This is a genomic window from Streptomyces sp. NPDC045470 (assembly GCF_040646595.1).
Taxonomy (GTDB): Bacteria; Actinomycetota; Actinomycetes; order Streptomycetales; family Streptomycetaceae; genus Streptomyces.
The window spans coordinates 482,941-919,754 of the sequence record NZ_JBEZAN010000003.1 but is presented as its reverse complement, the minus strand read 5'-3'; the positions used below and the strand labels follow the sequence as shown (position 1 = coordinate 919,754).

Sequence of the window (436,814 nt, the reverse complement as noted above, 5' to 3'; positions counted from 1 at the left end):
GCCCCGGACCTCGACCTCACCGACGGCGGCCGCCTCGCGGACCACCTCCACGGCGGCCGGGCGCTCCTGTATGGACCTCGCCGACGATCCGGAGCTGCGGGCTCTGGCTGCGGGGTATGCCGGCCGCGTCGGCCCCCTGACGGCCGCTGCCCGTCCCGCCCGGAACTGGCGGCGGTCCTCGTCCGTCCGGACGGCTTCACGGCCTGGGCGGCCGACGCGGGGGCGCAGGCGCGTACGTCGACGGCCGGGCTGGCGGAGGCGCTGGAGGAGTGGTTCGCCGTGCCAGAGGGGCAGTGACGCCGGGGCGATCCGCCACTGTGCTGACTGACGCGGACCACGAGCCGGTCCCACCCACGGCCACCGCACCGATCCGGTGTGGCGGCCGCCCGCACCCGCACCAGTGGCACCACAGCAAGACCGACGACATGCACCGCGGCTTCGCCACCTCGCTGCTGTCCCGGCGCTGCCACGGGGCGGGCCCGTATCGGAAGCGGTCCTTCGCAGGGGCGGGGCACGAAGGACCGCAGGGCCTGCCGAATGCCGCAGGCCGGGCAACCGCCTCTACACGGTCCGGTATTCGTCGTGGGTGTGGCCGCAGCCCGTGGCCAGGCGGCGCAGGGCATCCCGCTCGGTACGGCCAACGGCCAACGGCCAGCGGAGTTCGGTGGAGACCCAGTCGGCGGCGTACGTACAGCGGGCGTCGGCCAGCGGCGGCAGCCAGGTGGATGGATCCTGGTCGGCCTTGGACCGGTTGGTCTCGGCGGTGACCGCGACGAGGAAACGGTCGGCTCCGAGGTCGTTGGCGTACGCCTCGCGGCGCGCCGGGCTCCACTGCGAGGCGCCGGAGCCCCACGCCTCGGCGAGCGGGACCATGTGATCGATGTCCAGGCCCTTGGGGTCCGTGACGGTCACCGCGTCGTAGTACGAGTACCAGCGGCCGGAGACGACCTTGCACTTCGGCCCGAGCACGGGGCGCTCGCCGGATTCGGCGATCAGCACTTCGGCGCGGGTCGAACAACCGTTGTGGTCGGCGTCGGTCCAGTGCTTGAAGCTGGTGCGCTGGTAGCCGGTGCGGGACTCGGCGGCCAGCGGCAGCGTTTCGATGCCGTCGTGCAGGCATGCGGGCCGACCGCCCGCCGAAAGGAGAGGCAGATGCGTGTCGCTGTGGTCGGTTCGGGCATTGTCGGCGCGAGTGCCGCCTGGCACGCGGCCGGGCTGGGGGCGGACGTGGTGCTCGCCGGGCGTGCGGCGCCCGGGGAGGCGACCGCGGCCGGTGCGGGCATCGTCTGCCCCTGGGCCTCCGAGCACGACGACCTGGACTGGTTCCACGTCGCGGCGGAAGGGGCCCGGTACTACCCGGAGCTGATCGGCGGACTCACCGAGGCGGGCGAGCGCGGCCTCGGCCACCGGGCCGTCGGCGCGCTCGTCCTGGCCGCCGACGACGCGGACCTGCACCGTGTCCACCGGCGGGTGCTCGAACGGCGGCGCGGCACCGCGGACACCGGCGACGTGGACCTCCTCGGCGAGCCCGAGGTGCGCGCGCTGTTCCCGCCCGTCGCGCCCGGCTTCCGGGCCGTACGCATAGCCGCCGGTGCGCGGGTCGACGGCGGGCGGCTGCGGGACGCGCTGCTACGGCAGGCACGGTACCGGGGCGTCGGTCTGCGGAGCGGCCGCGCGGCACTGCTGCGTACGGCGGACCGGGTCACCGGCATCGAGGTGGACGGCGAGCGCATCACCGCGGACGCGGTCGTCGTCGCGGCCGGGGCCTGGGCGCCGGAGCTGCTGGCGCCGGTGGGTGTCACCGTACGGGTCGCACCGCAGCGTGGTCAGATCGTCCACCTCTCGCTGCCCGGCGCGGACACCGGGAACTGGCCCGTCGTCCTGCCCCGCGCCACCGGGCACTACCTCGTCCCGTTCGACGGTTCGCGGATCGTGGCCGGCGCCACCCGGGAGGCCGGTACCGGCTTCGACCACCGGGTGACGGCCGCGGGACTGGCCGAAGTGCTGACCGAGGCCCTGGCCGTCGCGCCCGGACTGGCGGGCGCCACCCACTTGGAGACGCGTGTCGGCTTCCGGCCCGTCGGCCCGGACGTCCGCCCGCTGCTCGGCCGGGTCCCCGGGCCGGAAGGCCTCGTCGTCGCCGACGGCCTCGGGCCGACCGGTCTGACCGTCGGCCCCTGGGCGGGACGTGTCGCCGCGCTGCTCGCGACGGGCGGGGACCCGGGGCTGGACCTGAGCCCCTACGACCCGGTGCGCTGACCGGCGCACGGTCCCGGAGGGGGCGCACAGGACGTGTGGAGGCGCGCGGGGGCGCGCACCGACTCAACCGTCCCTGCCAACTCTTTGCCCACTCCTGATGCTCCCCATACGGGGCGGCCTTGGAGCCGTACGGCCGATGCGAGGACCATGGACCGTATGAGGCGCCCTCCAACGGCAACACCCTTCGGTCCTGCTGCCCGGACGACGACCGCCGCGGCCGGCCGGCTCTCCCACGTGCGGTGGATCGCCGGCGGTACCGGAGCGGGCAAGAGCACGCTGGCGATAATCCTGGCCCGGCGCCACGGCGCCGTGATCTACCGCGGTGACCTGGCGCAGCACACCTGGTTGCCCCGCTGCACCCCACGGCAGCACCCGCACTTCCACGCGGCCCGCGACGAGCCGCCCGGCTCCCTGTGGGACAGCCGCAGCCCCGACGAGGCGTGCGGCTTCGCGCAGCGGGTGGTCGCCGAGACCTTCGCCTTCGAGGTCGAGGACCTCCTCGCGATGCCTGCCGACCGGCCCGTCCTGGTGGACTGGTTCGGCAACCTGCCGAGCCAGCTCGCGCCCCTGCTCACCAGCCCCGACCAGGCGGTCTTCCTGCTGCCCACCCCCGAGTTCCGGATGGCGGCACTGCGCGCCCGCCGCAACGTGCCGGTGCGGTCCCTGGTCAGTTGGGGCAGCCGGGCCCCGGAGTCCACCCTGGCCAAACGGCTGGCCCGGGACGAACTGTGGGACGCCGAGGTACGTCGCCAGGCCGCCGCCCACGGAAACACGGTGATCACCATGGACGGCGGCCGCCCGGCCGGCGAACTCGCGGACGAGGTGGCGGCGCGCTTCCGGCTGGGTACGGCGGCGTAGGAGACGGTACGTAGGGAACGGGGCGTACAAAAGCGTAGGAGACGGCGGCCGCCCCCCTACGGCACCCGCGCCGTCCACTCCGGCGAGCTGAACTTTCCGCCCGCCAGTTCCTGAGCCCGCGTCATCTCCTCCGCGGAAACCTTGCCGTCGCTGCCCCCGTACCGCGCGCGGAACGAGGCGATCATCCGGTCGATGACCTCCGCCCGCGGCAGTCCGGTCTGGCGGCGCAGCGGGTCCACCCGCTTCTTCGCGCTGCGGGTGCCCTTGTCCGACAGCTTCTCCTTGCCGATCCGCAGTACCTCGACCATCTTGTCCGCGTCGATGTCGTACGACATGGTCACGTGGTGCAGGACCGCCCCGTCGCCCGCCACCATGCGCTTCTGCGCGGCGCCGGCGATCTTCCCGGCGTCGGTGGCGATGTCGTTGAGCGGCTTGTACCAGGCGTTGATGCCCATGTCGCCGAGGGCGGCCAGCACCCAGTCGTCCAGGTAGGCGTAGCTCTCGGCGAAGGTCAGGCCCTGCACGAGCGAGGCCGGTACGCACAGCGAGTACGTGATGGTGTTGCCCGGCTCCACGAACATCGCGCCGCCGCCGCTGATGCGCCGGACGACCGTCACACCGTGCCGCGCCGCGCCCTGCGGGTCCACCTCGTTGGCCAGTGACTGGAAGCTGCCGATGATGACGGCGGGGCGGTCCCACTCCCACACCCGCAGGGTCGGCGGCCGTCGGCCGGCGGCCACTTCGGCGGTCAGCACCTCGTCCAGGGCCATGTGCAGCGCGGGCGGCTGCGGCGCCTCGTGGATGATCTGCCAGTCGAAGTCCGTCCAGTCGGTGGCCTGGGCGACGGCGCGGCGTACCGCGATGCCCACCGCCTCCGCCGTGAACCCGAACAGCACCGCACCGGGCGGCAGCGCCGCCTCGATCCGGGCCGCCAGCCCGCGCGCGTCGGTGTCGGCGGGCGCGCCCTCCAGCGCCGCGTTGATGGCGCCGAGCGCCTCGTCCGGCTCCAGGAAGAAGTCCCCCGCGACCCGGACGTCGCGCAGCGTCCCGCCCGTCACGTCGAGATCGACGACCACGAGCTTGCCGCCCGGCACCTTGTACTCACCGTGGTGCTTGCCCTGCACGGCGCATCCTCCCGCTGTCCTGTTGCGGCGCACGGCCCGGGCGGCCGGCAGCCGGGTCAACCGTAGCGGTGCCGGTGGCATTCCCGGCAAAGGGGGCGGTTCAGGTCGCTCGGGCTGCGGCCTTCACCTCGGACACGAATCCTTGGAGCACCGTGGACCGGTGGTCTTCGGGGAGGTCGGCCAGCGTCTCGCGGGCCAGGTCGAGGCCGGTGTTCACGTCTCCGGACTTCACCACCGACAGCGCGCGGTGCACACCGGTGTGGGCGGCGTACCGGCTCAGATGAGCGGGCCTGTAGAGGTCTGCGGTGTCCTGCTCCGCCTGCGACCGCTCCACGTCACCGAGCCGTGCGTGAACGAGTGTCTTCGTGAGGCTGTATCCCCAGCGTGGCATGGAGAACACGGATGCCTGCTCGTCGGTCTCGACGGCGGGGAACATCTCGTCGGCCCCCCGGAGGGCGTCCAGAGCAAGGCCGGGCTCACCCAGTTTGCCGTATCCGTGAGCAAGCGCCAGGAGAGCGCACAGCCGTCCCAGAGAGGGGGACTCGGACAGCGCCAGACCATCGACGGCCACGGAGATGACAGGTTCGGGTTCGGCGCCCTCGTACACCAGGGCCAATGCGCCCTGTCCTCGGGTCCACTCCCGCAGAGAAGTGCGGCCGCTGCGGTCGGCGGCGGCTACGGCCGTTCTGTACCAGCGGGCAGAAGCCGCAGGACCGTCGAGAGAAGCAGTGGCCATACCCATCACGATCGAGAGCCGGGCGGCGGCTTCCCACAGACATGGCCGGTCATCGCTCAGTTTTCCCCGCAGCAGCAAGAGGCCCCCCGCCAGGCGTGGCTCCACCCGCCGGGCGGACAAGGCCATGAAGTCACGTCCGTAGTCGTCTGCGAGGCGGCGCCAGTCGTCCATGGAGACCACCTCGCCCATGGCTTCCATGATTCCTTGCCGTGCCGCCTCCGCGAGTGCCGATGGGTGACCGGCTTTCGCGGCTTGCAGGGCTTCAAGAGGCACGGAGAACAGCTCGGCCATGAAGCGAAGCCAGAAGCGGCCCGGAGACCGTTTCCCCGCCTCCCACCGGCTGACCTCCTCGCGGGTCAGTGTGGGCCGTCCGGACACGTTGCAGAGATGGACGGCCAGGTCCCCCTGCGACCAGCCCCGGCCGTCCCGAAGGACTTTGATCAGCTTTCCGATGCTCACGGGCTCAGTTTGGCCACCCGAACGGCCACTGGGCGGCGGATCGGGCAGCGTTACACCTGGAGCATGACCAAGACGTATCCCAGTGACCCGGTGGAACTGCCCCTGTGGCAGGACGCCGTGCCGAGTCCCAGGGCAGGCTGCAGCACGTGTTCAGAGATCAGTACCCACAGGGAGCAACGACGCTCGGCTCGGGACCACAGCGGCGTGTCCGACGCCAACGTCGTCATGCTCAGGCACCAGGCCGGGGGGTGCCCCGCATGACGCGCAGGACGTTCCGATTCGTGTCCTTCATGATCGAGCAGGACCGGACGGCGGAGCCCACCTACGAGGCTGTGTGCGTGTCCGGTGACGACAAGGAGTGCGGGCAGTCCTCGGACGAGTGGCTCACTCCACATCCCGTAGAGGTAGGGATGCGTGAGCATTCCAGGGGCACCGGGCACACGCGGTTCCGTCGTTCGTTCGTGGATTACGCGGACGTGTCGATGCAGGACTGACAGGAGGCAGGAGGAGGCAGGCCCGGCCGATGTGATCAGGACGTGCCCCGCCCGGAGGCATTGCCCGCGCCCCGACGGGGGAAGGGCGGACAAGGAGACCGCCCGTCCGTCCGTACGACGCGAGGAGAACCGAGAACGTGTTCACCACCCGCCCGACCCTCCAGGGAACCTTCGGCATGGCCGCGACCACGCACTGGCTGGCCTCCCAGTCCGCGATGGCCGTGCTGGAGGACGGTGGCAACGCCTTCGACGCGGCGGTGGCCGCCGGTTTCGTGCTGCATGTCGTCGAGCCGCACCTGAACGGCCCGGCGGGCGAGGTGCCGGTCGTTCTGGCGCCCGCCGGCGGGCCGGTGCGGGTGCTGTGCGGCCAGGGGCCGGCGCCCGCCGGGGCGAGCGTGGCGCACTACACCTCGCTCGGGCTCGGGCTGGTGCCCGGCACCGGACCGCTCGCCGCCGCCGTGCCCGGCGCGTTCGACGCGTGGATGCTGCTGCTCCGCGACCACGGCACCAAGTCCCTCGGCGAGGTGCTCAAGTACGCCGTCGGGTACGCGGAGCACGGGCACCCGGCCGTCGAGCGGGTCGGCGAGACGGTGGCGACGGTCCGGGAGCTGTTCGAGACGGAGTGGATATCGTCCGCCGAGATCTACCTGCCGGAGGGGCGGCCGGTGGCGCCCGGCGGGCTGCTCAGGAACCGGCCGCTGGCGGCCACCTGGCGCCGCCTGATCGCCGAGGCGGAGGCCGCCGGGCCCGGCCGGGAGACGCAGATCGACGCGGCCCGGCGGATCTGGCGCGAGGGTTTCATCGGCGAGGCGCTGGCCGGCTTCGCGGCCCGTCCCGCCATGGACACCTCCGGCGAGCGGCACGCCGGCACCCTCACGGGCGACGACCTGGCGGCTTTCTCCGCGACGTACGAGGACCCGGTCACGTACGACTGGAACGGCTGGACCGTGGCGAAGCCGGGCGGCTGGTCGCAGGGCCCGGTCCTGCTCCAGCAACTCGCCCTGCTGCCGCCGGAACTGCCCGCCTACGGCAGTCCCGAGTACGTGCACCTGCTGATCGAGGGCTGCAAGCTGGCCATGGCCGACCGCGAAGCCTGGTACGGCGACGCGGCCGAGGTGCCGGTCGGCACGCTGCTGAGCGAGGACTACAACGCGGCGCGGCGGGCGCTGATCGGGGAGCGCGCCTCGTACGAGCTGCGGCCCGGCAGTCCGGACGGCCGTACGCCCCGGCTGAGCAAGCACGCCCTGGCCGTCGCGGCGGGGGAGGACGCCGCCGGCGCGCCGGGCGCCGCCGGTGCCGGGGCGGGCGAGCCCACGGTGGCGACCCCCGGCACCCCCGGTGCCGCCCCCGTCATCGCCCCCGAGGTCGACCGGAGCGGCGCCACCCGCGGCGACACCTGCCACATCGACATCGTGGACCGCTGGGGCAACATGGTCTCCGCGACACCCTCCGGCGGCTGGCTCCAGTCCAGCCCGGTGGTCCCCGCGCTCGGCTTCCCGCTCGGTACGCGCCTCCAGATGGCCTGGCTGGAGGAAGGGCTGCCGAACTCGCTGACGCCCGGCCGCCGGCCGCGCACCACCCTCACCCCGTCCCTGGCGCTGCGCGACGGCGTGCCCGTGATGGCCTTCGGCACCCCCGGCGGCGACCAGCAGGACCAGTGGCAGTTGCACTTCCTCCTGGCCGCCGCCCTGCGCGCCCCCGTACGCGGCGGCCTCGACCTCCAGGGCGCGATCGACGCCCCCAACTGGCACAACGACTCCTTTCCCGGTTCCTTCTTCCCGCGTGCCATGCGGCCGGGCAGCGTCACCGTCGAGTCCCGCCTCGGCGCGGACGTGATCGGGGAGCTGCGGCGGCGCGGGCACGCGGTGACCGTCGGCGACGCGTGGTCGGAGGGGCGGCTGTCCGCGGTGGCGCGGGACCCGGAGAGCGGGGTGCTGTCGGCGGCGGCGAACCCGCGGGGGATGCAGGGGTACGCGGTGGGGCGGTAGCCGCGGCCGGGCCGAACCGGGGCGGGGCCCGCCCGGAGCGTGGTCGGCACCCCGACGGGCCCGGCCCCGGCATCCGCAGTTCACCTTCGGTCCAGCTCCTGTGTCAGTGGGGCGTGGTTCGATGGAGTCATGATCGAAGCGATGCGTACGGATACGGGAGACACGACGGACGAGACGGGCGCGGTGGGCGGTGCCGCGGCGCACACGGCGGACGGAGTGCTGCGCGCGCTGAACCCGGCCGCCGTCGAGGACGCCGTCCGCAAGGCCGCGGCGGCCGAGATCATGCCGCGGTTCCGGCAGCTCGCCGCCCACGAGGTGCTGGAGAAGAACGGCCCGCACGACCTCGTCACCGTCGCCGACCGGCTGGCCGAGGAGCACCTCACCGCCGCCCTGACGAGCCTGCTGCCCGGCTCGCTGGTGGTCGGCGAGGAGGCGGTGCACGCCGATCCGGCGGTGCTGGAGGCGCTGGGCGGCGACGCGCCGGTGTGGATCGTCGACCCGGTCGACGGCACCCGCCAGTTCGTGCACGGCGACCCCGGCTTCGCCACGCTCGTCACCCTGGCGCTGCGCGGCGAACTCCTCGCCTCCTGGACGTACGCCCCGGCCCTGGACCTGATGGCCACCGCCCGGCGCGGCGCCGGCGCCGAGCTGAACGGGCAGCCGCTGCGCCGGAGCGCCCCGGCGGCCGGCGCGGTGCTGGACGTGGCGATATCGCACTACGACTTCACCACCGACCAGCAGAAGCGGGTGCTGGCCGCCCTGGAGACCGACGGCGTCGCCCCGCGCCCCTGCGGCTCGGCGGGCCTGGAGTATCTGCACATCGCCACCGGCGAGCTGGACGCCGTGGCCTTCAGCTGGGAGAACGCCTGGGATCACGCGGCGGGGCTGCTGCTGGTCCACGAGACGGGCGGGGCGAGCGGCACGGTCGCCGGCGAGCCGTTCCGCGTCACGGGCGGCAACGCGCTGCCGTTCACCGCGGCACGGGACGAGGAGACCGCCCGGCGTATCCTCGGACTGCTGGCGGCCGCCAACTGATCCTCGACGGAGAGGGTCGCTGACGAGGGGAGTGGCGCAGGTGCCGACGATGCTCGATGCCGTGGTGATCGGGGCGGGCCCCAACGGGCTGACCGCGGCCGTCGAACTGGCCCGTCGCGGCATGTCCGTGGAGGTCTTCGAGGCCCACGACACCATCGGCGGCGGCGCCCGCACGGAGGAGCTGACCCTCCCCGGCTACCGGCACGACCCCTGCTCGGCGGTGCACCCGCTCGCCGCGGGCTCACCCGCCTTCGCCGCCATGGACCTGGAGCGGCACGGCCTGCGCTGGCTGCACCCCGACCTTCCGCTGGCGCACCCCTTTCCCGACGGCACGGCCGCGGTGCTGTCCCGTTCCGTCGGCGAGACGGCGATGTCCCTCGGCGCGCACGACGCCGGGACGTACCGCCGCCTGCTCGCGCCCTTCCTCGGCAAGTGGGACACCCTCGCCGCGGACTTCCTGCGCACCCAGTGGCTCGGCCTGCCGCGCGACCCGGTGACGTACGCCCGGTTCGGCCTGGCCGCGGCCCAGCCGGCCGCCCTGCTCAACCGGCGCTTTCGGGACCAGAAGGCGCGCGGCCTGCTCGCCGGCCTCGCCGCGCACGTCATCGCGCCCCTCGGCAGCCCGGGCACCGGCGGCGCCGCGATCATGTTCGCGCTGGCCGCGCACGCGGGCGGCTGGCCGATCCCGCGCGGCGGCTCCCAGGCCATCCCCGACGCGCTGGCCGCACTGCTGCGCCTGCACGGCGGCGCGGTGCACACGGGGTACGAGGTCAAGCGGCTGGACGACCTGCCCCCGGCCCGCGCGTACGTCTTCGACACCTCGCCGACCGCCCTGGCCCGGATCGCGGGGCTCGGCAACGCCTACCGCGGGGTGCGGTACGGACCCGGCGTCTTCAAGATCGACTACGCGCTGTCCGGCCCGGTGCCGTGGACCTCCGCCGCGGCCCGCCGGGCGGGCACCGTGCACCTCGGCCCCACCAGCGGCGAGATCGGCACCGCGCTGCGCGCCGCCGCCGACGGCCGCGCCCCGTCCGTACCGTTCCTGATCACCTCGCAGCCCACCCTGACCGACCCCACGCGGGCCCCCGAGGGCAAGCACACCTTCTGGGTGTACGGGCACGTACCGCACGGCTGGGAGGGCGACGCCACGGACGCGGTCGAACGCCAACTGGAGCGCTTCGCACCCGGGTTCCGCGACCTGGTCCTGGCCCGCGCCGTCGCCGGACCGCCCCAACTGGCCGCCCGGAACGCGAACTACGTCGGCGGGGACATCTGCGCGGGCTCCGCCGCCGGCCTGGGCCTGGTGATCCGCCCCAAGCTGACGCGCGTCCCGTACACCACCGCCCATCCGGCGGTCTTCCTGTGCTCCCAGTCCGCCCCGCCGGGCCCCGGCGTCCACGGGATGTCCGGCCACCACGCCGCCCGGGCGGTCTGGTCCCGGCTGCGGCCCACCCGCTGACGACGAGCCCGCCGGCCGGACCGGGTCGCGGTCCGCCCGGCGGGCACGTGCGCGGCCCGCACCGCACGCTCCGTACGGCTCAGAGGTCCAGCACCAGCCGCGGGCCCAGCGCGCGGGAGACACAGGCCAGCATCCGGCCCTCCTCGGCGCCGACGTCGTCCCGGTGCTCGACCTCCCCCTCCAGGACGGTGATCTCGCAACTCCCGCAGACGCCCTCGCGGCACCCCGACGACACCGGGATTCCGGCCTGCTGAAGGGCGTTCAGCAGCGAATCGTCGGCATCCACCTGGACCGTCCGCCCCGACCGGGCGCACGCGGCCTCGAACGCCTGGTCGGGGGCGAACACCTTGGGCGCCGGCTGGAAGCGCTCCGTGCGCAGTTGTTCGGCCGGGAAGGCGGCCTCCACCGCCGTGAGCATGGCGGCCGGCCCGCAGCAGTAGACCAGGGTGCCGGGTGCCAGCTCCGCCGCCAGCGCAGCGAAGTCCGGCCTGCCGTGCTGGCGGGTGGTGACGATGCGTACGGCGTCCCCGTAGGCCGAGCGCAGTTCCCCGGCGAAGGGCATGGTGGCGGCCGCCCGGCCCGCGTACACGAGGGAGGCGGGCAGCCCGGCCGCGGTCGCCGCCCGCAGCATCGGCAGGACGGGGGTGATGCCGATCCCGCCGGCGAGGAAGAGATAGCCCGGCGCGGGGTCGAGGGGGAAGTTGTTGCGCGGCAGCGACACGTCGAGCGTACGGCCCGGGCGCAGGAAACGGTGGATGTACTCGGAGCCGCCGCGGCTGAGCGGGTCGTACCGTACGGCGACGCGGTAGGTCTCCCGGTCGGCGGGGTCCCCGCACAGGGAGTACTGCCGGGTCAGCCAGTTCGGCAGGGCCACGTCGACATGGGCGCCCGGCTCCCAGGGCGCCAGGGGGCCGTCGGCGCCGCGCAGGACGAGGGAGACGACGTCCTCGGCGACCGGGTCGATACGGTCGAGGAGGGTCCGCTGCATGGATGATTCCCTTTCCGGCACGGTCAGAAGAGCTTCCGGTAGGACGCTTCGAGGACGGCTTCGAACTGCTCCGGGGCGATGTCGCCCCCGAACTGCGCGGCGGCGATCTCACCGGCCGTCGGCAGCTCGTCGGCGAGGGCCTGGCTCGCCGGGTCCCACATCCGGGACCGCAGGAGCGCCCGGCCGCAGTGGAAGTACGCCTCGGTCACCTCGACGACGATCGCCAGGGCCGGCGCCTTGGCCTCGGTACGCATCCGGACCAGTACGTCGGGCTCGTCGGTGGGATAGGCTCGGCCGTTGACCCGCAGCGTCTCCCGCATGCCGGGGACCAGGAAGAGCATCCCCACTTCCGGGTTCTCCACGATGTTGCACAGCGAGTCGGCGATCCGGTTGCCCGGCCGGTCGGGTATCGCGAGCAGGTTCTCGTCGAGGACCTTCACGAACCCCGGGTAGTCGCCGCGCGGCGAGCAGTCGGCCCGTCCGGCCGCGTCCGCGGTCGCCAGCGACAGGAACGGCGAGTGCGCGATGAACATGCGGGCGAACCGGTCGATGTGGTCGATCTTCTTGTTCTCCAGCATCGGTTCGGGTTCACCGATCCGGGCGCGGACCTCGTCCAGGGACAGCCGCCGTGGGCGGGTGCGGACGTGCGTCGTCATGAAGGCTCCTTCCGGGAGGGCGGCACGGCGGACGGGCGCGGGCGGCACCGGCGCTCCCGACCCCCTCGCGCTCCGCGACAGCTCCGGCGGCAACCGCTCCGCCGCAGCTCATGGCACCATTGTGAGCAATTGCTCAGGTCTTTGCTACTCGCATTCGCAGACGGCCCAGGAGGTGCCATGACCACCGGCCGACGCGGCCTCCAGCCACGTAAACAGCCACGTCAGGCCCGCGCCGCAGCCACCCGGCAGCGCATCCTCACCGCCGCTGCTCACGTTTTCGCCGAGTACGGCTACGCCGCGGGGACCACCAACCGCATCGCCGAACGGGCGCGGGTGTCGATCGGCTCGCTGTACCAGTACTACCCGAACAAGGATGCGATCCTGGTGGAGCTGGTGACCCGGCACCTCGACGCCGGGATAGCCGCCGCCGGCCGCCACCAGGAGGGCGAGGCGCCCGAGACCCTCGAAGAGACCATCCGCCTCTTCGTGCGCACCTCGATCGGCAACCACCTCGACGACCCCCAGCTGCTGCGCGTCATGGCCGAGCAGGGGCCCCGGTCCCCGGAACTGCTCGACAAGATCGCCCGGCACGGGCGGGAGCGGATCGCCTACGCCCACGAGTTGTTCGCCGGACACCCGGAGGTCCGGGTCGCGGACACCCACACCGCCACCCGGCTCGTGGTGAGCACGATCGAACTCGTCGTCCACCAGCTCCTCGCCGCGCCGGACCCGGTCGACACCGCCCGGCTGGAGGACGAACTCGTCACCATGCTCACCGGCTACCTCACGGCGGCCCGCTGACGGTACGGGCGACCGCGGCGCCGCCGGGCGGCCGAGCCGGAAACTCCCGTGCGCTCCGCCCGCCGCGCGTGGTAATCCCCCTGTCATGAGCGATCTCCAGACAGCACGGCTGGTGCTCCACCCGCTGACCGCCGCCGAGGCGGAACGCCTGGTGGCGCGCGCCCCGGCGGACGGGGAGCGGTGGGCGCCCGGCTATCCGACGGACGGGGACGTGGAGTCCGCCACCGACTTCCTGGGCCACTGCGCGGCCACCGGTGACCCGCAGCCGTTCGGGGACTACGAGATACGCCGCCGGGAGGACGGGCTGGCCATCGGCAGCCTCGGCTTCCACCGGCCGCCCGACGCGGACGGCACGGTGACGATCGGCTACGGACTGGTCCCCGCGGCGCGCGGCCGGGGATACGCGGCCGAGGCGCTGCGCGGGCTGCTCCGTCTCGCCAGGGAACGCGGCATCACCCGGGTGAAGGGCGACGCCGACCTCGGCAACACCGCGTCCCAGCACGTCATGGCCGCCGCCGGGATGCGGCCGGTGGGGGAGGACGAGCGGGTGAAGTACTTCGAGATCACCTGGCCCGGTGGGGCGGCGGGCGCGTCCGCAGACGGCGACGGCGGGACGTGACGTCCGTACGACGGGCCGTGCCGTCCGTACGGCGGTCCGCACGGACGGCATGATGGCCGGATGACCGCACCCTCACCCGCCCTCACCCTCGTCGCGGGCGACATCACCGAGCAGCCGGCCGACGCCGTCGTGAACGCCGCCAACTCCTCGCTGCTGGGCGGCGGGGGAGTGGACGGCGCGATCCACCGGCGCGGCGGCCCCGAGATCCTGGCCGAGTGCCGCGCGCTGCGCGCCTCGCACTACGGCAAGGGCCTGGCCACCGGGCAGGCCGTGGCGACCACGGCGGGCCGGCTGCCGGCCCGCTGGGTGATCCACACCGTCGGCCCCGTCTGGGCGAAGTCCGAGGACCGCTCGGCGCTGCTCGCCTCCTGCTACCGCGAGTCCCTGCGGGTCGCCGACGAGCTGGGCGCCCGTACCGTCGCCTTCCCGGCGATCTCCACGGGGATCTACCGCTGGCCGCTGGACGACGCGGCCCGCATCGCCGTCGAGACGGTGCGGGCCACGGAGACGGCCGTCGAGGAGGTGCGCTTCGTGCTCTTCGACGAGCGGGCGTACGCGGCGTTCGCCGCGCGGGTGGGCTGACCGGGCACCGGCCGGGAGCCGCTCAGGCCGGCCGGTGCCGTAGCCGCCCGTCGCTCAGGCCGAGACGATCCGCGCGGACACGCAAGGGTCCTCGTTGCGGTAGCCGAGCCGGTCGTAGAGCCGTTCGGCGGGCGCGTTCTCGGCCAGTTGCCACAGCGTGCAGAACCCGTGCCGCCGTACGGTGTGCCGGGTCAGCCACGAGGTCAGCGCGGCGCCGAGGCCCTGGCCGCGCTGGGCGGCGTCGGTCGCGACGGACGCCATCAGCGGCGCGCCGCTGTCCCGCAGGCTGCTCATCGCGCCGCACGCCACCAGCCGCCCGTCCGCGCCGCGGATGCCCGCCCAGAGGCTCACGTCCGCGGAGCCGGGGCCGGTGGAGTGGGCCGGACTGTGCTCGTTGAGGAAGGCGAGCAGCTCGTCGTGGTGGCTCTCGTCGAGCGTGACCACCCGGTCCTCCGCCGGGTGGACGGCCGGTTCCGCCAGCGTCCAGCGGAAGATCCACTCGACGACGTCGGTCACCGCCAGATGACGGCCGACCAGCGTCTCGGTGCCGCGCGGCCCGGTGAACTCCCGTACCTGGTCGGGAAAACCCTGCGCGGCACGCAGCACGAGACCGGCGGCGGCATCCGCCTCACCGACGCTCCACACGTGCCCGCGGGGGGCGTCGAGCCAGGCGACAGCGCCGCTGTTGCACCAACTGCTCCGGTCGGCGGGCCGCTGCCGGGCGGCGCCGAAACGCAGGAGGGCGGCGCCCTCCTGGAGCTCCAGGCCCTGGGTGAACAGGTCCTCGGTCCGGGGGAGAAGAGTCGTTGCCTGCATCACTCTCTGAGAAGGACGTAGGGATGGGAACGACCCCGGACACGCTGGCGGCGCGGCCGGAACCGTCTGTCTGAAGTAGGGGGTCCCGGCAGCGGCTGCGCACCCGTGCGCGCCCGGCCGACCGGGTGGTCAACTCTCGCACACCGCCCCCGGCCCGGCGCAAATTCTCGGCGGGTGCCGTATGCCACCCCGGATGGCGTCGGCGGCCGGACCGGTCACCGGACGCTGATGTCGGAAAACCGCCAGCCGAGCCGGTGCGGCTGCCGGATCCTGGAGGCATGCACACCGACTTCGAGCGCTGTCTGCGCGCCGTGCAGTCCAAGGACGCCAGGTTCGACGGCTGGTTCTACACGGCGGTGCGCACCACCCGTATCTACTGCCGTCCCAGTTGCCCGGTGGTGCCGCCCAAGCCCGGGAACATGACCTTCTACCCGAGCGCCGCAGCCGCTCAGCAGGCCGGATACCGCGCCTGCAAACGGTGCCGCCCGGATGCCAGCCCCGGCTCGCCGCAGTGGGACGAGCGCGCCGACCTCGTGGCGCGCGCCATGCGGCTGATCGCCGACGGCGTCGTCGACCGGGAAGGCGTCCCCGGCCTGGCCGCCCGCCTCGGCTACAGCACCCGCCAGGTCGAACGGCAGCTCCTCGCCGAGTTGGGCGCCGGGCCGCTCGCCCTGGCCCGCGCGCAGCGCGCCCAGACCGCGCGGCTGCTCGTCGAGACCACGGAACTGCCCATGGCCGACGTGGCGTTCGCCGCCGGTTTCGCCAGCATCCGGACCTTCAACGACACCGTACGGGAGGTGTTCGCGCTCGCCCCCACCGAGCTGCGGCGGCGGGCCCGGCCGGGGGCCGCCGCGGCCCTGCCCGGCGCACTCGCCCTGCGGCTGCCCTTCCGGCAGCCGCTGTGCCCGGACAACCTCTTCGGCCACCTCGCCGCGACCGCCGTACCCGGTGTCGAGGAGTGGCGGGACGGCGCGTACCGGCGCACGCTCGCCCTCCCGTACGGGCACGGCATCGTCGCCCTGTCCCCGCGCCCCGGCCACATCGACTGCCGGCTGTCCCTCACCGACCTGCGCGACCTCACGGGGGCCATCGCCCGCTGCCGCCGGATGCTCGACCTGGACGCCGACCCGGAGGCGGTCGACGGACTGCTGGCCGAGGACGCCGTCCTGGCGCCGCTCGTCCGCAAGGCGCCGGGGCGGCGGGTGCCGCGTACCGCGGACGCGGACGAGTTCGCGGTACGGGCCGTACTGGGCCAGCAGGTGTCCACCGCCGCGGCCCGTACGCACGCGGGCCGGCTGGTCACCGCGCACGGACAGCAGATCGGCGACCCGGTGGGCGGCCTGACCCACCTCTTCCCCTCCGCGGCCGAGCTGGCCGGGCTGGACCCCGAGGCGCTCGCCATGCCGCGTACCCGGCGCGCCACCCTCACCGCAATGATCGCGGCCCTCGCCGACGGCGCCGTACAGCTCGGCGTCGGCAGCGACCGGGAACGGGCCCGCGCCCAGCTCGCGGCGCTGCCCGGCGTGGGCCCCTGGACCGTCGAGTGCATCGCCATGCGCGCCCTCGGCGACCCCGACGCCTTCACCCCCACCGACCTGGGGCTGCGCCGCGCCGCCGCCCACCTCGGGCTGCCGGCCACCCCGGCGGCGCTCGTACGGCACTCGGCGCGCTGGCGCCCGTGGCGCGCGTACGCCGTCCAGTACCTGTGGGCCACCGACGACCACCCCATCAACCACCTCCCCACCGACTGAGGCGACCATGTCCGAGCCCCTGCCCGCCCGTACCGGCGGCGAGCGCTGCCACGCCGTCCTGACCGACACCCCGTACGGCCCGCTGACCCTGGTGGCCGAGGGCGACGCCCTCGCCGGCCTGTACATGACCGACCAGCGGCACCGCCCGCCGCAGGAGTCCTTCGGCCCGCCGGAGGACCTGGAGGCCCCGCCGTTCGCGGCGGCCGTACGGCAGTTGCGCGCCTACTTCGACGGCGCGCTCACCGCCTTCGACCTGCCCCTGGCGCCCCGGGGGACGCCGTTCCAGTGCCGCGTCTGGGCCGCCCTGTGCGACATTCCGTACGGCGGGACGCTCTCGTACGGGCAGCTCGCCGCGCGCCTCGGCCGGCCCTCCGCCGCCCGTGCGGTGGGCCTCGCCAACGGGAAGAACCCGATCGGCATCATCATCCCCTGCCACCGCGTGATCGGGGCGAGCGGCAGCCTCACGGGGTACGGCGGCGGGCTCGACCGCAAGCGCCGCCTGCTGGACTTCGAGCGGGGCGGAGCCGGGGAGGGGCGGGCGACCGCGGACCCGGGCGGGCAGCAGGCTCTCTTCGGTTGAAGCCGTTGAAGCTGTCGAAGCCTTCGCCTGAAGTGAGGGGGAAAGCTTGGCCCGGCGTTGCGGCGTTGCTGAAGCGCCGAGGCGTTCAGGCGCCGCCCTCCACCACCGCACGCACCTCCGCGACCAACAGCTCCGCGGCCTTCAGTGACCGCGCCAACTCCGCTTCACTGCGGCCGAGTGCGCCCAGCAGGGCGCTCGCCCGCTCCGCGAACCCGGGCGGCGTGCCGGGCATCGCCGCCGCGGCGGCGAGCGCGCCCTTCTCGTTGATGCACCAGGTCCGGTGGTGGGCGTGCAGCGCCTGGGTCAGGTCGCCCACCGCCCGGGCCAGACAGAGGGCCGCGTGCAGCGTGTCCGCGGACGCCTGGGACTTGCCCGCGACGGTCACGGAGAACCCGGCGTCCCAGATCGCCGTTCCGGTCAGCGCGGCGCGCAGCGGTTCCGGGTACTGCCGCATCTCCTCCTTGAGGCGGCCCAGCTCGCCGGTGGGGTCGGCCAGTACCCGCGACAGGGCCAGCTCCCCGGCGTACGCGGGGGACCAGAAGCCCAGCGGGTGCCCCACCTGGGCACCGATCTCGAACCGGCCCGCCCGGCACTCCCGCCACACCCGTTCCACCCGGTCGGCATCCCGCAGGAGCCAGTCCACGGGGGTACCGTCCGGCATCACCAGCCACGCCCCGCCGTTGACCCACGCACCCCACGCGCCCGGCGGATGGATCTCCACCGGCGACCCGGTGATCTCGGCGGCCAGGTCCGCCAGGCCCGCGAGGCCGACCTCGCCGCGGTAGTAGACCCCCAAGTCCCAGTCGGAGTCCGGCCGGTGCGTGCCCCGGGCCCGGCTGCCGCCGAGCGTCACGCCGACCACGCCGGGCACCCTGGCCAGAGCGGCCGCGCCGCTCTCCGCCCAGTAGTCCTCGTGAGCCCTGTCCGCCCCGGTGGTCGCTGTCTTCTCCATACGGGAAGCATAGAGTGCCCGCTGTCCGCCCACGGCAGCGGCGGCCGGGCCCGTCAGCGCAACAAGTCCCGTACGTCTGCCAGCAGTTCCACCTGATGGCGCCAGTCACCGCCCGCGACGTCCATCAGGACGCGGGTGACTCCCGCGCCGCAGTAGCGGTGCAGGCGTTCCGCCGCCTCCCGGGGGCCGCCCGTCACGGGGACGCCCGCGAAGCGTCCGGGCGGGGCGCCGTGGGCGGTGGCGAGGTCCGTGGCGAGGTCCGCGCCGGTGGGCAGGCCGGGTTCCGTACCGAGTACGCCGGTGGTGCCGACGACGACGGCCGGGGCCGGGCGGCCGAGCGCGGCGGAGAGTTCGGCGAGGTGCACGGCGCCCTCGGCCGCCTGGGCGGCCGACACCCGGGAAGGGAACCAGCCGTCACCCAGGAGCGCGGCCCGCCGCACCGCGGCGCGCGAGGTGCCGGTGATCCAGACCGGCGGCATCGGCACGGCGGACTCCGGCTCCGCCACCGGGTGCCCGGGCCCGTACGGCAGCGGCGCCCGCTCGCCCGCGAGCAGGCGGGGCAGCAGCCGCAGTACCGCGTCGGTCCGGCGCACCCGCTCCTCGTACGGAACGCCCGCGGCCGCCCACCGCTCCCGGCCGCCGCCCGTCCCCACCCCCAGCACCAGCCGCCCGTCCGCGACGTGCTGGAGGCCGGCGATCTGTTCGGCGGTCTGGGCCGGCGGCCGGAGCCCCGGCGTGTACACCGCGCCGACGACGGTGATCCGCTCGGTCGCCGCGGCCACCGCCGCCAGGACCACCGCGGTGTCCAGGGCCGGTGCGCCGGCCGCGGGCCGGTCCCCGTACGCGACGAGGTCCAGCCCGGCCAGTTCCGCGTGCCGGGCCGCCTCGGTGAGCGGAAGCTTCTGCTCCCGCCGCACGGCGGGCGACGGCAGCAGCACGCCCACGGCCAGGCGGCCGGGCCGGACCGCGGAATCCGGGAGAAACGTCATACGGTGACGATGCAACTTCAAGGGGACTTGAGGTCAAGGGGCGGCGAGCGCGACCCCTCGCCGCCTCAGCCGCCTCAGACGTCGTAGCGGTAGAACGGGGTGTGGTCGAGAAGGTCGGCGGGCGTCATCGTGTGCCAGGGGGACAGCGGGGTGTGCAGGCCGGGTACGCCCTGGGCGGGCTCCAGCGGGAGGTAGTGCGGTACGCCGGGATGGCGGCGCTGCCAGTCGGCCCAGATCTTGTCGACGAAGCAGTGGTGGAGGAAGAACACCGGGTCGTTGGGCGAGGCGAGGAAGGTCATGTGACCGCCGACGAAGACATGGGCGGAGCCGTGCAGCTTGCCCCAGGCCCGCTCCCACGGGAACTTCGCGTAACCCTCCAGGTGGTTGCGGAAGCTGGGGTACGGCGGATCCTCGCCACTCAGGTGGTTCCACGGAGGGCAGTCGTAGACGGGCAGCGCGAGGGCGGCCTCCAGTTGACGGGCTGTGGAGAGGGTGCCGGGCGGGCGCAGTGCGCGGGTGAGGAAGTCCCGGTCGTCCTGGGTGTAGTAGCCGTTGGCCCACGTGACGTCGTTGCCGGTGGGCCGGACGTTGACCCCCAGCCGCCAGCCGTTGCGCCGGGCGAAGGGGCCCGAGGTCACCTGCCGGTCGCCGGGCCGCCCGTCACCGCCCATGAAGTCGTCGGCCCACAGCGGCGAGTCCCTGCCGCGGTCGCTCGTCCAGTCCCAGTACGGCAGGGTGACGGCGGGGTCGATCGCGCGCAGCGCCTGTTCGAAGTACAGCAGGAACTGCCGGTGCCAGGGGAGCAGCGAAGGGGTCAGGTGCGCGGTGCGGTACCCGTGGTCCCGGTGGATGTAGTCGTGGGAGTTCGCCCGGACGTGGACGGCGACCAGCGCGTCGTACACGCCGCTGCGCTTGGCCTCCAGGACGGCCCGCACGAAGCGGCGTCTCTCCTGCGCGGTCAGGGCCAGATGGTTCTTGCGGACGTGCGGGCGGCCGGGGGCGGCGGGACCGGACGGCACGACGGGCTCCGGCCACGACCGCGGCGGCGGGGCCGGCAGCAACCGGGCGCCGCGCAGCCGCCGTACGGCGCGGCGCGCGGCCGCCAGCGGGGTCCGGTCGAACCCGTAGTGGCACAGCGGGGACAGGTAGGCTTCCTCGCCCATCCGTATCAGTTGCAGCTCACGGCCGTCGATCGTCACCCGCGCGCGGCCCTGCGGTGCGTCGATCCGGATCGTCCGGCCGTGGTACCGCTCGGAGTACGGTCGCGGGCCGCGCGAGTCGGCCGCCGCGGGCAGCAGCGCCGCCGCACCGGCTGCCGTCGCGGCCGTGAACACATCGCGCCGTCGCACCAGACCCCCTCACCCGGCCCGCCTCACCCTTGTCCGGAGCATCACCCCGGCCGGGGCCCCGGACGCCTTCCCCGGCCGAATGCACTCGAACGGGTGAGCCCCCGCCCTGTCCTCCCACTGGTCCCTGCACCCGTCCCCGCGCCCGTTCCTGCGCCCATCTCCGCTCCCGTCCCCCGCTCCCGTCTCCGCCCCCGTTCCTACGTCCCCGTCGGCCCCTGCCCGGACGGTCCCGTGTCGTCCCCCGCCCGCTTGGAGACCGCCGCCCGCCGAAGCCGCGGGTGCCGGGTCGGACCCTGCTCGGTGATCGTCTCGCCGACGATGGCACGCACCGCGTTGCGCAGCCCGTGCATCGCGTGGTGCCGCGCCGGACCGGCGCCCGGGTCCTCCCGCAGTTCCTTCAGCAGCGCCCAGCACAGCGCCAGCATCACGAACACGAAGGGCAGCGCGACCAGGATCGTCGCCGTCTGGAGCGCGCCGAGCCCGCCGGCCACCAGCAGCACCGCGGCGACCGCGGCCATCAGGATGCCCCAGGTGACCACCAGCCACGTCCGTGGGTGCAGCGCGCCCCGGCTGGTGAGCGAGCCCATCACCAGGGACGCGGAGTCGGCGCTGGTGATGAAGTACGTCATGACCAGGATCATCGCCACCCAGGAGGTGACGGTCCCGGCCGGCAGCGCGTCCAGCATCCCGAACAGCGACGCCTCCGCGTCCTTCGCGTTGCCCGCGAGGTCGGCCAGGCCGCTGGCGTCCAGCCGGATCGCGCTGCCGCCCATCACGCAGAACCAGATCATCGTCGCGCCGCTGGGCACCAGCAGGACGCCGATCAGGAACTCGCGGACGGTGCGCCCGTGCGAGATCCGGGCGATGAACGTGCCGACGAACGGGGCCCAGGACAGCCACCACGCCCAGTAGAAGATCGTCCAGGTGCCGAGCCAGCTCGCGTCGGTGAAGGCGCCGGTGCGCGAGGCCATCGGCAGCAGATCGTTGAGGTAGCCGCCGACGCTCGCCGGGATGCTGTCCAGGACGTACACCGTCGGGCCGAGCACGAAGACGAACAGCATCAGCAGCGCGGCCAGCACGATGTTCAGGGTGGACAGCCACTTGACGCCCTTGTGCAGGCCGGAGAAGGCGGACGCCACGAAGGCGGCGGAGAGCGCGACGATGATGATCAGCTGGACCGCCGTGCTGTCCGAGGTGCCCGTGGTGAGCTGGAGGCCCTTGCTGACCTGGAGGGCACCGAGGCCCAGGCTGGTGGCCGTACCGAAGACGGTCGCGAAGACGGCCAGCAGGTCGATCAGGTGTCCCAGCCGCCCGCCGGCCCGCCGCTCGCCGATCAGCGGGACGAAGGCGGAGCTGAGCCGGTTGCTGCGGCCCTTGCGGAAGCCCGCGTAGGCCAGGGCCAGACCGACGATGCCGTAGATGGCCCACGGGGTCAGGGTCCAGTGGAAGAACGAGTACTCCAGCGCGGTACGGGCCGCGGCGCCGGTGTGCGCGGTGACGCCGCTGGAGGGCGGCGGGGTGACGTAGTGCTGGAGCGGTTCGCCCACACCGTAGAACATCAGGCCGATTCCCATGCCGGCGCTGAACATCATCGCGATCCACGCGAGATTGCCGAATTCCGGCTCCGCGTCGTCCTTGCCGAGCCGGATGCGGCCGAATCGGCTGAAGGCGATGAGGAAGCACAGGACGAGAAAGACGTCGGCGGCCACCACGAACAGCCAGCCGAAATTCCCCAGCACCCAATTCAGCGCGGCGTCGGTGACGGATTCGAAATTCTTTTTGCCCAGCGCCGCCCAGGCCACCACCGCGAGCACCGCGGCGACCCCGGCACCGACCAGGACCAGATCGGGCGGCGGATCGTGCTCCGCGTTTCCCGGCACGGAATTCGGCGTCGGCTCCTCGGACGTCTGCACGCTCATGGCGTCCCACTATGACCGGAAAAACGATGCTTCGCCGGGTTGGCGCGCCGACCGGGGCATCCGCTCCCTGTTCGCCGGAGCCCGCGCCGGATAGGGTCGCAGCGGCGCGACTGCCAGTTCGAAAGCAAGGGGAAACAGTGGCGGACGCAGCAAGGACACCGGCGGCAGACCGGGACCGGGCACCGCGGGTGCTGGTCGCCGCGGACAAATTCAAGGGCTCGCTGACGGCCACCGAGGTCGCCCGGCACGTCACCGCCGGACTGCGCCGGGCCGTCCCCGGCCTGACGGTGGAGTCCGTCCCGGTCGCGGACGGCGGCGACGGCACGGTCGCGGCCGCCCTGGCGGCGGGCTTCGCCCGGCACGAGGCACGCGTCACCGGCCCGGCCGGCGACCCGGTCACGGCCACCTTCGCACTGCGCGAGGACGGCACGGCCGTGGTCGAGATGGCCGAGGCCTCCGGCCTCCAGCACCTCCCCGAGGGCCGCTTCGCGCCGCTCACGGCCACCACGTACGGCACCGGCGAGCTGCTGCGCGCGGCGCTGGACGCGGGCGCCTCCACCATCGTCTTCGGCGTCGGCGGCAGCGCCACGACCGACGGCGGCGCGGGCATGCTCGCCGCCCTCGGTGCCCGCTTCCTGGACGCCGCGGGCACACCGCTCGCACCGGGCGGCGGGCCGCTGCGCGACCTGGCCACCGCCGACCTCTCGGGCCTGGACCCACGGCTCGCCCGTACGGAGGTGGTCCTCGCCAGCGACGTGGACAACCCGCTCACCGGGCCCAAGGGCGCCCCCGCCGTGTACGGACCGCAGAAGGGCGCGAGCGAGCAGGACGTCGCGGCGCTGGACGCGGCCCTGACCCACTACGCCAAGGTCCTGGAGACCGTGGTGGGGCCCCGCGCCGCCGAGCACGCCGCCGCGCCCGGCGCGGGCGCGGCCGGCGGCATCGGCTACGGGGCCCTGGTCGGCCTGGGGGCCGTCTTCCGGCCGGGCATCGACGTCATGCTGGAGGTGCTGGGCTTCGGCCCGGCGCTGGCCCGCGCCACCTTCGTCGTCACCGGCGAGGGCTCGCTGGACGCGCAGACCCTGCACGGCAAGGCCCCGGCCGGCGTCGCGGCGGCGGCCCGTGCGGCGGGCCTGGAGGTGGCGGCGGTCTGCGGCCGCCTGGCCCTGCCGCCGGAGGCCCTGGGCCGGGCCGGCATCCGCCGCGCCTACCCGCTGACCGACCTGGAGCCGGACCCGGCCCGTTGCATGGCCGAGGCGGGCCCGCTCCTGGAGCGGGCCGCGGAGGCGCTGGGGCGCGACTTCCTGCTCTGAGGCGCTTGGGTACGGTCCCGGGTGCCGACGTGCGGCCCGAGGCAGCGGCGTACGATCCGGGGCGCCGACCGACGGGCCAGGGGGCGCGACGCGAGGCTCACGGGACTCACGGCGCGCCCCCCGCGCCCGCGTGCACCCGGATACGACAAAAGGCCCCCGCCGAGCTGATGTGCTCGGCGGGGGCCTTTCCGGTCCGGGGACCGGACACCGCTACTGAATCTGTGCGCTGCGCGCCTCGCGGCGGTTGTCGCGGAAGGTGTTGACGCGGCGGGCCGTCGCGAAGACCGGGATCATCGCACCCAGCACGATCTGGAGGGAGCAGCCGGTCTGCAGCAGCATCTGGCCGCCGGGGGCGTCCAGCGCCCAGGCCGCCAGCATCCCCATGCTCAGCACGATCCAGCTGAGCATCGCCACCGCCAGCCGCCCCCGCGGCTTCGGGTACTCGACCCGGCTCACCATCAGCCAGGCCACCCCGATGATCGCCAGCAGCGTCGGCACGAAGGGCAGCTCCATCAGGACGATCGCGACGACGGTCAGCGCGCCGAACGGGCTCGGCATCCCCTGGAAGATGCCGTCCCGCAGCGTCACGCAGGAGAACCGGGCCAGCCGCAGCACCACCGCCAGCAGCACCACCACCGCCGCGACCACCGAGACCCGCTGGTGCGAGTCCGGGGCGACCATGCCCCAGGTGACGACGAAGTACGCCGGCGCCAGCCCGAAGCTGATCAGGTCGGAGAGGTTGTCGAGCTCGGCCCCCATCGCCGAGGCGCGCAGCTTGCGCGCGACGAGCCCGTCGAACAGGTCGAAGATGGAGGCCAGCAGCATCAGGATCACCGCCATGGCGGCGCTGTGCCGGGCCATCCCGCCGTCCTCGTTGCCCGTCAGGTGCGGGATCAGGACGCCGGTGGTGGTGAAGTAGACGGCCATGAAGCCGCAGATCGCGTTGCCGAGCGTGAGCGTGTCCGCTATCGACAACCGCGTCGACAGCGGCATGTCGTCGGCCGCGTCGTCCTCCTCGACCTCCGCGACCCAGCCGGGCTGCGTGTCGGGATCAATCACGGTCAAGGCGTGTCACCCCCGCGGTGGTGGCCTGGCCGACCTCGACCGCGGCCTCGACACCCGCCGGGAGGTAGACGTCGACGCGCGACCCGAAGCGGATCAGGCCGATGCGCTCGCCCTGCTCCACCTTCGAGCCCTGGGGCACGTAGGGGACGATCCGGCGGGCCACGGCACCGGCGATCTGCACCATCTCGATGTCGCCGAGCTCGGTGTCGAAGTGCCAGACGACCCGCTCGTTGTTCTCGCTCTCCTTGTTGAACGCCGGGACGAACCCGCCGGGGATGTGCTCCACGGACGTCACCGTGCCGGCCAGCGGCGCGCGGTTGACGTGGACGTTCAGCGGGCTCATGAAGATGGCGACGCGGGTGCGCCCGTCCTTCCACGGCATGATGCTCTGCACCACGCCGTCGGCCGGGGAGATGACCCGGCCCTGAGCGATCTCCCGCTCAGGGTCGCGGAAGAACCACAGCATGCCCGCCGCCAGGGCGGTGGCGGGCACGGCGGCGACGGCCCAGCGTCCCGAGCGACGGGAACGGGCCAGGCTGACCGCTGCCGTCGCGACGGTCGGCAGAAGCCACGGCGACGCTCCGCGCGCGAGGCGGACACGACCGCGTTGTGCAGAGGATTGGCTGTGGGGCATGGATGACCTTCGTAGCGGAGGATGCCGCATATGCAATGGGGGACGGCGGCTTTCCCGGGATGGTATCGGTTGCGAGCGGCAACTGGCCAAGAGCCAGAGCCAATCCGTGGCCGAAGCGCGCTGACGGGGTGTGATCTTCGTCCTGAATAAAACACCCTAAATCGGACGTTCACCCCTGGATTCGGTACTCCTCCAGCAGTCGCCGACCGATGATCATTTTCTGGATCTCGGCGGTACCCTCACCGATGAGGAGCATCGGTGCCTCCCGGTAGAGGCGCTCGATCTCGTACTCCTTGGAGAAGCCGTAGCCGCCGTGGATGCGGAACGCGTCCTCCACCACCTCCTTGCAGTACTCGGAGGCCAGGTACTTGGCCATGCCCGCTTCCAGGTCGTTCCGCTGCCCGGAGTCCTTCTTGCGTGCGGCATTGACCATCATCGCATGGGCCGCTTCCACCTTTGTGGCCATTTCGGCAAGTTTGAACTGGATCGCCTGGTGCTGGGCGATCGGCTTGCCGAAGGTGTGCCGCTGCTGCGCGTACGAAACGCCCAGCTCGAAGGCGCGCTGCGCCACGCCGCAGCCGCGCGCGGCCACGTTCACCCGGCCGACCTCGACGCCGTCCATCATGTGATAGAAGCCACGCCCGGTCTCCCCGCCGAGGACCCGGTCGGCGGGGACGCGCAGCCCGTCCATGATCAGCTCGGTGGTGTCGACCCCCTTGTAGCCCATCTTGTCGATCTTGCCGGGGATGGTCAGTCCCGGCCGGACCTCGCCGAAGCCCGCTTCCTTCTCCACGAGGAAGGTGGTCATCGACTTGTGCGGCGCGGTGCCCTCCGGATGGCCCTCGTCCGTACGGCACAGCACCGCGACGAGAGTTGACGAACCGCCGTTGGTCAGCCACATCTTCTGACCGGTCAGTACATAATCCCCGCCGTCCGCCACCCCCTTGGACGTGATGGCCGAGACGTCCGAGCCGAGCGCCGGCTCCGACATCGAGAAGGCGCCACGGACCTCACCCGCCGCCATCTTCGGCAGGAAATGGTCCTTCTGCTCCTGCGTACCGTGCTGCTTGAGCATGTACGCAACGATGAAGTGGGTGTTGATGATGCCCGACACGCTCATCCAGCCGCGGGCGATCTCCTCCACCGTCAGCGCGTACGTCAGCAACGACTCGCCGAGGCCGCCGTACTCCTCGGGAATCATCAGCCCGAAGACACCGAGTTCCTTCAGTCCTTCGACTATCTGCGTCGGGTACTCGTCGCGGTGCTCCAGTTCGGTCGCGACCGGCAGAATCTCTTTGTCGACGAAGTCACGCACCGTCGAAAGGATTTCCCGCTGGATGTCCGTCAGGCCCTCGGTCCGTGCGAGGCGTCCGCTCATCTCACTTCTCCTTACGGGCCGGTTCCCGCAGCTCGGGGCGGCCCGGCTGCTCCCCGCCGCGCTCCTTGACGTACGTGGCGGTCGGCACCATCACCTTGCGCCGGAAGACGCACACCAGGGTGCCGTCCTGCTTGTAGCCCTTGGTCTCCACATGGACGATCCCGCGGTCGCTCTTGGACCTCGACGGCGTCTTGTCGAGCACCGTCGTCTCGCCGTAGAGCGTGTCCCCGTGAAAAGTGGGCGCCACATGCTTCAGCGACTCGATTTCCAGATTCGCGATCGCCTTGCCCGACACGTCCGGCACCGACATCCCCAGCAACAGCGAGTAGACGTAGTTCCCGACCACGACATTCCTGCCGAAGTCGGTGGTCTGCTCGGCATAGTTGCTGTCCATGTGCAGCGGGTGGTGATTCATCGTGAGCAGACAGAAGAGGTGGTCGTCGTATTCCGTGACCGTCTTTCCCGGCCAGTGCTTGTAGACGTCCCCGACGGTGAATTCCTCATAGGTACGGCCGAACTGCATCGCGCTCACGCCTCCGGGGCTTCGAACTTCGAGGTACGGGTCATGCCGGCGGCGCGGCCCTTTCCGCTGACGACGAGCGCCATCTTGCGGCTGGCCTCGTCGATCATCTCGTCACCGAGCATCGCGGAACCCTTCTTGCCGCCCGCCTCGGAGGTGTGCCACTCGTACGCGTCGAGGATCAGCTCGGCACGGTCGTAGTCCTCCTGCGACGGCGAGAAGACCTCGTTTGCCGCTTCGACCTGGCCGGGGTGCAGCACCCACTTGCCGTCGAAGCCCAGCGCCGCGGCGCGCCCGGCGACCTCCTTGTAGCCGTCCACGTTCTTGATCTGGAGGTAGGGACCGTCGATCGCCTGGAGGTCGTTGGCGCGGGCCGCCATCAGGATGCGCATCAGGATGTAGTGGTACGCGTCCGCGCCGTAACCGGGCGGTTGCTCGCCCACGACCAGCGTCTTCATGTTGATGGAGGCCATGAAGTCGGCCGGGCCGAAGATGATGGTCTCCAGGCGCGGCGACGCGGTGGCGATGGCGTCCACGTTCACCAGGCCCTTGGCGTTCTCGATCTGCGCCTCGATGCCGATCCGGCCCGCCTCGAAGCCCATCGTCGTCTCGATCTGGGTGAGCAGCAGGTCCAGCGCGACGATCTGCTCGGCGTCCTGCACCTTGGGCAGCATGATGCAGTCCAGGTTCTGCCCGGCGCCCTCGACGACGGTGATGACGTCCCGGTACGTCCAGTGCGTGGTCCAGTCGTTGACCCGCACGACGCGGGTCTTGCCGGACCAGTCGCCGTTGTTCAGCGCGTCCACGATGGTGTGCCGGGCACCTTCCTTGGCCAGCGGCGCGCAGGCGTCCTCCAGGTCCAGGAAGACCTGGTCGGCGGGGAGGCCCTGGGCCTTCTCCAGGAAGCGCGGGTTGCTGCCGGGGACCGCGAGGCAGGAACGGCGGGGACGAAGGCGGTTGACAGTCACGCGGGGACCTCCAGAGGGTCGAGCTTGTTCGCGGTACGGATCTCGTCGACGATACGGCCGATGATCTCCGTGATACCGAAGTCCTTAGGGGTGAACACGGCCGCCACTCCGGCTTCCCGGAGGGCCGCCGCGTCGGCGTGGGGGATGATGCCGCCGACGATCACGGGGATGTCGTTGTCGCCGGTCTCGCGCAGCCGCCGCAGTACGTCCGGCACCAGCTCGGCGTGCGAGCCGGACAGGATCGACAGGCCCACGCAGTGCACGTCCTCGGCGACGGCCGCCGTGACGATCTGTTCGGGCGTCAGCCGGATGCCCTGGTAGACGACCTCGAAGCCGGCGTCCCTGGCCCGTACGGCGATCTGCTCCGCGCCGTTGCTGTGGCCGTCCAGCCCCGGCTTGCCGACCAGCAGCCGCAGCCGCCCGGTGCCCAGGTCGGCGGCGGTCCGCTCGACCTTGGCGCGGACCGCGGCGAGCGGCGTGCCCGCCTCCGCGGTGACGGCGAGCGGCGCGCCCGAGACGCCGGTCGGCGCCCGGAACTCGCCGAAGACGTCCCGCAGGGCCCAGGACCACTCGCCCGTGGTGACGCCCGCGCGGGCGCATTCGAGGGTCGCGGCGAACAGGTTGGTGTCACCGGCCGCGGCCTTCTTCAGCGCCGACAGAGACTCCTGCGCCCGCGCCTCGTCGCGGTCGTCCCGCCACCGGTGCAGCGCCCGCACCACGCCCGCCTCGTTGTCCGGGTCGACGGTCATGATGGCCGTGTCCAGGTCGGCGGTGAGCGGGTTCGGCTCGGTCGACTCGTAGCAGTTGACGCCGACGATCTTCTCCTCGCCCGCCTCGATCCGGGCCCGCCGCTCGGCGTGCGAGGAGACCAGTTGCGCCTTCAGGTAGCCGGACTCGACGGCGGCCATCGCCCCGCCCATCTCCTCGATCCGGGCCATCTCCGCCAGGCACTCCTCCACCAGGGCCGCGACCTTGCCCTCGATGACGTGCGACCCGGCGAAGATGTCCTCGTACTCCAGCAGGTCCGACTCGTGGGCCAGCACCTGCTGGATACGCAGCGACCACTGCTGGTCCCAGGGCCGGGGCAGGCCCAGCGCCTCGTTCCAGGCCGGGAGTTGTACGGCGCGGGCGCGGGCGTCCTTGGAAAGGGTGACGGCCAGCATCTCCAGGACGATCCGCTGGACGTTGTTCTCCGGCTGCGCCTCGGTCAGGCCGAGGGAGTTGACCTGCACGCCGTAGCGGAACCGGCGCTGCTTGGGGTTCTCGACGCCGTACCGCTCGCGGGTGATCTGCTCCCAGATGCGGCCGAAGGCGCGCATCTTGCACATCTCCTCGATGAACCGGACCCCGGCGTTCACGAAGAAGGAGATCCGCGCGACCACGTCACCGAACTTCTCCGGCGGCACCTGCCCCGAGTCCCGTACGGCGTCGAGCACGGCGATCGCGGTGCTCATCGCGTACGCGATTTCCTGCACCGGCGTGGCGCCCGCCTCCTGCAGGTGGTAGCTGCAGATGTTGATCGGGTTCCACTTCGGGAGGTGCGCCACCGTGTACGTGATCATGTCGGTGGTCAGCCGCAGGCTCGGTCCCGGCGGGAAGACGTGCGTCCCGCGCGAGAGGTACTCCTTGACGATGTCGTTCTGCGTGGTGCCCGACAGCTCGGCGATGTCGGCGCCCTGCTCCTCGGCGACCACCTCGTACAGCGCCAGCAGCCACATGGCCGTGGCGTTGATCGTCATCGAGGTGTTCATCTGCTCCAGCGGGATGTCCTGGAACAGCCGGCGCATGTCGCCGAGGTGCGAGACGGGGACCCCGACCCGGCCGACCTCGCCGCGGGCGAGGACGTGGTCCGGGTCGTAACCGGTCTGCGTCGGCAGGTCGAAGGCGACCGACAGGCCTGTCTGGCCCTTGGCGAGGTTGCGCCGGTAGAGCGCGTTGGACGCCTCAGCGGTGGAGTGCCCGGCGTAGGTCCGCATCAGCCACGGACGATCCTTGTGACGTTCGGTCATGTTGGTCCGTACTCTCGGGGTCCGTCCGTCCGGATCAGACGTTCCGGAACCGGTTGATGGCGTCGATGTGCCGCGCGCGCTTCTCCGCGTCGCGCACGCCCATGCCTTCCTCGGGTGCCAGCGCGAGGACGCCGACCTTGCCCTGGTGGAGATTGCGGTGCACGTCGTACGCGGCCTGCCCGGTCTCCTCCAGCGTGTACGTCTTCGAGAGCGTCGGGTGGATCTTGCCCTTGGCGATCAGGCGGTTGGCCTCCCACGCCTCCCGGTAGTTGGCGAAGTGCGAGCCCACGATGCGCTTCAGCGACATCCACAGGTAGCGGTTGTCGTACTCGTGCTTGTAGCCCGAGGTGGAGGCGCAGGTGACGATCGTGCCGCCCTTGCGCGTGACGTAGACGCTCGCGCCGAACGTCTCGCGCCCCGGGTGCTCGAAGACGATGTCCACGTCCTCCCCGCCGGTCAGCTCACGGATGCGCTTGCCGAAGCGCTTCCACTCGCGCGGGTCCTGCTCGTGCTCGTCCTTCCAGAACCGGTAGCCCTCGGCGTTGCGGTCGATGATCGCCTCGGCGCCCATCTTCCGGCAGATCTCCGCCTTCTGGTCGCTGGAGACCACACAGATCGGGTTGGCACCGCCGGCCAGCGCGAACTGCGTGGCGTACGAGCCGAGTCCGCCGCTGGCGCCCCAGATCAGCACGTTGTCGCCCTGCTTCATCCCGGCGCCGTTGCGGGACACGAGCTGCCGGTACGCGGTGGAGTTGACCAGCCCGGGGGCCGCCGCCTCCTCCCAGCTCAGGTGGTCCGGCTTGGGCATGAGCTGGTTGGACTTGACGAGCGCGATCTCGGCGAGACCGCCGAAGTTGGTCTCGAAGCCCCAGATGCGCTGCTCCGGGTCGAGCATCGTGTCGTCGTGCCCGTCGGCGGACTCCAGCTCGACGGACAGGCAGTGCGCGACGACCTCGTCACCGGGCTTCCAGGCGTTCACGCCGGGACCGGTGCGCAGGACGACGCCCGCCAGGTCGGAGCCGATGACGTGGTACGGCAGGTCGTGGCGCTTGGTGAGGGGGGACAGCTTGCCGTAGCGCTCCAGGAAGGCGAACGTGGAGACCGGCTCGAAGATCGAGGTCCAGACGCTGTTGTAGTTGACCGAGGAGGCCATCACGGCCACCAGGGCCTCGCCGGGGCCCAGTTCGGGCACCGGCACCTCCTCGATGTGGAGCGACTTGCGGGGATCCTTCTCCTTGGTGGTGAGGCCGTCGAACATGTCGGCCTCGTCCTTGTGCACGGTCACCGCGCGGTAGGAGTCGGGGAGGGGCAGAGCGGCGAAGTCTTCGCGGGTGCTCTCTGGCGCGAGGATCGCGTCAAGTATCTGGTTCACGGTGTGCCTCCGGCGAAGCCAGTCGAGGGAAACGGCTTGAGGGAACGTCGGGGGTGGTGCAGAGGCGGTGCCGTCGGTTCGGCTGAGGGTGTTCCGGCAGCGCTGGTGAGCGCGGTGAGGGTGCCTGTGACGCAGGCGTCCGGGCGGGCAGGCGCGAGTGGCTTGCTGGGACAGCCGGCACCCGGTGATCTTCCGCGCGCCGGCCGCCCGGACAACATCAACGTATGACACCGCGTGCCAGTCGACAAGACACTGAGTGCCAACAATTTCTCTCAGATGTCACCTGGGGGGCACGCATGAGCGGCTTGCCTGCTGTCCGTAATGGTGAAATGTCGCCCCATAAGGGGTGTGCGACACCAGGCAGCCCTGACGCCGGACGTGGCGTATGCCACCCCAGTGCCAGGGCTGCCGAGCTCTCCGGAGACGCCTGCGCGTTCCTCGGGGATCACACCCGCACGCGCGGGGACCACCCCTCCAAGGCCACGCCCTCGACGGCTCCCCAGGGACCACCCCCGCACGCGCGGGGACCACAGGAGCTGACCTGCCCGTTCACCGTGCCGGATGCGGGTTTTTGCTCACTTTCGAGGGAACCGGCAGATCGACGCATTCGGGGCGCCAAGGCGAATGGCGCACGCCAAAAGTTCTCCTCGTCACCGCTGCTTGAGGGCCTTCTCGATCGTGCGCATGACCTCGTCCAGCGGCGCGTCCGTACGGGCCACGGTGACCAGCACCTCGCCCTGCTTCGCGGCCCGTGCCGGGGGCTCCTGGTGGTCCCCGCCCAGCCCGCGGCCCGCGCCGATCCCCGTGCCGAAGGTGGCGCGGACGATCCCGAAGGCGTGGTCGAGCTGTGCCTCCACGTCGCCCTCGGCGCCCGCCCGCAGCCAGCGCCGCAGTACGTGGTTGTGCGCGGTGACGACCGCGGAGGCGGCGACCTCGGCCAGCAGCGGGTCGTCGTCGCCCTCGTGGTGGGCGCCCTCGTCGAAGTGACCGAGGAGGTAACGGGTGAAGAGCCGCTCGTAGCGGGCCACCGAGGCGATCTCGGCCTCGCGGAGGGTGGGGACCTCCCGGGTCAGCCGGTAGCGCGCCACGGAGACGGCGGGGGACGCCGCGTACATCCGCATGACTTCCTTGATGCCGCGGCAGACCGTGTCGAGCGGGTTCTCGTGCGCCGGCGCGGCGTCCAGGACGGCCTCGGCCCGTACGAGGGTGTCGTCGTGGTCCGGGAAGATCGCCTCTTCCTTGGAGCGGAAGTGGCGGAAGAACGTGCGGCGGGCGACGCCGGCCGCGGCCGCGATCTCGTCCACCGTCGTCGCCTCGTAGCCCTTGGCAGCGAACAGTTCCATCGCGGCGGCCGCCAGTTCGCGGCGCATCTTCAGGCGTTGGGCGGCGGCCCTTCGGGTGCCGGGAGTGGTGGCTTCGGATCCGTCGGACGGCTGCGTACGGGCGGGCTGGGACATGTGGGGACGGTACTGCATATTCCCGCGGCCTGCGGCATCAGCCGTCGCACGGGCCCCTTCGCGCGGGCGCGGGCCGCCGGAGGGTTCCAGCAGCCCGCCCCATCCGCCGCCCGTGGGCCGGGCCGTCCGCCACGCGTCAGCGCCGGGCGTACTCACGGAAGCCGCGGCCGGTCTTGCGGCCCAGGCAGCCCGCCGCGACAAGGTGCTCCAGCAGCGGCGCCGGCGCCAGCCCGGGGTCGCGGAACTCGGCGTGCAGCACCTTCTCGATGGCCAGCGACACGTCCAGGCCCACCACGTCCAGCAGCTCGAACGGGCCCATCGGGTAGCCGCCGCCCAGCTTCATCGCGGCGTCGATGTCGTCCGGGGTCGCGTAGTGCTCCTGGACCATCTTGACCGCGTTGTTCAGGTACGGGAACAGCAGCGCGTTGACGATGAACCCGGCGCGGTCCCCGCAGTCCACCGGGTGCTTGCGGACCTGTGCGCAGACCGCGCGCACGGTCGCGTGCACGTCGTCCGCGGTCAGGACCGTCCGCACGACCTCCACCAGCTTCATCGCCGGCGCCGGGTTGAAGAAGTGCATGCCGATGACGTCCTGCGGGCGGGAGGTGGCCCGCGCGCAGGCCACCACGGGCAGCGAGGAGGTCGTCGTGGCCAGCACGGCGCCCGGCTTGCACACCTTGTCCAGCGCGGCGAAGAGCTGCTGCTTGACGCCCAGGTCCTCGGCGACCGCCTCCACCGCCAGATCCACGTCGGCGAAGGCTTCCAGCGACCCGGCGGCGGTCACCGCGGCGAGAGCGGTGTCGCGCGCCTCGGCGGTCAGCCGTCCCTTGGCCACCGAGCGGTCCAGGGACGTGGCGACCCGCCCCTTGGCCGCCTCGGCCTTCTCCAGGCTGCGGGCCGCCAGCACCACCTGGAAGCCGGACTTGGCGAAGACCTCCGCGATCCCGCTCGCCATCGTCCCGGAACCGGCCACCCCGACGCTGCGCACCGTGCGCCCGGTGTCCAGGTCGTGGGTCGCGGTGGGCGTCCGGTCGTCCGGCACGATCCCCGCGCTGCCCGGCGCCTCGTACGTGTAGAAGCCGCGGCCCGCCTTGCGGCCGGTCAGCCCCGCCTCGGCGAGCTGGCCCAGGATCGGCGCCGGTGCGTGCAGCCGGTCGCGGGAGGCGGTGTACATGGCCTCCAGGACCGTACGCGCGGTGTCCACGCCGATCAGGTCCAGCAGCGCCAGCGGGCCCATGGGCAGGCCGCAGCCCAGCCTCATCGCGGCGTCGATGTCCTCGCGGGTCGCGTACCGGGACTCGTACATCGCGGCGGCCTGGTTCAGGTAGCCGAACAGCAGCCCGTCGGCGACGAAGCCGGGCCGGTCGCCGACCGCGATCGGGTCCTTGCCCAGCTCCCGGGCCAGCTCGGTGACGGCCGTGACGGCGGTCGGCGCGGTCAGGACGGAGGAGACCACCTCGACCAGCTTCATGGCCGGCGCCGGGTTGAAGAAGTGCAGGCCCAGGACGCGTTCGGGGTGCGCCGAGTCGGCGGCCAGCCGGGTCACGGACAGCGCGTTGGTGCCGGTGGCGAGGACCGCGTCGGGCCGCACGATGCCGTCCAGCGCGGTGAAGACCTGCCGCTTGAGCTCGTACTCCTCCGGCACGACCTCGATGACGAGGTCGGCCTCGGCGGCGGCCTGGAGATCGCGGAACGTACGGAAGCGGGCCAGCGTGTCCTGCCGCTCGCGCTCGGTGACGCGCTCCCGGCGCACGGCCCGTGCGGTGGACGCCTCCAGCGCCGCGACGGCCCGGCGGGCGGCGGCGCCGTCGATGTCGATGCCGATCACCTCGCGGCCCGCGCGGGTGAGGATCTCGGCGATGCCGGTGCCCATCGTGCCCAGACCGACGACGGCCACGGTGGCGATCCGGGGCGGCCCGGCAGGCGAAGAGCCGGTGGAGGAGGTGGAGACCTTGGGGACGGTGGAGACATCGGTTGAGAGGTCAGGGGTGGACTTACGGTCCATCGCGAGACTCCAGAGAGTGGATCCCGTGCGCAGGGTCCCCGAGGAGCGGAGCCCGTGAGCGCAGGCGGGAAGTGACGACTGAGGAGGGGCCGGGCACCTGGGCAAGAGGCAGGTACGAGGCGGGTGTTGCGGCGGCGGGCCCTGTCCCGGGGCCGCGCCGTGAGCGCCGTGCTGGACGCCGAACCGACTGCACGCTGTGGCGGCTGCGTCACCAGGCCGCCCGGGCAGGGGTGCTGCCCGTGCCCAGCAGATTAACTCGCCGGTAACCAGGAGCGCCAGGGGTGGCGCGGGGATTTAGGCTGTGGCCCGGGCCACGTCGGACGTACCGTGAGGAATCCGCCGGAGGGGAGTGGCAAATGGAAGATGAATTCCACGAGTTGACGGACCGGGTGCGGGCCGAACTCCGCTCCCCGCAGGACCTCGTCGCGTACGAAAGGCTCCTCGGGCTGGCCCGCAAGAACACCACGGCGGGGCGCGAGGAACTGGCCCAGGTGCTCACCGCTGTCGAGCGCCCGCTGTGGGCCCGCGAGATCGCCGCGTTCATCCTCGGGGCCGCGGGCGACCGCCGCGCCTTCGAGACCCTCGTCCTGCTGCTCAACTACCGCGACCCGGTACGGTGCGCCACCGCCGCCCACGCCCTCGGCCGCCTCGGCGACCCCCGCACCGCCCGCGCCGCCGCCGCGCTCGCCACCAACCCGCTGCGCACCGCCTACGCCCTGCACCCGGTCCGCCTGCTCGCGGAACTGCGCGCCCCCGAATCCGTACCGGCCCTGATCGCCACCCTGGAACGCCTGCTCACCGCGCACAACCCGTACTGGCGCGTGGCCCTCGCCTGCGTCGAAGGGCTGGGTGCCCTGGGCGACCGCCGCGCGGTCCCCGCCCTCACCGCCGCCCGCGACCACCCCCGCCTGGCCGCCGCGGCAGCCGCCTCCCTGGCCCGCCTGGGCGTTCAGGAGGAGCCGGAGGAGCGGGCCGGGCCCTGAGAGCCCGCAGCGGGCGCGTCGGCGGGCGGGAGGGGCCGCCGGTAGCGCACCTCGGGTACGGCGACGCCCGCGACCTCGTACGCCTCCTCGGCGCCGTCGGCCCGGAAGCCGGCGCGCTCGTAGAAGCGCCGGGCGCGCGCGTTGCCCTTGAGCACCCACAGACGCAGCGCACGGAAACCGTTCCGCCCGGCGCGCGCCAGGCAGGCGTCCGTCAAGGCGCGCCCGATACCCGTACCGATGCGCTCCGGAGGGAGATAGAGGGCGTACAACTCGCCTTCGGACGCCGGGGGCGGCGGTGCTCCGTCCTCGGCCCGGGCCGGCCCGAAGGCGGCCCAGCCGATCAGGGTGCCGTCCTGCTCCGCCACGAGGTTGACCACCTCGGGCGGCGCCGCGGCGAAGAACTCCCGGCGCGCGGCGGCGTCCTCGGCGGCGCTCAGCCCGTCCAGGTACGCCTGCGGCATCAGCCCCGCGTAGGCGGTCTGCCAGCCGCGTACCCGGATGGCCGCCACGGCGTCGATGTCGGCCTGTTCCATGTCCCGTATCCGTATCGGTTCCGCCATGGCCGACAGATTAGGCTCCGGAGTTCTTCGGCCACCGGTCATTTACCGGCACCGGCCGCGAGGAGCGCACGCCCACCCCAATTCGGGTGCGCGGAGCCGGCGCGGTGGTGTGGGATGCGAGGCATGGCGATGGTGGTGCTGGGCAAGCCGGGAGTCGACGGGTTGGACGAGGCGGTGGCCGCCCTGCGGGAGTGGCAGGACGACCGGGCGCCGATGCAACTGCATCCGGGGGACCTGGGCTGGTTCCGGCGGTTCGGCGCGGCGGCGACGGCCGCGGCGGTCCGGACCTGGAGCCGGGACGGACGGATGCTCGCCGTGGGGCTGCTGGACGGTCCCGGGCTGCTGCGGCTGGCGATCGCGCCGGACGCCCGGCGCGACGGGGAACTGGCGCGGCGGCTGGCCGAGGACGTGACCCGCCCGGAGCGCGGCGTCCTGGCGGCGGGGAAGGCCCGCGTCGACGCACCGGCGGGCGCGCCGCTCCATGATCTGCTGGCCGAGGACGGCTGGGGCACCGCCGAGCCGTGGACGCCGCTGCGTCGCGACCTGGCGCAGCCGGTCGAGGACCCGGGCGTACGGATCGAGGTGGCCGGGCCGGGGCAGGCGTCCGTACGGGCCGCCGTGCAGCGGGCGGCGTTCGACGGGTCGACGTTCACGGACGGGAACTGGCGCGCGATGGCGGCCGGGACGCCGTACACCGACGCCCGGTGCCTGGTCGCGTACGACGACCGGGGCGACGCGGTGGCGGCGGTGACGGTGTGGTCGGCCGGCCCGGGGAGGCCGGGGCTGCTCGAACCGATGGGCGTGCACGCGGAACATCGCGGTCGCGGCCACGGCAAGGCGATCACCGTCGCCGCGGCGGCCGCCCTCCGGCACCTCGGCTCGTCGAGCGCGGTCGTCTGCACCCCGAGCTCCAACGCGGGCGCCGTCGCCACCTACACGGCGGCCGGATTCCGGCGGCTCCCGGAGATCCGGGACCGGTACCGGGACGAGAGCCGAGACGGGAGCAGGGAGGGGATCCGGGACTGATACCGGGGCCCCGCCGAGCACCGTGACCGGTCCGCGGCTCAGAGCAACGCCAGTTGGGTGTGTCCGGGCGCGGTCGCGGCCCCCGGGGCGGCGTCGGCCGCCGGTACCGGGATGCGCCGGGACTCGCCGGGGCGGGCGGGGCCGATACCGTGTTCGGCGGCCAGTTCGTGGACCTGGCGGGTGATCCGGCGCTGATACCACTTGGGGGCGTACGCGCCGTCGGCGTACATCCGCTCGTAGCGGCGGACCAGGTACGGGTGGTGCCGTGCCAGCCACGCCAGGAACCACTCGCGGGCGCCCGGCCGCAGGTGCAGGACGAGCGGGGTCACGGAGGTGGCGCCGGCGGCCGCGACGGCCCGGACGGTGGCGCGCAGCCGCTCGGGGGAGTCGCCCAGGAAGGGGATCACCGGCGCCATCAGCACCCCGGCCGGGATGCCGTGCCGGGCCAGGGTGCGGACCACGTCCAGGCGGCGTTCCGGCGCCGGGGTGCCGGGCTCGACGGTGCGCCACAGCTCCCGGTCGACGAACCCGACCGAGACGGAGACGCCGACGTCCGTCACCGCGGCGGCCTGCCGCAGCAGCTCCAGGTCGCGCAGGATCAGGGTGCCCTTGGTGAGCACGGAGAACGGGTTGGCGTGGTCGCGCAGGGCCCGCAGGATGCCGGGCATGAGCTGGTAACGGCCTTCGGCGCGCTGGTAGCAGTCGACGTTCGTGCCCATGGCTATGTGCTCGCCGCGCCAGCGTGGCGCGGCCAGCTCGCGGCGCAGCAGGTCGGGCGCGTTGACCTTCACCACGATCTGGGAGTCGAAGCCCAGTCCGGTGTCGAGGTCGAGGTAACCGTGCGTCTTGCGGGCGAAGCAGTACACGCAGGCGTGGGAGCAGCCGCGATACGGGTTCACCGTCCGTTCGAACGGCATCCGGGACGCGCCGGGCACCTGGTTGACGATCGACCGGGCGCGTACTTCGTGGAAGGTGATCCCACGGAATTCGGGGGTGTCGACCGTGCGGCTGACGACCTCCGTGCCGAAGAGGGCGGCGGACTGTTCGCCCAGATTCTCCCAGCGCATCGCGCTTCCTCCTGAGTCCCTCGGCCCCCCGGGTGGTGCTCCTGCGTCTCCTGCGATTCCGGCCGGGCTCCCGGGGCCGTGGGGGGCCCGGAAGCGCGGTTCGAACGCGATAATAGAACATACGTTCGCTCGATGTGTGTCAAACCGTCCCGGGCGCGCCGCCGGGCCGGGAGCAGGCAGGGCGACCGCGGCGTTGCGGGGGCCCGGCCGCGCCTAAGGTGGTGGTCCTGCGGCACGGCGCGGCGCCGGTACGGCCCGCGCGGGCCGCGGGAACAGCAGACGAGCACCGGAGGAAGAGACACATGGGCCAGGTCGAGGCCAGTACGCAGCGCGAGATCGCGGCGGACCCGGAAGACGTGTTCGACGCGCTCGCCGACTACAGCGGTACGCGTCAGAAGCTGCTGCCCGGACACTTCAGCGAGTACGAGGTGCGCGAGGGCGGCGACGGCAAGGGCACCCTCGTCCACTGGAAGCTCCAGGCCACGAGCAAGCGGGTGCGCGACTGCCTGCTGGAGGTCGACGAGCCGACCGACGGCCAGTTGGTGGAGAAGGACCGCAACTCCTCCATGGTGACGACCTGGGTGGTCACCCCGGCTGGCCAGGGCCGCGCCAACGTCGTCGTCACCACCACCTGGCAGGGCGCGGGCGGCGTCGGCGGTTTCTTCGAGCGGACCTTCGCGCCCAAGGGACTGGGCCGCATCTACGACGAGCTGCTCGCCAACCTCGCCAAGGAGACGGAGAAGAAGTGACCCGGCGCTGACGCCGGGGGACCGGGCGGTGCCGCGCCCCCGGGAGGGGCGCGGCACGCTCACCGGTTCGGGTGGTTTCCGTCGGCCCGCCGTCCGTGCCGGAACGTACCGCCACCTCCGGGAAACGCCTGATGGGCGCCGGACGGGCGTCCCCGGAACCGCAGTTGGCCCCCGTGCCGCCCCGTCCACCGCCGCTCGCCGCGCTTGAACGCCGTTGTCCCCGATGCGAGAAAGGGGCGGCGGCGCAGGCGTGACGAGGGGAGCTTTACGTGGGCGGTACCACCCTGACCGAACAGGGGCGGTGGGCGGCGGCACCGGACATCCGTCCGGCCTGGGCGGAGGACGGCGGCCCGCCGGGCCCCCGCGGGGCGCCGGTCCTCCTCTCCGGGCTGCTGACGACCCTGCTGCCCGGCGCCCTCGGCGCGACGGTCGCCGTCACCGCGCTGCCGCGGATCGCGGGCGACCTGCGCGGCCCGGACACGGTGTCCTGGGTGGTGACCGCGTACCTGTTCGCCGCGGCGGCCGGTCTGCCGCTGCACGGCAAGCTCGGTGACGCCTTCGGCCGCAAAGCCGCCCTGGTCCTCGCCGCGGCCCTGTTCACCGCCGGCTCGGTGCTGGCCGGCCGGTCGCACTCCCTGGGGGAGCTGACCGCTTTCCGTGCCCTCCAGGGGGCCGGGGCCGGGGGGCTGCTGATCGGTGTGCAGGCGGTCGTCGCGAGCCTCGTACCCACGCGCCTGCGTGGCCGGATCATGGCGGGGGCGGGCGCCGCCTGCGGACTCGCCTGCGCAGCCGGGCCGTTGCTCGGCGGTTACCTCACGGACCACGCCTCCTGGCGCTGGTGCTTCTTCTCCGGTGCGCCGTTCGGCGTCCTGGCGCTGCTCGTGGCGGCGTTCGTGCCGAGGCTGCCCAAGCCTGCCGTACGGGGCCGACTCGACCTGGCGGGGCTGCTGTTGCTCGCGGCCTTTGCCACCTGCCTCGCGCTGACCGTGAGTTGGGGCGGTACGGAGCACGCCTGGACCTCGCGGGTCGTCGTCGGCCTCGGGCTGGGCGCGCTCGGCACCGCTCTGCTGTTCCTCGCCGTCGAGTACTTCGGCACCGACCCGCTGCTGCCGCTCCGCCTCGTGCGGGACACGGTGTTCGCCGTTCCGGGGCTGGTCGGCGCGGCCCTGGGCGTCGCCCTCTTCGGCGTCGCCGGGTACGTGCCGACCTTCCTGCCGGTGGCCGACGGCGCGTCACCGGCCCGTTCGGGCCTGCTGATGCTGCCCGCGACGGCCGGTCTCGCGCTCGGCGCGGTCCTCTGCGCTCACCTCGCCCGCCGTACCGGCCGCCACCGCGCGTTCCCGGTCCTGGGCTGCGCGCTGGCGGGCGGGGCGGTGTGGCTGCTGTGCCGGGTGCCGCAGGACGCCGGGCAGCCCGTGCACGGCCTCGGGACGGGACTGCTGGGCCTGGGCGTCGGCTGCGTACTGCCGGTGCTCGTGCTGGCCGTACGCGACTCCGTACGGCGCGCCGGGCCCGCCACCGTCACCCCTGGCGGCACGGGAACCCACACCACCCTCCGGCAGTTCGGCGGCTGCGTCGGCGCGGCGCTCTTCCTCACCTTTCTCGCCGACCGGCTCGCCGGGCACTCCGGTACCGGCCTGCCGGGGGCCGCGCGGCACGCCGCCGAACCGGAGTCACTCGTCCCGGGATTGCTGGGCGCCCTGCCCGCCGTGCTGCGCGACAGCCCGGCCGCGGCCTACGCGCACACCGTGCCGCGCGTCCTCCTCTACCTCCTGCCGGTGCTCCTTCTGGGCCTGCTGCTCGCCGTCCTCCTGAAAGAGAAATCCCTGGTGACCCACGCCTCACCCGTCCCGCCCGTCCCGATCCCCCCGCCCGCCGGGCAGCGGGACGCGCTCTCCGTGCCGCAGGCCCGTACCGAGGCGGCGGTGCCCGGCCCGCCGGAGCGTCCGGAACCGGACCGCACGCCGCGGGCACCGGCCGCCGCCGACCCGTACGTGCCCGCCGTCCCGATGAGCGGCACGGTCCGCCACCGCGACGGCAGCGCGGTCCCGCACGCCGCCCTCACCCTCGTCGGCACCGACGGCCGGCAGGTGGCGCGCGGCGCGACCGGGGCGGACGGCCGGTACGCGCTGAGCGCGCCGGGCGCCGGTGCGTACGTGCTGATCGCCGCCGCCGGCGGACACCGGCCGCAGGCGGTCGCCGTCACGGTCGGTGAGCGGCCGGTCGGGCTCGACCTGCTGCTCGGCGGCGCCGGACGGCTGTCCGGCGCGGTCACCACGGCGGACGGCACGCCGGTGCGCGACGCGGCGGTCACGCTCACCGACGTGCGCGGCGAGGTCGTCGCCACCGGGCGCAGCGGGCGTGAGGGCGGCTACGTCCTGACGGAGCTGGTGGCCGGCGAGTACACCCTCGCCGCGAGTTCCCCCGCGCACCGACCCGCCGCCCTGCCGGTCACCGTCGGGTCGGCCCGGGAGACCCGGCAGGACATCGAGCTGGCGGGCGGCGCGGTGCTGCGCGGCACCGTACGGTCCGGCGGCGGGCGACCCGTCGAGGACGCCCGGGTCACGCTGCTGGACGCGGCCGGCAACGTGGTGGACTCCGCGGCCACCGGGCCGGACGGGCTGTTCCGTTTCGTCGACCTGTCGGCGGGCGAGTACACCGTCGTCGCGGCGGGCTATCCACCGGTGGCGACGGTCCTCCAGGTCACGGGCGGCGGCCGTACCGAGCGCGACCTCCAGCTCGGGTACGGGGACTGACCGGCCGCTCGCCCGGCCGGTGCCGGCCCCACGGACCGGCACCGGCCTGCCCGGCCCGGGTACGCGGGCCGGACACCGGTGTCCCGGATCAGGTGCGGCGCCACAGCGCCGGAACGGCCGGCGGCTCCCATCCGGCGCGCGCCGTGTGCGGCTGGAGGCACGCGTACGTGGCGCCGCCGTAGGTGACCTGGTCACCCGCGCGGTAGTCGGTCCCGGCGGACCAGGTGCCGCCGGGCGGCTCGGTCGGCTGGCCCGTCGGTGTGGGGGTGGTCCCGCCGCGCACCCGCAGGACGAAGTCGAACGAGGCCTCCTTGGCCGACCCGTTCTGCCGTACGTTCATCAGCAGCGCGGGGTTGAAGATCGGGTCGGTGTTGTTGCGCGGCTCGCCGGGGAAGTACAGCTGCGTGGTGAGGATCGGCTGGTTCGGTGCCTGGAGTTTCACGTGCAGGTGCCGGGTGCGGCCCGGGTAGAGGCCCGGCACGATCGTGGTGAGCTTGAACGCGCCGCGCTGGTCGGTGAACTGGTGCCCGCGGAAGCGGAACCCCACGTTGTCGTACGCGCCGTTGACGTCCGCCTGCCACCAGTCCAGCAGCACGTTGGCCAGCGGCTGGCAGGTCAGCCCGAAGACGAACCCGCTCACGGTGAGCCGGGTGCCCTGCGTACCGGGCTGTATCAGGGAGTCCCGCAGAGGCGAGTTCGGTTTGAAGTAGGGGCCTTCCGTCTGCGGCGGGGTGGGGTCGTCGCCGTCGTCGCAGTACGGGGTGGGGGTGAGCGGACCTTCGGAGGGCTTGGTGTCGCGGGCCAGGGCGACGCCGCCGAGCAGCATCGGCAACGGCACGGCGGCGACAGCGGCCTTGAGCACGTTCTTGCGGCTGATCCGTCTGCGCGGACCGCTGTCCTGCACCGGCTCGGTGCCTTCTGTGCGTTCGTCGTCCATCGGGCGCTCCTGTGAGCAGGGGGGAAGGGCGGGGCGGCGCCGGTCACGGGGGTGACAGCGGGAGCCGGGGCCGTCCTCGCCTCGGGGGCTGGCTGACGGCGACAGACGCTATTCGGGCCGTCGCGGCGCTGCGATGGACTCGGCACCGGGGTCATGGTGAATTCCTCCGGTGTCTCCCGCGGCCCGGCGGAAGTCGCCGGGACTCAGGCCCGTCTCCCGGCGGAAGAAGCGGCAGAAGTACGCCGGGTCGCCGAACCCCACCCGGCGGGCCACCTGGGCCACCGTCAGCTCGGAACCGGACAGCAGCCGCTTGGCCTCCACGGTCTGCGCGTGCCGGATCAGCCGGCCCGGGGTCCGGCCGGTGCCGCGCTTGACCAGTTCGGTCAGATGCCCTACGGAGACGCCCAGTTCGTCGGCGTAGGACCGCACGGACCGGCCCAGGGAGCCCGGCCGCGCCAGCAGCCGGGTGAACTCCCGGGCGACCAGGGCGGACCGGCCGGACACGAAGTCCGTACGCCCGGCGCGGGCGTCGCCGGTACCGGGTGCGCCGTCCGGGCCCGGCGCGCCCTGCGGTACGGACATCCGCAGCGCGCGGGCGATCAGGATGTGCAACTGCGCCTGGAGCACCGACGTGAACGACGGGGCCCGCTCGCCGTACTCCCGCAGCATCTCGCCGACCAGGCCGGACAGCCGCGCCGCGTCGTCGGGGCCGGGCCGCAGCCACGGGCGTTCGCCCAGCCGGGCCAGCGCGTCCCGGTCGCCGGGGTGGGCCAGCAGGAAGTCGTCGGTGAACAGGACCACCCAGCCGCGCAGGCCGCGCACGCGGTCCCAGTAGTGCACCTGGCCCGGTGTGATGAAGCACAGGTGGGGCGGGCACAGCGGCCGGCGGTCCTCGTCGAGGACGTGGGTGCCGGTGCCGCCCGTCACGTACACGATCTCGTGGAAGGAGTGCCGGTGCGGGAAGCCGGCCCGGGAGAGCGGGCCGATGGTGTCGAAGGAGCCGATGGCGAAGGGCAGCAGATGGGGGGCGGGCACGTCGAGGCGGTGCAGGGGTACGGGGCCGTCGGCCTGGTCGTTGCCGCCGCGCGGGGCGAAGACGTCCGGTGCGGGGCCCGCCCGCCGCCCGGCCCGGCGGGCGGCGGTCCGGCGGGCCCCCGCGGTCACCTGTTCGGTCCGTCTGGGCACGTCCTCACCATACGGACGCCCGCAAGACCGCCGCCGGAACCGGCAGGAACGGTTCGGCTCGACCGGTGCGGGAAGGGGCGGCAGCGGCGCCCGGGGCGACCGATCGCCTTGCGCCATGGTCGTTCACGCGGGGCGCACCACCTATTCGGTGAATGCGGCCCGCGCTGTCACCCCACGGTCGTACCGTGGTAGCGGTGGTGCAAGATCGGTGTACGAAGGAGCAACCGCCCATGGAGCGTGGCCCGTCGCACGGCGACGACAGGGTGGGCGCGGTGCCTCAGGTGCCGGCGCCGCGGGACACCGTGCCCGGGCGGATCCCGCTCGCCGTTGTGGTGGTGGACGGCGACGGACTGGTCTCCCACTGGAGCACGGGCGCGCGCAGGCTCTTCGGACCCTCCCGCGAGGAGGCGGTGGGGACGCCCGCCGTCGATCTGATGCCGGTCTCCGGCGCGCTCGGCGAGGAGGAGTGGCCGGCACGGGGCTGGGACGAGGAGCCGGCGGGCGGGCGGAGCGACGGGCCCGGCCTGGAGGCGACGTTGGGCGGCCGGGCCGGCTACCCCACCGCGGGGCGCGCCCGTATGGCGGACGTGGAGCGCGGCGCGGTCGATCTCCTGTGGTGGGCGTATCCGCTGGTGGGCCCCGGTGCGGAGCGGCTGCTCGTGCTGGCGGCGGACGCCGACCGGTTGCACGGCCGCGGCGGCGCCGGCGCCACTGCCGCCGGGGCCGACGACGCCGCCGCGGAGAACGAGCGTTTCGCCCCCGGCTTCGCGCTGCACACGGACTTCGAGGAGTCCGAGGTGCTGGCCGCCCAACTTCCGCAGATCCTGCCGAGCATGAGCCCTCAGGAGAGCGCCCGGATCGTCTCCCAGGTGCTGGCGCTGGGCTACCCGGTGCTGGAGGTCAGCCAGCAGGAGCGCTTCCCGGTGACCCCGGACTGGGGCGTGCCGCGCCGGGTGGAGCGGCGGGCCCGGCTGCAGCGGGCCGCGAGCGGCGCCCAGGACGCGCGCTCCGCCGCCGAGGCCGCGGCGGAGCTGGAGTCCGACCTCGAATACGCCGCCGTACGCGAGCGGTTGGAGTTCCTGAACGAGGTCAGCGGCCGGATCGGCTCGTCCCTGGACCTCGCCCACACCATCCAGGAGGTCAGCGAGGCCGTTGTACCGCGCTTCACGGACGTCGCCGGCACCTACCTGCGCGAACAGGTCATCGCGGGCGAGGGCTTCCCCGACGGCCCGCCGGACGCCACGACGATGTGGCACCGCGTCGCGGTGGAGCACAACGACGAGCCGGGCCGCTGGGACGACGTCGTCCCGGTCGGCGAGTCCATGCCCTTCCCGGTGCACACACCGTTCTTCCAGTGCATGACCACCGGTGAGCCGGTGCTGATCCCGCGCATCAGCGAGGAGCTGGGCAACGCGATCGCCGCCCAGTTCGAGAAGCGCGACATCAGTCCGCTGATCAACCGGCGCTCGCTGCTGGTGGTCCCGCTCAAGGCGCGCAACGTGGTCCTGGGCTTCATGATCCTGCTGCGCCACCCGGAGCGGATGGAGTTCAACGACATGGACCGGGTCACCGGCGCCGAACTGGCCGCCCGGGCCGGCCTCGTCCTGGACAACGCCCGGATGTACACCTACCAGGAGAACGTCGCCGAGACGCTCCAGGACAGCATGCTGCCGCACATCGCGCCGCGGATGGCCGGCTGCGACACGGCCACCCGCTACCTGCCGGGCACCCGCCTCGGCCGGGTCGGCGGCGACTGGTTCGACACCATCAAACTGCCCGGGTCGCGCACCGCCTTCGTCGTGGGCGACGTGATGGGCCACGGGCTGAACTCCGCCGCGATGATGGGCCAGCTACGTACGGCGGTGCAGACCATGGCCGCCATCGACATGCACCCGGCCCAGTTGCTGCGCAGTCTGGACGACCTCGCGCAGCGGCTCGGCGACACCTACCTCGCCACCTGTCTGTACGCGGTCTACGACCCGATCGGCCAGCAACTGGTGATGGCCAACGCCGGGCACATCCCGCCGGTCCTGGTGCGGGCCGTGGACGGCCGCAGCGAGCTCCTGGAGCTGCCGACGGGCGCGCCCATCGGCGTCGGCGGTGTGCCCTTCGAGGCGGTCACGGTCCCGGTGGCGGCGGGCGACCGGCTGGTGCTGTGCACGGACGGCCTGGTAGAGGTGCGGGGCGAGGACATAGGCGTGGGCCTGGCGGCGCTCGCCGAGTCCGCCGCCCACCCGGCCGCGTCCATGGACGACGCCTGTGACGCCATCATCCGCGCGTTGAACGTACGCGGCGGCCGCAAGGACGACGTGGCGCTGCTGATGGCGCGGCTCAACGGCATCGCCCCGCAGGACGTCGCCGAGTGGCGGCTGGCCATCGACGCGCGCGAGGCGGGCCGGGCCCGCCGCCTGGTCCGCCGCCGGCTGGCGCAGTGGGGGCTGGAGGCGGCCTCGGAGACCGCCGAGCTGCTGGTCAGCGAGGTCGTCACCAATGCCGTACGGCATGCGCACACCCAGCACGTGGTGCTGCGGCTGGTGCGGACGGACGCCCTGCTGTGCGAGGTGTCGGACGACGACCACGCGCTGCCGCAGATGCTGAGCGCGGCGGACGACGACGAGTTCGGGCGCGGGCTGCGGGTGGTCAGCAGGCTCGCGCGGGAGTGGGGCACGAGCCGGACGGCGACCGGCAAAACAGTGTGGTTCGAGCAGACTCTGTCACGTACCGGAAGCAATTGGCCGCGCGACGGGCGTACGCCGGTCCGCAACGGCGCATGAAAGAACGGTCAACAGTCTTGCGGGGGCCTCGCGCGCCGCAGTAGCAATGGGCCATGAGCGCTTCGAGCCACTACCTGCGGGCCTGGGAAGGCTTCTGGCGGGACGCCCCCGCCGGTGCGGGCGAGGTCTTCTGGGACTCCGACCCCTCGCTGACGGCCGAACTCCACCTGCCGCTCTTCGCCGCCCACTTCGACGCCGCGCTGCCGGTCGTCGATCTGGGCTGCGGCAACGGCACCCAGACCCGCTTCCTGGCGGGGCGCTGCCCGCGCGCGATCGGCGTCGACCTCTCGGCGGCGGCCGTCGCCCGCGCCCGGGCGGACGACCCGTCGGGCCTGGCCGAATACCGGTGCCTGGACGCCGCCGACCCGGCGGCCGTGCGCGCCCTGCACGGCGAACTGGGCGACGTCAACGTGTACCTGCGCGGGGTCCTGCACCAGTGCGCCGCCGAGGACCGGCCCCGGATCGTGCGGAACGTGGCGACGCTGCTGGGCCGGCGCGGCCGGATCTTCGCCGTCGAACCGGCCGAGGCGTCCAGGGACGTCTTCGCCTCGCTGGCGCAGAGCCCCGACGGCCCGCCGGACAAGCTGCGCGCGGTCCTCGCGCACGGCATCGAGCCCGGCGAGATGGCCGACTCGGTCGTCCCCGGACTGCTCGCCGCCCACGGGCTACGGGTGATCACCACCGGCCGGCTCCCGCTGACGACGACCGAGTACCGGGCGGACGGCTCCCGCATCGAGATCCCCACGAACTGGCTGGTGGCCGGCGCGGCGGGCTGACCACCGAAGGAACTCGCCCACGAAGACGTCGGCGCGCGCTCCGCGGGCAACTGACGTCTGCTGCTGGCCGGGGAGGCCCCGCCCGCCGCGTCGACACCGACCACGCCCGCGCCCGGCGGAATGGTCAGCATCTCCCACACCTTCCAGCTCGCCCGCGCCCTCATCGGTGCCGGCCGGCCTGACCGTACCGCCCGCCTCCTGCACCAACCGCCGCGCCACTCGCCACCACCATGCCTACGAAGACCTCCTCCTGGCTCCCCGGCACGCTGCCGCAGGCCTCCCGGCCCTGGGCGTGGGCCGCCCGGCGTCGACGAACTGAACATCGCTTCGAGGCTCAGGCTGAGACCGCCGTGCGGGGCTGGACGCAGGTCGGAAAGTCCTGCGGCCGTGAGTCAGTCACAGGCCACGCCGGTTGCCTACGGGCGGCGGGCGGCTGATGCGGTTCCTGGCGCCGGGCGGCCGGGGGCGGTGCGAGACAGCGGGTGTTCCAGTGGGCGGCCCCGGGGCCGGGCGCCTGTTTACGCGGCCTGGGTGAGTTCGGCGCGGCCGAACAGCAGCGCGTAGCCGGTGGGGAGCTGGTGGAGGATGCGGGTGATGAGGTCGGGTCCGGCGTGGGCGGCGACGGCCGCGAAGACGGATCCGGTGTCCCAGCGGGTGGTGGCCAGAGAGGCGCCGGAGCGGGCGGCGAGGTCCTTGACGAAGGCCCATCCGGTCAGCGGCTGGGCGTCGGGGATCTGCGCTGTCAGGACTTGTGCGGCCTCCAGGGGCAGACGGGCGGCCAGGCTGACGCGTTCGTCGCCGGTGAGCTGGCGTCCCAGCCCCGCAAGGACCAGGCGGACAGCTTCCTCGGCCCTCTCGCGGGTGGGGTAGGCGCCTTCGTAGCGGACCTTCTCCAGCATCTGCTCGTACGCCGCCCCGTGCGGCTGCTGGTGCTCATGCGGTACGCGCACGTCGGTGATCACTGCGGTGCATGCCTTTCGTGGAGCCAGGAGGGGAGGTGCCGGTGTGGGCACCGAGGGGTGGGTCAGAGGGGCTGGGGGCGGCCGAAGAGGAGGTCGTAGCCGGCGGGGAGCTGAAGCAGGATCTGTTCCAGCAGGTCGTCGCCGGCCGTGTCGGCGACCGTGGACAGCACGGCGCTGACGTCCCAGGTCGCGGTCTGCTCGGTGGCGCCCTCGATCCAGGCAGCGGTCGCCCGGACGAACCGCTCCGTGGACAGCGGTTCGGCGCTCTGGAGCGGATTGAGGAGGATCAGGGCGAAGTCCTCCGGCAGGCGTGCGGCGAGCTGGGCGCGGACCTCGCCGACCAGATGCGCGCCCAGCAGGGCGAGCACCACACGGGCCGCGCGCTCGGCTTCCTGCGTAGTGCCGTACTCACCGCGTTCTTGCACGTGCTCAAGGAACGTTGCGCGTCGCAGAGTCATCTCGGCCGGCCCCCTTCTCGTCCTTCGGACTGCCCACGGGGTGCGGAGGGCGGGGCGAGGGGAGACCAGGCACCCGTCCTCCGCACCGGTCCGGCCGGTGTCAGCCGGGAATCTCCTTGCGGCCGGACCCGGCGCTGACCGAGATCTTGCGGGGCTTGGCGCGCTCGGCGATCGGAATGCGCAGGGTGAGCACGCCCGCGTCGTAGTCGGCCTTGATGTGCTCGGTGTCGAGGGTGTCGGCGAGCACGAGCTGTCGGGAGAAGACGCCCAGCGGCCGCTCGGACAGTTCCACCTGCACGTCGTCGGCCTTCGTCGCCGGCCGGCGCTCGGCCCTGACCGTCAGCAGGTTCCGCTCGACGTCGATGTCGATCGCGTCCGTGGTGACGCCGGGCAGGTCAAAGGCCACGACGTACTCGTCGCCCTCGCGGGAGGCGTCCATCGGCATGGCCGACGGCCTCGTCCAGGTGCCCGGGCCCGTCAGCTGCTGTGTCAGCCGGTCGAGCTCACGAAAGGGATCGGTGCGCATCAACATCGTGAAAACACCTCCAGCAGGTTCAGGCAGTTGCTGCCAATGCGCCTCACTGGCACCGTTGTAACATGTCATCCAATGGATGACAAACGCGGTGTCGTCCACCTGATGACAACTAAGGAGGTGTCCGTGACCCCGGCCCACCAGCCGTCCTCGCCCAGCACCGACGCCCGCAGCCCGGCCTCGTTCCTCGCCGCCGCGGCCGCCCTCAGCGCCATAGACGAGGCCCTGCGCGAAGCCCAGCACGAGCCCCCCGACGCCTCCGACACTCCCGGCCCGGAACAGGCCCTGGCCTCCTTGTCGCTGCTGCGGCAGGTCCGCGAGCAGCTCGCCGGGTGGGAGACCGGCCTGATCGAAACGGCCCGGGACGCGGGCGCCAGCTGGGCAGACCTCGCCCACCCTCTCGGTGTCGCCAGCCGCCAGGCCGCCGAGCGCCGCTACCTGCGCGGCCGCCCCGGCCCCGCCGGGACCACCGGCGAGCAGCGCGTCCAGGCCACCCGCCAGGCCCGGGCCGCCGACCGCAGCACCGCCGCCTGGGCCCGCCGCAACGCAGCCGACCTGCGCCGCCTCGCCGGGCAGATCACCGCCCTCACGGACCTTCCCGCCGCCGCCAGCCGCCCGCTCAGCAAGCTCCACGCGGCCCTCGCCCAGGACGACCCCGCCGACCTCATCGCCCCCCTGGCCGCTGCCCGCCCCCACCTGGCCGCCGCCCACCCCGACCTGACCGCCCGACTCGACACCCTCGCACCCCCCTGACCCCGCCCGGCGCACCGCACCGGCAGCCCGGCCGGCCTCCGCCGCGGGTGAACGAACGGAGACCTGGTGCCGACTCACAGCTCGGCGTCCATGGGCCTCTCGTCTCGGGGGCATGGCGTCAGGGCCTCTGCGGGAAGGGCCCCCTGGTGCTGAACGAGAACCCGGCGGCCCGCACCGCCTGGTTGTCACTGCGGTCGTCCGTCCGGCTGTCCGGCGTCGCGCTCATCGGCTTCGACTGACTCGGTCACACCAAGTGCGAGAGCGCTCCTCGCGCGAGGCCCCGGGCGGACCGCGGGGAGGGAAACGCCTGCGTTCCCCTCCCGCCTCCAGGAGTCGGCCGGTGTGTCGGCGGCGGCCCCCACCGCCATTACGCGGACCGCGACCACCGTCACTACGAGGACCGCGACGCGCTCGTCTCCGGGGCGCGGCGGAGGACTACCGCGAACCCGTCGGGCGCCTGGCCAGGACCCACCCGCCCCCGCGACGGCCGACGACCTCGCGACGGTCACCGTCGCCTACGTGCACTTCGCACTCGACCACCCGGCGCTGTTCCGAGTGATGTTCGCGGAGCCCTGCCATCCCGGCAACGGGCCACCGCGACCGCTGTCATCCGCGCATACGCCGAGGCATCGTGCAGGGCATCTTTCCTGACGCCCCCAGCCACCTTGTGGGCCGCGTCGTGGTCCCTCGTTCACGGTCTGGCGTTCACGGCAAACCCGACATCTGCGTCCCCGAGGCGCTCGCCGGCCAGGTCCACGCCGCCATCCATCTGTTCACCGCCTCGCTGATGCTCCCACAAGCGGTGACGACACCGCCCGAGCAGATCGGCACCCGTGGAGCCGTTGCCAAGCTCCCCATGAGACCGCACGAGACCGCCCCGGCTCTGTCACGAGCGCCGGGGCGGTGAAGTTCCCGAAGTCAGCCTTGCCAGGCGGTCAGCCGATTTCCAGGGTCCAGGTGCCGTCCGGGTTCGGGCTGCACATCCAGGGACCGTGGACGGGGCACACGCTGCCCGGCGTCCTTGCCGTCCGGCTGACGGATCACTGGTTGCGGCGCGGAGCCGCGGTGCAGGACCTGACCTCGTACATCGGCACCCCGGGTAGCGGACGCACAAGGGCAGGGTGCCACCGCCCGCCGCGGCTACGCGGGGGCGTGGCCGGGGTGACCGTTCGCCGCGGGGAGTGCGGAGCTTCGGGCGGTTCAGCCGAGTGTCTGCTTCCGGAGGCGCAGTCGCGGCGCATCAGCCAGTCGTCAGTGGGCGGGCGCAGGGGCGGGCTGTCTGCTGGTGGGGCGTTGTTCGATGGTGATGTCCACGCCGCGGGCGCTGTGGTGGTGGGCCGGGGTGAAGCCGGCGCGGGTGAGGGCCTGTCACTGGGCTGCGGCGGCGCGGGCCCGGCCCACGTCGGGGCGGTTCGTGAAGACCTCTTTGAAAGCGGTGGCGATCAGGCCGCGCCGGGCGCCGTTGAAGAGGACGGCGTCGTCGGGGGAGCTGCGGGTGCTCAGAGAACTGATCACGGCCTGGCTGTCCCACTGGCGGCTGTCCCTTCGGTCGCTCAAGCGGCTGGAGGTGCCGGCCTCCTCCTCGAAGACGACCGGCCGGGTCCTCGATGCCGGCCTCGGCGAGGACGAGGTCCTGGCGGTCGGTCGACTGCTTGTCGGTCGACACGCGCTTGCAGACGAGATCGGCCACGCTGTTCCTCGTTCCTGCCGCCTCATCGGACCTCAGGTGTCATCTGACCCTGTGGTCAATCGTCATCGGATGTCATTGAATCCGGACCGTCGCCAGGCCCCGGAAAGTCCCAATTCATTGGACGTACGCGGCGCCTGTCGTCATTCGTTCGTTTGGCGACAGGAAGGGCAGCATGGCGGGGACGACTGAGGGGATGCTGACCGCCAGTACTCGGGCCGGTGGGTGCCGGACAGTGGGAGCGCCGACAAAACGCTGTGGCCTTGGTTGACCTGCCCCTCGGCGAAGACCGGTTCCCGCGCCGTCACGGATCGTTTCCCGCCTGACGCGAGTCATCGCAGCGCCGCCGCCACCAGCCCGTGGATCTCCGTTTCGGACACACTTCCGCCAGTCACCAGGCGGTCGAAGACCAACCCGTCCAGGCACGTCAGCAACGTGACGGTACGGCTCTCGGCATCCGCGATGCCTTGCGCGGTCAGGAAGTCGTGTACGACCTGCCGCCCCGCGTTCGCACGCGGCACGAGGATCTCCCGCAGCTCGGGGTGATGGACGCTCTCGATGGCGCACGCGTAGCGCGCGAGGGAGCGTCGCCGCCCCTCTCCCGTGAGTCGCTGTTCGAGGAAAGCGGCGATCCCGGTCACCAGTTCCTCGGCACTCTGCGGTACCGGTGTCCGGCTCCCGGAGTCCTGGAGTTCCGTTTGGTCGAGGGCGACCAGGCGTCGGACCAGTGCGGTGAGAAGCGCTTGGCGGGTGCGGTAGTAGGCGGAGGTGGTGCCGGGCGGCAGGCCCGCCGCCCGGTCCACCGCGCGGTGAGTCAGTCCTCGCATCCCGGTATCGGCGAGCACTGCGATGGCCGTGTCGGCAAGAACGGTACGTCGATCATCAGGCACCCCCCATTTCTACACCCGTAGAAGCCCGGGATACACTTCTTCTACACCTGTAGAAACCACGCGGCAAGGCGGTAGGAGAGGGGCTGGGCATGGGTGGCAGGACGGTGGTGGTCGGAGGAGGTATCGGCGGGCTGGCCGCAGCGATCGGCCTGCGCCGGATCGGCTGGGAGGTGACGGTCGTCGAACGGGCTCGGGTCCTGGCTGACGTGGGCGCGGGCATTTCCTTGCAAGCCAACGGCATCCGCGCGCTGGATGTACTCGGCGTCGGCGAAGCAGTACGCGCGGCCGCACGGCCCCAGTACACCGGGGGCACCCGCGCTCCCGGCGGCGGATGGCTGGCTCGGATGGACGGAGTCGTACTGGAACGCGAACTGGGCACGCCGATCGTCGGCATCCCCCGGGCCGTGCTGCACCGCCTGCTGCGCGAGGCGCTGCCTCCTGAGTGCCTGGTCACCGGGGCCGAGGTGCTGTCCGTCGACTGCTCGGACCCCGGCCGGGTGCGGGTGCCGGTCGAGGAGCGCCTCCTGGACGCGGATCTGGTCGTGGCGGCCGACGGGGTGAGCAGTCGTCTGCGCGGCCAGCTGTTCCCCGGCCACCCCGGCCCGGTCTACAGCGGATCAACGGTCCTGCGCGCCATCACCGAGCATCCCGTGCCGTTGCGTACCGACTTCGAACTGACCTGGGGCAAGGGCGCCGAGTTCGGCCACATCGCGTTCACCGACGGCCGGGCCGAATGGCACGCGGTGCTCAACTCGCCTCCCGGCACACGGTATTCAGACGCCCTGGCCGCGATGCGCCGCCGGTTCGGCGGCTGGCACGATCCGATCCCCGCGCTGCTGGACGCGACCCGGCCGGACGCAGTCCTGCACCACGACATCCACGAACTGGCAACGCCCTTGCCCACCTTTACCGCGGGCCGCATCGCGCTGCTCGGGGACGCTGCACACGCCATGACCCCGAACCTCGGCCAGGGCGCCTGCCAGGCACTGGAGGACGCGGCCACCCTGGCCGCTGCGCTCGCCACCGAACCCACCGTCGAATCAGCACTGACCCGCTACGACGCCGCACGCCGCCCACGCAGCCAGTCAGTGGCCCGGGCCGCGCGCCAGGCCGGCCGGATGGGGCAGCAACTGACGCACCCTCTGGCCGTGGCCCTGCGCAATACGGGACTCCGGCTGGCCCCCTCCGGCGTGACCGTCCGGGCCATCCTGCGGCACGCCAACTGGGCTCCGCCGAGTCTGCGCTGACGGCACCGGCACCGGCGCGGGCATGACGGCATGGCGGCCCAGGCGCGGTCCTTGGCAACCAGGGTGTCGGCGCTGGTCCAGCGACTGTACTGCTCAACGGGCCTGACAGAGTCCTTCGCGGAAATGCCTGTCAGGCCGCCGCGCGGAAGCCTTCCGTTCGTGGGTCCTGGTCGCGGAGCTGGGCGAAGTCGACGTCGAGCTTGGGGTCGTACGCTTCGGGCCGACTGCCGAGTTCGTGGGTGGAGTACTCGCCGAACCGTTCGATGTGCTCGGTCAGGTACGGCGAGATGTGGCCAGGCCCTCCGATTCGATTCCCCAGCGCTCTTCAAGAAGCTGGCGGACGATCTCCGCGATGTCCAGGGCGTTGTGGAAGATCACTGTGTTCGAGAGGTAGCGCGGCAGTCACAGAGCATGGGCACGCCCGTTCACACGATCGACCACGGGAGCCACACGGGCGTACGGCGCTTCACTCCGCCAGGGACGATATCCGACTCTCCGCGTGATTGCGCTGGTCACAGCGGGTGACGTGCAGTTTGAGTGGGGGGGGCACTGCTGGCCCTGCGTGGGGGTGTGCTCCGGGTGGGCTGTAGGCCTGGCCGGCCGCCAGGAGATGCGGGTCCACACCGGCCGAGGTCGTGACGCGGACCGCGACGCCTACCAGGACCGTCGCGCCTACGTGTGGGACAACCGGCGCGACACTGCCACCCCGCGCGATGGTCACCGCCACACCATCGACACCAAGCACTGGAGCCGCCGCTGACCCCGGCTCCGGACCGCCTGCGGGCGACCCGGACGCGCAGCGCGCCGCAGCCGTAGAGAAAGGGGTGCGGCGCACCGCTGTGTCCGCCTGCGGCCCGTCGCGCAGCAAGTGCCTGGCACACACTTCCGGCACTGTTCGAAGTCGGTTACCTCATCACGGAGCGAGTGAAAATCTATGTCGGCCGGAGTAGACATCAGGCGGTGATGTGGTTAGAGTTTCTCTCGTAACCCAGAGGGACAGACAGACAGGGCCCGGCAGAGACGAACTGCCGGGCGGCAGTACACGCAGTTGCAGTTGGCAGAACGGTGCGGTGGTGGAGTTCCGAAGCCGAAGCGTTGCAGGATGGCGACGGAGCTGACGACCGGACCGGGTGGCCCGCAGTGATCAGGGGCCGCCATGAGCAGTACACGGGACCAGCAGTACAGTTCCCGTTTCGCAAGTAATTGGTTCAGAGGGAAGAACGGAGGAGCCAGACGCCATCAGGATCGCCCGGGCGGACTTCTTGAACCCGGGTACCGCAGGACATCGATAGTGAGGTGGTCTGAGGTCAAGCAACCGCGATCCCCGCACCCCCGGCAGCACTCAGGCCGGGTCCGCGGAAACACAAGGTCGGCGCAGAACTAGGGCCGACAGATGGTGAACAGTTCCTTCGGGGCCCTGGTGCCGGTACGGCACCAGGGCCCCTCGACGCGTTTCCACAGAGAGGCACACATGACAGCAGACGACTCCTACGGCCGTCTCGACGACGATGACTACCCCGCCTACACCATGGGCCGGGCCGCCGAAATGCTCGGCACCACCCAGAGCTTCCTGCGCGCCATCGGGGAAGCCCGCCTGATCACGCCGCTGCGCTCCGCCGGCGGCCACCGCCGCTACTCCCGCTACCAACTGCGCATCGCCGCCCGCGCCCGCGAACTCGTCGACCAGGGCACCCCCATCGAAGCCGCCTGCCGCATCATCATCCTCGAAGACCAGCTCGAAGAAGCCCAGCGCATCAACGCCGAATACCGCCGCGCCGCCGAAGCGGCCGGTCCCACGGCTGCGGCCTGACGGACGAGAAGCTGACCTCGTCAGCGCCCCTGCGCTGAGCATGCTGATCGCCCGTGATAGGCCGGGGCATCGTGCAAGTTCTCATACGGCCCACCAGCGGATCACCCAGGCCGACCGGTGACCCCGCCCGCGAAAGCGACGTACGGCGGCAGCCAGGCGTCCGCCGGCCCGCCCGCGACCGTGCCCGTCAGGCCGGCGCGCACCCGGGGGCTGCCTCGGCCGGCTACCACTGAGCGCTCGAAACGGCCCGAGCATTCCGCATCCGAGGAGCCAGAATCTCCCAGAGCGGCAGCTCGCACGGGCATGCCCGGATGCCGGCCGACGGTGTCGCGTTGGCGCTTACTGCCGCCCAGCCTGTGCACGGCGGGGCGGGACAGTAGGTCGTGGCGGTGTCGCCGGAGGTGTGCGGCCGGCGATGGTACAGGGGAGCGCCGATCACCGGTGTGGTGCCGGACTTCGGCAGGATGCTGCCATGATCGAGATCCGCGCCCCCGCCTTCCGCTCCGTCGGTGGCACGACGACGACCTCGCGCCCATGGCGGACATCAACGCGGACCCGCGGATCATGCGCTGGATCGACGACGGCTCGGCGCGCGGCCTGGCTGGATCTGGACCCCCCCACTGGATGCCAATATCTTCCGGGTATTCGTTCGCAAGCGCGGCCTTGCTTCCGGGGGGGCGGGCATGGGGAGTGTGGACGACGGGGAAGAGGGAGAAGCTACGGAGCAGGGGCGACGGCTCCATGGGCCGAGCCCGGCCAGCGCACCCCGTCCCGAGTCCGCCGGGGACTCCGGAGTCTCCGCCCGCCTGCACTGTCCGGCCCGTGCACCGAAGCCCTCAACACCCGCACCCATAAAGCCGCTTGACTTCCCAAAACGCCGTCCAGCGACCCGCTATGACGTCGGGAAGACGACCAGACGGGACGAGAGCATCATCGAACGCGACAGCCTCAGAAGTTACTGACCTTGTGGATGTGATGTCGCGGGGGCTGACAAGCTGTGATTGTCGCGGTAGGCCGGTCATATGAGGTGCCCGCAAGGGGGCGGTCTGACCGCGGAGCGACGGGCGTTTCGGGAGCACATCCGGATGCAGGCGGCCGAGTTGTTCGCCCTGGGGCACGACAATGCCGCGGTCAGCAGTTGCGCGTCAGCGTGCGATCGGAACAACGGTGGCACCAGGCATGGGAACAGGGTGAAAGGTCAGCCTTGGGGTCGAGGGGGCCGGCGTCCAGACCCAAGCTGAGTGGGGCACTGTTTGAGGTGTTCGAGCAGGAGCTGGCCAAGGGGCCGGTAGCGCACGGCTGGCCGGACCAGACCTGGACGCTCGCGCGGATCAAGACGCTGATCGGGCGCCGGTTCCACAAGAGGATGACGCTCTCAGCCATCGCGCAGATGCTGCACCGGCACGGCTTCAGCCACCAGGCCCCCGCCCGCCGCGCGGTAGAGCGCAACGAGGAAGCCGTCACCGGCTGGGTGAAGGAGACCTGGCCACAGGTGGAAACACCGTGGCGGCGCTCGGGGACTGGCTCTGCTTCGAAGACGAAGCCGGCTTCTCGATGACGCCGCCGACCGCCCGCACCTGGGCCAGGCGCGGACACCCCACCCGTCAGCTCCCAGCGCCGCTTCTCCATCGCTGCTCTGGCCTGTTACAAGGAGGGCGAACGCTCCCGTCCGATCTACCGGCCCAAGCGGCACGTCGATCACAAGTGGGGCGGCAGACGTAGTTTCACCTGGACCGATCATCGCGAGCTGCTGACCGCCGCCCACCAACAGCTCGCTGCGGCGATCGTGCTCGTATGGGACAACCTGAACGTGCACAAAGGCGCCCGGATGAAGGCGTTCACCATCGCCCACGACTGGATCACCTGCTACTTCCTGCCGGCCTGTGCACCCGCCCTCAACCCTGCCGAGGGCATCCGGTCACTGCTACGACGCAACAGCCAGGCCAACACCGCCTTCACCGACCCCGACCACCTGATGCGCGCCCTTCGGCACGGACTCCGCCAAATCCAATACCGCAGCAACCTTGTCGACGGATGCCTCGCGGCCACCCGTTTAAGACGTAACGCTCAAATCATCACCCCGTAGAGGGCAGATGGATCAGTCCTGCGTCCGTCGGGCGGAAGCCACATGCGTCGAAATAGAAGTCTCGCAGCCTGGGCTCGAAGTCAACGTGCAGCCACTCGCACCCCGACGCACGCGCACGGGCCGCCGCCAGACGGACAACTGCTGTCCCGATACCGCGATGCTGGTGCGAGCCCCGAGTCTTTGTGTCGATCAAGAAGGCGTGGTCTCCACCGTCCCAGGCCACGTTCACGAAGCCGACAAGGGCTCCCTCGCCATCACGGGCCCCCACCCAGCCGAGGCTGTACTCATTGACCTTGCTCCACCAGCCGACAACGGCGTTGCCGCCATGGGAGCGGACCAGGTCGACCATCTCCTCGTCAGTGATGGGGTCGCGCCATGTGTAAGAGATCGCTCCGCTCATCCCACCAGCGTCGCCGACCAGCCTCCAGAGCGACAACACGCCTACAAGCTCAGTAGAAGACGTGCTCAGGGCCCATGCTGGTCCAGGGCGCGGTCTCGGTACGCACGCCAGGCATCGAAAGCCGACTGGGCGCAGCCCACGGTGAGGAAGTCTCCCGACCCGGTGTCGAAGGCCCGTGCTTTCAACGCATCGGCGACCGCGATGGCGGCATGAGCTGCTGCTTCGCTGCCGCCGTGGATGAAGAGGCTGACTCCGGCGACCGGCGCGTCGTCAGCCTCGCTGACCGGGGTGCTGATGGAGAAGCCGGGACCCTCGTAGTCGCCCCAACCGATCTCCGAGTACTCGATGCCCAGCAGCATCTCTGCAAGGACAGCACGAACACCGCGGCCTGTGCCCAGACTCGGTGGTTCCCAGTCTTCGGGGATCTCGTCTATCGCCTTGGCCTCGGGCGGAAACCGCATGATGAATACGTCCCAGCTCACCCGCACAATCTACGCGCCAGCACTGACACTCAGCTCGGCCCTGAACCGACCGCCTGGTTGAAAGACGAGCTGAGGACGCGTACACCTCGGGCGCTCGCCTTCGCCCGCGCGCTGGAGAGCCGTGGTGCTCCCGTGGTGAACTCGGCCGCGGCGGCCACGTTGTGCCAGAACCGTACGGCGATGGCGTGGCGCGCCCGGCACGCCGGCCTCCCGTTCGTGGCCACCCGTACCTTCAGCATGCTCGCGCAACTGGCCGACGGGCCGGGCTTCCCGGGGCGGCGGTGGTCAAGAGCCGGCACAGCCGCAAGCGGGACCTGGTGACCCGCGTCGACAGCGACGCGCACCTGCGTGAGCTCGCCCCGGAGCGCACCTGCGTGAGCTCGCCGCCGTCGTCCGCAGGAGTTGGTCGGGGTCCAGGAGTTCGTGCCGAACAGCGGCTGGGGCCACAGGCTCTGGGCTGTTGACGGCCGGCTCTTCGCAGCCCTGTGCCGCTTCGAACTCGCGCCCGAAGGCCGGGGCCCCACCGGGCCGCTCGCTCTCGGCGGCCTGCCCGTCCGGCTGGGCGGACACGGTGCGCCGGACCGGCTAGCTGTGCGCGCTGGACGTCTTCGGCGTGGACATCATCGCGGTCGTCAACGCCTTCCCGGCGTCCGGGGCCAGACCGGCGCCCCGGAGGCCCTGGCAGCGCTGGCACAGCTACGCGCCACCAGGGCACCGGCCGTCTGACGGTGCCGGTCCCCTGACGGTGCCGGTCCGGCCCGGGTCCGGACTGCCGCCGGACCCGGCCCGCGGCCCCTAGACCGCGGCGTTCGTGCCGGCGCCCGTCTTACGGCGGCGTACGGCGACGACCGCACCCGCGCCAACGGCCATCGCCACGCCGCCCACCAGGGCGATCGTCGGCAGTGCGGAGGACGCGCCGGTCGCGGCCAGTTCACCGGTGCCCGCGGTCTCCCGGGCGCCGCCTTGCGTCTTCAGCCCGACCTGCGGTGTGTTGCCGCCCGCGCTGCCGGCGCCGGGCTGCGCGCTGTCGCTGGGCTTGCCCGGCTTCTCCGGCTTACCGGGCTTCTCCGGCTTACCGGGCTTGCTGTGCGCCGGGAGAATGCTGAAGTAGTACTCCCCGTGGTTGGAGCTGCCGCAGGAGCCGTCCTTGTCGGCGTACGTCCCCTCCATGATCACCCAACCGCGGCCGGGCGTGGCCGTGGGGATCGCGCGGGCCCGCATCGGCAGGCTGACCGTGCTGTGCGCGCCTACGGAGAGATCGGTGAACTCCTCCTCGCTGATGACGTCGTCGAAACTCACCCACCTGCCCGTCCGGGGGTCGAGGATTTCCGCCTGCAGTTCCCAGTACGGGTAGTCGACGGGCTCGAAGGAGTAGGCGAGCGGCGCCAGCCTGACCCTGTCCAGTGCCTTGCCGGAGGTGTTGGTGATCGTGATGGCGGAACGGCTCCAGCCGGCACCGGCGACGAACTCGGTCTGCATCCCCTCGACGGCCATCTGCAGGCGCCCCGGCCCGACCTCGCACTGCTTGCCCGGCTCGTCGTTCCCGGTCTTCGAGCCGCCGCTCGTGGTGCCCGGTTCGGTCTTGGGGTCCTGTCCCGGCCGCGTGCCGGGCTCCTGGCCGGGCTTGGTCGTGGTGTCCGTGCCGGTGCCGGGCTGGGTGCCGGACCCGGGACCGGTGTCGTTCCCCGTACCGGGTTTCGGGTTCGCGTCGGTTCCGGTGGCCGGCTTCCCGGTCACGGGCGACCCGCCCGATTCCGTCGCCCCGCCGGGCTTCCCGGACGTGCCGTCGTCCTCCGGGGTGCCGTCCTGCTGAGACGCGGTGATGTCTGCCGGCTGGCCCGGCGTTTGCGTGGCGAACGCGACGGCGGGTGTGGCCAGCGCAGCGGCGGGTGCGAGCACGGCCGCTGCCGCGGCAGCCGTGAGGGTCTGGCGGAACTTCATCAACGAGGCCTTTCTGGGGTGTCAGGCGTGTACGCCTAGGTGACCCCTGGTGAGGCAAATGGTTGTACTGTGCCGCCTGTTACGGGCGCAGATCACAGTGCTGCCGGCCTCATCCTCAGGTGAGGGGACCCAGGTGCAGGTAGAAGCGTTCCCGCTCGCGGTCGAGGGCGATCCCGTACCGGGCGGTGAACGCGCCCTCCGACGCGGCCGCCCGCGCGTCGTCGTCCCAGGTCTCCGGGGCGGCCACGAACAGCAGGGCGAGGTCGGCTGTACGGGTCGGCCCGCCTGAGCGGCCGAGGCCGATGAAGCCCGCCACGGTCAGGGTGCCGGGGGCGAGCACGAGGTTGGGCAGGCACAAGCCGCCGTGGCAGACGACGGTCGTGGCGGCCTACTGGGCGAGGTGATGCCCGAGTTGCGACGTGAGCGCGCTAGCAGTTCGCCGGAAGGCGTCCTGGCTCACTGACGCCGCCTTCGCCTGCACCGACACCTCCGTGTGGGCCCCCCGCCCCACCCACCGCTACCCGGCAACCGGCGAGACTCCGTTCGCGTGCGCGAGCGGCGCCACGACTTCGACGGCCCGGCCACCGTGGTGCCGTGGGTGCCTCGGCCTTCCCCGGGCCCGGACGCTGCCACCGCGCAGGGCGCCGTCAGCCTCCCCGTCTTCGGTCCGGGCACGTCGCCTGACCGTCCAGCAGCGCATCGTCCGGCCAAAGCCGATGCCTTTCCGCCATTCGCCAGCGATCTTCCTTCCACCTCTTTGCCGTCCGGCTACACAAGGAAGGCTGGGGCGGCGTGCGGCCGTCTCCATCTGGTGCCCGGTAGTGGGGGAGGGCTGGACGGTTGCTGACCATCAATCCGGCGGTGCTGCTCGCGATCGTCGTCATCGTGCGGCTGCGGCGGCGTACGGAAGCCCGCAGCCGCTTCGACGAGAAGATGACCGTCGTCATTGTCCTGGCCCTGGGCGTCCTGATCGCGCCCACCCCGGTAGGCCAGGGGATCTTGAACATTCTGGGACGGCTTGCAAGCGGCGTCACCCAGGCCGGCCGATGAGCCCCCGTACACGTACGGGCCGGACGGAGCCCGTCGGTGCGCACTGCGGGGCCCGGGCTTGGGGAGTTGGGGAGTGATGGCGGCACGTCGACGGCGCCGGCGCATGAAGAAGCGGACGCGCAGGCGACTGCAAGGCTGGGGTGCGGCGGCGACAGTGGCCGCCGCGGTGTGGGCGGCCAGGCACTGGTCGGCGGTGTGGCCCGCACTGGTGGCCGTGCTCGGCGCGGCCTTGGTGGGCGGGGCCGGGTGGACGCTGTGGCGGGCCCACCATCTCGCAGTCAGCCAGGACCGTGCGTGGCGGGTGCGGGAGGAGGCCCGGTCACGGGAGTTGTCGATGGCCGAGGTGGACGCGTTGTCCTGGCAGGAGTTCGAAGCATACGTCGCCGATCTGTGCCGGCGGGACGGCTGTACGAAGGTCGTCGTCAGCGGCAAGAGCGGCGACCTGGGCGCGGATGTCATCGGCTACCTGGCCGACGGCCGCAAGCTGGTCATCCAGTGCAAGAAGTACGCGCCGCACCGCAGCGTGCCCTCGCAGGACATGCAGAAGTTCGTCGGCACCGCCCGTCCCGAACACGGTGCTGATGTCGCCCTGTTCGTCACCACGTGCCGCTCGTTCACCAAGGACGCCCTGGGCCTGGCGGTGCGCCAGGACGTCGTGGCCCTGAACCGCGACCTGCTGGGCTCCTGGGTCAAGGGCGCCCACCTGGAGACGCTGTTCCCGCTGAACGGCAGCGGCGGCGGCACCAAGCGGCGCCCCTCTGCCTGACTGGGCAGGCTGCCGTACGGGCTGGTTCAGGACGGCCAGGACAGTGCGCTGGCTCAGCTCATCGCCACGCTTCCCGCCAACACGTGGGGGAGGCTCTGGACGGTCGACCCGTACAACGACACCGTCCTCTGGCAGGCAGGCAGGCAGGCAGGCAGGCAGGCAGACAGACAGCCCGGGCCGGAGCGGTGGTGGGCCAGCCCCGCGGATGCGCCGTGCGCACGGCGCACATCCTCCCTCACGCGAGGCCGGGCGGCGGCCGGACCCGGTGGCTGATGGAGCCCGACGTCAGCTCGCCCCGCTGTCCTCGACAACCGGCTGGCGCAGGCTCTTTCTCACGGTGTCGGGCCGGCCGGCCGCCTCCAGACACTCCCGTACGATGATCCGGAAAGTGATCGACGGGGTGGGGATCCACGCATGGGCGACATCAGCATCAACAGCCATGCTGTGCGGTCGACGGGCAGTGACATGAGTGCGCTGTCCCGGGAGACGGTACGCAAGCTGAACAATTCCCTGGAGGAGAGCCAGGCGACGGGTTCGGCGGACTCCGTCTGGGGCTGGGAGTGTGCCGAGCACCTCTACTCCTGCGCGCTGACGTGGGAGGAGCACATGGTGGGTTTGGCGAAGAAGATGGGGGAGCTGGGTGAGCGGCTGCAGGACAGCGCCGGCAGCTACGACGCACAGGACCAGGAAGCGGCCTCACGGCTGCGGCACGGACTGAACGACCTGGGGAAGGTGTGAGCGGCCGGTGGTGAACTACGAGGCCGTGATCAACGCCCGGCCCGAGAAGTGGCACAAAGCCGCCGATGAATGGGCGACGCTGGCCAAGCACGCCCTGCGCGCCGCCCAGGACATCCGTGACAACGGCACCAAGCCGCTGGCCGACAACTGGACCGACGAGGTGGGCCAGAAGGCCGCAAAGGAATTCGAAAAGCTGGCCGACCAGTTGGAGTCCGCCTATGACATCCTGCTCGGCGGCAAGATGCTCTGCGAGGCCGTGGCCGACAGCATGGAGACCGCGCTGAGTTCGGCGCGCGAGATCAACGAACTCGCCCAGCGCCACAATCTGCGCATCGGGCCGGACGGCCTTCCCGAGGGCGCGCCGATGCCGGGTGAGGACCCGGACAAGCTGCATGCGCGCGAGCACATCGTCGCGCTGCGCGATCATGTGCTGCGGCAGGTCGGCGAGGCCGACAACACGGCCGCCGCGAAGTTCGCCATGCTGACGCAACAGGTGAACATCGCTGACCCCGACGAAGCGCTCAAGGTGCAGAACAAGGCGTCTCAGGCGGAGATGGAGATCCTCGGCGCCGAGATACCCAAGGATGCCGGGCCGATGACCCAGCGCATGTGGTGGAACGGCCTGAGCGACGAGCAGCGGCACGATCTGATGCTGGCGGACCCGGTCGCCCTGTCGAAGCTGGAGGGGCTGCCGGAGAGCGCCAAACAGGAGATGCGCGGCACGGACGGCAAGTTCGACCGCGTCAAGATGGTCGAGTACGCGCTGCAGAACTGGGACCAGGAGGACGACGTCGACTTCGGCAACAACTGCACCAACTTCGTCTCCGAATCCCTGGTCCACGCGGGGATGAAGGAGAAGGAGTCCTTCTGGGGCACCCGGGCCGACGACACCTGGATGAAGGGAAACCCGACCGAGATCGACCTGCCCGGCTTCCGCGATGTCGACCGGTCGTTGGGTTTCTCCAAGACGTGGGCGGGTGCGGAGAATCAGCAGAATTTCATGCTCGATCACGGCGGCGAGGAAGTCCCGCGCGACCAGGTCCGCCCCGGGGACATCATCTATTACGAGCAGGCCGGCGACAACGACGAGATCGGCAAGGGCAACACCCACCACGCAGCCGTGGTCACCGGTGTCATGCCGGACGGCGAGATCAAGTACACCCAGCACAGCGATCCGTACCGCAACGTCAGCCTCGACGGACGTCTGCCCAACACGGAAAAGGCCGAAGGCCGGCAGAACGTACGGATCGTCCGCCCCCACCCGGACTGGTACTGATGAACGAACCACGATCCCGTACAGCGCCGGCTCCGGGCGGCACCGCCACCCGCCCGGCACGCACCGCCCTGTGGGTACCGGTCCTGGTCGTCCTCGGCGTCGCGGGCATCATCGCCCACGACGCTGCGGAGAAGGACCACCTGAAGGCCGAATGGGCACACTGCGGGGACCTGCCGCTGACCTGGCAGATGTACGCCTCCGCCTACGGGGCCCTGGCCTGCGGCCTGGGAGCTATCGCCCTCCTGGTCCTGCTGGCGCTGCGAGGGGAACGGCACGGCAGCACACCGCTGAGAGGCTGGCGTGGCGGCGTCGCACTGGCCTTCGCTCTCCTGGGGGTCCTGCCGCTGCTCGCCGAGGCCATCATCGTGTGGCATCTGTACCAGCCAGCTCCTGGCGGCACCATAAGCTGCGTGTGAATCACCGCCGTACGGCGCCCGGTCACCTCTCCTTCCCTCCACGGACGCGCGGCCTCAGCCCGGCTTCCGGACACCCAGCAGCCGGGCTCGTTACCCCAAGGGTGGCCGCCTACCAGGCCTCCAAGTGGGCCGTCAGCGCCTTTTCCCTGGGTCTCGCCCAGGAAGTCGCTCCCTTCGGTGTCAAGGTCACCTCCATCGAGCCGGGCGGCATGCGCACCGACTGGGCGGGCTCGTCCATGGGCGTCCCGCCGATCAGCGAGCCCTACCAGCCCACCGTCGGTGCCTTCGCCGACATGCTCGGAAAGGCCTCAGGCCAGGAACCCGCCGTCCCCGCCAGGGTCGCCCAGGTCATCCGCGACCTCGTCGGCCGCGACGACGCGCCCGTGCGTCTGCTGATCGGCAAGGACGCCGTACAGTACGCCGCCGCCGTGGCCCAGGCCCAGGCAGAGTACGACGCCACGTGGCGCGAGATCTCGGAATCCGTCACCGAGTAACAGTTCGCAAGGCCACGTTCGGACGCTGAGCGCTGTAGTCGGCGAATGGTGCCGACTACAGCGCTCGGTCACAGCGACGTCGGCGACGCCGAGCGCCACGACTGCCCGGGCTGCGGCGTCCGGTCGGGCTCGCCCTGCCGCTCACGCTCGGGCGCGTTCACCGGGATCTGCCGCACCGGCCGGTTCGAGAAGGTGGCCCGGCTCGCCGAGCTGCTGCGGATGCCGACCCCGGCCGACCCGGGCCTGTCGACGAGATGTAGCGGCCCACGCCGACTTCGCCGCGCTCCAACCCGAAGGCATCGGCCGGTCGCTCTGCGCTGCTTGCCGCTTCGCCGGAGCTTCGGGTGGGCAGGGTCGGGTGCCGCCGCAGTTGTTCAGGGATTGCTGAACGGCTGCGATAGTCGGTCCATTGCGTTCAGGGGATCGTCAAATACCTTGGTGGGGAAGTGCTCCAGCTCTAAGTGGGCATGTAGGCTCGCTATTGCAATGAGCTGCATGTGAACGCATACTGTGCGACGGAGTGCGCGGGCGCCGAGCGCCGCGTAGGTCCGCAGAGGGAGGACGAGTACGGATGCCCGGAGGCAGGCTCACCGAGGCGGATCGTCGGCGCATCGCCGCGGGACTGGCCGAGGGGCTCGGATACACGGAGATCGGCCGGCGTCTGGAGCGGCCCGCCTCGACCGTCATGCGGGAGGTCACCCGTAACGGCGGGCCCGACGGTTACCGGGCGGACCGGGCGCACGAGGCCACGCGGCGTCGCGCGCGTCGGCGCAAGCAGCCCCGGCCTCCGGCGCCGCCGGTTCTGGACAGCGGCCATGGACGCGACCCCCGGGCGCTCCAGGACTTCACGGAGTCCTTCACCGATCTTCTGACGCAGCAGGGGCTGCCCCGGATGGCGGCCAGGGTGCTGGCCTGTCTCTGTGTCACCGACTCCGGCGCCCTCACCGCCGCCGATCTGGTCGAGCGGCTGCGGGTCAGCCCGGCGTCCGTCTCGCACGCCGTCGCCTTTCTCGAACAGCAGGGGCTGCTCGAACGCGACCGGGCCTCCGGCACGCGCCGCGAGCGCTATGTCATCGACGAGGACGTCTGGCTCCGGTCCGTCCAGGCGGCGCTGGAGATGAACGACGCCCTGTTGGCCGCGTCGCAGCGGGCGACCGGGATCCTCGGGGCCGGAACCCCGGCAGGGGACCGCTTCGAGTCCTGCGCCGCGTTCCTCCTCCTCGTGAGCGAGTCCCTCCGCAAGGCCATGGAGCAGTGGCGGCAGAGCCAGGCCACCCGGGGGTGAGCCCCTGGCCGGGCACCGAGCCCCGGCCCGTACGCCACCCGGTGCGGCTTCCGGGCCGCACCCGGCCCCGCCGTACGGGCGCACTTGCGCTTAGGCCGGGAGTGCGGTGGCCGGTCCTGGTTATGGTGGGAAGCCTGCCCGGTGGCGTGCCTGACGGCGCGGCCCGCCGGGCCGGTGCCGGAGCGGTCCGCCTGCTAGCTGTGACGGGACGGTGCGTGGTGAAGATCCTCATTTCCGCGGACATGGAGGGCGTCACCGGAGTGACCTGGCCGGACGACGTGCTGCCGGGCCACGCCCAGTGGCAGCGGTTCCGGCCGGTGTTCACCGGTGACGTCAACGCGGCGATCGCCGGGTTCTTCGACGGCGGCGCCGACGAGGTGCTGGTCAACGAGGCCCACTGGTCCATGCGCAACCTGCTGCTGGAGCAGCTCGACGAGCGGGCCCAACTGCTCACCGGCAAGCACAAGGGGCTGAGCATGGTCGAGGGCGTCCAGTACGGCGACGTGGACGGCGTCGCGTTCGTCGGCTACCACGCGGGCGCCGGCACGGAAGGCGTGCTGGCCCACACCTACCTCGCCAACTCCCTGACGGGCGTGTGGGTGAACGGCACGCGCGCCAGCGAGGGGTACCTCAACTCCCTGGTGGTGGCCGAATACGGTGTGCCCGTGGTGCTGGTGACCGGCGACGACCGGACCTGCGAGGACGCCGTCGGGTACGCGCCCGGGGCGCGCGCCGTGGCGGTCAAGGACTACGTCTCGCGGTACGCGGCCGTGTGCCGGCCCCCGGCCCGTACGGCGGCGGAGATCAGAGCCGCCGCGCGCGAGGCGACGGCCCTCGCGGTGCGCACCGAGCCGGTGCGCGGCGGCCCGTTCACCGTGGAGATCGAGTTCGACGCCGAGCACCTGGTGGGCCAGGCGGCCTGCGTCCCCGGAGTCGAACCCACCGGTGAGCGGCGCGTCGCGTACACCAGCGAGAACATGTACGAAGCGATCCGCTGCTTCAAGACGGTCACCACCGTCGTGTCGTCGGCGGTGGAGGAGCAATATGGCTGACAGCGCCGACGACACGGCGGACCGCGACGGCGACGCGGTGGACGGGCAGGCCCTCGACGAGGTCGTGCGGTTCACGTCCGATCTGATCCGTATCGACACCACCAACCGCGGCGGCGGCGACTGCCGGGAGCGTCCGGCCGCCGAGTACGTCGCGGAGCGGCTCGCCGAAGCCGGTCTGGAGCCGGTGCTGCTGGAGCGCAGTCCGGGTCGTACGAACGTGGTCGCGCGCGTCGAGGGCGCGGACCCGGGCGCGGCGGCCCTGCTGGTGCACGGGCATCTGGACGTGGTGCCCGCCGAGCCCGCCGACTGGAGCAGGCACCCGTTCTCCGGTGAGGTCGAGGACGGTGTCGTCTGGGGCCGGGGCGCCGTGGACATGAAGAACATGGACGCGATGGTGCTCGCGGCCGTCCGGCAGTGGGCGCGTACCGGTGTCCGGCCGCGGCGCGACCTGGTCCTGGCGTTCACGGCCGACGAGGAGGCCAGCGCCGTCGACGGCTCGGGTTTCCTCGCCGACCACCACCCCGGCCTGTTCGAGGGCTGCACGGAGGGCGTCAGCGAGTCCGGCGCCTTCACCTTCCACGCGGGCGGCGGGATGCGGCTGTACCCGGTCGCGGCGGGGGAGCGCGGTACGGCCTGGCTGAAACTGACCGCCGAGGGCAAGGCCGGACACGGCTCGAAGGTCAACCGCGCCAACGCGGTCAGCCGCCTCGCGGCGGCCGTGGCCCGCGTCGGCGAGCACCGCTGGCCGGTACGCCTGACCGACACGGTGCGGGCGGCGCTCACCGAACTGGCCGCCCTGCACGGCATCGACGCCCGTCTGGACGCCCCGGACTTCGACGTGGACACCCTGCTCAGCAAGCTCGGCCCGTCGGCCGCGCTGGTCGAGCCGACGGTCCGCAACAGCGCCAACCCGACGATGCTGGAGGCCGGCTACAAGGTCAACGTCATCCCCGGCAACGCCGTCGCGTACGTGGACGGACGGGTGGTGCCCGGTGGTGAGGCGGAGTTCCGCACCACCATGGACCGGCTGACCGGGCCTGAGGTGTCCTGGGCGTACGACCACGGCGAGGTGGCCCTCCAGGCGCCGGTGGACGCGCCGGTGTACGCGGCGATGCGGGAGGCGATCGAGCGCTTCGACCCGGACGGCCATGTGGTCCCGTACTGCATGTCGGGCGGCACGGACGCCAAGCAGTTCTCCCGGCTGGGCATCGCCGGATACGGATTCTCACCGCTCAAGCTGCCCGAAGGCTTCGACTACCAGGCGCTGTTCCACGGGGTCGACGAGCGTGTCCCGGTGGAGGCGCTGCACTTCGGCGTACGGGTCCTCGACCACTTCCTGCGGGCGTCGACGGGGCGGCCGCAGCCCGGGTGAGCGCCTGAAGGAACGTTGGAGCCGCCGGAACCGCGAACCGCCCGGGAGGCGCGCCGACGCCCGCAGGTTCCCGCCCGGACCGGTCAATCTCGGCCAGGCCAGGACTCCGGTGCGAAATCCGTACGGGTTGATGCCCGGCCCCGCGTACGACAGGCTTGGCGGCTCCAAAGCCTGAGGAGGAACGCCACCATGGTCACCACGGCCCCCTACGGAGCCTGGCCGTCCCCGATCGACGCCCGGCTGGTCGCCGAGCACGAGGGCCGGCCCGAGTACGTCGGCGTGGTGGGGGACGAGGTGTGGTGGACCGAGGCCCGCCCCGCGGAGGGCGGCCGCCGCGCGCTGGTCCGCCGACGGACCGACGGCACGGAACAGACACCGCTGCCGGCGCCCTGGAACGTCCGCAGCCGGGTCATGGAGTACGGCGGCCAGCCCTGGGCGGGCGCGGTGGACGCGGACGGCCGCACGGTCCTGGTGTTCTGCCACTTCGCCGACCAGCGGCTGTACGCCTACGCGCCGGACGGTGACGCCGCGCCCCGCCCGCTCACCCCGGTCTCCGCCGTCGGCGGCGGACTGCGCTGGGCCGACCCGGTCCTGCGGCTGGACCGGGGCGAGGTGTGGTGCGTCCTGGAGGAGTTCACCGGCCCCCGGCCGACCGACGTGCGCCGGGTGATCGCCGCGGTGCCGCTGGACGGTTCGGCGGCCGGGGACCGCGCGGCCGTACGGGAACTGAGCGACGGCCAAAACCGTTTCGTCACCGGCCCGCGGATCTCGCCGGACGGGCGGCGGGCCGCCTGGATCGCCTGGGACCACCCGCGGATGCCCTGGGACGGCACCACCGTGCTGCTCGCCGACATCACCGACGACGGCGTCTTCACCGGCGTACGGCCGTTCGCCGGCGGTACCGAGGAGTCCGTACCGCAGATCGAGTGGGACACGGACGGCACCCTGCTGTACGTCTCCGACGCGGACGGCTGGTGGGAGCTGCGCCGCGCCGACCCGGACGCCGCCGGGACCCCGGGCAGGCGCCTGTGCAGGCCCCGCCAGGAGGAGTTCGGCGGCCCGCTGTGGCAGCTCGGGGTGCGCTGGTTCCTGCCGCTGGAGGGCGGCACGATCGCGGTGCTGCACGGCCGCGGCGCCATGGCGCTCGGCATCCTCGATCCGGTCAGCGGCGAACTGGTGGACGCGGCCGGGCCGTGGACGGAGTGGGCGTCCACGCTGGCCGTGCACGGCAGCCGGGTGGTCGGTGTCGCCGCCAGCCCGCGCAGCGCGTTCGAGATCGTGGAACTGGACACCTGCACCGGCCGGGCCCGGGTGATCGCGGCCCGGCACACCGACGCGGTGGACCCGGTGCACTACCCCGAGCCGCAGATCCGCACCTTCACCGGCCCGGACGGCCGCGACATCCACGCCCACATCTACCCGCCGCACAGCCCCGGCCACCGCGCCCCCGACGGCGAACTGCCGCCCTACGTCGTCCGGGCGCACGGCGGCCCCACCGGCCGGACCCCGCTCGTGCTGAACCTGGAGATCGCCTACTTCACCTCCCGCGGTATCGGGGTCGCCGAGGTCGACTACGGCGGCTCCACCGGCTACGGACGCGCCTACCGCGAGCGGCTGCGGGAGCAGTGGGGCGTGGTGGACGTCGAGGACTGCGCGGCCGTCGCCGAGGCGCTGGCCGACGAGGGCACCGCCGACCGGCGCCGGCTGGCGATCCGCGGCGGCAGCGCGGGCGGCTGGACCGCCGCGGCCTCGCTCGTGACGACCGGCCTGTACGCCTGCGCCGCGATCAGCTACCCGGTCCTCGACCTGGTGGGCTGGGTCCGGGACGGCACCCACGACTTCGAGTCGCAGTACCTGGTCAGCCTGATCGGCCCGTACGACGAGGTGCCCGACCGCTACCGCGACCGTTCCCCGCTGCGGCACGCGGACCGGATCACCGCGCCCTTCCTGCTCCTCCAGGGCCTCGACGACGCCGTCTGCCCGCCCGACCAGTGCGAGCCCTTCCTCGCCGAGGTCAGCCGGCACGGCACCGCCCACGCCTATCTGGCGTTCGAGGGCGAGGGCCACGGCTTCCGCCGCGCGGAGACCATCGTCCGTGCCGTGGAGGCGGAACTGTCGCTGTACGTCCAGACCTTCGGCATCGACCGTACGGACGTCCCGGTGCTGGAACTGACGAAGTGACGGCCGGTCACCCCCGTACGCGGACGGCGGAGCGCCCCCGGTGCCTGGTGCCCGGCGACCGGGTCGCCCTGGTCGCGCCGAGCGGCCCGGTCACCCCGGAGCGGCTGGACGCCGGGGCCGACCTGCTGCGCGGCTGGGACCTCGACCCGGTCGAGGCTCCCCACGTACGCGGCCGGCACGCCACCCTGCCGTACCTGGCGGCCACGGACGGGGAACGCGCCAGTGACCTCCAGGAGGCGCTGTGCGATCCGGGCATCGCGGCGGTCTTCGCTGCGCGCGGCGGTTACGGCGCGCAGCGCATGGCCGACCTCGTGGACTGGACGGCCGTACGGGCCGCCTTCCGCGCGCACGGCCCCAAGCCGCTGGTCGGCTTCAGTGACGTCACCGCGCTGCACGAGGCGTTCGCGGTGCGCGCCGGGGCGGCCACGCTGCACGGCCCGGCCGTCGCGGGCGAGGTGTTCCTCAAGGACGAGCCGACCCGCGAACACCTGCGGCGCACGCTCTTCGCGCCCGCTTCGGTGCGGGCCGTCACCTCACCGGCCGCCCGGCCGCTGGTGCCGGGCCGGGCGAGCGGTGTCACGCTCGGCGGCTGCCTGTCCCTGCTCGCCGCCGATCTCGGCACACCGCACGCCCGCGCGGGCGCGGCCGGCGGCCTGCTCCTGCTGGAGGACGTGGGTGAGCCCGCGTACCGCGTCGACCGCGCGCTGACCCAGTTGCTGCGCGCCGGATGGCTGTCCGGCGTCGCGGGCGTCGTCCTCGGCTCCTGGGCCCGCTGCGGCCCGTACGAGGAGGTCCGCGCGGTGCTGCTGGACCGCCTCGGGCCCCTCGGCGTCCCGGTGGCGGAGGAGTTCGGCTTCGGGCACGGCGACTCGGCGCTCACCATGCCGCTGGGCGTACGGGCGGAACTGGACGCGACGGCCGGCACCCTCACGTACGACGTACCGGCGCTGCGCGAACGCTCCTGAGGCCACATCCACCCGGACGAGCGACACGGCCTTGCCGCCGCGTTCCCGGGGCCGACCCCGTACGGGTGGTCCGCCGGAGCCCGGCCCCGGCGTTCGTGCAGCCCAACGGGTGGTACGGGCGGAGCCTTTCGGATGGACCTGGCGTGGCTCGGGAGACAATCCCCGGTGCGAGCGTCGACACCTTTGTTACTCGTGTCACGACATGAGCCGGCCGTCACCGACCGCGTGGTGCGGCGTGCCTTTGTGGAGGTCTGCGTGCCCAGCGTGTCCAGAGCCCTGCCCCGTGCCGCGGCCCGGCCCGTCCGGCGCGCGGCGCGGTCCCGGCACGTCCGGCTGCCGGTCTCCGCCTCGGTGTGCCTCGCGGCGTGCGCGGCGCTCATCGGGCCGGTGAGCGCCGCCGGGGCGGCCGGCGCGGCGGGGAACCGGCACCCCGGATACTCCGTCACCGCCCTGAAGCTGCCGGTGCGGGCCGGCGGCCGGGACTGCGCGCTCGACGCCGACCTGTACCGCCCCACGGGAGTGGACGCCGCGCACCCGGCACCCGCCGTCCTGACCACCAACGGGTTCGGCGGCAGCAAGTCGGACGGCTCCACCGACGCCGTCGCCCGCGCCTTCGCCGCCCGCGGCTATGTCGCGCTGGCCTACTCCGGCCTCGGCTTCGGCCGTACCGGCTGCCCGATCTCCCTCGACGACCCGCGCATCGACGGGCGGGCGGCGAGTCAGCTCCTCGACTTCCTCGCCGGGCAGCGGACGGCGCGGGACGGGACGCGGATCGACTTCGTCACCAAGGACGGCCCCCGCGACCCGAGGGTGGGCATGTTCGGCGGCTCGTACGGCGGCGCCATCCAACTGGCCACCGCCTCCGTCGACGGGCGACTGGACGCCCTGGTCCCGCTGATCACCTGGCACGACCTCGGGTACGCCATGGCCCCGAACCACGCCGACCGCACCTCCGGCGTGACGGGCCCGGGGCCGGGCGCGTACAAGTACCAGTGGACCAACGGCTTCTACCTCATCGGCGAGGCGCAGGGACTGCTGCGGCCGCGCCTGGACCCCTCGCGCGGCGGCGGCTCGGGCTGCGTGCACTTCGTCGCGCAGGCGTGCGAGACCAAGAAGCTGCTGAACTCCGGCCGCTACCCGGCCGCCCGCACGGAAGCCGTGCTCCGCTACGCGCGCAGCGTCTCCCCGGCCTCCTACCTCGGCTCGGTCCGCACACCGACCCTGCTCGTGCAGGGGCAGGCGGACACCCTCTTCACTCTCAACGAGGCGGCCGCGACGTTCGAGACGCTGCGGGCACAGGGCACCGACACCGCGATGATCTGGCAGTCCTGGGGACACAGCGGCGGGATGGCCGACCCCGCGAAGGGTGAACTGGACCTGTCCAAGGGGAACTTCGAGAGCAGCTACGTCGGGCGGCGGGTCCTGGCGTGGTTCGGCCGTTATCTGCGGCACGAGTGGGACACCGACACGGGACCGGCTTTCGCGTACTACCGGGACTGGGTGCGTCACGGCCCGGTGTACGGCACCTCGGAGGTCTTCCCCGAGGGCGTCCCGCACCGGCTGTACCTCTCCGGCGACGGCAGGCTGGTGGGCAGCCGCGCCGACGTGGTGCCCGGCAGCCGCTCGTACCGTAACTGGCGGGTCTCCTCCAGCCACTCGGAGAGTTCGCTGGCCGAACTGCTGAGGCTGCCCAACCCCAAGCCGTACGACACCCGGGGCACCTACCTGGACTGGACGTCCGAGCCGGTCCGGGGGCGGCCCGTGGACGTGGTCGGCGCGCCGCGGGCCACCCTGCGGGTGCGGTCGCCCGAGGCCGAGCGGGTGCAGCACTCCGGCGACGCGGCCGACCGGCTGGTCCTGTTCGCCAAGCTCTACGACGTGGCGCCGAACGGCGCCAAGACCCTCGTCCACCGGCTGGTGGCGCCGGTCCGGGTGCCGGACGTGACCAAGGAGTTCACCGTCGGCCTGCCCGCGATCGTGCACCGCTTCGAGCCGGGGCACCGGCTGCGGTTCGTGGTGGCCGCCAGCGACAACGCGTACTTCGGCAACCGCGGCAGCAAGCAGGTGACCGTACGCAGTTCCCCCGAGCACACCGGCACGCTCGAACTGCCGGTGGTCATGGAGATGCCGGACGAGGGCGAGGAGCCGGCGGCGACGGGGGCGCTGAACGGCTGAGCGCGTGCGGCCCCGGGCCCCGGGCCCGGCGGAACCGGAGCGCCGCCGGGCCCGGACGCGGGGAGGCCGTCCGGTCAGGTCTCCGTGACGGAGATGGCCTGGACCGGGCAGGCGCGGGCGGCCTCCCGCACCAGCGGGTCGCCCGCGCCGTCCTCGCGGCCCGGCAGCAGGGCGCTGAACCCCTCGTCGTCCTGGGTGAACACCTCCGGCGCGGTCAGCGCGCACTGACCGGAGCCGATGCACACGGACGTATCGATGTCGATCTTCATGGCGGCTCTCTTCCGTTCGTCGGCGGGCACACGGGACACGGCCGGCCGCCCGCTCACCAGGTGACGGGCAGTTCGACCAGACCTTGCAGGGTGTGGCCGGGCTTGTGGGGGACCTCGGCGGCGGGCACCGCCAGCCGCAGGCCGGGGAGACGGGCGAAGAGCGTCCCGAAGGCGATCTCCATCTCCGCGCGGGCCAGATTCTGGCCCAGGCACTGGTGGACGCCGAAACCGAAGGCCACGTGGTGGCGGGCGGAGCGCTGCCAGTCCAGGGTGTCCGGCGCGGCGTAGGCGGCGTCGTCCCGGTTGACGACCGAGGTGGAGAAGATCACGCCGTCGTCCGCCCGGATCGTCTCGCCACCCACCTCGATGTCCTCGGTCGCCACCCGCACCATCCCGTCGGCGATCGACAGGAACCGCAGCAACTCCTCCACCGCGTCCGGGAGCAGCGACGGGTCGGCGCGCAGCGCGGCGTACTGCTCCGGGTGTTCCAGCAGCGTGAAGGTGCCCAGCGAGAGCATGTTGGAGGTGGTCTCGTGGCCGGCCACCAGCAGCAGCAAGGCCATGCGCACCAGCTCGCGGTGGCCCACCTCGCCGGTTTCCAGGCGCTCGGCGATCAGCTCGTCCAGCAGTCCCTCGCCCGGCTGTTCGCGCTTGCGGGCCACCAGGCCGGTGAAGTAGTCCTCCAGCCGGTCGCGGGACTCGGTGATCTCCCGCGGGTCGACGCTCTGCAGGAGGGTGCGGGACAGCTCCTCGAAGAGTTCGTGGTCGGCGTACGGGACACCCAGCAGCGAGCAGATCACCATGGACGGCACGGGCAGCGCGAAGGCGGACACCAGCTCCGCCGGGGGCCCCTGCTCCTCCATGGCGTCCAGCAGCCGGTCGACGATCTGCTGGATACGGGGGCGCAGCGCGGCGACGCGCTTGAGGCTGAAGCTCGGGATCAGCATCCGGCGCTGCGCGTTGTGCTCGGGGTCGTCGACTCCCAGCAGCGGGGTCCGCACGGCGCGCAGCGACTCGAAGCGGGGCGCGGGGGAGGGGAACGCCGGATTCTGCCGGTCGGCGGACAGGCGCGGGTCGGTGAGCAGCGCCCGGGTCTCGGCGTGGCCGGTCACCACCCAGGCGGTGCGGCCGTTGTAGAGCCGCACGCGGGACAGCGGCCGGGCGTCGCGCAACGGCTGGTAGCCGACCGGCGGCTGGTACGGACACGTGCGGTCCTGCGGGAAGGGCAGAGCCTCGGTCATGAGACCTCCTGGCAGAAGGCTGGGTGGGCGACGGGGTCGATGGGCTCCTGTGACAAGGCTGGCGGACGGCGGGTCGGGGGGAGATAAGGGCGGGAGACGGACCGGGCGGAGCCGGGGCGGAGGTGGTCCGGTCCGGACCACCCTCCACTCCATGCCCTATGCACGTAATACGTCCATGCGCAGACCGGCCAATTCCGGCCGCGCCGCGATGTGCCGCACGGCGCCGGACGGTCCCGGTGGCTGTCGGTGGCTGTCGGTGGCCACGGGCCGCTACCGGTCGTGTTCAGCGGCGCCCGGTCGCTCCCGGTCCTTCCCGGCAGAGCAGGGTGTCGATCACCGAGTCCAGGTAACGGTCGCGGTCCGCCTCGCCGGGCAGGCTCTCCGGGACGGCGTGCCCCAGTTGCGTGTTGCCGAGATACGCCGTGTACGCGAGCAGGCCCCGGAGGCGCGCCTCGGCCGCCGGGAAGCCCAGCGCGGCGAACAGGCCCGTGACATAGCCGATCCGGCGGTCCGTCACCCGGCGCAGGGCCGCCGCGACGCGCGGCTCCGCCGCCGTCGCCAGCAGGGAGACCTCCAGCGGGTCCGCGGCCGACGCGGCGGACGCGTGCGCGAACAGGACGCGCAGCCGCCGCTCCGGGTCGGGTTCCGCCTCCGCGGTGGCGATGACGGCTTCGGTGTGCAGCTGCTCCCAGCGCTCCAGCGCGGCGTCGACCAGGGCGTCCCGATTGGCGAAGTGCCAGTAGAAGCTGCCCTTCGTGGTGCCGAGGCGGGCGGCGATCGGTTCGACGGCCACCGCCGACAGGCCGCCTTCGCCGATGGCCGAGAGGGCGGCTTCGGCCCAGTCGTCGGCCGTCAGGCGGCGGCGGCCGCCGCCGGCCTTCCCGTCGCGACGGGGTCCGTCCGAGGGGGTGCCGTGGGTGTCCCGGGGGTCGTCCGTGCTCCGTCGCGCCATGACCATACGCTACCGTACGGTCAAACATACGCCATCGTATGGAGGTGCCCGATGCGCTCGGTCCGCGATGTCCACACCCGCACCGTCCAGGCCCCCGCCGCCACGGTCGGAGCCCTGCTCGACCGGCTGGCCGGCGACGACGACCCGCTCTTCCCGGTGCCCGTCTGGCCCGCCATGCGCTTCGACCGCCCGCTGGGCGTCGGCGCGACCGGCGGCCACGGTTTCGTCCGCTACCGCGTCACCGCCTACGAGCCGGGCCGCCACATCCGGTTCGACTTCCCGGAAGGTGGCCACCACGCCGTCGAGGTGACCCCGCTCGGCGCCGGCAACTGCCGGGTGACCCACGTCCTGGAGGACCGGCTCAAGGGCGTGAAGCTGGTGGCGTGGCTGCTCGCGGTGCGCTGGATGCACGCCACCGTCGTCGAGGAGGTGCTCGACAACGTCGAACGCGCCGCCACCGGCGCGGTCCGCTCCCCGGTCCGCCGCTCGCGGTGGGTACGGCTGCTGAACCGGCTCCTGTGGGAACGCCCCGCCGCCGTACCCGTTCCGCCCGCCGCCCGGCTGGCCCGTACCGCCTTCGCGCGTACGGACTTCCAGGACGCCTGGCAACTGCCGCTGCCGCCCGGTATGCCGCGCGACCCGGTGGCCTGGAAGGGCGTGCTGCGCGGCGCGTTCCCCGAGAAGGGCCGCGCCACGACCGCGGACGGCGGGGAGATTCTGCTCGGCCGGGACGCCCGGCACCTGGACTTCCGGGCGTCGCTCCTGGTCGAGAGCCCGGCCGCGGGGGCGGACGGGCGCACCGCGGGCCACGGCGGCCGGGTGACGCTCAGCACGGTCGTGCGCGCCCACCACACGGGCGGGCGGCTCTACTTCGCGGTCGTCCGGCGCGTGCATCCCGTCCTCGCGCGGGCGATGCTCCGCCGTACGCACCGCAGGCTGGCGCTGGCCGCACCGAGCGCGGGGGAGCGGGAGTCGGCGGCACGCGCCCCGCGCGCCGGGTACGGTCACCGGACACGGCCGTAACGGCTCCCGGCACCCGCACCGCGCCGGACCGCCCGCACGTGCCGCCGACGGACGGACGGACCGGATGACTCCGGGCGGCCGCGCAGGACGACGACGAGGGAGTGCGACCGATGACCACGGGCGACATCTGGGCCCCGAGTGAGGAGAGCGGTGCCGTGCGGCCCGCCCTGACCCCCGAGGTGTACGACGCGTCCGCGCTGCCGGGCCCGCTGCCGGCGGACGGCGCCCCGAAGGTGTCGCTGTGGCTGGTCCGCAGCGTGCCCGAGGCCGGGCTGCACGACACGGCGGTGCTGGACGCGGCCGAGCGCAAGAGGACCGCCGCGTTCGTCCGGCCCGGCGACCGCGACACCTACGCCACCTCGCACAGCGCGCTGCGCCGCCTGCTCGGCGCGTACCTGGACCGTGACCCGGCCGGCATACGGTTCGTGCGCGAGCCCTGCCCCTGCTGCGACGAGCCGCACGGCCGGCCGGCGCTGGCGGGGGCCGGGGCGCCGCTGCACTTCTCGCTCTCCCACACCGGTGACATGGCGCTGATCGGCTTCGCCCGTACGCCCGTCGGCGTGGACATCGAGAAGCCCGCCTCGCCACGGACCGTGGCGGAGGTGTCGGGCATGCTGCACCCGCGCGAGCGCGCGACGCTGGACGCCCTGCCCGAGGGCGGGCGGCCGGCCGCGTTCGCCCGCTGCTGGACCCGCAAGGAGGCGTACCTGAAGGGCACGGGCAGCGGTCTGGCGGGCGATCTGATGACCACGACGCTGGTCGGCGCCGGGCCGGAGCCGGTCACGGTACCGGGGTGGGAGATGGCGGACGTGGCGGTGCCGGAGGGGTACGCGGCGGCCTGCGCGATCCGCGCGGCGACAGTCCCGCACTGACGGGTTCCGGCCGGAGCGGCCCGGACCCGGACAGCGGAACCGGGGCTTCCGCCGGGCCGCCGGGGTGGCAACTCGCGCACACGATCGATATGCCTGGCGGTCCGGCCCGCCGCTTCGTACGATCGGACGATGGCTGACGATCACTACCTCGCCACCGGCTCGCGGGTCGGGCTCCGGCACTTCACGGCGGAGGACCGGGCGGAGTTCACGGCGCGGGCCCGGGAGAGCGTGCGGCTGCAGCGGCCGTGGCTCTCCTCGCCGACCACCGACGCGGCCTACGACCGGTACTTCGCCAAGCTCCAGGAGCCGTCGCGCGAAGGGTTCCTGATCTGTGAGCTGGACAGCGGCCGGATCGCCGGCTTCCTGACCGTCAACAACATCGTGCACGCCGCGTTCCGCTGCGGGGCGGTCGGGTACGGCGCCTTCGCGCACGCCGCCGGGCGGGGGCTGATGAGCGAGGGGCTGCGGCTCGCCATGGGACACGCCTTCGGCGAGCTGGGGCTGCACCGCCTGGAGATCAACATCCAGCCGGCCAACGAACGTTCGATCGCCCTGGTCAAGCGCGCGGGCTGCCGCCTGGAGGGCTACTCGCCCGACTTCCTGTTCATCGACGGCGCCTGGCGGGACCACGAACGCTGGGCCATCACCAGTGACATGTTCGAAAGGACCTGATGTCCGAGATCACCTTCCGGCACCCCGTTCCGGTGCTGCGCGTCTTCGACGTGGCCAAGGCGCACGCGTTCTACCTCGGCTACCTGGGCTGCGCCGTCGACTGGGAGCACCGCTTCGCCCCGGACCTGCCGCTCTACACCCAGGTGTCCCGCGGCGGACTGGTGCTGCACCTGTCCGAGCACCACGGGGACGGGACACCGGGATCGGTGGTGTACGCCGAGCTGAGCGGCGTACGGGCGCTGCACGCCGAACTGGCGGCGAAGGACTACCCGTTCCAGCGGCCCGGCCTGGAGGAGGACGGTGAGATCGGACTGACGCTGACCGTCACCGACCCGTTCGGCAACCAGCTGCGGTTCAACGAGCCGCCGGCGGAGTGAGGGGCCGCCGGAAGGCCGCCCGGCCGGCGTCCGCCCGCCCTTCGTCCGGCCGGCCCGGGCCCGCCCGGCGCCCGGTTCAGCGTCCCTTGCGGTTGACCTTCATGGTGTCCATGTCGGTGGCGGACGAGCGCAGGTCCCGGTAGCCGTACCCGGCCGCCGTCAGCGCCGCCTCCGCCTTCTCCTCGGCGAGGGCGGCCGCCAGCTCCTCGCCGTCCGCCGCGTCCGAGACGATCACGTACCGGTACGTGAACGACCGCAGCGCCGTGTCGTAGGCGAGCGAGCCCTCGGGCGTGAAACGCAGCCGTGCCAGGCCGTGGTCGTCCGCCTCGGCCAGCAGCCGCGCCCTGGCCTCGTCCGTCAACCCGTCCCACCGGCCCCGCACGATCACCCGGTAGGTGTGGTCCGTCGCCATCGCCTTCCCTCGTCTCCGTCGCCGGTACGGCGGCCCTCGCCGTACCGATGCGGTTGCAACGGTACGGCATGCCGGGCTGCGGCGCGGCAGCCGCCCGGCCCCTGTCGCGCACCACCGAAACCCGGTTGAAGTCCGCGGGCCGGTGCGGTGGGATGGCCGGATGCGCCGCATCGTGCTCCTCGACGCCCCCTCCAACCTCGGGCTGCGTCCCCCCGCGCCGGGCACCGTGCCCGGCTGCTACAAGCTGGCGGGCGCCCTGCGCGAACAGGGGCTGCTGCGGCGGCTGAGCGCCCTGGAGGGCGGCGTCGTGACACCGCCCCGCTACGACCTCGGCGGCTGGCGGGAAGGCGAGGGCGACTTCAACGCCGCCGCCATCGCGGACTGCACCCGCCGACTCGCCGCCCGTGTCGAAGCGCACGTGCGCGCGGGCGAGTTCCCGGTCCTGCTGGGCGGTGACTGCTCCATCCTGCTCGGTGCCGTCCTGGGCTTGCGCCGCGCCGGCCGGTACGGTGTCGCCTACCTCGACGGGCACGGCGACTTCCGGCACCCCGGCAACACCGACCGCACCGGCCCCGTCGGGGCGGCGGCCGGCGAGGGAGCCGCGCAGATCACCGGCCGCGGACAGGCCGACCTCACCGGCATCGACGGCCTGGGGCCGTACGTACGCGACAGTGACCTGCATGTTCTCGGCATCCGTGACGACGACGAGGACCGCGCCGAACTGACCTCGCTGGGCATCTCCCACCGCACGGCCGGGGAGATCCGGCGGCAGGGCCCGGAGGCCGTCGCCCGCGCGACCCTGCGCGGCCTCCAGGACACGGCACCGGACGGCTTCTGGATCCATCTGGACGCGGACGTGCTCGACCCGTCCGTGATGCCCGCCGTCGACAGCCCCGACCCCGGCGGCCTGTCCATCGGGGAACTGCGCGAACTGCTCGCCCCGTTGGCGGCCTCACCGCGCTGTGCGGGGCTCGACCTCACCATCTACGACCCGGACCTCGATCCGGAAGGAACCGGGGCGGCTCTGCTCGCCGGTCTTCTGGAAAGCGCCCTCGCGCAGTCCTGACCGCCCCGAGTGTCTCCGGCCGCCTCCGACTGCCTCTGGCCGTCTCCGATCGATGTGCGGCCGGTAGCTGACGGCGAGAGCCGGAACACATGGCCTCAACAGGCCCTTTTCAGGCACGCGCGGACAGGGTTCCATGGTCAACAGGCGGCCACCGCTCCCGAGGTGGCCCGGTACAACCCTGCGAGGCAGCCGTGGCCACTGGCGTACGACGCACGACCCTGACCCTTCCCGCGGCACCCGTGGGCCCGGCCAGTCCGCTGCCCGCCGTCCGCGCACCGGGCGACGTGCACCGCGTCGAGCTGCCCGAGGGGCCGGACCTGCCGCCCGACATGGCCCGTCAGCTCCGCTACGCCCCACTGGACTCGCTGCTTCCCGTGGCCATCCACGACGATTACGGCCGCACGCGCGCCGAAACCACCCTCGACGCCCTCGTCATCGAGAACGACCGGCTGCGCGCCACCGTCCTGCCGGGCCTGGGCGGCCGCGTGCACTCCCTGTACCACAAGCCCACCGACCGCGAACTGCTCTACCGCAACCCTGTCCTGCAACCCGCCAACTTCGCCCTCAACGGCGCCTGGTGCTCCGGCGGCATCGAGTGGAACACCGGCGCCACCGGACACACCGCCCTGTCCTGCGCCCCGGTGCACGCCGCGACCGTACCGGCGCCCGACGGCGGCGAGATGCTGCGCCTGTGGGAGTGGGAGCGGCTGCGCGACCTGCCCTTCCAGGTGGACCTCTGGCTTCCGGAAGGCTCCGACTTCCTCCTCGTCGGCGTCCGCGTCCGTAACCCGCACCTGAACGCGGCGCCCGCCTACTGGTGGTCCAACATCGCCGTCCCCGAGGACGAACGCACCCGCGTCCTCGTCCCGGCGGACGAGGCGTGGCACTTCGGGTACGAGCACACGCTGCGCCGCGTCCCCGTACCGGAGTCCGGCGGCACCGACCGTACGTACCCGCTGCGCAGCGAGCACCCCGCCGACTACTTCTACGAGATCCCGGACGGCGGCCGCCGCTGGATCGCCTCGCTCGACGGCACCGGCCACGGCCTCGTCCACACCTCCACCGACACGCTGCGCGGCCGCAAGCTGTTCCTGTGGGGTGCCGGACGCGCCGGGCGCCGCTGGCAGCGGTGGCTCACCGAGCCCGGCACCGGCGGCTACGCGGAGATCCAGGCGGGACTGGCCCGCACCCAGTTGGAGCACGTACGCCTCGAAGGCGGCGCGGAGTTCGCCTGGCTGGAGGCGTACGGGCCGCTCGCCGCCGATCCGGCCGTGGTGCACGGCACCGACTGGGCCGCGGCCCGCCGCGCGACCGGTGACCGGCTCGAAGCGGTACTGCCGCGCGCACAGGTCGACGCGGCCTTCGCCACCTGGCGGCCGTACGCCGACGCCGAACCCAAGGAGGCGCTGGCCACCGGCTCCGGCTGGGGAGCCCTGGAACGGGCCCGCACCGGCCACGACCTGCCCGGCACCCCCTTCGCCGAGTCGACCGTCGGCCCCGACCAGCAGCCCTGGCTGACGCTGCTGCACACCGGCGACTTCCCACGCGGCGGCGGCGTGCCCGCGGCGCCCCTGGTCGCGGCGCCGTGGCGCGACCTGCTGGAGTCCGCCCCGCCCGGACCCGGCACCGACTACCACCTCGGCATCGCGCAGTGGCACGCGGGCGACCGGGCCCAGGCCGTCCGCAGTTGGGAACGGGCCCTGGCCCACGGTGCGGACTGCCGGCCGCTGTACTGCCTCGCTGTCGCCGAGGAGAGCGAAGGGGAGACGGCGCGTGCGGCGCAACGCTACGCGGAGGCGCTGGACTGCGTACCCGAAGACGACCCGGCGGACGGCACGGAACACATCGGGCCTCTCCTCCCCGCCCTGGTACGCGCCGCGGTCCCCGCACTGCTCGCCGCCGACCGCGCCGACGAAGCCGCGGCCGCCCTCGCCCGCCTGCCCGAGGCCACCCGTACCGACGGCCGTCTCGCCCTGCTGACCGCCCAGGTGGCCCTGGCGCAGGGGGACGCTGCCGCGGCCCGCGCCGTCTTCGACCGCGGCTTCGAAGTCCCCGACCTGCGGGAGGGCGACGAAACCCTCAGCGACACCTGGTACGCCGTCGCCGAAGCCCTGATCGCGGGGACCCGGCCCGTCACCCCCGACGTCCGGGCCCGGGCGCGCGCGGAACACCCCCTTCCGGACCGTTACGAATTCCGGATGCGGACGGTGTGAAGCGAACAAAACCAGCTGAAGGTGCATAGGGTGCGGACAGCGGTGTGCTGTGCGGTGTGCGCTGTTCGCGCACACCGCCCGGCCCCGGCCCCAGCCCCCACCCGCCCCGCAGTGCCACCGCGCCGCCCCGAAAGAGCACCGCCATGCCGATCCGTGCCGACAGCCGACTCCACACCGTCTCTCTGCGGCACGTCCTCGGCGGGCTGCGCGAGGGCGGACCGCTGGCACTGATGGAACGCACCGGACGGCAGGCACAGGGCGCGCTGACCCGGCTCGACCTGGGCACCTTCCGGCCCTTCCTGGTCACCCACCCCGACCATCTGCGGCACGTACTGCGCGACCACGGCGGCAACTACCGCCGGGGCACGGCGATGTGGCAGGCGATGGGCCGGCTCACGGGACAGGGGATCACGGGCGAGGGGCCTCGATGGCGGGCCAGCCGGGACCTGTGGTGCAAGGGCCTGTCGGGCGGCGCGCCCGCGCACGCCGACGGCACGGCCGTCTCGGTAGAGGGCGCGGTGGCGGAGCTGGAGCGGCGCGTGGCGGGCGGGGCGACGGTGGACGCGCTGGCGGAGATGACCCGCGTCGTGCTCCGGGTCGTCAACCCGGCGTTCTTCGGTTCCCGTATCCCGCAGCACCGGTGCGACCGGCTCGCCGCCGCGGTCGCCGTCGCGTTCGACTCGCTGCTGTGGCGGATGGCGCTGCCGTTTGTGCCGCTCGCGGTACCGGTGCCCGGCGACCGCGCCTTCGGGCGTGCCACCCGTACGGTCAACGAGATCCTGCTGCCGCTGATCCGGCGGGCGCGGCACGAGCGGCACACCGGCACCGACCTGATGAGCGTGCTGCTCGCGGGGGCGGACGCCGACGGCCGCGCGCTGAGCGACGAGCATGTCGCCCAGGACGTCGTGGCCCTGTTCGTGGCCGGCTCGGAGTCCAGCGCCCTGACGCTGACCTGGGCCTGGGTCGCACTCGCGGCACATCCGCATCTCGCGGCGGAGGTACGCGCCGAGGCCGACGCCGTACTGTGCGGCGGCCCTGCCCGGCCGGAGCACGCCCGCCGACTGGTGTCCACCCGCCGGTTCCTGGCCGAGGTGTGCCGCCTGTACGCGATGGCGTGGGCGGTGCCGCGGACGGCCGTCACCGCGGACGTCATCGACGGGGTGACCGTCCCGGCGGGCGCCACGCTGGTGCTCTCCCCCTACCTGACGCACCGGCTGCCGCAGTTCTGGGAACAGCCGCTGCGCTTCGACCCCGGCCGTTTCGCCGCAGAGCGCGTCCGGGACCGGCACCCGCTGGCGTACCTGCCCTTCGGCGACGGGCCGCACCAGTGCGTGGGCCAGGCGTTCTTCTTCCAGCAGGCGGTCCTCGTCGTGGCCTCGATGATCAGCCGGTTCGACTTCGCGGTGCCGGGCCGGGCCGAGCCCAGAGCCGCGGTGGCGCTCCGGCCGCGGGGCCGTGTCGACCTGGTGCTCGCCCCGCGCCGCTGACGCGCCTCGGGCGCACGGACCAGCCTCCGACCGCCTTCCGCTCCCATCGGCGCCGGGTCCTCAGAACCGGTCCCACCACCAGGCGATGGACGGAAGCGGCGGCGGTGCGTCGGCCCGTGGCGCGGTCCGGGTGAAGGAGCCGGTGGTGGTGACCGCGCCGGGATGCCGGCCGTCGGGGTTGGTGTACCGGCCGGCGCGCAGCCCCCATTCGATGTTCCCCCGGATCAGGTGGGAGAGGTGGTCGAGGTGCAGCCGCAGCGGCGCGCAGGCCGTGGGCAGCACACGGTCGCGCAGTTGGACGAAGCGCAGGGTCAGCCGGTCGCACAGGTCGACGGCGGCGGCCAGCGCCGCTTCGAGACCCAGGCCGTGTTCGGCGGCCAGGATGTCGACGAGGTTGAGCCGGCAGCGCGAGGCGTGCGGGCTGCGGGCGGCCAGCCAGCGTTCCTTGCCGTACGAGAACAGGTCGTCGTCGAACGCCGCGATCGTGAAGGCCAGTTCGTTCAGCGCGCGCACCGCCGGTGAGTCCATCACCGCGCCGGGGACCTCCGTACCGTCGATGATCTCCGTCCAGCTCATGGTGGCCGTGCCCGCCGCGGTGTGCTGGCGCAGGTGGGCGTAGTCGTCGAGGGACGGCGTACAGTCGCGCAGCCGACAGCCGAACTCCCACAGGACCCCCAGGAACCAGGCCCGGTGCCCGTCCACCATGCGCCGGACCTGCACCGGCGTACCCGCGGCACGGCAGCGTGCGGCCAGGTCGTCCGCCGCCGCGAGGAAGGGGTCGGCGGCCCCGCCCCGTACGGTTCCCGGCGCTTCCAGTACGCGCAGCAGACGGGTGGCGAAGCCGGTGAAGTCCTCGGCGCGCAGGCTGGCCGGGCCCTCGTCGCAGTGCAGGTCGTCGAAGGCGAACATCAGCACGCACCAGTCCACCGCGAGCTGGAGCCGGCCGGCCGGCGCGGCGGGCATGATGCGGCCGTAGAAGCCTCCGCAGTCGTTGCCGGCCATCCGTACGCGCTGTGGGCCGTTCCGGCACAGCCCGTACCCCTGGATCCAGTCCGCCGCGAGCGCGTTCAGCCGGTCGGCCGCCGGGTGCTCCGCACTGGGCAGGGGGCAGTAGCGCGGCGGGATCGTGACGCGGATCGGGGCCGCGGCGGTGTCCTCACGCACCTCGGCGGCCACCGGAGCCAGTACGCCGTCCCTCATGGCAGGTCCCTCATGGCGTGTCCCCCCACGGCGTTACGGCAGCAGGGCACGGGAAAGCGCCTGCGCCGCCTCGGCCACGCTGCCGGAGGCCGTGGCGTCGAACACCGTGCCCCGGGCGGGCAGCGGGCTGGTGCCGAGAGCGTTCTTCAGCGCGTCGTACCCGCCGGCGCCCAGGCTCAGGGCCGCGGCACCCCGCCCGGTGCCCTTGGTGACGTCGACCCGGGTCTTGTCCATCGCGAAGGCGAAGGCGAACAGGTCCACCGGCGCCGGCTGCCGCCTCCGGCGGGCCTCGGCGCCCTCGGCGGCGGCCGTCCCTTCGGCCTTGTGGGAGCCGAAGTCGAAGGACATGTCCGTGAAGGACACCGCCCCGCCCCCGGCCTTCCTGAAGGTCAGGCCGCCGTCGGCCGGAACGGTGCCCTTGCTGAGGTCCAGCGCGAACTCACCCCGCGTCATCGGCAGCCGCACACACCGGCGGCCGTCGACGTCGACCACCCGCCCCGGGCTCCGCGCCTCCAGCGACACCCCCTGGTCTGCCAGCGCCTTGGCGACGGCCGGTACCGGACACAGGTCCATCTCGGCCTTGCTCACCTTCACCTGGGGAGCGGGCAGCACGCTCGGGGTCACCCCGGCCGCCGCGCCGGCCCAGGACAGGACGCAGCCCCCGGCGGCCACCGCACCGACCGGCACGACGAGGCGGCACCAGCGTGGCAAAGACATGACGACTCCCGTCGACGGCACTCAGGGACCAGCGGCCGCTCCGCTGCACCGGCCCGCCGCCCCGTGCGGGTCGCCCACCCTCTACGCGAACACACCGTGCGCCCCCGGACGACCGCGCACGGGCCGCTCGGGTGACGGGTCGGGTGACGGGGAGGAGCGGCGGGACGGCGTCCCGGATCGCCGGCGGACGTCTTCCAAGCGGGTGATCCGGGGCCGAATCCGTGCGTGTGTGCGCCCTTGTCTGGTGTGCGAGGGGGAAAACGCGGGGACAGGCACCGCGCAGACCGGGCCACCCCCGTCGGCCGACCACCGGGAGACACGATCATGAAGGCAGTCATCGCCCACCGCTACGGCGACCCCGACCAGCTCGGCTGGACCGACCAGCCGGACCCCAAGGTGGGGCCGGACTCGGTGCTGGTGCGGGTGAAGGCGGTCGGGGTCAATCCCGTCGACTGGAAGGTCCTGGCCGGCTATCTCGATCCGCTGATGAACGTGCACTTCCCGCTGATCCCCGGCTGGGACGTGGCCGGGGTGGTCGAGCGGACCGGCCTGGACGCGACCGAGTTCGCCGTCGGTGACGAGGTCGTCGGCTATGTGCGCAAGGACGAGGTCCAGCACGGCACCTTCGCCGAACTGGTCGCCGCCCCGGTGCGGACCCTGGCGCGCAAGCCCGCCGCCCTGAGCTGGCAACAGGCCGCCGGGCTGCCGCTCGCCGGTCTCACCGCCCTCCAGGTGCTGGACCGGGTCGGCGTGACCAAGGGCGAGACGGTCCTGGTGCACGCCGCGTCGGGCGGCGTCGGGTCGCTCGGGGTGCAGATCGCGGCGGCCCGCGGCGCCCGCGTCATCGGTACGGCCAGCGAGCGCAACCACGACTTCCTGCGCTCCCTGGGCGCCGAGCCGGTGACGTACGGCGACGGCCTGGCCGGCCGGGTGCGTGCGCTGGCGCCCGACGGGGTGGACGCGGCCGTGGACTTCGTCGGCAACGGCGTCATCGACGTCTCGCAGGAACTGCTGCGCGACACCTCGCGGGTCGCCTCCGTCGCCGACAACGACGTGCTGGAGAAGGGCGGGCACATGGTGTGGGTGCGTCCGGACGGCGCGGGCCTGGCCGCGCTGGGCGACCTCGCCGACGCCGGGAAGCTCACCGTGCACGTCGACACGGTGCTGCCGCTGTCGCAGGCGGCCGAGGCGTTCCGCCGCAGCCAGGAGGGCCGCACGCGCGGCAAGATCGTGCTGGAGGTCTCCTGACGGGCGGACGGCGGGCGAAGCCCGGAGCGTGACGGCTGGTCAGGCTCCGCCCGGCCAGGCGGGGGAGCGGCCGAGGAGGGCCAGGACCCGGTCCAGGACGGGCACCGGGCCGGCGCCGGCGGCGGGAGCCTCCCGTACGGGCCCGAAGGCGGCGCCCGGCTCCTCCCGCGCCGCGCCGCCGGGCACGGCGCGGGCGATCTCCAGGGCGGGCGTCAGGACCTCCGCGGGGAAGGTGACCGTCGTCCCGAGGGACCTGGCCACGTCCCAGGCGTGCACGACGGTGTCCACGAAGTGGAAGCCGATGCCCCGATGCGCCCGGACCGTGACGCCCGGCCCCAGCTCGGGCAGCGCGAACCGGCGCTGCGGCACGCCGGGTTCGGCGAACGCGGCGACCACCTCGCGTGCCGAGGCCGCGAACGCGGCCCCGGGTGCGTCGCCCGCCGGACGGGGCGCGAAGTCGGCGGCCGAGGTGACCTGTCCGCGTGCGGCGGCGGCGAAACCGAGGTTCTGGCCCGTCATGTGGGCGACCAGCCGGCCGAGGTCCCAGGCGGCGCACGGCGTGGGCAGCCCGAAGTGCTCGGGACGTACCCGCCACACCAGTTCGGTGGCGGTGTCCAGCACGGCGCGGTGCAGGGGGCGTAAGTCGGCCGCCGGTGCCGGGGCGCCGGACATCAGGCCGCTCTCCGGTCGACGTATTCGAAGACCGACCCGTCCGGGTGGCGGGCGACGAGGTTGCGGCCGATCGGCGTCGGCAGCGGGCCCGCGATGATCTGTGCGCCGACCGCCGTCAGGTCGGCCACCGCGTCGTCCACGTCCTGGACCGCGAGCGTCGCGGTGATCTTGCTGAGCACCGACAGCTGCGCCTCCGGGCCGCTCATCAGGAAGAAGCAGCCGACGGCGGCGACCGAGACGCCGCCGTGCTCGAAGCGCATCGCCTCGGCGCCGGTCAGCCGTTCGTAGACACCGATCGCCGCGTCGAGGTCGGCCACGCACACCCGCAAAGAGGTCCCCAGAATGTCCATGGAACGAGCGTAGTTGGGGTGCCCCGCCGTACGCGATCAGTTGGGTGATTCCGTGGGGAATCGGGGTGCGGCCCTGTCGGTCCGGTCGGTCCGGCCAGTCTGGTCGGTCCCGTCGATTCTGCCGGTCCGGTCGGCCCGCCGGACGGTCAACCGGTCATCGACAGGCCGTCGTCGGCGCCGCCGCGGGAGAGGACCACCTCGCGTACGGCGTCCCGGGCCCGCGCGTGCGCCGGTCCGCCGGGCGCGCCGCCGGTCAGCGGGACGACGCGGAACGCCTGTTCCACATCGGTGAGTTGCGGGGTGAACTCCGCCTTGGTCACCGTCCAGCGCCGGCCCGCCGCGTCCGGCGGCGCGAAGGTGAAGCGGGCCATCGAGCTCTGGTTGCCGCGGGGGTCGACCGCGCCCTGCGGGTTGTACATGTAGCCGGCGAGCTGGTCGCCCATGCCGTACACGACCCAGGTGCCGTTGACCTTCTCGTACGCCTGCGGGACGTGGGCGTGGGTGCCGAGGAGGAGATCGATGTCGGGGCGGCCGCCGGTGCGGGCGGCGGTGAGGGCGTGGGCGAGCGTCTGCTGCTGCTCGTCGGGTTCCTGCTGCCACTCGGTGCCCCAGTGGAGGCTGACCACGACCACGTCGGCGCCCGCGCGCCGGGCGGCCCGCGCGTCGGCGAGCATCCGGTCCCGGTCGATGAGGTTGACCGACCAGGGCTGTCCTTCGGGGACGGCGATGCCGTTGGTGCCGTACGTGTACGCGAGCTGGGCGACCTTCGCCCGCCCGGCCTCGAGGAGAGTGGGCCGGCCGGCCTCGTCGGCGGTACGGGCCGAGCCGGCGTGCCGTACCCCCGCCGCGTCCAGGGCGTCGAGGGTGCGGCGGATTCCGGCGGGGCCGTCGTCCAGGGTGTGGTTGGAGGCGGTGGAGCAGGAGTCGTAACCGGTGGCCTTGAGCGCGGCGGCGACCTGGGGCGGCGACTTGAACGCGGGGTAGCCGGTGAACGGGCCGCCGTCCTCGCCGTACACCGTCTCCATGTGGCAGATCGCGAGGTCGGCACCGGAGACCAGGGGCCGGACACCGGCGAGCATCGGGCCGAAGTCGTGGCTGCGGCCGTGTGCGTCCTTGCGGGCCTGCTCGATGATCTCGGTGTGCGGGAGCACGTCGCCGGTGGCCAGGAGGGTGAAACCGCCGGACGCCGCGGCCCGCGCGGGCTGCCCGGAGGTCGCGCCGTGGCGTCCCGCGGCGGGCTGCTGGGGACCGCAGCCCGCCGCCAGGAGTGCCAGTACGGCCAGGGCGGCCGGTCCGTGCGTTCTTGTCACGGATTCTTCATACCGGGGGGAACCGGGGAGTTCGCGCTGGTTGTGGCGGTCGGGTCACGCCCCGTACGGAGGCATGCCCGGCGGGCGCCTCACACCCGGCAGAGGATCTCGCCGTTCAGTACGCTGAACCAGGCGTCCTCCCGCGCGCCCCACTCCCGCCACGCGCCGGAGATCCGGTCCAGCGCGGCCTCCGTGGCGTGGCCGCCCTCCACTGCGCGCCGGGCGTACGCGGAGGCCACGGTCCGGTCCGCCCACAGGCCGCTCCACCAGGAGCGTTCCTCCGCTGTCGCATAGCACCACGCGCTCGCCGTCGAGGTGATCGCGGCGTCGGCGAAGCCGGCCTCCCGGGCCCAGGCGCGCAGGCGCCGCCCCGCGTCCGGCTCGCCGCCGTTGGCGCGGGCGACCCTGCGGTACAGGTCCAGCCAGTCGTCCATGCCCTCGGTCGCCGGATACCAGGTCATGGCCGCGTAGTCGGCGTCCCGTACGGCGACCACGCCGCCCGGCCTGGTGACGCGCCGCATCTCGCGCAGCGCCTGGACCGGGTCGCCCACGTGCTGGAGGACCTGGTGGGCGTGGGTGACGCAGAAGGAACCGTCCGGGAAGTCCAGGGCGTGGACGTCGCCGGTCACGAAGCGGACGTTGTCCAGGCCGCGTCCCTCGGCGGTGGCCCGCGCCTGCTCCAGTACGTCCGGTGCGTGCTCCAGCCCGGTGACCCGGCCGTCCGGCACCAGCGCGGCCAGGTCGGCCGTGATGGTGCCGGGGCCGCAGCCGATGTCCAGGATCTCCATGTGCGGCTCGATCGCGTCCAGCAGGTACGCCGCCGAGTTGGCGGCGGTGCGCCAGGTGTGCGAGCGCAGGACGGATTCGTGGTGCCCGTGGGTGTACACGGCGGTCTCGCGGTGGCCCGGGGGACGGGCGGCGGACCCGCGGGGCTCCTGGGTGTGGACGGCGGACTCGTGCGGCATGGCGGACGGCTCCTTCGCGCTCCCGGTCTGCAGGTGTGAGCACCGTACGCCGGGCAACCGCATGATGAGAACACCGTCTCGTCATTCGGGCAGCAGGCGGTAGACGGTCAGCGCCTCGTTCTCCTTGCAGATCGTCAACTCACGGGGTGCGGGCGCCACTTCACCGTCGTACGCCAGCACGCTGCCCTCCGTCAGGCCGCCCAGGCGGACCGACCGCATCCGGGACTCGCTGAGCACGGGGGAGTGGCGCAGCGCACCCGTCAGGGCCGCGGTCAGCAGCCGCGTACGGGCCAGCCGCCCGCCGTGCACCACCCGTACGTCCAGCACGCCGTCCGCCAGGTCGTGCCGGCGCACCGGCGCCAGCCCCAGCCCGCGGTACGCGCAGTTGCCCGCGAACAGCAGCCACAGCTCCCGCTGTTTCCCGTTCACCTCCACCGTCACCGGGTCGGCCGTCCGCAGCACCTTCCAGGCGGCCAGCACCCCGGCCGGCCAGGCGCCGATCCGGCTCGCCCACTCCTCCCGTACACGCACCAGCTCCGGGTACGCGCCGACGGAGAAGGTGTTGAGGAAATAGGTGGGGTCCTCGCCCGGCGCGGTGCGGAACCCGGCCAGGTCCACCGCGACCGCCTCACCGCTCTCCACCGCCCGGGCGGCATCCGTCAGCGTCTCGATGCCCAGGTCGTACGCGAAGTGGTTGCGGGTGCCGCCGGGCAGCACCGCCAGCGGCAGGCCGTGCCGCACGGCGACCGCCGCCGCGGCGCAGACGGTGCCGTCCCCGCCCAGCACGCCCAGCGCGCCGCCGGCCCGGGCGGCCTGTTCGGCGGCCTCCTCCAGCGCCTTGTCCATCGGCGGGGACTCCGGGTCGCCGCACAGCACCACCTCGGCCTCCGGCAGTACGCCCCGCACCTCCTGCACCCGGTCGGGCCGCTGCCCGGTGCGCTGCCCGGACGCGTGGTTGGCCACCACGAACAGCCCGCGGCCGCCCGGCAGCGAGGGCGCGTCGGCCGCCGGGCGCGCCGGGGGCGCCAGCTGCGCCCGGGTCGGCGCGAGCCCGCGCACCGCGAGGGCGGCACCCACACCGAGCGCGGTTCCCGCCAGGACGTCACCGGGATAGTGGACGCCCGTGTAGACGCGGGAGAACGCGACGGAGGCGGCGACCGGCGCCAGCGCCAGGCCCCACCACTTGTTCTCGAACGCGACGCCCGTGGCGAAGGCGGCGGCGGACGCCGCGTGGCCGGAGGGGAAGGAGGTGGTGAAGGGCTGCCGGTTCAGCTGCCGTATGACGGGTACCGCGTCCAGCAGCGGCCGGTGGCGCCGCACCGAGCGCTTGCCCAGGGTGTTGACCGTCGCCGACGCCGCGGCCAGCGAGGCCACCCCGCGCAGCGCGGCCCTGCGCATCGGCCGGCCGCCCAGGGCGGCCGCGCCCGCCGCGATCCCCATCCACAGCAGCCCGTGGTCGGCGGTGCGCGTCAGCCGTGGCAGCACGCGCTGCGCGCCCGGCCAGTGCCGTGACGCGACACTGTCGAAGATCTCGCGGTCCCAGGTACTCAGCAGCTTTCGCATGGGCCACCTGTACCCCGAAGAAGGGGGCACATACAGCAGCCCCACCGTTCCCCGCGTCGTCCGTTTCATCGGCAGCCGCTCCCGTCGGTCGGATCGGTCGGATCGGTGGTACTCGGGTGGGCCCCCGTGGGCCCTGGTCGGTTCCGGTGGGCCGTGGTCAGCTCCGGTGGGCCCTGGTCGCCTCCGGTGGGGCCGGTGGCCTGGGTGAGCCCGGTGGCCGCGACGGGCCCGGCGGCCCCGGACGGCGGGGCCGTGACCGCGCGGCCCGGCTACGGCTCGGCCGGCTCAGCCCACCCAGCCAGGCCCAGCCCGCCCGACCCGACCCGCCCGGCCCGGCCCGGCTCGCCGCCCGGTCTCAGGCGAGCCCCGGCCCTCCGTTCCCGGTGTCCGGCCAACTGTCCGGGGCGGCCCTGCTGATGTCCGCTAGCGCCGAGTCCGGGTCCTGGGCACGGGCCAGGTCGCCGATGCTGACCACCCCCACCGGCGTCCCGTTCTCGACCACCGGCAGCCGCCGCACCGCGTTGGTGCGCATCAGCGTGACCGCCTCGCTGATCCGGTCGTCGGGGCCGACGCAGACCGGCTCGGGGGTGCACACCGAGCGGCAGGACACGGCGAGCGGGTCGACCCCGTCGGCCACCGCGCGCAGCGTGATGTCCCGGTCGGTCACCACCCCCAGCAGCACGCCGTCCTGCGTCACCAGGACGTCCCCGATGTCCTGGGCGCGCATCAGCTGCGCCGCCTCGACGAGCGAGGCGTCCGGCAGGACCGCCGCGACGTCCGGGGTCATGACGTCCCTTACGAACTGTGCCATGGCTGTTCGCCTTCTCTCGGTCGGGCCGGCGGGCGGCAGGAGGGGCCGCGGCGGCCGGGGCGGGCCCGGGGTACGGGAGCGCCCCGGGAACCGTCACCCCGGGGCGTCGTGCGGGAGCACGCAGACGGCGCCGTACCCGCCGTGGCGGCGCCGGTCGCCGCGCCGGGCCGGAGCGGTCCTCGTACGATCGAAGGAGGCGACCGGACGGACCGGATGGTCCGAGGTACCGGAACGGCCCGCGGGGCCGGGGCCCGGCCTGGTAGTGAGTGGGGTGAGGAATCCGAGTTCCATGCCTGCCTCCGGGGCTCGCTCCGAGCCTGCCGCCGGACGTGTCCGGGTGGTTGTGCGAGCGGGTACCCGAAGGGACGCACCCGACACGGAGGGAGAAACCCCGATGCCGTCCCACGACATGCCCACGGACCCGCCGCGGCCCGCGGAGACGAAGGCTGCCGCACCGGGCACCGCGACCCTGGGAGTCCCGCCCGCCCGGCTCGACGAACAGCAGCTGCTGCGCGAGCTGGAGACCATCCACCGCACCCGCCACGACACTCTCCTGCACGGTTCCACCGACGCCCTGACCACCCACAACGCGCGCATGGCGGAGCTGGAGGGCGAGTACCTGCGCCGCCATCCGCGCCGCTGGGTCGCCTCCGGCCGCACCCGTTCCGGTGCCCGTGCCCGCACCGGCTGACCACCCCGTGACACCGCCCCTCGGCCCCGTCCGGTGACATCGGGACGTTTGACCGGGGCACCGGGCAGGTACCCGGTCACCGGCCGAGCGGCCACGGAGAAGGCCCCGGGAGCCAGGGCGACGGGGCAGTGGGAAAGAGCGCCCGGGTGCGGAATGTGGGGTTCCGTGCCCGGGCCTCTTTCGTGCTCCGTGCACCGGACCCCACCCCGTCCGGCCGGTTCGCCGCCATGCCGTGGTCCAATGCGGTGACCGGCCGCCGGCCGGCGGCTGTCAGGGAGGGACACATGGCGGACATCCGGCACACCACGGCAGGCGCCACGCCACAGGAACCGGGCGCGCCCGCACGGTTCAAGGACCTGGCTCTGGACGCCCGCGACCACCACGCTCTCGCCGACTGGTGGTGCGCGGCCATGGGCTACGTCCGCCGCCCGCCCGCGACGGACGAGGAGCAGCCGCGCGCCTGGCCGGTCCCGATCGTCGATCCCGCCGGCACCGGCCCGCTGATCTGGATCAACCCGGTCACCGAGCCCAAGTCCGTCAAGAACCGGATGCACCTGGACGTCTGGGGCGACACCGACCGCCTGCTGCGGCTGGGCGCGACCCTGGTACGCAAACGTGACGAGGACATCGCCTGGGACATCCTCGCCGACCCGGAGGGCAACGAGTTCTGCGTCTTCGCGCCTCCGGAGGCCACCAGCGGGCCCGCCGACGGGAGTTGACGGACGGACATCGGCGCGTCCGCCCGGGCACCCGCCCGCCCCTCACAGCACCCGGTACGGCGTAGCCTCCTCGTGGCGGAACTGGAGGCCGTGGCCCGGCAGTTGTTTCGTGCCGGGGCGGACCGTGCCGCCGGACGGGTCGAGGACGCCGTCGAAGAACATCGACTCGATGCGTACGTGGTCGTGGAACCACTCGATGTGCCGCAGGTTGGGTACGCAGGCGGCCGGGTGGGCGTGGACGTGTGGTGCGCAGTGGGCGGAGACCTCCAGGCCGTGGGCCTCGGCGAGGGCCGCGGCGCGCAGCCAGACCGTCAGGCCGCCGCACCGGGTGGCGTCGATCTGGAGGCAGTCCACGACCGGGGCCAGGCGCGCGAAGTACGGCAGGTCGTAGCCGTACTCGCCGGCTGTCACGTCGCACACGACCAGGTCACGGACGACCCGCAGGCCCTCCAGGTCGTCGGAGGAGACCGGTTCCTCGAACCAGCCGACGCCCTGGTCGGCGAGTGCCCGGCCGACCCGTACGGCCTGCTTGCGGGTGTACGCGCCGTTGGCGTCCACGTACAGCTCGGCGCGCGGTCCGATGGCCGTACGGGCGTTGCGTACGCGGGACAGATCGCGCTCGACGGCGCGGCCCCACTCCTCACCGATCTTGATTTTGACCCGTTCGATGCCCTGCCCGTGCACCCATCCGTTCAACTGCGTCGCCAGGTGGGTGTCGTGGTACGTGGTGAACCCGCCCGACCCGTAGACCGGCACCGCACTGCGTACGGCGCCGATCAGATGCAGCAGCGGCAGTTCCAGCAGCCGCGCCTTGAGGTCCCACAGGGCGATGTCCACCGCGGACAGCGCGCAGGCGACCAGCCCGGGCCGGCCGGCGTTGCGCACCGTCCGGCTCATGGCCTCGTAGGTGCCCTGGACGTCCAGCACGCAGCGGCCGAGGACCGGACGGGTGAGCAGGTCGCGGACGACCGAGCCGGTGTCGGCGGCGGCGTAGGTCCAGCCCAGCCCGGTGGTCGTCCCGGAGCGGGCCTCGACGACGATGACGGTGGTGGTGTCCCAGGCGAGGGTGCCGTCGGCTTCCGGCGCGTCGGTGGGGACGGTGTAGGCGGTGACGTCCAGCCGCTCGACTTTCATTGACGGAGGGCTCCTCTTCGGTCTCGGTGCGGGCCCGGGACCGGCCCTCGTTCCTGCCGCTCCGGCCGCTCGCAGGGGGTTCCGCCGGTACGCGTACACCGTCGGCCGGCCCGGCCGCCCGGCCGGTGACCGGGGGCAGCAGGCCGTCCCGCACGGGTTACCTGACCCGCGGGCCGGAAACCTCCCGTGCCGGTGTGTGCCGCGGCCGATTCGGCCCGCGAGGCGTTTACCGGCACCGGCTCCGGGCACGCGATCCGTGTGCTTCGGACCGGAGGCACGCCCGTGGGAGCGAACCTGCTCTCCGAGCGTGCACTCCGGCTGCGCTCCCGCGGAGGACCCCAGTCCACCGATCAGGGAGCCGGGACCATGCCCTCTGTACGCACACATCATCTCGCGAGTACCCAGCGCGGCCGGCCCGCCGACCGCCCGCCGGGCCCGCGCCGCACCCAGAAGAAGCACCCGCACGACGACGCGCCGGACACCGGCGCCGACTTCCGCAAGCTGACGGCGCTGCCCGACGGGCCGGAGCGGGACGCGCTGCGCCAGAGCATCGTCTGTGCCTGGCTGCCGATGGCCGAACGTCTCGCGCGGCAGTTCCGCAACCGCGGTGAGACCACCGAGGACCTGACCCAGGTCGCCTCGCTCGGCCTGGTCAAGGCCGTGGACCGGTACGACCCGGACCGCGGCTGCGCGTTCGAGAGCTTCGCCGTGCCGACCATCGTCGGCGAGGTCAAGCGGCACTTCCGCGACCACATGTGGGGCCTGCACGTGCCCCGGCGTGTCCAGGAACTGCGCAACCGCGTCCGTACGGCCACGCTGGAGCTCACCCACGCGCCCGACGACCACCGCCCCGCCGCCGGGGACATCGCCCGCCACACCGGTATGACGCTGGAGGAGGTACTGCTCGGCATGGAGGCGCTGGAGAGCTACTCGACGCTCTCGCTGGACGCCGAACTGCCCGGCGCGGACGACGGGTACGCCATCGTGGACACCCTCGGCGGCCCGGAGCCCGGCTTCGACCTCGTCGTGGACCGCGAGGCGGTCAGGCCCAAGCTGCAGATGCTCCCCGAGCGCGAGCGGCAGATCCTCTACCTGCGGTTCTTCTGCGACATGACGCAGAGCCGGATCGCCGACCGACTCGGCATCTCGCAGATGCACGTCTCCCGCCTCATCAACCGCACCTGCACCCGGCTGTGCGACCAGGTGGGCGAACGGGAAGCGGCCTGAGGCCAGGGCCCGGGGCTCATCGACAGCCCAGGGTTCAGGGGTGCAGCGCGCGCCCCAGGTGGCGGGCCAGCCGGTCGACGGCGCCCGCCTCCGCCAGGCTGAACGCCCGCCGTCCGCCCGTGCGCAACAGGGTCAGGACACCGCGCACCGGCCCCGTCCTCGCCCGCAGCGGCACGCACAGCAGCGAGGTCACCTCGGCGCGGGCCAGGATCGGCGCCCCCGCGGGGTCGTGACCGAACGCCCCGAGATCCTCCGGACGCACCTGGAGGGTGGCGTTGCCCGCGCGGGCCGCCTCGACCACGACCGGGCAGTCCCCGGGGAGCTGCGCGGCCAGGACGGCCGCGAGGTCGTCCGGGGAATGCGGACCGCCGGTGCCGCGCGGGCCCGTCGCGCCGTCCGCCGCCGGGCCGTACGCCTCGTCCCCGGCGTACGGCCCGGGTCTCTCCGGCCCGTGCGCCGCCACCCGCACCAACGGCCCCCCGCCGCGGGTCACCAGATCGGCCGTCACCCAGTCGGCGAAGCGCCCGCGCAGCACCCGGCAGGCCCGGTCGAGCACGGCGGTGGGCTCCCGCGGCGCATCCAGGAGGGCCGTGGTCATGTCGTCGAGGAGGTCCATCAGTTCGGTGTTGCGGGTCACCTCGGACAGGCCGGGCCGCGACGTTCCCGTGCGGCCTGCTTCCGTCGCGTGGTCCGGGTTCCCCGTGCGGTCCGCTTCCGTCGCATGGTCCGGGTCCCCGGTACGTCCCGTTTCCGCCGTGCGGTCCGGGTTCCCCGTACGCTCCGCCTCCGCCGCGCGGTCCGGGGCCTCCGTACGCTCCGCGGTTCCGGGCCGCTCCGCCGCCACCGGCTCCGGGCCGGTGAGGAAGACGGTGAGGACGGACGTGCCCGGCTCGCCCTGGGGCCGCAGCGCCGTCATGGTGGCCCGCAACGACTCGTCCGCGCGCCGGACACCGTCCGGCGGCGGCAGCAGCCGTACGACCAGGCTGCGGTCGCCCTCGTTGCGGGCGACCGCGGCCACCTGGGAGCGGAAGGCGGCCCGTTCCTCGGGGACGAGCGAGGCGGTCAGCGGGCGGCCCGCGGCATAGCCGGCGCGCATGCCGAACAGCCGGGTGCCGGCGAAGTTCAGCCGCCGTATCACCGCGTCCGGGTCCAGCAGCACCACCGCGAACGGCATCCGCTGGAACAGCGCGCGCAGCAACTGCTGTTCCTCGGCGGCCCGCCGGGCGCCGTTGTCCCGGTCCGCCGGCAGGCTCCGTTCGAGGCGGGGCAGCATCACGTCGACGACGTGCTGGAGTTCGAAGAGAGCGGCGTCCAGGACGGACAGCCGCTCGGTGGAAGGCAAGGCGCGTGCGGCGCGCAGCTCTTCGACCCGTCTGCGGAAGTCCGCCAGTTCCGCAGCGACGCGCTCGACCTCGGCCATGCCCTCAACCTAACCGGTGCGCCACCGGACCGTACCCCGCCGGCGCCAAGCCGACCGGGGACCGGGCCCGGATACCCGAACTCGACGGGAAACAGGTGTTTTTGTCCGCCCGCACCGGGCAGCCGATCCAGTGCGGGGTCCATGACTTCCCGTCTACGGACCCGAAAGGACTGACCACACAGTGGACGCGACAACGCCGACCCGTACCCGCTTCGAGACCGGGACGCCGGACCTCGCCGAGGGGCCCTCCGCCCGCAGTCTCGCCCACCTCGCCGAGCAGGCCGCCCTGTGCACCCCGGACAGCTGCGGCGCCGCCGCGACGGTGAGTTCCGCCGACGGCACCGCCGAAGGGCCGACCGCGGTGACCCACCCCGACCTGTCCGCCCTGGTCAGTGTGCAGTGGGAGTCCGGTGAGGGGCCCATCCCCGCGGCGCTGGACACCGGCCGGGCCACCGGCACCGACGACCTGCTGCACGAGAGCCGCTGGCCCGAGTACCGCACCAAGGCACTGGAGGCCGGAGTACGCTCCAGCGCCACCCTCCCGTACCGCCGGGACGGCATCACCCTCACCCTCACCGTCTACGGCTTCCGGCCGGGCCTGAAGGTCGAGAAGGGCTGTACGGCGACGGACGTGCTGGGTGAGCTGGCCGCGACCGGACTGGCGCGGGAACGCCGCTACCGTGAGGTGCTCGTCGAGGTGGACCAGCTCGACACCGCCCTGCGCACCCGGCCGGTGGTCGACCAGGCATGCGGCATCCTCATGTACGTGCTGGGGTGCGACGTGGACACGGCCTTCGACACGCTGCGCCGACTGTCCCAGCGGACCAACCGCAAGCTGTCCGACCTCGCCGGCGCCCTGGTCCGTACCCGAGGACACGGGCTGGAGGCCGAGCTGCGGTGCCTCGGCGAGAAGGGCCGACACCCCCACCGCGCGGCCGCCCGGGGCAAGCGCGCAAACTCCGCCGACACCGAAGCGCCGGACGACGGCCCCACACCGTAGCGGCGGCCGGAACCGCTGTCTCCGAAGGCCCCGCGCCCGGCCACCTCGGACGGAACCGCTGCCACGCGTGCCCGCCTCCCGCCGCGCCCGGACACCGGCACTCGGCCGACCGGTGACGTGTCGCCCCGCCTCCCTGCCCCCGCGATCTGCAAAGGTGGTCGGGGCCCGCACTCATGTGATGGGCCCACGATCGACCTGCCGTGGAGTGTGGAGGTACGGATGCAGCGGACGGCCCTGGATCCGGATCCGGCCCCGGAGCCGGATCCGCCGGCGGGGCTGCCGGTCCTCCCGGAACTCGCCGCACACCTCGCCGCCGCCGCGGACCGCACGGAACCCGAGCCGCCCGGCGGCTCCCGGCCCCTGCGCGCCGCCGCCTGCGACTACTGGGCGCGCCGCGGCCTGGAGACCGCGCCGGAACGGGTGCTCGCCGCGCCGGGCGCGCCCGCCCTGCTCCTCGCGCTGCTCGCGGCCGCGGGCGGCGACGTGCTGCTGCCACGGCCCTGCGCCCAGTGGTACGCGCCGGCCGCCGCACTGCTCGGCCGGACGGTGCACCGCGTCCCCGTACCGGCCGAATCCGGTGGCGTACCGGACGCGTTCGCCCTGCTGGAAGCCGTACGCCGGGCCCGGCTGACCGGAGCGGGGCCACGGGTCCTGCTCGTCTCCGTGGCCGACGACCCCAGCGGCACCTGCCCACCGCCCGAGCTGGTGCACGAGGTGTGCGAGGCGGCAGCGGCGGACGGACTGTGGGTCGTCAGCGACGAGACCGGCCGCGACCTGCTGCACGATCCCCACGACACGGTGGTGCTGAGCCCGGCCGAGATGCTGCCGGACGACGTCGTCGTCCTGACCGACCTGCGGGCCACCCTGGTACCGGCCTCCTGGCCCGCCGCACTGGCCCGCTTCCCGGACACCGGACGCGGCGCCGCACTGCGCGCCGCGACCCTGGAACGGCTCGAAGCGCTGCGTACCCCGACGGCCGGGCCGGTCGCCGCCGTCGTCACCCACGCACTCACCGAACCGGAGCCCGTACGGGTCCGCACCGCCGCCGCTGCCCGGGTGCACGGCACGCTCGCCGGAACGCTGCACCGCATCCTCACGGCGGCGGGCGCCGTCTGCCGCCCGCCGCACGCGGGCAGTCACCTGTACGCCGACTTCGACCCGTTGCGCCCGGCCCTCGCCGCCCGGGGCATCACCGGTCCGGCCCCTCTGGAAGGCGCTCTCGCGCCCTGGGCGGCGCGCGGCGGGCACCGCTTCGGCGACGATCCGCGCGCGCTGCGTGTACGGCTGAGCACCGAAGTGCTGCTCGGGCCCGACGCCGACCACCGGCGCCGGGTCCTCGAAGCCCCCGACCCCTTGAGTCTTCCCCATGTGGCCGAGGCGCTGAGCGCTCTGTCCGCCACTCTTGCCGCGCTCGTGGACACCGGCTCCTCGTAGCCCGCCGGTCGTGCCGCCGCCGCGCGCCCTTCCGGCCCTCGTCCCCCCGCCCCTCCTTCCCTCCGGTTCTCGCCCCTCCGGCCTTCGTCCCCTCCGGCCTTCGTCCCCGGCCTCCGCCCGCACCCCGGTGGCCGTCCCGACCGGCAGCACGGCCGGTCATGCCCCACCGAATGGAGCCCCTCGATGACCGAACAGACCGAACGTTCCCTCACCGAGCCTCTCCCGCCGCCCGCCGGCCCGCACCCGGCCGGCGCCGCGCCCGCGCCGGTCCGCCCGCCGGGCGAGGTCCGCACCTGGCCCCGTGACTTCACCGACCGGCTCACCGCGCCGCTGCCCGGCGTACGCGCCCTGGCCCGCATCGCCCGCGAGGGCAAGCTGCGGCCGTCCGCCCAGGCCCTCCTGGACATCCCCGACCTGCCCTTCGAGCCCGGTCCGCTGCCGGAGCCCGGCCCCCGGGACATCGCCGTCACCTGGGCGGGCCACGCAAGCTGGGTGCTGCGCATCGGCGGCCTGACGGTGCTGACCGACCCCGTGTGGTCCCGCAAGATCCTGGGCACCCCGCCCCGCGTCACCCCGGTCGGCGTCCGCTGGCAGGACCTGCCGCCCGTCGACGCCGTCGTGATCAGCCACAACCACTACGACCACCTCGACGCCCCCACCCTCAAACGGCTTCCGCCCGACACCCCGCTCCTGGTGCCCGCCGGACTCGCCCGCTGGGCCCGCCGGCGCCGCTTCACCCACGTCACCGACCTGGACTGGTGGGAGGCGGTCGAACTGCCGGGCCCCGCCGGGCCGGTCCGCTTCGACTTCGTCCCGGCCCACCACTGGAGCAAGCGCACCCTGACCGACACCTGCCGCTCGCTGTGGGGCGGCTGGGTCATGACGGCGCCGGACGGGCGGCGGGTGTACTTCGCCGGTGACACCGGGTACGGCCACTGGTTCGAGGAGATCGGCGGCCGGTACCGGGGCATCGACCTGGCGCTGCTGCCGATCGGCGCGTACGACCCGCGCTGGATGCTGCGTCCGGTGCACACCGACCCCGAGGAGGCGGTCCGCGCCTGCCAGGACGTGGGCGCCCGGGCGATGGCCCCGATGCATTGGTCGACGTTCCTGCTGTCCGCCGAGGCGCCCCTGGAGCCGCTGCACCGTGTACGCGCCGCCTGGGAGGCCGCCGGGCGCCCGCGCGCGGACCTGTGGGACCTGGCGGTGGGCGGCTCGCGCGTTCTGGAGGGCGGGGCGGGGGAGGGGGCGGTGGCCGGGTGATCCGGGGCCGCGTGCGGTGAGGTGCCGACGGCCGGGTGGGGCGGGGGCGGCCGGTGGCTGGGGGTGGCGGGGGCGGCCGGTGGCCGGGTGTGGCAGGGCGGCCGCTCAGCGCGGGGGCGGCCGGTGGCCGGACGAGGCGGGGGCGGCCGGTGGCCGGGGAGGCGCGTGCGGCCGCTCAGCCGCCCCTTTCGTGGCGCAGCCTCCGCCACACCGCGGGTGCCCCGCTGACCACCAGCGTCAGACCGACCGCCGCCGCCACGCCCTGCCACGGCTCGCCGAACAGGGAGCCGCCCAGCAGGCCGATGAGCTGGTACGTCACCGCCCAGGCCAGACAGGCCGGCAGGTCACCGCGGGCGAAGCGCCGCAGCGGCATCCGGGACAGCAGGCACGCCAGCATCACCGGAATCCGCCCGGCCGGCACCAGCCGTGACAGGACGAGCACCAGCACCCCGTGCTCACGCAGCTTGGTCTGCGCCCGCGCCAGCCGTTCCGGCGCCGCGCGGTCGCGCAGCCGCTCCAGCCAGCGCGACCCGTTGCGGGACCGTACGCCGCGCTGCCCGAGCCAGTACAGCCCCAGGTCACCGAGGAAGGCGGCGAGCGCGGCCAGCCCGAAGACGATCAGCAGGGCCCACGGCGACCGCTGGTGGAAGGCCACCACCGCGGCGGAACTGACCACCGCGCCGGTCGGCACCACCGGCACCAAGGACCCCAGCACCACCAGCAGGAACAGCGACGGGTAGCCCACCACCTGCTGGGTCGTCTCGGGGGGCACGCCGCCCGCCAGCCCGCCCGTCACCGCGCCGCCGCCAGCCGTACGGACTCGCCGTGCGCGAGCCGGTGCACCGCCACCCGGGGCGCCAGCAGCCCGGCCTGCCGGGCGAACTCGTCACCGGGGGAGTGGAACTCGTGCGGGCGCACCGCGTCCAGGCCGATCGGCCAGTACGTGCCGTAGTGCACCGGCACCGCGCTGACCGGCGCCAGCCGGGCCGCCGCCTCGGCCGCGCGCCGCGCGTCCAGGTGGCCGTGCCCGAGGAACGGCCCCCAGCCGCCCACCGGCAGCAGCGCCACGTCGACGGCGCCGACCTCCTCGGCCATGGTGTCGAAGAGCCCGGTGTCGCCCGCGAAGTACGTCGTCGCCGCGCCGTGCACCACATAGCCGAGCGCCGGTACCCGGTGCGGGCCGTAGGGCAGCCGCCGCCCGTCGTGTGCCGCGTGCACCGCGCGGACGGTCACCTCACCGGACCCGTACCCGTACCCGTCCGCGTCCGGATGCGCGGCGCGGACCGTGACCGTCTCGCCGGGCCGCAGCTCCGTGACCCGCAGCCCCCGCGCCGCAGCCACCCGCCGCAGCCCCGGTACCGCGGCGACGGCGCCGCACGGCACCACCACCCGGGTGCCCGGCCCGAGGCGGGCGAGGGAGGCGGGGTGCAGATGGTCGGCGTGCAGGTGGGAGACGAGTACGGCGTCGGCGCGGGCCGCGCCCGGCGGCGGCAGCTCGCCCCGGCGGCGCCGCAGGTGCGCCAGCCGCCGCGTGAACAGCGGGTCGGTCAGTAGCCGTACGCCCGAATCGGTGACCGTGACGGTGGCGTGTCCCCACCAGGTGACCTCCACCGCCACAATGACCTCCCGACCGGAAACGGAAACGGCGTGCCGCGCGCGGGCGCACCCCCCGCCCGCCCTACACCGCACCCTCCGATCCTGCCTCATCGCGCTCCGGCGCCGGCCAGGCCGGGCTGTGACCGGCGGCCGACCCGCTCGCCGGCCCGCGCCCGTGACGCTCACTTCCCCCTGGTTCCTGCCGATCCTGCCTGCGGCGACAGCCGACAACATGTCGGCGGCGGCGGACACGACGTGCCCGTCGGCACCGCGGGCGGGCAGCGCGCCGCCGCCCTCGGCTACCCACCCCAGAACGCCCGCGCCGCCGAACAACTGGCCTTCGAGGGCGCGCTCACCCCCACCGGTGTCAGCGGCACGCGCCGGGCCGGCCGCTGGTGCCGCCGTCCCACCGCGCTGTCAGTGGGCTGTGACACGCTGTATGCGTGATGCCCGGTGAGGGTGTCGGAGCGTGACGAGCGGCGGGAGCGAGGTGAGCGCGCCATGTGGCGGCCCCGGTGGCGGACGGCGGGCGGAGCCCTGCTGCGGGTGACGGCGGTCTGGGTGGTGTCGTCGCTGACGCTCCTGGTGCTCGCCGCCCTGCTGCCCGACTTCCGCCTCCAGTCCGCGAGCGGTGACAGTCTCACCCGTACGTTCCTCACCGCCGCGCTCGGCGCCGGAGCCTTCGGCCTGCTCAGCGCCCTGGTCTGGCCCCTGCTCGTACGGGCCCTGCTGCTGGTGCCCGCCCTCGTCCTCGGGCTGCTGGTCTTCTTCCTGAACGGCTCGCTGCTGCTGGTCGCCCTCGGACTGATTCCCGAGGGACGCGGCCAGGCCGCGCCCGAGACGGCCGTGATCGTCGCCGCCGTGATGTCCGCGACCTCGTCCGCCACCTCCACCTTCCTCGCGGTGCGGGACGACGACGCGTACCGCCGCCGCCTGGTGCGGCTGGCCGGCCGCCGGCACGGCCGCCGCCGCGGCGCCCCCGGCGACCCCGGGCCCATAGCGCCCGGCACGGTCTTCCTCCAGCTCGACGGCCTCGGCCACGACCTGCTGCGGGAGGCGACCAGCGGCGAGCGGCCCCTGATGGGGACGGTCGCGGGCCTGATCGGCGGCACCCACCGGCTGACCCCGTGGCGTACGGACTGGTCCAGCCAGACCGGCGCCAGCCAGCTCGGCATCCTGCACGGCACCAACCACGACCTGCCCGCCTTCCGGTGGTACGAGAAGGAGACCCGCCGGCTGATCGTCAGCAACCGGCCCAGCGGCGCGGTCGAGCTCCAGAAGCGCGCCGAGGCCCGCACGGGCGACGCCGGCCTGCTCGGTTTCGACGGCGCGAGCCGCGGCAACCTCTTCAGCGGCGGCGCCGATCAGCTCGCCCTGGTGATGTCGGTGGCCGCCCGGCGCGGCCGGCACAACCGCTCCCGCGCCGGCTATTTCGCGTACTTCTCCGACCCGGCCAACGCGACCCGTACGGCGGTGTCCTTCCTCGCCGAGGTCTTCCGCGAGATCGGACAGTCCGTGCGGTCCCGGCTCCGCCGGGAGACGCCGCGCGTCAGACGCGGCGGTCTCTACCCGTTCATCCGGGCCTTCGCGACCGTCGTCGAGCGCGACGTGGTGGTCGCCGCCGTCATCGGCGACCTGCTGGCCGGCCGTACGGCCGTCTATGCCGACCTGGTCGCCTACGACGAGGTGGCGCACCACTCCGGCCCCCGGCACCGCGACACCCACCAGGTGCTGCGCCGCCTGGACCGCGCCGTCGGGCTGATCGCCGACGCCGCGCAGTACGCCCCCCGCCGCTACCGCGTCGTCCTGCTCTCCGACCACGGCCAGAGCCCCGGCGCGACCTTCCTGGACAGCTACGGACTCGGCCTGGAGGACCTGGTGCGGGCCGGCTGCGGCCTGCCCGTCTCCCGGCGCGCCGGGCGGACCGCGAGCGGCGCCGAGGCGCGCGAGGCGGCCCGCGCCGCGCTGCACCGCCCGGAGGGCGCGGACGGCTGCGGCCCGTCCGACCCCGTCGTCCTGGCCTCCGGCAATCTGGGCCTGGTGTCCTTCCCCGACCTTCCCGGCCGGGTCACCCGCGAGGAGATCGAGCGCCGCCACCCGGCGCTGCTGGCCACCCTCGCCAACCACCCCGGCATCGGCTTCCTGCTGGTCCGTTCCGCCACGGACGGCGCCGTGGTGCTGGGGCCCGGCGGCGCCGAACACCACCTCGACACCGGCCGGATCGTGGGCCACGACCCCCTGGCCGGCTTCGGCGCGGGCGCCGCGGACGCCGTACGGCGCACGGACGGCTTCCCGCACACGGCGGACATCATGGTCAATTCCTCCTGCGACCCGGCCACCGGCGCGGTGCACGCCTTCGAGGACCAGATCGGCTCGCACGGCGGGCTGGGCGGCGAGCAGAGCAGCCCCTTCCTGCTGTGGCCCGCGGAGCTGTCCCCGCCCACCACCGACGGCACGGAACCGACCGGTGCCGAGCAGATCCACGCCATCCTGCGGCGCTGGCTGCGTGAGGTGGACGGGCCGCAGATACCCCTCGGGGGTCCGGCGGACGAACTGCGGCCGGGAGGGCCCGCGCCCGAAGTATTTTCACCGGCCGACGGTGCCGCGCGGGACAAAACCCGCTGATTTTGTGCAACGTTGCAGGTCGAAGACGATGAGCAGTCGCCCGGCACCTCCGGGCCCGCACAGCACGACGAGAGGCTCACCCCAGCCATGCACGACCGGCACACCCGCCGCTTCGGTCTAGGGACCGCCATCTGTCTGGTGATGGGAAACATCATCGGCGGCGGCATCTTCCTCCTGCCGGCCTCGGTAGCCCCCTTCGGCACCGTGAGCCTGGTCGCCTTCGGCGTCCTGACCGTCGGCGCCATCGCGCTGGCCCTGGTCTTCGGACGGCTGGCCGCCCGCCATCCGGACACCGGCGGCCCCTACGTCTACGCCCGTGAGGCGTTCGGCGACTTCGCCGGATTCCTGTCCGCCTGGTCCTACTGGACCATGACGTGGGTGAGCAACGCGGCCCTCGCGGTCGCCGCGGTCGGCTACGTCCACGTGCTCTTCCCCGGGCACGACTCCAAGGGCATGGACCTGCTGGTGGCGCTGGTCGCGCTCTGGCTCCCGGCGCTCTCCAACTTCGCCGGCACCCGCTACGTCGGCGCGGTCCAGCTCGTCTCCACCGTCCTGAAGTTCGTCCCGCTGCTCTTCATCGCGATCGTCGGGCTGTTCTTCTTCGATCCGGACAACCTGGGCTCCTTCAACGAGGGCGGCGGCAGCGCGATCGGCGGCATGTCGGCCGCCGCGGCCATCCTGCTCTACAGCTACGTGGGCGTGGAGTCCGCGGCGATGAGCGCGGGCGAAGTGCGCGACCCCGAGCGCAACGTGGGCCGCGCCACCGTCCTCGGCACGATCGGCGCCGCCGTCGTCTACCTCCTCGGCACGGTCTCGGTCTTCGGCACGGTCGCGCACGACAAGCTGGTGGACTCCAAGGCGCCGTTCTCCGACGCGGTCAACGCCATGTTCGGCGGCCAGTGGGGCGGCACGGTCATCGCGATCGCGGCAGTCGTCTCCATCGTCGGCGCGCTCAACGGCTGGACGCTGATGAGCGCCCAGTCGCCGTACGCCGCCGCCAAGGACGGCCTGTTCCCCGCCGCCTTCCTGAAGAAGCAGCGCGGCGTGCCGACCTTCGGCGTGCTGGCCGCCTCGGTGCTGGCCACCGCCCTGACCGTGCTCAACTACCTGATCGGCGCGGGCGGCGTCTTCGAGATCCTCGTCCTGATCACGACGTTCTCGGCGACCGTGCCCTACCTGCTCGCCGCGGGCGCCCAGATCTACTTCCTGCTGACCGGTGAGCGCGACAAGGTCCGCCCGGCCCGCTTCGTGCGGGACCTGGTGCTCGCGCTGGTCGCCTTCGGCTTCACCTTCTGGCTGGTGGCCGGCGCCGGATACGCCGCGATCTACCAGGGCGTGCTGTTCCTGTTCGCCGGCATTCTCGTCTACGCCTGGATGGCGGCCCGCCGCACGGGCCGCCGCCGTCGCGCGGAGGAAGCGGCGGCCGGGGGGCCCGCAGCGGCCGAGGTGCTCACCGCCGCCGGAGGACCGGTAGCGGCCGAGAAGCCCGCGGCCGTCGAGCAGCCCACGGCCGGAGGGGCGGCAGAGGCCGGGCGCTGACGGCGCGCCGTCAGCGGCCCAGCGCCTGCGTCACGTTCCGGTCCAGTTCCGCACGCAGCTGTGTGCACTCCCGTACCGGGTCGTCCTTCGGGCAGGTCAGCAGGTGGGCGAGGCGCTGCTGCGCGGCTTGGAGGTCCGCCACACGGTCCTCGATGAGCTGGATCGCACCGGTCAGCACCGCCCGCCCAGGAGGCCGCCGCACCCCGTCCGGCCCGCGTTCGCCGAGTGCGGCGGCGGTGTCCGCGAGGCTCAGCATCCCGCCGTGGTGCAGATGCTGGATCAGCGCGAGCCGTCGCAGCTCGCGGCGGCCGTAGTGCCGTACGTTCCCGCGGCGCCCGGCGGGCGGCAGCAGTCCCAGCTCGTCGTAGTACCGCAGCGTGGCCACCGACAGGCCGAAGCAGCGGGCCACTTCACTGATCGCATGCAGTTCGTCGTCCTCGTCGCGGGGCGGCACGGCCCCATCTTGCGCTCAAGTCGGCTTGAGCGTCCAGGCTGGGCGGACCGGGCCCGGCGACGGACCGGGCCGGGGGACCAAGGACGGTGTGCTGTGCGCCTACGCGACACGAAGACGGAAGCGGAGCCTGCGGCGGCGGGCCCGGAGGTGGCAGCGGGGGAGCGGCCGACGGCGGGGCGGCCGCTCCCCGCGACCGTTCCGGTGCTGGTGGTCGGTGCCGGGCCGGTCGGACTGACCACGGCGATGTTCCTGGCCCAGCGGGGCGTGCCCGCCCTCGTGGTGGACAAGCGGAACCCCTTCACGGGCCCGCCGCGGGCGATGAGCAGCATCCGCACACTGGAACTGCTCCGGGCGGCGGGCCTCCAGGACACCGTCGAACGGACCGGCTGGTACGGCCCCGAGCCGTTCCAGGCCGTCTTCGCGGACAGCGCGCTGGGCGGCGAGCGGCAGCACGTGGCGCCTCCCGAGCCGTACGTACGGTGGCTGCGGAACTGCAGTCCGGTCGACAGCCGGCTGGTGCTCAATCACCTCCAGATACAGCGGCTGGCGTCGGACGAGCTGCTGCGATGCGGCGGCGACGTGCGGTCCGGCATCGCCGTGACCGGTCTCGAACAGGACGCGGACGCAAACGCGTATCCGGAATCGGACTCGGACTCGGACGGTGTGCGGGTACGGCTCGCCGACACCACGACCGGCGAGGAGTACGGCATCACCGCGCGGTACGTGATCGGCGCCGACGGCGCGCACAGCACCGTACGGCGCCTCCTGGGCATCACCGTGCCCGACCGCGAGGTGGTCGCCCGGCTGCACACCGCCTTCTACCGTGCCGACCTGCCGACCGGGACGCCGGCCGGACTGCGCGAAACCGCGTGCTTCGTACGGAACGCGGACGTCTACGCGACGGTCTTCTGCGCGAACGGCCGCGACCGGTGGGTCTCCCACCTCATGGACTATCCGGACCGGCCGGACGACACGGACGGCATCGCGCCGCTCCCGACGGACCGCGCCCTGGCCCTGCTGCGGTCCGCCATCGGCGACCCCGGCCTGCCCGTCGACCTGACGGCGCTGAACGCCTGGGAGGCGGCCGTCGGCACGGCCTCGGCCTTCCGGCGCGGCCGGGTCTTCCTCGCGGGGGACTCCGCGCACGTACAGAGTTCGGCCGGCGGCCTCGGGATGAACACCGGCGTCCAGGACGGCCACAACCTCGCCTGGAAACTCGCCGCCGTGCTCCGCGGACAGGCCGCCGCACGGCTGCTGGACACCTACGAGCCGGAACGCCGCGCCGCGGTACGGGCCTCCCTCGCGCTCTCCCGCATCATGCACCAGGGCTACCGGTCCCTCGGCGGCGACCCGAACGCGCTGTACGAGCTGGCCGTACGGGACTACATCCGGGCGATGATGCGCTACGCGTACCCCTCGGGTGCGGTGGTCCCGCCCGACGCCGCGCCCGCTCCCGACCTCCTCTCCGACCATGTGCATCCGGGCCACCGCCTGCCGCACCGCTCCCTTGAGACTCCTGAGACGCTTGAGTCCTTCAAGGCCCTTGAGGCCCTTGAGAACGGCCGGACCTCCACCCTCGACCTCGTCGGCGCCGACTGGGCCCTGTTCGCCGGGCCGCACGGCGCGCCCTGGCTGCCCGCCGCCACGGAGGCGGCCGCCGCCCTCGGCATCACCCTGAGCGCGCACCGCGTCCCCGACGGCACCCTTCCCGGACTGGCGCCCGACGGAGCCGTACTCGTCCGCCCCGACCACTTCGTGGCCTGGCGCGCGGACCGCCTCGCCGCCGACCCGGGCACCGCCGTCGAACGGACGCTGGCCGCGCTGCTCGGCCAGGGGGACGAGCCGGACGCCCCCGGCGACCGACGGATCTCCCACGGACGTCCGACGGGCCTTTGACCATGGCAAACCGCCCCCAGGCCCGGCCCATTACCTGCCGGGTAAATGGCAGGAGGGTAGAGGTGAGGTAGGGCAGGTTGGCGCTATCTGCCATCCAGTGTCGGCAGGCTGTACCTGTCTCCGGATGTCCATGGAAGTCCAGCCCGGACTGTCGCTGATGGCTCCCGCTTTGGCTCCCCGGCGGCGCATGGCAACTGAGAGATCACGTCTCAAGGATTCTCCGATAGGCGCAGGAGGTATGTTGGCGAGTGCGTACGCAACAGTTAAAGGGGAGGGTGCCCGCCGGATGGGTCCGAAGACAGCGAAGGTCTACGAGACGATTCATAAGTGGCTCGCGACCGGCGAGCTTGCCCCTGGTGACAAGCTGCCGTCCGAGCGTGCGCTTGTGGAGCAGCTCGGCATTGGCCGTACCGCGCTTCGGCAGGTGCTGGCGCGGTTGGTGTCTGAAGGGGCACTGGAAGTGCGCGGCCGGAGTTCGTACCGCGTCCCCGGTGGTGTGAGCGTGAAGACGCCGGAAGGGTTGGAACCCTGGCGCATTTACGGTGAGCGGACCGTCTATGACAACCGCTGGGTGAAACTTGATCTCTGGGACGTTGAGCCGCCCGGCGTGAAGCGCTTCGAGCACCATGTCGTGAGGCTGCACCACGTGGCCATCGTCGCTGTGCTGGATGACCAAGACCGCGTGCTCATGATGTGGCGGTACCGCTTCGTTCCCAAGCGGTTCGGGTGGGAACTCCCTGGTGGGATCGTGGACGAGGGGGAGAGCCCAGCCGATACGGCGATCCGGGAAGTCGAAGAGGAAACCGGCTGGCGTCCGAAGTCTGTGGAGCACGTCGTCACCTACCAACCCATGGTGGGCATGGTCGACTCACCGCACGACATCTTCATTGCCCATGGGGCCGAGCACGTCGGCTCGCCCACGGACCTCGAAGAGGCCGGCCACATCGAATGGGTTCCGTTGGCGGACATCCCGGCGTTGATGGCTCGCGGCGATCTCATGGGCTCCGGCACGCTCGTGGCCCTGCTCCACATCCTGGCGGGCCGCCGGAAGCAAAGTTCTACAGCCTCCAACTGAGGAGATCGACGCGACGGCGCTGCCGCACAGATCCTGTGCGGCTCGCCAGCAGACGCGCCTGCCGAAGGTGCGTCTGTGCGTCGTCGTACTCGGCACGGGCCAGGTGAGCTTGCACTAGATCGCAGTGCAGCCCTGCTTTCGCGCGCACGAACGTCGGGTCTGCGGTGCCGAGAGCTTCATACAGGCTGCCAACCGCCTCGTCATCGCCCAGCATGGCCAGGATATTCCCGCGCCACCGCGTGAGGTGGGCACCGTTTAGGAAGATGCTCAGCATGTCCGGATCACGATCGCCCTCCCCGGCCGGGACCGCCGCGTCTGCCGCATCAAGCGCACGGCGGGCATCATCGGGCATGTCTGCACGGGCGCAGAGCTCGGCTTCGGCAGCGTGTAGCCACCCCCGAAATCTCGGCGAACCGGCTTGTCCGATGGCGCGCTGTGCGTCGCGAACGAGGGAGACGCCAAGTGCTGGCCGCCCGGCCTCGCTCACCACATACGCTTGCTCTGCCATCGCGTGAGCGAGGTACATCGGCTCCTCGGCATCGCGCGCGGCCCTCTTGGCGAGTTCGTAGTGTCTCCATGCTCGTTCGACGGCTCCTGAGTCGAGTGCCTGCCATGCTGCGAGCGTGGATGCGCCGGCCAAAGCGAGGGCCACGGGCTGGCGAGTGTTCGGCAACACTGCAAAGTTCAGGGCTTCTTCGAGGGAACGCAAGTGTTCCGCCATCTGGTCGACAAGGCGGTTAGCTCCCTTCTCGCGATCCATCGTTCGGAACAGCTCTGTCTGGTCGTAGAACGCCTTGACCATGGACGGACTGACGCTGGTCGCAGAGTCGATGCGGAGTAACAGTTCGTCGTACCCATCGGCTACGGCCGGCGCTGCGGGGGCCGGAGCGTCTCTCAACTCTGCGTCCGTCGTCCCAAGAAGCGGCCGGAGGATGGCCGCATAGCGGTCGGAGATGGCGCGCTTGCCGTTCTCCCACTCAGAGACGTAGACGCGCAGACTCGCCGTCGACGCGACATCAAGGACGCGCTTCCGGGCGTACAGCTCGATCTCGCGGATTAGACGTTCCTGAGACCAACCTCGGGCAGATCGCGCGTTTCGAAGTCCTGTGCTCACTGCTCACCGTCCGGCGTGGGCGAGTAACTGACCTTCACAGGATGCCGCATATCCCCGCAGGTCAACAGGGGTTAACAGTGCCGGGGTTAAGCCCTGTTGGCTACCGGATCACCCCACCGGGCCGGTCTTCTAGAGGTGCGCCACCGGGGGTGACCGCCAATCGATCCGGCGAACACCCTTGACTCTGGTGCGCACCAGATGCGACTCTTCTGGTGCGCACCAGAGGGCGGGGATCGCTCCCGCTGGCGGTGCACAACCGAACGACCAGGAGCCCCGCGGTGGACGGGGGGAGGCGCCCGGGGCCTTGTCATCCGGAGGGCTTAGACCGAAAGGTCACATCTCCATACGCCTGAAACGGGAGCTCGTGTTCCCGAAGGAGACACCCGCAACTTCCCCTCCTACCTGGGAGGTTCCGATGCGGCGAACGCCTTAGGCGCCGCCCGTGCTGGACCGGCACGGCGCCGGCTACGCCCACCGCGTCACCCCCGCGCACCCCAATCATTCGCGCGGTTGAGCACCAGTGTTCACGGTCCCTTCCGTCCGGCCGCCGCGCAGGCGATGCCGGGCGGCGGGGTGCCGTGATCGCTCGTACTTCACGCCTTTTCGACTTTGAGGGGTTCCTGATGGACACCATGCTCGCCAGCGTCATCGCCGTACTGGGCACCCTGGCCGGTGCCGCCGTCTCCGGGCTGCTTCAGCACCGGGCGGCCCGCATGGAGCGTGTCTCCGCCCGCAGTGAGCAGCAGCGCCGCGACCAGATGAACGCGGTTACCGCGCTGGCTGTGGCCCTGTCCGACCATCGCCGCGCCATGTGGGAGGTCCGCGACGCCGACCTGACCGGGCAGAGCGCACAGCGCATACAGGAACTGCGCGACGAGTCGCACCGTACCCGCAGCGCCATCACCGACCCGGCCGTCCGCCTGCGGCTGCTGATCTCCGACGGGACCGTACGCACCGCCGCCGCGGCGGCCACCACCGCCACCTACGTCATGCGTGACGCCGTTGACCTGGCCGAACTCCAGGCCATGCGGCGCTCCGCGCTGGAGTCGCACGACGCGTTCGTCAACACCGCCGGCGCCTTCCTCGGTGCCTGACCCTCCCGCCACCGTGCTCCGCACCCGCGCCGGATGCGGGGTGCAGTGGCCGGACGGTCCGGCTGCGGCGACCCGCAGGAGTCTTCATGGGCAAGCACGTGCACAACGAGATCAACGGTGGCGAGAACCGCGGCACGGTGTTCCAGGCCGGGGAGATCGGCACCTTCGCCGACGGCGGCAGTGGCGCGGTGCACACCGGTGACGGTGACACGTACGAGAACACCAGCACCGGCACCACCTACACCGGCACCAACGTCCGTGAGGACGGGGTAGAAGGCACGCACTTCACCGGCGGCAACCGCGGCGGACTCACCTTCAACGCCTGACCCGCACCTCTGATCCGCGCGGCGGTCCCGGCCGGAAGGCCGGGACCGGCCGCCGGCTGCCCTCACCGCCGGTCGCGTACCGGCCGTGAGGGGAGCCGGGACCGCCCCGGCTCCGGGAGGAGCCGTCATGACCCAGCCTATCCACTACACCGCCGCCAGTCCGGCCCTCCTCGCCGCCGGCTGGCCTGAGGGCGTCTTCGCTCGGTACCTCACCGTCGCCGGGGCCACCGTGGACCTGATCAAGCGGTATGACGCCTGGTCCGTCCCCGACCCGGTTGACGTTCTCGGCCGCTGCTCGGGCTGCTGGCGGGATGTGATTCACGCCGCCGATCCCACGGACGACTTCGAGCGGGAATCCCGCGCGTGGGCCCAGGAGCACGCCGAAAAGTGCCGTGCCCTGCCCCGGCCGGGGCAGACCTGACCGGCCATTTCCGTCCCGCACCGGCGCGGCCGTCCGGCCGCGCCCGTCACGAACGGCCGCGGCCCCGGGGAGACACCCCCGGGGACCGCTTGGGCCGTCCCGTCTGAGAGGACACACGACCCGTGACCACTGTACGAATGCTGGCCGCCGTCGGGGACCCGGTGCAGGGACCGACGGCGGCGGACCTGGACGCCATCGAGCGCGAGTTGCCCGTCATCCTCGCGGAACGGGATCTGCTGGACGCGGAAATTGCGGTCCTGGACCGGGCCCCGACCGTGCTGGACGAGCAGCGCATCCGCCGCGCGCGGCGTCGGCTGCTGGCCGCCCGCCGGGACCTGGCCAACCGCGCCCTGGACGTGCCGGAGGTGGGGGCATGAGCACCCTGCACGAGGCACTGGCCGCCGCGCACGCCGAGGTGAAAGCCGAGCTCGCCCGCACTGACACGAAGGTCGCGCTACTGAGCGCCTTCAACGGTGCGGTACTGCTGGGCACCGCCACGGCAGCCACATCGGTTCACGTGCCGCTCCCCGGCCGCTTCGTCGGGTCCCTGGGAGTGCTCGCGCTGCTGGCCGCGGTCGCGCTGCTGCTGACGACGGTCCGCCCCGATCTGACCGGCGCCCGCACGGGCTTCCCGCGTTGGGCGACGCTGACCGGCGAGCAGATCCGCGACGAGCTGAGCCACGACCGGCGGGCCCAGCACATCCTGGTGCTCTCCCGCATCGCGGTCGCCAAGTACGGCCGGCTGCGCCGCGCTATCGACCTGACCCTCGCCGGCGGTCTGCTGCTGGTGGTGGCCGCCGCTCTCACGGTGGGAGGCATCCGGTGAAGCGCCGCCCCCGCCCCACGCTGCGGCACCGCCTCTACCGCCGCCTGCACCCCCGCGCCTACCGTGCCGGCCAGCTCGCCGAACAGAAGCACATCCTGGACGGCCCGCTGGACTACACCCGCGCCGAGATCGCCTACGCCCGCGAGCTGGGCACGCCGGTCTACTTCACACACTCCGAGGTGGACGCTCCGGGACAGGCACTTGTCGCCGGGCCTGCCCACGCCGGGCCGGTCGGGGGTGCGGCATGAAGGCTAAGACGGTGCTGCCCGCCGTGGCGATGACGGCGGTGTCCATGGTGCTCACCCTGGCCGTGGTCGTCATGTGGCTCGGCCCGATGGTGCCCTGGCCCGTGGCCGTGGTCGTCGGTCTGGGCATCGACGGCGGATGGCTGGCCACCCTCGCCTACGAACGCCGCCTCGCTGCACAGGGCGATCACAACCGCGCGGTGACCGTCGTCGGCTGGTGCTTCGGCCTGCTGGCGGCCGGCGTCCTGATCGCCCACGCACTGACCGCCGGGGAGTCCGCCGGGGCGTGGCTGGCCGTGGCATGGCTGCCCGTCGCGGCCAAGGCGCTGTGGCTGGTGCACGGCCTGTGGGAGCGCACCGCCCTCACCCCGGGCGCGCTCGGTGCGATCCGCGGTATCCAGCAGGAAGCGCGCAACGAGGCGGCCGTGGCCCGCGCCCGGCTACGGGCGGAGGCCGCCACCGAAGAGACCCGGCTGACGGCCGTGACACAGGCCGGTGCCCGCGTCGCACGCGTCCGGGCGCGGACCGCACGCGCCCTCTCACGGGCGTGGTCGACGCTGGAGACGGCGCACGACGGCGAAGACACCGCACGGGCGTTGACCTGCGTGACGGGGGCCGTCACGCCCGGTGCCGCACCCCGCTGGGACCTGCCGGTGTGGGGCCCCACCGAACCGGTTCCAGCGCTCACGCCGGGAACCGCGCCGGCCCTCACCGACGAGGCGCTTGACGCACTGGTCGACCAGATCCGTCACAGCGAAGTCCCGGCCTTGTCCTACCGCGAGATGGCCGTCCGCTTCCGCGCGGCCGGCCACTCCGCCTCCGAAGTTCGCCTGCGTGCCGCATGGAAGCGGGTGGCCGCATGACCACGCCGATCGCGTGCGCGGACCTGTTCCGCGCGGTCATGACGCGCGCTTCGTGGCGCTGCCAGTGCACCGGCCAGTGCGGCCAGCCGCACGCGAAAACCGACCGCCGGTGCCCGCGCGAGCACGACAGCTACGTCGGCACGGCGGGCGGCTGGGTGCGCCTGACGGCCGCGCCCGCCGACCCGGCCGTGCCCGAACGGCAGGCGGCCGCCGTCAACGCCGCCCGGCCGGACGGCGTGCAGGGCGGCCTGTTCGACCTGTGACCCGGTGGACGGTTGCCCGCGTCGCCCCGGCACCCGCCGGGGCGGCAAGGGGAGCCGGGACAGCCCCGGTCAACCATCGAGACGAGAGGAGCCCGTCATGGGCCTGTTCGACAGCTTGATCGGCAGCAGTGAGGACCGCGCGGAGTACCGCGAAGCGAAGGCGGACCTGGAAGAGGCCAGCCGCCGCGACCGTGACCAGTCCGACGCCACCGTGGCCGCCAACGATCGTGTCGTGGCCGCTGAACGGTCGCTGCCGCGCTGGCGCCAGTACCGCGAATACCGCGGCTGACCGAGCTGCCCGATCCGTCCGTCTCGTACGGGCGGTGAGGGGAGCCGGGACAGTCCCGGCCCGCCGCCGAAAGGGCCGATTATGAGCAGCAGGTACATCCGGGACGCCTCCGACGCGTCGGACTACTCCCGCTACACCGACCGCGAACTGCACGACTCCTACCGGCTGCTGGCGGAGCAGAAGCAGGCGAACTGCGACGGTGCGCCCGGCAACGGGCTGCTGGCCGCCGCGCACGTCATCGACCAGGACGAGATCGCGCGCGAACTCCAGCAGCGCGGCGCCCTGTAGGCGCGGACTATGAGCTTCCACGCAGGTCAGACCGTCCTGATCGTCTCGTGCGAGGACGACCCGCGCGCGGCCGGCCGCACCGGCCGGATCGTGGACGAGGCGCCGCCGACGCACCGCACGGACGGCCGCTGGACCGTGCACGGCGCCAGCATCCACATCGGCCCCGTGCTGTGCCGTACCTCCGAGCTGCGCGCGGTCGGCTGACCGCCCGCCCCCAAGCCCGCCCGTGCGCTCTGGGCGCGCCGGGCCGGGCGTGAAGTGCAAGTAACTGTGCCCCGGGACGGCCGACGTGCTTGCCGGCCGGACGGCCGTCCCGGGCCCCGTTCCCTGATGAGAGAAGGGACTGTCAGTGAAGCATCCCGATGACGACGACGAGCTGTTCGACCGGCTCGAAGCCGAAATGAACGCCGAACCGGGCGCCGATGTGGTCGACCTGGACAAGGCGCGATCGGCCCGCACCGCACCCGAACCGCCCGCACCCGCACCGGACGCGGCGGAGGACCCGACCGTGCCGGTGATGGTGGACCGGCCGGCGCCGGCTGCTGCGGGCCCCGGGTACCTGGGCCGCCTGGCCGGGGCCCGGCGCCGGGACGTGATCCCGCTGTGGCTGCGGTCGGCGGCGGAGCTGAAGACGGCCGCCGCCTGGGTGGCCCGGCATTACGCGCACGCCACCGGCTACCACGCACTGCGCGCCCCCGTCTACGCCGCCCGCCTGGCGTTGCAGGTCCCGGCCGGGGCGGCCCGGTTCGTCGGCGGCGCGCTGCGGTGGATGGCCGACCGTGAGGGCGAGCCGGTCCGGCTGGCCGCGGTGCGCCGCGAAGACGCCGGCGAATACCTCAAGCTCTCGCGTCAGCGTGACGGCCGGGTGCGGCTGCGCGCCCTGGCCGCCGTGCTGGGCCTGTTCACCGGCCTGGGGGCGGCCCTGGCCCTGTACGTGCTGGCGCCGGGCTGGCTGCTGGCCCTGACCGTCGGCGCGGTGACGATGGCGCTGGGGGCGGCCGGGCGGCGGGCGGACGATCCCGTCATTCATCGGGCGGTGGAGCTGCCCAAGGCCACCAAGCTCACGTCCGACATCGTGCTGCGCGCGCTCGGAGCCCTGGGCATCCCGGCCATCAATCAGGCGCAGACCAAGGGTCAGGACGGGTTCGAGTTCACCGCCCCGATCACCCGCGACGGCCCCGGCTGGCGCGCGGAAGGAAACCTCCCCTACGGCGTGACCGTGACCGACGTGATCGAGCGTCGCGACCGTCTCGCCTCCGGCCTGCGCCGGCCGCTGGGCTGCGTGTGGCCGGAGGCCGTCTCCGAGGAGCACACCGGACGGCTGGTGCTGTGGGTCGGCGACCAGGACCTGAAGTCGGCCCGCAAGCCGGCCTGGCCACTGGCCAAGTCCGGGGCGGTGGACCTGTTCAAGCCCGTCGCGTACGGCACCGACCAGCGCGGACGCTGGGTCGAGGTCACCCTGATGTTCATCGCCGGGGTGATCGGCGCCATCCCCCGCATGGGCAAGACGTTCCTGTTGCGCCTGCTGCTGCTGATCGCGGCCCTCGATCCGCGGGCGGAGCTGCACACCTACGACATGAAGGGCACCGGTGACCTCGATCCGGTCGGCGAGAAGGTCTCACACCGGCACGGCGTCGGCGAGGAAGACGAGACGATCCAGTATGCGCTCGCCGACTTCCGCGCCCTGCGTGAGGAACTGCGCCGCCGCACCAAGGTGATCCGCTCCCTGCCGCGGGACATCTGCCCGGAGTCAAAGGTGACCAGCGCACTGGCGGACAAACGCTCACTGGGCCTGCACCCGATCGTGATCGGCGTGGACGAATGCCAGGTGCTGTTCGAGCACTCCGACCACGGCAAGGAGTTCGAGGAAATTGCCACCGACCTGGTTAAGCGCGGCCCCGCGACCGGGATCGTACTGCTGCTGGCCACGCAGCGCCCCGACGCGAAGTCGCTGCCCACCGGCATCAGCGCGAACGCCGGGGCGCGCTGGTGCCTGAAGGTCATGGGCCAGACCGAGAACGACATGGTGCTGGGCACCAGCTCCTACAAGCGCGGCGTGCGGGCCACGATGTTCGCCTGGGGCGACAAGGGCCTGCACTACTTCGTCGGTGAAGGGGCCGACGCCCGTATCGTCTCCGCCGCCTTCGTGGACGCCCCCGGCGCCGACGCGATCGCCGCCCGCGCCCGCACCGTGCGCGAAAAGGCTGGACGGCTGTCCGGCTACGCCCTGGGGGAAGCTCCCGAGGAGGTCACCGGCCCGGCTTACGACCTGCTGGCCGACATCCTCGCCGTGGTGCACGAGAAGACGCCCCGGCCGTGGAACGACACCACGGTCGATCTGCTCGCCGAACTGCGGCCCGAGGTCTACGGACCGTGGGCCGGCCTGGAACCGGCGGAGAAGGCCGCACAGCTCACCACCGCGCTCAAGCCGCACGGCATCAGCACCGGACAGGTGGGCCGCCGCGTCAACGGCAAGACCGTCAACCGCACCGGCTTCACCAGGGCCCACGTCGTCCAGGCCATCACACAGCGCAACCAAAGGCGGGCCGCGGGCTGACCCCGGTACCGGTCTAGCGCTAGATGGTCGCTCCTCTAGCGCTAGACCCTCCGCTAGCGCCCCGCACCCAGCTTGATCAGGCCGCTAGGCGTTAGTGGCCCACCTGCGCAAGCCCGCGAAACCCGCCTGGAAGGGCTCGTGATGCCCCCTGCCCTGCTCGCTATCACCCTTTGGCTCGCCGTCACGCTCGGTTACGCCGCGCTGTGTGCGGGCAGCCCGTTCGGCCGCTGCCGCCGCTGCTCCGGTCTCGGCTTCCAGCTCAAGACCGACCGCAAGGGACGGCCCCGGCGCGGCAAGCACTGCCGCCGCTGCGACGGCCACGGCATCCGCATCCGCCGCGGCCGGCGCCTGTACAACCTGGCCGCGCGCATCCACCGCGACGGCACCCGCTGACCAACCCCGACCCGCAAAGGAGGTACCGCCGTGGCGGTCACCGTCTCGTTCATCTTCCTGTTCGGCCTGGTCCTGTTCTTCCTGCTGCGCTCCCGGTCGCTGACCTGGGGAAGCGCCTTCGTCGCCGTGATGTTCGGCTTCTACCTCGCCTCCACCGGCGCCTCCAGGCCCGTCAACCAGCTCAGCGAAGCCGTGGTCAACGCCCTCAGCAACCTCTAAGGAGCACCACCGTGTTCGAGATCCGCGTCATCTGCGACGCCGCCGACGCCGGGCCGGTCACCGCCGCGCTCGAAGCCGCCTTCCGCACCGGCGCCGTGCGCCGCTACCCCTCACGCAGCACCCCGGGCCGGGAGCGGCTGTACGTCACCGCCGACCACCGGCCCGACCCCGGCGGGCAGCCAGCCGCCCTGTGGCCGTCGCCGGACGCCGCCTACGCCGGCGCGCCGTTCCTGACTGACGAACTCACCTGGGTCGCCGAAACCGCCGCGGCCGCGGCGGGCTACAGCGGCCCGGGCAACCGTGTTTTCTGTCTGCGCAAAGCCGCCGCCCTGGACCGCCTCGCGCTGCTGGACGACGCCATCAACGTCTCCACCGCCTCCGCCGAAGCCGCCACCGACGCCGCCCGCCGCCTGCTCGCCCTGGACCGCAACGCCGACGGCGACAGCCCCGGCGCGGGCACCGTCCCGCCGCACACCCTGGACGCCGCCCGCGACCCGCGCGGCTACATCCGCCAGGAATACGCCGCCTGGCACCGCCAGCACCTGGCCGCCGGCCGCCCCGCACGGCAGGCGCCGTGACCCGGATGCTGCGCGGTCCGGACGGCCGCCACTGGCAAGAGACCGTCGGTCAGTTCGACGAACGCGTCGGGCAGTGGGTGCACGAGCTGACAGCAGCGGTGCAGGACCCGGACACCGGCCGATGGGCGGCCGACCGCCATGGTGAACGCACCACGGTGACAGGGATTCCGGACCGGGCCGGGTACACCGAGGTCTCCGCCGACCCGCTCCGCGAACCCTGCATCGCCCACCTGCACCGGCTCGTGACCGAGCTGACGGCCGACTTCGAGCAGCAGACCGGCGCCCCGCACCCGCGCGCCACCGACCTGGCCCACGCCCTGGAAGACGTGGCCATGCGCACGGAACACCTGCGGCGCCGCCCCCGGCACCCGCCCCCGCCCCGCCGCGGCCGTCGCTGACCACGGCACCGCGCAAGCCCGAAACCTTCGCACACGAGGGCGGCCCCCAACCTCACGCCAATGAAACCGGGGCCGCCCTCTCTCCCAGCACTCAACTGGAGGTCTCCAGCATGACTCAACCTGCCCCCGTCCGGCGAGACGCCGACCGGCCGTTCCGGCCGCGGCTGCTGGATGCGTTCTGCTGCCAGGGTGGCGCCGGCATGGGCTACCACCTGGCCGGGTTCGAGGTGACCGGCGTCGACAAGGACGCTCAGCCCCGCTACCCGCTCAGCTTCCACCAGAGCGACGCGATCGAGTTCATCCGCGAGTTCGGCGCCGCCTTCGACTTCATCCACGCCTCTCCGCCGTGCCAGTACGACAGCGAATGCCAGCGCATCCGGGGCCGCGCGCACCCCGACCTGATCGCACCGACCCGCGAAGCGCTGGAAGCCACCGGCCGCCCGTGGGTCATGGAGAACGTACGCGGCGCCGCGGTCAAGCTGCTCTCCCCGGTGATGCTGTGCGGGGCCATGTTCGGCCTCCAGACGTACCGGCACCGGTACTTCGAGACCGGCGGCGGCTTCACCTTCACCCCGCCCCCGCACCCGCCGCACACCGTGCCGCAGGCCAAGATGGGCCGCCCCGTCCCGCCCGGCTGGTACGGGCAGTACGTCGGCAACTTCTCCGGCGTCCCCCTGGCCCGGCGGGTGATGGGCGTGCCGTGGATGAACCGCGACGGCATCCGCGAATGCATCCCGCCCGCCTACGCCCGGCACATCGGCCGCGCCGCCCTGGCCCACCTCCGTACAGAGCTGGAGGTAGCCGCATGAGCGCGCCGTTCCGTACGGCCCTGGAACTCGCCGCGGCCGGGATTCCTGTGCTGCCGCTGCGCAAGGGAAAGGTCCCCTTTGCCAACTGCCGCGCGTGCCTCTACACCTCATGCGGTGGGCGCCCGAACATGAAGACCCCCGGCCCCTGCACCTGCCCGGCTCCCTGCCACGGCTGGGCCGCCGCCACCACCGAGACCGGCGTCATCACCTCGCCTGCATGGGCGACCGCATGGCAGGGCGCCGGGGCGGTCGCCTACCACCCCGCCGGGGCAGGGCTGACCGTGCTGGACCTCGACAACGATGAAGCCATCACCTGGGCACAGGCCAGCCTGCCGCGCACCGTGGTCGTGGCGACCACCCGCGGCCAGCACTGGCTCTACCGCGGCACGATGCCGTCGGCCAACGGGGTGCGGCCCGGCGTGGACATCAAGTCCCGCATGGCCTACGCCCGCTGGATCAGCCCGGGTCCCGGGGCGCCGCCCGGTCTGCTGGCCCGCGCGGCCGGTCTGCCCGATGCCGTGCGCGCACTGGTCGTGAAGCAGCGGCCCGCGGCCCGGCCGGTCATCGCCGCGCCCGCACCCGCCGGCGGCGGGCAGTGCCCGCACCGCGCACCCGCCTACCTGGAACGCGGCATCGCCATGGCGGAGCAGCGCATCACCGACGCCCGCAGCGCGGTGCACGCCACCGTCTACGGGGCGTTCCTCGCGGTGCTGTCCCGGCACGGGCGGTGCGGCTGCCTCACCGACGGCCACGTCACGCGGCTGTTCGCCGCCGCGCAGGCCAGGGGCGAAACCGCCCGGCACTGCACGGACGCCTGGACCAACGCCCGCGCAAAGTTGGGGGTGTAGCCGTGTCCGAGGACGACAAGCCCCCGGCGCGGGAGGTCATCACCGACTACGCGCAGGCCCACTTCCGCTACTTCCGCACCGCGGACGGGACCGTGTACGCGCAGAAGAACGGCCACCCCGTGGCCCGCCCGATCCGCTCCCAGGGCACCACCGGCAGCCACCGCCAGGAACTCATGGTCGGCCTGTTCAGGGACGGGCGCGGCGTGTTCAACGGCACCGCCCTCAAGGAGGCACTGGACTTGATCGAAGCACTTGCACTGACCGAGCACGTCCAGCCCGTGCACATCCGCGTCGCCCCCGGCTTTGACGGCGCCACCTGGCTCGATCTGGGACGCACCGACGGACAGTCGGTGCGCATCCATCCCACCGGCTGGGACATCACCGTTCCCGATCCGCGCGAGGTGTGCTGGCGGCGCACCCAGCTCACCGGGGAACTGCCGCTGCCGGCCAGGGACACGGACGGCAAGGGCATCGATCTGCTGCTGCGGCTGTGCAACTTCGCCGGCGCGGCCACCGAATGCCTGGCTATCGCCTGGCTGATCGGCTGCCTCGGGCCGTCGGTGCCCGTCCCCGCCCCGTTCCTCACCGGCCCCCAAGGCGCGGGCAAAAGCACCGGCGGGCGGATGCTTGTACGGATCGTTGAGGGCATGAGCGGGGACCTGCGCCGCGCGCCGAAGGATGAAGAAAGTCTGGTCACGGCGGTGGCGGCCGGATGGATCACGGCCCTGGACAACCTCTCCCACATGACGCCGGACCTGTCGGACGCGATGTGCTGCATCGTCACCGGCGCCGAAAGCGTCAAGCGCGCCCTGTTCACCGACGGGGACGTGCACCGCGCCCGCTACCGCCGCCCCCTGCTGCTGACCGGCATCGACGTAGGCGTCATCCGGCCCGACCTCGCCGAACGCCTCCTGCCCCTGCGCCTGGAACGCCCGCGCGTGCGGCGCACCGAAGCGGAACTGTGGGCGGAGTACGCCGAAGCGCTGCCCATTGTGCTCGGGTCGCTGCTGGATCTGACGGTCAAGGTGCGCGCGGCCGTGGCGGAGACGCCTACCGATCTGCGGATGGCGGACTTCGCGCACCTGTGCGCACAGCTCGACGCGGCCACCGGCTGGGCCACCCTGGACGCCTACCGGGCCAGCCTGGACGACCTCAACGACGACGTGATCGAAGGCGACCTGCTGGCGCAGACCGTCCTGCGGCACGCCGCCACCATCGCGGCCGGCCAGCAGCAGCGGAAGACCTCCACCGAGTGGCTGCACTGCCTCAGCAGCCTCTACACCGGCGACGACTTCCGCCCCCTGCCCAAAGGCTGGCCCACCACGGGAAAGGTTCTCTCCGACCGGCTCAAGCGTCTCCAGCCGACCCTGGCCGCCCGTGGCGTCCTCATCGACCCTGGCCGCACACGGGAAGGCCGCTACATCGAAGTGGCCCGCGAACCCAGCACGGCGCACGAGCAGGAACGGGCATTCTGACCGGCCGTACGGTGTGCCGGACAAGCAAGAAGAGCACCCGTCGCCCCGCCCGGGGTGCTCTTCTTGCTGTTCGGCGGCAGCGCCGCCCTGCAAAGGTCGCGCCGCGAAGCGGCTCCTTCTTCGCGCTCTGAGCCGCACCGCACTACTACAACCGCCCCCTCTTTTTTCCTAAGTAGGGGACGGCTGCGTCACTGCGTCACCCGCAGGCGAAAAAGCGGGCCCTGACCTGCGGGAACAACCCGTGACGCAGACCCCGAAGTCTGCGTCATCCTGCGTCATCTGCGTCACCGATGACGAACGGCCTGCGTCACCGGTGACGCACCCCCGACGCTCTGCGTCACACAAAAACCGCAGGTCAGGCCCGCCCTATGACGCAGGTGACGCGGTGACGCAGAAATCCCCACTTCGGACAGACGCGCGCCCCCGCGAAACGCCCCCCGCTGAGGAGACACCTGGATGAGCATCACGATTGCCGCTCCCGCTGAGCGAGTTCTGTACCGACCGGAAGAGGCGGCGATGGCTTTGGGTATCGGCCGCTCGCTGGTCTACGAGGAGATCCGCCTAGGGCGCCTCCGGACGGTTCGCATCGGCCGTCGGCGACTCATCCCGCCTGAGTACATCGCGCGGTACGTCGAACTGCTGAAGGGCGAGGCAGAAGCCTCCGCCTGACTCACTCTCATACTCATCAACCGGGCCGCGCCTTCGGGTGCGGCCCCCCGGTTTGGAGATTACCGCATGACCGAGACGCCAAAGCCTGCCCGCAGAGCTGGCCACGGAGAAGACACGATCTACTGGGACAAGTCGAAGAACAGGTACATTGGAGCCATTTCGCTTGGATACACACCTGCTGGCAAGCGCAGGCGGCCAAAAGTTTCAGGCGCGACCAAGGCTGAGGTTCGCCAGAAGTTGCGGGAGAAGCGTCGCGAGATTGAGGGCGGTATCAACTCTTCGCCTTCATACACGGTGGAACACGCGGTGAATGATTGGCTGCGACGCGGGTTGAAGGGGCGGAGTCAGTCGAGCGTAAAGGCGTATACCAGCCTAGCGAGGAATCACGTGATTCCCGACCTGGGGAAGGCGAAGTTGCGTGAACTTCAAGCAGATGAAGTGGACGATTGGCTAGAGGGGAAGAGTGAGAAGTTGTCGCGCGAGACTCTTAAGAGGATTCGTAGCATCCTGCATCGCTCGATCGCTCACGCGCAGCGGAGGGGGTGTGTTGGTGTGAATGTCGCCGATTTCGTTGACCTCCCCGAAGGGAAGGGTGGGCGCCCCAGCAAATCATTGAACCTTGAGCAGGCAAAGGCAGTGCTCACCACTAGGCGAGGAAGTTGGATTCACGCTTACGTGGTGTTGGCGTTGCTGGTGGGCGTCAGAACGGAAGAGGAAAGGGCGCTAGTCTGGGCGCACGTGCACACAGACGTAGGTGAGGGTGAGAGGCCGCACGTAGACGTATGGCGATCAGTACGTCGTGAAGGAGAAACAAAGACGAGATTGAGTCGACGGTCACTCGCAATGCCGGAACAGGCCGCCAGCGTGATGACTGCGTATCGAAAGGCGCAGCAGGAGGAGTGCAGTAAGGCAGGTAGGCGGTGGAGTGTGGAGGATTTGGTCTTCCCGGGTCCGACGGGGACTCAGAGAAGTTCCACAAACGTTCGGAAGAACCTGCGTTCCCTGCTGAAAGAAGCCGCCCTGAAGTGCCCTGAGGTGGAGTTCCGGCAGCCGGAGGAATGGACGACTCGCGAACTTCGAACGAGCTTCGTCTCTCTGTTGTCAGCTATCGGCGTCCCGATCGAGACCATTGCCCAGTTGGTCGGACACAGCGGAACCGCTGTCACTGAGCGGGTCTATCGGAAGCAGATCCGCCCCGTCATCGCAGGTGGGGCGGAGGCTATGGATACCATCTTCACGTCGGATGACAGGTCGGCGCAGAAGCCCGCTGATGAGTAAAACCAAGGCGATGGCTCCCTGTTTGGCTCCCTCCGTGGTGTCAAACAAGGGGTTCTAGTCCATGACCTGCGGATGGAGCCCTCTAACGGGCGGGGTCGACATTACCTGCCGGGTAATCGACCCTCCCGCCGCGTCCCGGCATCTTTGAGGCACCGGTTCACGGGCCGGCGCACTCCGGCCCGCGAACCGGCCCACCAGGAGCCGTGGCAGACCGCGGACCCGTACCAGACCACGAGACACGAGGAGTCGGCCATGACGCAGACGGACACCCGGCAGGCGGGCACGGAGCGCTACGAGAACGCGGTCGAGCGGTACCTGGCGGCGTGGAACTCGGCCGGCCAGGACGCCGACGGCGCCGTCGAGGCCGTCACCACGGCCTTCACCGAGGACGCCACCTACACCGACCCGCTCGCCGACGCCGTGGGGCACGACCAGCTCGCCGCCGTCATCGCCGGGGTCCACGCCCGGTTCCCCGGGTTCGCGTTCCGGCGGCTGGGGACGCCGGACGGGCACCACGACCTGGTCCGCTTCGGCTGGGAACTGGTGGCACCGGACGGTTCGGCGCCGGTCGCCGGATTCGACGTCGCCACGCTCGCGGCGGACGGCCGGATCCGTACCGTCTCCGGCTTTCTGGACCGCGTGCCCGCCATGTGAGCCGGAGCAGCGGCCGCCCGCCGCGGGGGAGCGGGCGTCACGGCAGCCACGTCCGCAGGTGTCCGGCCGTCTCCGGGTCCGCCGGGAGGAAGGTCTCCAGGGCGAGTTCGGAGACGGTCACGTCCATCGGGGTGTTGAAGGTGGCGATCGTGGAGATGAAGGACAGCACCCGCCCGTCGTGTTCGACGACCATGGGCAGCGCGTACGGCGCGTGCCCGCCGCCCGCGGCCGTCTCCCGCCCGCCCTCGGGCAGCGGGTAGGCGCTGACCTCCTCGTAGACCGCACGGAGCGGCGCGGAGCGCATGACCGCCAACTGCCGCTGCATCTGCGTCAGCAGGTGCTCCCGCCACTCCAGGAAGTTGCGGATGCGCGGGGCGAGCCCGTCGGGGTGCAGGGTGACGCGCATGGCGTTCAGCGGCGGCTCCAGCAGCTTCGCGTCGACGCCCGCCATCATCGCCCGGATGCCCCGGTTCGCGGCGACGACGTGGTACGTGGCGTCCACGACCAGGGCCGGGAACGGCTCGTATCCCGTCAGCAGCCGCTCCATACCGGTGCGCAGCGCGTCCATCGACGGATCGTCCAAGGGGGTCTCCGGGAAGCCGGGGGCGTAACCGGCCGCGAGCAGCAGCGCGTTGCGTTCCCGTACGGGAACGTCGAGGTGTTCGGCCAGCCGGAGCACCATCTCCTGGCTGGGCCGGGCGCGGCCGGTCTCGATGAAGCTGATGTGCCGGGCGGAGGAGTCGGCGCGCAGGGCCAGGTCGAGCTGGCTGACGCGGCGCCGCACCCGCCACTCGCGCAGCAGCGCGCCCACCCCCGTCATGTCGGACGCCGTCTTCGAGGGGACCGCAGCAGTCGTCATGGGCCGAACCGTAACCGATCCCGTACGCCTGTACGGGGCGCGTCGGTACGGGCAGCGCGCGAGTCCGCCAAGGGCATGGCGGGGCACTGCCGGAAAGAATTCCCGAAAAAGGTCCGGCGGTCGTGTCGATCCGGCGGTCTCCCGTTCGACGCGGGGGTGAGAGGCGGGGAACGGCCCCGCCCGCACGACCGAGGAGTCACCGTGCCGCGCTTCCTGACGCTGATCCGCATCGACGAGAACAACGCCCCCGAGGGCGGCCCGAGCCCCGAACTCCAGGAGCGCATGGGCGCGCTGATGGAGGAGATGACCAAGGCCGGGGTCATGCTGGACAACGCCGGGCTCACCCCCACTTCCCAGGGCACCCGGGTCACCTGGTCCGGCGGGCAGCTCAGCTCCACCGACGGGCCCTTCACCGAGACCAAGGAGGTCGTCGGCGGTTACCTGCTCATCCAGGCCAAGGACAAGGCCGAGGCGCTGGAGTGGGCCCACCGGTTCCTGCGCGTCCACGAGGACCACTGGACCGTCACCACCGAGATCCGCGAGATCGCCGAGAACTGCTGACCGGGCCGCGCTTGTCGCTCCCGCGCACGGCTGATCTGATGAGGCCGTGACGGCAGCAAGCACGACCGACGCGGTCGAGACGGTGTTCAGGATGGAATCCGCGCGGATCATCGCCGGTGTCACCCGCATCGTGCGGGACGTGGGCATCGCCGAGGAACTCGCGCAGGACGCGCTGGTCGCCGCGTTGGAACAGTGGCCGGAGTCAGGCGTTCCGGACCGGCCGGGCGCCTGGCTCATGGCCACCGCCAAGCACCGCGCCATCGACCTCGTCCGCCGCAAGGAGACGTACGCGCGCAAACTGGCCGAGGTCGGGCGGGCGCTGGAGGACGTGCCCCCGCCCGAACCGGCGGACGCGCAGGACATCGACGACGACCTGCTGCGGCTGATCTTCACCGCCTGCCACCCGGTGCTGCCCGCCCCGGCCCGCATCGCACTCACCCTGCGGCTGCTGGGCGGGCTCACCACACCGGAGATCGCCCGCGCCTTCCTCGTCGCGGAGTCCACGGTGGCGCAGCGTGTGGTGCGCGCCAAACGGGCGCTCGCCGAGGCCCGGGTGCCCTTCGAAGTCCCGTACGGCACCGAGCGGTCGGCCCGGCTCTCCTCCGTCCTGGAGGTCATCTATCTCGTCTTCAACGAGGGGTACTCCGCGACGGCCGGCGACGACCTGGTGCGCCCGGCCCTGTGCGAGGACGCGCTCCGTCTCGTCAGGGTCCTGGCGCACCTGATGCCGGACGAGCCCGAAGTGCACGGCCTGGCAGCGCTGCTGGAGTTCCAGGCGTCGCGCATCCCCGCCCGTACGGGGCCGGACGGCGAGCCGGTGCTGCTCGCCGACCAGAACCGCGCCAAGTGGAACCGGATGCTCGTCCGCCGCGGCGTCGACGCCCTGCACCGCGCCGGGCACGGCCCGTACTCGCTCCAGGCCGCGATCGCCGCGCACCACGCGGTGGCCCTGCGGTACGAGGACACGGACTGGGCCGCCATCGCCACCCTCTACGACCGGCTCCTCGCCCAGTCGCCGTCCCCGGTGGTCGAGTTGAACCGGGCGGTCGCCGTCTCGATGGCCGAAGGCCCGGCCGCCGCGCTGAAACTGGTGGACGCCCTGGCCGCAGACCCCGCCCTGAAGGGTTACCACCTGCTGCCGAGTGTCCGCGGTGACCTGCTGGAACGCCTGGGGCGGGCGCCCGAGGCGCGCGGAGAGTTCGAACGGGCGGCGGCCCTGACCCGCAACGCGCGGGAGCGGGAACTCCTGCTGGCCAGGGCGGCCCGCTCCGGCGCCCGTACGGACTGACGTGTACGGCCGGGACGCCCGGCACCCGCACGGCCCGCACACCTGGTCCCGGTACCGGTCCGCCGCACGGCCCGCACCCCGGCGGCGCCCCGGCATCACCCCAGGTCGAAGACGTTGCGCAGCCCGAGCCGGTGCCGCGTCTCGTCGTGTCTTCTGAGCGGCGCGAACTCCGGCGCGCGGTACAGCGGAATGACGGCGCACCGTTCGGCGGCGGAACCGGACGCGTCCAGCAGCGCGTTCACGGCCTGCCGCGCCGACGCGTTGGCGCCCTCCATCGTCGCCAGGTCGATGTCGACCGCCACGTAGTCCCCGGCGAGGAAGAGGTTGGGGATCGCCGTACGGGACGTGGGCCGGTTCAGCCAGGAGCCGGTGGGGTGGATGAGCAACTGCTCGTCGTTGGCGGGGTGCGGGGTGCCGAGCCCGGACACCGCCGGGTCCAGGAACCAGGAGTGCAGTGTCGCGTCGCGCAGCACGACAGCTCCGGTGTCGTTGAGGCCGGCCTTCATCTGCGCCCAGACCTCCCGCGCGACCTCCTCGCGCGTGCACTGCTTGGCCGTCTTCCCGTACAGGATGCCCGGCTGGTCCCACTCCGAGATGTCCACCGACAGGCAGTCGGCGGCCTGCCCGTCGCCGTAGTCGGCCGGGAAGTCCCGGTTCTTCCAGTACTGGGCCTGGCCGACCGCGGTCAGGGACCAGGGCGAGTCGATGTGGTTGACGTGCCCGTGGATGACCGGCGTCGGCTCGGTCAGATAGAACTGGATGCCCGTCATCCAGTCGGTGGCCAGCTTGTCGCAGCGCGCCAGTTGCGGGTCGGCGGCCCGTACGGCGGCGTTCCAGGTGGTACGGGCGTGCTCGACCGGCATCGCCTGCACGAAGTGGTCGGCGACGACCGTCTGCCGTACGCCCTGCGGGTCGGTGACCACCGCCTCCGTGATCCGGCCGCCCGCCAGCCGCAGGTCCCGTACGGTCCAGCCGACCTCGAACTCCACCCCGAGCGACCGCAGGTACGCCACCCACGGGTCGATCCACGCCTCGTTGGTGGGCAGGTTCAGCACCCGGTCCGGCTGTCCGTCCGCGCCCCGCCCCAGCAGGTTGAAGACGAACGCCTCGGCGCAGGTCGCGACGGTCCGGGTGGAGGCGATCTCCGCCTTGGTCGCGACGATGTTGCGGGTCAGGCCGATGGCCAGCAGGCGCTGGTAGTCGGCGGACATCGACGCGGCCCGCAGGAATCGCCACCACGGCGTGTGCTCCCACACGTCCAGCCGGCGCCGGTCGCAGCTGGTGAGGAAGACCAGCAGCCGGTTGGCGAAGTACGCGATCTCGTGGGCGGGCAGGCGGGTGGCGGTGTCCAGCAGGCCGGTCAGCATGCGCAGGAACGCGTCGGGGGTGAGGACCGGCGGGGGAGTGCCGACGGTGGAGAACGGGATACGGATGTCCTCCCGGCCGCCGGTGCGGGCGAACATCACCTCGGTGGAGGCCACCAGGTTGTCGTGGCAGCCGTTGGGGTTGCCGGGGAACGGGATGCGGCGCAGGGTGTCCGGGAGGTTGTGGTAGATGCCCGGGATGAAGCGGAAGCCGTGCTCGCCGGGCAGCGGCTTGCGGCCGCCGCGCGCGCTGTCCGGCACGTCCATGCTGCGGGCCTTGCCGCCGAGGCCCTGGGGCTTGCGCTCGTACACGGTGACCCGGAAGCCGCGTTCGGCCAGTTCGTGCGCGGCGGTCAGCCCGGCCACGCCGCCGCCGAGGACGGCCACGGTCCGGCCCGCGGCACGGCGCCGGGCGGCGGCGGGCGCGGCGGCCGCCGTACCGCCGGTTCCCAGGGCGAGCGCGCCGCCCATCGCCGCCGCCCCGCCCAGGAACGTCCGCCGGGGCTGTCCGCCGCCGGTTCCGCGTGTGTGCTCCGTACGGCCTTCGGTGTCCACGGCTGCTCCCTACTACCCCCGGTAACGGACGGCCCGTCAGGCGCAGGAGCATAGAAGCGGCCCCTCGGCCCCGGAAGCCCGCGGCGTGGCCGTCCGTACATTGGCGGGAAAGCGTCCTCGGCGTGCCACGCTGGAGCTGCTGCAATCGACAGTGCGCGGACGGTCCGGTGGTACGGGCGGTACGCGCGGCCATGCGCTGTGACGGAGAGGCGGAGCGAGATGGACGCTCAGGTGGACCTGCTGACGGACAAGGAGATCGAGGACCGCCTCGCGGAGTTGCCCGGCTGGTCGGTGACGGACGGCAGTCTGACCCGCACCTACACCTTCGAGCGGCACCTTCCGGCGGCCGCGATGGTCATCCACGTCGCCCAGATCCAGGAGGAGCTGAACCACCACTCCGAACTGACTCTCGGCTACAACACCCTGACCGTCGCCGTGAACACCCACAGCGCCGGCCACGCCGTCACCGCCCTCGACTTCACCCTGGCCCACCGGGTCGAGGAGATCGCCACCGGCCACGGGGCGAGCTGAGGGACGGGCGGCGGTCCGGCCGGGAGAGCCGAGCGGGCGCGCTCAGTTCTTCGCCTCCGTGCTGCCGCCGGACCCATCGGAAGGTGTGCCCTCGGACTCATCGGAACGTGCGCCCTCGGACGCACCGGAGCCCGCACTCTCGGACGCACCGGAGCCCGCACTCTCGGACGCATCGGTGTCCGCACTCTCCATATGGGCCAGCTCGGCGTTGAACTGAGCGCCGCTCAGCAGGGACAGATGGGAGAACCACAGCCATATCAGGAACACGACGGGCCCGGCGAGCGACCCGTACAGCCGGTTGAACGTGCCCACGTACGAGGCGTAGAACGTGAACCCCGCCGAGGACACCAGCCACATCAGCACCGCCACCACCCCGCCGGGCACCGCGCGCCACCCGCGCGTCCGGGACGGGCCCGTACGGAAGAGGACCATCACCAGCACGACGGCCAGCAGCAACAGCAGCGGCCACTGCAACAGGTTCCACGTCTCCTCGCCCGCCTCGCCGAGCCCCAGCCCCCGCCCGGCCGCGCTCGCTATCGGCCCGCTGGCCAGGAGCACGACCGCGCTGCTGATCAGCAGCGCCAACAGCAGCAGCGCCGTCGCCAGAATGCGCGGCGCCTTGCGCCACGGCGGCCGGTCGTCCTTGACGCGGTACATCGCGTGCAGGGCCCGCCGGAACACCGCCAGGTAGCTGCACGACGACCACAGGGCGCTGACCAGCGCACCCCCGACCAGCATCCATACGGCGGTCCGCTGCTGCGCCATGGTGACCAGGGCCCGGCGGACGGTACCGCCCGACCCGGCCGGGGCCAGGGCGCTGATGTGGTTGATCAGCTCCTCGGTGGACGCGGGGTTGGCCAGGCCGACGAGCGAGATGGTGACGATCACCGAGGGCAGCAGGGCCAGCACCGAGTAGTACGTCAGGCTGGCCGCCCAGTCCGACACGTCGTCGTTCCAGATCGAGACCGGGGTACGGCGGGCCGCGGTGCGGATCCGGGGCCAGCCGGGCAGCGCGGCGCGGCGTGCGCGTGGCCTGCCGACTCCGGCCGCGAGCTGCGGTGGATGCAGTCCACGGTCCGTACCGCTACCGCCCATGGGTACCCGTCCTCTCCTCGTGCCGTACGCGCTGCGCGCCCGGTCCGTCTGCCCGTTTGCGCAGCGTACAAGCGTGTGTGCCGGGCTCCGTCCGGAGGTGCGCCGTGGTAGGCGTCTTCCCTGCGGCCGGATCGGGGGGACGGACGGGAAACGCCGGTGACTCCCGTATCGCGCCAAAGCGGGGCATCGTGCCCGTCTCCGGTGAAGATGGTCAGGGAAGGAAGGAGCCGGTGAGTGCCCGAACCCAGCGACGCCCTACTGGCCGTACGTGCCGCGGAAGGGGACGAGGGTGCCTTCGAGGTGCTCGTACGCCGGCACAGCGCACAGCTCCTGCGCCTGGCGACCCGGCTGCTCGGCAGCCGCACCGACGCGGAGGACGCCGTACAGGACGCCTTCGTGAGCGCCTGGCGCCGCATCCCGGAGTTCCGCGGCGACGCCGCGTTCGCGACCTGGATGTACCGCATCGTCACCAACCGGTGCATGAACCTGCTGCGGGCCCGCAGACCCACCCAGGATCTCGGCTCGGTGCCCGAGCCGAGCGCGCCCGAGCACGCGTCGTCACCGGTGCGGGCCGCCGAGTCGACCGCCGCCGTCGAGGCGCTGATGCGGGCGATGGACGGGCTCACCCCGGAGCAGCGCGCCTGCTGGGTGCTGCGCGAGCTGCACGCCCTGCCGTACGAGGAGATCGCCGCGGTGGTGGGCATCAGCCACCAGGCGGTCCGTGGCAGGGTCTTCCGAGCACGCCGCTATCTGACGGAGGCGATGGGCGCATGGCGCTAGGTGAGCACGACGACCCGATCCTGCCCTGCGGCCGTGCGCTGTCGTCCGTGTGGGAGGAGAACGAGGCGGAGAGCGCGGGCGGTCCGGCCGGAGACGGCGGTCCGGCCGGAAACGACGCCCCGGACGCCGGTCCGCACGCCGCCCGGTGTCCGTACTGCCAGGAGGCGCTGGCGGGCCTCGGCGTCCTCGACAGCTACGTACGCGAAGCCCGGCAGGCCGCGGGGGCAGCGGGCCGCGACGAGGAGGAGCGGAGCACCGAACGCTTCACGGCCCGGGTGATGGACCTGGTCAGAACCGAACTCCGGCCCGGCAGGACACTGCCGCTGGGCGACCCGGAGGACGACGCCTGGATCACGGAGGCCGCGGCGGCCAAGTCCTTCCGCGCGGCCGCCGAGACCCTGCCTGACGTCCAGGCGGGCAGTTGCCGGGTCACCCTGCTCGCGCCGCGGGGGCCCATGAAGGTGGCGATCGAACTGGCGGCGGGGTACGCGTGGCCGCTGCCCGCGCTGGCCGACCGGGTACGCGAACGGGTGTGCGCGGCGGCGCGGGACGGCATCGGCCTGGAGGTCGAGGAGGTCGATGTCACCGTCGTGGACCTCGTCGAGAACCTTGTCGAGGACCTCGGCGAGGGGGAGACGGGGGGCTCCGGCAGGAACCCGGAAGCCCGCGAGGAGGGCAGGCCGTGAGTCAGGTCATGAGCGGCGACGCGCAGGTGCACGCCGCGGTCCTCCGTGCCGCCGCCGGGGCCGCCAAGGACACCCCCGGTGTCGCCTTCCTCCGGCCCGGCCTGGGCGAACTGCTCCGGGGCGCGGTGGCGCGAACCCCCGGCTTCGGCCCAGCCTCCCGGGCCGCCTCCGGTCCCGGCTCCCCCTCCCCGTCCGGGCTGACCGGCCGTGTACCCGGCGTACGGGCCGACCATGGCCCCGGCCCCGGACCGTGGCGCGTCCGCGTCCATCTGGCGGTCCGGCGGGGTCACCGGGCCCTGGACGTGGTCCGCGCGGTGCGGCCACGCGTCACGGCGGCGGTCCAGGAGGCGCTGCGGACAGCGGGCGAAGCCGCGCCCGAGGTCGCCGTGACGGTGACTGTCACGGACATCACCTGAAGGACCCCCACCCCGTGCCGCGTCAGGCGAAAGGCAGATTCGCCCACGGCGAGGCCGGGTCCTGGCCGAGCACCCGGTGCAGGTGCACCGTTTCCTGGTACGCCGTGCCGAACCAGCCGTTGTCGAAGGCCAGCGCCCGGCCCAGCGCGTACCCCGCCGAGAACTCCTGCCAGGAGCCGTACGCCGCGCGCGCCAGCTCACCGGCGCGCAGCACGGCCTGCTCGGCCTCCGGCGGCGCGCAGTAGCGGGCCCCGAGCCCCCAGCGGACGAGGGCGACGGCATGCGCGTAATCCAGGGCGACGATCGACTTGACCCGTCCGTCCGCGGGCAGCAGCCCTTCCGTACGGAAGCGCTCCTCGTACTGCTCCACCAGCTCCGGCACACCGCCGGACCCGGCGTCGTCCCCGGCGTCGCGGGCACGCAGCGCGGCCTCGGTCCCCGCCGGTACGAAACCGGCGTCGAGGAGCTGGCCGAGGCGCTGCTGCCAGGACGCCGGGTCGGTGACCGACCACTGCTCGTGCAGCAACTGGGCGTCGGCCGCGTAGTCGAGGAAGGCGGTGCCCAGCTCGTTCCACGGCACGCTGTGGTGCACGGCGATCGGGGCGCCGCAAGCCAGTCCCTGGGCGAGCGGACCGTGCAGCGGACCGCCGAGGTGGGTGGTGAGCAGCCCGCCGGGCCGGACTCCGTACTGGGCACGGATGCGCGTCCACGTGCCGCGGTGCGCGGCGGTGGCCGGCAGGTACGCGGCACACGGCGTACCCGGGTTGACCGCCAGCTTCCACCGGTCGTTCGGCCAGTCCTGCGCCAGTTCCTCCACCGAGACCCGGTCGAAGAGCTGCTGAGGGTGCCACGGCGGCAGCATGCCGCGGGTCGTCACGGGGATGCACGTACCGCCGCCGGCCGGGTCCTCGTACACCGGCAGCGGGTCCTGGCCCTGCTGGGGCACCACCAGATACAGGTCCTCGCCGGCCACGGCCGCGACCTGGCCTTCCCAGTCGCCCCGCGCACCGGCCTCACACAACCGCCGTTCCGTCTCGGTCGGCGGTATCCATCCTGGAATTCCCACGGAGCAGAACCTTACGGTGGGCGGTCCGGAGGCCCCGGAGGCGGGGTGCTTTGCCGGACCGGCAAGGATGTTTGCCTTATGGCGCGCCCTGCCGGACGCTCGCACCATGACGGACCACCACCACGACACCACCGCCCCGGCAACCGAGCCCGGCCACGACCACGGTCACGGCCACGACCACGGTCAGGGCCCCGGCCATCACCACGACACCACGCACATGGACTGGGACGCGCTCGCCGCCTACCTCGAAGGCGAGGCCGAGTTCCAGACCCCGCTCCTGGAACAGGCCACCGCCTGGCTCCGGGACCTGCTGACGCAGCCGTCCGGCCCCGGGCCCGACGAGGTCCGCCGGGTGCTGGACGTCGGCAGCGGCCCCGGTGTCACCAGTTGCCTGCTCGCCCAGGCGTTCCCGCGGGCCGAGATCGTGGCGGTGGACCCGACCGAGGCGCTGCTCGAACGCGCCCGGGACCGTGCCGACCGCCTCGGCCTCGGCGACCGGTTCCGTACCCAGGTGGCCGAACTGCCCGACCGCGTCGACGCCATCGGGGACGCGGACCTCATCTGGTCCAGCAAGGCCCTGCACCACGTCGGCGACCAGGCGGCCGCCGTGGCCGCGCTGGCCCGGCGGCTCCGTCCGGGCGGGCTGCTCGTCGTGTCCGAAGGCGGCCTCGCCCCCCGGTTCCTGCCCCGTGACTTCGGCATCGGCCGCCCCGGCTTCCAGACCCGTCTCGACGCGGTGCAGGACGAGTGGTTCGCCCAGATGCGCGCCGCACTGCCCGGCAGCCGGGCCGTGGTCGAGGACTGGCCCGCCATCCTGACCGCCGCGGGTCTGCGGTCCCCGCTCAGCCGCAGCTTCCTGCTCGATCTGCCCGCCCCGCTGGACCCCGCCCAGCGCGCCCAGATCACCCGGCAGCTCTCCCGCTTCGCCGAGAAGACCGGCGACGATCTGGACGAGGCGGACCGCGCCACCCTCGCCCACCTCCTCGACCCGGACGATCCGGCGGGCATCGCCCGCCGCCCGGACCTCTTCTGGCTCTCCGCCCAGACCTTCCACACGGCACGGGCGGTCTGACCGCTCAGCTCCATGCGGCATGCGTACGCCGCCGAGCCGGCGGCGTACGCACGTACGTCCCGCCCTGGGAGCAGGCGGGACGCGACGGCACCGCCCGGCCGCCGCCCCCCGTAGAGCCACGTCCATGCCCCACCGCGCACGCCCCCGTCGGTGTGCTCGTGCGCGGTGGGCAGGACGTGGCCGAACGGCGGCCGGCCGGTGCCGGGCGGGGTGGTGGCCCTCCCGGGCCGGGAAGACCCTCCACCACCCCGCCGTGTGATCAGCTCGCCGGCCCGTGGCGAGGGCGGGTGGCCGGGCCGGCGGGCCGAGCCTCAGCAGTTCAGGTAGGCGCGGTGGATCCACACCCCGGTGCGGCCGCCCCACAGGTCACCCATGACCCAGGAGCCTTCGGTGCCGCGCGCGTTCATCTTCTGACCCCGGTTCACCTGACCCAGGACCGGATAGCCGGTGCCCGGGCCGCCGCGGTAGTTGACGCCGTTGTCGTTGACGGTGCAGACGACGGCCTGGACCGCGGGAGAGGCGGTCTGGCGGGCGGGGGCCGGACCGGCGGCGGTGGCCATGGTGCCGCCGCCGAGGGCGAAGACGGCCGCGGTGGCCGCGAGAGCGGCGGCGGCGCGAGGAATGCGGATCATCTGAATCTCCTCCGTTGGGTGATCCTCGGTGCGCCGGGGCCGTCGGCTGCCCGGTCCCGGCACCTTGACCTTCGTCCCGCGCCGGGCGCCGGGCCAAGGGGTTTCCCGTCCCCCGCGGGGCGTGGGAAACCGGGAAACCGGGCGTGAGCTGGGAGGGACGCGAGGAGGAGAAGACAGAAGAGGGGAGGAGAGGACGGGGTGGAACGACGGCGCCGCCGTCCCGGGTGGGGCGGCGGCGCCGGAGGGTGCTGCACCGGACCGGGGTCCGGGAGGTGTCTCAGCCGTTCATGGTGTCCGGGTCCGGGCCCAGGCGGGTGCCCGAGTCCAGGGCCGCGAGGGCGGACAGGTCGGCGTCGTCCAGCTCGAAGCCGAAGACGTCGATGTTCTCCTCGATCCGGGACGGGGTCACGGACTTCGGGATGACGACGTTGCCGAGCTGGAGGTGCCAGCGGAGCACGATCTGCGCGGGGGTGCGGCCGTACTTCTCGGCGAGCCCGGTGACGGTCGTGTTCTTGAGGAGGTCCTTGCCCTGGCCCAGCGGCGACCACGCCTCGGTCGCGATGCCGTGCCGGGCGTGGAAGGCGCGCAGCTCGGACTGCTGGAGCTGCGGGTGCAGCTCGACCTGGTTGACCGCGGGCACGACGGACGTCTCGCCCAGCAGTCGCTCCAGGTGGGCGGGCTGGAAGTTCGAGACGCCGATGGCCTTGGCGCGGCCCTCTTCGTAGATCTTCTCGAACGCCCGGTACGTGTCCACGAACGTGTCCTTGGCGGGCATCGGCCAGTGGATCAGGTACAGATCCACGTACTCCAGGCCCAGCTTGCCGAGGGAGGTGTCGAAGGCGCGCAGGGTCGAGTCGTAGCCCTGCTCGTCGTTCCACAGCTTCGTCGTCACGAAGAGCTCGTCACGAGCGATGCCGGAGGCGGCGAGCGCCTTCCCCGTGCCCTCCTCGTTGCCGTAGATCGCGGCGGTGTCGATGCTGCGGTACCCGGCTTCCAGGGCGGTGCCGACGGCCGTGGCGGCCTCGTCGTCCGGCACCTGCCAGACGCCGTAGCCGAGCTGCGGCATGGCGACACCGTTGTTGAGGGTGATGTGGGGGACCTTGCTCACGACGGATTCGATCCTTAGGTCGTCGTACATGTTCTCCAACGTCAACGATCATCCGGTACGGAGCATTCCCGCGCACCTTCAGTACGTGCCGACAGCCTTCGGCGCGGGCGCGGACGAGGGCACGGAACGGGCCGTCTCGGCGGCCAGGGTGAGGGTGCCGAGGCAGAGCACGACCAGCCCGGCGACCAGCTCCAGGGCGCCCGCCAGGCCGGGCAGGCCACCGGTGGAGGCCGAGCCGCCGCCGGTCAGGGCGTCGGCCACGGTCCACGAGAGCCACATCGTTCCGCCCCACGCGAACACCGTCGCGGAACCCAGCCAGGCCAGCGCGAGCGGCACCCGCGTACGCAGCCGCCGCAGGCGCCCCCGGTGGGGAAAGAGGAGGGCGGCCAGCCCGGCCGCGCCGGCCAGCGCCAGCAGCCCCTGGACCACGCCGGACGTGGCCGTGACGACGCTGCGCGCGGGCAGGGCCGCCCCTCCGGGGCCCGTCGGCATCCCGAGGCCCCACAGCACGTCGAGGACGCCGAGTACGGCGAGGAGCACGGCCGCCGGCACGCCGAGCAGCCGCCGTGCCGCCCGTACGCCGGGGGCGGGAGCGGGTACGGACTCCAGCCGCCGGCGCAGCAGCGCGCCCCAGCGCCGGTGCGCGTGGAACCAGAAGGCGCTCAGCAGGGTGAGGCCCTCGACGATGAAGGCGCCGTAGACCAGGACGTAGACCCAGGGTTCGAGGAAGTCGCCGGACGCCATCGGGTTCGCCGCGCCGGTCAGGGCGGCGACGGCGGAACCGGTGGGCACGCTGATCATCAGGGGCGTGAGCAGCCCGGACGCCATCCACAGGGGCAGCGCGAGCAGCCAGGCGGGGGCCCGCAGACCGGACGGGCGGGTGAGTGCGTACGCGATGGCGGCGGCGACGGCGTCCATGAGGAAGGTGACGACGTTGGCCGCGATCCAGGTGCCCCGGCCGGCCCTGCCCACGTCCACGATGCCGATGTCATGGCCCAGGACCCACAGCAGTTTGAGGAGGAGGTACGGGGCGCAGGCCGCGACGGCCACGCGCCCCAGGAGGACCTGGCGGCGGCCCATGAGCTGATCGGTGGTCATGACACGAGCCTCCCGGCGGCGTGCGGACGGCACCTCCGGCCGGGGGATGAACCGGCTCCGCCGCGCGGGGGAGAGGCGGGTGCGACCCGTACGGCGCCGCGCGCCGCCCGCTCACGCCCGGTACAGCGCCTCCACCTCCGTCGCGTACGCCGCCTCGATGGCCTTGCGCTTCAGCTTGAGCGACGGCGTCAGCAGGCCGTGCTCCTCGCTGAACTGGTGCGCCAGTATCCGGAACGTACGGATCGACTCGGCCTGCGAGACCAGCGTGTTGGCGGCGACGACGGCCCGCCGGATCTCGGTCTCCAGGTCGGGGTCGTGCACCAGGTCGGTCGGCGGCAGCTCCGGCTTGCCGCGCATCCTCAGCCAGTGCCCGACCGCCTCCGCGTCCAGCGTCACCAGCGCGGCCACGTACGGGCGGTCGTTGCCGACGACGATGCACTGGGCGACCAGCGGGTGCGCCCGTACCCGCTCCTCCAGGACGACCGGGGAGAGGGTCTTGCCGCCGGAGGTGACGAGGATCTCCTTCTTCCGGCCGGTGATCGTCAGGTAGCCGTCCTCGTCCAGCGCGCCGAGGTCGCCGGTGGCCAGCCAGCCGTCGCGCAGGACGGCGTCGGTGGCCCGGGCGTCGTTCAGGTAGCCCTGGAAGACCTGGCCGCCGTGCAGCCAGATCTCCCCGTCCTCGGCGATGTGCACGGTCGTCCCGGGGACGGGGGAGCCGACCGTGCCGAAGCGGGTGCGCTCGGGCGGGTTGGCGGTGGCGGCGGCGGTGGACTCCGTCAGGCCGTACCCCTCGTAGATGGTCACTCCGGCGCCGGCGAAGAACAGCCCGAGCCGGCGCTCCATCGCCGAACCGCCCGACATGGCGTGCCGCACCCGGCCGCCCAGCGCCTCCCGCACCTTGCTGTAGACCAGCTTGTCGAAGAGCTGGTGCTGCATGCGCAGCGGCGCGCCGGGCCCGGACGCGGTACCGAACGCCTTGTGCTCCAGCGCCTCGGCGTGCCGGACCGCCACGTCGACGGCCTTCTCGAACGGGCCGAGCCGCCCCTCCGCCTCGGCCCTGCGCCGGGCCGCCGCGAAGACCTTCTCGAAGATGTACGGCACGGCGAGGATGAAGCTGGGCCGGAACGACTGGAGGTCCGGGAGCAGCGCGGCGGCCGACAGGTCGGGCTGGTGGCCGAGCTTGACCCGGCCGCGTACCGCCGCGACCTGCACCATCCGTCCGAAGACGTGGGCGAGCGGCAGGAACAGCAGGGTGGACGCCTCGTCGCCGGGCTTGGAGTGGAACACCGTCTCGTAACGCTGGACGACGTTGTCGGCCTCGGCCATGAAGTTCGCATGGCTGATCACGCAGCCCTTCGGGCGGCCGGTGGTGCCGGAGGTGTAGATGACCGTCGCGGTCGCGTCCGGGGTGACCGCCATCCGGTGGCGGTGCACCACGTCGTCCTCCAGGTGCGCGCCCGCCGCCGTCAGTTCGGCGACCGGGTCGGCGTCCAGTTGCCACAGGCGGCGCAACTGCGGCAGCCGGTCGATGACCGAGCCGACGGTCATCGCGTGGTCCTCGTGCTCCACCATGCAGGCCGACACCCCCGCGTCGTGCAGCATCCAGAAGACCTGCTCGGCGGACGAGGTGGGGTACAGCGGTACGGACTGGGCGCCCACGGACCACAGGGCGAAGTCGAACAGCGTCCACTCGTAGCGGGTACGGGACATGATCCCGACCCGGTCACCGAAGCGGACGCCCTGCGCGAGCAGCCCCTTGGCCAGCGCCAGCACCTCGTCGCGGAACTGCGCCGAGGTCACGTCCCGCCACGCACCGGCGTCGTCCTTGCGCGCCAGCGCGGCCCGGCCGGGATCCGAGCCGGCATGATCGAACACAGCGTCCGCCAACCCGCCGACGCGGGGCGCCGTCGCCAAAGGTGGGACGGTGAACTCGCGCAATGACCCAGCTCCTCGACGTGCTTCTCACCGGGCCGAGACCGTACCCCAACACCGCGGCCCGCGGGAGGGGCGTCCAGCCGGCCGGACCGGTGGCATAGTCGCTGGTCATGAGGCGAAAACGGGCTACTCCGGAGAAGCCCGGACATCGTCGGGGGCGCCGCGCCCCCGACGATCACGACGCCGGGACCGGATCTGCACCAAATCTTTCCCTGGTACTCGGCGTCTCCCGGCATCGCTCCGGGGAGGGCCGGGCGCGTCGCTAAGGCAACTGCAAGCGGTCGCCACCCGCCAGTATCGCGTCGGCCAGCGCGTCCGCCGGGCCCCTGGCCGCACCGTCCCGCTCCCCGTACAGCAGGACGAAGTCCACCCCGCCGAGGTCCGGCAGACCGGCCCGGGACGGCACCCGCACCAGACCGGGCGGGATCATGCCCAGGCTGTGCGCCATCACGCCCAGGCCCGCCCGGGTGGCCGCGATCAGGCCGTTGAGGCTGCCACTCGTACAGGCGATGCGCCAGTCGCGGCCCTGCCGCTCCAGCGCCTCCAGCGCGCGGGCCCGGGTCACCGCCGGCGGTGGGAACACCACCAGCGGGACCGGCCGCCGCGCGTCCAGCCGCAGCCGGTCCGTGCCGACCCACACCAGCCGGTCCCGCCAGACGAGCCGGCCGGTGGGCGCCGCCGCCCGGCCGCGTGCGGGGCCGGGACGGCGCTTGGCCAGGACGAGGTCGAGGCGGCCGGCCGCCAGCAGTTCGTGCAGCGTCCCGGAGAGTTCGACCGTCAGCTCCAGGTCCACCTCGGGGTGATCGCGCCGGAACTCCTCCAGTACCTCCGGCATCCGGGTCAGCACGAAGTCCTCCGAGGCGCCGAACCGCAGCCGGCCGCGCAGCCGCGTGCCCGTGAAGAAGGTCGCGGCCCGCTCGTTGGCCTCCAGGATGGTGCGGGCGAAGCCGAGCATCGCCTCACCGTCCTCGGTGAGGTCCACGGCATGGGTGTCCCGGGCGAACAGCCGCCGCCCGGCCGCGTCCTCCAGCTTGCGCACGTGCTGGCTCACGGTGGACTGCCGCAGGCCGAGCCGGTGCGCGGCCTGCGTGAAGCTCAGCGTCTGCGCCACCGCGAGGAACGTCCGCAGTTGCACGGGGTCGAACATCGCCCCGGTCCGGTCACTCGTCACGCGTCATCATCCGTCATCACACTTCATGATGACAGTCACCACGATAAGAGGGCTTCCCGATGGCTGTGCCGCCAGGCAGGCTGGAGAGGGCACCGTCCGCCCCACCTGCACCTTCAGTCCCTCGGGTACTGTCCGCCCCCGTCCCGCCCGCTCCGTCAGCCCCGCCCGCTCCGTCAGCCCCGCCCCGCCCGCGAAGAGAGAACATGCGCCGTCCTCAGCTCAGAATCCCCTCCTGGCTCCCCGTGGACGGATTCATCCTGACCCTCGTCGGTACCGTCGGCCTCGCGGCCCTGCTCCCCGCCCGGGGTGCGGCCGCCACCGTCGCCGGCGACGCGTCGACCGGCGCCGTGGCGCTGCTCTTCTTCCTCTACGGCGCCCGGCTCTCCACCCGGGAGGCGGTGGACGGGATGCGCCAGTGGCGGCTGCACCTGACGGTGCTGGGGTGCACGTTCGTGCTCTTCCCCCTGCTGGGGCTGGCCGCCGGCGGCCTCGTCCCGTACCTCCTGACACCGCCCCTCTACACCGGCCTGCTCTTCCTGTGCCTGGTGCCCTCCACCGTGCAGTCCTCGATCGCCTTCACCTCCATGGCGCGCGGCAACGTCGCGGCGGCGATCTGCGCGGGCTCCTTCTCCAGCCTCATCGGGATCGTCGTGACGCCGCTGCTCGCGGCGCTCCTCCTGGGCGGTGACGGCGGCGGGTTCTCGGTCGGCTCACTGGTCTCGATCGTCTTCCAATTGCTGGTGCCGTTCCTCGCCGGTCAGCTTCTGCGCCGCTGGATCGCCGGCTTCGTCACCCGCCACAAGAAGATCCTCGGCCTCGTCGACCGCGGCTCGATACTCCTCGTCGTCTACACCGCCTTCAGCACGGGCATGGTCGAGGGCATATGGCACCAGGTCTCGCCGTGGCGCCTGCTGAGCCTGCTGGCCGTCGAGGCCGTCCTGCTGGCGCTGATGCTGACGATCACGTCGTACGGTTCCAGGAAGGCCGGTTTCGCCCGCGGCGACCGGATCGCCATCACGTTCGCGGGCTCGAAGAAGAGCCTGGCCGCCGGGCTGCCCATGGCCAGCGTCCTGTTCGGCGCCCAGGCCGGGCTGGCGGTGCTGCCGCTGATGCTGTTCCACCAGATGCAGCTGATGGTCTGCGCGGTCCTCGCGAAGCGGTACGCGGCACAGGCACCCGACGAGCGGGAATCCGGGGCCGAGCCCGGGGCGCTGCCCGAGCCCGGGGAGAGCAAGGCGGTCGTGCGGCCACGGCGCGGCGAAAGCGTCGGCGCGGGCGGCTCCCGCTAGCCCTCGGGACCGCGCCACCAAGCGGCCGACATCGCCCGCCGGACCCGGGCCCCGGCCGAACTCTCCCGGCTGCGCGCGAGGCCAAGGGGCAGGCGGCGGCGTTGCTGCCGCCCGCCGAGACGCTGGCGGACGGGCGCACCGTCGAGCCGGGCGGGCGGGTCCCGGAGCCCCCGGCGGCCCACCGGGTGGACGCCGTCGGCCGTCGGCCGGCTGCTCGCCGGGGCGTGGCGCGCCGAGCAGTACCTGTCGGTGCTGCTGCTCACCAGGGGCGGGACGCACGTGGTGCGGGTCCGGCCCTCCTCCGACGGCAAGAGGGCCGCCGGCGCGGCCGGGCACGCCTACGCCGTCGCCCGCCAGGACATCACCTGGCTGCGGGACCGCGGGGAGGTGCGGCACGGTACGCACGGGACCGGCTTCGCCGACGGCTCGTGGGCGACGGTGTTCTTCCCGCTCGGCGGCTGGAGCACGCTCGCGAAGGCGTTCCCGCACCGGCTGCGGCACACCGGCCCGATCGCCTGAGCGTCCGCTCCGGGGCCCGGGGCGGCGCGGAGCAGGCCGGTGCGGTACGACCGGCCTGCTCCGCGATCACCGCGGGGTGCCTGGGGCATGACGCTCCGTCAGTGATACTCGTCCACGCGGTCCAGCGGCAGATTCAGGACCACGGGGCCAGGGACGCGCGCGTTGTCCCGGCGTACACGTGCCAGCTCGTCGTCGTCCAACGCGCGCCCGTAGACCCGCACTTCGTCCAGATCGCCGGAGAGCTGGGAACGGCTGTCCGCCTTCTGCCCCGCGTGGACACCGAAGACCGAGGTGCGGCTCACGGAGCCCGGCACGTCGGGGACCGTGCGGGTCTCGGCGCCGTCGACGGTGAGCGTCAGCCGCCCGCCGGTGCGCCGCAGCGCCAAGTGGTGCCACGCGCCGTCGTTGTACGCGGCGGTGGCGGCGACCTCGGCGGTGGCGGGCGGCCGGGCGCCGTCGAGCGCGGTGATGTGGGCGACGACCCGGTTACGGGCGGGGTCGCCGCGCAGCGCCACCTGTGGACTGCGGCTGCCCACCCCGCCCATCCACAGGAAGGGCTGCTCACCGGAGGCGGCGCGGTGGCGGAACCAGAGGCTGCACGTGAAGTCGCCGCTGCCGAGGGGCAGCGAGCGGCGGAAGGGCAGTCGTACGGCGTCGTCCCGGCCGTCGAAGGAGAGCCCGTAGCCGAAGCGTCCGGCGGTCGGCCGGGCGCCGCCCAGGACGAGCGCCGCGCGGGCGTGCCGCCCGAGGTCGGGTGTCGTCGGATCGGGCGCGCGGCGCGGGCCGAGCCAGCCGTCGGTGAAGCGCGCGAAGCGGATCTCGTCGCGGGCGTCGGCCGCGCCGCCCTCGTACAGCAGACCGGTCAGGCCGGGCGCGACGGACACCAGGTCGGAGTAGCCGGACCAGTCGGTGGTGACCCGGGCGCCCCGGTCCACACCTTCCCAGGTGCGGCCCTCGTCGTAGGAGGAGCGGACGGTCATGGTGCGGCGGCGGTCCGGGTCGGCGGGCGCGGCGAGCAGCGTACGGCCCGTCTTGCCGGGGCCGCGGGCCGGCAGCCGTAGCACCGAGCCCTGCACCATCGGCGCGTACAGGCCGGGCAGGGTGCGGAAGGGCCGGGTGAAGGTCTCGCCACCGTCGTGGCTGACGGCCGCCGTGCGGTGGCCGAGGTCGGTGCCGTCCTGCTCGCGTGCGTTGACGTGGACCGAGCCGTCGGAACGTTCCAGCAGGCTCATCTCGGACGGCTTCTGGCGGAACGTGCCGTCGGCGGCGATCGGGTAGCTGTCCACGGCGCCGACGCGCCAGTTGTCACCGCCGTCGTCGCTGAGCATCAGCGCCGCGTGGTTGGCGGTGATCCGGCCGCCCGCGTAGCTCTCGGCGTTGACGGTGAAGACCAGGCGCCCGGCGTGCCGGCCCCGGGCGAGCTGGACGCCGTGCACGGGGCCGGTGGCGTACCAGGAGTTCCATCCGGCGGGCCGGAGTTCGGCGGTCAGGTCGCGTGGCGTGGACCAGGTCGCGCCGTCGTCGTCGCTGTACTGGAGGTGCGGGGTGCGATCGCAGGGCACGCCGCAGTTCGCGGCGTCGGGGCGGCCCTTGTTGTAGGTCTCCGCGAGCAGGATGCGGCCGGTCTCGCGGTCGACGACGGGGGCGGGGTTGCCGTGGGTGTCCCCGCCGCCCTCGTTGACGATCTGGAGGGGACCCCAGGTGCGGCCGCCGTCGGTGGAGCGTTTCAGTACGAGGTCTATGTCGCCGGCGTCGCCGCAGTCGCGCACCCGGCCTTCGGCGAAGGCCAGCAGGGTGCCGTCGGCGGACCGGACGATCGCCGGGATGCGGAAGCACGCGTAGCCGTGCTCCTGGGACGCCTTGAACAGCACCTGCTGCTCGAAGCCGGTGGCGGGGGAGGCGGCGCCGGAAGCGGTGGCGGGCGCCGCCGGGCGGGCCTGGGCGGTGGCCACCGGGACGAGGACGGCGGCCGCCGTGGCGAGCGCGGCCAGGGTGCGGACCCGGGGCCGGTGGCCGCCGTGGGCGGGACCACCGGCCCCGGTGGCGGGTCTGCGGCGGTGGTCGTCGTGGGCGCGGAACGGTGACGTCATGATCCGACCTGCCCTTCGAGGCATCGGCGAGGCGTCGGGGAACCGGGGAGGAGGGGAGAGGAGCCATGCGACCTGAGATGTCCGGCCTGTGCCGGACATCCGACGTAGGACGTCCCATGTCTGCTCTCCGGTGCGCAGGAAGCTACTGGGCCCCCGGCACCGCCACAAGCCACACGCGGCGGTTCTTCGCACCCGGCCGGATTTCCCCCGTCCGTACCATGGCGGGCACATCAGTACGGGCCTTGTCACGGGGCCGCTCAGGGGATCAGTACGACTTTGCCGAGGTTGGCGCGGGCCTCGATGATCTCGTGCGCGCGAGCCGCTTCGGCCAGCGGAACCCGGGCGTGCACGGCGGCCCGCAGGCGCCCGGCGAAGAAGTGGTCCCACAGCTCGGCGCCGTGCCGCGCGTACAGCTCCGGGCGGGTGGCGGCGAACCGCGCCATGGTGAGGCCGGTGATCGTCTTCGAGCCCGCGAGGAGGTCGTAGGCCGGGACCGTGCCGCCGCCCGAGGCGAAGAACGCCAGCCGCCCGCCCGGCGCGAGGGCCGCCACCGCGCGCGGCAGCAGCTCCCCGCCGACGCCGTCCAGGACGATGTCGACGGGCTCGCCCCAGGACGCTTCCTCGTACGTCACGACCTCGTCGGCGCCGAGCCCGTACAGGAAGTCCGCCTTCGCGGCGGAGCCGACGGCCGCCACCACCCGCGGCACGCCCCGCAGCTTGGCCAGTTGCACCGCCAGGTGCCCGGTGGCGCCGGCCGCGCCCGTGATCAGTACCGACTCCCCGTCGGCCGGGGCGGCGGTGGCCAGCGCCGCGAGCGCGACCTGTCCGCCGCGTACCAGTGCGACGGCGTCCACGCTGGACGCGGCGTCCGGTATACGGGCGGCCATCGCGGCGGGCACGGTGGCCGCCTCGGTGTACGAGCCGGTGAAGGAGAGCGAGGTGACGCGGTCGCCGGCCGTGAAACCGGTGACGTCCGGGCCCAGGCCGACGACCTCGCCGGCCACCTCGCCGCCGAGTACGGCGGGCAACGGTACGCCCCCGCCGTTCCCGTCACCGCGTGTCCGGCGGACGGACGGCAGGGTCACGCCGATGGCCTCCGTACGGACGAGCAGCTCGCCGGGGCCCGGCTCGGGTGCCCGGGTCTCTTCGACACGCAGGACTTCGGGTCCGCCGTAGGTATGGAAACGGACTCGCCGCACGGGCACCTCCGGGAGGGTGGGCGCGGCCGGACGCCGCGCAGGGGCGGTCGCCCGGGGCGTCCGGGAACCGTTGGGCGCCCCAACGGTAACAGTGATTGTTGGGTGGCCCAATGGTTTTACGGATAGGGTGATCCCGTGCCAGAGACTCCGTACGCCCCCTCCCGCATCCGCTCCCTCCCCAGTTGGCTGCTCGGCCGGGCGGCGGCCCGTGGCCACCGCCTCGTCGCGGAAGCGCTGGCCGAGGAGGGGATGCGGATGACGCACCACGCGGTGCTCTCGGCCGTCGGCGAACTGGGGCCCGTCTCCCAGGCCGAACTGGGCCGCAGTGTGGGCATCGACCCCAAGGACATGGTCGCGGTCGTCAACGACCTGCAGGCCGACGGGCTGGTGACGCGCACCCCCGACCCTGAGGACCGGCGCAAGAACGCCGTCGAGATCTCCGCGGCGGGGGAGCGCCGGCTCCGGCGTACGGAGGAACTGGGCGACCGGGCCAACGACGAGCTGACCGCGGGCCTCACCCCCGCCGAACGGGAGCAACTGATGGCGCTGCTGGCGCGCATCGTGGAGCCGGGGGCGGGGGCGAAGGAGGGATCGGGGGCGGGCTGACGCCGTGTCCTGGCCTGCGCCTCGCTCTCGGACCCTCCCGCTCTCAGGTCCGCCCCGCCGCCGCGCCCAGCGCGAGCCGTTCCTCGCCCGCGTACACGTTCATCGACGTCCCCCGCAGGAACCCCACCAGCGTCAGACCGCTCTCGACGGCCAGGTCGACGGCGAGGGAGGACGGCGCGGAGACGGCTGCGAGGGCCGGGATGCCCGCCATGACCGCTTTCTGTACGAGTTCGAACGACGCCCGGCCCGAGACCATCAGCACGGTGTCCCGCAGCGGCAGCCGGCCCTCCTGGAGGGCGCGGCCGACGACCTTGTCGACGGCGTTGTGGCGGCCCACGTCCTCGCGGACGTCGAGGAGTTCGCCGTCGGAGTCGAAGAGCGCGGCGGCGTGCAGCCCGCCGGTCCGGTCGAACACGCGCTGCGCGGCCCGCAGTCGGCCGGGGAGGGCGGACAGGGTCGCGGGCGTGATGCGGGCCGCGGCGTCGGCGGGCGGGTCCAGGCGCCAGCGGGCGGACGTGCGGACCGCGTCCAGGCTCGCCTTGCCGCACAGGCCGCAGGACGACGTCGTGTAGACGTTGCGCTCCAGGGAGATGTCGGGGACGGGGACACCGGGCGCGAGCTGCACGTCCACCACGTTGTACGTGTTCGACCCGTCCTCGGTGGCGCCCGCGCAGTACACGATGTTCGCCAGCTCCCCGGCGTTCCCCAGCACGCCCTCGCTGACGAGGAAGCCCGCGGCCAGCGCGAAGTCGTCGCCCGGTGTGCGCATCGTGACGGCGAGCGGCCGGCCGCCGAGGCGGATCTCCAGCGGCTCCTCGCCGACGAGGGTGTCCGGGCGCGTGCTCACGGCGCCGTCGCGGATGCGGATGACGCGGCGTCGCTCGGTGACCCGTCCCATGTCTGATCAGTCCCGTCCGTCCTGGTGCGCCGGCCCGTGGCAGCGGGCCGGTCTCGGCGGTTCCATTGTCCGGTACGCGTTCGGCTGCCCGTACGGGGTTCGCCGTCCGCTGTACGAGCCCGCCGCCCGCCGCCGGTGCGTACGCGCCCCACTCCGCCGCCAATGTGTACGCGCCCCGCCGCCCGCGGCCGGTGCGTACGCGTCCCGCTGCCCCTACCGCTTCGTCCCGCGCGCCACGGGCCTGTTCGCTCCCCGCAGTGCGCGCCCGCCGAACGCGGCCGCGCCCGCGCCGGCCCACAGCGCGTCCAACTGCGCCTGACCCACCGTCCGCCAGTCGGTGCTCCGCAGGACGAGGGCCTCGCCCAGCCGGCGGCCCAGCTCCATCATCGAGACTCCTACGGGACCGCGCGCGGCCTCGTACGCGGCGGACACCTCGGACCAGGTGGTCGCGGCGGCGAACGCCGTCTCCAGCGCGATGGCGTCCTGAAGGGCCTTCACCGCGCCGCTGCCGGTGTGCGGCCGGGCGACCGTGGCCGCGTCACCGGCGAGCAGCAGACGGCCCGCGGCGTAGTGGGGCGCCGTGAAGTCGTACAGCGGCTGGATGAACAGCTCCTCGGGCCGGGTCAGCCGGAGCAGGCCGCCCCAATAGGGCGGCAGGAGTTCCCCGGTGACCTGTGCGAAGCAGGCGTGCAGCGCCTCGCTGAGGGTGCCGGGCGGCAGGCTGGTGGGGGTGTCCAGGCCGAGGGCGGTGCCCGGCGGCGGGACGGCGTACAGCACCCAGTTGGCGCGGTGGCCCCCGGTGCCGTCCGGAATGCGGTAGATGACGGCGTGACCGCGGGGAAAGACGGCGAAGACGCAGTCCTCGACCGGCCAGGCGTCGTCCGGGTCCGGGCCGAGCGCGGCCAGCCGCTCGGCGGGGAACGCGCCGCGCCAGGCGAGGTATCCGGCGTACGCGGGCCGTATGTCGGGGAAGGCGGCGCCGCGCACCACGGAGCGGTAGCCGTCCGCGCCGACGACCAGGTCGGCGTGGTGGGCGCTGCCGTCCTCAAGGCGCACCGCGGCGCCGTCGGGTGAGGTCTCGACCGTACGGACCGGGCTGTCACCGCGGAACACGGCGGTCTCGGGCATCCGGGCGCGCAGCTCGCGCCAGAGCGGCCCCCAGTTGTACGTACGGAACGGGAAGGGCAGTTCACCCACCGGCCGGCCGAGCGGCAGTTCACCGTCGCGCGTGTACCAGCGGCGACGGCAGAGCTGTAGCCACGGGATGCCGGTGTCCAGGTAGCCCGCCGACGCCAGCTCCGCGTAGCGGTCGTTGTGCACGGCCAGCCCGGCGCCGCGGTCCGCCAGGTGACCGGCGGCCCGTTCGTACACCGTGACCTCCGCCGCGCCGCCCCGGTGTGCGGCGAGTGCGGCGGCGCAACCGGCGATGCTGCCGCCCACGACGGCGACCGTTCCTCCGTGCATCGGCAACCCGCTTCGCTCGGCGGCTCCGAGAGCAAGCGGAGCCGCGGTGGATCGAGGGTGTGGAGACGGGCGTAGTTTCTCAGGAAGCGCCGGTGTCCGGGATGACGGTGGTCGGCGGTGGCTGAACGTGGCGGCTGTGCGAGTGACCTGCGCGGGGGCCGCTGCGGTCGGTAGACTGTAGACGATAACCAATCGCGCGTCCGCAGCACGGACGCCCGCGCGGGAACACCGTCCCGGCCGCGTCACGGAGGGGTACTCGATGCTGTCCACAGGGCTGCCGCAGGGCGCCGTACCGAAGCTGGAACGCCCCGGACCGCTGCGCGAGCGCGTCTACGAAGCGCTTCTCGAACTGATCACCACGCGCACGCTGCGCCCCGGCCAGCACCTGGTCGAGAGCGAGCTGGCGGGGCACCTCGGGGTCTCCCGGCAGCCGGTCCGCGAGGCGCTCCAGCGGCTCAACACCGAGGGCTGGGTCGATCTGCGCCCGGCGCAGGGCGCGTTCGTGCACGAGCCCACCGAGGAGGAGGCCGACCAACTGTTCACCGTACGGACGCTGCTGGAGGCGGAGGCCGCCCGGCTCGCCGCCGCCAACGCAGGGTCGGCGGGCATCGCGGAGCTGGAAGCGCTGTGCGACAAGGGTGAACAGGCGGTACGGGACGACGCGGTGGAGACCGCGGTCGCCACCAACGCGGAGTTCCACGCCAAGGTGATGGAGCTGGCCGGCAACGCCGTACTGGCCGGTCTGGCGGCGCAGGTCGGGCGACGGGTGCGCTGGTACTACACGCCCGTCGCCCGGCAGCGCGGCAAACAGTCCTGGGCCGAGCACCGGGAGCTGATCGCGGCGATCACCGACCGGGACGAGGCACGGGCGTCCGCCGTCATGCGGGCGCACACCGAGCACACCCGGCGTACGTACCACGAGCGCGACCGGGACTGACGGCGGAGCCGAGGCACTCAGCCCGCCGGCTGGGCCGCTTCGGCCGCCTTGGTCGCCTCGTCGGCCTCGTCCGTCTCGTCGGCCGAGACGGCCCGCCCGCCGCCGGACACCTACTCGACGAGCCTGCCCTGCGCCCGCAGAAACCTCTGCGTCAGAGACAGCGCGGCGTCGTCCGCATGGTGCAGCGCGGCGGTCAGGGTCCTGCTGCCGTCGAGCGTGCTGCCCATGGCGACCGGGTCCTGCTGCCCGACCGGCTTGTGCGGTCCTGGACCGGCTCACCGGCCTCGGCTCCGGCCCGACTACGCGGCCGCTCAGCGGGAGGCGCTGGTGCTGGCCCGGGCGCTTGGTCCGGAGCCCGTCGACAGCCTTCTGCCCCGGCTCGAACTCCTCCTCGACGATCCCGGACACGTCGAGCTGACCCGGCGCGGCGGGGACGCGCGGTCCTGGGAGCCGGACGACCCGCGGACCGGGGAACCCACCCGCGCTGACCGGCGAACTGCTGGCCGACCGCGCGCGGCTGACGATGCCGGCCGGCTTCGGGAACCAGTCCGACGCCGCCGCACGGTACGGGCTGGTCAACCGGCACGGTGAGGACCAGGCCCCGCCCATCGCCCGGTTGAACACGCTGATCGAGGCGAACCTCCGCGCGGTCGGCGTCGGCGTCCCGTGGCGGTGACGCCCCGTCAGGCCGCCACCGCCACGGACAGCGGGCTCAGTCGGACGCCATCTGGTGCAGCGGGCCCATGGCCACGTCGTTCACCGGGTCGACGGCCGTGTCACTGACCGGGCGGGGCGCGACGTGCGACGCCTGGCCCTGGGAGGTACCCGGCGCCTGCTTCCGAGGGGCGGCCGGCGTCTGCTTCTGGGCGGTGCCCGGTGCCTGCTTCTGGGCGGTGCCGGTGGTCCCGGGTGACGTGCCGGCGGCTGCCGGTGCGGCGAGCCGGACCGTACCGTCCCCGTCGAACACCCGCTGGCCCGCGGCGAGCGGCGAACGCCCCTGGAACGCGCCGCGGAAGGCGCCGACACCACGCTCGGTCAGGGTGAAGGGAAACTGCGCACGCACCTGTCCGCCGCCCACCTTGACCCGGTTGCGGTCCACGCGGAACGCCAGGAAGTCGGTCCGGTGCGCCTTGGAACCGCCCACGTTCGCGGTGACGCGCGAGGTGGCGAGGTCCGCCCGCAGGGAGTCGACCTTCAGATGGCGCTTGTCCTTGCGTACGAAGTCGAAGCCGCCCCTGAAGGTGAGGTGCCCGGAGGTGAAACGGGGGTCGAACGCGCCGCCCGCGACGGGCGCGGACACGCACCGCCGCCCGGTCGGGCCGGTGAGCTTGGCCGGGGCGATCGCCGTGAGGCGGATCCCGGCCGTGGCGAGCGCGCGGGTGGCGCCGGGGGTGAGGCAGAAGTCGGCGGTGCCGGTCCCCACCCGCACCGACGCGTCCCGGGGTGCCTGCGGCGCGGCGTGTGCGGGGGAGGCGGCGAGGGCGGTTCCGGCGCCCAGGGCGGCGGCGAGGGCCATGACGCCCGCCGCGGCGAAGGGGTGCGGGCGGCGGCGGTCCGTGGGCAGGGGCATGGTGTGGGGTTCCGTTCTCGTGCGGGATCTCGTGCGGGACGGCTGTCAGCAGACCTATTGACGGTGGAGCGCCCCCTGTGACGGCCCTGCCGGCGAATCACCCGGATAGCTGGGCCGCGCGCGGCACGCGGGACCGGCTTTCCGTGCGGGGGGGCGTCGTACACGCCCGTACGTGCCCGTGCACGCCCGTACGTGCCCGTGCACGCCCGTACGTGCCCGTGCACGCCCGTACGTGCCCGTGCACGCCCGCACATGCCCGTGCAGGTGAGCTGTAGGCGGCGTGTCGGCGGTGGCTGCGACGGTCGTGTCCTCCCTGTCCCGCACAGCGCGCCACCGCCGCAGTCGGCCGGTGGCCCGCCTCTCAGGAGAAGTGATGCAGCAGCAGACTCCCCGGCCGGAACGCCTCCCCGTCCGATACCTCCAGGTCACCGCGGTCCGACGGCTCTCGCCGCACCTGGCCAGGATCACCTTCGGCGGCCCCGGCCTCGCCGGATTCCGCCTGGACGGGCCGGACCAGCAGGTGAAGCTCTACTTTCCCCGGCACGGTCAGCGCGCCCCGCGGCTCCCGGAACCGTCGGCCGACGGCGACCTGATGCGGTGGTACCAGGCGTTCCGGACGATCCCCGAGGACGAACGGCCGTGGATGCGCAGCTACACCGTCCGCGCGCACCACCCCGGGGACGGCACGATCGACATCGACTTCGTGCTGCACAGTACGGACACGGCGAGGGGACCGGCGACCCGCTGGGCGCACCGCGCGGCGCCGGGCGACACGCTCGGCATGTTCGGCCCGTCGGCGTACTTCGCCCGTCCGGTCCCGCTCGGCACGGCCGACTGGATGCTGCTCGCCGGGGACGAGAGCGCGCTGCCGGCCATCGGCACCCTGGCCGAGTGGCTGCCCGAAGGCGCCCGCGCGGTGGCGTACATCGAGGTGCCGGACGCGGCGGACGAGCAGACCTTCGACACCCGCGGGGACCTGACCGTGCACTGGCTGCACCGGGGTACGGGCCCGGGTCCGGCACCGGGTACGGGTCCGGCCGGGCCGGGTGAGCGGCTGGTCGAGGCGGTGCGCGGGGCCCGGTTCCCGGTGGGGTCGGTGTTCGCCTGGCTCGCCGGGGAGGCGGGCGCGGTCCGCGCGCTGCGCAGGCATCTCGTCGAGGACCGCGGCCTGGGCAGGCGGGACATCGACTTCACCGGTTACTGGCGGCGCGCGCTGACCCAGGACGACGCGCCGACGGAAGCCGACCTGGCCGATGCGCGGGAACGGTCGGCCGACGCGCGGTAGGGCAGGCGGCGCCGCCCGTCAGACGAGGGCGGCGGCTTCATGCACCGTGAGGCCGCCGCCCTCGGCGTGGGCGCGCCGGTACGCGTCAGTGCCCAGCGCGGCACGCAGTGCCGCCTCGGCCTGTTGCCGGATCCGGGCCTCGGCCTCGGGCGGCAGCGGCCGGAGTCCGAAACCGTCGGCGCCGGTGGCGTGCCGGTCGTACGCCCCCAGCAGGCGGGCCCCGTCCTCGGCCGCGCCCGAGTGGGCCATGGACCACCCGCCGCAGAGCAACTGATGGGCCAGCAACTGCGGAGCCACCAAGGGCGCGAGGTCGGCGAGTTGCCGTACGGCCCGGCGCACGTGCTCGCGCGCCCGTACGAACTCCCCGTCGAGACAGTCCAGCCAGCCGTGCAGCCCGGTCACCATGCCGGTGAAGAGGGCCGGAGTGCCGGTGGTGAACGCCTGCTCGGCCTCCCGCAACTGCTCCCGGGCGAGGCCGGTGCGCCCGGTCCGGCCGTAGTGCCGGGCCAGCAGCGGCCGCGCCGTGCTGAGCGTTTCGCCGGCGGAGGGCCGGGACTCGGCCACGGCTTCCAGCAGCAGCCGCTCGGCCTCCCGTGCCCGGAGCGGGAGGGGAACGTCGGCTGCCACGGAGTTGCCGCTCTCCACGGCGTTGCCGACCTCCGCACCTGCCCTGTACGTGTCGTCCCTCCCGTACGTGCCTTCCAGTCGTACGGCCGCCAGCCTCGCCTTGAACTCCGGCACCTGCACGTCCGCCCCGATCCGGGCGGAAAACTCCATGGCGCGCTCGAAGTCCGCGTCCGCCAGTGCGTACTGCCCGCGCCGCTCGTACGTGTCGCCGCGCGCGGAGAGGGCCTCGGCCGTACCCCACAGGTCCCCGGCCGCCTCGAAGAGCGCCAGCGCTTCCTCCGCGTCGCGCGCCGACCGGTCCAGCTCGCCCGGCCGCCCGCCGAGCACCTTGGTGCGCAGCAGCAGGGCCAGGCCCAGGTCCCAGCCGTCCCCCGACTCCCGGCAGTGCCGCACCACGGCGTCGACGGTCTCTTCGAGCCCCGCGAACCCGCCGGCCATCAGCCGGGCGAAGAACCACATGACGCCCGGCTGCCGCACGGTCTGCGGCAGTCCCGGCCGGTACGCGGCCACCACCGACTCCGGCCGCACCGTCGCGGACGGCCCGGTCGGCCCGGCTCGGTCGCTGCTGCTCGCCAGCACCAGCAGCCGGACGCCACGCCGTGCCTCGCGCAGCCGCTCGCCCGTCCACGGCGGAGGGACCGCCGTGCACCGCTCCGCCAGTGGCCCGGCGGGCCGCACGGGGTCCGCGAAGGGGTCGGGGCCGAGGCCCGCGACGGCGGCGGCCCAGTGCCGGGCGTCCGCCTGGTGGTTGCGCAACTGCCAGAACCAGCTCATGGACAGCGCCAGGCACAGTCCTTCCTGCTCCTCGGCCAGGGCGACCGCCGTACGCAGCGCGGCCCGTACGTTGGCGTGCTCGGTCTCGAAGCGCTCCAGCCACACCGCCTGGCCCGGCCCGCGCAGCTCGGGCTCCCCGGTCCGGGCCAGTTCCCGGTACGCCGTCAGGTGCCGCCGCTCCACGGCCGCCCGCTCCCCGGCCTCCGTCAGCCGCTCCCCGGCGTACTCGGCGACCGTTTCGAGCAGCCGGTAACGCATCCCGCGCGGACTCTCGGGGGTGGCGGTGACCAGGGACTTGTCGACCAGGGAGGTGAGTACGGGCAGCACGTCGGCGGGGGAGTGGGGGCCGTCGGCCGGGGCGGGGACGGCACACACGTCCTCCGCCTCCGTCGCCTCGCAGCCGCCGGAGAAGACGGACAGGCGGCGCAGCACCGCGCGCTCGTCGGCCGTGAGCAGGTCCCAGGACCAGTCCACCACGGCGCGCAGCGTCTGCTGCCGGGGCAGGGACGTCCGGCTGCCGCCGGTCAGCAGCCGGAACCGGTCGTCCAGCCGTTCCACGATCTGACGCGGCGTCAGGGCGCGCAGCCGTGCGGCCGCCAGTTCGACGGCGAGCGGCAGCCCGTCCAGCCTGCGGCAGACCTCGGCGCACGCGGCCGGATCGTCCTCGGTACGGAATCCGGGGCGCGCGGCGGCGCCCCGCTCGCCCAGCAACCGGAGCGCGGCCTGCGGCGGCAGCGGCTCGACGGGGCGTACCGACTCGCCGGGGACACCGAGCGGTTCTCGGCTGGTGGCCAGCACCGTCACGCCCGGGCAGTGGGTCAGTACGGTGTCGGCCAGTTCGGCAGCCGCGTCGATCACGTGCTCGCAGTTGTCGAGCACCAGCACCATACGCCGCTGCCCGCAGTACTCCACGAGCTGGCCGAGCGGGACCGCCGGGCTCCCGGAGGCGCGCAGGCTGTCGGCGCCCGGCGCCCGTACCTGTGTGGTCCGGCCGCCGAGCGCGGTCAGTACGGCCTCGGGCACGTTCTTCCCGTCCCGTACGGAGGCCAGCTCGGCGACCCGGATGCCGTCGGGCCACCGTTCGCCCCGCGTGCCGGCGGCGTCCGCGGCCTCCAGGGCCAGGCGGGTCTTTCCGACGCCGCCCGCGCCCAGCAGCGTCACGAGGCGTTGCTCGGTCAACTCGCGGGTGAGGGAGATCAGTTCGTCGGCGCGCCCCACGAAGGAGGTGAGCCGGGCGCGGAGACGGCCGGGCGGTGCGGGGGTGGTGGGAGCCGGTGCGGTGGGTGGTGCTGGGGTGAAGGGGACTGGTGCGGTGGGTGGTTCTGTGGTGGATGGAGCCGGTGCGGCGGGCGGTTTCATGGTGACGAGGGCTGGTGCGGCGGCGGGAGCCGGTGCGGTGGGCGGTTCCATGGTCCCGGCCAGCAGGTGTGCGTGGAGGGCGCGCAGTTCGGTGCCGGGGTCGGCGCCCAGCCGCTCCGCGAGTCCCGTCCGTACTTCCTCGTACGCCTGCAGCGCCTCGGCCTGCCGCCCCGCCGCCCACAGGGCCCGGATGTGCAGGGCCTGCAAGGGCTCGTCCAGGGGTTCCGCCGTGGCCAGCGACGCCAGTTCGGCCAGTGTGTCCGCCGCCCGGCCCAGCGCCACCTCGGCCGCCAGCCGGATGCGGCGGGCCTCGCCGTGCCGCCGTTCGGCCCGTACGGCGAGCGGATCGCTGTCCCTCCCCGGCAGGTCCGCCAGGGCAGGGCCCTGCCACAGCGCCAGCGCCTCGTGCAGCAGCGCGGCCGCCCGCGCGGGGTCGCCGTCGCGCAGCGCGGCGGTGCCGTCCGCCGTCAGCCGTTCGAAGTGGAAGAGGTCGATGCTGTCCGGCCCGGCCGCCAGCGCGTACCCGCCGGGCGACGAGGTGACCGCCGGCCCGCCGAGAGCCCGGCGCAGCCGGCCGACCAGGGCCTGGAGCGCCGCCGGGGCGTCCGCGGGCGGTTCCGCGTCCTCGCCCCATACCTGGGCGATCAGCCGGTCCGCCGGTACGGGCCGCCCGCCGCCCGCCGCGAGCGCGGCCAGCAGGGCACGGAGTCGCGCCCCCTTCACGGGCGCTTCGGTGCCGTCGGGGCGGCGCGCCTGAGTGGCGCCGAGCACGCGGTAGCGGTAGTTCACCGGCCCATTCTCCCCGGACCGCCGCCGGCCGGTGGCGGCGGGAGCTGTGCGGGGCTTTGTCCTCACACAGGAGAAAGTCTGTGGCGATCCTGTCCCTACTTCTTCCCCGCCCGGACAAGCGCTGCTACGTTCCCCTCGAAAGCCCCGGCGCCTCCCGGTGCCGGACCACGTACGGCCGACGACGGCTGGAGGGGTGGCGTGAGGCGCATGACGGCGAGGCCGGCCAACGCGCACCAGGCGCGGCTCCTGCGCCTGCTCCGCGACCACGGCCCCAACTCCCGTGCCCAACTGGGCGACCAGGTCGACCTCTCGCGTTCCAAGCTGGCGGTGGAGGTGGACCGGCTGCTGGAGACCGGGCTGGTCGTCGCCGACGGTCTCGCCGCCTCCCGGGGCGGCCGCCGCTCGCACAACGTCCGGCTCGCGCCCGCCCTGCGCTTCCTGGGCATCGACATCGGCGCCACCTCCGTCGACGTGGCCGTCACCAACGCCGAGCTGGAGGTGCTGGGTCATCTGACCCAGCCCATGGACGTGCGCGAAGGGCCGGTCGCCGTCTTCGAGCAGGCCCTCGCGCTGGCGGGCAAGCTGAAGGCGAGCGGGGTGGCCGAAGGGTTCGACGGCGCGGGCATCGGCGTGCCGGGGCCGGTCCGCTTCCCCGAAGGCGTACCGGTGGCGCCGCCCATCATGCCGGGCTGGGACGGCTTCCCCGTACGGGAGGCGCTCAGCCAGGAACTGGGCTGCCCGGTCATGGTCGACAACGACGTCAACCTGATGGCGGTGGGGGAGCAGCACGCGGGCGTCGCCCGCACCGTGCAGGACTTCCTCTTCGTCAAGATCGGTACGGGGATCGGCTGCGGCATCGTGGTGGGCGGCGAGGTCTACCGCGGGACGACGGGCAGCGCCGGCGACATCGGCCACATCCAGGTCGAGCCGGACGGCCGTCCGTGCGCCTGCGGCAACCGCGGCTGCCTGGAGGCGTACTTCGGCGGGGCTTCCCTCGCCCGTGACGCGGAGGCCGCCGCGCGCGAGGGCACCTCACCGGAGCTGGCGGCGCGGCTGGCGACGGCCGGTTCGCTCGGCGCGCCCGAGGTGGCCGCCGCTGCCGCCGCCGGCGACCCCGTCGCACTGGACCTGATCCGGACCGGCGGGAGCCGCACCGGCCAGGTCATCGCCGGTCTCGTCAGCTTCTTCAACCCGGGGCTGGTGGTGATCGGGGGCGGGGTGACCGGCCTCGGCCACACCCTCCTCGCCGCGATCCGCACCCAGGTCTACCGCCAGTCGCTGCCGCTGGCGACGAACAACCTGCCCATCGTGCTGGGGGAGCTGGGGCAGGCGGCCGGCGTCACCGGCGCCGCGCGCCTCATCAGCGACCACCTCTTCTCGCCCGCCTGACGCACCGTTCGCAGCACCACCCGCCGTACCGCTTCACGCACCATGTCACGCGCCCGCTCCCGCACACCGCCCGCACACCGCCCGAGCGGCGCCCGGGCGGCGCCGAGCACGCCGTACGTCCGTACCGAAGTGACTCCGTACGCCAGTGACCGCCGTACCGCCCCTGTCGCGTCGTACCGCCTGCGTTTCGTCGTATCGCCACCGTTCCGTCGTACCGTCCCCGTTTCGTCGCACCGCCTGCGTTCTTTCGTACCGCCCCCGTACCGCCGTACCGCCCCGTACCGCCTTACGTTCCGCACGCGTCCGTCCGCGCCGCAGCGTGCCTGTACCGCCCGCACCGCCCGCACCGTCCGGCCGCTCACCGACGTCGTCGAGGAGGCTGCACGCCATGGCACCAGAGCGCCACCCCGGACCGCCGGCCTCGTCCGGACCGCCGGGCCCCGGTGAACCCCTGCTCACCATGTACGGCATCAGCAAGTCCTTCCCCGGCGTACGGGCCCTGGACGGTGTCGACCTCGATGTGGCGGCCGGTGAGACGCACTGCCTCCTCGGCCAGAACGGCGCCGGGAAGTCCACCCTGATCAAGGTGCTGGCCGGGGTCCACCAGCCCGACGCGGGCGAGATCCGCTGGCAGGGCGCACCGGTCGTACTGAAGTCGCCGGCCGCCGCCATGCGGCTCGGCATCGCCACCATCTACCAGGAACTCGACCTGGTGGAGCACCTGTCGGTGGCCGAGAACGTCTTCCTCGGGCACGAACGGGCCACCGCAGGTTTTGTCCGCCCCCGTGAGGCCCGGACCGCCACCGCCACGATCCTGCGCCGTCTCGGTCACCCCGAGATCGACCCGCGCGCGCCGGTCGGCTCGCTGTCCGCCGCCGGGCAGCAGATCGCCTCCATGGCCCGTGCTCTTTCCCACGACGTACGGCTGATCGTCATGGACGAGCCGTCCGCCGCCCTCGATCCGGACGAGGTCGGCAACCTCTTCCGGATCGTCGCCGGCCTGACCGGCGCGGGTGTCGCGGTCGTGTACATCTCGCACCGGCTGGAGGAGATCCGCCAGGTCGGCGACCGGGTCACCGTCCTCAAGGACGGCCGGGCGGCGGCCCGTGGGCTGGACGCGCGGACGACCCGTACCGGGGACATCGTGACCCTGATGACGGGCCGAACCGTCGAGCACACCTTCCCCGTACGGCAGCGCGCGGCGCCCCCCGTGCCCACCGCGGACAGTGCCCCCGCCCCCACCCCGGCCTTCACCCCCGTCCCCACCGCCGCCCCCACCCCCACCCCCGCTCTCACCGTCCAAGGGCTCGCCCGCCGCGGCGAGTTCGCACCGCTGGACTTCGACCTGTACCCGGGGGAAATCCTCGGGCTCGCCGGGCTCGTCGGGTCCGGGCGCTCGGAGATCCTGGAGACCGTCTTCGGCGCGCGCCGTCCGACCGCGGGCCGTGTCCTCGTCGGCGGACGCCCGCTGCGCCCCGGCAGCGTCCCCGCCGCCGTACGCGCGGGGCTCGGCCTCGCCCCGGAGGAGCGCAAGTCCCAGGCCCTGCTGCTCCTGGAGTCCGTCAACCGCAACGTCTCGGTCTCCTCGCTGCCGCGCTTCTCCCGTGCCGGGTGGCTGGACCGCGTGGCGGAACGTTCCGCCACCAGCGCCGCCACCCGGAACCTGTCGCTGCGGCCCGACGACCCGGACCGGCCGGTGCGGACCCTGTCCGGCGGCAACCAGCAGAAGGCCGTACTGGCCCGCTGGCTGCTGCGCGGCTGCCGGGTGCTGCTGCTCGACGAGCCGACCCGCGGGGTGGACGTCGGCGCGCGCGCCGAGCTGTACGCGCTGGTCAGGCGGCTCGCCGACGACGGGGTGGCGGTGCTGCTGGTGTCGAGCGAACTTCCCGAAGTCCTGGGTCTGGCCGACCGCGTGCTCGTCCTGCGCGAAGGCCGGGTCGTGCACGAGGACAGCGCGGCGGCCCTGGACGAACACCGGGTGCTCGACCTGGTCATGGCAGGCAGCGCCGACACACCGCGAGGAGACCGACCGTGAACACCTCCGGAGAGAAAGTGCCCCGCCGACCGGTGCCCGCGGGTGCCGGAAGCGCCCCGGCGTCGGACCTCGCGCCGGGCCCCGCGCCGGAAGCGCCCGGCCCGCCGCCGGTCCGCGCCCCCGGCGTGCGCGGCCGGCTGCGCGCCCGCGCCGACGTCCGCAACCTTTCCCTGCTCGGCGTGCTCGCGGCGCTCGTCGCCGTCGGCGCCCTCACCCGGCCCGAGCAGTTCCTGAGCGTGCAGAACCTGCAACTGGTGCTCACCCAGGCGTCGGTGATCGGTGTGGTGACCGTCGGCGTCACCTTCGTGATCATCGGGGGCGGGATCGACCTGTCCGTCGGCGCGATGGTCGCCCTCGCGACGGTCTGGGCGACGACGGTGGCCACGCAGGAGTACGGACTCGGCGGCATCCTGCTCTGCGCGCTGCTGGTCGGCCTCGGCTGCGGGCTGGTCAACGGGCTGCTGGTCTCGTTCGGCGGCATGGTGCCGTTCATCGCCACGCTCGCCATGCTCGCCGCCGCCCGCGGACTCGCCCTCCAGATCAGCCAGGGCGGCACGCAGATCGTGTCGGTACCGTCCGTACTGGATCTGGGCCGCCGCGACGCGTACGTCCTCGGCGTCCCGCCGATCGTGCTGGTCTTCGCCGCCGTCACCATCACGGGCTGGCTGCTGCTGAACCGTACGACCTTCGGGCGGCGCACCGTGGCCGTCGGCGGCAACCCGGAGGCGGCGCGGCTGGCGGGCATCGACGTACGGCGGCAGCGGCTGCTGCTCTACCTGCTGTCCGGACTGTGCTGCGGCATCGCCGCGTTCCTGCTGATCGTGCTGACCGGGTCGGGCCAGAATTCCAACGGCAACCTCTACGAGCTGGACGCCATCGCCGCCGCGATCATCGGCGGCACCCTGCTCAGCGGCGGCCGCGGCACCGTCACCGGCTCGGTGCTCGGCGTCCTCGTCTTCACCACGATCACCAACCTGTTCGCCCTGAACAACCTGGAGACCGCCGTCCAGCAGATCGCCAAGGGCGCCATCATCGTCGTCGCCGTACTGGTCCAGAAGGGGCACAAGTCATGACCGACAGCACGCCAGGCCCGTACGGCCCGCCAGGCGCGAACGACATGCCAGGCCCGTACGACACGTCTGACACGTTCGACACGTCTGGCCCGTACGACACGTCTGGCTCGTACGGCACATCCGGCCCGTGCGGCAGGGAGGCGGGCGCCTCGGCCACTGCCCGCGGCGGCAGTCGCCGGAGCATGCTCTTCGGCGCGGCGGCCGTCTCGGCCGGAGCCCTGCTCAGCGCCTGTACGAGCAACCAGCGCGGCGACGCGTCCTCGGGCGCCACGCAGCAGCAGGCGGGCGGCGCCGACGACAAGCCGGGCAAGAAGGTCACCATCGGTTTCGCCGGACCGCAGGCCGACCACGGCTGGCTCAACGCCATCAACCAGAACGCCAGGAACCGCGCGAAGCGCTACCGGGACGTCACCCTCGACATCACCGAGGGCTCCAACGACACCGCTCAGCAGATCGGGCAGATCGAGACCCTCATCAACAAGAGGGTCGACGTCCTGGTCGTCCTCCCCGCCGACGGCAAGGCGCTCACCCAGGTCGGGTTGAAGGCCATGCGGGCCGGCATCCCCGTCGTCAACCTCGACCGGGTCTTCGCCTCCCCGCAGGCGTACCGCTGCTGGATCGGCGGCGACAACTACGGCATGGGCCTGAACGCCGGGCGCTACATCGGCGAGCAGCTCAAGGACAAGCCGGACGCGAGGGTCGTGGAACTGGCCGGCATCGACACCCTCGAACTGACCCGGGAGCGCACCAGGGGATTCGACGACGCCCTGAAGAACTACCCCAACATCCGCAAGGTGGGGCGGCAGGCCGCCGAGTTCACCGTGGAGTCGGGGCAGGCGAAGATGGCCGGTCTGCTCCAGGCACACCCCTCCTTCGACGCCCTGTGGAACCACGACGACGACCAGGGCGTGGGCGCCGAGCGCGCCATCGAACAGGCCGGGCGGGACGGCTTCCTGATGGTCGGCGGCGCCGGCTCCCGGCGCGTCATGGAGACCATCAAGGCGGGCAACTCGGTGCTGAAGGCCACCGTCCTGTACCCGCCGACCATGTCGGCCTCGGCCGTCGACCTGGCCCGCGCCCTCGCCCAGGGCCGGGGCATCTCCGGCACCGCCGAGCTGGAGATCCCCGCCTCGGTGACCCTCTACTCCGCCGTCGTCACCAAGGACAACGTCGACGACTACCTCCCCACCGGCTTCAACTGACCGAACCGACCGCACAGTTCCACGGAAGACCGCCGACCACGGCCGACCGACGAGGTGATGCATGAATGACCGCGACGAGCACGGTGAGAACGCCGACCGCGACGAGCACGGTGAGCACGGCGATCGTGGTGACCGCGACGATCGTGGTGACCGCGACGACCGCGACGACCACGTGCGGAATCCGGCCCCGCACGCCGCACGGCCGGTTGCGGAGGTGACCCCGCCGGCCCCGCGCCCCCAGCAGCCCCCGTCGCCCGGCCCGCGGGCCGAACTCGGCATCGGCATGGTCGGTTACGCCTTCATGGGCGCCGCCCACTCCCAGGGCTGGCGCACCGCGGGCCGTGTCTTCGACCTGCCGCTGCGCCCCGCGATGAACGCGGTGTGCGGCCGGGACCGGGACGCCGTCGCGGCGGCCGCGGCCCGGCACGGCTGGGCCGCCGCCGAGACCGACTGGCGGCGCCTGCTCGACCGCGCCGACGTGCAGCTCGTCGACATCTGCACGCCGGGCGACAGTCACGCCGAGATCGCCCTCGCCGCGCTGGCGGCCGGCAAGCACGTACTGTGCGAGAAGCCGCTGGCCAACTCCGTGACGGAGGCGGAGGCGATGGCGGCCGCCGCCGAGACCGCCCGGGCCCGCGGCCAACGCGCCATGGTCGGCTTCAACTACCGCCGCACCCCGGCCGTCGCCCTCGCCCGCCGTATGATCCGGGACGGCCGGATCGGCACCCTGCGGCATGTACGCGCCACCTACCTCCAGGACTGGCTGGTCGACCCCGAAGCGCCCCTGACCTGGCGGCTGCGCCGGGAACAGGCGGGCTCCGGAGCGCTCGGCGACCTCGGCGCGCACCTTGTCGATCTCGCCCAGTACCTGGCGGGGGAACAGCTCGCGGGCGTCTCCGCGGTCACCGGCACCTTCGTACGGGAACGGCCGCTGCCCACCGGCGGCCCGGGCGCCGTCACCGTCGACGACGCCGCGCTGTTCACCGGCCGTTTCGCCTCCGGCGCGCTCGCCTCCTTCGAGGCCAGCCGGGTCGCCGCGGGCCGCAAGAACGCGCTGCGCATCGAGCTCAACGGGGCCCACGGCTCGCTCGCCTTCGACCTGGAACGGCTCAACGAACTGTCCTTCCACGACCACACCGAACCGGCCGTCGCGGCCGGCTTCCGCCGCATCCTGGTCACCGAACCCGGCCATCCGTACCTGGAGGCGTGGTGGCCGCCCGGCCACGGTCTCGGCTACGAGCACACCTTCGTCCACCAGGCACGCGACCTCGTGCACGCCATCGCGGCCGGCCGTGAGCCCGCGCCGTCCTTCGCGGACGGGCTGCAGGTGCAGCGGGTGCTGGCGGCCGTCGAGGACAGCGCGGCAAGGAACTGCGCGTACACGCCCGTACCCGTATCCGCACCCGAATCCGCTTCCGCCCCCCACTCCGCTCCCGTACCCGGATCCGGTCCCGCAGCCGTGCCGGTGGCCGACATCCCCACCTGACGCGGCCCTCCCTCTTGTCAGCCGCGCCCGCCGACCGGATCGTTTCCTCGCAAGCGGCCACCGCACCACCCGTACCGCCCCGCTCGCCTCCGTACTCCCGTACCGCCCCGTACTCCCGTACCGCCTCGTACCCCCGAACCTCTCCGCCCGCCCGCCCACTCGTCCGCCCGCCCCGAGGAGTCACGTATGGCCAGACCGTTCACGCTCTTCACCGGCCAGTGGGCCGACCTGCCCCTGGAAGAGGTCTGCCGGCTCGCCCGCGACTTCGGCTACGACGGCCTCGAACTCGCCTGCTGGGGCGATCACTTCGAAGTGGACCGGGCCCTCGCCGAGCCGGGCTACCTCGCCACCCGGGGAGGGCTCCTCGACAAGTACGGCCTGAAGTGCTGGGCCGTCTCCAACCACCTGGTGGGCCAGGCCGTCTGCGACGCGATCATCGACGAGCGGCACCGTGCCATCCTGCCCGCCCGCGTCTGGGGCGACGGCGAGCCGGAGGGCGTACGGCGCCGGGCCGCCGCCGAGATGGCGGACACCGCACGCGCCGCCGCGGCCTTCGGCGTACGGACCGTGGTCGGCTTCACCGGCTCCGCGATCTGGCACCTGGTCGCCATGTTCCCGCCCGTACCGCCCTCGACGATCGACGCCGGTTACACGGACTTCGCCGAGCGGTGGGGGCCGGTCCTGGACGTCTTCGACGCGGAGGGCGTGCGCTTCGCCCACGAGGTGCACCCCGGCGAGATCGCGTACGACTACTGGACCACCCGCCGCGCCCTGGAGGCGGTCGGCGACCGGCCCGCCTTCGGTCTGAACTTCGACCCCAGCCACTTCGTCTGGCAGGACATCGACCCGGTCGGCTTCCTGTACGACTTCCGGGACCGCATCTACCACGTGGACTGCAAGGAAGCGCGGCGCCGGCTGGACGGCCGCAACGGCCGTCTCGGCTCCCACCTGCCCTGGGGCGACCCGCGCCGCGGCTGGGACTTCGTCTCGGCCGGGCACGGTGAGGTGCCCTGGGAGGACGTTTTCCGGATGCTGCGTTCGATCGGTTACGAGGGCCCGGTGTCGGTCGAGTGGGAGGACCCGGGCATGGACCGCCTCCAGGGCGCGCCCGAAGCGCTGGCCCACCTCAAGTCGTACGACTACGAGCCGCCCGCCGCCGCGTTCGACGCGGCATTCGGAGCGGACCCGTCCGGCGGCTGAGGACCGGGCGCTCACGACGTATCTCCGCGGGCATCGCGACTCCCCAGCTTCCGCCGGGAGGTGCCCCCCCAGGCGCGCACCCCGGCCGGGCCGCATGGCCGAGCGACACCCCTTCGCCCACCCACCCGCAAGGGAGGCACCGTGCACCGAAGATCACGCCGAGGCACCCTGCGCCCGGCACTCGCCCTGTTCGCGAGCGCGCTGCTGGCCGCCACGTCCCTGTCCCTGGCCGGAGTCCCGGCCGCCACCGCCGTACCGGCCGCGGGCGCGACGCAGTCCGCCGCGGCCGCCGCCGAGGACTTCCAGCAGGTCACCCTCGCCAAGGGGGAGCCGGAGACGGGCGAGCCGATGACGCTCGCCGTGCTGCCGGACCGGTCCGTGCTGCACACCTCCCGCGACGGAACGGTTCGCCTGACCGACGCGGGCGGCACCACCAAGGTCGCCGGCAAGCTGCCCGTCTACAGCCACGACGAGGAGGGCCTCCAGGGTGTCGGCATCGACCCCGGGTTCGCCGCCAACCGCTTCGTCTACCTCTACTACGCGCCCCCGCTCGACACCCCCTCCGGCGACGCCCCCGACGAGGGCACCGCGGCGGACTTCGCGAAGTTCGACGGCGTCAACCGCCTCTCCCGCTTCATCCTGAAGGCCGACGGCACCCTGGACCCGGCCAGCGAGAAGAAGATCCTGGACGTGCCCGCCTCCCGTGGCATCTGCTGTCACGTGGGCGGCGACATCGACTTCGACGCACAGGGCAACCTCTACCTCTCCACCGGCGACGACTCCAATCCGTTCGCCTCCGACGGCTACACGCCCATCGACGAGCGCGCGATCCGCAACCCTGCCTACGACGCCCAGCGCAGTGCGGGGAACACCGATGACCTTCGCGGCAAGATCCTGCGTATAAAGGTCAACGCCGACGGCACGTATTCCGTTCCCGACGGCAACCTCTTCCCGGCCGGCACCGCGAAGACCCGGCCCGAGATCTACGCGATGGGCTTCCGCAACCCCTTCCGGATGAGCGTCGACAAGCCCACCGGCACCGTGTACGTGGGGGACTACGGGCCCGACGCGGGCACCGCCGACCCGAAGCGCGGCCCGTCGGGCCAGGTCGAGTTCGCGCGTGTCACCAAGCCCGGCAACTACGGCTGGCCGTACTGCACCGGCGACAACGACGCCTACGTCGACTACGACTTCGCCACCGAGACCCCGGGCACCCCCTTCGACTGCGCCGCGCCCAGGAACACCTCGCCACGCAACACCGGGCTGGCCGACCTGCCGGCCGCCCAGCCCGCGTGGATCCCGTACGACGGCGGGTCGGTGCCCGAGTTCGGCACCGGCTCCGAGTCCCCGATGGCCGGACCCGTCTACCGCTACGACGCCGCCTCCACCTCGCAGATCAAGTTCCCGCAGGCGTACGACGGGAACTTCTTCGCCGGGGAGTTCGGACGCCGCTGGATCAAGCGCATCGAACAGGCCGCCGACGGCACCGGGCGGACCATCAACGCCTTCCCCTGGAAGGGCACCCAGGTCATGGACATGGCCTTCGGCCCGGACGGCGCGCTGTACGTCCTGGACTACGGGACCGGCTACTTCAACGGAGACGAGAACTCCGCCCTCTACCGCATCGAGAACGCCACCGGCGGCCACTCACCGGTCGCCGAGGCCAAGGCCGACCGTACCTCCGGACAGGCGCCGCTCCGGGCGAAGTTCACCGCCTCGGCCACCGACGCGGACGGCGACGCGCTGACGTACACCTGGGACTTCGGCGACGGCACCACCTCGCAGCAGCAGAACCCCGCCCACACGTACCGCAAGAACGGCACCTACACCGCGACAGTCACCGCCGAGGACCCCGGCGGCCGCACCGGCACGGCGAGCGTGTACCTGACCGTCGGCAACACCGCTCCCAAGGTCACCCTGCGACTCCCCGGGGACGGCCAGCTCTTCACCTTCGGCGACAAGGTCCCGTTCGAGGTCGAGGTCACCGACCCCGAGGACCGCACCGTCGACTGCGCCAAGGTCAAGGTCACCCACATCCTCGGCCATGACAGCCACGGCCACCCCGTCACCTCCGCCACCGGCTGCTCCGGCACCATCCAGACCTCGGCGGACCACGAGCACGACCCCGACGCCAACATCTTCGGGGTCTTCGACGCCGAGTACACCGACCGGGGAGCCAACGGCCAGCCGCCGCTGACCACCCACGACCAGGCCGTCACCCAGCCCCGGCACCGCCAGGCCGAGCACTTCGGCACCTCCCGCGGCGTCCAGGTCATCACCCACACACCGGCGCACGGCGGCCGGACCGTGGGCGACATCCACGACGGCGACTGGATCGCGTTCCAGCCGTACCTCGTCAAGAACGCCAAGAAGTTCACCGCCCGGGTGTCCTCCGCCGGGTCCGGCGGCACGCTGGAGATCCGTACGGGCCGGGCGGACGGACGGCTGCTCGGCAGCGTCAAGGTACCGGTGACCGGCGGCTGGGAGACCTTCACCGACGTCTCGGCCGCCCTCGGCGGCAAACCCCCGGCCGGTACCACCACCCTCTACCTCGTCTTCAAGGGCAGTGGCACCGGCGCCCTCTACGACCTGGACGACTTCACCTTCACCACCGGCTGACCCCAGGTGGCCACCGGGGCGGGCGGGCGGCGCCCGGGACGACCGGACGCGGAACCGCCGGCCGCCCGCCCCGTGGCCGGAGGAAGGAGACCCCGTATGCACCCGTTTGCCCGGCTGGCCACCACCGCGGCCGCCGCCGCCCTGCTGGCGACCACGGCCCTGTCCGCCGGCACCACCCGTGCCCCGGAACGCGACGCGCACCGGGTCCTGGTCTTCTCCAAGACCGCCGGATTCCGACACGACTCGATCCCCGACGGCATCGCCGCCGTCAAGGCCCTCGGCAAGCAGCACGGCTTCACCGTGGACGTCACCGAGGACGCCGACACCTTCAACGACAAGCACCTGTCCCGGTACGCCGCCGTCGTCTTCCTCTCCACCACCGGAGACGTGCTGCACCCCGCCCAGCAGCAGGCGTTCGAACGCTACATCGCGCGCGGCGGCGGATACGTCGGGGTGCACGCTGCCGCCGACACCGAGTACGACTGGCCCTTCTACGGCGAACTGGCGGGCGCCTACTTCCAGTCCCACCCCGCCGTGCAGCCCGCCACCGTACGCGTCGAGGACCGCGCCCACCCGGCCACAGCCCACCTTGCGGAGGTCTGGAACCGCACCGACGAGTGGTACAACTACCGCAGCAACCCGCGCACCCGCGCCCACGTCCTCGCCACCCTCGACGAGTCCACCTACAACGGCGGCACCATGCGCGGCGACCACCCCATCGCCTGGTGCCAGGAGTACCGCGGCGGCCGGGCCTTCTACACCGGCCGCGGCCACACCCGTCAGTCCTTCGCCGACCCCGCCTTCCGCACGCACCTGCTGGGCGGCATCCGCTGGGCCACCGGCGCCGCACAGGCCGACTGCCGCCCGGAGACCGGCTACCGGCCCCTCTTCGACGGCACCTCCACCCGTGGCTGGAAACAGGCCGGCCCCGGCTCCTTCGCCCTGGAGGACGGCACCCTCACCTCCACCGGCGGCATGGGTCTGCTCTGGTACGCGGCAAAGGAGTTCGGGTCGTACTCCCTCAAACTGGACTGGAAGATGTCCGGCGCCGACGGCGACGACAACTCCGGGGTCTTCCTCGGGTTTCCGCCCTCCGACGACCCCTGGTCAGCGGTGAACAACGGCTACGAGATCCAGATCGACGCCACCGACGCCCCGGACCGCACCACCGGTTCCGTCTACGGATTCCAGGCAGCCGACACCGAGGCGCGCGACGCCGCGCTCAACCCGCCGGGGGAGTGGAACACCTACGAACTCCGGGTCGAGGGCGAACGGCTACGCGTGTTCCTCAACGGACGCAAGATCAACGACTTCACGAACACGGACCCGGCGCGCAGCCTGCGCCAGGGCCACATCGGCATCCAGAACCACGGCGACGAGGACCGGATCTCCTTCCGCACCATCCGGGTGAAGGAGTACGAGACGGCGGCGAAGGGCGGCAGATGATGACGGGGTCGGAGTGGGCGGTGGGGGCGGAGCGCACGGCGGAGGCGGGCATGGGTGTGGAGGGGGTTGGGAGTGGTGGTGGGCTGAGGCCGGGCTGGGGTGCTGGGGGTGGTGGCGGGTCGGGGCCGGGTAAGGGGGCTGGGGACGGTGGCGGTGGCCGGCTGGATTCTGGCGGGGAGTTCAGGGGCGGTGGTGGGCGCACGGGGGTGTGGCTGGTCGGGGCGCGGGGATCGGTCGCGACGACCGTGGTCGCCGGCTGCGCCGCCGTCGCCGCCGGGCTGCACCCGCCGACCGGCATGGTCACCGAGACCGCGCCGTTCGACGGAGTCCCGCTGCCGCCACTGTCCGCCCTCGTCTTCGGCGGCCACGACACCACCTCGTACCCGCTGTCCAAGCGGGCCGAGGAACTCGCGGCCGGCGGCGTGCTCCCGTACGGCCTGCCGGACGCCGTACGCGCCGAACTGGTCGCGGCGGACGAAGCCGTACGGCCCGGCGGCCCGCTCCCCGGCGACGACCGCGACGACCGGGAGCTGGTCACCGCCTTCACCGCCGACCTGCGCGCGTTCCTGCGGACCCACGCACTCGACCGTGCCGTCGTCGTCAACGTGGCCTCCACGGAGCCCGCGGCCGGGGGCGAGCGCGCTGACGACCGCCTTCCGCCCAGTTCCCTCTACGCGCACGCGGCGCTGCGCGCGGGCTGTCCGTACGTCAATTTCACGCCCTCCACCGGGATGCACCACCCGCTGCTCCAGCAGATGGCCGTGTGCAGCGGGCTGCCGTACGCGGGCCGCGACGGCAAGACCGGACAGACCCTGCTGCGCTCCGTGCTCGCCCCGATGTTCGCCCAACGGGCCCTCGCCGTCCGGGCCTGGTCCGGCACCAACCTGCTCGGCGGTGGCGACGGTGCCACCCTGACCGACCCGGCGGCCGCGGCCGCCAAGAACGCGGGCAAGGCACGCGTCCTCGCGGACAACCTCGGCGCCGCACCGCCCGGCGAGGTGCACATCGACAACGTCCCCGCCCTCGGCGACTGGAAGACCGCCTGGGACCACGTCGCCTTCGAAGGGTTCCTCGGCAACCGCATGATCCTCCAGACCGTCTGGCAGGGCTGCGACTCGGCGCTCGCCGCGCCGCTGGTCCTCGACCTGGTGCGGCTGGTGGCCGCCGCGCACGCGGCCGGCATCTCCGGGCCCCTCGGCCCCCTCGGCTTCTACTTCAAGGACCCGGACGGCGGGTCCGCCGCCCTGGCCGACCAGTACGCCGAACTCCTCGCCTTCGCCCACGACCTCCGGATCCGCCGATGAACCTCCCGCCGACCGCCGCCACCGGGCCTACCGGCCCCGCCGACGTCTCTTCCGTTCCCTCTCCCTCACGCGTCGCGCCGATCCGTGCCTCCTGTGCCTCCTCTCCCTGGCTGGAACTCTTCCGGGTCTCCGCCCTGTTCAGCGTGCCGGGGGACCTGCTGACGGGGGCCGCGGCAGCCGGCGCCCGGCCCGGCCGCCGCACCCTCCTCGCCACCGGCTCCTCGCTCTGCCTCTACGAGGCGGGCATGGCGCTCAACGACTGGGCCGACCGCGACACCGATGCTGTCGAACGCCCAGGACGCCCCATCCCGTCCGGCCGCATCGCCCCGGCCGCCGCCCTCGGCGCGGCCGCCGGGCTGACGGGGGCGGGCCTCGCCCTGGCGGCCGCGGCCGGTCGGCCGTCCCTCGTCACCGCCACGGCGCTCGCCGCCACCGTCTGGGCGTACGACCTCCACCTCAAGAACACCCCGGCGGGTCCGCTCGCCATGGCCTGGGCCCGCGCCCTCGACGTACTGCAGGGCGCGGCTTCGGTGGCTCCGGTGCGATCGGGGCGGGCGATATGGACGCTGCGGAGGGCGTTGCCATCGGCCGCGTTGCTCGGCACGCACACGCTCGCGGTCACCACGGTCTCGCGCCGCGAAGCGCAGGGCAGTTCGCCGGCCCTGCCGCTGGCCGCGTTGGGGGTAGTGGCTGCGGTGGGCAGGGTGGTCGGAGGGGCGAGGGGGATCAGTGGTCCCAGTGGTTCTAGTGGATCCGGTGGTACGAGTGAGCTCTATGGTGCTAGTAGGTCCATCGGGCCCGTCGGGACTGTCGGTGCCAACGGCAACACCTCCGTCACCGACCCGGTGACCAAGCCCCTCGCCAACGCCCTCCCCGACGCCTTCCCCGCATCCCTCGCCAGGCCCCTCGCCCGAGCCGCCGCCGTCCTCTACGCCGGGACCGCCGCCCGCCCCTTCTTCCACGCGGCCCTCAATCCCTCGCCCTACCTGCTCCAGCGCGCCGTCGGCAGCGGGATCCGCGCCATGATCCCGCTCCAGGCGGCTCTCGCGGCCCGGGCCGGCGCTCCCGGAACGGGGGCCGCACTGCTGGCTCTGGTGCCCGCCGCCCGGCGGCTGTCCCGGAAGGTCAGCCCGACATGACCACGACGAGTCCGCTTCGCCTGGCCTACGGCACCAACGGCCTGACCGACCTTCGGCTGACCGACGCCCTGGCCCTCCTGGCCGACCTCGGTTACGACGGCGTCGCCCTCACCCTCGACCACATGCACCTCGACCCCCTCGCCCCCGACCTCGCGTCGTGCACCGGTCAACTGGCACGCCGCCTCGACACCCTGGGCCTGTCCGTCGCCGTCGAGACCGGCGCCCGGTACGTCCTCGATCCCCGGCGCAAGCACCACCCCACTCTCCTCGATCCCGATCCGGACGCCCGTACGGCCCGCGTCGACCTGCTCCGCACCGCGGTCCGCGTCGGCGCCGACCTCGGCGCCACGGCCGTGCACTGCTTCAGCGGGCCCCGGCCCTCCGGTACGCCGGAACCGGACGCCTGGCACCGCCTCGCCGGTGCGCTCACCCCCGTACTCGATGCGGCCGCCACCGCCCGCATCCCCCTCGCCGTCGAACCCGAACCGGGCCACCTCCTCTCCGACCTCGCCGGCTTCCACCGTCTACGCGCCGCCCTCGACGCCCCGCCCGCCGAAGTCCTCGGCGTCACCCTGGACATCGGCCACTGCCAGTGCCTGGAGCCCGAACCGCCCGCCGCGTGCGTCCGCGCCGCCGCGCCTTGGCTGCGGCACGTCCAGATCGAGGACATGCGGCGCGGCGTGCACGAGCATCTCCCGTTCGGCACGGGGGAGATCGACTTCCCGCCGGTCCTGGCAGCGCTCCGGGACACCGGCTACCAGGGCCTGGTCAGCGTCGAGCTGCCCCGCCACTCCCACGCGGGCCCCGACCTCGCCCGTACCTCCCTCTCCTTCCTGCGCACCGCCGACCCCGCCCACACCGACCCCGCCCACACCGACCCCGCCCACGCTGACACCGGACCACCGAGCCCCACCCGCACCCCTGAACCGGCCCGCGCCACCGTCCCCTCACACCCGTCCGTCCCGAGCGCAGGAGACCCGCGATGCTGACGCCGGAGGCATGGATGGCCCAGCTCCAGACGGCCCTGCGCGACCGGCTCGGCGGCGCCGCACGCGCCTGGCTCGACGAGGCGCTGGACGAAGCACACGCCGAAGCCCGAGCCACAGCCACAGCCCGAGCCGCAGCCGAAGCCCGAGCCACAGCACGAGCCGGAGCCGAAGCTGAAGCCACAGCACGAGCCACGGCCGAAGCCGCAGCCGCAGCCGAAGCCCGGACCGCAGCACCAGCCGCGCCCGAAGTCCGGACCGCGGCACCAGCCGAAACCGCAGGCCCCCGGGCCCCGGCGAGCAGCAGCGGCCCCGCCCTCTCCTACACGGCATACGCCCCGCCCGTGTGGGAGATGCGCTTCGCCTCGGCGGGCCGGCACTGCACCCGTCGTGAGCCGCCGCACGCGCGGGACCGGGAAGCGGCCGAGGCCGCCCGCATCCTGCTCCTGCACACGGCCCGCGCCGACACCCGTACCGTCACCCGGCTCTACGAGCACGGCACCGCCGCCGAACGCCGCGCCGTGCTCATGGCGCTGCCCCACCTGGACCTCGGCCCGAGCGCCCGGCCGCTCGTCGAGGACGCGCTGCGCACCGACGACACCCGGCTGGTCGCCGCCGCCGTGGGCCCGTACGCCGCCCGTCACCTCGACGCGCACACCTGGCGGCACGCCGTACTGAAGTGCCTGTTCACCGGCGTCCCGGTGACTGCCGTGGCCGGCCTGGCCGAACGTGCCCGCGGCGATACGGAGCTGGCCCACATGCTCACCGCGTACGCCCGGGAGCGCACTGCCGCGTACCGCCCCGTACCCGCCGACCTTCAGCGCGTCCTGGACCTCACCGCACCGTCCGCATCCACCGCCCCACACGCACCCCCTTTCCCGTCCGATCCCGACCTCGACCCTGATCCCGCACCCGCCTCCACGCCCGCGTCCCCTCCCGCCTCCACGCCCGCGTCCCCTCCCGCCTCCACGCCCACGTCCCCTCCCGCCTCCACGCCCCCTCCCGCCTCCGCGCCCGCAGCCGCGCCCGCCACCGCTCCCGACCCCGCCTCCTCACCCGACGTCCCCCTGCGACCTCCCGTACCTCCCTTCCAGCACCGCACCGCGCCTGAGCCCCGCACCTGAGCCCCGCACCCGAGTCCGGCACCGGCGTCCCCGCACTTGTCCTCACCGGTGTGCCGAGCCCGGCCCCCGGCACGCGCACCGGCTCCACGTCCCCAGCCCCGTCCACCGGCCCCGCCTCCCCCGGCCCGCGAGGAGACCAAGATGCGCATCTTCGACCCGCACATCCACATGACCTCCCGCACCACGGACGACTACGAAGCCATGCACGCCGCGGGTGTCCGCGCCGTCGTCGAGCCCTCCTTCTGGCTGGGGCAGCCCCGCACCTCGCCCGCCAGTTTCTTCGACTACTTCGACTCCCTCCTCGGCTGGGAACCCTTCCGTGCCGCCCAGTACGGCATCGCCCACCACTGCACGCTCGCCCTCAACCCCAAGGAGGCGAACGACCCCCGCTGTACCCCCGTCCTCGAAGCCCTGCCCCGCTACCTCGTAAAAGACCCGGTCGTCGCCGTCGGCGAGATCGGCTACGACTCGATGACCCCCGCCGAGGACACCGCCCTCGCCGCCCAGCTCCAGCTCGCCGTGGACCACGGCCTGCCGGCCCTCGTCCACACCCCCCACCGCGACAAGGCGGCGGGCCTCAGGCGCACCCTCGACGTCCTGCGTGAATCCGATCTGCCCCCCGATCACGTCGTCCTGGACCATCTCAATGAGACAACGGTAGGGGAGGCCACTGACAGTGGCTGCTGGCTGGGCTTTTCCCTCTACCCGGACACCAAGATGGACCCCGACCGCATGGTGCGCATCCTGCGTCTGCACGGCACCGGCCGGTTACTGGTCAACTCCGCCGCCGACTGGGGCCGCAGCGATCCGCTGAAGACGCGGCGCGTCGGCGAGGCCATGCTGGCCGCCGGGTTCACCGAGGACGACGTGGACCAGGTGCTGTGGCGCAACCCCGTCGAGTTCTACGGGCTCAGCGGCCGGCTGGACCTCAGTACGCCGTCGCCGGGCGCCCTGCACGAGGGCAACTCCATCCTCCGCGGCGGGGAATGAGAGGGGGCGGGCCATGCGCTTCCGGCACCCCGACGGTTCGACCGTCCACCTCGCGTACTGCACCAATGTCCACCCGGCCGAGACCCTGGACGGGGTGATCGCCCAACTCCGTGATCACTGCGAGCCCGTACGCAAGCGGCTCGGCCGGGACCGCCTCGGTATCGGCCTGTGGCTGGCCCGCGACGCCGCCCGCGCGCTCGTCCACGATCCCGCCGCACTGCGCGGGCTGCGTCGTGAACTCGACCTCCGCGGCCTCGAAGTCGTCACCCTCAACGGTTTCCCGTACCGCGGCTTCGGCGACAGCCACGTCAAATACCGCGTCTACCGGCCCGACTGGACCGAGCCCGCGCGCCTGGACCACACGGCCGACCTCGCCCGGCTGCTGGCCGCGCTCCTCCCCGACGACATGACCGAGGGCACGATCTCCACCCTGCCCCTCGCCTGGCGCACCGACTTCGACGCGGTACGCGACGCCGCCACCCGGCGCGCCACCGTTCGCACCGCCCTGCACACCCTCGCCGGCCGGCTCGACGCCCTCGAAGAACTCACCGGCCGGTCCGTCCGTGTCGGCCTGGAGCCCGAGCCCGGCTGTCTCGTCGAAACCACCGCCGACGCCGTCGAGGCGCTGGGACACGGACGAAGCGAGCCGTCCGGGCCCGCCGAGCCACCAGGGCCCGCCGGCCTCGCCGGCCTCGCCGAGTCACCCAGCCCCGCCGGCCCCGCCGAGCCGTCCCGGCCCGCCGCGCCCCCCGCCCACCGCATCGGTGTCTGCGTCGACACCTGCCACCTCGCCACCTCCTTCGAGGACCCGCACACCGCCCTCGAAGCCCTCGGCCGGGCAGGCATCCCCGTCGTCAAGGTCCAACTGTCCGCCGCGCTGCACGCCGAACACCCCGACCGCCCGGATGTACGCGCCGCCTTGGGTGCCTTCGCCGAACCGCGCTTCCTCCACCAGACCCGCACCCGCACTTCCGACGGGCGGCTGCGCGCCACGGACGATCTCGACGAAGCCCTGGCGGGGGAGGCCGCCGGCGGCCTGCCGGACACGGCGCCGTGGCGCGCCCACTTCCACGTGCCGCTGCACGCCCCGCCCGAGCCGCCGCTCACCTCCACCCTCCCTGTCCTCCGGGACACGCTGGCCCTCCTCGTGGGCGGGTCCGTACCGCGCACCTGTCACCTCGAAGTCGAGACCTACACCTGGCAGGCCCTCCCGCCGGGCCTGCGCCCCCGCAGCAGAAGCCGCCTCGCCGACGGCATCGCGGCCGAACTCGCCCTCGCCCGCGACCTGCTGGCCGACCTCGGACTCAAGGAACTCCCATGAGCGCAGCACCGAACCGCCTGCTCGTCCTCGACGTCGTCGGCCTCACCCCCCGCCTCCTCGCCCACATGCCGCACCTCCAGGCGCTTGCGGACACCGGCGCGACCGCACCGCTGGACACCGTGCTGCCCGCCGTGACCTGTACGGTCCAGTCCACGTTCCTCACCGGCGCGACGCCCGCCCGGCACGGCGTCGTCGGCAACGGCTGGTACTTCCGGGACGTCGGCGAAGTCCACCTCTGGCGCCAGCACAACGCCCTCGTCGCAGGTGACAAGGTCTGGGACGCCGCCCGCCGCGAACACCCCGGCTACACGGTCGCCAACGTCTGCTGGTGGTACGCCATGGGCGCCGACACCGACTGGACCGTCACCCCGCGCCCCGTCTACTACGCCGACGGCCGCAAGGAACCCGACTGCTACACCCGGCCGCCGTCCCTCCACGACGAACTCACCAGCCGCTTCGGCACCTTTCCCCTCTTCACCTACTGGGGGCCCACCGCATCCCTCCCCTCCTCCCAGTGGATCGCCGACGCGACCCGCCACCTGCTGCACACCCGCCGTCCCGACCTCACCCTCTGCTACCTCCCGCACCTCGACTACGACCTGCAGCGGTACGGCCCGGACGACCCCCGCGCCGCCGTGGCCGCCGCCGCGCTCGACACCGTCATCGGTCCCCTCCTGTCCGACGCGCGCTCCGCGGGCGTCACGGTCGTCGCCCTGTCCGAATACGGCATCCGGCCCGTCCGGCGGTCCGTGGACGTCAACCGCGCCCTGCGCCGCTCCGGCCTGCTGGAGGTGCACACGCAGGACGGGATGGAATACCTGGACCCCACCGCTTCCCGGGCCTTCGCCGTCGCCGACCACCAGATCGCCCACGTCTACGTACGCCGTCCCGAAGACCTCGACGCGGCCCGCGCGGCCCTCACCGGACTGCCCGGCCTGGACCGGCTGCTCGACGACGAAGGCAAGAAGGCGTACGGCCTGGACCACCCCCGCTCCGGCGAACTCGTCGCCCTCGCCGAGCCCGACGCCTGGTTCACCTACTACTACTGGCTCGACGACGCCCGTGCACCCGACTTCGCGCGCCTCGTCGAGATCCACCGCAAACCCGGCTACGACCCGGCCGAACTCTTCATGGACCCCCGGGACCCGTACGTACGCCTGCGCGCGGCGACCGCCCTGGCCCGCAAGAAGGCGGGCCTCCGCTACCGGATGGCGGTCGTCCCGCTCGACCCCGAGCCCGTACGCGGTAGCCACGGCCTGCTCCCCGCGGCCGGAGCCGACCCCGCCGACGGCCCGCTCCTCATCTGCTCCGCACCCGACGCACCCCTGCACACCCCCTTCGCCGCCACCGACGTGAAGTCACTGCTCCTTCATCTTGCCCGCACCCACTGACAACGCGCCCCCGCCAGCCACCGACAACGCGCCCCGCCACCCACCGCCCACCCACCGACAACCCGCTTCGCCCACCCACCGGCCACCGATCGAGGAGCCCACCCACCATGCCGTTCCACCGACACAGCCACGACGACCCGCAGCAAGCCGCCCTCAGACGCACCCTCCACCGCCGCGGATTCCTCGGCGTCGCCGCCGGCGCCTCGGCGGCCGCACTCCTCACCACCGGATCGGCCCCCGCACGTGCCGCCCAGTCCGCCGCCCCGGCGACTCCCGCCCGGCACCCCCTCCACCGCCCCGTACTCCCGCCCGGCCGCCTCGGCATCCAGCTCTACACGCTCCGCGACCAGACCTCGTCCCTCGGTTTCGCCCGCGTCTTCGAGGAGCTGGCCCGGTACGGCTACGACGAGGTCGAGTTCGCCGGCTACACCCAGGGCTCCGCCGGCGCGATCACCCTGCGCCGGATCAGGCGGCTCCTCAGGGACAACGGCCTGCGCGGGATCGGCAGCCACGTCGGGTACGCCTCGGCAGACCCCACCGCGTACACGTTCGCCACCGCCCTGACCAGGGTCCTCGACGACGCGGAGGCCCTGGGCCTGCCGTACGTCGGCACCCCGTCCGGCCCCGACCGGTACGGCAACACCGTCGACGCCTGGAAACGTGCCGCCGCCGAATTCAACGCGTACGGCGCCGCCGCCCGGGCCCGCGGCATGCGTTTCTACCACCACAATCACGCCGAGGAATTCGCTTTCGCCACCGACGACCCACGCGTCCGTCTTTATGACGTCCTGCTCGCGGAGACCGACCCGCGGCTCGTCTTCTTCGAGATGGACATCTTCTGGGCCTATGTGGCGCAGTACCGTTTCTCCCGGCGTCCGGACGGCACCCCCGCCCCCTTCGAACCTCTCGACTACGTCCTGGCCGCGCCCGCCCGCTACCCCCTCTTCCACGTCAAGGACGGCGAGCACGACACCGCCACCCAGGACGGCTACCGCATGGTCGACGTCGGCGACGGCGACATCGACTACCGCCGCTTCCTCTCCGCGGTGGAACACCGCCGCGGCCGCCGCTGCGCCCACTGGATCGTCGAACGGGACGACGCCGTGGACCCGGCCGCCAACCCGGCGGGCTCCCTGTCGACCGCCCGCCGCTCCGCCCGCCATCTGCGGAGCCTGCGCGCACCGTGCGGTTAAGCCGTACGCCGGTGGCCGGGTAGTGTGCTCAGGATCAGCGCTACCCGACCGGGGCCACCGGTACGACCAGATTGGCGAGACGTACATGAGCGAGAGGACCGCACCACCGGCGGGCGACGCGACCTCCGTCGCCGACGAGGAGGCGCGGGAGCGCCTGCTCTACCTGCGCGGCAGCATCGACAACCTGGACGCCGCACTCGTGCACCTGCTCGCCGAGCGCTTCAAGTGCACCCAGCAGGTCGGTGAACTGAAGGCCCGCCACAACCTCCCGCCCGCCGACCCGGCCCGCGAGGCCACCCAGATCGCCCGCCTGCGCAGACTGGCCGAGGACGCCAAACTGGACCCGGCCTTCGCCGAGAAGTTCCTGAATTTCATCATCGGCGAGGTCGTACGCCACCACAAAGCCATCGCGGACCAGGAAGTCGGCCGGGAGGACGCCCCCGGCCGACGCGATGTGGCCATCGGCTGACGGTCCTCCCGACACGCTCAGGTCCGGCTGAGAGGGCGAGGGCCGCCGGTCCGGGGAACCCCCGCTGTCAGTGGCCGTCGTTATCGTCCTTGCCATGACCGCGGGAAACCGTCTGCTGGACCGGATCGAGCGCACCCCGGACGTCCGGGAACTGCTGCGCTCGTCCTTCGCCTTCGACACCGGGCGGCGGAACGGCGACGGCCTGCGCCTCGCCTCGGGCGCGCCGCTGGAGCCGATCGCCGGGGAGTTCGCAGGCGGGACGTACTTCCTGTGCCCTGAAACAGACGGCCGTCGGCCGGTGGTGTACGCGAGCTCCGAGGGGCAAGGCGGTCTGATCGCCGACGACCTGGCGGATGCGCTGGAGATCATCGTCGGCCTCGACTGGAGGGACTGTCTCGGCTTCTCCGGCGGCGGTGACGCAGCCGTCATGCAGGTCTCCGCCCAGCATCTCGAACGGCAACTGGCCAGGGACGCTCCGGAGATCGCCGAGGACCGTGCCCGGGTCGCCGAGGCTCTTTCGCTACGTGTCGTGCCGGTCACCGACCTCGTCGTCCGGCTGCACGAGGCCGCCTCGCGGACTGTGCCCGAGTACGTGGTGACCACCGAGGGCGGGGGCGAGTACGGGCCGCTCTTCGGCGCACCCTCGGAACCGCGTCCCGGAGGGTGGGACTGAGCCACCGGCCGCGCCCGGCCCCGCGAACAGGTTTTCCCCCGGTTCCGCGTACAACCCTTGCCGGTGATCGGAGGTCTCCGTCTCCGTCACGGTCTGTTACGGCGTCGTCTCTGAACCGGCGTCCTTCCCGTACTGGGGGAACCATGCACCGCACCACCGTCTCCGCCGCTGCTCTCGCGGCGCTCTGTCTCGGGCTCACCGCCTGTCAGCCCGCGGGGAGCGCCGACGGCGGTGGGGGCTCGCCCACGAAGGCGGTGGCGGAGCCCAGTGTGGCCGCGGAGACCACACCAGGGCCCGCTCCGGCCCGGAAGGCCACGTTGCCCGATCTGGTGGGGAAGGGGTTGCAGAGCGCGCAGGACTCCGCCCAGGCGGCGGGATTCCGGGTGCTGCGCAGTCATGATGCGCTCGGCCGCGGACGGATGCAGGCGCTCGACCGGAACTGGAAGGTCTGTACGCAGACCCCGGGGCCAGGCCAGGCCGACACCGGCAGGACGGTGGACTTCGGCGCGGTGAAGCTGACGGAGTCCTGCCCCGAGACCGACGCCGGGTCCGGGGCCGCGGCGGACGCGTCCGCCGCGGCCGGATCGGCCATGCCGGACTTCCGGGACAAGTCGGTGAAGGTGGCCCGGCGCGCTCTCGACGCCGGTACCGGCATCACGGTCAAGGACGCGTCGGGCCGCGGGCGGATGGTGCTCGTGGAGTCCAACTGGAAGGTGTGCCGACAGAGCCCGGCAGCGGGCACGAAGCTGGAGGGGCAGCCGGTGACACTGGAGGCGGTGAAGTTCCAGGAGGACTGTTGAGGCTGGATGGGCCTGTCGAGATCCGCTGAGTCTACTGAGCCGGCTTAGTCCGCTGAGCCGGTTGAGCCTGCCGAGCCCACTGGGTCGGCTGAGCCTGCCGAGTCGGCTGATTCGGCTCAGCCTGCTGAGCCTGCCGAGTCGGCCGAAGTCCGGTTCAGCGCGGGCGCCGGGCTCGCAGGACGGTGTCGTGAGTGTGGGGGGTGCCGGCGGGCGCGGGAACCGTCCGGGGGCGGGTTTCGTTGATCTGTACGGTCCAGTCGGGGTCGAGGAGCCGGGCGACGTCCGCGGGCCGGTAGTAGTCGGCCGGATCGAAGTCGGGCTGTGCGGGCAGGCCGGTCATGTCGTGGCCGACGAAGAGCAGGGTGCCGCCGGGGGCGACGGCGGCCAGCAGCCCGCGCAGCGCGGTGTGCTCCGGCTCGCGCACGAGCGGGAAGTACTGGACGGACACCAGGTCGAACGCGTCGGCCGGGGGCGGCGTGACGGCCAGGTCGGCCCGTGCCCAGGCGACGCGGTCGGCGACGTCCGCGGTCGCCTCGGCGGCGCGCCGCAGGGCGACCTCGGAGATGTCCACCCCGGTGACCTGCCAGCCTTGCCGGGCGAGCCACCGGGCGTCGGCGCCTTCACCGCACCCGACGTCGAGTGCCTGCCCCGGCGGGCAGCCGGTGATCTCGGTGACGAGCACACCGTTGGGCGATCCGCTGAAGAGCTGGTCGCGGCTGCTGTACCGGTCGTCCCAGAACTGGGCGTCCATGATGTTCTCCTGCATGTGTTTCTCCTGGGGGAGAGGAAGAGGGGTCGGGGTCACAGGCCGTGGCGTCGGTCGCCGGCCACCAGCTCGCAGACGCGGGCCTCCGACGCGACGGAGAACGGGTCCTTACGGGCCCGCACCGCGCGGCGGGTGTCCTCGGCGACGAGGTCGGCGTTGATCGCTCCCGCCGCGGCCGAGCCGGAGGCGGCGGCCGCGAGGACGTTCGCGGTGAGGTCGGCGGCGTTGCCCGCGGCCCATACGCCCGGCACGGACGTCAGTCCGGCCGGACCGGCGGCGAGGTACGAGCCCATGCCGCTCGGGTGCTCGGTGGGGGCCAGCCCGAGGGAGTCCAGGAACGCGGCCGCAGCGGCGCCCGGGACGGCGCGGGGCGCCACGGTCAGCGCCCGGAGCGGGAACAGCTCGCCGGTGTCCAGGTGGACCCCGCTGAGACGGTCGTCGGTGATCTCCAGGCCGGTCACCTCGCCGGGGACGACCGCGATGCCGCGCGCCGCCAACTGCTCGGACTCCTCGTCCGTAGGGCGGGGGCCGGTGTGCAGCAGGAGGGTGAGCCGGTCGGTCCACTGGCGGAACAGCAGGGCCTGGTGCACGCTCATCGGGCCGGTGGCCAGGACACCGATCGGCTCGTCGCGTACCTCCCAGCCGTGGCAGTACGGGCAGTGCAGCACATCCCGACCCCACCGCCGGGCGAGGCCGGGGACGTCGGGCAGTTCGTCGGTGAACCCGGTGGCCACCAGCAGCCGCCGCGCCCGTACGGTACGCCCCGCCTCGTCGGTGACCGCGAACAGACCGCCGTCCCGTACCGCCGACCGCACCCGGCCGGTGCGCACCTCGACCCCGTAACCGGCCACTTCCCGCCGCCCCGCCGCCAGCAGATCGCCGGGCGGCGCGCCGTCGCGGGAGAGGAAGCCGTGCATGTGCGCCGCCGGCGCGTTGCGGGGCTCACCGGCGTCGATCACCAGGACGGACCGCCGGGCGCGGCCCAGCATGAGCGCCGCGCTCAGGCCCGCCGGACCGCCTCCGACGATCACCACGTCGTACCAATCGCCGTGGCCCGTCCGGGCTTCGCGGGCTTCGCGGGCTTCGCGGGCTTCTCGGGCTTCGCGGGTTTCCCGGGTATCTAGGGTTTCTCGGGTCATCGTGACCACCTCCGCCCCCAACCTGCGCCCTCTCCCACCGGGCTGACAAAGTTCTTTGCGGAAACCGCAAAACGGGGGCACGATGGAGCGGTGGGCAGCGAGCGGGCAGGCGACGACTTCGATGCCGTGCCGGCCGCGGTCGGGCCGCGGCTGCGCGAGGTACGGCGCCGCCACGGAGCCACGCTGACGGCCGTGTCGGAGACCACCGGCATCCCGGTCAGCACCCTGTCCCGGCTGGAGTCCGGGCACCGCAAGCCGGGTCTGGAACTGCTGCTGCCGTTGGCCAAGGCTTACCGGATGCCGCTCGACGAGCTGATCGCCGTCCCGGCCGTCCTCGACCCGCGGGTGCACCCGCAGCCGTTCACCCGCAACGGCATGACCGTCGTCCCGCTGAGCCGCAACCCCGGCGGCCTCCAGGCGTTCAAGCAGTTGCTTCCCGCGGGCCCGGCCGACCTGGAGCCCGACCCGCGTTCGCACGAGGGCTACCACTGGCTGTACGTCCTCAGCGGACGGCTGCGCATCGTCCTCGGCGCTCAGGATCTCGTCCTGACCAGCGGCGAGGTCGCCGAGTTCGACACCCACCTGCCGCACTGGTTCGGCAACGCCGACGCGCGGCCGGTGGAGTTCCTCAGCATCCTCGGTCCCCAGGGTGAGCGCTTCCACGTCAAGGCCCGCTACCGGCCCACCGATTCCCGGTAGGCCGGAGCGGGCCCGGCACGTCCGCCCGCACCCGGAGCGGGCCGAACCCGGCCCTCACCCCGGACCGGCCGGCCCTCCCTTCCCCGCCGGCCGCCGCAGCAGCAGGGACAGGCCCGCTGCCAGCAGGCCCACGCATCCGGCAATCGCGTACGCCCCCTCGTAGCCCCACGCCGCCACGACCGCCGCGCCGATGCCGCCGCCCAGGAGGCCGGAGACCAGTTTCGAGCTGTAGACGAGGCCGTAGTTCGACGCGTTGTTGTTCTCGCCGAAGTAGTCGGGGACGAGGGCGGCGAAGAGCGGGAAGAACGCGCCGCCGCCGAAGCCGGACAGGAAGGCGAAGACGAGGAACAGGGGCTGGTTGGCGCTCTCCCCGGCCCACAGGACACCGAACTGGGCCAGGCCGAGGACCAGGCACACGTACGTCAGGGTCACCCGCCGCCCCAGCCGGTCCGAGAGCCAGCCGACCACGCCCCGGCCCGTCCCGTTGACGACCGACATGATGCCCATGGAGGACGCCGCGACCAGCGGCCCGAACCCGGCGTCCTTGGCGTACGGCACCTGGAAGGAGATGCCGAAGATCGAGACGCCGGCGGTGCACAGCAGGCAGACCCACATCAGGGGCAGCATGCCCGTACGGACGGCCTCGCGCGGGGTGAACTGGGCCGCCGCGGGCGGGTTCTTGCGCAGCGCGGCGGAGGTACGGGCGTCGCGCGGTACGGCCAGCGGGTCGACGTGGGCGGGCCACCAGTTCTTCGGCGGGTCCTTGAAGAACAGGCCCGCCACGGCGGTCAGCAGCAGCACGTACAGGCCGACCAGGTCGAGGACGGTCCGGTAGTTGTCGGCGTCGAAGCCGTAGGAGAACAGGAAGATGAACGGCACGGCGCCGTACGCGAAGCCGCCGTTGACGAACCCGGTCTTGCCGCCGCGCCGTTCCGGATACCACTTGCCGACCGTGTTGATGCAGGTCGCGTAGACCAGCCCGGCGCCGGTGCCGCCCAGCACGCCGAACCCGGCGATCGCCCACCAGACGTCCGCGGCGTGGCTCAGGCTCAGAAAGCCCGCCAGGGACAGTACGGACCCGCAGAGCATCGCGGCCCGGCTGGTGAGCAGGCCCTTCTCCCGCAGTCTGCCCGCGGGGAAGGCCACCGCCGCCTGGAAGAAGACCCAGACGCTCAGCACCCAGAACGTGTCCGTGTGCGTCCAGTGGTGCGCCGCGGAGAGGGTGGTCTCGGCGGCTCCGAAGGCGTACTCGAAGATGCTGATGCCGAGCATCGCCGCCCAGGGCAGCAGCACCATGGTCCACCGGGGGTGACCGAGCAACTGCCGGTCGGTCTCGCCCAGGCGGTAGACCCGCCCGTGTGTGTCGCGGACCTCGGTGACCGTGGTGCGGTCCGCGCTCCTGACGTCCTGAGTGGTCACCTCACATCGCCTCCCGTCGCGCAGCCGTCCGGATCACAGCAGGCCGGCGGCGCGTGCCCACCGGTATTTCGCGCCGAGCGCCGCCACCGGCTTCTCGGTCGTGTACGGGTACGCCACCACGCCCCGCGCGAAGAGGTACGCGCCCGCCTCCGCCACCTCGGTGTCCCCGGCCAGCGACGCCACCACCGGCTTCTCGACACCGGCTGCCCGGAACTCGGCCACCACGTGCGCCGTCAGCTCCGCGAACACCATCGGCGGGGTGACGAGGGTGTGCCAGTAGCCGAGGACCAGGGCGTGGACCCGGGGGTCGCGCAGGGCGAGCCGGATGGCGGCCTCGTACGTGGCGGGCGGTTCGCCGCCCGTGATGTCCACGGGGTTGCCGGACGCCCCGAAGGGCGGGATGAGCTGCCGGAAGGCGGCGTCCAGGTCGTCCGGGACGGTCATCAGGCGCAGCCCGTGATCGACGGCCGCGTCCGAGAGCAGGACGCCGGAGCCGCCCGCCCCGGTGACGATCAGGACGTTCTCGCCCTGCGGTGTGGGCAGCACCGGCAGCGCCCTCGCGTACTCCAGCATCTCGTCGAGTCCCGGCGCCCGGATGACGCCGGCCTGCCGCAGGATGGCGTCGTAGACCGCGTCGTCACCGGCCAGCGCGCCGGTGTGCGACCCGGCGGCCTTGGCGCCCGCACCGGTCCGCCCCGCCTTCAGCACCACGACGGGCTTCTCGCGTACGGTCTTCCGCGCGGCCGCCACGAACGCGCGGCCGTCCTTCAGGTCCTCCAGATGCATCGCGATGCTCCGGGTGTGCGGGTCGTGGGCGAAGTACGTGAGGAGGTCGTCCTCGTCCACGTCCGCCTTGTTGCCGAGGCCGACGATGGCCGAGACGCCCGTCCCGGTGGCGCGCGCGAAGCCCAGGACGGCCATGCCGATGCCGCCGGACTGCGAGGTCAGCGCGACCGGGCCGGTGACGTCGTACGGGGTGCAGAACGTGGCGCACAGGCGGTGCCAGGGGGAGTAGTAGCCGTAGATGTTCGGGCCGAGCAGCCTGGTCCCGTACTTCTCGGCGATGGCCACCAGCCGTTCCTGGAGGGCGTGTTCGCCGGTCTCGGCGAAGCCGGAGGGGATCAGTACGGCGTTCGGGATGCCCTTGCGCCCCACTTCCTCCAGGGCCGCGGGCACCAGGCGCGCCGGAACGGCGAAGACCGCCACGTCGGCGCCGTCCGGTACGTCCGCGACCGACCGGTACGCGGTACGGCCGAGGATGGTCCCGCCCTTCGGGTTCACCGGGTGGACCGCGCCGTCGAAGCCGCCGTCGAGCAGGTTGCGCAGTACCGCGTGCCCGATCTTTCCCGGCTCCGCGGAGGCACCGACGACGACCACCGAGCGCGGCCGCATCAGCCGCTCCATCGAGGCGAGGATCTCCTCCTCGGAGTACCGGCGGCGCTCCGGGGGCGGCCCGTCGCCGAGCACGATCCGTACGTCGGCGGCCAGCACGCCGTCCGGGGAGGCGAACACCGGGTTCAGATCGATCTCGGCCACTTCGGGATGGTCGGCGGCCAGCCGGGACACCCGGACGATCAGGTCCGCCAGCGCCGCGCGGTCCACGGCGGGCCCGCCGCGTACGCCGCGCAGCACCTCGGCCGCGCGGATGCCGTCCAGCATGGACTCCGCATCCGCCGTGGAGGCCGGCGCGAGACGGAAGGTGACGTCCTTGAGCGTCTCCACCAGCACTCCGCCGAGTCCGAAGGCGACGACCTTCCCGAAGGTCGGGTCGGTCACCGCGCCGACCAGCACCTCCAGCCCGCCCTCCGGCGCCATCCGCTGCACCAGTACGCCCTCGACGCGGGCCTCCGGGGCGTACGCGGCGGCGTTCCGCACGATCGCCGGGAACGCTTCGCGCACCTCGGCGGCCGAGGAGAGCCCCACCCGTACGCCGCCCGCGTCCGTCTTGTGGGAGATGTCCGGTGAGACGATCTTCAGAGCGACCGGCCCGCCGATGCGGGCGGCGAGCGCCACCGCCTCGTCCGCCGTCTCCGCCAGCCCCTCCGCCGGGGTGGGAATCCCGTACGCGTCCGCGAGCAGCCTGCCCTCGGGAGCCGTCAGCGTCGTACGCCCGGCCGCCCGCGCGGCCCGCAACACCGATGCCACGTCCACCGTCGCCGCGTCCACCGCTGCCGCATCCGTCTGTCGGTCCGCCATCAGATGACTCCGTCCGCTGCCAGCCGCCGCAGTTCCTCGTCGTCGAGCCCCAGCTCGCCGCCGTACACCTCGTCGTTGTGCTCACCGAGCAGCGGTGAACGGTCGATCTCCACGGGGGAGTCGGACAGCTTCAGCGGCGATCCGACCGTGGTGAACGTGCCGCGCCGCGGATGCCGGACCCGGACGATCATCCCGTCGGCGGCCAGCGACGCGTCCCGCACGATCTCCTTCGTGGAGAGCACCGGACCGCAGGGGATGTCGTGCGCGGTCAGCCGCTCCAGCACCTCCCACTTGGGCAGCGTGGCGCTCCACTCCTCGACCAGTTGGAAGACCTTCGCCAGCTTGGGCAGCCGGGCGGCCGGCGTCGACCACTCCGGGTCGTGGGCCAGTTCAGGCCGTCCGATGAGCCGGGAGAGCGGTTCCCAGCCGGCCGGCTGCACGATGACGTACACATAGTCGTTGGGGCCGCCGGGCGCGCACCTGACCGCCCAGCCGGGCTGCCCGCCGCCGCTCGCGTTGCCGCTGCGCGGCACCTCGTCCCCGGAGGTGTCGTCCGGGTACTCCGGCAGCGGACCGTGCTCCAGCCGCTGCTGGTCGCGGATCTTGACCCGGCACAGGTTGAGCACCGCGTGCTGCATCGCGACCTGCACCCGCTGCCCGCGTCCGGTGTGCTCGCGCTGGTAGAGCGCGGCGAGGATGCCGGCGACGCAGTGCACGCCGGTGCCCGAGTCGCCGATCTGCGCGCCGGTCGCCAGCGGCGGCCCGTCCGCGAAGCCGGTGGTCGCCATCGACCCGCCCATGGCCTGCGCGACGACCTCGTACGCCTTGAACCGGGTGTACGGGCCGTCGCCGAACCCCTTGATCGAGGCGTACACGAGCCGCGGATTGATCTCCCGGACACGCTCCCAGGGAAAGCCCATCCGGTCCACGGCGCCCGGCCCGAAGTTCTCCACCAGCACGTCCGAGCGGCGGATCAGCTCGGTCAGCAGCTCCTTGCCGCGGTCGGTCTTGGTGTTGAGGGTGATACTGCGCTTGTTGCAGTTGAGCATCGTGAAGTACAGGGAATCCACGTCCGGTATGTCGCGGAGCTGGCCCCGGGTGACGTCGCCGGTGACCGCCTCCAGCTTGACGACGTCCGCGCCGAGCCAGGCGAGCAGTTGCGTGGCGGACGGACCCGACTGCACATGCGTCATGTCCAGCACCCGCACACCACTGAGCGCCTTCCCGCCGGTCTCCTGAGCTGTGGCCGTGCTCATCAGCGGCTCCTCGCTGCTCACTTGTACATGGTCTGGTTGACGGTGCCGGGGGCGTACGCGTCCGGGTCGATCCAGACGTTGACCAGCGACGGCTTGCCGGACTGCCGGGCGCGTTCCAGGGCCGGCCGGATCTGCGCCGGGTCGCGGACCTCCTCGCCGTGCCCGCCGAGCATCCGCGCGAACGCGTCGTACGGCACGTCGCCCAGCGTGTTGCCGAGCCGCTCGCGCGCCGCGCCGTACTTGGCACGCTGGCCGTAACGGATCTGGTTCATCGACGAGTTGTTGCCGACGATCCCCACGAACGGCAGGCCGAAGCGGACCAGCGTCTCGAAGTCCCAGCCGGTCAGTGAGAACGCGCCGTCCCCGAAGAGCGCCACGACCTCCGTCTCCGGCCGCGCCTTCTTCGCCGCCAGCACGAACGGCACACCGACGCCGAGCGTCCCCAACGGCCCCGGGTCCATCCAGCGGCCCGGCGCCTTCGGCTGCACCACCTGACCGGAGAAGGTGACGATGTCGCCGCCGTCCCCGATGTAGAGCGAGTCCTCGGTCAGGAACTCGTTGATCTCGCTGACCAGGCGGTACGGGTGGATGGGCGCCGCGTCCGAGCGGAGCAGCGGCAGCCGCTTGGCCGCCGCGGCCTCCTCGACGGCCCGCAGCTCCTCGATCCACTCCTTGCGCCGCCCGGCGCCCGCGCCCGCGTCCACGCGGCCCGAAGCGGCCTGCGCGGCGGCGGCCAGGACCAGCCCCGCGTCGCCCACGATGCCCAGGTCGACGTCCCGGTTCTTGCCGACGGTGCGGTAGTCCAGATCGATCTGCACGACGCGCGCGGTGGGGGACAGCCGCTTCCCGTACCCCATCCGGAAGTCGAAGGGGGTGCCGACGATCACGATCAGGTCGGCGCGGGCGAAGGCGTGGCGGCGGGAGAGGTGGAAGTGGTGCGGGTCGCCGGGCGGCAGTGTGCCGCGGCCCGCGCCGTTCAGGTACGCGGGGACGTTCAGGGCCCGTACGAGATCGACCGCCGCGTCCGTACCGCGTGTCGTCCACACCTGGCTCCCGTACAGGATCGCCGGCCTCTCGGAGCGTACGAGCAGGTCGGCCAGCTTCTCGACGGCCTCCGGATCACCCGCCGAACGGGTCGAGGCGCGGTAGTGCCCGGCCCGGGGCGTCCGCGCCGTGTCCCGCGGCACCTTCGCGTCCAGCACGTCCCGGGGTATCTCCAGGAAGGCGGGCCCGGGCGCGCCGTGGAAGCACTCGCGGAACGCCATCGAGACCATGTCGGCCACCCGCGCCGTGTCCGGAACGGTGGCCGCGAACTTCGTGATCGGCGTCATCATCTCGACGTGCGGCAGGTCCTGGAGCGACCCCATCTTGTGCTGGCCGCGCGCGCCCTGGCCGCCGATCAGCAGCATCGGCGACTCGGCACGCAAGGCGTTGGCCACACCGGTCACGGCGTCCGTCGTGCCGGGGCCCGCGGTGACGACGGCGCACCCCGGCCGCCCGGTGATCCGGGCGTGGGCGTCCGCCGCGTGGGCGGCGACCTGCTCGTGCCGTACGTCGACCACCTCGATGCCCTCGTCGGCACAGCCGTCGTAGATGTCGATGATGTGGCCGCCGCAGAGGGTGTAGACGACGTCCACCCCCTCCGCCTTGAGCGCTTTGGCGACGAGGTGACCGCCGGAGACGAGGTCCTGGCGGGCGGGGTCCGGGGCGAGGTCGTGGGCTTCGTCGGGCATGGGGGCATCGCTTCCCTTCGGGGGCACGGGCTTGGGCTTGGGCTCGGGCTTCGGCTTCCGGCAGATCGCATACAGTCGACGAATACTGTATGGAGCCTGTATCCCGCATCGAGCCGCCGCTGTCCAGAGCCGACCACACCGTTCCAGCCACTGGGCCGAGGCCCGGGATGCCCCATAACCTCCGGTTATGGCCTCGGCGGATACGCAGGTGAAACCCACTCCAAAACCTTGGTATTGTTGTCCATGTCGCCGCGGGGAACACCCCGCGAAGACCACACCTGGTCCGGGTGGCGGAATGGCAGACGCGCTAGCTTGAGGTGCTAGTGCCCTTTATCGGGCGTGGGGGTTCAAGTCCCCCCTCGGACACAGAGGTCAACCGACCCAATGAGGCCGGTCGGCCCGACGTTTTGTCGGGTCGACCGGCCTTTTTGCTGTTGTCGGGTATGAGGCAGCCCCTTGCCCGTTGGCAGGGGGCTGTCGGGCGTTTTTGCTGGTCAGGTCAGGTGAGGTCAGGGGTGGGGGAGGTGCCTGGGGGCAGTGATGGGGGTTTTGCGTGGGGTGGGGCGGGTGCGGCTGCGTTCAACGGCTTCTTGGTCTTCGGCGTAGCCGTTGATGTGCTCGGCGCATATCCACCCTCGTCTTCGCCTGTCTGCATGACTCACATGGGCCGCCGGGACCGGTGAGTTCGGCAGTCCGGCGCAGTGCCGACGGAGGGTCTTCGGACGTCTGGCACGGCCGTCGGCGGGTGGGGACGAGCCGACGGTGCAAGTAGCGGCGTCTGCGGCCTGGTGCGAGCCGGTGCGGGTGAGGACCAGTGGCCAGTGGGAGGGGGCGGGGTGAGCATGCCGTCGACGCCCTTGTCGTCCATCGCGGCGAAGACCAGCACAGGCGGGACTGCGTGACCGTCCGCGTGAGCATGGCGAAGGATCTCCGAGGCGACGGTCGCGACCCCCTGCGGGTTGGTGGCGCCCTCCAGGAGGGCGCGGCCCGTCCAGTCGTTCCACCGGGCCTGGGGGCAGTTCCAGGCGGCCGGGTCAGAATGTTGCCGCCAGCCGTCTGCTGGGCGCCGGACAGCGGGCAGGGCAGATCCCGGTGCACGGAGCGGGGGGAGTGATGTCGGCCAGCGTCCCCGGGCCGCGGTTGCCGTTGCGGCCGACGGAACGGGCGGAGTAGTGGATCTCCTGGTCCATGCGCCACTAGGACAGTCCCGTCCGCTCTTCGAGTACATGCCTCGCAGCGGTGGCCGCTTCGGGGCCAGCCGGCCGAGGACGACATGGTCCCCGGCCTGGGTGGCTGTGACTTCGGCCCGGACGATCTTGGTCAGGGAATCACCGAGCAGCCCCTGTCATTTGGTTACTTCCAGTGCTTCTCGCACGGTTCCTGTCCGGGGCAGGATTTGCTGCCAAGGGCCTCGGTGCAGGGCCGTAGAGCGGACTGGCCGGGTCCTCGTCTGCCATGGCCGCCGCAGGTCCGGCCCGCCTGGGTCCTACTGCCTCTCCCTCCGGAAACGAGGTCGGCCGATTCTTGCCTCGCGATGCGAGACGTCCTGCATTGCAGACGATCCGGGCCGGGTACCCGCGGGACCAGCCAGCGGCCGGCTGCGGTCTTCGTAATGCGTTCGCGGCCGGGCGGCGACCGAGACGCCACAGATTTCCGGTGGGTTCGTCCGCGAAAATGACTTCCGGCTGGTTCAGCAGCGCACGGGTACAGGCCTGTCGCTGCTGCTGACCGCCGGACAGTCAAGGACGGAACGAGCAGGCGAGAGCGTACGGGGGCGAGCCGCACCGGGGAAGCCGAGGCGAGGCGCGGCGGGCGTACGACACCGACCAAGGCGCCGCTGGTACAGGCCACAACCCGAACGGCGCGAACGCCGTCACGGCAGCGCTGAAGGCCGCCGGCACGGCCCGGGAACGCACAGCCGAGTACCTGTCGGCGACGCGGCTGGAGCAGCTGCGCGGACAGGCCGCTGAGCTCTGCTGCGAGGAATCCGCCACCACCACTCCCGCATGCTCCGCTGCCTCGGACCAACTGGGCGGCTGCGCGTGTGGTGCCTGGCACGGGTCTGGTCGGTCCGGATGAAGCTGCTCGGCCAGCCTGTGACGGGGAGCCTGAACGCGGCGCCGCCTGTGGCGGGTTGGATATGAACATCAGCCGTGCGGGCAGCGTCGGTGATGACACGATGGGCTGGCTGGGGCTGGGGCTGGGGCTGGGGCTGGGGCTGTGGCAGGAGGCGGGGGCTCGTGCGAGATGACCGAAGGCAGATTCAGACGGCAGTACTGGGGTCGGTGGGTTCCCAGGAACCTCTTGCCCTGCCGCTGGAGGCGATCGAGTTGGACGCGTTCCGCAAGCGGTATCAGGGACAGAGCTTCTGGTGCGGAACCTGGCTGGGCGGCTGCGGCCGGCAGCTGACGACGAAGCTGTACGTGGACCGCGTGTGCCACTTCGCCCATCATCCTGACCCGGACAGCACACGGTCGCCGTGCGCACGCCGCGCCCGCGACGTGACCAGCGCCGACCATCTCTATGTCAGAGCCGCTGCCGAAAGTCTGCTGCGCACCCAAGGCTTGCCGGGCGAGGTGACGTGCTCTCCGCCAAGGCCGGGCCAGGCCACGGCCGGCTCCGTGGTGCGAGTGCAGCTCGAAGACGGCTCCGGACTGACCATCCACATGAGTCCGGCTGTCCCGCCCGACTGGGACGATCCGCAGGCCGCCGCCCGGACCGTGGTCGAAGCCGGAGTACTGCTGGACCGGGCAGCCCTGCAGCGTCTGCGCTACGTGCATCGCATCCGCTGCGACAGCCAGGGCACGAGCCGCCGCGTCCAGATCGGCACCGAGACCGCCCGCGGCACCCAATGGTTCAGCACCGAACAGTGCTCCCTGAGCTCTGCCGGCCTGATGACCCCCGCGCTGACCGACTTGCCAGACCGGCCCATCGCCCGCCCGCCGTCGCGGAGTCAAGACCGACCACAAGGCCGGCCCGCCCGGATCTCCGAGGAGATCCGCCACCTTCTGCTGCGCCTGGCCACCGCCCGCCGAGGCCGCGACATCGCCCTCACCCGCAGACTGATCAAGGAATGCGACGGCGTGCTGAGCCGCAGAGCCGCAGCGCCGACCGTGCTGAAGGAGGCCCGCGACTCAGCCGAGCGGTGGCTGTCGGGGCACAGCAAGGAGGTCGTCGCACAAGGCCGTCCCAAAGGCCGGGTCGTCGTCCTGACCGGCAAGACCGCGGCGCAGGAGAAGAAGAAGCGGGAGCACGAAGCACAGCAGGCTGCACTCCAGCGCCAGGAATACCTGCTGGAGCTGGCCCCAGCCCTTGAACAAGAGCGCTTCGGAGACGCGCGTGCTCTGCTCAGGGCAATCTCCCAGTTGCCGGACACTCGCATGCCGCTGACGCGGGCGCAGGTCGACCTGCTGCGAGGGGCCAGGGAGCGTGTGTACGGCCAGAAGCTGGGCGCGTTCCACGACCAGGTCGCGCGCCGGAAGTGGCTTGCGCGGCACTGTCCGGCGTGCCGGGCCAGCACGGGCAAGGAGTGCTTCGACGACCTGCCGGAAGGGCAACGGCTGCGGCGCTTCGGCGGCCATGCCGAACGACTGCGCCTGGTCATCGAGGACCGGGAAAAGGAAGCGGCCCGCAAACGGGCACGAGGCGGCGGGAAGCAGCCCGCACACAGCCGTGGCACCACGGCCGAGGACCTGGCCCACAGCGTCGCTCGCGTCCCCTGCCCGACCTGCAATGCCGGGGCGGGCAAGCCCTGCACGGTACCAGGCAGCCACCCGGCCAGGCTTCGACGCCTTCAGCAGCAGCGGCCGTGAAGACCGAAACCAGCGACCTCGGGTGACGGCCGGGACCTACAGGGTGCGTGGTGCGTCAGCCGGGAACGATCCGCCGGCCGGTGTGGTGCGTCGGTGCGACGCTCGTGCCCGTGGCCGAGGGGTTCGTATGCAGGGCCGCGGCCGTCCGCATCGGGGAGTAGCGGGAAACGCCCAGGCGGCGCGGGACATCGGACCGGTTGACCTACCGCACCGCCGCCGCGCCGCGCGGGTCCGGTGCTACTTGAGCATGCGGGCCGCCTTCACCCGGTGGAAGTGGATGACGACGTCGTGTGAGTCCGCGAGCCGGATCTGCGGGGCGTCCGCGATCCCGGGGTAGGTGGCGCCGATGTTCTTGACGGTGTGTGGCGCGGCGAGCCAGGTGCGGGCCGCCGCCGGGGCCTTGCGCAGGTCCACCACGAAGTCGCGGTGCCGTACCCGGTCGAGGGTGTGCTCAGTGGTGCCGGGCGCGGCCGGGCCGACGGTGAAGCGGTGGGCGCCGCCGTCCTGGCCGAAGGCGTTGAACGAGCCGCGGTCGAAGGTGAGGCCGACACTGAGGTAGCCGGTGCCCAACCGCTCGCGGAGGAAGTCGCCCTGGACCTTCGGGTAGTGGTCGGGGACGTAAGTCCTGAGGCTGAGGTGGCTGTTGTGGGCGGCGAGCACAATTTTGTCGCCGGTCCGCTGCTGCCACCAGGCGACGTTCTCCGCCATGATCCGGTCTCGGTGGAGCATGGCGCCGGCGATGCTCTGCGGGTCGTCCAGGTCGAAGGCGAACAGCGTGGTCATCTGGTGGATCGCGGTGGCGTGCTGGAGGGCCCAGGCGTGCGCGTCGGCGTCGGTGCCCGTGCCGGGCCGCTGCTTGAGCAGGTCGACCGCCCGGCCGGTCCGCTCGGCGAGCTCCTTGCGTTCGGCCGGCGGCTTCGACAGGTAGTCGTTGACGTATGTGTCGGCGTCGGTGGCGGGCCGCAGGCCCCGGTACAGCTCGGTGAGCTTCGGGACGAGTTCGGGGCGGGCCTTGGCCGCGTAGGCGCTCACCTTGTCGTACAGCTCGGCACCGGCGAACCCGCCGTCGTCGCCGACGAAGCGGACCGGGTCCTTCGGGTGCTTGACGTTGTACGCGCGCATCCACTGGAGCAGATCGCGGTACTCGGCGTTGTTCCACCACCGGTAGGTGCCCTGGAACTCCTCGTCCATGATCTGCTTCAGGTTGCCCTTGCCGCTCGTGAGGTAGGCGTTGAGCCGCAGTCCGGTGCTCCACGGGGCTTCGAGGGCGAAGGCCCGGAAGCCCTTCTCCTCGACCAGGTACCGCAAGACCCGGTGCTTGACGGTGAAGAACTCGTGCGAGCTGTGGGTGGCCTCGCCCAGCCCCACCACCCGGGCGTCGCCGACCATCCGGCCGAAGGGGCGGAGGTCGGCCAGGCCGCCGCGGGGCTCGCTGGTGCGCAGCGGGTGGGCCACCCGGTCCAGGGCCGCCTCGGGGGCGCGGAACGCGGTGGCCGCGGCCTTCTCCGGGTCGGCGTGCGGGGCGGCACCGGCGGAGACCGATGCGGCGGGCGGGGTGGTGGCGGAGGCGGCCGGGGCGACGGCCAGGGTGGCACCGAGCGGGACGAGCAGGGCGGCGAGCAGGGCCTTGTGCGTGTTCATGGGCCCCAACTCTCCCCGCGCGGGGGCCACCGGACCATCCACTGCGCACCCCAATCGGCCGGGGGGTTAGCTACACCCCTCGATGGTGGGTGGAGCACTGGGGCCCTGACCCGGCTTTACGGATGGGCGCCCCCGAACCCGGCCCCGCTGCCGTCCCGGCATCCGGGGCGGGCCTGATGCGGAAGCGGTCCTTGCGACGGCGGAAGACGAGGCGCCGGGGCCCGTACTGGGATCTGCAGCCCGTGGCGTGGTGGTCGCCGTGAAGGAAGGCCGCCCTGGGGCCCTGTCAGGGTCTCGAAAGGGCCTGTTCGACAAGCGCCCGCACGGCGCTACCGGGAGCCGCGCTCAGTGGGCGTTGCGCACCGGATGATGCCTTCCGGTTGGCGCGACCGGGTCCGCGGGACCGTGGAGAGGCGGTCGGCGCAGGGAGGAGCGGCAGGCTTCCCCCTGCCGGACAGGCTGAGGGTGTGCACGTCGCCGCACACCACTTCCCTCCGGCTCCGGCCCAGCACGGCCCAGAAGTGGGCATCCAGCCGAGTCTGCGGGCCCGAGCAGGAAGAAGGCCGCCGGGCGCGGCCGCGGGCGGTCGGCGGCGAGTTGGCGGTTCACGCCCGGGTGGACAGGCGTGCGAGTGCCGCGTCGTACCGTGCCTGGAATCCCGCGTCGGCTGATACACGCAGCAGAGCGCCGAGCGCCCGTACCGCGCCGTCGTCGTAGCCGGAGGACTCCGCTTCCCGGGCCGCCAGGTCGAGTTGCCTGATGCCCTCGATTTCGTTGCCGAGCCCCAGCAGCGCCTCTCCCTTCACCATCAGCAGCAGGGTGTGGGGGATGTCGGTCGTGCCCGGCCGGTCGTGGAGGGCCAGGGCCTGGGTCGCGGTGTCGAGGGCCCGGCGCCATCTGCCGGCGTCGGCCCAGTGGCGGGCGAGGTGCTGCAGGGCCAGTTTCTCGGTGGTCCGGTCGCCGGCCTGACGCGCCAGCCGAACCGCCCGCTCGCACCCCTGCGCGGCCTCGTCCAGGCGGCCGAGCGCCGCTTGCGCCATGGCCACAACGAGCAGGGCGTTCGCCTCGGCCACCGCGTCATCTGCCCGGGAGGCCAGGGCGCGGGCGGCCTCCAGGTGGGTGAGCGCCTGCGGGATGCGCCCTTCCTCGATCAGGATCCAGCCGAGCACGTTGAGCACCCGTGACTCGCCGTGCTGGTCGGCGTCGGCCCGGGCCGCTTCGAGCGCGGTCTCAAGGAGCGGGGCCCAGCCGTCGCGCACGCGCCACACGATCAGCGGCCACAGCGTCAGGACGATCCGCCAGGTCCGCTCGTGCAGTGCGGCGGCGTGCGCCGCGGCCACCGCCAGGGTGAGGTCGTCCCGCTCGGCCGCGTACCAGGCCACGGCGGCGGACCGGTCGCCGAACTCCCGCACGGCGGCGGGCGGCAGGTAGTCCCTGGGCAGCGGGAAGCACTCCTCGTTGCCGGGCTCGGCCGCGGCCACCGCCGCGAGGCCCGTGGCGATGTAGTGGTCGAGCACGCGCTTGAGCGCATCGGGCCCGGCGTCCAGGCTCCGTGCGTAGAGCCGCACCAGATCGTGCATCGTCCAGCGGCCGGGCGCCGTCTCCGTGACGAGGTGCGCGACGGCCAGCCGCTCCAGACAGGCCTCGGCGGCTACCGGGTCCGTGTCCGCCAGGGCCGCCGCGGCATACCGGTCGACGTGCGTGCCGGGATGGCGGCCGAGATGGGCGAACAGGCGGGAGACCGGCCCCGGGAGCTGGTGCAGCGTCACCCGCAGCGCCGCCCGTACGCCGGTGTCCTCCACCTCCAGCAGGCTCAGCCGACGCGTCTCGTCGGACAGCTCGGCGGCCATCGCGCCCAGCGGCCAGGCGGGCCGTTGCGCCAGCCGGGCGGCCGCCACCCGCAGCGCCAGGGGCAGCCCGCCGCACAGCTCGGCCAGCCGTCGCGCAGCCGCCGGCTCCGCGCGTACCCGTTCGGCGCCGAGGACCTCGGCGAGGAGCAGCGTGCCCTCCCTCGGCCCGAGCACGTCCACGGCGACGGGCCGGGCGGTGTCGGTGACGATCAGCCCCGGCAGCCGGTGTCTGCTGGTGACGACGGTGACGCAGCGGCGCCCGCCGGGCAGGAGCGGTCTGACCTGCTCGGAGTCCCGCGCGTTGTCGAGCACCACCAGGAGCCGGCGGTCGGCGGCCAGCGACCGGAACAGCGCGGCCGCGCCGTTGGCCGACTGAGGTATCCGGCCGTGCGCCACACCGAGCGCCGGCAGGAACTCGCGCAGCACCTCCATGAGAGAGGGCTCGCCCTGGTCGCCGAAGCCGCGCAGGTCGGCGTAGAGCTGCCCGTCGGGAAACCTCGCACGGCTGTGGTGGGCCCAGTGCAGCACGAGCGCCGTCTTGCCCACCCCGGCGGGCCCGATGACCAGGCAGACGGGCGCCTCGCCCGCGGCGGCCCGGGACACAGCGGCCAGCTCCGCCGCCCGCCCGTGAAAGCCGCGCGGCGCCCTTGGCAGCAGATCGGGCGCCCCCGCCACGGTATCCACTACGGCGACAGGCGGCAGTACCTCCTTGGCGGGGGCCCGGCGGGGCCGTCCCAGGCTCGCCAGGCGCTCCAGTTCCCTCGCGTCCTGCGGGCTCAGGCGCAGGGTCGTGGCCAGGGCGGACACAGTCCGGCGCTGCGGCCCACGGGAGTGGCCGCGCTCCATGTACGACAGGGCCCGCACGCTGATTCCCGCCGCCTGCGCCAGCTCCTCCTGGGTGAGCCCGGCGCCCTGGCGCAAGCTGTGCAGGAGCGCGCCGAAGCCGCCCGCGGCCGGTGTACCGGTACCCATGCTCAAAGCCCCCACAACGCCAGGGCCCACCGGATGCGCAACCCCACCCGCAAAAGTATGCAGCACCCTACTTTTGCCGGTGGATTTTCCTGTTGCGCCCAGGTTCCGTCGGGTTGACTCAAGGGCGCACGAACGCGGGGCCGGCCCCACCCGGCCGCCGCGCTCCGTCACTTCACGTACCCCGTGTCCGCCGGTGATCCCCGTGCCGAACACCACCGGGAGTGGACCCACCGGTGTCACCAACACGCCTTGCCCGCGCCGCGACATCCACCTCTCCCCGGCCTTCGCGCACACCGACGAACCCACCTAGGAAAGGCCTGCTCCGATGTCATTCACCCTGTCCGAGGCGCGAAGAAGGGTCCCTGCGCCAGTCGTGGCACTGGCCGTTCTGCTCAGCCTGCTCATCGGATATCCCGCTCCGGCCGCTCATGCCACTCCGCCCGACGAAGAGACGGTAGCGACGTACAACTCGCAGGGCTACAGACCGGATGATCTGAGGACTCTCACCAGGCGCAACACCATCGTCATGGTTCAGGAGGCGGGTCCCCGCCCGGCGCAATGGAGCTACATAGGCTGGCACGATCGGGGCACCTACCGCGTTCACCAGTACGAATGGCGTCTGGGCGGCAGGGATGGGGTCCGGCATGTCTACTGGCTCTCGGGTGACCCGAACGGAGGGACCGGCGGCCGGGTCAATCTGATGATCATCACGCATCGGCTCGCGGACGATGTGTACGTCGCTCCCCCCGGCCGGAACGGGGCGCGGCCCGCCCTGGGCCTGCGCTTCGGTGACGACATCTACTACTCCGTGCACGCACAGGCGTCCGGCACCCAGAACGAAGCCCCCGACCTGCTCGCGAACCTCGCGAATCAGGCACGCCAGGCGGGGAACCACGGTTGGACGGCGGTAGGAGACTGGAACCGTGACCCGAGCGCGATGCGTGGGGCGATCACCCTGCAGGCCGGGTTCATGTTCAGGTACGGGGACAGCACTCAGCAGAGTGGCGGGGAGCTGGACTACATGATCACCTCTCGTAACATGCCCAACTACTTCGCGCGGCGGTCCGCGGGCATGAGTTCGGACCACTACCCCATAGAATTTCGCGGCCACCGCTACCACGACGAGTGGATGGGCCTCGAAAGCGCCAGTGATCTCAACAGTGTCCTGGGCATCGAGGGACGCAGCCCGGCGAACGGCACGCGGATCGTCCCGGTCACTGACAGTTACATGGCCGACGTCACCTGGCGCACGCGGGGCGCCGGGCGCGGCCACGTCAATCTCGTCAACAATCAGACCCAGAAATGCATCGATGTCTCCGGCGGCAATGACGCCACCAGCGGAAGCTCCCTCAACGAATGGGACTGCGCCGGACAGCTCAGCCAGGAATTCCTTGTCTTTCAATATGGCGGGCATCTTCAGCTTCTGCACACGAGGACCAATCTGTGCGTGACCATGATGGGCGACAAGCGCAACAGATACCCCGCCTTGAACAAGTGCACCTCCTCGAATGACACCCAGTACTTCATACCGAGGTTCCGTGGCGACTCCTGACCAGTGACACGCGCGCGGCCGGCAGCCCCCCGCTGCTGGCCGCGCGCTCCCGCAGGCACCGCTGCCCGGCGGCGCCGGGGCTCGCGAGGTCGAGACCGGCGGGGCCGACGCGGCGTGCGACCGTTCCGTGGCCCTTCAGGGCACCGAGGTCGGCCATGCGTGTTCTCGGACGTTGGCGGTGCGCTGTTCGTCAGGCAGGCCGATCCAGGAGGGCGAGGACTCGCTGCCCACGTAAGTCCGCTGCCGGAACCGGTCTGTCGTGGGCGTCTGTTGCCATGCCTTGATCTCCTCGGGTCGTCAGAGATCAAGTCTGCCGTTCAAGCTGCCGGTTCCGGGGTCTTTTCCCGACAACTCCGACCTGTCCAGGCTCGGAGCCGCTGCGGTCCGCCCTGTCTACCGCGAGATCATTGTCAGCGCCTTCCGAGGGTGCAGTACGGCATCTCGTGGCGTCACGGGCCTGACCGTTCCCCACGCCAGTCGCCGGCCGGTCGCTGCCCCGAAGGCCGAGCCCGCCGCGATGTGACTGAGGCCGTGGAGGCGGCCGGCGCTCGTGGGGTGTTCAGGGGCGGCGGGGCGGGTGGTGTGTTCGGGTGAAGAGGGGGTGGTGTATCTGATGGGGTGGAATTCTGGAGCTTCTCCGGCGCTTTTCGTTACGCGTAGTAAGGGTTTTGGGGGAGGTCGCGGGGAGGGGTTCGGAGGAGAATGGTGGACTTCTGAAATACTTTCCGGTGCGGCCTGGTCGGAGGGGCGGGCCGGGGTAATGTTGAGGTAATGCGGAACATGTCAGATGGGGCGGTCGGCGCCGGGGTGCGGACGCGGGCGGTGACCGTTTCGGAGGCCGGGGCAACCGGTCGGTGTGGAATTCCTGTGACCGTTGGAGCCGAAGGGTCGGTTGCGGCTGGATTCCCGTCCAACTGAACAACGCGAGTCCGGATACGGGGGTGAACCGGCTCATGAGGTTGGTGGAGCGGGACACGGAGCTCTCCGTCCTGGAGGGCCTGCTCGACGCCTGCGCGGCCGGGCGCGGGGGAGCGGTGGTGGTCAGCGGCGCGGTGGGCAGCGGCAAGACGGCCCTGCTGCGCGCCTTCCGGGAGCGGGCCGCGCCCACCGGGGCCTTGTGGTTGCAGGCCACGGCGGCCGCGGCGGAGAAGGACGTGCCGCTGCGCGCGGCCGGGCAACTGCTGCGCACCGCGGAGCTGGCCGGCGCGGGCGCGGGACCGGTGGTGTGGCTGCCGCCGCCGGCCGGGGGCGGTGGCGCGCCGGTGCGGGCGGCCGCGGGGTCCATTCCCGCGGAAGTCGCCGTGAACGTCATTCCCCGGGTGTGCGGCATTCTGCTCGCGCAGGCCAGGAAGCGGCCGGTCGTCGTGTGTATCGACGATGTCCATCAGGCCGACGCCTATTCGTTGGAATGTGTGCTGTACGTGGTGCGGCGGCTGGCCGTCAGCAGGATTCTGGTGGTCCTCGGGGAAAGCAGTGGTACGGCCTGGGAGGACAGTCCGGTGCGGCGGGAATTGCTGCGCGGTCCGGCGTGCAGATTTCTGCACGTCGGTCCGTTGCCGCGGGACGGTGTCGTCGCCATGCTGGCCGCCGGGCAGAAAGGGCGGCGTTCGGCGCCGCCCGTCGCGGAATTCCACCGGCTGAGCGGCGGCAGTCCGCTGCTGATGCGGGCGCTGCTGGACGACTACGCGGACGCGGAGCGGGCCGGGGGCGCCGGACCGGTGCCCGGTGAGGCGTACGAACGTGCCGTGGCACAGTGCCTGAGCCGCGGCGACGACCTCACGCGCCGTACCGCGTGGCTGCTGGCGGTGCTCGGGGAGCGGGCCGCGCACGGCGGGTTCGCCGAACTGCTCGGGGTGCCCCGCCAGGCCGGCGAACGCAGCCTGCGCGCCTTGCACGACATGGGGTTGCTCGCCGATGGCCGGTTCCGTCACGAGGCGGGACGGACGGCGGTGCTGCGGCGGGCGGAACCGCCGCGCAGCGCGCGCCTGGAGGCCCGCGTCGCCCAGGTGCTGTACGAGCACGGTGCGCCGGCGACCGCACTGGCCCGTCATCTGGTGGCCGCGGAGACCGTGGACGCGCCGTGGGCGCTGCCCGTGCTGCTGGAGGCGGCGGAGGCGGCGCTGGCCCGTGACGAGGTGGGCACCGCGCTGGACTGCCTGCGCGTGGCCAGGGACGGCTGTGCGGACGAGCGGCAGCTGCTGGAGGTCAGGCTCGCCCTGGTACGGGCCGGGTGGCGGGTCGATCCGTCCGCCGCCGTACGGCACTTGTCGGCGCTCACCGACGCGGCACCGGCCGGGCGGCTCACGGCGCGCGCCATGAAGGAGTTGGTCGGCCATCTGCTGTGGTTCGGCAGGGCGGACGATGCCTTGGAGGTTCTGCGGATCGTGGAGGAGAAGGAGGGCGACGAGGGGGAAGAGGCGGAAGAGGAGGGAGGCGGAGCGCTGGAGCCGGTACGGTTCTGGTTCGCCTACGGGTATCCGGGGCTGGCGGGAAAGTACCGCGCCGAGGTGGCGGCGGGCCCGTACCGAGGTACGGCGGCGGGCGCCCGGGCCTCCGGCCTGACGCCCGAGCAGGACAACCAGCAGCGCGCGCTCGCCCTGATGGCTTCCGTACTGGACCAGAGGGTTACCGGCGACGTGACCGGCCGTGCGGAGCGGATCCTCCAGGAGACCCGGCCGGAGGACCGTACCCCGGCGGCGGGGCTGGCGGCGCTGGTCGCGCTCATCGTCGCCGACGGGCTGCCGGAGGCCGCCCGCTGGTGCGAGATCCTGCTCGCGGAGGCGCGGGAGCACCGTACGCCCATGTGGCAGTCGCTGTTCGCCTCGGCCAAGGCGTTCATCGAGATCAGACTCGGCGAGCTGGCCGCGGCGGAGGAGTCGGCGCACACCGCGCTCACCGTCGTCCCGCCCGAAGGGTGGGGCGCGGCCGTCGCCGTCCCGGTCGCCGCGCTGCTGTACACGAAGGCCGCCACGGGACGGCTGGACGAGGCGGCGGCCCACCTGGAGGTCCCGGTGCCCGACGCGGCGTTCCGGACGCCCGCCGGGCTGCTGTATCTCTGGGCCCGCGGTCACCACCAGTTCGCCGCCGGCCGGCCGTATGCCGCGCTGGAGGACTTCCACCGCTGCGGCGACCTGATGGCACGGTGGCGCCTGGACCTGTCCGGGCTCGTGCCGTGGCGGACGGACGCCGCGCAGGTCCATGTCGCGCTGGGGGACGACCGCCGCGCGCGGGCCCTGCTGGAGGAGGAGCTGGTCCGTACCGGGCGCCGCCCGCTGTGGACACGGGGCGTCGCGCTGCGGGTGCTGGCGGCGCTGGCCGAGCGCGCGGACCGGCCGCGGCTCCTGGGGGAGGCGATGGACATCCTCCAGCGCGGCGGGCACCGGCTGGAGCTGGCGTACGCGATGGCGGAACTGTCGTACAGCTACTGGGACGTGAACGACGACAGCCGGGCACGGATCGCGGCGCGCAAGGCGCAGCAGCTGATGCGGGAGTGCGGCATCAAGGCGCCCGTCCTGAAGGCGTCGCCGGTCGGTGCGGCGAGCGCCGGTCCGCCCGAACGGTCCGGGGCGGGCTGCGCGGGACGCCCGCCCGCCGAGCTGAGCGGCGCGGAGCTGCGGGTCGCGACGCTCGCCGCCCGGGGCTACACCAACCGGCAGATCGCCGGGGCGCTGTTCATCACGATCAGCACCGTGGAGCAGCACCTGACCCGGGCGTACCGGAAGCTGGGTGTGCAGCGCCGTACCGATCTGGCGACGCGGCTGGAGCCGGACACCGGTCTCGACGGGTGCGGGGACGGCGCTCAGCGGGACTGCCTGCGTGCCGGGTAGGCGCGGGGCGGGCGGGAGCGGGGGACGGGCGTGCGGAGCCGCGGTGCATGTTGCGCGGTTGGACAGCCCGGCGCGTGCGTGTGGAATCATTGACGGTGAAAAGAATGTCCGCGAACTCCATTGTGGGGCAAGGGAGTTGACGTGTTCTGGCAGCGCGACCGGAGTTGGCGGGCGGGTGCGTACCGGGGCCGGTGCCGGAGGCGTCCGGGGCGGCGGTGCCGCGGCCGGACGGCCCGTACGAGCCCCGGCATCTGGTCCGGCGCACGGCGGTGCGGGCGTGCGCCGGACTCTCGTCCCACCGCATCCGGCCGGCCGGTGCCGGCCACTCAACGGGAGGAACCCCTCATGGTGGTGGTGATGGCCCCCGGGGCCACGCAGGAGGATGTCGACGCCGTCGTCGGCCTGGTGCGCTCGGCGGGTGGTGACGCCTTCGTCAGCCGGGGGGTGACCCGGACGATCGTCGGACTCGTCGGGGACGTGGACGAGTTCGAGGCGCTCAACCTGCGCAGCCGCAGGGGCGTCCTCGACGTCGTACGGATCTCCGTGCCCTACAAGCTCGTCAGCCGGGAGCACCACCCCGCCCGGTCGGTCGTGCGGGTCGGCGGTGTGCCGATCGGGCCCGACACCCTGTCCGTCGTCGCGGGCCCGTGCGCGGTGGAGTCCGCCGAGCAGACACTCGCCGCGGCGCGGATGGCCCAGGCCGCCGGGGCCGCGATGCTGCGCGGCGGCGCGTTCAAGCCGCGCACCTCGCCGTACGCCTACCAGGGGCTGGGCGAGACCGGGCTGCGCATCCTCGCCGACGTGCGGGCCGAGACCGGGCTGCCGGTGGTCACCGAGGTCATCGACCCGGGCAGCGTCGAACTGGTCGCCTCCTACGCGGACATGCTCCAGGTCGGCACCCGCAACATGCAGAACTTCGCGCTGCTCCAGGCGGTGGGCTCCGCGGGCAAACCCGTGCTGCTCAAGCGCGGGTTCGGCGCGACCATCGACGAGTGGCTGATGGCCGCCGAGTACATCGCGCAGCGCGGCAACCTGGACATCGTGCTGTGCGAGCGCGGCATCCGCACGTTCGAGACCGCGACCCGCAACACGCTGGACATCAGCGCGGTGCCGGTGGCCCAGCGGCTGTCGCACCTGCCGGTGATCGTGGACCCGTCGCACTCCGGCGGCCGCCGGGAGCTGGTCCTGCCGCTGATGCGGGCGGCGCTGGCGGTCGGCGCGGACGGCGTCATGATCGATGTGCATCCGGCGCCGGAGACGGCGCGGTGCGACGGTGACCAGGCGCTGCTGGAGGCCGACATGCGGGAGATCGCCAGTACCGCCACGATCCTGTCGCCGCTGATGGGCCGGACGCTCACGCAGCCGGTGCCGCAGGCGGCGGCCGTCGCCTCCTGAGATTCCAGAAGCCCCGGCTCCTCCCGGCGGGGTGCGCACCGCCGGTAGGGGTACCCCGACAGGCGGCCGGACGAAAGCGCACACGACCCACCGTCCGGCCGCTTGGTACAGGCCAATTTCCGCGCCGGCGGCCGGACGGACGGGACGCCCGGGGACCGGTGTTCCCCGGTGCACGGCGCCGCCCGCGATAGGGGTAGCGGTGCTGAACCCGTGATGTCGCCGGAGGCCGGCCCGTCGCACATCTTGGGGTATGTCGGAGAGATGCGATACGCACAGGGCGGCGGACTGACCGCCGAGCGGCGGGAGTTCCGCGAACGGCTGCGGCTGAAGGCGGTCGAACGCTTCGCGCGGGGCGAGACCAACGCGGTGATCGCCCGGGAGCTGCGGGTGAGTGTGCGGTCGGTGCAGCGGTGGCGCCGGGCCTGGCAGCAGGCGGGGGAGCGGGCGCTGGACTCGAAGGGGCCGGCGTCCCGGCCGCGGCTGAGCCCGGCCCAGTTCCGCCTGCTGGAGGCGGAACTCGCCCGGGGCCCCGCGGCGTACGGCTGGTCGGGGGACCGCTGGACGCTGGAGCGCATCCAGGCCGTGATCGTGCGGCGCTTCCGGGTCACGTACACGGTGCAGGGCGTACGCAAGCTGATGCGCCGCCACGGGTGGACGTACGTGCCGCCGGTGGCCGGCGGGGAGGGACGGGAGCCCGGTGGCTGGACGCGGGCGGAGGACGGGCGCGGGGGGCGCGCCCGGCGGGGAAAGCGGGCCGGCTGACCGGCTCGCGCGTCCACCGGTGTCGCGGTGGCGGGGCGGGAGCCGAAATCGCCGATTCCGGTGCCCGGGGGAATGCGACATCGCGGGTTCAGGCACTTCAGGTAGGGGTGCCCCGTAGATAAAGGCACTGTTAGAGTATGTATCTGAATGGGGGAAGATGGTTTGTTTGAATATGTGTTCCGCTTCGCGTGGGGCGTTTTCTGCGGTTCGGGAACCTTCCTCCCCCGCCGGGAGTTGTAACCGGTCGAGAAGCGGGGGTGGGTTCTACACACCTGAACGGCCCGGTGATGTCCTACTCAGGCCGGCATCGCCGAAGCACGGGCCTGCCGTACGTCGTTAGGGTGCGTCAGCGCGAGCTTGCGCACGGGGGAATCACAACGCGAGGAGCCTGGAGTGGAACCTGGGCAGGCGCACCTGGATATGCAGACGGTCGTCGAGGTGGAGATCAATTCTCTCTCGGTGGCCGGCTCTCCGCGTATATCCGGGGAAGACACCGAACATGTGGAGATGCTGACGGTGGCACAGGCACCGCTGCCGCCCATCATCGCGCATCGCGCGACGATGCGGGTCATCGACGGCGTCCACCGACTGCGCGCCGCGGAACGGCGCGGCGACGACAAGATCGCGGTGCGGTTCTTCGACGGTGACGAAGCCGACGCCTTCGTCCTCGCCGTCGAGTCGAACATCACGCACGGCCTTCCGCTGTCCATGGCGGACCGCAAGAACGCGGCCGAACGCATCATCCGTTCGCACCCGTTGTGGTCGGACCGGATGATCGCCTCGGTCACCGGAATCGCGCCGGGCACCGTCGCGGACATCCGCCGGCGGGTGGCGGGCGCGGCGTCCGCGGGGCGCGGCAGGATCGGCCAGGACGGCCGCTTCCGGCCGCTCAACGGAGCCGAGGGCCGCCGGCTCGCCGGCAATCTCATCGCCGAGAACCCCGGTCTGTCGCTGCGGCAGATCGCGCGGGCGTCCGGGATCTCGCCCGAGACGGCGCGCGACGTCCGCAACCGGCTGCGCCGGGGCGAGGAGCCGCTCCTGAAGGGGCGGGGCCGGCCGGCCAGGGCACCGCAGGAGCAACTGTCCGCCGGGCCCGCCGACGCGGGCGACGGCGGTGACGGCAACGCGCCCGTCCGGATGCCCGTCCAGGACCGGACGGTGGTGGTCCGCCGCCTCAAGGTCGACCCGGCCCTGCGGTTCAGCGAGACCGGACGGACGCTGCTGCGGCTGCTGAGCATTCACACGATCAGCGCGGAGGAGTGGGACGACATCATGGCAAACATTCCTCCGCACTGCAGCGGCATCATCGCGCAACTGGCCCGGGAATGCGCGGACATCTGGGCGGACTTCGCCCAGCGGGCCGAGCGCAACGTCGCCGAGGCCGTCTGACAGGCGGCCGCACCATGTCCAAGTGAGGAACGCGGCCGGTTGGACGAATGCCGGGCCGGCCGCACCCGATGAGAATGCGCGATACGGTCGGTACCGGCGGGCGCCCGCGAAAGCGCCGCCCGCCGGGCCGCCCGGCACCCGGCACCGTGAATTCCCCGGTGCACCGGTGTGCCGGGGGCCGGTGCTGCACTTTCACCTTTTCCGTGGCCGGGCGAGAAATCCCTGGAGCCGCCCCGGGCCCATCGGCCTGGCTGGCGGGAGTTGATATGGGTATCGTCGAAAAGGCGCACGGCAGCAGGACAGCATTCCGGTCACCGCATCCGGTGGGCCGGCCTTCGTGAAAGCCCGCCGAACATGACGGATCGGGCGCCCCTCGGGGTGCCGCCTTTTCCATGCGGTCCGACCGCATGACCAGGAATCCCGACCCAGGAGGTTTCCGCTGATATGTTTGCCGGACAAGGCTCGGGCATCATGCTGGCGACGTACGACGACCCGGGCAATTCCACGGCTTCGCAGCGGCTCCGGCCGGGAACGCTCCGCCGGATTCTCGCGTATGCGAAACCGCATTCCCGCGAGAGCGTCCTGCTGTTGCTGCTGACCGTGGTGGACTCGCTCATCATCGTCTCCACCCCGCTGCTCCTCAAGGAGATCATCGACGTCGGCATCCTCCAGAAGGACACCACGGTGCTGACGGTCATCTCGCTCGTCGTCGCGGGGCTCGCCCTCCTCGACGCGGGGCTGCAACTCGCGCAGAGCTGGTACTCGGGCCGGATCAGCCAGGGCGTCAGCTACGACCTGCGGGTGCAGGCGTTCACCCACGTACAGCGCCAGCCGCTGGCCTTCTTCACCCGGACCCAGACCGGGTCCCTGGTCAGCCGGCTCAACACGGACGTGGTGGGCGCGCAGCACGCGCTGGGCACCCTGCTGGGCTCGCTGTCCAGCGTGTTCACGCTGGTGCTGGTCCTCGGCAGCATGTTCTACCTGTCGTGGCTGGTCAGTCTGGTCGCGCTGGTGATCCTGCCGGTGTTCATGATTCCCGGCGCGCTGGTCGGGCGGCGGCTGACCCGCTACTCCCGTGAACAGATGCAGATGAACGCCGAGATGGGCGCGACCATCGGCGAGCGCTTCAACGTGGCGGGCGCGATGCTCTCCAAGCTCTTCGGCCGCCCGCACGAGGAGGCGCGGCTGTTCGCCGAGCGCGCGGGCAAGGTGCGCGAGGTCGGCGTCACCTGGATGGTGCTGAGCCGGCTGACGGTCATCATCATGACGCTGCTGGCCGCCGTCGTCACCGCGCTCGTCTACGGCCTCGGCGGTGCCATGGTCGTCGACGGCACCTTCCAGGTCGGCACGCTGGTGGCGCTGGCCGCCCTGCTGGCCCGCCTGTACGGCCCGATCACCCAGCTCTCCAGCATCCAGGGCGAGGCGCACACCGCGATGGTCAGCTTCGACCGGATCTTCGAACTGCTCGACCTGAAGCCGCTGATCACCGAGCGGGAGAACGCCACCGACCTGCCGGCGCCGGACGACGGAGCCGCCCCCGAGATCACCTTCGACGGGGTGTCCTTCCGCTACCCGAAGGCCAGCGAGGTCTCCCTGGCGTCCCTGGAGTCGCACGCGCTGCCCGCCGACGAGCGGTCCCAGGAGTCGCCCGAGGTGCTGTGCGACATCAGCTTCACGGCGCCGTCCGGCAAGCTCACCGCGCTGGTGGGCCCGTCCGGCGTGGGCAAGACGACCGCCACGCACCTGGTGTCGCGGCTGTACGACCCGTCGGCGGGCAGTGTCCGCATCGCCGGGCAGGACCTGCGCGACGTCACCCTGGACTCGCTGCGCCGGACCGTCGGTGTGGTCTCCCAGGACGCCCACCTCTTCCACGACACCATCCGCAACAACCTCACCTACGCCCGCCCCGGCGCCACCGAGGAGGAGCTGATCGAGGCGTGCCGGGCCGCGCAGATCTGGGACACCATCAGCTCGCTGCCCAGCGGCCTGGACACGGTGGCGGGCGACCGCGGCTACCGGCTCTCGGGCGGCGAGAAGCAACGTCTGGCACTGGCCCGGCTGCTGCTCAAGGCCCCCTCGATCGTGGTCCTCGACGAGGCGACCGCACACTTGGACTCGGAGTCCGAGGCGGCCGTCCAGCGGGCCCTGAAGACGGCGCTGCACGGCCGTACCTCCGTCGTCATCGCGCACCGGCTGTCCACCATCCGGGAGGCCGACCAGATCCTGGTCTTCGACGAGGGCGGCATCCGCGAGCGGGGCACGCACGAGGAGCTGCTGGCGGCCGGCGGGCTCTACGCGGAGCTGTACCACACGCAGTTCGCCCGGCAGGCGGTCAACGGCAGCGGGCCCGAACCGGCCGGGCCCGGTTCCGAGGAGGAGCGCAGCCCGCAGGAGGCCGCGCCGCAGATGATGCCGGGCGGCATGGTCTTCTTCGACGGCTCCGGGCCCGGCGACGGCGGCGGCGCCCCGGGTGGCGGGGTGTGGCACACCAACGGGCCGGGCCCCGGCGGCCGCTGAGCCGCCGACCGACGGCCGCCGGGCGGCCGCGTACACGGGGAACGACGCGCCACCGCCGCGGGCGACCGCCGCGGGCGACCGCCGCGGTGGCGCGGCAGGCAGAAGCGAGCAACGGGTTGTCCGTCAAAGGGGGAGAAATGGAAGGCCAGGCACAGTTCACTGCGCCCCTGACCGCTTGCCAGGAGGGGACGTGGCTGGCCCAGCGCGCGGAGAACCCGCCCCGGCAGTACGACATCAGGCAGTACGCCGATGTGCTGGGCCCGCTCGACACGGACGTCTTCCGGCGGGCGCTGCGGCAGGCCGTCGCCGAGACCGAGGCGCTCCGGCTGCGGTTCACGCAGGACGGCGGCGTCCCGGTGCAGGTGATCCGGGCGGCCGGGGAGAAGATCGCGCTGCGGCACGTCGACCTCACCGACGAGAACGCACCGTGGGAGGCGGCGCAGGCACTGATGTGCGCGGACGGCCGGCACCCGGCCGATCCCACCGAAGGGGACCTCTGCGCGCACGTCCTCTTCAAGCTGGCCCCCGACCGGTACGTCTGGTACCAGCGCCACCACCAACTGCTGGTCGACCACTTCGGGAGCACCCTGCTGGCCCGCCGCGTCGCCGCTCTCTACAGCGCGACCCTGCGCGGTGAGCCGTACTGCCCGCCCGGGCACGTCCCGCTGCGCGAGCTGTGGGAGCAGGAGGCCGCCTACCGGGAGTCGCCGCGGCACGAGGCCGACCGCCGGTACTGGCACGAGCACTTCGCCGACCGGCCGGAACCGGCCACCGTGCCGGGCCACCGGTCGGTGAGCCGGGACGCCCGCCCTCGCGCGTCCGGACACCTGTCGGCCGCCGGCCGGGAAGCGCTGCGGACCGCCGCCGACCGTACGGGGGTGAGCCGCGGCGCGCTCGTCGTCGCCGCGGTCGCCACCTTCGTGTGCCGCACGACGGGGGCGGAGGAGGCGCTGCTGAGCTTCCCGGTCGACGGGCGTACAGGTCCGGCGGCCCGGCGGACGCCCTGCGCGACCGCCAACGTGCTGCCGCTGCGGCTGCCCGCCCGGCCCGGCGACAGCCTCGCCGGGCTGGCCCGCGCCGCGCAGCGGGAGATCGACGGGCTGCTGGAACACCGGAGGTACCGCGGCGAGCGCCTGCACGCCGAACTGGGGCGGCCGGGCGGCCGCCGCGACTTCGGCCCTTCGGTCGCCGTCCCGGCGAACGGCACGGACCTGCGGTTCGGCGAGGCCCGGGGCGCCCTGCACGACCTGCCGGGCGGGCCCGTCGAGGCGTTCTCCGTGGTGCTGCGCGAGCTGCCGGACGACGCCGGGACGAGTGTCGTCCTCGAAGCCGACCCGGCGCTGTACGACCAGGAGTGGGCCGGGGCGGGACACCGGGCCTTCGTCCGGCTCCTGGAGCAGGCGGCGGCCGAACCCGAACTGCCCGTCGGGCGGTTCGGGGTGCTGGGCGCGCCGGAGCACGGGCTCGTCGTGGAGGGCTGGAACGCCACGGGCGCCGAGCGGCCGGGCACCTCGGTGCCGGAGCTGGTCGCCCGCCAGGCCGCGCGCCGGCCCGGCTCCGTCGCCGTGTCCGACGACGAACGCGCCCTGACGTACGCGGAGTTGGACACGGAGGCGGGCCGTCTGGCCACGTACCTGATCAGCCGGGGCGTGACACGCGGGAGCCGGGTCGCCGTGCTGATGGAGCGCTCGGCCGGACTGCTGGTGGCGCTGCTCGGAGTCTGGAAGGCGGGCGCGGCGTACGTGCCGGTGGACGCCGCGTACCCGGCGGAGCGGGTGGCGGTCATGCTGGCCGACTCGGCGCCCGCGGCCGTGCTGTGCACCGGGAGCACCCGGGCCGCGGTGCCGCCCGGCGTGCCCGCCGGCGTCGTGGTGCTGGACGACCCCCGGACCCGGGCGGCCGTGGCCGGGAGCCCGGCGCAGGCCCCTGCGGTCCGGGTGGGCCCCGAGGACCTGGCGTACGTGATGTACACCTCCGGCTCGACCGGGGTGCCGAAGGGTGTGTCGATGCCGCACGGCAGCGTCGCCGGGCTCGTCGGGCAGCGCGACTGGTCCGTCGGCGCGGACGACGCGGTGCTGATGCACGCGCCGCACGCCTTCGACGCCTCGCTGTTCGAGGTGTGGGTGCCGCTGGTGTCCGGGGCGCGCGTGGTGGTGGACGGGCAGGGCGTGGTGGACGGGCCGCGGATCCGTGCGGCCGTGGCGGCGGGGGTCACGGCGGTACATCTGACCGCGGGCTCGTTCCGGGTGGTGGCCGAGGAGTCACCGGAGTGCTTCGCCGGGCTGCGCGAGGTGCTGACCGGGGGTGACGTGGTGCCGCCCGCCGCTGTGGCGCGGGTGCGCGCGGCCTGCCCCGAGGTGGCCGTACGGCATCTGTACGGGCCGACCGAGGCCGCCCTGTGCGCCACCTGGCACCGGCTGCGGCCCGGTGATCCGGTGCCGTCCGTACTGCCGGTGGGCCGCCCGCTGGACAACCGCCAGGTGTACGTACTGGACGCGTTCCTCCAGCCCGTACCGCCGGGCGTGACGGGCGAACTGTGCATCGCCGGCACGGGCCTGGCGCGCGGCTACCTCTCCCGCCCCGGCCTGACGGCGGAACGCTTCACCGCCAGCCCCTTCGTCCCCGGCGAGCGGATGTACCGCACCGGCGACATGGTGCGCTGGACCGACGACGGCGAACTGGTCTTCGTCGGGCGGGCGGACGCCCAGGTCAAGGTGCGCGGCTTCCGTATCGAGCCCGGGGAGATCGAAGCGGCGCTGGCGGCCCACCCGGCGGTCGGCGAGGCGGTGGTGGTGGCCCGCGAGGACCGGCCGGGAGAGCGCCGGCTGGTGGCCTACGTCGTGGCGCAGCCCGCGTCCGACGGCGGGTCGCGGGACGGTCAGCCGTCGCGCGACGAGCGGCCGTTCCGCGACGAGCCGGGCGGCGAGCGGGCCGCCGCGGGCGCGGGCAGCGCTTCGGAAGCCCTGCTCACCGGGGAGTCCGGCGGCAGCGCGGGCGCGGCGGGCCGGGACACCGGCGCGCTGCTCGCGGCGCTGCGCGAGTTCGTGGGCGGGCGGCTGCCCGAGTACATGGTGCCGTCGGCGTTCGTCCCGCTGGACGGACTCCCGCTGACCGTGAACGGCAAGGTCGACCACCAGGCGCTGCCCGCACCCGACTTCACCGGCAGCGGGTCGGCGCGGGAGCCGCGCGGCGCCGCCGAGGAGACCCTGTGCGCGCTGTTCGCGCAGGTGCTCGGCCGGGAACGGGTGGGACCCGAGGACAGCTTCTTCGAGCTGGGCGGCGACTCGATCATGGCGGTGCAGCTCGCCTCGCGGGCGCGCCGCGCCGGGCTGGTGCTGACCACACGCCAGGTCTTCGACGAGCGGACCCCGGAGCGGCTGGCCCGGGTGGCCCCCGCCCCGCAGGCCGGGCCGCCGGACGCGGACACGGAGACCGGCGAGGTGCCCTGGGCGTCGCTGAGCCCCGCGCGGGGCGGGAACTTCGCGCGCTGGGCGGTCCTGGCGGCCCCGGACGGTCTGCGGCCGGAGTCACTGCGGGCCGCAGTCACCGCCCTCCTGGACACCCATGCCGTACTGCGCGCACGGACCACCGACGGGGGCAACGGCCCCCGCACGGTGGTGCCCGCCCGCGGCACGGTGGACGCGACGGCACTGGTCACCCGCGAGTCCGTGGCCGCGGCGGACCTCGGCCCCGCCGCCGAACGCGCGGCCCGCGAAGCGGTGGCACGGCTCGACCCCTCGGCCGGGGCGAACCTCCGGGCGACATGGCTGGACGCGGGCGCCGCACAGCCCGGCCGCCTGGTGCTCGCGGTCCACCACGCGGTGGCGGACGCGGCGTCCTGGCGCATCCTGGTCCCGGACTTCGTGGCCGCGTGCGAGGCCGCGGCCGCCGGCCGCACGCCGGCGCTCGGCCCGGTGGGCACGTCCTTCCGGCACTGGGCGGGCCTGCTGGCCGCGCAGGCGACCCAGGAGCACCGGGACGCGGAGGCGGACGGCCCGCGCGCCGGCACCCTTCCAGAGGGGGGCGCCCCCGCGAGCACAGCGGCGGACGCGGACGCGGAACCCGCCGGAACGGCGCGCCGCATGGTCTGGACCGTGCCGCCGCAGCAGACGGCGGCGCTGGTGGACCGGGCACCCGCCGTGTTCCACTGCACCGCCGACGAGGTGCTGCTGACCGCGCTGGCCGCAGCGGTCGCCCACGGGCGCGAGGGGCGTGCGGACGCCCGTACCGGTGTCCTGCTGGACATCGAGCGGGACGGCCGTCGCGGTGGCCCGGACGGGCTCGACCTGTCCCGTACGGTGGGCCGGTTCACCCGTGTGCACCCCGTACGGCTGGACCTCTCCGGGACCGCCCTGAGCGAGGTCCTCGCGGGCGGCCCGGCGGCCGGGACGCTGCTCAAGTCGGTGAAGGAGCAGGTACGTTCGGCCCCCGACGGCGGCGATGGTGACGGCGACGGCTTCGGCCACGGCCCGCTACGGCACCGCCACCCGGAGACGGGCACCGCACCGGCCGCCTCCGCGTCCCCCCGCATCGCGTTCAGTTGCTCGGGACGCCCGGAGCGGGGCGGCGCGCAGGTCACGGCCGGAGCCGTGGCGACCGGCCGCGACGCGCCGTCCCCGTACGACCTGGAAGCCGGGGCGGCGATCGGTACGTCCGCCGCCGGACCCACCCTGACCCTCACGCTCACCTGGCGGCACCGGGACGAGCACGGCCAGGCCGACGCGGCGGCGCAGCGGCTCGGCCGCCGCTGGGTGGAGATGCTGGGCGGCCTGGCCGCCCACGCCGCCCGGCCGGGAGCGGGCGGCCACACGCCCTCCGACTTCCCGCTGCTCGCCCTCACCCAGGACGGCGTCGCGGAGCTGGAGGCCGTCGTGCCGCGGCCGGCGGACATCTGGCCGCTGTCGTCCCTCCAGGAGGGGCTGCTGTTCCAGTCCTCCTTCGAGGAGGAGGGCCCGGACGTCTACGAGACCCAGTGGATGCTGGAGCTGTCCGGCCCGCTGGACGCCGCCCGGCTGCGCGCCTCGTGGGAGGCGCTGCTGGACCGGCACGCCGCGCTGCGCGCGAGCTTCCACCGGCGCGCGTCGGGCGAGGCCGTCCAGGTCGTGGCCCGTGAGGTGCGGCTGCCCTGGCGGGAGATCGACCTGTCCGGCCTGTCGGAGGCCGACGCGCTCTCCGGCATCGAGGAACTGGCCACCCGGGAGCAGGAGCGCCGCTTCGACACGGCGGCGGCGCCGCTGCTGCGGCTGCTGCTGATCCGCCTCGGCGCGGACCGGCACCGGCTCGTCGTCATCAGCCACCACATCCTGATGGACGGCTGGTCCATGCCGGTCCTGCTGGCCGAACTGGCCGAGGTCTACGCGGCGGGCGGCGACGCGTCGGCCCTGGCCCCGGCCGCGTCCTACGGCGACTACCTCGCCTGGCGCGCCCGCCAGGACCAGGACGCCGCACGGGCCGCCTGGGCCGCCGAGTTCACCGGCGCCGACGAGCCGACGCTCGTCGCGCCGGGGGCGGCCGACCGGGGCCCGGTGGACGCCGGCCACGTGATCACCGACATCCCCGAACGGACCACCCGCGGCCTCACCGGGCTGGCGCGCCGCCACGGTCTGACCGTGAACACGGTGATGCAGGGGGCCTGGGCCCTGGTGCTGGCCCGGCTGGCGGGCCGTACCGACGTGGTGTTCGGCGCCACCGTCGCGGGCCGGCCGCCGGAGCTGCCCGGCATGGAGTCCATGGTCGGTCTGCTGATCAACACCGTGCCGGTACGGGTACGTCTGGACGCCGCGCAGCCGGTGCTCGGGCTGCTGCGCGACCTCCAGGAGCGCCAGTCCGCACTGGTGGCCCACCAGCACCTGGGCCTGCCGGAGATCCAGCGGCTGGCCGGTCCCGGCGCCGTCTTCGACACGCTGGTCGTGCACGAGAACTACCCCCGCGCGATCGCCGCGCCCGGCTCCCCGGACGCGCTCTCCTTCGCCGTCCTGGGCACCCGCGAGGCCACGCACTACCCGCTGACCCTGGGCGTCATACCGGGCGAGCGGCTGCGCGTGCACGTGGCGCACCGCCGCGGCCAGGTGGCGGCGGACATCGCCGAGAAGCTGGTCGGGCGGCTGGTGCGGGTCTTCGAACAGCTCATGGCGGACTGCTCGGTGCCGGTGGGCCGGGTCGGTGTCCTGGACGCGGACGAGCGCGCGCTGGTCGTGGCGGACTGGAACCGTACGGACGCGCCGGTGACCGTGGCGACGATGCCCGAGCTGTTCCGCGCCCAGGCGGAGCGCACCCCCGGCGCCGTCGCGGTGCAGGACGGGCACGAGGTGCTCACCTACGCCGAGCTGGAACACCAGGCCGGGCAGTTGGCCCGGCACCTGACCGGGCACGGCGTGGGCCCCGAGTGCCGGGTGGCGGTCGTCGTCGAGCGGTCGGTGGCGATGGCCGTCGCCGTGCTGGCCGTGGCGATGGCGGGCGGTGTGTACGTACCGGTCGACCCCGCATACCCGGCCGAGCGCATCGCGTTCGTGCTGCGGGACGCCGGACCGGCCGTCGTGGTGTGCACGACGCGCACCCGGGCCGCGGTCCCGGCCGGTGCGTACGGCGGCACGGTCGTCCTGGACGACCCCACGGTGGCCGCGGCGGTGGCGCGCCGGGCGGGCGGCTCGCTGTCCGACGCCGAGCGGCCCGCGCCGCTGCACGCCGACCACGCGGCGTACGTGATCTACACCTCCGGATCGACCGGTGTGCCCAAGGGCGTCCTGGTACCGCACCGAGGGCTGGCCAACCTCGTCGCCGACCGCGTCGGGCGCTACCGCATCGGCCCGGACAGCCGCGTCGTCCAACGCGTCTCGCCCAGCTTCGACGTGTCCATGGGGGACATCTGGCCGGTGCTGTGCGCGGGCGGGCGGCTCGTGCTGGCCCCGGCCGGGCAGGAGTCCTTCGGCGAGGACCTGGCCGACCTGCTGCGCGAACGCAAGGCCACCCACGTGGTGCTGCCCGCCGCGTTCCTGCCCCAACTGCCGTCCGACGGGCTGTCCCGGCTGCGGGTCCTGGTCACCGGCGGCGAGCCGATGACCGACGAGGTACGCCGCCGCTGGTCCGCCGGACGGGAGCTGTTCAACGAGTACGGCGTCACCGAGGCGACCGTCACCTCCACCGTGACCGCGCCGCTGGACGCCGGCAGTGCGCCCGCGATCGGCCGCCCGATCATCAACTCCCGTGCGTACGTCCTGGACGCCTTTCTCCAGCCGGTGCCGCCGGGTGTGGTCGGCGAGCTGTACGTGGCCGGGGTGAACCTGGCGCGCGGCTACCTGGGGCGCGCGGGGCTGAGCGCGTCGCGGTTCGTGGCGGACCCGTTCGCGCCCGGCATGGGGGTCCCCCCGGCCGAAGGCTGGGGGAGGATGTACCGGACCGGGGACCTGGTCCGCTGGACCGGCGACGGCGAACTGGTCTTCGCCGGGCGGGCGGACGCCCAGGTCAAGGTGCGCGGCTTCCGTGTCGAACTCGGCGAGGTGGAGGCCGCGCTGGCCGCGCACCCCGCGGTGGCGGACGCGGTCGCGGTGGTCCGCGAGGACCGCCCCGGCGAACGCCGGCTGGTCGGCTACGCGGTCCCCGCCGGTCCCGGCCTGGACGAACGGTCCGTCCGTACGCATGTCGCCGGGACCCTGCCGGACTACATGGTGCCCGCGGCCGTGGTGGCCCTCGACGAGCTGCCGAGGACCCCGAACGGGAAGCTGGACCGCGCGGCGCTGCCCGCGCCCGACTTCGCCGGACAGGTCACCGGCCGGGAGCCGCGTACCCCCGCCGAGACGGTGCTGTGCGCCCTGTTCGCCGAACTCCTGGGCCTGGACCGGGCCGGCGCCGAGGACAGCTTCTTCGAGCTGGGCGGCGACTCGATCACCTCGCTCCAACTGGTGGCGCGGGCCCGCCGGGCCGGGCTGCTGCTCACCTCCCGCCAGGTCTTCGACGAACAGACCCCGGAGCGCCTGGCCGAGGTGGCGGAGCCGGTGACGTCCGGCCCCCGCGCGGACACCGCGGGCGCGGGCACCGGCGAGGTGCCGTGGACACCGGTGATGCGGCTGCTCGGGGAGCGGATCACCGGTGGGCGGTTCGCGCAGTGGATGACCGTGGGCGCCCCGGCCGGACTGGGCCGGGACGTGCTGGCCGCCGGACTGGCCGCCGTACTGGACACCCACGCCATGCTGCGGGCCCGGGTGGTGCCGCGCCCCGGCGGGCCGGTGCTGGCCGTCGGCGGCCGGGGCTCGGTGGACGCCGACGCGCTGGTCACCCGGGTGGACGTGGCCGGGGCACCGGACACCGGCCTCGACGGCCTCGCGGAACGGGCCGCCGGAGAAGCGGTCGGACGGCTCGACCCGGCCGCGGGCGTCCTGGTCCAGGCGGTCTGGCTGGACGCGGGACCGCACCGCACCGGCCGGCTGGTGCTGGCCGTGCACCACCTCGCGGTCGACGGCGTGTCCTGGCGCATCCTGCTCCCGGACCTGCGGGCCGCCTGCGAAGCGGTGGCGGCCGGGCGCGCACCGGAACCCGACCGCGTCGGTACGGCGTTCCGGCAGTGGGCCGGACTGCTGGCCGCGCAGGCGGCACAGCCGTGGCGGGTGGCGGAACTGCCGCACTGGACCGCCGTACTCGACGGACCCGACCCGGTGCTCGGCGCCCGCACCCTCGACCCGGGCACGGACACCCAGGCGACCGTGCGTCACCGCACCTGGCAGGTGCCCCGGGAGCAGGTGGCGGTCCTCGCCACCCGCACCCCCGCGGTCTTCCACTGCGGCGTGCACGAAGTGCTGCTCGCGGCACTGGCCGCGGCGGTCGTGTGCGCCCGGCCGGCCACGGAAGCGGCGGCCGGGGTCCTGGTGGACATCGAGGGGCACGGCCGGGAACCGGTCGCCGGGGTCGACCTGTCCCGGACGGTGGGCTGGTTCACCAGCGTGCACCCCGTACGGCTCGACCTGTCCGGTGTGGATCTGCACCAGGTCATGGCGGGCGGGCCCGCGGCCGGAGCGCTGCTCAAGGCGGTCAAGGAACAGACGCGCGCGGTGCCCGGCGACGGCCTCGGCCACGGGCTGCTGCGCCACCTGAACCCGGAGACCGGCCCCGTGCTGGCCGCCCTCCCGGCCCCGCAGATCGGCTTCAACTACCTCGGCCGGTTCCCCGCGGGCGCGCCCGCGGGCACCGTCCGGCCGTGGGAAGCGGCGGGCAGCACCGCACTGGGCGGCTCGGACGACCCGGACATGCCCGCACCGCACGCCCTGGAGGCCGGCGCGGTCATCCGCGACACGCCCGAGGGCCCCGCGCTGACCCTCACCGTCGGCGGGCCGGCCGGCGTCCTCGACGACGCGGCCGTCACCCGCCTGGGCGGCCTCTGGAAGGACCTGCTCGGCGGCCTGGCCGCCCACACGGCCGCGCCCGAGGCGGGCGGCCACACACCCTCCGACTTCCCGCTCCTGGACCTCGGCCAGGACGAGGTCGAGGAGTTCGAAGCGATCGCGGCACGGCTCGAAGGGGGACTGTCGCTGTGAAGACCTCACCACCCGCCACGGCACCGGCATCCGGCAAGGGCTCGGCACTCGCCGAAGTGTGGCCGCTGTCCCCGTTGCAGGAAGGGATGCTCTTCCACGCCGGGTTCGGCGACCAGGGGCCCGACGTCTACGTCATCCAGCGCACCCTGACCATCGACGGCCCGCTGGACGCGGACCGCTGGCACGCGTCCTGGCAGGCGCTGCTCGGCCGGCACGCGGCGCTCCGCGCCAGCTTCCACCGCCGCAAGTCGGGGGAGGCGGTCCAGCTCGTCAGCCGGGAGGCGGTGCTGCCCTGGCGCGAGGCCGACCTGTCCGGCCTGCCCGAGGCCGACGCGCTCGCCGAGGTCGGACGGCTGGCCGCCGACGCGTGCGCGGAACGCTTCGACCTCGGGGTGGCGCCGCTGCTGCGGGTGCTGCTCGTACGCCTCGGCGCCGAGCGGCACTGCATGGTGCTGACGGCCCATCACATCCTGCTCGACGGCTGGTCGATGCCCATCCTCTTCGACGAGGCGACCACGGTGTACGCGGCGGGCGGCGACCCCTCGGTGCTGCGGCGCACCGTCTCCTACCGCGACTACCTGGCGTGGCTGGGCCGGCAGGACAAGGACGCCGCGCGGGCCGCGTGGCGCGCCGAACTGGCCGGGGACGGCGAGCCGACGCTCGTCGCCCCCGCGGACCCGGCGCGCACTCCCGAGCTGCCCGACCAGACCAAGGCCGACCTGCCCGCGTCCCTCACCCGCGCCCTCACCGACCTGGCCCGCCGCCACGGCCTGACCGTCAACACCGTCGTGCAGGGCGCCTGGGCGCTGCTCCTGGCCCGGCTGTCCGGGCGCGACGACGTGGTCTACGGCACGACCGTGGCGGGCCGCCCGCCGGAACTCCCCGGCGTCGAGTCGATGGTCGGTCTCTTCATCAACACGGTGCCGGTACGGGTGCGCCTGCACGCGGGGCAGCCCGTGGTGGAGATGCTCAAGGACGTACAGGCGCGCCAGTCCGCGCTGCTCCCGCACCAGCACCTGGGGCTGGCCGACATCCAGAAGCACGCCGGTCCGGAAGCGGGCTTCGACACGCTGGTGGTGTACGAGAACTACCCGCGCCCGGCCGCCGAATCGGCTCCCGGCACGCTCACCTTCACCACACTCGGCCTGCGCCAGGCCACCCACTACCCGCTGACCCTCGGCATCCTCCCCGGCGACCGGCTGGAGGTGGAGGTCTCCTACCGGCCCGACCTGGTCACCGCCGAGCCGGCCCGCGCGCTGGCCGGGCGGCTGGTGCGGGTGCTGGAGCAACTGGTGGCGGACCCGACGGTCCCGGTGGGCCGGGTCGACGTCCTGGACGCGGCCGAGCGGCGCCGGGCCGTGACGGAGTGGAACGCCACGGCGGCGGAACCGGCGGGCGCCACCGTGCCGGAGCTGTTCGCGGCGCGGGTGGCGGCCGCGCCGGATGCCGTGGCCGTGACGGACGGGCGTCAAAGTGTTCAATTCGGTGAGTTGGACACCGCGTCGGACCGCCTCGCCGCGTACCTGCGCGGCCTGGGGGTGGGCCGTGGCGACCGGATCGCGGTGGTGCTGGAACGGTCGGCCGGGCTGCTCACGTCGCTGCTGGCGGTGTGGAAGGCGGGCGCCGCGTACGTGCCGGTGGACGCCGGGTACCCGGCGGAGCGGATCACGTTCCTGCTGGCCGACTCGGGGCCCGCGCTCGTGCTGTGCGCCGAGGCCACCCGCGCGGCGGTCCCGGCGGAACTGGCCGGGCAGACGGTCGTGCTGGACGACCCGAAGGTGCGGACGGCGGTGGCGGAAGCACCCGCCGGGGAGCCCCGACCGCCCCTGCACCCGCAGGACTTGGCGTATGTGATGTACACCTCCGGCTCCACCGGTGTGCCCAAGGGCGTCGGCGTGCCGCACGGCAGTGTGGCGGCGCTGGCCGGGGACCGCGGCTGGGCGCTCGGCCCGGACGACGCGGTACTGATGCACGCCCCGCACGCCTTCGACGCCTCCCTGTTCGAGATATGGGTGCCGCTGGTCTCCGGCGCCCGGGTGGCCGTGGCGGCGGCCGGTGCGGTGGACGCGCAGCGGGTGCGGGAGGCGGTGGCGGCGGGTGTCACGGCGGTGCACCTGACCGCCGGGTCCTTCCGGGTGGCCGCGCAGGAGGACCCGGAGTGCTTCGCCGGGCTGCGCGAGGTGCTGACCGGCGGCGACGTGGTGCCCGCCGGGGTGGTGGCGCGGGTGCGCGCGGCCTGCCCCGAGGTGTCCGTACGGCATCTGTACGGGCCCACCGAGACCACCCTGAGCGCCACCTGGCACCGGCTCCGGCCCGGCGGGCCCACCCCGGACGTGCTGCCCATCGGACGCCCGCTGGCCAACCGGCAGGCGTACGTGCTCGACGCGTTCCTCCAGCCCGTACCGCCCGGCGTGGCCGGCGAGCTGTACCTGGCCGGTACGGGCCTGGCCCGCGGCTACCTCGACCGCCCCGGCGCCACGGCTGAACGCTTCACGGCCAACCCCTTCGGACCCGGCGGGAGGATGTACCGCACGGGCGATCTCGCGCGCTGGACGCCGGACGGCGAACTGGTCTTCGCCGGGCGCGCCGACGCGCAGGTCAAGGTGCGCGGCTACCGGATCGAACCGGGCGAGATCGAGACCGTGCTCGCGGCCGCGCCGGGAGTGGCCCAGGCCGCCGTCGTCGCCCGCGAGGACCGGCCGGGTGAGCGCAGGCTGGTCGGCTACGTGGTGGCGGCCGGGGGCGGCACGGACGGCACTGACGGCTCAGCGCCGGACGGCCAGGCACTGCGCGAGCACCTCGCCCGCGTACTGCCGGAGTACATGGTGCCCGCCGCCGTCCTCGTCCTGGACGCCCTGCCGGTCACGGCCAACGGGAAGGTGGACCGCAAGGCCCTGCCCGCGCCCGGCTTCGCCGGGAAGGCGGCGGGCCGCGCACCGCGCACGGCGGCGGAGGACATCCTGTGCGGACTCTTCGCCGAACTGCTCGGCCTGGAACGCGTCGGCGCGGAGGACGGCTTCTTCCAACTGGGCGGCGACTCCATCATGTCCATGCAGCTCGCCACCCGGGCCCGCCGCGAAGGGGTGGTCTTCAGCGCCCAGGACGTCTTCGAACAGGAGACGCCGGGCGCGCTGGCCGCCGTCGCCCGCCTCGCAGACGAGGTGCGCGCAGCCCCGGACGCGGGCGTGGGCGAGGTGGCCTGGACCCCCACGATGGCGGCGCTCGGGGAGTACGCGCTGAGCGGCGGCTTCGCGCAGTGGATGGTCGTCACCACCCCTGCGGGCCTTCGGCCGGACGCGCTCACCGGCGGGCTGGCCGCCGTACTGGACACCCACGACATGCTGCGGGCCCGCGTGGTGCGAGCGGAGGGCGGACCACGCCTGGTGGTGCCGGGGCGCGGCACGGTCGACGCCACCGCCCTGCTCACCCGTATCGACGCCACGGACGTACCGGCCGGTGCCCTGGACGGCATGGCCGACGGCGCGGCCCGGGAGGCGACCGGACGGCTGGACACCGAGGACGGCGTGCTGGTGCAGGCCGTCTGGCTGGACGCCGGACCCGCGGAGCCCGGCCGACTGGCGCTCGTGGTGCACCACCTGGTGACGGACGGAGTGTCCTGGCGCATCCTGCTCCCGGACCTGCAAGCCGCCTGCGAAGCGGTGGCCGACGGGCGCGCACCGGAACTCGACCCCGTCCCCACCTCCTTCCGGCAGTGGGCGGGCGCCCTCGCGGCCCAGGCCACCGCCGAACACCGAATATCGGAACTGCCGGACTGGGCGGCCCTGTTCAAGAACGTGGCGCCCCCGCTGGGCGGACGGGCGCTCGATCCGGCCGAGGACACCCTGGCCGCCATGGTCTGGCGCACCTGGACGCTGCCGGGGCCGACGGCGGCCACCCTCGTGGGCACGGCTCCCGGAGTGTTCCACTGCGGCGTCCACGAAGTGCTGCTCGCGACGCTGGCGGGCGCGGTCGCGTACGACCGGCCGGAAGCCGCGCTCGTCGTGGACGTCGAAGGACACGGACGCGAACCGGCCGGCGGGGCGGACCTGTCCCGGACGGTGGGCTGGTTCACCAGCGTCCACCCGGTACGCCTGGACGTGTCGGGCATCGACCTGGACGAGGCGCCGCGCGGCGGCCCGGCCGCCGGTGAGCTGCTCAAACGCGTCAAGGAGCAGGCGCGGGCGGTGCCCGGCGACGGCCTCGGCCATGCCCTGCTGCGCCACCTGAACCCGCTCACCGCACCGGAGTTGGACACCCTGCCGGACGCCCACATCGGGTTCAATTACCTGGGCAGGTTCGCGGGTGCGGGCCGGGCCGGAGCGCCGGGGGACGCCTGGCAGCCGGCCGGCACCTCGGTGGTCGGCAGTTCGGCCGACCCCCGCACACCCGCCCCGCACGCCCTGGAGGCGGGGGCGTACGTCCAGGACACCCCGGACGGGCCGGAACTGACCCTCACGCTCGGCCGGCCCGCCGGTCTGTGGCCGGAGGCGGCCGCCGAGCGGCTGGGCCGGCGCTGGCTGGACCTGCTGGACGGCCTGGCGGCGCACACCGCCGATCCGGCCGCGGGCGGGCACACCGCCTCCGACTTCCCCCTGCTGGACCTAGGCCAGGACGAGGTCGAGGAGTTCGAAGCCGGTTTCGCGGACGGTGCCCCGTAGTCCGTGAGCCGCCGCAGCACCCGTAGCCCGATGAACGCACGTCGTTTTGAGGAGTAAGCGATGACCCGATCTCTTGTCGAGGACGTGTGGCCGCTCTCGCCGTTGCAGGAAGGGCTGCTGTTCCACGCCGCCTTCGACGAGGAGGGCCCGGACGTCTACCAGGGCCAGCGGACGCTGGCCCTGGACGGCCCGCTGGACGCGGACCGGCTGCGCGCCTCGTGGGAGGCGCTGGTCGCCCGGCACCCGGTGCTGCGGGCGGGCTTCCGGCGGCGCAGGTCGGGCGACCCGGTGCAGGTCGTCGCGCGCGAGGTGACGCTGCCGTGGCGGGAGGCCGACGTGTCGGGCCTGGACGAGGAGGCGGCCGACGCCGAGGCCGAACGGCTGGCCGCGGGGGAACGGGCCGAGCGGTTCGACCCGGCGGTGCCGCCCCTGCTGCGCCTGCTGCTGATCCGCCTGGGCACCGACCGGCACCGACTGGTCATCACCTCCCACCACGTCCTGATGGACGGCTGGTCGATGCCGGTGCTGCTCAACGAACTGACCACGGTGTACGCGGCGGACGGTGACGCGCGCGGCCTGCCCAGGGCGGCCCGCTACCGCGACTACCTGGCCTGGCTGAACCGCCAGGACAAGGACGCCGCCCGGCAGGCGTGGCGGGCCGAACTGGCCGGCAACGACGAGCCGACCCTGGTGGCACCGGCCGACCCGGCCCGGCTGCCGGTGGTCCCCGAGAGCCTGATCAGCGAGATCCCCGAGGACCTGACGCGCGGCCTGGTGGGGCTGGCCCGCGCCCACGGGCTGACGGTGAACACCGTGGTGCAGGGCGCCTGGGCGCTGCTCCTGGCGCGGCTCGCCGGGCGCGACGACGTGGTGTTCGGCGCCACGGTGGCCGGCCGCCCCGACGCCCTGCCCGGTGTCGAGTCGATGGTGGGCCTGTTCATCAACACGCTGCCGGTCCGCGTCCGGCTGGACGGCGGTCAGCCGCTGCACCGGCTCCTCGCGGGCATCCAGGAGCGGCAGACCGCGCTCATGTCCCACCAGCACCTGGGCCTGGGGGAGATCCAGAAACTGGCCGGGCCCGGGGCGGTCTTCGACACCCTGGTGGTGTTCGAGAACTATCCGGCGGCGCCCGCCGGGGCGACCGGTCCGGACGCCTTCACCCTGCGCTTCCTCGAAGGGCGGGAGACCTCCCACTACCCCTTCACGCTGGTCGTCGTGCCGGGCGAGCGGATGCTCTGCAAGCTCGACTTCCGCCCTGACCTGTTCGACCGCCGTACCGCCGAGGCCGTGTTCGCCCGGCTGGTGCGGGTTCTGGAGCAGATGGTGGCGGACCCGTCCGCACCGGTGGGCCGGATCGGTGTCCTGGGGACGGACGAGCGGCAGCTCGTGGTGGACGGCTGGAACGCGACGGCGGCGGAGGTGCCGGGCCCGTCGGTGCCGGAGCTGTTCGCCCGGCGCGTGGCGGCGGCGCCGGACGCCGTGGCGGTCCGGGACGAGCGGCGGACGCTGACGTACGGCGGGCTGGACGCCGAGGCGGGCCGGCTGGCCGCGTACTTGGACGGTGCGGGCGTGCGGCGCGGCGACCGGGTCGCGGTGGTGCTGGAACGGTCCGCCGACCTGGTGGTGGCGCTGCTCGCGGTGTGGAAGGCCGGAGCGGCGTACGTGCCGGTGGACGCGGGGTACCCGGCGGAACGGATCGCGTTCATGCTGGCCGACGCGCGGCCCGCGGCGGTGCTGTGCACGGAGGCGACGCGCTCGGCGGTCCCGGTCGACACGGACGGCCGCCTGGCGGTGCTGGACGCGCCGGAGGTCGCCGAGTACGACGGCCCGGCCCCCGGACCGCCGCTCACGGCCGACGACACGGCGTACGTGATGTACACCTCCGGCTCGACCGGCGTACCGAAGGGTGTGTCCGTGCCGCACGGCAGCGTGGCGGCGCTGACCGGCAGCCGCGGCTGGGCGCTCGGCCCGGACGACGCGGTGCTGACGCACGCCCCGCACGCCTTCGACGTGTCGCTGTTCGAGATCTGGGCGCCGCTGGTCGCCGGTGGCCGCGTCGAGGTGGCGCGGCCGGGCGCGGTGGACGCGCAGCGGATCCGCGAGGCCGTCGCGGACGGCGTGACGGCGGTGCACGTCACGGCCGGGCTGTTCCGGGTGGTCGCGGAGGACGCCCCGGAGTGCTTCGCCGGGCTGCGCGAGGTGCTGACCGGCGGCGACGTGGTCCCGGCGGCGTCGGTCGCGCGGGTGCGCGCGGCGTGCCCCGAGGTGACCGTACGGCATCTGTACGGGCCCACCGAGGTCACGCTGTGCGCCACCTGGCACGTCCTGCCGCCCGGCGCCGACGCGGGTGCGGAACTGCCGGTGGGCCGCCCGCTGGACAACCGGCAGGTGTACGTCCTGGACGCGTTCCTCCAGCCCGTACCGCCGGACGTCGTGGGCGAGCTGTACGTCGCGGGCACCGGCCTGGCCCAGGGCTACTGGCAGCGCGCGGGGCTCAGCGCCGAACGCTTCGTGGCGTGCCCGTTCGGCGCCGGCGGGCGGATGTACCGCACCGGCGACCTGGTGCGCTGGACGGCCGAGGGCGAGCTGGTCTTCGTCGGGCGGGCGGACGCGCAGGTCAAGGTGCGCGGGTTCCGCGTCGAGCTGGGCGAGGTGGAAGCGGCGCTGGCCGCGCACCCGGCCGTCGGCCAGGCCGTGGTCGTGGCCCGTACGGACGGCCCCGGCGAGCGGCGCCTGGTGGGCTACGTGGTGCCCGACGGACAGGAGACGGACGCGGACGAGATCCGCGAGCACGTCGCCAAGGTGCTGCCGGACTACATGGTCCCGGCGGCCGTGCTGGTGCTGCCGTCGCTGCCGGTGACGGTCAACGGCAAGGTGGACCGGGTGGCGCTGCCCGCCCCCGACTTCGCCGGACGGGTGTCCGGACGGGCCCCGCGCACCCCGGCCGAAGAGCTGTTGTGCGGCCTGTTCGCCGAGGTGCTCGGCCTGGAGCGGGTGGGGGCCGACGACGGCTTCTTCGCGCTGGGCGGTGACTCGATCGGCTCGATGCAACTGGTGTCGCGGGCCCGCCGTGCCGGACTGGTCCTGACGCCGCGTCAGGTCTTCGACCTCAAGACGCCCGGGCGGCTGGCGGCGGTGGCGGCCCCCGCCGACGCGGCGGCCCGCACCGGCTCCGACACGGACGACGGCGAGATCCCGTGGACGCCCGTGATGCGGGCGCTGGGGGAGCGGGCCGCCCGTCCCGGCTTCGCCCAGTGGATGGTCATGGGCGCGCCGGCCGGGCTGGGACTGGACGCGCTGACCGCCGGACTCGCCGCCGTACTGGACACCCATGCCGTGCTGCGGGCCCGGGCCGAGACCGGCGAGCGGCCCGCGCTGCACGTGCCGGGCCGCGGCGCGGTGGACGCCGCCGCGCTGGTCACCCGTACCGACGCCGCGGAAGCGCCGGACGACGCCTTGGACGGCATCGCCGAGGACGCGGCCCGCGAGGCCGCCGCCCGGCTGGCTCCGGCCGCGGGCGTGATGGTCCGCGCGGTGTGGGTGGACGCCGGACCGCACCGGACCGGGCGGCTGGCCCTGGTCGCCCACCACCTGGTCGTGGACGGCGTGTCCTGGCGCATCCTCGCCCCCGACCTGCGAGCAGCCTGCGAAGCGGCGGCCGCGGGAGAGGTGCCCGAACTGGACCCCGTCGGCACGTCCTTCCGCCGGTGGGCCGAACTCCTCGCCGCCCAGGCGACCGACGCGGCCCGTACCGCCGAACTCGCCGACTGGACCGCCCTGCTCGACACCCCGGCCCCCCAGCTCGGCACCCGTACGCCCGACCCGGACACCGACACCGCGGCCACCCTGCGCCGCCGCTCCTGGACGCTGACCGGCGCGACGGCCGCGGCCGTGCTGAACCGCGCCCCGGCGGCGTTCCACTGCGGAGCGCACGACGTCCTGCTGGCCACGCTGGCCGGAGCGGTCGCCCGCCGGCGGCCCGGCAACGGAACCGCGCTCCTGGTGGACGTCGAAGGGCACGGCCGGGAACCGCTCGACGGCACCGACCTGACCCGTACGGTGGGCTGGTTCACCAGCGTCCACCCGGTCCGCCTGGACCTCTCCGGCCTCGACCTGGCCCAGGCCCTGACGGGCGGGCCCGCGGCCGGGGCGCTGCTCAAGACCGTCAAGGAACAGGCGCGTGCCGTGCCCGGTGACGGGCTCGGTCACGAGCTGCTGCGCCACCTGAACCCGGAGACCGGCCCCGTGCTGGCCGCCCTCCCGGCCCCGCAGATCGGCTTCAACTACCTCGGCCGCTTCGCCGCGGGCGCGGACGGCGGCGCCGTCGGCCCGTGGCAGACGGCCGGCACCACCGCGATCGGCGGTACGGCCGCGCCGGACCTGCCCGTCCAGCACGCCCTGGAGGCGAGCGCCGTCGTCCGCGACACCCCGGACGGGCCGGCCCTGGACCTCGCGCTGAGCTGGCCCGCCGCCCTCCTCGACGAGACCGCCGTGGACGGACTCGGCCAGGCCTGGCTGGACCTCCTCGGCGGCCTGGCCGCCCACACCGACAGCCCCGGCGCGGGCGGGCACACCCCGGGCGACTTCCCGCTCCTGGACATCAGCCAGGAGACCGTGGCGGCGCTGGAGGCCGCCGTGCCGTCCCTGACGGACATCTGGCCGCTCTCTCCCCTCCAGGAAGGGCTGCTGTTCCACGCCGCCTTCGACGAGGAAGGCCCGGACGTCTACGAGACCCAGCGGCTGCTGGAACTGACCGGCCCCCTGGACGCCGCCCGGCTGCGCGCCTCCTGGCAGACACTGCTCGCCCGGCACGACGCGCTGCGGGCCGGCTTCCACCAGCGGGAGTCCGGCGACACCGTGCAGGTCGTCGCCGGGAACGTCGAACTGCCCTGGGGCGAGGCGGACGTGTCGGCGCTGCCGGAACCCGAGCAGCAGGCCGCGCTGGACCGGCTCGCCGCCAACGAGCGGGCCCGCCGCTTCGACCTCGCGGCGGCCCCGCTGCTGCGGCTGCTCCTCGTACGCCTGACGGAGCACCGGCACTTCCTCGTGGTCACCAGCCATCACATCCTGCTGGACGGCTGGTCGATGCCGATCGTCCTCGACGAACTGGGCGCGGCCTACGCCGCGGGCGGCGACGGCGCGGGCCTGAAGCGGACCGCCTCCTACCGCGACTACCTGGCCTGGCTGGACGAGCAGGACAAGGACGCCGCGCGGGCCGCCTGGCAGGCGGAACTGGCCGGAGCCGAGGAATCCACCCTGGTGGCCCGCTCCGGCCAGGGCCGGGCCCCGGCGGAGCCCGAGACCGGCGCCGCCGAACTCTCCGAGGACGGCACCCGGGCCCTGACCCGGCTGGCCCGGCAGCACGGCCTGACCGTCAACACCGTGGTGCAGGGTGCCTGGGCGATGGTGCTGGCGCGCCTGGCCGGGCGGACCGACGTGGTGTTCGGCGGCACCGTCTCCGGCCGGCCGCCGGAGCTGCCCGACGTCGAGTCGATGGTCGGCCTGTTCATCAACACCCAGCCGGTACGGGTACGGCTGGACGGCGCCGAGCCGGTCCTGCGGATGCTCACCGGCCTCCAGGAGCGCCAGTCCGCGCTCATGGCCCACCAGCACCTCGGCCTGCCGGAGGTGCAGGGCCTGGCCGGTCCCGGCGCGGTCTTCGACACCATGCTGATGTTCGAGAACTACCCGCGGACCACCGCCACCCTGTCCGCCTCCATGCGGGCGGGCGGCGAGGTGACGATCTCCCAGGCGAACCTGGTGGCGGGCACCCACTACCCGCTGGCCGTGGGCGTCGTCCCCGGCGACCGGCTGCGGATCTACGTGACGTACCGCCCGGACCTGTTCGACCGGCGCGAGGCCCGGCAACTGGGCGAGCGCGTCGTCCGCGTACTGGAACAGGTCGTGGCGGACCCGCAGGCGCCCGTCGGCCGGATCGGCGTCCTGGGCGCACCGGAGCACCACCGTGCCGTGGCGGAGTGGAACCCGGCTGCCGCCGTGGAGCCGTCCGCCGCCTCGGTGCCCGAGCTGTTCGCCCGCCAGGTGGCCCGTGCCCGCTCGGCGGTGGCCGTGGCGGACGGGGGTCGAACTGTTCACTATGGCGAGTTGGACACCGAGTCGGACCGTCTCGCCGCGTACCTGGGGGGCCTCGGTGTGGGCCGTGGCGACCGGGTCGCGGTGCTGATGGAGCGCTCGGCCCACCTGGTGGCGGTGCTGCTGGGCATCTGGAAGGCCGGTGCGGCGTACGTGCCGGTCGACGCCGGATACCCGGCGGAGCGGGTCGCGTTCATGCTGGCCGACTCGGGCCCGTCGGCCGTACTGTGCACCGGGGCCACGCGGGCGGCGGTGCCGGCCGACGCGGCCGGGCAGGTGGTCGTGCTGGACACGCCGGAGGTACGGGCGGCCGTGGCGGCGTGCCCGGCCGGTGCCCAGCAACCGCCGCTCTCCGCACACGACTTGGCGTACGTGATGTACACCTCCGGCTCCACCGGTGTGCCCAAGGGCGTCGGCGTGCCGCACGGCAGTGTGGCGGGGCTGGCGGCGGACCGCGGCTGGGCGCTCGGCCCCGACGACGCGGTGCTGCTGCACGCCCCGCACGTCTTCGACGCCTCGCTGTACGAGATCTGGGCGCCGCTGGCCACCGGCGGCCGTGTGGTGGTGGCCGCCCCCGGCACGGTCGACGCCCGGCGCGTCCGCGAGGCGGTGGCGGCGGGCGTGACGGCGGTCCACCTCACGGCGGGCCTGTTCCGCGTGGTCGCCGAGGAGTCCCCGGACTGCTTCGCGGGCCTGCGTGAGGTGCTGACCGGCGGCGACGTGGTCCCGGCCGGGTCCGTCGCCCGCGTACGGGAAGCGTGCCCCGGCGTCGTGGTCCGGCACATGTACGGGCCGACCGAGACCACCCTGTGCGCCACCTGGCGGCCGCTGCGGCCGGGTGAGCCGGTGACGGACGACGTGCTGCCCATCGGGCGCCCGCTGGACGGCCGCCGGGCGTATGTGCTCGACGCCTTCCTGCGGCCCGTACCGCCGGGAGTGGACGGCGAGCTGTACCTGGCCGGCGCCGGTCTGGCCCGCGGCTACCTCGACCGTCCCGGCGCGACCGCCGAACGGTTCGTCGCCTGCCCGTTCCCGCCCGGCACGGGGGTCCCTCCGGCCGAGGGCTGGGGGAGGATGTACCGCACGGGCGACCTGGCGCACTGGACGTACGACGGCGAACTGGTCTTCGCCGGGCGGACGGACACCCAGGTCAAGGTGCGCGGCTACCGGGTGGAGCCCGGCGAGGTGGAAGCGGCGCTGGCCGGGCACCCCGCGGTCGCCCAGGCCGTGGTGGTGGCCCGCGAGGACCGGCCCGGCGAGCGGCGCCTGATCGGATACGTCGTCCCGGACGGGACCGCCGTGGCCGCCGAGGCGGTCCGCGAGCACGTCGCCGGACTGCTGCCCGACTACCTCGTCCCGGCCGCCGTGGTGGTCCTCGACACCCTCCCGGTGACCGCGAACGGCAAGGTCGACCGGGCCGCGCTGCCCGCGCCCGACTTCGCCGCGCGCGCCGCGCGGCGGGCGCCGCGCACCGGCACCGAGGAGACCCTGTGCGCGCTGTTCGCCGAGGTGCTGGGCCTGGACCGGGTCGGCGTCGAGGACAGCTTCTTCGAGCTGGGCGGCGACTCGATCATGTCGCTGCAACTGGTGTCCCGGGCCCGGCGCGCCGGGGTGGTCGTCACGCCCTGGCAGGTGTTCGAGGAGAAGACCCCGGAACGGCTGGCCGAGGTGGCCGAGACGGCCGGGGACGACACCGCGGCCGCGCCGGAACCGGCCGACGCCGGATCGGGCGAGGTCGCCTGGACCCCGGTCGTACGGGCCCTCGGCATACCGGCCGCGACGCGCGGCGAGTTCGCTCAGTGGGCCGTCGTGGGCGCCCCCGCCGGGCTCGGCCAGGAGGTGCTGGCCGCCGGGCTGGCCGCCGTACTGGACACCCACGCCATGCTGCGTGCCAAGGTGACCGGCGGCCCCGAACCGGCGCTGCACGTCGCCCCGCGCGGCGCGGTGGACGCCGCCGCGCTGGTCAGCCGCGTCGACGCCACGCACGTGCCGGACGACGGCCTGGACGGGGCGGCGGACCGCGCCGCGCGGGAGGCGGTACGGCGCCTGGCGCCCGCCGACGGCGTCCTGGTGCAGGCGGTGTGGCTGGACGCCGGTCCCGCGCGGACCGGCCGGCTGGTGCTCGCCGTCCACCACCTGGTCGTCGACGGCGTCTCCTGGCGCATCCTCGTCCCGGACCTGCAAGCCGCCTGCGAAGCCGTCGCGGCGGACCGCGAGCCGGACCTCGATCCGGTCGGCACGACCTTCGCACAGTGGTCGGCCCTGCTCGCCGAACAGGCGGCGGACCCCGCACGCACCGCCGAACTGGAGCACTGGACCGCCCTCCTGGACGGCCCCGACCCGCTGGTGGGCGAGCGCGCACTCGACCCGGAGCGGGACACCGCGGCCACCGTCCGCCGCCTCACCTGGACCGTGCCCGCCACCGCGGCCGCCGTCCTCGCGGCCCGGACACCGGCCGCCTTCCACTGCGGCGTCCACGACGTGCTGCTGGCCACGCTGGCCGCCGCCGTGACCCGGCGGCAGCAGGAGCGCGGCCAGGACACCGGCGCCGGAGTCCTGGTGGACGTCGAAGGACACGGGCGCGAGCCGGTCGCGGGAGCCGACCTCTCCCGTACGGTCGGCTGGTTCACCAGCACGCACCCGCTGCGGCTGCGCCTGACCGGCCTCGACCTGGCCCAGGCCCTGACGGGCGGGCCCGCGGCCGGGGCGCTGCTCAAGACCGTCAAGGAACAGGCGCGTGCCGTGCCCGGTGACGGGCTCGGTCACGAGCTGCTGCGCCACCTGAACCCGGAGACCGGCCCCGTGCTGGCCGCCCTCCCGGCCCCGCAGATCGCGTTCAACTACCTCGGCCGGTTCACCGCCGGGGCCGCGCCGGAGACGGCCGCGCCCTGGCAGATGGCAGGCGAGGCGGCGCTCGGCGGTTCGGTGGACGAGACCATGCCCGCGCGGCACGCCCTGGAAGCGGGCGCGGTGGTCCAGGACGGCCCCGGCGGGCCCGCCCTGACCCTGACCCTCAGCTGGCCCGGCGGGCTGCTGGACGAGGACGCCGTACGGCGGCTCGGACAGGACTGGCTCACGGCACTCGGCGGCCTGGCCGCGCACACCGACGGGCCCGGCGCGGGCGGGCACACCCCCTCCGACTTCCCCCTCCTGAAGCTCACCCAGGACACCGTGGCGGAACTGGAGACCGCCGTGCCGTCCCTGGCCGACATCTGGCCGCTGTCGCCCCTCCAGGAAGGGCTGCTGTTCCACGCCGCGTTCGACGAGGACGGCCCCGACATCTACGAGGGCCAGCGGATGATGGAGCTGACCGGCCCGCTCGACGTCGCCCGGCTGCGCGCCACATGGGAGACGCTGCTGGTACGCCACCCGTCCCTGCGGGCCAGCTTCCATCCGCGCGCGTCGGGCGAGACCGTGCAGGTCATCGCCCGGGACGTGCCGCTGCCGTGGCGCGAGGCCGACCTGTCGGACGTGCCCGCCGATGCCGTACCGGCCGCGCTCCAGGAACTGGCCGACGGCGACCGCGAGCACCGGCTGGACCTGACGGTCGCGCCGCTGCTGCGGCTGCTGCTGGTCCGGCTCGGCGAGCGGCGGCACATGCTGGTGCTGACCAGCCACCACATCGTCAAGGACGGCTGGTCGCTGCCGGTGCTCATCAACGAGATGGCCGCGGTGTACGCGGCGGGCGGCCACGACCGCACGCTGCCACCGGCCACCTCCTACCGCGAGTACCTGTCCTGGCTGGACCGCCAGGACAAGGCGGCCGCCCGGGCCGCGTGGCGGGCGGAACTGGCCGGGGTGGACGAGCCGACCAGCGTGGTCCCGGCCGAACTGGTCCGGGCGCCCGCCGTGCCGGAACGCATCCGCTTCGAGCTGACCGACGACCTCACCCGGCGGCTGACGGAGCTGACCCGCGGCCTCGGCCTGACCACGAACACCGTGCTGCAGGGCATGTGGGCCCTGCTGCTGGCCCGGCTGACCGGCCGCACCGACGTGGTCTTCGGGACCACCGTGGCCGGCCGCCCGCCGGAGCTGCCGGGCGTCGAGTCGATGATCGGCCTGTTCATCAACACCCTGCCGGTCCGCGTGCACCTGGACGGCGCGCAGCCGGTCGTCGACATGCTCACCGACCTCCAGCGCCGCCGTACCGCGCTCATGGCCCACCAGCACGTCGGACTGCCGGAGATCCAGCACCTCGCCGGGCCCGGCGCGACCTTCGACACGCTCGTGGTCTACGAGAACTATCCGCAGCCGCCCGAGCCGCCCGCCGACCCGGACTCCCTCGCCGTACGCCCGGCCGGGATCCCCGAGGACCGGGGCCACTACCCCCTCACCTGGATCGTGGCCCCCGGGGAGCGCGCCCAGGGCGACTTCATCTACCGCCCGGACGTCTTCCCGCGCGCCCGCGCCGAGCGGATGCAGGCCGCACTGGTCCGGGCCCTGGAACAGGTGGTCGCCGACCCGACGACGCCCGTGGGCCGCGTCCGGCTGCTGGGCGCGGACGAACGCGAGCTGGTCGAGACACGGTGGAACCGCACCGCGGTGCCGGCCCCGGCCGCCACCCTGCCGGACCTGTTCGCCCGCCGAGCCGCCGCGTCCCCGGACGCGACGGCCCTGGTCTCGGACGACCGCACGCTGACCTACGGCGAACTGGCGCAGGAGACCGGCCGCCTGGCCCGCTACCTGACCGGGCTCGGCGTCGGGCCGGAGCAGCGCGTCGCGGTCGCCGTGCAGCGGTCGGCGGCCATGGTGACCGCCGTGCTGGCCGTGGCGGCGGCGGGCGGCGCGTTCGTACCGGTGGACCCGGCACACCCGGCGGAGCGCGTGGCGTACGTCCTCGCCGACGCCGGTCCGCCGGTGGTGCTGTGCACCACGCGGACCCGGCACGTCGTACCGGACGGGTACGCCGGACGCGTCGTCATCCTGGACGACCCGGCGGTGGCGGCCGAGACCGCGGCCCTGCCGGGCGGCCCCCTGACCGACGCCGAGCGGACCGCGCCGCTGCGCCCGGCCCACGCGGCGTACGTCACCTACACGTCCGGCTCCACCGGACGGCCCAAGGGCGTCGTCGTCCCGCACGCGGGCGTGGGGAACCTGGCCCGCGCCCAGATCGAACGGTTCGCGGTGACACCGGAGTCCCGGGTCCTGCAGATGGCGTCGCTGAGCTTCGACGCCGCGGTCTCCGAACTGTGCATGGCCCTGCTGTCCGGCGCGGCCTCGGTCGTCCCCGGCGCGGAAGGGCTGCCGCCCCACGTGGCGCTGGGCGCCGCGCTGCGCCGCTGGGACATCACCCACGCCACGGTCCCGCCGAGCGTGCTGGCGGTGGCCGAGGAACTGCCCACGACGCTGGAGACGCTGACCGTGGCGGGCGAGGCCTGCCCGCCGGGCCTGCCCGCCCGCTGGGCCGGGACACGGCGCATGGTCAACGCGTACGGGCCGACCGAGACGACGGTGTGCGCGGCGATGAGCGCCCCGCTGACACCGGACGCCGACGTGGTGCCGATCGGCCGGCCGATCATCAATTCCCGTACGTACGTGCTGGACGCCTTCCTCCAGCCGGTCCCGCCGGACGTCGCCGGCGAGCTGTACGTCACCGGCGTCAACCTCGCCCGCGGCTACCTCGACCGGCCGGGCCTGACCGGGGAACGCTTCGTGGCCTGCCCGTTCGCGCCGGGCGAGCGGATGTACCGCACCGGTGACGTGGCGCGCTGGACTCCGGACGGCGACCTGGTCTTCGTCGGCCGCGCCGATGCCCAGGTCAAGGTGCGCGGGTACCGCGTCGAGCCGGGCGAGGTCGAGGCCGCGCTGGCCACCCACCCGGCCGTGGCCCAGGCTGTCGTGGTGGCCCGCGAGGACCGGCCCGGCGAACGCCGCCTGGTCGGCTACGTGGTCGCGGACACGGCCACCGGCGACCGCGACGAGCGGCTCGAACAGGAACACGTCGGCGAGTGGCAGGACCTGTACGACACGCTGCACGCCAACCCGGAGTCCGACGTCCTCGGCGAGAACTTCGCCGGCTGGAACAGCAGTTACGACGGACAGCCCATCCCGCTGGAGCAGATGCGCGAATGGCGGGCACGCACCGTCGAACGCATCCGCGCCCTGCGCCCCCGCCGGGTGCTGGAGCTCGGCGTCGGCACCGGCCTGCTCCTGTCCCAGCTCGCTCCCGACTGCGAGACGTACTGGGGCACCGACTTCTCCGCCTCCGCGATCGAGGAATTGCGGCGGCACGTGAACGCCGACAAGGAGCTGGCCGAACGGGTCGAGCTGCGCACCCAGGCAGCGCACGAGGCCGAGGGCCTGCCCGCCGGGTACTTCGACACGATCGTGCTCAACTCGGTCGCGCAGTACTTCCCCAACGCCGGATACCTCCAGGAGGTCGTCGAACTGGCCCTACGGCTGCTGGCACCGGGCGGCGCGCTGTTCGTCGGCGACGTGCGCAACGTCCGTCTCCTGCGGGCCCTGGCCACCGCCGTGCACGCGGGCCGCGCGGCGCACGACGGCGACCCGGCCGCACTGCGGCGGGCCGTGGAGCGCAGCGTCGTCCTGGAGAAGGAACTCCTGGTCGACCCGGAGTTCTTCACCGCGCTGCGGGACCGGCTGCCGGACGCCGCCGGAGTGGACATCCAGCTCAAGCGCGGACACCACCACAACGAGCTGACCCGCTACCGCTACGACGTGACGCTGCACAAGCGGGGAGCCGCCGTGCTCTCCCTCGACGGCGCGCCCGAGCGGGACTGGGACGGGCAGCACGGCGGCCTCACCGCGCTGCGGCGCCACCTGGACGCCGAACGCCCGGACCGGCTGCGCGTCACCGGCGTGCCCAACACCCGCGTCGCGCACGAGGCCGCGCTCGCCCGTACCGTGCAGGACGGCGGAGACCCGGCACAGCCGGCCCCCGGCGGCGCCACGGGGCACCGGCGCCCGGATGTCGAAACCCCCGACGTCGAGGCGTTCCACGAGCTGGGGGAGAGCCTGGGCTACTGGGTGGGCGCCACCTGGTCCACCGGCACACCGGAGACACTGGACCTCGCGTTCGTCCGCACCGAACTGGCCGACGGCCGCGCGCCGGTGGACACCTACGTCCCCGCCGCGGGCCCGGCGGACCCGGCGGCCCCGCTGACGGCGTGGACCAACGCGCCCGCCGCGGGCCGCGACACCGGAGCGCTGCTGGCCGCCCTGCGCGAACACGTCGCCGAGCGGCTGCCCGAGTACATGGTCCCCGCGGCCCTGGTGCCGCTGGACCGGCTGCCGCTGACCCCGAACGGCAAGACCGACCGCGCGGCGCTGCCCGCGCCGGACTTCGCCGGCCAGGTCTCCGGACGCGCCCCGCGTACCCCGGTGGAAGAGACCCTGTGCACCCTGTTCGCCGAGGTTCTCGGGCTCGAACGGGTGGGCATCGACGACAACTTCTTCCACGTGGGCGGCGACTCCGTCATGTCGATGCAACTGGCCTCCCGGGCCCGCCGCGCCGGGCTGACCCTGACACCGCGTCAGGTCTTCGAGCAGCCGACCCCCGAACGCCTCGCCGAGGCCGTGGAATCGGACCGGGCGGCGGACCGCGCGCGGGCGGCCGGAAACGTGGGCACCGGAGAGATCGCACCGACCCCCGCCATGCGGGAACTGGGCGCAGTCGCCTTCGGCCGGGGCCTCGCCGAGTGGATCGTCGTGACCGCGCCGGCCGGCCTGCGGACGCACACCCTGACCGTCGGCCTCGCCGCCGTACTGGACACGCACGACATGCTGCGGGCCCGCGTCCTGCCGGACGGTGACGGGCGGCCGGTGCTGGTGGCCGGTGAACGCGGCACGGTGGACGCCGACTCGGCCGTCCTCCGTATCGACGGCACCCGCATCCCCGACGACGACCTGGACGCCGTGGCGGACCGGGCAGGGCGCGAGGCGGCGGAACAACTGGACCCCGCCACCGGCCCCGCGCTCCGCGCCGTCTGGCTCGACGCCGGAACCGGACGGACCGGCCGGCTGGCCCTCGCGGCCCACCATCTCGTCGTGGACGAGCCGTCCTGGCGCGTCCTGGTCACCGACCTCGCGGCGGCCTGCGCCGCCGCGGCGGCCGACGCCGTACCGGAACTCGCACCCGTCGGTACGTCCTTCCGGCGGTGGGCCGCGGACCTGGACGCGCCGCGGACCGAGGACGGCGGGCCCACCGGGCAGCCGCCGGAACCGCACGCCGCCGCCTCCGTACAGCACCGGTCGTGGACCGTACCGCGCGACATCGCCGCCACTTTGCTGCACCGGACCCTGCCCCTCTACCACTGCGGGACCGACGAGGTGCTGCTCGCGGCCCTGGTGGGCGCGATCGCCCGCCAGGGGGACGGCGAACCCGTCCTGGTGGCCGTCGAGGCGGACGGCAGGCGGTCGGCGCCGGACGCGGACGACGGGGAACTGGCCCGTACGGTCGGCCGGTTCACCCGCACCCGCTCCGTACGGCTGGACCTGTCCGGCGCGGATTTGGACGGGGCTTGGGCAGGCGGACCGGCGGCCGGTACGTTGTTGAAGGCCGTCAAGGAACACCTGCGTGCCGACCCCGGGCCCGGCGCGGTCCCGGACGCCCTGCCGGAACCCCGCCTCTCCTTCACCCACCGGGACCGGACCCGCACCGGGCCCGGGGACATGCCCTGGCAGCCGGCCGGACCCGCGGCCGCCGGCGGCACCACCCGGCCGGGCCCGGCCGCCCCGTACGACCTGGAGGCGAGCACCGTCCTCCGGGGCACCCCGGACGAGCCGGAACTGACCCTCACGCTCGCCCGGACCGCCCACACCGCGGACGCGACGGCCGAGCGCGTCGGCCGGGCCTGGCTGGACCTGCTGGCCGCCCTGGCCGCGCACACCACCGATCCCACGGCGGGCGGTCACACCCCCTCCGACTTCGGCCTGATCGATCTCGCCCAGCAGCAGATCGACGAGCTGGAAGCCGGATTCACCGACGACAAGCGCTAGCTACCGAGGACGACGAGGCGTTGTGAGGAGAAAGCGATGACCCGATCCATGGTCGAGGACGTGTGGCCGCTGTCACCACTGCAGGAGGGGCTGCTCTTCCACGCCACCTTTGACGAGGAGGGGCCGGACGTCTACACGGTGCAGTCCGCACACGCCGTCGACGGACCCTTGGAGGCGGGCCGGCTGCGCGCGGCATGGGAGACCCTGGTCGCCCGGCACGCGGCCCTGCGCGCCTGCTTCCGCCGGGTCAGCGGGGCCCGCATGGTGCAGGTCATCGCCCGCGAGGTGGAACTGCCCTGGCAGGAGGCCGACCTGTCCGGCCTCGCCCCGGACGACGCCGAGGCCGAGGCCGGGCGGCTGGCCGACGCCGAGCGCGCCCGCCGCTTCGACCTGGCCACCGCGCCCCTGCTGCGGGTCCTGCTGATCCGCCTCGGCGCGGACCGGCACCGGATGGTCGTCACCAGCCACCACATCCTGATGGACGGCTGGTCGATGCCGATCGTCCTCACGGAGCTGTCCGCGGCCTACGCGGCGGGCGGCGATGCCGCCGCCCTCCCGCCGACCGCCTCCTACCGCGACTACCTGGCCTGGCTGAACCGGCAGGACAAGGACGCCGCCCGCGAGGCGTGGCGGGCCGAGCTGGCCGGTGCCGACGAGCCCACCCTGGTGGTCCCGGCGGACCGCACCCGCGCCAGTGTGGTGCCCGAGGACGTCCTGATCGACATCCCCGAGGGGCCCTCCAGGGAGCTGACCGACCTGGCCCGCCGCTATGGACTGACCCTCAACACCCTCTTCCAGGGCGCCTGGGCCCTGGTGCTGGCCCGGCTGGCAGGCCGTACCGACGTGGTGTTCGGCGCCACCGTCGCGGGCCGCCCGCACGACCTGCCGCACGTCGAGTCGATGGTCGGCCTGTTCATCAACACCCTTCCGGTACGGGTACGGCTCGACGGCGGACAGCCCGCGATCGACATGCTCAGCGCGCTCCAGGAACGCCAGTCGGCGCTCCTCCCGCACCAGCACCTGGGCCTGTCCGAGGTGCAGCAGCTCGCCGGGCCCGGCGCGTCCTTCGACACCCTCGTGGTCTACGAGAGCTTCCCGCGCCCGCCCGCCGGACCGGACGACCCGCGGGCCCTGACCCTGGAGCCGGCCGGGCTGTCCCGCAACGCGGCGCACTACCCGATCACCCTCGGCGTGTTCCCCGGCGACCGCATCAGCCTGCGGCTGTCCTCCCGCCCCGACCTGTTCGGCGCGGAGGCGACCCGGCTGATCGGGCAGCGGGTGGTCCGGGTGCTCACCCAACTGGCCGCCGACCCCACGATGCCGGTGGGCCGCATCGGCGTCCTGGAGGACCAGGAGCGCGCCCTGGTGCTGGCGGGCTGGAACGCCACCGCCGCCAAGGCCCCCGGCACCTCGGTGCCGCAACTGATCGCCGGACAGGCCGCGCAGGTGCCGGGCGCCGTCGCGGTGAGCGACCCGCGGCGCTCCCTGTCCTACGCCGAACTGGCCCGGGAGTCGGACCGGCTCGCGGCCTACCTCGCGGGCCGCGGCGTGACACGCGGCGACCGGGTCGCGGTGCTGATGGAACGCTCCGCCGACCTGCTCGTGACGCTGCTCGCGGTGTGGAAGACGGGCGCCGGGTACGTCCCGGTGGACCCCGGGTACCCGGCGGAGCGGGTCGCGTTCCTGCTGGCGGACTCCGGCCCCTCGGCGGTCGTGTGCACACGGGCCACCCGCGACGCGGTGCCCGTCGACGCCGCCGCGGAACTGGTGGTGCTGGACGACGACCGGACCCTGGCCGCCGTCGCGGTGGGCCCGGCCGACGCCTTGGAGCCGGTACGCGTGGGAGCGGAGGACCTCGCGTACGTCATGTACACCTCGGGATCGACCGGTGTGCCCAAGGGCGTGGCCGTACCGCACGGCAGCGTGGCCGGCCTGGTCGGCGACCTGGGCTGGTCGGTGGGCCCGCGGGACGCGGTGCTCATGCACGCGCCGCACGCCTTCGACGCCTCCCTGTTCGAGATCTGGGTGCCGCTGGCCTCCGGCGGCCGGGTGGTGGTCGCCGCGCCGGGCGCGGTGGACGCCCAGGACATCCGCGCCGCGGTGGCCGCCGGAGTGAGCGCGGTGCACCTGACGGCCGGCACGTTCCGCGTCGTGGCGGAGGAGTCGCCGGAGTGCCTGCACGGCCTGCGCGAGGTGCTGACCGGCGGCGACGTGGTGCCCGCCGCGGCCGTCGACCGGGTACGCGCGGCCTGCCCCGGCACCGCCGTACGCCACCTGTACGGACCGACCGAGACCACGCTCTGCGCCACCTGGCACCTGACCCGGCCGGACGACGGGCCGGCCGCCGTGCTGCCGATCGGCCGCCCGCTGGGCAACCGGCAGGTCTACGTCCTGGACGCGTTCCTCCAGCCGGTGCCCGCGGGCACCGTGGGCGAACTGTACGTGGCCGGCACCGGACTGGCCCACGGCTACCTCAACCGCGCCGGACCGACCGCGGAACGCTTCGTGGCCTGCCCGTTCGCCCCCGGCGTGGGGGTCCCCCCGGCCGAAGGCGGGGGGAGGATGTACCGCACCGGGGACCTGGTGCGCTGGACCGAGGCGGGCGAGCTGCTGTTCGCCGGCCGGGCCGACGACCAGGTCAAGATCCGCGGCTTCCGGGTGGAGCTCGGCGAGGTCGAGGCGGCCCTGACCGCGCACCCGGCGGTCGGCCAGGCCGTGGTCGCGGCCCGCGAGGACCGGCCGGGCGAGCGGCTGCTGGTCGGCTACGTCGTCCCGGACGGCCAGGAGGTCGACTCCGACGAGGTACGCGCCCACGCCGCCAAGGTCCTGCCCGGCTACATGGTCCCGGCCGCGGTCGTCGTGATGGGCTCGCTGCCCGTCACCGCCAACGGCAAGGTCGACCACAAGTCCCTGCCCGCCCCCGACTTCGCCGAACGGGTCGCCCAGCGGGCGCCGCAGAACGAGACCGAGGAGATCCTCTGCGGCCTCTTCGCCGACGTCCTCAAACTCGAACAGGTCGGCGCCGACGACGACTTCTTCGAGCTGGGCGGCGAGTCCGGCCTGGCGATGCGCCTGATCGGGCGGATCCGCGAGGAGTTCGACGCGGCACTGAACCTGCGGCAGTTCTTCAGCGCGCCCACCGCGGCGGGCGTGGCCCGCACCCTGGCCACGAAGGCCCGCCCGGTCCTGAACCCGGTCGGCCACGACGGCGAGGCACCCGCCACCGTCGCCCAGCTCCGCACCTGGCTGCTGACCCGGCTGCACGACAGCGGCCCGGCCCACCAGTTCTCGGCCGCGTTGCGCCTGACCGGCGCGCTGGACCGCGCGGCGCTGGAAGCCGCACTCGGTGACGTGGCGGCCCGGCACGAGATCCTGCGGACCACCTTCTCCGGCGCCCGCAACGAGCTGCGCCAGCACATCGTGCCCGCCACCGACGACGCCGCCCGCCCGCGGCTGCCGGTCACCGCGGCCACCGAGGAGGAACTGCCGGAGCTGCTGGCCGCCCGCGCCGCCCGCACCTTCGACCTGACCCGGGAAGCTCCCTGGGCGCCGCACCTGTTCACGCTGTCGGACACCGAGCACGTCCTGCTGGTCACCGTCCACCGGATCGCCGCGGACGACCAGTCCCTCGACCCGCTCTTCCGCGACCTGTCGGCCGCGTACGGCGCGCGCTGCGAAGGCCGGGCACCCGAACGGGCCCCGCTGCCGCTCCAGTTCGCCGACTACGCCGTGTGGGAGCGGGAGCTGCTGCGCGGCGCCGACGAGCCGGAGAGCCTGGTCAGCGACCAGCTCACGTACTGGCAGGACGCCCTGGCCGGACTCGCCGGTGAACTGGAACTCCCCACCGACCGGCCGCGGCCCGCACTGCCCTCCCGGCGCGTCGAACGCGTACCGCTGCGCCTGGACCCGGCGGCCCACGCCCGGCTGATGGCGGCGGCCGAACCCCGCGAGGCCACCGGCTTCATGGTCGTCCAGGCCGCGCTGGCCCTGCTGCTCACCCGGCTCGGCGCGGGCACCGACATCGTCCTCGGCACCACCCGGGCACGCCGGGACGAGGACGGCCTGGAAGGACTGGTGGGTCCGTTCGACGGCCCGCTGGCCCTGCGTACGGACACCTCCGGCGACCCCGGCTTCCTCGAACTGCTGCGCCGCGTCCAGCAGACCCACCGGGAGGCCGTCAACCACCAGGACGTGCCCTTCGAGCGCCTGGTGGACGCGCTGCCGCTGCCGCCCTCCGTGGACCGGCACCCCGTCTTCCAGGTCGGCCTGGACGTCCACGAGGGCAAGACCGAGGTGTGGGACCCGTGGGAGCTGCCCGGCCTGCGCACCGGCCGCCTCGACGTGGGCGGCGCGACCGGCGAGCTGGACCTGTCGGTCGGCCTGACCGAGCGGCAGCGCGCCGACGGCACCCCGGACGGCATGGACGGCCACCTCACGTACGCCACCGACCTGTTCGACCAGGACACCGCGCAGGCGTTCGCCGACCGGCTGGTGCGCGTACTGGAACAGCTCGCGGCCGACCCCGAACTGTCCCTGGGCCAGGTGGACGTCCTGCTGGACGAGGAGGAGTTCCGCCGCCTGGTGGCGGACTTCCACGGCACCGCGGCCGAGGCCCCGGACCGTACCGTCGTCGAGCAGCTGGCCGCACAGGCGGCCCGCACCCCGGACGCGGTGGCCGCCACCGGCCCCGACGGCGTGCTCACCTACGGCGCGCTGGACACCGCGAGCGGAACGCTGGCCCGCCGGCTCACGGAGCGGGGCATCGGCGCCGAGGACGTCGTGGCCGTGGCGGAACCGGTCACCGCCGCGTTCCTGGTCGCGCTGACCGGCGTCCTGAAGACCGGCGCCGCCTGCCGCCTCGTGGACTCCCACCGGCCGGTCGAGGACATCGAGACCGACCTGCGCGCGAGCCGGCCCGCCGCCCTGGTCTGCACCCCGGCCACGGCCGCGCGGCTGTCCGCGGACGGCCCGGCGCCGACCGTCGTCCTGGACGGCCCGCTGACCGTCGCACCCGGCGGCGCCGAGCCGGCGGGACCGGAGTTCCGGCCGCCGCTGCCCGCCCAGCCCGCGCTGGTGCTCGGCGGCACGGCACCGGACGGCCCCGCGGCCGTCGTCGACCACCGGACCCTGGCCGCCCAGACGGCGTACCGAGCCCAGGCCACCCCGGTGGCCCGCGGCACGGCCCTGCTCGACACCCGGGCCCCCGTCGCGGCGCTCGTCACCCCGCTGCTCGCGGCCCTGTGCGGCGGCGGCAGCGTCCGGCTCGGCGCCCCGGAGGACGTCCGCACACCCGCCGGGCCCGGCACCGCACGGCTGCTGGTGACCACCCGGGACCTGCTGCCGACGCTCACCGAACTGCCGGACGGACAGCGGCCCACGGAAGTCCTCGTGGTGTCGGCGGGCACGCCGGAGGCCGACGACGGCCTGCTGAAGTGGCGGGCGATGCACCCGGACGTCACCGTGGTCACCGGCCACGGCGCCACCGGGACGGCGGGCCCCTGGCTCGAACACCGCGCGGCCCCGGGCGAGCCCGTACCGTCGCCGCTGCCCACGGGCCGGCCGGTGCACAACACCCGCGCCTACGTCCTCGACGACCTGCTGCGGCCGGTCCCGCCCGGTGTCACCGGCGACCTGTATGTCGCGGGCGCGGCGGTGGCACGCGGCTACGCGGGCGGCTCCGCGCGGACCGGTGAACGGTTCGTCGTCGACCCCTTCGGCCCCGCGGGCGAGCGGATGCTGCACACCGGCGACCGGGCGCGGCGCAGCACGACCGGCCTGATCACCGTGGCGGACGCGAGCAGCGCGCGCACGGCCGGTACCGGCGCGGCCCGCGGCACCAGCCGGGGCGACCTCGGCGTCCTGCTGCCCCTGCGGACCCAGGGCAGCCAGCCGCCACTGTTCTGCCTCCACCCCAGCCTGGGGCTGAGCTGGGGCTACCGGGGCCTGCTGCCGCACCTGCCCGCCGACCGGCCGGTCTACGGGCTCCAGGCCCGCGGCCTGTCGGGGCCCGAGCCGCTGCCGCTGACCATGGAGGAGATGGCCGCCGACTACGTCGACCAGATCCGCACCGTCCAGCCCAGCGGCCCGTACCACCTCCTCGGCTGGTCCTTCGGCGGTACGGTGGCCTACGCGGTCGCCACCGCCCTGGAGGCCCAGGGCGAGAAGGTCGCCCTGCTCGCCCTGCTCGACACCTACCTCGGCGGGGACACCGGCGAGTTCTTCGACGAGACGCCCGCCGCCCGCGAGGGCGAGGACGTCACGATGCGCCGCGAGCTGGGCGAGCAGGGTCCGCCGTACGGCGGCGAGGAGCCCGGCGGTGACGGTGGCGGCGCCGGACTGGGGCTGGACGAACAGCTCCTGACCGCCATCAGGGAAGTGACCGTCAACTCCGGCCGGCTCTCCTACGGCTACACCCCGAAGCGGTTCGGCGGCGACCTCGTGGTGTTCGTCGCCACCGTCGGCCGGCCCGAGAACTCCCAGGCGTGGGACGCCGTCGCCAGCTGGCGGACCTTCGTCGCGGGCGACATCGACACCCACGACATCGCCGTCGACCACAACGACATGCTCCAGCCCGCGCCCTTGGCGCAGATCGGGCGCGTCGTCGCAGAAAAGCTCCAGGCCGTGCGGCCGACAGGGGAAAGGAACCCGTCATGACCAATCCGTTCGACAACGAGAACGGCACCTTCCTGGTGCTCGTCAACGACGAGGGCCAGCACTCGCTCTGGCCCGCCTTCGCGGAAATTCCGGAAGGCTGGACCTCCGTGCACGGAGAAGCCGGCCGGCAGGAATGCCTCGACTACATCGACGAGAACTGGACGGATATGCGTCCGAAGAGTCTCATCGCGGAAATGAGCGCGAGCGGCAACGCCTCCTAGGCGCCCGCGCGGCACGGCCATGAAGGGGCGGCCCGGATACGGGCCGCCCCTGCGGGGGAGGCTTTCACAGTGAATACAGAAACCGTCGTCACCGTCGTCATCGGTGATGTCGCACTGATCGTCGTCGTCTCCTGGCTGCTGGGAGCGGCGGCCCGCCGGATCGGCCAGCCGGTCGTCATCGGCCAGATCGTGGCGGGTATCGCGCTGGGGCCGACCCTGCTGGGTCGGCTCCCCGGAAACCTGACGGAGCACCTCTTCCCGCGGGAGGTCCTGCCGTTCCTGACCGTGCTGTCCCAGGTCGCCATCGTGCTCTTCATGTTCGTGGCGGGCTACGAGATCGATCCGCGGCAACTGCGCCGGGGCGGCCGCGCGGCCGCGACGGTGGCGCTGTTCGCGCTGCTGGTGCCCGCGGGGCTGGGCGTCGGGACGGTGCAACTGCTGCCCGGCGTCTTCGAAGCGGTCGACCCGCACCACGCGGGCGGCCGGCCCTTCCTGCTCTTCATGGCGGTGGCGGTCTCCATCACCGCCTTGCCGGTGCTGGTCGCCATCGTCCGGGAACGCGGCCTGGCGGGCTCCCCGGCCGGCACGGTGGCGACCACCGCGGCCGGACTCATGGACGTCGCGGCGTGGCTGGTGCTGGCCGCGGCCCTGGTCGGCACCGGCCACGCGACGGGGCCGTCGTGGGCCGTGACCCTGCTGCTGCTCGTGGTGTTCGTGGCCGGCATGTTCCTGGTGGTGCGCCCGGTGCTCGGCTGGTGGCTGCGGCGCTCCAGGGCGCTGATGGCCAACCAGGTCACCCTCGCGCTGGCGCTGGCGCTGGGCAGCGCCTGGGTCACCGCGTCGCTGGGCCTGCACCCGGTCTTCGGCGGGCTGCTGGCCGGCCTGGCCATGCCCCGCCGCGACGGCGCGCCGGACGCCGACGTGCTGCGCCCGATGGAGCAGAGCGCCGGTCTGCTGCTGCCGCTCTTCTTCGTCACCACCGGCCTGTCGTTCAACCTCGGCGCGCTGGACGGGAACGCCGGTCTGCTGCTGCTGTTGATCGTGGCCGTGGCCACCGTCGGCAAACTCGTACCGGCCTATGCGGCGGCCCGGCTCAGCCGGCTCGACCGGCACCGGTCGGCAGTGGTGTCCGCGCTGGTCAACACCCGGGGACTGACCGAATTGATCGTCCTGAACGTGGGTCTGGAATCCGGTGTCATCGGCCCCGGGCTTTTCACCGTGCTGGTACTCATGGCGCTGATCACCACCTTCATGACCGGACCATTGCTGTCCCTGATCGGACGGCGCGGTACACCTGAAGGAGTTGTCAAAACGCCTTCCTTGACGGCTTCTCAGAGAAAATTAACAATCGAATAGCAGGCGGACTGGAGCCCGTGCGCAAACGCACAGGCGCATTCCGCCCGAGAATGGGGGAGAGGGCCGTGGTGAATTCAGCGGACGCAGGGAACTCCGCTCGCTCACAGACGTTCGACGTGGTGGTCGTCGGCGGCGGGCCGGCCGGCTCGACGCTGGCCGCGCTGGTGGCGCGGCAGGGCCACCGGGTACTGGTGCTGGAGAAGGAGTTCTTCCCCCGCTACCAGATCGGCGAGTCGCTGCTGCCGTCGACGGTGCACGGGGTGTGCCGGCTGACCGGGGTCGCGGACGACCTGGCGGCAGCGGGCTTCACCCGCAAACGGGGCGGCACCTTCCGCTGGGGGGCGACGCCCGAGCCGTGGACGTTCTCCTTCTCCGTCTCGGAACGCATGGCCGGGCCGACCTCGTACGCGTACCAGGTGGAGCGCTCGAAGTTCGACGAGATCCTGCTGCGGCACGCCGGCCGGTGCGGCGCGGTGGTGCGTGAGGGGTGCGCCGTCGCGGACGTGATCGCGGACGCCGAGCGGGTACGCGGCGTGCGCTACACCGACGCCGACGGGGTGGAGCACGAGGCGTACGGGACGTACGTGGTGGACGCCTCGGGCAACAAGAGCCGGCTGTTCCAGCGGGTGGGCGGCGAACGGAAGTACTCGGAGTTCTTCCGCAGCCTCGCCCTGTTCGGCTACTTCGAGGGCGGCAAGCGACTGCCCGAGCCGAACTCCGGCAACATCCTCTCGGTCGCCTTCGACAGCGGCTGGTTCTGGTACATCCCGCTCAGCCCCACCTTGACCAGCGTGGGCGCGGTGGTACGGCGCGAGATGGCGGACAAGATCCAGGGCGACCGCGAGCGCGCGCTCGCGGCCCTGATCGCCGAGTGCCCCCTGATCTCGGAGTACCTGTCCGGCGCCACCCGGGTCACCGACGGCCAGTACGGCCACCTGCGCGTCCGCAAGGACTACTCGTACCACCAGACGACGTTCGCCCGCCCCGGCATGCTCCTGGTGGGCGACGCGGCGTGCTTCGTCGACCCGGTGTTCTCCTCCGGCGTCCACCTGGCGACCTACAGCGGCCTGCTGGCCGCCCGCAGCATCAACAGCGCGCTGGCCGGGCTGGTCGACGAGACGGTGGCGATCCGCGAGTTCGAGGCCCGCTACCGGCGCGAGTACGGCGTCTTCTACGAGTTCCTGCTCTCGTTCTACGAGATGCACCACAGCGAGCAGTCCTACTTCTGGCAGGCGAAGAAGGTCACCCACCACGACCGCTCCGAGATGGAGGCGTTCGTCGACCTGGTCGGCGGCGTCTCGTCGGGGGAGGCGGCGCTCTCCGAAGCCGACGCGATGGCGGAGCGGCTGCAGGCCGGCTCGGCGGAGTTCGCGGGCGCCGTGGACCAACTGGCGCACAGCGAGGACGGCAGCATGCTGCCGCTGTTCAAGTCCGCCGTGGTCAGCCAGGTGACCCGCGAGGGCTCGCAGGTGCAGATGCGGGCCCTGCTGGGCGCCGACGCCGAACCGGAGGCCCCTCTCGTCCCCGGCGGGCTCGTCTCGTCCCCCGACGGCATGTTCTGGCTCCCCGCCAGCAGCGGCTGACCCCGAGGAAGGAAAGGATCCGCGGATGCCCGAGACACCCGAGATTCCCGCCCACTACCGGCGGGACCGCTTCGACCCGGTGCCCGAACTCGTCCGGATGGCCAGGGAGACGCCCCTGGTCGAGACCGACGTGACCATCGGCCCGTCCCGCCAGCTCGGCTGGGTGGCCACCGGGCACGCCGAGGTACGGGCGGTGCTCTCCGACACCGAACGGTTCAGCACCCGGCCGCCCGCCGACAGCGAGGAGGACGCGCAGAACCTGGTGCAGGCGGGCAACCTCCTCCAGTACGACCCGCCCGACCACACCCGGCTGCGCAAACTGCTCACCGCGGAGTACACGGTGCGGCGGATGCGCCGGCTGGAGCCCCGCGTCGAGGAGGTCGTCGAGGACTGTCTCGACACCATGGAGCGCATCGGGCGCCCGGCGGACCTCGTACGGTACTTCGCCTGGCCGATCCCGGGGCTCGTCAGCTGCGAGCTGCTCGGCGTGCCCCGGGACGACCAGACGGAACTGGCGCGCTACCTCGACATCACCCGCGACGTCGGCCGCACCCAGGAACAGCAGTTGGCCGCCGGCAAGGCGTACTGGGCGTACATGGGGCAGCTCGCCGAGCGGCGCCGCCGCAACCCCGGCGAGGACATGATCGGGAACCTGGTCCGCGAACAGGGCTCGGCCGTCTCCGACGCGGAACTGGCCGGCATCGGCGCGACGGTGATGGCGGCCGGCTTCGAACAGGTCGCCAGCATCATCGGCCTGGGCACCCTGCTGCTGCTGGAGCACCCGGACCAGCTCGCCCTCTGGCGCGACAACCCCGAGCTGACCGACCGCGCCGTGGAGGAGATGGTCCGCTACCTCACCGTCATCCACACCGCCTCGCCCCGCACCGCGCTGGAAGACGTCACCATCGGCGGCCGGCACATCAAGGCCGGGGAGAGCGTAGCCTGTTCGCTGCTGGCCGCCAACCGCGTACCGGCCGCCGGCGAACCCGAGGACCGCTTCGACATCACCCGCGAGCCGACCCCGCACATGGCCTTCGGGCACGGCATCCACCACTGCCTCGGCGCCCCGCTGGCCAGGATGGAACTGCGCATCGCCTTCCCGGCACTGCTGCGCCGCTTCCCCGGCCTCCGGCTGGCGGTACCGCCGGAGAAGGTCCGCTTCCGGCCCGCCCGCTCACGCCAGTACGCCTTGGAATCCTTGCCCGTCGAATGGTAGGAGACGCAATGCCGGAGGAGACCCAGCACCAGTTCGACCACGCCCGCCGGGCGGGCTTCGGCCCGTCGGACGAGATCCGTCAGCAGCGCGCCCAGGGCGCCCTCGTCAAGGAAGAGGTGGCCCCGGCGCCCGGGGCCGCGACCGAGTCCATCTGGATGGCCCTGGGCTACGAAGCGGTCCGGCAGGTGATGGGCGACCACGTCCGCTTCAGCAACCAGCGCCGGTTCCGCGCCCAGGCCGTCCGCGGGGGGAGCAAGCACCGCCCGCAGGAGATGTCCGGCCACCTCATGGACTACGACCAGCCCGAGCACACCCGGCTCCGCAAGATGCTCACACCGGAGTTCACGGTGCGCCGCATCCAGCGGCTCAAGCCGGTGACCGAACAGATCGCGGAACGCTGTCTGGACGCCATGGAGCGCAACGGTCGGCCCGCCGACCTCGTCGAGCTCTACGCGAGCCCGATCTCCGGCGCCGTCCTGTGCGAACTGCTCGGCGTGCCCCGCGACGACCGGCGCGAGTTCCTGGTCAAGCACCAGTGGCAGTTGGAGCAGGACCGCAGCCGCAAGGACCGGGCCGCCGCCCAGGCGTACACCTCCGGCTACCTGCGCGCACTGGTCAAACGGCAGCGCAAGGACCCCGACGAGGGGTTCATCGGCCAGCTCATCCGCGACCACGGCGACCACTTCGACGACGAGGAACTGCTCGGCATCTGCGGCCTGATGGTGCTCGCCGGGCTCGACAACGTCACCGGCATGATCAGCCTCGGCGTACTGGCCCTCCTGGAACACCCGGACCAGCTCGCCATCCTGCTGGCGGACCCCGAGAAGAACGTGGACCGCGTGGTCGACGAACTGCTGCGCTTCCTGTCCGTCGCCCACGCGCCGACCCCGCGCACCGCCGTCGAGGACGTGGTCGTGGCGGGACAGCTCGTCAAGGCCGGGGAGGAGATCGTCTGCTCGATCCCGATGGCCAACCGCGACCCGGTACTCGGCCCCGACGTCGACCGGTTCGACGTCGAGCGCGACCCGCTGCCGCACATCGCCTTCGGGCACGGCATCCACCACTGCATCGGGGCCGCACTCGGCAGGATGGAACTGCGCACCGCCTACCTGGCGCTGTGGCGGCGCTTCCCCGAGCTGCGGCTGGCCGTACCCGCCGCGGACGTACCGCACAAGACGAACTCCATCGCCTACGGCCTGGAGCGCCTCCCGGTCGCCTGGTGACGGCCGGGAACCACCAGGGCGCCCGGCGCCCGGACACCCCGGAGATGAGGAGAGCACGATGGTCGAGGTACGGGTGGACCCGGAGATCTGCGCCGCTTCCGGCATGTGCAAGCTGCTGGTGCCCGCGGTCTTCGACCAGTCGGAGGAGGACGGCACGGTGCGGCTCACCGACCCGGTGCCGCCCGCGGAACTGGAGGCGAAGGTACGGACGGCGGCCCTGCGCTGCCCGGCCGGCGCCATCGCGGTGCACGAGATGGAGACCGACGCCTCGTAGCGCCACCGGGCCCGGCACCGCGCCGGGCCACCGGGAACACCACGACAAAGCTCCTGGGGGCCGGGAATCGGCCACCAGGAGCTTCGTCGTGCCTGCCGTGCGGAACCCCGCATGCCGGGGCTGCGGCCCGCCGGCCTCGGACCGGCCAAGGCCCGCCGGTCTCCGGCTGACTAAGGCCCGTCCGGCTCCGACCGGACGGCGTCGGCCCGGACCCCGGGACCGCCCGGCCGGTCCGGTGTGGTCGGCCCGGTCGATCCGATCGGCCCGGCCGCCCCCGCCGGAGCGCCGATCCGCACCGTACGCAGCCGACGCGCGTCCGCCACCGTGGCGCAGCCCGCCAGCCCCAGCGCGTCGGAGAGTTCGGCGGCCAGCAGGCCCAGCACCCGGTGCACACCCGCCTCCCCGGCCGCGGCCAGGCCCCACACCGGTGGGCGCCCGACCAGTACCCCGGACGCGCCCAGCGCCAGCGCCTTGAGCACGTCCGTGCCCGAGCGGACGCCGCTGTCCAGCAGCACCTGGCAGCTCCCGCCGACCGCCTCGGCGATCTCCGGCAGCGCCTCGATGCTCGGCAGGGCACCGTCCAACTGTCGACCTCCATGGTTGGACACCACGACGGCATCCACCCCGAACTCCGCCGCCCGCACCGCGTCCTCGGCCGCCAGCACCCCCTTGAGCAGCAGCGGAAGCCGGGTCTGCGCCCGCAGTTCCGCCACCTGCGACCAGGTCAGCGCCGACGAGAACTCCTGGCCGGTGTGCACGGCCACCGCCGAGGCTCCGGCGGCGCGCCGGTGCGCGGCCGAGGCGCCGCCGCCGTCCAGGTGGGCCGCCCGCACCCGCTCCGGCAGCGCGAACTCGTTGCGTACGTCGCGCAGCCGCCGCCCCATCCAGGGCACGTCCACGGTCAGCATCAGCGCCTCGCAGCCGGCGTCCTCCGCACGCCGCGCCAGCTCCAGGGCCCGGCCCGGCTCGCGCAGCCAGTACAACTGGAACCAGACCCGGCCGCCGAGCGCGGTGATCTCCTCCACCGGCACGGTGCTCAGTGTGCTGACTGTGAACGGCACCCCCGCGGCCTTCGCCGCCCGCGCCGCCGCGAGCTCACCGTCCGGATGCACCAGGGCCTGGTACGCGACCGGTGCCACCGCCACCGGCATCCGCGCCGGACGGCCCAGCAGGTCGGCGCCGGTCGCACACCGCGACACGTCCCGCAGCACCCGCGGCCGCACGAAGACCCGGTCGAACGCCTCCCGGTTGGCGGCGAGCGTACGCTCACTTCCGCTGCCGCCCGCGACGAAGTCCCGTACCCCGGCGGGCAGCACCGCGGCGGCGGCACGCTCGACGTCGTCGAGCGTCAGGAGCGTGTCCGCCGCCGCGCCGCCGGGCGCCGGGTCCTCACAGGACACGCTGGCCCTTCTTCTCCAGCTCCACGGCCTCGTACAGCGCCTTGATGTTGGAGCTGCCGAACGTCTCCGCGCCCTGCCGCTCGATGATCTCGTAGAAGATCGTGCGCCGCGGGTGGGTGGAGGCGGTGAAGATCTGGAAGAGCTGCCCGCCGTGGTCCTGGTCCGCCAGCAGACCGGTCGACCGCAGGTCGTCCAGGCTGTGGTCGCTGAGGGCGATCCGCTCGCCCAGCAGGTCGTAGTAGGCGGCGGGGGAGCTGAGGAACTCCACGCCGCGGCCGCCGAGGGTGCGCACCGCGTGCACGGCGTCGTCACAGGAGAAGGCGAGATGCTGGACCCCCGCCCCGTGGTGGCTCTTGAGGAAGTCGTCGATCTGCCCCGGGTCGGCGGTGGTGTCCGGCTCGATGAGGGTCAGGGTGACCCGGCCGGTGGGGCTCTGGACGACCTTGGAGTCCATCGCCTGCGCGCCCACGACGATGTGCTCCTCGAAGATCTCCTGGAAGCCGAGCGCCCGCTGGTAGTACGCGACGGTCGCGTCGAGGTCGCCGTTGTTCAGGCACACCGCGATGTGGTCCAGTTCGAGCAGCCCCACCTCGCTGGGCACCGGCTGCCGGGACTTGAGCGTCGGTACGAAGCCGACCGGCAGCCCGGGACCCTCCTCCGGGGCGCGCTGCACCAGCGTGTGCACCACGTCGCCGAAGCCGCTGACGGTGGCCGTGACACCGCCGTCGGGCCCGTGCCGGGCAGGCTCGCGCAGCGGCTGGGAGCCGTTGGCCACCGCGTGGGCGTACGCGCCCTCGACGTCGGCGGTGCGCAGCGCGATGTCCGCGACGCCCTCGCCGTGCGCCAGGACGTACACCGACGCCGGGTGCCGGTCGGAGGTCGCCATGGTGAGCACCAGGGTGATCGTGCCGTGCCGCAGGGCGATGCTGCGGTGCTCGCTGGAGCCGCCGGTGCCGACGACGGTGAACGCGTACCGGTCGACCCAGGCGAACGCCGCCGCGTCCAGGTCTTCCACGTACATCTCGACGTAGTCGATCGCGAGATCGCTGACCGGGCTGACAGCAGCCGTGGCCGCTGTGGTGGTAGAAACTGTCATGAGAGTCCCCGTTTGAAGGAATGATCTGGACGCGGCTCGTCGAGCCGGCTCGCCTACCGGAGTGGACGGATTTCCTGCCGCACGACCGCGCCGATGACCGCCCGGCCCGGCCCGGTCCAATCCGTGGACCTCTTCGTCCTCTTCGCGTGTTCGCCACTGCCGCCGGACAGCGGAAGGCGAACCATTTCGGTGATGCCCGACATTACTCCGGCGCTACGGCTGTCGCACCTGTCAAGAAATGCGATGGGCCCGGCCGTCGGAGTGGTATCACCTTGACCCCGTACGCGCGCGGGAGAACCATTGCTGTCGATCCGGCCCTGGGGGATGCTGAGGGCCCGGCGCGGACCGCGGACGCGCGCGCCGTACCCCTTCCTGACTGACAGAAGGCAGCCATGGAAATCATGCAACCGGAAATTGTCGCCGAGTTGAATGCCGCGACGCTGCACGCTTCGCTGGCCGACGCCTCGATGGAGTCCATGAATCTTCTGAATCAGATCGCCGACGAGTATCCGGAAGCGATCTCTTTCGCGGCGGGACGGCCGTACGAAGGCTTTTATGACGCAGCTCAGGTGCATGAATACCTGCAAACCTTCTGCGATCACTTGCGGACCGAGCGCCGGATGACCGAAACGGAAATCGCGCGGACCCTCTACCAGTACGGCGAGACGAAAGGGATCATCGCCGGACTGATCGCGCGGGGCCTGGCCGTGGACGAGGGCATCGAGACCGTGGACGGGTCCGTGGTCGTCACGGTCGGCTGCCAGGAGGCGATGTTCCTCGTCCTGCGCGCGCTGCGGGCCGGCAGCCGCGACGCCGTGCTCGCGCCCCGGCCCGCCTACGTCGGCCTCACCGGCGCCGCGCTCCTCGCCGACCTGCCCGTGCTGCCGGTGCACACCGGGGAGCACGGCATCGATCTGGACGACCTGCTCACCCAGTTGCGCCGCGCGCGGGCCGCGGGCCGGCGGGTGCGCGCCTGCTACGTGACGCCCGACTTCGCCAACCCGGTGGGCGCCAGCATGGAACCGGCCGACCGGCACCGGCTGCTGGAGATCGCCGAGCAGGAGAACCTCCTCCTGCTGGAGGACAACGCGTACGGCGTCTTCCACACGTCCGCCGAACGGCCGCCGACGCTGAAGTCCCTGGACCGCAACCGCCGGGTCGTCTACCTGGGCTCGTTCGCCAAGACCGGGGTCCCCGGGGCGCGGGTCGGCTTCGTGGTCGCCGACCAGCGGGTGACCGGCGACGGCGGCGACCGGCTGCTCGCCGACGAACTGTCGAAGATCAAGAGCATGCTCACCGTCAACACCTCGCCGATCGCCCAGGCGGTCATCGGCGGCAAACTGCTCCGGCACGGTTGCAGCATGGTCGAGGCCAACCGCCGCGAGACGGACGTCTACCGGCGCAACCTCAGCCAGGTACTGGCCGGACTGGCCCGGCGCTTCGCCGACTGCCCCGGCGTCACCTGGAACGAACCGACCGGCGGCTTCTTCGTCGTCGTCAGCGTGCCGTTCGTCGTCACCGACGCCTTCCTGCAGCACGCGGCCCGCCGCTACGGCGTGCTGTTCACCCCGATGCACCACTTCTACGGCGCGTCCGCGCAGTGCCGCCAGCTCCGGCTGTCCATCAGCACCCTCACCCCCGAACGCATCGAGCAGGGCCTCGACCGGCTCGCCGCGCTCATCACCGACCGGCTCCGCGCCAACGGTGGTGCGGCGGCCCAGGAGGCCGGTGCGGCGGACGGGGCCGCCACCTCGCCCGCCGCACCGGCCGGCCCGCCCCCGGACGGTGCCCGGTGATCCGCACCCTCGCCGTCGTCGGCACCGGACTGATCGGCACCTCACTCGCCCTCGCGGCGGCCCGCCACGGCGTCCGGGTGTACCTCCAGGACAGCGACCCGTCCGCCGTACGGACCGCTGCCGCGCTGGGCGCCGGGCTGCCGGGGCCGCCGCCCGAACCGGTGGACCTCGCCGTGATCGCCGTCCCGCCCAGCCTCGTCGCCCCCGTCCTCGCCCAGCAGCAGGCCCGCGGACTCGCCGGTACGTACACCGACGTGGCCAGCGTGAAGTACGAGCCGGAACGGGCGGTCCTGGCCAGGGCACCCGACCCGACCCGCTACATCGGCGGCCACCCGCTGGCCGGCCGTGAACGCTCCGGCCCCCTCGCGGCCCGCGTCGACCTCTTCCAGGACCGCGTCTGGGTGCTCACCCCGTCCCGGCTCACCTCCCGCACCGCCCTCGACCGCGCGCTCTCCCTGATCGGGCTCTGCGGAGCCGTACCGCTGGTGATGCAGAGCAAGGCGCACGACGACGCGGTGGCGCTCACGTCCCACGTGCCGCACGTGGTGTCCAGCCTGATGGCGGCCCGGCTCGGCGCCGGGCCTCCGCAGGCCGCGCGGCTCGCGGGCCAGGGGCTCCGGGACGTGACCCGGATCGCCGGCGGCGACTCCCGGCTCTGGAGCGACATCCTCCAGGCCAACGCCGGTGCAGTCGCCGGTGTCCTCACCGACCTCCAGGCCGACCTCGCCGAACTCCTCACCGCGCTGCGCGACCTGGCCGGACCGGCCGACCGGCGCAGCGCGCACAGCCTGGCGGCGGTCGTCGACCTCCTCGACCGGGGCATCACCGGGCTCGGCGAACTCTCCACGGGACTCCCGGGGCGTCCGGCGCATCTCACGTCCGTACGCGTCCGGATCGCCGACCGCCCCGGCGAACTCTCCCGGCTGCTGGCGGCCACCGCCGAACTGGGCGTCGGTCCCGAGGACGCGCAGATACGCCCCGCCGACGGGGTACGCGGGGACCTGACGGTCCGGCTCGCCGTACCCGCCGCCGTTTCCGGCCCCCTGCTGGCCCGCGTCACCGCCGAGGGCTGGGATGCCGACACCGAGGCCGACGGGCGCCCGGCGCGCGTCGCGTGAGCCGGCTCGGCCCGTGGGAGAACGCCGGCGGCCCGCCGTCGCCTAACCGACCCGTGCCGCGGGCTCGTACAGGAAGGGCCGGGTCGTCGTCACCTCGGTGAACCCGCGTCCGACCAGCGTCGGTTCGGACGTGGGGAGCGCGTCCACGCACGCGTGGGTACGGCCGCGGGCACCCGCCTCCCGCAGGCGGGCGGCCACCAGCGCGGTGAACAGTCCCCGCTTCCGGTAGGCAGGGCGCGTCCGCCCGCCGGCCAGTTCGGCGAAGGCACCGCCCGGCCGGTAGTACACCCGCCCGCAGGCCGCCGGTACACCGTCCACGTACGCCACGTGGACGCTCATCTCCTCGGGCGTGTCCCGCAGGCTCAGCTCCAGTTGCCGACGCTCCTCGGCGACGTTGCGGCGCCCCGAGTCCCGGGAGATCTCGGCCACGTCGTCCAGGCCCTGCGCGTCCCGGACGCGGCGGATCTCGTACGCCGGTGCCTGGAATGCCGCTGCCGTCGCCTCGCTGACCGGCAGCATCAGGACCTTCTCCACGTCGTCCGGCTCGAATCCGGCCGCCCGCAGGCGGTCTCCCATACCGGCCGGGACGTCGTGGCCGTACAGCTTCCACTCCAGCGTGCAGCCGAGCGCGTCGGCACGCGCCGTCTCCGCGCGGATCACCAGGTCGGCGTCCTCCTCCGTACACCGCGCGTACACGATCCGGCACTCCGAGCCGTCCGGAGCGGTCTCCCGCACGGTCGTCCCGTCCGGGGCGGCCGTACCGGAACTCCGGCGCTCCTCGTCCAGAAGCGCCAGCAGACCGGCGATCTCACTTCTCTGCATGGGTGATGTCCTTACAGGGGTCACAGGGGTCACAGGAGGCATAGGGGTCACAGGGCAACGGGCAGGCCCAGGACGGCGAACAGGCCGGGGCCGAAAACAGTGATCTCCACGATCCGTCCGTCCTCGACGCGCAGCACTTCGAGGGCGTGGGCACGGTGGGCGGGCTCGCCCGGGCCCCGGGCGTAGAGCGCGACAGCGGGCTGCCGGTTCATCCAGGTGGCGATGGTGCGGAGGTCCGGGGGCAAGGCGAGCCGGACAGAGCCTGCCCCCTCTGCCAGTACGGCGGCAAGCGCATTGTTGTCCTGGCTCTCCAGCGCCGTTGCGTAGTGCTGGAGCACAGCGCCTTCGTCGGAGCCCGCCGATCTCGCAGGTGCCCGGTCCCGGACCCGCGGACGAGCGCGTTGCAGCGCGCTGTTCACCGCCGCCACACTGACTTCCAGCGTCGCGGCGGTCTCCCGTGCGGACCAGCCCAGCACGTCCCGCAGGACGAGCACGGCCCGTTGCCGCGGCGGCAGCGACTGGAGCGCCGTCACGAAGGCCAGCCCGATCGTGTGCCCGGCCACCACCTCACCCGACGCCGGCTCCTGGGCCGGCACCTGCTCCAGCAGCGTGTCGGGACACGGCTGCACGGTCGCAGGGGTGCGCGGGCCGGCGGCCAGGTGGTCCAGGCAGGCGCGGGTGGCGACGCGGTACAGCCAGGTACGGAACGTCGCGGGCCCGGCGAAGGTCTCCCGCTCGCGCCAGGCCCGCAGCAGCGTTTCGGTCACCAGCTCGCCGGACGCCTCGAACGATCCGAGCATCCGGTAGCAGTGCACCTGTAACTCCGCCCGGTACCTCGCCCCCAGCCGGGAGAACGCCGCCGCGTCCTCGCCCCCCGTCTCCCCGTCGCCCATCGAAGCCTCCTGTGCCCCATGCGCACCGCGCAACATCATCTTTCTCAGGTGAGGGTACTGACGTCGCGTGAACGCGGGTCCTGCGCACGGGGGTTCGAGGCGTGTGCGCGCGGGATTCGCGTGCGTTTCGGCGGCGGCGGGGCGAGGCTCCGGCGCTCCGCTCAGCCCAGTTCCAAGCTCGTCACCGCGTAGGCCCGCTCCGCCTGCACCGGTGCCACCGGACCCGTGTACATGCGCATCGTGTGGGAGTCCGGGGCCAGGCCCCGGGAGAGGGCCAGGGAACGTGCGCTGTGGTGCGGGTCGGGGATGTCGGCGTGGACCACGTCGTCCGGGGCCAGGTGCGCGGTGAGCGCGTCGAACAGGGCCTCGGCGCCGCGGGACGTGTCGGCGAAGAGGGGGCCCAGGCGGTATCCGTCGCGGGCCGGCCGGATCGCGCCGTAACCCGCGATCCTTCCGTCCCGCAGTTGCGCGTACGCGTGGTGGCCGTCGGCGGTGAGCCAGCGGGAGAGGAACGCCCGCCGGTCGGCCGGGAAGCACTGCCGGTCGTACGCGGCGATCTCGTCGAGGTGGCCGGGCGCGACGGGGACCACCGTCGCCGCGGGTGTGCCGGGGCGTACAGGGCGTCCGCGGTAGCGCGTGGTGCGGTAGGCGGTGGTGAAGCCGGAGCGCCGGTACGTGGCTTCCTGCGCCGGGACCGCGTCCAGGCCGATGGTCCGGTCCCCGGCGTGCGGCACCGCGGCGTGCCAGGTGGCCATGCCCAGCCCGCGGCCGCGGTGGTCCGGGTGCACCAGGTAGTAGCCGAGGAACGCGTACTGCGAGGAGTAGTTGACGACCGACACCGACGAGACGAGCTGTCCGTCGAGGGTGCCTATGAAGAAGCCGTCGGGGTCGGTGGCGTGGAAGCAGTCGGTGTCGCGGTGGCCCGGGTTCCAGCCTTCGTCGGCGGCCCACTGTGCCACCTCGCGCCATTCCTCAAGGGTGGCGGGGCGGACGGTGAACTCACCGGCCGGGGCGCCCGGGGCCGTGGCCGGCGTCGTGGTCGCGGTCGCGGTGCCGGCCGTGTCGGCTGCCGGGGTGCCGGTGGTGGCGTTCTGGTGCGGGGTCTCGCCGGGGGAGGTCATACCTGGTGGGTGTCCTTGGCTGTCGGGCCCCGCTGCCGTGCGGAGCAGCGGGGCGGTGGCGGCGGGTCAGATGAGGTCCATGGCGGCGACTTCGTCGGGCCGACCGTAGCTGACCGGACCCTGGAAGCGCCGTCGGGCGGTGGCGAACCACCACACCGTGGCGATGACGAGGACCACGCCCAGCGCGATCGGCGCGTAGTTGAACGATTCAGCAGTGATCGGCGAGGCCTGCGGCAGCATGAACAGCACACTGCTGATCACGATCCAGGTCACCGCGACGGCCGCGACCAGCTTGCCGTACCGCCCCAGGTTCCACGGGCCGGGCTGGAAGGTGTCCAGCCGCAGCCGCAGGAAGATCGGTACCGCGTAGGCGAGGAAGAGCCCGACGACGTTGATGCTGACGACGGCGGTGAACGCGGTGTGCGACCACCAGCCGGGGATGACGAGGACCAGGGAGCAGGCCGCGGCCAGCCAGACCGCCTTGACGGGGGTACGGGTGCGGGAGGAGACCGAGTGCCACCAGCGGGACCCGGGCATCGCGCCGTCCCGCGAGAAGGCGAAGATCTGCCGGGTGTTGCTGGTCATGTTGGCCAGGCCGCAGAAGAGCATCGCGCCGATCACGATCAGCAGCAGGAACTTGGCGGTGCCGGTGCCGAGCGCGTCGATGAGGATCTGCACCGGCGGTGCCTCGGCGCTCGCCGCGCCCGCGTAGTCGCGGATCGCGAAGACCAGGGCGAGCATGAGGACCAGGCCGGCGACCGCGGAGTAGCCGATGGCCCGCATGATGCCCTTGGGCGCGTTGACGGTGGCCCGGACCGTCTCCTCGGACATGTGGAAGCTGCCGTCGAACCCGGTGAACGTCCAGCTCGTGACGAGCAGGCCGAGCATCGCGCCGTACAGGCCGTTGGTGAACCCGGTGTTGTTCACGAAGTGCGTCACGAACGACGGGGACTGGTGGTGCGAGGGCAGCACGACCAGCGCGGTGACGATGACGACCAGGCCGATCAGCAGCCACCACACCGAGATCCGGTTCAGCACCGCGACCAGCTGCACCGTAAAGGTGTTGGCGAGCGCCTGGACGAAGAGGATCGCCGCGGTGATCAGGACCGCCCGCTGCGGGCTGGCCTCGTAGGACGGCCACTGCATGGCGATGAACGCCTGGATGAAGGTGGCCGCCGCGTAGCCGGTGGCGGCCGTGCCGCCGACCTGGCCGACGAAGTTCAGCCAGCCCGTGTACCAGGACCAGGCGCCCCGGTGCCGCTTGGCCAGCTTCCCGGCCGAGAAGTACAGCGCGCCGCTGGTCGGGTAGGCGGAGGCGATCTCCGCCATCGAGGCGCCGACGAACAGCACCATGGCGGCGACGGCTATCCAGCCGAAGACCAGGATCACCGGCCCGCCGGCGTTCATACCGAACCCGAAGGAGGAGAAGATCCCGGAAAGGATGTTGATGATGGTGAAAGAGATGGCGAAATTGTCGAACGCGCGGAACCGCCGGGTCAGTTTCCGCGGATAGCCCATGGCGTGCAGCGTCGCGTCGTCGTCGAGCGTGACGGGATCCGCGGCGCGGTGGCTTCTGGTGCGGGCGGGGGACACGGAATCGGACACAACCGCAACCTTTCTGGTGGGGGACAGGAAGACATCGGCGCGGAGCGCCGATACGCGGTGTCGGCACCTGTCTTCGGGGCGTGCCGGGGCACGGGAGGCCGGGGCCGGCAGGCCGGGGGGATGGGTGAACGGGACATCAGCGGGCCGGGGGCGGGGTGCGGTGGGTGGAGCGCCCCGGGCGGGGGACATGGCTCGGCGGTCCCGGGGGCGGGCGCGCGGCGCCGCCCCCGGAACCGCCGTCCGGGACGTCAGGAAGCATCGGGCACCGGGAGACCGCACGCGCGTCTCGCCTTGTTCAACTGCTCCTCGGGGTCGCCGAAGGCGCTCCACGGCATACGGGAGGCGTACGGGCCCATGGCCGTGAACACCGCCCGCGCCTCGAAGGCGCACTGCGCCATGTGCAGCGCGTGCGCCAGGTAGGCCAGGTCCAGCACGGGAGTGAAGCGGTAACCGGCGACGTGCGGCAGCCAGTTGCGGTAGACGCTGAGGGCCGTGGCCTTCCACTGCGGCTGTTCCCAGGTGCGTTCCGCGAGGAGCGAATCGGCGTTGTAGCCGTCCACCAGGGCCACCAGCGGCAGCAGCCGCAGCGGGGAGGAGGCCGGGGCCCGCTGGCTGAGGAACGCGGCGACGTCCCAGGCCGCGTTCGCCTCGCCCCCGTGGCGCGGGAAGAAGAACGACAGGAAGCGGTGGTGGCCCTCGCGGTTCCAGGGGTCGAGCCGCAGGATGTGGGAGAAGAGCGTCCAGGGGCCGGGCGGCGCCGTGAGCAGCCCTTGCGGGGCGGGATCGCGGGGCTGCTGCAGGCGGGCCAGGGTCAGTTTGGCCGACCACGGTGTGGGGTCGTCGGGAGCCGCCTCGGCGGCGCGGTCGCAGGCGGCCACCGCGATCCGGCCGAGGGCCTCGGCCCGGCTGTCGCCGCCGTCGGCCGCGCGGACCGCCCGCAGTACCGCGACGCGCGCCCACAGCAGGGCCGCTTCCCGGCCGGGTTCCTCGGCCAGCCAGCGCTCCGCCAGGTCCGAATCGGCCGCTTCGGAGGCCAGTACCAAGGAGCGGTGCGCGCGTACGCCGTGGTCCCCGCGCGCCTCCCGCAGGATCTCGCGCGCCCCGAAGTAGCGGCCTGCCCGGATGTCCACGCAGGCCCGCGCGAGCCGGAGGTCGTCGGCTGCCGGATGCCACACGTACTGCCCCTCGAATAACCCAGCGGTCATGTCCCTTGCCGCTCCTGCCGTTCTGCCGGTGAGGTCGGGCACCAGCGCATTTTCAGCCATGCCGAGATCAACCGGTACGCACTGTTCCCCCAGCTCCACCGGCAGTGCCACACCCTACTCAGCAGCAACTCGGTTCGAAACTGGTGATCGGAATTACCTGATTCCGCAACGACGGCGTGCGCGACATTGGCGGCGAAATCGGTCGATCACGCGGCGGCGGAAAATGCGCGGTATGCAATTGGCATATGCCAGGCCGACCGAAGCGTACCGTCGGCGAGGGTTCGCCCGACCTGTCGTCCACGGTCCGCCTCGGGCCGGGCGGGCCGGTATGGGCGGCGGGGCACCGTATGCCCCGTGCGGAGGCGACGGAGGGTGGTCCGTCGCCTGTTCACGTCACCTCCGGCGCATCTTCACCGGGGTGACACGGCGTCTTCCCACGGCCTGGTTCCTCTTGGAACACTCCAGTCGCGCCTGTACCCTCCCAGCCCAAGGGGGCATTTCAGCCATGCCAGAACTCGACCGGCGGCGGTTCCTGCAACTCACCGGCGGGGCCGCCGCGTTCTCCGCGCTGTCGCAGAGCATCGCCCGTGCCGCCGCGATCCCCGCCGACCGCCGCACCGGCTCCATCGAGGACGTCGAGCACATCGTCGTGCTGATGCAGGAAAATCGTTCTTTCGACCATTACTTCGGAACGCTGCGCGGCGTACGGGGCTTCGGCGACCCCCGGCCGGTGACGCTGCCCAGCGGCAAGCCGGTGTGGCACCAGTCCGACGGCAAGGGCAAAGAGGTGCTGCCGTTCCGGCCCCAGGTCAAGGACGACAACCTCGGGCTGACCTTCATCGAGGACCTCAACCACGACTGGAAGGGCAGCCACCGGGCGTTCAACGACGGCCGCTACGACCAGTGGGTCCCGGCCAAGACGTCCACCACGATGGCGCACCTCGCGCGCAAGGACATTCCGTTCCACTTCGCGCTGGCCGACACGTTCACCGTCTGCGACGCCTACCACTGCTCGTTCATCGGCTCCACCGACCCGAACCGCTACTACCTGTGGACCGGCTACACGGGCAACGACGGCAAGGGACCCGGTGACCCCAGCGGCCCGGTCCTGGACAACGCCGAGAAGGGCTACAGCTGGACGACGTACCCCGAGCGGCTGGAGGCGAAGGGCGTCTCCTGGAAGATCTACCAGGACATCGGCGACGGTCTGGACGCGGCGGGGAGCTGGGGCTGGATCAAGGACCCGTACCGGGGCAACTACGGGGACAACTCCCTGCTGTACTTCAACAGCTTCCGCAACGCGAAGCCCGGCGACCCGCTCTACGAGAAGGCCCGGCGCGGCTCGAATGTGAAGGGCGGCGGAAAGCTCCTCGACGACCTGCGGGCGGACGTCAGGAACGGCCGGCTGCCGAAGGTCTCCTGGATCGCCTGTCCCGAGGCGTACACCGAGCACCCGAGCTGGCCCGCCAACTACGGGGCCTGGTACATCTCCCAGGTCCTGGACGTGCTGACCTCCGACCCGAAGGTCTGGGCCAGGACGGCCCTGTTCCTCACGTACGACGAGAACGACGGCTTCTTCGACCACGTCGTCCCGCCGTACCCGCCGGCCGACGCCGCCCAGGGCCGGTCCACCGTCTCCACCGAAATGGAGCTCTACCCCGGCGGCGCGGGCTTCCCGGCCGGCCCGTACGGCCTCGGCCAGCGCGTGCCGATGCTCGTCGTCTCCCCCTGGAGCACCGGCGGATACGTCTGCTCCGAGACCTTCGACCACACCTCGATCATCCGCTTCATGGAGCGCCGCTTCGGGGTCGCCGAGCCGCACATCTCGAAGTGGCGGCGCGCCGTCTGCGGCGATCTGACCTCGGCCTTCGACTTCAGCCGTACGGGCAGTCCGGGCGCGCTGCCGGACACCGGCGGCTACACGCCGATCCATCCGGAGCCCGCCGACTTCCACCCAGCGCCGCCGGCCGCCGGCCGCCTGCCCCGGCAGGAGCGCGGCACCCGTCCCACCCGGCCGCTGCCCTATGCCCCGTACGTCGACGGTGCCGCCGACACCGCTGCCGGGAAGTACCGCCTGACCTTCAGCGGCGGTGACGCCGCCGGGGCGCACTTCTACGTGACGGCGCCGAACCGCGGTGACGGCCCGTGGACGTACACCACCGAGCGCGGCAAGGCCGACTCCGACAGTTGGAACACGGCCTACTCCAACGGCACGTACGACCTCTCGGTGTTCGGCCCGAACGGCTTCCTGCGGACGTTCCGGGGGCCGGGCAGGACGGCGGGGCCCGAGGTGACCGCGCGGCACAACAGGGCCACCGGCAACCTCGACCTGGTCCTGACCAACGCGGGCGACGGCGCCCGCACCCTGAAGGTCACCGACGCGTACGGCAGCACGTCCCGCACGTTCACCGTGCGCCCGGGGCAGCGGGTGACCCACACCCTGGACCTGCGGGCGGGCAAGCGCTGGTACGACGTGAGCGTGGTCTGCGACGCGGACCGCACATATCTGCGCCGGTTCGCGGGACATGTGGAGAACGGCACGGCCGGGGTGAGCGACCCCGGAATCCACACGGTCTGAGCCGTACGGCCGCCCCTGCCTGCCGGGGGCGGCCCGCCGCGTCGGCCGGATCATGGCGGCTGCCGCTTGGCATGTGCGCGATATCGTGCCGACGCCTGATCACCCGTTCGAGGGAGAGAGTCCATGGCCAGGAAGTCGGCAGTCCGCATGACGTGCGTGTGCGCGGGAGCGCTGTCCGTGGCCGCGCTGCTGGCGGTGGTGCCCGGCAGCAACGCGGTCTCCGCCGCTCAGCCGGAAGCGGCCGGGCCCGTCGCGGCGCGCGCGGCGCAGACCGCCAAGGGCAAGCCGCGGCCGGACGCCCGGCACGTCGTCATCGCGGTGCACGGCGGGGCGGGCACCGCCCTGAAGCGCGAGGACACCACCCCCGCCCAGGAGAAGGCGTACCGCGACGGTCTGACCGGGGCGTTGCGCGCCGGGCACAAGGTGCTGCGCGAGGGCGGCAGCAGTGTGGCGGCGGTCGAGGCCGCGGTACGCAGGCTGGAGGACAACCCCTTGTTCAACGCGGGCAAGGGCGCGGTGTTCAACGAGGACGCGGGCCACGAACTGGACGCGTCGGTCATGCGCGGCTCCGACCTCGCGGCGGGGGCCGTGGCCGGCGTCCGCAACGTACGCAATCCCGTCTCCGCGGCGCGGCTGGTGATGGAGAAGACCAAGCACGTGCTGCTGGCGGGCGAGGGCGCCGACGACTTCGCGGCCCGCAACGGCCTGCCGACCGTCACCCAGGACTACTACTGGACCGAGAAGCGCTGGCAGGAGCTGATGAAGGCCAAGGGACGGCTGAAGGGCTCCGGCGAGACCCTGACCCAGGGCACCGTCGGCGCGGTGGCCGTGGACGGGAAGCGGGACCTGGCGGCGGCGACCTCCACCGGCGGGCTGACGAACAAGATGGCCGGCCGGGTCGGGGACTCGCCCGTCGTCGGCGCGGGCACGTACGCCAAGAACGACACGGTCGCGGCCAGCGCCACGGGCGCGGGCGAGGTGTTCCTCCGGGGCGCCGCCACCGTGACGATCTCGAACCTGATCGAGTTCGGCGGACGGGACCTGGCCGGCGCCGCGTACGAGGTGCTGGTGAAGCGGCTGCCCCACCTGGGCGGCACGGGCGGTGTGATCGCGCTGAACGCCCGGGGCGTCTTCGACGCCCCGCACAGCAGCGAGGGGATGCTGCACGGCTACCTGACCGAGGACGGTCACATCGTCACCAAGGTCTTCGCCGACGAGACACCGGCGAACGAGTGAGCACGCCCGCACCGGCCCGACGGTGCACGGTGGCGTGATCCGCTCGCTTCGCCCGCCGTCCTGACGATGGCTCAATAGGCCCTCTCCCTCCGGAAGCGGAGCGGCACTACCGTCCCCCGACGCGGGGGATCACTCTGGGGAGGGGATCAGTTACATGTTCTATCACTTGTTCAAATCCATCGTCATGGTGCCGCTGCTGCGGTGCCTGTTCCGCCCCCGCGTCGAGGGACTGGAGAACCTGCCCGCCTCGGGCGCCGCCATCATCGCCGGGAACCATCTCTCCTTCTGCGACAGCTTCCTGATGCCGGCGACGGTCAAGCGCCGGATCACCTTCCTGTGCAAGCAGGAGTACTTCACCGGACGCGGCGTCAAAGGGCGGCTGACGGCGGCCTTCTTCCGCGCCTGCGGGCAGATCCCGGTGGACCGCTCCGGCCGCAGCGCGGGCCAGGCCGCCGTGGAGGAAGGCGTACGGGTGCTGAGCGGCGGCGAGCTGCTCGGGATCTACCCGGAGGGCACGCGCTCGCACGACGGCCGGATGTACAAGGGGAAGACCGGCGTCGCGGAGATGGCGCTGCGTACGGGCGCGCCGGTGATCCCGTGCGCGATGATCGGGACGTTCGAGGCCCAGCCGGCCGGGCGCCGGCTGCCGCGGGTCGTCCCGATCACCATCCGCTTCGGGGAGCCGCTGGACTTCTCCCGGTACGCCGGGATGGCCGATCAGCGGCTGGTGCTGCGGGCCGTCACGGACGAGATCATGTACGCCCTGCTGAAGCTGTCCGAGCAGGAGTACGTCGACACGTACGCGGCGGAGGCCAAGGCACGGGCACCGCGGCACGCCGTACCGGCCGGCCGCGCCGGTTGACGCTCCGCGGCCCGCACCGGCCGGCCTCCGTGCCGCTCACCCGGGGCGAGCGGCACGGCCCGTACGCCGGGTCAGCGGGCCGGCGTGCAGATGGCCTGGACCGACTTGCGGGGGTCGCTCTCGGAGCGGGCCTTCAGCACGACCCGGCCGTGCCGGGCGGCGCCCGGCTTCGCGGTGACGGCGACCGGGACGCTCACCGTGCTGCCGGCTTTCGCGGTGGCGATCCGGTGCGGCAGCCAGGCGGACCAGCCGCGTCCGGTGGCGGCGGCCGAGAGCCGGTACACGTCGGAGTCCAGGTGCGCGCCCCCGCTGCCCGGCCGGCCGGTGTTGGTCAGCGGGAAGGTGCACACCGCCCGGCCCTTGGCGGGGTTGCCGTGCGCCGTGCCGTGGCGCAGTTTCGCACCGCGGCGCTGCGGGCCCGCGCCGTCCAGGGACCGGACGGCGACGGTGTAGCTCAGCACACCCTTCTTGTCCCGCCGGATGTCCAGTACGTAGAAGTGCAGCCGGTTGGCCCGGTCGGCGTACTCGTAGGCGCTGCCGGAGTCCGCGCCCGCGTGGAACAGCGCGTCGCTGAGCTGCCGGTAGTCACCCATGGTGATCATCTGCGGGGTGCCGTCGGGGCGCCGGAAGTCGACCATGCCGATGTCCTCCGGGTGGGCGTCGATCACCCACGCGAACGGGGCCCGGTCCTCGTTCTTGGTCTTGGACAGCAGCACCCCGTTGTCCGGGGTGAAGGAGTCCATGCCCATCCGGTCGACTACCTCGACGGTGTAGTTGTCGTAGCCGCCGCCGTCGCACAACGGGTCGGCCGTGGTGGAGCAGGCCGGCTCCAGGTCCCGGCCCAGCGTGATGTTGACGCCGGACAGGCCCTTGGCGCCGGGCGGCGCGGAGCGCGCGGTGACCTGGGCGACCGCGACGCCGGACGTCTTGAGCGCGTCCCGGTCCAGGCGCAGGACGTTCTTCTCGTCGACGATGCCGAGTTTGAGCTTGTCACGCAGGACGTGCTGCGAGCCCATCGAGGCGCCGTTGACGGCCGGTATCTGCCAGCGGGTGTGCGGGCCGCCGGGACCGTTGAAGGAGCCGCGCGAGAGCATGCTCCAGATGCCGGTGTAGGCCCGGCGCAGCGGCGTGCCGTACGGATTGTTGTAGTTGTCCGCGATGCCCAGGATGTGGCTGAACTCGTGGGCGTACACGGCCATGCCGGAGCTCTCGGCCTGGGTGGAGGAGCCCGTCTCGGCGTTGGGCCAGATGCGGGCGGCGGCCTTCCAGGAGGTCCACGGCACGTAGCGGGTGCGGGCGGCGTTGCCGCCGCCCTGAATGGGGGAGGGCGGGCCCCAGGCGGCCGGGACGTCCTCGGGCGTGGCGAACTTCATCTGCCCGAACTCCTGCCAGGCGGCCGACTCGTCCTGGCCCGCGGTCAGGTAGAAGATGAAGTCGTACTTCTTGGTCTCCGCGTCGCCCACGTCGGCGACCCAGGCGGCCTTGCCGTCGGTGCGGATGTTCTTGCCGCAGCTGTCGCCGACGGGGCAGGCGCCGGGGTTCATGCCGGGCTCGATGCCGTACTGGTAGGACTTGAACGGCATCCGGTAGACGCCGAACGACGTCAGCTCGACGCCGAGCCGGCCGCCGGAGTCCTCCATCCAGTACTCGTTGATGGTGTGGCCGCGGTTGAGTTTGCCCGGCTTGTTCAGGAAGTCCCGGTAGAACGCGGGCACCTTCGCGCGGGGGATGTCGTGGGCGCCGGGCTGCGGGTTGCCGAAGACGGACGAGCCGGCGGGCCTGCTGACGCTGAACTCCTCGTCCGGGTAGTCCAGCAGCACGAGTGCGCCCTTGAACATGCGCCGGGTGGGCTTCAGGGCGGGGTCGGCCCAGTTCGTGCCGGGGACCGCGCGGTATTCGGCCCACGTCATGGCGTCGGGATTGCGCCAGTTCTGAGGGTCGACGGGCTGGACGAGCGGGGGCCGGGCCGCGGGCGCGGCCTCGGGGGCCGCCCGTGCGGGTCCGGTGGCGACGGCGGCTGTCAGGACTCCGAGGAGCACGGCCAGAACGACCGGTCCACGGGCCCCGCCGCGGTATGGGCGGGCCGGTCTGTGGGGAAGGAACAAGGCGCACCTCTTGTCTGTGATCTCAAGACCGGGACATGACAGGTGATCGAACAGAATTCCTACCCCCGACAAGGTAAGGCGGGGGCCCCAGTGACGCCAGAGTGCCGTGAGGAGCCGATGATGCCGCGAACGGTCCGTGACCGGCACGGTCACGTGATGTCGGAGACCAGCGCGGAAGCCCTGTCTTCTTACGAGGACGCGCTGCGCGACCTGCTCTTCTTCCGCGGTGCGGTCGCCACCGCGTCCCAGGCGGTCCTCCAGGCCGCCCCGAAGTCCGTCATGGGCAACGTCCTCGCGGCCTACCTCGGCCTGCTGGGCACGGAGGAGAAGGACGCCACCGCCGCCAAGGCGGCGTTCACCCGCTTCACGGACTGTGTACGCGCCGGGCGGCCGACGGACCGCGAACGGATGCACCTCGCCGCCGCCGCGTCCTGGCTCGACGGAGACATCCACCGCGCCGGGCACGTGCTCGGCGAGCTGACCGTCGCCTTCCCGCGCGACGAACTGGCGCTCGCCGTCGGCCACCAGATCGACTTCCTCACCGGTGACGCCGCCCGCCTGCGCGACCGCGTCGGCGGCGCGCTCACCGCCTGGCCCGAGGACGACCCGCACTACGGCCACCTCCTCGGCATGTACGCCTTCGGGCTGGAGGAATCGGGCCACTACACCCGCTCGGAGGAGACCGGCCTGGCAGCCGTCCAGCGCAACCCCCGTGACGTGTGGGGCATCCACGCGGTCGTGCACACCTACGAGATGCAGGGCCGGTTCGCGGAGGGCATCCGCTTCCTGGACGCCCGCATGGAGGACTGGGCCTCCGGCAACTACCTGAACGTGCACAACTGGTGGCACTACTGCCTCTACGCCCTCGAATCCGGTGACACGGACCGGGCGCTGGAGATCTACGACGCCGTGCTGCACCACGAGGAGTCGCCGGGCCTGGCGATGGAACTCCTGGACGCCTCGGCCCTCCTGTGGCGGCTCCTGCTGGCCGACCGCGGCGCCGGCCCCCGCTGGGAACGCCTCGCCGACGCCTGGGCGGCCCGCCAGGACCCGCCGTACTACGCCTTCAACGACGTGCACGCCGTCATGGCGTACGTCGGCGCCGACCGTGTCGCCGACGCCGAACGCCTCGTCGAGGAGCGGGCGGCCTGGCTCGTCCGCGCCCGGCCCGGACTGTCCAACGTCGCCATGACCGCCGGGGTCGGCCTGCCCGTCTGCCGCGCTCTGATCGCCTACGGACAGGGCAGGTACGGGCAGGCCGTCGACCTCCTGGCCCCCGTCCGTTACCACCTGAACACCTTCGGCGGCAGCCACGCCCAGCGGGACGCCGTACAGAAGACGCTGCTGGAGGCCGCGCTCCGGGCCGGACGCGACGACACCGCCCGCACCCTGCTCAGCGAGCGCATCAGCCTGCGCCCGGTCTGCCCCTACAACTGGCTGGCCCAGGCGCGCCTCGCCGACCAACTCGGCGAAACGGCCAAGGCGGCCACGGCCCGGGCACGAGCCGCCGAACAAGCGGCGACGGGGGCCGCGGCGCTGGCGCGCTGAGGGGCGGAAGCCGGCCTCCGACGTTCTTGATCGATTTCCTGCTGGCCCGATGCACCCCCGACCGGTCATCCTTGACCCGTACGGGTGCGGTCCGGCCGAACCGGCCGCACCGCACCCGTACGAGCAGCCCGACCATCGGCCCACCAGCACAGGAGCACGACACATGACGGGGAAGAACGCCTGGATACGGGACGTACGCCGGGGGCCGCGGCCCGCCGCCCACCTCATCTTCTTCCCGCACGCCGGGGGATCGGCCTCGTACTACCGCCCGTTCGCCGCCCACCTCGGCGAACAGTTCGACGTGTCGGCGATCCAGTACCCGGGGCGCCAGGACCGGTGGAACGACCCGTTCGTCACCTCCGTGGAGGGGCTCGCCGACGAGATCGTCGGCTGCCTGAGCCCTCAGGACACCACCCCGCTGGTGCTGTTCGGACACAGCATGGGCGCGTCCGTCGCCTTCGAGACCGCCCGGCGGCTCGCGGACCTCGGACGGCCCGCGCCGCGCCGGCTCGTCGTCTCCGGCCGCCGCGCGCCCTCGATGTTCCGGGAGGAGAAGAACTTCCACCAGGGAACCGACGCGGAACTCCTCGCCGAGGTGGGCCGCCTGGACGGCACCCACAGCCAACTCCTCGACGACCCGGAGATCGTGCGGCTGATCCTCCCGGCGATCCGCAACGACTACCGCGTCATCGAGACGTACCGGCCCGCCGCCGACGCCGTGCTCGACATTCCGCTGCTGTGCCTCACCGGCGCCGCCGACCCCCGGGTGTCCCGCGAGGAAGCGGCTGCCTGGAAGGCGCACACCGTCGCCGAGTACCGGGAGGAGACGTTCGCCGGCGGCCACTTCTACCTGGCCGACCACGCGGCCGCCGTCTGCCGCGCGGTGGAGGCCTTCGCGTCGGGGGAGTGACACCGGAACCGGCGCTTCCGGCGCTCCCGGCGCGCCTGCGGCGTACGGCGGACGGCCGGCGGGTCAGGCCGCGAACGTGACCGGCAGATGCGCCAGACCGCGCATCAGACGGGTGTGACGCCACGGGAGTTCGGCCGGGGGCACGGCCAGGCGCAGGTCCGGGAAGCGGGTGAGGAGGGCGTGGAAGGCGATCCGGCCCTCCAGACGGGCCAGCGGGGCGCCGAGGCAGTGGTGGGGGCCGTGACCGAAGGACAGATGGCCCGAGGCGCGGCCGGGGACGAGGGCGTCGGGGTCGGTGAAGCGGGCGGGGTCGCGGTTGGCGGCGCCCGGTGAGACCAGTACCACGTCGCCCGCGGCGATCTCGGCGCCGCCGAGGGTGAGCGGCTCGGCCGCGTACCGGAACGTGGCCGTGGTGATCGGGGAGTCGTGGCGCAGCAGCTCCTCCACGGCGTCCGGGACGAGCGCGGGGTCCTCGCGCAGGCGGGTGCGGAGCGCGTCGTCCTGGAGCAGCGCGAGCGCGCCGTTGCCGATCAGGTTGGTGGTCGTCTCGTGACCGGCGACGACCAGGAGGACGGCCAGCGAGACCAGCTCGAACTCGCTGAGCCGCTCGCCCTCGTCGCGCGCGGCGATCAGGTCGGTCAGCAGGTCACGGCCCGGGCCGCCGGCGCCGTCCGCCGCCCCGGCGGCCCGCTTCTCCGCGATCAGCCGCGTCATGTAGTCGCTGATCGCGTGCGAGGCGGTGTCGATGGTGTCCGGGGCGCCGGCCGCGAAGAGGTCGTTGGACCAGCCGCGCAGCGCGGCCCGGTCCTCGCGGGGCACACCGAGCAGGTCGCCGATGACCTCGATGGGCAGCGGTACGGCGAAGTCCTCGACGAGATCGGCCGTACCGCCCTGGGCGGCCATCCGGTCCAGCAGTCCGCCCGCGATCTCGGCCACCCGCGGCTCCAGACGGGCCACCGCGGCCGGCGTGAACGCCTTGACGGCCAGCCTGCGCAGCCGGGTGTGGTCCGGCGGGTCGGTGGCGAGCATGGTGGCGCTGACGGCCGGGGCCAGGTCGCGCTTGGACGGCTTGTCCGCGAAGTAGCGGGTGGTGTCCTTGGACAGCCGGGGCTCCGCCAGGGCGGTACGGGCCTCGGCCCACCCGGTGACCAGCCAGGTCGCGCCGTGCGGCCCGGACCGTACCTGCTGGACGGGGCCGCGTTCGCGCAGCGCGGCGAGCAGCGGGTACGGGTCGCGGAAGAACTCCGGTGACTCCATGGGGTGGCTCACGTGTGACCTCAGATTCCTGCGGCGGGCCGGGACGGTTCGGACGGTGCGGGGCCGGTGCCGGACGCCATGAAGGCGTGCGAGACCCTGCACAGCCAGCGGGCCTCGTCGAACAGGTCGTTCAGTTCGGGGCGGGTCAGGGTGGCGTCCTCGGCGCTGACCGCGTGCGCGGGAGCGCCGCCGTCGCGCCGCGACTCCAGGGCCGCGGCCAGCACCGCCGCCTCGACCCCGGCGTCCAGTTCCCGAGCGTCGGCCCCGCCGGACCGCAGGCGTTCCTCGGCGGCCCGGCGCACCGCGTCGCTGCGGTGCGGGCGCAGCGCCAGCATCCCGTCCCGAATCTCGATCACCCGGCGGTAGAGACGGAACTCGGGGTCGGGCGCCGCGTACCGGTTCTCGGTGGCGGTGAGCTGGATCTCCGGGACCGCCGCCGACAGCGCGGCCCACAGCGGGTGCAGCCCGCGGTGCAGGTGCCACAGCCGGATCCGCCGCCAGGGCCAGGCCAGGGCCGGACCGACGGCAGGCAGCAGGACGCCGATGACCAGGAGCAGGCTGCAAATGGCGGGCAGGCCGACGCTGAAGGTGCAGGTCGCGGGCGTCACCAGGGAGCTGCACAGTTGCTCGGGCGGCAGCCACCCGGCGTCGGTCCACAGGCCGACGACATGGACGATCTTGTAGCCGATGTAGACCATGCCGAGCGCGCAGCCGGCGGCGATGACGCGCAGTCCACAGCGCAGGCTGGTGCGCGGCGCGTGCCGGGAGTAGCGCAGCGCCTGGCGCAGCAGGTCGACGATGGCGGCGCCGAGGTGCGCGGTGAACACCAGGACGTAGATGTTGAGCAGCGGCTCGGTGCGCGGCAGCTCGCCGAAGGTGGGGGCGCCGGGGGAGTCGTCCACCGGCGAGGCGAAGAACAGGACGGCCATCGCGGCCAGGACGACGCCCAGCGAGACGAGCCGGTGGCGCGCCTTGCGGTCGGCGTCCGTCGGCTCCTCGTTGAAGCGCAGCAGCAGGATCGAGATGCAGGTGGCGGCGGCCAGCGTGCTGCAGTTGCCGAGCAGCCGGCCCAGCTTGGGCGTGACGACGCTCAGTGCGTCACCGACGGCCGGCGTCAGGAACACCAGCGAGGCGCCCAGCCCGGTCAGGAACCCGCACAGGGCACCCAGGCCCTGCGGCCGCGGCCGGCGCAGCAGCGGCCGCGCCTTGTACGCGGCGGCCAGCAGCAGGACGGCGGCTATGGAAAGGAAGAGGACGTTGACCATCTGGGTGTCTACCGTCGCTTCGGGGAGCCGAAGACGTCGTCCATCCGGCTGAGGACCTCGGCCTGCTGGGACGTCGCCGGGCGGCGGGCGGGGGTACGGTCGGCGCGCCGCAGGATCAGTGAGGCGATCATCTCGGCCTCCTGCTCGTCCTGATCGCTGTAGTGGCTGCGGCCCAGGACGGATTCCACCGACGCGGGGTCGAGGTCGGGTACGAGGGCCTGCGCGACCTCGCCGGAGAGCAGGTTGGAGTGGCCGCTGAGCATGTGGCCGACCTCGTGCAGCACGATGTGGTCGCGGTGCAGCGCGGTGGTGGCCGCGTCGTAGAAGACGTAGTCGGCCCGCCGTGTGGCGATCCACAGGCCGCACGGCCCGGCGGGCGGCGTGACCTGCGGCTCCAGGTGGATCGGGCGGCCGCGCTGTTCGGCGAGCCGGTCCAGGAAGGCACCCAGCTCGAAGGGGCGGGGGATGTGCAGCCCCCGCAGCCGGTCCGAACAGTCGGCAAGCACACGGTCCGGTCGCCGTGTGAACTTCATGGCGTGCTCTCCTTCGGCCTCAGCCATGAAAGGTACACGTGCCAGTCTCATGCAGCGCCGGATGGCCCCTCCCGAACGGGATCGTGTGCGGGCCCGCGGGCTGCCGCGGCGCCGGCCGCCCGGCCGGAAGCGGGGCGGGGCGGCGTCCGGGGACAGTGCGGGAAGTACGTCGGTCAGGGGCATGGTTCAGCGGGCGGTACGCCAGGTTTCTCCCGTGTTGCCCATCGGATGTCCCGCTCCGTTGCCCGTGGTGCTGCCGACGTCCGGCAGCCCTTCCAGCTTCCGTACGCGGTCGATCATCTCCAGCACGGCCGTACGGGACTCGGCGGACATGTCCATGAAGCGCGCGGCCATGGCGATGACCCCCGCGTCCTGCATGGCTTCCAGCAGCTCCGGGGGCTGGTCGGTCCGGTCGGCCGCCGCGCCGCCGGAGCCCGCGTCCTGCTGGTCGTGGAAGTGCGCGGCGGGCACGCCGAAGTACTCCGCGAGCGCTTCGATGTGGCGCTTGGTCGGGTTGTCCCGCTTGCCCTTGCGCAGTTGCCAGATGTAGTTGCCGGAGATCACCTGCTCGCCGGCCCTGATGTTGATATCGGTGGCGACGTCGTTCGCGGACAGCGATTTGCCCCGCTCGCGACTTCGTTCCTGGAACAGCCGGTCCAGCTTTTCGGCCAGGCTGACCGGCCCGCGGTCCTCGTCCCCCATCGCGCCGCGCTCCCTTCAAGGCCAAACGTGAGACTTCCACTGTAGTGGTCCGGTCGCCGGGACGGATGGGCGCTCCCTCCCGTGTGGGCTGGCACGCTCAGCCCGGACCCTCTATTCTTCACACCTGAGTCAAAGACTCTGGTGTGAAGCGGGGCGGACAGTTCGGACCGGCACGGGGGTGTGGTCCGAACCCGTCCGCAACCGCGGGCGGGGCCCGCCCCGTCTCCGGGGGAGCCCCACACGTACGCTCGCACACTCAGGCGCCGTAGCGCCCCGGCCGTGCCGCGGTCACTTCACCGCGCTGCGCTGCTTCCACTGGTCCCAGCTCTCCTGCCAGACCTCCAGACCGTTGCCCACATCGGTCTTCTTGGTGCTGGTGGTGTTCTTCACCTCGACCGTGGAGCCGATCGTCAGGAAGTCGTAGGCCCGCTTGGCGTCCGAGGTGGTCATGCCGAAGCAGCCGTGGCTGTTGTTGACCACGCCGACCGACTTGTTCCAGGGCGCGGAGTGCAGGAAGGTGCCCGACGCGGTGAGATGCGTCACCCACTTCGAGTCCAGCATCCACTCGTTGCCGTGGCCGATGGTGGAGGAGTCCATCGTCTCGGCCGCGTTCTTGCTGCGTACGGTGTGCACGCCGCCGCGCGTCGGGTCCTGCGGCGAGCCCGCGGAGCCGCGGATCGTGTCGACGGCCTTGCCGTTCTCGTACAGGGTCATGCTGTGCGCCGTGACGTCGATGACGGCCTTGTGGTCCGCGCCGATGGTGAACCCGAAGTCGTAGTCGCGCGCGAACCAGCCGCCCTTCTCGCCGGAGTTGATGCCGCCCAGGCTGCCCTTCACGGACACCTTGGTGCCGGCCGGCCAGTAGGTCTTGGGCCGCCAGTCGATCCGGTCCTTGCCCGACCAGTCCTTGACCCAGCCCCAGGCGCCCTCCACCTGCGGCTGGGTGGTGACCTTGAGGGCCTTCTGGATCTCGGCGCGCCGGTCCTTGGCGACCTGGTGGTCGAAGAGGATGGATATCGGCATGCCGGTGCCGACGGTCATCCCGTTCGACGGGGTGTTGGTGAGCTTGTTGACCTTGTCGGCCTGCGCGGTGGTGAAGGACGAGTCCGCGGCCGACTCCTTGCCGTCGCCCGACTTCGTCTTGGTGTGCACGGTGTACGTGGTCCCGGGCTTGACCTTGCCGTCGGACGTCCACGACGAGCCGTCACCGGACAGCTTGCCGCTGACCTTGCCGCCCTTGTCGTCCTTGGCCTCGACGGCGGTGAGGCTGCCGCCGTCCACCTTCACGGATATCGGCGAGCCCAGCGCGGCGGACTTGCTGCCCGCGGCCGGGGTCACGGTCACCTTCGCCGCCGGCTTGTCCGACGTCGCTGAGCCGCCGTCCGCTCCGCACGCGGTCAGCAGCGCGGCTCCCGCCAGGGTGGCGGACAGCAGGACGGTGCGACGGGCTGATCTGACGTGCACGAGCGGTTCCCTCCGAAGCAACACAACAGGCGGTGGCGGGCACCGCCCGGCCTCCGGGACGGTCATGCCGACCGCCGGAGCCGGTTGCGGGCAACCGCCGTACATGCAGACGGGTGACACCGCATGATCGGTTGCCTGGAGAAACGGATATTTGTGTCACAGATCGGTACAGGTGTACGCCGAGCCGTCGGCCCCCGACGGCCGGGGCGCCGCCGGACCGGACGGAGGACGCTAACAGCCCCGCCAGGCGTGGCCTGGCGGGGCTTCGGCGGCGGAACTCCGGAGACGGTCCCTCAGCGCTCCGTGAGTTCGGGCCACGCGCTGCTGAAGTGCACGACCCGCATGGCGTCGGGCAGCGAGGAGCCGGTGAGCTTCATGACCGCACGGATGCAGTCCATCGGCGAAAAGTCCTTGTTGCGGAGCCGGCCCAGCACGGAATCCATGCCTGTCCCACTCGCCGGCGCCTCAGCCGCCTCGGCTTCCGCGGGGACGCGCCCAGGCCCGCTGATCATGCCGGCTCCCCATTCCTCGGAGATCCCGTCCGGCAACGGCGCCTCCGTCAGGACGGCGACGTGCCGGCCGGGCCCCCGGGCTCGTCCGCATGGTCCTCCGAGGCGTGCCGACCCTCCCCGTCCTCCGGGGTCTCGGCGGCGTGGCCGGCCAGGACGCAGGTGCGTTTCCGCTGGACGAACCAATAGTAGGTGAAGCCGCCGACGGCGACGATCCCGACGAAGAGGATCGCGCCCCAGCGCAGGTACCAGTGCTGCGGGCCGGTCGCGTTGTAGACCTCGGGGCGCGGCCAGGCGAGGTTGGTGGCCATCGCGGTGCCCCACAGGACGGCGAGAATGTTGACCGGCAGCCCGAACTTGCCCAGCGAGAACTTGCCCTGGGCCGGTTCCCACTGGCCGCGCAGCCGCCGTACCAGCAGCGGCACGGTCACCATCAGGTAGGCGACGTAGATCATGATGATCGCGATGCTGGTGATCACCGAGAAGATCTGCGGCTGGTTCACGTTGATCAGCAGGATGCAGACCGCGATGCACCCGATGATCACCGCGGGCGCCACCGGCGTCTGGAAGCGCGGGCTGACCCGGGCGAGCAGCGAGGCGGCCGGCAGGTTGGTGTCCCGGGCCATGGCGAACGCCAGCCGGATGCCGGCGGTGTGCACGGCCAGCGCGCACACCGTGATCGCGATCACCACGCACCACAGCATGATCTGGCCCATGGTCGAGCCGAGGGTGCTGAGCACGACGTACTGGAGCCCGTCCACGGACAGCTCCTTGGCGTGCAGGTCGGGGGTGGCCAGCAGGGCGAACAGCAGGATCAGCCCGCCGATGAGGAACGAGGCGGACAGGGCCCGCAGGATCGCGCGCGGCGCGTTGCGGCCGGGGTCCTTGGACTCCTCGCCGAGGGACGACGCCGTGTCGAAGCCGTACATGACGTAGGCGGAGGCGAGGCACGCGGTGAGGAACGCGCCGAGGTAGCCCAGCGACTGGCCCTCCGCCAGCCCGTAGGTCTCGGTCAGCGCGCTCGGGGGGCGGGTGATGTGCGCGGCCAGCAGCACGATCAGGGCCAGCGCGGCGATCAGCTCGATGGCCACGCCGGCGGAGTTGATCTGGGCCATCAGCTTGACGCCGAAAGCGTTGACGAGCGTCGTGAAGAGGACGAGGACGGCGCCGAGGAGCACCGCGTTGGCGGCGTGGTCGGTCCGGCCGCTGCCGTCGCCGATGAACTGGAAGAACGAGGAGATCTGCGGCAGCGTCACCTGGTAGGCGAGCGCCACGGCGGCCAGCGACACCATGGTCGCGGTCATCATCATCCAGCCGCCGAGCCAGCCCACGTGCGGTCCGCCCAACTGCTTGGACCAGTTGTAGACCGATCCGGCCACCGGGTAGCGGGCGGCCAGCTCGCAGAAGCACAGGGCCACCATCAACTGGCCGCAGAAGACCATCGGCCAGGACCACCAGTAGGCGGGCCCGCCGTGGCTGACACCGAAGTAGAAGAGCTGGAAGGTGCCGGTGAGGATGGAGATGTAGCTGATGCCGGCGGCGAAGGTGTGGAAGTTGCCGAGGGTGCGTTTGAGTTCGGGCTTGTAGCCGAGTTCCGCGAGCGACTCGTCGTCGTCGGGGCTGTCGGTGGCGGCGTCGGAGTCGTCTGCCGGTGCGGTGCCGTTGCCGTTCGCCTCCTCGTCGGCCGGTTTCCCGGGGTGCGCCGTGCCGCCGTCCGGTGCGGGGCCGCCCGCCGTCGGCCCGGTGCCGCTCACTCGAACCACCGCTGCGGCCGGGGCGCGGTGTTGCGCCAGACGTGCTTGGCCTCCTGGTACTCCCCGAGCCCGGCCGGGCCCAGCTCCCGCCCGACGCCGGACTGCTTCATGCCGCCCCATTCGGCCTGCGGTACGTACGGGTGGAAGTCGTTGATCCACACGGTGCCGGCGCGCAGCCGGGAGGAGACCCGGTGCGAGCGCTCCACGCTCTGCGTCCACACACCCGCGGCCAGCCCGTAGACGGTGTCGTTGGCCAGCGCGACGGCCTCGTCCTCGGTACGGAACCGCTCCACGGTCAGCACCGGGCCGAACGATTCGTCGCGGATCACCGACATGCCGGGCGAGCACTCGTCCAGCACCGTCGGCAGGTAGTAGAAGCCGTCCCGCAGGGCGGCGTCGTCGGGGCGTGCGCCACCGCAGCGCAGTACCGCGCCCTCGGCCAGGCCCGCCGCCACGTACTTCTCCACCTTGTCCCGGTGCTGCGCGGAGATCAGCGGCCCGCTGCGGGCGTCCTCGTCGAACGGCCCGCCCAGCCGGATCGCGCGGGCCCGGCGCACCAGCTCGTCCACGAAGTCGTCGTGCAGCCCGTCCTCGACCAGCAGCCGCGCGCCGGCCGAGCAGACCTGCCCGGAGTGCAGGAACACCGCCATCAGCGCGTAGTCGACGGCGGTGTCGAAGTCGGTGTCGGCGAAGACGATGTTGGGGTTCTTGCCGCCCAGCTCCAGCGCGATCTTCTTCACGGTGGGCGCGACGGCGGCCATGATGCTCCGCCCGGTCACCAGTCCGCCGGTGAAGGACACCAGGTCCACCCGCTCGTCGGTGGTCAGCGGTGTGCCGACGGCGGCGCCGGCGCCCAGCACCAGGTTGGCCGCCCCGTCCGGCAGCCCGGCCTCGACCAGCGTCCGCATCAGCAGGATCGCGGTGTGCGGGGTCAGCTCGCTGGGCTTGAGGACGAAGGTGTCGCCCGCGCCGACGGCCGGGGCCACCTTCCAGGCGGTCTGCAGCAGCGGGTAGTTCCACGGCGTGATCAGGGAGCAGACGCCGACCGGCTCGTACACCACCCGGCTGTCGACCTCCGGCTGCCCGGTGTCCACCACCCGGCCGTCGTTGCCGGAGGCGACCAGGTTGCCGAAGTAGCGGAAGCAGTTCGCGATGTCGTCCATGTCGTACTGGCTCTCCACGAACCGCTTGCCGGTGTCCAGCGACTCGGCACGCGCGTACGCGTCCTTGTCGCGCTCCAGCAGACCGGCCACGCGCAGCAGCAGCGCCCCGCGCTCCGCGGCCGGGGTGTGCGGCCACGGCCCGTCGTCGAACGCCGCGCGGGCCGCGGTGACGGCGGCGGCCGCGTCCGCCGCGCCCGCCTCGTCGACGGTGGCGACCAGCGTGCCGTCCGCCGGGCAGCGGATCTCGCGCACCTCCCCGTCGGCCGCGGCGGTCCACTGACCCCCGATGAACAGCTCCGGCATGGGTGAGCCTCCGTGCCTGTGCTCGCGGTCGGACGGCCCGGCCGGACAGCCCGTGGTGACGATCTGTGCGATCTGTGTACCGAGCGTAGGCGGGGGGTGGTGCGCCCGCACGGTGCGCTGCTCCGGGTGGCTGCCCCGGGAGGGCGCGGCGCGTCACGGACGCGGAGCCGCTGCCGCGGGCGGCGACGAGGACCGGCCCCCGCCTCCGGAGAGGCGGGGGCCGGTCCCGGCCGTGCGAGGGTCAGGCGGCGGTCGTGGCCAGCTCGCGCAGCTTCTTCTTGTCCGGCTTTCCGGCGTCGGTCAGCGGCAGCGCGTCGACGAACTCGATCCGGGCCGGCTCGTACATCGCGCCGCGCGCCTCGCGCACCATCGTGCGCAGGCCGTCCTCGTCGACGCTCTCCCCGGCGGCGGGCACCACGGCCGCGTACACCTGTTCCATCCGGTCCTCGTCGCGCACACCGAAGACGGCGCTCTGCGCGACCTGCGGGTGGGTGTTGAGGAGGTCCTCCAGCTCGGTGGTGTACACATGACCGCCCACCACGACGATCATGTCCTTGATCCGGTCGACGATGGTCAGGTAGTTCTCGTCGTCCAGGAAACCGATGTCACCGGTGTGCAGCCAGCCGTCGCGGAGCACCTCGGCGGTCAGCTCCGGCTGCTTCCAGTAGCCCTGCATGATGCTGGACGAACGGATGCAGATCTCGCCGTGCTCGCCGCGCGGCAGGTCGCGGCCGTTCTCGTCGCGGACCGCCACCTCGACGTTGGGCAGGATGCGGCCGGCCGACCGCAGCCGCTCCAGGTTGCCCGGGTCGTGCTCCTCGGCGGGCAGCACGCTGATCCCGCCGGCCTCGTTCTGTCCGTAGAACTGGACCAGCACCGGGCCGAAGCGCCGGATCGCGTCGGCGATGCGGGCGGGCGAGGACTGGCAGCCGCCGTAGGTCAGGCAGCGCAGGCTGGAGGTGTCGGTGGTGGCCGCGTCCGGGTGGTCGGTGAGCTGGTAGAGCAGCGGCGGCAGCAGGAACATGTGGGTGATGCGCTCCCGCTCGACGGCGGCGAGCACCTCGCCGGGCTCGAAGTCCTCGTGGAGCACCACCAGGCCGCCCTCGCGCAGGGTGACGTCGGCCATCATGCCGCCCGCGTGCGCCAGGGTGGTGCACACCAGGAGGCGGGCCGCCTCGTCGTCCGAGGGGCGCTCCCAGATCACCTTGGCGTCGCCGGCGTCCTCGTCGTTGTCGGCGACGAAGGAGCGGACCTGCCCGTAGGTGGTGCAGATGCCCTTGGGGTGGCCGGTGGTGCCGCCGGTGTGGCGGATGGTGCAGATGTCGTCGGGCTGCGCGAGGCTCGGGAACGGCTCGTCGCTCTCGGCGGCGGCCAGTTCCAGCAGGTCGGTGCCCAACTTCGCGGGGCCCAGGGTCAGTACGGTGGCCACCGGCGCCAGCGCGGTCAGCTCGGCGGCGCGGTCGTCGAAGCGCGGGTCGACGATCAGGGCGCTGGTCTCCACGTCCTTGACGATGGTGGCCTGCACGTCGGCGGAGAGCTTGTTGTAGAGGTGGTTGACCCGGCAGCCGATGAGGTTGGCGGCGTAACGGGCGGCGATGGTCTCGGGCAGGTTGCCGCTGAGCAGCGTGACGGTCTGGCCGCGGTCGATGCCCTGGTTCCGCATCGCGCGGGCCGTGCGGTGGACGAGGGCGCGGAACTCACCCGCGGTGACGCGTCGCCCTTGGTGCACCAGCGCCACGCGCCCGGGGTCGGTCCCCAGGGCGTCGAGGTTCTCCTCCACGTAGGTGCGGAAGTCGTGCGCGGTGTCGGGCATAGGTGATTCCTCCTTGATTCCGGGGCACGACGGATAGTTAGTTGCCCCGGACAACCATTTCCATGCTAACGGTCGTCGATCAAGGGTTCCAAGTTGGCACGAACGCCCGTTGGCGGGCCTTTTACCGAGGCGCGGACATTTGGCCAACCGGTCGGACCGCGCAGGGGCGCCCGTGGGGGCGGCGCCTCGTCCCCGGTGCTATTCCAGGAGTGCGAAGCGGCAGGTCAGGCCGGTGTCGCGGGAAGTCGGAGAGGATCGCGAGAATGGCCGGTCAACGAAGCGCGGGGTCGCTCGGGTGGTATACGGGCGTGAGCGGCCGCGCGCGCGGAGGCGGCGGCCGCTCACGTAAAAACAGAACGTCCGAAATGACGGACTCTGTGCCGGCGACCAATTGACGGAGTATTTGCCTTCCTTTTACGGGTGGCGCTCCGCGTGATGTGCCTAAAGCGTGGATTTGCCCGGGTCGCCCATCGGGACGGCGTCCAGGACGGCGACATCCATCGGCGCGGCGAGCAGGCCGCTCACCCCGGCGGCGATCCCGGCGAGCGCGGCACCCCGTGAGTGGGCGTCCAGCGCGGCGCCGTCCGCCCAGTTCTCCACGACCACCACCCGGTCCTCGCCCGCGTGGACCGCGTACAGCAGACAGCCGTCCTCCTCGTGGACGGCGGACGCGTGCGAGCGGAAGACGTCCAGCGCCGTCTCCAGCTCGCCGGGCTTCGTCCTGACCGTGGCGACAACGACGGGCATACCTGCGACCTCCAGGGCGAACGGAATGTCGAACGAACCTATCCCACCGGGGGGCCGGGACCGTAACACCAGGTCAGAAACCGGAACGTGTCGCGTCCGCCCGGCCCGCCGGACCGCGGGAGTCAGGTGGCGGCGCGCGTGCGGGGACGCATCCCGGCCGGCCACTCCCGGCCGGGGTGCACGGCGCCGCAGTGCGGGCAGCGGCGGTCACCGCCGTAGAACCTCTCGAACACCGGCGGCAGATCACGGACGATGGACCCCAGTTGGAGTTCGAAGCGGCGGACCAGACGGTGGCAGTCGGTGCAGTACCACTCGAAGCCGTCGAGCTGCCCGGCCGGCCGGGCGTACTCGACGACCATGCCGACACTGCCCGGCTCGGGCCGCTGCGGGGAGTGCCGTACATGCGGCGGCAGCAGGAAGACGTCCCCCTCGTCGATCCGGACGTCCCGCGGCGGGCGGCCCTCCTCCTCCATGATCCGCAGCACCATGCTGCCGCGTATCTGGTGGAAGAACTCCTCGATCGGATCGTCGTGGAAGTCGGTGCGCTGGTTGGGCCCGCCGACGACGGTGACCATCAGCCCGGACTCCTCCCACAACTGAGCGTTTCCCACCGGCGGTTCCAGCAGGTCACGGTGGTCCTCCAGCCACCGCTGGAAGTTGAAGGGACGGCCGTACGTCAGTTCCGGCAGCTTCGCCATGATGTTCAGTCCTCTTCCTGTGGTTCCTGCCTGTGGTTCCTGTCGTCGTCACGGACCGGCCGGGTACGCGATCGCCCGTGGAAGCCAGGGGCGCCGGACGGATCAGTGTTGAGCATGGCGGCCCGGAACCGCTAGGAAGGCCCCATGCGCATACGAGCAGCTCTGGTCGAAACGCCCGGCGGTCCCTTCACCGTCCGCGAGGCCGAGCTGGAGGAACCGAGGGCGGACGAGATCCTGGTACGGCTGACCGCCGCCGGCATCTGCCACACCGACCTCGGCATGCGGCAGGTCTGGCCTGCCGAACGGCTGCCCATGGTCTTCGGGCACGAGGGCACCGGAGTCGTCGAGGCGGTGGGCGAGGCGGTGACCACCCTCGCCCCCGGGGACACCGTGTGCCTGACGTACCGGAGCTGCCGCGCCTGCGAACAGTGCTCGGCGGGCGAGCCCGCCTACTGCGAGCACTCCGCGCTCCTCAACGCCGCCGGAACCCGTCCGGACGGCAGCTCCCCGCTCTCCCGTACGGACGGCTCCCCGGCCCACGGCGGGTTCTTCGGCCAGTCCGCCTTCGCCTCCCACTGCCTCACCACGGAGAGCAACACCGTCAAGGTCCCCGGGGACCTTCCCGCGGCCGTCGTCGCTCCGCTGGGATGCAGCGTCCAGACCGGCGTCGGCACGGTCCGTACCGTGCTGCGCCCGGCGGCGGGCACCACCCTGGCCGTCTTCGGCGCCGGCAGCGTCGGCCTGAGCGCGGTCATGGCGGCCGTCGCGGCGGACGTCCCCGTCGTCGCCGTCGAACCCCTCGCCGCGCGCCGCGCCCTGGCCAGGGAACTCGGTGCCACGGCGGTCGTCGACCCCGCCGGGGACGAGGTGGTGGCGGCGCTCCGGGATCTGACCGGAGGCGGGCCGCACTGCGCCATCGACACGACCGGGCGCCCGGCCGTGGTGTCCCGAGCGGTCCAGGCCCTGCGTCGGCGCGGCACGCTCGCCCTGGTCGGTATCGGCACGGCGGAGTTCGACACCTTGCCGGTGCTGACCAAGGGCATCACGATCCGGGGGGTGACCGAAGGCGACGCGGTACCGGCTGTGGCCATACCGGAACTGATCGGCCTCTACCGGCAGGGCAGGCTTCCGCTGGAAAAACTCGTCACCGAGTTCCCCTTCGCCGACATCGAGGCCGCCGCCGACGCCGCGTCGACGGGGCGGGTCGTCAAGCCGGTCCTGCGGACGGAGTGAGGTCGGCCGAAACCACCGCCCTGACATGACGGGGCGCCGCGGCGGCGCGTGGTACCGGTGGAAGTGCCGATGCGCGAACGGGGGAACGGCATGGACACCGTGATCGTACAACTGCCGGAACAGGCGGGGGACGGGTCGCACGAGCGCCCCGACAGGCCGCGGTTGCTGCGGCTCGGGCCCGGGGACACCGCGGACTTCGGGCGCGGCGCACCGGGCGCCCCGGTGGCCGTGCCGCTGTCCGACCCCGGTGTCTCGCGGCTGGCCGGGCAGCTCACCGCCGCCGAGGACTACTGGCGGCTGTCCAATTTCAGCCGGGTGGTCACCTACGTCGTCGAGAACCTGGAAGGCGCGGGGGAGCACGTCAAGGTCGCGCCGGGACGGCTCGGCGCGCCGGTGCCGTTCGAGTTCTCCCGGGTGCTGCTGCCGGCCGCCGAGGGGGAGGCGTCCTTCAAGGTGTTCGCGCCCGAACACGCTTACCTGGACGGCGAACCGTACGACGGGGTGGGTGAGCCCACGACGATCCCGTTCGCGCTCGACCCGACCTCGAAGTACTTCCTGGTGCTGCTGGCCCTGTGCGAGCCGCGCCTGCGCCACGCCTCCAGCGGCGCCGTACCGGGCGTCGGCGACGTGCTGGAGAGACTGCGGCCGCTGGAGACCTGCCGGCGGCTGACCCGCTCGGCCGTCAACTACCACATCGACTACCTGGCCTCGGTGAAGCTGCGCCTGCGGGCCGACGGCCCGGCGGACACGGAGGGCCTGGGCGGCGGCAAGCGCGACGAACTCGTCGCCTTCGCGCTGCGCTTCGACCTGGTCCGCGAGGAGCACCTCGCCCTGCTGACCCCGCGGGACGGACGGTGAACTGAGGGCGGACCGCGATGGACGGATCGGGAACCACCCCGCCGCCCGGCGTCCGGCCCGGCGACCGGGTCGGTGACTGGCGGCTGGCCGGGCCGATCGGCGAGGGGAGCTGGGGCAGCGTGTACGCCGCCGAGCGCGTCGGCGACGGCCGCCCGGCCGCCGTCAAGATCCTCCGCACCGACCTGCTGGCACCGGGCCAGCGGGCCTGGATGGACGAACTGGTACGCCGCGAGGTGCGCTTCAGCCTGGAGGCGGACCACCCGCACGTCGTACGGACGCATGCCGCGCTCACCGTCGCCGTTCCGGACCACCCGGAGCTGGACGGGCTCACCGCCCTGGTCATGGACCGGGCCGAACGCAGCCTGCGGGACGTGCTCGCCGACGCCGCCGGCCCGCTGCCGGACGCGCCCCGGATCCTTCGGGAAGCCGCCGACGGACTGGCCCACCTGCACGGGCGTGGCTGGGTGCACGGGGACCTGAAACCGGCCAACATCCTGCTGGCCCCGGACGGCACGGTCTGGCTCGCCGACTTCGGTCTCACCGCCGAACTGGAGGGCACCCACGCCTACGTACCGCCGCTCGGCTCGCTCGACCACGTACCGCCCGAATGGTGGTCCCAGCGCACCGGACAGCGCGGCACGACGGCCCGGCCCACGGCCGACATCTGGGCGTACGGCGTGCTCGCCCACCAAGTGCTCACCGGTGGCCGGCATCCCTTCCCCGGCCGTACCGCACGGGCCCGCGCGCTGGCCGCCCAGGCGTACGCGCACGGCGGCACGCCCTTGCGGTTGGGCAGCCAACTGCCGCCGGAGTGGCGGGAGCTGATCGCCGACTGCCTGCTGCCCGACCACGCGTCGCGGGCCCGGCACACCGCGGCCGAGCTGTCCCGGCGGGTACGGCAACTGTGCGACGCGCCCCGTGCCCGTCACCGCGCCCGCCGTGGCGCCGCACGCCGGCCGGTGCTGCTGACGGCCGGTGCCGCGTTGCTCGCCGCGGCAGCGGGCGCCGGTGTGCTGCTCACCTCCGACGACGGGCGGGGGAAGGCCGCCGCCGGGACGTCGGCGTCCGCCGCGCCGTCGGCCCCGGCGTCCGTGACCGGGACGCTGCCGGAGGACTCCGACGTACCGAGGGCGCTGCGGCCGTACATCACGACGGCCGCGCAGCGCTGTGCGGAGGAGGAGGTGACGCCGGCCCTGATCGCCGCCATGCTCAAGGCGGAGAGCGGCTTCGATCCGCGGGCGCGCCGCACGGACGAGTTCGGCATCGCGATGTGGACGCCCGCGGTGTTCCGCGCCTGGGCCGTGGACGGTGACCACGACGGCCGCAAGGACTACTGGTCGCCGCCCGACGCCATCGCGACCATGGGCTCCTATCTGTGCTGGCTCGACCAGCGTTTCAAGGCGAACGGGCTGCGCCGCGACCTGCCGGGGCTGATCGCCGCCGGATACCGCACCAGCAGCCGGGTCGTCATCGAGACCCGCGGCGTACCCGCCCGTACCCGCGCCTATGTGGACCAGGTGGCCCGCCACCTCGCCCGGTACACCCGCTGACACCGCCCTGACCTGCGCTCTTGCTGCGGCCCTGACAGACGTCAGGTACCGCTGCGGCCCGTACCGCCGCAGGGTGGAGCACGTAAGGCAGGGCGCTGCACGGCAACGGCAGCGGCCACCGCACGCAACGGGGAAGCAGAAACGGGAAGGAACAGCACCATGCGCAGGACCGCAGTCACCAGGACGATCACCAAGCTGGCCGTCGCGACCGCCGCCGCCGGCGCGCTCGCCGCCACCACCGGCGCCGCCCACGCCACCGCCCGCACGCCGGACACCGCCACCGCGTCGCACGCCGCGCGGCAGGCCGCCGCGGCGGTGTGCACCGTCAACGACAACGGGGTCAACTTCCGCGGCGGGCCCGGCGAGAACTTCCCGGTCCTGGGGAAGGTCAACGCCGGCCAGAAGCTGAACCTTCGGGGGCAGCAGGGCAACTGGGTCATGGGCGACCTGTGGGGCGGCCGCACCGGCGTGTGGATCCACGTGGCCTACCTGAACTGCTGACCGCACCACTGAGGACCGGCTCTCGGGGGACGCCGTGCCGGGTCCGCGCTGCACAGCGCGGCCCGGCACGGCGGCTGTGTGTACGGGCATCCGGCGGCCGCGCGCCGGGCGGCCCCTGCTCGGCGCCGGGCGGCTACTGCTCCGTGTCCGGCTCGATGTCGGTGATGCGCAGGGTGTTCAGGTCGGAGGTGACCAGCAGATGGGTGTAGCGCGGCTGCTCCGGGCTGCCCCAGGTGAGGCGGACCCGGGTCCAGGCACGGCCCATGGCGCTGTCGTTGTAGGTGACGCGCCAGGCCGTCGGGGTGTCCTGGCCGCGCAGCACGCCGTCCGCGTGCTCCCGCTGCTCCCAGTTCGCCAGCCGGGCCCGCAGCTCGGGGGTGAGGTAATGGCCGCGCAGCGCCTGGGCCAGCGCGCCGCGCCCGTCGTCGCTCACGGCGTCGAGGTAGCTGCCGTAGAAATGGGCGACCCGGTCGACGGCCGAGTCGGTGCGGCCGCTGCGGACGGGTGTCTCGGACCGGTCGCCGGCCGGCGCCGGGGCGGGCGCGGCGGTGGCGCTCGGTCCGGCGGGCGCGGTGACGGCGAGGGCCGACAGGGCGGCGGCCAGGGCGGCGCGGCGGACGGTCCGGTTTCCGGGCATGGTGACGCTCCTCCTCAGGGGTGTCTCCCCTCCCGCCGGCGCGCTGTGCGGGGCGGGGCGGCCGCCGGCCGGGTTGCGCTGCGCGGGAGGAGAGGCGGGTACGTCGCAACGGCCGCCTCCGCGCGGTACCCGGGTATCCGGCAGGCGGGCCGCCAACCCCTCGACGGCCGGGTGCCCCGGCGAACGGCGCGAACCGTGGCCCCGGCGGCCGGATGTGGCCGGTGCGGGAGCCGGGACGTGCCGGGTACGGGACCCGGCGGGCGCCGCGTGGTGCGGCGGGGGCACCATGCAGGGGAGACAATCATGCGACGAGGAGAGTGCCGTGGCCCAAGACGTCAGGTCGCTGCTGGCCGAGCTCGACTTCGCGAGCGTCACGCCGGAGGAGTTCGCGCGGATCGTGAAGGGGCTGTCCACCAAGGAGATCACCGCGCTGGCGCGGGGCGAGCTGCGGGACCGGGTGCTCGGTGAGGTCTTCGGCAGGATGGGACGGCAGTTCCGTCCCGACGCCGCGGCCGGGGTGCGGGCGGTGATCCGCTGGCGGATCACCGGCGAGCGGGAGGCCGTCTGGGAGACCGTCCTCGCGGACGGGGAGTGCACGGTGCGCCGGGGTGCCGGTACGGACGCGCCGCGGCTGACCATGGTCATGGGCGACGCGGAGTTCCTGCGGCTGGTGTCGGGCAACGGCAATCCGGTGACGATGGTCCTCACCCGCAAGATCAAGGTCTCCGGTGACCTGGGGCTGGCCGCGCACATGAACCGGTACTTCGACATTCCCAAGGTGTGAAGGACGGCCGGCCACGGTGTCCGGGAGGACCCGTACACGCCCAACGGCCCGCTCCGGCCCACGAGGTGAGGCGACATCCGCTTGTGGGGCGTGGGTGACGCCTGGGGCGGTACAAGGTGATGTCCGCCCCCTTGACCGGGGCCTGCCAATCGGTAAAGTCTAGACCAATTGGCGAGCGGGATTCCGGCCTTCCCCAGGTGGTCGGCACTGTACTCCGGGACGGCCGTGGTCCTCGCGCGTCGGCACCACACCTTCGCGTCACCCCACCCCCACCAGCGGGGCCCGCACGGACCGGACGCACCGCGCGACAGCGCCGGTACGTGTCCGTCCCGCGCCGGGCCCCCACCGTGAAGGAGTCGACATGCACCAGAAGAGAAAGATCGCCACGGCCGTCGGCGCCGCGCTGGCTCCGCTCCTCGTCGTGACCCTGCCCGCGAGTTCGGCGAGCGCCCACGGCTATGTGAACGCCCCGGCCAGCCGGCAGGCGCAGTGTGCGGCGGGCACCGTCTCCTGCGGAGACATCAAGTGGGAGCCGCAGAGCGTCGAGGGCCCCAAGGGTCTGAAGAGCTGCAGCGGCGGCAACGCCCGGTTCCGGGAGCTCGACGACGACAGCAAGGGCTGGAAGGCGACCTCGGTCGGCAGCTCCCAGGCCTTCACCTGGCGGCTGACGGCCCAGCACCGCACCAGCACCTGGCAGTACTTCATCGGCGGACGCAAGATCGCGGAGGTCGACGACCACGGGGCCAAGCCGCCGGCCACCGTCACGCACAACGTGAACTTCCAGGGCATCAAGGGCAAGCAGAAGGTCCTCGCCGTCTGGAACGTCGCGGACACCTCCAACGCCTTCTACGCCTGCATCGACGTCAACATACGCTGACACCAGGGCGGGGCGGCGGGCCCGCGCCCACCGCCCCGCCCCGTGGCCGCCCCGCGCCCTACAGCTCCTTGATCCGGATGTCGCGGTACGAGATGACGTCGGACGTCCCGTGCACCTGGAGGCCGATGTGGCCCGCGGCGTACCGGCGCCCGTCGGTCCCGGGATCGTCCGCCCGCGGCGGGAAGAACTGCTGCCCGCCGGTGTTGTCGAACTCGTTGATCAGCACACCGTTGCGGAAGACCGCGTAGTGCTGGCCCACCACCCGGATCTCGTAGTCGTTCCAGGTGCCCTTCGGCGTGACGCCCGCCCCGCCGAGCCCGACGCGGTCGAACCCGTACACCGATCCCGTCTTGTACAGGTCACCGTCCGGCCGGTCCAGGATCTGGATCTCGTGCCCGTACTTGATCGCCACCCACTCCGGCCGGGGCTCCTCGGGATGGTCGTACACGGACGGGAAGCGGACGAAGACCCCGCCGTTGGCGTTGCCGGTGCCCGGCGCGTCGTCGCGGAACCGCAGCCGCAGCGAGAAGTCGTCGTACGTCCGCCGCGGGAACCACAGCATCCCCATGCCCGGCACCGTGGAACTGCTGGTCATCGCGCCGTCGGCGGTCAGCCCGAAGGCACCGCCGCCGACCTGCCGCCAGCGGTCGAAGGACGCCTTGGTCCCGTCGAACAGGTCGCGGTAGCCGGTGTGGTGGCCGGGCGTGCCGATCCCGGACGCGTCGGCGGCCGCGGTGACGGCCCGGCTCTCGCGCTCGTCGAGCACACCGTCCGTGAGCAGCTTGGCGGTGACCGTCCTGACGTGCTTGAGGAACAGGGCGCGGGAGGACCAGTCCTTCTCGTCCTCGATCAGTTCGTTGACGGTGCAGCGGTTGCGGGTGACACGGTTGGGCACGCCCGTGTCGACCGTGCCGACGACGACGGTGCGCCGCTCGTCCCACTCGGGGCAGTTCGGCGCGGGCACCCCGCCGCCCGGGGCGACGGTGAAGGACACCCGTACCGCCTCGGACGTGTTGCCCGCCCGGTCGGTGGCGCGGTGCGCGACGGTGTGCCGGCCGCTGCGGTCCACCACGACGGGCGCCGTGTACGCGAGGAACGGGCCGCCGTCGAGCGAGTACTCGGTCGACGCGACACCGGACCCGTCGTCGGTGGCGGTGACCGTCACGGTGGCCCGCCCGAGGTACTCGCCGTCGGAGTTGCGCTGCCCCTCGGTCGTCGCCGAGGTGCGCGGCGGTGTCGTGTCACCGGGCGGCGCCACGACCGTGAAGCCCGCCGACTTCTCGGCGGCGGTGTTGCCGGCCTTGTCGGTGGCGCGGTAGCGGACCTGGTACGTGCCGGGTTCGCGGACCAGCACCGGCGCGGTGTACGGCTGGAACGCCCCGCCGCCCACCGCGTACTCGACGGTGGCGACCCCGGACCCGGTGTCGGAGGCGGCGACCGTGACGGTCGCCCCGCCGACGTACGCGCCGGCGTCGTTCCGTACGCCGTCCACCGTCGCGGAGGTCTCCGGCGGTGTGGTGTCCGCGCCGCCGCCGTCCGTGACGACCAGGACGCCCTGCATCTGCTCGTGGCCCGGGATGGTGCAGTGGTAGCGGTACGTGCCCGGGGTCAGGGTGACCTCGGTGGTGTACTTGCCGCCCTGCGCGTCACCCGGGTTGGCCATGATGTTGAGCCGCACGTCGTTGTTGTACCGCGGGTCGGAGATGTCGAAGGTCAGGGTGTGCGGCATGCCCGTGGTGTTGCCGGTGGCCGTGCTGTTCTCGAAGACGATGGTGGTCCGCCCGGCCACGGCGGTGGCGGGGGCGGTGGTGTACTTGGTGATGTCGTCGCCCGCGGTCCAGGTCAGGGTCTGCCGCGCCGCCGGGGGCCCGGGCGCCGTCGGCCGCGCGGGCGGGCGGCCGTGTGCTGCCGTGGCGGTCAGGCCGACGAGCACCAGCAGCGCGGTCAGCAGGACCGCCCATGCGCGCCGTGGGTTCATCGTCCGGCCTCCCGTCCCTCGCGGGCCAGTTCCGCGGGGCGCGGGGTGGGCTCGCCGCCCGTATAGGTCACCCGCCACAGTGCTGACTTGGCGTCCGAGGTGAAGAAGCCGCGCCCGTAGTCGAGGACGTACAGCGCGCCGTCGGGGCCGAACGTCCAGCCCATGAGATTGCGGATGCCGTTCACGCCGACCGGCACGATCTCGTCCAGGCTCTCCACGTGCGCGGGCAGGCCGCCGGAGCCCGCTGTCCGCGGGTCCATCACCAGTGCGTGCCGAGGCTGGTCGCCGTCGTAGAAGTCGCCGACGAACCACTTGCCGTCCCAGTAGGCGGGCCAGGCGCCCTGGCGGGTGGCGGCCGCGTCGTGGCGGTGGACCGGGCCGTCCATCGCGGCCTGGCCGCCGCCCTTGAGCCAGGGGAGCAGCAGTTTCTGCTCGGACAGCCGGTAGCTGGGCACGCCCTGGGCGTCGCGCGGGAAGTCGGGGCCGCCGCCCTGCGGCGCGTACCAGACGTTGTTCGGCTCGGCGGGCGGGAGGAGGACCAGGCCGTCGTTGTGCGGCGACTCGTTCTTGGGGTGCTCGCAGTCGTACCAGCCCAGCGGCTTCGACGGGTCGGGCAGGTTCCGGTCGCGGTACGGCTGGTTGTTGCCCATGCAGTACGGCCAGCCGCGGTTGCCCGCGTGGGTGATCGCGGCGAACGTGTCGTACTTGGCCGGGCCCCAGGTGGGGCTGGGTTCGGTCGCGTCCGGACCGACCCAGCCCGCGTACAGCGTGTCGGTCTTCTTGTCGACGGAGATCCGTGACGGGTTGCGTACGCCCATCACGTAGATCTCGCCGCGGGTCTTGCCACCGCCCTCGTCCGGCTCCTTGCCGGTGAAGAGATTGCCTTCCGGCAGGGTGTACGTGCCGTCCGGCTCGGGGTGGATGCGCAGGATCTTGCCGTTGAGGTTGTTGGTGTTGCCCGCGGTACGCCGCGCGTCGGCGAAGGCGACGCCCTTGTATGTGGGCTGCGGGTTGTTGCCCGAGTAACCGTCGCTGAACCGCGAGGAGTTGTTGTCCCCCGTGGCGATGTACAGGTTGTCCTTGGAGTCCCAGGCCATGCCGCCGCCCGCGTGACAGCAACTGTGCACCTGCACCGGCCACGTCAGCAGGACCTTCTCCGAGGCCGGGTCCAGCCTGTTCGTCCGGGCGTCCAGCGTGAAGCGGGAGACGCGTCGCTCGGCCATGCGCGTGGTCCGGTCGACGCCGGAGTGCGGCGTGTAGTGCAGGTAGACCCAGCCGTTGGTGAGGAAGGCCGGGTCCAGCTCGATGCCCAGCAGCCCTTCCTCGTTCTTGACGAGTTCGTCGCCGCCGCCCTTGTTGCCGAAGACGGTCACCGTGCCGACGAGGGTGGCCTTGCCGGTCTTCGGATCCCAGACGTGGACGGTGCCCTCGCCCTTGCCGACGGCCGGGTCGTTCCAGTCGGTGACGACCGGGGCGCTCGCGTCACCACCGCCGCGGCCGATGTAGAAGACCCGGCCGTCCTTGGCCGTCACCAGGCCGTGCGGTTCGCCGATCTGGTCCGACGTACCCGGCTGGTTGGGGGCGGTCAGGCGCTCGGCCTTGTAGTGCGAGGCGATGGTGGCCTGGCAGTCGGCGCGGGTCAGCCGGGTGGTCCACAGCAGCGCGCCGCGCAGATGCGTACGGAAGTCGGCCTCACGGAAGCTGTCGGGCGTGCCGCCCATACCGGTGTAGAACGACCGGCCGCCGTCGTAGTCGCGGCACCAGGAGACCGGGTGGTCCCAGCCGTTGGCGCCGGGTCCCGGCCGGTAGGTGTTCTCCCGTACCCGGGCCACGGTGTGCACCGAACCGCTCGGATTGGTGGCCCAGTTGAGCCATGTGTCCGGGCGCTTCCACTCGACGGGGAGGTCGCGGGTGGCCGGATGGCGGCGGTCGCCGACCTCCACGACGGCCCGCTGCGCCGCGGTCGGCACGGTGGCCGTGGGCCGGGCGCCGATCAGGCCGGTGAACCAGTCCGAGTACGGCTCGGCGCGGGCCGCGTCATGGATGCCGACGAACCCGCCCCCGGCCTCCAGGTAGCTCTCCAGACCCGCCTCCTGCTCGGGGTCGAGCAGGTCGCCGCCGCCGGTCAGGAAGACCACCGCGTTGTACGTCCCGAGGCGCGGGTCGGTGAAGACCGACGCGTCGTCGGTCGCGTCGACCGCGAAGTGCTCGGCGGGCGGGCCCTGGCGGCCGATCCGCTCGACGGCCTCGATCCCCGCGTCGACGGTGGGCGGCTCCGCGCCCGCCGAGGCGTGGAAGACCAGGACGCGGACGTTCTCACCGCCCGGCGGGGTGGGCAGCCGCAGTCCGGCGCCCGGCCCGGAGGCGTGCGCCGGCGCGCCGCCGAGCAGGGCGGCCGTCACGGCCAGCACCAGCGCGGGGAGGCCGGCGGCCCGCCCGGGGCGCGGCCGTTTCGGCGGTCGGTGGCGGCCGGTGCGCGGCATCGCGCGAAGCGGCCGTGGTAAGTGGTGCCGGAATCGTCGCACGGGTGCACCCGCCCCTCTGTGGCCACGGACAGCGGCAGCCGATGAAGCTAGACCCCTTTCGGTGACTCGCCAAGAGCTATGGCCGCAACCCGTCCAACTTTGTCCTGAGTGTGGATAAACAAGGCCCGTGCGGCTACCGTCCCTGCCATCCCTCCGCCCCGATCCGCTGCCCCGCCCCGTCCCTCCTGCCGTGGGAGCACGATGACCGAGGAACCCGACGTCCCCAGGCGCCGCTTCAACCGCCGTCTCCTCGCCGGAGGCGCCGCCGTCGCCGCGCTCGGCACGGTGGCGGCCCCGCCCGTGGCCCCGGCCGCGGCCGCCGGGCGTCCGGTGAGGACGGGCCGCACCGCGGTCGCCGCGGGCGCGGTCAAGCACCTCAAGCTCTACATCGAGGAACTGCCGGGCGGGCAGCTCGGATACGGTCTGGAAAAGGGGAAGGCGACCATACCGGGTCCGCCGATCGAGCTGGTCGAGGGGGACACGCTGCACATCGAGTGCGAGAACACCCTGAAGACCGCGGCCAGTCTGCACGTGCACGGCCTCGACTACGACGTGGCCGGCGACGGCACCCGGTTGAACCGCAGCCACCTGGAACCGGGCGCCACCCGTACGTACACCTGGCGCACCCACGCCCCCGGCCGGCGCGGGGACGGCACCTGGCGGCCGGGCAGCGCGGGCTACTGGCACTATCACGACCATGTCGTGGGCACCGAGCACGGCACCGGCGGCATCCGCCGGGGCCTGTACGGGCCGGTGGTCGTACGGCGGGCCGGCGACCCGCTGCCCGACCGGCAGTTCACCATCGTCTTCAACGACATGACGATCAACAACCTGCCCAAAGGGCCGGACTTCAGGGCCACGGTGGGGGAGCGCGTCGAGATCATCTCCATCACCCACGGTGAGTACTACCACACCTTCCACGTGCACGGTCACCGCTGGGCGGACAACCGCACCGGCGTCCTGGAAGGCCCGGACGACCCCAGCCGGGTCATCGACAACAAGATCACCGGACCGGCCGACTCCTTCGGCTTCCAGTTCCTGGCGGGCGAGGGCGTGGGCGCCGGCGCGTGGATGTACCACTGCCACGTCCAGAGCCACTCCGACATGGGCATGGCCGGACTCCTCCTGATCGCCAAGCCGGACGGCACGATCCCCGGCCATGACGGGCACGGCGACAACGGTGGTCACTCAGGCCGCTCAGGTCCCTCGGAAGCGCCGTTGCGGCCTCCTGCACAATGATCGACATGACGGAGACGACGGACACGGGTGCGGGGCGCGGCGCGGCCGCCGGCGGACTGCTGGACGGCAAGGTCCTGCTGATCACCGGCGCGGGGCGCGGCATCGGCGCCGCCGCGGCACGGCTGTTCGCGCGGGAGGGAGCCGCGGTCGTGCTGACCGCGCGGACCGGGCCGGAGCTGGCCGCGGTGACCGAGGCGGTACGGGCCGCGGGCGGCACCGCCGACCACGTCGTCGCGGACCTGGCGGACCCGGCCGCCGTACAGCGGGCGGTGGACACGGCGGTGGAGCGCCACGGCCGCCTGGACGGCGCGTTCAACAACGCGGGCATGGGCATCGGGCACGCCCCGCTCGCCGAGATCCCCGTCGAGGAGTTCGACCGGATCACCGCCGTCAACCACCGGGGGGTCTGGCTGGCGATGGCCGCCGAGATACGGGCGATCACCGCCACCGCGCGCACCGGCGCCATCGTGAACAACAGCAGCGTCGGCAGCCTGAAACCGTCCGCCGGGATGAGCCTGTACGGAGCCTCCAAGCGGGCCGTCAACAGCCTCACCCAGACCGCCGCCGTCGAGTACGGCCCGCAGGGCATCCGTGTCAACGCCGTCGCCCCCGGCACGACCATGACCGCCATGATCGAGGACTGGGCCGCCCGCGAACCGGACGTCGTCGACCGGCTCACGGCCCGTACACCGCTGCGCCGGGCGGCCGCTCCCGACGAGGTGGCGCAGGCCGCCGCGTGGCTGCTCAGCGACCGGGCGTCGTACGTGACGGGCGCGATCCTGCCCGTCGACGGCGGCCTGACCGTCTGAGCGGGGGCCGGAGTGGATCTGCCGTCCCTGCGGACGTTCCAGGTGGTGGCCCGGCACGAGCACATCAGCCGGGCCGCCGTCGAACTGCGGGTCGCGCAGCCCGCGGTGAGCCGGACGATCGCCCGGCTGGAGGCCGGCCTCGGGGTGCTGCTCTTCGACCGGCAGGGCCGCTCGATCCGCCTCAACCGGTACGGCGCGGCCTTTCTGCGCCGCGTCGAGCGGGCGCTCGGCGAACTGGACGACGCGCGGCGCGAGGTGGCCGACGCCGCGGGCCTGGACCAGGGGCGCGTCGCGGTCGCCGCCGAGACACTGCTGACGCTCTCCTCGCTGCTCTCGGCCTTCCGCGCCGCGCACCCCGGGGTCGACATACGTCTGTACCAGTCGACCGCTGCCGTGATGCGGCGCCAGCTTGCGGCGCGCGAGGTCGACTTCTGCGTCGCCTCCCAGCCGTTGCGCGGGGCCGGGCTGCGTTCGGTGGTGCTGATGGAGGAGGACGTGCTGCTGGCCGTCCCGCGCGGGCATCCGCTGGCCGGGCGGGGGCGGGTCCGTCTGGAGGACGTCGTGGACGAGCCGTTCGTCACCCCGCGCGCCGGGCACTGGCAACGCGAGCTGCTGGACCGGCTGTTCGCCGCGGCGGGCCGAACCCCCGTCATCACCTGCGAGGGCGACGAGCCGGCCGCGACGCAGTTCCTGATCGGCGCCGGTCTCGGCATCGGGCTCATCCCGGCGCTCGCCCGCAACGAGGCGCCCGAAGCGCCGGTCCACTGGCTGCGCCTGGACGTGCCGGGCTGCCGGCGCACGCTCAGTCTGGTGCGGCGTGCGGACACCTATGTCTCCACGGCGGAACGGCACTTCGAGGAGGCGGCCGTCGCGCACTTCGGGCGGCGGGGACCGATGGACCATTGACGGAGTGAGTACTCACTCCGTACGGTGGCCGTCTCGTCGACCCGGGGAGCGCCCGTGCCCGTCAGCCTCAACCACACCATCGTGCCCGCCGCCGACCACCGCGCGGCGGCCCGGTTCTTCGCCTCGGTCATGGGTCTGGAGGAACTCCCGCCGGCCGGTCGGCACGGGCACTTCGCCCCCGTACGCGTCAACGACCGGCTGACCCTCGACTTCATGGCGGTGCCGGAGCCCGAGGGCCACCACCTCGCCTTCGACGTGGACCCGGCCACCTTCGACGCGATCCTCGCGCGCATCCGATCAGCCGGGGTGCCCTACGGCAGTGAACCCGCGCATCCGGACAACGGCCGCATCGACCACCCGCTGTGCCCGCGCGGCCTGTTCTTCCAGGACGACGCCGGGAACCTGTACGAGGTGATGTCCCCGGCGTGAGCCCCGGACGCGGACGCTACAGTCCGCCGTCCGGCATCCCGAACGCCTTGAGGATCCGTTCCGCCGCGAGCGTCGCCGTCAGCGTGCCGGACCGTACCTCCCGCTCCACCTCCGGTGCCACGTCCCGGACGCCCGGGTGGTCCCGGAGCCGGTTGAGCAACTGCTCGCGGACCATCGACCAGGTCCAGTCGACCTGCTGGTCGCGCCGCTTGCCCGCCAGCGCCCCGGTGGACTCCAGCAGCTTGCGGTGCTGCTCGACGCGGTCCCACACGGTGTCCAGGCCGGTGCCCTCGCGGGCGCTGCACGTCAGGACCGGGGGGGTCCAGGCGGCGTCCGGGGGCTGGAGCAGGCGCAGCGCGCCGGACAGCTCCCGGGCCGCCGACTTCGCGTCGCGCTCGTGCGGCCCGTCCGCCTTGTTGACCGACACCAGGTCGGCCAGTTCCAGCACGCCCTTCTTGATGCCCTGGAGCTGGTCGCCGGTGCGGGCGAGGGTGAGCAGCAGGAACGTGTCGACCATGTTGGCGACGGCGGTCTCGGACTGGCCGACACCCACCGTCTCGACGAGCACCACGTCGTAGCCCGCGGCCTCCATGACGACGATGGACTCCCGCGTCGCCCGCGCCACCCCGCCGAGCGTGCCCGAGGTGGGGGACGGCCGCACGAACGCCGCCGGGTCGGCGGCCAGTCGCTCCATCCGTGTCTTGTCGCCCAGGATCGAGCCGCCGGTCCGGCTGGACGACGGATCGACGGCCAGCACGGCGACCCGGTGCCCGGCCCCCGTGAGCTGGGTGCCCAGTGCGTCGATGAAGGTCGACTTGCCGACTCCGGGCACCCCGCTGATGCCGACCCGCCGGGCCGTGCCGGAGTACGGCAGCAGCTCGACCAGCAGGCGCTGGGCCATCGCCCGGTGGTCGGCCCGGGTGGACTCCACCAGCGTGATGGCGCGCGCGATCCAGGCCCGGGAGCCCTCGCGCACGCCCGCCGCGTACTGGTCGATGTCGATCGTCGGTCGCTTGCGGGCCGGGCGGGGCCGGGGCTTCTCAGGCGTCAACGTAGCGGCTCACAGGTCGTGGCCGAGGGCCTCGGCGAGTTCCTTGACCAGGTCGTACGCGGCATCCGGGATCACCGTACCGGGCGGGAAGACGGCCGTGGCGCCCGCCTCGTGCAGCGCCGGGATGTCGCCGGGCGGGATCACCCCGCCGACCACGATCATGATGTCCTCCCGGTCCTGCGCCGCCAGTTCCTCGCGCAGCGCGGGCACCAGCGTCAGATGACCGGCGGCCAGCGAGGAGACGCCCACGACGTGCACGTCCGCCTCCACCGCCTGCCGGGCGACCTCGGCGGGCGTCTGGAACAGCGGACCGACGTCCACGTCGAAGCCCAGGTCGGCGAAGGCCGTGGCGATCACCTTCTGGCCGCGGTCGTGGCCGTCCTGGCCCATCTTGGCGACCAGGATGCGCGGCCGGCGCCCCTCGGCCCGCTCGAACTCCGCCACCAGGTCCCGGGTCCGGTCCACGCCGGAGGACGGCCCCGCTTCGTCTCGGTACACACCGGAGATCGTACGGATCTGCCCGGAGTGGCGCCCGTAGACCTTCTCCAGTGCGTCGGAGATCTCACCCACGGTCGCCATCGCACGGGCCGCGTTCACGGCCAGCGCCAGCAGGTTGCCCTCCAGGCCCGGCCCCGGCCCGGCCTCGGCGGCGGCGGTCAGCGCCCGCAGCGCGTCCTGGCAGGCCGCCTCGTCGCGCTCCTCGCGCAGCCGCCGCAGCTTGTCGATCTGCTGTGCGCGCACCGCGGAGTTGTCGACCTTCAGCACGTCGATCTGCTCGTCGGTGTCCACCCGGTACTTGTTGACGCCGATCAGCGCCTGCCGCCCCGAGTCGATCCGCGCCTGCGTACGGGCCGCGGCCTCCTCCACCCGGAGCTTCGGGATACCCGCGTCGATGGCCTTGGCCATGCCGCCGGCCGCCTCGACCTCCTCGATGTGCTGCCAGGCCCGGCGCGCCAGGTCGTGGGTGAGCTTCTCGACGTACGCGCTGCCGCCCCACGGGTCGATGACCCGGCAGGTGCCCGACTCCTGCTGGAGGAAGAGCTGGGTGTTGCGCGCGATGCGGGCGGAGAAGTCGGTGGGCAGGGCCAGGGCCTCGTCCAGCGCGTTGGTGTGCAGGGACTGGGTGTGGCCCTGCGTCGCGGCCATCGCCTCCACGCACGTCCGCGTGACGTTGTTGAACACGTCCTGCGCGGTCAGTGACCAGCCGGAGGTCTGCGAGTGGGTGCGCAGCGACAGCGACTTGGGGTTCTTCGGGTCGAACCGCTGGACCAGCTTCGCCCACAGCAGCCGGGCCGCCCGCAGCTTGGCGATCTCCATGAAGAAGTTCATGCCGATCGCCCAGAAGAAGGACAGCCGCGGCGCGAAGGCGTCCACGTCCATCCCCGCGTCGATGCCCGCCTTCAGGTACTCGACGCCGTCCGCGAGGGTGTACGCCAGCTCCAGGTCGGCCGTCGCGCCGGCTTCCTGGATGTGGTAGCCGGAGATGGAGATGGAGTTGTAACGCGGCATCTTCTGCGAGGTGTACGCGAAGATGTCGGAGATGATCCGCATCGAGGGGCGCGGCGGATAGATGTAGGTGTTGCGGACCATGAACTCCTTGAGGATGTCGTTCTGGATGGTCCCGGCCAGCTTCTCGGGCGGTACGCCCTGCTCCTCGGCGGCCACGATGTACAGCGCCAGGACGGGCAGCACCGCGCCGTTCATCGTCATCGACACCGTCATCCGGTCCAGCGGGATGCCGGAGAAGAGCTGCCGCATGTCGTAGATCGAGTCGATCGCCACGCCCGCCATGCCGACGTCACCGGTCACCCGCGGGTGGTCGCTGTCGTAGCCGCGGTGGGTCGGCAGGTCGAAGGCGACCGACAGGCCCTTCTGACCGGCCGCCAGGTTGCGCCGGTAGAACGCGTTGGACTCCTCGGCGGTGGAGAAGCCCGCGTACTGCCGGATCGTCCAGGGCTGGTTGACGTACATGGTCGGGTACGGGCCGCGCAGGTACGGCGTGATGCCCGGGTACGTACGCAGGAAGTCCAGCCCGGCCAGGTCCTCGCCGGTGTACAGCGGCTTGACCTCGATCCCTTCGGGCGTCTCCCACACGAGGTCGTCGACGCCCTTGCCGGTGGCCTCCTGGACGGCCGCCGACCACTGGGCCGCGTCGCCTTCGGGCGCCTGCTCACCCAGTTCGACCGTGCTGAAGTCCGGGATGGCGCCCGCCTGCCCTGCCGTGCGCTCCATCACGCCACCTCCATGACATCCAGGGCCGAGGACAGCACCCCGACCGCGTCGCAGCCCGCGAAGACGAAGGCGTCCACTCCGGCTCGTTCATATGCTTCCCGCCGCTCGCCCGGTTTCCCGGCCAGCAGCACCTGCCGCGCGCCCGCCGCCTTGAGCGCCGCGGCGATCCCGGCGGCCTGCTCGGCGTACAGCGCGTCACTCGAACACAGACAGGCGATACCCGCGCCGCTCGCCGTGAACGCCTCGGCCGCCGACTCCGCGTCCACCGAGACCGGGTCGTGCACCGGCTCGATGCCGCCCGCCTGGAGGAGGTTGGAGGCGAAGGTGGCGCGCGCGGTGTGCACCGCGGCCGGTCCGAGCGCCGCGAGGAACGCCTTGGGGCGGCTGCCGGTGGCCGCCAGGTGCGCGTCCGAGCGGGCGCGCAGCGCCTCGTACGCCTCGTCCCGGCGCACCCGCGGCAGCCCGCCGCCGGCCGGTACGGGCGCGGGCTCGCGCTCCACCGCCGGCTCCGCGAGGAACGGGAACTCGCTGACGCCGGTCACCGGTTCGCGGCGGTGCGCCAGCGCCTCGGACCGCTTGCGCCAGGTCGACGCCAGCCGCTCGCCGACCATCCCGGAGTCCAGCGCCGCGGCCTGCCCGCCCGCGGCCTCGATCTCCTGGAACCAGCCCCAGGCGGCGCGGGCCAGCTCGTCGGTCAGCCGCTCCACGTACCAGGACCCGCCCGCCGGGTCGATCACCTTCGACAGGTGCGACTCCTCCAGCAGGATCGACTGGGTGTTGCGCGCGATCCGGCGGGCGAACGCGTCCGGCAGGCCGAGCGCCGCGTCGAACGGCAGGACGGTGACGGCGTCCGCGCCGCCCACTCCGGCGGAGAGGCCCGCCACGGTGGTGCGCAGCATGTTCACCCACGGGTCCCGACGGGTCGTCATGACGGTCGAGGTGACCGCGTGCTGGCGCTGCGCCCGCGCGGCGGGGGAGGCCCCGCACACCTCGGCGACCCGCGACCACAGCCGCCGGGCGGCCCGCAGCTTGGCGATCGTCAGGAACTGGTCGGCGGTGGCCGCGTACCGGAACTCCAACTGCGCGCAGGCGGCGTCCACACCGAGGCCCGCCGCGGTCAGCTCCCGCAGGTAGGCCACACCGGTGGCCAGCGAACAGCCCAGCTCCTCGGCGGTCGAGCCGCCCGCCTCGTGGTACGGCAGCGCGTCCACGGCCAGCGCGCGCGTCCGCGGCGCCTCGTCGGCGCACCGGCGGGCCAGCCCGGCCGCCGCCTCCAGGCGACCGGCCAGGCCGTCCGCGCGGCCGGTCCTGGCCACCACGCCCAGCGGGTCGGCGCCCAGGGTGCCCGCCGTCTCGGACGGCGCCACGCCCCTCTCGGCGCAGAGCCGGAACCAGGCGTCGGCCGCCGCGGCGAAGTCCGCGCCCGCGTCCAGGGCGACGGCGGCGAGGTCCAGGTAGACCCCGTCCAGCGCGGTGGCCAGCTCGCCCACCGGCACGCCGCCGTCCCCGACGGCCAGCCACAGCGAGGTGACGCCGTTCTCCAGGTCGGCGAGGACGGCCTCGTTGGCGCGCCGCGGATCGGTGTCCGTGTGGCGCTGCCGGACGTCCCAGCCCGCGACGGTGCTGCCGGTGGCGCGGCCGGCCCGTACGAACGGCGGGAACCCGGGGCGGCCGGCGGTATCGGCGGCGGGCGCGTCCTCGGCGGTGTAGAGCGGGCGGACCCGGATGCCGTCTTCGAGCGCGGTGGTGAGCGCGTCTTCGGCGGCGGCGCCGGTCACCTCCGCGGCGCCCGACTTGCGCAGCACGCCTTCGACCAGGCGCTGCCACTGCTCACGGTCCGCGTCGGGGAACGCGGCGGCCAGAGGGAGTTCGGGGGACTGGGCGGTCATGGCAGCAGGCTAGGCGAACGGTCGTTAGCCGCAGCAGGGCATCGGGCTGTGACCTTGCACTCGTTGACCTGGGATTGCTCCATTGGGAAGCTCTACGATCGCCCTTCCGGGCGGGTGTGTACCCGCGGGTAGCGACTTGGCGGCGGGCGGATCGCCGCATTTTCGGCAGGTCGGGGTGGTGCGCGACCGGTTCTGTACGGTGGGCGGCCCGTCACCGTGACGAGGAGGGACATGCGTGTGCCGGTGAGGGACATGCGCGTGCCGGTGAGGCGAGGCGTCGCCGTGGCGGCGGTGCTCGCCCTGATCGCCGGTCTGGTCCTGCTGCTCGCCCTCCCCGGCGAGGAGGGCCCGGCGTGCACCGGACGGAAGATCGGCTCATGGGCCGCCGAGTCCCGCTTCACCGGCGAGTTCACCCGGTACGGCAACGACAACCTCCGCGTGGACGACTGGACCGGCGGCGACGGCACCCACTCCGTACGGCTGCCCGACGGCCGGACCTTGTGGATCTTCTCCGACACCTTCCTCGACCGGGTGCAGCCCCCGCCGAACCCGCACGGACAGCCGTACCCCTGGCGCTCCTCCGACTCCGGCCGCGAACCCGCCCTGACGCACAACTCCCTCGTCGTCATGGACCGCGCGGGCCGCCTGGAGCGGACCCTCACCGGCAGCACCGGCACCGGCCCCGGACCGTTCTTCCCCGACACCCCGGACGGCTGGCGCTGGCCGGTGCAGGCGCACGTGGAGCCGCGCACGCCCGGATCACCCGAACAGGTCGTCCGGGTTTTGCTGTGGAACCGCGCGCCGGGCCAGGGCCCCTGGGTCTTCGGCGTGCCCCGAGCGACCGAGATCGCCACGCTCTCCCTGCCGGACCTGCGGCTGGAGGGCATCGCCCCGGCCGTCGACCAGACCTCGGTACGGAACCCGGGCGACCGGGTGCTGTACGGCACCGCGTCCGTGCGGGACGGCGCGTACACGTACGTCTACGGCGGCGACGACGGGCCCCACCGGGCCGGCTCGAACGCCTACCTCGCCCGGGTGCCGACCGGGCAGCTCGGGGAGGCCCGGGCCTGGCAGTTCTGGGACGGCCAGGGCTGGCAACCGCACGCCGGCCGGGCGGCCCCCGTGATCCGCGAGGGCCGGGGGCGCGGGGTGGGCAGCGCCTTCACCGTCGTACGGGACGGCGGGACCTGGGTGCTGCTGACGATGGACGACCCCGGGCCGCCGGGTGACGGGCTGTCGGCCGTCACCGCGTACTGGGCGTGCTCGGCCCAGGGACCGTGGCACGGGCCGGCCGGGCGGGTCGCCCCGCCCCGGCCGGCCGACCCCACCGGACAGCAGCGTGTCGGCGTGTACAACCCGCAGGCCCACCCGGAGTTCACGGCCGACGGCGCGCTGCTGGTCAGCTACGACGTCAACTGGCTGGGCCCGCCGGGCGCCCCCTCGGTGGCCCAGGTCAACCGCGATGTCGAGCTGTACCGGCCGCGCTTCCTGAGGCTGCGCCTGCACCGCGGATGACACTCCGGCGGACGGTGGGCCCGCCGGTCAGTCGGTCTTCGGCCCCGACTGGAGCGAGCAGCGCAGCGAGAACGGGTGCCCCGCCGGATCGGAGTAGATCCGCACCTCGCGGGGACCGGTGTCGTCCTTGGTGTCCAGCGGACGCGCGCCCAGGCCGACCGCCTTGCGCTCGGCCTCGTCCATGTCCCCTTCGTCGACCAGCAGGTCCAGGTGGGCCTGGAGCGAGCTGTCCGGACGCGGCCAGGTCGGCGGCGTCATGTTCAGGTCGCGGCGGAAGGAGATCATGGTGCCGTTGGCGACGACCTCCACCCGGTCCGGCAGGTGTTCCTTGCGGACCTCGCCCTCCAGGAAGCCGGCGTAGAAGTCCGCCAGCTTCTCCGGGTCGGCGCAGTCGAGCACGATCACGGCGGCTTTGACCAGTCCCATGGCATCTCCTCGGCCCCGTGGGCCCTCCTCGGCAGGGCACCGTCCGCGGTGCCGGCCGCGCGGCGCGCGGGCCGGGACGACGAGTACCGCGGTCAGGCCGGTTCACTCCCGCCGCGCGTGGCCGGTGCGGTCATCAGCGGCAGCACCACGGCGGACGGACGGCCCGGCTCGTGGAAGACCTCGAACCGGATCGGCCGGCAGGCGACGGCCGACGCGGCCGGCGCGCCGGTCCCGTGATGGCGCGCGAACCGCGGGAACGCGCCGCCCGCCACCTGCACCCGCAGGCTGTGCCCGCGCAGGAACCGGTAGCCGGTCGGGTGCATCTCCACCCGGGCCGCCACCACCCCGTCGGCGTCCGCCGCCGGTGAGCCCGGGCGCAGCCGCAGGATGCCGTCGGTGACGTTGCGCGAGACGCCCGCCCGGTCCACGTCGCACAGCCGTACGAAGACATCGCCGTAGCCGGAGTCCGTACGGACGTGCACCACGGCCGACACCGGGCCGATCAGGTCGAGGTCGCGGGGCAGCGGACGGCCGGTGAAGACCAGCACGTCGGGCCGCCGCTCGACGGCCGTGTTGTCCTGCTGCCGTATCTCGCCGGGCAGCAGCAGCGGGCCGCCGGTCGACGGGGTCGGGTCGGCGCCGTGGTAGGTGAACCGGTCCGGGGTGCTGCCGGGCGGCTCCGGCCAGTCGAGGCCGCCGGACGGCTGGAGGCGCAGCGGCGTCGGTACGGACTGCGGCGGCGGCCACCGGTCGAAGTCCAGCCAGCGGCCCGCCCGCTGGAGGTAGAGCCGGACCGGCGACTGGTGCAGTTGCGTGGTGTCACCGGCCAACTGGGCACTCAGCCACGACACATGGTCGGTGAGCGTCGCCTTCAGCGCGCCGCGGTCGTGGGCCCACGGCCCGATCGTGATCCGCGAGTGGTGCCCGGCGGCGGTCAGCTCCGTGAAGTCGCGTAGCTGGTACGGCAGGAACAGATCCCACCAGCCGGTCACCATGCTGGTCGGCGTGGTCATCCGCAGCGCCGTCGCACTGTGGTCGATCGGCGCCCAGAAACCGTCCCCCGGCTCCGCGTGCGCACTGACCTCGCGCAGGAAACGCTCCGGCCGCCCGATGGCCGCGAGGTCGGACTCGCCGACCGGCAGCGTCCGCATCGCGCGCTGCACCCTGCGGGTCTGGAGCGGATTGGGCAGCAGCCCGCCGAGCGGCGCCTCCTCCTGCGTGCCCGTCGCGGAGGACCACACCAGCATGTTGTGCAGCGCCAGCACCCCGCCCGGATAGAAGGCGGCGGGGAAGTCGGACGTGGTGATGCCCAGGCACATCGCCTCCAGCGGCGGGTCGAGGTACGGGCCGACCGCCCACTCCGCGTGCCCGAGGTAGCTGGCACCGGCGGTGGCCAGCCGGCCGTCGCACCAGGCCCGCGCGCGCAGCCACGCCGCGGTCGCCAGCCCGTCGTCCTTCTCGTGCACGAAGGCCCGGAACTCGCCACCCGAGCCGAAGACACCGCGTACGTTCTGCGCCACCACCTGGAAACCCCGCCGTACCAGCACGCCCGCGAACAGCTTGATGTCGGGCTTGTGCTTCCCGTACGGCGTACGCAGCAGCACCACCGGCAGCGGACCGGCGCCGCGCGGCCGGTAGCGGTCGGCGAGCAGCACGGTGCCGTCCCGCACGGGGATACGCAGGTCACGTACGCACTCGATGTCGGGTGTGACCGGCTCGGGCATGTCCAGGTACCGGTCCACCAGGCGGCCGAACGCCCGCCCGGTCCGGTCCCGCAGCATGGATTCCGCCATCGGACCCTCCCATCGTCCGTCCTGGCCCGCGCCCCGGTGCGGCGCGCTGCGCAGCGTCCGCCGGGGTTGCTCTCCGTGCGGTTCCGGAGATCACCCCGGGTGATCCAGTGTCCGGCTTTCCACCGGATCGCGCATGTACGCGCTCAGGACCCGGGCTCCGCCACCGGCTGGGCGGCGCGCAGCAGGTCCGCGGCCCGTTCGGCGATCATCACCGTGGGCGCGTGGGTGTGGCCGCGGGTGACGGCCGGCATCACCGAGGCGTCCGCGACGCGCAGTCCCGTCACCCCGCGCACCCGCAGCCGGGGGTCGGTCACGGTGTCGTCGCCGGTGCCCATCCGGCAGGTGCCCACCGGGTGGTAGAGCGTTTCCGCGAGGGCGCGCACCGTCTCCGCGGCGGCCTCGTCGTCCTGTTCTCCGGGCCACGGTTCCAGCGGCCCGGTGACGTGCGGGGCCAGCGCCCGCGTCCCGTACAGCCGCTCGGCGAAGCGCACCCCGGCCAGCAGCCGCCGCAGATCCGCCTCGGACGTCAGATAGCCGGGGTCGATGACCGGCGGGGCGTCCGGGCCCGGCCCGCCCAGCGTGATCCGGCCGCGGCTCTCCGGTTGCAGCAGGACGATCCCGATGGTGACGCCGTGCTCGGCCGGCGCCTCCAAGCCGTGCCGGACGAACGGGACCGGCGCGAAGATCAGCTCCAGGTCCGGCGCGGTGAGCCCGCCGGTGCTGCGCAGGAACGCGACGGCCTCGCCGATGTTGGAGGTCAGCGGGCCGCGCCGGGACAGCAGGTAGCGCGCGATGTTGGCCGGGGTGTCGGCGCCGGTGAGCGTGCGGGGCAGCGCGGTGCGCATCAGGACCGGTACGGACAGGTGGTCCTGGAGGTGGCGGCCCACGGCGGGCAGCTCGGCCACCGGCTCGATCCCGGCGTCCGCCAGGTGGCCGGTGTCGCCGATGCCGGAGCGCAGCAGCAGTTGCGGTGAGCCGACGGCGCCGGCGCTCAGGACGACCTCGCGCCGGGCCCGCAGGACGCCACCGGGCAACTCGACCCCGTACGCCCGGCCGTCCTCGAACAGCACCCGGCGGGCCTGCTGCCCGGTGACGACCCGCAGGTTGGCGCGGCGCAGCGCCGGGCGCAGATAGCCGTCGGCGGCGCTCCACCGGCGCCCGCGCCGCTGGTTGAGCGGAGTGGGCGCGCAGCCGCTGTGGCCCGGGCCGTCGGGTCCGGCGCGCCGCGGCAGGCCCGCCTCCTCGCAGGCGTCGAGGAAGGCGCCGGTCAGAGGGTGGAAGCTGCGTGCGGGGGAGATCCACAGCGGGCCCGCGGTACCGTACGCCGTCCCGCCGGGCGGCCCGGCCCAGCGTTCGGCGCGCCGGAAGTAGCGGGCCACCTCGTCCCAGGACCACTCCTCGCCCGCCGACTCGGCCCAGCCGTCGTAGTCGGCGCGGTGCCCGCGCACCCACATCATCGCGTTGAGCGACGAGGAGCCGCCCAGGGTCCGGCCGCGTGGCCAGTACAGCTCGCGACCGTGCAGGCCCGTCTGGGGTGCCGTGGTGAAGTTCCAGTCGTACGGCGTGCGGAAGAGCTGGGGGAACGCCGCCGGGACGCGGACCTCCTGTCTGCGGTCCGGCCCGCCGGCCTCCACCAGCGCCACCCGTACCGTCGGGTCCTCGGACAGCCGGGCCGCGAGCACACAGCCCGCTGACCCGGCGCCGACGACGACGTAGTCGTACAGTCGGCCGTACACTCCTGCGCCGGTCATCCGAGCCCGCCCTCTCGATGCTCAACGTCCCGCCCCGTGCCCCTACTTGTGGGTAGTGATCGTAGGGCAAGCGGGGGCGGGCGTCAGCGCGGCGGGCGGGCCGGGCGGGCGTCAGTCCGGCTGGGCGCTGGAAGGGCTGGGCTGGATGAACGGGAAGGCGTTGGTGCCGCCGCACACCATCGGACCGACCTGCACGCTGCCGCCCACCAGGGTCACCAGGACGTCCGACGGGCCGCGGCTGCCGGGAACGGAGGCGTTGGCGGCGGTGCACACCAACTGGCTCACGGACGGGGTGTCGAGCCGCTTGGCGTTCATGGGTACATGGACGGTGACCCGGCCGTCCTCCGTCTCGGCGGTGACCGGCCCCGGGAGCACGGGCAGCACGTTGGTGAGGCCGCGCTGCCGTTCGGCGTCGTTGGGGCCCTTCAGCAGCAGGTTGATCGCCTCCTCGGGGCCGACCGGCGCGGTCGCCGGGCGGCTCGCGGGACGCAGACCGGTCGGACCGAGGAAGTACAGCTGGACGTCGGGCGCGGGCTTGCCCGGCGCCTTGAGACCGTGGGCGGGCTCGCCCGCGTCGATCACCCCGGTCGGCGCGATGCCGCAGCCGGCGAGGGCGCCTGCCGACAGGGCGCCCAGCACACCCGCCAGCAGTCCGCCCAGCGTGATCCGCCGGGTCAGCCGGGTCCGCGCGGAGTTCGGCACGCTCACGTCTGGTCCGCCTTCCCGGCCGGCGCGGCCGCCGGGCTCTTCGCCGGGTCGTCACTGCCGCCCGCCGTGTCCTGACCGCCGTCCGTTCCGGCGGGGCCGTTCTCCGTACGGTCCGCGGGCGCCCGGCCGGGTTCTCCGGCCGCCTCCCGGGCTTCGGCGGCGGAGCCTGTCTCCTGCTCGGGCAGCGGCAGTTCCACGGTGAACACCGCGCCGCCGTCGGGATGGTTGGCGGCCTGCATGGTCCCGCCGTGCAGTCGTACGTTCTCCATCGCGATCGCCAGACCCAGCCCGCTGCCCTCGGAACGGGCGCGTGCCGAGTCCGCCTTGTAGAAGCGGTCGAAGACGTGCGGGAGCACCTCGGGGTCGATGCCGGGCCCGCTGTCCGTGATGCGGATCACCAGTCGGCCGTCGCCCGGGTCCGGCGCCCGCAGCAGCACCCGTACCGGCTCCCCGCCGTGGTGCAGCGCGTTGCCGACCAGGTTGGCCACCACGACGTCCAGCCGCCGCGGGTCCAGGCGCGCCCGTACGCCGTCCGGCAGTTCGGTGCCCACCCGGCCCTGCCAGGCCCTGGCCTGGAGCGTCTTGCGGATCGTCTCGGCGACGTCCACCTCGTCCAGGTGCAGCGCGGCGGCCCCGGCGTCGAAGCGCGAGACCTCCATGAGGTCCTCCACCATCCGGGCCAGCTTGCCGGTCTCCTGGCTGATCAGCCGGACGGCGGAGGCGGTGTCGGGGTCGAGGGCGTCGGCGTCCTCGTCGAGCACGTCGGTGACGGCGGTCATCGCGGCGAGCGGGGTGCGCAGCTCGTGCGAGACGTCGGCCGCGAACCGCCGCGCGTTGGCCTCCATCCGGCGCAGGTCGGCGACGCTCTCCTCCAGCTTGGCGGCCATGTCGTTGAACGTCCGGGACAGGTCGGCCAGCTCGTCGGCGCCCTTGACCTCCAGCCGGGTCTCCAGCTTGCCCTCGGCGATCCGCCCGGCGGCCTGCCGCAGACCGCGCACCGGCCGCAGCACACCGCGGGCCGCGAGCAGCGCCGGGACCACGGCCAGCCCGAGCACCGGCAGGGCGCCCCGCTGCGCGGCACTCACCAGCGCCTCGACGTTGGCCTCTTCCGCGCGCAGCGGGAGCTGGGCGTAGACGGACAGCGGGGACGCCGTACGGGTCTCGGTCTGCGACTGCATCACCGGCATGCCGATCAGCAGCCAGGGATCGCCGTCCCGGTCCACCCGCTGGAACGCCGTCACATGCCGGGTCTCGACGGACTCCCGCAGCTCGTCGGGGACGATGACGGGGTGGCGGAGCTGGTCCCGGTCGTTCTCCGCCACGCCCTTGTACTGGACGTAGACGTCCCAGTCCCGGGCCTTGCCGGAGCGGTCGAGCTGCCGGGTGAACTCGTCGACATCCGCACGGGTCGGCGGTACGGCGAGGTCGGGCGCCAGCGAGTTGACCTGCCCCCGCAGGTCCTTGATCGCGGTGTCCTGCGAGCGCTGGAGGATGGCGTTGCGGGCCTCGCGGTAGGTCAGCGCGGCGGTGGTGAGCGCGCTGACCGCGGCGACCAGCAGGAACGCGACGACGAGCCGGGCCCGCAGCCCGCGCGGCAGGGAGCGGGTCAGCGTGGTGCGGCGCGGGCGGCCGGCGGGCCGGGGACGCTTCACAGGGGGCCGAAACGGTAGCCGAAGCCGCGTACGGTCTGGACGTACCGAGGGGTGCGCGGGGTGTCCTCGATCTTCGTGCGCAGCCGCATCACGCACGCGTCCACCAGGCGCGCGTCCCCGTGGTAGCTGTGCTCCCAGACGTGTTCCAGAAGCTGCTGGCGGCTGAAGACCTGGCCGGGGGTCGCGGACAGGAACAGCAGCAGTTTCATCTCGGAAGGGGCCAGCGGGAGGTCGGTGCCGCCCTTGGAGACGACGAGCCCGGCCCGGTCGACGGCCAGTTCGCCGTAGGTCTCCACGGGGGCCGGGCCCGGCTCGGCGGGTCCGGCGGCGTCCCCGTCGGCGGGCAGTGCGGTACGCCGCAGCACCGCGCGGATGCGGGCCTCCAGTACTTCGCCGCGCGCGGGCTTGACGATGTAGTCGTCGGCGCCCGCCTCCAGGCCGAGGACCACGTCGAGGTCGTCGCCCCGGGCGGTGAGCATGATGATCGGGAGCTGGCGGTCGGCGCGGATGCGTCTGCAGACCTCGAAGCCGTCCTTGCCCGGGAGCATCAGGTCCAGCAGCACGATGTCGGGGCGGAAGGCGGGGAGGAGGTCCAGGCCGTCCTCGCCGCTGGCCGCGGCCGCCACCTCGTGGCCGCGCCGGCGCAGCGCGAGGGTGACTCCGTCGCGCACGGCGGCGTCGTCCTCGATCAGAAGTACTCGGGGCATGGCACCAGTATCAATAAGTTTCATGATGGATCGGTAACAGGCGGATCCTGACCGCAATTCTTCGCATCTGTCGTGATGCAAGGCAGTGATCGCGCGAGCGCACCGCAGGGGGAAGCGTACGGCGCCGACGGAGGCGTCCGTACCCGGGTCCGCGGTGGTCCGCGCACGGCAGTGAGGGACGGGATTCGCAATGGCACGGCACGGCAGGCGGAGCGGCATCATCGGGGGAGCCGCGGTGGCGGTGGCGTCGCTCGGGGTGGCCGGCTATCTGACGTTCGGGCAGTCGAGCGCCACCTCGGAGGCGCACGCGGACACCACCGAGCAGGCCAGGCCCGCCCCGGTCGACCCGAGCATCGTGCACGCCTCCGACCGGCCCGGCAAGAGCCTCAACATCACCATCGACGACGGCCCGGACCCGGTCTGGACCCCCAAGGTGCTGGCCACGCTCAAGAAGTACGACGTCAAGGCCACCTTCTGCATGATCGGTCCGCAGGCGGCGGCCCACCCGGACCTGGTCAAGCAGGTGGCGGCGGCCGGCCACAAGCTCTGCGACCACACCATCAGCCACAACACCGGCATGGACCACCGGCCCGAGACGTACCAGTCGCAGCAGATAGTCGACGCCCAGCAGATGATCGAGAAGGCGGCCGGCGGCCCGCGGGTCGACTACTACCGGGCGCCGGGCGGCGCGTTCACCCCGTACAGCAGGAAGCTGGCCGCGGAGCACGGGATGCGCCCGCTCGGCTGGAACGTGGACAGCAAGGACTTCGAGCGGCCGGGCACCGACGCGATCGTGCGCACGGTGCGCCGGGAACTGCGCAACGGGCCGACCGTCCTCTTCCACGACGGCGGCGGCGACCGCAGCCAGACGGTCGCGGCGCTGGACCGGCTGCTGCCGTGGATGAAGCAGCAGGGGTACGGGTTCGGGTTCCCGAAGCGCTGACGCGTGGCGGGAAGCGGCGTCGGGGCCCCGGGCGGGCCGGGGCCCGGGTGCCGCTCCTCACCCGTCGGGCGGGCCGGGGCCCCGACGCCGTCCCTCACACGTCGCCGAGCAGCTCCGCGAGGCCGCGGTCCACGTCGAGGAGTTCCCGGCCCGCCGGCACGGCCTGGTACGTACGGTCCAGGAAGCGGCTCAGCTCGGCGGTGTCGACCTGCACCATCGCGACACCGTCCTCGACGTGGAACTCCAGCACCGTGCGGCCCCGGCCCACCGGGCGCACCCGGACGTCGCCGCTGCCCGCCGGGGACCGCAGGCCCTCGGCGAGGAGTTCCCGGGCGAAGGCCCAGTCGACCGCGGCGCCGTCCAGCGAGATCTCCGGCGGGAAGGTGATCCGCACCGCGAGCGGGTCGGCCGGGTGGTAGTGCAGCACCGCGGGCACGGTCCGGGAGCCGGGCGCGGTCGCGATGAGACGTACCTGGACGGCTTGGTCGATGACACTCTGCACCGCGGCTGCTCCCTTACGGCTGTCGGGTCGGGACATGGCTTTCACCGTGTAGGACGGTGTGCCCGCCCGAGCCGTGCACGTGACAGGGGTGTGATTTATGTCATGTCCAGGTCGTCATGGTTGGTGGGTAACGCGTGGGTTGACAAGGGTTTGTGATCGGCTCCGGCGCCGGTCCGCGCGGGACTTCGCGGGACCGTGCGCCAGGAACTCCTCCAGGATTCCGGGCGCCGCGGCCGCCGCCAGGGCCGGAGCGTCGTCCGCCGGGATGTCGCGTAGGTGATAACCGTCCTCGCCCGCGGCGACCGCGGCCGTGAGGGTCACCAGACCGGCCCGCCGGCTGAACGGCGTACTGGAGAACGTCCAGGCCGCGACCGCGTCACGCCGGAGCACCACGGTGTCCCGGCTGAACGTGCCGGAACGCGCGACCAGATGCCGCCCGTCGAGCCCGTGCCCCAGATTGCGGTACGCGTCCCGGGCCAGCCACAGCACCACCGGCACCGACACCAGCGCGAACACCCAGGCGCAGTGCAGCAGTACGGGCGTCAGGAGGACGCCCAAGGTTGCGAGGGCGAGGGCGCCCGGGACCGTTGCGAAGAGCAGCCCGCGCATCCGGCGGCGGCGCAGGGCCGCTCGCGGATGCCCGCGGAGGTCCGCGTCGGACAATCCGGCCCGAAGCGTCCCCGAGGCGGTGCGCATCGCCTCGGCACGCGGCGCGGGCGGCAGGATCACACTGCGCTTGCGGTTCTCCTCCTTGTTGCCCAGGCCGCCCGCGACCGCTCGGACGGTGGCCCCGCCCCCCGCCCGCAGCAGCAGCGGCTCCCGCAGGACGACACCGCGCAGCCGGGCCCGCTCGATGGTCACCGACCGGGTGGTGAGCAGGCCGCGGTGCACCCGCAGCGTGCGCGCGTCGGTCCATTCGAGGCGGAACTTCCACCACCCTTCGACGTAGAGGGCGAGCGCGCCGACCGTACCGAGGGCGATGACGGCCAGCAGCGCGAGCGGGATGGTCACCCAGAGCGCGCGGGCGCCGAACTCGTCGAACGCGCCGCGCACGACGCTCAGCCTCCACGGCTGGATACCGGCGCCGTCCAGGACGCGGTAGGCGCCGCCGGCCGCCGCGAAGACCCCGCCGATCACCCAGAAGGTGAGCGGCGCGTAGCGCAGCCAACGCCAGTTGATACGGGCGACGAGCGGATCCTCGTCCGTCGCCCGGACGTCGGCGCGGGTGAGCAGTACGGTCCGCAGCCGCTCCGCGTCGGCCGCCGTCAGCGCCTCCAGCGAGAGGTCGCCGCTGCCGTCCGCCGAGCCCGCGGTACCGGCCCGCAGGACGGTGACGCCGAGCAGCCGGTGCAGCGGTGAGGCCGTCAGGTCGACCGTGCGGATGCGGTGCAGCGGCACGGACCGCAGCCGCCGGGTCAGCACGCCGCTGCGCACCTCGAAGGAGTCGTGGGTGACGCGGTAGTCCGTACGGGCCCAGCGGACCGACCCGATCAGGGTGAGGACCGCGAAGCCGGCCGCGATGGAGGCCAGCGTGATCCAGGCGCCGGTCCCGATCCGGCCGCCGGTGGCCAGCGCGGTCAGCGCGAGCGAGCCGAGCGGTGCGGCCAGCCAGCCGCAGTGCACCAGGAGGGTGCGCGGGTCCAGCCGGTGCCACCGGGGCTGCGCGTCGGTGACAGGAGAGGTGGCGGCGGTCATGCGGCATCACCCGGCACGGCCTGCGCGGCCTCGCCGATGCGCCGCGACAGCTCCTCGGCGTCCGCGTCGGACAGCCCGGCTATCTTCACGTCGCCTGCGGTGGAGGCGGTGGTGACGGTGACCGTCGCGAGGCCGAACCGCTGCTGTACCGGGCCGCGCACGGTGTCCACGGTCTGCACCCGCGACAGTGGCGCGATCCGCCGCTTCTGCCAGAACCAGCCGCTCGCCGCGTACACCGCGCGGCCGCCCAGCTCCCAGGCGTGCACGGAGTACCGCCATCGCGGCATGACCAGCAGATAGCCGAGCGCCGGCAGGACCAGTACGACCAGCAGGAGCGGAGCGAGCCAGGGCAGGGCCCGGGGGAAGAACAGCACCGAGCACACCGCCAGGGCGAGCGCGGTGAGCAGCACCGGACCGCTGACCGTCAGCAGCGCCTGGACGGTCCACCAGCGGCGGGCGCGGGGATCGACCCGGTTGCGGGGCGGCCGCAGCAGGGGAGTGGCGGATGCGGACATGAGGGTTCCCCGTTCTTTGGCAAGTCGATCGTATTGAGTAGCGGTACGTTATAACGGTACGAGCGACTTGTAAAAAGAAGGCGAGGCCACGGTCACGTGCCGAAGAAGGTGGACCACGAAGCGCGGCGCCGGGAGATCTCCCAGGCGCTGTGGCGGATCGCGAGCACCCGGGGCCTGGAGGGCGCGAGCCTGCGGGACGTCGCCGCCGAGGCGGGCATCTCCCTCGGGCGGCTCCAGCACTACTTCCGCACCAAGGACGAACTGCTCGTCTTCGCGCTCCGCCACATCGAGACCCTCGCCCAGCAGCGCATCCGCGCACGCATCGAGGCGCTGGACGGCGAGCCCACCCCGCGCGACATCCTGCGCGCCTGCCTGACGGGGATGCTGCCCCTGGACGAGCAGAGCCGCATCGGCTTCCTGGTGGGCGTGGCCCACTTCCACCGGGCCGTCCACGACCCGGCCCTGCGCACCGATGTCCGGGACGGCATCCCCAAACTGCGAGGCTTCTTCGCCGACCAACTGCGGCAGGCGATGGAACGCGGCGAGGTGCGGCCCGACCGGAACGCCGACGACGAGGCGATGGTGCTGATCAGCCTGGTCGACGGACTCTCGACGTACATCCTGCTGGACGTCCACACCCCCGAGAAGGCCGTCCAGCTCCTGGACCGGCAACTGGACCAGCTCTTCGACGGGCCGGGACAGAGCGTCGCCCGTACCTCCGGGCAGAGGCGCGATACGGCGCCGACGTGAGCCCTCGTCAGGCGGAAGGCACCCCGGCCGGTTCGGCGGGGGACGAGGGCGCCGGGCTCCGGCGGCGGGAAAAACGCCGGGCCAGCGGCCGTTCGACGAACCGGTGCGCCAGCAGGGCCGTGCCCTGCGCCAGGAGGGCACAGGCCGCGACGAGAACCAGCCCGACGGGAGTCGTGAAGGTGCGGTCCTCGCCCAGCAGGTGCCGGACGGTCAGCAGCAGGGGCCAGTGGAGGATGTACAGGGCGTACGAGGCTTCGCCCAGGGTGGTCAGGGCCGGGCGGGCCAGCAGGCCGGGCCGGCCCCCGGCGTCGGCACGCGCCCAGTGGGCGATCGCCAGGGTCAGGGGCACGGCTCCGAGGGCCCCGAAGCGGAACGGCGCCGGAAGGAACGGCGTCAGTGCGGCGGCCGTGGCGCAGACCGGCAGGAGCACGGTGCGCTGCACCCGCGGCCACCGGCCGGCGCGGACCAGGCGCGCCGTGACGATGCCGAGCGCGAACTCCGCCAGCCGCGCCGGAGGGAAGAAGTAGCACAGCCAGACGCTCTCGGCCGACAAGGGGATGTCCCTGCCGAGGGCGGGGCCGCCGACCGCCAGGGCGGGCAGGGGCAGGGACAGGACGGCGACCGCCAGGACCGTCCAGGCCGCTCCGAGACGCCTGGCCGGGAGACGGCGCGCCGCGGCGATCAGCAAGGGGAACAGCGCGTAGAAGAACACCTCGCAGGAGATGGACCACGAGGGCGAGTTGAAGCACGCGTTCAGCGCCAGGTGCGGGGCCCAGCCCTGGAGGAGAAGGAGGCTGACCGCGCCGAACCCCGGGTCGCAGCGCAGCGGCAGGCCGTTCGGGAGCGCGGAGTCCGCGGCCAGGACGGCGAACGTCACCGCCCCCAGCCAGCCCAGCACATGCGCGGGGCCGATGCGCCACAGGCGGCGGCGCCAGAACGCACCGGCCGGTTCACCCGGCCGGTGCGTCCAGGTCAGCACGAACCCGGACAGGACGAAGAAGCCGCTGACCGCACAGGCCGCGACGGTGGCCAGTGGAAGGAGCGCCGTACGCAGCCGGGCGTCGGCGAAGAACGTCGCGTCGGTGCAGAGGTGGGTCGCCAGCACCGAGGCCGCCAGGAAGAACCGCAGGCCCGTCAACGACGGCAGCCGCCCCGTCTCCACCATGCCCCTCCCCGGCCCCTCCACCACCGCCCCCCGCCGGGAACATGCCCACGTCGGTGCCGTCCGGGCACCGACGGAGCCGCAGTGTGACCCGAACGAGCGAACGCGCGGTGGTGCCGGAGGCCGGCCTCAGAGACGCGTGCCCTCGGCCGCCGGCAGCGCGTCGAGTTCGGCCAGCGCGGCGGGCGGCAGGGTGACGTCCGCCGCACCGGCGTTGTCCACCAGGTACTTCGGGGTCTTGGTGCCGGGGATCGGGACGACGTACCGCCCCTGGGCGAGCACCCACGCGAGGGCGACCTGCGCGGGGGAGGCGCCGTGCTGTCCGGCGATGGCGCGGACCTTGCCCACCAGCTCCAGGTTGGCCTTGAGCGCGTCCTGCTGGAAGCGCGGCAGCCGGCGGCGGAAGTCGTCCAGCGGCAGCTCGTCGAAGGAGGTGATGCTGCCGGTCAGGAAGCCGCGGCCGAGCGGCGAGAACGGCAGGAAGGCGATGCCCTGCGCTTCGCAGTAGGGCACGACCTCGTCCAGCGCCTCACGGGTCCACAGCGACAGTTCGGACTGTACGGAGGCGACCGGGTGCACGGCCTGCGCGCGCCGGATCTCCTCGACGGTCGGCTCCGACAGGCCGATGTGCCGGGCCTTGCCCGCCTGGACGGCCTCGGCCAGCGCGCCCCAGCTCTCCTCGACCGGCACCTCGGGGTCCACCCGGTGCAGCTGGTACAGGTCCACGTGGTCGGTGCGGAGGCGGCGCAGGCTCTCGTCGATGGAGCGGCGGATGTGCTCGGGGCGGCCGTTGCGCACCAGCGCGGTGTGATCACCCGGCCTGCCCGGGGAGGACTCCAGTCCGACCTTCGTGGCCAGCACCACCCGCTCCCGGTAGCCGCCCGCCAGTGCCCGGCCCACCAGCTCCTCGTTGGTGTACGGACCGTAGACATCGGCGGTGTCGACGAGCGTCACACCGAGGTCGACCGCCTGCCGGAGGACGCCGACGGACGTCGCCTCGTCGCGGCCGGCAGGGTCGTAGGCATGCGTCATGCCCATGCATCCGAGGCCGATGACGCCGATCTCGGGTCCGGTGCTGCCGAGCGTGGTGGTGCGCATGACGGGGCTCCTCGGGATGAGTGCTGAATATTTCGCTGATCACTCTTCCTGTTGAAGTGCACTTGAAGTCAAGCGGTCGCCGGGACGGAGACTCCCGGTACGCGGAATCCCCCGCCCGGCGAACCGCTCTCGGCACGATGAACTGGACACCCTGCTCGGGCGCGACTGAGGCAGACCGGCCGCACCCGGCGGCCTACGCCTCGCGCAGCAGGGCCGCGAGGTCGCCCTCGACGTCGAGGTGGCGGGCCTCGCTGCCCAGGGGCACCACGCCGTACGACCGCATCAGGAAGCGGCGCAGGTCACGGGCCGGGAACTGCACCATGGCCAGACCGTCGGCGGTGTGGAACTCCAGCATCGTGTGGTCCGGGCCGCACGGCCAGATGTGCACGTCCCCCTGGCCGGACGGCTCCCGCAGGCCGTCCGCCAGCAGGTCGCGCGCGAAGGTCCACCCGACCTCCGCCCCGTCCAGCGACGCCACCGGCGGGAAGACGACGTGCACCGCCAGCGGGTCCTCGCTGTCGTAGCGCAGCCGGGCGGGGACCTTCCGCGACCGGGGCACGGACGCGATCAGTCGGGCGTGGACGGCTTGGTCGATGACGTGGGACATCGCCGGCTCCCTGGATGCTCGTGCGGACGGGTCTCTGCCTCTACGACCCGTAAGACGCGCCGCGTATTACGCCAGTGCACCGAATGGCCGCGTGAGGTGCGTCACGAACTTTTGATTGCGGCGATATGTGCTCCTTAGGCTTGCGAAATCCAAGCAAGGCCGTCAGAACCGGAACGAGTCTGCCCGCGACGGAGAGCCTGTGACCGGACCAGGGCGCCGGACCGGGGTCGTGGCGCAACTCCGGCGCTGGGGGTGACACGTCAGGGGTTGGCCGTTCATGTCCGAAGCATCCGCAGGGTCCCCGGCGTCGGCGGCGGACGACTACACCCGGCTCTACGAGCGCGAACACCCGCGCCTGGTCGCCTACGCACGGTCGCTGACGACCAGCGCCTGGCTCGCGGAGGACCTCGTCGCCGAGGCGCACTTCCGGGTCTGGCGCCGCATCCGGTCCGGCCACCGCATCGACAACGTCCCGGCCTACCTCCGCACCACCATCCGCCACCTCGCCTCGGCCGTCGGCGCGGCCGCCGCCCGGGAGATACCGCAGGATCCCGAGGACGGCCAGGCATGGGCCGGCACCGGACCGGCGGCCGAGCACGCCGACCCGGCGCAGCGCGTCGCCTACGTCGACCTGCTCGCCCGCGTCATGGGACGGCTCCCGCAGCGCTGGGTGACGGCGCTGTGGCTGGCGGAGGCCGAGGACCAGCCGCTGGAGGCGGTCGGCAAGGCGATCGGGGCGGGCAAGGGCGCGACGGCCGTGCTGCTGCACCGGGCCAGGGAGGGCATGCGGCAGGCGTTCCTGGGCTCGGTGCCCGGCACCCCGGACGACCCGGCGTGCGAGGTGCACTGGCAGCGGATGCCCGCGTACGTACGGGGCGAGGCCACCGCGAAACAGGCCGACGGGGTCACCGGCCACCTCGCGGACTGCCCCGACTGCCGGGCCCGGATGGCACTGCTCACCCGGGCCAACGACCGGCTGCCCGCGCTCACCGGCCCCGCGCTGCTGGTGCTCCTGGCGGGCGGTTCGGCGAAGTTCCTGCTGCCGCTCGCGGGGGCCGGGGCCGCCGCGGCCGGAGGCGCTCACGCGGCCGGGAGCGGCGCGGCCACGTCCGTACAGAAAGCGCTCACCGCCGTACAGAAGTCCGTGCGGCATCTGCTGCGCGGCCAGATCGGGCAGGCCGGGCCGGTGGCCGCCACCGCCGCGGGCGTCGGCGTCGCGGTGGTCGCGGGCGTGGCGGTCGCCGCGGGCATCGCCCTGACCGGCGGCGACGCGGCGCCGACGGCCGGGCGGACGGCAGCGGTGCCGGACGGGGCCGGGGGCGGCACGCAACCGGGCGACGGCGCGGACCGGGCGGTGCCCGATGCCACCGCGGAGCGGTCGGCGACCTCCGTACCCACCGGCGCTCCTGCCGTTCCGTCGGCGCCGGCGGCGCGGGGCACGGCGAGTACGCCGCCGGTGCCCCGGGCGGGCGGGCCGACCGCCTCGCCGGCTCCCGGGCCTTCGGGGCCGCAGGCGCCCGCGCCGTCCGCGACCGGCAGGCCCGGCTCCACCCCGGCCCCCACGGGACCGGCGGCAAGCCCCACTCCGGACCCGACGGCGTCCGGACCGACCGGCGGGCCCACCCCCACGCCCGAACCGACCGGCGGCCCCACGGCACGGCCCACACCCACACCCACCCGCACACCGGTTCCGAGGGTCTCGCCCACTCCGAGGGTCTCGCCCCCACCCACCACCGGCCCGACCCCGCCCGAGCACTGCCGCTGGAGCCGGCACTGGGGCCCGGTGCGGATCTGCCGTATCGGCTGACGCCGCCCCGGCCTCAGTCCGTGACCGTGCTGCGGTTCTCGTAGGCGAGGTCGCCGTACTCGGGGTGCCGCTCCATCCAGCCCGCGACGAACGGGCACACGGCCAGCACCCGCAGCCCGTCCGCGCGTGCCGTGTCCAGCGCGTGCCGGGTCAGCGCCGAACCGATGCCGTTGCCCTCGTACACCGGGTCGACCTCGGTGTGCACGAGGGCGATGAGCCCTTCGGCGCGCAGATAGGCCGCCACGCCCGCCACTTCACCGCCGAGCCTGGCCTCGTAGCGGTTCGCGGCACGGTCGTCGGTCACCGTCACCGGGGCCGGCGCGGTCATGAGCGGATCTCCTGCCGGTCCATCGCCGTCTCCTCCCGCTTCGCCCCCCGGCTGCTTCCGCACCCCCTGTTCAGCACAGTAGGAGCGGCACCGGGCCGGCGCGAGGCGAGGCGCGTACGGGAATGTCTGGACGGGGCGTCCCGGCTGGGCTAGCTTCCAGCGTCATGAGGGTCATGGGGAAGCCGGGACAGCCAGGACAGCCGGGGCGCGGGAGACGCGGGCGCGGGGTGTGGGCGGTGGCCTGCGCCGCGGTGCTCAGCGTCGCGGGCGCGGCTCCCGTATCGGCACAGCCGTCCGCCGCCGCACGGCCCGCCGCGGGGCCGCTGACGGTGTCCGGGGTGCTGGGCGGCGGCTGGGACGAGAAGGACAGCGACAGCGACGCGCGCTTCCGCGGCCTGGCCGCCGTCAGCCGCAGTACCGCCTGGGTCGCGGGCACCGGCGGGACCGTGCTGCGCACCCGCGACGGCGGCGACCACTGGCGGGACGTCTCGCCGCCGGGCGCCGGGAAGCTGGAATTCCGCGACATCGAGGCGTTCGACGCGCGGCACGCCGTGGTGCTGTCGGCCGGCGAGGGCGCGGCGTCCCGGGTCTTCCGTACGGACGACGGCGGCGCCACCTGGACCGAGAGTTTCCGCAACACCGACCCGCGCGCCTTCTACGACTGCATGACGTTCTTCGACAGCAGCCACGGCATCGCGCTCGCCGACCCCGTCGACGGGACGTACCGCATCCTGTCCACCGTCGACGGCGGCCGGAACTGGCGGGTGCTGCCCACCCGCGGCATGCCGCCCGCCCAGCCCGGCGAGGCGTCCTTCGCGGCCGGCGGCCAGTGCCTGGTCAGCTCCGGCGCGTACGACGCGTGGTTCGCCACCGGCGGCGCGGCGAAGAGCCGCGTCCTGCACTCCCCGGACCGCGGCCGAAGCTGGACCGTCTCCGAGACGCCGGTTCCGGCGGGCGACCCGGCGCGCGGCGTGTTCGGCCTGGCCTTCCGCGACCGTACGCACGGGCTCGCGGTCGGCGGTGACCACCGGACCGGCAGGCCCTCGCCCAGGGCCGCCGCGGTGAGCGCGGACGGCGGCGCGTCCTGGCAGGCGTCCGCCCGGCCGCCGAAGCGCTACCGGTCCGGGGTGGCCTGGTTCCCCCGCACCACGCGCGTCGCCCTGGCCGTCGGGCCGACGGGCAGTGACGTCACGCTCGACGGCGGCCGGTCCTGGTACACCTTCGACGACGGCTCGTACGACACCGTCGACTGCTCCGCCGACTTCGGCTGCTGGGCGGCGGGGGAGGACGGGCGCGTCGCCCGCCTGGAGCCGTGACGTACCGGCCCCTCGGACCGGTCCCGGGGCCGGCCCGAGGGGCGCTCGCGCACCCGGCGGGCGGGTGCGGAGGCCCGCGCGCCCGGTCTCAGGCCACCCGTGCCGACACCACCACGACGTGCGGCGCCGCCAGGTAGCGCGCGAACAGTGACGCGCTGCCCTCGGCGGCGGTGCGCGGGAGCTGCCAGGCGATGCCGGTGAACCCCGCCTCCGTCAGGGCCCGTTCGAGCGCCTCGCGGGACCAGTGGTAAGCGGTCACCTGGAACGTCTCCTCCTCGGCCCGGCCGTGCAGCCCTACGGGGTCGCCGTCCCGCAGGTGGGCGTCGGCCACCGTGAGGTCGAAGCCGTAGGGCCGGTAGTAGTGGGGGACCGTCGCGAAGTCCGGGTTGAGCGTGACCGCCACGAAGCGGCCGCCCGGGGCGAGCGTGTCGCGGGCGGCGGCGCACAGCCGGGCGAGCGCCGCCGGGGTGGCGGCGTAGGACAGCGCGTAGACGGCCACGGTCACGTCGAAGGCCCCGTCCAGGGCGTCGGTGGTCGCCGCGTCGAGGACGCGGTACGACACGCCGAGGGGCTCCACCTCCTCCCGGTGCCGGGCGTGCGCGATCATCCCGGGCGACCGGTCGACACCGAGCACCAGGCCGGCCCCGTTACGGGCGAAGAAGCGGGCGTAGTGCCCCGAGCCGCAGCCGAGGTCCAGGACCCGCCGCCCCTCGACGCCGCCCGCCGCGGCGAGGACGGAGGGCATTTCGATGTGCCGTCTGAAGGGCAGCTCGTCGATGCTGCGCTCGTGCAGCGCGGCCATACCGTCGAAGGGGGAAGTCATGACGCTGCCTCAGGAATGCGGGTCGCCGGGCGACGGGGCGGGCGGTGGACGGGCGGGCGGGGCGGACGGGCCCCGGGAGGCCCGCGGCCGCCCGCGGCGCGGGGCCGTTCCCGGCGGCCGCCCGCGGGGCAGGGCGTGCGATCAGGCAAACCGGCGCTCCTCCCTCCGCCCGCGCGGCACCGGCACCGCTGCGGTGTCCGTCGGCCGGGCACCTGGGAGCCGTCTCCGCCCACGTCTACGGAACGCATCATTCCGCAGCCCTCGGGCGTTCCCGGGGAGGCACCGGGCGAACGGCCGGTGCGCCACCCGCCCTGCCCAGACGGCGTACGGACGCCGGACGTACGAAAGGCGTACGGGTGACGTCCGTCCGGCCGTACGGAGGGCGTACGGCCGGCACGCGGCCGGTGTGCCGCTCGGTGTCCTGCTCGCCCCTCCGGTCCCTCCGACCTCTCCGCCCCGCCGCCTCCCCGCCCGGGGCCGTCAGTCCAGCAGGCTCCCGAGTCGCCCCTCCAGCAGGACCAGCAACTCGGCCAGCCCCTCGGACAGTTCGGTCCGCCGCTTGCCGTCGATGCCCTCCAGCAGACCGGCCTCGTAGCGCAGTTGCTCGGGCAGCAGCCGGTCGATGACCGCCCGGCCCTCGTCGGTGAGCGAGAGGTGCGAGACCCGCCGGTCCCGCTCGTCGGGCCGCCGCGCGACCAGCCCGCGGGTCTCCAACTGCCTTACCCGTTTGGTGACCGCGGCTCCGGAGGCGAACGTCTCGCGCGCGATACGGCCCGGCGTCAGCTCGCGGTCCATCCGCCGCAGCGTTCCGAGGATGTCGAACTCCGGGCGGGTCAGGCCCTCCCGCCGCAGCGGCGCGTCGGCGGCCTGCTGGAGCAGCGCGGAGCAGCGGTTGAGCCGTCCGATCACCGCCATCGGGCCGGTGTCCAGCCCCGGATGGACCTGCTGCCACTGCCGCAGCACCCCCGCGACGATGTCCTCGGTCACGCGCACCTCTACTTCCCGGGCTCTCCCGGCCCCCGTCGGCGTCCTGATTCGCGTACGGCGTGCCGCGGGCCGCCGTACGGGCCCCGCGCCGCGCCGCGCCCGGCCAATTCTGCCTGGTGCCGCTCCCGGCGGCAGGGCGGGGCGGTACGGGTACGGGCCGGGGCGGAGGCGGGGGAGCGGCACGCGGCTGGGTGAGTACGTGGGTACGCGGCTACGCGGCCAGTGCCGGAGCGGACAGCCGGCGGACGAGCCGGGCCAGCGTGCGGTGCCCCTGCCGCTCGGCCAGGGCGACGCGCTCCTCGGGGACGGCGCGCTGCCACCACTCGCCGGCCGACACCTCCACCGCTTCCCGCAGCTCGACCAGGCCGGCGGCCAGGCGGTCGCGCGCCCAGCCCGTCTCGCGCGCGTCGTCCTCCCGTACCGCCGGGTCCTGGCCCGCTCCCGCGGCCTCCGGGCCGTCGCCGTCCAGCAGCCGGAGCGCGGCGGCCTCGGCGGCCGCCACCCGGTCCAGTGCCGCTTCGATGCGGTCGGCGGCGCGGCGGTTGGTGACCAGGACGCAGCAGGCCAGGCCCACGGCCGCCCCCACGACGGTGTCGGTCCAGCGGTCGGTGACCAGCGTCCGGGCCGGCAGGTGACTGCCGAACTCGGTCAGCAGCAAGGCCATCGGGGTGACCCAGACCGAGCCGAGCCAGTAGTTGCGGGTGATGCTCGCCTCCGCGCAGAACTGGAAGGTGAGCGCCAGCAGGATCATCGCGAGGTGGCCGGTGTGGATGACCGGCAGCAGCGCGGTGAAGAGCAGCAGCCCGAGGAGGTTGCCGATGGTGCGTTGGAGGGCCCGCTGCCACGAGAGGGTGGTGTTGGCCTGGTAGATGGAGGCCGCGGTGACCACGGCCCAGTACGGGTGGCCGACACCGACCGCCATCGAGCCCCAGCCCGCCAGCGCGCAGCCGACGGCCACCCGCGCGCCGATGGGCAGCAGCGGTGAGCCGGGCGCCAGCCGGTGGAGCACGGCGCGGACACCGTGCGGGTGGCCGGGCGCGGGACGGCGCGGCTCCCGGTCCGTGGCCCGTCCGTGGCCGGCGCCCCGTTCGCGGTCCGCGTGCTCCGCGGCGACCCCGGCCAGCTCACCGGCCTGTGCGCCGGTGAGCGCGACCTCCGGCAGGGCCCGGCCCCGGCGCAGGCCGCGCGCCCACGCCGTGCAGCGCTCGGCCTCCTCCTCGTCGGCCGCCTTCGCGGCGAGGGCCGACTCGGCCCGTACGAGCAGCCGCTCCAGCCCCGAGCGGTCGGCGGCCGCGGCGGGGGTGCGGCCCGGGACCTGGAAGAGCGTGTGCCAGGCGGCGTTCACGGCGGCGGCGGTGGCGTGCCGGGCGCGGTCCGGTGCGGCGGGGGAGCCGCCGGACTCCGGGCCGGTGCGCAGCAGCGCCGCGGCGGCCTCCAGCGCGCGGGCCGTGGCGATCCGCTCCGGCCCGCGCGGCCGGACCAGTGCGGGGGCCATGCACACCAGCCAGGCGAGCGCGCCGGCGCCCAGGGCCAGTGACAGATGGAAGGGCACCTGGCCGATCCGCTGAGGCACGAAGAAGGCGGACGCCGAGATGAAGGTGAAGATCAGGTTTCCCGGCGGCCCGACGCGCGTCGCGTCGCAGACCGTCTTGTGCACGGCGGCGACCAACGAGGCGAGCAGGACGAGCAGCGGGACCGAAGCGGTGAGCGAGGCGGCGGTCAGGGCGGCACCGAGGCTGGCGACCATGCCGAGCACCACCCATGCCAGCGTGCGCGCGCGGGCCGCGTACGGCAGGCCGTGCGCATACAGGGCGCACATCGCGCCGGCCGAGGTGTACAGGACCAGGTCCAGGCGGCCCAGCGCGAACAGGACGAATTCGGGGAGGCCCAGGGCGACGACCGCACTCAGTGCGGGCTTGTGCCAGATGTCCACGGGGCGGCGCAGCAGGACCGTGCTCCTGAGGGGCAGCGGGCGCGCGCGGACCGCTCCGGCGCTTCCGGAGAGGGCCGCTGCCTGCTGTCCCGTCGGTCTGGCATGTTTCCCCATATCAAAAGCTTAACAGGTGTTTTACTCGTGAAAGATTTGCCTTCGCGTGCGTGCGCCGCTCACCGGCCCGGCGCGGGGGAGGCGAGCACCCGGGCCCGGCACTCCGCGGGGGTGCCCCAGGCGCCACGCAGCGCTCGCGCCTTGCGCATCCACAAGGAGAGGTCCAGTTCGTCGGTGTAGCCCAGGGCGCCGTGCAACTGGAGCGCGGCCCGTGCCGCGGCGTAGGCGGCCTCGCCCGCGGCGACCTTTGCCATCGCGATGCCGGTCCCCGCGCCGGCCGGGTCCGCGTTGCCGTCTGCCGTCCCGCCCGCGAGTTCCACCGCGGCCCCGAGGATCAGCGGCTCGGCGAACTCCAGCGCCACCAGCACATCCGCCAGCCGGTGCTTCACCGCCTGGAACGAGCCGATGGCGACACCGAACTGGGTGCGCTGCTTGACGTACGCCACGGTGTCGTCCAGCAGCCGTCGGCCGACGCCGAGCGCCTGCGCCGCGGTGAGCAGCCGCGCGGTGTCCGCGGCGTACGAGGCGGCGGCCCGCACGGCCGGCCCGCTCGCCAGGACCTTCCCGCCGTCCGCCGCGCACCGGGACAGCCGCCGGGCCGGATCGACCGACGGCTGGTCCGGACCCGGCCCGCTCCCGCCGGGCCGCCGCAGCGTGTCGCCGTGGGTGAGGAAGACGGCGTCGGCGGCCGTCGCGTCGAGGGCGTACGGCCCGCGCGCCAGGTCCGTGTACGAGACCATCGCGTCCCCTGCCGCGACGGCGGGCAGCCAGTGCCCGGCCGGGGCCGCGTCGCCGAGCCGGCCGAGCAGCGCGGCCGCCGCGGCCGTCTCCACCAGCGGGCCCGGGACGGCGTGCCGCCCCGCCTCGACGTACGCCACGACCAGTTCGACCGGCAGGAATCCCGAGCCCCCGTACCGCTCCGGTACGGCCAGCCCGAACACCCCGGCCTCCCCGAGCCGCCGCCACACCGCGCGCCCGGGGCCGCGGTCCCCGGTGGCCCAGGCCCGTACGGCGGTCGGGGTGTCCGCCGCCGCCAGCATCCGGCCGAGCGTCCGTCCGAAGTCCCGCTGTTCGTCGTCCAGGAGGAACCGCATTGCTCAACTCCCCTCGCCGGTCCGGCTCAGCGCCGTCCCTTCGGCAGGCCCAGCAGCCGTTCGGCGATGATGTCGCGCTGGATCTCGTTCGTTCCGGCGTACACGGGGCCGGCCAGCGCGAAGATCCAGCCCTCGGCCCAGCTCCCGTGGTCCGGCGCCTCGGGGGCGTCGCCGGCCAGCTCGCCGTGCGGGCCGAGGAGGTCGAGCGCGGTCTCGTGCAGGGCGATGTCCAGCTCGGACCAGAAGACCTTGGTGAGACTGGCCCCGGCACCCGGGGTACCGCCCGCCGCTCCAGGCGCGCTGTCCGCCACGCCTGGGGCGTCGCCCGCCGCGATCCGCGTGGCCTGGGCGCAGGCGGCCAAGTGGTAGGCGCGGGCACCGATGACCGCGTCGGCGACCCGGTCGCGCAGCGCGGTGTCGGCCGGGTCGGCGGTGTCCCGCCACAGGGCGGCGAGGCGGGCGGCGGCGGCCGTGAAACGCCCCGGGCTGCGCAGCGTCGGCCCCCGCTCGTCGCCCGCCGTGCTCATCGCGACCCGCCAGCCCCGGCCCGGTTCGCCGATCACGTCGGCGTCCGGCACGAACACGTCGTCCAGGAACAGCTCGGCGAAGGCCGGTTTCCCGTCGAGACGGCCGATCGGCCGCACCGTCACGCCCGGCGCGGCCAGGTCGAACATCAGATACGTGAGCCCGTGGTGCGGCCGGTCCGCGCCGGGGTGGCTGCGGAACAGCCCGAAGGCCCGGTCCGCGAACGCCGCCCGGGAGGACCACGTCTTGTGCCCGCGCAGCAGCCAGCCGCCCTCGGTCCGCACGGCGGCCGACCGCAGCGCGGCGAGATCGGACCCGGCGCCGGGCTCGGACCACGCCTGCGCCCAGACGGTCGCGCCGTTGGCCATCGCGGGCAGCACGCGCGCCAACTGCTCGTCCGTACCGTGCTCGAAGAGGGTGGGGGCGAGCAGGCTGATGCCGTTCTGGGAGACCCGGCCGGGTGCCCGCGCCGCGTGGTACTCCTCCTCGAAGAGCAGCCGGCGGACCGGTGAGGCGCCGCGCCCGCCGTACTCCTCGGGCCAGGACACCACCGACCAGCGCCCCGAGTGCAGTTCGCGCTCCCACGCGCGGTGGGCGGCGAAACCTTCCGCCGTCTCCAGGGACGGCAGGGGCACGGCGGGCACGTGAGCGGTCAGCCAGGCCCGTGCCGCGCGCCGGAACTCCTCGTCGTCCGGGCTGAGTTCGAGATCCATCGACCAGCGGCCTCCCCGGTGGCGGCGGGCTCCTGCGGGACCGTTCCCTAACAAGTGTTTGGTAGGTTAGCGTACCGGCATGACGCCCGAGAAGCCTCCGACGGCGCACCCGGCACCCCCGTACGTCCCCGGACACGGCCTGCTCACCGGCCGCACGGCCGTCGTCACCGCCGCGGCGGGCACCGGCATCGGCGGCGCCACCGCGCGCAAACTCCTGGAGGAAGGCGCGGACGTACTCCTCTCCGACGCGCACACCCGGCGCCTGAAGGAGTCCGAGGCCGTGCTCGCCGCCGAGTTCGGCGCCGGGCGGGTCGCCGCACAGCCCTGTGACGTCACCGACGAGGCGCAGGTCACCGCCCTCTTCGAGCACGCCGAGCGGCTGCACGGGCGCCTGGACGTCGTCGTCAACAACGCCGGACTCGGCGGCAGTGCCGACCTGGTGGCCATGACCGACGACCAGTGGACCGCCGTCCTCGACGTCACCCTGAACGGCACCTTCCGCTGCACCCGCGCCGCACTGCGCCGGATGCGCGCGGCCGGCCGGGGCGGAGTCGTCGTCAACAACGCCTCGGTGGTGGGCTGGCGCGCCCAGCGCGGCCAGGCGCATTACGCCGCCGCCAAGGCCGGGGTGATGGCCCTGACCCGCTGCGCCGCGGTGGAGGCCGCCGCGTACGGGGTCCGGGTCAACGCCGTCTCGCCCAGCCTGGCCGTCCACCCGCACCTGGCCAAGGTCACCGGCGGGGAGCTGCTGGCCGAGCTGACCGGCCGGGAGGCGTTCGGGCGCTCCGCCGAACCGTGGGAGGTCGCCAACGTCATCGTCTTCCTGGCCAGCGACTACGCCTCGTACATGACCGGCGAGACGGTCCCGGTCAGCAGCCAGCGCGCGTGACCGGGGAGATCGGGGAGATCGGGGAGGGACAATGGCCCGGTGCCCACCGACAGCAGCCCCCAGAAGAAACCGGCCGCCCGGAAGGCCGCCGGGAAGGCCGCCAGGAAGTCCGCCGTGACCCCGCCGTCGCCCGCCCGCCGCCGCGAACTGCTCGCCACCGCGGCCGAGGTGTTCGCCGACCACGGCTACGACGCGACGACCGTACGCCGGATCGCGGACGAGGCCGGTCTGCTCGCGGGCAGCCTCTACTACCACTTCGACTCCAAGGAGTCGATGCTGGACGAGATCCTCAGCACCTTCCTGGGCGAGCTGTGGGCCGGGTACGACGCGGTGCTCGCCGCCGGGCTCGGCCCCCGGGAGACCATCGAGGCCCTGGTCACCGAGTCCTTCCGGGAGATCGACCGGCACCGTCCCGCCGTGGCCATCTACCAGAAGGAGTCCAAGCAGCTCGCCGGACGGCCCCGCTTCGGCTATCTCGCCGACTCGCAGCAGAAGTTCGAGAAGGCGTGGCTCGGCACGCTGGAACGCGGCGTCGCCGACGGCGTCTTCCGCCCCGACCTCGACGTCCGGCTCACCTACCGGTTCGTCCGCGACACCGTCTGGGTCGCCGCGAGCTGGTACCGGCCGGGCGGCCACCACGGCCCGGAGGAGATCGCCCGCCAGTACCTGTCGATGGTGCTGGACGGCATCGCGGTACGGGACTGACGCGCCACCTCGCGCTGCGCAGGAAGAGCCGCACCGCACCCCGCACGCTCCGCCCGTCCCGACGACCGAGGAGCCGGCATGGCAGAGGCCTACATCATCGACGCGCTGCGCACTCCGGTCGGCAGGCGCGGCGGCGGGCTCGCCGCCGCGCACCCGGCCGACCTCGGCGCGCACGTCCTGAAAGCACTGATGGCGCGTACGGGCGTGGACCCGGCCGCCGTGGACGACGTGGTCTTCGGCTGCCTGGACGCCGTCGGCCCGCAGGCCGGGGACATCGCCCGCACCAGTTGGCTGGCGGCCGGGCTCCCCGAGGAGGTGCCGGGCGTCACCGTCGACCGGCAGTGCGGCTCCTCCCAGCAGGCCGTCCACTTCGCCGCGCAGGCCGTGCTCTCCGGCACCCAGGACCTGGTGGTCGCGGGCGGCACGCAGAACATGTCGATGATCCCCATCGCCTTCGCGAGCCGCCGGGCCGCCGAACCGCTCGGGATGACCGAGGGGCCGTTCGCGGGCAGCACCGGCTGGCGCGCCCGGTACGGCGACCAGCCGGTGGACCAGTTCCACGGCGCCGAACTCATCGCGGACAAGTGGGGCATCTCCCGTACGGCCATGGAGGAGTACGCGCTGCGCTCGCACCGGCGGGCCGTCCGCGCCGCCGACGAGGGGCGCTTCGCGCGCGAACTGGTCCCGTACGGGGACGTGACGGCCGACGAGGGCCCGCGGCGTGACACCTCGGCGGCGAAGATGGCCGCCCTCGCGCCGGTGGTGCCCGGCGGCCGGCTCACGGCCGCCGTCTCCTCCCAGGTGTCCGACGGCGCCGCGGCCCTGCTGCTGGCGAGCGAGCAGGCCGTACGGGACCACGGGCTGACCCCGCGCGCCCGTGTCCACCACCTCTCCGTACGCGGCGAGGACCCGGTCCGGATGCTGTCCGCGCCGATCCCGGCCACCGCGCACGCGCTGCGGAAGACCGGGCTGGGCATCGACGCCGTCGACCTCGTCGAGATCAACGAAGCGTTCGCGCCGGTGGTCCTGGCCTGGCTGGAGGAGACCGGCGCCGATCCCGCCCGGGTCAACGTCAACGGCGGCGCCATCGCCCTCGGCCACCCGCTCGGCGCGACCGGCTGCAAACTCATGACCACGCTGCTGCACGAGCTGGAGCGCACCGGCGGACGCTACGGGCTCCAGACGATGTGCGAGGGTGGCGGCCAGGCCAATGTGACCGTGATCGAACGGCTGTGAGACGGGCCGGGAACCGGGCCTCCGGGCCCGGCCCCCCGGTGCGCCGCGGTGTCAGCAGGCCCGGTTCTTCACGTACAGGGCGCGCGGGCCCCGGTCCGTGCCGTACCGGACGTCCTTGGTCGCGGCCTTGGTGAGCCGGCCGTTCACGGCGGGCCGGGCCGGTACGACGATCGTGTAGCAGGCCGTGCGCTGCGCGCAGAGGTTCTTCAGGCGGACGAACCGCTTGTGGTCCTTGGTGAAGTACTTCATCACCTTGGCGCACTGCGGCGCCCGCGGGGCTGCCGCGGCCTGCGAGGCCGTGGCCAGACCCAGCGTCGTGCTGAGCGCCGTCGCCGCGACGGCCGTGGCGAGGAACTTGCGCATGCGATCTCCCCCGACGGAAATCTCCGCCCGCGGCGGGAGCCGGGGCGGCCTACAGTGGTCGGTCCCACCGTAGTGGACGACATCCGGACCGGTGTTCGGGTCCCGGCCCGCCCCGGCCGCGCCTGCCGGGCTCGGAGAGCCCACGCCTGCCCGGCCCGGACCGGCCGTGCCTGCCCGGCCCGCAGCGGCCGTGCCTGCCTGGCCCGGACTGCTCGTGCCCGCCCGGCCCGGACCGGCCGCCCCGCTCACCCCGTGCCGCCCCGCTCCAGCCGGTCCAGCGCCGCCGTCGCCCCCGCCATGATCCGGCCGACCAGTTCCGCGCACGACGGCAGGTCCTCGATGACCCCGGCCACCTGCCCGGACGCCATCACCCCGGCGTCCGTACGGCCCTCCACCAGCGCGGCCCGCAGCATCATCGGCGTGTTCGCGGCCAGCAGCACCTGGCTCCAGGTCAGCCCGGCCCCCCGCTTCATGGCCAGCCCGTCCCGTACCGTACGGGCCCAGCCCGTACCCGCCTGCTTCCGGAACGCCGCCGCGTGCCGCGCGGCCCGCAGCAGCGCCGCCGGGCGCCCGGACCGTTCGAGGGCGGCGACCAGGTCCGTCCGCAGCATCCGGTGCGGCAGCCCGTCCACCGCGCGCGTCACGGTGACGTCCCCGACCGAGGCCGCGAGATAGCGCGCCTTGACCGCCTCCGGGACGGTGCTGTCGGACGTGAGCAGGAAGCGCGTCCCCATGGCCACGCCGGCCGCCCCGAAGGCCAGGGCGGCCACCAGCCCGCGCCCGTCGTGGAAGCCGCCGGCCGCCACGACCGGGATGTCCACCGCGTCCACGACCTGCGGCAGCAGTACGGTGGTCGCCACCTCACCGGTGTGCCCGCCGCCCTCGGCGCCCTGGACGATCACCGCGTCCGCACCCCACGCGGCGACCTTCTCCGCGTGCCGCCGCGCCCCCACGGTCGGGATGACGACGACCCCCGCGTCCTTGAGGCGGGCGATCAGCTCCCGCGAGGGCGCCAGGGCGAACGAGGCGACCCGTACGCCCTCCTCGACGATGATGCGCACCCGCTCGGCCGCGTCCCCGGCGTCCGCCCGCAGATTGACGCCGAAGGGCCGGTCCGTACGGGAGGCGACCTCGCGGACCGCGGCCCGAAGCTGCCCGGTCGACATGGTGGCGGACGCCAGGATGCCGAGCGCCCCCGCCTCCGCGGTGGCGGAGACCAGGCGCGGCCCGGCGACCCACCCCATGCCGGTCTGCACGACGGGGTGGCGGACGCCCGTCAGCGCGGTGAGCGCGGTGGTCAGGGGCCGCACGGCGGCACCTCGCGGTCGCGCAGCCCCCGCGGGTCGACGACCTCGCGGAGCAGCCGCAGCTCTTGGAAGGTCGGTTCACGGGTGGACGGAACACCACCGTCCGGTACGCCGCCATCCGGTCCGTCCCCGCCGGACCCGCAGCCGTCGGCCCCGCCGCCGTCCGGCAGGCGGAGCGTGAACCCCGTCGCCGCACGGACGTCTGCGAGCCGTACGCCGGGATGCAGTGACCGGATCCGCATGGTGCGGCCGGGCGTCTCGAAGTCGAACACGCCGAGATCGCTGACGACCTCCGGGACGCGGTGGTAGCGGGTGGCGGACGGCCCGGCCGACGCGGCCCGGTCGTACCCGACGCCGCAGACCATGTCGACCCGCTCGACGAAGGTACGGAGCGAGTGCTTCGGCACCCAGTAGCTGGTCGGGTTGTTGAGGGTGTTGACCGGGGCGCCCCGTACCCCGAGCAACTGACGGGACGGGCGCGCCCAGTCCCCGATGCAGGAGATGTTCTGGTTGCCGTACCGGTCGATCTGGCTCGCGCCCATCATGACGTGCCGGCGGCCGGTGGCGACCAGCGTCAGGTGCCGGCGGTACGGCAGCCAGCCCTCGGTCACCGCCGACGGCGCGCCCGTCGCTCCTGCCGCCGGTCCGCCGTCGACGAGCAGCGCCTCGCCGTCGGTCAGCAGGAGGTCGGGGGAGAAGGTCAGCTTCGCCAGCCGCGCACCGAGGGCGGGGACCGTGCCCATGGGGGAGGCGAGCACCTCACCCGCGCCGCGCCACACCTCGGCACAGGCGATCACGCAGTACTCGGCGCGGGTGACGGCGGTGGAACCGGCGCCGGCTGCCGTCGGCGTGCGGGCGGTCATCGGCGCTCCTCGGCGGTGGACGCTGCGGACTCGTTGCTCTCTTCGCTTCCGGTCTCTTCGGTGAAGGCCGCCACCGCCGCCCGGTAGTCGTCCTCGTCGCCCGACAGGAAGCGTTTGACGAACGCCGCCCAGGTGCCCGGGTCCGCCGCCGCCCGGACGTACGCCCGCTGGAACGCCTCGTCCCGCCCGTAGTCCGGCACACAGGACGTGAAGTGCGCACCGTGCGGCGCTTCCACGACACCGCTGACGAACATCCGGCTGACCAGCAGCGTCTGCGGGCAGCCCGCCCGCGCCAGCTCTTCGCCGTCCACGATCCGTTCGCACGAGACGTACGCCGCGTCCGCCGCCTCGCAGAAGAGGTCGTCGAAGTACGGATCGGGCCCCAGGTACCGGGCGTTGCCCCGCGCGTCCGCCCGGTCGAGGTGCACCAGCGCCGCGTCCAGCCGCAGCGCCGGGGCGGCGGCCAGCACCTCGCCGTCCTCGTACGGCGAAGTGACCGTACGCAGGTGGGGATTGACCCGCAGTACGTCGGAGCCGAGCCCGGCCCGTACCGGCATGAACGGCAGCCGCTGGCCCGCCGCGGTCAGCCCCCACAGGAACATCGCCTCGTCCAGCTCGGTCAGTTCCAGGGCGCCGCGCTCGCGGGCGGCGCGGAAGTGCGGCTCCAGGGGGACCGAGTCCAGCGTGACGAAGGGCGTGACCAGCCGGCGGATCTTTCCGGCGGCCGCCAGCAGGCCCACGTCGGGACCGCCGCAGGAGACGACGGTGAGATCCGTCAGGCCGGACCGCAGCAGGGCGCGGACGAGCGCCATCGGCTTGCGGCGCGATCCCCAGCCGCCGATGCCGAGCGTCATTCCGCTCTCCAGCCGCGCCACCACGTCGTCGGCGGTCATCCTCTTGTCGCTCAACCCGGCTCCCCTCCGGAGATGTCGGCACTGCGTCCGCGCTCCGGTCCGTCCGTCGGCGTTCCCCTCCGCGCGAAGGCGTCCCGGTGCCGGTCGGCGACGCCGCTCAGGTTGGCCTCGAACGTGAAGCCCTGCTCGAAGCGGTAGCTGCGGTGCACGTCGACCGGGTCGATGCCGTTGATGGCGGCCTTGGCCAGCCGCAGCAGGTACCCGTCCTTCGCGGCGATCTCCCCGGCCAGCACCAGCGCCGCCGGCCGCACCTCGTCGCGCGGGACCACGGCCCAGACGGAGCCGTGCCGGTGGAGTTCGGCGGCGGTCACGGTGCGCGAGGTGTAGTAGAGGGTGCGCATCAGGTGCGGCGGGACGAGCCGGGCGAGGTGGGTGGCCGCGCCGAGCGCGCCGCGGTCCAGTTCGGGCAGGCCGAACGTCGCGTCGTCACTCGCCACGATCGCGTCCGCGTTGCCCACCAGCCCGATGCCGCCGCCCAGGCAGTGGCCCTGTACGGCGGCGACGACCGGCACCTCGCAGTCGTAGACGGCCGCGAACGCCTCGTAACAGCCCCGGTTGGCGCCGAGCAGCGCGGCGTGCCCCGGCGTCCGCCGCATCTCCTTGATGTCCACGCCCGCGTTGAAGCCGCGGCCCGCCGCGGCGAGCACCACACAGCGGACGCCGGGGTCGCGGCCGGCCGCGCGTACCGCGTCGGCCAGGTCGAACCAGCTCTGTACGGGCAGGGCGTTGACCGGCGGCCGGTCGACGGTGACGAGGGCGGTGCCGTCCTCGGGGCGGGACACGGTGACGGTGGTGGAGACACCCATGGGCGGATCAGCTACCTTTCCACCAAACGTTTGTTAGGTGCAGGCTGCTTGAGAAGGTAGCAGCGCGGTGCCCGCAACGGGAGGGCGGAGGTGGCCTTTTGGCGCTCGACATCGACCTGGCGGGGCGCGTCGCGGTCGTCACGGGCGGCACCCGGGGCGTCGGCGCCGGTATCGTCCGGGCCCTGCTGGCGGCCGGGGCCGAAGTCGTCGCCTGCGCACGCCGCCCGCCGGAACGGCCGGTCACGGCGGCGGACGGGCGCACCGCCGCCTTCACGCCCATGGACGTGCGCGACCCCGACGCGGTCGCCGCCTGCTTCGACCGGGTACGGGCCCGCCACGGACGCCTCGACATCCTCGTCAACAACGCGGGCGGCACCCCGTACCGGCTCCTCGACGACTCCTCCCCGCAGCAGGCCGCCCGGGTCGTCGAGCTGAACCTCGTCGCGCCGCTGACCGTCTCCCTCGCCGCGCGGGCCGTCATGGCGCGGCAGCCGTCCGGCGGCTCGATCATCATGATCGGCAGCGTCAGCGGCACCCGCCCGTCCCCCGGCTCCGCCGCCTACGGGGCAGCGAAGGCGGGACTGGAGAACCTCGCCCGCACCATGGCCGTCGAGTGGGCACCGCACATCCGCGTCAACACCCTGGTCGTCGGCATGGTCCGTACCGAACTCTCCCGCCTGCACTACGGCGACGAAACGGGCATCGCCGCCGTCGGCCGTACCGTCCCGCTCGGCAGGCTAGCGACCCCCGACGAGATCGGTGACCTCTGTGCCTTCCTCGCCGGCGACCGGTGCGCCTACGTGAGCGGAGCGAGCCTGGCCGTCCACGGCGGGGGCGAACGGCCGGCCTTCCTGGAGGCGGCCGGACCAGCGGCTTTTCCGGAGGCGGCCGGACGGCCTCCCGGAACACCGGACCCGCACCCGCACCCGTGCCCACCGGCGCCCCCGTTCTCGTCCCCAGCCCCGGCGGCCGGTACGGCCGTCACCGTCGACCCGGAGGGCAGCGATGACCGATGACCACCCGACCGGAAGCGCCGCCGCCGGTCTCTGCGCCGGCCGCGTGGTCGCCGTCACCGGCGCGGGCCGCGGCCTCGGCCGTGCCCACGCCCTGGCGTTCGCCGCCGAAGGAGCCCGGGTCGTCGTCAACGACCTGGGGGTACGGCCGGACGGCACCCCGGCCGAGGACGGCGGAGGTCCCGCCGACGCGGTGGCCGCGGAGATCCGCGCGGCGGGCGGCGAGGCGGTCGCCCACGGCGGTGACGTCGCCACGCCCGCCGGAGCCGCCTCGCTCGTGGCCACCGCGCTGGACACGTACGGACGGCTGGACACCCTGGTCAACAACGCGGGCTTCGTACGCGACCGGATGCTGGTGAACCTGACGGAGGACGAGTGGGACACCGTCCTGCGCGTCCACCTCAAAGGTCACTTCCTGCCGCTCCGGCACGCGGCGGCGCACTGGCGCGCGCAGGCCAAGGCGGGCGCTCCGCCACGGGCTCGCGTCGTCAACACCAGTTCGGGGGCGGGGCTGCTGGGCAGCGTCGGCCAGGCCAACTACTCCGCCGCCAAGGCAGGTGTCCTCGGCCTCACCCTCGTGGCCGCCGCCGAACTGGGCCGGTACGGTGTACAGGTCAACGCCGTCGCCCCGGCCGCCCGCACCCGGATGACCGAACGGGCCTTCGCCGAGACCATGGCGGCACCGGCGGACGGCACCTTCGACGCGATGGCCCCCGAGAACGTCTCTCCGCTCGTCGTCTGGCTCGGCTCCACCGCCTCCGAAGGCGTCACCGGCCGGGTCTTCGCGGCCGAGGGCGGGCGCATCACGGTCATGGAGGGCTGGCGCCCGGGCCCCACCGCCGACCGGCGGGCCCGCTTCACCCCGGCCGAGGCGGGCGACACGGCACGCAGCCTGCTCGCCGAGGCGACGGCACCGGAACCGGTGTACGGGGCACCGAGGTAGGCCGGCGACCGTGGCAGCCACTGCTCGCCGGGCCCGGACGAGCGGCTGTCGGCGCTGACCACCGTCCGGTCCGATCGTGCCGGTGGCGTCGCTGACTGATGAGCAGGCCGACGCGAACGGGACATTCACCCAGGCGCCCGCGCGCCCGTAGCCGGAACGGTTCTGCTTCCACGGTGGCGACGGCCGTGACCTGATCGCGCTGCGGTGTACCGGCGCGCACCGGCCGGGCGCCGCGGTGCGGATCTGCACCGTCCGCCCCATCGGCCGGTTCCTGGACCGTGCCTCGGAGCGTGATCGCCTGGCGATGCTGCCGTGACGGGAGAAGACCGCGCGCATCCTGGCAAAGGCGTCGAAGATCCTGACCGGGGAGGGCCGGGCCTGATCGCCGAGCATGGCGTGGCCTGGACGTCGCCGCGCTGTGGGCGGCCGCCGAGGAGGTCGCGCCGCGTACGGCGGTGGCCGGGGCCGTCGCGACCGTCGAAGCCCTGGCGCCCGAGGAGGTCCCTGGAACAGCCGTTTGCGGGGACGGCGCCCTGTGGGGCGCGGGCAGCGCTTTCGTTCCCTGAGGCGTCCGCTGCTACGGCGTGCCGGCGAGCTTGCCCATCACGTCGTACACCTGATGCTGGGTCAGCGGGGCGACGGACAGTGGCTCAGACACTTTTTCCGTGCTCAGCCCCTCGAGCAGGAAGGTGACTTGGCGGCGCCAGGCGTCGGGTGCGGTGTCCGCGGCCGCGCGAGCGAGCAGCGCGTTGGTGCCGAAGAAGAGCAGGAGGTCCTCGCTGGTGAAGTCCGGCCGGATGGCGCCGGCCAGCCGGGCTCGCTCGATGATCCGCGTGGCGGCGTCTTTCGCCTGGGAGCAGAGCGTCATGAGGCACTCGGCGGCCGGGTAACGACCACTGATGACATCGGCGACCGCGGGATCGGTGGCCTGCAGTTCACAGACCTTCTCGATGTAGTACGCGAACCCCTCCCAGGCCTCCTCGAAGGACAGGGCGCGCTCGGCGGCTTCGCCGAGACGGTCCGCGGCCAGGCCGGTCACCACTTCGTCGATGAGCGCCTCGCGACTGCCGAAGAGGTTGTAGAGAGTGCCGTGGCTGACCCCGGCCCGGCGGGCGATCTCTTTCAGGGAGACCTTGAGGCCGCGCTCCTGGAAGAGCTCGGCGGCGGCTGCTCGCAGTTTCTGCGCGTTCCGTTGGGCGTCGGCCCGCATCCGGTGGTTCCTCCTGGTCCTGGCATTGCGGCCTCCATGGTCGCACGCTTCGGCAGATTAACTTGACCTGCGGGTCATGTTGAGTGCTACGGTCGGCGGTAAGTTGACCGATGGGTCAAGAAAGCCGCTCAGGCAAGGAGCAGTCCCATGTCCAAAGTGATCGCCGTCTTCGGTGCCGGTACCGGTCTGGGTGTGTCCGTGGCCCGCCGCTTCGGGCGTGAAGGTTTCCGGGTCGCACTGGTGGCCCGTCGCAAGGATCGGCTGGACGCCCTCGTCGAGGTGCTCGCCGGCGAAGGCATCGAGGCGGTCGCGTTCTCCGCCGACCTTTCCGAGCCTGCCGAGGTACCCGCTCTGGTCGGGGCGATCCGTGAGCGCTTCGGCCGGATCGACGTGGTCGAGTACGGGCCGATCAGCGGCGACCAGGGCTTCACCCCGGCCGCCGAGCTGGACGCGGCCACTTTGCAGGGGCTGGTTCCGCTCCTGCTGCTCACCCCGGTCGAGGTGGTCCGGGCGGTGCTGCCGGAATGGACCGAGCGCGGCGAGGGCACCTTCCTGCTGGCCCAGGGCTACTCGGCAGCGCAGCCGATGCCCCACCTCAGCGGCCTGGGCCCGGTGATGTCCGCCACCCGCAACTACCTGTACTCCCTCAATGCCGAGCTGGTCGGCACCGGTATCCACGTCGGCGCCCTGACCATCGCGTCCCTGATCGCCCGCAGTGAGGTGGCCGCCGCGGCCCAGGCCGCCTTCGAGTCGGCCGACGGTCCGCGGTTCCCGGTCGTCGACCCGGATGACCTCGCCGAGCACTACTGGAACATGTACACCAAGCGCGACCGCGTCGAGCAGTTTCACCCCGAGGCGCAGACTCCGCAGGCCACGGCGTAGCGCCTGCGACGCTGAGCAGGAGGCCCAGGGGCAGGCGCCCCGGGCGCCTTGTGAGGCGATCGGTTCTCAGAACCCGGCAGATCCGCGCTCAGTCATTAGGGGATCTCATTCACAGGAGGGCTCGCTCGTAGGAGGGCTCGCTCATAGGGGGAGCTCGCTCAGAAGGGATCTCACTGAGAAGTGGAGCGCAGCCCCTTCCGAGCACCGTCTTCCTCGAAGGCGGCGCCGACGCCGTACCGCGCGGCGACCGCACCTGGTGACACCGCGTCAGCCCGCGGCCGCGTCAGCCCGCCGCCGGAGCGGCCGGGCGCCGCCGGACCGGGTCCGCTACGGTTCGGGGGACTCGGCGGGCTCCCACACCGAACCGTCGTGGGCGAACATCACCCGCCGCGGCTCGAACGCGCTGAGCCGCTCCAGCCACGGCGGATGACCGGGCAGCGGGGCGGCGACCCCTTCGAGGGCGGCGTGCCGGGCCAACTGGTCCGACGCGAAATCCGAGGCGAAGTCACGGGCCTGGCCCGCGAGGACCACCGTGCCCTCCTGCTGCTCCACCACCAGGGACTGATGTCCCGCGGTGTGCCCCGGCGTGGGGACGATGTGCACGCCGGGCCACACCTCGGCCTCGCCACGCAGTTCCTCGTACACGACACCCGGGAAGTCGACCAGGGCGTCCACGGTGTACCCGCCCGCGCGGGCCTCGGCCAGCTCCGTCTCCTGCACCAGGACGGGCCGCCCGGCGAGCAGCGGATTGCCGCCGCAGTGGTCGAAGTGCAGATGACAGTTGACCACCACGGACACGTCGTCGAGCCGGTGCCCCGCGGCGGCCAGCGCGGCCTCCAAGGACCGGCGCCGGGGGCGGTAGTGGGCCTCGGTCTCCGGATCGGCGGCACCGATTCCCGTGTCGAACAGCAGTAACCCGGCATCGTGCCGCACCAGATACGCGAGTACGGGCTCCACCCGCGGCTCCGGCCCGCCGGTCTCCGACGTGGGACGGACGAAGTAGCCGAGATTGATCCTGCGCACGCTCCGCACGGGAGAGTGGTGCGCCGTACGCCTGTTTACCGTCACCTTCTGATCCAGAGAATCCATCGGGCCATCGTGGCAGTGGCCGCCGGACGCCGCCAGATGCCGATCACGCCGGGGCGTGCGACGGCGTACGACGGCGTGCCGGCCGAGGCGGCAGCGCGGTATGCGAGGCGCGGCGCGCGGGGTGGCCCGCGCGGGGACGGCCTGCGGGGACGGACTGCGAGGACCGCCTGCGGGGCAGAGACGTGAGGCACGGGGCGTGAGGCACGTCGAGGCTAGGCAGGGTGAGGCGCGGGGTGGGAGGCGTGAGGCGGGCTGCGGGGGTGGGAGGCGTGAGGCGGTCTGCTGGGCGGGAGGCGCGGGCGGCGGGCGTGAGGCGGGCTGCGGGGTGGGAAGCACGGGCGGGAGGCGTGAGGCGGGCTGCGGGGCGCGGGGTGGAGGCGCGAGTTTGTGGCCTGTTATGGCTTCGGACGGGGCCGGTGGATCTTCGCGCGGCTGCGGGTCAGTCCTCGGCGGCGATCCGGGCGGCCACCACGCGCAGGCCCCGCTCGCCGAACTCCCGCCGGACGGACTCCCGCGCGCCGCTGTCCGTGATGAGGGTGTCGAAGACGTCCGCGCCGCCGACCCGGGCGAAGCAGCGGGCGCCGATCTTCGAGGAGTCCGCGACGACCACGGCGCGCCGCGCCCGTTCGGCCATCAGCCGGTTGATCCGGGCCTCCGCCTCGTCGTGCACGGTCGCGCCCATCACCGGTTCTATGCCGTTGGCGCCGATGAAGGCGATGTCCACGGAGATCTGCTGGAGGACCAGCTCGCTGAACGGGCCGACCAGTTCGAACGACCTGGAGTGCGCCACGCCGCCGGTCAGCACGATCTTGATCTGTGGCCGTACGGCGAGTTCGTTGGCGATGTTCAGCGAGTTGGTGACGATGGTCAGATGCGGCTGCGGTCCCGCCTCGGCGAACTCCGGTCGGGTGGCCAGCACCCGGGCGATCTCCGTGGTCGTGGTGCCGCCGCTGAGGCCGACCACGTCACCGCGCTCGACCAGCTTCGCCGCGGCCTGCGCCACCGCTTCCTTCTCCGCGGCGTGGTGCGCCCGCTTGTAACGGATGGGCAGGTCGTACGCCACCGAGCTGAGCACCGCGCCGCCCCGGGTGCGGGTCAGCAGCTGCTGGTCGGCCAGGGCGTCCATGTCGCGCCGCATCGTCGCGGCCGACACCTCCAGCTGCGACGCGGCCTCCTCTACCTCCACCCGGCCGCGTTCGCCGAGCAGCTCAAGGAGGGCGTTCATCCGTTCATGGCGGTTCATGGCGCGAGCCTAAGTCCTCTCCGGCGGCCTGCGTGATATCGGGAAGCCCTGCGGTCGGCCGGGGGCGAGGGGTGGGCAGGCACCACGTACACCCCGTGGTGGGAGGGTACGCAAGCGTTTTCGCATCATCCGTCGAGGGGTGCCCGCCGGGCGTCACCCGCCGAGGGTGCGTGCCCCGTCCGGCAGCATCCGCCGAGGGGTGCCCCGCCCGGCGCCATGCGCCGAGGGGCGCCCGCCCGGCGTTACCCGCCGAGGGTCCCGGGCCGGCCCCTGGTGTCGTCCGACCACCGGAGCGCACGCGCCCCGGCGGACGCGTCTCACTTCTGCACGGGCGCCTCCGCGGCTGGCGACTGGCCCGGTACCGCGGCCGGGGCGCCGAGCAGGGCCAGGAGCCGGGCGGCCTCCTGGGCCACGGCCTCGCGCGCCGGTTTCACGTACTTGCGCGAGTCGACGAGGGTCAGGTCCGCGTCCAGGGTGTCCCGGATGCTGCGGGTGAAGACGGAGACCAGATGGGTGGAGATGTTGATCTTCGTCATGCCGGCGGCGACGGCCCGGCGCAGCTCGTCGTCGGGCACACCGGAGGAGCCGTGCAGCACCAGCGGCACCGGCAGCTTCCCGGCCAGCGCCCCGATCAGCTCCTTGTCCAGGACGGCGGTGCGTTCGTGCATCGCGTGGGAGGAGCCGACGGCGACGGCCAGCGCGTCCACCCCGGTGGAGCGGACGAACGCCAGCGCCTCGTCGGGGTCCGTACGGGCACCGGGGGCGTGCACACCGTCCTTGCCGCCGACCTCGCCCAGCTCGGCCTCGACATAGGCGCCGCGCTGGTGGCACCAGGCGGTCAGCTCCGCCGTGGCGGCGACGTTCTCCTCGTACGGAAGGGCCGAGGCGTCCACCATCACCGACCGCACCCCGGCCTCGACCCCCGCACGCACCAGGTCCGGCTCGGTGATGTGGTCCAGGTGCACGGCGACCCGGGCGGGGGACGCCTCGGCGAGCGCGAGGGTGGCGCGGACGATGGGCAGCAGGCTGCCGTGGTAGCGGATGCAGTTCTCGCTGATGCCGAGGATGACCGGGAAGCCGCTGCGCTCGGCGGCCGTGACGAGTGCTTCGGCGGTCTCCAGGTGGATGACGTTGAACGCCGCGGCGCCGGCCCGCGCCTCACGGGCGGCGGTGACGATCGACGAGGTGGGAACGAGGGGCATGGGGTCCTGACTCCCTTGCGGAACACGGCCGTCTCCGGCAGTTCGTGGACGGTGCGGACGTGGACGGTGCGGGCGGCGGGGGCGTGGGCGGCGTGGGCGGTGAAGGTGGACGGCGGTACGAAGGGGCAGGGCGGGGGAGTGGGCCGGCCTGCCCGCCCCGCTACCCGGCCGCCGGTTCCGGTGCCGTGAGCATCACCGACCGGGTCAGGCTGCGCGGGTTGTCGGGGTCCAGGCCGCGGGCGCGGGCCCGCTCCAGGGCGATCCGCTGCACCAGCACAAGCTCGGCCAGCGGGTCGCGCCCGTGCCGCACGAACCCGGCGCCGGTCCGGGCGACCTCCGCCTCCAAGCCTTCCGGCACCGGTCCGAACACCCAGGTGATGCGGCCCGGTGCCGCTATGGAGACGGGGCCGTGGCGGTACTCCATCGCGGGGTAGGACTCCGTCCAGCTCTGCGACGCCTCCCGCATCTTCAGCGCCGCCTCGTTGGCCAGCCCGTACGTCCAGCCCGTGCCGAGGAAGGAGAACTGCTCGGCGTCCAGCCACTCCTTCTCCACGGGCGCGGTCAGCGCTTCCTCCGCGTCGCGCACCGCGCCGGACAGGTCCTCGCCGAGGTGGGCCCGCAGCAGCGCGAGCGCGGTCGTCGCGAACCTGGTCTGCACCACGGACTTCTCGTCGGCGAACGGCAGGGTGACCGTCGCGTCCGACAGCGCGGTCGCCGGGGTGTCGGGGTCACCGAGCACGGTCACCGTCGGGATGCGCCCCTTCACCTGCTCCAGCAGGCGCAGCACCTCGGTCGTGGTCCCGGAGCGGGTGATCGCCACGACGGCGTCGTAGCCCCGGTCGGCGCCGAGGGACGCCTCCGAGGCCGCGAAGGCGTCCGTCACTCCGAGCCCGGCACCTTCGCGCAGGGCGGCGTACGCCTGTGCCATGAACCACGAGGTGCCGCAGCCCACCACCGCGACCCGCCGGCCGGCGCCGGGCAGCGGGGTGCCGGCGGCGCCGATCCGCGCCGCCTCCCGCCAGGTGTCCGGCTGGCTGCGCAGCTCCTGCTCCATGTACGAGGTCCCGCTCACGACGCCCTCCAGTTGTCTGCGTGAACTTGCAACAACATGCTCGATTGCAAGCAACTCTACGCACGCCCTGCGGCGTAATCCATCCCTCGGAAGGGTGGGAGTGCCCGTAGTGCGGGAAGGGATGTGCCGTGAACTGGCGCTCCGTACAGGAGGTATGCGGCGGACCCGGCCGCCCCGGATGACTGTTGACACATGAATGAAAGGAGTCGAATACTCGCAGGATCACTCACGCAGCCGCAGTGGAGCGGCGGCCGTCGGACGGTGCTGCCAGCGCCGGCGCCGGGCGGTACGTCCGGTCACCGGCCGTCCACCGGCGGCTGCCGCGGTGATCGTCACGCAGCAAGGCCGTTCCGCCGACAGTCGTCACAAAGGACTCCCCATGTCCGTTGCAACGCGCTCCACGCAGTCACCGTCCTCGCCGCCGGGCCCCGAGGGCCCGCCGCCCCGGCGCACCGGCCGGCTCTTCGCCCTCACCGGAGCCGTCGTCGGCGTCATCTACGGCTACGACACCGGCAGCATCTCCGGCGCCCTGGTGTTCCTGAGCAAGGACTTCCACCTCAGCGACACCGAGAAGGGCCTGGTCAACAGCATCCTGGTGCTGGGGTCGATCCTGGGCGCGCTGATCGGCGGCAAGCTGGCCGACGCGCTGGGCCGCAAGGCCGCCATGCTGATCGTCGCGGGCTCCTACACGGTCTTCGTGGCGCTCTCCGCGCTCGCCCCGAACGTCGTCGTCCTGGACGCGGTGCGGTTCCTGCTCGGCGTCGCCATCGGCATCTCGATCGTGGCCGCGCCGCTGTACATCGCCGAGTCGTCACCGGCGCGCACCCGCGGCGCCTCGGTGGCCGCGTACCAGGTCGCCACGGTCGCCGGCATCGCCCTCACGTACTTCGTGAACTGGGGGCTGTCCGACGGTGGCCACTGGCGGCTGATGCTGGGCCTGTCCGCGGTCCCCGCCGCCCTCGTGCTGATCCCGCTGTTCCGGCTTCCCGACACACCCCGCTGGTACGTCCTCAAGGGCCGGACCGACAAGGCCGTCGAGGTCATGACACTGACCGACCCCGACGTCGACCCGCGCGCGGAGACCGAGGCGGTCCGGGCCGCCCTGGCCGAGGAGAGCGGCGGGTCGCTGCGCTCGCTGCTGCGCAAGCCGTACGCGCGCGCCGCGCTCTTCGTCCTCGGGCTCGGCTTCTTCTGCCAGATCACCGGCATCAACGCGGTGACGTACTACAGCCCGCAGATCTTCGAGGAGATGGGCTTCACCGGCGACGGCCAGAACTTCCTGCTGCCGTCCTTCGTGCAGCTGGCCTCCTTGGCCGCGACGATCCTCGCCATCCTCATCATCGACCGGCTCGGCCGCCGCGTCGTCCTGCTCTCCGGCATCGCCACGATGACGGCCATGCTCGGCGTCCTGACCGCCGTGTTCGGCTTCGGGGACCTGACGGGCTCCGGCACCTGGATCGGCTTCGGCGCCATCCTGCTCTTCACCGCCGCCTTCAACTTCGGTTTCGGCTCGCTGATCTGGGTGTACGCCAGTGAGGCGTTCCCCGCCCAGCTGCGCTCCACCGGCGCGTCGGCGATGCTGACCGCCGACCTCGTCGCGAACCTCCTCATCGCGCAGTTCTTCCCGTCCCTGATGTCCTGGGCGGGGGCCGCGACGACCTTCGCGGGCCTCGGCGTCCTCGCGCTCGGCGCGCTGGTCTTCGCCGCGTGCACCGCCCCCGAGACCAAGGGCCGGCAGCTGGAGGAGATCCAGGGCTTCTGGCTCAACGGAGGGCGCTGGCCCACCCCGGCCCCGTAGTACCGCGTGCCGATGGCGTGGCGCGCGGAAAACCGCTGGCCCCGCTCCGGTCACGGCCGTACGATCCGGCCCATGGGCATTTTCATCTGAGCAGACGGACGTGAGTCCAGAACCACCGGCCCGACGGGTGCCGCCGGGCCGGTGGTGTCCGTCCGTATGCCCATACATCTGCTCAGGAGACACCACCCATGCCGCGCACCCCTGTCTCGTCCTGCCCCGCCCTCGACCGCCGCGTCGCGCGCCTGCGCGAGCTGGCCGAGGCCGAGCCCCGGCTGGAGGGCGTCCTGCTCTACGGCTCATGGACCCTCGGCGAGGCCGACGCCCACTCCGACATCGAGGCGTACCTGTACGTCCGCGACGCGCACGCCGACACCTTCGACGGCCGGGAGTTCGTGGGGCGCATCGCCCCGCTGAAGCTGGCCTACACCAACATGTACGGCATCCTGGCCGTCGTCTTCGACGATCTGATGCGCGGCGAGTTCCACCTCGTGGCCGCCGGTCCGGGCATCGACGAGGTGCCCACCTGGCGCGGCATGGTCCGGCTGCCGGACCCAGGCGCCGCCGTCCTGCTGGACCGGGACGGACGGCTGACCGCCGCGGCCGGCCACCTCGCCGACCCCTGCCCGCCCGAGCCGGGCCCGACCGCTCAGCAGCTCACCGACGAGCTCACCAACTGGACGCTGATGCTCGCCCACGTCCTGGAGCGCGGCGAGACGGCCCGCGCACACGCCCTGATGCACTCGGTCGTCGCCCCGCAGCAACTCCAGCTCTGCCGCCTGCTGCGCGGGTCCACCACACACTGGCTCACTCCCAGCCGCGCCCTGGAGCAGGACCTGCCGGCCGCCGACCGCGACCGTTACGTCGCGGCCACCGCTCCCGCCGTGCTCCCGGCCGTACGGACGGCGGCGCTGGCCGGCTGGCAGTGGAGCCGGGAACTGGCCGGTGAGGCGGCGGCGCGCTGGGGGACCGAGGTGCCGACCGCGCTGCACGAGGAGATCGGCGCGCTGCTCGCTCAGGAGGGCGGCAGCAGTTCCCGGTAGGGCTCCAGCCCCGGCGCCGTCGTGGTCGCCACGAACTCGGTGATCCGGTAGTCACAGACGCCCGCGACCGTGAAGGGGTCCTCCGCCACGATCCGCTCGGCCGTCGCCCGGTCCGCGACGGACGCGAGGATGACGCCGCCGTCGCGCGGCACCTTGCGTCCGGCGGCCAGGAAGTGCCCGGCCGCGTAGTGCTTCTTCAGCCATGCCACGTGGTCGGGCAGGGCGGCGTCGACGCGCTCCAGGGGCGCGGTGTAGGTCAGCTCCAGTACGAACATGAGTGCCATGGTAGGCAGCGGTGATCACTATGCAGCCCGCAGCCCGGGTGACGCAGTGTCGCCGCATGCCCGGTGTGGCCGCCCGCCCCGGCCGGCGCATGCTCGGTCCGCTGTGCCCCGCCGGGCCGGGAGGTGGGGACCCGGCACGGGCACAGCGGCCGAAGCGCCGTGGAACCAGCGGAGCGGGCCGTCAGGACTGGTTGTTCTGGCGGCGGCGCAGGAAGTAGGTGCCACCGACGGCCGCGGTGGCCAGAACCGCGGCGCCCGCGACGATCTCCGTGGTGTTGGAGTCCTGGCTCGTACTGCCGACACCCGTGCGCACCTTGCCGTGCGGCAGTCTGGCGTCCGTCTTGAAGGCGGTGGTCCACTGCTTGCCGTCCGGGCAGTCGCCGTTCACGCCCCAGGTCGAGTAGCGGCCCAGGTGATGGGGGCCGCCGGTCAACTGGGACGCCACCCGGGCGGTCCCGCGGTACGTCTTGCCGTGCTTGTGGGTGCGGTGGAGCCAGACCGTGCCGCCGCGGAAGCCCTGCGAGGAGGCGGCGATGCGCTGGGCCTTGCCCGTGTCGCAGGTGACGGTGACGGTGACGGCTCCGCCGGGGCCGACGAGCTTCGGGCTGGTGCCGGCCACCGGCTTGGCGAGCGCGGCGCCGGTCGACAGGCCCAGGGCGGCGATGGTCAGGCCGGAAGCGGCGATGATGCGAGTGGGACGCATGGTTGATCCTCCGGCAGCGCGGAGGCGGCACGGGTGCGCCGCGGTGGGTCGGATGGATCCGCGCTGACGCATTTGAGATAAGCCTCGGCGCGCCCTCCCCGCTTGGTGAGGCTTCGTCAGGTAAGGTGCCGCCCTCCGGCGTGTCGGCCCGTACGGGACGGCGTTGCGGCAGGTCACTGCGCCGACGCGCGGCCGGCGATTTGTCCGTGCCGGGCGGGGACAGACGGGTGAGGGGCGGCCGTGTCGGCGTAGGCCGTTCGGGGCCGGTGGCGCACCGCCCCGCCCCGCCCGTGAACCGGCCCGCCGGCCGTGCCGCCCGCCCCGTCACGGCCGTGGCCCCACCACCGTGTCACCGTCCTGGATCAGGATCGCCATGGCCGGACAGGAGTCGGCCGCGTCCAGCGCGTCCTCGTCCTCGGGGATCTCCTCCTTCAGCGGCCGGGCGTGCGGCCCGTCCAGGACGAAGAGGCCGGGGGCGATGCCGGCGCACATCCCGGACGCCATGCACTGCTGCCCGTCGATCGAGGCTTTCCAGGTCATCCGGCTCACCACCCCACCGGCATCTCGCGCGGGCCACGGACCAGCATCTGGTCCTTCCACACCACGTCCCCCGCGAGGTGCAGCCCGGGGAAGCGGGTGAGCAGGGCGATCAGTGCCTCCTGGAGCTCCAGCCGGGCCAGCGGCGCGCCGAGGCAGTGGTGCACGCCGTGCCCGAAGCCGAGGTGCTGGTTGCCGTCGCGGGTGATGTCGAGGGTGCCCGGCTCGTCGAAGCGCAGCGCGTCCCGGTTGGCCGCGCCCACGGCGACCAGGACCGGTTCACCCGCACGGACGAGCGTGCCGCCCACCTCGATGTCCTCGGTGGCGTAGCGGGGGAAGGCCGCGCCGCTGCCCAGGGGGACGAAGCGCAGCAACTCCTCGACGGCGTTCTTGACGAGCGCGGGTTCCGCGCGCAGCCGCTCCAGCTCGCCGGGGTGGTCCAGGAGCGACAGGACGAAGTTGGGTATCTGGGTGGCGGTGGTCTCGTGTCCGGCGACCAGGATGCCGACGCACAGGTCGATCAGTTCCAGCTCGGTCAGCCGGTCGTTCACGTCGCGGGCCTCGATCAGCCGGGTCATGATGTCGTCCCGCGGCTCCGCGCGGTGTTCCTCGATCAACTTCGCCATGTAGGCGCGCAGTTCCTCCCGGTTGGCCTCGAACTCCTCGGCCGTCAGGGAGCTGGTGGACAGTGCCGCGTCGCTCCACGTACGGAACTTGGGCCGGTCCTCCTCGGGCACGCCGAGCATCCGGCAGATGACCGCGACCGGGATGGGCAGGGCGTAGCGGTCCACGAGGTCGACGGGCGGCCCCGCGGCCTCCAGTTCGTCGATCAACTGGTGCGTCAGCTCCCGCACCCACGGCCGCAGCTTCTCCACCTGGTGGACGGTGAACGCCTTGGCGACGAGGGTGCGCAGCCGGGTGTGGTCGGGCGGGTCCATGCTCAGGATCCCGCTGTTGCGCTGCCCTTCGGCCTGCCGCGGTTCGTCGTGGTCGAGCCCTTCCGCGCGGCTGAAGCGCCGGTCGCCGAGGACCAGCCGCGCGTCGGCGTAGCGGGTGGCGAGCCAGGCGGGTTCGCCGTACGCCATCTGCACCCGCAGCAGTCCCGGTCGGTCGCGGATCTGTTCGTAGGTGTCGGACAGGGTCAGTCCGTCGGGTTCGTTGAACGGGTAGGCAAGGGGCATCGTGTCGGCTGTGGTCACCGGGGGGCCTCCCTCGTGTAAGCAACTGCTTACAAAGTAGAGGGGCGTTCTTGGTACGGTCAACGGCCTTGCGCGATCTTCGGATTGGCGGGGCGTCGGGCCCCGCGGACGCGGAAGGGGACGAGAGGAGTACGCCGATGGACGGGAGCGAGCCGGTGGCCGGGCCGGTACCCGGTACGGACCGCGCGCCGGACGTACCCGCTGCGGACCACATGCCCGACGTCCCCGCCGCGGACCGCGCGCCGGACGAGCCCGGCCCGGCGCCGGGGACGGGCGGCGCCGCCCGGCGCCGTGGGGCTCAGGGCACCCGTCTGCTGCTCCTGGAGGCGGCGGCCGCGCTGTTCGCCGAGCGGGGCTACGAGCGGGCGACCGTACGCGACATCGCGGAGCGGGCCGGGGTCAACCAGGCCCTGCTCTTTCGCTACTTCGGGTCGAAGAAGGCCCTGTTCGGCGAGGTGGTGGCACTCGGCGGCCAGGAGCAGCTGCACAGCACACCGCCCGGCGAACTGTTCGAGGTGGCGCTGCGCGGCATGCTCGGCCACCGCGGCGCGGACCCGGGGGACCGTGCCCTGGAGACCTTCCTGCGCTCCATCGGCGACAGCGACGAGATCACCACCGCCGTACGGGAGATGGGGGACGACTATGCGCGGGTGCTCGCCACGCTCAGCACCGCCGACGACCGCGGACTGCGCGCCGACCTCGCCCTGTCGTGGATGCTCGGCATCGGCCTGATGCGGGTGGTCGTCGGCAAGCAGCCGCTGGCCGACGCCGACCCGGACGCCGTCTGCGCGCTGGTCACCGGCGCGCTCGGCACCCTGCTGGAGGACCTGCCGCGAAGCGGGTAGCTCGCGCGCATCCGCCCGCCCGGCCGCCGCGGCCCACGGCGACTTTCCCGCCCGCCCGTTCGATACCGTGGTCCCACCATGACGAACGACGCCACGCTCTCCCTCGATGACGAACTGGCCCACTGGCCCACCGACGAGGCCGCGGCGCTCGCGACCCAGGACCGGTTGCGCGCCCGTGTACGGCGTGCGCAGTCCGGGCCCGAGCCGGGGTTCGCCGGGACGGTGGTCGGCGTGGACGTCGCCTACGACGACGAACGCGACCTGGTGGCCGCGGCGGCCGTCGCCCTGGACGGCGTCACCCTCGCGGTCGTGGAGGAGGCCACCGCCGTGGGCCGGGTGTCCTTCCCGTACGTGCCGGGACTGCTGGCCTTCCGGGAGATCCCCACCGTGGTGGACGCCCTCCGCCGCCTCGGCCGCACACCGGACCTGGTGGTCTGCGACGGCTACGGGCTCGCCCACCCGCGCCGCTTCGGCCTCGCCAGCCACCTCGGCGTGCTCACCGGCCTGCCCACCATCGGCGTCGCCAAGAACCCCTTCACCTCGCGTTACGACCTGCCGGGCGAGGAACGCGGCGCCTCCTCGCCCCTGCTCGACGGTGCCGCCGACGGCTGCGACGAGGTGGTCGGGCGGGCGCTGCGTACACAGAAGGGCGTCAAGCCGGTCTTCGTGTCCGTGGGCCACCGCATCGACCTCGACCGGGCCTGCGCGCACACCCTCCACCTGTCGCCCCGGTACCGCATCCCCGAGACGACCCGGGCCGCCGACGCGCTGTGCCGGCGTGCCTTGTCGGAGGCGCGCGCCGGCTGACGGCGCGCCAAGCGACCAGCGGCCAGCGACGGCAGACGGAAGGCCGGCAGCGGGCCACGCGGCCGACCGCCACCCCGCCGAGGGCCGCTGATCTGCCGAGGGCCGCCGCCCTGCCGACAGCCGCCCGTCAGAGCACCGGGCCCGCCCCCGACGCGGACTCGGCGACCACCCGGAACGTGATGCCCGCCCGCCGCAGCCGCCCGGTCAGCGCGTCACCCATCGCGACCGCCGGGGTCACCTGCCCGGACGTCGCGGGCAGGTCGTCGAAGGCCAGGCTCAGCGCCGACTCGGCGAGGATCTTCGCCGTCTCGTCGTAGCCCGGGTCACCGCCCGAGACCTCCGTCAGGACGCGCCGGCCGCCGCCCTCACCGACGAACCGCACGGAGAACGTACTGCGCGCCCGGCGCTCCTCGTCCGGCCCCGCGCCCGGAGCCAGCCGCCCCGACAGCCAGCGGCGCGCGGGCGGCACCTGCGCGACCGCGCACGCGGCGCCCGCGCCCAGCACGCCGCCCACGGCGACCGGCAGCCACTTGACGGCGGCGAAGTGCCGGTAGGTGAAGTCGGGCCCGTACCGCTCCAGTCCGGCCGCCGAGCGCGCGACCACCTGGGGGTCGAGCGTCGGCAGCGGCACGGCCCACGCCCGTATGACGCCGTTGCGGTACGGCCGTCCGAGCGGCGCCCGTACGGTGCGGTCCGCGGGCCGCCCCTCCAGACGCTGCCGGTCGCGGGCGGCGCGCACCATGCCGAGCGGGCGCGAGGCCGCCGTCAGGGCGGACGCCAGGGTGCCCCCGGAGATGGAGCCGTTGCTCCGTACGAAGCCGTCGACGCGCAGCGGCACGCCGGGCGGCAACTGGCCGACCGTGAAGTGCACGCCGAGGTCGGGCGGTACGCAGTCGAAGCCGCAGGCGTGCACGAGGCGGGCACCCGACGCACGCGCCGCCGCGTCGTAGCGCACATACGTCCGGTCGACGAACTCCGCCTCACCGGTCAGGTCGGCGTAGTCCGTACCCGCCTCCGCGCAGGCGGCGACCAGCGCGTCCCCGTACCTGAGGTACGGGCCGACGGTCGTGGCGAGCACGCGGGTGCTCGCGGCGAGCGTGCGCAGCGATCCGGGGTCCTCGGTGTCGGCGCACAGCAGGGGGAGGTCCGCGCAGCCCGGATCGGTCCGCGCCAGGTCGTCCCGCAGCCGGGCGAGCTTCCCGCGGTCCCGGCCGGCCAGTGCCCAGCGACAGCCCTCGGGGGCGTGCCGGGCCAGGTACGCGGCGGTCAGCCGTCCCACGAATCCGGTGGCGCCGAACAGCACCAGGTCATGGGGTCGTGCTGCGGTGTCCTGCCGTGCGCTCACGCCTGCCTCCGCATCGGTTCCCCGGCCGTGGCACCGGCCGGTGCGGCGCCACGCTAGGCAGCGGCCGGTCCGCCGTCAACGAGGGGGCCCGCGCGGGCGGTCTTGACACGCCTGGGCGGCTGGTCCACATTCACCCGCACGTCCGCCAACATGGGACGTCCGACGTCCGGAATGTGCCTGGCCGACCGGCCGCGACGTCCTCGGCCGGACGGGCCGCGCCGGTCCCCGCACGGCACGCGGCACGAGCAGAAAGCTGGTCACCGATGCCCTCTCCCGCGCCGTGCCGAGCACCGCTCCCCGGGCCCCGCCCCGCCCGGCTCCCCGCGCCGCTCACCGGCGTCGTCCCGCCGCTGTGCACCCCGCTGACCCCGGACGGCCGGGTCGACACCCGCTCGCTGGCCGCGCTCACCACCCGGCTCGTCGGCGCCGGGGTGAGCGGGCTGTTCGTCCTCGGCTCCAGCGGCGAGGCGGCCTACCTGACCGACGCGCAGCGCCGCACCGTCGTCGAGACGGTGGCCGAGGCGGCCGAAGGACGGCTGCCCGTACTGGCCGGGGCCATCGACATGACGACCGCCCGGGTCCTGGAACACGCCCGCACCGCCCGGAGCCTGGGCGCCGACGCGATCGTGGCCACCGCGCCCTTCTACACCCGCACCCACCCCGCCGAGATCGCCGACCACTTCACCCGGGTACGGGACGGCGCGGACCTGCCGCTGTTCGCGTACGACATCCCGATGGCCGTGCACACCAAGCTGCCGCTCGACACGCTGCTCACGCTGGCCCGTGACGGCGTGCTGGCCGGCCTGAAGGACAGCAGCGGCGAGGACGGGGCGCTGCGGCGCCTCCTGGTGCGCGTCCGCGCCCAGGCGCCGGACTTCTCCGTGCTCACGGGATCCGAACTGACCGTGGACGGCGCCCTGCTGGCGGGCGCCCACGGTGTCGTCCCCGGCCTCGGCAACGTCGATCCGCACGGCTACGTACGTCTCTACGAGCACGCCGCGGCGGGCCGCTGGCGCGCGGCGGCCGCCGAACAGGACCGGCTCGCCGCCCTCTTCGCCCTCACCGACGCGGGTGATCCGGCGGTGATGGGCCGCAACTCCTCCGCCCTGGGCGCCTTCAAGGCGGCGCTGCACCTCCAGGGCGTGTTCGACTGTCCGGCCACCGCGCCGCCGCAGCTCCCGTTGGACCAAGCCGCCGTCGGCACGGTCCGGCGGTGCCTGGAAGAAGCCGGACTGCTGTGAGCGCGCGCCCCGCGAAGGGCCCCCGGCGCCGGGACCGGCGCCCGCCCTGGTACCGGCAGGTGACGCCCCGCCAGTGGAAGTCGATGCTCGCGGCCTGGGTGGGCTACCTCCTGGACGGCTTCGACTTCGTCCTGATCACCCTCGTGCTGACCGAGATCGCCGACACGTTCGGACTGAGCACGGCCGGTGCGGCCTCCCTGGTGTCCGGCGCGTTCATCACCCGCTGGCTCGGCGGGGCGCTCCTCGGCGCGGCGGGCGACCGGTACGGGCGCAAGGCCGCGATGATCGCCAGCATCCTCCTGTACTCCCTCGGCACCTTCGCCTGCGGCTTCGCCTGGGACTACACCAGCCTGTTCGCCGCCCGGCTGGTCATCGGCATGGGCATGGCAGGGGAGTACAGCGCCAGCGCCACGTACGTCCTGGAGAGCTGGCCCGCCCCCTTGCGCAACCGGGCCTCCGGCTTCCTCATATCCGGCTACGCGGGCGGCACGGTGCTCGCCGCCCAGCTCTACCGGTGGGTCGTGCCCCACTGGGGCTGGCGCTGGATGTTCTGGATCGGGGTGCTGCCCGTACTGGTGGCCCTCTGGGTCCGCCGGTCGCTCCCGGAGGCGGGCGACTGGAGCACCGAGGTCGAAGCGGCCGGAGTACGCCCCCGTCCCTTCGGACCGCTGTTCGCCGGACGCGCCAGGCGGCGCCTCAACGTCCTGCTCGCGGCGGTCGCGTCCGCCGCCCTCTTCTGCGTCTTCACCCCGGCCGGGTCCGGACACACACTCTGGCTCGCGGCGCTCGCCGCGCTCTGCCTGACCGCCTTCGCCGTCCAGCTCGGCGGGCGGCGCGGCTGGGTGCTGTACGTGTCCCTGACGCTCACCGTGTTCTGCGCGTTCCTCTACAGCTGGCCCGTCCAGGCCCTGCTGCCCACCTACCTCAAGACCGAGCTGGGGTACGCGCCCGCCCAGGTCGCGGACGTGATGTTCTACGCCGGTTTCGGCACGATGGCGGGCTGCTGGCTGGCCGGTTTCGTGGGGGACCGGTTCGGCACCCGTCGCGCGTACGCCGGGACGCTGCTGCTCTCCCTGGTGTTCGTCTTCCCGGTGTTCGCCGTCCAGGACAGCCTGGTCGCCCTGGGCGTCCTGCTCTTCGGGCTGCTCGCCCTCGGCCAAGGCATCTCGGGCATCCTGCCCAAGTACCTCGCCGGGCACTTCCCGACCGCGGTGCGCGCGGCGTCGCTCGGTTTCGTCTACAACGTCGGCGCGCTCGGCGGCGCGGTCGCCCCGGTGCTCGGCGCCCGGCTCGCCGAGGGCATGTCACTGGGCCGGGCGCTGGCCGTCCTCACCTTCGGGCTGACGCTGGTCGTCGTCGTTCTGGTGGGCGGGGACGTACCGGTGCGGCTGGCGCGCCTGTTGGACCGGGAGACGGTGGGGGACCATCTGGTGCCCGCCGGGGCCGGAGCCGGGGCCGGCGCGACGGGCGGATCCGGCCGTCAGCGCCCGAAGCGACGTACGTAGCGCCGCTGCCAGGGTGTCTCGACGGCGCGGTGGTCGTAGGCGCCCCGGACGAAGTCCACCGCCTGCTCGGACGGTACCCCGTCCAGGACGGCGATACAGGCCAGCGCCGTGCCGGTACGGCCGCGGCCGCCACCGCAGGCGACCTCGACGCGTTCGGTCTTCGCGCGTTCCCAGACCTCACCGAAGAGTTCCCGCGCCCGGGCGTGGTCGCTCGGCAGCCGGAAGTCCGGCCAGCGCAGCCAGCGGGCCTCCCAGGGAACCTCGGGCGGCTCCTTGCCGAGCAGGTACACGGCGAAGTCCGGTGCCGGGCCCGGCGGCAGCGGACGGCGCAGGCCGCGGCCCCGGACCGTACGTCCGGAGGGCAGTCGCAGCACTCCCGCGCCGGTGTCCTGCCAGATCGTGCTCACCACGCCGCCTCCTCTGTCCGCTGTTCGCTGTTTCCGGCTGTCACTCCGTACGGTCCGACTCCCGCCCCAAGGTCACCCCGCGCACGCCGTCCAGCTCCGTCAGCTGCTCCACGAGCGGGTGCGCCGAGCCCGGGCCCTCCAGCCGCAGCAGCACCTCGGCCGGCACCTGGTCGTCCGAGCCCGTCTCCACCTGGACGTCGGTCACCTGGAAGCCGCTGCTGGTGCACATCTCCAGCATCCGGCCCAGCAGCCCGTGCTGGGCACGGTAGCTCAGGCGCAGCTCGATACGCTCGACGAACGGCGCACGCCGCCGCCCCGAGAACAGCTTCGGGAACCCGCGGACCACGAGGAAGTGGACGAGCGTCGCGCCCAGGGCCAGCAGGGGCAGGCCGCCGCCGCAGGCCATGCCGATGGCGCAGGTCAGCCAGATCGTCGCGGCGGTCGTCAGGCCCCGTACCGCGTCCTTCTTCACGAAGATCAGGCCGCCGCCGATGAAGCCGATGCCCGAGACGATCTGCGCGGCCACCCGGGACGGGTCCAGCGTGACGCCGTCCGTGCCCAGCAGCGCGTAGAAGCCGTGGACCGACACCTCCATGAAGAGCGCGCTGCCCACGCCGACGAGGGTGTGGGTGCGCAGCCCCGCGCTCTTCTGCTGGACCTGCCGCTCCAGCCCGATGAGGGAGGACAGGACCAGCGCCAACGCCAGTTCGGCGAACTGGCGCAGGCCCTGACCATGGCTGATGTCGAACAACGGGGATGCGAGGTGCGTGTGAGGCATTCGGCCATTGTCCCTCCATGATCGGCGCACGGGCCGTTGTCAGTGGTCGCCGCTAGCGTGGTTCTCATGGCGACCGGCGGACGGTCGCAGGATGACCGGCGGACGGCCGGTCCGGGCGCGGGAGGGGGTGGCGATGGTGCGGCGGTCCATATCCGTGCGCGGGTCCATCGCCGGTTCCGACGGGGGAGCGCGCCGCTGCTGAGGTGACGCGTGAAGGCCCGTGGCGGCGGTGGGAGTTGACCACCGCCGCCACGGGCTTTTTCCGTACCGGTCCGTTGCCGTGGGGGCTTGTGGAAAGGGGAACACGTTCTTAACATCGCGAGTGTTACATCAGAAGTGTCACAGTGCTGCGGAGCTCAGGGGGCCCGATGGCAGGGACAGGGAACGGCCCGCTGAGCGGGGTGCGCGTGGTGGAGCTGGCCGGTATCGGGCCCGGCCCGTTCGCCGCGATGCTCCTGGCCGACCTCGGCGCCGACGTGGTGCGCGTCGACCGGCCCGGCGGCTCCGGCCTGGGCGTCGACCCGGCGTACGACCTCACCAACCGCAACAAGCGCTCCGTGCTGGTGGACCTGAAGTCCGCCGAAGGACCCGGCCAGGTGCTCGACCTCGCCGAGCGCGCCGACGTCCTGGTCGAGGGGTACCGCCCCGGCGTCGCCGAGCGCCTCGGTGTCGGCCCGGACGTCTGTCTGGAGCGCAACCCGCGGCTGGTGTACGGCCGGATGACCGGCTGGGGCCAGCAGGGGCCGCTGTCCGGGACCGCCGGACACGACATCGGCTACATCGCCGTCACCGGCGCGCTCGGCATGATCGGCCCGCCCGGAGGCCCGCCCGCCGTCCCCGCCAACCTCCTCGGCGACTACGCCGGCGGCTCCCTCTACCTGGTCGTCGGCATCCTGGCCGCGCTCCGGCACGCCCACACCGAGGGCGGCCGCGGCCAGGTCGTGGACGCGGCCGTCGTCGACGGCACCGCCCACCTCACCGCGATGATCCACGCCATGCTGGCCGCGGGCGGCTGGCAGGACCGCCGCGGCGCCAACCTCCTCGACGGCGCGGCGCCGTTCTACGGCACGTACGAGACCGCCGACGGCGGCCACATGGCGGTCGGCGCGCTGGAACAGCGCTTCTACGGCGAGTTCGTCCGGCTGCTCGGCATCGAGGACGAGGCACCCGCCCGCGACGACCCGGCCGCCTGGGAGGAGCTGCGCGCCGTCATCGCCGCCCGCTTCAAGACCCGTACCCGTGCGGAGTGGACGGCCGTCTTCGAGGCGTCCGACGCCTGCGTGGCGCCGGTGCTCTCGCTGCGGGAGGCACCCGGCCACCCGCACCTCGCCGCCCGCGGTACCTTCGCCGACCACGGCGGCATCACCCAGCCCGCACCGGCCCCACGCTTCTCCGCCACCCCCGGCACGATCCGCCGGCCGCCGGCCCGGCCCGGCGCCGACACCGTCGACGTGGCCCGCGACTGGGACGTCCCGACGCTCACCGACCGCCGCGATCCGGCTTCCGGAGCGGGCCGCGGGGCGGTCTGGCCGGACGGCACCCGGGCCGCGGACACCGGTTCCGGCCCTTCGGGGGCAGACGGCTGATGGACACACCCTCAAGAGCCTGTCTTCGAAACCCCGCCTGCGCCCCGACGGGGGTTCAAAGACAGGCGCTGACCCACCGCCGGACCCGAGGAGGCACCCCGCGATGACCGCGAAGCTGGAGCGCCGGATCTTCACCGAGGACCACGAGGCTTTCCGCCGCACCGTACGGACCTTCCTCGACCGGGAGGTCCTGCCGCACTACGACCAGTGGGAGAAGGACGGCATCGTCAGCCGCGACGCCTGGCGCGCGGCGGGCAAGCAGGGCCTGCTGGGCCTGGCCGTCCCCGAGCAGTACGGAGGCGGCGGCAACCCCGATTTCCGCTACGCCGCCGTCCTGGCCGAGGAGTTCACGCGGGCCGGCGTCGCCGGGCTCGCCGTCGGCCTGCACAACGACATCGTCGGCCCGTACCTGACCCAGCTCGCCACCGAGGAGCAGAAGCGGCGCTGGCTGCCCGGCTTCTGCAGCGGTGAGAAGATCACCGCCGTCGCCATGACCGAACCGGGCGCAGGCTCCGACCTCCAGGGCATCCGCACCACCGCCGAGGACCGCGGCGACCACTGGCTGCTGAACGGCTCCAAGACGTTCATCTCCAACGGCATCCTCGCCGACCTGGTGATCGTCGTCGCCAAAACCACCCCCGAGGGCGGCGCGCACGGACTGAGCCTGCTGGTCGTCGAGCGCGGCGCGGAAGGCTTCGAGCGCGGCCGCAACCTGGACAAGATCGGTCAGAAGGCCCAGGACACCGCCGAGCTGTTCTTCACCGACGTACGGGTGCCCAAGGAGAACCTCCTCGGCGAGCTGAACGGCGCGTTCGTCCACCTGATGACCAACCTCGCGCAGGAGCGGATGGGCATCGCGGTGGCCGGGATCGCCGCCGCCGAGCACCTGCTGGAGATCACCACACGGTACGTGAAGGAGCGGGAGGCGTTCGGCCGGCCGCTCGCCAAGCTCCAGCACATCCGTTTCGAGATGGCCGAGATGGCCACCGAGTGCGCCGTCACCCGCGAGTTCCTGGACCGCTGCATCGTGGACCACTCCGACGGGACCCTCTCCGCCGTGCACGCCTCGATGGCCAAGTGGTGGGCCACCGAGCTGCAGAAGCGCGTCGCCGACCGCTGCCTGCAACTGCACGGCGGCTACGGCTACATGAGCGAGTACCCGGTCGCCAGGGCCTTCACCGACGGCCGCATCCAGACCATCTACGGAGGCACCACCGAGATCATGAAGGAGATCATCGGCCGCTCGATCCTCGGCTGACCGGCCCGCGCCCGGCCCCCGGAGCCCCACCCGCGCCCGCCTCCCCGAACCCGCCCCGGACCCCGCCCGTACCCCCGCACCCCGCCCCCTCGTTCCACCCCCGCCGCTCCCGAAACGCCAGCTGGAAAGGCTGCTCACCGTGACTTCCGAAGCGTACGTATACGACGCGATCCGTACCCCGCGCGGCCGCGGCAAGGCCAACGGCGCGCTGCACGGCACCAAGCCGATCGACCTCGTCGTCGGCCTCATCCACGAGGTGCGCAGCCGCTTCCCGGACCTCGACCCGGCCGCCGTCGACGACATCGTGCTCGGCGTCGTCGGACCGGTCGGCGACCAGGGCTCGGACATCGCCCGGATCGCGGCCATCGCCGCCGGACTGCCCGACACCGTCGCGGGCGTCCAGGAGAACCGCTTCTGTGCCTCCGGCCTCGAAGCGGTCAACATGGCCGCCGCCAAGATCCGCTCCGGCTGGGAGGACCTGGTGCTCGCGGGAGGCGTCGAGTCGATGTCGCGGGTACCGATGGCCTCCGACGGCGGCGCCTGGTTCGCCGACCCGATGACCAACTTCGACACCGGCTTCGTCCCGCAGGGCATCGGCGCCGACCTCATCGCCACCATCGAGGGCTACTCCCGCCGCGACGTCGACGAGTACGCCGCCCTCTCCCAGGAGCGCGCCGCCGCGGCCTGGAAGGACGGCCGCTTCGCCCGCTCCGTCGTGCCCGTCACCGACCGCAACGGCCTGGTCGTCCTCGACCACGACGAGCACCTGCGGCCCGGCACCACCGCCGACTCGCTGGCCGGCCTCAAGCCCTCCTTCGCCGGCATCGGCGACCTGGGCGGCTTCGACGCGGTGGCCCTCCAGAAGTACCACTGGATCGAGAAGATCGACCATGTCCACCACGCGGGCAACGCCTCCGGCATCGTGGACGGCGCGGCCCTGGTCGCCATCGGCTCCCGGGAGGTCGGCGAGCGCTACGGACTCACCCCGCGCGCCCGCATCGTCTCCGCCGCGGTCTCCGGCTCCGAGCCCACGATCATGCTCACCGGCCCCGCTCCCGCCTCCCGCAAGGCGCTGGCCAAGGCCGGGCTGACCATCGACGACATCGACCTGGTCGAGATCAACGAGGCGTTCGCAGCCGTCGTGCTGCGCTTCGTCAAGGACATGGGCCTGAGCCTGGACAAGGTCAACGTCAACGGCGGCGCCATCGCCCTGGGCCACCCCCTCGGTGCCACCGGCGCGATGATCCTGGGCACCCTCGTCGACGAACTGGAGCGCCAGGACAAGCGGTACGGCCTGGCCACCCTCTGTGTCGGCGGCGGCATGGGCATCGCCACCGTCGTCGAGCGCGTCTGACCCTCGTCCGCACCCACTACGGAGTACGCACCCCATGAGTGAATCCACCACCATCCGCTGGGAACAGGACGAGACCGGCGTCGTCACCCTCGTCCTCGACGACCCGGACCAGTCGGCCAACACGATGAACGCGGCCTTCAAGACGTCGCTGACCGCCGTCGCCGACCGCCTGGAGGCCGAGCGGGACACCGTACGCGGCGTCATCTTCACCTCCGCCAAGAAGACCTTCTTCGCCGGCGGCGACCTGCGTGACCTGATCGCCGTCACGCCCGAGCACGCCGAGCGGGCGTTCGAGACGGGCCAGGGCATCAAACGCGACCTGCGCCGCATCGAAACCCTCGGCAAGCCCGTCGTCGCGGCCATCAACGGCGCTGCTCTCGGCGGCGGTTACGAGCTCGCGCTCGCCTGCCACCACCGCGTCGCCCTCGACACCCGCGCCACCAAGATCGGCCTGCCCGAGGTGACCCTCGGCCTGCTCCCCGCGGCCGGCGGCGTGGTCCGTACGGTCCGGCTGCTGGGCATCGCCGACGCGCTGCTGAAGGTGCTGCTCCAAGGCACCCAGTACAACGCCACCCGCGCTCTGGAGCACGGCCTGGTCCACGAGGTCGCGGCCACGCCCGAGGAACTGACCGAGAAGGCCCGCGCGTTCATCGACGCCAACCCCGAGGCCCAGCAGCCCTGGGACGTCAAGGGCTACAAGATCCCCGGCGGCACCCCGGCGCACCCGAAGTTCGCCGCCAACCTCCCCGCCTTCCCGGCCAACCTCAAGAAGCAGCTGAACGGCGCCCCGTACCCGGCCCCGCGCAACATCCTCGCGGCGGCCGTCGAGGGCTCGCAGGTCGACTTCGAGACCGCGCAGACCATCGAGGCGCGGTACTTCGTCGAACTGGTCACCGGCCAGATCTCCAAGAACATGATCCAGGCGTTCTTCTTCGACCTCCAGGCCGTCAACTCCGGCGCCAACCGCCCCAAGGACATCGCGCCGCGCACGGTCGGGAAGGTCGCCGTCCTCGGTGCCGGCATGATGGGCGCGGGCATCGCGTACTCCTGCGCCAAGGCCGGCATCGAGGTCGTCCTCAAGGACGTGTCCCCGGAGGCGGCCGAGAAGGGCAAGGCGTATGCGGCGGGCCTGCTCGCCAAGGCGCTGAGCCGCGGCCGGACCACCGAGGCCGCGCGGGACGAACTCCTCGCCCGTATCACCCCCACCGCCGACCCGCGGGACCTGGCCGGCTGCGACGCCGTCATCGAGGCGGTCTTCGAGGACACCTCCCTCAAGCACCAGGTGTTCCAGGAGATCCAGCACATCGTCGCCCCCGACGCGCTGCTGTGTTCCAACACCTCCACGCTGCCCATCACCGGCCTCGCCGAAGGCGTCGAGCGGGCGGCCGACTTCATCGGCCTGCACTTCTTCTCACCCGTCGACAAGATGCCGCTGGTGGAGATCATCAAGGGCGAGCGGACCGGCGACGAGGCGCTGGCCCGCGCCTTCGACCTGGTACGCCAGATCCGCAAGACCCCCATCGTCGTCAACGACTCGCGCGGCTTCTTCACCTCCCGCGTCATCGGCCACTTCATCAACGAGGGCGTGGCGATGGTCGGCGAGGGCATCGAGCCGGCCTCCGTGGAGCAGGCCGCGGCCCAGGCGGGCTATCCGGCCAAGGTGCTCTCCCTGATGGACGAGCTGACCCTCACCCTCCCGCGCAAGATCCGCGACGAGACCCGGCGGGCGGTCGAGGCGGCCGGCGGCACCTGGTCGGAGCACCCGGCCGACACCGTCATCGACCGCATGGTGGACGAGTTCGGGCGGCCGGGCCGCAGCGGCGGCGGGGGCTTCTACGCGTACGGCGAGGACGGGAAGCGGGGCGGCCTGTGGCCGGGCCTGCGCGAGCACTTCACCAAGGCCGACGCCGCGATCCCCTTCCGGGACATGCAGGAGCGGATGCTGTTCGCCGAGGCGCTGGACACCGTCCGCTGCTTCGAGGAAGGCGTGCTGACCTCCGTCGCGGACGCCAACATCGGCTCCATCCTGGGCATCGGTTTCCCCGGCTGGACCGGTGGCGTCATCCAGTACATCAACGGCTACGAGGGCGGGCTGCCCGGCTTCGTAGCCCGCGCCCGCGAACTCCAGGCGACGTACGGGGAGCGGTTCGCGCCGCCCGCGCTGCTGGTGGAGAAGGCGGAGAAGGGGGAGAAGTTCAGCGACGCGTGAGGCTCGTGGTGGTGCGGGCCGTCCGGAGCCGGCCCCGCACCACCACGGACCGGGCCGGTCGGCCCCGCCCGGCCGGTCACTCCCGTCTGAGGCGCCACGCCGCACGGGGCCCGGCCCGGTCCGGCACCGGCTCGATCTGCCCGGCGTCCCGCAGCCGGTGGAAGACCCGTTTCATCCGGTTCTCGGAGGCGATGCCGGTGATCCGGCGCGCGATCCGGTTGGGGATCTCCGGGTTGGACCGCAGGTACTGGAGCACCAGTTCCTCGGGCCGGGCCAGCGGCGTGTGCTCCAGCACCACGACGAACGCGTTGTCCTCCACGAAGAACCGCGGCTCCCTGAGCTTGGCCGCCTTCATCGTGCTCAGGACGGTGTCCAGCCCCTCGCCGATGTCCTTGTTCGGCGGGTCCGGGTACTTGTTGAGCAGCCGCACGATCGTCGGGTTGCGCGCGAAGCGGTCCGTGAAGAGGGTGTCCGGCGTCATGTGGCCGGGCAGCCGGCCCGGACTGCGGACCTCCACCCGGTTGTCGAAGACCGAGATCAGGATGTCGTCGGAGAGGTTGTAGTCCCGGTGGATCACCGCGTTGACGATGATCTCCTTCAGCGCCTCCGGCGGATAGGCCATCGGCGACAGGGCGCCGTCCGGGCCCAGCACCGGAACCGACTGGATGATCCGGGTGACCGCCGCCAGCGTCCGGTCGATCAGCAGCCGGGCCGGCCCGTCCACCGTCGTCGGCGCCGACTTCAGGTGCCGGCGGTCCGGGACCTGCTCCCCGGTCTCGTACCGGGCGATCTTCACCGAGCACTTCTTCGGTACGACGACGGGCGGCTCGGCGGCGAACAGGACGGCGCCGGCCACGGTCGCCGGCGACCCGCCGCGGTCCACCAGGCGCTGCCGGCGCAGGAACCGTTCGGCGGAGGTGCTCGGGCTGTACCGGCCGAGGAAGACGTGCAGCTCGTCCTCGTCCCGCAGCTCCTCCAGGGTGTAGTCGCGCAGCAACTGGTCCTCGTAGGAGCGGGCGCCCTTGGACAGCGACAGATCGGTGATCTGTGTCCCCTTCAGGCGCCGTGACTGGGCGCCCCGGCGCTGCGGTACCTCGCCGCGCGCCGTCTTGTGCACGTCCGGGCTCTTGTGGACCGTGACCAGGCAGGCCCACCCCAGCTCCGGATGGCCGTCCACCCGCAGGTACTCGATGTCGTACGGAACCGGCGGCTCCACCTGGTCGACCATGGCCTGCTGGACGAAGTTGGCGTCCTCCAGCGAGGCGAAGCCGCGCCACCGCGCCAGCCCGCGCCCGCTGCGCGGGTCCTCGATGCCGACGATGAACTCCCCGCCCTCGGCGTTGGCCAGGGCGGCCGCGATGACCTGTACGACCGCCCCGCCGGCGCGGCCGCTCTTGAACTCCCAGAAGTGACTCTCCTGCCGGGCGAGGATGTCCGCCGCCTCGGCCCGGGAAACGCTGCGCCCCTCCACCCACGGCCTCGTCTCGCTCGTCGGGTCGTGCCGCACCGCCGGCCGCACCCCGTGGGACCGGTAACCAGGTCATGCCCGCCGGGCGCGGGATCACTCCTCGGCGTAGGTCGCCCGCAGTTCCTCGCGCATCGACCGCTGGAAGGCCGTGACCAGCGCCTGCACCACCATCGGCTGCATGTGCGCGGAGAGCGACTTCATCGACTCCACCTGCTCGGGGTCCGACTCGCGTTCGCGGTACGGGCCCCAGACCTCGTCATGGAAGAGCCGGGTCAGCTCGCGCGCCGCCGAGCGCGTGTGTTCCTGCACGACGGTACGCGCGGCGAGCAGCGTCTCCAGCGCGACCGGTACGTCCAGCAGGCGGATGCCCAGGTGGAGGACGGCCGGGTCGACCCGGAACGCGTCGGGGTCCCCGGTGCGCTCCAGGACGTCCATCGCCGCCAGCCGGTCGATGTCGTCCTCGCTCAGCGCCCGTCCCGCGCGGCGCTCCAGGTGGGCCCGGGTCGCCTCCTCGGCGGAGTCCGGAGACCAGGAGGCGACCAGCGCGCGGTGGATGGCGAGGTCGTGGGCGCTGAGGTCGTCGGGCAGCCGGGCGAGATAGCGCTCGATGGCGGCCAGCGTCATGCCGTGATGCTGGAGTTCCTCGATCAGGGCGAGCCGGGACACGTGGGCGGCGCCGTACCTGCCGACGCGGCGCGGGCCGATCGCGGGCGGCGGCAGCAGCCCACGGGTGCTGTAGAAACGGACGGTGCGCACGGTCACGCCCGCGCGGGCGGCCAACTCGTCGACGGTGAGTGTCGGTTCTTCCCCGGCCCCGGTGGCCATGCCGCGCCTCACTTCCCTCACTGCGTCCGCGCGAGTGCCCGCGCCCCCTGCGCCCGCCGCGTCCGTGCCGCGGGGCCCGTGTTCAACAGTATTGCTGTCTCACCGGCCTTGTGAAACCTTTCGGGACCGGTGGGAACGAGGTACGCGGGTGTGTGACCGTCAGTGGCGGATCGCGGGTCTTCACCCGCGAGGCGGACCCGCGGATACCCGGGCCTGGGATCATGGGTGCATGTCCCGCCTGCCCGTCGAGCGTCGTCCGCTGACCGTGTCCGAGCGAGCCGTGTTGGAGCACATCCTCGCGGCCGACTTCGCCGGTGCGTACGAGCTGCGCGGTCAACTGGACCGGACGGATGTCGTGGCCCTCTGGGGGCCCGGGTCGGTGAGCGTCGATCTGCGGGTCCGGGAACCGGTGCGGTACGCCGCCCTGCCCTCCGAGCTGGTGCCCGTCGATGCGCACGTCCACGACCAGTACGGCGAGTACCTCGGTGAACTGCTGGTGTGGACCGACAGGGGCACCTGCCTGGCGGCACTGGAGTACGCCCGGATCGCGGACGAGATGCCGGAATCCCTGCCGCCCACGGACCACGTGCTGGTCACGGTGCGCTGACTCGCCTGCGGTCCACCGGCGCCCGGTCGGCGAAAGCGCCACTGCGACGGCGCCACGCTCTCGGCTCGGCGGCTGTTTCCGGCCAGTGAAGACCGGAACGCGATGGTGCGCTTCGTTCTTTTCGGTGAGGGGTGATGACCGGAGCGTGGCGGAATGGTGGGCTCGTCGACATGGCCCCGACAAGCCATTCCGGGCATAACCGTACGGATTATTGATGGCTCATACATGCTGTGATCCAGCACACAGACGAGGGGGCGGCTCTGGGGGAAGGTGTGCCGTCGGCCGGACTCGCGTGACCCGTGGGACCGGTGACGGCTCCATCGCCTGCCCGAAAGCGAGATGAACCAGCTGTGAGCACGGAAACCGTCCAGGAAGACGCCCACAGGCCACCGGACGGGGGGAAGGTGTCGACCGCCCAGGACGCGGGGGACGCCGGATACAGCAAGGGCCTCAAGGGCCGGCACATCAACATGATCGCGATCGGTGGGGCGATCGGCACCGGCCTGTTCCTGGGCGCCGGCGGTCGGCTCGCCTCCGCCGGACCCGCGCTCGCCGTCGCGTACGCGGTCTGCGGCCTGTTCGCGTTCTTCGTCGTACGGGCCCTGGGCGAACTGGTGCTGCACCGCCCGTCCTCGGGCTCCTTCGTCTCGTACGCGCGGGAGTTCCTGGGGGAGAAGGGCGCCTACGTCGCGGGCTGGATGTACGTCGTCAACTGGTCCACGACCGGCATCGCCGACATCACCGCGATCGCCCTCTACACCCACTACTGGAGCCTGTTCACCGCCGTGCCGCAGTGGGCCATGGCGCTGATCGCGCTCGCGGTGGTGCTGGCGATCAACCTCATCTCGGTGAAGATCTTCGGCGAGATGGAGTTCTGGTTCGCGATCATCAAGGTCGCGGCCCTGGTCGTCTTCATGTTCATCGGGATCTTCCTGCTGACCACCCAGCACCCGGTGGGCGGTGAGACCCCCGGCCTGAACCTGATCACCGACCACGGCGGCTTCTTCCCGAGCGGCCTGCTGCCCGTGGTGGTCGTGCTCCAGGGCGTGGTCTTCGCCTACTCCGCCGTCGAACTGGTCGGCGTCACCGCGGGCGAGACCAGCGAGCCGGAGAAGGTCGTGCCCAAGGCCGTGAACTCGATCATGTGGCGGGTCGGTGTCTTCTACGTCGGCTCGGTCATCCTGCTCGCGCTGCTGCTGCCGTGGAACAAGTACACCGGCTCCGAGAGCCCCTTCGTGACCGTGCTGTCCAACGTGGGCGTACCGGCCGCGGGCGACGTGATGAACCTCGTGGTGCTCACCGCCGCCATGTCCAGCCTGAATTCCGGCCTCTACTCGACCGGCCGCATCCTGCGCTCGATGTCGATGGCGGGCTCGGCGCCGAAGTTCGCCGCCCTGATGAACCGCAACCAGGTGCCGTACGGCGGCATCATGCTCACCTCCGCGGTGTGCGTCCTGGGCGTCGGCCTCAACTACCTGGTGCCGGGCAAGGCGTTCGAAATCGTGCTGAACATCGCGGCGCTCGGCATCATCAGCACCTGGTGCACCATCATGCTCTGCCACCTGGTCTTCGTCCGGCGCTCCCGCGCGGGCCTGGTCGACCGCCCCCGCTTCCAGCTTCCGGGCACCCCCGTCACCGACATCGCGACCATCGTCTTCCTGCTGGGTGTCGTCGTCCTGATGGCCTTCGACAGCGAGGGCGTGGGGCAGCAGACCGTGATGCTGGTGCCGGTCATCGGCGCCGCGCTGTTCGGTGGCTGGTTCGTGGTCCGCGGCCGGGTGAGCCGGATCGCGGCCGAACGCGAGGCGGCGGCCGGCCGGTCGATGCTCGACAAGGGGTGACCCCGAGGCCGTAGGGCAGCGGACGTGGTGAAGGGCGGTCGTGCGCAGGCCGCGCGACCGCCCTTCGCCGTGCGGGTGGCTCAGCCGTCCGCCGCTTTCGCCGCCTTCGCGGCCCGGTCGAGTTCCGCCCGCGCCGTACGGTCGGCCGCGCGCCGGATGACCGTCGTCAGCACCGTGACCACACAGGTCAAGGCGACCGAGACCACCGTGGTCCACATGGCGGCGCGCGCGTACCCGGCGGCGGTCGGCGCGCCGCCGGCCAGGGCGAAGAAGGCCGCGCCGATGACCGCGACACCGGCGGCCCCGCCGAACTGCTGGGCGGTGGTGAGCACCCCGGCGCCGATCCCGGCCCGCTGCACGGGCACCCGCACCAGCGAGGCGCCGATCAGTTGCGGGAAGGTGAGCCCGTTGCCCACCCCGGCCACCGCCATCGTGACGACGACCCAGGGCAGTGCCCCGCGGTCCGGCAGGAAGTGGAGCACCAGGGTGAGCGCCGTCAGGCCGGTCACCGTGACGACGCTGCCCAGTTGCAGCATGCGCAGGCCGAAGCGCTGCACCAGCGGACGGCTGAGCAGCGAGCTGGCCGCGAAGCAGACGCCGGTCGGCGCGAAGGCCAGCCCGGCCCCGAAGGGCCCCAGCCCGAAACCGCCCTGGAGCAGCAGCGTCAGGGTGAACATCACGCTCGCCCAGTACGCCATGAAGGCCGCCCCCGTCACGACACCGGCGAGGTAGGAGCCCTCGCGGAACAGCGTGAGGTCGAGGACGGGATCGCCGCCCCGCGCGGCCAGGCGACGCTGCCAGGACACCGTGGCCGCGCCCACCGGCAGGGAGGCCGCCAGGCAGAGCCAGGTCCAGACCGGCCAGCCGGCGGTGCGGCCCATGGCGAGCGGTACGAGCACCAGGCCCAGCGTCAGCGCCACGCCGCCCGCACCGGTCAGGTCCAGCCGGGCCCGGCGCGCGGAGCGCACCGAGGGCAGGAAGCGCAGGGCCAGCAGGGCCGCGACCGCGCCGATCGGCACATTGATCAGGAACAGCACCCGCCAGCCGAGCCCGAGGATGTCGGCGTCCAGCATCAGCCCGCCGAGCACCTGCCCGGCGACCGAGGCCGTCCCTCCGGCGACGCCGTACCAGGCCATCGCCCGGCCCCGGGCGTGCACCGGGAACGTGGCGGTGATCGTGGCGAGCACCTGCGGGACCATCACGGCCCCGGCGAAGCCTTGCAGCAGCCGGGCGCCGACCAGTTGGGCCGGGTTCACCGCGATGCCGCACAGCAGGGAGGTGACGGCGAAGGCGATCAGCCCGACGATGAACGTACGCCGGTGCCCGAAGAGGTCACCGAGCCGGCCGCCGGTGATCATGCCGCTGGCGTACGCGAAGGCGTAGCCGCCGACGATGAGTTCGAGGGCGGCGGGCCCGGTGTGCAGATCCTTCTCGAACGAGGGGGCGGCGACGTTGACGACGAAGAAGTCGAACTGTGCCATGAACCACGCGGACAGCAGGACGGCGAGCAGCGGTCCCGGACGCGGAGCGGCGGTCGTGGGGGAGGGCCGCCCGGAAGTGGCCCGTGGATCGGCTGATAACTCGGTCACCACAGCATCCTGGACCCACCGTGTCCAGGAAAGCAAGTGGCGCCATGCTCCTCCGCCCCTTACCGAAGGTCCGCACGCCGGCCTGCCCGTGCAGAGCCGCCCGGCCGGAGCCCTGGCCTAGCTCAAGCGCTGAGCGGCCACCACGGGGTAGTGGTCCGAGAGGTTCGTGTACGTGTAGTCCTTGCCCCAGCTCGACACCGTCCAGGGGGCGGACCGCTCCTCGACGACCTCGTTGGACCAGCCGGCGGGCCGGGCGTGGCCCCGGCGGTGCAGGACGTGGTCCAGGTCCTCGCGCGGGTCGTCCGGGTAGCGGTAGGCCGCGACGGAGTTCTCCCGGGTGTCGAAGGAGTACGGGTGCCCGGTGCGCGTGTCGGCCGCCACGAGTCCGGCGTCGGTGAGCAGGGAGGCGAATTCGGGACTGCGGGTGTCGACGTTCAAGTCTCCGGCGACCATGACCTGTTCGTCCGCCGGGATGTTCTTCGCGTCCAGAAAGGCGTCGATCTCCTTGAACTGCTGGGCCCGGACCGCTGCCGCTTCCCCGGCCCCGCACCCCGGGTCGGTCGACTGGGCGTGCGTGCCGACCACGTGCACCGTGGTGCCGCGGACGTTCAGCGCCGCGTAGACGAAGCCCTTGTTGGACCAGTAGTCGGCACCGCAGGCGTCTTTGAACACGTACTGCTCCTTACGGAGCAGCGGCCACTTGCTGAGCAGGGTGACCCCGCCGTCCTCCGGAGTGGCGGCGGAGTAGGCGCCGCCGGTGGCGTCCCAGCCGCTCCTGCCGCGCCCGACCACCGGCGTCTGGTGCGGATACCGTGCCGCCGCCGCGGACTTGAGCGCGTCGGAGGACGCGTTGTCGAAGGCCTCCTGGAGCACGACGACGTCCTGGCCCTGGAAGAAGCCGGCGGAGGCTGTCGCCTCGGCCCGGTGGTCCTGACCCCAGTTGGGGTAGAGGCTCTTGCTCATCAGGAAGACGTTGTACGAGAGCACCTTCACCGCGGGAACCGCTGCCGGGGGCCGGGCCTCCGGCGCCCCCGCGGCCGACGCCGCGGGGGCCATGGCGAAGCATGCCGTGACGGCCGTTCCGGCGGCCAGCGCCGTGGCGAGGGCGGCGGTCAGCGGGCGGCGTGGCGGACGGTGCGGCATGCGGACTCCTGGTGGCGTGAGGGGGGGACCCGCCGCACATCGAACCAGGCGTACTTACTTCTGAGTAACGTTTGGGTGGCGTGGAGATGGAGGGGAGGTGGCACGTGCGCCGGGGCCCGGCGCACACCGCGCCGGGCCCCGCTTCACGTCAGTGCCGGTGGCCGTGGTCGTGCACGGTGTTCGTGGCCTGGATCGACTTCCAGGACTTCGGCTGCGCCGGTGCCTTGGCCGGGGCGGCCGACCGGGCGCCGAACGCCTTCTTCGCGGCCGGGGCCGAGGGCTTGGACGGCTGGAAGAGCCAGGTGTCGAACAGCTCGGCGAGCGGCTTGCCGGTCTTGCGCTCGGCGTACGTCACGAAGTCCCGCACCGAGGCGTTGCCGTACTTCTTGTCGGTGGGCCAGGACTTCAGGAGCCCGAAGAACGCCTGGTCGCCGACCTCGTTGCGCAGGGCCTGGAGGGTGAGCGCGCCCCGGTCGTACACGGCGCCGTGGAACTGGTTGTCCGGGCCCGGGTCGCCCGGCTTGACCTTCCAGAACGGGTCGTCGGCCGGGTGCTGGGCGTAGACGTAGTCGGCCAGCTCCTGACCGGTGCCCTCGCCCTCCTTCTCCGACCACAGCCACTGGCTGTAGCGGGCGAAGCCCTCGTTGACCCAGATGTCCTTCCAGTCCTTGACCGAGACGCTGTCGCCGTACCACTGGTGCGCGATCTCGTGCACCACCACGGAGACGTTGGCGCCGTTGGCGAACGCCTCCTTGCCGTAGAACGGACGGGTCTGCGTCTCCAGCGCGTACCCCTTCTTCACATTGGGGACGTAGCCGCCGACGGAGTTGAACGGGTACGGGCCGAAGACCGACTCCAGCCACTCCGTGACCTCGGTGGTGCGCTCGATGCTCGCGCGCGCCGAGCCCTCGTAGGAGCCGAGGTCCTTGCTCACGGCGTTGATCACCGGCAGGCCGCTGGCCGTGGTGTCCTTGGTGACGTCGAACTTGCCGACCGCGAGCGTGGTCAGGTACGGCGCCTGCGGCTTGTCCGAACGCCAGTTGTAGCGTGTCCAGCCGAGCTTGGAGGTCTGCGACAGCAGGACGCCGTTGCTGAGCGCCTGGTCGCCGTCCGGCACCGAGACCGAGATGTCGTACGTCGCCTTGTCGGTCGGGTGGTCGTTGCTCGGGAACCACCACACGGCGGAGTCCGGTTCCTGCGCGATCACCCCGCCGTCGGGCGTGCGGTGCCAGGCGGAGTAGCCGTCGATCTTCAGCTCGGACGGCTTGCCCGCGTAGCGCACGACGACGCTGATGTCCTTGCCCTTGGGCAGCGGTGTGGCCGGCGTGATCTCCAGCTCGTGCTTGCCGGAGGTGGCGAAGGACGCCTTCTTGCCGTTGACGCGTATCTCGCTGACCTTCAGGCCGAAGTCGAGATTGAAACGGTTCAGGTCCTGGGTGGTCTTGGCGAGCAGCGTCGCCGTGCCCTCCAGCAGGTCCGTCTTCGGCTGGTACTTCAGCCGCAGGTCGTAATGGGAGACGTCATACCCGCCGTTGCCGCTCTCGGGGTAGTAGGAGTCGCCCGCGCCCGGAGCGCCGGGTGCGTAACTGGCCGCGGAAGCCGGGATCGCCAGCAGCAGGCTGAGGGCGGCCGCACCCGGAACGATGAGTCTGTGACGCACGAAATCCTCCAGCTTGTAGGGGAGGTGAGCCCGGTGGGCCCATCAGATCCTCAGGTGTTCAGACCTTATGTACTCGGGGCGCTCCCGTCATGTCCATGGCTGTATCTGACACATGACCGACATCAGGACGTCACAGGTCGCCCCTGTTCACCGTGCGGCACGGCACCCCGCGGACACCGCTCCGTTCACGTCCGTCACCCCGCGCACTCTTACGCACAGGAGTTCCCCCGCGCTACCGTCCGCCCGTGACTCCTAGCGCGCGGTTCCCCCGCATCCCCTGGAAAGCGCTCGTGGCGGCGGTGACCGTCGCCCTGTTGACCACACTCACCGGGCCGGCGTCCGCCGCCCAGGCATCCTCCGGCGAGTCCAGACCCGTGTACTCCTACGACCGCGCGATACGCGAATCGGTCTGGGTGGACACCAGGATCGACGGCGACTCGGACGGACGCACCGACCGGGTCGCCGTCGACATCGTCCGGCCGCGCGAACCCGCCCAGCAGGGCCGCCGGGTGCCCGTGATCATGGACGCCAGCCCCTACTACTCCTGCTGCGGGCGCGGCAACGAGAGTCAGAAGAAGACCTACGACAGCGCCGGACGGCCCGTGCAGTTCCCGCTGTTCTACGACAACTTCTTCGTGCCGCGCGGCTATGCGGCGGTCCTGGTCGACCTGGCGGGCACCAACCGCTCGGACGGCTGCGTGGACGTCGGCGGACGCTCCGACATCCAGTCCGCGCGCGCCGTCGTCGACTGGCTCAACGGCCGGGGCCGCGCCTACGACTCCCGTACCGGCGGCAAACGCGTCACCGCCGGCTGGTCGAACGGCAACACCGGCATGATCGGCAAGAGCTGGGACGGCACCATCGCCAACGGCGTCGCCGCCACCGGCGTCGAGGGACTGAAGACCATCGTGCCCATCGCCGCCATCTCTTCCTGGTACGACTACTACTTCGCCAAGGGCGCCCCGCTGTACGGCTCCGGTCCCGACCGGCTGGCCGACCACGTCAACAGCCCCGAAGCGCGCCTGCGCTGCGACGCCGTGCAGAAGAAGCTCGCCGAGGGCGCCCCGCGTACCGGGGACTGGACCCGGCTGTGGACCGAACGCGACTACGTCAAGGACGCGGAGAACATCACCGCCAGCGTCTTCGCCGTCCACGGGATGCAGGACCTCAACGTCCGCACCAAGCACTTCGGCCAGTGGTGGGACGCGCTCGCCGACAACGGCGTCGAGCGCAAGGTCTGGCTCTCCCAGACCGGCCACGTCGACCCGTTCGACTTCCGCCGGTCCGCCTGGGTGCCCACCCTGCACCGCTGGTTCGACCACTACCTGATGGGCTACGACAACGGCATCGACGACGAGCCGATGGCCGACATCGAACGCGCCCCCGACCGGTGGACCACCGACCGCGTCTGGCCCGCCGCCGGCACCTCGGCCACCACCGTACGGCCGCGCAACGGCAGCGCCCCCGGCGTCGGCGAACTCGGCACCCGGCGCGCGCCGCACGGCGCCACCGAGACCTTCACCGACGACCCGCGCCTGAACGAGGAGGACTGGGCCGCGCGGATCGACACCTCCACCCCCGCCAAGGCCGGGTTCACCACCAAGCCCCTCGCCAGGCCGCTGCGCCTGTCCGGCTCCGGCAAGGTGACCGTCACCGCCACCCCCGGTACCGCCACCGCCCACCTCTCCGCCGTCCTGGTGGACCTCGGGCCCGACACCATCCGTAACTACGGCGCGGCGGGCGAGGGCGTCACCACCCTCGCCGACCGCACCTGCTGGGGCGCGAGCACCACCGGTGACAGCGCCTGCTACAAGGAGACCAGGGCCGACACGGTGAACGTCGGCCACACCGTCTTCAGCCGCGGCTGGGCCGACCTGGGCAACTGGGCCGACCCGGGCAAGGGCCGCCCGCTGACCCCCGGCAAGCGCTACACGATCACCCTCGACCTGGCCGCGAGCGACCACGTCGTCCCCGCCGGGCACCGGCTCGCCCTCGTCATCGCCGGGACGGACGCCGGCCTGATCGACCCGCCGTCCACGACCCCGCGTCTGACCCTCGACCTCGCCCGCACCGCCGCCCGGCTGCCCGTGGTCGGTGGCGGCAAGGCGCTGGCCGCGGCCACGGCGGGCACCGGCGGGGCGCGGATCGCACCGGCGCCGACGACCGGCGTGGAACCGTCCGTACCGAGCCGCATACCCCGAACGGGCTGACCGCACCGAGGGGCCGGGCCGCCATGGCCCGGCCCCTCCGTACCCGTACGTCCGTACCCGGCAGCGCCCCTCCACCGTTCGCCCCACCGTCCGACACCGGAGGACCCCTCGTGACCACTCTCTCCCGCGGCCTCGCCTTCGGGGCGCTGGCCGCCGCGCTCACCGCGACCCTGCTGGCCGCGCCGCCCGCCGGGGCGTCCGGCCCGGATCTGCCCCGTACCGGCTTCGAGACCAGCGAGGGCGCCCGCTGGACCACCCAGCCGGAGGAACAGGACTTCCTCGCCGCCGTGGACCGGGCGAGCGACCGCGTCCGTACGGACCGGATCGGCACCACCGCGCAAGGCCGCCCGCTCCAGCTCGTACGCATCGGCGCACCGGCCCCGAAGAGCGCGGCCGACGTGCGACGCGGCAACGCGGTGCTGCTGATCTGCTCACAGCACGGCGACGAGCCGTCCGGGCGCGAGGCGTGCCTGTCCACCGTCCGCGACCTCGCCTTCGCCGGGGACCGGGCCACCCGGCGCTTCCTGGAACGCACGAGCGTGCTGGTCGTACCGACCGCCAACCCGGACGGCCGGGCCGCCGACACCCGCGGCAACTCCGGCGGCGTGGACATCAACCGCGACCACCTCGCCCTGAAGACCGCCGAAGCCCGGGCGTTGGCCGCCGTGCAGCGCGACTACCGCCCGGACGTCGTCTACGACCTGCACGAGTACGGGCCCACCGTGCCGTATTACATGAAGGACCTGCTCTCCCTGTGGCCCCGCAACCTCAACACCGCCCGCGCGGTGCACCGGGAGTCCACCGTCCTGTCCGAGAAGTACGTCCGCCCGGAAGCCGCCGGTGCCGGTTTCAGCACCGGTATCTACGGCATCTGGACCGACCCGCGGACCGGCGACCCGGTCAAACAGGTGGCCGGTGACGGCCAGGAGCGCATCCTGCGCAACACCGCCGGGGTGAAGAACTCCGTCGGGTTGCTCGTGGAGACCCGGGTCGACGCGCTGACCGACGCCGAGAAGGCCGACCCGGCGCTGAACAACCGCCGCCGGGTCCTCTCCCAACGCGCCGCGCTGGACGGCCTCTTCGATTTCGTCGCCGAACGCCGGAGCCGGATCGAGTCCGCCACGGCCCGCGCCCGGCTGGCCGGTTACGCCGACCGGGGGCCGGTCCACCTCGGCGGCGCGGACAACGAACCGCCCGCCGCCGGGAAGACCCTGGGCGACCCGCCGTGCGCGTACCGTCTCGACGCAGGGCAGTACGCCCAGGTCAAGGACGAACTCGCCCTGCACGGCGTGTCCTCGTACCGGACCGGGAAGGGGGGTGCCGTGGTGCCGCTGCGCCAGTCGCTGCGCGCCCTCGTTCCGCTGCTGCTGGACGGCCGGGCCGATTATCACCTTACGGCCGCGACTCCGCTCAAGGGCTGCTGAACGCGTCCCGCCGTGTGGTAGGGGGTAACGGGTAGGGAAAAACTGGCCAATTGAAAGGTCGACACGTGTCGGAAACAGACCAGGACACGGGCGGCGGGGGAGGTGCGTCGGTGGAGGCGGAACTCCCCGGCGCGCCACACCGCACCGGCCCTCCGCAGACCGACCGCGTGGTCTTCGGCGTCACGGCGCTGCTCACCCTCGCCTTCATCGTCTGGGGCGCCACCTCCACCGAGTCGCTCAAGAGCGCCTCGACGACGATGCTGAACTGGATCATCGAGAACGGCGGCTGGGCCTTCGTGCTCTCCGCCTCCGGCTTCGTGGTCTTCGCCATCTGGCTGGCCGTGAGCAAGTACGGCCGGATCACGCTGGGGAAGGAGGGGGAGGAACCGGAGTTCCGTACGGTGTCCTGGGTCGCGATGATGTTCAGCGCGGGCATGGGCATCGGCCTGATGTTCTACGGCGTCAGCGAGCCGCTGGGGCACTTCGCCACCCCGCCCCCGGGCACCGATCCCGAGGACGCCGCGCAGGCCATGGACACCGCGCTGGCCACCACCCTGTTCCACTGGACCCTGCACCCGTGGGCGATCTACGCCGTCGTGGGGCTGGCCATCGCGTACAGCTGCTTCCGGCGGGGGAGAAGGCAGACCATAAGCGCGGTGTTCACCCCGTTGATCGGCAAGCGCCGGGCCAACGGCTGGGGCGGACAGGTCATCGACATCCTCGCCATCTTCGCCACCCTCTTCGGCTCCGCCGCGTCCCTGGGGCTCGGCGCGCTGCAGATCGGCAGCGGCATCAAGGTGCTCGGCTGGATGGACAAGGTCAGCACCACCCTGCTCGTCGTCGTCATCGCGGTGCTGACCGTCGCCTTCGTCCTGTCGGCGGTCTCCGGCATCGCCCGCGGCGTCCAGATGCTGTCCAACATCAACATGGTGCTGGCGCTGATCCTGGCCGTCTTCCTCTTCGTCGTCGGGCCCACCATCCTCATCCTGAACATGCTGCCGACCTCCATCGGCACCTTCATCGGCGAACTGCCGCAGCTCGCCGGCCGTACGGAGGCCAGCAGCGGCGACCAGGTCGGTGACTGGCTGCGCGGCTGGACGGTCTTCTACTGGGCGTGGTGGATCTCCTGGACGCCGTTCGTGGGCATGTTCATCGCCCGGATCAGCCGCGGGCGCACGATCCGGCAGTTCATCGGCGGGGTGATCCTCGTGCCGAGCGTGGTGAGCCTGCTGTGGTTCGCGGTGTTCGGCAGCTCGGCGATGCACCTCCAGGACAGGAAGCGGCTCTCCGGGGAGACCACGCCCGAAGGGCAGCTCTTCGACGTGCTGCACCAGTACCCGGTGGCCACCGTCACCAGCATCCTGGTCATGATCCTCGTCGGGATCTTCTTCGTCTCCGGCGCGGACGCCGCGTCCATCGTGATGGGCACCCTCTCGCAGAAGGGCTCCTTCGAACCCACCCGGCTCGTGGTGATCTTCTGGGGCGTGGTCACCGGCGCGGTCGCCGCGATCATGCTGCTGATCGGCGGCGGGTCGGACGACGCGCTCACCGGATTGCGGGACTTGACGATCCTGGTGGCGGCGCCCTTCACCCTGGTGATGATCGCGATGTGCTGGGCGCTGATGAAGGACCTGCGTCACGACCCGTTGATCGTCCGCGGGCAGAAGGGCGAAGAGGTCGTCGAACTGGCCGTCATCGCGGGCCACGAGCGCTACGACGGCGACTTCGAGATCCGCATCGGACCGGGCAACGGCAACGACGCCGCACCGCCCGGAACAGCCGACGCGGCGGCACCGGCCGCCGAGGAGGGCAGGCCGTAGCACCGGTCGTGCGCGGGTGAACACGGGGGAGGGCCGGCGGAAGCCCGGCCCTCCCCTCACACCGTCCCGTCACCCGCCAGCCGAACCACCTCGTCCGCGCACCCCCACGCCACCGTCACACCCGCCCCGCCGTGCCCGTAGTTGTGCACACACAGCGCGCCGCCCGGCAGCCGCTCCGCCTCCAGCCGTACGGCGGTACGCCCCGGGCGCAGACCGACCCGGTGCGCCAGGACACGGGCGTGCGCCAGCTTCGGGTGCACGCGCGCGCAGCGCTCCACGATCGCGCGGGCGGTCGCCGGGTCCGGCTCCCGCGACCACGCGCCCTCGCGCGCCGTACCGCCCAGGACCACCCCGTACGGCTGCGGCAGGATGTACGTGGTGCTCTCGGCGTGCGCGTCGGCCGCTCCGAACCACTCCTCGACACCGGGGTTCTCCACTACCACCAACTGCCCCTGCACGGGCCGCACCGCCACGTCCGGTACCAGCTCGCGGGCGCCCAGCCCGGAGCAGTTGACCACCGTGCCGGCCTCCCGCCCCGCCTCCGCGAGCGAGGTGAACGGCCGCCGCTGCACCGTGCCGCCCGCCTGCGCCAACCGCCGCTCCAGGTACCGCAGGTGGGACGGCATGTCCACCAGCGGCGTGGTGGCGCGCCAGCCCGCGCCGCAGCCCGGCGGCAGCTCGTCCGGCGTGGCCCGCCGCAGCCCCGGCACCGCCGCGTGCCAGCCGTCCGGCTCCGGGTCCCCGGCGTCGGCCATCGTGCCGGTCACCAGCCGTACACCGGTCTCCGCCGGGCGCGCGGCCAGCTCGGTGAGCAGGTGGAAGGAGCGCAGCGACCAGGCCACCGCCCGTTCCTCCGGCCGCACCCGGTAGGGCCAGCACAGGCCGCCCGCGACCGCGGAAGTGGTGTCCCGGGCCGGGTCGCGGCTGACGACCCGCACCTCGCGCCCGCGCTCCGCCAGCCTGACGGCGGCCGTCAGGCCGATCACCCCGCCGCCGATCACGATCACATCGCTCGTCGTCATGCCTGGACGCTATCCGCTGCGCCCGCCGCGGGCGACGGGTGCGACGGGGCGGCCGCGCGCGGCACCGGACCGCCGCCCGGCCGCCCCGCGGGGCGCGGAACCGCGGCGCGGTGTCCGGAACATCCCCCTCCCGTGAATTGCCCGGCGCCGGGCTCATATCGGCGGTCGCGTGGGGATACTCAGGACATGTCTGCGCATCACGCGACTTTCGGACTGGCGCCCGCGACGCGCGCCGGAGCGGTACTGTCCAACGGCGCGTACGAGGCCCACCGCGACTTCTGGGACTTCATCGTCGACGGCAGACCGCTCCTGCTGCGCCTGGCCGACCTCGACGCGGTCTCCCCGCTCGCCGCCGACCTCGGCCCGTCCCTGTTCACCGCGCACGTGCGGCGGCTGCTCCTGGAGGAGGACGCCCCGCTCGCCGACGGGCGCTACGTCCTGTACGGCTGTCCGGAGTGCGAGGGCCTGGAGTGCGGCGCGGTCACCGCCGTCATCGAGCGGGACGGCCGGGACGTCGTCTGGCGCGACTTCGCCTGGCAGACGGGACAGTCCGCGGACCTGCGGCGCGACGGCTACCCGGGCATCGGCCCGTTCCGCTTCCACGGCGCGCAGTACCGGGCCGCGCTGGAGAACCTGCTGTCCGAGGCGGGGCCGGAGCGGGGCGCGGCGGCCTCCCGGCGGGTCCTGCTGGTCGGCCGGCGGGTCGCGCTGCCGGCCCGGCTGGCCGCCGCCCTGCGCGGCATCGGCATCGGCGCGGAGATCACCCGGGACGCGGCCGGTGCCTCGCCGGACGAGTTACGTTCGTACGGAGCGGTGGCCTTCGGCAGTGCGACGGGGGAGGCGGAGCGGGCCGCCGTGCGCGCAGCGTTCGCGGCGGCGGGCTCCTCGGCGGTCTTCGTGGACCTGCCGTTGCCGGTCGTCCCGCTGCTCGTCGCCCGTGTCGAGGAGGCACTGGACCGGTGCCCGCAGGACCAGCGGCGCCTGCTGCGGCTGGCCGCGGTCCGCGGCGAGGTCACGGTCGAGACCGCGGTGCCGTGCCGGATCGGCATCACCGCGTACCGCGTGGACCGCCTGTCGCGCACGCGGACGGCGGAGCTGTTCGCCGGGCAGGTCGAGGCGGGCACGCACCGGCTGGCGGTGGACGCGCGGGCGACGCGGGGAACGGCGTACGTCGTCGCCCGGACGAGCGGAAGTGTGCTGGTCGCGCCGGTGGCGGGGGAGTAGCGGGCGGCGGCCGGGGACGTGTTCGGTACGGCTGAATGTGTTCTTGACATTCCGGTAACCCGCACGTTCCGACGCGTACGGACAGGACCTTAAGCTGGATGTCAGCACCGTCGGCCGATGACGCCCCTCGGACGCCCCGCCCCGCACCCGTCCCGGGTACTCCGTGTGCCCTCCCCCTCAGCCAGCAGCGCAGTACGTCCAGCTCTGTGCGGGTACGTACCCATATGTCCGCCGCTGCCGTCATCCGCCGTTCAAGGAGGCCCATGCCCCGCGCTCCGCGCGCCGTGCCCACCTGGCTCGCCCACCCCCTGCGCTGGCAGCGGCTGCCCGTGCCCTGGGCCGCCGTGGTCCGCGGAGCCCTGTGCGCGGGCCCGCTGCTCGCCGCGGGCGTGGCCACCGGCCACCCGGCCGCCGGCGTGCTGGCCGGCCTCGGCTCCATGCTCGCGGGCGTCAACGACCGACCCGGCACCCGCCGCCGCGGCGTCGTGCACATCGGCCTGCCCGCCCTCGCGTCGTCCTTCGGCATGCTGATGGGCGCCACCCTGCAGACCGTCGGCGCGGGCTGGTGGGTGGTCCCCGCCCTGTTCGCCGTGGGCTTCGTCTCGGGCGCGGGCAGCGTCGCCGGGCCGGTGCGCTCCAACGCGGGCATGCAGATGCTGGCCAGCACCGTCCTCGGCGCGGGCATGCCGCTGTCCGGCGCCCCGTGGCTCAAGGCCCTCTACCTCCTCGCCGGCTGCCTGTGGCTGCTCCTGCTGCGCCTGGTGTTCCACCCGCCCCGCCCGGTCGGCGGGCCGCTCAGCGGTGAGCGGGCAGCCGTCGCCACCGTCTTCGACGCGCTCGCGGACGCGCTGGAAGCCGTCGGCGGGCCGGGCGCCGAAGCGGCCCGCCGCCGCCTCACCGCCGCCCTCGACCGCGCCGACGAAGCCCTGCGGCTGCGCCGCCTGCTGCGCCGCCGCCCCCGCGCGGACGAACGGCTGCTCGCCGAGCGGCTGGCGGCCGGCACCGCGCTGTGCGAGGCCAGCGTCGCGCTGCTGTGGGAGGCCCAGCCGCTGCCGGACCGGGTGGCCGAGGGCCCGCGCCGCTTCGCCGAAGCGCTGCGCACCGGCCGCCCGCCGGGCCGGCTCTCCGCGCCGGAGACCAGTTCCCCGGCGCGCGGCGCCTTCGACCGCGCCCTCCTGGACGCCGCAGTGGTCTTCGCCCGTACGGAACCGCTGGACACCGCCGGGGCCGACGGCGGGCCCGCGGCGATCTCGGGAGCCGTACCCGCGCGTACGGGAACGGGGGCGACGACGGAGACGGCAACGGAGGCGGCGACGGACGGGCAGACCGGGACGCAGCCGCAGGACGGGGAGCGCGGGACGCCCGCCGCGGAACGCTCCGCGCCCGGCCGCCGCCCCTCCCCGCGCGACCGGACGATCGCGGCGGTCGCCTCCCGCACCCGGCGCGGCCGGAGCCTCCTCGGCCCGGCCGGCCGCGACTACGGCCTGCGGGTCGGCCTGTGCATCGCCGTGAGTGCGGCGGCGGCCCTCGCGCTGCGCGCCGATCACTGGTACTGGCTGCCCGCCACCGTCACCTTCCTCGTCAAGCCCGACCTGGGTCCGCTCTTCTCCCGTACGGTCAACCGCTTCGCCGGGACCGTCGCCGGTGTGCTGGTCTTCGCGGCGGCCGGGGCGCTGCTGGACGGTTGGTGGTGGCCCGCGCTCATCGCCGGAGCGGGCGGCGCGCTGCTGCCGTTCGCCACCCGCCACTTCGCGCTCCAGACCGTCGCGATCACCCTGATGGTGCTGTCGTTCGTGCACGTCAGCGGTGACCCGCAGGCCGCGCTGGAGCGGATCGTGGACACCTCGGCCGCCTGCGGCATCGTGCTCGTCGTCGGCCACCTGCCGCGGCTCGCCGACCCGCGCCGCCGCGTCGGGCACCGGGTCACCGCCGCGCTGCGCGCCACCGGCACGTACCTGGGCGAGGTGCTCAGGACCGAACCGGGGCACGACCGGGGCGAGCGGCTGGTACTGCGCCGGGAGGCCTACCGGGCGCTCGGCGAGGCCCGCGCGGCGGCCGAGACCGCGGCCGCCGAACTCGTCGCGGCGCGCGGCCGCAACCCCGACTGGCTCACGGTCGTCACCGCCGCCGAACGCATCGTCGACGCGGCGACCGCCTGCGCCGTACGGCTCGACCACGGCGCCCGCCGCCCGACCCGGCAGGAGGCCCGCCGGCTCTCCGAGGCGCTCACCGCGATGGCGGACGCGCTGGAGGACCCGGGCCGCCCCGGGCCGCCCGCGCTCGCGGCCCAGATCCCGCCCGTACCGGGCTGCGCGACGCTCACGGACGTGGCCGCCGAGCTGGAACGGATGCGCGGCTTCGCGGGCGCGGCCTGAAGCGGCCCGCCGGCCGCGCGCGTCCGGTCTGAACCCGCCCACAGCGGGTAGGGCGTTTCTGATGGTTCTCCGTGCGTGCCGGGCGTCGCGATGCCGCGGAGATCCGTCAGAAGCGCCCTAAGCGTGCCGCCGACGGGCGCCGCTACGGCTGCCGCCACCCGCTTGGCACGCCGGGCATGCCGACGCCGCCGGGCCGGTGCGCTACTGGAGGAGCCGGGCGGCACCGTCGCGGCGCCACCGAACCGTCGATTCCAGCGTGAGCCGGGAGCCAGCATGGGTGACATGTCGAAGAACCGCCCCGAACGGGAGCGCAGGGCACAGCGCGCGGCGCAGGAGAACGCCCCCGCCTCCCCGGACCGCAGTGCCGGGGAGGCCGCCGGCGTCGGAGAGAGTTACGTGTCGCAGGAGGACGGCCGCTGGGTCAGCCACGTGGGGAAGCCGGAGGCCGGGAAGCACCGCAAGGGCCCCGGCCCGGTACCGCGTACGGACACGCCCGAGTGACCTGAACGTCCGTGCGGCCGGTACCGGCCCGAACCGGTACCGGCCGCACCTTGCTCAGCCTGCTCAGCGCCCGCCGCGCTCCTTGCCCAGGAGGCCCGCACGGCGCAGGGCGTCGGCCATGGCGCCGTTCGCCGGGGCGGCGTCGCGGGAACCGCCACGGCGCTCGTTGCCGCCCTGGCGCTGTCGCGGGGTGCCGCCGCGCCGCTGCTGGCCGTCCCGGTCGCCGCGGCCGTCCCGGTCGCCGCGCCGGGCCTCGCGCGGAGCGCCCTGGCGCTGCCCGCCGTCGGCCGCGCCGCCGCCCTTGCCGGGTTCGTCGTCGAGGCGCAGCGTCAGCGAGATCCGCTTGCGCGGGATGTCGACGTCCAGCACCTTCACGCGCACGATGTCGCCCGGCTTGACCACGTCGCGCGGGTCCTTGACGAAGGTCTTGGACATCGCGGAGACGTGCACCAGGCCGTCCTGGTGGACACCGACGTCGACGAAGGCACCGAAGGCGGCCACGTTGGTGACCACACCCTCCAGGAGCATCCCGGGCCGCAGGTCGCCGATCTTCTCCACGCCCTCCTTGAAGGTGGCCGTCTTGAAGACCGGGCGCGGGTCGCGGCCCGGCTTCTCCAGCTCCTGGAGGATGTCGGTGACGGTCGGCAGTCCGAAGGAGTCGTCGACGAAGTCGGCCGGCTTCAGCGCGCGCAGCACCGCCGTGTTGCCGATCAGCGAGGACACCTCGCCGCCCGCCGACTTCACCATCCGGCGCACCACCGGGTACGCCTCCGGGTGCACGCTGGACGCGTCGAGCGGGTCCTCGCCGTCGCGGATGCGCAGGAAGCCCGCGCACTGCTCGTACGCCTTCGGGCCGAGCCGCGCCACGTCCTTGAGGGCCTTGCGGGCCTTGAAGGGGCCGTTGGCGTCGCGGTGCGCGACGATGTTCTCGGCCAGTCCGGAGCTGATGCCGGACACCCGCGACAGCAGCGGGGCCGAGGCGGTGTTGACGTCGACACCGACACCGTTCACACAGTCCTCGACCACCGCGTCCAGCGACCGCGACAGCTTCACCTCGGACAGATCGTGCTGGTACTGACCGACACCGATCGACTTTGGATCGATCTTGACCAGTTCGGCCAGCGGGTCCTGGAGGCGGCGCGCGATCGAGACCGCGCCGCGCAGCGACACGTCCAGCTCCGGCAGCTCCTGCGAGGCGAACGCCGAGGCCGAGTACACCGACGCGCCCGCCTCGGAGACCATCACCTTCGTCAGCTTCAGCTCGGGCTGCGCCGCGATCAGGTCGGCGGCCAGCTTGTCCGTCTCACGGGAGGCGGTGCCGTTGCCGACGGCGATCAGCTCGACGTCGTGCTCCCGGGCCAGCCGCGCCAGCGTGGCCAGCGACTGGTCCCACTTCTGCTGCGGCACGTGCGGGTAGATCGTCTCCGTCGCCGCCACCTTGCCCGTCGCGTCCACGACGGCGACCTTCACGCCCGTACGGAAGCCGGGGTCCAGGCCCATCGTGGCGCGGGTGCCGGCCGGCGCCGCCAGCAGCAGGTCGCGCAGGTTGGATGCGAAGACCCGTACCGCCTCGTCCTCGGCGGCCTGCCGCAGCCGCAGCCGCAGGTCGATGCCGAGGTGCACGAGGACGCGGGTGCGCCAGGCCCAGCGCACGGTGTCCTTGAGCCACTTGTCGGCCGGGCGGCCGCGGTCGGTGATGCCGAACTTGTGGGCGATGGACTGCTCGTACGCCGTGGTGCCCTCGACCGGCTCGGTCTCCGGCTCCAGCGCGAGATCGAGGATCTCCTCCTTCTCGCCGCGCAGCATCGCCAGGATCCGGTGCGACGGCAGCGCGGTGAAGGGCTCCGCGAAGTCGAAGTAGTCGGCGAACTTGGCGCCCGCCTCCTCTTTGCCCTCGCGCACCTTCGCGGCCACCTGACCGCGCGACCACATGCGTTCGCGCAGCTCGCCGATGAGGTCGGCGTCCTCACTGAACCGCTCGGTGAGGATGGCCCGCGCGCCCTCCAGGGCGGCGGCCGGGTCGGCGACGCCCTTGTCCGCGTCCACGAACGCCGCCGCGGCCGCCGCGGGTTCCACCGACGGGTCGGCCAGCAGGCCGTCCGCCAGCGGTTCGAGGCCCGCCTCGCGCGCGATCTGCGCCTTGGTGCGCCGCTTGGGCTTGTACGGCAGGTAGATGTCCTCCAGGCGGGCCTTGGACTCCGCGCCGCGGATGCTCGCCTCCAGCGCGGCGTCCAGCTTGCCCTGCGACCGGACGGACTCCAGGATCGCGGTACGCCGCTCCTCCAGCTCCCGCAGGTAGCGCAGCCGTTCCTCCAACGCGCGCAACTGCGCGTCGTCGAGCATTTCGGTCGCTTCCTTGCGGTACCGGGCGATGAAGGGCACGGTCGAGCCGCCGTCGAGCAGTTCGACCGCGGCCTTCACCTGCCGCTCCTTGACGCCGAGCTCGTCGGCGATCCTCGCTTCGATGGATCCGATGGTCCCGGACGCCCCGTTGGCCTCGGTGGATGCCGTCACGTTGTTCCTGCCCCGCCTTCCAGCGTTTGCTTGAGCCTGCATTGTGCAGGTTGGCGGGCTTCACTGTCGCGCGACCCGGGCCGCCGCGGCGAGGTGTGAGAAGCCGCACGCGCGGGGGAGCGGTCCGTACGGGACGTGGGGATACGCACGGGGCGGGCGGGGCGGGACGTACCGCGCTCCGGGAGCCGGCGGCCGGCCGGGAAGGGCTCGGTGCCCGGGCGTGTCAGCGCGTCCGGAAGGCGGCCCTCAGCCGTCGGTACGGCGCAGCACCAGACTGACGAAGCCCCAGCTGTCCCGGTAGACCCGCAGCCACTCCGTACGGTGGGCATCGGCCGCCGCCAGTGCCTCGCTCCGGTCGGGGCCCTCGGGCCGGTCCAGCGCCCACGAGGCCAGCGACCCGGCCCACGACCATTCGTAGGCGTCCAGCTCCCGGCGGCTGCTGACGTGTCCGTGGACGGGGGTCCACCCGGCGGCGGTGACGCGTTCCAGGGTGGTCGGCAGGTCGGCGAAGTCGCCGAGCATCCCGACGGCCTCCGGGGACGGCGTACGCTCCCAGAAGCCGTCACCGACCAGGACCCGGCCGCCGGGGGCCAGGTGCCGGCGCGCCGCGACCAGCGTGGGCAGCAGGCCGCCGAAGGCGTGCGCGGCCCCGACGCTGACCACCAGGCCGAACGGGTGCGGGGAGCGGAAGCCCGTGACGTCCTCGTGGTGCAGGACGAGCCGGTCCGCGACGCCCTGCCCGACGGCGGCCGTACGGGCGTGCGCCAGGGACTCCGCGGAGACGTCCACGCCCTCGGCCCGCAGCCCCCGATGCCGGGCCAGCGCGCGCAACAGCCATTCCCCGCCCCCGCACCCGAGGTCGAGCACCCGCTCGTCGCCGTGCGGCAGGGCGTGTTCCAGCAACTGCCGTACCGAGTCGTCGCCGAGCGGCGCCGCGATCGGGTGGCCGGTGTGGGCGATACGGGAGATCCGTCGGCGGTCCATCGGCGCAGCCTGGCAGCGGGTCCCCGTCCCGCGCACCTGGAATTCCGTGCGCGGGACGCCGCACGGGCCCACGGCGGAGCGGAGCAACTGCCGTACGGTTCCCGTGCGTCGGTCCGGGCGGCTCAGCGCTTGCCGAGGAGTTCCTTGGGGAACGCGCCCGCCGCCACCGCGGTCTGCGTGAAGCCGGTGGCCAGCTCGGTGAGCCGGGCCACGTCCGCCGCGCCCAGGTGCTCGTACGGTGCCAGGTCCAGCCGGTCCGTGGTGTCCTCCAGGTCCGCGCGCAGCTTGGTGCCCGCCTCGGTCAGCGCGCCCGCCGCGTCCAGGATGCCGCGTTCGCGCAGCCCCTCCTCGGCCGCCTCCCACTGCTCCAGCGACCAGCCGCGGGTCGCCAGGAGCCACGAGCGGTCCGCGCCGCGGTCGGTGGCGGTGTGGGTGACCAGGGCCTCCAGGCCGTTCAGCTCGGCGTCCAGCAGCGCCACCAGGTGGCCGTCACCACGGTGCTCGCGCAGCAGCGTCGCCGCGTGCCAGTAGGCGAGGTGCGGGGCCTCGGGGACCGGGAGGTCGGCGTGCGCGGCGTACAGCGGACGGGCGTGCCGGGTGCAGCCCTCGGTGGCGCGCAGCGCCAGCCGGGCCGCCTCGGCCATCTCCGGCGACTCCACCACGGCGTCGCCGAGCAGCCGCCGCAGCGTGCTGTCGACCGCCCGCAGCCGCGCGGCCAGCACCTCGGCGGGCGGCACGACGGACCAGACCTGCGGTATGTGCCGGGCGACCAGGTCGTACGCGAAGTTGTAGAAGGTCGCGGTGACGGTGCCGGGGCCCACCGCGCCCATGGCCGCGGCCCGGCTCGCGAAGTAGGCGGCGGCGCGGTCCTCGACGCCGACGGCCGCGAGTTCGGCCGGCAGGTCCGGCGAGAAGTAGACGGTCGAGTGCAGCGGGTTGACGACGTGGTGGCAGCGCCGGCCGGCGCGCTCCGGGAGCGAGGTCGTGGAGGTCATGCCCGCAGGTTACCGACCCGTTGGTATGGAGGGGAGGGCAGGCCCGCGGCACGCCGGTCCGCGTCCGCGTCCGGTGGCCGCCGAGGGCGGTGGGGCGGGCTGTACGTGATGGCCGTAAAGGTGGGTTGTTCGTCATTGCCGCCATCACCGCGTCCGCCCAGGATGGGGCTCATGGAACAGCGCGATGTGCTGGTCGTCCTCTTCGAGGGCGTACAGAGCCTCGATGTCACCGGCCCCCTGGAAGTCTTCACGGGAGCCGCCCTGCGCGTGCCCGGCGCGTACCCGGTCCGTACCGCCTCGCTCGACGGCGCCCCGGTCCGTACGTCCAGCGGACTGACCGTCACCCCCGACCTGCGGCTGTCCGACGCCGCACCGCCGCACACCCTCCTGGTGCCCGGCGGCCGGGGCACCCGGGCGCCCGACCCCCGGCTCGTCGACTGGCTGCGCGCGAACGCCCCGGAGGCGCGGCGCAAGGTGGCGGTGTGCACCGGAGCGTTCCTGCTCGCCGCGGCCGGGCTGCTGGACGGGCGCCGGGCGACCACCCACTGGACCCGCTGCGACGCGCTCGCCGCGGGCTATCCGGCCGTACGGGTCGACCCGGAGCCGATCTACGTACGGGACGGCGACGTGGCGACCTCGGCGGGCGTCACCGCCGGCATCGACCTCGCGCTGGCCCTGGTGGAGGAGGACCTCGGGCGCGACCTCGCCCTGGACGTCGCCCGCCACCTGGTGGTCTTCCTGCGCAGACCCGGCAACCAGACGCAGTTCAGCGTCCAGCTCGCCGCCCAGACGGCGGACCGGCGCCCCCTGCGCGACGTACAGCAGTGGATCACCGAGAACCCGGCGGCCGACCTGTCCGTCGAGACGCTCGCCGACCGCGCGGGCCTGTCGCCCCGGCACTTCGCCCGCGCCTTCCGCGCCGAGGTCGGCATGACGCCGGGCCGCTACGTCGACCGGGTACGGCTCGAAGCCGCCCGGCGCCTCCTGGAGGACACCGCCGTCGGCGTCGAGGGCATCTCCCGCCGCTGCGGCTACGGCACTCCGGAGGCGATGCGCCGTGCGTTCACCCGCACGCTGGGCGCCGCGCCCGCCGAATACCGCCGCCGCTTCCGGCCCGCTTCCCCGCCACCGTTCGGCTGACCGGCCCGGCTGCTGGCCGCCGAGGCTCCCCGGCACCGAAGGCACCGAAGGCACCGAAGGCACCGAAGGCGTCGCAAGGCCCGAAGGACGCCGAAGGCACCAAAGGATCGAAAGGCCCCCATGCAGATCGCCATCCTCCTCTACGACCGCTTCACCGCCCTGGACGCCGTCGGCCCGTACGACACGCTCAGCCGCATCCCGGGTGCCGAGACCGTCCTCGTCGCCGAGCACACCGGAGAGCACCGCAACGACACCGGCACCCTCGCCCTGACCGCCGACGCGGTCCTGTCCGACGTCACCGCCCCGGACGTGCTCGTCGTGCCCGGCGGCCCCGGCCAGACCGCGCTGATGGACGACGGCCCGCTGCACGACTGGATCCGCGCCGTGGACACCCGCACCACCTGGACCACCTCCGTCTGCACCGGATCGCTGATCCTCGCCGCCACCGGGCTCCTCAAGGGCCGCCGCGCCACCTCCCACTGGCTCGCGCTGGACCGACTGCCGCGCCACGGGGCCGAACCGACCGGCGAACGCGTCGTCTTCGACGGTAAGTACGTGACCGCCGCAGGTGTTTCCTCCGGCATCGACATGGGCCTCGCCCTGGCGGGCCGGATCGCCGGCGACACCCGCGCGCAGGCCATTCAGCTCGGCATCGAGTACGACCCGCAGCCGCCGTACGACGCGGGCTCGCCGGAGAAGGCCCCGGCCGGAGTCACGGCGGCGATGCGGGCCCGGAGCCGGTTCGTCCTGGAGGACTGACGGGCCCGGTCGTCCTGGGGGGGCTGACGCACCCGGCGGACGACCGGGCCGTTCGCCTCAGAGGCCGTGCGCCTCAACGGCCCTACGCTTCCGCGGCCGTACGCTTCAAGGACCGTCCGCCTCAAGAAGCGTCCGGCCCACCACCCTCCAGCTCCTCCTGCCACAGCAGTTCCGTCAGCCGGCCGATCCCGGCCGTCAGATGACGCCGGTACGTCGTCATCGGCAGCCGCAGCAGCTCCGCGGCGCGCGCCTGGGTACCGGCCGGGCGCAGATACGTGTGGTGCAGCGCCCGGAACGCCCGGCGGTCCGGCGGCGACTCCTCCAGCGCTGCCGCCGCCGCACGGATCGCTTCCCGCAGGGCCGCCACCCGCTCCCGCGCGCCCGTCCCGTCCGCCGCGCACCGCCCGGCCACCAGCCGCGTCTCCAGCAGCGGTGAGTCCCGCAGCCCGTCCGGCCGTACGAACGCGCGCAGCGCCTCCCGTACGGCCGCCGCGAACGCCTCCCGGTCCAGCACCCGCAAGGGGCCGGACGGTACGGGCGGGGCCACGGCGAGGGGGTCCTCGGCCCGCTCCCGCTCGGTCAGCATCGCCAGCCACGCCAGCCCCGGCACCCGCCGCCAGTCGTGCACGAACATCCCGAACCGGCGCCCGCCGGACGTGAAGTCCGCCGCGGGCAGCCGGGCGAAGTCCACGTACGCACAGCCCGGCTCCCAGAACTCCGGGTCGGCGAACGGCAGCAGCGTCACGGCGGGCCGGCGGCCGGTGAGGTAGTGGTGCGTCAGGCGCAGGGTGATCAGTGTCTGCACGGGGGAGACGGCCTGGTACTCGTCGCGGCTCATCCAGAACCGGACCAGCAACGCCGTCTCGTCCCCGCGCAGTTCACCGTACGCGTCCAGCCAGCGGCAGGCGGCCCGTACCGCCGGATCGTCCGGCCCGCCCGGAGGGGGCGCCGCGCCCAGCTCGATCAGCGTGTAGAAACCCGCCGCCACCCCGTCCGGACCGCGCACGGTGTACGTCTCGGCCTGCGGACGCCGCGACCACGCGTGCACCAGCCGCGCCGCCTCGATCCCCTCGTGGATCGCGGCGACCGTGCACGCCTCCACCAGCTCACCCCCGGTGACCGGCCCCGGCGAGACGGTCAGCCGGTCCAGCCGGGCCGCGCCCGCCGCCCCGCGCGCCACCGGCTCCAGCAGCGGACCGACGACCGGACTGTCCCGGTGCAGGTACGCGAAGTCCGCGAGCACCGCCCGCTGCCGCCCCCGCTCGTCCTCCCGCGTGAACAGCCGCTGGTAGTACGCGCTGGCCCGGCGGTGCAGCGCCGCCCTGCGCTCCGGGTCGCGCCAGCGCAGCTCCGCGTCCAGCGCGTCCCGTACGAGATCGTGCGGATGCACCCCGCGTGCCCCGCTCTCCACGGCGGACAGCCCGCACAGCCAGTCGAAGTACGGCCGGGCGTCCGGCACGTCCAGCAGCGCGGCCAGCAACGGCTCGGTCGTCGAGAGCACCTGCGAGGACGCCTCCAGCGCCGTACGGTGCAGCGGCGTGGGCACCGCTTCCAGCAAGCTGGCCAGCAGCGCCCGGACCACCTGCGGCGACGGCCCGGGCCCGGCCGCCTCGCCGCCGAGCGCGGCGACGTCCGCCACCAGCGCGAGCGCCAGAGGGTGCCCGCGGGTGAAGGCCAGCCCCTGCTCCTGCACGGCGGGCGGCACACCGCGCCGGGTGAGCAGCTCCCGGCTGTCCGCCTCGTCCAGCGGACCGAGCGGCAGCAGACGCAGCAGCCCCTGCCAGGCCGGGTCCAGGCGCCACGACATCGACGGCGCCGTCCGGCAGGCCAGCGCGACCAGCACGTCGGCGGGCAGCCGGGGCAGCAACGCGCGGTGCACGGTCTCGCGCGCGGTCCGCGCGTCGTCCAGGCCGTCGATCAGCAGCACCAGGTCCGGCCGGTCCGGAATGCGTTCTGCCAGCTCCTCCTCGTAGGAGCGGACCCCGGACGCCTCCAGGTGGACGACGGTCCGCCCGGCGCGCCCGGCGAGCTGCGCGAAGTGGTGCAGCAGCGTGGTCTTCCCGATGCCGCCGGGGCCGTGCACGTACACCACCGCGCCGCGTCCGGCGGCCAGCAGCTCGCGAAAGGCCGTGGTCTCGTCACGGCGGCCGACGAAGCCCTCTTCGCGCGCCGTCGCGAGCCGGTCGCCCAACCGGTCGGTCACCCGTCAAGTATGTCGCCGAGGTGACCGGAACGGACCCGCATCGGACAGGAAACGGACAGTCGCCGGGCTGCCAACCGATCGGTTCCCGCCCGTAGCTTCCTGGTGTCGGTCCAGTCGGCGGCTCAGGGGGGCGAAGGCGGATGAACCGCAGGATCACCGCTGTCGTGGGAGCGGCGTTCGCCGGGGCCGCGGCCGCCGGGCCGGCCCTGTCGGCCGCCGGTCAGGGCGCGAAGTTCGAGCTCCGGTACCAGGGCGCGACCGTACCGGGTACCGGCTCGCCCGGCCCGTTCACCGCGTACGGCGCGGAACCGCGCGACACCTGGGCCGGCTGGCCGGGCGCGGGCGACCGCGCCGCCTGCGTCACCGACAACGGCACGGCCGACACGAACGTACGTCTGGCGCTCACGACGGACGGCGAGGTGGGATGACCCGTCTCCCCGTGGCCCGTATCACCGCGCCGTCCAGGTGAAACGCGGCGTCCGGCGTTCGAGGAAAGCGGCGACACCCTCCGCGGTGTCGCCGCTTTCACCTGCCTGTTCCTCCCAGTGGGCCACCCGCTCCGCGTCGGCGCGGCCGTCCGCGAACTCCTTCGCCGCGGCCTGCGTCAGCTGCGACCGGCTCGCCAGTACGGCGGTGAAGTCGGCCACCCGCTTGTCCAGCTCCCCTTCGGGCAGCACCTCGTCCAGCAGCCCGGTCCGCAGCGCCCGCGCACAGTCGATCAACTCGCCCGAGAACAGCAGGTACTTGGCGGCCGAAGGGCCCACCAGGCGCACCAGCCGCCGGGTCGCGGAGGCCGGGTAGACGATCCCCAGCTTCGCGGGCGTCACCCCGAACCGGGCGCCCTCCTCCGCGAACCGCAGGTCGCACGCGGCCGCCAGCTGGCAGCCGCCGCCCACGCAGTACCCGCGTATCGCCGCCAGCGTCGGCTTCGGGAACGCCGCCAGCGCCTCCTCCGCGGCCGTCGCCAGCCCCTTCCCCGTCCCCGCCCCCGCCGACCCGCGCAGCGACCCGATGTCCGCACCGGCGCAGAACGTGCCGCCCGCCCCGGTCAGCACCAGCGCCCGTACGGCACGGTCCGCCGCCAGCCGGTCCAGCAGCGGCGGCAGTTCCCGCCACATCTCCGTCGTCATGGCGTTGCGCTTGGCGGGGTGGCTGAGAGTGACGGTCGCTGTGCCGTCGCTGACGCGTGTGACGATGCCCGGTTCCATGCCCCGGATATTAGAGCGACGGCCTGGTGACGGGCCCGATACGATCAGCGGTCTGATGTCTGCCACCGCCGCCACCCTCGTAGCCAAGTCCCTCGCCGCCGGCCACGGCGAGCGCGTCCTGTTCTCCGGCCTCGACCTGGTGGTCGCGCCCGGGGACGTGATCGGCCTGGTCGGCGCCAACGGCGCCGGCAAGTCCACCCTGCTGCGCCTGCTGGCCGGGCTGGACACCCCGGAGGAAGGCCGGCTGACACTCAGCCCGCCCACCGCCACGGTCGGTCACCTCCCGCAGGAGCCGGACCGCCGCCCGGGGGAGTCCGTCCGCGCCTTCCTCGGCCGCCGCACCGGCGTCACGGCCGCCCAGGCCGCCCTGGACGCCGCCACCGAGGCCCTGGTCGAGGAACGGCCGGGCGCCGACGACGCGTACGCCACCGCCCTGGAGCGCTGGCTCTCGCTCGGCGCCGCCGACCTCGACGAACGCGCCGCGGAGACGGCCGGACAGCTCGGCCTGGCCGTCGGCCTCGACCAGCCGATGACGTCCCTGTCCGGCGGCCAGGCCGCCCGCGCCTCCCTCGCCTCGCTGCTGCTCTCCCGCTACGACGTCTTCCTGCTGGACGAGCCCACCAACGACCTCGACCTGGACGGCCTGGCCCGGCTGGAGGAATTCGTCACCGGCCTGCGCGCCGGCACGGTCCTGGTCAGTCACGACCGCGAGTTCCTGACCCGCACGGTCAGCCGCGTCGTCGAACTGGACCTCGCACAGCAGCAGGTCAACACCTATGGCGGTGGCTACGCCGCGTACCTGGAGGAGCGCGAGCGGGCCCGCCGCCACGCCCGCGAGGAGTACGAGGAGTACGCGGACACCAGGGCGTCCCTCGAAGCGCGCGCCCACACCCAGCGCAGCTGGATGGAGAAGGGCGTCAAGAACGCCCGGCGCAAGGCCACCGACAACGACAAGATCGGCCGCAAGTTCCGCGCCGAGTCCACCGAGAAGCAGGCCGCCAAGGCCAAGCAGACCCAGCGCATGATCGAACGCCTGGAGGCGGTCGAGGAGCCGCGCAAGGAGTGGGAACTGCGCATGGAGATCGCCGCCGCGCCCCGCGCGGGCGCGGTCGTGGCCACCCTGCGCGGCGCCGAGGTGCGGCGCGGGGACTTCCGTTTCGGCCCGGTGGACCTCCAGATCGACTGGGCCGACCGGGTCGCCGTCACCGGCCCCAACGGCTCCGGCAAGTCCACCCTGCTCGCCGCCCTGCTCGGCCGGCTGCCGCTGGACGCCGGACACGCCGCCCTCGGCCCCGGCGTCGTCGTCGGCGAGGTCGACCAGGCCCGCGGCGCCTTCCTCGGCGACGAGCCGCTGGCGGAGGCGTTCCGTACGGCCGTACCGGAGATGTCCCCGGCCGACGTACGGACCCTGCTCGCCAAGTTCGGGCTCAAGGCGGCCCACGTACTGCGGCCCGCCTCGACGCTCTCCCCGGGCGAGCGGACCCGCGCCGCCCTCGCGCTCCTCCAGGGCCGCGGCGTCAACCTGTTGGTCCTGGACGAGCCGACCAACCACCTCGACCTGCCGGCCATCGAACAACTGGAGTCCGCGCTCGCCTCCTACCGGGGCACGCTGCTGCTGGTCACCCACGACCGCCGGATGCTGGAGGCGGTGGACACCGGCCGGCGCATCGAGGTCGAGGGCGGGCGGGTCACCGAGCGGGTCCGCTGAGCCGCCCGGTCGCGCCGGGCGCGGCCGTACCGCCCGGCGATTTGGCGTACGGCCCCGGCGCCCCGTAGGGTGGTGTCAACCGACGCGGGGTGGAGCAGCTCGGTAGCTCGCTGGGCTCATAACCCAGAGGTCGCAGGTTCAAATCCTGTCCCCGCTACTTCCGCAGCAGGCCCGGTGCTTTCCGTAAGCACCGGGCCTGCTGTCGTGCGTGCGCTGCCGTCCGGGCCCGAAAGAGGTATACCGGGACAAAGGCGTCCGTGAGGAGGACCGTGATGCTCGGCAGGGACAGATCCTCGAAGGCCTCGGCGGCCACGGCGCCGCCGGGGACGCAGGCGGCGGGCGAGCTGAAACGCAGCTTCGGCCTGCTGGCGGTGCTCGGGGCGATCCTGGTGGTCGCCGGTCTGGTGGGTCTCGTGTACGTCGGTTTCGCGACCCTCACCTCGATGCTGCTCTTCGGATGGCTGCTGCTGATCGGCGGCGTGGTCGGGCTGCTGCACGCGATCCAGTCGCGCGGCACCAGCTTCTTCTGGCTCGCGGTGATCGTGGCGGCGCTGAACATCGCCGCGGGGGTGGTGGTCATCCGGCAGCCGGAGGTGGCGGCGGCGGGCCTGACGATGTTCGCGGCGCTGCTGTTCCTGACCGGAGGTGTCTTCCGGCTCGCCGGCGGCGCGGTCGTACGGGGGCCGCAGTTCGGCTGGACGCTGGTGCAGGGGGCCTTCGGCATCCTGCTGGGCGTGCTGGTGCTCGGTGACTGGCCGCACAGCAGCCGGTACGTGATCGGCTGCTTCTTCTCCCTCGCGCTGCTCTTCGACGGGCTGGGGCTGATCGCGATGGGCGTCGGCGGGCGGCGGATCGTCGGTATGGTGGCGGACGGCCGCGGCCCGCGTACGGGTGCACCGGACGCCACCGGGCGCCCACCGGCCTCATCCGGCAATTCTTGAACAGGAAACAAAAAGGTCAGGATCAGTCGCTGGCCTGAGCGCCGATGGCGAATTCGGTCAGAAGACGTCGATAGACGCTGACTTGTGTTCAGCGAGCCGGTCCGGGCCAGCTCACAACCAACACTCGGAGGGTGAGGACGCCTTCCGGCCCCCCGGCCGAACCCCCCGAGGAGCTGACCGCCGCGCGCGCGTACGAAGGAGTCTGGCGCTTCACCGCACCGGCACTGGAGTCGTCGGTGCCCCAAGCACGCCACGCGGTCCGGGACCTGCTCGCCCGGCAGCGCGTGCCCGCGGCCGGGGAGGTCCTGGACGCCCTGCTGCTGATCGTCTCCGAACTGGTCACCAACGCCGTGCAGCACGCCGCGCTGCTCTCCCCCGAGATCACCGTCGAGGTCACGGTCGGCGCCAACTGGGTCAGGGCCGCCGTGGAGGACGACCACCCGTACCGCCCCAAGGCCGTCGAGGCGGACGAGGGCGACATCGGCGGGCGCGGCCTGTGGCTGGTCAAGATGCTCACCGCCGAGGCGGGCGGCAAGTGCGACGTCGAGCACACGGCGAGCGGCGGCAAGGCGGTCTGGGCCGAACTGCCGCTCGCCCCGCCGACGGGCGGGTCTACCAGCCCGCCGCCGGTCCGGTGAGCTCCCGCACGGCGGGCCTGGCCGCGTCCAGCACGGTCATGAACCACGCCGAGAACGGCGCCTGCCGGTGCCGCTCGGCCAGCTCCTGAGGCGTCACGAACGCGATCTCGCCGACCTCCTCGGGGTCCGGCTCCGGCGCGGCCTGCACCAGTCCCACGAACAGGTGGTTGTACTCCTGCTCGACCAGCCCGGACTCCGGGTCCGGGTGGTTGTAGCGGACCGTGCCGGCCTCGCCGAGCAGCGCCGGGGCGACCCCCAGCTCCTCGGCGGTGCGCCGGGCCGCCGCGGCGAACGGCGTCTCACCGGGGTACGGATGGCCGCAGCAGGTGTTGGACCAGACGCCGGGGGAGTGGTACTTGCCCAGGGCGCGGCGCTGGAGCAGCAGCCGCCCCCGGTCGTCGAAGAGGAAGACCGAGAACGCCCGGTGCAGCAGGCCGGGCGGCTGATGGGCGGCGAGCTTCTCCTCGGTGCCGATCGTCGCGCCGTTCTCGTCGACCAGCTCCAGCAAGATCGGTTCGGCGGTGCCGTCCGGCGGGTTCACCGCCGTGGTTCCGGCGGTCTGTCCGTTGGCAGGTGTGATCGGCATGCCCATCCTTGTCGTCGGTCTCCTCGCCGCTCAAGTCTGCCCTAGCCGCGCCCGCATCATGGGCACAGTTGCGCCTCGTGCGCCGCCAGGCCGCCCGGCTCCAGCTGGAAGGTGCAGTGCCCGACGTCGAAGTGCCCGCCCAGGCAGCCGCGCAGCGCGTGCAGCATCTTCTCCTGACCGGCGGTGTCCAGCGCGTCCGGGGCGACGACCACGTGGGCCGAGAGCACCGGCATCCCCGACGTGATCGTCCAGGCGTGCAGATCGTGGACGTCCTCGACGCCCGGCAGCGCGAGCAGATGCGCCCGTACCTCTGTCATGTCCACTCCCTTGGGTGCGGACTCCAGCAGCACGTCCAGGGACTCGCGGAAGAGCTTCCAGGTACGCGGCACGATCATCAGCCCGATCACGATGGACGCGATCGGGTCGGCCGCCGCCCAGCCCGTGAGGGTGACCAGCAGGGCCGCCACGACCACCGCCACCGACCCCAGCGCGTCCGCCGCCACCTCCAGGAACGCGCCGCGCACATTGAGGCTGTCGCGCTGCCCGCGCATCAGCAGGGACAGCGACACCAGGTTCGCCACCAGACCGACGGCGCCGAAGACCATGGTCGTACCACCCTCGATCCCGACCGGCTCGAAGAACCGCGGCACCGCCGTGACCAGCACATACCCGCCGACGCCGAACAGCAGCAGGGCGTTCGCCACCGCCGCGAGGATCTCGGCGCGGGCCAGGCCGAAGGTGCGCTGCGGGGAAGGCGGCCGGTTCGCGAAGCGGATCGCGATCAGCGCCATCGTCAGGCCCACCACGTCCGTGGCCATGTGGCCCGCGTCGGCGAGCAGCGCCAGCGAGCCGGTGACCACGCTGCCGATGATCTCGGCGACCATGACGGTCGAGGTCAGCGCCAGCGCCCCGCGCAATCGGCCGCAGTACGCCGCGGCCGCCGTGCCGGTCCCCGCGCCGCCCGCCGCCGGCCCGCCGAATCCGTGGTCGTGTCCTGCGCCCATGCCGTACGCCTCCGTCCGAGATGCCGCCTCCACGCCGCCCGGCCGAAGCCGTCGGCTCTAGCAGTGAACTACGGGTGGGGGGTATGTGGCAACGCGACGCTGAACACCGTTGTCACTACTCTGACCTGCGCGGATTCCCTCCCCGTCGCCGATCTTGCCCAGTCGGCTGGCCACCCCGCCCGGTGGCCGTGCGCCGCGTTCGCTTGGGGCGGCCGGCCTTGTCCGGCAGCGGCTTGCCCCGTGTGGTCGCGGGCTGTCCCGTCTGGCGGCGGCCCGTTCCTTGTCTGGTGGCGGCCGGTCCCGTCTGGTGGCGGCCTGCGCCTCGTCTGGCGACGCGGCCTGCCCCGCCTGGTGGCGGGCCTGTGCCTTGCCTGGTGGCGGCCTGCGCCTCGCCTGGTGGCGGCCGGTCCCGTCTGGTCGTGGCCTGCGCCTCGTCTGGCGGCGCGGCCTGCCCCGCCGTGCGGTGGCCTGCGCCCCGCCTCGGGGTGGTCTGCCCCCGCCGTGCGGTGGCCTGCGCCCCGTCCAGGGGCGGCCCGCCCTCGCCTGGCGGTCACCGTCCCCGGCCTGCCCCCTGCCGCCCGACGCTTCCCGTCCGCTCCCGCTGGGTAGGCCCCCGGTGGGGGAATGTGGCGTTCGATTCGGCCAGTAAGGACGAGGGGCACCGCGCCGGGACGAGGGGCGCGGCGTCAGGGCGAGGGGGTGCCGCGTCAGGGCAAGGGCACCGCGCCAAGGCAAGGGGCGCCGCGCCGGGGCAACGGGGCGCCGCGTCAGAGCGGGGGCGCCGCGCCGGAACGAGGGGGCACCGCGTCAGAGCAAGGGGCGCCGCGTCAGGGCGAGGGGGCGCCGTGCCGCGACGGGGGCCACCCTGCCAGGACGAAAGAAGCACCCTGACAGGACGAGGGGTGCCCCATGCAATCCACCCACACGGGACCAGCCGTGCCATATCCGGCACGGCATCCGGGCGTCAGTTGTTCCCGGGTGCGTTGATCCACCATGATGATCGCGGCAGGCGCAGCCTGCGGTCACTCGATCGTGCGGTGAATGCGCGGTGAACGGCCGCATCCGGCGATCCGATAGCCTCTGCCGACGTGCCCACCCGCCCCCTGGGGGCCCAGGTGTGCCACGCCCGCTGCCCGGGTAGTCCGTATCGAATGCGGACCGACCGGCGCGGCCTCGCCAGCTTCCAAGGAGTGAGTTCGTCTGTCGACCGCCATCCTCACCGGTCCGCCGGTCGCCGGGTCGCCGCTCGAAGCCGCCCTGCGCTCGCTGGGTTTCGACGTCCGTACGGCGGACGGTGCCGCGGCCGTGGCCGACGCGCTCGCCGCGGTTCCGGCCGATGAACGCGTCGCCGTGGTCGACCCCCGGTTCGTGGGTCACCTGCACAGCCTCCGGCTGGCGCTGACCGACCCGCGTTTCCCGGCCGCCGCGGTGCCGGGCGCCGTCACCGCGCAGCCCGAGGCGCGCGCCGCGCTCCAGCACGCCGCGGCCGCGGTCCCCGCCGGCCCCGGCACCCGCTACCGCGTGGACGTCCTGCCGGACGCGCTCGCCGAGACCATGGAGGCCGGGGACGCCGCGTTGCAGCGCGTCGAACTGGGCAGCCTGGTCGCCACCGTCCCGCTGACGCCCGCGGAGCGCGCCACGGCCGAGGAGGCCGTCGCCGCCGTCGACGACGAGGCCGTACGGCTGCGTACGGCGGTCAAGGCCCGCGACGGGTTCTTCACCACCTTCTGCATCAGCCCGTACTCCCGTTACATCGCCCGCTGGTGCGCGCGCCGCGGCCTGACCCCCAACCAGGTCACCACGGCGTCGCTGCTCACCGCGGTGATCGCGGCGGGCTGCGCGGCCACCGGCAGTCGCGGCGGATTCATCGCCGCCGGCCTGCTCCTGATCTTCTCCTTCGTCCTGGACTGCGCCGACGGGCAGCTCGCCCGCTACTCGTTGCAGTACTCGACGATGGGCGCCTGGCTCGACGCGACCTTCGACCGCGCGAAGGAGTACGCGTACTACGCGGGCCTCGCGCTCGGCGCGGCGCGCGGCGGCGACGACGTGTGGGCGCTGGCTCTGGGAGCCATGGTTCTCCAGACCTGCCGGCATGTCGTCGACTTCTCCTTCAACGAGGCGAACCACGACGCCACCGGCAACACCAGTCCCACCGCGGCCCTGTCCGACCGGCTCGACAGCGTCGGCTGGACGGTCTGGGTGCGCCGGATGATCGTGCTGCCCATCGGCGAGCGCTGGGCCATGATCGCCCTGCTGACCGCCTGCACCACCCCGCGCATCGTCTTCTACGCGCTGCTCATCGGCTGCGCCCTGGCCGCCTGCTACACCACGGCGGGCCGGGTGCTGCGCTCGCTGACGCGGCGCGCGCGGCGGACCGACCGGGCCGCCGGGGCCCTCGCCGACCTCGCCGACTCCGGCCCGTTGGCGGAACTGGTCGCCAAGGGCCCGGCGGCGGGCGGCACGGTGACCGCTCCCGTCATGGCGTTCGCGGGCGTGGCCTTTCTCGTGGCGCTGCTGACGTGGAGCGACGCCGGCGGCTGGTGGCCGGTCCTCGGCGCGGCCGTGTACGCGGCCTTCGCCGGTGCCGCCGTCGCCCGTCCGCTCAAGGGCCCGCTCGACTGGCTCGTGCCGCCGCTGTTCCGCGTGGGCGAATACGTCGCCATCCTGGTCGTGGCGGCCCGCTCCGACGCCGACCAGGCGCTGCCCGCGGCGTTCGGCCTGGTGGCGGCGGTCGCCTACCATCACTACGACACCGTCTACCGCATCCGCGTCGGCACGGGGGCTCCGCCGCGATGGCTGGTGCGGGGAGCCGGCGGGCACGAGGGGCGCACGCTGCTCGTCGTCCTCCTCGCGGCACTGCTGCACGGCTCAGGTTTCACAATCGCGCTGACGGTCCTGGCACTGGTCCTGGCGCTGCTGGTGCTCGTGGAGAGCATCCGCTTCTGGGTGTCCTCCGGAGCACCCGCCGTACACGATGAAGGAGAACCCGCATGATCGGCCTCGTGCTGGCCGCCGGCGCCGGACGGCGTCTGCGTCCCTACACCGACACCCTGCCCAAGGCACTGGTGCCGGTCGATGGTGAGACCACCATCCTGGACCTGACGCTCGGCAACTTCGCCGAGATCGGCCTGACCGAGGTCGCGATCATCGTCGGCTACCGCAAGGAGGCCGTGTACGAGCGCAAGGCGGCGCTGGAGGCCAAGTACGGCCTCAAGCTCACGCTCATCGACAACGACAAGGCCGAGGAGTGGAACAACGCCTACTCCCTGTGGTGCGGCCGGGACGCGATCAAGCACGACGTGATCCTCGCCAACGGTGACACCGTGCACCCGGTCTCGGTCGAGCGGACGCTGCTCGCCGCCCGCGGTGAGGGCCGGAAGATCATCATGGCGCTGGACACGGTCAAGCAGCTCGCCGACGAGGAGATGAAGGTCGTCGTCGACCCCGACAAGGGCGCCCGGAAGATCACCAAGCTGATGGACCCCGCCGAGGCCACCGGTGAGTACATCGGTGTCACCCTCATCGAGGGCTCGGCCGCCGAGGAACTGGCGGACGCGCTGAAGACCACCTTCGAGCGCGACCCCGACCTGTACTACGAGGACGGCTACCAGGAGCTGGTCAACCGCGGCTTCCGGATCGACGTGGCCCCGATCGGCGAGGTGGCGTGGGTCGAGATCGACAACCACGACGACCTCGCGAAGGGCCGTGAGATCGCATGCCGGTACTGACCCGCCTCATTCCGTCCCCGGTCGTCGTCGACATCAGCGCCGGCGCACTGGACGACCTGGCGGGCCTGCTGGCCGATCAGCGCATCTCCGCGTCCGGGAAGCTGGCCGTCGCGATCAGCGGCGGCTCCGGGGCCCGGCTGCGGGAGCGGCTGGCCCCCGCGCTGCCCGGCGCCGACTGGTACGAGGTCGGCGGCGGCACGCTGGACGACGCGATCAAGCTCGGCGACGCCATGAAGAAGGGCCACTACGACGCGGTCGTGGGCCTCGGCGGCGGCAAGATCATCGACTGTGCGAAGTACGCGGCGGCCCGCATCGGTCTGCCGCTGGTCGCCGTCGCGACGAACCTGTCGCACGACGGCCTGTGCTCGCCGGTGGCCACCCTCGACAACGACGCGGGCCGCGGCTCGTACGGCGTGCCCAACCCGATCGCCGTGGTGATCGACCTCGACGTCATCCGGGAGGCCCCGGTCCGCTTCGTCCGGTCCGGGATCGGCGACGCCATCTCCAACATCTCCGCCGTCGCGGACTGGGAGCTGTCGCACCGCGAGACCGGCGAGGACATCGACGGACTGGCCGCCGCCATGGCGCGTCAGGCCGGCGAGGCCGTACTGCGCCACCCTGGCGGCGTCGGCGACGACGGCTTCCTCCAGGTGCTGGCCGAGGGCCTGGTCCTCACCGGCATCTCGATGTCCGTGGCCGGCGACAGCCGCCCGGCCTCCGGCGCCTGCCACGAGATCAACCACGCCTTCGACATCCTCTACCCCAAGCGGGCGGCGAGCCACGGCGAGCAGTGCGGCCTCGGCGCCGCCTTCGCCACTCACCTGCGCGGGGACAAGGAGACCTGCGGGCTGATGATCGAGGTGCTGCGGCGGCACGGCCTCCCGGTGACGCCCGGCGAGATCGGCTTCAGCGACGAAGAGTTCGTCAAGGCCGTCGCCTACGCGCCGCGGACCCGCCCCGGCCGCTACACGATCCTCGAACACCTCGACCTGTCCACCGACCAGATCAGGGACGCATACGCCGACTATGCACAAGCCGTCCGTAGCTGAACTCCGCCCGGTCGTGCACCCCGCGGGTGTCAAGGACCGGCGCAGCGGTGAGCACTGGGCCGGTCGCCTGTACATGCGGGAGATCTCGCTGCGCTGCGACCGGTACCTGGTGAACACCAGGATCACGCCGAACCAGCTGACCTACGTCATGACCCTCTTCGGCGTCCTCGCGGCCCCGGCCCTGCTGGTGCCGGGGATCTGGGGGGCCGTGCTCGGGGTGCTGATGGTCCAGCTCTACCTGCTGCTCGACTGTGTCGACGGCGAGGTGGCCCGCTGGAAGAAGCAGTTCTCGCTCGGCGGGGTGTACCTGGACCGGGTCGGCGCCTACCTCACCGACGCCGCCGTACTGGTCGGCTTCGGGCTGCGCGCCGCCGACCTGTGGGGCTCCGGGCGGATCGACTGGCTGTGGGCCTTCCTGGGCACCCTGGCCGCCCTCGGCGCGATCCTCATCAAGGCCGAGACCGACCTGGTCGGCGTCGCCCGCCACCAGGGCGGACTGCCACCGGTCAAGGAGGCGGCGTCCGAGCCGCGCTCGTCCGGCATGGCGCTGGCCCGCAGGGCCGCCGCCGCGCTCAAGTTCCACCGGCTGATCCTCGGCATCGAGGCGTCGCTGGTGATCCTGGTCCTGGCGGTCGTGGACGCGGCCCGGGGCGACCTGTTCTTCTCGCGGCTCGGCGTCGCGGTGATGGCCGGGATCGCGCTCCTCCAGACGCTGCTCCACCTGGTGTCCATCCTCGCCTCCAGCAGGCTCAAGTGACGGGGGCACGAGACATGAAGGTCGGCGCTGTCGTCCTGACCATGGGCAACCGCCCCGAGGAGCTGCGCGCCCTGCTCGACTCGGTCGCCAAGCAGCACGGCGACCCCGTCGAGGTCGTGGTCGTCGGCAACGGCTCGCCGCTGCCGGCGCTGCCCGAGGGCGTACGGACCGTGGAGCTGCCGGAGAACGTCGGCATCCCCGCCGGGCGCAACGTCGGCATCGAGGCGTTCGGACCGGGCGGCAGCGAGGTGGACGTGCTGCTGTTCCTGGACGACGACGGGCTGCTGGAGCGGGCGGACACGGCCGAACAGTGCCGCGAGGCGTTCGCCCGCGACCAGAAGCTCGGCATCATCAGTTTCCGCATCGCGGACCCGGAGACGGGCGAGACGCAGCGGCGGCACGTGCCGCGGCTGCGGGCCTCCGACCCGATGCGGTCCTCCCGGGTCACCACCTTCCTGGGCGGCGCCAACGCGGTCCGTACGAAGGTCTTCGCAGAGGTCGGCGGACTGCCCGACGACTTCTTCTACGCCCATGAGGAGACCGACCTGGCCTGGCGGGCCCTGGACGCGGGCTGGATGATCGACTACCGGGCGGACATGGTGCTGCTGCACCCCACGCACGCCCCCAGCCGGCACGCGGTCTACCACCGTATGGTGGCCCGCAACCGGGTCTGGCTGGCCCGCCGTAACCTTCCGGCTCCGCTGGTTCCGGTCTATCTCGGTGTCTGGTTCCTGCTCACCCTGGCCCGGCGGCCCTCGCGGCCCGCGCTGCGTGCCTGGCTGGGCGGCTTCAAGGAGGGCTGGGCCACGTCCGGTGGTCCCCGGCGCCCCATGAAGTGGCGTACCGTGTGGCGCCTGACCCGGCTGGGCCGCCCTCCCGTCATCTGACAAGCTCGAATCTGAGAGCATCAGGCGCGAACCCGGGGCACGGCCCCGGCAGCGCACCTTGAGGACGAAAGTGTCAACAGTGAGCGAGACTACGCACGACAGTGCGGTCGCCATGAGTGCCCCGCCATCATCCGACGACGGGCTGTCCCGTGCCGAGCTGGCCCGCAAGTACGGGCTCACGCAGAGCGGGGCGCGGCCCAGCCTGCCGGAGTACGTCCGGCAGCTGTGGGACCGGCGGCACTTCATCCGCGCCTTCTCCAGCGCGAAGCTGACCGCGCAGTACAGCCAGGCGAAGCTGGGCCAGGTGTGGCAGGTGGTGACGCCCCTGCTGAACGCGCTCGTCTACTACCTCATCTTCGGCCTGCTGATCGGCACCAGCCGCGGTGTCGAGGACTACGTGCCCTTCCTGGTCACCGGTGTCTTCATCTTCACCTTCACGCAGAGCTCGGTGATGGCCGGAACCCGCGCGGTCTCCGGCAACCTGGGACTGGTGCGCGCCCTGCACTTCCCGCGGGCCTGCCTGCCCATCTCGTTCTGCCTGATGCAGCTCCAGCAGCTGCTGTTCTCGATGGGCGTGCTGATCCTCATCCTGCTGGGCTACGGACAGGTGCCCACCTGGTCCTGGCTGCTGGCGATCCCGGCGCTGGTGCTCCAGTTCGTCTTCAACACCGGACTGGCCATGGTCATGGCCCGCCTGGGCAGCAAGACGCCGGACCTGGCGCAGCTCATGCCGTTCATCATGCGGACGTGGATGTACGCGTCCGGCGTGATGTTCAGCATCGACGTGATCCTCAAGGAGAAGGCGGTCCCGGCCTTCGTGCACGTCCTGCTGGACTGCAACCCGGCCGTGATCTTCATCGACCTGATGCGTTTCGCGCTGATCGACAGCTTCACGTCGGACAAGCTGCCCCCGCACGTGTGGCCGCTGGCCGTCGGCTGGGCGCTGGTGATGGGCGTCGTCGGCTTCGTGTACTTCTGGAAGGCTGAGGAGCGGTACGGCCGTGGCTGAGCAAGAGGACGCCGTACAGACGGCGGACGGGAACCGCGTCCCCACCGTGATCGCGGACGACCTGCACATCGTGTACCGGGTGTACGGCACCGGAGCGGGCAAGGGCAGCGCCACCGCGGCCCTGAACCGCATCATCCGCCGCAAGCCCTCCGGCGGGGTGCGGGAGGTGCACGCGGTCAAGGGCGTCAGCTTCACCGCCTACCGCGGCGAGTCGATCGGCCTGATCGGCTCGAACGGCTCCGGCAAGTCGACGCTGCTCAAGGCCGTAGCCGGCCTGCTGCCGGCGGAGCGCGGCCGGGTCTACTCGCACGGCCAGCCGTCGCTGCTGGGCGTGAACGCGGCCCTGATGAACGACCTGACCGGCGAGAAGAACGTCGTGCTCGGCGGGCTGGCGATGGGCATGTCCCGCGAGCAGGTGCGCGAGCGCTACCAGGGGATCGTCGACTTCTCGGGCATCAACGAGAAGGGCGACTTCATCTCGCTGCCGATGCGGACGTACTCCTCCGGCATGGCGGCCCGGCTGCGCTTCTCCATCGCGGCGGCCAAGGACCACGACGTCCTGATGATCGACGAGGCGCTGGCGACGGGTGACCGGGCGTTCCAGAAGCGCTCCGAGGCCCGCATCCGCGAGCTGCGCAAGGAGGCCGGTACGGTCTTCCTGGTCAGCCACAACAACAAGTCGATCAGGGACACCTGCGACCGGGTGCTGTGGCTGGAGCGGGGCGAGCTGCTGATGGACGGCCCGACCGACGAGGTGATCAAGGCGTACGAGAAGGAGTCGGGCAAGTAGCCCGCAGCGCGTCGCACGGCCCCCGCGAGTCCGGCTCGCGGGGGCCGTTGATCGTCGCGGGCCGGCCGCGGAAGGTCGTGCGCCGGTCCTGAGATCGTCAACAGCTGGTCAACTCGGCCGGATACAGGAACAGTTCATGGCGTATGGATGTTGACCGGATCGTTGCTTCGAGGTTCGGTACCCCCTCGGACGCCGGTGAGATGTACGGCGTAAGCTGTACGGGTACTGAACAGCACAAGTGGCACAAGTCGGGCAATGCGTACCCGTCCTGGCGACCGGGAGTCCGATCGGGCGGGTCGCGTCATGCGGCGTGTCCGAAATGGGATGTTTTGGCTTGGCGGTGTAGAACGGGAGGCGTGACGGCAATGGCTACTGGAACTCTCCGGCTCCGAAACGCGCCGGGCAGCCTCCGGTGAGCCGAGGGATGGCACGGGCACGCGACGTCCTGGCCCGGCCCCGGACGCCGGGCGGCGGCCGGGACGACGCGCAGTCGCGCACCGTCACGGACCAGGCCGCGCACGAGAACTTCCCGGTGGCGCCGTTCTTCCTGCCGCGCGCCTGGCGCCGGGACCTGATGGCCGTCTACGGCTTCGCGCGCCTCGTGGACGACATCGGCGACGGCGACCTGGCGCCCGGCGGCGGTGACGCGGCCCGGCTCGGTCTGGACCCCGAGCGGGACGCGGGAGACACGCTCGCCCTGCTCGACGCGCTGGAGGCGGACCTGTACCGCGTCTTCAGCGACCGCGCCCCCGGACCGCTGCACCCCCTGATGCGCCGCCTCGGCCCCACCGTGCGCCGCTGCGGCCTGACCCCCGAGCCCTTCCTCGGCCTGATCGAGGCCAACCGGCAGGACCAGCGGGTCGGCCGCTACGCGACCTACGGCGACCTGCTCGCCTACTGCGAGCTGTCCGCCAATCCCGTCGGCCGGCTCGTCCTGGGCATCACCGGCACCGCCAGCCCGGAGCGGGTCCGGCGCTCGGACGCGGTCTGCACCGCGCTGCAGATCGTCGAGCACCTCCAGGACGTCGCCGAGGACCTGGGCCGGGACCGCGTCTATCTTCCCGGCGAGGACATGAAACACTTCGGCGTCACCGAGGCGGACCTGGCCGCCCCGACAGGGGGCGCGCCGGTGCGCGCGCTGATCGCGTACGAGGCGGAACGCGCCCGTGCGCTGCTGAATGAAGGCACCCCGCTGGTGGGTAGCGTCCACGGCAGGCTCAAGCTGCTGCTCGCCGGCTTCGTCGGCGGCGGACGCGCCGCACTCCGGGCGGTCGCGGCCGCCGACCACGACGTACTCCCTGGACCGCCCAAGCCGACCAAGCTCAGCCTGCTGCGCGAGGTGGGGGCGACATTGCGAAGAGAGGGGTGAGTCGGACCGTGGAGGACATCGCACACGCGTCCGCGCCGGTGCTCGCTGCATACCGTTACTGCGAGACCGTGACCGGGCAGCAGGCACGTAACTTCGCCTACGGCATCCGGCTGTTGCCGGCCGACAAGCGGCAGGCCATGTCGGCGCTCTACGCCTTCTCGCGCCGCGTCGACGACATCGGCGACGGCCCGCTGGAGGACGGCGCCAAGCAGCAGCGGCTGGAGGAGACCCGGGCCCTGCTCGCCCGCATCAAGGACGGCGCGGTCGACGAGGACGACACCGACCCGGTGGCGGTCGCGCTGGCCGACGCCGCCCGGCGCTTCCCGATCCCGCTGGACGGGCTCGACGAGCTGATCGACGGCGTCCTGATGGACGTACGCGGCGAGACGTACGAGACCTGGGACGACCTGAAGGTCTACTGCCGCTGTGTGGCGGGGGCCATCGGCCGGCTCTCCCTGGGAGTGTTCGGCACCGTACCCGGCGCGCCGGACACCGCACGCGCCGCCGAGTACGCCGATACGCTCGGGCTGGCGCTGCAACTGACCAATATCCTGAGAGACGTTCGCGAGGACGCCGGGAACGGCCGTACGTACCTCCCTTCCGACGACCTCGCCAAGTTCGGCTGCTCGGTGGGCTTCCACAGTCCGGTACCACCGCCCGGCGCGGACTTCACCGGACTGGTCCACTACGAAGTCAGGCGTGCCCGCGCCCTGTTCGACCAGGGCTTCCGGCTGCTGCCGATGCTCGACCGGCGCAGCGGGGCCTGCGTCGCCGCCATGGCCGGCATCTACCACCGCCTCCTGTCGCGGATCGCCGCGGACCCGGAGGCCGTGCTGCGCGGCCGGGTCTCGCTGCCCGGCCGGGAGAAGGCGTTCGTGGCGGTGCGCGGCCTGTCGGGCTTCGACGCGCGGGCGATCGGCCGCCGGCAGGCGGCCCGGGCGGCGGGACGGCCGCCCGTGAGGAGGCGCGGATGACGGTCAGGGAGACGGGTGAGGGCGACGAGCCCTGCTCAGGGCCACTGCGGCGGGCCAAGCGGCGGGCAACCCTCCGCCGGGCCGCTGCGTCCCTGACGGCAGTAATCAGGGAGGGCGAATGACATCGGAACCGATGGGGCCCGACCGGCACGATGCACAGGAAGCAGGCCGTCCCGATGGGGCGGCTGCGGTGGTCATTGGGGGCGGTCTGGCCGGCATCACGGCGGCGCTGGCGCTGGCCGACGCCGGACTGCGGGTCACCCTCGTCGAGGGCCGGCCCAGGCTGGGCGGCCTGGTCTTCTCCTTCCGTCGCGAGTCCGCGGCGGGGGAGCTGACCGTCGACAACGGGCAGCACGTCTACCTGCGCTGCTGCACCGCGTACGACTGGTTCCTCCGCCGGGTGGGGGGACGCGCCCTGGTGCCTCTCCAGGACCGGATGGACGTCCCGGTGCTGGACGCCGACGGGCTGCGGCTGGGGCGGCTGCGGCGTACGGCCCTGCCCGTACCGCTGCACCTGGCGAAGAGCCTGGCCATGTACCCGCACCTGTCGCTCGCCGAGCGGGCGAACGTGGGCCGCGCGGCGCTGGCCCTGAAGAAGCTCGACCCCGAGGACCCCGCACTGGACGGCGTCGACTTCGCCTCCTGGCTGGCCCGGCACGGCCAGTCGCCGCGCGCGGTCGAGGCGCTGTGGGACCTGGTCGGCGTCGCGACGCTCAACGCGCGGGCCGGCGACGCGTCGCTGGGCCTGGCCGCCAAGGTCTTCAAGACGGGGCTGCTCTCCGACAACGGCGCCGCCGACATCGGCTGGTCACGGGTGCCGCTCGGCGAGGTGCACGACACGCTCGCGCGCGAGGCCCTGGAGAAGGCGGGCGTCCGCGTCGAGCTGCGCACCCGCGCGAGCGCCCTGGCCCGGGCCGAGGACGGCACCTGGCGGGTGACGGTGGAGAACGGGCCGCACGGCCGCGAGCAGATCGGTGCCAAAACGGTCGTGCTGGCGTTGCCGCAGCGCGAGACGCACGGCCTCCTGCCGGAGGGCAGCCTCGACGGCCAGGACCGGCTGCTGGAGATCGGCACCGCGCCGATCCTGAATCTGCACGTCATTTACGACCGGCCGGTGCTCGAGCTGGGGGCACCCCCCGGACCGTCAGGTCCGTCGAGGGGGACGTTTTTCGCGGCGCTCGGCTCGCCCGTGCAGTGGGTCTTCGACCGTACGGAAGCCTCCGGCCTCGCCGCGCTGCCCGGCGGCGCCCGCAGCCAGTACCTGGCCGTGTCGCAGTCCGCCGCGCAGGACGACATCGACCGGCCGGTGGCCGAGCTGCGCGCACGCTACCTGCCGGAGCTGGAGCGGCTGTTGCCCGCCGCGCGCGGCGCCGGCGTCCGCGACTTCTTCGTCACCCGCGAACGCACCGCGACGTTCGCCCCCACCCCGGGCGTCGGCCGGCTGCGGCCCGCCGCCCGTACCCAGACCCCCGGCCTGTACCTGGCCGGTGCGTGGACCGCCACCGGGTGGCCCGCGACCATGGAAAGCGCTGTTCGCAGCGGCCTCGGCGCCGTTCGCGAGGCACTCACCGAACTCGGCTGCCCCCAGGGCCGGTTGCCCCAGGAGGTGGCATGACCACGAGTACGAGCGCTCGCACGAGCACGAGCACCGGAAACAGAGGAGAAACCGTGAATCCGGCTTCCCCAGCTATCGACACCGAGAGCGTCACCGCGCTGCTGGAGCGCGGGCGGCGGCTCGCCACTCCCGTGCTGCGTGCCGCCGTGGACCGGCTCGCGCCTCCCATGGACACCGTCGCCGCGTACCACTTCGGCTGGATCGACGCCGCCGGCCGGCCCGCGTCCGGGGACGGCGGCAAGGCCGTACGCCCCGCGCTCGCGCTGCTGTCGGCGCAGGCCGCCGGACAGCCGCCGGAGGTCGGCGTGCCCGGCGCCGTCGCCGTCGAACTGGTTCACAACTTCTCGCTGCTGCACGACGACCTGATGGACGGCGACGAGCAGCGGCGCCACCGCGACACGGTGTGGAAGGTGCACGGCCCGGCGCAGGCGATCCTCGTCGGCGACGCGCTGTTCGCCCTCGCCAACGAAATACTGCTGGAGCTGGGCACGGTCGAGGCCGGCCGCGCCACCCGCCGCCTGACGGTGGCCACCCGCAAGCTCATCGACGGCCAGGCCCAGGACATCTCCTACGAGCACCGCGAGCGGGTCACCGTCGAGGAGTGCCTGGAGATGGAGGGCAATAAGACGGGCGCGCTGCTCGCCTGCGCCGTCTCCATCGGTGCCGTCCTCGGCGGCGCCGACGACCGTACCGCCGACATCCTGGAGCGGTACGGCTACCACCTCGGCCTCGCCTTCCAGGCCGTCGACGACCTGCTCGGCATCTGGGGCGATCCGGAGGCCACCGGCAAGCAGACCTGGAGCGACCTGCGCCAGCGCAAGAAGTCGCTGCCGGTCGTCGCCGCCCTGGCGGCCGACAACCCGGCCGCCGAGCGGCTGGCCGGCATCCTCGCGGCGGACGCGAAGAAGAGCGAGGACGAGATCGCCGACTTCACCGAGGAGGAGTTCGCCTCCCGCGCGGCCCTCATCGAGGAGGCAGGCGGCCGCGAGTGGACCTCCCAGGAGGCCCGCCGCCAGCACACCACCGCCATCGCCGCACTGGACGAGGTGGACATGCCCGCACCGGTCCGCGCGCAGTTCGTCGCGCTCGCGGACTTCGTCGTCGTACGAGAGAGATGATCACTATCGAACCGATCTAGATCGCAGTCGCCGGCCGGTGCCTTCCCCGCTCCGAGGCGGGGCCCGGGTGCCGGCTGACGGAATCCCTGAGCACGCTTCACAGAGTTCACTGCAGAAGGGGAAACCATGACAGCGACGACCGACGGAAGCACCGGGGCGCTGCCGCCCCGTGCCCCCTCGGCCGGCGACGCCACCGCCGAGAACACCGAGAACGGCCCGGCCGCCACCACGGACACGGCCGGCGCCGCCCGCCGCGCCGCGGCCCGCGCCACCGAGTACCTGCTGTCCGGGCAGGACGACGCGGGCTGGTGGAAGGGCGACCTGGAAACCAATGTGACCATGGACGCCGAGGACCTGCTGCTGCGGCAGTTCCTGGGCATCGGCGACCGGCACACCACCGAGGCCGCCGCCCGCCACCTCCGCGGCGAGCAGCGCGCGGACGGCACCTGGGCCACCTTCTACAACGGGCCCGGCGAACTGTCCGCGACCATCGAGGCGTACGTCGCCCTGCGGCTGGCCGGCGACGCGCCGGACGCCGCCCACATGGCCCGGGCCGCCACCTGGATCCGCGAGCACGGCGGCATCGCCGCCTCCCGCGTCTTCACCCGGATCTGGCTGGCACTGTTCGGCTGGTGGCCGTGGTCGGACCTGCCCGAACTGCCGCCCGAGCTGATCTACTTCCCGAAGTGGTTCCCGCTCAACATCTACGACTTCGCGTGCTGGGCGCGGCAGACGATCGTGGCACTGACGATCGTCTCGGCCGTGCGTCCGGTACGGCCCGCGCCGTTCGCCCTGGACGAACTGCACACCGACCCGGCCCGCCCGAACCCGCCGCGGCCGCTCGCCCCCGCCGCGACCTGGGACGGGATCTTCCAGCGGCTGGACAAGGGCCTGCACGGCTACCGCAAGGTGGCCCTCCGCGGGCTCCGCCGCTCGGCGATGAAGGCCGCGGCGAACTGGATCGTCGAACGCCAGGAGAACGACGGATGCTGGGGCGGCATCCAGCCGCCGGCCGTCTACTCGATCATCGCGCTGCATCTGCTGGGGTACGACCTCGAACACCCGGTGCTGCGCGAGGGCCTGAAGTCGCTGGACCGTTTCGCCGTGTGGCGCGAGGACGCGGACGGCGCGCCCGTCCGCATGATCGAGGCGTGCCAGTCCCCGGTCTGGGACACCTGTCTCGCCGCCATCGCGCTCGCCGACGCCGGCCTGCCCGCCGACCACCCGCAACTGGTCAAGGCGGCCGAATGGATGCTCGCCGAGCAGATCCGCCGGCCGGGCGACTGGAGCGTCCGCAGGCCGCAACTCCCGTCCGGAGGCTGGGCGTTCGAGTTCGAGAACGACAACTACCCGGACATCGACGACACCGCCGAAGTCGTCCTCGCGCTGCGCCGCATCCAGTACCCGGACCCGGAGCGGGCCGACGCCGCCGTCCGGCGCGCCGTGCGCTGGACGCTCGGCATGCAGTCCAAGAACGGGGCCTGGGGCGCCTTCGACGCCGACAACACCAGCCCGTTCCCCAACCGGCTGCCGTTCTGCGACTTCGGCGAGGTCATCGACCCGCCGTCGGCCGACGTCACCGCGCACGTCGTGGAGATGGCCGCCGACCTCGGCATGACGCACGACGCGCGGGTGCGGCGAGGCATCCGCTGGCTGCTGGCCGAACAGGAGCCGGACGGCTCGTGGTTCGGCCGCTGGGGCACCAACTACGTCTACGGCACCGGCTCGGTGCTCCCCGCGCTGGCCGCCGCCGGCATCCCCGCCTCGCACCCCGCGGTCCGCCGCGCCGTGCGCTGGCTGGAACGCGTCCAGAACGAGGACGGCGGCTGGGGCGAGGACCAGCGTTCCTACCAGGACAAGGCGTGGGCGGGCCGCGGCGAGTCGACCGCCTCGCAGACCGCGTGGGCGCTCATGGCCCTGCTCGCGGCGGGCGAGCGGGAGAGCGCGGCGGTCACGCGCGGGGTGCGCTGGCTGGCCGAGACGCAGCGCGCCGACGGTTCCTGGGACGAGCCGTACTTCACCGGTACGGGCTTCCCCTGGGACTTCTCGATCAACTACCACCTGTACCGGCAGGTCTTTCCGCTGACAGCCCTCGGCCGGTATGTCAACGGCGGACCGGCCGGCGCGTCCCAGGGGGCCTGATGCGCAGGTCGCGCAGCGCAGCCGCCGTCCGCGGCGGCCATGGGGCCCGGCCGCAGGAGCCGCCGCTGCTGGTCGCCTGCGCGCTCGGCATCGAGCGGCTCGCGCTGCGCGGCGGCGACCGCGGCGGCGCGAGTGCGCCCGCCGTCATGCTCCGTACGGGCATGGGCCCGCGGGCGGCGTCGGACGCCGTCACCCACGCGCTGCGCGACGGCTCCGTCACGGCCCGGGCGCCGGTCGTCGCCACCGGCTTCTGCGCCGGCCTCGTCCCCGGGATGCTGCCGGGGGACGTGGTCGTCGCGGAGTCGGCCCGCGGCCACCTGCCCGGCGCGCCGGACGTGCCCTGCTCCGACAACGGTCCGCTGCTGCGGGCCCTGAAGGAGCGTGGCGTGACGGTGCACACCGGCCTGCTGCGCGGCTCCGACCACGTCGTGCGCGGCGCGGAGCGGGCCGGGCTGCGGGCCGCGGGCGCCGTCGCGGTGGACATGGAGTCCGCCGCGACGCTGGCGGCCGCGACGCGGGACGGCGGGCGTCCGGTTGCGGCCGTCCGGGTGATCGTGGACGCTCCAGAACATGAACTTGTCCGAATCGGCACTTTACGCGGTGGAATGTCGGCCTTTCGTGTGCTGCGCTCCATCCTCCCTGTCTTCTTCGAATGGCACCGTTCTTTGCAGCTCCCCAGGAGGTGAGCCAGATGGCCATGCCGCTCCGTCAGTCCATCCGGGTCGGTACGTATCTCTTTGAACAGAAAGTGCGCAAGCGGGAGAAATTCCCGCTCATCGTGGAGCTGGAACCCCTCTTCGCCTGCAACCTCAAGTGCGAGGGCTGCGGAAAGATCCAGCACCCGGCCGGTGTGCTCAAACAGCGGATGCCGGTCGCGCAGGCGGTCGGCGCGGTGCTGGAGTCCGGCGCGCCGATGGTCTCCATCGCGGGCGGCGAGCCCCTGATGCACCCGCAGATCGACGAGATCGTGCGGCAGTTGGTGGCCAAGCGGAAGTACGTCTTCCTGTGCACCAACGCCATGCTGCTGCGCAAGAAGATGGACCAGTTCACCCCCTCCCGGTACTTCGCCTTCGCGGTGCACATCGACGGGATGCGCGAGCGGCACGACGAGTCGGTGGCCAAGGAGGGCGTCTTCGACGAGGCCGTGGAGGCGATCAAGGAAGCCAAGCGGCGCGGCTTCCGGGTCACCACCAACTCCACCTTCTTCAACACCGACACCCCGCAGACCATCATCGAGGTGCTCGACTTCCTCAACGACGACCTCCAGGTCGACGAGATGATGCTCTCGCCCGCCTACGCCTACGAGAAGGCCCCCGACCAGGAGCACTTCCTCGGCGTCGAGCAGACCAGGGAACTGTTCAAGAAGGCCTTCGCCGGAGGCAACCGGCGCCGCTGGCGGCTCAACCACAGCCCGCTGTTCCTGGACTTCCTGGAAGGCAAGGCGGACTTCCCCTGCACGGCCTGGGCGATCCCCAACTACTCGCTCTTCGGCTGGCAGCGGCCCTGCTACCTGATGAGCGACGGGTACGTCCCCACGTACCGGCAGCTGATCGAGGAGACCGACTGGGACAAGTACGGCCGCGGCAAGGACCCGCGCTGCGCCAACTGCATGGCGCACTGCGGCTACGAGCCCACCGCCGTCCTTGCGACGATGGGCTCCCTCAAGGAGTCCCTGCGCGCCGCCCGTGAGACCGTCGCGGGAAACCGCGGGTGACGTGATGGGGACCGGAGAGCCTCCCGGAGGCAGCGCCTCCGGGACCGCCGTCGCCCTGGGCCTCCCCGAGGTGCCGGCCCGGCCGCTCGCGGAGCGGCGCGTCTCGCGCCGTATCCAGGTCGGGCCGGTGCCGGTGGGCGGCGGCGCCCCCGTATCGGTGCAGTCGATGACCACGACGAACACCGCCGACATCGGCGCGACGCTCCAGCAGATCGCCGAGCTGACCGCGTCCGGCTGCCAGATCGTCCGGGTCGCCTGCCCCTCGCAGGACGACGCCGACGCGCTGCCGGTCATCGCCCGCAAGTCGCAGATCCCGGTCATCGCCGACATCCACTTCCAGCCGAAGTACGTGTTCGCCGCGATCGACGCCGGCTGTGCGGCGGTCCGGGTCAACCCCGGCAACATCCGGCAGTTCGACAACCGGGTGAAGGAGATCGCCAAGGCGGCCTCCGACGCCGGGGTGCCGATCCGGATCGGGGTCAACGCCGGTTCGCTGGACAAGCGCCTGCTGGAGAAGTACGGGAAGGCGACGCCCGAGGCGCTGGTGGAGTCGGCGCTGTGGGAGTGCTCGCTGTTCGAGGAGCACGGTTTCCGTGACATCAAGATCTCGGTGAAGCACAACGACCCGGTCGTCATGGTCAACGCGTACCGGCTGCTGGCGGCGCAGTGCGACTACCCGCTGCACCTGGGGGTGACGGAGGCCGGTCCGGCGTTCCAGGGCACCATCAAGTCGGCGGTGGCCTTCGGCGCGCTGCTGAGCGAGGGCATCGGCGACACGATCCGCGTCTCCCTGTCGGCGCCGCCGGCCGAGGAGGTCAAGGTCGGTCTGCAGATCCTGGAGTCGCTGAACCTGCGCCCGCGCCGTCTGGAGATCGTCTCCTGCCCGTCCTGCGGCCGTGCCCAGGTGGACGTCTACAAGCTCGCCGACGAGGTCGCCGCGGGCCTGGAGGGCATGGAGGTGCCGCTGCGCGTCGCGGTCATGGGCTGCGTCGTCAACGGTCCCGGTGAGGCCCGCGAGGCCGACCTCGGGGTGGCGTCCGGCAACGGCAAGGGCCAGATCTTCGTCAAGGGCGAGGTCATCAAGACGGTGCCCGAGTCGAAGATCGTCGAGACGCTGATCGACGAGGCCATGAAGATCGCCGCAGACATGGCGGCCGAAGGAGTGGTGCCCGGCACCCCCGACGTGACCGTCAGCTGAACCCGCAGAGCTGTACCCATGGAGGGGGACCGAGCATGTCGATGCTGGAACAGATCCGCGACCCGCACGACCTCAAGGAGATTCCCGGGGAAGCCCTCGGCGCGCTCGCCGAGGAGATCAGGCAGTTCCTCGTGCACGCGGTGGCGCGGACCGGCGGCCACCTCGGGCCCAACCTGGGCGTGGTGGAACTGACCATCGCCCTGCACCGGGTCTTCGACTCGCCCGCCGACCGCATCCTGTGGGACACCGGACACCAGTCGTACGTGCACAAGCTCCTGACCGGCCGCCAGGACTTCTCCAAGCTGCGCGGCAAGGGCGGACTGTCCGGCTACCCGTCCCGCGAGGAGTCCGACCACGACGTCATCGAGAACTCGCACGCCTCCACCGTCCTGGGTTGGGCCGACGGCCTGGCCAAGGCCAACCAGGTGCGCGGCCGCGCCGACCACGTCGTGGCGGTCATCGGCGACGGCGCGCTGACCGGCGGCATGGCCTGGGAGGCGCTCAACAACATCGCCGCCGCCAAGGACCGCCCCCTCATCATCGTCGTCAACGACAACGAGCGCTCCTACGCGCCCACCATCGGCGGCCTCGCCGACCACCTCGCCACCCTGCGCACCACCGACGGCTACGAGCGCTTCCTCGCCTGGGGCAAGGAGATCGTGCAGCGCGCCCCCGTCGTGGGCCGCCCGCTGTACGAGTCGCTGCACGGCGCCAAGAAGGGCTTCAAGGACGCCTTCGCGCCGCAGGGCATGTTCGAGGATCTGGGCCTGAAGTACGTCGGCCCGATCGACGGCCACGACATCGCCGCCGTCGAGTCCGCGCTGCGCCGCGCCGCCCGCTTCCACGGGCCCGTCCTGGTGCACTGCCGCACCGAGAAGGGCCGCGGTTTCCGGCCCGCGCTGGAGGACGAGGCGGACCGGTTCCACACCGTCGGCGCGATGGACCCGCTGACCTGCGCCCCCGTCGCGCCGCCCGGCCCGCCGTCGTGGACCTCGGTCTTCGGCGACGAGATGGTCAGGATCGGCGAGGAGCGCCCGGACGTCGTCGCCATCACCGCGGCGATGCTCCAGCCCGTCGGCCTCGGCAAGTTCGCGGCCGCCTTCCCCGACCGTACGTGGGACGTGGGCATCGCCGAACAGCACGCGGCGACCTCGGCGGCGGGCCTGGCCACCGGCGGTCTGCACCCGGTCTTCGCGGTGTACGCGACCTTCCTCAACCGCGCCTTCGACCAGGTCCTCATGGACGTGGCGCTGCACAGGTGCGGCGTCACCTTCGTCCTCGACCGGGCCGGGGTGACCGGCACCGACGGGCCGAGCCACAACGGCATGTGGGACATGTCCGTCCTCGGCGTCGTCCCGGGCCTGCGGATCGCCGCGCCGCGCGACGCCGACCAGCTCCGCGCCGAGCTGCGGGAAGCCGTCGACGTGGACGACGCGCCGACCGTGCTGCGCTTCCCGAAGGAGTCGGTGGGCGAGCCGGTACCGGCGCTGGAGCGGATCGGCGGCGTGGACGTGCTCGCCCGCGGTGAGCGCGCGGACGTGCTGCTGGTATCGGTGGGCGTGATGGCGCCGGTCTGCCTGGAGGCGGCGGGCCTTCTGGCGGAGCGCGGCATCGGCGTCACCGTCGTCGACCCGCGCTGGGTCAAGCCCGTGGACCCCGCCCTCGTCCGGCTCGCCGCGGGGCACGCCGCGGTGGCCGTCGTGGAGGACAACAGCCGCAACGGGGGAGTGGGGTCGGCGGTCGGTCAGGCGCTGCGCGACGCGGACGTGGACGTACCGCTGCGGACCTTCGGCATCCCCGAGCAGTTCCTGGCGCACGGCAAGCGCGGCGAGGTGCTCGCCGACATCGGGCTCACCCCGGCCGAGATCGCCGGCCGGATCAGCGCCTCCCTGGCCCGTAAGGAGAACGACGCGTGACGGAGAACGGCTCGTGACCGGATTCGACCTGACCAAGCTGCTCGCCGAACGCGGCGCCGAGCGCTACGACCTGCACGCCAGGTACGTCAACCACCAACTGCCGCGGATGCTGCACACCATCGGCTTCGACAAGGTCTACGAGCGGGCCGAGGGCGCCTACTTCTGGGACGCGGACGGCCAGGACTACCTCGACATGCTGGCCGGCTTCGGCGTGATGGGCCTCGGCCGGCACCACCCGGTCGTCCGGCAGGCCCTGCACGACGTCCTCGACGCCCAGCTCGCCGACCTCACCCGCTTCGACTGCCAGCCGCTGCCCGGCCTGCTCGCCGAGAAACTGCTGTCCCACACACCCCACCTGGACCGCGTCTTCTTCGGCAACAGCGGCACGGAAGCGGTCGAGACCGCCCTGAAGTTCGCCCGCTACGCCACCGGGAAACCCCGCGTCCTGTACTGCGCCCACGCCTTCCACGGCCTGACCACCGGCTCCCTGTCGGTCAACGGCGAGGACGGCTTCCGCGACGGCTTCGCACCGCTGCTGCCGGACACCGGCATCGAGATGGGCGACCTGGACGCGCTGGAACGGGAGCTGCGCCGTGGCGACGTGGCGGCCTTCATCGTCGAGCCGATCCAAGGCAAGGGCGTCCACCCCACACCTCCCGGCTTCCTGCGCGCCGCCCAGGAGTTGCTGCACCGCCACAAGGCGCTGCTGATCGCCGACGAGGTGCAGACCGGCCTCGGCCGTACCGGCGACTTCTTCGCCTACCAGCACGAGGACGGGGTGGAGCCGGACCTGGTGTGCGTGGCCAAGGCCCTCTCCGGCGGTTACGTCCCGGTCGGCGCGACCCTCGGCAAGGACTGGATCTTCAAGAAGGTCTACTCCTCCATGGACCGCGTCCTCGTCCACTCCGCCAGCTTCGGCGCCAACGCCCAGGCGATGGCCGCCGGCCTGGCGGTCCTGACGGTCATGGAGGACGAACAGACCGTCGCCAACGCCCGTCACACCGGCGACCTGCTCCGTACGAAGCTGGCCGCCCTCGTCGACCGGTACGAGCTGCTGCACGACGTCCGCGGCCGCGGCCTGATGATCGGCATCGAGTTCGGCCGCCCCAAGTCCCTGAGACTGCGCGGCCACTGGACCATGCTCCAGGCAGCCCGCAAGGGCCTGTTCGCCCAGATGGTCGTGGTCCCGCTCCTCCAGCGCCACCGCATCCTCACCCAGGTCTCCGGCGACCACCTGGAGGTCATCAAGCTCATCCCGCCCCTGACGATCGGGGAACGGGAGGTGGGCCGGTTCGTGACGGCGTTCACGGAGGTGATGGACGACGCGCACCAGGGCGGGGGCCTGATGTGGGACTTCGGCCGGACCCTGATGAAGCAGGCGCTTCAGTCGCGTTAGGGCCGACGCGGTGCGGGGGCCTCGGTCAGCAGGGGGAACAGCCTGGTGACCGCGGCCACCGCCGCCGTACCCGCCGGGCGGGCGGCCGGCTCCCGGTTCCGTTCGCGGTACGGGGCCAGCAGGGCGCGGACGGCGGTGGCGAGTTCGGCCGTCTCCGCCGGAGTCAGGTGCACCACTTCGCTGAACGACGCGTCGTGCCGCCACTCGGCGGGCGCCCGGTCCCGGTGGGCCAGCCAGTGCTGGTAGCTCTCGTCCTCCAGGCCGCGGGCGAGTGCGTCGAAACGTTCCGGCGCTGCTTGCCCGGCCGGGTCGGCCCGCTCGGATCGCCCGGTCTGTCCGATCTGCTGGGGCTGTCCGGCCTCCCCGGCCTGTCCGGGCTGTTCCTGCTGTCCCGCCGGTCCGGACGGGGTGTCCCAGCGCAGCCGCCACGGCCGGGCCCGCCCGCCGGTGTGCGGTACCTCCTCGATGAGGCCGTGCCGGGCGAGCTGGCGCAGGTGGAAGGAGCAGAGGCCGGAGCTGTGGCCGAGGCGGGCGGCGGCCTGGGTGGACGTGACGGTGCCGGCCTCGGCGAGCAGGTCCAGCAGGGCGATGCGTACGGGGTGGTCCGGGAGCGGCCGCCGGGCGCGGTGCGACGGCGGGCCGGTGGACGCTGCTCGGGATGCTTCATCGCTCACTTTGCAAAGGGTGCTACTTTGCAAGGCGTTCGGTCAAGCTGACCTGCCGCCGGCCGGGGATTTCCGCCCCGGCCGTCCCAGGCATGCGCGGAAGGCGTTGATACTCCATGACTGTCGGTTTCGGTGACACCCCGCAGGACCGCCGGGTACGGGTCCAGGGCGAACCTGTGGACGCTTACCCGCGGCTCGCGCCGGAAGTGGAGCGCGGGGCGGTCCGCCGCATCACCGTGGTCGGGGAGGAGGTCCTGCACCGCCCGTGCCGGGAGGTCACCCGGTTCGGCACGCCGGAACTCTCCCGGCTGATCGATGACATGTTCGCCACCAACCAGGTGGCGGAGGGCGCGGGGCTCGCCGCCAACCAGGTCGACGTGGACCTGCAGATCTTCGTGTGGGACATGACGGACGACTGGGGCGTGCGGCACGTCGGGCACATCGTCAACCCGGTCCTGGACGAGGTGCCGGCCGAGCACCGCAGGCTGGTCGAGGAGTCCGAAGGGTGCCTGTCGGTCCCCGGCCCCTACCGGGTGGTGCCCCGCCTGGACCGGGCCGTCGTACGGGGCCGCGACAAGGACGGCAACCCTCTGGTGATCGAGGGCAGGGGGTACTTCGCCCGGTGTCTGCAACACGAGACGGATCACCTGCGCGGCCACCTCTACCTGGACCGGCTCGCCGCCCGGGAGCGCAAGACGGCGCTGCGGGAGATGGCGGAGGCCAAGGAGGAGAAGTTCGCCCGGCGTGCCGAACTGGCGGCGAAGCTGGGCAAGTGACCACGGGGGAGGAGCCGCTCAGTCCTCCAGAAGCTGGGAACGCAGCCGCTCGCGGGTCTCGGGGGTCAGCCCCAGGCCCTCGCTGAAGTACGCCTCCGTCGAGCCCCAGGTCGTCTTGATGGCGTCGAGGGCCGCGGCCAGGTACTCGGCGCGGGCGTCGAAGAGCGGCGCGAGCAGCTCCATGACCTCGGGGGACATGCCGACCGCCGAGGTGTCGGAGCGGCGCACCTTGTACCGGCGGTGCGCGGCGTTGGACTCCAGGTAGTCGGCCTCGACGGCCTCCGGCTCGACACCGACCGCGAGCAGGGTGACGGCCACGGACAGGCCCGCCCGGTCCTTGCCGGCGGCGCAGTGCATGAGCGCGGGGACGCTGTCCTCGGCGAGTGCGTGCAGGACGCGGCTGTGGTCGGCGGTGCGGGTGGTGATGATGTGGCGGTACGTCTGTGCCATCCGGTCCGCCGCCTTGCCGTCGCCCAGCGCCGTACGCAGGTGGCCCAGCTCGCCGTCGCGCACCATCGCCCAGAACTCGGCGCCGTCGGCCGGGTCGGTCAGCGGGATGTTGACGTTCCGTACGCCGGGCAGGGTGACGTCGGGGCCCTCCAGCTTGATGTCGGCGGCGTTGCGGAAGTCGAAGACCGTGTGCAGCCCGAGACCGGCGAGGAAGGCGGCGTCCGCCTCGGTGGCCGCCGCCAGGTGACCGCTGCGGAACAGCCGGCCCTTGCGCACCCGGCGCCCGTCCACGGTCGGCAACCCGCCCACGTCACGGAAGTTGCGCACCTCCGCGAGCTCGGAGTCGGTCGACGGGACCTCCGGGATCTGCTGGGTCACGGGCGCTCCTCGGGACAGGTCGCCGACGCTGCTCGTCGACGAGGCGGGCCACTTTGACGATACGACATCGGTGCAGCCCGCAATCAGGCCGGTGACGGCTGGTTCGGCGGCCGTGCCGGAGAGGAGCCGGAGCGGTGCGCACGCCATGCTCGCGGAGCCGCCGGCCGCCTTCCGCCCCCCGTCGCTCAGCCACGTCCACACCCCGACAAACGACTGAAAAAAGCCGTTTATCGTCCTCGTTTTCTATTCCGACTTGATCAGAATTTGACCGGGTGGCATTAATCACCCCACGTCAACCCCTGGTTACGGTGGCGTAAGTCACTTCCCGGGGTGAAGTATTTCCTGACGTGGCAGACGATTCGAAGAAGATGAGCAGTGGCGCACTTGGCGCCATCGGGTCGTACGCAGCCGTCGGGGACAGCTTCACCGAGGGAGTCGGGGATCCCGGCCGTGACGGGGCGTACATCGGCTGGGCGGACCGGCTGGCGGTCCTGCTGTCGGACCGGCGCGCGGAGGGCGAGTTCCGCTACGCCAACCTCGCGGTCCGCGGACGCCTGCTGGACCAGATCGTGGAGGAACAGGTGCCGCGGGCCAAGGAGCTGGCCCCCGACCTGGTGACGTTCTGTGCCGGCGGCAACGACATCCTGCGGCCGGGCTCGGACCCGGACGCGGTGGCCGAGCGGTACGAGGCGGCCGTCGCCGACCTGCGGGAGAAGGTCGGGACCGTGCTGCTGTGCACCGGGTTCGACACCCGGGGCATGCCGGTGCTGCGGCATCTGCGCGGCAAGATCGCGACGTACACCGCGCACGTCCGGGCGATCGCCGACCGGCACGACTGCCCGGTCCTGGACCTGTGGTCGCTGAAGTCCGTGCAGGACCGGCGGGCCTGGAGCGAGGACCGGCTGCACCTGTCGGCCGACGGGCACACCCGGGTGGCGCTGCGCGCCGCGCAGGTGCTGGGCCTCGACGTCCCGGCCGACCCGGACCAGGCGTGGCCGCCGGAGGCCGGGCGCACCGCGGCCGAGGCGCGCCGTGACAACATCCACTGGGCGCGGGAGCATCTGGTGCCGTGGATCGGCCGCCGGCTGCGCGGCGAGTCCTCCGGTGATCACGTGGAGCCGAAGCGGCCGGATCTGCTCCCGCTGTAGCGGCAGCGGAAGCCGTGACAAGGGAGACGGCCATGCCACACCGCCGCCCGCCGTTCAGGCGCGGGCGGCGGTTTCAGTGTGCGGCGGGAGGCCCGTAGGGAAGGTCGGCCCAGACGGTGCGGCCGCGGCCGGACGGGTCGGGGCGCACGCCCCAGCTCTCGGAGAGCGCGCCCACGAGGAACAGGCCCCGGCCGCACTCCTTGTCCACGCTGCCGGGCTGGACGTGCGGTGCCGAGTCGCCCCGGCCCTGATCGGTGATCTCCAGGCGCAGGAAGGCGCCGACGACCGTCAGTTCGCAGTCGACCTTTTCGCTGTCGGTGTGCCGTACGGCGTTGGTGAACAGCTCCGACACCACCAACTCGGCGTCGTCACAGACCTGTTCTGCCGCGCCCCACTCGTGCAGCACGGCGATCACGCGTCTGCGCGCCTCCGGTACGGAGGTGCTGCGGGCCGGCAAGTGGAACGCGTCCCGGAGACGCTCGGCGACGAAGCCGCCACAGCGCCCTAACGAAGGAGCGTTGTTGGAGGAAGCCACTCCGCAACTATGTGCGATGTTGGTCACCGATGGCAAGGATCAATGTGTAATTTGCAGAATCGCAAGCGCAGTCTGTTCGGTGTGCTGACGGCATGACACACTGCTGATCACTCGTGTCAGTGGGAGGGGATCAGAAGTGGCGGAAGCACGGTCGGGTGGCGCTCCGACCGTCCTGCGGGTGGTGCTCGGCAAGAGGCTGCAGGACCTGCGCGAGAAGGCGGGGCTGTCCTACGAGCAGGCGGCCGCCGCGCTCGATGTCACGCACGCCACCGTACGGCGCATGGAGAAGGCCGAGGTCGGCCTCAAGATCCCGTACGTGGAGAAGCTGCTGGCGACCTACGGCGTCACCGACAAGGACGAGATCGACGGCTTCCTCAAGCTCGCGCGCGAGGCCAACCGGCCCGGCTGGTGGCACAACTACCGCGACGTGCTGCCCGAGTGGTTCAGCGCCTACGTGAGCCTGGAGAGCGAGGCCAACCTCATCCGCGGCTACCAGCCCCACTACGTACCGGGGCTGCTGCAGACCGAGGAGTACGCCCACGCCGTCCTGCGCGCCGGTATGCCGCACGCGGCGCGGGAGGAGATCGACCGCGCGGTCGCGCTGCGCCTGGAGCGGCAGTCGCTGCTCACCCGCCCCGACGCGCCCATGCTCTGGGTGGTCATGGACGAGACCGTCTTCCGGCGCCCGATCGGCGGCCCGCGGGTGATGCGCGCACAGATCGCCCACCTCGCCGAGGCCACCACCCTGCCCAACGTCCGGCTGCAGATCATTCCGTTCGCCGCCGGACCGCACCCCTCGATGTACGGGCCGTTCCACATCTTCCGCTTCCCGATCCCGGAACTGCCCGACATCGCGTACGCGGAGAACCTGGTGGGCGCCGTCTATTTCGACCAGCGCGACGACGTCTCGCAGTTCCTGGAGGCACTGGACCGGATGTGCGCGCAAGCCGCACCGGCACAGACCACCGAGGCCCTTCTGGGCGGCTTTCGCAAGGAGATCTGAACCATGGATCGCATACGCATCTACAACGGCATGCCCGCCACCGAGCTGGGCAGCGACGGCTGGCACAAGCCGTGGAGCGGCGGCAACGGCGGCGAGTGCGTCGAGGCGCTGCGACTGGGTGACGGACGGGTGGCGCTGCGCCAGTCCACCGACCCGGGCGGCCCGGCCCTGATCTACACCCACCGTGAGATCAAGAGCTTCATCGAGGGCGCGAAGGCCGGCGCCGCCGACTTCCTGCTCACCGCCGCGCCGTGCGGCTGCGGCTGCGGCTCCGACCGGAGGACGGCGTGACGGAAACGGAATTCTCCCGGGGCGTGATCGGCTCGTGGGACGAGGACGGCTCGCAGGGGCTGCAGGACGCGGCGGCCTTCAAGGCCGAGGAGATCGACACCAGCAAGCCGCACCCCGCCCGGATGTACGACTACTACCTGGACGGCCGGGACAACTACGAGGTCGACCGGGAAGCCGCGCAGCGCGTCATCGAGGCGCACCCGCAGGTGCGGCTGAGCGCCCGTGCCAACCGGGCGTTCCTGCACCGCGCGGTGCGCGAGGTGGTCGCCGGCGGCATCCGGCAGATCATCGACATCGGTACGGGCATCCCCACCTCGCCCAACACCCACGAGGTGGCCCGGGAGACGGCGCCCGGCGTACGGGTCGTCTACGTGGACAACGACCCCATCGTCGCCACGCACGCGGGGGCGCGGCTGACGACCACCGAGGACACCGGCTTCGTGCTGGCCGACGTGCGCGACCCGCAGGCGATCCTCGACCACCCGACGGTGCGCGAACTGATCGACTTCGACCAGCCGGTGGCCGTGCTGCTGGTGGCCGTCCTGCACTTCGTCCGCGACGACGAGGACCCGGCGGGGATCGTCGCCACCCTGGCAAGCGCCCTGCCCGCCGGCAGTGTCCTCGTGCTGTCCCACGCCACGGGCGAACCGTACGAGGCGTACGAGCAGGGCCGCACGGACGAACGGGCCCGGGACGGCGTGCTGGACGTCTACAAGAACGCGACGGCCACCCTGAACCTGCGGACCAGGAGCGGGATCGAGCCGCTTTTCGGGCCGTTCGAGCTGCTGCAGCCGGGCGTGGTGCGGGTGCCGCTGTGGCGCCCGGACGGGCCGCCCCCGGGCCCGGAAGAGCTGAACAACATCATCTTCTACGGCGGAGTGGGCCGGAAGTAGGGACCCGCCCCGCCGGTACCGCCGCGTGGGCGGCGCGTCCAAGTGCGCAGAGTGGTGATTGACAGCGCCGCCCGGTGGTCCGAGGGTGAGAGTCCGTGCGCGACCGGTGGGGCGAGGGCCGTCCGCCGGACCTGAAGGGCCGCCCTGGCGGCAGGACGGGGGCAGCGGTGGAAGAGACCACCGGAACGGCTGGGGAGCGGCACGCGGTCGTCATCGGCGGCGGGCTCGCCGGGATGCTCGCGGCCACCGCCCTGTTCGGGTACGTGGACACCGTCACCGTCGTCGAACGCGACCGGTACCCGGCCGGAAACGTCTTCCGTAAGGGCGTACCGCAGGCCCGTCATCTGCACGTCTTCCTCAGCGGCGGCCTCCGCGCGCTGGAGGAACTGCTGCCCGGCACGGGTCAGGCGTTCACCGACGCCGGAGCACGCACCCTCTACCCGCCGAGCGACCTGGTCACCCGGACCTCCGTGGGCTGGCAGCACCGCTTCGAAGAACGCCGCCACGGGTGCCTGTCGGTCACCCGCCCGGTGATCGACGGCGTCGTACGGGCCCGCGTGCTGCGGGCGGCGGCCGCGTCGGCCACCCGCCTGGAGGTGCTGGAGGCGACCGAGGCGGTCGGCCTGACCGGCGACGCGGGGCGGGTCACGGGCGTGCGGGTACGGGTCCGGCCGGGCGGCGGGCCCTCCGGCGGAGCGGGTCCGGCCGAGCGGACCGTGCCCGCCGTGCTCGTCGTCGACGCCTCCGGGCGCAGTTCCAAGGCGCCGCAGTGGTTCGCCGAACTGGGCCGCCCCGCCCCGCGCCAGGAGACCGTGGACGCCGGCCTCGCCTACGCGACCCGGATGTTCCGCCCCACCGGCCCGGCCGGCGCCCCGGACATGGGCATCAACATCCCCGGCTGGCCCGGGAGTCCGCGCGGCGCGGTGTACGTACCGGTCGAGAACGGCACCTGGCTGCTGACCGCCGCGGGCGTACGCGGCCACCACCCGCCCACCGACGACCAGGGCTTCGCCGACTTCACCGCCACGATCGGCGACCCGTACATCCACGGCCTGCTGCCGCACACCGAACCGGTCTCGCCCGTCTACGGCTTCCGTGACACCGCCAACCGCCGCCGGCACTACGAACGGCCCGGCGCCGTTCCCGAAGGGTTCGTCGTCGTCGGCGACGCCAACTGCACCTTCAACCCGGTCTACGGGCAGGGCATGTCGATCGCCGCGCTGGACGCCTTGGCGCTGCGCCGCACCCTGCAATCCGGGGGCGGCCTGAGCCCGGGGCTGGCGCGGCGGGCGCAGCGCGCGGTGGCCCGCGCCACCGAGCCCGCCTGGATGATCGCCATCGGCGCCGACCGTCCGTACGCGAGCGGCGCGGACGCCCGCTCGAGCCTGGGCGAGCGGCTGATGTCCTGGTACGTGCAGCGGCTCATCCTCCGCTCCGTCGTCGACCCCGCCCTCGGCGCCGCGTTCCGCGACGTCTCCTGCCTGACCGCGCCGCCGTCCCGCCTGATGGCTCCGCGCACGGTGCTGCGGACCGTACTGCTGCCGCTCCGGCCCGGCGCCGGCGCCCCGCCGACGAGCGTCGTACCGCTCCAGCGGGCGGCCTGACGGCGCGCCAGGAGACCGCCGGGCGGTGTGTCACCGTGCCCCGCCCGGCAGGAACAGGCTGACCACGCCGGTGGCCAGGGGCGCCAGGATGCCGAAAGCCGGGGCCAATACCTTCGGCAGCGAGACGTCCAGGCGCAGGAAGGCCACCAGCCGCGCCCGGCGCTCCACCCAGTCCTCGGTCAGCTCGTCGGCCTCCGGGATACGGACCGTCGCCTCGACCAGCCGGCCGGCGACCGATCGCCACAGCACCACGACCGGCAGGAAGACCAGCGCGAACATCACGCTGAAGAAGGCGCCGTAGAGCAGCACGGAGGACGCCGGGAAGGTCTTCTCGGGGACGCCGTACGCCAGCAGGGCGTTGCGCAGCGCGCCCGCGTCGACGACCGCGGTCGAGATGATCAGGCTGCCGCCGGTCAGGAAGCGCACCGCGTCCCGCCACCCGCGGTGCAGTTCCCGCAGCGCTCCCACCGGGGCGAGGACGTCCGGTTCGGTGGGCAGCCGGCGGCTCAGCCGCAGCAGCCGGACCTGGACGTCCCACAGCCCCACCGCGCCCGGCGCCGCCGCCAGCATCCCCAGGACGAGCAGCAGCGGTATCCGCCACGCCAGCCCGTCGAGCGGTACGGGCACACTGCCGGGCGGTGTGAAGAAGCGCAGGATGCCGAAGACGGCGCCCAGCAGCACGACGGCCCCCGCCACCAGCACCGCCACGGCCCGGGGTGCCGGCCGGTCGATCGGCTGCCGCCAGCGCCGGTGCACCGCGTACGACATCGCGTACGCCACCGCCGCGTACAGCGCGATCGAGGCGCCTACCAGAGCGCTCCACAGGTCGAACTCCAGGAGCGAGGTGAAGGCACGTGCCTCCGGCGACTCGGCGGCCCCGAACCGCCCGACGAGGCCGGTGCCGAGCGCGGCGACGGCCAGCAGGCCGAGCGTGACCGCCAGAGGTACGGCCACCAGGCGGAGGCCCGGCCGGGACACGTGCGGGGCGGCGCGGGCCACGGGCGGGGGGAGGTCGGCCGGGGACAGTTCGGCCGGAGGCGGACCGGTCGCCGGCAGGCCGTCCGCGGGCAGGTCGTCGGCCGCGGGGGCGTTGCCCTTCGGGTCCGTACCGGGGTGATCCGCGGCCCCCGGCTGTCCCGCCACGCCCTGCGGCGGTAACGACGTCATTCCGTCCGACGGTGCCGTTCCGTCCAACGGTGCCGTTCCGTCCAACGGTGCCGTTCCGCCGCCGGAGGGCGTACCGCCCGGGGCGTCTTCGCGTTCCGGTGGCTGCCCAGGCGGCAGCGTCTGGCTCATGCCACGACGGTAGGGCCGCACGGCCCGCCACGGAATGCCGGGAGCGGCCGAGTGGTTCGGTATGCGCAGGGAACACGTGTCGTGTCCGGGTGCCACGGTGTCCGCGGCGGACACCAGGAGCCCGGACGCCGGCGTGCCGGAACCCGTCAGCGTGGCGGTCCGTTCACCGCACGGCGACTCGTTGACAGCGCTACCGCTCCGATCCATGGAGGTGCCGTGCCCGGCTCCCGACCCCGCAGTGAGTCCTCGTCCGCCCCGCGTCCCGCAGAGCGGTTCGGGCTGCGCCGCCCCGCCGTCTTCGGCGCGTGGCCCACCGGGGAGCGGCTGGCGCGGATACAGAGATCACCGCAGTTCGCCGACGGCCAGTTCCGCAACCCCGTACCGACCCGGCAGATGACGCAGGGCAGCGCGCTGGCCGTGGCCCGCCAGCAACTGAGCCGCGAGGGCCGGCTGCGCCGTGCGCCGGTCGGCCGCATCCCCGTGCACCGGCCCACCGCGGCGGACTGGGGCGAGCCGCCCGCCTCCGGGCTGCGGCTGACGTGGCTGGGGCATTCGAGCGTGCTCGCCGAGATCGACGGGCACCGGGTGCTGTTCGACCCGGTCTGGGGCGAGCGCTGCTCGCCGTTCACCTGGGCGGGCCCCCGGCGCCTGCACCCCGTACCGCTCCCGCTCCGGGACCTGGACCCGGTCGACGCCGTGGTGATCTCGCACGACCACTACGACCACCTGGACATGCCGACGGTCAAGGCCCTGATCCGTACGGGCACGCGTTTCGTCGTACCGCTCGGCATCGGCGCCGACCTCGAACTGTGGGGCGTGCCCGAGGAGCGGATCACCGAACTGGACTGGCACGAGTCGGCGTCCGTCGGTGACCTGACGCTCACCGCGACGCCCGCGCAGCACTTCTGCGGCCGCGGGCTGCGCGGCCCGCAGCACACCCTGTGGGCGTCCTGGACGGTGGCCGGCCCCGACCACCGCGTCTTCCACAGCGGCGACACCGGCTACTTCCCCGGCTTCGCCGACATCGGCGCCGAACACGGCCCGTTCGACGCGACGATGATCCAGATAGGCGCGTACAGCGAGTTCTGGCCGGATGTGCACATGACGCCGGAGGAGGGCCTGCGCGCCCACCTCGACCTGTCCGGAGGCACCCCGTCCGGCACCCTCCTCCCCATCCACTGGGGCACCTTCAACCTCGCCCCGCACCCCTGGTCCGAGCCGGTGGAACGGACGGTCGCGGCAGCACGCGCGGCACACGCCAAGGTGGCCGCCCCACTGCCCGGCAAACCCTTCGAACCGGCCGACGAGCAGATCGTGGACCCGTGGTGGCGGACCGTGGCCCTGCCGCCGGTGCACGGGTGGCCGTCGTGGCCCGCCGGGGCGTCGGCGGCGGATGCTTTCGAGGTGGTGCGGTAAGGGAGCGCGATAAAGCCGGTTCGGTAAGGCGAACGGTCGGCACGTGGGTGAATTCATCCGCCCGGCAGTCTGAAGCAGCCTGCTCCGGCAGGGTGATTTCTCCTGCGCCGGCAGTGCTTCAATGGAGCTTCGTAGACGTGTTCTGCCATTCGCGGTTCAGGAGGAAATATGCAGGTTGAGGACGGCCGCTGGAGCTGGGAACGCGGTTTCCCGTTGCGGTATCTTCTGGCGGCCGACGGCGGTGAACAGGTGTGGGCCCGGTGCGCCGACACCGAAGGACTGTTCGCCGATCCGGTGCCTGCCCCGAGGGAGCGTCTGACCTTTCTCGGGTGTGACCCGGCCGGACCGCTGCGGACCGCCGTCGAGCAGCCCGCCGGGGCGGTTGCCCGGCTGGGTGAGCTGTGCCTCGAAGTCTGGAACGAGAAGCGGCCGGTGGAGTGGTGGGGGCTGATCGACGCCGATGTCGTCGACCGGCGCCCCAGCGGCAGTGACCCCGCCCTGATCGATGTCGTCATGGAAGCGGGGGTGAACGAGCCGGAGGAGGGCCGTTCCGATCCGGCCGGGCGGCGGCGGTTCGAGCTGTTCGCGAAGGACTCCCTCGGCACCTGCCAGGGAGTCGAGGGCCTGTACGTCGAACGGGCCGGTGCTCCGGAGAAGCCGATGAAGCTGATCGGCTGCGAACCCACCGAGCGGCTGCGGGCCGTGCTGGACACGCCGGAGTCAGGGGCAGCCGCCGAGCTGTGGGCGCTGGACCGCTCCGGCCGCCCGATGACGTCCCGGAGCCTTGCGCTGGAGGTCGGCGAGGTGCGCCCGTCCGTCCTCGGGGGAGACCTGCTCGACATCACGCTCACCGACGGTGTCGACGACCCGCCTCCGCTTCTGGCCGAACCGGTCTGGGAGGCCTGGTACGAGGGGGTTCCGGACACGCTCAACGAGTGGGCCCGGTTCACGCCCGAGGGCAGGCACGAGTGGCTCAAGGTCGCTTTCCGGAACCAGGCCGCGGGGCGCGCCGACGTGTCGGGCGGCACCTACCACGTCGACGGCACCTACGTCACGGACATCTATGGGCTGCACTGCGCCCTGGGCGAGGCGTTCCACGGTCCCGGCGGGTACTACGGTATGGACTGGCCGTCGTTCAACGACTGCCTCGCCGGCGGGGCCGGTGTGGTGCCACCCTTCACGCTGGTCTGGCACGACGCGGAGACCGCCCGTAGCTCACTGGCCGGGGTCGTGGACAGCCTTGAGGAAGAGCTCGCCTACTTCGAGGAGATCGTGCAACGCCTCGAAGGGTCTGGTGTGGTGGTCGAGCTCCGATAGGACGACGGAGGGCCTTGCCGAGTGGGAACTCGGCAAGGCCCTCCGCTTCAGTTGGGGGAGGCGGCGTCAGCGGCTCTCAAGAGCCTTGCGCGGAACGCGCCTCGTGATCCCTCCGGATGGCTACCCACGGGGGTCGTAGATGGTGACCCGGTTGTAGTTGTGCTCCGTGATCCAGCCGATCTCCCCATGCTTGTTCACGAGGATGCGGTAGTAGTTCTTACCGTCTCCCATGTCATAGATCCTCGCGTCTTTCCACTTCCGCAGAACACTGGCCGGAGTGTTCTTGCGGCCTTCGTAGTAGTCCGGCTTTCCCTTGTCATTGAGGCGTTGCGGCCGCTCGCCATTCATCACCTTCTTGACGTTGTCGTGGATGATATTCGGCGTCTGCCCGTTGCCGCCGCCCTTGCTGCCGGCCCGCTTGTTACGGGCCTCGCGAAGCGCGGTCCCGAGACCCTCGTCGATACGGCCGATGCCGTCAGCGGTGGCGTACGCGCCACCGATGATCGCCCCGGTGCTCACGGCGATCGCCGGAGCTCCCGCCACGCAGAGGACACCGGTGGCGCACAGGAAGCCGCCCCCGATGTCGCCCGAGGCGCCGAGCCCGATCCCGCCGAGGCCGAGGAGCGTTTCGAAACTTCCCGCCCAGATGTCGCCGTTGGTGAGAATGGACGTGGTGTAGTCGGCGAACGTCTCCGCGCCGTCCTTGACCGCGCCGGCGCCCTTCTTGAGCCAGCCCGGCGCCCAGTCCGGCCAGCCGTCGTCGTCGTCCTCCTCCTGGGACTCGTTCGCCTCGGCGAACTTCTTCTTCCAGGCCTCCTGGAGCTTCCGCCACTCGGCAGCTTCCTTGCGCTGCTTGTCGACGACGATCTGCTTGGCCTCGTCGGCGGCCTTCTGGGCCGCCTGGGAGTCCTTGCCCGCCGCGGTGGCCGAGGCGCGCGCCTCGTCGGCGGCGGTCCATGCCTGGTCGGCCGAGCCGCGGGCGTAGTTGGCCCAGGACTGCGCCTGGGTGGCGGACCGGACCGCCCGGGTGGCCGCGTTGTTGGCGTCGGCCTCGGCGGCGCGGGCCTGTCGGGCGGACTCGGCGGCCTGAGCGGCGGACGCCTCGGCCTGCCGGGCGGACTCCTTGGCCTTCTTCGCGTAGTCGCCGGCCTCGTCGGCCGACTTCTGGGCGGCGTTGGCGGCCTTGCGCGCCTGCTCGGCGGCCTTCTCGGCACGCAGGGCGTGTTCGTCGGCTAGGTGGGCGTTCTGCTGCGCGGTGGCCGCGACGCCGGCCGCCTCGGCAATCAGCTGCTGCACCCCCGCGACGTGCGTGGCGGTGAGCCGGTCCTGACGGGCCGCCTTGTACTGGCCGGTCTGGACGAAGGCACGGATCACCTGCGGCGGTCCCACCAGGGCGACCTTCGCCGCGGCCTGGACCTCCGGGCTGCCGCTGCTGGACAGCTGGATGGCGCGGGTGCGCTCGTCGGCCTCCCGGGCGTCGAACTGCCCCTGGTCGAGGAAGTCCACCAGAGCCTGGGTGGTACCCGCCTTGATCGCTTCCTTGGCGGCCGCCCGCGTCTGGGTGCTGCCCGTGCTCGACAGCTGCACCGCCTTGGTGCGGTACGCGGCGGCGGCCGCCTCGTGCCGGCCGGTGACCAGGAACTGGTGGATCTGCTCCGCGTTGCCCGCGAGGGTCTTCTCGGCGGCCTCCCGGACCGGGGTGGACAGGCCTTCCTCGGCCAGCCGCTCGACCTGGCTCCGCTCGTCCTTCTCGGCGGCCTGCTGCCGGTCGACGCGCACGTACTTGCGTACGTCCTCGTCCGAACCGGAGAGGGCGGCCGCGGCCGCGGCCTGACTCCACGCCTCCCGGGTCTTCAGCGCGGCCAGCGCCACCTTGCGGCCCTCGACCGCCGTCTGCCGGGGGTCGGCGCCGGGCTCGGCGGCCTTGGCGGCCAGCCGGTCGGCCTCCGCGTCGAGCTCCTTGGCCTCCTTGGCGGCGTGCTCGGACCGTGCCTTACCGTCCTCGTACTCCGTCTTGAGATCGCGGGACAGGTCCATCGCGGTCGCGGTACGGGTCTTGAGGTCCTCGGCCTCGGTCTCGCGCGCCAGGTCGAAGATCTCACGCGCCTTCTTCACCGCGTTGGACGCTTCGTCGGCGGCCTTCTGCGCCTCGGTGGCGTGCCGCCGGGACTCGCCCGCGGCCTTCTCCGACTCACCGGCGTGCTCGGCGGCCTTGTCGGCTTCGTCCGCCGCCTTCTTGGCGTGTGCGGCGGCCCTGTTGGCCGCGTCGCGCGCCTGGTAGGCCGCGGACGCGGAGCGCTTCGCCAGACTGGTGGCCGACTGGGCGGCCCGGGACGCCTCGCGGGCGTGCCGCTTGGCCTGGGCGGCGGCTGCCTGCGCCTCGGCCGAGTGCGCGCCGGCCGCGTCCGCGTAACCACTGGCCTGCATCGCCGCGTCGGCGGCCGCGTTCGCGTTCGCGCTGGCGCTGGTTGCCGCGCCGGCCGCCTCGCTGGCCCTGTCCGATGCCTTGCCGGCCTCGTCGGCGGCCTGGGCCGCCCATGTCGCGTTCTTGGCGGCGTTTCGGGCCACCTCGGCAGCCTTACGGGCGTGGGTCGGCATTCCCGCGTACGAACCGGCAGGGGCGGCCCCGGTTCGGGGCCGGGTCGGGGCGGGGGTCGCACCCGCCGCAGCCCCGGACCC

General features: G+C 73.2%; 350 protein-coding genes, 2 tRNA genes and 9 pseudogenes. 208 read left to right on the top strand and 153 right to left on the bottom strand.

Annotation, left to right across the window (positions count from 1 at the left end; translation table 11 throughout):
- Positions 1–297 (top strand): annotated as a pseudogene (locus AB0A97_RS14240) (FAD-dependent oxidoreductase); the annotation flags it as partial.
- A gap of 264 nt (positions 298–561) precedes the next feature.
- Here the strand turns inward: AB0A97_RS14240 and AB0A97_RS14235 are convergent.
- Complete coding sequence (locus AB0A97_RS14235; protein ID WP_361148856.1) at positions 562–1,152, bottom strand: HNH endonuclease family protein; 591 nt, start codon at positions 1,150–1,152, stop codon at positions 562–564.
- On the opposite strand from AB0A97_RS14235, the gene AB0A97_RS14230 reads away from it, so the two are divergent.
- Positions 1,153–2,259 (top strand): FAD-binding oxidoreductase, encoded by a 1,107-nt coding sequence (locus AB0A97_RS14230; RefSeq protein WP_361148737.1) that lies wholly within the window; start codon positions 1,153–1,155, stop codon positions 2,257–2,259.
- 156 nt (positions 2,260–2,415) lie between these two features.
- Positions 2,416–3,117, top strand: a complete 702-nt coding sequence (locus AB0A97_RS14225; RefSeq protein WP_361148735.1) for a hypothetical protein — start codon at positions 2,416–2,418, stop codon at positions 3,115–3,117.
- Between the two features lie 56 nt (positions 3,118–3,173).
- Here the strand turns inward: AB0A97_RS14225 and AB0A97_RS14220 are convergent, their stop codons facing one another.
- Both AB0A97_RS14220 and AB0A97_RS14215 read right to left on the bottom strand, forming a co-directional pair.
- A complete protein-coding gene (locus AB0A97_RS14220; protein WP_361148733.1) occupies positions 3,174–4,241 on the bottom strand; it encodes a biotin/lipoate A/B protein ligase family protein in 1,068 nt (355 codons plus the stop codon).
- Positions 4,242–4,341: 100 nt separating this feature from the next.
- Positions 4,342–5,436 carry a helix-turn-helix transcriptional regulator gene (locus AB0A97_RS14215; RefSeq protein WP_361148731.1) on the bottom strand — a complete coding sequence of 365 codons (1,095 nt, stop codon included), beginning with the start codon at positions 5,434–5,436 and terminating at the stop codon, positions 4,342–4,344.
- Between the two features lie 257 nt (positions 5,437–5,693).
- On the opposite strand from AB0A97_RS14215, the gene AB0A97_RS14210 reads away from it, so the two are divergent.
- The 4 genes from AB0A97_RS14210 (at position 5,694) to AB0A97_RS14195 (ending at position 10,412) form a co-directional block, all read left to right on the top strand.
- Entirely contained in the window at positions 5,694–5,930 is a 237-nt protein-coding gene (locus AB0A97_RS14210; RefSeq protein ID WP_361148729.1) for a hypothetical protein, read from the top strand.
- Positions 5,931–6,067: 137 nt separating this feature from the next.
- Positions 6,068–7,918, top strand: a complete 1,851-nt coding sequence (locus tag AB0A97_RS14205) for a gamma-glutamyltransferase (RefSeq protein ID WP_361148727.1) — start codon at positions 6,068–6,070, stop codon at positions 7,916–7,918.
- Positions 7,919–8,047: 129 nt separating this feature from the next.
- Complete coding sequence (locus AB0A97_RS14200; RefSeq protein WP_361148725.1) at positions 8,048–8,953, top strand: inositol monophosphatase family protein; 906 nt, start codon at positions 8,048–8,050, stop codon at positions 8,951–8,953.
- 40 nt (positions 8,954–8,993) lie between these two features.
- Complete coding sequence (locus AB0A97_RS14195) at positions 8,994–10,412, top strand: NAD(P)/FAD-dependent oxidoreductase (RefSeq protein ID WP_361148723.1); 1,419 nt, start codon at positions 8,994–8,996, stop codon at positions 10,410–10,412.
- Between the two features lie 79 nt (positions 10,413–10,491).
- Here AB0A97_RS14195 and AB0A97_RS14190 read toward each other — a convergent pair whose 3' ends face one another.
- A complete protein-coding gene (locus AB0A97_RS14190) occupies positions 10,492–11,400 on the bottom strand; it encodes a PDR/VanB family oxidoreductase (protein ID WP_361148721.1) in 909 nt (302 codons plus the stop codon).
- 23 nt (positions 11,401–11,423) lie between these two features.
- Complete coding sequence (locus tag AB0A97_RS14185; RefSeq protein ID WP_361148719.1) at positions 11,424–12,056, bottom strand: MSMEG_1061 family FMN-dependent PPOX-type flavoprotein; 633 nt, start codon at positions 12,054–12,056, stop codon at positions 11,424–11,426.
- Positions 12,057–12,233: 177 nt separating this feature from the next.
- On the opposite strand from AB0A97_RS14185, the gene AB0A97_RS14180 reads away from it, so the two are divergent.
- From AB0A97_RS14180 to AB0A97_RS14170, 3 genes are all read left to right on the top strand, one after another.
- On the top strand, positions 12,234–12,857 hold the full coding sequence (locus AB0A97_RS14180; RefSeq protein ID WP_361148717.1) for a TetR/AcrR family transcriptional regulator: 624 nt from the start codon (positions 12,234–12,236) through the stop codon (positions 12,855–12,857).
- Between the two features lie 85 nt (positions 12,858–12,942).
- Positions 12,943–13,476: a GNAT family N-acetyltransferase gene (locus tag AB0A97_RS14175; RefSeq protein ID WP_361148715.1), complete on the top strand. Its 534-nt coding sequence runs from the start codon at positions 12,943–12,945 to the stop codon at positions 13,474–13,476.
- 60 nt (positions 13,477–13,536) lie between these two features.
- The gene (locus tag AB0A97_RS14170; protein ID WP_361148713.1) at positions 13,537–14,058 is read left to right on the top strand and encodes an O-acetyl-ADP-ribose deacetylase; all 522 of its coding nucleotides are present in this window, start codon (positions 13,537–13,539) and stop codon (positions 14,056–14,058) included.
- 54 nt (positions 14,059–14,112) lie between these two features.
- Here the strand turns inward: AB0A97_RS14170 and AB0A97_RS14165 are convergent, their stop codons facing one another.
- Positions 14,113–14,874 (bottom strand): GNAT family N-acetyltransferase, encoded by a 762-nt coding sequence (locus AB0A97_RS14165; RefSeq protein ID WP_361148711.1) that lies wholly within the window; start codon positions 14,872–14,874, stop codon positions 14,113–14,115.
- 278 nt (positions 14,875–15,152) lie between these two features.
- On the opposite strand from AB0A97_RS14165, the gene AB0A97_RS14160 reads away from it, so the two are divergent.
- Positions 15,153–16,625 carry an AlkA N-terminal domain-containing protein gene (locus AB0A97_RS14160; RefSeq protein ID WP_361148709.1) on the top strand — a complete coding sequence of 491 codons (1,473 nt, stop codon included), beginning with the start codon at positions 15,153–15,155 and terminating at the stop codon, positions 16,623–16,625.
- A gap of 7 nt (positions 16,626–16,632) precedes the next feature.
- Positions 16,633–17,205, top strand: coding sequence for a methylated-DNA--[protein]-cysteine S-methyltransferase (locus tag AB0A97_RS14155; RefSeq protein ID WP_361148707.1), 573 nt, complete (start codon positions 16,633–16,635; stop codon positions 17,203–17,205).
- Positions 17,206–17,290: 85 nt separating this feature from the next.
- On the opposite strand, the gene AB0A97_RS14150 is transcribed toward AB0A97_RS14155, so the two are convergent.
- The 5 genes and pseudogenes from AB0A97_RS14150 to AB0A97_RS14130 form a co-directional block, all read right to left on the bottom strand.
- Positions 17,291–18,157 carry a nucleotidyltransferase domain-containing protein gene (locus AB0A97_RS14150; protein WP_361148705.1) on the bottom strand — a complete coding sequence of 289 codons (867 nt, stop codon included), beginning with the start codon at positions 18,155–18,157 and terminating at the stop codon, positions 17,291–17,293.
- Between the two features lie 53 nt (positions 18,158–18,210).
- Positions 18,211–19,146 carry an LLM class flavin-dependent oxidoreductase gene (locus AB0A97_RS14145; RefSeq protein WP_361148703.1) on the bottom strand — a complete coding sequence of 312 codons (936 nt, stop codon included), beginning with the start codon at positions 19,144–19,146 and terminating at the stop codon, positions 18,211–18,213.
- Between the two features lie 74 nt (positions 19,147–19,220).
- Positions 19,221–20,165 carry a tyrosinase family protein gene (locus AB0A97_RS14140; protein ID WP_361148854.1) on the bottom strand — a complete coding sequence of 315 codons (945 nt, stop codon included), beginning with the start codon at positions 20,163–20,165 and terminating at the stop codon, positions 19,221–19,223.
- Positions 20,166–20,210: 45 nt separating this feature from the next.
- Positions 20,211–20,480, bottom strand: a pseudogene (locus tag AB0A97_RS14135) (tyrosinase family oxidase copper chaperone); the annotation flags it as partial.
- Between the two features lie 212 nt (positions 20,481–20,692).
- Positions 20,693–22,414 (bottom strand): BCCT family transporter, encoded by a 1,722-nt coding sequence (locus AB0A97_RS14130; protein ID WP_361148701.1) that lies wholly within the window; start codon positions 22,412–22,414, stop codon positions 20,693–20,695.
- A gap of 188 nt (positions 22,415–22,602) precedes the next feature.
- Here AB0A97_RS14130 and AB0A97_RS14125 point away from each other — a divergent pair, with 188 nt between their 5' ends.
- Positions 22,603–23,727 (top strand): glycerate kinase, encoded by a 1,125-nt coding sequence (locus AB0A97_RS14125; protein WP_361148852.1) that lies wholly within the window; start codon positions 22,603–22,605, stop codon positions 23,725–23,727.
- A gap of 210 nt (positions 23,728–23,937) precedes the next feature.
- On the opposite strand, the gene pssA is transcribed toward AB0A97_RS14125, so the two are convergent.
- The 9 genes from pssA to AB0A97_RS14080 form a co-directional block, all read right to left on the bottom strand.
- Positions 23,938–24,792: a CDP-diacylglycerol--serine O-phosphatidyltransferase gene (gene pssA, locus AB0A97_RS14120; RefSeq protein WP_361148699.1), complete on the bottom strand. Its 855-nt coding sequence runs from the start codon at positions 24,790–24,792 to the stop codon at positions 23,938–23,940.
- Complete coding sequence (locus AB0A97_RS14115) at positions 24,779–25,426, bottom strand: phosphatidylserine decarboxylase (protein ID WP_361148697.1); 648 nt, start codon at positions 25,424–25,426, stop codon at positions 24,779–24,781. Before AB0A97_RS14115 ends, pssA begins: the two co-directional genes overlap by 14 nt.
- Before the next feature lie 169 nt (positions 25,427–25,595).
- Positions 25,596–26,804 carry an acyl-CoA dehydrogenase family protein gene (locus AB0A97_RS14110; protein ID WP_361148695.1) on the bottom strand — a complete coding sequence of 403 codons (1,209 nt, stop codon included), beginning with the start codon at positions 26,802–26,804 and terminating at the stop codon, positions 25,596–25,598.
- Position 26,805: 1 nt separating this feature from the next.
- Complete coding sequence (locus tag AB0A97_RS14105) at positions 26,806–27,327, bottom strand: MaoC family dehydratase (RefSeq protein WP_361148850.1); 522 nt, start codon at positions 27,325–27,327, stop codon at positions 26,806–26,808.
- Between the two features lie 5 nt (positions 27,328–27,332).
- Positions 27,333–28,292, bottom strand: a complete 960-nt coding sequence (locus AB0A97_RS14100) for a CoA ester lyase (protein WP_361148693.1) — start codon at positions 28,290–28,292, stop codon at positions 27,333–27,335.
- Entirely contained in the window at positions 28,289–30,454 is a 2,166-nt protein-coding gene (locus tag AB0A97_RS14095) for a protein meaA (protein WP_361148848.1), read from the bottom strand. Before AB0A97_RS14095 ends, AB0A97_RS14100 begins: the two co-directional genes overlap by 4 nt.
- A complete protein-coding gene (gene ccrA / locus AB0A97_RS14090) occupies positions 30,336–31,673 on the bottom strand; it encodes a crotonyl-CoA carboxylase/reductase (RefSeq protein WP_361148691.1) in 1,338 nt (445 codons plus the stop codon). The genes AB0A97_RS14095 and ccrA overlap by 119 nt, the downstream gene beginning before the upstream one ends.
- 650 nt (positions 31,674–32,323) lie before the next feature.
- Complete coding sequence (locus AB0A97_RS14085; protein WP_208870156.1) at positions 32,324–33,130, bottom strand: TetR family transcriptional regulator; 807 nt, start codon at positions 33,128–33,130, stop codon at positions 32,324–32,326.
- 136 nt (positions 33,131–33,266) lie between these two features.
- Entirely contained in the window at positions 33,267–35,135 is a 1,869-nt protein-coding gene (locus AB0A97_RS14080; protein ID WP_361148689.1) for a 3-hydroxybutyryl-CoA dehydrogenase, read from the bottom strand.
- A gap of 356 nt (positions 35,136–35,491) precedes the next feature.
- Between AB0A97_RS14080 and AB0A97_RS14075 the strand changes: the two genes are divergently transcribed.
- Positions 35,492–36,118 (top strand): HEAT repeat domain-containing protein, encoded by a 627-nt coding sequence (locus tag AB0A97_RS14075; protein WP_361148687.1) that lies wholly within the window; start codon positions 35,492–35,494, stop codon positions 36,116–36,118.
- Here AB0A97_RS14075 and AB0A97_RS14070 read toward each other — a convergent pair.
- Positions 36,085–36,678 carry a GNAT family N-acetyltransferase gene (locus AB0A97_RS14070; RefSeq protein WP_361148686.1) on the bottom strand — a complete coding sequence of 198 codons (594 nt, stop codon included), beginning with the start codon at positions 36,676–36,678 and terminating at the stop codon, positions 36,085–36,087. The genes AB0A97_RS14075 and AB0A97_RS14070 overlap by 34 nt on opposite strands.
- A 129-nt stretch (positions 36,679–36,807) precedes the next feature.
- Between AB0A97_RS14070 and AB0A97_RS14065 the strand changes: the two genes are divergently transcribed.
- The gene (locus AB0A97_RS14065) at positions 36,808–37,704 is read left to right on the top strand and encodes a GNAT family N-acetyltransferase (RefSeq protein ID WP_361148846.1); all 897 of its coding nucleotides are present in this window, start codon (positions 36,808–36,810) and stop codon (positions 37,702–37,704) included.
- 38 nt (positions 37,705–37,742) lie between these two features.
- On the opposite strand, the gene AB0A97_RS14060 is transcribed toward AB0A97_RS14065, so the two are convergent.
- A complete protein-coding gene (locus AB0A97_RS14060; protein ID WP_361148684.1) occupies positions 37,743–38,771 on the bottom strand; it encodes an Rv2578c family radical SAM protein in 1,029 nt (342 codons plus the stop codon).
- A 302-nt stretch (positions 38,772–39,073) separates the two neighbouring features.
- Between AB0A97_RS14060 and AB0A97_RS14055 the strand changes: the two genes are divergently transcribed.
- Complete coding sequence (locus AB0A97_RS14055; RefSeq protein WP_361148682.1) at positions 39,074–39,520, top strand: SRPBCC family protein; 447 nt, start codon at positions 39,074–39,076, stop codon at positions 39,518–39,520.
- Between the two features lie 392 nt (positions 39,521–39,912).
- On the top strand, positions 39,913–42,276 hold the full coding sequence (locus AB0A97_RS14050) for an MFS transporter (RefSeq protein WP_361148844.1): 2,364 nt from the start codon (positions 39,913–39,915) through the stop codon (positions 42,274–42,276).
- 88 nt (positions 42,277–42,364) lie between these two features.
- Here the strand turns inward: AB0A97_RS14050 and AB0A97_RS14045 are convergent, their stop codons facing one another.
- Positions 42,365–43,213 (bottom strand): carbohydrate-binding protein, encoded by an 849-nt coding sequence (locus AB0A97_RS14045; protein WP_361148680.1) that lies wholly within the window; start codon positions 43,211–43,213, stop codon positions 42,365–42,367.
- Positions 43,214–43,321: 108 nt separating this feature from the next.
- Positions 43,322–44,263 (bottom strand): helix-turn-helix domain-containing protein, encoded by a 942-nt coding sequence (locus tag AB0A97_RS14040; protein ID WP_361148842.1) that lies wholly within the window; start codon positions 44,261–44,263, stop codon positions 43,322–43,324.
- A 365-nt stretch (positions 44,264–44,628) separates the two neighbouring features.
- On the opposite strand from AB0A97_RS14040, the gene AB0A97_RS14035 reads away from it, so the two are divergent.
- Together AB0A97_RS14035 and AB0A97_RS14030 are read left to right on the top strand one after the other, a co-directional pair.
- Complete coding sequence (locus tag AB0A97_RS14035; RefSeq protein ID WP_361148678.1) at positions 44,629–47,172, top strand: SpoIIE family protein phosphatase; 2,544 nt, start codon at positions 44,629–44,631, stop codon at positions 47,170–47,172.
- 53 nt (positions 47,173–47,225) lie between these two features.
- Entirely contained in the window at positions 47,226–47,948 is a 723-nt protein-coding gene (locus AB0A97_RS14030; RefSeq protein ID WP_361148676.1) for a class I SAM-dependent methyltransferase, read from the top strand.
- Positions 47,949–48,466: 518 nt separating this feature from the next.
- On the opposite strand, the gene AB0A97_RS14025 is transcribed toward AB0A97_RS14030, so the two are convergent.
- The 3 genes from AB0A97_RS14025 to AB0A97_RS14015 form a co-directional block, all read right to left on the bottom strand.
- Positions 48,467–48,910, bottom strand: a complete 444-nt coding sequence (locus tag AB0A97_RS14025) for a DUF2267 domain-containing protein (RefSeq protein WP_361148674.1) — start codon at positions 48,908–48,910, stop codon at positions 48,467–48,469.
- Positions 48,911–48,972: 62 nt separating this feature from the next.
- On the bottom strand, positions 48,973–49,368 hold the full coding sequence (locus tag AB0A97_RS14020) for a DUF2267 domain-containing protein (RefSeq protein WP_361148672.1): 396 nt from the start codon (positions 49,366–49,368) through the stop codon (positions 48,973–48,975).
- 100 nt (positions 49,369–49,468) lie between these two features.
- On the bottom strand, positions 49,469–49,900 hold the full coding sequence (locus AB0A97_RS14015; RefSeq protein ID WP_361148840.1) for an Hsp20/alpha crystallin family protein: 432 nt from the start codon (positions 49,898–49,900) through the stop codon (positions 49,469–49,471).
- A gap of 126 nt (positions 49,901–50,026) precedes the next feature.
- Here AB0A97_RS14015 and AB0A97_RS14010 point away from each other — a divergent pair, with 126 nt between their 5' ends.
- A complete protein-coding gene (locus AB0A97_RS14010) occupies positions 50,027–50,653 on the top strand; it encodes a type III effector protein (protein ID WP_361148838.1) in 627 nt (208 codons plus the stop codon).
- A 1,368-nt stretch (positions 50,654–52,021) separates the two neighbouring features.
- Here AB0A97_RS14010 and AB0A97_RS14005 read toward each other — a convergent pair.
- Both AB0A97_RS14005 and AB0A97_RS14000 read right to left on the bottom strand, forming a co-directional pair.
- A complete protein-coding gene (locus tag AB0A97_RS14005) occupies positions 52,022–52,168 on the bottom strand; it encodes a hypothetical protein (RefSeq protein ID WP_361148670.1) in 147 nt (48 codons plus the stop codon).
- Between the two features lie 504 nt (positions 52,169–52,672).
- The gene (locus AB0A97_RS14000; protein WP_361148668.1) at positions 52,673–53,230 is read right to left on the bottom strand and encodes a TetR family transcriptional regulator; all 558 of its coding nucleotides are present in this window, start codon (positions 53,228–53,230) and stop codon (positions 52,673–52,675) included.
- Positions 53,231–53,319: 89 nt separating this feature from the next.
- Between AB0A97_RS14000 and AB0A97_RS13995 the strand changes: the two genes are divergently transcribed.
- From AB0A97_RS13995 to AB0A97_RS13970, 6 genes and pseudogenes are all read left to right on the top strand, one after another.
- Complete coding sequence (locus AB0A97_RS13995) at positions 53,320–54,477, top strand: FAD-dependent monooxygenase (protein ID WP_361148666.1); 1,158 nt, start codon at positions 53,320–53,322, stop codon at positions 54,475–54,477.
- Between the two features lie 610 nt (positions 54,478–55,087).
- Entirely contained in the window at positions 55,088–55,237 is a 150-nt protein-coding gene (locus AB0A97_RS13990) for a hypothetical protein (RefSeq protein WP_361148664.1), read from the top strand.
- Between the two features lie 711 nt (positions 55,238–55,948).
- Positions 55,949–56,287, top strand: coding sequence for a MerR family transcriptional regulator (locus AB0A97_RS13985; protein ID WP_361148662.1), 339 nt, complete (start codon positions 55,949–55,951; stop codon positions 56,285–56,287).
- Between the two features lie 745 nt (positions 56,288–57,032).
- Positions 57,033–57,249, top strand: a pseudogene (locus AB0A97_RS13980) (transposase); the annotation flags it as partial.
- A 60-nt stretch (positions 57,250–57,309) separates the two neighbouring features.
- A pseudogene (locus AB0A97_RS13975) lies at positions 57,310–57,845 on the top strand (winged helix-turn-helix domain-containing protein).
- Positions 57,842–58,373 (top strand): annotated as a pseudogene (locus AB0A97_RS13970) (transposase). The pseudogenes AB0A97_RS13975 and AB0A97_RS13970 overlap by 4 nt, the downstream one beginning before the upstream one ends.
- Here the strand turns inward: AB0A97_RS13970 and AB0A97_RS13965 are convergent.
- The 4 genes and pseudogenes from AB0A97_RS13965 to AB0A97_RS13950 all read right to left on the bottom strand — a co-directional run.
- A complete protein-coding gene (locus AB0A97_RS13965; protein ID WP_361148660.1) occupies positions 58,363–58,773 on the bottom strand; it encodes a GNAT family N-acetyltransferase in 411 nt (136 codons plus the stop codon). The pseudogene AB0A97_RS13970 and the gene AB0A97_RS13965 overlap by 11 nt on opposite strands.
- 65 nt (positions 58,774–58,838) lie before the next feature.
- Entirely contained in the window at positions 58,839–59,255 is a 417-nt protein-coding gene (locus AB0A97_RS13960) for a hypothetical protein (RefSeq protein WP_361148658.1), read from the bottom strand.
- 795 nt (positions 59,256–60,050) lie between these two features.
- Complete coding sequence (locus AB0A97_RS13955; RefSeq protein WP_361148656.1) at positions 60,051–61,196, bottom strand: LPXTG cell wall anchor domain-containing protein; 1,146 nt, start codon at positions 61,194–61,196, stop codon at positions 60,051–60,053.
- A gap of 115 nt (positions 61,197–61,311) precedes the next feature.
- A pseudogene (locus AB0A97_RS13950) lies at positions 61,312–61,566 on the bottom strand (APH(3'') family aminoglycoside O-phosphotransferase); the annotation flags it as partial.
- Between the two features lie 470 nt (positions 61,567–62,036).
- On the opposite strand from AB0A97_RS13950, the gene AB0A97_RS13945 reads away from it, so the two are divergent.
- The 12 genes from AB0A97_RS13945 to AB0A97_RS13890 all read left to right on the top strand — a co-directional run bounded on the left by AB0A97_RS13945 (position 62,037) and on the right by AB0A97_RS13890 (position 74,966).
- On the top strand, positions 62,037–62,246 hold the full coding sequence (locus tag AB0A97_RS13945) for a hypothetical protein (protein ID WP_361148654.1): 210 nt from the start codon (positions 62,037–62,039) through the stop codon (positions 62,244–62,246).
- A gap of 103 nt (positions 62,247–62,349) precedes the next feature.
- Complete coding sequence (locus tag AB0A97_RS13940) at positions 62,350–63,012, top strand: restriction endonuclease (protein WP_361148652.1); 663 nt, start codon at positions 62,350–62,352, stop codon at positions 63,010–63,012.
- A 414-nt stretch (positions 63,013–63,426) separates the two neighbouring features.
- Entirely contained in the window at positions 63,427–63,750 is a 324-nt protein-coding gene (locus AB0A97_RS13935; RefSeq protein WP_361148650.1) for a type VII secretion target, read from the top strand.
- A gap of 7 nt (positions 63,751–63,757) precedes the next feature.
- Positions 63,758–65,026: an amidase domain-containing protein gene (locus tag AB0A97_RS13930; RefSeq protein ID WP_361148648.1), complete on the top strand. Its 1,269-nt coding sequence runs from the start codon at positions 63,758–63,760 to the stop codon at positions 65,024–65,026.
- Positions 65,026–65,442 (top strand): hypothetical protein, encoded by a 417-nt coding sequence (locus AB0A97_RS13925; protein ID WP_361148646.1) that lies wholly within the window; start codon positions 65,026–65,028, stop codon positions 65,440–65,442. Before AB0A97_RS13930 ends, AB0A97_RS13925 begins: the two co-directional genes overlap by 1 nt.
- A 101-nt stretch (positions 65,443–65,543) precedes the next feature.
- A complete protein-coding gene (locus AB0A97_RS13920) occupies positions 65,544–65,936 on the top strand; it encodes an SDR family NAD(P)-dependent oxidoreductase (protein ID WP_361148644.1) in 393 nt (130 codons plus the stop codon).
- A gap of 571 nt (positions 65,937–66,507) precedes the next feature.
- Positions 66,508–67,221: a helix-turn-helix domain-containing protein gene (locus AB0A97_RS13915; protein WP_361148642.1), complete on the top strand. Its 714-nt coding sequence runs from the start codon at positions 66,508–66,510 to the stop codon at positions 67,219–67,221.
- 218 nt (positions 67,222–67,439) lie between these two features.
- Entirely contained in the window at positions 67,440–68,273 is an 834-nt protein-coding gene (locus AB0A97_RS13910; protein ID WP_361148836.1) for a M55 family metallopeptidase, read from the top strand.
- Positions 68,266–69,645, top strand: coding sequence for a M20/M25/M40 family metallo-hydrolase (locus AB0A97_RS13905; protein ID WP_361148640.1), 1,380 nt, complete (start codon positions 68,266–68,268; stop codon positions 69,643–69,645). The genes AB0A97_RS13910 and AB0A97_RS13905 overlap by 8 nt, the downstream gene beginning before the upstream one ends.
- A 189-nt stretch (positions 69,646–69,834) precedes the next feature.
- Positions 69,835–71,826 (top strand): prolyl oligopeptidase family serine peptidase, encoded by a 1,992-nt coding sequence (locus AB0A97_RS13900; RefSeq protein ID WP_361148638.1) that lies wholly within the window; start codon positions 69,835–69,837, stop codon positions 71,824–71,826.
- Positions 71,823–72,791 (top strand): LD-carboxypeptidase, encoded by a 969-nt coding sequence (locus AB0A97_RS13895; RefSeq protein WP_361148636.1) that lies wholly within the window; start codon positions 71,823–71,825, stop codon positions 72,789–72,791. The genes AB0A97_RS13900 and AB0A97_RS13895 overlap by 4 nt, the downstream gene beginning before the upstream one ends.
- A 387-nt stretch (positions 72,792–73,178) precedes the next feature.
- Positions 73,179–74,966, top strand: coding sequence for a CocE/NonD family hydrolase (locus tag AB0A97_RS13890; RefSeq protein WP_361148834.1), 1,788 nt, complete (start codon positions 73,179–73,181; stop codon positions 74,964–74,966).
- A 74-nt stretch (positions 74,967–75,040) separates the two neighbouring features.
- Here AB0A97_RS13890 and AB0A97_RS13885 read toward each other — a convergent pair whose 3' ends face one another.
- From AB0A97_RS13885 to AB0A97_RS13875, 3 genes are all read right to left on the bottom strand, one after another.
- Entirely contained in the window at positions 75,041–75,235 is a 195-nt protein-coding gene (locus tag AB0A97_RS13885) for a ferredoxin (RefSeq protein WP_361148635.1), read from the bottom strand.
- A gap of 53 nt (positions 75,236–75,288) precedes the next feature.
- Entirely contained in the window at positions 75,289–76,476 is a 1,188-nt protein-coding gene (locus tag AB0A97_RS13880) for a cytochrome P450 (protein ID WP_361148633.1), read from the bottom strand.
- Between the two features lie 283 nt (positions 76,477–76,759).
- Positions 76,760–77,428: a TetR/AcrR family transcriptional regulator gene (locus AB0A97_RS13875; RefSeq protein WP_361148631.1), complete on the bottom strand. Its 669-nt coding sequence runs from the start codon at positions 77,426–77,428 to the stop codon at positions 76,760–76,762.
- Positions 77,429–77,479: 51 nt separating this feature from the next.
- Here AB0A97_RS13875 and AB0A97_RS13870 point away from each other — a divergent pair, with 51 nt between their 5' ends.
- The 4 genes from AB0A97_RS13870 (at position 77,480) to AB0A97_RS13855 (ending at position 80,372) form a co-directional block, all read left to right on the top strand.
- The gene (locus tag AB0A97_RS13870; protein WP_361148629.1) at positions 77,480–78,451 is read left to right on the top strand and encodes a DUF2867 domain-containing protein; all 972 of its coding nucleotides are present in this window, start codon (positions 77,480–77,482) and stop codon (positions 78,449–78,451) included.
- Between the two features lie 110 nt (positions 78,452–78,561).
- Entirely contained in the window at positions 78,562–79,323 is a 762-nt protein-coding gene (locus AB0A97_RS13865; protein WP_361148627.1) for a 4'-phosphopantetheinyl transferase superfamily protein, read from the top strand.
- Between the two features lie 129 nt (positions 79,324–79,452).
- The gene (locus AB0A97_RS13860) at positions 79,453–79,995 is read left to right on the top strand and encodes a GNAT family protein (protein WP_361148625.1); all 543 of its coding nucleotides are present in this window, start codon (positions 79,453–79,455) and stop codon (positions 79,993–79,995) included.
- Positions 79,995–80,372 carry a glyoxalase superfamily protein gene (locus AB0A97_RS13855; protein WP_361148623.1) on the top strand — a complete coding sequence of 126 codons (378 nt, stop codon included), beginning with the start codon at positions 79,995–79,997 and terminating at the stop codon, positions 80,370–80,372. The genes AB0A97_RS13860 and AB0A97_RS13855 overlap by 1 nt, the downstream gene beginning before the upstream one ends.
- 76 nt (positions 80,373–80,448) lie before the next feature.
- On the opposite strand, the gene AB0A97_RS13850 is transcribed toward AB0A97_RS13855, so the two are convergent.
- On the bottom strand, positions 80,449–80,784 hold the full coding sequence (locus tag AB0A97_RS13850; protein ID WP_361148621.1) for a DUF6204 family protein: 336 nt from the start codon (positions 80,782–80,784) through the stop codon (positions 80,449–80,451).
- A 160-nt stretch (positions 80,785–80,944) separates the two neighbouring features.
- On the opposite strand from AB0A97_RS13850, the gene AB0A97_RS13845 reads away from it, so the two are divergent.
- The 3 genes from AB0A97_RS13845 (at position 80,945) to AB0A97_RS13835 (ending at position 85,550) form a co-directional block, all read left to right on the top strand.
- Positions 80,945–81,850, top strand: coding sequence for an arginase family protein (locus AB0A97_RS13845; RefSeq protein WP_361148619.1), 906 nt, complete (start codon positions 80,945–80,947; stop codon positions 81,848–81,850).
- A 191-nt stretch (positions 81,851–82,041) separates the two neighbouring features.
- Positions 82,042–84,063, top strand: coding sequence for a DUF5107 domain-containing protein (locus AB0A97_RS13840; protein ID WP_361148617.1), 2,022 nt, complete (start codon positions 82,042–82,044; stop codon positions 84,061–84,063).
- A 143-nt stretch (positions 84,064–84,206) separates the two neighbouring features.
- Positions 84,207–85,550, top strand: coding sequence for a cytochrome P450 (locus tag AB0A97_RS13835; RefSeq protein WP_361148615.1), 1,344 nt, complete (start codon positions 84,207–84,209; stop codon positions 85,548–85,550).
- A 60-nt stretch (positions 85,551–85,610) separates the two neighbouring features.
- Here AB0A97_RS13835 and AB0A97_RS13830 read toward each other — a convergent pair whose 3' ends face one another.
- Positions 85,611–86,750 (bottom strand): glutamate dehydrogenase, encoded by a 1,140-nt coding sequence (locus tag AB0A97_RS13830; protein ID WP_361148613.1) that lies wholly within the window; start codon positions 86,748–86,750, stop codon positions 85,611–85,613.
- Positions 86,751–86,783: 33 nt separating this feature from the next.
- A complete protein-coding gene (locus AB0A97_RS13825; RefSeq protein ID WP_361148611.1) occupies positions 86,784–87,467 on the bottom strand; it encodes a hypothetical protein in 684 nt (227 codons plus the stop codon).
- Positions 87,468–87,791: 324 nt separating this feature from the next.
- Between AB0A97_RS13825 and AB0A97_RS13820 the strand changes: the two genes are divergently transcribed.
- Positions 87,792–88,715 carry an NADP-dependent oxidoreductase gene (locus AB0A97_RS13820; RefSeq protein WP_361148609.1) on the top strand — a complete coding sequence of 308 codons (924 nt, stop codon included), beginning with the start codon at positions 87,792–87,794 and terminating at the stop codon, positions 88,713–88,715.
- A 39-nt stretch (positions 88,716–88,754) separates the two neighbouring features.
- On the opposite strand, the gene AB0A97_RS13815 is transcribed toward AB0A97_RS13820, so the two are convergent.
- From AB0A97_RS13815 to AB0A97_RS13790, 6 genes are all read right to left on the bottom strand, one after another.
- Positions 88,755–89,387, bottom strand: a complete 633-nt coding sequence (locus AB0A97_RS13815) for a TIGR03086 family metal-binding protein (protein ID WP_361148607.1) — start codon at positions 89,385–89,387, stop codon at positions 88,755–88,757.
- Positions 89,387–89,737 carry a VOC family protein gene (locus AB0A97_RS13810; protein ID WP_361148605.1) on the bottom strand — a complete coding sequence of 117 codons (351 nt, stop codon included), beginning with the start codon at positions 89,735–89,737 and terminating at the stop codon, positions 89,387–89,389. The genes AB0A97_RS13815 and AB0A97_RS13810 overlap by 1 nt, the downstream gene beginning before the upstream one ends.
- Positions 89,738–89,883: 146 nt before the next feature.
- Complete coding sequence (locus AB0A97_RS13805) at positions 89,884–91,047, bottom strand: CapA family protein (protein WP_361148603.1); 1,164 nt, start codon at positions 91,045–91,047, stop codon at positions 89,884–89,886.
- 89 nt (positions 91,048–91,136) lie between these two features.
- Positions 91,137–92,012: a methyltransferase domain-containing protein gene (locus AB0A97_RS13800; protein WP_361148601.1), complete on the bottom strand. Its 876-nt coding sequence runs from the start codon at positions 92,010–92,012 to the stop codon at positions 91,137–91,139.
- Positions 92,013–92,093: 81 nt separating this feature from the next.
- Positions 92,094–93,575, bottom strand: a complete 1,482-nt coding sequence (locus AB0A97_RS13795; RefSeq protein ID WP_361148599.1) for a phosphatase PAP2 family protein — start codon at positions 93,573–93,575, stop codon at positions 92,094–92,096.
- A 355-nt stretch (positions 93,576–93,930) separates the two neighbouring features.
- Entirely contained in the window at positions 93,931–94,386 is a 456-nt protein-coding gene (locus tag AB0A97_RS13790) for a CBS domain-containing protein (RefSeq protein WP_361148597.1), read from the bottom strand.
- Between the two features lie 394 nt (positions 94,387–94,780).
- Between AB0A97_RS13790 and AB0A97_RS13785 the strand changes: the two genes are divergently transcribed.
- Both AB0A97_RS13785 and AB0A97_RS13780 read left to right on the top strand, forming a co-directional pair.
- Complete coding sequence (locus tag AB0A97_RS13785; RefSeq protein WP_361148596.1) at positions 94,781–95,077, top strand: DUF6158 family protein; 297 nt, start codon at positions 94,781–94,783, stop codon at positions 95,075–95,077.
- A 284-nt stretch (positions 95,078–95,361) separates the two neighbouring features.
- The gene (locus AB0A97_RS13780; protein ID WP_361148594.1) at positions 95,362–95,796 is read left to right on the top strand and encodes a VOC family protein; all 435 of its coding nucleotides are present in this window, start codon (positions 95,362–95,364) and stop codon (positions 95,794–95,796) included.
- A gap of 42 nt (positions 95,797–95,838) precedes the next feature.
- Here AB0A97_RS13780 and AB0A97_RS13775 read toward each other — a convergent pair whose 3' ends face one another.
- Entirely contained in the window at positions 95,839–96,930 is a 1,092-nt protein-coding gene (locus AB0A97_RS13775; RefSeq protein WP_361148592.1) for an enolase C-terminal domain-like protein, read from the bottom strand.
- 366 nt (positions 96,931–97,296) lie between these two features.
- Between AB0A97_RS13775 and AB0A97_RS13770 the strand changes: the two genes are divergently transcribed.
- Positions 97,297–98,157 (top strand): SigB/SigF/SigG family RNA polymerase sigma factor, encoded by an 861-nt coding sequence (locus AB0A97_RS13770; RefSeq protein ID WP_361148590.1) that lies wholly within the window; start codon positions 97,297–97,299, stop codon positions 98,155–98,157.
- A 34-nt stretch (positions 98,158–98,191) separates the two neighbouring features.
- On the opposite strand, the gene AB0A97_RS13765 is transcribed toward AB0A97_RS13770, so the two are convergent.
- Positions 98,192–99,577: a PAS domain-containing protein gene (locus AB0A97_RS13765; RefSeq protein WP_361148588.1), complete on the bottom strand. Its 1,386-nt coding sequence runs from the start codon at positions 99,575–99,577 to the stop codon at positions 98,192–98,194.
- Positions 99,578–99,758: 181 nt separating this feature from the next.
- Here AB0A97_RS13765 and AB0A97_RS13760 point away from each other — a divergent pair, with 181 nt between their 5' ends.
- From AB0A97_RS13760 to AB0A97_RS13750, 3 genes are all read left to right on the top strand, one after another.
- Positions 99,759–100,577 (top strand): ANTAR domain-containing protein, encoded by an 819-nt coding sequence (locus tag AB0A97_RS13760; RefSeq protein WP_361148586.1) that lies wholly within the window; start codon positions 99,759–99,761, stop codon positions 100,575–100,577.
- 219 nt (positions 100,578–100,796) lie between these two features.
- Positions 100,797–102,011, top strand: coding sequence for an aminotransferase class I/II-fold pyridoxal phosphate-dependent enzyme (locus AB0A97_RS13755; RefSeq protein WP_361148584.1), 1,215 nt, complete (start codon positions 100,797–100,799; stop codon positions 102,009–102,011).
- A gap of 183 nt (positions 102,012–102,194) precedes the next feature.
- Positions 102,195–103,274: an MBL fold metallo-hydrolase gene (locus tag AB0A97_RS13750; RefSeq protein WP_361148582.1), complete on the top strand. Its 1,080-nt coding sequence runs from the start codon at positions 102,195–102,197 to the stop codon at positions 103,272–103,274.
- A 175-nt stretch (positions 103,275–103,449) separates the two neighbouring features.
- On the opposite strand, the gene AB0A97_RS13745 is transcribed toward AB0A97_RS13750, so the two are convergent.
- The gene (locus AB0A97_RS13745) at positions 103,450–104,070 is read right to left on the bottom strand and encodes a VTT domain-containing protein (RefSeq protein ID WP_361148580.1); all 621 of its coding nucleotides are present in this window, start codon (positions 104,068–104,070) and stop codon (positions 103,450–103,452) included.
- Entirely contained in the window at positions 104,067–104,891 is an 825-nt protein-coding gene (locus tag AB0A97_RS13740) for an MBL fold metallo-hydrolase (protein WP_361148578.1), read from the bottom strand. The genes AB0A97_RS13745 and AB0A97_RS13740 overlap by 4 nt, the downstream gene beginning before the upstream one ends.
- 154 nt (positions 104,892–105,045) lie before the next feature.
- On the opposite strand from AB0A97_RS13740, the pseudogene AB0A97_RS13735 reads away from it, so the two are divergent.
- The 3 genes and pseudogenes from AB0A97_RS13735 to AB0A97_RS13725 form a co-directional block, all read left to right on the top strand.
- A pseudogene (locus AB0A97_RS13735) lies at positions 105,046–105,236 on the top strand (alkanesulfonate monooxygenase); the annotation flags it as partial.
- A 135-nt stretch (positions 105,237–105,371) separates the two neighbouring features.
- The gene (locus AB0A97_RS13730; protein ID WP_361148576.1) at positions 105,372–107,495 is read left to right on the top strand and encodes a phage holin family protein; all 2,124 of its coding nucleotides are present in this window, start codon (positions 105,372–105,374) and stop codon (positions 107,493–107,495) included.
- Between the two features lie 87 nt (positions 107,496–107,582).
- The gene (locus AB0A97_RS13725) at positions 107,583–109,034 is read left to right on the top strand and encodes an amino acid permease (protein ID WP_361148832.1); all 1,452 of its coding nucleotides are present in this window, start codon (positions 107,583–107,585) and stop codon (positions 109,032–109,034) included.
- A gap of 10 nt (positions 109,035–109,044) precedes the next feature.
- Here the strand turns inward: AB0A97_RS13725 and AB0A97_RS13720 are convergent, their stop codons facing one another.
- Positions 109,045–109,488, bottom strand: coding sequence for a MerR family transcriptional regulator (locus tag AB0A97_RS13720; protein WP_361148574.1), 444 nt, complete (start codon positions 109,486–109,488; stop codon positions 109,045–109,047).
- 93 nt (positions 109,489–109,581) lie between these two features.
- Between AB0A97_RS13720 and AB0A97_RS13715 the strand changes: the two genes are divergently transcribed.
- Both AB0A97_RS13715 and AB0A97_RS13710 read left to right on the top strand, forming a co-directional pair.
- Positions 109,582–111,384 carry an FAD-dependent monooxygenase gene (locus AB0A97_RS13715; protein ID WP_361148572.1) on the top strand — a complete coding sequence of 601 codons (1,803 nt, stop codon included), beginning with the start codon at positions 109,582–109,584 and terminating at the stop codon, positions 111,382–111,384.
- A gap of 286 nt (positions 111,385–111,670) precedes the next feature.
- Positions 111,671–112,459, top strand: coding sequence for an NUDIX domain-containing protein (locus AB0A97_RS13710; protein WP_361148570.1), 789 nt, complete (start codon positions 111,671–111,673; stop codon positions 112,457–112,459).
- On the opposite strand, the gene AB0A97_RS13705 is transcribed toward AB0A97_RS13710, so the two are convergent.
- On the bottom strand, positions 112,443–113,573 hold the full coding sequence (locus tag AB0A97_RS13705; RefSeq protein WP_361148568.1) for an XRE family transcriptional regulator: 1,131 nt from the start codon (positions 113,571–113,573) through the stop codon (positions 112,443–112,445). The two genes, AB0A97_RS13710 and AB0A97_RS13705, sit on opposite strands and share 17 nt — an antisense overlap.
- Positions 113,574–114,196: 623 nt before the next feature.
- Between AB0A97_RS13705 and AB0A97_RS13700 the strand changes: the two genes are divergently transcribed.
- The 22 genes from AB0A97_RS13700 to AB0A97_RS13595 all read left to right on the top strand — a co-directional run bounded on the left by AB0A97_RS13700 (position 114,197) and on the right by AB0A97_RS13595 (position 128,066).
- Positions 114,197–114,667: a pRL2-23 gene (locus AB0A97_RS13700; protein WP_361148566.1), complete on the top strand. Its 471-nt coding sequence runs from the start codon at positions 114,197–114,199 to the stop codon at positions 114,665–114,667.
- Between the two features lie 86 nt (positions 114,668–114,753).
- Positions 114,754–114,993: a hypothetical protein gene (locus AB0A97_RS13695; RefSeq protein WP_361148564.1), complete on the top strand. Its 240-nt coding sequence runs from the start codon at positions 114,754–114,756 to the stop codon at positions 114,991–114,993.
- A gap of 127 nt (positions 114,994–115,120) precedes the next feature.
- On the top strand, positions 115,121–115,414 hold the full coding sequence (locus AB0A97_RS13690) for a hypothetical protein (RefSeq protein WP_361148562.1): 294 nt from the start codon (positions 115,121–115,123) through the stop codon (positions 115,412–115,414).
- A gap of 137 nt (positions 115,415–115,551) precedes the next feature.
- Positions 115,552–115,791 carry a DUF6284 family protein gene (locus tag AB0A97_RS13685; RefSeq protein ID WP_361148830.1) on the top strand — a complete coding sequence of 80 codons (240 nt, stop codon included), beginning with the start codon at positions 115,552–115,554 and terminating at the stop codon, positions 115,789–115,791.
- Entirely contained in the window at positions 115,788–116,240 is a 453-nt protein-coding gene (locus AB0A97_RS13680; protein WP_361148560.1) for a Pycsar system effector family protein, read from the top strand. Before AB0A97_RS13685 ends, AB0A97_RS13680 begins: the two co-directional genes overlap by 4 nt.
- Positions 116,237–116,488 carry a hypothetical protein gene (locus AB0A97_RS13675; protein WP_361148558.1) on the top strand — a complete coding sequence of 84 codons (252 nt, stop codon included), beginning with the start codon at positions 116,237–116,239 and terminating at the stop codon, positions 116,486–116,488. Before AB0A97_RS13680 ends, AB0A97_RS13675 begins: the two co-directional genes overlap by 4 nt.
- Positions 116,485–117,348 carry a protein spdB gene (locus AB0A97_RS13670; RefSeq protein WP_361148556.1) on the top strand — a complete coding sequence of 288 codons (864 nt, stop codon included), beginning with the start codon at positions 116,485–116,487 and terminating at the stop codon, positions 117,346–117,348. Before AB0A97_RS13675 ends, AB0A97_RS13670 begins: the two co-directional genes overlap by 4 nt.
- Positions 117,345–117,611: a hypothetical protein gene (locus AB0A97_RS13665; RefSeq protein WP_361148554.1), complete on the top strand. Its 267-nt coding sequence runs from the start codon at positions 117,345–117,347 to the stop codon at positions 117,609–117,611. Before AB0A97_RS13670 ends, AB0A97_RS13665 begins: the two co-directional genes overlap by 4 nt.
- Before the next feature lie 97 nt (positions 117,612–117,708).
- Positions 117,709–117,900: a hypothetical protein gene (locus tag AB0A97_RS13660; RefSeq protein ID WP_361148552.1), complete on the top strand. Its 192-nt coding sequence runs from the start codon at positions 117,709–117,711 to the stop codon at positions 117,898–117,900.
- A gap of 81 nt (positions 117,901–117,981) precedes the next feature.
- A complete protein-coding gene (locus AB0A97_RS13655; RefSeq protein ID WP_361148550.1) occupies positions 117,982–118,188 on the top strand; it encodes a hypothetical protein in 207 nt (68 codons plus the stop codon).
- A gap of 9 nt (positions 118,189–118,197) precedes the next feature.
- Positions 118,198–118,392, top strand: coding sequence for a hypothetical protein (locus AB0A97_RS13650; protein ID WP_361148548.1), 195 nt, complete (start codon positions 118,198–118,200; stop codon positions 118,390–118,392).
- Positions 118,393–118,537: 145 nt separating this feature from the next.
- Complete coding sequence (locus AB0A97_RS13645) at positions 118,538–120,745, top strand: cell division protein FtsK (protein WP_361148546.1); 2,208 nt, start codon at positions 118,538–118,540, stop codon at positions 120,743–120,745.
- A gap of 141 nt (positions 120,746–120,886) precedes the next feature.
- Entirely contained in the window at positions 120,887–121,138 is a 252-nt protein-coding gene (locus tag AB0A97_RS13640; RefSeq protein WP_361148544.1) for a hypothetical protein, read from the top strand.
- A gap of 30 nt (positions 121,139–121,168) precedes the next feature.
- Complete coding sequence (locus tag AB0A97_RS13635) at positions 121,169–121,357, top strand: hypothetical protein (RefSeq protein ID WP_361148542.1); 189 nt, start codon at positions 121,169–121,171, stop codon at positions 121,355–121,357.
- A gap of 11 nt (positions 121,358–121,368) precedes the next feature.
- The gene (locus tag AB0A97_RS13630) at positions 121,369–121,935 is read left to right on the top strand and encodes a hypothetical protein (protein WP_361148540.1); all 567 of its coding nucleotides are present in this window, start codon (positions 121,369–121,371) and stop codon (positions 121,933–121,935) included.
- Complete coding sequence (locus AB0A97_RS13625) at positions 121,932–122,333, top strand: hypothetical protein (protein ID WP_361148538.1); 402 nt, start codon at positions 121,932–121,934, stop codon at positions 122,331–122,333. Before AB0A97_RS13630 ends, AB0A97_RS13625 begins: the two co-directional genes overlap by 4 nt.
- A gap of 110 nt (positions 122,334–122,443) precedes the next feature.
- Positions 122,444–123,142, top strand: a complete 699-nt coding sequence (locus AB0A97_RS13620) for an SAM-dependent methyltransferase (protein ID WP_361148536.1) — start codon at positions 122,444–122,446, stop codon at positions 123,140–123,142.
- A complete protein-coding gene (locus tag AB0A97_RS13615) occupies positions 123,139–123,990 on the top strand; it encodes a bifunctional DNA primase/polymerase (RefSeq protein ID WP_361148534.1) in 852 nt (283 codons plus the stop codon). The genes AB0A97_RS13620 and AB0A97_RS13615 overlap by 4 nt, the downstream gene beginning before the upstream one ends.
- A 2-nt stretch (positions 123,991–123,992) precedes the next feature.
- A complete protein-coding gene (locus AB0A97_RS13610) occupies positions 123,993–125,465 on the top strand; it encodes an ATP-binding protein (protein WP_361148532.1) in 1,473 nt (490 codons plus the stop codon).
- 456 nt (positions 125,466–125,921) lie between these two features.
- The gene (locus AB0A97_RS13605; RefSeq protein ID WP_361148530.1) at positions 125,922–126,134 is read left to right on the top strand and encodes a helix-turn-helix domain-containing protein; all 213 of its coding nucleotides are present in this window, start codon (positions 125,922–125,924) and stop codon (positions 126,132–126,134) included.
- Between the two features lie 66 nt (positions 126,135–126,200).
- Entirely contained in the window at positions 126,201–127,412 is a 1,212-nt protein-coding gene (locus tag AB0A97_RS13600) for a tyrosine-type recombinase/integrase (RefSeq protein WP_361148528.1), read from the top strand.
- Between the two features lie 252 nt (positions 127,413–127,664).
- A complete protein-coding gene (locus tag AB0A97_RS13595) occupies positions 127,665–128,066 on the top strand; it encodes a nuclear transport factor 2 family protein (protein WP_361148526.1) in 402 nt (133 codons plus the stop codon).
- A gap of 37 nt (positions 128,067–128,103) precedes the next feature.
- On the opposite strand, the gene AB0A97_RS13590 is transcribed toward AB0A97_RS13595, so the two are convergent.
- Positions 128,104–128,925: a helix-turn-helix transcriptional regulator gene (locus tag AB0A97_RS13590; protein ID WP_361148524.1), complete on the bottom strand. Its 822-nt coding sequence runs from the start codon at positions 128,923–128,925 to the stop codon at positions 128,104–128,106.
- Between the two features lie 201 nt (positions 128,926–129,126).
- On the opposite strand from AB0A97_RS13590, the gene AB0A97_RS13585 reads away from it, so the two are divergent.
- Positions 129,127–129,486: a YciI family protein gene (locus tag AB0A97_RS13585; protein WP_361148522.1), complete on the top strand. Its 360-nt coding sequence runs from the start codon at positions 129,127–129,129 to the stop codon at positions 129,484–129,486.
- A gap of 46 nt (positions 129,487–129,532) precedes the next feature.
- Entirely contained in the window at positions 129,533–130,774 is a 1,242-nt protein-coding gene (locus AB0A97_RS13580; RefSeq protein ID WP_361148520.1) for an RNA polymerase sigma factor, read from the top strand.
- A 95-nt stretch (positions 130,775–130,869) separates the two neighbouring features.
- Here AB0A97_RS13580 and AB0A97_RS13575 read toward each other — a convergent pair whose 3' ends face one another.
- Entirely contained in the window at positions 130,870–132,609 is a 1,740-nt protein-coding gene (locus tag AB0A97_RS13575) for an FAD-dependent oxidoreductase (RefSeq protein ID WP_361148828.1), read from the bottom strand.
- 303 nt (positions 132,610–132,912) lie between these two features.
- Between AB0A97_RS13575 and AB0A97_RS13570 the strand changes: the two genes are divergently transcribed.
- On the top strand, positions 132,913–133,224 hold the full coding sequence (locus AB0A97_RS13570) for a 4a-hydroxytetrahydrobiopterin dehydratase (RefSeq protein ID WP_031010939.1): 312 nt from the start codon (positions 132,913–132,915) through the stop codon (positions 133,222–133,224).
- Between the two features lie 42 nt (positions 133,225–133,266).
- Here the strand turns inward: AB0A97_RS13570 and AB0A97_RS13565 are convergent, their stop codons facing one another.
- The gene (locus AB0A97_RS13565; protein ID WP_361148518.1) at positions 133,267–134,319 is read right to left on the bottom strand and encodes a YihY/virulence factor BrkB family protein; all 1,053 of its coding nucleotides are present in this window, start codon (positions 134,317–134,319) and stop codon (positions 133,267–133,269) included.
- Between the two features lie 234 nt (positions 134,320–134,553).
- On the opposite strand from AB0A97_RS13565, the gene AB0A97_RS13560 reads away from it, so the two are divergent.
- Genes AB0A97_RS13560 through AB0A97_RS13550 form a run of 3 tightly spaced genes read left to right on the top strand, consistent with a single transcriptional unit; the run spans position 134,554 to position 136,201 of the window.
- On the top strand, positions 134,554–135,099 hold the full coding sequence (locus tag AB0A97_RS13560) for a sigma-70 family RNA polymerase sigma factor (RefSeq protein ID WP_361148516.1): 546 nt from the start codon (positions 134,554–134,556) through the stop codon (positions 135,097–135,099).
- Positions 135,090–135,785 carry an Asp23/Gls24 family envelope stress response protein gene (locus AB0A97_RS13555; protein ID WP_361148514.1) on the top strand — a complete coding sequence of 232 codons (696 nt, stop codon included), beginning with the start codon at positions 135,090–135,092 and terminating at the stop codon, positions 135,783–135,785. Before AB0A97_RS13560 ends, AB0A97_RS13555 begins: the two co-directional genes overlap by 10 nt.
- On the top strand, positions 135,782–136,201 hold the full coding sequence (locus AB0A97_RS13550; protein ID WP_361148512.1) for an Asp23/Gls24 family envelope stress response protein: 420 nt from the start codon (positions 135,782–135,784) through the stop codon (positions 136,199–136,201). Before AB0A97_RS13555 ends, AB0A97_RS13550 begins: the two co-directional genes overlap by 4 nt.
- Before the next feature lie 22 nt (positions 136,202–136,223).
- Here the strand turns inward: AB0A97_RS13550 and AB0A97_RS13545 are convergent, their stop codons facing one another.
- Positions 136,224–137,267: a DUF1266 domain-containing protein gene (locus AB0A97_RS13545; RefSeq protein ID WP_361148510.1), complete on the bottom strand. Its 1,044-nt coding sequence runs from the start codon at positions 137,265–137,267 to the stop codon at positions 136,224–136,226.
- 106 nt (positions 137,268–137,373) lie between these two features.
- Here AB0A97_RS13545 and AB0A97_RS13540 point away from each other — a divergent pair, with 106 nt between their 5' ends.
- Entirely contained in the window at positions 137,374–138,339 is a 966-nt protein-coding gene (locus AB0A97_RS13540; protein ID WP_361148508.1) for a methyltransferase, read from the top strand.
- 311 nt (positions 138,340–138,650) lie between these two features.
- Here the strand turns inward: AB0A97_RS13540 and AB0A97_RS13535 are convergent, their stop codons facing one another.
- The 5 genes from AB0A97_RS13535 to AB0A97_RS13515 all read right to left on the bottom strand — a co-directional run bounded on the left by AB0A97_RS13535 (position 138,651) and on the right by AB0A97_RS13515 (position 144,259).
- Positions 138,651–138,971 carry an SH3 domain-containing protein gene (locus AB0A97_RS13535; RefSeq protein ID WP_361148507.1) on the bottom strand — a complete coding sequence of 107 codons (321 nt, stop codon included), beginning with the start codon at positions 138,969–138,971 and terminating at the stop codon, positions 138,651–138,653.
- A 277-nt stretch (positions 138,972–139,248) separates the two neighbouring features.
- The gene (locus AB0A97_RS13530) at positions 139,249–140,079 is read right to left on the bottom strand and encodes an aldo/keto reductase (RefSeq protein ID WP_361148505.1); all 831 of its coding nucleotides are present in this window, start codon (positions 140,077–140,079) and stop codon (positions 139,249–139,251) included.
- Between the two features lie 78 nt (positions 140,080–140,157).
- The gene (locus AB0A97_RS13525; RefSeq protein WP_361148503.1) at positions 140,158–141,177 is read right to left on the bottom strand and encodes a hypothetical protein; all 1,020 of its coding nucleotides are present in this window, start codon (positions 141,175–141,177) and stop codon (positions 140,158–140,160) included.
- Between the two features lie 111 nt (positions 141,178–141,288).
- Positions 141,289–143,115, bottom strand: a complete 1,827-nt coding sequence (locus tag AB0A97_RS13520) for a long-chain fatty acid--CoA ligase (protein ID WP_361148501.1) — start codon at positions 143,113–143,115, stop codon at positions 141,289–141,291.
- A gap of 259 nt (positions 143,116–143,374) precedes the next feature.
- Positions 143,375–144,259, bottom strand: a complete 885-nt coding sequence (locus AB0A97_RS13515) for a LysR substrate-binding domain-containing protein (RefSeq protein WP_361148826.1) — start codon at positions 144,257–144,259, stop codon at positions 143,375–143,377.
- 227 nt (positions 144,260–144,486) lie between these two features.
- Between AB0A97_RS13515 and AB0A97_RS13510 the strand changes: the two genes are divergently transcribed.
- On the top strand, positions 144,487–145,572 hold the full coding sequence (locus AB0A97_RS13510) for a bile acid:sodium symporter family protein (protein WP_361148499.1): 1,086 nt from the start codon (positions 144,487–144,489) through the stop codon (positions 145,570–145,572).
- A 249-nt stretch (positions 145,573–145,821) separates the two neighbouring features.
- Complete coding sequence (locus AB0A97_RS13505; RefSeq protein WP_361148497.1) at positions 145,822–146,091, top strand: hypothetical protein; 270 nt, start codon at positions 145,822–145,824, stop codon at positions 146,089–146,091.
- A 98-nt stretch (positions 146,092–146,189) separates the two neighbouring features.
- On the opposite strand, the gene AB0A97_RS13500 is transcribed toward AB0A97_RS13505, so the two are convergent.
- Together AB0A97_RS13500 and AB0A97_RS13495 are read right to left on the bottom strand one after the other, a co-directional pair.
- Positions 146,190–148,181, bottom strand: a complete 1,992-nt coding sequence (locus AB0A97_RS13500; protein ID WP_361148495.1) for a sialidase family protein — start codon at positions 148,179–148,181, stop codon at positions 146,190–146,192.
- A gap of 257 nt (positions 148,182–148,438) precedes the next feature.
- The gene (locus AB0A97_RS13495; protein WP_361148824.1) at positions 148,439–149,380 is read right to left on the bottom strand and encodes a zinc-binding dehydrogenase; all 942 of its coding nucleotides are present in this window, start codon (positions 149,378–149,380) and stop codon (positions 148,439–148,441) included.
- Between the two features lie 135 nt (positions 149,381–149,515).
- Here AB0A97_RS13495 and AB0A97_RS13490 point away from each other — a divergent pair, with 135 nt between their 5' ends.
- On the top strand, positions 149,516–149,986 hold the full coding sequence (locus tag AB0A97_RS13490) for a MarR family winged helix-turn-helix transcriptional regulator (RefSeq protein WP_361148493.1): 471 nt from the start codon (positions 149,516–149,518) through the stop codon (positions 149,984–149,986).
- A 43-nt stretch (positions 149,987–150,029) separates the two neighbouring features.
- Here AB0A97_RS13490 and fdhD read toward each other — a convergent pair whose 3' ends face one another.
- Positions 150,030–150,884: a formate dehydrogenase accessory sulfurtransferase FdhD gene (gene fdhD, locus AB0A97_RS13485; protein WP_361148491.1), complete on the bottom strand. Its 855-nt coding sequence runs from the start codon at positions 150,882–150,884 to the stop codon at positions 150,030–150,032.
- A 213-nt stretch (positions 150,885–151,097) separates the two neighbouring features.
- Positions 151,098–152,324, bottom strand: coding sequence for an FAD-dependent monooxygenase (locus AB0A97_RS13480; protein ID WP_361148489.1), 1,227 nt, complete (start codon positions 152,322–152,324; stop codon positions 151,098–151,100).
- Positions 152,325–152,607: 283 nt separating this feature from the next.
- Here AB0A97_RS13480 and AB0A97_RS13475 point away from each other — a divergent pair, with 283 nt between their 5' ends.
- On the top strand, positions 152,608–153,285 hold the full coding sequence (locus AB0A97_RS13475; RefSeq protein ID WP_361148487.1) for a GntR family transcriptional regulator: 678 nt from the start codon (positions 152,608–152,610) through the stop codon (positions 153,283–153,285).
- Positions 153,286–153,808: 523 nt separating this feature from the next.
- Complete coding sequence (locus tag AB0A97_RS13470; protein WP_361148485.1) at positions 153,809–153,961, top strand: hypothetical protein; 153 nt, start codon at positions 153,809–153,811, stop codon at positions 153,959–153,961.
- Positions 153,962–153,997: 36 nt separating this feature from the next.
- Here AB0A97_RS13470 and AB0A97_RS13465 read toward each other — a convergent pair whose 3' ends face one another.
- On the bottom strand, positions 153,998–154,855 hold the full coding sequence (locus AB0A97_RS13465; RefSeq protein ID WP_361148483.1) for a hypothetical protein: 858 nt from the start codon (positions 154,853–154,855) through the stop codon (positions 153,998–154,000).
- Positions 154,856–155,228: 373 nt separating this feature from the next.
- Here AB0A97_RS13465 and AB0A97_RS13460 point away from each other — a divergent pair, with 373 nt between their 5' ends.
- Positions 155,229–156,140 (top strand): siderophore-interacting protein, encoded by a 912-nt coding sequence (locus AB0A97_RS13460; protein ID WP_361148481.1) that lies wholly within the window; start codon positions 155,229–155,231, stop codon positions 156,138–156,140.
- A gap of 18 nt (positions 156,141–156,158) precedes the next feature.
- Here AB0A97_RS13460 and AB0A97_RS13455 read toward each other — a convergent pair whose 3' ends face one another.
- On the bottom strand, positions 156,159–159,689 hold the full coding sequence (locus AB0A97_RS13455; RefSeq protein WP_361148479.1) for a BTAD domain-containing putative transcriptional regulator: 3,531 nt from the start codon (positions 159,687–159,689) through the stop codon (positions 156,159–156,161).
- A 207-nt stretch (positions 159,690–159,896) separates the two neighbouring features.
- On the opposite strand from AB0A97_RS13455, the gene AB0A97_RS13450 reads away from it, so the two are divergent.
- The 19 genes and pseudogenes from AB0A97_RS13450 to AB0A97_RS13360 all read left to right on the top strand — a co-directional run bounded on the left by AB0A97_RS13450 (position 159,897) and on the right by AB0A97_RS13360 (position 183,529).
- Positions 159,897–161,078: an ROK family transcriptional regulator gene (locus tag AB0A97_RS13450; RefSeq protein ID WP_361148477.1), complete on the top strand. Its 1,182-nt coding sequence runs from the start codon at positions 159,897–159,899 to the stop codon at positions 161,076–161,078.
- 460 nt (positions 161,079–161,538) lie between these two features.
- Complete coding sequence (locus AB0A97_RS13445) at positions 161,539–163,113, top strand: sugar ABC transporter ATP-binding protein (protein ID WP_361148822.1); 1,575 nt, start codon at positions 161,539–161,541, stop codon at positions 163,111–163,113.
- Positions 163,114–163,238: 125 nt separating this feature from the next.
- Entirely contained in the window at positions 163,239–164,186 is a 948-nt protein-coding gene (locus tag AB0A97_RS13440) for an ABC transporter permease (RefSeq protein WP_361148820.1), read from the top strand.
- A gap of 182 nt (positions 164,187–164,368) precedes the next feature.
- Positions 164,369–165,388, top strand: coding sequence for a substrate-binding domain-containing protein (locus AB0A97_RS13435; RefSeq protein ID WP_361148818.1), 1,020 nt, complete (start codon positions 164,369–164,371; stop codon positions 165,386–165,388).
- Between the two features lie 283 nt (positions 165,389–165,671).
- Positions 165,672–166,874: a Gfo/Idh/MocA family oxidoreductase gene (locus AB0A97_RS13430; protein WP_361148816.1), complete on the top strand. Its 1,203-nt coding sequence runs from the start codon at positions 165,672–165,674 to the stop codon at positions 166,872–166,874.
- A gap of 186 nt (positions 166,875–167,060) precedes the next feature.
- On the top strand, positions 167,061–168,074 hold the full coding sequence (locus tag AB0A97_RS13425; protein ID WP_361148475.1) for a sugar phosphate isomerase/epimerase family protein: 1,014 nt from the start codon (positions 167,061–167,063) through the stop codon (positions 168,072–168,074).
- Positions 168,075–168,215: 141 nt separating this feature from the next.
- The gene (locus tag AB0A97_RS13420; protein ID WP_361148473.1) at positions 168,216–170,693 is read left to right on the top strand and encodes a PQQ-dependent sugar dehydrogenase; all 2,478 of its coding nucleotides are present in this window, start codon (positions 168,216–168,218) and stop codon (positions 170,691–170,693) included.
- A 96-nt stretch (positions 170,694–170,789) separates the two neighbouring features.
- Entirely contained in the window at positions 170,790–172,139 is a 1,350-nt protein-coding gene (locus AB0A97_RS13415) for a ThuA domain-containing protein (protein WP_361148471.1), read from the top strand.
- Between the two features lie 161 nt (positions 172,140–172,300).
- A complete protein-coding gene (locus tag AB0A97_RS13410) occupies positions 172,301–173,443 on the top strand; it encodes an inositol-3-phosphate synthase (RefSeq protein WP_361148814.1) in 1,143 nt (380 codons plus the stop codon).
- Positions 173,440–174,582 (top strand): SCO3242 family prenyltransferase, encoded by a 1,143-nt coding sequence (locus AB0A97_RS13405; protein ID WP_361148469.1) that lies wholly within the window; start codon positions 173,440–173,442, stop codon positions 174,580–174,582. Before AB0A97_RS13410 ends, AB0A97_RS13405 begins: the two co-directional genes overlap by 4 nt.
- Positions 174,579–175,571: a sugar phosphate isomerase/epimerase family protein gene (locus AB0A97_RS13400; protein WP_361148467.1), complete on the top strand. Its 993-nt coding sequence runs from the start codon at positions 174,579–174,581 to the stop codon at positions 175,569–175,571. Before AB0A97_RS13405 ends, AB0A97_RS13400 begins: the two co-directional genes overlap by 4 nt.
- 329 nt (positions 175,572–175,900) lie before the next feature.
- A pseudogene (locus AB0A97_RS13395) lies at positions 175,901–176,413 on the top strand (EboA domain-containing protein); the annotation flags it as partial.
- A 420-nt stretch (positions 176,414–176,833) separates the two neighbouring features.
- Entirely contained in the window at positions 176,834–177,682 is an 849-nt protein-coding gene (locus tag AB0A97_RS13390; RefSeq protein WP_361148465.1) for a TatD family hydrolase, read from the top strand.
- A 13-nt stretch (positions 177,683–177,695) separates the two neighbouring features.
- On the top strand, positions 177,696–179,003 hold the full coding sequence (gene eboE, locus AB0A97_RS13385) for a metabolite traffic protein EboE (protein ID WP_361148463.1): 1,308 nt from the start codon (positions 177,696–177,698) through the stop codon (positions 179,001–179,003).
- Entirely contained in the window at positions 179,000–180,394 is a 1,395-nt protein-coding gene (locus AB0A97_RS13380) for a nucleotide pyrophosphatase/phosphodiesterase family protein (RefSeq protein ID WP_361148461.1), read from the top strand. The genes eboE and AB0A97_RS13380 overlap by 4 nt, the downstream gene beginning before the upstream one ends.
- A 107-nt stretch (positions 180,395–180,501) precedes the next feature.
- Positions 180,502–181,587, top strand: coding sequence for a sugar phosphate isomerase/epimerase (locus tag AB0A97_RS13375; protein WP_361148459.1), 1,086 nt, complete (start codon positions 180,502–180,504; stop codon positions 181,585–181,587).
- An 85-nt stretch (positions 181,588–181,672) separates the two neighbouring features.
- Positions 181,673–182,056, top strand: coding sequence for a chorismate mutase (locus tag AB0A97_RS13370; RefSeq protein WP_361148457.1), 384 nt, complete (start codon positions 181,673–181,675; stop codon positions 182,054–182,056).
- 94 nt (positions 182,057–182,150) lie between these two features.
- Positions 182,151–182,729, top strand: coding sequence for a hypothetical protein (locus tag AB0A97_RS13365; protein WP_361148455.1), 579 nt, complete (start codon positions 182,151–182,153; stop codon positions 182,727–182,729).
- A gap of 143 nt (positions 182,730–182,872) precedes the next feature.
- Positions 182,873–183,529 carry a PASTA domain-containing protein gene (locus AB0A97_RS13360; RefSeq protein ID WP_361148453.1) on the top strand — a complete coding sequence of 219 codons (657 nt, stop codon included), beginning with the start codon at positions 182,873–182,875 and terminating at the stop codon, positions 183,527–183,529.
- A 154-nt stretch (positions 183,530–183,683) separates the two neighbouring features.
- Here AB0A97_RS13360 and AB0A97_RS13355 read toward each other — a convergent pair whose 3' ends face one another.
- Both AB0A97_RS13355 and AB0A97_RS13350 read right to left on the bottom strand, forming a co-directional pair.
- Entirely contained in the window at positions 183,684–184,280 is a 597-nt protein-coding gene (locus AB0A97_RS13355) for a class I SAM-dependent methyltransferase (protein WP_361148812.1), read from the bottom strand.
- Between the two features lie 50 nt (positions 184,281–184,330).
- Positions 184,331–185,434, bottom strand: a complete 1,104-nt coding sequence (locus AB0A97_RS13350; protein ID WP_361148451.1) for an NAD(P)/FAD-dependent oxidoreductase — start codon at positions 185,432–185,434, stop codon at positions 184,331–184,333.
- Positions 185,435–185,524: 90 nt separating this feature from the next.
- Here AB0A97_RS13350 and AB0A97_RS13345 point away from each other — a divergent pair, with 90 nt between their 5' ends.
- Positions 185,525–186,133, top strand: coding sequence for an XRE family transcriptional regulator (locus AB0A97_RS13345; protein WP_361148449.1), 609 nt, complete (start codon positions 185,525–185,527; stop codon positions 186,131–186,133).
- A 54-nt stretch (positions 186,134–186,187) separates the two neighbouring features.
- Here the strand turns inward: AB0A97_RS13345 and AB0A97_RS13340 are convergent, their stop codons facing one another.
- From AB0A97_RS13340 to AB0A97_RS13325, 4 genes are read right to left on the bottom strand one after another with little or no spacing between them, the layout of a single operon-like run.
- The gene (locus tag AB0A97_RS13340; protein ID WP_361148447.1) at positions 186,188–187,552 is read right to left on the bottom strand and encodes an OFA family MFS transporter; all 1,365 of its coding nucleotides are present in this window, start codon (positions 187,550–187,552) and stop codon (positions 186,188–186,190) included.
- A gap of 33 nt (positions 187,553–187,585) precedes the next feature.
- Positions 187,586–189,748, bottom strand: a complete 2,163-nt coding sequence (locus AB0A97_RS13335) for an acetate--CoA ligase family protein (RefSeq protein ID WP_361148445.1) — start codon at positions 189,746–189,748, stop codon at positions 187,586–187,588.
- Positions 189,748–191,004 carry a formyl-CoA transferase gene (gene frc, locus AB0A97_RS13330; RefSeq protein ID WP_361148810.1) on the bottom strand — a complete coding sequence of 419 codons (1,257 nt, stop codon included), beginning with the start codon at positions 191,002–191,004 and terminating at the stop codon, positions 189,748–189,750. Before frc ends, AB0A97_RS13335 begins: the two co-directional genes overlap by 1 nt.
- 17 nt (positions 191,005–191,021) lie before the next feature.
- Positions 191,022–192,737: a thiamine pyrophosphate-binding protein gene (locus AB0A97_RS13325; protein ID WP_361148443.1), complete on the bottom strand. Its 1,716-nt coding sequence runs from the start codon at positions 192,735–192,737 to the stop codon at positions 191,022–191,024.
- Positions 192,738–193,018: 281 nt separating this feature from the next.
- Between AB0A97_RS13325 and AB0A97_RS13320 the strand changes: the two genes are divergently transcribed.
- Positions 193,019–193,103: transfer RNA gene (locus tag AB0A97_RS13320), tRNA-Leu, on the top strand.
- 1,280 nt (positions 193,104–194,383) lie between these two features.
- Here AB0A97_RS13320 and AB0A97_RS13315 read toward each other — a convergent pair.
- Positions 194,384–194,485: pseudogene (locus tag AB0A97_RS13315) on the bottom strand (ATP-binding cassette domain-containing protein); the annotation flags it as partial.
- A 492-nt stretch (positions 194,486–194,977) separates the two neighbouring features.
- Between AB0A97_RS13315 and AB0A97_RS13310 the strand changes: the two are divergent.
- On the top strand, positions 194,978–196,549 hold the full coding sequence (locus tag AB0A97_RS13310) for a hypothetical protein (RefSeq protein WP_361148441.1): 1,572 nt from the start codon (positions 194,978–194,980) through the stop codon (positions 196,547–196,549).
- Between the two features lie 237 nt (positions 196,550–196,786).
- Here AB0A97_RS13310 and AB0A97_RS13305 read toward each other — a convergent pair whose 3' ends face one another.
- Both AB0A97_RS13305 and AB0A97_RS13300 read right to left on the bottom strand, forming a co-directional pair.
- A complete protein-coding gene (locus AB0A97_RS13305; RefSeq protein ID WP_361148439.1) occupies positions 196,787–198,190 on the bottom strand; it encodes an erythromycin esterase family protein in 1,404 nt (467 codons plus the stop codon).
- Positions 198,191–198,795: 605 nt separating this feature from the next.
- Positions 198,796–201,012 (bottom strand): helix-turn-helix domain-containing protein, encoded by a 2,217-nt coding sequence (locus AB0A97_RS13300; RefSeq protein WP_361148437.1) that lies wholly within the window; start codon positions 201,010–201,012, stop codon positions 198,796–198,798.
- 373 nt (positions 201,013–201,385) lie between these two features.
- Between AB0A97_RS13300 and AB0A97_RS13295 the strand changes: the two genes are divergently transcribed.
- From AB0A97_RS13295 to AB0A97_RS13220, 16 genes are all read left to right on the top strand, one after another.
- Positions 201,386–202,564 (top strand): RICIN domain-containing protein, encoded by a 1,179-nt coding sequence (locus AB0A97_RS13295; RefSeq protein ID WP_361148435.1) that lies wholly within the window; start codon positions 201,386–201,388, stop codon positions 202,562–202,564.
- 953 nt (positions 202,565–203,517) lie between these two features.
- A complete protein-coding gene (locus tag AB0A97_RS13290) occupies positions 203,518–206,391 on the top strand; it encodes an AAA family ATPase (RefSeq protein ID WP_361148433.1) in 2,874 nt (957 codons plus the stop codon).
- A 345-nt stretch (positions 206,392–206,736) separates the two neighbouring features.
- Complete coding sequence (aroF, locus tag AB0A97_RS13285; RefSeq protein WP_361148431.1) at positions 206,737–207,786, top strand: 3-deoxy-7-phosphoheptulonate synthase; 1,050 nt, start codon at positions 206,737–206,739, stop codon at positions 207,784–207,786.
- 261 nt (positions 207,787–208,047) lie between these two features.
- On the top strand, positions 208,048–208,548 hold the full coding sequence (locus tag AB0A97_RS13280) for a winged helix-turn-helix domain-containing protein (RefSeq protein WP_361148429.1): 501 nt from the start codon (positions 208,048–208,050) through the stop codon (positions 208,546–208,548).
- Between the two features lie 393 nt (positions 208,549–208,941).
- Entirely contained in the window at positions 208,942–209,937 is a 996-nt protein-coding gene (locus AB0A97_RS13275; protein WP_361148428.1) for a ParB N-terminal domain-containing protein, read from the top strand.
- Between the two features lie 444 nt (positions 209,938–210,381).
- Positions 210,382–212,454, top strand: a complete 2,073-nt coding sequence (locus tag AB0A97_RS13270) for an ABC transporter ATP-binding protein (protein WP_361148426.1) — start codon at positions 210,382–210,384, stop codon at positions 212,452–212,454.
- A gap of 137 nt (positions 212,455–212,591) precedes the next feature.
- The gene (locus AB0A97_RS13265) at positions 212,592–221,978 is read left to right on the top strand and encodes an amino acid adenylation domain-containing protein (RefSeq protein WP_361148424.1); all 9,387 of its coding nucleotides are present in this window, start codon (positions 212,592–212,594) and stop codon (positions 221,976–221,978) included.
- Positions 221,975–226,636, top strand: coding sequence for an amino acid adenylation domain-containing protein (locus AB0A97_RS13260; protein WP_361148422.1), 4,662 nt, complete (start codon positions 221,975–221,977; stop codon positions 226,634–226,636). Before AB0A97_RS13265 ends, AB0A97_RS13260 begins: the two co-directional genes overlap by 4 nt.
- Positions 226,637–226,696: 60 nt before the next feature.
- Positions 226,697–241,687, top strand: a complete 14,991-nt coding sequence (locus AB0A97_RS13255; RefSeq protein ID WP_361148420.1) for an amino acid adenylation domain-containing protein — start codon at positions 226,697–226,699, stop codon at positions 241,685–241,687.
- Positions 241,688–241,723: 36 nt separating this feature from the next.
- Entirely contained in the window at positions 241,724–248,341 is a 6,618-nt protein-coding gene (locus AB0A97_RS13250) for an amino acid adenylation domain-containing protein (protein ID WP_361148418.1), read from the top strand.
- Complete coding sequence (locus AB0A97_RS13245) at positions 248,338–248,562, top strand: MbtH family protein (protein WP_361148416.1); 225 nt, start codon at positions 248,338–248,340, stop codon at positions 248,560–248,562. Before AB0A97_RS13250 ends, AB0A97_RS13245 begins: the two co-directional genes overlap by 4 nt.
- A gap of 69 nt (positions 248,563–248,631) precedes the next feature.
- Positions 248,632–249,918 (top strand): cation:proton antiporter, encoded by a 1,287-nt coding sequence (locus tag AB0A97_RS13240; protein ID WP_361148414.1) that lies wholly within the window; start codon positions 248,632–248,634, stop codon positions 249,916–249,918.
- 65 nt (positions 249,919–249,983) lie between these two features.
- Positions 249,984–251,501 (top strand): tryptophan 7-halogenase, encoded by a 1,518-nt coding sequence (locus AB0A97_RS13235; RefSeq protein ID WP_361148413.1) that lies wholly within the window; start codon positions 249,984–249,986, stop codon positions 251,499–251,501.
- Positions 251,502–251,526: 25 nt separating this feature from the next.
- Positions 251,527–252,717 carry a cytochrome P450 gene (locus AB0A97_RS13230; protein WP_361148411.1) on the top strand — a complete coding sequence of 397 codons (1,191 nt, stop codon included), beginning with the start codon at positions 251,527–251,529 and terminating at the stop codon, positions 252,715–252,717.
- Between the two features lie 8 nt (positions 252,718–252,725).
- Entirely contained in the window at positions 252,726–253,940 is a 1,215-nt protein-coding gene (locus AB0A97_RS13225; protein ID WP_361148409.1) for a cytochrome P450, read from the top strand.
- 58 nt (positions 253,941–253,998) lie between these two features.
- The gene (locus tag AB0A97_RS13220) at positions 253,999–254,214 is read left to right on the top strand and encodes a ferredoxin (protein ID WP_361148407.1); all 216 of its coding nucleotides are present in this window, start codon (positions 253,999–254,001) and stop codon (positions 254,212–254,214) included.
- Between the two features lie 170 nt (positions 254,215–254,384).
- On the opposite strand, the gene AB0A97_RS13215 is transcribed toward AB0A97_RS13220, so the two are convergent.
- Positions 254,385–255,614: an alpha-hydroxy acid oxidase gene (locus tag AB0A97_RS13215; protein WP_361148405.1), complete on the bottom strand. Its 1,230-nt coding sequence runs from the start codon at positions 255,612–255,614 to the stop codon at positions 254,385–254,387.
- Positions 255,604–256,710 (bottom strand): 4-hydroxyphenylpyruvate dioxygenase, encoded by a 1,107-nt coding sequence (hppD, locus tag AB0A97_RS13210; RefSeq protein ID WP_361148403.1) that lies wholly within the window; start codon positions 256,708–256,710, stop codon positions 255,604–255,606. The genes AB0A97_RS13215 and hppD overlap by 11 nt, the downstream gene beginning before the upstream one ends.
- A gap of 392 nt (positions 256,711–257,102) precedes the next feature.
- On the opposite strand from hppD, the gene AB0A97_RS13205 reads away from it, so the two are divergent.
- Positions 257,103–258,506 carry a PLP-dependent aminotransferase family protein gene (locus AB0A97_RS13205; RefSeq protein WP_361148401.1) on the top strand — a complete coding sequence of 468 codons (1,404 nt, stop codon included), beginning with the start codon at positions 257,103–257,105 and terminating at the stop codon, positions 258,504–258,506.
- The gene (locus AB0A97_RS13200) at positions 258,503–259,624 is read left to right on the top strand and encodes a prephenate dehydrogenase (RefSeq protein WP_361148400.1); all 1,122 of its coding nucleotides are present in this window, start codon (positions 258,503–258,505) and stop codon (positions 259,622–259,624) included. The genes AB0A97_RS13205 and AB0A97_RS13200 overlap by 4 nt, the downstream gene beginning before the upstream one ends.
- A gap of 42 nt (positions 259,625–259,666) precedes the next feature.
- Here the strand turns inward: AB0A97_RS13200 and AB0A97_RS13195 are convergent, their stop codons facing one another.
- The 5 genes from AB0A97_RS13195 to AB0A97_RS13175 all read right to left on the bottom strand — a co-directional run bounded on the left by AB0A97_RS13195 (position 259,667) and on the right by AB0A97_RS13175 (position 265,270).
- On the bottom strand, positions 259,667–260,446 hold the full coding sequence (locus AB0A97_RS13195) for a GNAT family N-acetyltransferase (RefSeq protein ID WP_361148398.1): 780 nt from the start codon (positions 260,444–260,446) through the stop codon (positions 259,667–259,669).
- A gap of 47 nt (positions 260,447–260,493) precedes the next feature.
- A complete protein-coding gene (locus tag AB0A97_RS13190) occupies positions 260,494–261,339 on the bottom strand; it encodes a sigma-70 family RNA polymerase sigma factor (RefSeq protein WP_361148396.1) in 846 nt (281 codons plus the stop codon).
- 161 nt (positions 261,340–261,500) lie between these two features.
- A complete protein-coding gene (locus AB0A97_RS13185) occupies positions 261,501–262,460 on the bottom strand; it encodes a GNAT family N-acetyltransferase (RefSeq protein WP_361148394.1) in 960 nt (319 codons plus the stop codon).
- Positions 262,461–262,526: 66 nt separating this feature from the next.
- On the bottom strand, positions 262,527–263,978 hold the full coding sequence (locus tag AB0A97_RS13180) for an amino acid permease (RefSeq protein ID WP_361148808.1): 1,452 nt from the start codon (positions 263,976–263,978) through the stop codon (positions 262,527–262,529).
- Positions 263,979–264,313: 335 nt separating this feature from the next.
- Positions 264,314–265,270 carry a hypothetical protein gene (locus AB0A97_RS13175; RefSeq protein WP_361148392.1) on the bottom strand — a complete coding sequence of 319 codons (957 nt, stop codon included), beginning with the start codon at positions 265,268–265,270 and terminating at the stop codon, positions 264,314–264,316.
- Positions 265,271–265,775: 505 nt separating this feature from the next.
- Here AB0A97_RS13175 and AB0A97_RS13170 point away from each other — a divergent pair.
- The 3 genes from AB0A97_RS13170 (at position 265,776) to AB0A97_RS13160 (ending at position 269,946) form a co-directional block, all read left to right on the top strand.
- The gene (locus AB0A97_RS13170; protein WP_361148390.1) at positions 265,776–267,848 is read left to right on the top strand and encodes a phosphocholine-specific phospholipase C; all 2,073 of its coding nucleotides are present in this window, start codon (positions 265,776–265,778) and stop codon (positions 267,846–267,848) included.
- Positions 267,849–267,971: 123 nt separating this feature from the next.
- Positions 267,972–269,084, top strand: a complete 1,113-nt coding sequence (locus AB0A97_RS13165) for an isoaspartyl peptidase/L-asparaginase (protein WP_361148388.1) — start codon at positions 267,972–267,974, stop codon at positions 269,082–269,084.
- Positions 269,085–269,238: 154 nt separating this feature from the next.
- On the top strand, positions 269,239–269,946 hold the full coding sequence (locus tag AB0A97_RS13160; RefSeq protein WP_361148386.1) for a lysophospholipid acyltransferase family protein: 708 nt from the start codon (positions 269,239–269,241) through the stop codon (positions 269,944–269,946).
- Between the two features lie 71 nt (positions 269,947–270,017).
- Here the strand turns inward: AB0A97_RS13160 and AB0A97_RS13155 are convergent, their stop codons facing one another.
- Complete coding sequence (locus tag AB0A97_RS13155; protein ID WP_361148384.1) at positions 270,018–271,985, bottom strand: M6 family metalloprotease domain-containing protein; 1,968 nt, start codon at positions 271,983–271,985, stop codon at positions 270,018–270,020.
- Between the two features lie 222 nt (positions 271,986–272,207).
- Between AB0A97_RS13155 and AB0A97_RS13150 the strand changes: the two genes are divergently transcribed.
- Positions 272,208–273,599, top strand: a complete 1,392-nt coding sequence (locus tag AB0A97_RS13150) for a tetratricopeptide repeat protein (RefSeq protein WP_361148382.1) — start codon at positions 272,208–272,210, stop codon at positions 273,597–273,599.
- Between the two features lie 163 nt (positions 273,600–273,762).
- Positions 273,763–274,509 carry an alpha/beta fold hydrolase gene (locus AB0A97_RS13145; protein WP_361148380.1) on the top strand — a complete coding sequence of 249 codons (747 nt, stop codon included), beginning with the start codon at positions 273,763–273,765 and terminating at the stop codon, positions 274,507–274,509.
- 63 nt (positions 274,510–274,572) lie between these two features.
- On the opposite strand, the gene AB0A97_RS13140 is transcribed toward AB0A97_RS13145, so the two are convergent.
- The 11 genes from AB0A97_RS13140 to AB0A97_RS13090 form a co-directional block, all read right to left on the bottom strand.
- Entirely contained in the window at positions 274,573–275,778 is a 1,206-nt protein-coding gene (locus AB0A97_RS13140; protein ID WP_361148378.1) for a cytochrome P450, read from the bottom strand.
- 8 nt (positions 275,779–275,786) lie between these two features.
- Positions 275,787–277,031 carry an MAB_1171c family putative transporter gene (locus AB0A97_RS13135; RefSeq protein WP_361148376.1) on the bottom strand — a complete coding sequence of 415 codons (1,245 nt, stop codon included), beginning with the start codon at positions 277,029–277,031 and terminating at the stop codon, positions 275,787–275,789.
- A gap of 8 nt (positions 277,032–277,039) precedes the next feature.
- The gene (locus AB0A97_RS13130; protein ID WP_361148374.1) at positions 277,040–277,564 is read right to left on the bottom strand and encodes a hypothetical protein; all 525 of its coding nucleotides are present in this window, start codon (positions 277,562–277,564) and stop codon (positions 277,040–277,042) included.
- Positions 277,565–277,750: 186 nt separating this feature from the next.
- On the bottom strand, positions 277,751–278,266 hold the full coding sequence (locus AB0A97_RS13125) for a helix-turn-helix transcriptional regulator (RefSeq protein WP_361148372.1): 516 nt from the start codon (positions 278,264–278,266) through the stop codon (positions 277,751–277,753).
- 288 nt (positions 278,267–278,554) lie between these two features.
- Complete coding sequence (locus AB0A97_RS13120; RefSeq protein WP_361148370.1) at positions 278,555–279,730, bottom strand: Ig-like domain-containing protein; 1,176 nt, start codon at positions 279,728–279,730, stop codon at positions 278,555–278,557.
- A 293-nt stretch (positions 279,731–280,023) separates the two neighbouring features.
- Positions 280,024–280,173, bottom strand: coding sequence for a hypothetical protein (locus AB0A97_RS13115; protein WP_361148368.1), 150 nt, complete (start codon positions 280,171–280,173; stop codon positions 280,024–280,026).
- 116 nt (positions 280,174–280,289) lie between these two features.
- The gene (locus AB0A97_RS13110; RefSeq protein ID WP_361148366.1) at positions 280,290–281,993 is read right to left on the bottom strand and encodes an APC family permease; all 1,704 of its coding nucleotides are present in this window, start codon (positions 281,991–281,993) and stop codon (positions 280,290–280,292) included.
- On the bottom strand, positions 281,990–283,459 hold the full coding sequence (locus AB0A97_RS13105) for an aldehyde dehydrogenase family protein (RefSeq protein ID WP_361148364.1): 1,470 nt from the start codon (positions 283,457–283,459) through the stop codon (positions 281,990–281,992). The genes AB0A97_RS13110 and AB0A97_RS13105 overlap by 4 nt, the downstream gene beginning before the upstream one ends.
- 241 nt (positions 283,460–283,700) lie before the next feature.
- Positions 283,701–285,272: an AMP-binding protein gene (locus AB0A97_RS13100; protein ID WP_361148362.1), complete on the bottom strand. Its 1,572-nt coding sequence runs from the start codon at positions 285,270–285,272 to the stop codon at positions 283,701–283,703.
- Positions 285,273–285,713: 441 nt separating this feature from the next.
- Positions 285,714–286,019 carry a putative quinol monooxygenase gene (locus AB0A97_RS13095; protein ID WP_361148360.1) on the bottom strand — a complete coding sequence of 102 codons (306 nt, stop codon included), beginning with the start codon at positions 286,017–286,019 and terminating at the stop codon, positions 285,714–285,716.
- 122 nt (positions 286,020–286,141) lie between these two features.
- Entirely contained in the window at positions 286,142–286,717 is a 576-nt protein-coding gene (locus AB0A97_RS13090) for a 3-hydroxyanthranilate 3,4-dioxygenase (protein ID WP_361148358.1), read from the bottom strand.
- A gap of 144 nt (positions 286,718–286,861) precedes the next feature.
- Here AB0A97_RS13090 and AB0A97_RS13085 point away from each other — a divergent pair, with 144 nt between their 5' ends.
- From AB0A97_RS13085 to AB0A97_RS13070, 4 genes are all read left to right on the top strand, one after another.
- On the top strand, positions 286,862–287,950 hold the full coding sequence (locus AB0A97_RS13085) for an NAD(P)-dependent alcohol dehydrogenase (RefSeq protein WP_361148356.1): 1,089 nt from the start codon (positions 286,862–286,864) through the stop codon (positions 287,948–287,950).
- A 90-nt stretch (positions 287,951–288,040) separates the two neighbouring features.
- Positions 288,041–288,808, top strand: coding sequence for a serine/threonine protein kinase (locus AB0A97_RS13080; protein ID WP_361148806.1), 768 nt, complete (start codon positions 288,041–288,043; stop codon positions 288,806–288,808).
- A 17-nt stretch (positions 288,809–288,825) separates the two neighbouring features.
- A complete protein-coding gene (locus tag AB0A97_RS13075) occupies positions 288,826–290,358 on the top strand; it encodes a protein kinase (RefSeq protein ID WP_361148354.1) in 1,533 nt (510 codons plus the stop codon).
- Between the two features lie 159 nt (positions 290,359–290,517).
- Complete coding sequence (locus tag AB0A97_RS13070) at positions 290,518–290,859, top strand: SH3 domain-containing protein (protein WP_361148352.1); 342 nt, start codon at positions 290,518–290,520, stop codon at positions 290,857–290,859.
- A 133-nt stretch (positions 290,860–290,992) separates the two neighbouring features.
- On the opposite strand, the gene AB0A97_RS13065 is transcribed toward AB0A97_RS13070, so the two are convergent.
- Positions 290,993–291,496, bottom strand: coding sequence for a hypothetical protein (locus AB0A97_RS13065; protein ID WP_361148350.1), 504 nt, complete (start codon positions 291,494–291,496; stop codon positions 290,993–290,995).
- 322 nt (positions 291,497–291,818) lie between these two features.
- Between AB0A97_RS13065 and AB0A97_RS13060 the strand changes: the two genes are divergently transcribed.
- Both AB0A97_RS13060 and AB0A97_RS13055 read left to right on the top strand, forming a co-directional pair.
- On the top strand, positions 291,819–292,280 hold the full coding sequence (locus AB0A97_RS13060; RefSeq protein ID WP_361148348.1) for an SCP2 sterol-binding domain-containing protein: 462 nt from the start codon (positions 291,819–291,821) through the stop codon (positions 292,278–292,280).
- 361 nt (positions 292,281–292,641) lie between these two features.
- Positions 292,642–293,157: a lytic polysaccharide monooxygenase auxiliary activity family 9 protein gene (locus AB0A97_RS13055; protein WP_361148346.1), complete on the top strand. Its 516-nt coding sequence runs from the start codon at positions 292,642–292,644 to the stop codon at positions 293,155–293,157.
- 58 nt (positions 293,158–293,215) lie between these two features.
- On the opposite strand, the gene AB0A97_RS13050 is transcribed toward AB0A97_RS13055, so the two are convergent.
- Together AB0A97_RS13050 and AB0A97_RS13045 are read right to left on the bottom strand one after the other, a co-directional pair.
- Positions 293,216–295,135, bottom strand: coding sequence for a family 16 glycoside hydrolase (locus tag AB0A97_RS13050; protein WP_361148344.1), 1,920 nt, complete (start codon positions 295,133–295,135; stop codon positions 293,216–293,218).
- Positions 295,132–297,618 carry a ThuA domain-containing protein gene (locus AB0A97_RS13045; protein WP_361148342.1) on the bottom strand — a complete coding sequence of 829 codons (2,487 nt, stop codon included), beginning with the start codon at positions 297,616–297,618 and terminating at the stop codon, positions 295,132–295,134. The genes AB0A97_RS13050 and AB0A97_RS13045 overlap by 4 nt, the downstream gene beginning before the upstream one ends.
- Before the next feature lie 243 nt (positions 297,619–297,861).
- On the opposite strand from AB0A97_RS13045, the gene AB0A97_RS13040 reads away from it, so the two are divergent.
- From AB0A97_RS13040 to AB0A97_RS13025, 4 genes are read left to right on the top strand one after another with little or no spacing between them, the layout of a single operon-like run.
- Complete coding sequence (locus tag AB0A97_RS13040) at positions 297,862–298,899, top strand: multicopper oxidase domain-containing protein (RefSeq protein WP_361148340.1); 1,038 nt, start codon at positions 297,862–297,864, stop codon at positions 298,897–298,899.
- A gap of 5 nt (positions 298,900–298,904) precedes the next feature.
- On the top strand, positions 298,905–299,708 hold the full coding sequence (locus AB0A97_RS13035) for an SDR family oxidoreductase (protein ID WP_361148338.1): 804 nt from the start codon (positions 298,905–298,907) through the stop codon (positions 299,706–299,708).
- Positions 299,709–299,720: 12 nt separating this feature from the next.
- Entirely contained in the window at positions 299,721–300,614 is an 894-nt protein-coding gene (locus tag AB0A97_RS13030; protein ID WP_361148336.1) for a LysR substrate-binding domain-containing protein, read from the top strand.
- 54 nt (positions 300,615–300,668) lie between these two features.
- Positions 300,669–301,043, top strand: a complete 375-nt coding sequence (locus tag AB0A97_RS13025) for a VOC family protein (protein ID WP_361148335.1) — start codon at positions 300,669–300,671, stop codon at positions 301,041–301,043.
- Between the two features lie 16 nt (positions 301,044–301,059).
- On the opposite strand, the gene meaB is transcribed toward AB0A97_RS13025, so the two are convergent.
- The 3 genes from meaB to AB0A97_RS13010 are packed head-to-tail and all read right to left on the bottom strand — an operon-like array spanning position 301,060 to position 306,215.
- Positions 301,060–302,094 carry a methylmalonyl Co-A mutase-associated GTPase MeaB gene (gene meaB, locus AB0A97_RS13020; protein ID WP_361148333.1) on the bottom strand — a complete coding sequence of 345 codons (1,035 nt, stop codon included), beginning with the start codon at positions 302,092–302,094 and terminating at the stop codon, positions 301,060–301,062.
- A 9-nt stretch (positions 302,095–302,103) separates the two neighbouring features.
- Entirely contained in the window at positions 302,104–304,326 is a 2,223-nt protein-coding gene (gene scpA / locus AB0A97_RS13015) for a methylmalonyl-CoA mutase (RefSeq protein WP_361148331.1), read from the bottom strand.
- Positions 304,326–306,215 carry a methylmalonyl-CoA mutase family protein gene (locus AB0A97_RS13010; RefSeq protein ID WP_361148329.1) on the bottom strand — a complete coding sequence of 630 codons (1,890 nt, stop codon included), beginning with the start codon at positions 306,213–306,215 and terminating at the stop codon, positions 304,326–304,328. Before AB0A97_RS13010 ends, scpA begins: the two co-directional genes overlap by 1 nt.
- Positions 306,216–306,467: 252 nt before the next feature.
- On the opposite strand from AB0A97_RS13010, the gene AB0A97_RS13005 reads away from it, so the two are divergent.
- Positions 306,468–307,730, top strand: a complete 1,263-nt coding sequence (locus tag AB0A97_RS13005) for a DUF4185 domain-containing protein (RefSeq protein WP_361148804.1) — start codon at positions 306,468–306,470, stop codon at positions 307,728–307,730.
- A 27-nt stretch (positions 307,731–307,757) separates the two neighbouring features.
- Here the strand turns inward: AB0A97_RS13005 and AB0A97_RS13000 are convergent, their stop codons facing one another.
- The 6 genes from AB0A97_RS13000 to AB0A97_RS12975 all read right to left on the bottom strand — a co-directional run bounded on the left by AB0A97_RS13000 (position 307,758) and on the right by AB0A97_RS12975 (position 314,767).
- Positions 307,758–308,156, bottom strand: coding sequence for a VOC family protein (locus AB0A97_RS13000; RefSeq protein WP_361148327.1), 399 nt, complete (start codon positions 308,154–308,156; stop codon positions 307,758–307,760).
- Positions 308,157–308,248: 92 nt separating this feature from the next.
- A complete protein-coding gene (locus tag AB0A97_RS12995; protein ID WP_361148325.1) occupies positions 308,249–309,949 on the bottom strand; it encodes a CocE/NonD family hydrolase in 1,701 nt (566 codons plus the stop codon).
- Between the two features lie 143 nt (positions 309,950–310,092).
- On the bottom strand, positions 310,093–311,700 hold the full coding sequence (locus tag AB0A97_RS12990; protein ID WP_361148323.1) for a GMC family oxidoreductase N-terminal domain-containing protein: 1,608 nt from the start codon (positions 311,698–311,700) through the stop codon (positions 310,093–310,095).
- A 111-nt stretch (positions 311,701–311,811) separates the two neighbouring features.
- A complete protein-coding gene (locus AB0A97_RS12985) occupies positions 311,812–312,408 on the bottom strand; it encodes a hypothetical protein (protein ID WP_361148321.1) in 597 nt (198 codons plus the stop codon).
- Positions 312,405–314,060 (bottom strand): HAMP domain-containing sensor histidine kinase, encoded by a 1,656-nt coding sequence (locus tag AB0A97_RS12980; protein ID WP_361148319.1) that lies wholly within the window; start codon positions 314,058–314,060, stop codon positions 312,405–312,407. The genes AB0A97_RS12985 and AB0A97_RS12980 overlap by 4 nt, the downstream gene beginning before the upstream one ends.
- Positions 314,057–314,767, bottom strand: a complete 711-nt coding sequence (locus AB0A97_RS12975) for a response regulator transcription factor (RefSeq protein ID WP_361148317.1) — start codon at positions 314,765–314,767, stop codon at positions 314,057–314,059. Before AB0A97_RS12975 ends, AB0A97_RS12980 begins: the two co-directional genes overlap by 4 nt.
- A 190-nt stretch (positions 314,768–314,957) precedes the next feature.
- Between AB0A97_RS12975 and AB0A97_RS12970 the strand changes: the two genes are divergently transcribed.
- On the top strand, positions 314,958–315,710 hold the full coding sequence (locus AB0A97_RS12970) for a polysaccharide deacetylase family protein (protein WP_361148315.1): 753 nt from the start codon (positions 314,958–314,960) through the stop codon (positions 315,708–315,710).
- 94 nt (positions 315,711–315,804) lie between these two features.
- Here the strand turns inward: AB0A97_RS12970 and AB0A97_RS12965 are convergent, their stop codons facing one another.
- From AB0A97_RS12965 to AB0A97_RS12955, 3 genes are all read right to left on the bottom strand, one after another.
- Positions 315,805–316,212, bottom strand: a complete 408-nt coding sequence (locus tag AB0A97_RS12965; RefSeq protein WP_030021750.1) for an SsgA family sporulation/cell division regulator — start codon at positions 316,210–316,212, stop codon at positions 315,805–315,807.
- 114 nt (positions 316,213–316,326) lie between these two features.
- A complete protein-coding gene (locus AB0A97_RS12960; RefSeq protein WP_361148313.1) occupies positions 316,327–317,907 on the bottom strand; it encodes a PH domain-containing protein in 1,581 nt (526 codons plus the stop codon).
- Positions 317,904–318,422, bottom strand: coding sequence for a PH domain-containing protein (locus AB0A97_RS12955; RefSeq protein ID WP_361148312.1), 519 nt, complete (start codon positions 318,420–318,422; stop codon positions 317,904–317,906). Before AB0A97_RS12955 ends, AB0A97_RS12960 begins: the two co-directional genes overlap by 4 nt.
- 96 nt (positions 318,423–318,518) lie before the next feature.
- Here AB0A97_RS12955 and AB0A97_RS12950 point away from each other — a divergent pair, with 96 nt between their 5' ends.
- Positions 318,519–319,172 carry a TetR/AcrR family transcriptional regulator gene (locus AB0A97_RS12950; RefSeq protein ID WP_361148310.1) on the top strand — a complete coding sequence of 218 codons (654 nt, stop codon included), beginning with the start codon at positions 318,519–318,521 and terminating at the stop codon, positions 319,170–319,172.
- 7 nt (positions 319,173–319,179) lie between these two features.
- Here the strand turns inward: AB0A97_RS12950 and AB0A97_RS12945 are convergent, their stop codons facing one another.
- From AB0A97_RS12945 to AB0A97_RS12935, 3 genes are all read right to left on the bottom strand, one after another.
- On the bottom strand, positions 319,180–320,337 hold the full coding sequence (locus tag AB0A97_RS12945; RefSeq protein WP_361148308.1) for an acyltransferase: 1,158 nt from the start codon (positions 320,335–320,337) through the stop codon (positions 319,180–319,182).
- 126 nt (positions 320,338–320,463) lie between these two features.
- The gene (locus AB0A97_RS12940; RefSeq protein ID WP_361148307.1) at positions 320,464–321,432 is read right to left on the bottom strand and encodes an aldo/keto reductase; all 969 of its coding nucleotides are present in this window, start codon (positions 321,430–321,432) and stop codon (positions 320,464–320,466) included.
- A gap of 193 nt (positions 321,433–321,625) precedes the next feature.
- Positions 321,626–322,039: an SsgA family sporulation/cell division regulator gene (locus tag AB0A97_RS12935; protein WP_361148305.1), complete on the bottom strand. Its 414-nt coding sequence runs from the start codon at positions 322,037–322,039 to the stop codon at positions 321,626–321,628.
- A gap of 277 nt (positions 322,040–322,316) precedes the next feature.
- Here AB0A97_RS12935 and AB0A97_RS12930 point away from each other — a divergent pair, with 277 nt between their 5' ends.
- A complete protein-coding gene (locus AB0A97_RS12930; protein WP_361148303.1) occupies positions 322,317–323,846 on the top strand; it encodes a sigma factor in 1,530 nt (509 codons plus the stop codon).
- A 13-nt stretch (positions 323,847–323,859) separates the two neighbouring features.
- On the opposite strand, the gene AB0A97_RS12925 is transcribed toward AB0A97_RS12930, so the two are convergent.
- Positions 323,860–324,174 (bottom strand): GNAT family N-acetyltransferase, encoded by a 315-nt coding sequence (locus AB0A97_RS12925; RefSeq protein ID WP_361148301.1) that lies wholly within the window; start codon positions 324,172–324,174, stop codon positions 323,860–323,862.
- 173 nt (positions 324,175–324,347) lie between these two features.
- Between AB0A97_RS12925 and AB0A97_RS12920 the strand changes: the two genes are divergently transcribed.
- Complete coding sequence (locus AB0A97_RS12920; RefSeq protein ID WP_361148802.1) at positions 324,348–325,490, top strand: oxidoreductase; 1,143 nt, start codon at positions 324,348–324,350, stop codon at positions 325,488–325,490.
- A gap of 88 nt (positions 325,491–325,578) precedes the next feature.
- Here AB0A97_RS12920 and AB0A97_RS12915 read toward each other — a convergent pair whose 3' ends face one another.
- From AB0A97_RS12915 to AB0A97_RS12895, 5 genes are all read right to left on the bottom strand, one after another.
- Positions 325,579–326,313 carry a class I SAM-dependent methyltransferase gene (locus AB0A97_RS12915; RefSeq protein ID WP_361148299.1) on the bottom strand — a complete coding sequence of 245 codons (735 nt, stop codon included), beginning with the start codon at positions 326,311–326,313 and terminating at the stop codon, positions 325,579–325,581.
- Between the two features lie 480 nt (positions 326,314–326,793).
- Positions 326,794–327,300, bottom strand: a complete 507-nt coding sequence (locus tag AB0A97_RS12910) for a MarR family transcriptional regulator (protein ID WP_031002500.1) — start codon at positions 327,298–327,300, stop codon at positions 326,794–326,796.
- A gap of 211 nt (positions 327,301–327,511) precedes the next feature.
- Positions 327,512–329,347 carry an FUSC family protein gene (locus AB0A97_RS12905; RefSeq protein WP_361148297.1) on the bottom strand — a complete coding sequence of 612 codons (1,836 nt, stop codon included), beginning with the start codon at positions 329,345–329,347 and terminating at the stop codon, positions 327,512–327,514.
- 59 nt (positions 329,348–329,406) lie between these two features.
- Positions 329,407–330,441: an acyl-CoA dehydrogenase family protein gene (locus tag AB0A97_RS12900; RefSeq protein WP_361148295.1), complete on the bottom strand. Its 1,035-nt coding sequence runs from the start codon at positions 330,439–330,441 to the stop codon at positions 329,407–329,409.
- A 26-nt stretch (positions 330,442–330,467) separates the two neighbouring features.
- Complete coding sequence (locus AB0A97_RS12895; RefSeq protein WP_361148293.1) at positions 330,468–331,679, bottom strand: acyl-CoA dehydrogenase family protein; 1,212 nt, start codon at positions 331,677–331,679, stop codon at positions 330,468–330,470.
- A gap of 79 nt (positions 331,680–331,758) precedes the next feature.
- Between AB0A97_RS12895 and AB0A97_RS12890 the strand changes: the two genes are divergently transcribed.
- The 3 genes from AB0A97_RS12890 (at position 331,759) to AB0A97_RS12880 (ending at position 334,509) form a co-directional block, all read left to right on the top strand.
- On the top strand, positions 331,759–332,568 hold the full coding sequence (locus AB0A97_RS12890; RefSeq protein WP_361148291.1) for an SDR family oxidoreductase: 810 nt from the start codon (positions 331,759–331,761) through the stop codon (positions 332,566–332,568).
- A gap of 114 nt (positions 332,569–332,682) precedes the next feature.
- Positions 332,683–333,273 carry a TetR/AcrR family transcriptional regulator gene (locus AB0A97_RS12885; protein ID WP_361148800.1) on the top strand — a complete coding sequence of 197 codons (591 nt, stop codon included), beginning with the start codon at positions 332,683–332,685 and terminating at the stop codon, positions 333,271–333,273.
- Between the two features lie 78 nt (positions 333,274–333,351).
- A complete protein-coding gene (locus tag AB0A97_RS12880; RefSeq protein WP_361148289.1) occupies positions 333,352–334,509 on the top strand; it encodes an acetyl-CoA C-acetyltransferase in 1,158 nt (385 codons plus the stop codon).
- A gap of 51 nt (positions 334,510–334,560) precedes the next feature.
- On the opposite strand, the gene AB0A97_RS12875 is transcribed toward AB0A97_RS12880, so the two are convergent.
- From AB0A97_RS12875 to AB0A97_RS12855, 5 genes are all read right to left on the bottom strand, one after another.
- The gene (locus tag AB0A97_RS12875) at positions 334,561–334,872 is read right to left on the bottom strand and encodes a hypothetical protein (protein WP_361148287.1); all 312 of its coding nucleotides are present in this window, start codon (positions 334,870–334,872) and stop codon (positions 334,561–334,563) included.
- A gap of 245 nt (positions 334,873–335,117) precedes the next feature.
- Complete coding sequence (locus AB0A97_RS12870; RefSeq protein ID WP_361148798.1) at positions 335,118–336,173, bottom strand: nitronate monooxygenase; 1,056 nt, start codon at positions 336,171–336,173, stop codon at positions 335,118–335,120.
- Complete coding sequence (locus AB0A97_RS12865) at positions 336,170–337,042, bottom strand: CoA-transferase (RefSeq protein WP_361148285.1); 873 nt, start codon at positions 337,040–337,042, stop codon at positions 336,170–336,172. The genes AB0A97_RS12870 and AB0A97_RS12865 overlap by 4 nt, the downstream gene beginning before the upstream one ends.
- Complete coding sequence (locus tag AB0A97_RS12860; protein ID WP_361148283.1) at positions 337,039–337,950, bottom strand: CoA-transferase; 912 nt, start codon at positions 337,948–337,950, stop codon at positions 337,039–337,041. Before AB0A97_RS12860 ends, AB0A97_RS12865 begins: the two co-directional genes overlap by 4 nt.
- The gene (locus tag AB0A97_RS12855; RefSeq protein ID WP_361148281.1) at positions 337,947–338,762 is read right to left on the bottom strand and encodes an enoyl-CoA hydratase family protein; all 816 of its coding nucleotides are present in this window, start codon (positions 338,760–338,762) and stop codon (positions 337,947–337,949) included. Before AB0A97_RS12855 ends, AB0A97_RS12860 begins: the two co-directional genes overlap by 4 nt.
- A 98-nt stretch (positions 338,763–338,860) precedes the next feature.
- Between AB0A97_RS12855 and AB0A97_RS12850 the strand changes: the two genes are divergently transcribed.
- Together AB0A97_RS12850 and AB0A97_RS12845 are read left to right on the top strand one after the other, a co-directional pair.
- Complete coding sequence (locus AB0A97_RS12850; RefSeq protein WP_361148279.1) at positions 338,861–339,778, top strand: SDR family oxidoreductase; 918 nt, start codon at positions 338,861–338,863, stop codon at positions 339,776–339,778.
- Positions 339,768–340,718, top strand: coding sequence for an SDR family oxidoreductase (locus AB0A97_RS12845; RefSeq protein WP_361148277.1), 951 nt, complete (start codon positions 339,768–339,770; stop codon positions 340,716–340,718). The genes AB0A97_RS12850 and AB0A97_RS12845 overlap by 11 nt, the downstream gene beginning before the upstream one ends.
- A 577-nt stretch (positions 340,719–341,295) precedes the next feature.
- On the opposite strand, the gene AB0A97_RS12840 is transcribed toward AB0A97_RS12845, so the two are convergent.
- Entirely contained in the window at positions 341,296–341,928 is a 633-nt protein-coding gene (locus AB0A97_RS12840) for a helix-turn-helix domain-containing protein (protein WP_361148275.1), read from the bottom strand.
- A 147-nt stretch (positions 341,929–342,075) separates the two neighbouring features.
- On the opposite strand from AB0A97_RS12840, the gene AB0A97_RS12835 reads away from it, so the two are divergent.
- Positions 342,076–342,810 (top strand): SDR family NAD(P)-dependent oxidoreductase, encoded by a 735-nt coding sequence (locus AB0A97_RS12835; RefSeq protein ID WP_361148273.1) that lies wholly within the window; start codon positions 342,076–342,078, stop codon positions 342,808–342,810.
- 327 nt (positions 342,811–343,137) lie between these two features.
- On the opposite strand, the gene AB0A97_RS12830 is transcribed toward AB0A97_RS12835, so the two are convergent.
- The 4 genes from AB0A97_RS12830 to AB0A97_RS12815 form a co-directional block, all read right to left on the bottom strand.
- Complete coding sequence (locus AB0A97_RS12830; RefSeq protein ID WP_361148271.1) at positions 343,138–343,899, bottom strand: N-acyl homoserine lactonase family protein; 762 nt, start codon at positions 343,897–343,899, stop codon at positions 343,138–343,140.
- 439 nt (positions 343,900–344,338) lie between these two features.
- Positions 344,339–345,142 carry a DeoR/GlpR family DNA-binding transcription regulator gene (locus tag AB0A97_RS12825; protein ID WP_361148269.1) on the bottom strand — a complete coding sequence of 268 codons (804 nt, stop codon included), beginning with the start codon at positions 345,140–345,142 and terminating at the stop codon, positions 344,339–344,341.
- A gap of 317 nt (positions 345,143–345,459) precedes the next feature.
- The gene (locus AB0A97_RS12820; protein ID WP_361148267.1) at positions 345,460–346,344 is read right to left on the bottom strand and encodes a class II fructose-bisphosphate aldolase; all 885 of its coding nucleotides are present in this window, start codon (positions 346,342–346,344) and stop codon (positions 345,460–345,462) included.
- 160 nt (positions 346,345–346,504) lie between these two features.
- Positions 346,505–347,416: an SIS domain-containing protein gene (locus AB0A97_RS12815; protein ID WP_361148265.1), complete on the bottom strand. Its 912-nt coding sequence runs from the start codon at positions 347,414–347,416 to the stop codon at positions 346,505–346,507.
- A gap of 379 nt (positions 347,417–347,795) precedes the next feature.
- On the opposite strand from AB0A97_RS12815, the gene AB0A97_RS12810 reads away from it, so the two are divergent.
- Positions 347,796–349,214, top strand: coding sequence for a sugar porter family MFS transporter (locus AB0A97_RS12810; RefSeq protein ID WP_361148263.1), 1,419 nt, complete (start codon positions 347,796–347,798; stop codon positions 349,212–349,214).
- A gap of 188 nt (positions 349,215–349,402) precedes the next feature.
- A complete protein-coding gene (locus AB0A97_RS12805) occupies positions 349,403–350,254 on the top strand; it encodes a nucleotidyltransferase domain-containing protein (protein ID WP_361148261.1) in 852 nt (283 codons plus the stop codon).
- Here the strand turns inward: AB0A97_RS12805 and AB0A97_RS12800 are convergent.
- The 4 genes from AB0A97_RS12800 to AB0A97_RS12785 all read right to left on the bottom strand — a co-directional run bounded on the left by AB0A97_RS12800 (position 350,227) and on the right by AB0A97_RS12785 (position 352,977).
- Entirely contained in the window at positions 350,227–350,529 is a 303-nt protein-coding gene (locus AB0A97_RS12800; RefSeq protein WP_361148259.1) for a YciI family protein, read from the bottom strand. The genes AB0A97_RS12805 and AB0A97_RS12800 overlap by 28 nt on opposite strands.
- A 190-nt stretch (positions 350,530–350,719) precedes the next feature.
- Complete coding sequence (locus tag AB0A97_RS12795) at positions 350,720–351,241, bottom strand: hypothetical protein (RefSeq protein ID WP_361148257.1); 522 nt, start codon at positions 351,239–351,241, stop codon at positions 350,720–350,722.
- A 324-nt stretch (positions 351,242–351,565) separates the two neighbouring features.
- Positions 351,566–351,781, bottom strand: a complete 216-nt coding sequence (locus AB0A97_RS12790; RefSeq protein WP_361148255.1) for a ferredoxin — start codon at positions 351,779–351,781, stop codon at positions 351,566–351,568.
- A 5-nt stretch (positions 351,782–351,786) separates the two neighbouring features.
- Positions 351,787–352,977 carry a cytochrome P450 gene (locus AB0A97_RS12785; RefSeq protein WP_361148253.1) on the bottom strand — a complete coding sequence of 397 codons (1,191 nt, stop codon included), beginning with the start codon at positions 352,975–352,977 and terminating at the stop codon, positions 351,787–351,789.
- Between the two features lie 137 nt (positions 352,978–353,114).
- Between AB0A97_RS12785 and AB0A97_RS12780 the strand changes: the two genes are divergently transcribed.
- Positions 353,115–353,822 (top strand): TetR family transcriptional regulator, encoded by a 708-nt coding sequence (locus tag AB0A97_RS12780; RefSeq protein ID WP_361148251.1) that lies wholly within the window; start codon positions 353,115–353,117, stop codon positions 353,820–353,822.
- Positions 353,823–353,900: 78 nt separating this feature from the next.
- Positions 353,901–354,629: an endonuclease V gene (locus tag AB0A97_RS12775; protein WP_361148249.1), complete on the top strand. Its 729-nt coding sequence runs from the start codon at positions 353,901–353,903 to the stop codon at positions 354,627–354,629.
- Positions 354,630–354,756: 127 nt separating this feature from the next.
- On the opposite strand, the gene AB0A97_RS12770 is transcribed toward AB0A97_RS12775, so the two are convergent.
- Positions 354,757–355,974: a saccharopine dehydrogenase NADP-binding domain-containing protein gene (locus tag AB0A97_RS12770; protein WP_361148247.1), complete on the bottom strand. Its 1,218-nt coding sequence runs from the start codon at positions 355,972–355,974 to the stop codon at positions 354,757–354,759.
- 263 nt (positions 355,975–356,237) lie between these two features.
- Between AB0A97_RS12770 and AB0A97_RS12765 the strand changes: the two genes are divergently transcribed.
- Both AB0A97_RS12765 and AB0A97_RS12760 read left to right on the top strand, forming a co-directional pair.
- Positions 356,238–357,215, top strand: a complete 978-nt coding sequence (locus AB0A97_RS12765; RefSeq protein WP_361148245.1) for a dihydrodipicolinate synthase family protein — start codon at positions 356,238–356,240, stop codon at positions 357,213–357,215.
- Positions 357,212–358,720: a sialate:H+ symport family MFS transporter gene (locus AB0A97_RS12760; RefSeq protein WP_361148244.1), complete on the top strand. Its 1,509-nt coding sequence runs from the start codon at positions 357,212–357,214 to the stop codon at positions 358,718–358,720. Before AB0A97_RS12765 ends, AB0A97_RS12760 begins: the two co-directional genes overlap by 4 nt.
- Here the strand turns inward: AB0A97_RS12760 and AB0A97_RS12755 are convergent.
- Both AB0A97_RS12755 and AB0A97_RS12750 read right to left on the bottom strand, forming a co-directional pair.
- Entirely contained in the window at positions 358,696–359,127 is a 432-nt protein-coding gene (locus AB0A97_RS12755) for a protein-tyrosine phosphatase family protein (protein WP_361148796.1), read from the bottom strand. The genes AB0A97_RS12760 and AB0A97_RS12755 overlap by 25 nt on opposite strands.
- A gap of 40 nt (positions 359,128–359,167) precedes the next feature.
- A complete protein-coding gene (locus AB0A97_RS12750) occupies positions 359,168–359,905 on the bottom strand; it encodes an MgtC/SapB family protein (RefSeq protein WP_361148242.1) in 738 nt (245 codons plus the stop codon).
- 368 nt (positions 359,906–360,273) lie between these two features.
- Here AB0A97_RS12750 and AB0A97_RS12745 point away from each other — a divergent pair, with 368 nt between their 5' ends.
- The 4 genes from AB0A97_RS12745 (at position 360,274) to AB0A97_RS12730 (ending at position 366,312) form a co-directional block, all read left to right on the top strand.
- Positions 360,274–361,491 (top strand): CaiB/BaiF CoA-transferase family protein, encoded by a 1,218-nt coding sequence (locus tag AB0A97_RS12745; RefSeq protein ID WP_361148240.1) that lies wholly within the window; start codon positions 360,274–360,276, stop codon positions 361,489–361,491.
- A 115-nt stretch (positions 361,492–361,606) separates the two neighbouring features.
- Positions 361,607–362,749 (top strand): acyl-CoA dehydrogenase family protein, encoded by a 1,143-nt coding sequence (locus tag AB0A97_RS12740; RefSeq protein ID WP_361148794.1) that lies wholly within the window; start codon positions 361,607–361,609, stop codon positions 362,747–362,749.
- Between the two features lie 139 nt (positions 362,750–362,888).
- Entirely contained in the window at positions 362,889–364,103 is a 1,215-nt protein-coding gene (locus AB0A97_RS12735) for an acetyl-CoA C-acetyltransferase (RefSeq protein WP_361148238.1), read from the top strand.
- A gap of 34 nt (positions 364,104–364,137) precedes the next feature.
- The gene (locus AB0A97_RS12730) at positions 364,138–366,312 is read left to right on the top strand and encodes a 3-hydroxyacyl-CoA dehydrogenase NAD-binding domain-containing protein (protein WP_361148236.1); all 2,175 of its coding nucleotides are present in this window, start codon (positions 364,138–364,140) and stop codon (positions 366,310–366,312) included.
- Positions 366,313–366,388: 76 nt separating this feature from the next.
- Here the strand turns inward: AB0A97_RS12730 and AB0A97_RS12725 are convergent, their stop codons facing one another.
- Both AB0A97_RS12725 and AB0A97_RS12720 read right to left on the bottom strand, forming a co-directional pair.
- Positions 366,389–367,783 (bottom strand): ATP-binding protein, encoded by a 1,395-nt coding sequence (locus AB0A97_RS12725; protein ID WP_361148234.1) that lies wholly within the window; start codon positions 367,781–367,783, stop codon positions 366,389–366,391.
- Between the two features lie 90 nt (positions 367,784–367,873).
- Complete coding sequence (locus AB0A97_RS12720) at positions 367,874–368,605, bottom strand: MerR family transcriptional regulator (protein ID WP_361148232.1); 732 nt, start codon at positions 368,603–368,605, stop codon at positions 367,874–367,876.
- Positions 368,606–368,834: 229 nt separating this feature from the next.
- Here AB0A97_RS12720 and AB0A97_RS12715 point away from each other — a divergent pair, with 229 nt between their 5' ends.
- Positions 368,835–369,212: a hypothetical protein gene (locus AB0A97_RS12715; RefSeq protein WP_361148230.1), complete on the top strand. Its 378-nt coding sequence runs from the start codon at positions 368,835–368,837 to the stop codon at positions 369,210–369,212.
- Positions 369,213–369,616: 404 nt separating this feature from the next.
- The gene (locus AB0A97_RS12710; protein WP_361148792.1) at positions 369,617–371,053 is read left to right on the top strand and encodes an amino acid permease; all 1,437 of its coding nucleotides are present in this window, start codon (positions 369,617–369,619) and stop codon (positions 371,051–371,053) included.
- A gap of 80 nt (positions 371,054–371,133) precedes the next feature.
- Here the strand turns inward: AB0A97_RS12710 and AB0A97_RS12705 are convergent, their stop codons facing one another.
- The 3 genes from AB0A97_RS12705 to AB0A97_RS12695 form a co-directional block, all read right to left on the bottom strand.
- Positions 371,134–372,642 (bottom strand): MFS transporter, encoded by a 1,509-nt coding sequence (locus AB0A97_RS12705; RefSeq protein WP_361148228.1) that lies wholly within the window; start codon positions 372,640–372,642, stop codon positions 371,134–371,136.
- Positions 372,643–372,759: 117 nt separating this feature from the next.
- Entirely contained in the window at positions 372,760–373,785 is a 1,026-nt protein-coding gene (sph, locus tag AB0A97_RS12700; RefSeq protein ID WP_361148226.1) for a sphingomyelin phosphodiesterase, read from the bottom strand.
- A 148-nt stretch (positions 373,786–373,933) separates the two neighbouring features.
- The gene (locus AB0A97_RS12695) at positions 373,934–375,445 is read right to left on the bottom strand and encodes a M1 family metallopeptidase (protein WP_361148224.1); all 1,512 of its coding nucleotides are present in this window, start codon (positions 375,443–375,445) and stop codon (positions 373,934–373,936) included.
- A gap of 245 nt (positions 375,446–375,690) precedes the next feature.
- On the opposite strand from AB0A97_RS12695, the gene AB0A97_RS12690 reads away from it, so the two are divergent.
- The 3 genes from AB0A97_RS12690 (at position 375,691) to AB0A97_RS12680 (ending at position 380,899) form a co-directional block, all read left to right on the top strand.
- On the top strand, positions 375,691–377,655 hold the full coding sequence (locus tag AB0A97_RS12690; RefSeq protein ID WP_361148222.1) for a Xaa-Pro dipeptidyl-peptidase: 1,965 nt from the start codon (positions 375,691–375,693) through the stop codon (positions 377,653–377,655).
- A gap of 170 nt (positions 377,656–377,825) precedes the next feature.
- Positions 377,826–379,079 (top strand): M14 family metallocarboxypeptidase, encoded by a 1,254-nt coding sequence (locus AB0A97_RS12685; protein ID WP_361148790.1) that lies wholly within the window; start codon positions 377,826–377,828, stop codon positions 379,077–379,079.
- 110 nt (positions 379,080–379,189) lie between these two features.
- Positions 379,190–380,899, top strand: coding sequence for a BCCT family transporter (locus tag AB0A97_RS12680; protein WP_361148788.1), 1,710 nt, complete (start codon positions 379,190–379,192; stop codon positions 380,897–380,899).
- Between the two features lie 56 nt (positions 380,900–380,955).
- On the opposite strand, the gene AB0A97_RS12675 is transcribed toward AB0A97_RS12680, so the two are convergent.
- The gene (locus AB0A97_RS12675; protein WP_361148220.1) at positions 380,956–381,921 is read right to left on the bottom strand and encodes an FAD-dependent oxidoreductase; all 966 of its coding nucleotides are present in this window, start codon (positions 381,919–381,921) and stop codon (positions 380,956–380,958) included.
- Positions 381,922–382,107: 186 nt separating this feature from the next.
- Between AB0A97_RS12675 and AB0A97_RS12670 the strand changes: the two genes are divergently transcribed.
- The 3 genes from AB0A97_RS12670 to AB0A97_RS12660 all read left to right on the top strand — a co-directional run bounded on the left by AB0A97_RS12670 (position 382,108) and on the right by AB0A97_RS12660 (position 386,021).
- Positions 382,108–383,145: an oxidoreductase gene (locus AB0A97_RS12670; RefSeq protein WP_361148218.1), complete on the top strand. Its 1,038-nt coding sequence runs from the start codon at positions 382,108–382,110 to the stop codon at positions 383,143–383,145.
- A 263-nt stretch (positions 383,146–383,408) separates the two neighbouring features.
- Positions 383,409–385,520 (top strand): FUSC family protein, encoded by a 2,112-nt coding sequence (locus AB0A97_RS12665; protein ID WP_361148216.1) that lies wholly within the window; start codon positions 383,409–383,411, stop codon positions 385,518–385,520.
- Between the two features lie 282 nt (positions 385,521–385,802).
- Positions 385,803–386,021, top strand: coding sequence for a hypothetical protein (locus AB0A97_RS12660; protein WP_361148214.1), 219 nt, complete (start codon positions 385,803–385,805; stop codon positions 386,019–386,021).
- 63 nt (positions 386,022–386,084) lie between these two features.
- Here the strand turns inward: AB0A97_RS12660 and AB0A97_RS12655 are convergent, their stop codons facing one another.
- The 3 genes from AB0A97_RS12655 to AB0A97_RS12645 form a co-directional block, all read right to left on the bottom strand.
- Positions 386,085–388,535 carry a Tex family protein gene (locus tag AB0A97_RS12655; RefSeq protein ID WP_361148212.1) on the bottom strand — a complete coding sequence of 817 codons (2,451 nt, stop codon included), beginning with the start codon at positions 388,533–388,535 and terminating at the stop codon, positions 386,085–386,087.
- Between the two features lie 246 nt (positions 388,536–388,781).
- A complete protein-coding gene (locus tag AB0A97_RS12650) occupies positions 388,782–389,519 on the bottom strand; it encodes a class I SAM-dependent methyltransferase (protein WP_361148210.1) in 738 nt (245 codons plus the stop codon).
- A gap of 122 nt (positions 389,520–389,641) precedes the next feature.
- Entirely contained in the window at positions 389,642–390,514 is an 873-nt protein-coding gene (locus AB0A97_RS12645) for a hypothetical protein (RefSeq protein ID WP_361148208.1), read from the bottom strand.
- 171 nt (positions 390,515–390,685) lie between these two features.
- On the opposite strand from AB0A97_RS12645, the gene AB0A97_RS12640 reads away from it, so the two are divergent.
- Both AB0A97_RS12640 and AB0A97_RS12635 read left to right on the top strand, forming a co-directional pair.
- Positions 390,686–391,654, top strand: a complete 969-nt coding sequence (locus AB0A97_RS12640) for a GlxA family transcriptional regulator (protein WP_361148206.1) — start codon at positions 390,686–390,688, stop codon at positions 391,652–391,654.
- A gap of 120 nt (positions 391,655–391,774) precedes the next feature.
- Entirely contained in the window at positions 391,775–392,413 is a 639-nt protein-coding gene (locus AB0A97_RS12635; RefSeq protein WP_361148204.1) for a DJ-1/PfpI family protein, read from the top strand.
- Positions 392,414–392,534: 121 nt separating this feature from the next.
- Here AB0A97_RS12635 and AB0A97_RS12630 read toward each other — a convergent pair whose 3' ends face one another.
- Positions 392,535–394,616 carry an ATP-binding protein gene (locus AB0A97_RS12630; protein ID WP_361148202.1) on the bottom strand — a complete coding sequence of 694 codons (2,082 nt, stop codon included), beginning with the start codon at positions 394,614–394,616 and terminating at the stop codon, positions 392,535–392,537.
- A 140-nt stretch (positions 394,617–394,756) separates the two neighbouring features.
- Here AB0A97_RS12630 and AB0A97_RS12625 point away from each other — a divergent pair, with 140 nt between their 5' ends.
- Positions 394,757–395,044, top strand: coding sequence for a hypothetical protein (locus AB0A97_RS12625; RefSeq protein ID WP_361148201.1), 288 nt, complete (start codon positions 394,757–394,759; stop codon positions 395,042–395,044).
- A 21-nt stretch (positions 395,045–395,065) separates the two neighbouring features.
- Here the strand turns inward: AB0A97_RS12625 and AB0A97_RS12620 are convergent, their stop codons facing one another.
- Positions 395,066–395,824 (bottom strand): enoyl-CoA hydratase/isomerase family protein, encoded by a 759-nt coding sequence (locus AB0A97_RS12620; protein ID WP_361148199.1) that lies wholly within the window; start codon positions 395,822–395,824, stop codon positions 395,066–395,068.
- Between the two features lie 55 nt (positions 395,825–395,879).
- Here AB0A97_RS12620 and AB0A97_RS12615 point away from each other — a divergent pair, with 55 nt between their 5' ends.
- The 4 genes from AB0A97_RS12615 to AB0A97_RS12600 all read left to right on the top strand — a co-directional run bounded on the left by AB0A97_RS12615 (position 395,880) and on the right by AB0A97_RS12600 (position 399,111).
- A complete protein-coding gene (locus AB0A97_RS12615) occupies positions 395,880–397,532 on the top strand; it encodes an ABC-F family ATP-binding cassette domain-containing protein (protein WP_361148197.1) in 1,653 nt (550 codons plus the stop codon).
- 83 nt (positions 397,533–397,615) lie between these two features.
- A tRNA-Met gene (locus AB0A97_RS12610) sits at positions 397,616–397,689 on the top strand.
- Between the two features lie 115 nt (positions 397,690–397,804).
- The gene (locus AB0A97_RS12605) at positions 397,805–398,473 is read left to right on the top strand and encodes an HdeD family acid-resistance protein (protein ID WP_361148195.1); all 669 of its coding nucleotides are present in this window, start codon (positions 397,805–397,807) and stop codon (positions 398,471–398,473) included.
- 131 nt (positions 398,474–398,604) lie between these two features.
- Entirely contained in the window at positions 398,605–399,111 is a 507-nt protein-coding gene (locus AB0A97_RS12600; RefSeq protein WP_361148193.1) for an ATP-binding protein, read from the top strand.
- Here AB0A97_RS12600 and idi read toward each other — a convergent pair.
- Both idi and AB0A97_RS12590 read right to left on the bottom strand, forming a co-directional pair.
- A complete protein-coding gene (gene idi, locus AB0A97_RS12595; RefSeq protein ID WP_361148191.1) occupies positions 399,086–399,697 on the bottom strand; it encodes an isopentenyl-diphosphate Delta-isomerase in 612 nt (203 codons plus the stop codon). The genes AB0A97_RS12600 and idi overlap by 26 nt on opposite strands.
- A 56-nt stretch (positions 399,698–399,753) precedes the next feature.
- Positions 399,754–400,701, bottom strand: coding sequence for a cation diffusion facilitator family transporter (locus tag AB0A97_RS12590; protein ID WP_361148189.1), 948 nt, complete (start codon positions 400,699–400,701; stop codon positions 399,754–399,756).
- Positions 400,702–401,901: 1,200 nt separating this feature from the next.
- Between AB0A97_RS12590 and AB0A97_RS12585 the strand changes: the two genes are divergently transcribed.
- From AB0A97_RS12585 to AB0A97_RS12505, 17 genes are all read left to right on the top strand, one after another.
- Complete coding sequence (locus AB0A97_RS12585) at positions 401,902–403,695, top strand: DUF5941 domain-containing protein (protein WP_361148786.1); 1,794 nt, start codon at positions 401,902–401,904, stop codon at positions 403,693–403,695.
- Complete coding sequence (locus AB0A97_RS12580) at positions 403,692–404,429, top strand: phosphocholine cytidylyltransferase family protein (RefSeq protein WP_361148187.1); 738 nt, start codon at positions 403,692–403,694, stop codon at positions 404,427–404,429. Before AB0A97_RS12585 ends, AB0A97_RS12580 begins: the two co-directional genes overlap by 4 nt.
- Complete coding sequence (locus tag AB0A97_RS12575; RefSeq protein WP_361148185.1) at positions 404,417–405,478, top strand: iron-containing alcohol dehydrogenase family protein; 1,062 nt, start codon at positions 404,417–404,419, stop codon at positions 405,476–405,478. Before AB0A97_RS12580 ends, AB0A97_RS12575 begins: the two co-directional genes overlap by 13 nt.
- Complete coding sequence (locus tag AB0A97_RS12570) at positions 405,456–406,235, top strand: CDP-alcohol phosphatidyltransferase family protein (protein WP_361148183.1); 780 nt, start codon at positions 405,456–405,458, stop codon at positions 406,233–406,235. The genes AB0A97_RS12575 and AB0A97_RS12570 overlap by 23 nt, the downstream gene beginning before the upstream one ends.
- A gap of 14 nt (positions 406,236–406,249) precedes the next feature.
- On the top strand, positions 406,250–407,122 hold the full coding sequence (locus AB0A97_RS12565) for a glycosyltransferase (RefSeq protein ID WP_361148181.1): 873 nt from the start codon (positions 406,250–406,252) through the stop codon (positions 407,120–407,122).
- A gap of 79 nt (positions 407,123–407,201) precedes the next feature.
- Entirely contained in the window at positions 407,202–408,131 is a 930-nt protein-coding gene (locus AB0A97_RS12560; RefSeq protein WP_361148179.1) for an ABC transporter permease, read from the top strand.
- Entirely contained in the window at positions 408,124–408,921 is a 798-nt protein-coding gene (locus tag AB0A97_RS12555) for an ABC transporter ATP-binding protein (protein ID WP_030023851.1), read from the top strand. The genes AB0A97_RS12560 and AB0A97_RS12555 overlap by 8 nt, the downstream gene beginning before the upstream one ends.
- Positions 408,922–409,345: 424 nt before the next feature.
- Positions 409,346–410,290, top strand: coding sequence for a squalene synthase HpnC (gene hpnC / locus AB0A97_RS12550; protein ID WP_361148177.1), 945 nt, complete (start codon positions 409,346–409,348; stop codon positions 410,288–410,290).
- Between the two features lie 8 nt (positions 410,291–410,298).
- Positions 410,299–411,264, top strand: a complete 966-nt coding sequence (gene hpnD / locus AB0A97_RS12545; RefSeq protein WP_361148175.1) for a presqualene diphosphate synthase HpnD — start codon at positions 410,299–410,301, stop codon at positions 411,262–411,264.
- 133 nt (positions 411,265–411,397) lie between these two features.
- A complete protein-coding gene (hpnE, locus tag AB0A97_RS12540) occupies positions 411,398–412,879 on the top strand; it encodes a hydroxysqualene dehydroxylase HpnE (protein WP_361148784.1) in 1,482 nt (493 codons plus the stop codon).
- Between the two features lie 53 nt (positions 412,880–412,932).
- Positions 412,933–413,997, top strand: a complete 1,065-nt coding sequence (locus AB0A97_RS12535) for a polyprenyl synthetase family protein (protein ID WP_361148173.1) — start codon at positions 412,933–412,935, stop codon at positions 413,995–413,997.
- Between the two features lie 126 nt (positions 413,998–414,123).
- The gene (gene shc / locus AB0A97_RS12530) at positions 414,124–416,139 is read left to right on the top strand and encodes a squalene--hopene cyclase (protein ID WP_361148171.1); all 2,016 of its coding nucleotides are present in this window, start codon (positions 414,124–414,126) and stop codon (positions 416,137–416,139) included.
- Positions 416,139–416,825 (top strand): 1-hydroxy-2-methyl-2-butenyl 4-diphosphate reductase, encoded by a 687-nt coding sequence (locus AB0A97_RS12525; RefSeq protein ID WP_361148169.1) that lies wholly within the window; start codon positions 416,139–416,141, stop codon positions 416,823–416,825. The genes shc and AB0A97_RS12525 overlap by 1 nt, the downstream gene beginning before the upstream one ends.
- 5 nt (positions 416,826–416,830) lie before the next feature.
- On the top strand, positions 416,831–417,853 hold the full coding sequence (gene hpnH, locus AB0A97_RS12520; RefSeq protein ID WP_030023864.1) for an adenosyl-hopene transferase HpnH: 1,023 nt from the start codon (positions 416,831–416,833) through the stop codon (positions 417,851–417,853).
- Between the two features lie 4 nt (positions 417,854–417,857).
- Positions 417,858–419,051 carry a flavodoxin-dependent (E)-4-hydroxy-3-methylbut-2-enyl-diphosphate synthase gene (ispG, locus tag AB0A97_RS12515; protein WP_361148167.1) on the top strand — a complete coding sequence of 398 codons (1,194 nt, stop codon included), beginning with the start codon at positions 417,858–417,860 and terminating at the stop codon, positions 419,049–419,051.
- Positions 419,052–419,086: 35 nt separating this feature from the next.
- Complete coding sequence (gene dxs, locus AB0A97_RS12510; protein WP_361148165.1) at positions 419,087–420,967, top strand: 1-deoxy-D-xylulose-5-phosphate synthase; 1,881 nt, start codon at positions 419,087–419,089, stop codon at positions 420,965–420,967.
- Positions 420,968–420,980: 13 nt separating this feature from the next.
- Positions 420,981–422,363 carry an aspartate aminotransferase family protein gene (locus AB0A97_RS12505; RefSeq protein WP_361148163.1) on the top strand — a complete coding sequence of 461 codons (1,383 nt, stop codon included), beginning with the start codon at positions 420,981–420,983 and terminating at the stop codon, positions 422,361–422,363.
- On the opposite strand, the gene AB0A97_RS12500 is transcribed toward AB0A97_RS12505, so the two are convergent.
- Entirely contained in the window at positions 422,360–423,037 is a 678-nt protein-coding gene (locus tag AB0A97_RS12500; protein ID WP_361148161.1) for a helix-turn-helix domain-containing protein, read from the bottom strand. The two genes, AB0A97_RS12505 and AB0A97_RS12500, sit on opposite strands and share 4 nt — an antisense overlap.
- A gap of 107 nt (positions 423,038–423,144) precedes the next feature.
- Here AB0A97_RS12500 and def point away from each other — a divergent pair, with 107 nt between their 5' ends.
- Positions 423,145–423,804: a peptide deformylase gene (def, locus tag AB0A97_RS12495; RefSeq protein WP_361148159.1), complete on the top strand. Its 660-nt coding sequence runs from the start codon at positions 423,145–423,147 to the stop codon at positions 423,802–423,804.
- Positions 423,805–423,822: 18 nt separating this feature from the next.
- Here def and AB0A97_RS12490 read toward each other — a convergent pair whose 3' ends face one another.
- Complete coding sequence (locus tag AB0A97_RS12490) at positions 423,823–424,632, bottom strand: tyrosine-protein phosphatase (protein ID WP_361148157.1); 810 nt, start codon at positions 424,630–424,632, stop codon at positions 423,823–423,825.
- Between the two features lie 347 nt (positions 424,633–424,979).
- On the opposite strand from AB0A97_RS12490, the gene AB0A97_RS12485 reads away from it, so the two are divergent.
- Positions 424,980–425,780: an SGNH/GDSL hydrolase family protein gene (locus AB0A97_RS12485; protein WP_361148155.1), complete on the top strand. Its 801-nt coding sequence runs from the start codon at positions 424,980–424,982 to the stop codon at positions 425,778–425,780.
- 73 nt (positions 425,781–425,853) lie between these two features.
- Here AB0A97_RS12485 and AB0A97_RS12480 read toward each other — a convergent pair whose 3' ends face one another.
- Complete coding sequence (locus AB0A97_RS12480) at positions 425,854–426,315, bottom strand: ATP-binding protein (RefSeq protein ID WP_361148153.1); 462 nt, start codon at positions 426,313–426,315, stop codon at positions 425,854–425,856.
- Between the two features lie 136 nt (positions 426,316–426,451).
- Between AB0A97_RS12480 and AB0A97_RS12475 the strand changes: the two genes are divergently transcribed.
- The 4 genes from AB0A97_RS12475 (at position 426,452) to AB0A97_RS12460 (ending at position 430,106) form a co-directional block, all read left to right on the top strand.
- The gene (locus AB0A97_RS12475; protein ID WP_361148151.1) at positions 426,452–427,318 is read left to right on the top strand and encodes a helix-turn-helix transcriptional regulator; all 867 of its coding nucleotides are present in this window, start codon (positions 426,452–426,454) and stop codon (positions 427,316–427,318) included.
- A 3-nt stretch (positions 427,319–427,321) separates the two neighbouring features.
- Entirely contained in the window at positions 427,322–427,609 is a 288-nt protein-coding gene (locus AB0A97_RS12470) for a DUF397 domain-containing protein (protein WP_361148149.1), read from the top strand.
- A 26-nt stretch (positions 427,610–427,635) separates the two neighbouring features.
- On the top strand, positions 427,636–428,502 hold the full coding sequence (locus AB0A97_RS12465; protein WP_361148782.1) for an SAM-dependent methyltransferase: 867 nt from the start codon (positions 427,636–427,638) through the stop codon (positions 428,500–428,502).
- A 167-nt stretch (positions 428,503–428,669) separates the two neighbouring features.
- A complete protein-coding gene (locus AB0A97_RS12460; RefSeq protein WP_361148148.1) occupies positions 428,670–430,106 on the top strand; it encodes an FAD-dependent monooxygenase in 1,437 nt (478 codons plus the stop codon).
- Between the two features lie 30 nt (positions 430,107–430,136).
- Here AB0A97_RS12460 and AB0A97_RS12455 read toward each other — a convergent pair whose 3' ends face one another.
- Positions 430,137–431,273, bottom strand: a complete 1,137-nt coding sequence (locus AB0A97_RS12455; protein ID WP_361148146.1) for a hypothetical protein — start codon at positions 431,271–431,273, stop codon at positions 430,137–430,139.
- A gap of 345 nt (positions 431,274–431,618) precedes the next feature.
- On the opposite strand from AB0A97_RS12455, the gene AB0A97_RS12450 reads away from it, so the two are divergent.
- Together AB0A97_RS12450 and AB0A97_RS12445 are read left to right on the top strand one after the other, a co-directional pair.
- Positions 431,619–432,818: an MBL fold metallo-hydrolase gene (locus AB0A97_RS12450; RefSeq protein WP_361148144.1), complete on the top strand. Its 1,200-nt coding sequence runs from the start codon at positions 431,619–431,621 to the stop codon at positions 432,816–432,818.
- A 168-nt stretch (positions 432,819–432,986) separates the two neighbouring features.
- Positions 432,987–434,135: a barstar family protein gene (locus tag AB0A97_RS12445; RefSeq protein WP_361148142.1), complete on the top strand. Its 1,149-nt coding sequence runs from the start codon at positions 432,987–432,989 to the stop codon at positions 434,133–434,135.
- A gap of 120 nt (positions 434,136–434,255) precedes the next feature.
- On the opposite strand, the gene AB0A97_RS12440 is transcribed toward AB0A97_RS12445, so the two are convergent.
- Positions 434,256–436,703 carry a hypothetical protein gene (locus AB0A97_RS12440; protein ID WP_361148141.1) on the bottom strand — a complete coding sequence of 816 codons (2,448 nt, stop codon included), beginning with the start codon at positions 436,701–436,703 and terminating at the stop codon, positions 434,256–434,258.
- Positions 436,704–436,814 lie beyond the last annotated feature (111 nt).

Excerpts from the sequence above, each read along its gene's own strand:
- AB0A97_RS12640 (WP_361148206.1), top strand. The coding sequence starts at position 390,686 with ATGGAACAGCGCGATGTGCTGGTCGTCCTCTTCGAGGGCGTACAGAGC.
- AB0A97_RS14035 (WP_361148678.1), top strand. The coding sequence starts at position 44,629 with ATGGAGCGTGGCCCGTCGCACGGCGACGACAGGGTGGGCGCGGTGCCT.
- AB0A97_RS12795 (WP_361148257.1), bottom strand. The coding sequence starts at position 351,241 with ATGCGTCCCACTCGCATCATCGCCGCTTCCGGCCTGACCATCGCCGCC.
- AB0A97_RS12575 (WP_361148185.1), top strand. The coding sequence starts at position 404,417 with ATGCCGGTACTGACCCGCCTCATTCCGTCCCCGGTCGTCGTCGACATC.
- AB0A97_RS13925 (WP_361148646.1), top strand. The coding sequence starts at position 65,026 with ATGAACGAACCACGATCCCGTACAGCGCCGGCTCCGGGCGGCACCGCC.
- AB0A97_RS13825 (WP_361148611.1), bottom strand. The coding sequence starts at position 87,467 with ATGTCTTTGCCACGCTGGTGCCGCCTCGTCGTGCCGGTCGGTGCGGTG.
- AB0A97_RS12660 (WP_361148214.1), top strand. The coding sequence starts at position 385,803 with ATGTCGAAGAACCGCCCCGAACGGGAGCGCAGGGCACAGCGCGCGGCG.
- AB0A97_RS12995 (WP_361148325.1), bottom strand. The coding sequence starts at position 309,949 with ATGGCGGAATCCATGCTGCGGGACCGGACCGGGCGGGCGTTCGGCCGC.
- AB0A97_RS13355 (WP_361148812.1), bottom strand. The coding sequence starts at position 184,280 with ATGGACGCCCAGTTCTGGGACGACCGGTACAGCAGCCGCGACCAGCTC.
- AB0A97_RS13115 (WP_361148368.1), bottom strand. The coding sequence starts at position 280,173 with ATGGATTCCGTGCTGGGCCGGCTCCGCAACAAGGACTTTTCGCCGATG.
- AB0A97_RS13065 (WP_361148350.1), bottom strand. The coding sequence starts at position 291,496 with ATGCCCGGAAACCGGACCGTCCGCCGCGCCGCCCTGGCCGCCGCCCTG.
- AB0A97_RS12750 (WP_361148242.1), bottom strand. The coding sequence starts at position 359,905 with ATGCCTCACACGCACCTCGCATCCCCGTTGTTCGACATCAGCCATGGT.
- AB0A97_RS13640 (WP_361148544.1), top strand. The coding sequence starts at position 120,887 with ATGCCCCCTGCCCTGCTCGCTATCACCCTTTGGCTCGCCGTCACGCTC.
- AB0A97_RS12525 (WP_361148169.1), top strand. The coding sequence starts at position 416,139 with ATGCGCAGGTCGCGCAGCGCAGCCGCCGTCCGCGGCGGCCATGGGGCC.
- AB0A97_RS14150 (WP_361148705.1), bottom strand. The coding sequence starts at position 18,157 with ATGGAGAAGACAGCGACCACCGGGGCGGACAGGGCTCACGAGGACTAC.
- AB0A97_RS14080 (WP_361148689.1), bottom strand. The coding sequence starts at position 35,135 with ATGGACCGTAAGTCCACCCCTGACCTCTCAACCGATGTCTCCACCGTC.
- AB0A97_RS13265 (WP_361148424.1), top strand. The coding sequence starts at position 212,592 with ATGGAAGGCCAGGCACAGTTCACTGCGCCCCTGACCGCTTGCCAGGAG.
- AB0A97_RS13755 (WP_361148584.1), top strand. The coding sequence starts at position 100,797 with ATGCAGCGGACGGCCCTGGATCCGGATCCGGCCCCGGAGCCGGATCCG.
- AB0A97_RS14165 (WP_361148711.1), bottom strand. The coding sequence starts at position 14,874 with ATGCAGGCAACGACTCTTCTCCCCCGGACCGAGGACCTGTTCACCCAG.
- AB0A97_RS12875 (WP_361148287.1), bottom strand. The coding sequence starts at position 334,872 with ATGCGCAAGTTCCTCGCCACGGCCGTCGCGGCGACGGCGCTCAGCACG.
- AB0A97_RS12670 (WP_361148218.1), top strand. The coding sequence starts at position 382,108 with ATGTCTGCGCATCACGCGACTTTCGGACTGGCGCCCGCGACGCGCGCC.
- AB0A97_RS12825 (WP_361148269.1), bottom strand. The coding sequence starts at position 345,142 with ATGAACCGCCATGAACGGATGAACGCCCTCCTTGAGCTGCTCGGCGAA.
- AB0A97_RS13820 (WP_361148609.1), top strand. The coding sequence starts at position 87,792 with ATGAAGGCAGTCATCGCCCACCGCTACGGCGACCCCGACCAGCTCGGC.
- AB0A97_RS13085 (WP_361148356.1), top strand. The coding sequence starts at position 286,862 with ATGCGCATACGAGCAGCTCTGGTCGAAACGCCCGGCGGTCCCTTCACC.
- AB0A97_RS13160 (WP_361148386.1), top strand. The coding sequence starts at position 269,239 with ATGTTCTATCACTTGTTCAAATCCATCGTCATGGTGCCGCTGCTGCGG.
- AB0A97_RS12920 (WP_361148802.1), top strand. The coding sequence starts at position 324,348 with ATGGGGAAGCCGGGACAGCCAGGACAGCCGGGGCGCGGGAGACGCGGG.
- AB0A97_RS13575 (WP_361148828.1), bottom strand. The coding sequence starts at position 132,609 with ATGGGCGGCGCGCTCGCCCTGGGAACCGGCGGTACGGCGGCCGCCGCG.
- AB0A97_RS13965 (WP_361148660.1), bottom strand. The coding sequence starts at position 58,773 with ATGAGCGGAGCGATCTCTTACACATGGCGCGACCCCATCACTGACGAG.
- AB0A97_RS14170 (WP_361148713.1), top strand. The coding sequence starts at position 13,537 with ATGACCGCACCCTCACCCGCCCTCACCCTCGTCGCGGGCGACATCACC.
- AB0A97_RS13845 (WP_361148619.1), top strand. The coding sequence starts at position 80,945 with ATGCGCCGCATCGTGCTCCTCGACGCCCCCTCCAACCTCGGGCTGCGT.
- AB0A97_RS13290 (WP_361148433.1), top strand. The coding sequence starts at position 203,518 with ATGAGGTTGGTGGAGCGGGACACGGAGCTCTCCGTCCTGGAGGGCCTG.
- AB0A97_RS13880 (WP_361148633.1), bottom strand. The coding sequence starts at position 76,476 with ATGACCGAGGCTCTGCCCTTCCCGCAGGACCGCACGTGTCCGTACCAG.
- AB0A97_RS13075 (WP_361148354.1), top strand. The coding sequence starts at position 288,826 with ATGGACGGATCGGGAACCACCCCGCCGCCCGGCGTCCGGCCCGGCGAC.
- AB0A97_RS12650 (WP_361148210.1), bottom strand. The coding sequence starts at position 389,519 with ATGGACCGCCGACGGATCTCCCGTATCGCCCACACCGGCCACCCGATC.
- AB0A97_RS13870 (WP_361148629.1), top strand. The coding sequence starts at position 77,480 with ATGCGCTCGGTCCGCGATGTCCACACCCGCACCGTCCAGGCCCCCGCC.
- AB0A97_RS13605 (WP_361148530.1), top strand. The coding sequence starts at position 125,922 with ATGAGCATCACGATTGCCGCTCCCGCTGAGCGAGTTCTGTACCGACCG.
- AB0A97_RS13990 (WP_361148664.1), top strand. The coding sequence starts at position 55,088 with ATGCGGGTCCACACCGGCCGAGGTCGTGACGCGGACCGCGACGCCTAC.
- AB0A97_RS13270 (WP_361148426.1), top strand. The coding sequence starts at position 210,382 with ATGTTTGCCGGACAAGGCTCGGGCATCATGCTGGCGACGTACGACGAC.
- AB0A97_RS13425 (WP_361148475.1), top strand. The coding sequence starts at position 167,061 with ATGGCCAGACCGTTCACGCTCTTCACCGGCCAGTGGGCCGACCTGCCC.
- AB0A97_RS12830 (WP_361148271.1), bottom strand. The coding sequence starts at position 343,899 with ATGGATTCTCTGGATCAGAAGGTGACGGTAAACAGGCGTACGGCGCAC.
- AB0A97_RS12790 (WP_361148255.1), bottom strand. The coding sequence starts at position 351,781 with ATGACCTGGAAAGCCTCGATCGACGGGCAGCAGTGCATGGCGTCCGGG.
- AB0A97_RS14160 (WP_361148709.1), top strand. The coding sequence starts at position 15,153 with ATGCACACCGACTTCGAGCGCTGTCTGCGCGCCGTGCAGTCCAAGGAC.
- AB0A97_RS12615 (WP_361148197.1), top strand. The coding sequence starts at position 395,880 with ATGTCTGCCACCGCCGCCACCCTCGTAGCCAAGTCCCTCGCCGCCGGC.
- AB0A97_RS13650 (WP_361148548.1), top strand. The coding sequence starts at position 118,198 with ATGAGCTTCCACGCAGGTCAGACCGTCCTGATCGTCTCGTGCGAGGAC.
- AB0A97_RS13885 (WP_361148635.1), bottom strand. The coding sequence starts at position 75,235 with ATGAAGATCGACATCGATACGTCCGTGTGCATCGGCTCCGGTCAGTGC.
- AB0A97_RS14020 (WP_361148672.1), bottom strand. The coding sequence starts at position 49,368 with ATGACTCTGCGACGCGCAACGTTCCTTGAGCACGTGCAAGAACGCGGT.
- AB0A97_RS12800 (WP_361148259.1), bottom strand. The coding sequence starts at position 350,529 with ATGTTCGTACTGGAGCTGACCTACACCGCGCCCCTGGAGCGCGTCGAC.
- AB0A97_RS13205 (WP_361148401.1), top strand. The coding sequence starts at position 257,103 with ATGGAAATCATGCAACCGGAAATTGTCGCCGAGTTGAATGCCGCGACG.
- AB0A97_RS13985 (WP_361148662.1), top strand. The coding sequence starts at position 55,949 with ATGACAGCAGACGACTCCTACGGCCGTCTCGACGACGATGACTACCCC.
- AB0A97_RS13180 (WP_361148808.1), bottom strand. The coding sequence starts at position 263,978 with ATGGGCTATCCGCGGAAACTGACCCGGCGGTTCCGCGCGTTCGACAAT.
- AB0A97_RS13515 (WP_361148826.1), bottom strand. The coding sequence starts at position 144,259 with ATGTTCGACCCCGTGCAACTGCGGACGTTCCTCGCGGTGGCGCAGACG.
- AB0A97_RS13750 (WP_361148582.1), top strand. The coding sequence starts at position 102,195 with ATGACCGAACAGACCGAACGTTCCCTCACCGAGCCTCTCCCGCCGCCC.
- AB0A97_RS13370 (WP_361148457.1), top strand. The coding sequence starts at position 181,673 with ATGAGCGAGAGGACCGCACCACCGGCGGGCGACGCGACCTCCGTCGCC.
- AB0A97_RS13500 (WP_361148495.1), bottom strand. The coding sequence starts at position 148,181 with ATGACGTCACCGTTCCGCGCCCACGACGACCACCGCCGCAGACCCGCC.
- AB0A97_RS14115 (WP_361148697.1), bottom strand. The coding sequence starts at position 25,426 with ATGCCCCACAGCCAATCCTCTGCACAACGCGGTCGTGTCCGCCTCGCG.
- AB0A97_RS13230 (WP_361148411.1), top strand. The coding sequence starts at position 251,527 with ATGCCCGAGACACCCGAGATTCCCGCCCACTACCGGCGGGACCGCTTC.
- AB0A97_RS14075 (WP_361148687.1), top strand. The coding sequence starts at position 35,492 with ATGGAAGATGAATTCCACGAGTTGACGGACCGGGTGCGGGCCGAACTC.
- AB0A97_RS13790 (WP_361148597.1), bottom strand. The coding sequence starts at position 94,386 with ATGGCACAGTTCGTAAGGGACGTCATGACCCCGGACGTCGCGGCGGTC.
- AB0A97_RS13590 (WP_361148524.1), bottom strand. The coding sequence starts at position 128,925 with ATGACGACTGCTGCGGTCCCCTCGAAGACGGCGTCCGACATGACGGGG.
- AB0A97_RS13935 (WP_361148650.1), top strand. The coding sequence starts at position 63,427 with ATGGGCGACATCAGCATCAACAGCCATGCTGTGCGGTCGACGGGCAGT.
- AB0A97_RS13005 (WP_361148804.1), top strand. The coding sequence starts at position 306,468 with ATGCGCGTGCCGGTGAGGCGAGGCGTCGCCGTGGCGGCGGTGCTCGCC.
- AB0A97_RS13305 (WP_361148439.1), bottom strand. The coding sequence starts at position 198,190 with ATGAACACGCACAAGGCCCTGCTCGCCGCCCTGCTCGTCCCGCTCGGT.
- AB0A97_RS13775 (WP_361148592.1), bottom strand. The coding sequence starts at position 96,930 with ATGAAAGTCGAGCGGCTGGACGTCACCGCCTACACCGTCCCCACCGAC.
- AB0A97_RS13780 (WP_361148594.1), top strand. The coding sequence starts at position 95,362 with ATGGCGGACATCCGGCACACCACGGCAGGCGCCACGCCACAGGAACCG.
- AB0A97_RS12580 (WP_361148187.1), top strand. The coding sequence starts at position 403,692 with ATGATCGGCCTCGTGCTGGCCGCCGGCGCCGGACGGCGTCTGCGTCCC.
- AB0A97_RS13190 (WP_361148396.1), bottom strand. The coding sequence starts at position 261,339 with ATGGGCGACGGGGAGACGGGGGGCGAGGACGCGGCGGCGTTCTCCCGG.
- AB0A97_RS13815 (WP_361148607.1), bottom strand. The coding sequence starts at position 89,387 with ATGTCCGGCGCCCCGGCACCGGCGGCCGACTTACGCCCCCTGCACCGC.
- AB0A97_RS13615 (WP_361148534.1), top strand. The coding sequence starts at position 123,139 with ATGAGCGCGCCGTTCCGTACGGCCCTGGAACTCGCCGCGGCCGGGATT.
- AB0A97_RS13100 (WP_361148362.1), bottom strand. The coding sequence starts at position 285,272 with ATGCCCGACACCGCGCACGACTTCCGCACCTACGTGGAGGAGAACCTC.
- frc (WP_361148810.1), bottom strand. The coding sequence starts at position 191,004 with ATGAGCACGGCCACAGCTCAGGAGACCGGCGGGAAGGCGCTCAGTGGT.
- AB0A97_RS13850 (WP_361148621.1), bottom strand. The coding sequence starts at position 80,784 with ATGGCGACGGACCACACCTACCGGGTGATCGTGCGGGGCCGGTGGGAC.
- AB0A97_RS13245 (WP_361148416.1), top strand. The coding sequence starts at position 248,338 with ATGACCAATCCGTTCGACAACGAGAACGGCACCTTCCTGGTGCTCGTC.
- AB0A97_RS13045 (WP_361148342.1), bottom strand. The coding sequence starts at position 297,618 with ATGCCGCGCACCGGCCGCCACCGACCGCCGAAACGGCCGCGCCCCGGG.
- AB0A97_RS13435 (WP_361148818.1), top strand. The coding sequence starts at position 164,369 with ATGCTCTTCGGCGCGGCGGCCGTCTCGGCCGGAGCCCTGCTCAGCGCC.
- AB0A97_RS13185 (WP_361148394.1), bottom strand. The coding sequence starts at position 262,460 with ATGACCTCCCCCGGCGAGACCCCGCACCAGAACGCCACCACCGGCACC.
- AB0A97_RS13875 (WP_361148631.1), bottom strand. The coding sequence starts at position 77,428 with ATGGCGCGACGGAGCACGGACGACCCCCGGGACACCCACGGCACCCCC.
- AB0A97_RS13380 (WP_361148461.1), top strand. The coding sequence starts at position 179,000 with ATGAGCGCAGCACCGAACCGCCTGCTCGTCCTCGACGTCGTCGGCCTC.
- AB0A97_RS13170 (WP_361148390.1), top strand. The coding sequence starts at position 265,776 with ATGCCAGAACTCGACCGGCGGCGGTTCCTGCAACTCACCGGCGGGGCC.
- AB0A97_RS13905 (WP_361148640.1), top strand. The coding sequence starts at position 68,266 with ATGGCTGACAGCGCCGACGACACGGCGGACCGCGACGGCGACGCGGTG.
- AB0A97_RS14190 (WP_361148721.1), bottom strand. The coding sequence starts at position 11,400 with ATGCAGCGGACCCTCCTCGACCGTATCGACCCGGTCGCCGAGGACGTC.
- AB0A97_RS13830 (WP_361148613.1), bottom strand. The coding sequence starts at position 86,750 with ATGAGGGACGGCGTACTGGCTCCGGTGGCCGCCGAGGTGCGTGAGGAC.
- AB0A97_RS13350 (WP_361148451.1), bottom strand. The coding sequence starts at position 185,434 with ATGACCCGAGAAACCCTAGATACCCGGGAAACCCGCGAAGCCCGAGAA.
- AB0A97_RS14200 (WP_361148725.1), top strand. The coding sequence starts at position 8,048 with ATGATCGAAGCGATGCGTACGGATACGGGAGACACGACGGACGAGACG.
- AB0A97_RS12845 (WP_361148277.1), top strand. The coding sequence starts at position 339,768 with ATGACCGATGACCACCCGACCGGAAGCGCCGCCGCCGGTCTCTGCGCC.
- AB0A97_RS12905 (WP_361148297.1), bottom strand. The coding sequence starts at position 329,347 with ATGGGGAAACATGCCAGACCGACGGGACAGCAGGCAGCGGCCCTCTCC.
- AB0A97_RS13900 (WP_361148638.1), top strand. The coding sequence starts at position 69,835 with ATGGTCACCACGGCCCCCTACGGAGCCTGGCCGTCCCCGATCGACGCC.
- AB0A97_RS13415 (WP_361148471.1), top strand. The coding sequence starts at position 170,790 with ATGCACCCGTTTGCCCGGCTGGCCACCACCGCGGCCGCCGCCGCCCTG.
- AB0A97_RS12645 (WP_361148208.1), bottom strand. The coding sequence starts at position 390,514 with ATGACCTCCACGACCTCGCTCCCGGAGCGCGCCGGCCGGCGCTGCCAC.
- AB0A97_RS12620 (WP_361148199.1), bottom strand. The coding sequence starts at position 395,824 with ATGGAACCGGGCATCGTCACACGCGTCAGCGACGGCACAGCGACCGTC.
- AB0A97_RS12915 (WP_361148299.1), bottom strand. The coding sequence starts at position 326,313 with ATGACTTCCCCCTTCGACGGTATGGCCGCGCTGCACGAGCGCAGCATC.
- AB0A97_RS13940 (WP_361148652.1), top strand. The coding sequence starts at position 62,350 with ATGAAGAAGCGGACGCGCAGGCGACTGCAAGGCTGGGGTGCGGCGGCG.
- AB0A97_RS12835 (WP_361148273.1), top strand. The coding sequence starts at position 342,076 with ATGTCCAAAGTGATCGCCGTCTTCGGTGCCGGTACCGGTCTGGGTGTG.
- hpnC (WP_361148177.1), top strand. The coding sequence starts at position 409,346 with ATGGCACGGGCACGCGACGTCCTGGCCCGGCCCCGGACGCCGGGCGGC.
- AB0A97_RS12865 (WP_361148285.1), bottom strand. The coding sequence starts at position 337,042 with ATGACCGCCCGCACGCCGACGGCAGCCGGCGCCGGTTCCACCGCCGTC.
- AB0A97_RS12890 (WP_361148291.1), top strand. The coding sequence starts at position 331,759 with ATGACGCCCGAGAAGCCTCCGACGGCGCACCCGGCACCCCCGTACGTC.
- AB0A97_RS13035 (WP_361148338.1), top strand. The coding sequence starts at position 298,905 with ATGACGGAGACGACGGACACGGGTGCGGGGCGCGGCGCGGCCGCCGGC.
- AB0A97_RS12470 (WP_361148149.1), top strand. The coding sequence starts at position 427,322 with ATGGATCGCATACGCATCTACAACGGCATGCCCGCCACCGAGCTGGGC.
- AB0A97_RS12945 (WP_361148308.1), bottom strand. The coding sequence starts at position 320,337 with ATGGTGGAGACGGGGCGGCTGCCGTCGTTGACGGGCCTGCGGTTCTTC.
- AB0A97_RS13360 (WP_361148453.1), top strand. The coding sequence starts at position 182,873 with ATGCACCGCACCACCGTCTCCGCCGCTGCTCTCGCGGCGCTCTGTCTC.
- AB0A97_RS12930 (WP_361148303.1), top strand. The coding sequence starts at position 322,317 with ATGTCCGAAGCATCCGCAGGGTCCCCGGCGTCGGCGGCGGACGACTAC.
- AB0A97_RS13280 (WP_361148429.1), top strand. The coding sequence starts at position 208,048 with ATGCGATACGCACAGGGCGGCGGACTGACCGCCGAGCGGCGGGAGTTC.
- AB0A97_RS13765 (WP_361148588.1), bottom strand. The coding sequence starts at position 99,577 with ATGGCCGAGGTCGAGCGCGTCGCTGCGGAACTGGCGGACTTCCGCAGA.
- AB0A97_RS13995 (WP_361148666.1), top strand. The coding sequence starts at position 53,320 with ATGGGTGGCAGGACGGTGGTGGTCGGAGGAGGTATCGGCGGGCTGGCC.
- AB0A97_RS13300 (WP_361148437.1), bottom strand. The coding sequence starts at position 201,012 with ATGGGTACCGGTACACCGGCCGCGGGCGGCTTCGGCGCGCTCCTGCAC.
- AB0A97_RS12990 (WP_361148323.1), bottom strand. The coding sequence starts at position 311,700 with ATGACCGGCGCAGGAGTGTACGGCCGACTGTACGACTACGTCGTCGTC.
- AB0A97_RS13510 (WP_361148499.1), top strand. The coding sequence starts at position 144,487 with ATGCGCCGTCCTCAGCTCAGAATCCCCTCCTGGCTCCCCGTGGACGGA.
- AB0A97_RS12960 (WP_361148313.1), bottom strand. The coding sequence starts at position 317,907 with ATGACCGCCGCCACCTCTCCTGTCACCGACGCGCAGCCCCGGTGGCAC.
- AB0A97_RS13070 (WP_361148352.1), top strand. The coding sequence starts at position 290,518 with ATGCGCAGGACCGCAGTCACCAGGACGATCACCAAGCTGGCCGTCGCG.
- AB0A97_RS13475 (WP_361148487.1), top strand. The coding sequence starts at position 152,608 with ATGCTGTCCACAGGGCTGCCGCAGGGCGCCGTACCGAAGCTGGAACGC.
- AB0A97_RS13175 (WP_361148392.1), bottom strand. The coding sequence starts at position 265,270 with ATGACCGCTGGGTTATTCGAGGGGCAGTACGTGTGGCATCCGGCAGCC.
- AB0A97_RS13785 (WP_361148596.1), top strand. The coding sequence starts at position 94,781 with ATGCCGTCCCACGACATGCCCACGGACCCGCCGCGGCCCGCGGAGACG.
- AB0A97_RS13080 (WP_361148806.1), top strand. The coding sequence starts at position 288,041 with ATGGACACCGTGATCGTACAACTGCCGGAACAGGCGGGGGACGGGTCG.
- AB0A97_RS12455 (WP_361148146.1), bottom strand. The coding sequence starts at position 431,273 with ATGACGTCGTTACCGCCGCAGGGCGTGGCGGGACAGCCGGGGGCCGCG.
- AB0A97_RS13555 (WP_361148514.1), top strand. The coding sequence starts at position 135,090 with ATGGCGCTAGGTGAGCACGACGACCCGATCCTGCCCTGCGGCCGTGCG.
- AB0A97_RS13535 (WP_361148507.1), bottom strand. The coding sequence starts at position 138,971 with ATGATCCGCATTCCTCGCGCCGCCGCCGCTCTCGCGGCCACCGCGGCC.
- AB0A97_RS13105 (WP_361148364.1), bottom strand. The coding sequence starts at position 283,459 with ATGCCGGAGCTGTTCATCGGGGGTCAGTGGACCGCCGCGGCCGACGGG.
- AB0A97_RS13195 (WP_361148398.1), bottom strand. The coding sequence starts at position 260,446 with ATGCAGAGAAGTGAGATCGCCGGTCTGCTGGCGCTTCTGGACGAGGAG.
- AB0A97_RS13365 (WP_361148455.1), top strand. The coding sequence starts at position 182,151 with ATGACCGCGGGAAACCGTCTGCTGGACCGGATCGAGCGCACCCCGGAC.
- AB0A97_RS13695 (WP_361148564.1), top strand. The coding sequence starts at position 114,754 with ATGGGCAAGCACGTGCACAACGAGATCAACGGTGGCGAGAACCGCGGC.
- AB0A97_RS13770 (WP_361148590.1), top strand. The coding sequence starts at position 97,297 with ATGCCCTCTGTACGCACACATCATCTCGCGAGTACCCAGCGCGGCCGG.
- AB0A97_RS13405 (WP_361148469.1), top strand. The coding sequence starts at position 173,440 with ATGAACCTCCCGCCGACCGCCGCCACCGGGCCTACCGGCCCCGCCGAC.
- AB0A97_RS14045 (WP_361148680.1), bottom strand. The coding sequence starts at position 43,213 with ATGGACGACGAACGCACAGAAGGCACCGAGCCGGTGCAGGACAGCGGT.
- AB0A97_RS12605 (WP_361148195.1), top strand. The coding sequence starts at position 397,805 with ATGCTCGGCAGGGACAGATCCTCGAAGGCCTCGGCGGCCACGGCGCCG.
- AB0A97_RS14130 (WP_361148701.1), bottom strand. The coding sequence starts at position 22,414 with ATGAGCGTGCAGACGTCCGAGGAGCCGACGCCGAATTCCGTGCCGGGA.
- dxs (WP_361148165.1), top strand. The coding sequence starts at position 419,087 with ATGTCGATGCTGGAACAGATCCGCGACCCGCACGACCTCAAGGAGATT.
- AB0A97_RS12675 (WP_361148220.1), bottom strand. The coding sequence starts at position 381,921 with ATGACGACGAGCGATGTGATCGTGATCGGCGGCGGGGTGATCGGCCTG.
- AB0A97_RS13400 (WP_361148467.1), top strand. The coding sequence starts at position 174,579 with ATGACCACGACGAGTCCGCTTCGCCTGGCCTACGGCACCAACGGCCTG.
- AB0A97_RS12970 (WP_361148315.1), top strand. The coding sequence starts at position 314,958 with ATGGCACGGCACGGCAGGCGGAGCGGCATCATCGGGGGAGCCGCGGTG.
- AB0A97_RS13125 (WP_361148372.1), bottom strand. The coding sequence starts at position 278,266 with ATGGGGGACGAGGACCGCGGGCCGGTCAGCCTGGCCGAAAAGCTGGAC.
- AB0A97_RS13250 (WP_361148418.1), top strand. The coding sequence starts at position 241,724 with ATGACCCGATCCATGGTCGAGGACGTGTGGCCGCTGTCACCACTGCAG.
- AB0A97_RS13680 (WP_361148560.1), top strand. The coding sequence starts at position 115,788 with ATGAGCACCCTGCACGAGGCACTGGCCGCCGCGCACGCCGAGGTGAAA.
- sph (WP_361148226.1), bottom strand. The coding sequence starts at position 373,785 with ATGCCGCACCGTCCGCCACGCCGCCCGCTGACCGCCGCCCTCGCCACG.
- shc (WP_361148171.1), top strand. The coding sequence starts at position 414,124 with ATGACAGCGACGACCGACGGAAGCACCGGGGCGCTGCCGCCCCGTGCC.
- AB0A97_RS13570 (WP_031010939.1), top strand. The coding sequence starts at position 132,913 with ATGGACGCTCAGGTGGACCTGCTGACGGACAAGGAGATCGAGGACCGC.
- AB0A97_RS13000 (WP_361148327.1), bottom strand. The coding sequence starts at position 308,156 with ATGGGACTGGTCAAAGCCGCCGTGATCGTGCTCGACTGCGCCGACCCG.
- AB0A97_RS13470 (WP_361148485.1), top strand. The coding sequence starts at position 153,809 with ATGCCGGCCGGCTTCGGGAACCAGTCCGACGCCGCCGCACGGTACGGG.
- AB0A97_RS13150 (WP_361148382.1), top strand. The coding sequence starts at position 272,208 with ATGTCGGAGACCAGCGCGGAAGCCCTGTCTTCTTACGAGGACGCGCTG.
- AB0A97_RS12765 (WP_361148245.1), top strand. The coding sequence starts at position 356,238 with ATGCCCTCTCCCGCGCCGTGCCGAGCACCGCTCCCCGGGCCCCGCCCC.
- def (WP_361148159.1), top strand. The coding sequence starts at position 423,145 with ATGACTGTCGGTTTCGGTGACACCCCGCAGGACCGCCGGGTACGGGTC.
- AB0A97_RS14110 (WP_361148695.1), bottom strand. The coding sequence starts at position 26,804 with ATGAGCGGACGCCTCGCACGGACCGAGGGCCTGACGGACATCCAGCGG.
- AB0A97_RS12895 (WP_361148293.1), bottom strand. The coding sequence starts at position 331,679 with ATGGATCTCGAACTCAGCCCGGACGACGAGGAGTTCCGGCGCGCGGCA.
- AB0A97_RS14210 (WP_361148729.1), top strand. The coding sequence starts at position 5,694 with ATGACGCGCAGGACGTTCCGATTCGTGTCCTTCATGATCGAGCAGGAC.
- idi (WP_361148191.1), bottom strand. The coding sequence starts at position 399,697 with ATGCCGATCACACCTGCCAACGGACAGACCGCCGGAACCACGGCGGTG.
- AB0A97_RS13375 (WP_361148459.1), top strand. The coding sequence starts at position 180,502 with ATGCCGTTCCACCGACACAGCCACGACGACCCGCAGCAAGCCGCCCTC.
- AB0A97_RS14030 (WP_361148676.1), top strand. The coding sequence starts at position 47,226 with ATGAGCGCTTCGAGCCACTACCTGCGGGCCTGGGAAGGCTTCTGGCGG.
- AB0A97_RS12805 (WP_361148261.1), top strand. The coding sequence starts at position 349,403 with ATGCCGCGCACCCCTGTCTCGTCCTGCCCCGCCCTCGACCGCCGCGTC.
- AB0A97_RS13865 (WP_361148627.1), top strand. The coding sequence starts at position 78,562 with ATGACCACGGGCGACATCTGGGCCCCGAGTGAGGAGAGCGGTGCCGTG.
- AB0A97_RS12665 (WP_361148216.1), top strand. The coding sequence starts at position 383,409 with ATGCCCCGCGCTCCGCGCGCCGTGCCCACCTGGCTCGCCCACCCCCTG.
- AB0A97_RS13165 (WP_361148388.1), top strand. The coding sequence starts at position 267,972 with ATGGCCAGGAAGTCGGCAGTCCGCATGACGTGCGTGTGCGCGGGAGCG.
- AB0A97_RS13130 (WP_361148374.1), bottom strand. The coding sequence starts at position 277,564 with ATGAAGTTCACACGGCGACCGGACCGTGTGCTTGCCGACTGTTCGGAC.
- AB0A97_RS12745 (WP_361148240.1), top strand. The coding sequence starts at position 360,274 with ATGGCAGGGACAGGGAACGGCCCGCTGAGCGGGGTGCGCGTGGTGGAG.
- AB0A97_RS13540 (WP_361148508.1), top strand. The coding sequence starts at position 137,374 with ATGACGGACCACCACCACGACACCACCGCCCCGGCAACCGAGCCCGGC.
- AB0A97_RS12570 (WP_361148183.1), top strand. The coding sequence starts at position 405,456 with ATGCACAAGCCGTCCGTAGCTGAACTCCGCCCGGTCGTGCACCCCGCG.
- AB0A97_RS12715 (WP_361148230.1), top strand. The coding sequence starts at position 368,835 with ATGTCCCGCCTGCCCGTCGAGCGTCGTCCGCTGACCGTGTCCGAGCGA.
- AB0A97_RS13565 (WP_361148518.1), bottom strand. The coding sequence starts at position 134,319 with ATGGGCGGTAGCGGTACGGACCGTGGACTGCATCCACCGCAGCTCGCG.
- AB0A97_RS13430 (WP_361148816.1), top strand. The coding sequence starts at position 165,672 with ATGGTCGGTTACGCCTTCATGGGCGCCGCCCACTCCCAGGGCTGGCGC.
- AB0A97_RS14085 (WP_208870156.1), bottom strand. The coding sequence starts at position 33,130 with ATGTCCCAGCCCGCCCGTACGCAGCCGTCCGACGGATCCGAAGCCACC.
- scpA (WP_361148331.1), bottom strand. The coding sequence starts at position 304,326 with ATGGAGCGCACGGCAGGGCAGGCGGGCGCCATCCCGGACTTCAGCACG.
- AB0A97_RS13050 (WP_361148344.1), bottom strand. The coding sequence starts at position 295,135 with ATGAACCCACGGCGCGCATGGGCGGTCCTGCTGACCGCGCTGCTGGTG.
- AB0A97_RS13325 (WP_361148443.1), bottom strand. The coding sequence starts at position 192,737 with ATGCCCGACGAAGCCCACGACCTCGCCCCGGACCCCGCCCGCCAGGAC.
- hpnE (WP_361148784.1), top strand. The coding sequence starts at position 411,398 with ATGGGGCCCGACCGGCACGATGCACAGGAAGCAGGCCGTCCCGATGGG.
- AB0A97_RS14055 (WP_361148682.1), top strand. The coding sequence starts at position 39,074 with ATGGGCCAGGTCGAGGCCAGTACGCAGCGCGAGATCGCGGCGGACCCG.
- AB0A97_RS13095 (WP_361148360.1), bottom strand. The coding sequence starts at position 286,019 with ATGCCCGTCGTTGTCGCCACGGTCAGGACGAAGCCCGGCGAGCTGGAG.
- hppD (WP_361148403.1), bottom strand. The coding sequence starts at position 256,710 with ATGACAGTTTCTACCACCACAGCGGCCACGGCTGCTGTCAGCCCGGTC.
- AB0A97_RS12775 (WP_361148249.1), top strand. The coding sequence starts at position 353,901 with ATGACGAACGACGCCACGCTCTCCCTCGATGACGAACTGGCCCACTGG.
- AB0A97_RS14175 (WP_361148715.1), top strand. The coding sequence starts at position 12,943 with ATGAGCGATCTCCAGACAGCACGGCTGGTGCTCCACCCGCTGACCGCC.
- AB0A97_RS13220 (WP_361148407.1), top strand. The coding sequence starts at position 253,999 with ATGGTCGAGGTACGGGTGGACCCGGAGATCTGCGCCGCTTCCGGCATG.
- AB0A97_RS13450 (WP_361148477.1), top strand. The coding sequence starts at position 159,897 with ATGACGGCGAGGCCGGCCAACGCGCACCAGGCGCGGCTCCTGCGCCTG.
- AB0A97_RS12935 (WP_361148305.1), bottom strand. The coding sequence starts at position 322,039 with ATGTCCCACGTCATCGACCAAGCCGTCCACGCCCGACTGATCGCGTCC.
- AB0A97_RS14225 (WP_361148735.1), top strand. The coding sequence starts at position 2,416 with ATGAGGCGCCCTCCAACGGCAACACCCTTCGGTCCTGCTGCCCGGACG.
- AB0A97_RS14180 (WP_361148717.1), top strand. The coding sequence starts at position 12,234 with ATGACCACCGGCCGACGCGGCCTCCAGCCACGTAAACAGCCACGTCAG.
- AB0A97_RS13445 (WP_361148822.1), top strand. The coding sequence starts at position 161,539 with ATGTACGGCATCAGCAAGTCCTTCCCCGGCGTACGGGCCCTGGACGGT.
- AB0A97_RS13710 (WP_361148570.1), top strand. The coding sequence starts at position 111,671 with ATGGGTCCGAAGACAGCGAAGGTCTACGAGACGATTCATAAGTGGCTC.
- AB0A97_RS13855 (WP_361148623.1), top strand. The coding sequence starts at position 79,995 with ATGTCCGAGATCACCTTCCGGCACCCCGTTCCGGTGCTGCGCGTCTTC.
- AB0A97_RS13730 (WP_361148576.1), top strand. The coding sequence starts at position 105,372 with ATGTGGCGGCCCCGGTGGCGGACGGCGGGCGGAGCCCTGCTGCGGGTG.
- AB0A97_RS14060 (WP_361148684.1), bottom strand. The coding sequence starts at position 38,771 with ATGCGCTGGGAGAATCTGGGCGAACAGTCCGCCGCCCTCTTCGGCACG.
- AB0A97_RS13390 (WP_361148465.1), top strand. The coding sequence starts at position 176,834 with ATGCGCATCTTCGACCCGCACATCCACATGACCTCCCGCACCACGGAC.
- AB0A97_RS13700 (WP_361148566.1), top strand. The coding sequence starts at position 114,197 with ATGGACACCATGCTCGCCAGCGTCATCGCCGTACTGGGCACCCTGGCC.
- aroF (WP_361148431.1), top strand. The coding sequence starts at position 206,737 with ATGGTGGTGGTGATGGCCCCCGGGGCCACGCAGGAGGATGTCGACGCC.
- eboE (WP_361148463.1), top strand. The coding sequence starts at position 177,696 with ATGCGCTTCCGGCACCCCGACGGTTCGACCGTCCACCTCGCGTACTGC.
- AB0A97_RS12780 (WP_361148251.1), top strand. The coding sequence starts at position 353,115 with ATGGACGGGAGCGAGCCGGTGGCCGGGCCGGTACCCGGTACGGACCGC.
- AB0A97_RS13665 (WP_361148554.1), top strand. The coding sequence starts at position 117,345 with ATGACCACGCCGATCGCGTGCGCGGACCTGTTCCGCGCGGTCATGACG.
- fdhD (WP_361148491.1), bottom strand. The coding sequence starts at position 150,884 with ATGGGACGGGTCACCGAGCGACGCCGCGTCATCCGCATCCGCGACGGC.
- AB0A97_RS13525 (WP_361148503.1), bottom strand. The coding sequence starts at position 141,177 with ATGACCACCGATCAGCTCATGGGCCGCCGCCAGGTCCTCCTGGGGCGC.
- AB0A97_RS13725 (WP_361148832.1), top strand. The coding sequence starts at position 107,583 with ATGCACGACCGGCACACCCGCCGCTTCGGTCTAGGGACCGCCATCTGT.
- AB0A97_RS13055 (WP_361148346.1), top strand. The coding sequence starts at position 292,642 with ATGCACCAGAAGAGAAAGATCGCCACGGCCGTCGGCGCCGCGCTGGCT.
- AB0A97_RS13460 (WP_361148481.1), top strand. The coding sequence starts at position 155,229 with ATGCAGCAGCAGACTCCCCGGCCGGAACGCCTCCCCGTCCGATACCTC.
- AB0A97_RS13225 (WP_361148409.1), top strand. The coding sequence starts at position 252,726 with ATGCCGGAGGAGACCCAGCACCAGTTCGACCACGCCCGCCGGGCGGGC.
- AB0A97_RS12880 (WP_361148289.1), top strand. The coding sequence starts at position 333,352 with ATGGCAGAGGCCTACATCATCGACGCGCTGCGCACTCCGGTCGGCAGG.
- AB0A97_RS12810 (WP_361148263.1), top strand. The coding sequence starts at position 347,796 with ATGTCCGTTGCAACGCGCTCCACGCAGTCACCGTCCTCGCCGCCGGGC.
- AB0A97_RS13655 (WP_361148550.1), top strand. The coding sequence starts at position 117,982 with ATGAGCAGCAGGTACATCCGGGACGCCTCCGACGCGTCGGACTACTCC.
- AB0A97_RS13690 (WP_361148562.1), top strand. The coding sequence starts at position 115,121 with ATGACCCAGCCTATCCACTACACCGCCGCCAGTCCGGCCCTCCTCGCC.
- AB0A97_RS12955 (WP_361148312.1), bottom strand. The coding sequence starts at position 318,422 with ATGTCCGCATCCGCCACTCCCCTGCTGCGGCCGCCCCGCAACCGGGTC.
- AB0A97_RS12565 (WP_361148181.1), top strand. The coding sequence starts at position 406,250 with ATGAAGGTCGGCGCTGTCGTCCTGACCATGGGCAACCGCCCCGAGGAG.
- AB0A97_RS13795 (WP_361148599.1), bottom strand. The coding sequence starts at position 93,575 with ATGCGAAAGCTGCTGAGTACCTGGGACCGCGAGATCTTCGACAGTGTC.
- AB0A97_RS12820 (WP_361148267.1), bottom strand. The coding sequence starts at position 346,344 with ATGCCCCTCGTTCCCACCTCGTCGATCGTCACCGCCGCCCGTGAGGCG.
- AB0A97_RS13955 (WP_361148656.1), bottom strand. The coding sequence starts at position 61,196 with ATGAAGTTCCGCCAGACCCTCACGGCTGCCGCGGCAGCGGCCGTGCTC.
- AB0A97_RS13620 (WP_361148536.1), top strand. The coding sequence starts at position 122,444 with ATGACTCAACCTGCCCCCGTCCGGCGAGACGCCGACCGGCCGTTCCGG.
- AB0A97_RS13090 (WP_361148358.1), bottom strand. The coding sequence starts at position 286,717 with ATGGCGAAGCTGCCGGAACTGACGTACGGCCGTCCCTTCAACTTCCAG.
- AB0A97_RS13835 (WP_361148615.1), top strand. The coding sequence starts at position 84,207 with ATGCCGATCCGTGCCGACAGCCGACTCCACACCGTCTCTCTGCGGCAC.
- AB0A97_RS14145 (WP_361148703.1), bottom strand. The coding sequence starts at position 19,146 with ATGACGTTTCTCCCGGATTCCGCGGTCCGGCCCGGCCGCCTGGCCGTG.
- AB0A97_RS14015 (WP_361148840.1), bottom strand. The coding sequence starts at position 49,900 with ATGTTGATGCGCACCGATCCCTTTCGTGAGCTCGACCGGCTGACACAG.
- AB0A97_RS14105 (WP_361148850.1), bottom strand. The coding sequence starts at position 27,327 with ATGCAGTTCGGCCGTACCTATGAGGAATTCACCGTCGGGGACGTCTAC.
- AB0A97_RS13685 (WP_361148830.1), top strand. The coding sequence starts at position 115,552 with ATGCTGGCCGCCGTCGGGGACCCGGTGCAGGGACCGACGGCGGCGGAC.
- ispG (WP_361148167.1), top strand. The coding sequence starts at position 417,858 with ATGGGGACCGGAGAGCCTCCCGGAGGCAGCGCCTCCGGGACCGCCGTC.
- AB0A97_RS12590 (WP_361148189.1), bottom strand. The coding sequence starts at position 400,701 with ATGGGCGCAGGACACGACCACGGATTCGGCGGGCCGGCGGCGGGCGGC.
- AB0A97_RS13915 (WP_361148642.1), top strand. The coding sequence starts at position 66,508 with ATGCCCGGAGGCAGGCTCACCGAGGCGGATCGTCGGCGCATCGCCGCG.
- AB0A97_RS12720 (WP_361148232.1), bottom strand. The coding sequence starts at position 368,605 with ATGGCCACCGGGGCCGGGGAAGAACCGACACTCACCGTCGACGAGTTG.
- AB0A97_RS12940 (WP_361148307.1), bottom strand. The coding sequence starts at position 321,432 with ATGCGCACCACCACGCTCGGCAGCACCGGACCCGAGATCGGCGTCATC.
- AB0A97_RS12730 (WP_361148236.1), top strand. The coding sequence starts at position 364,138 with ATGAGTGAATCCACCACCATCCGCTGGGAACAGGACGAGACCGGCGTC.
- AB0A97_RS13465 (WP_361148483.1), bottom strand. The coding sequence starts at position 154,855 with ATGCCCCTGCCCACGGACCGCCGCCGCCCGCACCCCTTCGCCGCGGCG.
- AB0A97_RS12625 (WP_361148201.1), top strand. The coding sequence starts at position 394,757 with ATGAACCGCAGGATCACCGCTGTCGTGGGAGCGGCGTTCGCCGGGGCC.
- AB0A97_RS13660 (WP_361148552.1), top strand. The coding sequence starts at position 117,709 with ATGGGCCTGTTCGACAGCTTGATCGGCAGCAGTGAGGACCGCGCGGAG.
- AB0A97_RS14185 (WP_361148719.1), bottom strand. The coding sequence starts at position 12,056 with ATGACGACGCACGTCCGCACCCGCCCACGGCGGCTGTCCCTGGACGAG.
- AB0A97_RS13040 (WP_361148340.1), top strand. The coding sequence starts at position 297,862 with ATGACCGAGGAACCCGACGTCCCCAGGCGCCGCTTCAACCGCCGTCTC.
- AB0A97_RS13335 (WP_361148445.1), bottom strand. The coding sequence starts at position 189,748 with ATGGCGGACCGACAGACGGATGCGGCAGCGGTGGACGCGGCGACGGTG.
- AB0A97_RS13600 (WP_361148528.1), top strand. The coding sequence starts at position 126,201 with ATGACCGAGACGCCAAAGCCTGCCCGCAGAGCTGGCCACGGAGAAGAC.
- AB0A97_RS12445 (WP_361148142.1), top strand. The coding sequence starts at position 432,987 with ATGCAGGTTGAGGACGGCCGCTGGAGCTGGGAACGCGGTTTCCCGTTG.
- AB0A97_RS12975 (WP_361148317.1), bottom strand. The coding sequence starts at position 314,767 with ATGCCCCGAGTACTTCTGATCGAGGACGACGCCGCCGTGCGCGACGGA.
- AB0A97_RS12840 (WP_361148275.1), bottom strand. The coding sequence starts at position 341,928 with ATGCGGGCCGACGCCCAACGGAACGCGCAGAAACTGCGAGCAGCCGCC.
- AB0A97_RS14070 (WP_361148686.1), bottom strand. The coding sequence starts at position 36,678 with ATGGCGGAACCGATACGGATACGGGACATGGAACAGGCCGACATCGAC.
- AB0A97_RS14155 (WP_361148707.1), top strand. The coding sequence starts at position 16,633 with ATGTCCGAGCCCCTGCCCGCCCGTACCGGCGGCGAGCGCTGCCACGCC.
- AB0A97_RS13810 (WP_361148605.1), bottom strand. The coding sequence starts at position 89,737 with ATGGACATTCTGGGGACCTCTTTGCGGGTGTGCGTGGCCGACCTCGAC.
- AB0A97_RS12900 (WP_361148295.1), bottom strand. The coding sequence starts at position 330,441 with ATGCGGTTCCTCCTGGACGACGAACAGCGGGACTTCGGACGGACGCTC.
- AB0A97_RS13145 (WP_361148380.1), top strand. The coding sequence starts at position 273,763 with ATGACGGGGAAGAACGCCTGGATACGGGACGTACGCCGGGGGCCGCGG.
- AB0A97_RS13595 (WP_361148526.1), top strand. The coding sequence starts at position 127,665 with ATGACGCAGACGGACACCCGGCAGGCGGGCACGGAGCGCTACGAGAAC.
- AB0A97_RS13670 (WP_361148556.1), top strand. The coding sequence starts at position 116,485 with ATGAAGGCTAAGACGGTGCTGCCCGCCGTGGCGATGACGGCGGTGTCC.
- AB0A97_RS13255 (WP_361148420.1), top strand. The coding sequence starts at position 226,697 with ATGACCCGATCTCTTGTCGAGGACGTGTGGCCGCTCTCGCCGTTGCAG.
- hpnH (WP_030023864.1), top strand. The coding sequence starts at position 416,831 with ATGGCCATGCCGCTCCGTCAGTCCATCCGGGTCGGTACGTATCTCTTT.
- AB0A97_RS13800 (WP_361148601.1), bottom strand. The coding sequence starts at position 92,012 with ATGCCGCACGAGTCCGCCGTCCACACCCAGGAGCCCCGCGGGTCCGCC.
- AB0A97_RS12635 (WP_361148204.1), top strand. The coding sequence starts at position 391,775 with ATGCAGATCGCCATCCTCCTCTACGACCGCTTCACCGCCCTGGACGCC.
- AB0A97_RS12855 (WP_361148281.1), bottom strand. The coding sequence starts at position 338,762 with ATGGGTGTCTCCACCACCGTCACCGTGTCCCGCCCCGAGGACGGCACC.
- AB0A97_RS14230 (WP_361148737.1), top strand. The coding sequence starts at position 1,153 with ATGCGTGTCGCTGTGGTCGGTTCGGGCATTGTCGGCGCGAGTGCCGCC.
- AB0A97_RS12925 (WP_361148301.1), bottom strand. The coding sequence starts at position 324,174 with ATGACCGCGCCGGCCCCGGTGACGGTGACCGACGACCGTGCCGCGAAC.
- AB0A97_RS13860 (WP_361148625.1), top strand. The coding sequence starts at position 79,453 with ATGGCTGACGATCACTACCTCGCCACCGGCTCGCGGGTCGGGCTCCGG.
- AB0A97_RS14065 (WP_361148846.1), top strand. The coding sequence starts at position 36,808 with ATGGTGGTGCTGGGCAAGCCGGGAGTCGACGGGTTGGACGAGGCGGTG.
- AB0A97_RS13010 (WP_361148329.1), bottom strand. The coding sequence starts at position 306,215 with ATGACCGCCCAGTCCCCCGAACTCCCTCTGGCCGCCGCGTTCCCCGAC.
- AB0A97_RS13135 (WP_361148376.1), bottom strand. The coding sequence starts at position 277,031 with ATGGTCAACGTCCTCTTCCTTTCCATAGCCGCCGTCCTGCTGCTGGCC.